Origin of the sequence: Microbulbifer zhoushanensis, assembly GCF_021729055.1 — a bacterium.
GTDB lineage: Bacteria > Pseudomonadota > Gammaproteobacteria > Pseudomonadales > Cellvibrionaceae > Microbulbifer > Microbulbifer zhoushanensis.
The window spans coordinates 57,672-508,196 of record NZ_JAJSAO010000005.1 but is presented as its reverse complement, the minus strand read 5'-3'; the positions used below and the strand labels follow the sequence as shown (position 1 = coordinate 508,196).

General features: G+C 61.8%; 396 protein-coding genes, 3 tRNA genes, 2 pseudogenes and 2 riboswitches (1 of these 403 cut by a window edge). Of the genes and pseudogenes, 224 read left to right on the top strand and 177 right to left on the bottom strand.

What is annotated here, in order from left to right:
• Positions 1 to 474: 474 nt before the first annotated feature.
• The 4 genes from LVD10_RS13080 to LVD10_RS13065 all read right to left on the bottom strand — a co-directional run bounded on the left by LVD10_RS13080 (position 475) and on the right by LVD10_RS13065 (position 8,473).
• Complete coding sequence (locus LVD10_RS13080) at positions 475 to 1,740, bottom strand: ribonucleotide-diphosphate reductase subunit beta (RefSeq protein WP_237063920.1); 1,266 nt, start codon at positions 1,738 to 1,740, stop codon at positions 475 to 477.
• 650 nt (positions 1,741 to 2,390) lie between these two features.
• Entirely contained in the window at positions 2,391 to 5,330 is a 2,940-nt protein-coding gene (locus LVD10_RS13075; protein WP_232941432.1) for a ribonucleoside-diphosphate reductase subunit alpha, read from the bottom strand.
• A gap of 984 nt (positions 5,331 to 6,314) precedes the next feature.
• Positions 6,315 to 7,229 (bottom strand): ornithine carbamoyltransferase, encoded by a 915-nt coding sequence (argF, locus tag LVD10_RS13070; RefSeq protein ID WP_232941433.1) that lies wholly within the window; start codon positions 7,227 to 7,229, stop codon positions 6,315 to 6,317.
• Between the two features lie 59 nt (positions 7,230 to 7,288).
• Positions 7,289 to 8,473, bottom strand: coding sequence for an aspartate aminotransferase family protein (locus tag LVD10_RS13065; RefSeq protein ID WP_237063918.1), 1,185 nt, complete (start codon positions 8,471 to 8,473; stop codon positions 7,289 to 7,291).
• A 271-nt stretch (positions 8,474 to 8,744) separates the two neighbouring features.
• Here LVD10_RS13065 and grxD point away from each other — a divergent pair, with 271 nt between their 5' ends.
• A complete protein-coding gene (gene grxD / locus LVD10_RS13060) occupies positions 8,745 to 9,077 on the top strand; it encodes a Grx4 family monothiol glutaredoxin (RefSeq protein ID WP_232941435.1) in 333 nt (110 codons plus the stop codon).
• Between the two features lie 312 nt (positions 9,078 to 9,389).
• On the opposite strand, the gene bfr is transcribed toward grxD, so the two are convergent.
• The 3 genes from bfr to LVD10_RS13045 all read right to left on the bottom strand — a co-directional run bounded on the left by bfr (position 9,390) and on the right by LVD10_RS13045 (position 11,947).
• Complete coding sequence (gene bfr / locus LVD10_RS13055) at positions 9,390 to 9,872, bottom strand: bacterioferritin (RefSeq protein WP_232941436.1); 483 nt, start codon at positions 9,870 to 9,872, stop codon at positions 9,390 to 9,392.
• A 352-nt stretch (positions 9,873 to 10,224) separates the two neighbouring features.
• Positions 10,225 to 11,538, bottom strand: a complete 1,314-nt coding sequence (locus LVD10_RS13050; protein ID WP_232941437.1) for a DUF2254 domain-containing protein — start codon at positions 11,536 to 11,538, stop codon at positions 10,225 to 10,227.
• A gap of 196 nt (positions 11,539 to 11,734) precedes the next feature.
• On the bottom strand, positions 11,735 to 11,947 hold the full coding sequence (locus tag LVD10_RS13045; RefSeq protein ID WP_232941438.1) for a bacterioferritin-associated ferredoxin: 213 nt from the start codon (positions 11,945 to 11,947) through the stop codon (positions 11,735 to 11,737).
• 387 nt (positions 11,948 to 12,334) lie between these two features.
• Here LVD10_RS13045 and LVD10_RS13040 point away from each other — a divergent pair, with 387 nt between their 5' ends.
• From LVD10_RS13040 to LVD10_RS13010, 7 genes are all read left to right on the top strand, one after another.
• Positions 12,335 to 12,937: a peroxiredoxin gene (locus tag LVD10_RS13040; protein WP_232941439.1), complete on the top strand. Its 603-nt coding sequence runs from the start codon at positions 12,335 to 12,337 to the stop codon at positions 12,935 to 12,937.
• A 234-nt stretch (positions 12,938 to 13,171) separates the two neighbouring features.
• Positions 13,172 to 14,368: a serine hydrolase domain-containing protein gene (locus tag LVD10_RS13035; protein WP_232941440.1), complete on the top strand. Its 1,197-nt coding sequence runs from the start codon at positions 13,172 to 13,174 to the stop codon at positions 14,366 to 14,368.
• Positions 14,369 to 14,482: 114 nt separating this feature from the next.
• On the top strand, positions 14,483 to 16,402 hold the full coding sequence (htpG, locus tag LVD10_RS13030; protein ID WP_237063916.1) for a molecular chaperone HtpG: 1,920 nt from the start codon (positions 14,483 to 14,485) through the stop codon (positions 16,400 to 16,402).
• 272 nt (positions 16,403 to 16,674) lie between these two features.
• Positions 16,675 to 17,709 carry an NAD(P)H-dependent glycerol-3-phosphate dehydrogenase gene (locus LVD10_RS13025; RefSeq protein ID WP_232941442.1) on the top strand — a complete coding sequence of 345 codons (1,035 nt, stop codon included), beginning with the start codon at positions 16,675 to 16,677 and terminating at the stop codon, positions 17,707 to 17,709.
• Positions 17,710 to 17,722: 13 nt separating this feature from the next.
• Complete coding sequence (locus LVD10_RS13020) at positions 17,723 to 18,364, top strand: DUF4389 domain-containing protein (protein ID WP_232941443.1); 642 nt, start codon at positions 17,723 to 17,725, stop codon at positions 18,362 to 18,364.
• A gap of 58 nt (positions 18,365 to 18,422) precedes the next feature.
• Complete coding sequence (gene sixA, locus LVD10_RS13015) at positions 18,423 to 18,878, top strand: phosphohistidine phosphatase SixA (RefSeq protein WP_232941444.1); 456 nt, start codon at positions 18,423 to 18,425, stop codon at positions 18,876 to 18,878.
• Positions 18,879 to 19,004: 126 nt separating this feature from the next.
• On the top strand, positions 19,005 to 19,874 hold the full coding sequence (locus LVD10_RS13010) for an alpha/beta fold hydrolase (RefSeq protein ID WP_237063914.1): 870 nt from the start codon (positions 19,005 to 19,007) through the stop codon (positions 19,872 to 19,874).
• A gap of 532 nt (positions 19,875 to 20,406) precedes the next feature.
• On the opposite strand, the gene LVD10_RS13005 is transcribed toward LVD10_RS13010, so the two are convergent.
• Together LVD10_RS13005 and folE are read right to left on the bottom strand one after the other, a co-directional pair.
• Complete coding sequence (locus tag LVD10_RS13005; protein WP_232941446.1) at positions 20,407 to 20,751, bottom strand: 5-carboxymethyl-2-hydroxymuconate Delta-isomerase; 345 nt, start codon at positions 20,749 to 20,751, stop codon at positions 20,407 to 20,409.
• Positions 20,752 to 20,883: 132 nt separating this feature from the next.
• Entirely contained in the window at positions 20,884 to 21,423 is a 540-nt protein-coding gene (folE, locus tag LVD10_RS13000; RefSeq protein WP_232941447.1) for a GTP cyclohydrolase I FolE, read from the bottom strand.
• A gap of 174 nt (positions 21,424 to 21,597) precedes the next feature.
• Between folE and prmB the strand changes: the two genes are divergently transcribed.
• Entirely contained in the window at positions 21,598 to 22,521 is a 924-nt protein-coding gene (gene prmB / locus LVD10_RS12995; RefSeq protein WP_232941448.1) for a 50S ribosomal protein L3 N(5)-glutamine methyltransferase, read from the top strand.
• 136 nt (positions 22,522 to 22,657) lie between these two features.
• A complete protein-coding gene (gene aroC / locus LVD10_RS12990; RefSeq protein ID WP_232941449.1) occupies positions 22,658 to 23,755 on the top strand; it encodes a chorismate synthase in 1,098 nt (365 codons plus the stop codon).
• A gap of 78 nt (positions 23,756 to 23,833) precedes the next feature.
• Here the strand turns inward: aroC and LVD10_RS12985 are convergent, their stop codons facing one another.
• Together LVD10_RS12985 and LVD10_RS12980 are read right to left on the bottom strand one after the other, a co-directional pair.
• Positions 23,834 to 24,571, bottom strand: a complete 738-nt coding sequence (locus tag LVD10_RS12985; RefSeq protein WP_232941450.1) for a TIGR04219 family outer membrane beta-barrel protein — start codon at positions 24,569 to 24,571, stop codon at positions 23,834 to 23,836.
• Between the two features lie 111 nt (positions 24,572 to 24,682).
• Positions 24,683 to 25,570 (bottom strand): LysR family transcriptional regulator, encoded by an 888-nt coding sequence (locus tag LVD10_RS12980; protein ID WP_232941451.1) that lies wholly within the window; start codon positions 25,568 to 25,570, stop codon positions 24,683 to 24,685.
• 157 nt (positions 25,571 to 25,727) lie between these two features.
• Between LVD10_RS12980 and leuC the strand changes: the two genes are divergently transcribed.
• The 21 genes from leuC (at position 25,728) to LVD10_RS12875 (ending at position 51,882) form a co-directional block, all read left to right on the top strand.
• The gene (gene leuC / locus LVD10_RS12975; RefSeq protein WP_237063912.1) at positions 25,728 to 27,167 is read left to right on the top strand and encodes a 3-isopropylmalate dehydratase large subunit; all 1,440 of its coding nucleotides are present in this window, start codon (positions 25,728 to 25,730) and stop codon (positions 27,165 to 27,167) included.
• Positions 27,167 to 27,814: a 3-isopropylmalate dehydratase small subunit gene (leuD, locus tag LVD10_RS12970; protein ID WP_237063910.1), complete on the top strand. Its 648-nt coding sequence runs from the start codon at positions 27,167 to 27,169 to the stop codon at positions 27,812 to 27,814. Before leuC ends, leuD begins: the two co-directional genes overlap by 1 nt.
• 88 nt (positions 27,815 to 27,902) lie before the next feature.
• Positions 27,903 to 28,976 carry a 3-isopropylmalate dehydrogenase gene (leuB, locus tag LVD10_RS12965; protein WP_237063908.1) on the top strand — a complete coding sequence of 358 codons (1,074 nt, stop codon included), beginning with the start codon at positions 27,903 to 27,905 and terminating at the stop codon, positions 28,974 to 28,976.
• Between the two features lie 81 nt (positions 28,977 to 29,057).
• Positions 29,058 to 30,173 carry an aspartate-semialdehyde dehydrogenase gene (gene asd / locus LVD10_RS12960; protein ID WP_232941455.1) on the top strand — a complete coding sequence of 372 codons (1,116 nt, stop codon included), beginning with the start codon at positions 29,058 to 29,060 and terminating at the stop codon, positions 30,171 to 30,173.
• Between the two features lie 133 nt (positions 30,174 to 30,306).
• A complete protein-coding gene (locus LVD10_RS12955) occupies positions 30,307 to 31,596 on the top strand; it encodes a hypothetical protein (protein WP_232941456.1) in 1,290 nt (429 codons plus the stop codon).
• 122 nt (positions 31,597 to 31,718) lie between these two features.
• Complete coding sequence (locus LVD10_RS12950) at positions 31,719 to 32,726, top strand: Asd/ArgC dimerization domain-containing protein (RefSeq protein WP_232941457.1); 1,008 nt, start codon at positions 31,719 to 31,721, stop codon at positions 32,724 to 32,726.
• A 195-nt stretch (positions 32,727 to 32,921) separates the two neighbouring features.
• Positions 32,922 to 36,041, top strand: a complete 3,120-nt coding sequence (locus LVD10_RS12945) for a FimV/HubP family polar landmark protein (RefSeq protein WP_237063906.1) — start codon at positions 32,922 to 32,924, stop codon at positions 36,039 to 36,041.
• An 81-nt stretch (positions 36,042 to 36,122) separates the two neighbouring features.
• Complete coding sequence (truA, locus tag LVD10_RS12940) at positions 36,123 to 37,004, top strand: tRNA pseudouridine(38-40) synthase TruA (RefSeq protein ID WP_232941459.1); 882 nt, start codon at positions 36,123 to 36,125, stop codon at positions 37,002 to 37,004.
• 91 nt (positions 37,005 to 37,095) lie between these two features.
• Positions 37,096 to 37,716, top strand: a complete 621-nt coding sequence (locus LVD10_RS12935; RefSeq protein ID WP_232941460.1) for a phosphoribosylanthranilate isomerase — start codon at positions 37,096 to 37,098, stop codon at positions 37,714 to 37,716.
• A 54-nt stretch (positions 37,717 to 37,770) separates the two neighbouring features.
• Entirely contained in the window at positions 37,771 to 38,988 is a 1,218-nt protein-coding gene (gene trpB, locus LVD10_RS12930; RefSeq protein ID WP_370636692.1) for a tryptophan synthase subunit beta, read from the top strand.
• Between the two features lie 77 nt (positions 38,989 to 39,065).
• The gene (trpA, locus tag LVD10_RS12925; protein WP_237063904.1) at positions 39,066 to 39,875 is read left to right on the top strand and encodes a tryptophan synthase subunit alpha; all 810 of its coding nucleotides are present in this window, start codon (positions 39,066 to 39,068) and stop codon (positions 39,873 to 39,875) included.
• A 196-nt stretch (positions 39,876 to 40,071) separates the two neighbouring features.
• Positions 40,072 to 40,926, top strand: a complete 855-nt coding sequence (accD, locus tag LVD10_RS12920) for an acetyl-CoA carboxylase, carboxyltransferase subunit beta (RefSeq protein WP_232941463.1) — start codon at positions 40,072 to 40,074, stop codon at positions 40,924 to 40,926.
• Between the two features lie 117 nt (positions 40,927 to 41,043).
• On the top strand, positions 41,044 to 42,309 hold the full coding sequence (gene folC, locus LVD10_RS12915) for a bifunctional tetrahydrofolate synthase/dihydrofolate synthase (protein WP_237063902.1): 1,266 nt from the start codon (positions 41,044 to 41,046) through the stop codon (positions 42,307 to 42,309).
• Positions 42,296 to 42,913 (top strand): SPOR domain-containing protein, encoded by a 618-nt coding sequence (locus tag LVD10_RS12910; RefSeq protein WP_232941465.1) that lies wholly within the window; start codon positions 42,296 to 42,298, stop codon positions 42,911 to 42,913. The genes folC and LVD10_RS12910 overlap by 14 nt, the downstream gene beginning before the upstream one ends.
• A 162-nt stretch (positions 42,914 to 43,075) precedes the next feature.
• A complete protein-coding gene (locus LVD10_RS12905) occupies positions 43,076 to 43,567 on the top strand; it encodes a CvpA family protein (RefSeq protein ID WP_232941466.1) in 492 nt (163 codons plus the stop codon).
• 44 nt (positions 43,568 to 43,611) lie between these two features.
• Entirely contained in the window at positions 43,612 to 45,099 is a 1,488-nt protein-coding gene (gene purF, locus LVD10_RS12900; protein WP_232941467.1) for an amidophosphoribosyltransferase, read from the top strand.
• Positions 45,100 to 45,325: 226 nt separating this feature from the next.
• The gene (locus tag LVD10_RS12895; protein ID WP_237063900.1) at positions 45,326 to 46,510 is read left to right on the top strand and encodes an O-succinylhomoserine sulfhydrylase; all 1,185 of its coding nucleotides are present in this window, start codon (positions 45,326 to 45,328) and stop codon (positions 46,508 to 46,510) included.
• A gap of 183 nt (positions 46,511 to 46,693) precedes the next feature.
• Positions 46,694 to 47,605, top strand: coding sequence for an AAA family ATPase (locus LVD10_RS12890; protein ID WP_232941469.1), 912 nt, complete (start codon positions 46,694 to 46,696; stop codon positions 47,603 to 47,605).
• Positions 47,606 to 47,610: 5 nt separating this feature from the next.
• Complete coding sequence (locus LVD10_RS12885) at positions 47,611 to 48,609, top strand: DUF58 domain-containing protein (protein ID WP_232941470.1); 999 nt, start codon at positions 47,611 to 47,613, stop codon at positions 48,607 to 48,609.
• A complete protein-coding gene (locus LVD10_RS12880; protein WP_237063898.1) occupies positions 48,609 to 50,618 on the top strand; it encodes a transglutaminase TgpA family protein in 2,010 nt (669 codons plus the stop codon). The genes LVD10_RS12885 and LVD10_RS12880 overlap by 1 nt, the downstream gene beginning before the upstream one ends.
• A gap of 25 nt (positions 50,619 to 50,643) precedes the next feature.
• Positions 50,644 to 51,882 (top strand): MFS transporter, encoded by a 1,239-nt coding sequence (locus LVD10_RS12875; protein ID WP_232941472.1) that lies wholly within the window; start codon positions 50,644 to 50,646, stop codon positions 51,880 to 51,882.
• Positions 51,883 to 51,906: 24 nt separating this feature from the next.
• On the opposite strand, the gene LVD10_RS12870 is transcribed toward LVD10_RS12875, so the two are convergent.
• From LVD10_RS12870 to LVD10_RS12860, 3 genes are all read right to left on the bottom strand, one after another.
• Positions 51,907 to 53,661: a sugar phosphorylase gene (locus LVD10_RS12870; protein ID WP_237063896.1), complete on the bottom strand. Its 1,755-nt coding sequence runs from the start codon at positions 53,659 to 53,661 to the stop codon at positions 51,907 to 51,909.
• Positions 53,662 to 53,678: 17 nt separating this feature from the next.
• The gene (locus tag LVD10_RS12865; protein WP_232941474.1) at positions 53,679 to 54,902 is read right to left on the bottom strand and encodes a glycosyltransferase family protein; all 1,224 of its coding nucleotides are present in this window, start codon (positions 54,900 to 54,902) and stop codon (positions 53,679 to 53,681) included.
• 87 nt (positions 54,903 to 54,989) lie between these two features.
• Positions 54,990 to 55,847 carry an HAD-IIB family hydrolase gene (locus LVD10_RS12860; RefSeq protein ID WP_237063894.1) on the bottom strand — a complete coding sequence of 286 codons (858 nt, stop codon included), beginning with the start codon at positions 55,845 to 55,847 and terminating at the stop codon, positions 54,990 to 54,992.
• Positions 55,848 to 56,145: 298 nt separating this feature from the next.
• Between LVD10_RS12860 and LVD10_RS12855 the strand changes: the two genes are divergently transcribed.
• The gene (locus LVD10_RS12855; RefSeq protein ID WP_237063892.1) at positions 56,146 to 56,448 is read left to right on the top strand and encodes a DUF3175 domain-containing protein; all 303 of its coding nucleotides are present in this window, start codon (positions 56,146 to 56,148) and stop codon (positions 56,446 to 56,448) included.
• Positions 56,449 to 56,487: 39 nt separating this feature from the next.
• Here the strand turns inward: LVD10_RS12855 and LVD10_RS12850 are convergent, their stop codons facing one another.
• The 8 genes from LVD10_RS12850 to arsC form a co-directional block, all read right to left on the bottom strand.
• Positions 56,488 to 57,138, bottom strand: coding sequence for a glutathione S-transferase family protein (locus LVD10_RS12850; protein WP_237063889.1), 651 nt, complete (start codon positions 57,136 to 57,138; stop codon positions 56,488 to 56,490).
• A gap of 133 nt (positions 57,139 to 57,271) precedes the next feature.
• The gene (locus LVD10_RS12845; RefSeq protein ID WP_232941478.1) at positions 57,272 to 57,649 is read right to left on the bottom strand and encodes a nuclear transport factor 2 family protein; all 378 of its coding nucleotides are present in this window, start codon (positions 57,647 to 57,649) and stop codon (positions 57,272 to 57,274) included.
• 147 nt (positions 57,650 to 57,796) lie between these two features.
• Positions 57,797 to 58,252, bottom strand: coding sequence for a nuclear transport factor 2 family protein (locus LVD10_RS12840; RefSeq protein WP_232941479.1), 456 nt, complete (start codon positions 58,250 to 58,252; stop codon positions 57,797 to 57,799).
• 341 nt (positions 58,253 to 58,593) lie between these two features.
• The gene (locus LVD10_RS12835) at positions 58,594 to 59,337 is read right to left on the bottom strand and encodes an RT0821/Lpp0805 family surface protein (protein ID WP_232941480.1); all 744 of its coding nucleotides are present in this window, start codon (positions 59,335 to 59,337) and stop codon (positions 58,594 to 58,596) included.
• 245 nt (positions 59,338 to 59,582) lie between these two features.
• A complete protein-coding gene (sppA, locus tag LVD10_RS12830) occupies positions 59,583 to 61,442 on the bottom strand; it encodes a signal peptide peptidase SppA (protein WP_232941481.1) in 1,860 nt (619 codons plus the stop codon).
• 60 nt (positions 61,443 to 61,502) lie between these two features.
• On the bottom strand, positions 61,503 to 61,850 hold the full coding sequence (locus LVD10_RS12825; RefSeq protein ID WP_232941482.1) for a DUF2069 domain-containing protein: 348 nt from the start codon (positions 61,848 to 61,850) through the stop codon (positions 61,503 to 61,505).
• Positions 61,847 to 62,461: an NAD(P)H:quinone oxidoreductase gene (wrbA, locus tag LVD10_RS12820; RefSeq protein ID WP_237063887.1), complete on the bottom strand. Its 615-nt coding sequence runs from the start codon at positions 62,459 to 62,461 to the stop codon at positions 61,847 to 61,849. Before wrbA ends, LVD10_RS12825 begins: the two co-directional genes overlap by 4 nt.
• Positions 62,461 to 62,805 (bottom strand): arsenate reductase (glutaredoxin), encoded by a 345-nt coding sequence (arsC, locus tag LVD10_RS12815; protein WP_232941484.1) that lies wholly within the window; start codon positions 62,803 to 62,805, stop codon positions 62,461 to 62,463. Before arsC ends, wrbA begins: the two co-directional genes overlap by 1 nt.
• 121 nt (positions 62,806 to 62,926) lie before the next feature.
• Between arsC and LVD10_RS12810 the strand changes: the two genes are divergently transcribed.
• From LVD10_RS12810 to LVD10_RS12775, 8 genes are all read left to right on the top strand, one after another.
• The gene (locus LVD10_RS12810; protein WP_237063885.1) at positions 62,927 to 64,369 is read left to right on the top strand and encodes a YihY family inner membrane protein; all 1,443 of its coding nucleotides are present in this window, start codon (positions 62,927 to 62,929) and stop codon (positions 64,367 to 64,369) included.
• Positions 64,344 to 64,781 carry a TlpA family protein disulfide reductase gene (locus LVD10_RS12805; protein ID WP_232941486.1) on the top strand — a complete coding sequence of 146 codons (438 nt, stop codon included), beginning with the start codon at positions 64,344 to 64,346 and terminating at the stop codon, positions 64,779 to 64,781. The genes LVD10_RS12810 and LVD10_RS12805 overlap by 26 nt, the downstream gene beginning before the upstream one ends.
• Before the next feature lie 157 nt (positions 64,782 to 64,938).
• Complete coding sequence (locus tag LVD10_RS12800) at positions 64,939 to 66,306, top strand: L-cystine transporter (RefSeq protein ID WP_237063883.1); 1,368 nt, start codon at positions 64,939 to 64,941, stop codon at positions 66,304 to 66,306.
• A 91-nt stretch (positions 66,307 to 66,397) separates the two neighbouring features.
• Positions 66,398 to 67,099 carry an alpha/beta fold hydrolase gene (locus LVD10_RS12795; RefSeq protein WP_237063882.1) on the top strand — a complete coding sequence of 234 codons (702 nt, stop codon included), beginning with the start codon at positions 66,398 to 66,400 and terminating at the stop codon, positions 67,097 to 67,099.
• Positions 67,100 to 67,192: 93 nt separating this feature from the next.
• The gene (locus tag LVD10_RS12790) at positions 67,193 to 67,729 is read left to right on the top strand and encodes a glycine zipper 2TM domain-containing protein (protein WP_237063881.1); all 537 of its coding nucleotides are present in this window, start codon (positions 67,193 to 67,195) and stop codon (positions 67,727 to 67,729) included.
• A 107-nt stretch (positions 67,730 to 67,836) separates the two neighbouring features.
• Positions 67,837 to 68,175, top strand: coding sequence for a PepSY domain-containing protein (locus LVD10_RS12785; protein ID WP_232941490.1), 339 nt, complete (start codon positions 67,837 to 67,839; stop codon positions 68,173 to 68,175).
• 37 nt (positions 68,176 to 68,212) lie between these two features.
• On the top strand, positions 68,213 to 68,887 hold the full coding sequence (locus tag LVD10_RS12780; RefSeq protein WP_232941491.1) for a response regulator transcription factor: 675 nt from the start codon (positions 68,213 to 68,215) through the stop codon (positions 68,885 to 68,887).
• A 24-nt stretch (positions 68,888 to 68,911) separates the two neighbouring features.
• The gene (locus LVD10_RS12775; protein WP_232941492.1) at positions 68,912 to 70,255 is read left to right on the top strand and encodes an ATP-binding protein; all 1,344 of its coding nucleotides are present in this window, start codon (positions 68,912 to 68,914) and stop codon (positions 70,253 to 70,255) included.
• A gap of 132 nt (positions 70,256 to 70,387) precedes the next feature.
• On the opposite strand, the gene LVD10_RS12770 is transcribed toward LVD10_RS12775, so the two are convergent.
• The 6 genes from LVD10_RS12770 to LVD10_RS12745 form a co-directional block, all read right to left on the bottom strand.
• A complete protein-coding gene (locus LVD10_RS12770; protein WP_237063880.1) occupies positions 70,388 to 72,190 on the bottom strand; it encodes an acyl-CoA dehydrogenase in 1,803 nt (600 codons plus the stop codon).
• A gap of 134 nt (positions 72,191 to 72,324) precedes the next feature.
• Entirely contained in the window at positions 72,325 to 73,389 is a 1,065-nt protein-coding gene (locus tag LVD10_RS12765) for an MJ1255/VC2487 family glycosyltransferase (protein WP_237063879.1), read from the bottom strand.
• Positions 73,386 to 73,916 carry a phosphatase PAP2 family protein gene (locus LVD10_RS12760; RefSeq protein WP_237063878.1) on the bottom strand — a complete coding sequence of 177 codons (531 nt, stop codon included), beginning with the start codon at positions 73,914 to 73,916 and terminating at the stop codon, positions 73,386 to 73,388. The genes LVD10_RS12765 and LVD10_RS12760 overlap by 4 nt, the downstream gene beginning before the upstream one ends.
• A 153-nt stretch (positions 73,917 to 74,069) precedes the next feature.
• Positions 74,070 to 75,137 carry a saccharopine dehydrogenase family protein gene (locus tag LVD10_RS12755; RefSeq protein ID WP_232941496.1) on the bottom strand — a complete coding sequence of 356 codons (1,068 nt, stop codon included), beginning with the start codon at positions 75,135 to 75,137 and terminating at the stop codon, positions 74,070 to 74,072.
• Between the two features lie 184 nt (positions 75,138 to 75,321).
• On the bottom strand, positions 75,322 to 75,534 hold the full coding sequence (locus LVD10_RS12750) for a DUF1653 domain-containing protein (protein ID WP_232941497.1): 213 nt from the start codon (positions 75,532 to 75,534) through the stop codon (positions 75,322 to 75,324).
• Positions 75,535 to 75,554: 20 nt separating this feature from the next.
• Positions 75,555 to 75,875, bottom strand: a complete 321-nt coding sequence (locus tag LVD10_RS12745; protein WP_232941498.1) for a DUF3301 domain-containing protein — start codon at positions 75,873 to 75,875, stop codon at positions 75,555 to 75,557.
• A gap of 51 nt (positions 75,876 to 75,926) precedes the next feature.
• Here LVD10_RS12745 and LVD10_RS12740 point away from each other — a divergent pair, with 51 nt between their 5' ends.
• From LVD10_RS12740 to LVD10_RS12730, 3 genes are all read left to right on the top strand, one after another.
• Positions 75,927 to 76,622, top strand: a complete 696-nt coding sequence (locus LVD10_RS12740; protein ID WP_237063877.1) for an SDR family oxidoreductase — start codon at positions 75,927 to 75,929, stop codon at positions 76,620 to 76,622.
• Between the two features lie 157 nt (positions 76,623 to 76,779).
• Positions 76,780 to 77,424, top strand: coding sequence for an RNA polymerase factor sigma-70 (locus tag LVD10_RS12735; protein WP_232941500.1), 645 nt, complete (start codon positions 76,780 to 76,782; stop codon positions 77,422 to 77,424).
• Positions 77,421 to 77,654, top strand: a complete 234-nt coding sequence (locus LVD10_RS12730) for a zf-HC2 domain-containing protein (protein ID WP_237063875.1) — start codon at positions 77,421 to 77,423, stop codon at positions 77,652 to 77,654. Before LVD10_RS12735 ends, LVD10_RS12730 begins: the two co-directional genes overlap by 4 nt.
• A gap of 59 nt (positions 77,655 to 77,713) precedes the next feature.
• Here the strand turns inward: LVD10_RS12730 and LVD10_RS12725 are convergent, their stop codons facing one another.
• Entirely contained in the window at positions 77,714 to 78,028 is a 315-nt protein-coding gene (locus LVD10_RS12725) for a GIY-YIG nuclease family protein (protein ID WP_232941502.1), read from the bottom strand.
• A 383-nt stretch (positions 78,029 to 78,411) separates the two neighbouring features.
• On the opposite strand from LVD10_RS12725, the gene LVD10_RS12720 reads away from it, so the two are divergent.
• Entirely contained in the window at positions 78,412 to 78,576 is a 165-nt protein-coding gene (locus LVD10_RS12720; protein WP_237063874.1) for a hypothetical protein, read from the top strand.
• Positions 78,577 to 79,238: 662 nt separating this feature from the next.
• Positions 79,239 to 79,976 carry a sulfotransferase family 2 domain-containing protein gene (locus LVD10_RS12715; RefSeq protein ID WP_237063871.1) on the top strand — a complete coding sequence of 246 codons (738 nt, stop codon included), beginning with the start codon at positions 79,239 to 79,241 and terminating at the stop codon, positions 79,974 to 79,976.
• A gap of 142 nt (positions 79,977 to 80,118) precedes the next feature.
• On the opposite strand, the gene LVD10_RS12710 is transcribed toward LVD10_RS12715, so the two are convergent.
• Positions 80,119 to 80,574, bottom strand: a complete 456-nt coding sequence (locus LVD10_RS12710) for an Rrf2 family transcriptional regulator (protein ID WP_237063869.1) — start codon at positions 80,572 to 80,574, stop codon at positions 80,119 to 80,121.
• Complete coding sequence (locus LVD10_RS12705; RefSeq protein WP_237063867.1) at positions 80,571 to 80,996, bottom strand: YbaN family protein; 426 nt, start codon at positions 80,994 to 80,996, stop codon at positions 80,571 to 80,573. The genes LVD10_RS12710 and LVD10_RS12705 overlap by 4 nt, the downstream gene beginning before the upstream one ends.
• 144 nt (positions 80,997 to 81,140) lie before the next feature.
• Here LVD10_RS12705 and ytfE point away from each other — a divergent pair, with 144 nt between their 5' ends.
• Together ytfE and LVD10_RS12695 are read left to right on the top strand one after the other, a co-directional pair.
• Complete coding sequence (gene ytfE, locus LVD10_RS12700; RefSeq protein ID WP_237063865.1) at positions 81,141 to 81,827, top strand: iron-sulfur cluster repair protein YtfE; 687 nt, start codon at positions 81,141 to 81,143, stop codon at positions 81,825 to 81,827.
• An 18-nt stretch (positions 81,828 to 81,845) separates the two neighbouring features.
• Positions 81,846 to 84,215 (top strand): nitric-oxide reductase large subunit, encoded by a 2,370-nt coding sequence (locus tag LVD10_RS12695; RefSeq protein ID WP_237063863.1) that lies wholly within the window; start codon positions 81,846 to 81,848, stop codon positions 84,213 to 84,215.
• Positions 84,216 to 84,367: 152 nt separating this feature from the next.
• Here LVD10_RS12695 and LVD10_RS12690 read toward each other — a convergent pair whose 3' ends face one another.
• Complete coding sequence (locus LVD10_RS12690; RefSeq protein WP_237063861.1) at positions 84,368 to 85,462, bottom strand: PA0069 family radical SAM protein; 1,095 nt, start codon at positions 85,460 to 85,462, stop codon at positions 84,368 to 84,370.
• A gap of 122 nt (positions 85,463 to 85,584) precedes the next feature.
• Here LVD10_RS12690 and LVD10_RS12685 point away from each other — a divergent pair, with 122 nt between their 5' ends.
• A complete protein-coding gene (locus LVD10_RS12685; RefSeq protein WP_232941509.1) occupies positions 85,585 to 87,129 on the top strand; it encodes an FMN-binding glutamate synthase family protein in 1,545 nt (514 codons plus the stop codon).
• Positions 87,129 to 88,397 (top strand): cation:proton antiporter, encoded by a 1,269-nt coding sequence (locus LVD10_RS12680; protein ID WP_232941510.1) that lies wholly within the window; start codon positions 87,129 to 87,131, stop codon positions 88,395 to 88,397. Before LVD10_RS12685 ends, LVD10_RS12680 begins: the two co-directional genes overlap by 1 nt.
• Here LVD10_RS12680 and LVD10_RS12675 read toward each other — a convergent pair.
• Positions 88,381 to 88,935, bottom strand: coding sequence for a DUF1439 domain-containing protein (locus LVD10_RS12675; RefSeq protein WP_232941511.1), 555 nt, complete (start codon positions 88,933 to 88,935; stop codon positions 88,381 to 88,383). The genes LVD10_RS12680 and LVD10_RS12675 overlap by 17 nt on opposite strands.
• Positions 88,936 to 89,141: 206 nt before the next feature.
• On the opposite strand from LVD10_RS12675, the gene LVD10_RS12670 reads away from it, so the two are divergent.
• Entirely contained in the window at positions 89,142 to 89,837 is a 696-nt protein-coding gene (locus LVD10_RS12670; protein WP_232941512.1) for an alpha/beta fold hydrolase, read from the top strand.
• Positions 89,838 to 89,879: 42 nt separating this feature from the next.
• On the opposite strand, the gene sodC is transcribed toward LVD10_RS12670, so the two are convergent.
• From sodC to LVD10_RS12640, 6 genes are all read right to left on the bottom strand, one after another.
• Positions 89,880 to 90,410: a superoxide dismutase family protein gene (gene sodC, locus LVD10_RS12665; RefSeq protein WP_232941513.1), complete on the bottom strand. Its 531-nt coding sequence runs from the start codon at positions 90,408 to 90,410 to the stop codon at positions 89,880 to 89,882.
• A gap of 298 nt (positions 90,411 to 90,708) precedes the next feature.
• The gene (tdh, locus tag LVD10_RS12660; RefSeq protein ID WP_232941514.1) at positions 90,709 to 91,734 is read right to left on the bottom strand and encodes an L-threonine 3-dehydrogenase; all 1,026 of its coding nucleotides are present in this window, start codon (positions 91,732 to 91,734) and stop codon (positions 90,709 to 90,711) included.
• A 108-nt stretch (positions 91,735 to 91,842) separates the two neighbouring features.
• A complete protein-coding gene (gene kbl, locus LVD10_RS12655) occupies positions 91,843 to 93,042 on the bottom strand; it encodes a glycine C-acetyltransferase (protein WP_232941515.1) in 1,200 nt (399 codons plus the stop codon).
• A 51-nt stretch (positions 93,043 to 93,093) separates the two neighbouring features.
• Complete coding sequence (locus LVD10_RS12650; RefSeq protein WP_232941516.1) at positions 93,094 to 93,309, bottom strand: hypothetical protein; 216 nt, start codon at positions 93,307 to 93,309, stop codon at positions 93,094 to 93,096.
• 55 nt (positions 93,310 to 93,364) lie between these two features.
• Positions 93,365 to 93,506: riboswitch (SAM-I-IV-variant riboswitch) on the bottom strand.
• A gap of 66 nt (positions 93,507 to 93,572) precedes the next feature.
• Positions 93,573 to 95,006 carry an aldehyde dehydrogenase family protein gene (locus tag LVD10_RS12645; RefSeq protein WP_237063859.1) on the bottom strand — a complete coding sequence of 478 codons (1,434 nt, stop codon included), beginning with the start codon at positions 95,004 to 95,006 and terminating at the stop codon, positions 93,573 to 93,575.
• A 61-nt stretch (positions 95,007 to 95,067) separates the two neighbouring features.
• Positions 95,068 to 96,672: a 5-guanidino-2-oxopentanoate decarboxylase gene (locus LVD10_RS12640; protein WP_237063858.1), complete on the bottom strand. Its 1,605-nt coding sequence runs from the start codon at positions 96,670 to 96,672 to the stop codon at positions 95,068 to 95,070.
• 365 nt (positions 96,673 to 97,037) lie between these two features.
• On the opposite strand from LVD10_RS12640, the gene pdxH reads away from it, so the two are divergent.
• The 6 genes from pdxH (at position 97,038) to LVD10_RS12610 (ending at position 104,918) form a co-directional block, all read left to right on the top strand.
• Positions 97,038 to 97,673 (top strand): pyridoxamine 5'-phosphate oxidase, encoded by a 636-nt coding sequence (gene pdxH, locus LVD10_RS12635; RefSeq protein WP_232941519.1) that lies wholly within the window; start codon positions 97,038 to 97,040, stop codon positions 97,671 to 97,673.
• 65 nt (positions 97,674 to 97,738) lie between these two features.
• Positions 97,739 to 97,957: a cupin domain-containing protein gene (locus LVD10_RS12630; protein ID WP_232941520.1), complete on the top strand. Its 219-nt coding sequence runs from the start codon at positions 97,739 to 97,741 to the stop codon at positions 97,955 to 97,957.
• Between the two features lie 178 nt (positions 97,958 to 98,135).
• On the top strand, positions 98,136 to 99,827 hold the full coding sequence (locus LVD10_RS12625; RefSeq protein WP_232941521.1) for an Hsp70 family protein: 1,692 nt from the start codon (positions 98,136 to 98,138) through the stop codon (positions 99,825 to 99,827).
• The gene (locus tag LVD10_RS12620) at positions 99,827 to 101,134 is read left to right on the top strand and encodes an RDD family protein (protein ID WP_237063857.1); all 1,308 of its coding nucleotides are present in this window, start codon (positions 99,827 to 99,829) and stop codon (positions 101,132 to 101,134) included. Before LVD10_RS12625 ends, LVD10_RS12620 begins: the two co-directional genes overlap by 1 nt.
• Before the next feature lie 434 nt (positions 101,135 to 101,568).
• The gene (locus LVD10_RS12615; protein WP_232941523.1) at positions 101,569 to 103,821 is read left to right on the top strand and encodes a TonB-dependent receptor; all 2,253 of its coding nucleotides are present in this window, start codon (positions 101,569 to 101,571) and stop codon (positions 103,819 to 103,821) included.
• Between the two features lie 119 nt (positions 103,822 to 103,940).
• A complete protein-coding gene (locus LVD10_RS12610; protein WP_237063856.1) occupies positions 103,941 to 104,918 on the top strand; it encodes an NAD(P)H-quinone oxidoreductase in 978 nt (325 codons plus the stop codon).
• A gap of 232 nt (positions 104,919 to 105,150) precedes the next feature.
• Here LVD10_RS12610 and LVD10_RS12605 read toward each other — a convergent pair.
• Positions 105,151 to 107,178 (bottom strand): annotated as a pseudogene (locus LVD10_RS12605) (MltF family protein); the annotation flags it as partial.
• Positions 107,179 to 107,499: 321 nt separating this feature from the next.
• Positions 107,500 to 108,861 (bottom strand): exodeoxyribonuclease VII large subunit, encoded by a 1,362-nt coding sequence (xseA, locus tag LVD10_RS12600; RefSeq protein ID WP_237063855.1) that lies wholly within the window; start codon positions 108,859 to 108,861, stop codon positions 107,500 to 107,502.
• Positions 108,862 to 109,020: 159 nt separating this feature from the next.
• On the opposite strand from xseA, the gene guaB reads away from it, so the two are divergent.
• A complete protein-coding gene (gene guaB, locus LVD10_RS12595) occupies positions 109,021 to 110,508 on the top strand; it encodes an IMP dehydrogenase (RefSeq protein WP_232941526.1) in 1,488 nt (495 codons plus the stop codon).
• A gap of 108 nt (positions 110,509 to 110,616) precedes the next feature.
• Positions 110,617 to 112,194 (top strand): glutamine-hydrolyzing GMP synthase, encoded by a 1,578-nt coding sequence (gene guaA, locus LVD10_RS12590; protein ID WP_232941527.1) that lies wholly within the window; start codon positions 110,617 to 110,619, stop codon positions 112,192 to 112,194.
• A 161-nt stretch (positions 112,195 to 112,355) separates the two neighbouring features.
• Here the strand turns inward: guaA and LVD10_RS12585 are convergent, their stop codons facing one another.
• Positions 112,356 to 112,739, bottom strand: coding sequence for a hypothetical protein (locus tag LVD10_RS12585; RefSeq protein WP_232941528.1), 384 nt, complete (start codon positions 112,737 to 112,739; stop codon positions 112,356 to 112,358).
• Between the two features lie 430 nt (positions 112,740 to 113,169).
• Here LVD10_RS12585 and LVD10_RS12580 point away from each other — a divergent pair, with 430 nt between their 5' ends.
• From LVD10_RS12580 to LVD10_RS12565, 4 genes are read left to right on the top strand one after another with little or no spacing between them, the layout of a single operon-like run.
• Complete coding sequence (locus LVD10_RS12580) at positions 113,170 to 113,988, top strand: hypothetical protein (RefSeq protein WP_237063854.1); 819 nt, start codon at positions 113,170 to 113,172, stop codon at positions 113,986 to 113,988.
• 17 nt (positions 113,989 to 114,005) lie between these two features.
• A complete protein-coding gene (locus tag LVD10_RS12575; RefSeq protein WP_237063853.1) occupies positions 114,006 to 115,034 on the top strand; it encodes a substrate-binding domain-containing protein in 1,029 nt (342 codons plus the stop codon).
• On the top strand, positions 115,031 to 116,593 hold the full coding sequence (locus tag LVD10_RS12570) for an ABC transporter permease (protein ID WP_237063851.1): 1,563 nt from the start codon (positions 115,031 to 115,033) through the stop codon (positions 116,591 to 116,593). The genes LVD10_RS12575 and LVD10_RS12570 overlap by 4 nt, the downstream gene beginning before the upstream one ends.
• Complete coding sequence (locus LVD10_RS12565; protein ID WP_237063849.1) at positions 116,593 to 117,606, top strand: ABC transporter ATP-binding protein; 1,014 nt, start codon at positions 116,593 to 116,595, stop codon at positions 117,604 to 117,606. Before LVD10_RS12570 ends, LVD10_RS12565 begins: the two co-directional genes overlap by 1 nt.
• Before the next feature lie 493 nt (positions 117,607 to 118,099).
• Here the strand turns inward: LVD10_RS12565 and LVD10_RS12560 are convergent, their stop codons facing one another.
• The 8 genes from LVD10_RS12560 to LVD10_RS12525 all read right to left on the bottom strand — a co-directional run bounded on the left by LVD10_RS12560 (position 118,100) and on the right by LVD10_RS12525 (position 124,319).
• Entirely contained in the window at positions 118,100 to 119,131 is a 1,032-nt protein-coding gene (locus tag LVD10_RS12560) for an OmpA family protein (RefSeq protein WP_232941533.1), read from the bottom strand.
• Positions 119,132 to 119,416: 285 nt separating this feature from the next.
• Complete coding sequence (locus LVD10_RS12555) at positions 119,417 to 120,190, bottom strand: TrmH family RNA methyltransferase (RefSeq protein WP_232941534.1); 774 nt, start codon at positions 120,188 to 120,190, stop codon at positions 119,417 to 119,419.
• On the bottom strand, positions 120,187 to 121,071 hold the full coding sequence (locus LVD10_RS12550; protein ID WP_232941535.1) for a Rossmann-like and DUF2520 domain-containing protein: 885 nt from the start codon (positions 121,069 to 121,071) through the stop codon (positions 120,187 to 120,189). The genes LVD10_RS12555 and LVD10_RS12550 overlap by 4 nt, the downstream gene beginning before the upstream one ends.
• Positions 121,071 to 121,829: a pyridoxine 5'-phosphate synthase gene (locus tag LVD10_RS12545; RefSeq protein ID WP_237063847.1), complete on the bottom strand. Its 759-nt coding sequence runs from the start codon at positions 121,827 to 121,829 to the stop codon at positions 121,071 to 121,073. The genes LVD10_RS12550 and LVD10_RS12545 overlap by 1 nt, the downstream gene beginning before the upstream one ends.
• A gap of 3 nt (positions 121,830 to 121,832) precedes the next feature.
• Positions 121,833 to 122,423 (bottom strand): peptidylprolyl isomerase, encoded by a 591-nt coding sequence (locus tag LVD10_RS12540; RefSeq protein WP_232941537.1) that lies wholly within the window; start codon positions 122,421 to 122,423, stop codon positions 121,833 to 121,835.
• A 57-nt stretch (positions 122,424 to 122,480) separates the two neighbouring features.
• Entirely contained in the window at positions 122,481 to 123,167 is a 687-nt protein-coding gene (locus LVD10_RS12535; protein ID WP_232941538.1) for a TIGR04211 family SH3 domain-containing protein, read from the bottom strand.
• 62 nt (positions 123,168 to 123,229) lie between these two features.
• On the bottom strand, positions 123,230 to 123,529 hold the full coding sequence (locus tag LVD10_RS12530) for a YciI family protein (RefSeq protein ID WP_232941539.1): 300 nt from the start codon (positions 123,527 to 123,529) through the stop codon (positions 123,230 to 123,232).
• A gap of 43 nt (positions 123,530 to 123,572) precedes the next feature.
• Entirely contained in the window at positions 123,573 to 124,319 is a 747-nt protein-coding gene (locus LVD10_RS12525) for a VC0807 family protein (protein ID WP_232941540.1), read from the bottom strand.
• Between the two features lie 271 nt (positions 124,320 to 124,590).
• Here LVD10_RS12525 and LVD10_RS12520 point away from each other — a divergent pair, with 271 nt between their 5' ends.
• From LVD10_RS12520 to rluB, 5 genes are all read left to right on the top strand, one after another.
• Positions 124,591 to 125,484, top strand: coding sequence for a PHP domain-containing protein (locus LVD10_RS12520; protein WP_237063846.1), 894 nt, complete (start codon positions 124,591 to 124,593; stop codon positions 125,482 to 125,484).
• A 32-nt stretch (positions 125,485 to 125,516) separates the two neighbouring features.
• The gene (locus LVD10_RS12515; RefSeq protein ID WP_232941542.1) at positions 125,517 to 126,140 is read left to right on the top strand and encodes an L-threonylcarbamoyladenylate synthase; all 624 of its coding nucleotides are present in this window, start codon (positions 125,517 to 125,519) and stop codon (positions 126,138 to 126,140) included.
• Between the two features lie 135 nt (positions 126,141 to 126,275).
• Positions 126,276 to 127,211, top strand: a complete 936-nt coding sequence (locus tag LVD10_RS12510; protein ID WP_237063930.1) for a segregation and condensation protein A — start codon at positions 126,276 to 126,278, stop codon at positions 127,209 to 127,211.
• 107 nt (positions 127,212 to 127,318) lie between these two features.
• Positions 127,319 to 128,578 carry an SMC-Scp complex subunit ScpB gene (scpB, locus tag LVD10_RS12505; RefSeq protein ID WP_237063844.1) on the top strand — a complete coding sequence of 420 codons (1,260 nt, stop codon included), beginning with the start codon at positions 127,319 to 127,321 and terminating at the stop codon, positions 128,576 to 128,578.
• Positions 128,575 to 129,453: a 23S rRNA pseudouridine(2605) synthase RluB gene (gene rluB / locus LVD10_RS12500; RefSeq protein WP_232941544.1), complete on the top strand. Its 879-nt coding sequence runs from the start codon at positions 128,575 to 128,577 to the stop codon at positions 129,451 to 129,453. Before scpB ends, rluB begins: the two co-directional genes overlap by 4 nt.
• A 77-nt stretch (positions 129,454 to 129,530) precedes the next feature.
• On the opposite strand, the gene LVD10_RS12495 is transcribed toward rluB, so the two are convergent.
• The 3 genes from LVD10_RS12495 to LVD10_RS12485 all read right to left on the bottom strand — a co-directional run bounded on the left by LVD10_RS12495 (position 129,531) and on the right by LVD10_RS12485 (position 132,411).
• Positions 129,531 to 130,241 (bottom strand): SRPBCC family protein, encoded by a 711-nt coding sequence (locus LVD10_RS12495; RefSeq protein ID WP_237063842.1) that lies wholly within the window; start codon positions 130,239 to 130,241, stop codon positions 129,531 to 129,533.
• A 92-nt stretch (positions 130,242 to 130,333) separates the two neighbouring features.
• Positions 130,334 to 131,707: an ATP-binding protein gene (locus LVD10_RS12490; RefSeq protein WP_237063840.1), complete on the bottom strand. Its 1,374-nt coding sequence runs from the start codon at positions 131,705 to 131,707 to the stop codon at positions 130,334 to 130,336.
• On the bottom strand, positions 131,707 to 132,411 hold the full coding sequence (locus tag LVD10_RS12485) for a response regulator transcription factor (protein ID WP_237063838.1): 705 nt from the start codon (positions 132,409 to 132,411) through the stop codon (positions 131,707 to 131,709). The genes LVD10_RS12490 and LVD10_RS12485 overlap by 1 nt, the downstream gene beginning before the upstream one ends.
• Before the next feature lie 183 nt (positions 132,412 to 132,594).
• Here LVD10_RS12485 and LVD10_RS12480 point away from each other — a divergent pair, with 183 nt between their 5' ends.
• From LVD10_RS12480 to LVD10_RS12470, 3 genes are all read left to right on the top strand, one after another.
• Positions 132,595 to 133,071: a Spy/CpxP family protein refolding chaperone gene (locus LVD10_RS12480; RefSeq protein WP_232941548.1), complete on the top strand. Its 477-nt coding sequence runs from the start codon at positions 132,595 to 132,597 to the stop codon at positions 133,069 to 133,071.
• Positions 133,072 to 133,326: 255 nt separating this feature from the next.
• A complete protein-coding gene (locus LVD10_RS12475; protein ID WP_232941549.1) occupies positions 133,327 to 133,878 on the top strand; it encodes a flavodoxin in 552 nt (183 codons plus the stop codon).
• Between the two features lie 7 nt (positions 133,879 to 133,885).
• A complete protein-coding gene (locus LVD10_RS12470) occupies positions 133,886 to 134,257 on the top strand; it encodes a hypothetical protein (protein WP_232941550.1) in 372 nt (123 codons plus the stop codon).
• Positions 134,258 to 134,279: 22 nt separating this feature from the next.
• On the opposite strand, the gene LVD10_RS12465 is transcribed toward LVD10_RS12470, so the two are convergent.
• From LVD10_RS12465 to LVD10_RS12455, 3 genes are all read right to left on the bottom strand, one after another.
• A complete protein-coding gene (locus tag LVD10_RS12465) occupies positions 134,280 to 136,232 on the bottom strand; it encodes an alpha/beta hydrolase family protein (RefSeq protein WP_232941551.1) in 1,953 nt (650 codons plus the stop codon).
• A gap of 94 nt (positions 136,233 to 136,326) precedes the next feature.
• Positions 136,327 to 137,460, bottom strand: coding sequence for a succinyl-diaminopimelate desuccinylase (dapE, locus tag LVD10_RS12460; protein WP_237063836.1), 1,134 nt, complete (start codon positions 137,458 to 137,460; stop codon positions 136,327 to 136,329).
• Positions 137,461 to 137,548: 88 nt separating this feature from the next.
• Positions 137,549 to 138,832 (bottom strand): MFS transporter, encoded by a 1,284-nt coding sequence (locus LVD10_RS12455; protein WP_369413283.1) that lies wholly within the window; start codon positions 138,830 to 138,832, stop codon positions 137,549 to 137,551.
• Between the two features lie 134 nt (positions 138,833 to 138,966).
• On the opposite strand from LVD10_RS12455, the gene LVD10_RS12450 reads away from it, so the two are divergent.
• A complete protein-coding gene (locus tag LVD10_RS12450) occupies positions 138,967 to 139,563 on the top strand; it encodes a winged helix-turn-helix domain-containing protein (RefSeq protein ID WP_232941553.1) in 597 nt (198 codons plus the stop codon).
• A 57-nt stretch (positions 139,564 to 139,620) separates the two neighbouring features.
• Here the strand turns inward: LVD10_RS12450 and dapD are convergent, their stop codons facing one another.
• The 6 genes from dapD to map form a co-directional block, all read right to left on the bottom strand.
• The gene (dapD, locus tag LVD10_RS12445; RefSeq protein ID WP_232941554.1) at positions 139,621 to 140,652 is read right to left on the bottom strand and encodes a 2,3,4,5-tetrahydropyridine-2,6-dicarboxylate N-succinyltransferase; all 1,032 of its coding nucleotides are present in this window, start codon (positions 140,650 to 140,652) and stop codon (positions 139,621 to 139,623) included.
• 14 nt (positions 140,653 to 140,666) lie between these two features.
• Entirely contained in the window at positions 140,667 to 141,011 is a 345-nt protein-coding gene (locus LVD10_RS12440) for an ArsC family reductase (RefSeq protein WP_232941555.1), read from the bottom strand.
• Between the two features lie 10 nt (positions 141,012 to 141,021).
• Positions 141,022 to 141,690 carry an endonuclease III gene (nth, locus tag LVD10_RS12435; RefSeq protein ID WP_232941556.1) on the bottom strand — a complete coding sequence of 223 codons (669 nt, stop codon included), beginning with the start codon at positions 141,688 to 141,690 and terminating at the stop codon, positions 141,022 to 141,024.
• A gap of 99 nt (positions 141,691 to 141,789) precedes the next feature.
• Complete coding sequence (gene dapC, locus LVD10_RS12430) at positions 141,790 to 142,962, bottom strand: succinyldiaminopimelate transaminase (RefSeq protein ID WP_232941557.1); 1,173 nt, start codon at positions 142,960 to 142,962, stop codon at positions 141,790 to 141,792.
• 138 nt (positions 142,963 to 143,100) lie between these two features.
• On the bottom strand, positions 143,101 to 145,824 hold the full coding sequence (locus LVD10_RS12425) for a [protein-PII] uridylyltransferase (protein ID WP_237063834.1): 2,724 nt from the start codon (positions 145,822 to 145,824) through the stop codon (positions 143,101 to 143,103).
• Between the two features lie 127 nt (positions 145,825 to 145,951).
• On the bottom strand, positions 145,952 to 146,722 hold the full coding sequence (gene map, locus LVD10_RS12420; protein ID WP_232941559.1) for a type I methionyl aminopeptidase: 771 nt from the start codon (positions 146,720 to 146,722) through the stop codon (positions 145,952 to 145,954).
• 358 nt (positions 146,723 to 147,080) lie between these two features.
• On the opposite strand from map, the gene rpsB reads away from it, so the two are divergent.
• The 15 genes from rpsB (at position 147,081) to rnhB (ending at position 162,381) form a co-directional block, all read left to right on the top strand.
• Positions 147,081 to 147,827, top strand: a complete 747-nt coding sequence (rpsB, locus tag LVD10_RS12415) for a 30S ribosomal protein S2 (protein WP_232941560.1) — start codon at positions 147,081 to 147,083, stop codon at positions 147,825 to 147,827.
• 119 nt (positions 147,828 to 147,946) lie between these two features.
• A complete protein-coding gene (tsf, locus tag LVD10_RS12410; protein WP_232941561.1) occupies positions 147,947 to 148,810 on the top strand; it encodes a translation elongation factor Ts in 864 nt (287 codons plus the stop codon).
• A 154-nt stretch (positions 148,811 to 148,964) separates the two neighbouring features.
• Positions 148,965 to 149,702 (top strand): UMP kinase, encoded by a 738-nt coding sequence (gene pyrH, locus LVD10_RS12405; protein WP_232941562.1) that lies wholly within the window; start codon positions 148,965 to 148,967, stop codon positions 149,700 to 149,702.
• Positions 149,699 to 150,256 carry a ribosome recycling factor gene (gene frr, locus LVD10_RS12400; RefSeq protein WP_232941563.1) on the top strand — a complete coding sequence of 186 codons (558 nt, stop codon included), beginning with the start codon at positions 149,699 to 149,701 and terminating at the stop codon, positions 150,254 to 150,256. Before pyrH ends, frr begins: the two co-directional genes overlap by 4 nt.
• Positions 150,256 to 151,017, top strand: coding sequence for a polyprenyl diphosphate synthase (gene uppS / locus LVD10_RS12395; RefSeq protein ID WP_237063832.1), 762 nt, complete (start codon positions 150,256 to 150,258; stop codon positions 151,015 to 151,017). Before frr ends, uppS begins: the two co-directional genes overlap by 1 nt.
• A gap of 48 nt (positions 151,018 to 151,065) precedes the next feature.
• Positions 151,066 to 151,911, top strand: a complete 846-nt coding sequence (locus LVD10_RS12390) for a phosphatidate cytidylyltransferase (RefSeq protein WP_232941565.1) — start codon at positions 151,066 to 151,068, stop codon at positions 151,909 to 151,911.
• A 115-nt stretch (positions 151,912 to 152,026) separates the two neighbouring features.
• Positions 152,027 to 153,214 (top strand): 1-deoxy-D-xylulose-5-phosphate reductoisomerase, encoded by a 1,188-nt coding sequence (ispC, locus tag LVD10_RS12385; RefSeq protein WP_237063830.1) that lies wholly within the window; start codon positions 152,027 to 152,029, stop codon positions 153,212 to 153,214.
• A gap of 58 nt (positions 153,215 to 153,272) precedes the next feature.
• Entirely contained in the window at positions 153,273 to 154,628 is a 1,356-nt protein-coding gene (gene rseP / locus LVD10_RS12380; RefSeq protein ID WP_232941567.1) for an RIP metalloprotease RseP, read from the top strand.
• 187 nt (positions 154,629 to 154,815) lie between these two features.
• Positions 154,816 to 157,386: an outer membrane protein assembly factor BamA gene (bamA, locus tag LVD10_RS12375; protein ID WP_232941568.1), complete on the top strand. Its 2,571-nt coding sequence runs from the start codon at positions 154,816 to 154,818 to the stop codon at positions 157,384 to 157,386.
• 78 nt (positions 157,387 to 157,464) lie between these two features.
• Positions 157,465 to 157,980 (top strand): OmpH/Skp family outer membrane protein, encoded by a 516-nt coding sequence (locus tag LVD10_RS12370; protein ID WP_232941569.1) that lies wholly within the window; start codon positions 157,465 to 157,467, stop codon positions 157,978 to 157,980.
• 19 nt (positions 157,981 to 157,999) lie between these two features.
• The gene (gene lpxD, locus LVD10_RS12365; RefSeq protein WP_232941570.1) at positions 158,000 to 159,070 is read left to right on the top strand and encodes a UDP-3-O-(3-hydroxymyristoyl)glucosamine N-acyltransferase; all 1,071 of its coding nucleotides are present in this window, start codon (positions 158,000 to 158,002) and stop codon (positions 159,068 to 159,070) included.
• A gap of 117 nt (positions 159,071 to 159,187) precedes the next feature.
• Complete coding sequence (gene fabZ, locus LVD10_RS12360; RefSeq protein WP_232941571.1) at positions 159,188 to 159,625, top strand: 3-hydroxyacyl-ACP dehydratase FabZ; 438 nt, start codon at positions 159,188 to 159,190, stop codon at positions 159,623 to 159,625.
• Positions 159,626 to 159,725: 100 nt separating this feature from the next.
• The gene (gene lpxA, locus LVD10_RS12355) at positions 159,726 to 160,505 is read left to right on the top strand and encodes an acyl-ACP--UDP-N-acetylglucosamine O-acyltransferase (protein ID WP_232941572.1); all 780 of its coding nucleotides are present in this window, start codon (positions 159,726 to 159,728) and stop codon (positions 160,503 to 160,505) included.
• 51 nt (positions 160,506 to 160,556) lie between these two features.
• Positions 160,557 to 161,747 (top strand): lipid-A-disaccharide synthase, encoded by a 1,191-nt coding sequence (lpxB, locus tag LVD10_RS12350; RefSeq protein WP_232941573.1) that lies wholly within the window; start codon positions 160,557 to 160,559, stop codon positions 161,745 to 161,747.
• Positions 161,748 to 161,784: 37 nt separating this feature from the next.
• The gene (gene rnhB / locus LVD10_RS12345) at positions 161,785 to 162,381 is read left to right on the top strand and encodes a ribonuclease HII (protein ID WP_233006736.1); all 597 of its coding nucleotides are present in this window, start codon (positions 161,785 to 161,787) and stop codon (positions 162,379 to 162,381) included.
• Between the two features lie 32 nt (positions 162,382 to 162,413).
• Here the strand turns inward: rnhB and LVD10_RS12340 are convergent, their stop codons facing one another.
• Positions 162,414 to 163,688, bottom strand: coding sequence for an HlyC/CorC family transporter (locus tag LVD10_RS12340; RefSeq protein ID WP_232941574.1), 1,275 nt, complete (start codon positions 163,686 to 163,688; stop codon positions 162,414 to 162,416).
• Positions 163,689 to 163,777: 89 nt separating this feature from the next.
• On the bottom strand, positions 163,778 to 164,578 hold the full coding sequence (locus tag LVD10_RS12335) for a cytochrome C assembly family protein (protein WP_232941575.1): 801 nt from the start codon (positions 164,576 to 164,578) through the stop codon (positions 163,778 to 163,780).
• 222 nt (positions 164,579 to 164,800) lie between these two features.
• Between LVD10_RS12335 and ffh the strand changes: the two genes are divergently transcribed.
• The 16 genes from ffh (at position 164,801) to lysS (ending at position 180,830) form a co-directional block, all read left to right on the top strand.
• Entirely contained in the window at positions 164,801 to 166,216 is a 1,416-nt protein-coding gene (gene ffh, locus LVD10_RS12330; RefSeq protein ID WP_232941576.1) for a signal recognition particle protein, read from the top strand.
• 178 nt (positions 166,217 to 166,394) lie between these two features.
• On the top strand, positions 166,395 to 166,634 hold the full coding sequence (gene rpsP / locus LVD10_RS12325; RefSeq protein WP_232941577.1) for a 30S ribosomal protein S16: 240 nt from the start codon (positions 166,395 to 166,397) through the stop codon (positions 166,632 to 166,634).
• A 29-nt stretch (positions 166,635 to 166,663) separates the two neighbouring features.
• Positions 166,664 to 167,203, top strand: a complete 540-nt coding sequence (gene rimM / locus LVD10_RS12320) for a ribosome maturation factor RimM (protein ID WP_232941578.1) — start codon at positions 166,664 to 166,666, stop codon at positions 167,201 to 167,203.
• Between the two features lie 4 nt (positions 167,204 to 167,207).
• Positions 167,208 to 167,987, top strand: coding sequence for a tRNA (guanosine(37)-N1)-methyltransferase TrmD (trmD, locus tag LVD10_RS12315; protein ID WP_232941579.1), 780 nt, complete (start codon positions 167,208 to 167,210; stop codon positions 167,985 to 167,987).
• A 115-nt stretch (positions 167,988 to 168,102) separates the two neighbouring features.
• Positions 168,103 to 168,453, top strand: coding sequence for a 50S ribosomal protein L19 (rplS, locus tag LVD10_RS12310; protein WP_232941580.1), 351 nt, complete (start codon positions 168,103 to 168,105; stop codon positions 168,451 to 168,453).
• 112 nt (positions 168,454 to 168,565) lie between these two features.
• On the top strand, positions 168,566 to 169,459 hold the full coding sequence (xerD, locus tag LVD10_RS12305) for a site-specific tyrosine recombinase XerD (RefSeq protein WP_237063828.1): 894 nt from the start codon (positions 168,566 to 168,568) through the stop codon (positions 169,457 to 169,459).
• A gap of 187 nt (positions 169,460 to 169,646) precedes the next feature.
• Positions 169,647 to 170,393, top strand: coding sequence for a DsbC family protein (locus LVD10_RS12300; RefSeq protein WP_232941582.1), 747 nt, complete (start codon positions 169,647 to 169,649; stop codon positions 170,391 to 170,393).
• Between the two features lie 354 nt (positions 170,394 to 170,747).
• Positions 170,748 to 172,073: a homoserine dehydrogenase gene (locus LVD10_RS12295; RefSeq protein WP_237063926.1), complete on the top strand. Its 1,326-nt coding sequence runs from the start codon at positions 170,748 to 170,750 to the stop codon at positions 172,071 to 172,073.
• A 176-nt stretch (positions 172,074 to 172,249) separates the two neighbouring features.
• Positions 172,250 to 173,638 (top strand): threonine synthase, encoded by a 1,389-nt coding sequence (thrC, locus tag LVD10_RS12290; protein WP_237063826.1) that lies wholly within the window; start codon positions 172,250 to 172,252, stop codon positions 173,636 to 173,638.
• Between the two features lie 26 nt (positions 173,639 to 173,664).
• Entirely contained in the window at positions 173,665 to 175,392 is a 1,728-nt protein-coding gene (gene recJ, locus LVD10_RS12285) for a single-stranded-DNA-specific exonuclease RecJ (RefSeq protein WP_237063824.1), read from the top strand.
• A gap of 64 nt (positions 175,393 to 175,456) precedes the next feature.
• Positions 175,457 to 176,368 carry a DMT family transporter gene (locus LVD10_RS12280; RefSeq protein WP_232941585.1) on the top strand — a complete coding sequence of 304 codons (912 nt, stop codon included), beginning with the start codon at positions 175,457 to 175,459 and terminating at the stop codon, positions 176,366 to 176,368.
• Positions 176,369 to 176,370: 2 nt separating this feature from the next.
• On the top strand, positions 176,371 to 177,006 hold the full coding sequence (locus tag LVD10_RS12275) for a LysE family translocator (RefSeq protein ID WP_237063823.1): 636 nt from the start codon (positions 176,371 to 176,373) through the stop codon (positions 177,004 to 177,006).
• A 107-nt stretch (positions 177,007 to 177,113) separates the two neighbouring features.
• Positions 177,114 to 177,572, top strand: coding sequence for a hypothetical protein (locus LVD10_RS12270; RefSeq protein WP_237063821.1), 459 nt, complete (start codon positions 177,114 to 177,116; stop codon positions 177,570 to 177,572).
• Positions 177,573 to 177,631: 59 nt separating this feature from the next.
• Positions 177,632 to 178,027 (top strand): MerR family DNA-binding protein, encoded by a 396-nt coding sequence (locus LVD10_RS12265; RefSeq protein WP_232941588.1) that lies wholly within the window; start codon positions 177,632 to 177,634, stop codon positions 178,025 to 178,027.
• 79 nt (positions 178,028 to 178,106) lie between these two features.
• Positions 178,107 to 179,202 (top strand): peptide chain release factor 2 gene (gene prfB, locus LVD10_RS12260; RefSeq protein ID WP_232941589.1). Its coding sequence is split into 2 segments (ribosomal slippage): positions 178,107 to 178,178 and positions 178,180 to 179,202, totalling 1,095 coding nucleotides; the frame shifts between segments, so codons are not numbered across the junction.
• Between the two features lie 140 nt (positions 179,203 to 179,342).
• Positions 179,343 to 180,830, top strand: coding sequence for a lysine--tRNA ligase (lysS, locus tag LVD10_RS12255; protein WP_232941590.1), 1,488 nt, complete (start codon positions 179,343 to 179,345; stop codon positions 180,828 to 180,830).
• Between the two features lie 74 nt (positions 180,831 to 180,904).
• On the opposite strand, the gene LVD10_RS12250 is transcribed toward lysS, so the two are convergent.
• The 4 genes from LVD10_RS12250 to LVD10_RS12235 are packed head-to-tail and all read right to left on the bottom strand — an operon-like array spanning position 180,905 to position 183,842.
• The gene (locus tag LVD10_RS12250; RefSeq protein ID WP_232941591.1) at positions 180,905 to 181,762 is read right to left on the bottom strand and encodes a PDZ domain-containing protein; all 858 of its coding nucleotides are present in this window, start codon (positions 181,760 to 181,762) and stop codon (positions 180,905 to 180,907) included.
• A 40-nt stretch (positions 181,763 to 181,802) separates the two neighbouring features.
• A complete protein-coding gene (locus LVD10_RS12245; protein ID WP_232941592.1) occupies positions 181,803 to 182,414 on the bottom strand; it encodes a TPM domain-containing protein in 612 nt (203 codons plus the stop codon).
• Positions 182,414 to 183,163, bottom strand: a complete 750-nt coding sequence (locus LVD10_RS12240; RefSeq protein ID WP_232941593.1) for a TPM domain-containing protein — start codon at positions 183,161 to 183,163, stop codon at positions 182,414 to 182,416. Before LVD10_RS12240 ends, LVD10_RS12245 begins: the two co-directional genes overlap by 1 nt.
• 19 nt (positions 183,164 to 183,182) lie before the next feature.
• Positions 183,183 to 183,842: a LemA family protein gene (locus LVD10_RS12235; RefSeq protein WP_237063819.1), complete on the bottom strand. Its 660-nt coding sequence runs from the start codon at positions 183,840 to 183,842 to the stop codon at positions 183,183 to 183,185.
• 87 nt (positions 183,843 to 183,929) lie between these two features.
• On the opposite strand from LVD10_RS12235, the gene LVD10_RS12230 reads away from it, so the two are divergent.
• From LVD10_RS12230 to ung, 5 genes are all read left to right on the top strand, one after another.
• On the top strand, positions 183,930 to 184,466 hold the full coding sequence (locus LVD10_RS12230; RefSeq protein WP_237063818.1) for a YaeQ family protein: 537 nt from the start codon (positions 183,930 to 183,932) through the stop codon (positions 184,464 to 184,466).
• Between the two features lie 13 nt (positions 184,467 to 184,479).
• Positions 184,480 to 184,962: a YajQ family cyclic di-GMP-binding protein gene (locus LVD10_RS12225; RefSeq protein ID WP_232941596.1), complete on the top strand. Its 483-nt coding sequence runs from the start codon at positions 184,480 to 184,482 to the stop codon at positions 184,960 to 184,962.
• A gap of 38 nt (positions 184,963 to 185,000) precedes the next feature.
• Positions 185,001 to 186,026 (top strand): esterase-like activity of phytase family protein, encoded by a 1,026-nt coding sequence (locus LVD10_RS12220; protein WP_237063816.1) that lies wholly within the window; start codon positions 185,001 to 185,003, stop codon positions 186,024 to 186,026.
• On the top strand, positions 186,023 to 186,613 hold the full coding sequence (locus LVD10_RS12215; protein WP_237063814.1) for a uracil-DNA glycosylase family protein: 591 nt from the start codon (positions 186,023 to 186,025) through the stop codon (positions 186,611 to 186,613). Before LVD10_RS12220 ends, LVD10_RS12215 begins: the two co-directional genes overlap by 4 nt.
• Before the next feature lie 67 nt (positions 186,614 to 186,680).
• On the top strand, positions 186,681 to 187,403 hold the full coding sequence (gene ung, locus LVD10_RS12210) for a uracil-DNA glycosylase (protein ID WP_232941599.1): 723 nt from the start codon (positions 186,681 to 186,683) through the stop codon (positions 187,401 to 187,403).
• Between the two features lie 27 nt (positions 187,404 to 187,430).
• Here the strand turns inward: ung and ygfZ are convergent, their stop codons facing one another.
• Positions 187,431 to 188,459 carry a CAF17-like 4Fe-4S cluster assembly/insertion protein YgfZ gene (gene ygfZ, locus LVD10_RS12205; protein ID WP_237063812.1) on the bottom strand — a complete coding sequence of 343 codons (1,029 nt, stop codon included), beginning with the start codon at positions 188,457 to 188,459 and terminating at the stop codon, positions 187,431 to 187,433.
• Positions 188,460 to 188,619: 160 nt separating this feature from the next.
• Between ygfZ and LVD10_RS12200 the strand changes: the two genes are divergently transcribed.
• Positions 188,620 to 188,865, top strand: coding sequence for an FAD assembly factor SdhE (locus LVD10_RS12200; RefSeq protein ID WP_232941601.1), 246 nt, complete (start codon positions 188,620 to 188,622; stop codon positions 188,863 to 188,865).
• Positions 188,840 to 189,292 (top strand): protein YgfX, encoded by a 453-nt coding sequence (locus tag LVD10_RS12195; RefSeq protein WP_369413282.1) that lies wholly within the window; start codon positions 188,840 to 188,842, stop codon positions 189,290 to 189,292. Before LVD10_RS12200 ends, LVD10_RS12195 begins: the two co-directional genes overlap by 26 nt.
• Before the next feature lie 35 nt (positions 189,293 to 189,327).
• On the opposite strand, the gene nadB is transcribed toward LVD10_RS12195, so the two are convergent.
• A complete protein-coding gene (nadB, locus tag LVD10_RS12190) occupies positions 189,328 to 190,944 on the bottom strand; it encodes an L-aspartate oxidase (protein WP_237063808.1) in 1,617 nt (538 codons plus the stop codon).
• Between the two features lie 168 nt (positions 190,945 to 191,112).
• Here nadB and rpoE point away from each other — a divergent pair, with 168 nt between their 5' ends.
• The 5 genes from rpoE to ycjG all read left to right on the top strand — a co-directional run bounded on the left by rpoE (position 191,113) and on the right by ycjG (position 195,109).
• Complete coding sequence (rpoE, locus tag LVD10_RS12185) at positions 191,113 to 191,727, top strand: RNA polymerase sigma factor RpoE (protein WP_232941604.1); 615 nt, start codon at positions 191,113 to 191,115, stop codon at positions 191,725 to 191,727.
• 170 nt (positions 191,728 to 191,897) lie between these two features.
• Entirely contained in the window at positions 191,898 to 192,614 is a 717-nt protein-coding gene (locus tag LVD10_RS12180) for a sigma-E factor negative regulatory protein (protein ID WP_232941605.1), read from the top strand.
• On the top strand, positions 192,611 to 193,639 hold the full coding sequence (locus LVD10_RS12175; RefSeq protein WP_237063807.1) for a MucB/RseB C-terminal domain-containing protein: 1,029 nt from the start codon (positions 192,611 to 192,613) through the stop codon (positions 193,637 to 193,639). Before LVD10_RS12180 ends, LVD10_RS12175 begins: the two co-directional genes overlap by 4 nt.
• A gap of 4 nt (positions 193,640 to 193,643) precedes the next feature.
• A complete protein-coding gene (locus LVD10_RS12170) occupies positions 193,644 to 194,108 on the top strand; it encodes a SoxR reducing system RseC family protein (RefSeq protein WP_232941607.1) in 465 nt (154 codons plus the stop codon).
• A gap of 56 nt (positions 194,109 to 194,164) precedes the next feature.
• Positions 194,165 to 195,109, top strand: coding sequence for an L-Ala-D/L-Glu epimerase (gene ycjG, locus LVD10_RS12165; protein WP_237063805.1), 945 nt, complete (start codon positions 194,165 to 194,167; stop codon positions 195,107 to 195,109).
• Between the two features lie 41 nt (positions 195,110 to 195,150).
• Here the strand turns inward: ycjG and mpaA are convergent, their stop codons facing one another.
• A complete protein-coding gene (mpaA, locus tag LVD10_RS12160; protein ID WP_232941609.1) occupies positions 195,151 to 195,858 on the bottom strand; it encodes a murein tripeptide amidase MpaA in 708 nt (235 codons plus the stop codon).
• Between the two features lie 178 nt (positions 195,859 to 196,036).
• Between mpaA and LVD10_RS12155 the strand changes: the two genes are divergently transcribed.
• The 8 genes from LVD10_RS12155 (at position 196,037) to recO (ending at position 203,831) form a co-directional block, all read left to right on the top strand.
• Positions 196,037 to 197,437 carry a Do family serine endopeptidase gene (locus LVD10_RS12155; protein WP_232941610.1) on the top strand — a complete coding sequence of 467 codons (1,401 nt, stop codon included), beginning with the start codon at positions 196,037 to 196,039 and terminating at the stop codon, positions 197,435 to 197,437.
• A gap of 190 nt (positions 197,438 to 197,627) precedes the next feature.
• Positions 197,628 to 199,433, top strand: a complete 1,806-nt coding sequence (gene lepA / locus LVD10_RS12150) for a translation elongation factor 4 (RefSeq protein ID WP_232941611.1) — start codon at positions 197,628 to 197,630, stop codon at positions 199,431 to 199,433.
• A 77-nt stretch (positions 199,434 to 199,510) separates the two neighbouring features.
• On the top strand, positions 199,511 to 200,329 hold the full coding sequence (lepB, locus tag LVD10_RS12145) for a signal peptidase I (protein ID WP_237063803.1): 819 nt from the start codon (positions 199,511 to 199,513) through the stop codon (positions 200,327 to 200,329).
• Between the two features lie 52 nt (positions 200,330 to 200,381).
• On the top strand, positions 200,382 to 200,822 hold the full coding sequence (locus LVD10_RS12140) for a DUF4845 domain-containing protein (RefSeq protein ID WP_232941613.1): 441 nt from the start codon (positions 200,382 to 200,384) through the stop codon (positions 200,820 to 200,822).
• Complete coding sequence (gene rnc / locus LVD10_RS12135) at positions 200,815 to 201,495, top strand: ribonuclease III (RefSeq protein WP_232941614.1); 681 nt, start codon at positions 200,815 to 200,817, stop codon at positions 201,493 to 201,495. The genes LVD10_RS12140 and rnc overlap by 8 nt, the downstream gene beginning before the upstream one ends.
• Before the next feature lie 153 nt (positions 201,496 to 201,648).
• Positions 201,649 to 202,560 carry a GTPase Era gene (era, locus tag LVD10_RS12130; RefSeq protein WP_232941615.1) on the top strand — a complete coding sequence of 304 codons (912 nt, stop codon included), beginning with the start codon at positions 201,649 to 201,651 and terminating at the stop codon, positions 202,558 to 202,560.
• A gap of 17 nt (positions 202,561 to 202,577) precedes the next feature.
• Positions 202,578 to 202,958 (top strand): GFA family protein, encoded by a 381-nt coding sequence (locus LVD10_RS18060; RefSeq protein WP_369413281.1) that lies wholly within the window; start codon positions 202,578 to 202,580, stop codon positions 202,956 to 202,958.
• A 120-nt stretch (positions 202,959 to 203,078) separates the two neighbouring features.
• Positions 203,079 to 203,831: a DNA repair protein RecO gene (recO, locus tag LVD10_RS12120; protein ID WP_232941617.1), complete on the top strand. Its 753-nt coding sequence runs from the start codon at positions 203,079 to 203,081 to the stop codon at positions 203,829 to 203,831.
• A 29-nt stretch (positions 203,832 to 203,860) separates the two neighbouring features.
• Here the strand turns inward: recO and LVD10_RS12115 are convergent, their stop codons facing one another.
• Entirely contained in the window at positions 203,861 to 206,692 is a 2,832-nt protein-coding gene (locus tag LVD10_RS12115) for a response regulator (protein WP_232941618.1), read from the bottom strand.
• Positions 206,693 to 207,110: 418 nt separating this feature from the next.
• Between LVD10_RS12115 and cysM the strand changes: the two genes are divergently transcribed.
• From cysM to mazG, 3 genes are read left to right on the top strand one after another with little or no spacing between them, the layout of a single operon-like run.
• A complete protein-coding gene (gene cysM / locus LVD10_RS12110; protein WP_232941619.1) occupies positions 207,111 to 208,016 on the top strand; it encodes a cysteine synthase CysM in 906 nt (301 codons plus the stop codon).
• Between the two features lie 21 nt (positions 208,017 to 208,037).
• Positions 208,038 to 210,284, top strand: a complete 2,247-nt coding sequence (gene relA / locus LVD10_RS12105) for a GTP diphosphokinase (protein WP_232941620.1) — start codon at positions 208,038 to 208,040, stop codon at positions 210,282 to 210,284.
• A 37-nt stretch (positions 210,285 to 210,321) separates the two neighbouring features.
• Positions 210,322 to 211,143, top strand: coding sequence for a nucleoside triphosphate pyrophosphohydrolase (gene mazG / locus LVD10_RS12100; RefSeq protein WP_237063800.1), 822 nt, complete (start codon positions 210,322 to 210,324; stop codon positions 211,141 to 211,143).
• A gap of 12 nt (positions 211,144 to 211,155) precedes the next feature.
• On the opposite strand, the gene LVD10_RS12095 is transcribed toward mazG, so the two are convergent.
• Complete coding sequence (locus LVD10_RS12095; RefSeq protein WP_232941622.1) at positions 211,156 to 212,151, bottom strand: 2-hydroxyacid dehydrogenase; 996 nt, start codon at positions 212,149 to 212,151, stop codon at positions 211,156 to 211,158.
• Positions 212,152 to 212,330: 179 nt separating this feature from the next.
• Here LVD10_RS12095 and adk point away from each other — a divergent pair, with 179 nt between their 5' ends.
• From adk to LVD10_RS11995, 20 genes are all read left to right on the top strand, one after another.
• Positions 212,331 to 212,987 (top strand): adenylate kinase, encoded by a 657-nt coding sequence (adk, locus tag LVD10_RS12090; RefSeq protein ID WP_232941623.1) that lies wholly within the window; start codon positions 212,331 to 212,333, stop codon positions 212,985 to 212,987.
• A gap of 276 nt (positions 212,988 to 213,263) precedes the next feature.
• Positions 213,264 to 214,262, top strand: a complete 999-nt coding sequence (gene hemH / locus LVD10_RS12085; protein ID WP_232941624.1) for a ferrochelatase — start codon at positions 213,264 to 213,266, stop codon at positions 214,260 to 214,262.
• Positions 214,263 to 214,551: 289 nt separating this feature from the next.
• Positions 214,552 to 215,397 carry a hypothetical protein gene (locus tag LVD10_RS12080; protein WP_232941625.1) on the top strand — a complete coding sequence of 282 codons (846 nt, stop codon included), beginning with the start codon at positions 214,552 to 214,554 and terminating at the stop codon, positions 215,395 to 215,397.
• 157 nt (positions 215,398 to 215,554) lie between these two features.
• Positions 215,555 to 216,253, top strand: coding sequence for a tRNA (adenosine(37)-N6)-threonylcarbamoyltransferase complex dimerization subunit type 1 TsaB (gene tsaB / locus LVD10_RS12075; protein ID WP_232941626.1), 699 nt, complete (start codon positions 215,555 to 215,557; stop codon positions 216,251 to 216,253).
• 15 nt (positions 216,254 to 216,268) lie between these two features.
• Positions 216,269 to 217,066 (top strand): undecaprenyl-diphosphate phosphatase, encoded by a 798-nt coding sequence (locus LVD10_RS12070; RefSeq protein WP_232941627.1) that lies wholly within the window; start codon positions 216,269 to 216,271, stop codon positions 217,064 to 217,066.
• 6 nt (positions 217,067 to 217,072) lie between these two features.
• The gene (locus tag LVD10_RS12065; protein WP_232941628.1) at positions 217,073 to 217,954 is read left to right on the top strand and encodes an NAD(P)-dependent oxidoreductase; all 882 of its coding nucleotides are present in this window, start codon (positions 217,073 to 217,075) and stop codon (positions 217,952 to 217,954) included.
• 51 nt (positions 217,955 to 218,005) lie between these two features.
• On the top strand, positions 218,006 to 219,094 hold the full coding sequence (locus tag LVD10_RS12060; protein ID WP_237063799.1) for a tRNA-queuosine alpha-mannosyltransferase domain-containing protein: 1,089 nt from the start codon (positions 218,006 to 218,008) through the stop codon (positions 219,092 to 219,094).
• 142 nt (positions 219,095 to 219,236) lie between these two features.
• Entirely contained in the window at positions 219,237 to 220,022 is a 786-nt protein-coding gene (locus tag LVD10_RS12055) for a sulfite exporter TauE/SafE family protein (protein ID WP_232941630.1), read from the top strand.
• Between the two features lie 13 nt (positions 220,023 to 220,035).
• On the top strand, positions 220,036 to 221,403 hold the full coding sequence (safD, locus tag LVD10_RS12050; RefSeq protein ID WP_232941631.1) for a sulfoacetaldehyde dehydrogenase SafD: 1,368 nt from the start codon (positions 220,036 to 220,038) through the stop codon (positions 221,401 to 221,403).
• 73 nt (positions 221,404 to 221,476) lie between these two features.
• Positions 221,477 to 221,575, top strand: a riboswitch (TPP riboswitch).
• Between the two features lie 158 nt (positions 221,576 to 221,733).
• Positions 221,734 to 223,680: a phosphomethylpyrimidine synthase ThiC gene (thiC, locus tag LVD10_RS12045; protein WP_237063798.1), complete on the top strand. Its 1,947-nt coding sequence runs from the start codon at positions 221,734 to 221,736 to the stop codon at positions 223,678 to 223,680.
• A 51-nt stretch (positions 223,681 to 223,731) separates the two neighbouring features.
• Positions 223,732 to 224,814, top strand: coding sequence for a glycine oxidase ThiO (gene thiO / locus LVD10_RS12040; RefSeq protein WP_232941633.1), 1,083 nt, complete (start codon positions 223,732 to 223,734; stop codon positions 224,812 to 224,814).
• Positions 224,815 to 224,909: 95 nt separating this feature from the next.
• A complete protein-coding gene (thiS, locus tag LVD10_RS12035; RefSeq protein ID WP_232941634.1) occupies positions 224,910 to 225,122 on the top strand; it encodes a sulfur carrier protein ThiS in 213 nt (70 codons plus the stop codon).
• A gap of 1 nt (position 225,123) precedes the next feature.
• The gene (locus LVD10_RS12030) at positions 225,124 to 225,930 is read left to right on the top strand and encodes a thiazole synthase (protein WP_232941635.1); all 807 of its coding nucleotides are present in this window, start codon (positions 225,124 to 225,126) and stop codon (positions 225,928 to 225,930) included.
• 223 nt (positions 225,931 to 226,153) lie between these two features.
• Complete coding sequence (gene thiE, locus LVD10_RS12025) at positions 226,154 to 227,683, top strand: thiamine phosphate synthase (protein WP_237063797.1); 1,530 nt, start codon at positions 226,154 to 226,156, stop codon at positions 227,681 to 227,683.
• A gap of 3 nt (positions 227,684 to 227,686) precedes the next feature.
• On the top strand, positions 227,687 to 228,442 hold the full coding sequence (locus LVD10_RS12020; protein ID WP_232941637.1) for a HesA/MoeB/ThiF family protein: 756 nt from the start codon (positions 227,687 to 227,689) through the stop codon (positions 228,440 to 228,442).
• A 125-nt stretch (positions 228,443 to 228,567) separates the two neighbouring features.
• A complete protein-coding gene (locus LVD10_RS12015; protein ID WP_232941638.1) occupies positions 228,568 to 228,993 on the top strand; it encodes a c-type cytochrome in 426 nt (141 codons plus the stop codon).
• Between the two features lie 297 nt (positions 228,994 to 229,290).
• Positions 229,291 to 230,241, top strand: a complete 951-nt coding sequence (locus LVD10_RS12010; RefSeq protein ID WP_237063796.1) for a Vgb family protein — start codon at positions 229,291 to 229,293, stop codon at positions 230,239 to 230,241.
• 218 nt (positions 230,242 to 230,459) lie between these two features.
• Positions 230,460 to 230,933 (top strand): Dps family protein, encoded by a 474-nt coding sequence (locus LVD10_RS12005; RefSeq protein WP_232941640.1) that lies wholly within the window; start codon positions 230,460 to 230,462, stop codon positions 230,931 to 230,933.
• 312 nt (positions 230,934 to 231,245) lie between these two features.
• Positions 231,246 to 231,584 carry a PadR family transcriptional regulator gene (locus tag LVD10_RS12000; protein WP_232941641.1) on the top strand — a complete coding sequence of 113 codons (339 nt, stop codon included), beginning with the start codon at positions 231,246 to 231,248 and terminating at the stop codon, positions 231,582 to 231,584.
• Entirely contained in the window at positions 231,584 to 232,543 is a 960-nt protein-coding gene (locus LVD10_RS11995) for a hypothetical protein (protein WP_237063795.1), read from the top strand. The genes LVD10_RS12000 and LVD10_RS11995 overlap by 1 nt, the downstream gene beginning before the upstream one ends.
• A gap of 20 nt (positions 232,544 to 232,563) precedes the next feature.
• Here the strand turns inward: LVD10_RS11995 and LVD10_RS11990 are convergent, their stop codons facing one another.
• The gene (locus LVD10_RS11990) at positions 232,564 to 233,457 is read right to left on the bottom strand and encodes a LysR family transcriptional regulator (protein ID WP_232941643.1); all 894 of its coding nucleotides are present in this window, start codon (positions 233,455 to 233,457) and stop codon (positions 232,564 to 232,566) included.
• Positions 233,458 to 233,619: 162 nt separating this feature from the next.
• Between LVD10_RS11990 and LVD10_RS11985 the strand changes: the two genes are divergently transcribed.
• The 5 genes from LVD10_RS11985 to LVD10_RS11965 all read left to right on the top strand — a co-directional run bounded on the left by LVD10_RS11985 (position 233,620) and on the right by LVD10_RS11965 (position 242,758).
• Positions 233,620 to 235,593 (top strand): acetoacetate--CoA ligase, encoded by a 1,974-nt coding sequence (locus LVD10_RS11985; RefSeq protein ID WP_255774687.1) that lies wholly within the window; start codon positions 233,620 to 233,622, stop codon positions 235,591 to 235,593.
• A 164-nt stretch (positions 235,594 to 235,757) separates the two neighbouring features.
• Complete coding sequence (locus LVD10_RS11980; RefSeq protein WP_232941644.1) at positions 235,758 to 236,135, top strand: hypothetical protein; 378 nt, start codon at positions 235,758 to 235,760, stop codon at positions 236,133 to 236,135.
• A 126-nt stretch (positions 236,136 to 236,261) separates the two neighbouring features.
• Positions 236,262 to 238,046 carry an autotransporter assembly complex protein TamA gene (locus LVD10_RS11975; RefSeq protein WP_232941645.1) on the top strand — a complete coding sequence of 595 codons (1,785 nt, stop codon included), beginning with the start codon at positions 236,262 to 236,264 and terminating at the stop codon, positions 238,044 to 238,046.
• A gap of 1 nt (position 238,047) precedes the next feature.
• Positions 238,048 to 242,031, top strand: a complete 3,984-nt coding sequence (locus tag LVD10_RS11970; RefSeq protein ID WP_237063793.1) for a translocation/assembly module TamB domain-containing protein — start codon at positions 238,048 to 238,050, stop codon at positions 242,029 to 242,031.
• A 58-nt stretch (positions 242,032 to 242,089) separates the two neighbouring features.
• Complete coding sequence (locus LVD10_RS11965; protein ID WP_237063791.1) at positions 242,090 to 242,758, top strand: nucleotidyltransferase family protein; 669 nt, start codon at positions 242,090 to 242,092, stop codon at positions 242,756 to 242,758.
• On the opposite strand, the gene LVD10_RS11960 is transcribed toward LVD10_RS11965, so the two are convergent.
• From LVD10_RS11960 to LVD10_RS11940, 5 genes are all read right to left on the bottom strand, one after another.
• Positions 242,652 to 243,548, bottom strand: coding sequence for a M90 family metallopeptidase (locus LVD10_RS11960; protein WP_237063789.1), 897 nt, complete (start codon positions 243,546 to 243,548; stop codon positions 242,652 to 242,654). The genes LVD10_RS11965 and LVD10_RS11960 overlap by 107 nt on opposite strands.
• Positions 243,545 to 244,216, bottom strand: a complete 672-nt coding sequence (locus LVD10_RS11955) for an SOS response-associated peptidase family protein (RefSeq protein WP_237063787.1) — start codon at positions 244,214 to 244,216, stop codon at positions 243,545 to 243,547. The genes LVD10_RS11960 and LVD10_RS11955 overlap by 4 nt, the downstream gene beginning before the upstream one ends.
• 88 nt (positions 244,217 to 244,304) lie before the next feature.
• Positions 244,305 to 244,841, bottom strand: coding sequence for an NUDIX domain-containing protein (locus LVD10_RS11950; protein WP_232941650.1), 537 nt, complete (start codon positions 244,839 to 244,841; stop codon positions 244,305 to 244,307).
• A gap of 103 nt (positions 244,842 to 244,944) precedes the next feature.
• Entirely contained in the window at positions 244,945 to 245,418 is a 474-nt protein-coding gene (locus tag LVD10_RS11945) for a CYTH domain-containing protein (protein WP_232941651.1), read from the bottom strand.
• Positions 245,419 to 245,492: 74 nt separating this feature from the next.
• A complete protein-coding gene (locus LVD10_RS11940; protein ID WP_232941652.1) occupies positions 245,493 to 245,921 on the bottom strand; it encodes a hypothetical protein in 429 nt (142 codons plus the stop codon).
• 138 nt (positions 245,922 to 246,059) lie between these two features.
• Between LVD10_RS11940 and LVD10_RS11935 the strand changes: the two genes are divergently transcribed.
• From LVD10_RS11935 to LVD10_RS11915, 5 genes are all read left to right on the top strand, one after another.
• Positions 246,060 to 247,067 (top strand): tryptophan--tRNA ligase, encoded by a 1,008-nt coding sequence (locus tag LVD10_RS11935; RefSeq protein ID WP_232941653.1) that lies wholly within the window; start codon positions 246,060 to 246,062, stop codon positions 247,065 to 247,067.
• Positions 247,068 to 247,187: 120 nt separating this feature from the next.
• Positions 247,188 to 248,765 (top strand): AbgT family transporter, encoded by a 1,578-nt coding sequence (locus tag LVD10_RS11930; RefSeq protein ID WP_237063785.1) that lies wholly within the window; start codon positions 247,188 to 247,190, stop codon positions 248,763 to 248,765.
• Between the two features lie 71 nt (positions 248,766 to 248,836).
• Positions 248,837 to 249,166, top strand: a complete 330-nt coding sequence (locus tag LVD10_RS11925; protein ID WP_232941655.1) for a DMT family transporter — start codon at positions 248,837 to 248,839, stop codon at positions 249,164 to 249,166.
• Between the two features lie 182 nt (positions 249,167 to 249,348).
• Positions 249,349 to 249,921 (top strand): hypothetical protein, encoded by a 573-nt coding sequence (locus LVD10_RS11920; protein WP_237063783.1) that lies wholly within the window; start codon positions 249,349 to 249,351, stop codon positions 249,919 to 249,921.
• 16 nt (positions 249,922 to 249,937) lie between these two features.
• Entirely contained in the window at positions 249,938 to 251,458 is a 1,521-nt protein-coding gene (locus LVD10_RS11915) for a PepSY-associated TM helix domain-containing protein (protein ID WP_237063782.1), read from the top strand.
• A 6-nt stretch (positions 251,459 to 251,464) separates the two neighbouring features.
• Here LVD10_RS11915 and LVD10_RS11910 read toward each other — a convergent pair whose 3' ends face one another.
• From LVD10_RS11910 to LVD10_RS11895, 4 genes are all read right to left on the bottom strand, one after another.
• Positions 251,465 to 251,926 (bottom strand): GNAT family N-acetyltransferase, encoded by a 462-nt coding sequence (locus LVD10_RS11910; RefSeq protein WP_232941658.1) that lies wholly within the window; start codon positions 251,924 to 251,926, stop codon positions 251,465 to 251,467.
• A gap of 83 nt (positions 251,927 to 252,009) precedes the next feature.
• On the bottom strand, positions 252,010 to 253,017 hold the full coding sequence (locus LVD10_RS11905; RefSeq protein WP_237063781.1) for a mechanosensitive ion channel family protein: 1,008 nt from the start codon (positions 253,015 to 253,017) through the stop codon (positions 252,010 to 252,012).
• A 371-nt stretch (positions 253,018 to 253,388) separates the two neighbouring features.
• Positions 253,389 to 254,135 (bottom strand): esterase/lipase family protein, encoded by a 747-nt coding sequence (locus LVD10_RS11900; protein WP_232941660.1) that lies wholly within the window; start codon positions 254,133 to 254,135, stop codon positions 253,389 to 253,391.
• 133 nt (positions 254,136 to 254,268) lie between these two features.
• Positions 254,269 to 255,576 (bottom strand): hypothetical protein, encoded by a 1,308-nt coding sequence (locus tag LVD10_RS11895; protein WP_237063780.1) that lies wholly within the window; start codon positions 255,574 to 255,576, stop codon positions 254,269 to 254,271.
• A 147-nt stretch (positions 255,577 to 255,723) separates the two neighbouring features.
• Here LVD10_RS11895 and LVD10_RS11890 point away from each other — a divergent pair, with 147 nt between their 5' ends.
• Positions 255,724 to 256,203, top strand: coding sequence for a BLUF domain-containing protein (locus LVD10_RS11890; RefSeq protein WP_232941662.1), 480 nt, complete (start codon positions 255,724 to 255,726; stop codon positions 256,201 to 256,203).
• Between the two features lie 42 nt (positions 256,204 to 256,245).
• Here the strand turns inward: LVD10_RS11890 and LVD10_RS11885 are convergent, their stop codons facing one another.
• The 7 genes from LVD10_RS11885 to LVD10_RS11855 form a co-directional block, all read right to left on the bottom strand.
• The gene (locus tag LVD10_RS11885; protein WP_237063779.1) at positions 256,246 to 257,571 is read right to left on the bottom strand and encodes a tetratricopeptide repeat protein; all 1,326 of its coding nucleotides are present in this window, start codon (positions 257,569 to 257,571) and stop codon (positions 256,246 to 256,248) included.
• Between the two features lie 50 nt (positions 257,572 to 257,621).
• The gene (locus LVD10_RS11880) at positions 257,622 to 257,828 is read right to left on the bottom strand and encodes a hypothetical protein (RefSeq protein ID WP_237063778.1); all 207 of its coding nucleotides are present in this window, start codon (positions 257,826 to 257,828) and stop codon (positions 257,622 to 257,624) included.
• A 4-nt stretch (positions 257,829 to 257,832) separates the two neighbouring features.
• On the bottom strand, positions 257,833 to 258,510 hold the full coding sequence (locus LVD10_RS11875) for a hypothetical protein (protein WP_232941665.1): 678 nt from the start codon (positions 258,508 to 258,510) through the stop codon (positions 257,833 to 257,835).
• A 144-nt stretch (positions 258,511 to 258,654) separates the two neighbouring features.
• Positions 258,655 to 259,089 (bottom strand): hypothetical protein, encoded by a 435-nt coding sequence (locus LVD10_RS11870; RefSeq protein ID WP_232941666.1) that lies wholly within the window; start codon positions 259,087 to 259,089, stop codon positions 258,655 to 258,657.
• 105 nt (positions 259,090 to 259,194) lie between these two features.
• Positions 259,195 to 260,112, bottom strand: a complete 918-nt coding sequence (locus LVD10_RS11865; RefSeq protein ID WP_232941667.1) for an alpha/beta fold hydrolase — start codon at positions 260,110 to 260,112, stop codon at positions 259,195 to 259,197.
• Between the two features lie 173 nt (positions 260,113 to 260,285).
• Positions 260,286 to 260,792, bottom strand: coding sequence for a PH domain-containing protein (locus LVD10_RS11860; RefSeq protein WP_232941668.1), 507 nt, complete (start codon positions 260,790 to 260,792; stop codon positions 260,286 to 260,288).
• 1 nt (position 260,793) lies between these two features.
• On the bottom strand, positions 260,794 to 261,234 hold the full coding sequence (locus LVD10_RS11855; RefSeq protein WP_237063777.1) for an MAPEG family protein: 441 nt from the start codon (positions 261,232 to 261,234) through the stop codon (positions 260,794 to 260,796).
• A gap of 218 nt (positions 261,235 to 261,452) precedes the next feature.
• Between LVD10_RS11855 and LVD10_RS11850 the strand changes: the two genes are divergently transcribed.
• Entirely contained in the window at positions 261,453 to 262,343 is an 891-nt protein-coding gene (locus LVD10_RS11850) for a patatin-like phospholipase family protein (RefSeq protein WP_232941670.1), read from the top strand.
• Here LVD10_RS11850 and LVD10_RS11845 read toward each other — a convergent pair.
• The 9 genes from LVD10_RS11845 to LVD10_RS11805 form a co-directional block, all read right to left on the bottom strand.
• Entirely contained in the window at positions 262,316 to 262,888 is a 573-nt protein-coding gene (locus LVD10_RS11845) for a DUF1415 domain-containing protein (protein WP_232941671.1), read from the bottom strand. The two genes, LVD10_RS11850 and LVD10_RS11845, sit on opposite strands and share 28 nt — an antisense overlap.
• 5 nt (positions 262,889 to 262,893) lie before the next feature.
• A complete protein-coding gene (locus LVD10_RS11840; protein WP_237063776.1) occupies positions 262,894 to 263,430 on the bottom strand; it encodes a DUF2058 domain-containing protein in 537 nt (178 codons plus the stop codon).
• 115 nt (positions 263,431 to 263,545) lie between these two features.
• On the bottom strand, positions 263,546 to 265,147 hold the full coding sequence (locus LVD10_RS11835) for an AbgT family transporter (protein WP_232941673.1): 1,602 nt from the start codon (positions 265,145 to 265,147) through the stop codon (positions 263,546 to 263,548).
• Between the two features lie 206 nt (positions 265,148 to 265,353).
• Entirely contained in the window at positions 265,354 to 267,750 is a 2,397-nt protein-coding gene (locus tag LVD10_RS11830) for a mechanosensitive ion channel domain-containing protein (RefSeq protein WP_237063774.1), read from the bottom strand.
• Between the two features lie 271 nt (positions 267,751 to 268,021).
• Positions 268,022 to 269,755, bottom strand: coding sequence for a carbohydrate-binding module family 20 domain-containing protein (locus LVD10_RS11825; RefSeq protein WP_237063772.1), 1,734 nt, complete (start codon positions 269,753 to 269,755; stop codon positions 268,022 to 268,024).
• 461 nt (positions 269,756 to 270,216) lie between these two features.
• Entirely contained in the window at positions 270,217 to 271,377 is a 1,161-nt protein-coding gene (locus LVD10_RS11820) for a PaaI family thioesterase (RefSeq protein ID WP_232941676.1), read from the bottom strand.
• A 43-nt stretch (positions 271,378 to 271,420) separates the two neighbouring features.
• Positions 271,421 to 271,639 (bottom strand): TFIIB-type zinc ribbon-containing protein, encoded by a 219-nt coding sequence (locus LVD10_RS11815; protein ID WP_232941677.1) that lies wholly within the window; start codon positions 271,637 to 271,639, stop codon positions 271,421 to 271,423.
• Positions 271,640 to 271,821: 182 nt separating this feature from the next.
• Positions 271,822 to 272,199, bottom strand: coding sequence for a thiol-disulfide oxidoreductase DCC family protein (locus LVD10_RS11810; protein ID WP_237063770.1), 378 nt, complete (start codon positions 272,197 to 272,199; stop codon positions 271,822 to 271,824).
• A gap of 32 nt (positions 272,200 to 272,231) precedes the next feature.
• Positions 272,232 to 272,792 carry a sugar O-acetyltransferase gene (locus tag LVD10_RS11805; protein ID WP_237063768.1) on the bottom strand — a complete coding sequence of 187 codons (561 nt, stop codon included), beginning with the start codon at positions 272,790 to 272,792 and terminating at the stop codon, positions 272,232 to 272,234.
• 156 nt (positions 272,793 to 272,948) lie between these two features.
• On the opposite strand from LVD10_RS11805, the gene LVD10_RS11800 reads away from it, so the two are divergent.
• Positions 272,949 to 274,244 (top strand): Xaa-Pro dipeptidase, encoded by a 1,296-nt coding sequence (locus tag LVD10_RS11800; RefSeq protein WP_237063766.1) that lies wholly within the window; start codon positions 272,949 to 272,951, stop codon positions 274,242 to 274,244.
• A gap of 32 nt (positions 274,245 to 274,276) precedes the next feature.
• Here the strand turns inward: LVD10_RS11800 and LVD10_RS11795 are convergent, their stop codons facing one another.
• Positions 274,277 to 275,608 carry an erythromycin esterase family protein gene (locus LVD10_RS11795; RefSeq protein ID WP_232941681.1) on the bottom strand — a complete coding sequence of 444 codons (1,332 nt, stop codon included), beginning with the start codon at positions 275,606 to 275,608 and terminating at the stop codon, positions 274,277 to 274,279.
• Positions 275,609 to 275,764: 156 nt separating this feature from the next.
• Here LVD10_RS11795 and LVD10_RS11790 point away from each other — a divergent pair, with 156 nt between their 5' ends.
• Positions 275,765 to 276,565 (top strand): crotonase/enoyl-CoA hydratase family protein, encoded by an 801-nt coding sequence (locus LVD10_RS11790; protein WP_232941682.1) that lies wholly within the window; start codon positions 275,765 to 275,767, stop codon positions 276,563 to 276,565.
• Positions 276,566 to 276,626: 61 nt separating this feature from the next.
• Here LVD10_RS11790 and LVD10_RS11785 read toward each other — a convergent pair whose 3' ends face one another.
• The 4 genes from LVD10_RS11785 to LVD10_RS11770 form a co-directional block, all read right to left on the bottom strand.
• Positions 276,627 to 278,417 carry an amidohydrolase gene (locus LVD10_RS11785; RefSeq protein ID WP_237063764.1) on the bottom strand — a complete coding sequence of 597 codons (1,791 nt, stop codon included), beginning with the start codon at positions 278,415 to 278,417 and terminating at the stop codon, positions 276,627 to 276,629.
• Between the two features lie 166 nt (positions 278,418 to 278,583).
• Positions 278,584 to 280,038: an alpha/beta fold hydrolase gene (locus LVD10_RS11780; protein WP_237063762.1), complete on the bottom strand. Its 1,455-nt coding sequence runs from the start codon at positions 280,036 to 280,038 to the stop codon at positions 278,584 to 278,586.
• 200 nt (positions 280,039 to 280,238) lie between these two features.
• Entirely contained in the window at positions 280,239 to 281,372 is a 1,134-nt protein-coding gene (locus LVD10_RS11775; RefSeq protein WP_237063760.1) for a hypothetical protein, read from the bottom strand.
• A gap of 292 nt (positions 281,373 to 281,664) precedes the next feature.
• Complete coding sequence (locus tag LVD10_RS11770; protein ID WP_232941686.1) at positions 281,665 to 281,970, bottom strand: hypothetical protein; 306 nt, start codon at positions 281,968 to 281,970, stop codon at positions 281,665 to 281,667.
• A 290-nt stretch (positions 281,971 to 282,260) separates the two neighbouring features.
• Between LVD10_RS11770 and gnd the strand changes: the two genes are divergently transcribed.
• The gene (gnd, locus tag LVD10_RS11765; RefSeq protein WP_237063758.1) at positions 282,261 to 283,787 is read left to right on the top strand and encodes an NADP-dependent phosphogluconate dehydrogenase; all 1,527 of its coding nucleotides are present in this window, start codon (positions 282,261 to 282,263) and stop codon (positions 283,785 to 283,787) included.
• Between the two features lie 57 nt (positions 283,788 to 283,844).
• Here gnd and LVD10_RS11760 read toward each other — a convergent pair whose 3' ends face one another.
• The 6 genes from LVD10_RS11760 to LVD10_RS11735 all read right to left on the bottom strand — a co-directional run bounded on the left by LVD10_RS11760 (position 283,845) and on the right by LVD10_RS11735 (position 288,375).
• Complete coding sequence (locus LVD10_RS11760; protein WP_232941688.1) at positions 283,845 to 284,384, bottom strand: DUF4136 domain-containing protein; 540 nt, start codon at positions 284,382 to 284,384, stop codon at positions 283,845 to 283,847.
• 157 nt (positions 284,385 to 284,541) lie between these two features.
• Positions 284,542 to 285,069, bottom strand: coding sequence for a DUF3592 domain-containing protein (locus LVD10_RS11755; protein WP_237063756.1), 528 nt, complete (start codon positions 285,067 to 285,069; stop codon positions 284,542 to 284,544).
• Between the two features lie 32 nt (positions 285,070 to 285,101).
• Positions 285,102 to 285,557 (bottom strand): hypothetical protein, encoded by a 456-nt coding sequence (locus LVD10_RS11750; protein WP_237063754.1) that lies wholly within the window; start codon positions 285,555 to 285,557, stop codon positions 285,102 to 285,104.
• A 455-nt stretch (positions 285,558 to 286,012) separates the two neighbouring features.
• Positions 286,013 to 287,005 (bottom strand): recombination-associated protein RdgC, encoded by a 993-nt coding sequence (rdgC, locus tag LVD10_RS11745; RefSeq protein ID WP_237063752.1) that lies wholly within the window; start codon positions 287,003 to 287,005, stop codon positions 286,013 to 286,015.
• 110 nt (positions 287,006 to 287,115) lie between these two features.
• The gene (locus tag LVD10_RS11740; protein WP_255774686.1) at positions 287,116 to 288,000 is read right to left on the bottom strand and encodes an alpha/beta hydrolase; all 885 of its coding nucleotides are present in this window, start codon (positions 287,998 to 288,000) and stop codon (positions 287,116 to 287,118) included.
• 36 nt (positions 288,001 to 288,036) lie between these two features.
• Positions 288,037 to 288,375, bottom strand: coding sequence for a YceK/YidQ family lipoprotein (locus tag LVD10_RS11735; protein WP_237063748.1), 339 nt, complete (start codon positions 288,373 to 288,375; stop codon positions 288,037 to 288,039).
• Positions 288,376 to 288,663: 288 nt separating this feature from the next.
• Between LVD10_RS11735 and LVD10_RS11730 the strand changes: the two genes are divergently transcribed.
• The 3 genes from LVD10_RS11730 (at position 288,664) to LVD10_RS11720 (ending at position 293,157) form a co-directional block, all read left to right on the top strand.
• Positions 288,664 to 290,760 (top strand): toll/interleukin-1 receptor domain-containing protein, encoded by a 2,097-nt coding sequence (locus LVD10_RS11730; protein WP_237063747.1) that lies wholly within the window; start codon positions 288,664 to 288,666, stop codon positions 290,758 to 290,760.
• Positions 290,753 to 291,187, top strand: coding sequence for a hypothetical protein (locus tag LVD10_RS11725; protein WP_232941694.1), 435 nt, complete (start codon positions 290,753 to 290,755; stop codon positions 291,185 to 291,187). The genes LVD10_RS11730 and LVD10_RS11725 overlap by 8 nt, the downstream gene beginning before the upstream one ends.
• Before the next feature lie 77 nt (positions 291,188 to 291,264).
• A complete protein-coding gene (locus LVD10_RS11720) occupies positions 291,265 to 293,157 on the top strand; it encodes an NAD-binding protein (RefSeq protein WP_237063746.1) in 1,893 nt (630 codons plus the stop codon).
• A 19-nt stretch (positions 293,158 to 293,176) separates the two neighbouring features.
• Here the strand turns inward: LVD10_RS11720 and LVD10_RS11715 are convergent, their stop codons facing one another.
• Positions 293,177 to 294,340 (bottom strand): alkaline phosphatase family protein, encoded by a 1,164-nt coding sequence (locus tag LVD10_RS11715; RefSeq protein WP_237063745.1) that lies wholly within the window; start codon positions 294,338 to 294,340, stop codon positions 293,177 to 293,179.
• 61 nt (positions 294,341 to 294,401) lie between these two features.
• On the bottom strand, positions 294,402 to 296,762 hold the full coding sequence (locus LVD10_RS11710; RefSeq protein ID WP_237063744.1) for a TonB-dependent receptor domain-containing protein: 2,361 nt from the start codon (positions 296,760 to 296,762) through the stop codon (positions 294,402 to 294,404).
• A gap of 372 nt (positions 296,763 to 297,134) precedes the next feature.
• On the opposite strand from LVD10_RS11710, the gene LVD10_RS11705 reads away from it, so the two are divergent.
• A complete protein-coding gene (locus LVD10_RS11705) occupies positions 297,135 to 297,332 on the top strand; it encodes a hypothetical protein (RefSeq protein WP_232941698.1) in 198 nt (65 codons plus the stop codon).
• Between the two features lie 101 nt (positions 297,333 to 297,433).
• Here LVD10_RS11705 and LVD10_RS11700 read toward each other — a convergent pair whose 3' ends face one another.
• The 3 genes from LVD10_RS11700 to LVD10_RS11690 all read right to left on the bottom strand — a co-directional run bounded on the left by LVD10_RS11700 (position 297,434) and on the right by LVD10_RS11690 (position 301,852).
• The gene (locus tag LVD10_RS11700; protein WP_232941699.1) at positions 297,434 to 298,114 is read right to left on the bottom strand and encodes a zinc metallopeptidase; all 681 of its coding nucleotides are present in this window, start codon (positions 298,112 to 298,114) and stop codon (positions 297,434 to 297,436) included.
• Positions 298,115 to 298,221: 107 nt separating this feature from the next.
• Positions 298,222 to 299,697, bottom strand: a complete 1,476-nt coding sequence (locus LVD10_RS11695; protein ID WP_237063743.1) for an aminoacyl-histidine dipeptidase — start codon at positions 299,695 to 299,697, stop codon at positions 298,222 to 298,224.
• 172 nt (positions 299,698 to 299,869) lie between these two features.
• Complete coding sequence (locus tag LVD10_RS11690; protein ID WP_237063741.1) at positions 299,870 to 301,852, bottom strand: VacB/RNase II family 3'-5' exoribonuclease; 1,983 nt, start codon at positions 301,850 to 301,852, stop codon at positions 299,870 to 299,872.
• Between the two features lie 303 nt (positions 301,853 to 302,155).
• Here LVD10_RS11690 and LVD10_RS11685 point away from each other — a divergent pair, with 303 nt between their 5' ends.
• The 5 genes and pseudogenes from LVD10_RS11685 to LVD10_RS11665 all read left to right on the top strand — a co-directional run bounded on the left by LVD10_RS11685 (position 302,156) and on the right by LVD10_RS11665 (position 309,314).
• Positions 302,156 to 303,232 carry a Glu/Leu/Phe/Val dehydrogenase dimerization domain-containing protein gene (locus tag LVD10_RS11685; RefSeq protein ID WP_232941702.1) on the top strand — a complete coding sequence of 359 codons (1,077 nt, stop codon included), beginning with the start codon at positions 302,156 to 302,158 and terminating at the stop codon, positions 303,230 to 303,232.
• Positions 303,233 to 303,566: 334 nt separating this feature from the next.
• The gene (locus LVD10_RS11680; protein ID WP_237063739.1) at positions 303,567 to 306,404 is read left to right on the top strand and encodes a M16 family metallopeptidase; all 2,838 of its coding nucleotides are present in this window, start codon (positions 303,567 to 303,569) and stop codon (positions 306,402 to 306,404) included.
• 252 nt (positions 306,405 to 306,656) lie between these two features.
• Positions 306,657 to 307,580 (top strand): annotated as a pseudogene (rimK, locus tag LVD10_RS11675) (30S ribosomal protein S6--L-glutamate ligase); the annotation flags it as partial.
• Positions 307,563 to 307,874 (top strand): cation:proton antiporter regulatory subunit, encoded by a 312-nt coding sequence (locus LVD10_RS11670; protein ID WP_255701186.1) that lies wholly within the window; start codon positions 307,563 to 307,565, stop codon positions 307,872 to 307,874. The pseudogene rimK and the gene LVD10_RS11670, both read left to right, overlap by 18 nt.
• 111 nt (positions 307,875 to 307,985) lie before the next feature.
• The gene (locus tag LVD10_RS11665; RefSeq protein WP_232941704.1) at positions 307,986 to 309,314 is read left to right on the top strand and encodes a mechanosensitive ion channel family protein; all 1,329 of its coding nucleotides are present in this window, start codon (positions 307,986 to 307,988) and stop codon (positions 309,312 to 309,314) included.
• Between the two features lie 74 nt (positions 309,315 to 309,388).
• Here the strand turns inward: LVD10_RS11665 and LVD10_RS11660 are convergent, their stop codons facing one another.
• Positions 309,389 to 310,003, bottom strand: a complete 615-nt coding sequence (locus tag LVD10_RS11660; protein ID WP_237063736.1) for a glutathione S-transferase family protein — start codon at positions 310,001 to 310,003, stop codon at positions 309,389 to 309,391.
• Positions 310,004 to 310,100: 97 nt separating this feature from the next.
• Between LVD10_RS11660 and LVD10_RS11655 the strand changes: the two genes are divergently transcribed.
• Positions 310,101 to 311,432, top strand: coding sequence for a metal-dependent hydrolase family protein (locus tag LVD10_RS11655; RefSeq protein WP_232941706.1), 1,332 nt, complete (start codon positions 310,101 to 310,103; stop codon positions 311,430 to 311,432).
• A gap of 99 nt (positions 311,433 to 311,531) precedes the next feature.
• Here the strand turns inward: LVD10_RS11655 and LVD10_RS11650 are convergent, their stop codons facing one another.
• Entirely contained in the window at positions 311,532 to 312,257 is a 726-nt protein-coding gene (locus tag LVD10_RS11650) for an SIMPL domain-containing protein (protein WP_232941707.1), read from the bottom strand.
• Between the two features lie 62 nt (positions 312,258 to 312,319).
• Positions 312,320 to 313,495, bottom strand: a complete 1,176-nt coding sequence (locus tag LVD10_RS11645) for an aminotransferase class V-fold PLP-dependent enzyme (RefSeq protein WP_232941708.1) — start codon at positions 313,493 to 313,495, stop codon at positions 312,320 to 312,322.
• 297 nt (positions 313,496 to 313,792) lie between these two features.
• Between LVD10_RS11645 and LVD10_RS11640 the strand changes: the two genes are divergently transcribed.
• The 5 genes from LVD10_RS11640 to LVD10_RS11620 all read left to right on the top strand — a co-directional run bounded on the left by LVD10_RS11640 (position 313,793) and on the right by LVD10_RS11620 (position 318,304).
• The gene (locus tag LVD10_RS11640; RefSeq protein ID WP_232941709.1) at positions 313,793 to 314,233 is read left to right on the top strand and encodes a VOC family protein; all 441 of its coding nucleotides are present in this window, start codon (positions 313,793 to 313,795) and stop codon (positions 314,231 to 314,233) included.
• A gap of 335 nt (positions 314,234 to 314,568) precedes the next feature.
• A complete protein-coding gene (locus LVD10_RS11635; RefSeq protein WP_237063734.1) occupies positions 314,569 to 315,675 on the top strand; it encodes a hypothetical protein in 1,107 nt (368 codons plus the stop codon).
• Entirely contained in the window at positions 315,672 to 316,343 is a 672-nt protein-coding gene (locus LVD10_RS11630; RefSeq protein ID WP_237063733.1) for a GntR family transcriptional regulator, read from the top strand. The genes LVD10_RS11635 and LVD10_RS11630 overlap by 4 nt, the downstream gene beginning before the upstream one ends.
• A gap of 6 nt (positions 316,344 to 316,349) precedes the next feature.
• Positions 316,350 to 316,658 (top strand): DUF6122 family protein, encoded by a 309-nt coding sequence (locus LVD10_RS11625; RefSeq protein WP_232941712.1) that lies wholly within the window; start codon positions 316,350 to 316,352, stop codon positions 316,656 to 316,658.
• Positions 316,659 to 316,909: 251 nt separating this feature from the next.
• Positions 316,910 to 318,304, top strand: a complete 1,395-nt coding sequence (locus LVD10_RS11620; RefSeq protein ID WP_237063732.1) for a Type 1 glutamine amidotransferase-like domain-containing protein — start codon at positions 316,910 to 316,912, stop codon at positions 318,302 to 318,304.
• On the opposite strand, the gene LVD10_RS11615 is transcribed toward LVD10_RS11620, so the two are convergent.
• Entirely contained in the window at positions 318,285 to 318,599 is a 315-nt protein-coding gene (locus LVD10_RS11615) for a hypothetical protein (RefSeq protein WP_237063731.1), read from the bottom strand. The two genes, LVD10_RS11620 and LVD10_RS11615, sit on opposite strands and share 20 nt — an antisense overlap.
• Positions 318,600 to 318,920: 321 nt before the next feature.
• On the opposite strand from LVD10_RS11615, the gene LVD10_RS11610 reads away from it, so the two are divergent.
• The 12 genes from LVD10_RS11610 to LVD10_RS11555 all read left to right on the top strand — a co-directional run bounded on the left by LVD10_RS11610 (position 318,921) and on the right by LVD10_RS11555 (position 335,931).
• Positions 318,921 to 321,722, top strand: a complete 2,802-nt coding sequence (locus tag LVD10_RS11610) for a TonB-dependent receptor plug domain-containing protein (protein WP_237063730.1) — start codon at positions 318,921 to 318,923, stop codon at positions 321,720 to 321,722.
• A gap of 75 nt (positions 321,723 to 321,797) precedes the next feature.
• Positions 321,798 to 323,315 (top strand): putative basic amino acid antiporter YfcC, encoded by a 1,518-nt coding sequence (gene yfcC / locus LVD10_RS11605; RefSeq protein WP_232941716.1) that lies wholly within the window; start codon positions 321,798 to 321,800, stop codon positions 323,313 to 323,315.
• A 16-nt stretch (positions 323,316 to 323,331) separates the two neighbouring features.
• Positions 323,332 to 324,504: a beta-aspartyl-peptidase gene (gene iadA, locus LVD10_RS11600; protein ID WP_232941717.1), complete on the top strand. Its 1,173-nt coding sequence runs from the start codon at positions 323,332 to 323,334 to the stop codon at positions 324,502 to 324,504.
• Between the two features lies 1 nt (position 324,505).
• Complete coding sequence (locus LVD10_RS11595) at positions 324,506 to 325,471, top strand: helix-turn-helix domain-containing protein (protein WP_232941718.1); 966 nt, start codon at positions 324,506 to 324,508, stop codon at positions 325,469 to 325,471.
• Complete coding sequence (locus tag LVD10_RS11590; RefSeq protein ID WP_232941719.1) at positions 325,468 to 326,769, top strand: cyanophycinase; 1,302 nt, start codon at positions 325,468 to 325,470, stop codon at positions 326,767 to 326,769. The genes LVD10_RS11595 and LVD10_RS11590 overlap by 4 nt, the downstream gene beginning before the upstream one ends.
• Positions 326,770 to 326,966: 197 nt before the next feature.
• Entirely contained in the window at positions 326,967 to 328,394 is a 1,428-nt protein-coding gene (locus tag LVD10_RS11585) for an aspartate ammonia-lyase (protein WP_232941720.1), read from the top strand.
• Positions 328,395 to 328,553: 159 nt separating this feature from the next.
• Positions 328,554 to 329,903, top strand: coding sequence for an aspartate aminotransferase family protein (locus LVD10_RS11580; RefSeq protein ID WP_232941721.1), 1,350 nt, complete (start codon positions 328,554 to 328,556; stop codon positions 329,901 to 329,903).
• A 69-nt stretch (positions 329,904 to 329,972) separates the two neighbouring features.
• Positions 329,973 to 331,358: a glutamine synthetase family protein gene (locus LVD10_RS11575; protein WP_232941722.1), complete on the top strand. Its 1,386-nt coding sequence runs from the start codon at positions 329,973 to 329,975 to the stop codon at positions 331,356 to 331,358.
• A 333-nt stretch (positions 331,359 to 331,691) separates the two neighbouring features.
• Entirely contained in the window at positions 331,692 to 332,564 is an 873-nt protein-coding gene (locus tag LVD10_RS11570; protein WP_232941723.1) for an OmpW/AlkL family protein, read from the top strand.
• 165 nt (positions 332,565 to 332,729) lie between these two features.
• Positions 332,730 to 334,073, top strand: coding sequence for a glycosyltransferase family 4 protein (locus tag LVD10_RS11565; RefSeq protein ID WP_232941724.1), 1,344 nt, complete (start codon positions 332,730 to 332,732; stop codon positions 334,071 to 334,073).
• Positions 334,073 to 334,822 (top strand): class I SAM-dependent methyltransferase, encoded by a 750-nt coding sequence (locus LVD10_RS11560; protein WP_232941725.1) that lies wholly within the window; start codon positions 334,073 to 334,075, stop codon positions 334,820 to 334,822. The genes LVD10_RS11565 and LVD10_RS11560 overlap by 1 nt, the downstream gene beginning before the upstream one ends.
• Positions 334,819 to 335,931 (top strand): prenyltransferase/squalene oxidase repeat-containing protein, encoded by a 1,113-nt coding sequence (locus LVD10_RS11555; protein WP_237063729.1) that lies wholly within the window; start codon positions 334,819 to 334,821, stop codon positions 335,929 to 335,931. Before LVD10_RS11560 ends, LVD10_RS11555 begins: the two co-directional genes overlap by 4 nt.
• Here the strand turns inward: LVD10_RS11555 and LVD10_RS11550 are convergent.
• On the bottom strand, positions 335,872 to 336,489 hold the full coding sequence (locus LVD10_RS11550; RefSeq protein WP_232941727.1) for a class I SAM-dependent methyltransferase: 618 nt from the start codon (positions 336,487 to 336,489) through the stop codon (positions 335,872 to 335,874). The genes LVD10_RS11555 and LVD10_RS11550 overlap by 60 nt on opposite strands.
• A 116-nt stretch (positions 336,490 to 336,605) precedes the next feature.
• Between LVD10_RS11550 and LVD10_RS11545 the strand changes: the two genes are divergently transcribed.
• Positions 336,606 to 337,328: an acyltransferase gene (locus tag LVD10_RS11545; protein ID WP_232941728.1), complete on the top strand. Its 723-nt coding sequence runs from the start codon at positions 336,606 to 336,608 to the stop codon at positions 337,326 to 337,328.
• Between the two features lie 96 nt (positions 337,329 to 337,424).
• On the top strand, positions 337,425 to 337,937 hold the full coding sequence (locus LVD10_RS11540; protein WP_232941729.1) for a shikimate kinase: 513 nt from the start codon (positions 337,425 to 337,427) through the stop codon (positions 337,935 to 337,937).
• Between the two features lie 58 nt (positions 337,938 to 337,995).
• Here LVD10_RS11540 and LVD10_RS11535 read toward each other — a convergent pair whose 3' ends face one another.
• Positions 337,996 to 338,466, bottom strand: a complete 471-nt coding sequence (locus tag LVD10_RS11535; protein ID WP_232941730.1) for an Lrp/AsnC family transcriptional regulator — start codon at positions 338,464 to 338,466, stop codon at positions 337,996 to 337,998.
• 300 nt (positions 338,467 to 338,766) lie between these two features.
• On the opposite strand from LVD10_RS11535, the gene LVD10_RS11530 reads away from it, so the two are divergent.
• On the top strand, positions 338,767 to 342,321 hold the full coding sequence (locus LVD10_RS11530; RefSeq protein WP_237063728.1) for an indolepyruvate ferredoxin oxidoreductase family protein: 3,555 nt from the start codon (positions 338,767 to 338,769) through the stop codon (positions 342,319 to 342,321).
• 73 nt (positions 342,322 to 342,394) lie between these two features.
• On the opposite strand, the gene LVD10_RS11525 is transcribed toward LVD10_RS11530, so the two are convergent.
• Positions 342,395 to 343,684 (bottom strand): OprO/OprP family phosphate-selective porin, encoded by a 1,290-nt coding sequence (locus tag LVD10_RS11525; protein WP_237063726.1) that lies wholly within the window; start codon positions 343,682 to 343,684, stop codon positions 342,395 to 342,397.
• 276 nt (positions 343,685 to 343,960) lie between these two features.
• Complete coding sequence (locus tag LVD10_RS11520; protein ID WP_237063724.1) at positions 343,961 to 344,869, bottom strand: TraB/GumN family protein; 909 nt, start codon at positions 344,867 to 344,869, stop codon at positions 343,961 to 343,963.
• Positions 344,870 to 345,066: 197 nt separating this feature from the next.
• Here LVD10_RS11520 and LVD10_RS11515 point away from each other — a divergent pair, with 197 nt between their 5' ends.
• A complete protein-coding gene (locus LVD10_RS11515; RefSeq protein ID WP_232941734.1) occupies positions 345,067 to 346,176 on the top strand; it encodes a glycosyltransferase in 1,110 nt (369 codons plus the stop codon).
• Here LVD10_RS11515 and LVD10_RS11510 read toward each other — a convergent pair.
• The 5 genes from LVD10_RS11510 to LVD10_RS11490 all read right to left on the bottom strand — a co-directional run bounded on the left by LVD10_RS11510 (position 346,158) and on the right by LVD10_RS11490 (position 350,695).
• Positions 346,158 to 347,183 carry a glycosyltransferase family 4 protein gene (locus tag LVD10_RS11510; protein ID WP_232941735.1) on the bottom strand — a complete coding sequence of 342 codons (1,026 nt, stop codon included), beginning with the start codon at positions 347,181 to 347,183 and terminating at the stop codon, positions 346,158 to 346,160. The two genes, LVD10_RS11515 and LVD10_RS11510, sit on opposite strands and share 19 nt — an antisense overlap.
• Positions 347,184 to 347,483: 300 nt before the next feature.
• The gene (locus LVD10_RS11505; RefSeq protein ID WP_232941736.1) at positions 347,484 to 348,032 is read right to left on the bottom strand and encodes an acyloxyacyl hydrolase; all 549 of its coding nucleotides are present in this window, start codon (positions 348,030 to 348,032) and stop codon (positions 347,484 to 347,486) included.
• A gap of 178 nt (positions 348,033 to 348,210) precedes the next feature.
• Positions 348,211 to 349,359 (bottom strand): sigma-70 family RNA polymerase sigma factor, encoded by a 1,149-nt coding sequence (locus LVD10_RS11500; protein WP_232941737.1) that lies wholly within the window; start codon positions 349,357 to 349,359, stop codon positions 348,211 to 348,213.
• Between the two features lie 133 nt (positions 349,360 to 349,492).
• Entirely contained in the window at positions 349,493 to 350,170 is a 678-nt protein-coding gene (locus tag LVD10_RS11495) for a YceI family protein (RefSeq protein WP_237063722.1), read from the bottom strand.
• A 102-nt stretch (positions 350,171 to 350,272) separates the two neighbouring features.
• The gene (locus LVD10_RS11490; RefSeq protein ID WP_232941739.1) at positions 350,273 to 350,695 is read right to left on the bottom strand and encodes a hypothetical protein; all 423 of its coding nucleotides are present in this window, start codon (positions 350,693 to 350,695) and stop codon (positions 350,273 to 350,275) included.
• Positions 350,696 to 350,849: 154 nt separating this feature from the next.
• Between LVD10_RS11490 and LVD10_RS11485 the strand changes: the two genes are divergently transcribed.
• Positions 350,850 to 351,236, top strand: a complete 387-nt coding sequence (locus LVD10_RS11485; RefSeq protein WP_232941740.1) for a hypothetical protein — start codon at positions 350,850 to 350,852, stop codon at positions 351,234 to 351,236.
• A 104-nt stretch (positions 351,237 to 351,340) separates the two neighbouring features.
• On the top strand, positions 351,341 to 351,733 hold the full coding sequence (locus LVD10_RS11480) for a VOC family protein (protein WP_232941741.1): 393 nt from the start codon (positions 351,341 to 351,343) through the stop codon (positions 351,731 to 351,733).
• A gap of 2 nt (positions 351,734 to 351,735) precedes the next feature.
• Here LVD10_RS11480 and LVD10_RS11475 read toward each other — a convergent pair whose 3' ends face one another.
• The 4 genes from LVD10_RS11475 to LVD10_RS11460 form a co-directional block, all read right to left on the bottom strand.
• Positions 351,736 to 352,491, bottom strand: a complete 756-nt coding sequence (locus tag LVD10_RS11475; protein ID WP_237063721.1) for a YciK family oxidoreductase — start codon at positions 352,489 to 352,491, stop codon at positions 351,736 to 351,738.
• A gap of 48 nt (positions 352,492 to 352,539) precedes the next feature.
• Positions 352,540 to 353,205, bottom strand: coding sequence for an HAD-IA family hydrolase (locus LVD10_RS11470; protein ID WP_232941743.1), 666 nt, complete (start codon positions 353,203 to 353,205; stop codon positions 352,540 to 352,542).
• Positions 353,206 to 353,221: 16 nt separating this feature from the next.
• The gene (ubiG, locus tag LVD10_RS11465) at positions 353,222 to 353,923 is read right to left on the bottom strand and encodes a bifunctional 2-polyprenyl-6-hydroxyphenol methylase/3-demethylubiquinol 3-O-methyltransferase UbiG (RefSeq protein ID WP_237063720.1); all 702 of its coding nucleotides are present in this window, start codon (positions 353,921 to 353,923) and stop codon (positions 353,222 to 353,224) included.
• An 85-nt stretch (positions 353,924 to 354,008) separates the two neighbouring features.
• On the bottom strand, positions 354,009 to 355,358 hold the full coding sequence (locus LVD10_RS11460; protein ID WP_237063719.1) for a TRZ/ATZ family hydrolase: 1,350 nt from the start codon (positions 355,356 to 355,358) through the stop codon (positions 354,009 to 354,011).
• 259 nt (positions 355,359 to 355,617) lie between these two features.
• On the opposite strand from LVD10_RS11460, the gene gyrA reads away from it, so the two are divergent.
• The 14 genes from gyrA (at position 355,618) to LVD10_RS11390 (ending at position 372,426) form a co-directional block, all read left to right on the top strand.
• Positions 355,618 to 358,188 carry a DNA gyrase subunit A gene (gyrA, locus tag LVD10_RS11455; RefSeq protein ID WP_232941746.1) on the top strand — a complete coding sequence of 857 codons (2,571 nt, stop codon included), beginning with the start codon at positions 355,618 to 355,620 and terminating at the stop codon, positions 358,186 to 358,188.
• Positions 358,189 to 358,357: 169 nt separating this feature from the next.
• The gene (serC, locus tag LVD10_RS11450; RefSeq protein WP_232941747.1) at positions 358,358 to 359,437 is read left to right on the top strand and encodes a 3-phosphoserine/phosphohydroxythreonine transaminase; all 1,080 of its coding nucleotides are present in this window, start codon (positions 358,358 to 358,360) and stop codon (positions 359,435 to 359,437) included.
• 31 nt (positions 359,438 to 359,468) lie between these two features.
• Complete coding sequence (gene pheA / locus LVD10_RS11445) at positions 359,469 to 360,572, top strand: prephenate dehydratase (RefSeq protein WP_237063718.1); 1,104 nt, start codon at positions 359,469 to 359,471, stop codon at positions 360,570 to 360,572.
• Complete coding sequence (locus LVD10_RS11440) at positions 360,572 to 362,803, top strand: bifunctional prephenate dehydrogenase/3-phosphoshikimate 1-carboxyvinyltransferase (RefSeq protein WP_237063717.1); 2,232 nt, start codon at positions 360,572 to 360,574, stop codon at positions 362,801 to 362,803. The genes pheA and LVD10_RS11440 overlap by 1 nt, the downstream gene beginning before the upstream one ends.
• Positions 362,804 to 362,884: 81 nt before the next feature.
• On the top strand, positions 362,885 to 363,577 hold the full coding sequence (gene cmk / locus LVD10_RS11435; protein WP_237063716.1) for a (d)CMP kinase: 693 nt from the start codon (positions 362,885 to 362,887) through the stop codon (positions 363,575 to 363,577).
• A gap of 182 nt (positions 363,578 to 363,759) precedes the next feature.
• Positions 363,760 to 365,439 (top strand): 30S ribosomal protein S1, encoded by a 1,680-nt coding sequence (gene rpsA, locus LVD10_RS11430; RefSeq protein ID WP_232941751.1) that lies wholly within the window; start codon positions 363,760 to 363,762, stop codon positions 365,437 to 365,439.
• Between the two features lie 141 nt (positions 365,440 to 365,580).
• Positions 365,581 to 365,889, top strand: a complete 309-nt coding sequence (gene ihfB / locus LVD10_RS11425) for an integration host factor subunit beta (protein ID WP_232941752.1) — start codon at positions 365,581 to 365,583, stop codon at positions 365,887 to 365,889.
• A gap of 55 nt (positions 365,890 to 365,944) precedes the next feature.
• The gene (locus tag LVD10_RS11420; RefSeq protein WP_237063714.1) at positions 365,945 to 366,253 is read left to right on the top strand and encodes a LapA family protein; all 309 of its coding nucleotides are present in this window, start codon (positions 365,945 to 365,947) and stop codon (positions 366,251 to 366,253) included.
• A gap of 1 nt (position 366,254) precedes the next feature.
• Positions 366,255 to 367,445 carry a lipopolysaccharide assembly protein LapB gene (gene lapB, locus LVD10_RS11415; RefSeq protein ID WP_232941754.1) on the top strand — a complete coding sequence of 397 codons (1,191 nt, stop codon included), beginning with the start codon at positions 366,255 to 366,257 and terminating at the stop codon, positions 367,443 to 367,445.
• A gap of 63 nt (positions 367,446 to 367,508) precedes the next feature.
• Positions 367,509 to 368,213: an orotidine-5'-phosphate decarboxylase gene (pyrF, locus tag LVD10_RS11410; RefSeq protein ID WP_232941755.1), complete on the top strand. Its 705-nt coding sequence runs from the start codon at positions 367,509 to 367,511 to the stop codon at positions 368,211 to 368,213.
• Between the two features lie 123 nt (positions 368,214 to 368,336).
• On the top strand, positions 368,337 to 368,657 hold the full coding sequence (locus tag LVD10_RS11405; RefSeq protein WP_232941756.1) for a ComEA family DNA-binding protein: 321 nt from the start codon (positions 368,337 to 368,339) through the stop codon (positions 368,655 to 368,657).
• Positions 368,658 to 368,752: 95 nt separating this feature from the next.
• Positions 368,753 to 369,472, top strand: a complete 720-nt coding sequence (locus LVD10_RS11400) for an NAD-dependent epimerase/dehydratase family protein (protein ID WP_237063711.1) — start codon at positions 368,753 to 368,755, stop codon at positions 369,470 to 369,472.
• Positions 369,469 to 370,359: an MraY family glycosyltransferase gene (locus tag LVD10_RS11395; RefSeq protein ID WP_237063709.1), complete on the top strand. Its 891-nt coding sequence runs from the start codon at positions 369,469 to 369,471 to the stop codon at positions 370,357 to 370,359. Before LVD10_RS11400 ends, LVD10_RS11395 begins: the two co-directional genes overlap by 4 nt.
• Before the next feature lie 117 nt (positions 370,360 to 370,476).
• Positions 370,477 to 372,426 (top strand): polysaccharide biosynthesis protein, encoded by a 1,950-nt coding sequence (locus LVD10_RS11390; RefSeq protein ID WP_237063707.1) that lies wholly within the window; start codon positions 370,477 to 370,479, stop codon positions 372,424 to 372,426.
• Positions 372,427 to 373,060: 634 nt separating this feature from the next.
• On the opposite strand, the gene LVD10_RS11385 is transcribed toward LVD10_RS11390, so the two are convergent.
• A tRNA-Asn gene (locus LVD10_RS11385) sits at positions 373,061 to 373,136 on the bottom strand.
• A 258-nt stretch (positions 373,137 to 373,394) separates the two neighbouring features.
• On the opposite strand from LVD10_RS11385, the gene uvrB reads away from it, so the two are divergent.
• Entirely contained in the window at positions 373,395 to 375,401 is a 2,007-nt protein-coding gene (gene uvrB / locus LVD10_RS11380) for an excinuclease ABC subunit UvrB (protein WP_237063705.1), read from the top strand.
• 14 nt (positions 375,402 to 375,415) lie between these two features.
• Here the strand turns inward: uvrB and LVD10_RS11375 are convergent, their stop codons facing one another.
• Entirely contained in the window at positions 375,416 to 376,459 is a 1,044-nt protein-coding gene (locus LVD10_RS11375; protein ID WP_232941763.1) for a DMT family transporter, read from the bottom strand.
• Between the two features lie 232 nt (positions 376,460 to 376,691).
• Between LVD10_RS11375 and LVD10_RS11370 the strand changes: the two genes are divergently transcribed.
• The 10 genes from LVD10_RS11370 to LVD10_RS11325 all read left to right on the top strand — a co-directional run bounded on the left by LVD10_RS11370 (position 376,692) and on the right by LVD10_RS11325 (position 384,908).
• Positions 376,692 to 376,768: transfer RNA gene (locus tag LVD10_RS11370), tRNA-Val, on the top strand.
• Positions 376,769 to 376,902: 134 nt separating this feature from the next.
• Positions 376,903 to 378,843: a threonine--tRNA ligase gene (thrS, locus tag LVD10_RS11365; protein ID WP_237063704.1), complete on the top strand. Its 1,941-nt coding sequence runs from the start codon at positions 376,903 to 376,905 to the stop codon at positions 378,841 to 378,843.
• Positions 378,844 to 378,855: 12 nt separating this feature from the next.
• Entirely contained in the window at positions 378,856 to 379,410 is a 555-nt protein-coding gene (gene infC / locus LVD10_RS11360; protein WP_255701187.1) for a translation initiation factor IF-3, read from the top strand.
• Positions 379,411 to 379,548: 138 nt separating this feature from the next.
• Positions 379,549 to 379,743: a 50S ribosomal protein L35 gene (gene rpmI / locus LVD10_RS11355; RefSeq protein ID WP_091508623.1), complete on the top strand. Its 195-nt coding sequence runs from the start codon at positions 379,549 to 379,551 to the stop codon at positions 379,741 to 379,743.
• Between the two features lie 36 nt (positions 379,744 to 379,779).
• A complete protein-coding gene (gene rplT, locus LVD10_RS11350) occupies positions 379,780 to 380,139 on the top strand; it encodes a 50S ribosomal protein L20 (RefSeq protein WP_073271297.1) in 360 nt (119 codons plus the stop codon).
• 248 nt (positions 380,140 to 380,387) lie between these two features.
• Positions 380,388 to 381,401, top strand: a complete 1,014-nt coding sequence (gene pheS / locus LVD10_RS11345; RefSeq protein ID WP_232941767.1) for a phenylalanine--tRNA ligase subunit alpha — start codon at positions 380,388 to 380,390, stop codon at positions 381,399 to 381,401.
• A gap of 110 nt (positions 381,402 to 381,511) precedes the next feature.
• Positions 381,512 to 383,887: a phenylalanine--tRNA ligase subunit beta gene (gene pheT, locus LVD10_RS11340; protein ID WP_237063702.1), complete on the top strand. Its 2,376-nt coding sequence runs from the start codon at positions 381,512 to 381,514 to the stop codon at positions 383,885 to 383,887.
• A 151-nt stretch (positions 383,888 to 384,038) separates the two neighbouring features.
• The gene (ihfA, locus tag LVD10_RS11335; RefSeq protein WP_232941771.1) at positions 384,039 to 384,347 is read left to right on the top strand and encodes an integration host factor subunit alpha; all 309 of its coding nucleotides are present in this window, start codon (positions 384,039 to 384,041) and stop codon (positions 384,345 to 384,347) included.
• A complete protein-coding gene (locus LVD10_RS11330) occupies positions 384,325 to 384,681 on the top strand; it encodes a MerR family transcriptional regulator (protein WP_232941773.1) in 357 nt (118 codons plus the stop codon). The genes ihfA and LVD10_RS11330 overlap by 23 nt, the downstream gene beginning before the upstream one ends.
• Before the next feature lie 150 nt (positions 384,682 to 384,831).
• Positions 384,832 to 384,908, top strand: a tRNA-Pro gene (locus LVD10_RS11325).
• A gap of 185 nt (positions 384,909 to 385,093) precedes the next feature.
• Here LVD10_RS11325 and LVD10_RS11320 read toward each other — a convergent pair.
• The 9 genes from LVD10_RS11320 to LVD10_RS11280 all read right to left on the bottom strand — a co-directional run bounded on the left by LVD10_RS11320 (position 385,094) and on the right by LVD10_RS11280 (position 394,230).
• Positions 385,094 to 385,807: an AbiU2 domain-containing protein gene (locus LVD10_RS11320; RefSeq protein ID WP_237063700.1), complete on the bottom strand. Its 714-nt coding sequence runs from the start codon at positions 385,805 to 385,807 to the stop codon at positions 385,094 to 385,096.
• A 486-nt stretch (positions 385,808 to 386,293) separates the two neighbouring features.
• The gene (locus tag LVD10_RS11315; protein WP_237063698.1) at positions 386,294 to 386,650 is read right to left on the bottom strand and encodes a hypothetical protein; all 357 of its coding nucleotides are present in this window, start codon (positions 386,648 to 386,650) and stop codon (positions 386,294 to 386,296) included.
• A complete protein-coding gene (locus tag LVD10_RS11310) occupies positions 386,637 to 387,038 on the bottom strand; it encodes a hypothetical protein (RefSeq protein ID WP_237063697.1) in 402 nt (133 codons plus the stop codon). Before LVD10_RS11310 ends, LVD10_RS11315 begins: the two co-directional genes overlap by 14 nt.
• A 710-nt stretch (positions 387,039 to 387,748) precedes the next feature.
• A complete protein-coding gene (locus LVD10_RS11305) occupies positions 387,749 to 388,735 on the bottom strand; it encodes a transposase (RefSeq protein WP_237063696.1) in 987 nt (328 codons plus the stop codon).
• Positions 388,736 to 389,077: 342 nt separating this feature from the next.
• A complete protein-coding gene (locus LVD10_RS11300; protein WP_232941799.1) occupies positions 389,078 to 389,596 on the bottom strand; it encodes a general glycosylation pathway protein in 519 nt (172 codons plus the stop codon).
• Between the two features lie 119 nt (positions 389,597 to 389,715).
• Entirely contained in the window at positions 389,716 to 391,017 is a 1,302-nt protein-coding gene (gene nhaA / locus LVD10_RS11295; RefSeq protein WP_237063695.1) for a Na+/H+ antiporter NhaA, read from the bottom strand.
• A gap of 369 nt (positions 391,018 to 391,386) precedes the next feature.
• Complete coding sequence (locus LVD10_RS11290; protein ID WP_237063694.1) at positions 391,387 to 392,055, bottom strand: DUF6515 family protein; 669 nt, start codon at positions 392,053 to 392,055, stop codon at positions 391,387 to 391,389.
• Positions 392,056 to 392,591: 536 nt separating this feature from the next.
• A complete protein-coding gene (locus LVD10_RS11285) occupies positions 392,592 to 393,629 on the bottom strand; it encodes a fumarylacetoacetate hydrolase family protein (protein ID WP_237063693.1) in 1,038 nt (345 codons plus the stop codon).
• 202 nt (positions 393,630 to 393,831) lie between these two features.
• On the bottom strand, positions 393,832 to 394,230 hold the full coding sequence (locus LVD10_RS11280) for a hypothetical protein (protein WP_237063692.1): 399 nt from the start codon (positions 394,228 to 394,230) through the stop codon (positions 393,832 to 393,834).
• Positions 394,231 to 394,910: 680 nt separating this feature from the next.
• Here LVD10_RS11280 and LVD10_RS11275 point away from each other — a divergent pair.
• On the top strand, positions 394,911 to 395,291 hold the full coding sequence (locus LVD10_RS11275) for a hypothetical protein (protein WP_237063691.1): 381 nt from the start codon (positions 394,911 to 394,913) through the stop codon (positions 395,289 to 395,291).
• A 932-nt stretch (positions 395,292 to 396,223) separates the two neighbouring features.
• Positions 396,224 to 396,634: a hypothetical protein gene (locus LVD10_RS11270; RefSeq protein ID WP_237063690.1), complete on the top strand. Its 411-nt coding sequence runs from the start codon at positions 396,224 to 396,226 to the stop codon at positions 396,632 to 396,634.
• Between the two features lie 419 nt (positions 396,635 to 397,053).
• On the opposite strand, the gene LVD10_RS11265 is transcribed toward LVD10_RS11270, so the two are convergent.
• The 4 genes from LVD10_RS11265 to LVD10_RS11250 all read right to left on the bottom strand — a co-directional run bounded on the left by LVD10_RS11265 (position 397,054) and on the right by LVD10_RS11250 (position 400,608).
• Complete coding sequence (locus tag LVD10_RS11265) at positions 397,054 to 397,428, bottom strand: VOC family protein (RefSeq protein WP_237063689.1); 375 nt, start codon at positions 397,426 to 397,428, stop codon at positions 397,054 to 397,056.
• Between the two features lie 127 nt (positions 397,429 to 397,555).
• Positions 397,556 to 397,756: a hypothetical protein gene (locus LVD10_RS11260; RefSeq protein WP_232941819.1), complete on the bottom strand. Its 201-nt coding sequence runs from the start codon at positions 397,754 to 397,756 to the stop codon at positions 397,556 to 397,558.
• A 235-nt stretch (positions 397,757 to 397,991) separates the two neighbouring features.
• Positions 397,992 to 399,035, bottom strand: coding sequence for a tetratricopeptide repeat protein (locus LVD10_RS11255; RefSeq protein WP_237063688.1), 1,044 nt, complete (start codon positions 399,033 to 399,035; stop codon positions 397,992 to 397,994).
• A gap of 31 nt (positions 399,036 to 399,066) precedes the next feature.
• The gene (locus tag LVD10_RS11250) at positions 399,067 to 400,608 is read right to left on the bottom strand and encodes an adenylate/guanylate cyclase domain-containing protein (RefSeq protein WP_232941823.1); all 1,542 of its coding nucleotides are present in this window, start codon (positions 400,606 to 400,608) and stop codon (positions 399,067 to 399,069) included.
• Between the two features lie 346 nt (positions 400,609 to 400,954).
• Here LVD10_RS11250 and LVD10_RS11245 point away from each other — a divergent pair, with 346 nt between their 5' ends.
• Together LVD10_RS11245 and LVD10_RS11240 are read left to right on the top strand one after the other, a co-directional pair.
• Positions 400,955 to 401,206, top strand: a complete 252-nt coding sequence (locus LVD10_RS11245; RefSeq protein WP_305080583.1) for a DMT family transporter — start codon at positions 400,955 to 400,957, stop codon at positions 401,204 to 401,206.
• Positions 401,207 to 401,962: 756 nt separating this feature from the next.
• A complete protein-coding gene (locus LVD10_RS11240; RefSeq protein ID WP_237063687.1) occupies positions 401,963 to 404,509 on the top strand; it encodes a lipase-like domain-containing protein in 2,547 nt (848 codons plus the stop codon).
• 145 nt (positions 404,510 to 404,654) lie between these two features.
• On the opposite strand, the gene ppnN is transcribed toward LVD10_RS11240, so the two are convergent.
• From ppnN to LVD10_RS11145, 19 genes are all read right to left on the bottom strand, one after another.
• The gene (gene ppnN, locus LVD10_RS11235) at positions 404,655 to 406,028 is read right to left on the bottom strand and encodes a nucleotide 5'-monophosphate nucleosidase PpnN (RefSeq protein ID WP_232941829.1); all 1,374 of its coding nucleotides are present in this window, start codon (positions 406,026 to 406,028) and stop codon (positions 404,655 to 404,657) included.
• 314 nt (positions 406,029 to 406,342) lie between these two features.
• Positions 406,343 to 409,843 (bottom strand): eCIS core domain-containing protein, encoded by a 3,501-nt coding sequence (locus tag LVD10_RS11230; RefSeq protein WP_237063685.1) that lies wholly within the window; start codon positions 409,841 to 409,843, stop codon positions 406,343 to 406,345.
• 1 nt (position 409,844) lies between these two features.
• On the bottom strand, positions 409,845 to 411,455 hold the full coding sequence (locus tag LVD10_RS11225; protein ID WP_237063683.1) for a PASTA domain-containing protein: 1,611 nt from the start codon (positions 411,453 to 411,455) through the stop codon (positions 409,845 to 409,847).
• An 18-nt stretch (positions 411,456 to 411,473) separates the two neighbouring features.
• Positions 411,474 to 415,124: a right-handed parallel beta-helix repeat-containing protein gene (locus LVD10_RS11220; protein ID WP_237063681.1), complete on the bottom strand. Its 3,651-nt coding sequence runs from the start codon at positions 415,122 to 415,124 to the stop codon at positions 411,474 to 411,476.
• A complete protein-coding gene (locus LVD10_RS11215; protein WP_237063679.1) occupies positions 415,121 to 417,475 on the bottom strand; it encodes a hypothetical protein in 2,355 nt (784 codons plus the stop codon). The genes LVD10_RS11220 and LVD10_RS11215 overlap by 4 nt, the downstream gene beginning before the upstream one ends.
• Positions 417,472 to 419,718: a baseplate J/gp47 family protein gene (locus tag LVD10_RS11210; RefSeq protein ID WP_237063678.1), complete on the bottom strand. Its 2,247-nt coding sequence runs from the start codon at positions 419,716 to 419,718 to the stop codon at positions 417,472 to 417,474. Before LVD10_RS11210 ends, LVD10_RS11215 begins: the two co-directional genes overlap by 4 nt.
• Complete coding sequence (locus LVD10_RS11205) at positions 419,715 to 422,204, bottom strand: baseplate J/gp47 family protein (RefSeq protein WP_237063677.1); 2,490 nt, start codon at positions 422,202 to 422,204, stop codon at positions 419,715 to 419,717. Before LVD10_RS11205 ends, LVD10_RS11210 begins: the two co-directional genes overlap by 4 nt.
• Positions 422,201 to 422,593, bottom strand: a complete 393-nt coding sequence (locus LVD10_RS11200) for a GPW/gp25 family protein (protein WP_232941843.1) — start codon at positions 422,591 to 422,593, stop codon at positions 422,201 to 422,203. Before LVD10_RS11200 ends, LVD10_RS11205 begins: the two co-directional genes overlap by 4 nt.
• Positions 422,574 to 422,894: a hypothetical protein gene (locus tag LVD10_RS11195; RefSeq protein WP_232941845.1), complete on the bottom strand. Its 321-nt coding sequence runs from the start codon at positions 422,892 to 422,894 to the stop codon at positions 422,574 to 422,576. Before LVD10_RS11195 ends, LVD10_RS11200 begins: the two co-directional genes overlap by 20 nt.
• Positions 422,895 to 422,904: 10 nt before the next feature.
• Positions 422,905 to 423,456 (bottom strand): phage baseplate assembly protein V, encoded by a 552-nt coding sequence (locus LVD10_RS11190; protein ID WP_232941847.1) that lies wholly within the window; start codon positions 423,454 to 423,456, stop codon positions 422,905 to 422,907.
• Positions 423,453 to 424,691, bottom strand: a complete 1,239-nt coding sequence (locus LVD10_RS11185) for a hypothetical protein (protein ID WP_232941849.1) — start codon at positions 424,689 to 424,691, stop codon at positions 423,453 to 423,455. Before LVD10_RS11185 ends, LVD10_RS11190 begins: the two co-directional genes overlap by 4 nt.
• Position 424,692: 1 nt before the next feature.
• Positions 424,693 to 424,977 (bottom strand): hypothetical protein, encoded by a 285-nt coding sequence (locus LVD10_RS11180; protein ID WP_232941851.1) that lies wholly within the window; start codon positions 424,975 to 424,977, stop codon positions 424,693 to 424,695.
• 11 nt (positions 424,978 to 424,988) lie between these two features.
• Positions 424,989 to 425,690 carry a hypothetical protein gene (locus LVD10_RS11175; RefSeq protein ID WP_232941853.1) on the bottom strand — a complete coding sequence of 234 codons (702 nt, stop codon included), beginning with the start codon at positions 425,688 to 425,690 and terminating at the stop codon, positions 424,989 to 424,991.
• Positions 425,687 to 427,585: an ATP-binding protein gene (locus tag LVD10_RS11170; protein WP_237063676.1), complete on the bottom strand. Its 1,899-nt coding sequence runs from the start codon at positions 427,583 to 427,585 to the stop codon at positions 425,687 to 425,689. Before LVD10_RS11170 ends, LVD10_RS11175 begins: the two co-directional genes overlap by 4 nt.
• Positions 427,586 to 428,938, bottom strand: a complete 1,353-nt coding sequence (locus LVD10_RS11165; protein ID WP_232941856.1) for a Pvc16 family protein — start codon at positions 428,936 to 428,938, stop codon at positions 427,586 to 427,588. It lies immediately after the preceding gene.
• Positions 428,939 to 429,343 carry a hypothetical protein gene (locus LVD10_RS11160; protein WP_237063674.1) on the bottom strand — a complete coding sequence of 135 codons (405 nt, stop codon included), beginning with the start codon at positions 429,341 to 429,343 and terminating at the stop codon, positions 428,939 to 428,941.
• Between the two features lie 466 nt (positions 429,344 to 429,809).
• Entirely contained in the window at positions 429,810 to 430,448 is a 639-nt protein-coding gene (locus tag LVD10_RS11155; RefSeq protein ID WP_237063673.1) for a hypothetical protein, read from the bottom strand.
• 131 nt (positions 430,449 to 430,579) lie between these two features.
• Positions 430,580 to 431,056 (bottom strand): phage tail protein, encoded by a 477-nt coding sequence (locus tag LVD10_RS11150; RefSeq protein WP_232941862.1) that lies wholly within the window; start codon positions 431,054 to 431,056, stop codon positions 430,580 to 430,582.
• Positions 431,057 to 431,067: 11 nt separating this feature from the next.
• Positions 431,068 to 433,410, bottom strand: coding sequence for a phage tail sheath family protein (locus LVD10_RS11145; RefSeq protein WP_237063671.1), 2,343 nt, complete (start codon positions 433,408 to 433,410; stop codon positions 431,068 to 431,070).
• A 1,452-nt stretch (positions 433,411 to 434,862) separates the two neighbouring features.
• Here LVD10_RS11145 and LVD10_RS11140 point away from each other — a divergent pair.
• Positions 434,863 to 435,039 carry a PLD nuclease N-terminal domain-containing protein gene (locus LVD10_RS11140; protein ID WP_232941866.1) on the top strand — a complete coding sequence of 59 codons (177 nt, stop codon included), beginning with the start codon at positions 434,863 to 434,865 and terminating at the stop codon, positions 435,037 to 435,039.
• Positions 435,040 to 435,084: 45 nt separating this feature from the next.
• Here LVD10_RS11140 and LVD10_RS11135 read toward each other — a convergent pair whose 3' ends face one another.
• Positions 435,085 to 435,834: a DUF8692 domain-containing protein gene (locus tag LVD10_RS11135; RefSeq protein ID WP_237063669.1), complete on the bottom strand. Its 750-nt coding sequence runs from the start codon at positions 435,832 to 435,834 to the stop codon at positions 435,085 to 435,087.
• A gap of 466 nt (positions 435,835 to 436,300) precedes the next feature.
• Between LVD10_RS11135 and LVD10_RS11130 the strand changes: the two genes are divergently transcribed.
• Complete coding sequence (locus LVD10_RS11130; protein ID WP_237063668.1) at positions 436,301 to 439,015, top strand: S8 family serine peptidase; 2,715 nt, start codon at positions 436,301 to 436,303, stop codon at positions 439,013 to 439,015.
• A 340-nt stretch (positions 439,016 to 439,355) separates the two neighbouring features.
• Here LVD10_RS11130 and LVD10_RS11125 read toward each other — a convergent pair whose 3' ends face one another.
• The 10 genes from LVD10_RS11125 to LVD10_RS11080 form a co-directional block, all read right to left on the bottom strand.
• Positions 439,356 to 440,540, bottom strand: a complete 1,185-nt coding sequence (locus tag LVD10_RS11125) for a PepSY-associated TM helix domain-containing protein (protein ID WP_237063667.1) — start codon at positions 440,538 to 440,540, stop codon at positions 439,356 to 439,358.
• 62 nt (positions 440,541 to 440,602) lie between these two features.
• A complete protein-coding gene (locus LVD10_RS11120; protein WP_237063666.1) occupies positions 440,603 to 442,702 on the bottom strand; it encodes a TonB-dependent receptor in 2,100 nt (699 codons plus the stop codon).
• Positions 442,703 to 443,100: 398 nt separating this feature from the next.
• On the bottom strand, positions 443,101 to 444,474 hold the full coding sequence (locus LVD10_RS11115) for an FAD-dependent oxidoreductase (RefSeq protein ID WP_237063665.1): 1,374 nt from the start codon (positions 444,472 to 444,474) through the stop codon (positions 443,101 to 443,103).
• A 5-nt stretch (positions 444,475 to 444,479) separates the two neighbouring features.
• On the bottom strand, positions 444,480 to 445,760 hold the full coding sequence (gene kynU, locus LVD10_RS11110) for a kynureninase (RefSeq protein ID WP_237063664.1): 1,281 nt from the start codon (positions 445,758 to 445,760) through the stop codon (positions 444,480 to 444,482).
• A 12-nt stretch (positions 445,761 to 445,772) separates the two neighbouring features.
• On the bottom strand, positions 445,773 to 446,603 hold the full coding sequence (locus LVD10_RS11105; RefSeq protein WP_237063663.1) for a cyclase family protein: 831 nt from the start codon (positions 446,601 to 446,603) through the stop codon (positions 445,773 to 445,775).
• A gap of 2 nt (positions 446,604 to 446,605) precedes the next feature.
• Complete coding sequence (locus LVD10_RS11100) at positions 446,606 to 447,625, bottom strand: amidohydrolase family protein (RefSeq protein ID WP_237063662.1); 1,020 nt, start codon at positions 447,623 to 447,625, stop codon at positions 446,606 to 446,608.
• Positions 447,622 to 448,143, bottom strand: a complete 522-nt coding sequence (locus LVD10_RS11095) for a 3-hydroxyanthranilate 3,4-dioxygenase (RefSeq protein WP_237063661.1) — start codon at positions 448,141 to 448,143, stop codon at positions 447,622 to 447,624. The genes LVD10_RS11100 and LVD10_RS11095 overlap by 4 nt, the downstream gene beginning before the upstream one ends.
• A 44-nt stretch (positions 448,144 to 448,187) precedes the next feature.
• Positions 448,188 to 448,622 carry a RidA family protein gene (locus LVD10_RS11090; protein WP_237063659.1) on the bottom strand — a complete coding sequence of 145 codons (435 nt, stop codon included), beginning with the start codon at positions 448,620 to 448,622 and terminating at the stop codon, positions 448,188 to 448,190.
• A gap of 13 nt (positions 448,623 to 448,635) precedes the next feature.
• Positions 448,636 to 450,078, bottom strand: a complete 1,443-nt coding sequence (locus LVD10_RS11085) for an aldehyde dehydrogenase (protein WP_232941888.1) — start codon at positions 450,076 to 450,078, stop codon at positions 448,636 to 448,638.
• Positions 450,078 to 450,525, bottom strand: the 3' portion of a protein-coding gene (locus LVD10_RS11080) for an SDR family oxidoreductase (RefSeq protein ID WP_232941890.1). Its footprint extends 341 nt past the window's final position; the window shows 448 of its 789 coding nt (coding positions 342-789); its start codon lies beyond the right edge, outside the window; the stop codon is at positions 450,078 to 450,080. The genes LVD10_RS11085 and LVD10_RS11080 overlap by 1 nt, the downstream gene beginning before the upstream one ends.

Sequence of the window (450,525 nt, the reverse complement as noted above, 5' to 3'; positions counted from 1 at the left end):
CTGTATTTCTATACAGGTGTTAGATTCTGGTAAAGTCCAAAAGCCAATCACTCCGAGGCCGACAAAATCTAACAGTTTATTCAAAAGACGCATCTATATATCCATTCGTCGTCTATCTACAAATAGTGATGCGTGAGTGTTATCAGATAACTCATATTTTTCAATACATTAGAGCCTTTTCGAGGATGGCAGCTCAGGCAAAAACGTGATGCGTCTTGCTATCCAGCTGAGCCACTAACCCTTTCTTCTCCGAGAATGCGCTTTAAAATCAATAGATTAGAGGGGCTCCTCGGGCAGATACACGACGCGTCTCGTGATCTGGGTCTTTTTCCTGACGTTCCTGACTAATTTTGGGCTCGGCTCGCTATTGTGGGATACAAAAAAAGCGGGCTTTCGCCCGCTTTCAATACCTCTCTTCCTGTGAGCGACTACTTGTTGTAGTTGTCCCTGTTTATTGCTTCTTGGTTGTTCCTACTACCACTGAAGCGCACCGCCGGTCTGGTATTCGATAACCCGCGTCTCGAAGAAGTTCTTCTCTTTCCGCAGGTCCATGATCTCGGACATCCACGGGAAGGGGTTCTGGGCGCCCGGGAACTGTTCCTTCAGGCCCAGCTGGCTCAGGCGGCGGTTGGCGATGAAGTGGAGGTATTCCTCCATCATGTTGGCATTCATGCCCAGTACGCCGCGGGGCATGGTGTCGCGGGCGTAGGCCACTTCCAGTTCCATGCCTTCCAGGATCATCTGCGCCACTTCCTGCTGGAACTCCGGGGTCCACAGGTGCGGGTTTTCCAGCTTGATCTGGTTGATGACGTCGATGCCGAAGTTCAGGTGCATGGACTCGTCGCGCAGGATGTACTGGAACTGCTCGGCAACGCCGGTCATCTTGTTGCGGCGGCCCATGGACAGGATCTGGGTAAAACCGCAGTAGAAGAAGATGCCCTCGGTCACGGCGTAGAAGGCGATCAGGTTGCGCAGCAGCTCCTGGTCGGTTTCCACGGTGCCGGTCCTGAAGTTGGGGTCGCCGATGGACTGGGTGTGCTTGAGGCTCCAGGCGGCTTTCTTGGCTACTGAAGGAACCTCGCGGTACATGTTGAATACCTCGCCCTCGTCCATGCCCAGGGACTCCACGCAGTACTGGTAGGCGTGGGTGTGGATGGCTTCCTCGAAGGACTGGCGCAGCAGGTACTGGCGGCACTCCGGGTTGGTGATATGGCGGTAGATGGCCAGCACCAGGTTATTCGCCACCAGGCTGTCGGCGGTGGAGAAGTAGCCCAGGGAGTATTCCACGATGCGGCGCTCGTCCTCGGTCAGACCCTCGGGGTCTTTCCACATGGACACGTCCTTGTTCATGTTCACTTCCTGCGGCATCCAGTGGTTGGCGCAGCCGTCCAGGTATTTCTGCCAGGCCCAGTCGTACTTGAAGGGCACCAGCTGGTTGAGGTCGGCGCGGCAGTTGATGATGCGCTTCTCGTCCACCTCGATACGGGCGGCGCCCATTTCCAGCTCTTCCAGGCCCGGTGCCGGGTCCATGTCGGCTACGGCGGCCCGTGCCGCTGCCACGGCGTCGGAGGCCGGCGCGGTGGTAACGGTGGATTGGGCCGCGGGCGACGCCGGTGCGGCGTGGCTCTCATAGGAGACAGCCGGTTCGGACACCTGCTGTTGCAGTGTTTCCGGCGCCGGTCGCGGTTCAGTGCTTTTCTTTTCTTGTGACGGTGTTTCGAGATCGTCCCAGCTAAGCATATTGGCCTTTCCGTCTTTTCTGCTGCGTGAATTGCTGCGTGTGTTCGATTCTTGTTGCCCCGGTGTGGCCACCGTTCTGCGGGTTAAGTCAGTGCGCCGGGGGCGGGGTTTCGGAACCGTCCGCGCCAGGGAAGGCGCGGCCGGAGCTACAGGGATGTATGTCTGCGTTTCCGAAATCCCGTCCCCGGTGCGCTGACGCCACAGGGGTGGTCCAGGCACCAGGGCAGTATTTGTGTCCGGGTTATTTTTAACCCGGGCTGGTGCAGGGCTTCCTGCGCCAGATCAAGTTTGCGGTGGAATCGGGTTCCCACCATTCGGGTTTCGAGTGCTGCCACTCCCCGGTCCGTTACTTCCCGCGCTTCCCCCATAGAAGGGCAGGGGACCGGGGGCGCAGCTTATGGTCTTAGCCGCAGTGCGGTTAGACGCTCTCCCCCGAGAGACTTTACGGCACCTTCATAAATCTACTGCGCGTGCGCCTGGCGGCGTCCGGCGGTGCTGGTGCGCCAGCCCGGTCGGCATGCTCATGTATTACCTATACACTCCGCTGCCTCCGCTCCGGCGGCCACCACCAGCCACCCGCTCGCTACGATTTCTGAAAGTGCCTTTAAAGGTGCCTTTCAGGTTTCCCCTTGCGGGGAAACTACTACTTCTTACTGGCAGGCCTCGCAGTCCGGGTCGTCCAGGGAACAGGCCTGGGGTACCGGGGCTGCCTGCGGTTCGGCGGCCGGGGCGGCGGCTGGTGCTGCCGCTGCCGCGCCGTTGGTGGCGCCGGCGCTTACCGCGTTCAGGTTGCCACCGTTCACGGTGGATTTTTCCGTGCTGGTGGCGGCCAGGGCGCGCAGGTAGTAAGTGGTCTTCAGGCCACGGTACCAGGCCATGCGATAGGTCAGGTCCAGCTTGCGGCCGTCGGCGCCGGCGATGTACAGGTTCAGGGACTGGGCCTGGTCGATCCACTTCTGGCGACGGCTGGCGGCGTCCACGATCCAGCGCGGCTCCACCTCGAAGGCGGTGGCGTACTTGGCTTTCAGGTCCGCCGGCACGCGCTCGATCTTCTGTACCGAGCCCTCGTAGTATTTCAGGTCGTTGACCATTACCTGGTCCCACAGGCCGCGGTCTTTCAGGTCGTGCACCAGGTACGGGTTCACCACGGTGAACTCGCCGGACAGGTTCGATTTCACGTACAGGTTCTGGTACGTGGGCTCGATGGACTGGGAAACCCCGGTGATGTTGGCGATGGTCGCGGTGGGGGCGATCGCCATCACGTTGGAGTTGCGCATGCCCTGGGTTTTCACCTTGCTGCGCAGGCTGTCCCAGTCGAGGGTGCTGTTGGTGTCCTGCTCGATGTATTTCTCACCGCGTTGCTCCGCCAGTACCTTGATGGAGTCCAGCGGCAGGATGCCCTGGCTCCACAGGGAGCCGTCGTAGCTCTGGTACTTGCCGCGCTCGGCCGCCAGGTCGCTGGAGGCGGAGATGGCCTCGTAGCTGATGGCTTCCATGGTGATGTCCGCGAACTGCACCGCCTCGTCGCTGGCGTAGGAGATGCCGGCGCGGTACAGCGCGTCCTGGAAGCCCATCAGGCCCAGGCCCACCGGGCGGTGACGGAAGTTGGACTGGCGCGCGGTGTCCACGGAGTAGTAGTTGATGTCGATGACGTTATCGAGCATGCGCACGGCGGTGTTGACGGTCTTTGACAGCTTGGCGCGGTCCAGCTGGCCGTCTTCACCAATGTGCTGGGCCAGGTTCACGGAGCCCAGGTTGCACACGGCGATCTCGTCGTTCGCCTTGGTGTTCAGGGTGATCTCGGTGCACAGGTTGGAGCTGTGTACCACACCGGCGTGCTGCTGCGGGCTGCGCAGGTTGCAGCTGTCCTTGAAGGTGATCCACGGGTGGCCGGTCTCGAACAGCATGCCCAGCATCTTGCGCCACAGGTCCAGTGCACGCACTTTCTTGTGCAGCTTCAGCTTGCCCTCGGCGGCCAGCTGCTCGTAGTGCTTGTAGCGCTCCTCGAAGGCGGTGCCCACCAGGTCGTGCAGGTCGGGGCAGGTGGCCGGGGAGAACAGGGTCCACTCCTCGTCTTCGAACACGCGCTTCATGAACAGGTCCGGTACCCAGTTGGCGGTGTTCATGTCGTGGGTGCGGCGACGGTCGTCACCGGTGTTCTTGCGCAGCTCCAGGAATTCCTCGATATCCAGGTGCCAGGTTTCCAGGTAGGCACACACGGCGCCCTTGCGCTTGCCGCCCTGGTTCACCGCCACGGCGGTGTCGTTGGCCACTTTCAGGAACGGCACCACGCCCTGGGACTTGCCGTTGGTGCCCTTGATGTAGGACCCCAGGGAACGCACCGGCGTCCAGTCGTTACCCAGGCCACCGGCCCACTTGGACAGCATGGCGTTGTCCTGGATGGCGCCGTAGATGCCGTGCAGGTCGTCCGGCACCGTGGTCAGGTAGCAGGAGGACAGCTGCGGGCGCAGGGTGCCGGCGTTGAACAGGGTGGGCGTGGAGCTCATGTAGTCGAAGGAGCTCAGCAGGTCGTAGAACTCGATCGCGCGCTCGTTCGGGTTTTCTTCATTGATGGCCAGGCCCATGGCGACGCGCATGAAGAAGATCTGCGGCAGCTCGAAACGGATGTCGTCGCTGTGCAGGAAGTAGCGGTCGTACAGGGTCTGCAGGCCCAGGTAGGTGAACTGGTGATCGCGCTCGCCCTTGATGGCGAAGCCCAGTTTCTCCAGGTCGAAGGTGGCCAGGGCCGGGTCCAGCAGCTCCAGCTCGATGCCTTTTTCCACGTAGGCGGCCAGGGTCTGGCTGTACAGGTCTTCCATCTCGTGGGCGGTGGCGTCGTTGGCCACACCCAGGAAACGCAGGGCCTCGGCGCGCAGCTTGTCCAGCAGCAGGCAGGCGGTGGCGTAGGTGTAGTTGGGTTCCTGCTCGACCATGGTGCGGGCGGTGATCACCAGCGCGGTATTGATGTCTTCCTGGGAGACGCCGTCGTACAGGTTGCGCAGCGCCTCGCTCAGGATGGCCTCGCCGTCCACGTCCTTCAGGCCCTCGCAGGCCTCGGCGACGATGGTGCGCAGGCGGTCCAGGTCCAGCGGCAGCATGCTGCCGTCTTCCTGCTTCACGCGGATGCTGGGGTGGGTCTCAGCGGCCTGGGCGGGGGCTTCTGCCTGCTGGCCCTTCTCGGCGCGCAGGCGGGCGTGCTCCTCGCGGTAGAGGACGTAGTCGCGGGCGATCTTGTGCTCGCCGGCGCGCATCAGGGCCAGTTCCACCTGGTCCTGGATTTCCTCGATGTGGATGGTGCCACCGGAGGGCATGCGGCGCTTGAAGGTGGCGCTGATCTGGCCCACCAGCTCCTGCACTTTCTCGTGGATGCGGCTGGAGGCGGCGGCGGTGCCGCCCTCTACGGCGAGAAACGCCTTGGTGACAGCGACGGAGATCTTGCTGTCGTCATAGGGCACCACGGTGCCGTTGCGCTTGATGACGCGAACCTGTCCCGGCGCGGTGGCGGCGAGGGTGGTGTCGCTACCGGCCTGATCCCTGGAAGTGCCGTTTTCGGAAGGAACGGCCTGAGAGCGCCCTGTCTCTGTGTGCATGTAGATCTCCGCAAGTATTTACTGAGTTATTTCCGCTTGTTATCCGCGTCACCTGCGCGGCCTGTCGCGGGGTCCCCGTCGCCCCGGTTGCCCGTCCGTCACCGGTGGGTGCGGGCGGGGAGGGCGAACAGGCCGTGCCCCCGTCTGTGTCGTATTACCTGTGGCTCCCGGTCACCGACCTGTTACCTCTGGGCGCGACACATCCGGGTGCCGGTGGCGGAACAATGCCGCCCGGGTACCTCTGGATTCATCTGGAAAACTTCTGACTGACTGAGTGGCGCCAAACCGGTTGGCGCAGAGTCTTGACCGGCCCCTGTCAGCTTGGGGCTGTGTTGGGAGTAAAACCCTATATGTTGGGGTTGCCCCTCGACTGCGCAACAAGATAATGCGGTAGAGGCCGATTTTCAAGGCGGATAACTCGGGGGTTATCTGTGGATAAATTGTGGGTAGGCGGTGAAGGTCAGTAGCTACTCTGCCGCCAGCGCCCGCCGTTGCTGGTGGTGTCTAAAAGGTGACCAGCTGTGAAGAAAAGCCGGTGTTTTTAAGAATTTTTTTTAATAGTTTTGGGCCCCTAAATTAACCTGGGCAATAACTGTTTTGACCTGTGTAGTCAGTGAGCAAAGTGGTACTACGGCGTCCATTTTTGCGTGGCATTATGCGCCGATGAAGGGCGCGCCAGTGGCGTAAAAATCACCAGCTGTTTCGCACTGTTGATCATCTATGCCGGTTGTTTTTTGAGCGCCGGGGCGCGTTGGCCAAGGCGGTGGAAAAATAACCGGCCAGCTTCGGCCCGCCGTGCACAAAAAACGAACACCCGGGAATGCCTGCCCGCCGCCGGGGCGCGGCAAGTTACACGGGGCGGTTCACGCTTTCAAACCATTTCTGGCGCCAACATAAAAAAAGCGCCCGGCCGGTGCAACCGGCGCGGGCGCCCTGGGTTCACTACTGTGAAGGGTTACCGCAAAGGAATGTGACGCGGGAAAATCAGTTGCTGTTTTCCTGCAGGAATTCCATCAGCGCCTTCTGGGCGTGCAGGCGGTTTTCCGCCTCGTCCCACACCACGGAAATGTTTTCGTCTTCCAGCAGTTCGGCGCTCACTTCCTCGCCGCGGTGGGCGGGCAGGCAGTGCATGAAGATCGCCTCGCTGTTGGCGTGGCTCATCAGCTCGTGGTCCACCAGGTAGCCCTCGAATGCCTTGAGGCGCTGGTGCTGTTCGGTCTCCTGGCCCATGGAGGCCCACACATCGGTTGCCACCCAGTCGGCGCCGCGCACGGCATCTTCCGGCTTGCGCACGATAGTGACCCGGTCGCCGGCGCTGGCGACGATGGACTGATCCGGGTCGTAGCCCTCGGGGCAGGCGATGCGCAGCTCGAAATCGTACTGGCGCGCGGCGTTGATATAGGAGTGGCACATATTATTGCCGTCCCCGACCCAGGCCACCACGCGGCCGCTGGGGCTGCCGCGATGTTCTACATAGGTCTGGATATCCGCCAGCAGCTGGCAGGGGTGGAAGCTGTCCGACAGGGCGTTGATCACCGGCACCCGCGAGTGGGCGGCAAAGCGCTCCAGCACGTTGTGGCCGAAGGTGCGGATCATCACCATGTCCACCATGCGCGAGATCACCCGGGCGCTGTCCTCGATCGGCTCGCCGCGGCCCAGCTGGGTGTCGCGGGGGGACAGGAACAGGGCGCTGCCGCCCATCTGCGCCATGCCCGCCTCGAAGGAGACGCGGGTACGGGTGGAGGACTTCTCGAAGATCATCCCCAGTACCTTGTCGCGGAACGGCTCGGTGGTGATGCCCTGGGCGCGCAGCGCCTTCAGTTCAATGGCGCGCTCGATCACCGTGTCGAGTTCTTCCCTGTTCAGGTCCATCAGGCTGAGAAAATGTCTGGTCGCCATGGGTCTTGTCTCCCTTCTTTAATACAGGCGGTTTGTTATGTCTGTGCCGGTTGCGTCCCTCAGGCCGCCTGGCGGGCGAATTGCAGGACCAGTGTGCTGACAGTATCGGCCACGTGGCGGCACTCGCTGTCCGTGAGTGTCAGCGGCGGCAACAGGCGCAGCACGTTGCCGGCGGTGACATTGATCAACAGGTCGTGGGCGCGGGCCTGCTGTACCAGTTCGCCGCAGGGGCGGTCCAGCTCGATACCCACCATCAGGCCCAGCCCGCGGATATCGTGCACGGCCTCACAGCCACCCAGCTGCACCCGCAGCTGTTGCAGCAGGCTGGCCCCCAGTGAAGCGGCGCGCTCTACCAGCGCCTCGTTCTCCAGGGTTTCCAGCACCGCCAGGGCGGCGCGGCAGGCCAGCGGGTTGCCGCCGAAGGTGGAGCCGTGGCTGCCGGCGCCGAACAGCTGCGCCGCCACACCGCTGGCCAGGCAGGCACCGATGGGTACGCCATTGCCCAGTCCCTTGGCCGTGGTGACCACATCAGGGAGTATGCCGGCGTGCTGGTAGGCGAACAACTCGCCGGTGCGGCCGTTGCCGGTCTGGATCTCGTCCAGCATCAGCAGCCAGTGGCGGTCGTTGCACAGGTGGCGCAGGCGCAGCAGGTAGTCGCTGTCGGGGACGCGGATGCCGCCCTCGCCCTGCACCGGCTCCACCAGCACCGCGACGATATCGTCGTGCTGCGCCGCCAGTGCCTCGATGGCGGCGACATCGTTGAAGGGGACCCGCAGGAAGCCCTCCGGCAGCGGGGCGAAGCCCTGCTGGGCGGCGGGGTTGCCGGTGGCGGTGAGGGTGGCCAGGGTGCGGCCGTGGAAGGCGTGCTCCATTACCACGATGCGCGGGCAGGCCAGCCCGCGCGCGTTGCCCAGCTTGCGCGCCAGCTTGATGGCGGCCTCGTTGGCCTCGGCACCGGAGTTGGAGAAGAACACATTGTCCATGCCCGACAGGGCCACCAGCTTTTCCGCCAGCTGTTCCTGGGCGGGAATATTGTAGAGGTTGGACACGTGCAGCAGGGTGTGGGCCTGGTCCTGCAGCGCCGCGGTGACCGCCGGGTGGCAGTGCCCCAGGCCGCAAACGGCGATACCGGAGATGGCGTCCAGGTAGCGTCGGCCGCTGTCGTCCCACACGTAGTTGCCTTCGCCCCTGACCAGGGTCAGGGTCCTTTCGCCGTAATTCTGCATCAGTGCGGGGGTGGCCACTTTGCTGTCTCCTCCTGTTGATCTGCCTGTAGGCCTGTCGAGCCGGTTGCCGCAGGAAATTCGGCATTGTTGCCTTCAATCCGCAGTTTCCCCGGGTTGGCCGGCAATACTACCACAAGGATAGTGGCGGGATAGTCGCGGAGGCCGGGAATTGGCGTTTTTCGTATGCGGCTACACACTAGGGTACAATGCCGGCCAGCGCGCCACTGCCCCCGGCCGGCGCAGCGCCCAATTTATCGACCGGTACCACTACCCGAGGTTAGTTATCCCTATGGACACAATGGAGAACATCAAGCAGCAGATCGCCGACAACGCCATCCTGCTCTACATGAAAGGCAGCCCCAACGCGCCCCAGTGCGGCTTTTCCATGCGCGCCTCCCAGGCGCTGATGGCCTGTGGCAAGCGTTTTGCCTATGTGGATGTGCTGTCCAACCCGGATATCCGCTCTGAACTGCCCAAGTACGCCAACTGGCCCACCTTCCCGCAGCTGTGGGTGAAGGGCGAGCTGGTCGGCGGCTGTGACATCATCATGGAGATGTACGAGAGCGGCGAGCTGAAGACCCTGGTGGAAGAGGCCTCGGCCGAGAGCGAGGACGGCGAGTAAACCTTGCCGGTCCCCGGGACGAAAAAACCGCGGCCAGTGCCGCGGTTTTTTTATGCCCGCAAACCGGGCCGGTGCCATGTAGGCGGGGCAGGGCGCACACAAGGTGCGCCCCTACGGGGGGAACGAACCGATCCGGGGAATGATATAGGGGCGCACCTTGTGTGCGCCCGAGTGCCAGTGTCCACGAGGCCCGGTACCATGCCGGCCCGGCGGGATGACGGAGAGGGACTGTCTCTGGTGTTGGCAATGGACCCGGGTAACCCGGGAGAGGGATCGTAGGGGCGCACCTTGTGTGCGCCCGGGAAACAGCCCTTATTCGTCGGAGGCTTTTTCCATCTGGGTCTGCAGGTAGTTTTGCAGGCCTACCATGTCGACCAGCTCCAGCTGCTTTTCCAGCCAGTCCACGTGCTCTTCCTCGGACTCGAGGATTTTCTCCAGCAACTCGCGGCTGCCGTAGTCGCGCACGGATTCACAGTAGGCGATACCGTCGCGCAGGTCGGGGATGGCCTTGGATTCCAGCTTCAGGTCGCACTTGAGCATTTCCTGCGGGTCTTCGCCGATCAGCAGCTTGCCCAGGTGTTGCAGGTTGGGGATGCCCTCCAGGAACAGGATCCGCTCGATGAGCCAGTCGGCATGTTTCATTTCATCGATGGATTCTTCGTATTCCTTTTTGCCCAGCTCTTTCAGGCCCCAGTTGTCATACATGCGGGCATGCAGGAAATACTGGTTGATGGCCACCAGCTCGTTGCCCAGTGCTTTGTTGAGGTGTTCGATGACCTTGGGATCGCCTTTCATAGCTTTTGCTCCTGTGCCCGCGATGCCGGGTGTGCACCCGCGGGAATATCCTGTTGTGAGTTGTGTGCTTCCGCGCCGCCAGTCAGTTATCAGTAATTTTATTGTAGGGTCGGTAGCGCATATGCGGTGGAGTTTGCGGTGCTGTCAGCGGCAAGTCAAGGGAAGCGAAAATTCACGCAGACACTGTATATAAAGGGTGAAACACAAATTTGGCCGAAAAGCGGAACGAAAATGATTCCTCTTTAGATGCCCTTCGAAAACCTTGTCGATAGTCATTTTTATTTACTGTGCGCGGAAAAATGCCGGGCGCAGGTTGGCGGGGCAGGCAGCGGGACTTTTATTTGGTCAGCTGCTAGTTGGTGAGCTGCGCGGCGATTTCCTCCACGCGGGATTTGATCGCCTGCAAATCGTTGCTGCTCTCGATAAAGGTTTCGCAGTCCTCTTCCAGCTGCCGCACATAGGCGAGCATGGCGCGGCGGTCCTGCCCGCGGCCGCAGGCACGGCTCAGGCGCAACAGGGAATTCAACAGGTGCCGCATGAATACACCATTGGCGCGGCCGTGCTCACAGATTTCATCGAGTGAGGCATCCAGCAGGTCGGCGAAGGTCAGCTCCCGCGTTACCAGGCGCAGGCGGCCGAGCTCATCGGTAAAGCAGTTTCCCGGTTCCGGTCGTTGCAGCACCGTGCCCAGTCCCTCCACCAGTCGATCGACACAGGTATAGGCGGTGAACGGATCATTGACGCCCGGCGACAGCGCGCGCACGGCAATCTGCGACAGCTGCCGGATGGAAAAGACAATATCCTGTTCGGCGGTTGGCTGGGAGCCGATTTCCACCGCCGAGTGAATGCCGGTGAGCAGCGAATCCATATCGGCGGGTGAGTCGAAGATGCGCCCGATGACACCCCAGTGATTGACGTAGGCTCCCGCGTGGCAGGTGATCTGCAGGCAGCAATCGTATTTCTCCGCCAGGGCCTGCAGGGCCGGGCGGTTGACCAGTTGCACATAGCCGCCGCTGCCGCTGGGGATATTGATCCAGCCCTGGCCCAGTTCCAGGCGGTCCTCGTCGAATTTCTGCCCTTCCATATCTTTCGGGGACTGCGGGTATTCGCGGTCGATCGCGCGATGGAACTCCTGGTTGATCTGGTGGGTGATGTTGTCCACCTGGATGGTGAGCGCCACGTTATGGATGAAGTACACCAGGAACAGGATGCTGGCCAGGGCCAGCAGCATGGCCACATGCACGGCCAGGTCATAGTTGCTGACGTTGTCTTCCAGCGTATCGATGCTGCGGATGGTGACCAGCGCATAGACAAAGGAGGCGAGAAAGATCCCCAGTGCCACCTGGGTGCTGCGGTCGCGGACAAAATTGCGCACCACGCGCGGGCCGAATTGGTTAGAGGCCAGTGTCAGTGCCACCACCGTAATGGAAAAGACGGTACCGGCCACGGTAATGGTGGAAGAGGCAATAGTGGAGAGCAGGGCGCGGGCGCTGTTGGCGTCGCTGATGCTGAGCCAGTCAATCCCGGTAGCGCCGGCGACATCGACGGCGCTGTCCAGTAGCCGCAGGCCGATGGCGAGAAGTATCGCCAGCACAATCATGCTGGCCGGCACCGTCAGGAAACTGGTGCGCAGTTGTTCACCCAGGTGCTGGAGGGAATGCCGCATGCTGTCCCACTGGTGGCCGTGCAGGTTTCCTTAGCTTAGTGCACCGGCAGTGACTGTTGTCGGGGCCATTATCGGCGGCGGCAACCTGGTGTGATGGCTTGTATGCAGTAAAGGATCAGGGCCGGGGGAGCGAGAGGGGAAGGCCTGGGAGCGGGGGAGGGAGCGGGCGACCACGGGGGGTGGCCGCCGGATTACATCAGCTGGCGGAATAGAACAGGCCGCTGTTGGCGTTGGCGATAACACCGCCACTCATGGTTTCTTCGATGATCTCCTGGGTGAGCTCGGCACAGCGGCCGCACTGCGAGGATACGCCCAGCTGGCGACGCAGGGCCTTGACCGAGGTAGAGCCGTCATACACGGCTTCCTTGATCTGGCGGTCGGTAATGCCTTTACAGATACATACGTACATGGCTGCTTCTACCCTGTGGCGCACAATGCCCAAATAAGAACGATGTGTGGATCGTATTGCAATTGAGAATGAGTGTCAATAAGGTTCCATGAATGCATGGTTTTTATTCTAGTTGGCTAAAACATGACCCACAGGGCAATTGTCGCGAAACCCTGACCGATGGGTCGGGCCCCGCCGGGGAGTCCGTCGGCACACCGGCATGAATTCAGGCCCCGGGCATTGAATCCATTGCTATCGACACCATATAAATTTTCTATGGGACTGGCCGGGGTGGCTGTGTATCATTGCGGCCCACTATCAATTCCATGGCAATTTATTACTCCTGTATATAAATTGACCGTTTCGACATTTTAATTACCAATCCAACACTGGAATGAGGAGGCTCTTATGGCAGTTCTGGTAGGCAAACCTGCTCCGGACTTCACCGCTGCCGCGGTACTGGGTAACGGCGAGATCGTTGAAGACTTCAACCTGGCCGAGACCATCAAGGGCAAGAAGGCTGTGATCTTCTTCTACCCGCTGGACTTCACCTTCGTATGCCCGTCCGAGCTGATCGCTTTCGATCACCGTTTCGAGGAGTTCAAGAAGCGTGGCGTCGAGGTGATCGGTGTTTCCATCGACTCCCAGTTCTCCCACAACGCGTGGCGCAACACCTCCGTCAACGATGGCGGCATCGGCCCGGTCAAGTACTCCCTGGTTGCCGACGTGAAGCACGAGATCTGCCAGGCCTACGACGTAGAGTCCGAGGGCGGTGTAGCCTTCCGCGGCTCCTTCCTGATCGACGAGGAAGGTGTGGTACGTCACCAGGTAGTCAACGACCTGCCGCTGGGCCGTAACGTGGACGAAATGCTGCGTATGGTCGACGCCCTGGCGTTCCACCAGGAGCACGGCGAAGTCTGCCCGGCGGGCTGGCAGGAAGGCGACAAGGGCATGAACGCCTCTCCGGAAGGCGTTGCCGCTTACCTGAGCGAGAACGCTGAGAAGCTGTAAGCCTGATGCGTCCTGGCGCCCCGGGGCATCCCGGGGACGCTGCTGAAGGCCAGAAACCGCCCCCGGGCGGTTTTTTTGTGCCTGGGGCACACTTCAGCAGCGATGCGTCGCACGCGATTTGTGATTACAATGTCGCTGTTTTCGTGACAGGCAGCACAGCCGGAGAATTTTTCCGTTCGCTGCTAGTCTTACACTTAAACACTGTGACCTGCCGCGGCGGCCTGAAGTACGGCAATGAAATCCTTGATCCATACCACAATCTGTCTCTGCTGGCGTCGACCGGGTGCGGTCCGCTGGTGCCTGCTCCTGATGCTGGCCGGTCTCTGGCTGCCCGCCACGGCGGCGGATATCGATGCCAGTGCCCGGCAATTCGATCGCTATTTCCATAGCCTGATGAAAAAGAACGGGATCCCCGGTGCCGCCTACGTGATCGTCAGCGGCAACGAGGTGGTGGCCATGGATACCCATGGCGTGCGGGTCAAGGGCAAGCGGGCGAAGGTGGATAACAACACCGTGTTCCGCCTGGCCTCGGTCTCCAAGACCTTCGCCTCCAGCATGGCCGCGGTGCTGGAGCACGAGCAGAAATTCGACTGGGGCGACAAGGTGGTGCGCTATGTGCCGGAGCTGCGCTTCAAGACCCCGTCCCTGTCCAAGCAGTTGCAGGTGGAGCACCTGCTGAGCCACTCCTCGGGCCTGACCCCGAATGCCTATGACAACTACCTGGAAGATGACCAGCCGCTCAGCAAGATCCTGCCCAAGTTCGCCAATATCGACCCGCGCTGCACCCCGGGCAAGTGTTACGGCTACCAGAATGTCCTCTTCAGCCTGATCGAGGATGTGATCCAGAAGGCCACCGGGGTGTCCTACGAGCGCCAGCTGGACAACCGTTTCTTCTCCCCGCTGAAGATGGACAATGCCTCCCTGGGCTGGGAGCGCTTTATGGCGTCGGACAACCGCGCCGCGCCCCATGTGCAGACCGGCCGCGGCTGGCGCCCGGTAAAAGTCGAGAAGGAGTACTACTACGCCGGGCCGGCGGCGGGCGTGAACGCCAGCATCTCCGATATGGCCCAGTGGCTGAAGGCACAGATGGGCTACTACCCCAAGGTGCTGTCGCCGGAGGTGATCGCCGACATCACCACCGAGCGGGTGGAGACCCGCCGCCACATGCGCCACCGCATCTGGCGTGACTACCTGTCCCATGCCGGTTACGGTCTGGGCTGGCGCCTGTATACCATCGGCGACGACCGCATCATCTACCACGGTGGCTGGGTGGCCGGATTCCGCGCCGCCGTGGCCTATTCGGAGAAGCTCAAGATCGGCATTGTTATCCTGATGAACGCCGAGTCGCGCGTCATCTCCGACCTGACCGCCAATTTCGTGGTGGATATCACCGGTAACGGCAACCTGGCCACCGCCCTGGCCGGCGAGTAGCGACTTCCCGGTCTGCTATTCCCCTCTCTTCCCCGGCCCCACGGCCCTTGAAACCGCGGGCCGCGGCCCAATATAGCCCCCTGTTCAGAATGAAGTGACAGGGGAGACCTATCCATGACCGTCGAGGCCCAGAAAGAGAGCCACGGTTTCCAGACGGAAGCCAAGCAGCTACTGCACCTGATGATCCACTCGCTGTACTCCAACAAGGAGATTTTCCTGCGCGAGCTGGTATCCAATGCTTCCGACGCCGCCGACAAGTTGCGCTTTGAGGCGCTGGCGAAGCCGGAGCTGCTGGAAGAAGATCCCGACCTGCATATTCGCATCGAGTTCGACAAGGACGCCGGTACCCTCACCATTTCCGATAACGGCATCGGCATGAGCCGCGACGAGGTGATCGAGAACCTGGGTACCATCGCCCGTTCCGGCACGGCCAGCTTCCTGCAGAACCTCACCGGCGACCAGCAGAAGGACGCCCACCTGATCGGCCAGTTCGGGGTGGGTTTCTACTCCGCCTTTATCGTCGCCGACAAGGTGGAGGTGTTCACCCGTCGCGCCGGCGCCGATACCGCCCAGGGCGTGCACTGGGAGTGCCACGGCGAGGCCGAGTACACCGTCGAGAACGTGGAGTGGCCGCAGCGCGGAACCCGCGTGGTGCTGCACCTGAAAGATGACGCCAGCGAATTTGCCGATGGCTGGCGCCTGCGCTCCATCATCAAGAAATACTCCGACCACATCGCCATCCCGGTGGAGATGCTGAAGGAGGAAGCGCCTGCGGCCGGGGACGAGGAAGAGAAACCGGAAGACAAGGCGCCGGAGTTCGAGGCTGTCAACGCCGCCCAGGCCCTGTGGACCCGTCCGCGCAGCGATATCAAGGCCGAGGAGTACCGCGAGTTTTACAAGCATATCGCGCATGACTTCGACGACCCCCTGACCTGGAGCCACAACCGTGTCGAGGGTACGCTGGATTACACCAGCCTGCTGTATATCCCCGGTCGCGCACCGTTCGACCTGTACCAGCGCGATGCCTCCCGCGGCCTGAAACTCTATGTGCAGCGCACCTTTATCATGGATGACGCCGAGCAGTTCCTGCCGCTGTACCTGCGTTTCGTCAAGGGCGTGCTGGATTCCAACGACCTGCCGCTGAACGTGTCCCGCGAGATCCTGCAGAAGGACCGCAACACCGATGCCATCAAGAGCGCACTGACCAAGCGCGTGCTGGACATGCTGTCCAAGCTGGCGAAGAAGGACGCGGATGAATACCAGAAATTCTGGAACCTGTTCGGCAATGTACTGAAAGAGGGTCCGGCGGAAGACTTCGCCAACAAGGAGAAAATCGCCAAGCTGCTGCGTTTCTCCACCACCCACACCGACGAGCCGAAGCAGGACCAGTCCCTGGAGGATTACACCGGCCGCATGCAGGATGGCCAGAAGTACATCTACTACGTGGCCGCCGACAACTTTGCCACTGCCAAGTCCAGCCCCTACCTGGAAGTATTCCGCAAGAAGGGCATCGAGGTGCTGCTGCTCACCGACCAGGTGGATGAGTGGTTCGTGGGCCATATGACCGAGTTCGATGGCAAGCCGTTCCAGGACGTGGCCAAGGGCGCACTGGACCTGGGCGAGGCGGAGACCGACGAGGACAAGGCCGAGCGTGAGAAGGTGGAGAAAGACGCCGGTGCGCTGGTGGAGCGGGTCAAGGAAGTGCTGGAAAACCGCGTTGAGGACGTGCGCGCAACCACCCGCCTGGTGGATTCACCGGCGTGCCTGGTGGTGAGCGAGCAGGACCTGGGGCCGCAGATGCGCCGCATCCTCGAGCAGGCCGGCCAGTCCCTGCCGGAAGCCAAGCCGATCTTCGAGCTGAACCCCTCACATCCGCTGGTGCAGCGGCTGGACCAGGAACAGGATGAGGACCGCTTCGCCGACCTCACCAATATCCTGCTGGACCAGGCCAACCTGGCAGCGGGCAACCAGCTGACGGACCCGGCCGATTATGTGCGCCGCCTGAACGCGCTGCTGCTGGAGCTGAACACTTAAGGCAGCCGCTTCGCCGCTTGCGACCGCCGGTCCCGACTGAAAGGGCCGGCGGTTTTTATTTTCCCGCACCCGCGCCGGCCTGGCGCCGCGCTCCATGTACCCCCGCCCTGTTTGATTTTTGCTCGATTTGCCCCCCAGGTCACACCGCCTGCGCGGAAACTGACCGATAATCACTTTTTTTTCCCGCCCGCGTTGGGCTGGGCCAGCTCGACCTCTATAATCCGCTCGACGACAACAACTACCATTCCCTTACTCAATTCCATCGGACAGGTATGACACAGACGGAAACTTCTAAGCCCTTTTCCATTGCCGTACTGGGCGGCGGCAGTTTCGGTACCGCGATTGCCAATATTGTCGCCGGCAACGGCCACGATACCCGCCAGTGGATGCGCGACCCAGAGCGTGCGGAGAGCTGCCGCAACCTGCGGGAGAACCGTTATTACCTGCCCGGTGTCACCCTGCACCCGGAGCTGAAAGTCACCAGCGACCTGGAGGAAGCACTGGCCGGTTGCCAGATTGTATTCGTGGCGATTCCCAGCAAGTCTTTCCGTGAGGTGGTGCAGCGCGTTGCCCCCATGCTGGACACCGGCACCATGCTGATTTCCACTACCAAGGGTATCGAGCATGACAGCTTCCACCTGATGAGCGATATCCTGCGCGAGGAAACCACGGATATGCGTGTGGGGGTGCTGAGCGGCCCGAATTTTGCGAAAGAGATTGTCGCGGATCACTACACCGCCACCGTGATCGCGAGTGAGGACGAGGAACTTTGCAGCACTATCCAGAAAGTGCTTCATTCCGAGACGTTCCGGGTCTACTCCAGCAACGACGTGTTCGGCGTGGAGCTGGCGGGGGCACTGAAGAATATTTATGCCATCGTCACCGGCATGGCAGTGGCGCTGGATCGCGGGCAGAACACCATCAGCCTGCTGATCACCCGCGCGCTGGCGGAAATGATGCGCTTTGCCGAGGCGATGGGAGCCGATCCCATGACCTTTATCGGGCTAGCCGGGGTAGGGGACCTGATCCTCACCTGTTCCTCGGACCTGAGCCGCAACTACCGGGTGGGTTACCTGGTGGGACGGGGCCGGGCCCTGGAGGAGGCTGTCGCAGAAATCGGTCAGGTCGCCGAGGGCGTGAACACGGTTCGGCTGATTAAGCACAAAGCGGATGAATTGGGCGTCTACATGCCCTTGGTTTCCGCTATTCACGCCATATTATTTGAAGAGCGCCCGATCCCGGAGGTAATACGCGATTTGATGTCGGGCGCGCAAACGTTCGATGTAGCCTATTCGGCTAAACCCTAGGGGCAAAGACAATATGGATAATGAAGAACTGAAAAAAAACATCACCTCCGGCAACCACTGGATGCGCCTGTTGTACATGGTGCTGTTCGTAGTGCTGCTGGAAATCGCCGGCTTCGTCATGCTGGCGGTGGTGATACTGCAGTTCCTGTTCTCGATTCTTTCCGGCGGCCCCAATGACAACCTGCGCCGCCTGGGGGACCAGATCGCGTCTTTCGTGTACCAGACCCTGCAATTCCTGGTGTACAACACCGAAGAGAAACCTTTCCCGTTTGCCGAGTGGCCCGAGTCCGACATCGAGGACCTGTCCGGCTATGAAAGTGCCGAGGAAGTAAACGGCGAAGTGGTCTCCGAAGACGATGAAGAGCCCCAGGGGCAGAGCGTGTACGATCCCATCTCCCTGGGTGCCGGGAAGGACGAGGGCGAAGACAAACCCGCCGCATCCACCAGCAAGGGGGCGGCCAAAAAGAGCGCCTCCGGCGGCACCGGCAAGGGCAGCTCCAGCAAAAGCAGTTCGTCGAAGTCCAGCTCTTCGAAGTCCAGCTCGACCAAGTCCAGTGGATCCGGCAGTTCCACCAAAAGCAGCGACAAGGCCGGCGCCGACAAGGGCAAGGAGCCGGAGAAGGAGACCGGGAAGGACGACGACAGCGACAAGTAGTCCGTAGCCATCCGGCGGGGCTCACCCCCCCGCCAGTGGCGAAACAGGGAGGTTCAGCGTGCAGCTACTGATATTGCGCCACGGCGAGGCCGAGCCGATGGTGGGCGAGGACAGTGAGCGCCAGCTTACCGATCGCGGCCGGGCACAGGTGGCCTGGATCTGCGACCGACGCGCCGAAGAGCTGGCGCAGGTGCGCGCCATCTGGGCCAGCCCGTTTGTGCGTACCCAGCAGACCGCGCAGATTGTCGCCGGCCGCCTGCGGCAGCCTGTGGACACCCAGCCCCTGCTGGTGGGCGATACCGATCCGCGGGAGGTGCTGGAAGCCCTGGGCCGCGCGGCACTCTTCCCGCTGCTGCTGGTGAGCCACCAGCCGCTGGTGGGCTCCCTGGTCAACGGCCTCTGCGGCAGTCCCGGGGCACATCCCATGGGCACCTCCAGCCTGGCCTGCCTGGAAGCCGAGGTCTGGGCCAACGGCTGCGCCGACCTGTCCTGGCTGCAGCACCCGCAGGTCTAGCCGGGACGCCGCACCATTCGTCCTGTCCCCGCGTCCACTCTCGACACCCATGCTGGCCACGGAGGTCATTGCCGGTCCCGGTCGGGCCCGGCACTATCTGGTGCTGGTTTCTAACGATGTTGCCCCATGACTGAATCCCCGCGCGAAATCACCCTGGAATTCGATCACAAGACCATTGCCGCCCGACGCTGGGGCGATCCCGATGGCGTGCCGGTGCTGGCCCTGCATGGCTGGCTCGACAACTGTGCAAGCTTTGACCGGCTGGCGCCGCTGCTGGGCGGGATCGACCTGGTGGCGATCGATATGGCCGGCCACGGGCAGAGCTACCATCGCTCCCGGGATGCCAATTACAACATCTGGGAGGAAGTGGAAGACGTGATCGGGGTGAGTGAGGCACTCGGCTGGCGCCGGTTCTCCCTGCTCGGCCATTCGCGCGGGGCGGTATCTTCCATGCTCACCGCCGGCACTTTCCCCAACCGCGTGGAGCGGCTGGCCCTTGTGGATGGGCTGGTGCCGCCGCCGGCCAGGGCGGAGGAGGCACCGGAGAATCTTGCCCGTGCCATCGCCCAGCGCGCCCGTTATGGCGCCGTGCGACCGCGGCAGTTCACCAGCCTGGCCGAGGCCACCGAGGCGCGCCGCAACGGTATGTTCAAGTTGAGCCGGGAAGCTGCCCGCGCCATCGTCGAGCGTGGCACGCGCGCCAGTGCTGACGGTTTCACCTGGAGCAGTGACCCGCGCCTCAAGGCCACTTCCACCGGCAAGCTCACCAGTGACCAGGTGCGCGCTTTCCTGGAGAGTATCCAGCAAGCGGAGATTCCCGTGCGGCTGGTGCTGGCAATGGATGGTATCGAGGGGATGCCCGAGAGGATGCGGCCACTGCTACAGCAGTTTCCCAATATTACCGTGCGCGAGATGCACGGCGGCCACCACCTGCATATGGAAGAGGGCGCGGAAGAAATCGCCGAGTGGTTCGGCCCCTTCCTGCGCGGCGAATGATCCCGCGCCTGTTCTGCCCCTGCGGTCCGTCCGGTTTTGCGATTCGGTAGGTTTGCTGAGGCTGCAGCGAGATAGTCCGTAGGGGCGAACCTTGTGTTCGCCCTCTCAAGCAAGGGGATTCCTTCCTGCCGTCCCGGGCGCACACAAGGTGCGCCCCTACGGTCCCGGCCGTTCGTCCGGTGTCACCATTTTTGTCATCCCGGATGCCGGCAAGGGGGATAGGGGATGATGTTTACACCGTGGGTGTCGTGGCGCCCGGGCGCATTCAGGGGCCGCCCTTAAATTTTTTCCTGTCGTCATTGCCACGAACTGTGTAGGGGCGCACCTTGTGTGCGCCCAGGGCTCGTCAGGATGCTTTTGCGTTGTCCGATCCGGTTTCGGGTTCTCGAGGTGGCCGGGGTTGGGCGAGGGGATGGGGGGCCACCCGGGCGCATACAAGGTGCGCCCCTACGGGCCTGGTTCGGGCAGGTACCCGTAGGAGCGGCCCCTGGCCGCGAGACCACAGGGTTGGATGGCTAGCAGGCGTCCCGGCTCAGAACGGCAGGCGCTTGGAATAGCAGCCCTGGTCCATCTCCCGCACCTCCACCGTGACCGCCGGCACACCGTCGGCGAACTGGCACAGGGCGTTGAAGACCGCGGAGCTGAGCTCTTCCCGCTCGCGCTCGCTGCGCCCATCCAGCAGGCGCACTTCCGCGTGGATAAAGCTGCCTCCCTTCTCCCCGGCGATAAAGTGCCGGTAGGGCAGCGCCCGGGTCTTGATGGTGTGGGGGGCGAACAGGCCGGAGCGGTTCATGGCCTCCTGCGCGGTGCTGACCAGTGCCGGGATGGAAATATGGTCTTCCAGCTTCTCAGCGTACTCGATCACCAGGTGGGGCATGGTTTCTCTCCGTGAATACTGGGGCCGCGCGATATCTCTGTGCGGCCCCCGTGGCACTCTTTACAGGTTCACTGCGCAGCGGTGAGCGCGGCAGCTCCATCGCCGCGCTTCCCTGCGCCGCGTTAACGCATTTTAGCGAATCAGGGACAGGAATTCGGTCCGGGTGGCCTGCTGGCTGCGGAAGGAACCCAGCATGGCGGAGGTCTTCATTACCGAATTCTGTTTCTCCACGCCGCGCATCATCATGCACATATGCTTGGCCTCGATGATCACGCCGACGCCGGCCGCGCCGGTGACATCCTGGATGGTCTCGGCGATCTCCACGGTGAGCTGTTCCTGGATCTGCAGGCGCCGGGCGAACATATCGACGATGCGCGCCACCTTGGACAGGCCCAGCACCTTGCCGTTGGGGATATAGGCCACGTGTGCCTTGCCGATAAACGGCAGCAGGTGGTGCTCGCACAGGGAGTAGAGCTCGATATCCTTGACCAGTACCATCTCACTGCAGTCGGAGGGGAAGATGGCCTCGTTGACGATATCGTCCAGCGATTGCTGGTAGCCCTGGGTCAGGTATTGCATCGCCTTGGCGGCGCGCTTGGGGGTGTCCTTCAGGCCCGGGCGTTGCGGATCTTCGCCGATTGCCTCAATAATTCGCGCGTAGTGTTCGTTCATCTGGTCCAGTTCCAATATCTCAGCCCGAGGGGCGGGTGCGCTACCCTAAGCTTTTGTCATGTTTGAGTAAAGAACCGCCGGGCGGCCAGGGATGTTTTACTCTGCGCCAGGGCCAGTGGATCATTGCCGGGGCGTAATTCCGCCCCGGCCCAGTCAGTAAAAAGGATAGAGTGAATGATCGAGAAGCGTGAGGCCTCCCTGCACGAGCTGCAGACCCTGCTGGACTTTGTGCGTTGGGGCGCCAGCCGATTCGGGGAAGCCGGTCTCTGGTTCGGCCACGGCACCGACAATGCCTGGGACGAGGCCCTGCTGCTGGTGATGCATACGCTGCACCTGCCCATGGACAGCAAGCCCGAGGTGCTGCAGGCGCGGTTGGCCATGGAGGAGCGCCGTGAGGTGATGGCGATTCTCGAGCGGCGCGTGCAGGAGCGCCTGCCGGCCCCCTACCTGACCCATGAAGCGCATTTCTGCGGTATGACCTTCTATGTGGACAGCCGCGTACTGGTGCCGCGCTCGCCCATCGGCGAGCTGATCCGCAGTGGCTTCGAGCCCTGGCTGCAGGTCGAGCCGCTGGCGATCCTCGACCTGTGCTGCGGCAGTGGCTGTATTGGTATTGCCTGCGCCGATGCCTTCCCGGAGGCGCGGGTCGACCTCAGCGATATCTCTTCCGGCGCGGTGGAAGTGGCGCAGGTCAATATCAACCGCCACCAGCTGAACGAGCGCGTGCGCGCCGTGCAGTCTGACCTGTTCGACGGGCTGGAGGGCTGCAGTTATGAGCTGATCGTGTGCAACCCGCCGTATGTGGATGCCCGCGACCTGGCGGAGATGCCGGCGGAATACCGCGCTGAACCGGAGATTGCCCTGGGCTCCGGCGACGACGGGCTGGATTTCACCCGTCGCCTGTTGCTGGAGGCGGCCGACCACCTGCAGCCGGACGGGTTGCTGGTGTGCGAGGTGGGCAACAGCTGGGAGGCGCTGGAGCGGGCCTTCCCCGGGGTGCCGTTTATGTGGCCGGAGTTCGCCGATGGCGGCCATGGCGTGTTCGTCATCAGCCGCGAGGACCTGCTGGCCTACCGCCCTCAGTTCGAGGCCAGCTGAGCCGCAGGGGATTGCGCACCGGCACAAGTCGGCGCAATCCTCTATAATGCCCCGCCTTTGCCCGATAAATGCACGTGGAATGCCCGGGCACCGAACAAATCACTGAAGACTGAGCGGAAGTCACGGAAGCGAATCTATGTCCGGCAATACCTTTGGCAAGCTGTTTTGTGTCACCTCCTTTGGCGAGAGCCACGGCCCGGCGCTGGGCTGTATCGTCGACGGCTGCCCGCCGGGGCTGGAGATCAGTGCCGAGGAGATCCAGCTGGAGCTGGACCGCCGCAAGCCGGGCACTTCCCGCTATACCACCCAGCGCCGCGAGGCGGATGCGGTGAAGATCCTGTCCGGCGTGTTCGAGGGCAAGACCACCGGCACGCCCATCGGCCTGCTGATCGAGAATACCGACCAGCGTTCCAAGGACTACTCCAATATCTCCGAACAGGTGCGTCCCGCCCACGCGGATTACACCTACTGGCAGAAATACGGCATCCGCGACTATCGTGGTGGCGGGCGTTCCTCTGCCCGGGAAACCGCCATGCGGGTGGCCGCCGGTGCCATCGCCAAGAAATGGCTGCGCCAGCAGTACGGTATCGAGGTGCGGGGCTACCTGTCCCAGCTGGGCCCGATCCGGGTGGAGAAGCTGGACTGGGAACAGGTGGGACAGAATCCCTTCTTCTGCCCGGACGCCGACAAGGTGCCGGAAATGGAGGAGTACATGCAGGCGCTGATCAAGGAGGGCAATTCCATCGGTGCGCGCATCTCGGTGCACGCCAGCGGCGTGCCCGCCGGGCTGGGGGAGCCGATCTTTGATCGCCTGGACGCGGACCTGGCCCATGCCCTGATGAGCATCAATGCGGTCAAGGGGGTGGAGATCGGGGCCGGCTTCGACAGCGTGGAGCAGAAGGGCACCGAACACCGCGACGAGATCACCCCGGAGGGTTTCCTGTCCAACAACGCCGGCGGCGTGCTGGGTGGCATAACCAGCGGCCAGGACCTGGTGGCCCATATCGCCCTCAAGCCTACCTCCAGCCTGCGGATTCCGGGCAAGAGTATCGATACGCACGGCAACCCGATCGAGGTGGTGACCAAGGGCCGCCACGATCCCTGCGTGGGTATCCGCGCGACACCGATCGCCGAGGCCATGACGGCACTGGTGCTGATCGACCACGTACTGCGCCAGCGGGCCCAGAACGGGGATGTGAACCCCGGCGTGGTAACGGTGGGCAGCCAGGCGTAACCGGGCCCGAGAGCACAGACCATCGGGCACAAAAAAGGCGGCCAGTTGGCCGCCTTTTTTCGTTTGCCCGCTGCCCGGTTACAGGTGCAGGTTCAGGCCGATATAAGGCCCGCTGATATCCAGGTTGCTCTCCAGTTCGTCCAGCTCCTGCAGGTCCAGGGTCATGCTGCGGTAACCGCCTTCGACGGCAAAGTCCAGGGCCGGCGCGAAATCCCAGCGCACCTTGGCAGTGATGTCCGTGTGGGAGTCACCGTTGTAGCCAGTGGCATTGCCCTGGGCAATCACGGACCAGCCGCTGAACGGCAGGTCGAAGCGGGCCATGCCGTAGGCCATCGGCAGTACGCCGGACAGCTCGATGTTCTCGGACTGGAAGGCGCTGTCCAGCTGCAGCTCGCCGCTGTACTGGCGAGCAGTGAAGCCGATGTCCAGGTTCACCCAGTTGTCGAGGATTTCATAGTAAAGGGTGGCATCGGTATGGGTCAGGTCGAGATTGGAGGAAACCTCGGTACCGGCGATGAAGGTTTCATCGCCAAACTCGACGAAGTCGCTCAACCGGGTTACGCCATCGGTCTCGATGCCGCTGTGGGACAGCATGATGTTGGGCACCAGGGGAATCGGGTGCTCCAGCGCCGCCTGCAGGAAGGTGACATTGTCCTCGGCCGGGCTGAATTCCTCGATATCGAAGTTGTCCTGGCCAACGTCGCCGCTGTAGGACGGCATCCACACGCCGGCAGTGGCGTCAAAGCCGAGGATGGTGTCGGCGCTGGCGGCGCCACTGGCTAGGGCCATGCAGATGGCCAGGCTGGTTTTTTTCATTGCTGCCTCCTTATTGGAATTGGCGCGCAGTTTACTATTTTTTTCCCCTTGCAAACGTGTCAAGGGCACATTTCTGGGCCAATCTGTGACCTTGCTCAATTTTTGCGCCGGTTATTCCTGCTTGTTCGTCGCGGCGGCCTGCAGCAACAGTTGCTGTAGCGCGCTGGCGGCATTGCTGAGGGTGCGTGCGCGATGGCTGATAACGCCCAGGTTGCGGAGGATATTCAGTTTGTCGACGGGTAACACCGCCAGGCTGTCGTCCACCAGGGTCTGCGGCAGCACGCTCCAGCCCAGGCCGACACCGGCCATCATCTTGATGGTCTCGAGGAAATTGGTGGCCAGCTTGGCGGTCAGTTTCAGGCCCTGGGCGTCGAACTCGCGCTTGATCAGGCGGCCAGTGTAGGTGTTCAGGTCCGGCAGGATGGCCGGGTAGCGGGCCAGGTCGGCCAGGTCCAGGGAGGGCAGTTGCGCCAGTGGATGCTCGGGCGCCGCCACCACCACGCAGGGGTCGGGCCAGATGACACGGGCTTCCAGGTTCGGGTATTCCTTCAGTGCCAGGGTGACCACCGCCAGCTCGTACTCGCCCGCCATCAGTGCCTCGTAGGCCTGCTCGGAATCGACAAAGTCGATATCCAGCGCCACGTCCGGGTAGCGGGTACTGAATGCCTTCAGAACCGGTGGCAGGTGGTGCAGCCCCACGTGGTGGCTGGTGGCGATACGCAGGCTGCCGGCCACCTCGCCACCCAGGGCCCGGAGTTCGCGTTCGGCATCACTGACCTCGTTGAGGATATGCCGTGCCCGCGGCAGCAGCGCGCGGCCGGCATCGGTCAGCTGCAGTCGCCGCCCGATGCGGTCGAACAGGGGGGTGCCCAGTTGCTGCTCCAGGGCCGCCAGGCGCTTGGAAACGGCGGGTTGGGTCAGGTGCAGCTCTGCGGCGGCCTCGGACACCGAGCCCTGCTCGGCGATGCTCAGGAAGGCTTTCAGCCACTGGATTTCCAAATTGCTTGCTCCACTCGTTGTGAATATCGATATCCCGGGCCGCAATGGCGTTCCCCAGAATCATTCCATATGCGACTTGTTCTTATAATAAATATAAATTGATGTTATGTAACGCCCCGCCTAGACTGCGCCAATCACAAGAAGAGGAGAGACGGCCATGGCCGGGCAGACGCTTTACGACAAACTCTGGCAGGACCACCTGGTCAAGAGCCGCGAAGACGGCACCGCACTGATCTATATCGACCGCCACCTGATCCACGAGGTGACGTCCCCGCAGGCATTTGAAGGCCTGCGGCTCGCCGGTCGCGGTCTCTGGCGCAAGGACTCCCTGGTGGCGACACCGGACCACAATGTGCCCTCCCACGCGGGTGAGCGCGCCGGGGGTGTTGCCGGTATTCGCGATGAAGTGTCGCGCATCCAGGTGCAGACCCTCGACGAGAACTGCAACGACTTCGAGGTGGTCCAGTTCGGCATCAACGAGCCGGGGCAGGGCATCGTCCATGTGATCGGGCCCGAGACCGGTGCCACCCTGCCGGGCATGACCGTGGTCTGCGGTGACTCCCATACCTCCACCCACGGTGCCCTGGGCGCGCTGGCCCATGGTATCGGCACCTCCGAGGTGGAGCATGTGATGGCCACCCAGTGCCTGATCCAGAAGAAAATGAAGAACATGCTGGTGTGCGTGGACGGCGAGCTGGGCCCGGGTGTCACTGCGAAAGACGTGGTGCTGGCCATTATCGGCAAGATCGGCACTGCCGGTGGCACCGGCTATGCCATCGAGTTTGGCGGCTCGGCGATCCGGGGCCTGTCGATGGAAGGTCGTATGACCATCTGCAACATGGCCATCGAGGCCGGTGCCCGCGCCGGCATGGTGGCGGTGGACCAGGTCACCCTGGACTATGTAAAGGACAAGCCCTACGCACCGAAAGGCGAGCAGTGGGATCGGGCGGTGGAAAACTGGAGCCGCCTGCATTCCGATGACGATGCCGTTTTCGATGCCGTGGTGGAGCTGGCGGCGGAAGAGATCGAGCCGCAGGTAAGCTGGGGTACCTCGCCGGAAATGGTGGCTTCGGTGAATGCGCGGGTCCCGGACCCGGCTGTCGAGGCGGACCAGACTCGCCGCGCGGGTATCGAGCGTGCGCTGGAATACATGGGCCTCAGTGCCGGCCAGGCGATTGGCGATATCCAGCTCGACCGCGTGTTTATCGGCTCCTGCACCAACTCCCGTATCGAGGACCTGCGGGCGGCGGCGGCGGTGGCGAAGGGCCGTCGCAAAGCCGACAGCGTCAAGCAGGTGCTGATTGTCCCGGGATCCCAGGCGGTCAAGGCGCAGGCAGAGAAAGAGGGGCTGCACGAAGTGTTTACCGCAGCAGGTTTTGAATGGCGCGAGCCCTCCTGTTCCATGTGCCTGGCGATGAATGCCGACAAGCTGGGCGCGGGTGAGCACTGCGCCTCCACCTCCAACCGCAATTTCGAGGGGCGCCAGGGTTACGGTGGCCGCACCCACCTGGTGAGCCCGGGCATGGCCGCGGCGGCGGCGATTGCCGGCCACTTTGTCGATGTGCGTGAGTTTGTAGCTGCAGGGGAGACTGCCTGATGAAAGCCTTTACCCAACACCAGGGCCTGGTCGCCCCCATGGACCGCGCCAACGTGGACACCGACCTGATCATTCCCAAGCAGTTTCTCAAGTCGATCAAGCGCACCGGCTTCGGCCCCAACCTGTTTGACGAACTGCGTTACCTGGACGAGGGCGCGCCGGGACAGGACTGCTCGAAGCGGCCGCTGAACCCGGAATTCCCGCTCAACTTCGAGCGCTACCAGGGCGCCTCGGTGCTGCTGGCGCGCAAGAATTTCGGCTGTGGTTCCAGCCGCGAACACGCCCCCTGGGCACTGGATGATTACGGTTTCCGCGCGGTGATTGCGCCGAGCTTTGCCGATATCTTTTTCAACAACTGCTTCAAGAACGGCCTGTTGCCGATCGTGCTGGATGAAGCGGTGGTGGAGCAGCTGTTCGAGGAAATGTACGCGCAGGAAGGCTACGCGCTGACCATCGACCTGGAAAAGCAGCAGGTGGTAAAGCCCGACGGCAGCGCCATCCCGTTCGAGGTGGATGAGTTTCGCAAGCACTGCCTGCTGAACGGCCTCGACGATATCGGCCTGACGCTGGAAGATGCGGATGCAATCCGCGCCTACGAGGAGAAGCGCCGCGAGCAGGCGCCGTGGCTGTTTGACGCAGTGAAGTAAAATCTTAAACCGCCGGACCGGCCGCGGTCGGAATGGCGAGGGAAAAGGGATGCCGCCGATGGTATCCCACACAAGAAAAGGCAGATTCGTGAGCAAGAACATCATGATCCTCCCGGGCGACGGTATCGGCCCGGAAATCACCGAACAGGCGGTGGCGGTGCTGGAAGCCGCAGACAAGAAATTCGGCCTGGGCCTGAACTTCAAGCGGGGCAAGATCGGCGGTGCCGCCATCGATGAATCCGGTGAGCCGCTCACCGACGCCACCCTGGACGAGGCCGGCGCGTGCGACGCTGTGCTGCTGGGTGCAGTGGGTGGACCCAAGTGGGATACCCTGGACCGCGAGATCCGCCCGGAAAAAGGCCTGCTGAAGATCCGCAGCCGCCTGGGCCTGTACGCCAACCTGCGCCCGGCCATCCTGTACCCGCAGCTGGCCGAGGCCTCGTCGCTGAAGCCGGAAGTGGTGTCCGGGCTGGATATCCTGATCGTGCGCGAACTGACCGGGGGTATCTATTTCGGTGAGCCGCGGGGTATTCGCCTGCTCGCGAACGGCGAGCAGCAGGGCTATAACACCTACGTCTACAGCGAGTCGGAAATCGAGCGCATCGGCCGCACTGCCTTCGAGGCGGCTCAGAAGCGCGGCGGCAAGCTCTGTTCAGTGGACAAGGCCAATGTGCTGGAAGTGACCGTGCTGTGGCGCGAGGTTATGGACCGGCTGGCGCCGGAGTACCCGGACGTGGAACTGACCCATATGTATGTCGACAATGCGGCCATGCAGCTGGTGCGTGCGCCCAAGCAGTTCGACGTGATGGTGACCGGCAATATGTTCGGTGACATCCTCTCGGATGCGGCGGCCATGCTTACCGGCTCCATCGGCATGCTGCCGTCGGCGTCCCTGAACGAGACCGGCTTCGGTCTCTACGAACCCTGCCACGGCTCGGCACCGGATATTGCCGGCCAGGGCATTGCCAACCCGCTGGCGACTATCCTGTCAGCGGCAATGATGCTGCGTTACTCGCTCGGAATGGGCGAGGCCGCAGACGCGATCGAACAGGCCGTGAGCAAGGTACTCGACGACGGACTGCGCACCGCTGATATCTACACTGAGGGAAGCAGGAAGGTATCCACCGCGGAAATGGGCGCAGCAGTGGTGGCCGCTTTCTAATTTCAATAACAAGGTCAATCCATCTTTACAGGAGCCTGGTCGCAGGCGAACCGGACACACAGGAATTACAGGATTATTGAAATGAAAAAAGTAGGTTTTATTGGCTGGCGCGGTATGGTCGGCTCCGTCCTTATGGGCCGTATGCTGGAAGAGAACGATTTCACCCATATCGCCGAGCCGGTATTTTTCTCCACCTCCAATGCCGGCGGCAAGGCGCCAAACATCGGTCGCGAAGTGGCCCCTCTGGGTGACGCCTTTGATATCGACGCGCTGGCGGAGCTGGATGCAATCGTCAGCTGCCAGGGCGGTGACTACACCAAGAAGGTCTACCCGCAGCTGCGTGACAAGGGCTGGGACGGTTACTGGATCGACGCCGCCTCCAGCCTGCGCATGGACGACGACGCCCTGATCGTACTGGACCCGGTTAACCGCGGCGTTATCGACCGCGGTATCGACGCAGGTGTAAAGAATTATATCGGCGGCAACTGCACTGTCAGCCTGATGCTGATGGGCCTCGGCGGCCTGTTCAGGGAAGGCCTGGTGGAGTGGGTTTCCGCCCAGACCTACCAGGCTGCCAGTGGCTCCGGCGCGAAGCACATGCGCGAGCTGATCTCCCAGATGGGGGCCATCCGCGACGGCGTTGCCAGCGAGCTGGCGGACCCGGCCAGCGCCATCCTGGAAATTGACCGCAAGGTGGCCGAGAGCATGCGTTCCAGCGCATTCCCCACCGCCGAGTTCGGCGCGCCGCTGGCGGGCAGCCTGCTGCCGTGGATCGATACGCAGATGGAGAGCGGCCAGAGCCGCGAGGAGTGGAAAGCCCAGGTCGAGGCCAACAAGATCCTCGGTACCGACAGCCCCGTGCCGGTGGACGGTACCTGCGTGCGTATCGGTTCCATGCGCTGCCACAGCCAGGCCTTCACCGTGAAGCTGAAGAAAGATGTTCCCATGGGCGACATCGAGCAGCTGATCGGCGGCGCCAATGACTGGGTCAATGTGGTACCCAATGAGCGCGAGGCTACCCTGGAGCAGCTGACCCCGACCGCAGTGACCGGCAAGCTGGATATCCCGGTGGGCCGCCTGCGCAAGCTGAGCATGGGCCCCGAGTACCTGAACGCCTTTACCGTGGGTGACCAGCTGCTGTGGGGCGCCGCCGAGCCGCTGCGCCGCGTGCTGCTGATCCTGTTGGGTAAGCTGTAAACAACCACTGCGCCGCCCGCCCGGGTGGCCAGTGATCCCGAAGGGTCGCCGTGGCATTTGACTGCCGCTGCGGCCCTTCGTAGTTTTAGGGGGAGCGCGCTGGCAATGGCGCTTGCTACCAGGAGAATCCCCAATGAAACGCGTTGCCAGGCTTGTCGCTTACTCCCTCGCAGTCATCTGTGCGATTTATGGCGCATTGATCGTCGTCAATTTACGCGATGTGCCGCCGGGGCCAGAGGCTGAGCGACTGCGTGCGCTGTTGGATGAGCGGCCGGAGATCGCCGATGCAGACAATGCGTTTGTGTTTGCCAGTGGTTTCGAGATAGCCCGCGGTTACTCACCGGTAGAATGGGGGCGCAAGCGGCTCAACTGGATTGCCGCCGCGGGCGAAAGAGGTGCCGCGGGTCCGGACCACCCACCCGGGGAGTATTATTCCCGGTCCCGTGATCGCGCTGCGGCCCACGCCGAGATCGCCCAGAGCCATATGGCGGCGATGACATCGCCGGATAGCGAGCTCGCCAGCTGGATAGACTCGGAGCGCTGGCTCCTGGAACGCTACCGGTTGCTGGTGGCATTACCTGCATGGCGGGGGGTGGTGCCCGAGAATGCATCGATCCCGTTCGTGCCGTTCCAGTCGATAATGGACGGACAGAAAATGCTGATGTCGGAGGCCCGCTTGGCTGCCGGCCGGGGCGATGCCGCGCGGGTACGGGCCATGCTGCAGCAGGACCTTCGTTTCTGGCGTTTGCTGTTGGGCGAATCGGACCTGCTGATTACCAAGATGATCGCCGCCGCTGCGATCCGCCGGCATTTTGAGTCCGGGAACGTGGTGCTGGCACGCCTGGCCCGGGCCGGTGGGGCTGGCGGTGAGGGGGTTCCCGAAAGCTGGCGTGACCCGTTCGGCGACAGTGAACTTTCCATGTCGCGGGTGATGGCTGGCGAGTGGCGGTATGGATCAAACTTGATCACATTGATGCTCAGTGAGCGGGACCTGGCGGATCCCCTGAAGTTACTTGCCCGCCCACTGTTCCAGGTGCAGGACTCGATGAATCGCCATGCGCGGAAGGTGGTGGCCTGGATCGATTACCTGGATGTCCCCCTGTCCCAGTTACCGGGGCGGGTGGCGGCAGGGCCGCTGGAATTGGCGGGGGACGATGGCCTCCGGGCCTATAACCTGACGGGCTGGCTGCTCGAGCATGACTGGGGCTACCCCAACTACACCGATTACCGGGTTCGCGTCGCGGATCTGGAGGGTGCGCGGCGTGCGGTACTCCGGGCGACCTACCTGCGTGATGGCAATGCTGTCCGGGTACCGGGGCTGCGTGACCCCTACACCGGTGCCGCATTGACCGAGGCCGGGGGAGCGGTGGAGTTCGTTGGCCTGGCAGGGGGAGACCGGGGCCGGTTCCGCTTTCCTATCTGAGTCATCCTGTATCCGCGGGCCGCCAGGGATTGCATCGCCGGACCTGCTTCACTGGTCACAGAAAAGCCAATCGGTATAATCGCGGCCTCTCTCAGTGCAATCCATTTCTGGAAGTAAATCCAATGTCCGAGCAAGCCGCAGAAACCGACCGCGAACTGGTAATCGTCGGGGTGGATAACGCCGCCTTCTCTCCACTGCTGGAAATCCTCGAGGAACGCAAGACGGTGCTGCCCGAGCAGCTGCGCCTGCTCGACGAGGAGGACAGCGAGGTGGATCCGCAGGTTTTCGCCAACCGCAACATCACCGTACAGTCGCTGGAGCAGTTTGCCTTCGGCCCGCAGCAGGTGGTGCTGCTGCTCAAGGGCGGTGCCGCCGGGCAGGCGGCGCTGGCTGCGGCAGAAGACGCCGGGGCCTGGGTGCTGGATGCCTCCGACAATACCCGCGGCGACGAGAGTGTGGCGGTGGTGCACCCGCTGCTCAATGCCAATGCCATTGCCGGCGCGGAACGCCATGTACTGGCGCTGCCGGCCGCCGGCGCGGCCATGGTGGCCGAGGCACTGCTGCCACTGCGGGATCGTGTACAGGCGGTGGAAGTACAGCTCAACCAGCCGGTGTCCGCGCTGGGCAAGGCGGCGGTCGATTCCATGGCGGCGCAGACCGCTCGCATGTTCAACGCGCAGGATGTGGAGATTGATCCGGAAGTCGGCCAGCGGCTGGCGTTCAACCAGCTGAGTTCCAGCGATGCCCTGCTGGAAAGTGGCCACAGCCTGCGGGAGCTGGCGCTGGTACACGACCTGCGGCGCCTGCTGGGTGAGGATATTGCGGTGGATGCCTGTATCAATACCGCATCGGTTTTCCACGGGCAGCTGGCCAACCTGCGGGTGGTGCTGAAGGAAGAGGCGGACCTGGACCAGCTGCGTGCACTGCTGCGCAACGGCACCGGCCTGAAACTGGAGGAGCGGCCTTCGGCACAGGATTCCGTCGGCGGTGATATCACCCTGGTGGGACGGCTGCGGCAGAGCCTGCTCAGCCGGCGGCAGATTAATTTTTGTGCAGCATCCGACAATTTGCGCAAAGACCTGGCAATCAATTGTGTACAGATTGTCCAGTTGTTGCTAAAAAACCACTGATATTTAATACTTAGCCGTTATAGTGAAGGTGTATTCTCAACATTGCTTTGCTTGGGGGTGGCGATTTAATCGCCAGCGGTGAGAGGCAGTCGAAGCGGCAGCCGCTTCATTGGATATTTACTGTACAGTAAACCGGCGTCGAGCGGAATTTACCCGCTGGCGGGCCGGTGATTCTAACAATAAAGGGAATCGGATATGCGTGTGCGAAAGCTGGCGCTTGCTGTGGGTATGGTCAGCGCACTGAGTGGCAACGCGGCTCTGGCGCTCGGCCTGGGTGAAATCAAACTGAATTCGACGCTCAATGAGCCTCTCGAAGCGCAGATTGCACTACTGCAGACTCGCGGTCTCGCCGATGGCGAGATCAAGGTACGCCTGGCCAACCCCGATGATTTCGAGCGGGCCGGCGTCGACCGCACTTACCTGCTTACCGATCTCAAGTTCGAAGTCGATCACTCCGGTGGCCAACCGGTAATCCGGGTTTCCAGTAACCGCCCGATTCGCGAACCCTTCCTGAACTTCCTGGTGGAAACCCGCTGGCCCAGCGGCAGGCTGCTGCGGGAGTACACACTGCTGATGGACCTGCCGGCTTTCTCCAGCAGCGCCGCACAACAACCCGTGCGCGCCGCCGAGCGCGAGCGCCAGCAGGTGCGTCGCCAGCCCGCAGCCCCGCAACCCGCGCCCGCACCACAGCAGCGTCCCCGGGTTGAGGAGCAGGCCCCGCGGCCGACCCGCGAGGCCCCAGCGGAGCCCCGTCCCGAGCCTGAGCCCCAGTCCCAGCCCCAGCAGCCTGCGGCCGAGGAGCCGATGGAGCTCGAGCGGCAGTCGAGCGGAGCTGAGACCGGCGGCAGCCAGGTCTACGGCCCGGTGGCCGCCAACCAGACCCTGTGGGAAATCGCCCGTGATTCCCGCACCCATGGCGATGTCTCGGTGCAGCAGACCATGCTGGCAATCCAGCGCCTCAATCCAGAAGCGTTTATCGATGGCAATATCAACCTGCTGAAAAAAGGCGCGGTCCTGCGGTTGCCGGAAGTGGCTGAAGTGCGCGCGGTCTCCCGCGGTGACGCAGTGTCGCAGGTGGCATCGCAGAACGATGCCTGGCGCCAGCGTATCGGTGCTGCCGAAGAGGCCACCGGCGCACCGCTGGACGCGCGTGCGGCGAGCGATGATGCCGGTAGCAGCGACACCGTCGAGGGTCGCGTGAGCCTGGCCGCGCCGGGTGACAACGAGTCTGTGCAGTCCGGTTCCGGCAGCGGCGCCGAAGACAGTGCGGCACTGCAGGGTGAACTCGCGGTCAGCGAGGAAGAGCTGGACAAGTCCCAGCTCGAAAATGAAGAACTGAAAGAGCGCATCTCCGAGCTCGACGAGCAGATCGACACCATGGAACGCCTGGTGGAGGTCTCCAACGAGGAGATGGCTGCGGTGCAGGCCGCCGCCGGGGAGTCCGCTGGGGACGCTACTGCGGCGACGGAGTCTGATGGTGTAGAGGCTACCGGTGAGGAGCTGGCAGCCGGGGAAACCACAGGTGACGTTGCCGCCAGCGAGGCCGGGGAAACCGAAGCCGAGCCGGAGGAGGCCGCGCAACCGGAGGATGCCCGCAATCGCGTGGTCAGCGTGCAGACCAAGCCGGAGCCGACCCTGGTTGAGCGCCTGATGGAAAACATCCAGCTGATCGGTATCGGTGCCGGCGTTCTCCTGCTGGGTATCGTCGGTTTCGTCAGCTGGCGTCGCCGCAAGGAAGAAGAGGAGGCCATGCGCCAGGTGGAGGCGGAGATGGCGGCCGAGCGCTCCCTCGCCGACGCACCGGAAATCGACGAGAAAGATGAAAGCCTGGCCGCGGTGGAGTCCTTCGAGACCCAGGATAACTTCGACATGGACCAGTTCGACGATGTCGATACCGGTGATCCCGTGTCCGAGGCCGAGATCCACCTGTCACTGGGCCAGTACGGCGATGCCGAGGGCAAGCTGGTGGCGGGCCTGCAGCAGGACCCGAACAATGTCGATGCCCGCCTGATGCTGCTGGAGGTCTACGCGCACCAGCAGGATATCGGCAAATTTGACGATCACTACCGCCAGCTGTTGAGCGTCAGCGATGGCCCCGCCGCCGACCGTGCCGCGCGCCTGCGTGAGAGCATCGACGGCGCCGGCCCCTTCGAGGGGCCCGAGGATGGCTTTACCAGTGAGTCCCTGGAAGCGATGCAGCTCGACGATATGAGCTCCTCATTCGACGGCGACTTCAACAGTGATTTTGGCAGCGCCGAAAGCTCCGGCGGCCAGGAGTCTGGCGGCAGCGACCTGCTGGACGACCTGACCATGGATCTGGGCGATGACAGTGATTTCGCCAGCGGGCCCGATGCCGGCGGCGACGAGGACTTCTCCCTCGACCTGGACCTGGGCGACGACTTCAGCAGTGACAAGGCTGGCAGTGGTGCAGGTGAGAGCGACGATAGCTTTGATTTCGACGACCTGATGTCGGCGGACCTGGGTTCCGGCGATGCCGGGCAGGATGCAGCGGCTGAACAGGAATCCCTGGATTCCCTGTCGCTCGACCTGGACGATGATTTCAGCAGTGCCGATACCACTGCCGGCAGCGATGAATTTGGCAGCGCCGAAATCGCCGGGCAGGACGCGGGCCAGGAAGACGGTGGCCTGGATTTCGACCTCGACCTGTCCCCGATGGAGGAGAGCGAGGAAGCCGGTTCAGGTGACCTGGAGTTTGGCTCCACCTCCTCTGGCGCACCTGCGGCAGGCGATACTGCGGGTGACGATTTCGGAACCCTGGAGTTCGAGAGCCCCTCCACCGACACTGCAAGTGCGGACACAGGTGCTGACCTGTCCACCGAATCCGCTGCTGCCGACGACCTGTCCCTGGACGACCTGGAGGGGTTCGGTGACGACATGGGTTCCGGCCTGGACCTGGACTCCATCGACCTGGACGAGTTCGATGGCGAGCTCTCCGCCGGCGCCGACAACGCGGCGAGTGCGGGCAGTGAAGCTGCAAGCACTGGGGAAGCCTCTACACTCGCATTGGAGCCGGAAGTCGAGACGGCCGGCAGTGGTGCAGCTGCGTCCGCGGCGGGTGCTGAAAGCGGCAGTGCCGGATTCGGCGACCTGAATTTCGACCTGGAAGGCGACCTGGACTCGGAACTCAACCTGCTGGAAGGCAGTGACGAGCTGAGCACCAAGCTGGAGCTGGCCCAGGCGTATGTCGACATGGGCGACAAGGATGGTGCCAGGGATATCCTCGCAGAGGTGGCCGAGGAGGGCGGTGACGAGTACAAGTCGCGGGCCCGCGAGATGCTGGAGCGCCTCTCTTAAGCCGCTGCCAGCGAGGCAAAACCCCGCACTGGCTGCGGGGTTTTTTTATGGCATTTTTTTACCGATTGCAGGCCAGAGCCAATGCCTTCCGAGTACCAGTACAAGCCCAATGGCGAAGTGCCCCCCGGCGAGCAGCTGCCCGCGGGCCTGCGGCGTATCGCCGTGGGCGTGGAATACTGCGGCGCCCACCTGCACGGATTCCAGAAGCAGAAATCCGCCGCTGCCACCGTGCAGGCCTACCTGGAAAAAGCCCTGTCGGCGATCGCGGCCGAACCGGTGACGCTGGTCTGCGCCGGGCGCACCGATGCCGGCGTTCACGCCACCAACCAGGTGATTCACTTCGATACCGCGGCGATCCGGCCCGCGCGCGCCTGGGTCCAGGGCGTGAACACCAAGTTGCCGGATGCGGTGCGGGTACGCTGGGCGCAGGAAGTGCCGCCGCAGTTCCATGCGCGTTTCTCCGCGCGCGCGCGCAGCTATCGCTACCTGATCCACAGTGCGCCGACACGCTCGGCCCAGGCCGCGGCCGAGGTCACCTGGACCCAGCACCCGCTGGACCTCGAAGCCATGCGCACCGGCGCCCGGTACCTGCTGGGGCGGCACGATTTCAACAGTTTTCGCGCCAGCCAGTGCCAGGCCAAGAGCCCGGTACGGGAAGTCACCCGGCTGGACCTGGCCAGGGTGGGGCAGCTGATCGTCATTGAAATCAGCGCCAACGCCTTCCTGCACCATATGGTGCGCAATATCACCGGCGTGCTGATGGCGGTGGGGCGGGGCGAGCGGCCGCCGGAATGGGTGGGCGAAGTGCTGGCGGCGCGGGACCGCACCGCCGGCGGCGTTACCGCGCCGCCGTTTGGACTCTACCTGGTGGACGTGCAGTACCCGGCGGAGTTCGGCCTGCCGGCCAGCGAACCCGGTCCAATGCTGGTGCCGCTGCCCCTGGGCGGCCTGGTTTCCGGCTAGTGGCCGCCGGGGCCGCGTTTCGCGGCCGGTGCCGATCTGCTAACATCGCTTCCTCCCTATTTTTTGAACCACCGGTCGGTTGCGTAACGCGATGCAAGTGAAAGTGTGCGGGATTACCCGCGCGGACGATGCGGAGATGGTTGCCCGGGCGGGTGCGGATGCCCTGGGGCTGGTCTTTTACGAGCGCAGCCCGCGCCATGTTACCGCGCCGCAGGCGGTCTCCATTGCGGCGGTGGTACCGCCGTTCCTTACCCTGGTGGGCCTGTTCGTCAACGCCAGTGCCGATGAAGTGAACCAGGTGCTGGCCAGGGTGCCCCTCAACCTGCTGCAGTTCCACGGCGATGAGACCGCAGACTACTGTGAGCAATTCGGTCGTCCGTATATCAAGGCCCTGCGTATGAAAGACGACCTGGATGTTGTGGCCGCCATGGCCGGGCATCCCGGTGCGCGGGGATTCCTGCTGGACGCCTACCGTCCCGGGGTGCCCGGTGGCACGGGCGAGTCCTTCGACTGGCAGCGGGTGCCACAGGACAGTGGCCAGCAGATTGTCCTCGCCGGTGGACTGACACCGGATAATGTGGCCACGGCCATCCGCACTGCGCGCCCCCAGGGCGTGGACGTGAGCGGCGGCGTCGAGTCGGCGCCGGGCATCAAGGATGCCGACAGGGTTTACACCTTTATCACCGCGGCGCGGCAGGCGTTAAACGATTGAGCGGTCCTTCCGGCAAAGCCATTTGCGGGACCAGCGGTAACAGGAGCAGTGAGAGTGAGCGATAAGAAGTCGGTGGATTATTCAGCCTTTCCGGATGCGCAGGGGCATTTCGGTCCCTTTGGTGGCCGTTTCGTGTCCGAGACACTGATCGGTGCCCTGGATGAACTGCGGGAGATGTACAACAGCCTGAAGGATGACCCGGAATTCCGGGCGGCCTTCGACTACGACCTGGCGCACTATGTGGGCCGGCCTTCGCCGCTGTACCTGGCCGAGCGCCTGACCGCCGAGGCGGGCGGCGCGCGAATCTGGCTCAAGCGCGAGGACCTGAACCACACCGGCGCCCACAAGGTGAACAACACCGTGGGCCAGGCGCTGCTGGCCAAGCACAGCGGCAAGCGCCGCGTGATCGCCGAGACCGGCGCCGGCCAGCACGGCGTGGCCACCGCCACGGTAGCGGCGCGGCTGGGTCTGGAGTGTGCGGTGTATATGGGTGCGGAGGATGTGAAACGCCAGTCCCCCAATGTCTACCGCATGAAGCTGCTGGGTGCCGAGGTGATCCCGGTGGAATCGGGCTCCAAGACCCTGAAGGATGCGATGAACGAGGCCATGCGGGACTGGGTCACCAACGTCGATGACACCTTCTATATCATCGGCACCGTGGCCGGCCCGCACCCGTACCCGCAGCTGGTGCGTGATTTCAATTCGGTGATCGGCCGCGAGGCGCGCGCCCAGAGCCTGGAGGAGTTCGGCCAGTTGCCGGACGCGCTGGTGGCCTGTGTGGGCGGTGGCTCCAACGCCATCGGCCTGTTCCACCCGTTCCTGAACGACAGTGACGTGAAAATGTATGGTGTCGAGGCCGGTGGCGAAGGCCTGGCCAGTGGTCGCCATGCGGCCCCGCTGAACGATGGTGTGCCGGGGATCCTGCACGGCAACCGCACCTACCTGATGGAGGATGACGACGGCCAGATTATCGAGACGCACTCGGTTTCCGCCGGCCTCGATTACCCGGGGGTAGGGCCCGAGCACGCCTGGCTGAAAGATATCGGCCGCGTGGACTATGTGGTGGCGGATGACCAGGAGGCGCTCAATGCCTTCCGCATGCTGACCCGCAAGGAGGGTATCCTGCCGGCGCTGGAGTCCAGCCACGCGGTGGCCTATGCCCTCAAGCTGGCCGCCGGTATGTCGCCGGAGCAGAACATTGTCGTGAACCTGTCCGGGCGCGGCGACAAGGATATTTTCACCGTGGCCGCTATCGACGGCATCGAGGTCTAGGGACCTGTGCGGCGCGGGCCGCGAAAAGAATTGCAGAAGTGGCGCCGCGATGGCGCGGATCAACAGGAATTGAGCGAGTGACACAAGACAACCGAATCGACCGCCGTTTTGCCCGCCTGCGGGAAGAGGGCCGCAAGGCCCTGGTGACCTACCTGGTGGCGGGTGACGGCGGCCCGGAAAACACCGTGCCGCTGATGCACCAGCTGGTGGCCTCGGGCGCCGACCTGATCGAGCTGGGGGTGCCTTTCTCGGATCCCATGGCCGAGGGCCCGGTAATCCAGCGCGGGCACGAGCGCGCCCTTGAGTACAAGACCTCCCTGCGCAAGTGCCTGGAGATGGTGCGGGAATTCCGCCGGGAAGACAGCGACACACCCGTGATCCTGATGGGTTATGCCAACCCGATCGAGAAAATGGGCGCGGAGCCGTTTGCCGACGCGGCGCTGGATGCCGGTGTCGACGGCGCCCTGACGGTGGACCTGCCGGCGGAAGAGGCGGGCCCCCTGAGCGAAATGCTGAGCGCGCGCAACCTGCGCAATATCTTCCTGCTGACCCCCACCACCAGCGAGGAGCGTATTCGTGCGATCACCGGCCTGGCCAGCGGGTTTATTTACTATGTATCGCTGAAGGGCGTCACCGGGGCGGGCAACCTGGACCCGGAAGCGGTGCGTGAGAACCTCGAGCATATCCGCGGCTTCACCGACCTGCCGCTGTGTGTGGGTTTCGGTATCCGCGACGGCGCCTCTGCCCGTGCGGTCAGCGAGGCCGGCGACGGTGCCGTGGTGGGCAGTGTGCTCGTGTCGGCCATCGGCGAGGCAGCCGACGGTACGGCAGCTCGGGATGCCGTGGCACAGCTGGTGGGAGGGATTCGCCGGGCGCTGGACGCCTGACCCCCGGGTGGGCGAGGCGAACTGTGACAGAGGTTTGCACATCGCCCGGCAGTTGTGACCGGCTGGCCAGAAAGCCCCTGTGGGCGGCTGAACTGGCTGCACCCGGAAATGGTGTTAGTGTTTTAATTCTCGTCCTCAAAGCCACCGGCCAAGGACATGACTTTGGCCCTCAGAAGCATCGGGATTTGGAAACAAAATGAGCTGGTTAGAAAAAATCGTTCCTGCGGTCATTCGCACCGAGCGCCGTCCCGGCGCCAGCAAGGTCCCGGAGGGAGTGTGGAAAAAGTGCGTCAAGTGCGACGCCATGCTCTACCGGCCGGAGCTCGAGCGCAACCTGGATGTATGTCCGAAGTGCGACCACCATATGCGTATCGGCGCAAGGCGCCGGCTGGACATCTTCCTGGATGAGGAGGGGCGCGAGGAGCTGGCTACCGACGTGGTGCCCGTGGATCGCCTCAAGTTCAAGGATGTAAAGAAATACAAGGACCGCCTGACCCAGGCGCAGAAGAATACCGGCGAAAAGGATGCCCTGATCGCCATGCGCGGTACCCTGGAGGGCAAGCCTGTGGTGGCGGTGGCCTTTGAGTTCGCCTTCCACGGTGGCTCCATGGGCTACGTGGTGGGTGAGCGCTTCACCCGTGCTGCCCAGCTGGCGTTGGAAGAGCGCATCCCGCTGGTGTGTTTCTCGGCTACCGGCGGTGCCCGGATGCAGGAGGCCCTGATCTCGCTGATGCAGATGGCCAAGACCTCCGCCGTGCTGGAAAAAATGAAAATGGCCGGCGTGCCCTATATCTCGGTGATGACAGATCCGGTATATGGTGGTGTGTCCGCCTCCCTGGCCCTGCTGGGCGATATCAATGCCGCCGAGCCTGGCGCGCGGGCGGGTTTTGCCGGGCCCAATATCATTGAGCAGACCATCCGCCAGAAGCTGCCCAAGGGCTTCCAGCGTGCCGAGTTCCTGCTCGATCACGGCGCGATCGACATGATCATTCCCCGCAACGACATGCGGACCACCCTCGCGCGCCTGCTGGGCAAGCTGTCCGGCGCCTGATCCTGATCCCGCGGGTGCGTCCGGTCGCACCCGCGTTCTCCCTCCCTGGCCCTTTCCCTGTTACCGTCGCCGCTCTCGCGGCATACTGGGCCCGGCAATATCGTTACGGGGTTTCCCATGAGTGAACTGCAATCCTGGCTCGAGCGGCTGGAACGGCTGCACCCGACCGAAATTGAACTGGGCCTCACCCGGGTCGCCGCTGTGGCCCGGGAACTGGGTGTGGAGAAGCCGGCGCCGCGGGTGATCTCTGTAGCCGGTACCAACGGCAAGGGTTCCTGCGTGGCGACCCTCGAGGCGCTGTTGCTGGCCGGCAACCGGCGCACCGGGGCCTACAGCTCACCGCACCTGCTGCGATTCAATGAGCGGGTGCGCATCGACGGCCGCGAGGCGACCGACGCGGAGCTGGTCGAGGCTTTTGAGCAGGTGGAGGCCGCCCGCGGGGACACCAGCCTGACCTATTTCGAATTCACCACACTGGCGGCCCTGTGGCTGTTCCAGCGCGCCGGGGTCGACGTCGCCCTGCTCGAAGTAGGGCTGGGTGGCCGCCTGGATGCGGTGAACCTGGTGGATGCAGACCTGGCCGTCATCACCAGCGTGGCAGTGGACCACGAGGCCTGGCTGGGCAGCGACCGGGAGGTAATTGGCCGCGAGAAGGCCGGTATCCTGCGCCCCGGCAGCCCCTTTGTCTGTGCCGACCCGGAGCCGCCGCTGTCGGTAGTTTCCGCGGGTGCCAGCATGGGGGCCGAAGGCTACTTCCTGGGCTCCGAATACCACCTCGACGATGACTGCTTCCGCTTCGGTGAGCGGGAGATTCGCATACCTGCGGATATTGCGCTGCCGCGCCCCAGTATTGCTGCCGCGCTGGCGGCGCTACTGGTGCTGGACGCCATGCCGGCGGTGGCGGATGAGGAAGTGACCGGTATCCTGGCCGGCCTGCAGCTGCCCGGCCGCTGCCAGCGCCTGCGGTGGCGGGGCCGGGAACTGTTGCTGGACGTGGGCCACAACCCGGCAGCCGCGGCCTACCTGGCCCGATGGCTGGCGGAGCACCCGGTGGCGGGCCAGACCCGGGCGCTGGTGGCGGCAATGGCCGACAAGGACCTGGTGGGCCTGTTTGCGCCGCTGGCGCAGGTGGTGGACGCCTGGTGCCCGTCCCTGCTGCCGGGCAATGACCGGGCCGCCGGCTGCGAGGCGCTGCTGGCGGGGCTGGAAGCGGCCGGGGTGCCTTCCGCGCGGGTCAGTGCCGACTGCCCCGCCGTGGCGGCGGCAATGGACCGCCTGGTCGCCGATACCGGGAGCGATGACAGGTTGCTTGTTTTCGGTTCTTTCTTTACCGTTGCAGAAGTTTTACAACACGTACGAGATGACATCGATGGCGAGTCGTGATCGCGCCCCGGGTAAGCGGGGGCGCCTGGACGATGGCTTCAAGCAGCGTATCGTGGGCGCGCTGGTATTGGCTGCGCTCGCGGTGATATTCCTGCCGTCCCTCTTCGATCGCGAGGGGGCGCGCTATATCGATGTCACCAGCCAGATCCCGCCGGCCCCGGATATCCAGCCGATCCGGATCGCCGAGCCCGAGCCAGTGGCCGATGCCGCCCCGGCACCGCATCCCGATGACGCATTCCAGCCCGCCCTGGCCAGTGAACCCGCTGAGCCCGAGCCGGCCCCGGCGGAGCCCGCCGCCGAAGCGGACCAGCAGGCACAGCCGGGGAAGGTGGCCGATGCACCGGTGCTGGATGCCCGCGGCCTGCCAGTGGCCTGGGTGGTGCAGGTAGCTTCCTACAGTCGCGGTGACCGGGCCGAATCCCTCCGCAACCGCCTGATGGACGAGGGTTACAAGGCTTTTACCCGCGAAGTGAGCACGGACAGGGGGCGCTATACCCGCGTGTTCGTGGGTCCCAAAACCAGCAAGGCCGATGCCGGTGTGGTCAAGCGGGAGCTGGACCAGCTGCTGGACGTGCAGACGCTGGTGCTGCGCTTCAAGGCATGATGCGGGACCACGCGGTCAGCATTGTGAAATCCCATTGCCAAATGCCATATACATTGGGCTGCAGCTCCTAATGATCCATGCTTTTGCGAACAGCTTCACGCGCCGGGTCCGGTAAGTTAGAATGCGCGCTTCTCGCGGCAGCTGCCGAGGCAGGTAGGTTGAATGAATTGGGCTGACTGGACCATCCTGGCTATCGTGGCCATTTCCACGCTGATTGGTCTCAGCCGGGGATTCGTACGCGAAATCCTCTCCCTGCTCACCTGGGTTGCCGCCTTTGTGATCGCCATGATGTTCCGCGATGAGCTCGCCCCACTACTCTCTATGGTAGATACCCCTTCCCTGCGGGCGATAGCAGCCTTTGCCATCCTGTTCCTGTTCACGCTGCTGGCCGGTGCCGGCCTGAATATGACGCTGTCGGCTTTTGTCGAGGCCACCGGCCTGTCGGGGACCGACCGCACCCTGGGAATGGTTTTCGGCCTGCTGCGGGGCACCATCATCGTGCTGGCACTGCTGATACTGGCACCGGCGCTGATTCCGGTGGAGGGGGACACCTGGTGGCAGGAGTCGACGCTGATTCCCCATTTCCTCGAGTTTGAGGATCACGCACGGCGGGCCGCCGAGGCGATCCAGGACTTTTTTGTAGAATTGTTTTAACCGGGCGGCGCAGCTGCCCCAAGACGACCAGTAGGGCTAAGACTATGTGTGGTATTGTCGGTATCGTCGGTAAGAGTGACGTCAACCTGCAGTTGTACGATGCACTCACCCTGTTGCAGCATCGCGGCCAGGACGCAGCCGGCATCATGACCTGTGACAAGGACCGCCTGAACCAGCAGAAGGCCAATGGGCTGGTGCGGGATGTGTTCCGCGCGCGGCATATGCAGCGCCTCACCGGCAACTTCGGCATCGGCCATGTGCGGTACCCCACCGCCGGCAGCTCCGGGCCGGCCCTGGCCCAGCCGTTCTACGTCAACTCCCCCTACGGCATTGCCATGGCCCACAATGGCAACCTGACCAACGTCCGCGACGTGGTGGAAGAGATCTACCTGCAGGACCTGCGCCACATCAATACCGATTCCGATTCCGAAGTGCTGCTCAACGTGTTCGCCCACGAGCTGCACAAGCAGCACAAGCTGCAGCCCAAGGCCGAGGACATCTTCACGGCCATGCGCGCGGTCAACAAGCGCGTCCGTGGCGGCTACGCCTGTGTGGCGATGATCGTCGGCTACGGCATCGTCGCATTCCGCGACCCGCACGGTATCCGCCCGCTGGTGTACGGCAAGCGCGAGACCGACAAGGGCACCGAGTACATGGTGGCCTCCGAATCCGTGGCGCTGGACGTGGGCGGCTACACCCTGGTGCGGGATGTGGCACCGGGAGAGGCCATTTACATCGAGCTGGACGGCACCGTGCACTCGGAGATCTGTGCCGACAACACCTCGCTCAATCCCTGTATCTTCGAGCACGTGTACTTTGCCCGTCCCGATTCCATCATGGATGGTGTGTCCGTACACAAGGCGCGCCTGCGCCAGGGTGAACACCTGGCTGAGAAGATCCTGCGCGAGCGCCCCGACCACGATATCGACGTGGTGATCCCGATCCCGGACTCCGCCCGTACCGCCGGGCAGACTGTCGCCCATAACCTGGGGGTGAAATTCCGCGAGGGGATGGTGAAGAACCGCTATATCGGTCGCACGTTCATCATGCCGGGCCAGAAGCAGCGTAAAAAATCCGTACGCCAGAAGCTCAATGCCATCGAGCTGGAATTTCGCGGCAAGAATGTGTTGTTGGTGGACGACTCCATCGTGCGCGGCACCACCTGCAAGCAGATTATCCAGATGGCCCGTGAGGCGGGCGCCGCCAAGGTTTACTTCGCCTCCGCCGCGCCGGCAGTGAAGTACCCGAATGTCTACGGCATCGATATGCCCTCCGCCCAGGAGCTGGTGGCCCACGGTCGCACCACTGAGGAAATCTGCGAGGAGATCGGTGCTGACTGGCTGATCTACCAGGACCTGGAGGACCTGGTGGAGTGTTCGGCCGAGGGCAACGACAAGATCGACGAGTTCGATTGCTCGGTGTTCAACGGCGACTACATCACCGGCGATGTCGACGATGATTACCTGGAGCAGCTGCACGCTTCCCGCAACGACGAGGCGAAGAACGAGAAGGGCAACCAGAGCGCACTCTGAACCGGCTGCTTGCAGCCGGAACCTGGTAGGAGCGGCCGCTGGCCGCGAAAACACCGGGGCAATTGCCAGCTTCGTATCTCCTCCTCCCCTGGCCCGGCGCAGTCCGGGCCAGTCTCTTCCGCCTTCCTCGTGCCCAAGCCGCCCTTACCGGGGATTGGCAGTTTATTATTCTGCCGCCATCGTTCATCATTGACTGTTCACGACTCATCGGTACCCGGGACGGTTTATGTTCGAAGACGACGATTACTCCCTGGAGACCCTGGCGGTTCGCGCCGGGCAGGTGCGCTCACCGGAGGGCGAGCACTCCGAGGCCATGTTCCTCACCTCCAGTTATGTTTTTCCCTCTGCGGCCGAGGCCGCCGCGCGTTTTTCCGGTGAATCCCCCGGCAACGTCTATTCGCGCTATACCAATCCCACCGTGCGTATGTTCGAGGAACGAATCGCCGCGCTAGAGGGCGGCGAAGCCGCGGTGGCCACTTCCAGTGGCATGGCGGCGATCCTGAGCCTGTGTATGGCACTGCTGAAAAGCGGTGACAAGGTGATCTGCTCGCGCAGCGTATTCGGCACCACCACGGCACTGTTTACCCGCTACATGCAAAAATTCGGCGTGCGCGTGGCATTTGTCGATCTCACCGATATGCAGGCCTGGCGCGAGGCGCTGGACGGCGATACGAAGCTGTTGTTTATGGAGACGCCGTCCAACCCCCTGTGCGAGGTGGCGGACATCCGCGAGCTGGCGGAGCTGGCCCACAGCGCCGGCGCCCAGCTGGTGGTGGATAACTGTTTCTGTACCCCGGCACTGCAGCGCCCCCTGGAGCTGGGTGCGGACATCGTGGTGCATTCCGCCACCAAGTACCTGGATGGGCAGGGCCGCTGCGTCGGCGGCGTCGCCGTGGGCAGCAAGGAAGTCATGGACGAACTGGTGATCTTCCTGCGCACCGCCGGCCCCAGCATGAGTCCATTCAATGCCTGGGTATTCCTGAAGGGCCTGGAAACGCTGGGTCTGCGCATGCAGGCGCATTCCAACAACGCGCTGGCGCTGGCCTGGTGGCTGGACGAGCAGGATGCGGTGGAAAAGGTAAATTACACCGGCCTGCCCAAGCACCCGGGTCACCTGCTGGCAGCCAGCCAGCAGCGCGCCTTCGGCGGTGTGCTGAGCTTCCGCCTGCGCGGTGGTCGGGAAGAGGCCTGGAAGGTGATCGATGCCTGCCGGATCTTTTCTGTTACCGCCAACCTCGGTGATGCCAAGAGCACCATCGTGCACCCGGCCACCACCACCCATGGCCGTCTCAGTGAAGAGGACAAGGCCCGCGCCGGGATTACCGAGAACCTGATCCGGGTCTCGGTGGGCCTGGAGAATGTCGACGACTTGCAGCGCGACCTGGCCCGCGGCCTGGCGACGCTGGCGTAACTGGCACTGCCGCAAGAGGGCGGCGGCGCCATTTGTGCGTTGTCGCGCAGAGTCGCGCAGGCATCAACCTATCATTACAGGTTGTTGCCATCGAAAGTCCTGTGCCCCGCGCTGTAAAGCGGCTGGCGGGATCGGCGGGGATGCCCGCCACATGTAGAAAAACCGAGCTGTAATGGATTAGCCGTGCAAAAAATCATTTCCGCAGTCGTCGCCGATATCGGCAAGGTGTTACTGGGCAAGGACCACCAGGTAAAACTGGCCCTGGCCTGCCTGCTCTCCCGCGGGCACCTGTTGATCGAGGACCTGCCCGGCATGGGCAAAACCACCCTGGCCCATGCCCTGGCGCAGGCACTGGGCCTGTCCTACAAGCGGGTGCAGTTCACCAGCGACATGCTGCCGGCGGATATTGTCGGGGTTTCGATCTTTGAGCGCGACAGCGGCAGTTTCCGTTTCCACGAGGGGCCGGTATTCAGCCAGCTGTTGCTGGCCGACGAAATCAACCGCGCCTCGCCCAAGACCCAGAGCGCCCTGCTGGAGGCCATGGAGGAGCGCCAGGTGAGTGTCGATGGCGAGACCCGCCCATTGCCACAGCCGTTCTTCGTCATCGCCACCCAGAACCCCATGCACCAGTCCGGTACTTTTAGCCTGCCGGAGTCCCAGCTGGATCGTTTCCTGATGCGTATCAGCCTGGGCTACCCGACCCGCGAGGCGGAACGGGCCCTGTTCCAGGGCGTGGATCCCCGCGAGCAGCTGCGGCAGCTGCGGCCGCGGCTGGACCGGGCCGGGCTGGCGAAGCTGCAGGCACTGGTGGGGCAGGTTAAAGCCTCGGCCAGCCTGCTCGATTATCTCGAGCGGCTGGTACTGCACACGCGCCAGAGCCAGGAGTGCCCGGTGGGACTGTCGCCGCGCGGGGCGCTGGCGCTATTGCATGCGGCGCGGGCCTGGGCGCTGATTCACGCCCGTGGGCATGTGGTGCCTGAGGATATCCAGGCAGTGCTGCCGGCAGTGGCGGGACACCGCCTGCAAAGTGAAAGTGGTGACGGCGCGCAACTGGTGGAGCGCCTGATTCGCCAGGTCGACGTCATCGCGGCCTGACCGGCATGGCAATTCCCCCCAACGCGCAGGGCGATACGACCGGTTCCTGGCGCAGGCGCTGGCGCCTGCTGATGTCCGACTGGCTGGACCGGCGTGCGCCGCCAGCCTCGCAGGTAGTGCTGGACCACCGACGGCTGTTTATCCTGCCCACCCGCGCCGGGCTGGCGTTCCTGCTGGTAATCGTCCTGTTGTGGCTGCTGGCCACCAACTACGAGAACAACCTGGTGTTCGCCCTCGCATTCCTGCTCGCCAGCCTGTTCGCAGTGCTGCCGCTGCATACCTTTGCCAACCTGGCCGGCCTGGAGATTCGCCTGCTGGATACCGGCACCGCGTATGCCGGGGACTTTGCCACCGCACGACTGGCGGCGGCACGGGGCAAACAGCGCCCGGGAGAGCATATTTCCATCGGCTGGCGGGAGTCCGAGCCGGTAACCCTGCAACTGGAAGCGGGACAGGAAACCGAGGTGGAGATCACCCTGCCGGTGGTGCGTCGCGGCCTGGTGCGCGCACCCCGCCTGCTAATCGAGAGCCGTTTCCCGCTGGGACTGTTCCGTTGCTGGAGCTGGGTCGACCTGGATGTTGAGTTCCTGGTCTACCCCCAGCCGAAACCGGCCGGCCCCCTGCCGCTGGGTGAGTCACTGGCAGAAGGGGAGGCGGAGCAGAAGCGCCGCGGTGGCGATGATTTTTCCGGGTTGCGTCCCTACCAGCCCGGCCACTCGTTGCGCCAGGTGGCCTGGAAGCAGTTTGCTGCAGGCCGCGACCTGCACAGCAAGGATCATGAGACCGGTGTGGACAGCCGCCTGTGGCTGGACTGGGACCTGCTCGGGGGCCGGGATGTGGAGACCCGGCTGAGTAACCTGTGTCACTGGGTGCTGGAGGCAGACCGCCAGCAGCTGGCTTATGGCCTGCGACTGCCCGGCCGTGTGATAGAGCCCGGTGGCGGCGATGTCCACCGTCGGCAGCTGCTGGCGGCATTGGCGCGCTTTCCGGTGCAGGGGGTCTGATGGCTTATTCCGGACGACTACCGCGCGAAAGCCTGTTGTGGATATTTGCGGCACAGTTCGCCGTCCTGTTGCCGCACTTCGCGCGCCTGCCACTGTGGATTGTCGCTGGCTGGGTACTGGCGGCCTGGTGGCGGGCCGAGGTTTCCCGCGGGCGCCGAGAGCTGCCGGGCAGAATGATCAAGCTGGTGGCAGTTGCCTTGGTGGTCGGCGGCCTGGTGTTGTCCTACGGGCATTGGTTTGCGCTGGAGCCCATGGTGGCGCTGCTGGCCGTATCGTTTACCCTCAAGAACCTGGAACTGGTAACCCGGCGGGATGCGTTCCTCAGCCTGTTGCTGGCGTATTTTGTCGCCGCGACCCTGTTTATTTTCGACCAGGGAATTCCTCACGCCATATACGGGGTGCTGGCGGTCCTGGTGGTCACCGCCGCGCTGGTGGCGCAGGCGGGGGCGGGCAGTGCGGGGCCGCGGCGTGCGCTCGGGTTGTCTGCGCGCCTGCTGGCGCAGTCAGTACCCCTGATGCTGCTGTTGTTCCTGGTCATACCGCGCCTGGGGCCGCTGTGGGCGGTGCCGCAGGAGGATGCCTCCGCCACCACCGGGGTTTCGGACAGTATGTCGCCGGGGGACTTCGCCAACCTGTCCAAATCCGACAAGCCGGCGCTGCGGATTACCTTTGACGGGCCGGTGCCGCCACCGGAACAGCGCTACTGGCGCGGCCTGGTGTATGCCGATTTCGATGGACGTCGCTGGAGCCAGGGCTTTGGTGTGGACCCCCGCGAGGGCGGCCAGGTGTTCTGGCGCGATAATGAGGTGGCATTACCCGAGGTCGGTCCCCGTTACCGCTACCAGGTGATCCAGGAACCCACCCGCAGCCAGTGGTTGTTCGCCATGGCGCGCCCGCACTCCGCTACCGACGGGGTGGGGGAGACCCGCGACGATCGCCTGGTGCGGTCGGAGCCGGTGTTCAGTCGCCTTGCCTACGAGGTGCGTTCCTGGCCACGTGACAGCATCAATGAAGTGACGCCAATGGGTGATTTTGACCGGCGGCGCAACCTGCAGCTGCCGGACGGCGGAAATCCCCGTGCCCGGGAGTGGGCCGCTCGCCTGCGGGCGCAGGGACTGTCACCCAGCGAAACCTCCGACGCGGTGCTGTCGTTCTTCAATCAGCAATTTACCTATACCCTCGCGCCACCTTCACTGGGTGCGGATACCGTCGATGGATTCCTCTACGATACCCAGCGGGGCTTCTGTGAGCACTTTGCCGGCAGCTATGTGTTCATGATGCGCGCCGCGGGCATTCCGGCGCGTGTAGTGGCCGGCTACCAGGGCGGTGAGTGGGTCGAGGGGGAAGAGTACCTGCTGGTGCGCCAGTACGACGCCCATGCCTGGGCCGAGATCTGGACCGGTGAGCGCGGCTGGCAGCGGGTGGATCCCACTGCCGCAGTGGCGCCGGAGCGGGTACGCAATGGCCTGCAGACAGCCGCGGCGGATGAGTTTATGCGCGATGCGCTGGTGCCCTTACACCGCTTCCCGGTCCTGAAGCGGTTGCAGTTGCAGTGGGATATGATCAATTACCGCTGGTACCGCACGGTGGTGGGCTTTGACAGCCAGCGCCAGCAGGACCTGCTGCGCGAGCTGCTGGGCCAGGTTACCAGTGCGCGCCTGGCACTGCTGGTGGCGCTGCCCGCGGTGGGGGCGCTGCTGGGTATCTGGGCCTGGTTGTGGTTCAGTGGGCGAGGTCGCAGGGCACCGCCCGCGGCCCGGCTCTACCGGCGATTCTGTCGCCGGCTGGCCCGCTACGGTGTGGAGCGCCGCCCGGGGGAGGCACCGGCGGACTTCGCCGCCCGGGTAGGGCGGGAGTTACCGCACCTGGGCCCAATGGCGCGGAGTATCACCACGGCCTACCAGCGGGCCGCCTATGCTGACGACCCGGCCGCGCTGGTACAGTTGCGCCGCCTGTTACGCGGTTTCTGGCCGCGATTGCGTCGTGGACCGGCCCCGGGGCAGGGGTGAGGTAAACCATGTTCGGATTCAAATAATGTCGTTGATCAGCTTGCCGGCCAGGTTACACGCGTTCCTGGCAGGGTACGGATGTACGTCACTGGCCACCGGGCTGCAGGTAATCCTGTTGCCCTGGATCGCGGTGGCGGTGGTGGAGCTTCCGGCACTGCACCTGGGCTGGGTACAGGCCTCGGTGCTGCTGCCCAACCTGCTGTTCCTGCTGCTGGGCGGAGTACTGGCGGATCGCCGCGATGCGGCCTCGGTGGCGGCCATCGCCTGCCTGGGGCTGGCGGCCTGCCACGGCGCCCTGCTGTGGTATTTCAGCCTGCGACTGCCAGACCTGGCGGTGCTGTTGCTCTACGGTGTGGGCCTGGGGGTGTGCACGGCTTTCCTGCAACCGGCGCGGGATAACCTGGTGCAGCGCAGCGCCCACAATGACACCGCGCCGGTTTCCCACGACCGGGTGCAGGCCACGGTAACCTGGATGATGCTGGCCCAGTATGGCGGCCAGGCGGTGGGAATGCTGTTCGCCAGCCGTTTTGACCAGTGGGGCGTCGTCCCCCTGCTGTCCCTGCAGATCGGGGTGCTGCTGGTGGCCGCTGCGCTGCTGTATTCCCTGCGTTTTCGCACCTCGGCACGGCCCTTCGAGCGGGTGCTGCCACTGGCACTGATCCGCGAGGGCGTTGAGGAGGCGTGGCGCAGCCCGGCCCTGCGCGAACTGATCGCACTGGTGGCCTTCAATGGCTTTGTCCATATCGGTGTGTTCCTGGTGGTACTGCCCCTGCTGGCGGCTGACTACGGTCGCGGTGCCAGCTATTACGCCACCCTGCAGCTGGCGTTTGTGGCCGGCACGGTGCTGGCGACCATCGTGATGTTGCGGCGGGGACAGGGTGATGCGCCGGGGCGGGGCATCCTGATGTGCCTGCTCTACAGCGCGGTGTTGCTCGTGGGGATCAGCATCGGCCCCACGGCCATCGGCCTGCTGTTGTTATGTCTCTGCTGGGGCGCGGTGGCGGCCGCCTCGGCCGCCCTGGGGCGGGCCATTGTACAGCTGCTGGCACCGGCCGAGGTGCGCAGCCGGATTATTTCCATCTACCAGCTGGCCCTGTTCGGCAGCGCCGCCCTGGGCGCCCTGGGCGCGGGAACCCTGAGCGAGTATGCGGCGCCACTGACCACGCTGCTGTGGGCGGGCATCCTCAGTTTTGTCGCCTTCGCCCTGGCTGCCCTGAACGGTTCCCTGCGCCGCCTGCGGGTATCTGCCGATACCGTGCGCTAGCGGCAGCTAAGGCCCCGGGGGTTGCTACCAGCGGTTGGTAATCCATAGCGTCTGGTAGGGCGCCAGGGTCACCGTATCCAGCATATTGTCAAACACCTGGTCACTGATCAGGTCTTTCCAGACATCGGTGCCGATCAGGTTGATGCTCGACAGGTTAATGGTCTGCTCGGTGTCGGAAATATTGTTGATACAGAAAATGCTCTGGCGGCGGTCCATGCTCTGGCGCCAGAAGGCGAAGAGCTGCTCCCCCAGGTGCAGGGTGAACTGGGTGGCATTGGGGTGGAACGCCGGCTGGTCGCGTCGGATTTTGATCAGCCGGCGCAGGTGGTTGAAGACCTGGTGGTGCTTGGATTCCGGATCCGCAAGTTCCCGGTTCAGGTCTTCTTCCCGCCACTGCCGCCGGTTGATGGCGCGGTTGTGGCCATGCTCCTCGACGCGCTGGTAGTCGTTGGTGCTGCCCACCAGGCTGTGCAGGTAAAAGGCCGGGATTCCCTCCAGGGCCAGCATGATGGCGTGGGCACAGACGAAACGCTCCAGCTGCAGGCCATCCTCACCGGCGGTGGTGCCGCGCATGGCGTCGAACAGCGAGATGTTGATCTCGTAGGGCTTGCGGTTACCGTCATCCAGTGCACGCCAGGAAATCTTGCCGCCGAAGTTCTCCATGGTCTGGATCAGAACCTCCTGCTCTTCCTCGCTCAGCAGCCCCTCTACCGGTCGCAGGCCAATGCCGTCGTGTGAGGCGATGAAGTTCAGGTAGGTGGTGCCGTTCTGTGCCGGCGGCATACTCATCAGCCAGTTCTTCAGGTGATGGTTGTTGCCTGATACCAGGGTATTGACCAGCAATGGCGGCAGGGAGAAGTTGTAGATGCAGTGCGCCTCGTTGGCATTGCCGAAATAGGACAGGTTCTCGCGGTTGGGAATATTGGTTTCGGTGATGATGACCGCATTCGGGTCCGCGTGTTCGATCAGGGTTCGCAGGAGCCGCACGATCTCATGGGTCTCCTCCAGGTTGATACAGCTGGTGCCGATTTTCTTCCACAGGAAAGCCACGGCATCCAGCCGGAAAATGCGCACACCCATATCCAGGTAGAGCCGGATGACATCAACCATTTCCAGCAATACTTCCGGGTTGCGAAAATTCAGGTCGATCTGGTCGTGCCCGAAAGTACACCAGACACAGCGCATTTCATCCCCGTTACTCACTGCCCGCAACAGCGGTGTGGTGCGTGGGCGCACGACACCGGACAGGTTCTCGTTCGGGTGTACACAGAAAAAGTATTCGCGGCCGGGGGAGATGTCTTCCTGGAAATTCTTGAACCACTGGTGCTCCGCCGAGCAGTGGTTGATGACCAGGTCGGCCATCAGGTGAAAGTCGGTACTGATGCGCAGGATATCGTTCCAGTCCCCCAGGCCCGGTTCCACCTGCTTGTAGTCGATCACCGCGAAGCCGTCGTCACTGGAGTAGGGGAAGAACGGCAGGATATGCACGCTGTTGATCAGCATGGTGAAGTGGGTCTTGAGAAAGTGGTGCAGCGTCTTTAATGGGTGCTGCCCCTTGCGCTGGATCGTATTGCCGTAAGTAATCACGACAATATCCGTCTGGTCCCACAGGTTCTTGTGGGCAATCGGTGTCTGGCATTCCTCGTCCAGGCGCATGACCTTCATCAGTCGCTGCGCCAGTGTGGCCCCGTCCTGGTCGGGATAGATGACCGCCAGGTGTTCGCAGAGTCGTTTCTGCAATACTTCGCGGATGGGCATGTCTTCAGTCAGTGCGTTCATCGGTGCTTCCCGGCCTGTTATGTTCCGTATTCCTCGTAGTCCATCTCCACCGCGGACTTCAGTTCCTGCAGGAACTCCGGTGCGGCGCTGGTGATGCGGCTCCAGCTGGGGATAAAGGGGGTCTCCATCGGGTTTTCCAGGAAGGTCTGCCCGGCCTTCATCAGGTTGCGCGCAAACAGCTCCACAGTCTGCTCCTCGCGGTGGATATCGAAATCGAGCCCGTTGATGATGGCATCGTTGCGATAGGTCTCGACAAAATCCAGCGCAATGCGGAAGTAGGTGGCCTTGATACTGCGAAAAGTCTCGGTGGAGAACACCGTGCCCTGGGTGGCCAGCTTGCGGAACAGTGACTTGGATATATCGATGGACATCTTCGACAGGCCCGCCTCCTGGTCGTCAAAGGAAACCTTCTGGTGCTTGTGGTCGTAGCGGTGGGCGATATCCACCTGGCACAGGCGGTTGGTGGAATAGTTGCGGTGCATCTCTGACAGCACACCGATTTCCAGCCCCCAGTCACTGGGAATCCGCAGGTCGTTGATCACGTCCCGGCGGAATGAGAACTCGCCGGCCAGGGCATAGCGGAAGCTGTCCATATAATCGAGGTACTCGGTGTGGCCATAGATCTTTTTCAGGGTACGGATCAGCGGCGTTACCAGCAGGCGGCAGACCCGGCCGTTGATCTTTCCCGACGCCACGCGCGAGTAATAGCCCTTGCAGAACTCGTAGTTGAAGTTGGGATTGGCGATGGGGTAGAAGAGCCGCGCCAGCAGCAGCCTGTCGTAGGTGACGATATCGCAGTCGTGCAGGGCGATGGCCTCGCCGCGGTTGGAGGCGAGGATATAGCCCAGGCAGTACCAGACATTGCGCCCCTTGCCCGCCTCCCGGGGCGCCAGGCCGCGGGCCTCCAGCTTGGCGTCCAGCTCGCGCAGGCGCGGGCCGTCATTCCACAGTACCCGCACGTGCTGGGGCAGCACACTGAACTGGCGCAGTGCGTCGCGATACTGGGCTTCGTCGGCACGGTCCAGGCCAATCACGATCTCGGACAGGTAGGGTACCTGCTTCAGCTGCTCGAGGATGGCCGGCAGGGCCTCGCCTTCCAGTTCCGAGTAGAGGGAAGGCAGCAGCAGGGACATGGGACGCTGGCGGGAGAACTCCATCAGTTCCCGTTCCATCTCGTCCTGCGTTCGGTTGGAGAGGTTGTGCAGGGTGGTAATGGAGCCGTTCTGGAAAAAGTCGGTCACGGGCGCCTCCTGTAGGGGCTGGTAGATGGCCATGCTGGTGGCCTGGGTATTCTCGTTTTCTCGCGCTGGGTCAAAGCTGTGGTGGTGCTATTTATTCCGTTCATCAGTTGGAGCGAGCAGTGGTGCGATGCACTCGTGCCAGCCCGCCGGGCCCTCCTGCTCACTGGTGAGTACCAGCCGGGATGCTGTCTCCTCCAGCTCCGGTGGCTGGCGGTGGGGGCCGCGCACAATCACGGCAATATTCGCCACCGCGAGCATATCCAGGTCGTTGGGGCTGTCCCCGGCCGCCACCAGCCCATAGTCACCCGGTTGTGCCCGGCGATAACATTCGAGCAGCTGCAGGGTTGCGCGCCCCTTGTCGGTGTCACCCAGCAGGTGCAGGAAGCGGCCACCCTCCAGGGTGGCGAGCCCGGCTTCGCGGGCACGGGCACAGAAAGCCCGTTTTTCCCGATCCGTGCCGCGCCATAGCAGCGGCTCGGAGTAGTGACGTGTCTGTGCCGCCGCAGCCTGCTGCGGCGTCAGGCCGGTGGCGTCCACGATCTCCTGCAGTGTGGCATTGGCAAAGCCCAGGTAGGGTGAGCCGTGCGTTCGTGTATCGCGGTCCAGGTAATCCAGCAGGTCCCGGCGGGGCTTGCCTGGTTCCAGCACCCAGAAGCCGGCCTCTTCGCGGGCCCCGGGCGGGGGTTCCGGGAAGTAACCGACGGGGATAAAGATGGCCGAGCCATTTTCGACAATAAACGGGTGGTGGTTGCCCAGCTCCCGCCGGATCTCGATCATCTCGTCGCGGGTCTTGCTGCTGTTGAGGATGACCGGGACTTCGCGTTGGTCCAGCTCGCGCAGCAGCCCGTCGACCGGTTCATGGGAATAGGTGAAGTGGTCCAGCAGGGTGCCGTCCAGGTCACTGACCACCAGCCAGTGCTTGTCGTGCGTTTTTTCTTGCGCCATTGCCACGTCGATCCGGATCACTCTGTTACAGCCTGTACGTAAATAGAATCCAAAAATAGTGCCAGTCTGGGATTATGAGCCAACAAAATGCCCGGCAGGCGCCATCGCGGTGCGCTGTGGCACCTGATTCCTTTTGTGTCTGGAGAGTCGCTGATCTTTACTGATCAGGTGCTGCAGTTTGGTGAAAGTCGGCCGCACACGATCAAGCGGTATGCCTTATATTGGCGCATTTTGGCCTGGATGCCGCTATTTGCACCGACTCAGTGCATAGCGACAGCCGGACCAGGTGGAGGGTGATATGGCGGGTAAGCGCAGGGGAAAAAACGATGACAAGGAGAAATGGTCGGACAGGGTAACCCGCACCAGCGATGCGCTGGACCTCCAAGAGGGTGTATTCACCCTCGATGACCCGGCCGAGATTGCCCGCTCCCTGAAACGCTCGGCAGAGGCCAGTGAGCGACGCAAGTCCGATCCCTACCGTTCTGCCATGTCGATGCTGACCTTCTATATCAACCGGGCGGGGAGCAAACTGCCGGAAGAGAGGCGGGCGGTGCTGGAACAGGCCAAGGAGGAGTTGCGTCGGGTGTTTGGCCGCGAGTGACCGGCCGTCGCGCCTATGTGCAGGCTGTGGCAAGGAAAATCACAGATTATCCTTATCCGCCGCAGTGAAATGCGCCGTCTGGTCCGAATATGCTTTCATAAACGCGGGCCGGTCGACAGCGCGCGCGACATAGTCACGGCAGGCAGGGAATCCAGCGAGCCCGTCGAACCTGGCCACAAGACGCAGTACATCCGCCATGGCTATATCGGCGACCGAGAAGGTGCCGGCCAGCCATTCGCACCCTGCCAGCACCTGTTCCATATGCCGGAGCCGCGCATCGAGGAACCCATCCAGGTGTTTCCGTCCCGGCGTTTCAGTGTTGTCACCGGAAAAAATGAATATTGACCACGGCAGGCTGGCCGCCTCAACCGAGTTGAGCGCAGCGAATAGCCATTTAATCACCTCGCTGCGGGCGCCTGGCTCAGTTGGCATTAGCGTGTCACTGTGCTCTCCCAGATGGAACAGGATCGCGCCACTCTCGAAAATTGAGGTCTCGCCGATGGTCAGCCAGGGCACCTGCCCGAAAGGCTGGTTCGAGAAATGCCCGGTATCCCTTGCACGAAAGGGCACACTCTCAACACGGTATGGCAAGCCGGCTTCTTCCAGTGCCCAGCGCACGCGAATGTCACGCACGTATCCCCTGGGCATATCGGGGACCCAGTCGAAAGTGGTGAGGATCAGTTCGGTCATTGGGTATCTCCTTTTGCGAACCCCTCTATCCAGAGCGCTCTGGTACCGCAGGAGAAGTTGAAAACGCCGTGTACCGGGGCAGATTATTCAGGTGCCTCGTACAGGTTAAAAGCTATTCAAATGCAATGTCCAGTCAGGGCTGGAGTTCGAACGGGGCCACCTTTGTGCCCTGGTGGTAAACCATCTTCCAGGATCCGTTCTCCAGTCTCCATATGGATGTTCTGTATGAGAAAGTCCCGGTATCACTTCCTGCCTTCTTGATAAAAGCCCTGTGCACTGTTTGTGTGACGCCATCCCCAAGAATACGAAACTCCCTGTCCTGCGTTTGTGCAGACCAATCGGCATCCTGCGGCAGTTGCTCGAGAAGCTCTGCGAGCCCAAAGCAGGCACCGCTGGCGCCGATCTCCCTGAAGTCGCCAGAAATCAATTCCCTTAATTTCGTGCGAGATCGTCGTACGGAAGTATTCAGTAAAGATTTTTCCTTGCTGATGATCTCTTCCTGGAGGGACATGTGCCTGGAACCTGGTTGTTCGGGGTGCCCAACCGGTGTCAGTGAAGTTTGCCCCCAGCTTCCCGCACCGAGAGCGGACCCCCGCAACCCGAAAATAGAGTTATTGGTTCTACGCATATAGCGAACCGCTAGAGCCAGTGTGTCGGGCTAGGACTTCTGCCGGCTGGTATCGTGAAACTGCCACAGTACGTTGATGATTTTCCAGTCGCCGGCTCTGGTCTTGTACAGGTGCATGTAATCGATCCACTCATCTACTGTGAGCTTTACTGAGGCCGTCCTCTGGTCAATATCAAAAATCTCGATTTCGACTTTCGGTTCCTCGGGAAACCGGTCACCGTCCTTGTTGTAGGCCGCCGCCAGCTCCAGCATGTCCTCGTAATCCGTCTCTAGGATGAACTCCTTGCCCTTGTCGTCCAGCCAGTAGGTTCTCTTGGCCAGGTCCCTGTCGAGCCCTCTCTTTGCCAGGCCCGGCTGAACCTTGTGCTGTGACTCGATATAGTCCAGTACGGCTCTCCTGATACTCTCCTCATCGGTGGGCGTGCCTGCGTGGGAAACTGCTGACACCATGAAAGTCAGGGTCAAAAGTACCAATACCTTGAACATAAAAATCCCTTTCAGTGTAAAAAGTTTTTCTTTGATACAGGGAGGGCCCTGTCATTATTCCCGGGCCCTTCACTCGGGCTTACGGCCGTGTTCAGGGGCAGTCCTCGCCACGAATAAATTGTATCTAGCCATAAATGGCCGGCGATGGCTATGACCGGGTGGCGGGTGCAGGAGTGCCGTGGGAGCAGGTTCGCATTATCCGGGTAGGGCCTGCGGGCACGAGGACGCGTTGGTGTCGGGGAGCGGGTGGCTTGGCGGGAGGTCAGGGTGCGGGGAACCGCAGCCGGGCCCTTCCTGAGGAGGGGCCGGCGGTTGTGGCCGGCCCCTCCCAGCGGGGAGGTTTACAGGGACTGCACCCAGGTGCCGTCCGGGCGGCGGCAGGCGGAGCCCTGGGTTACCACCGGCTCGCCGGAGCCCATCACCTCGGCGGTGAAGGGGCGGCAGTAGCTGTCGCCGCGCTGGTGGACCGGGCCCGGGGTGACCGCGTAGCGTTCATTGCCCTGCTGGCTGTCCCAGGTGATGCGTTCGCCCTCGGGAGCGAATTCCAGTGCCTGGGCCACGCAGGCCTGGTTGCGCTGGTCCATGCGCTCGCCGATCTTGCCGCCGATCAGTACGCCGGCAATGGCGCCGCCGATGGTGGCGGCTGTCCTGCCGCGGCCGTCACCGATCTGGTTACCGATCACGCCGCCGACTATGCCGCCCAGTACGCTGCCCACTTTATCGCTGTTGCAGCGGGTCGCGGTGGCCTGCGGTGCGGGGCGCCATTCCGGGCGGTACTCCGGTTCCGGCGCGCGCTGGTCGAACCAAGGCGGCAATACGGCCACGGCGACGCGGTCATGGTGGTGGTCGTCGTAGTAACGGTCGCCGCGGCACTTGCGCTCTTCCTTGTAGTCGCCGTCGCGCTCCCATTTGCGCTCCACCTTGCAGTTGCCGTCCCAGTACTCTTCCTTGCGGACATAGTGCTCGTGTTTGTGCTTGTGCTTGTGGTGCTTCTTCCAACCGCGGCCCTCCGGTGGCTCGGCGAATACGGCAGCGGAAAGGCTGCCGCACAGGATCAGGGAAGTCATTATCGCGAGCTTTTTCATGGGCCCCTCGTTGCTTGAATTTTGATCTAATGGTTTGTCGTCGGTGTGCCTGGTGCTGGGGCACCCGGGGCGCCGGCGTATTGGTGTGTTTTCAGGCGCCGGTCGTAAGTCGCCAATTTTACCAATTGGTTCCATCGTATTGGAGGGTGGGGGGCAGGGGATGCGACCGGGGTCACCCTTTTGGATGACCGGTCAGGGAGAGCAGTGCGTCCGCCGGGGCTGCATACCCCGGCAGAAGATGGGGATCAGGGAGAGCTACAGGCCAGGCAGCGGGCATACAGGGCCCGCGGGTCGCGGAAGTTGCGCAGCTCGGCGAGGGGCTCCAGGGCTGGTTGCAGGCTGCTCAGCCAGGCGCCCAGGGGCAGGTTGGCCTGGAGGCTCGCCGCCACGCTGGCGTCGATATTCTCCGAGAGTGCCTGCATCAGCCGCTGGCCCGGTGTCAGCTGGCGCTTGATCTCCAGTACCTCATAGTCCTCGAGCTCTGCCAACTGCGCGGCTGAGGCGATGGCGTCGTCCAGGTAGCCCAGCTCATCCACCAGGCCCAGCTGCTGGGCAGCGCGACCGGTCCACACCTGGCCCTGGGCGATCTTGTGGACCTCCTCGGGGGTTGAGCCGCGGGCTTCGGCGACGATGCGCAGGAAGCGGGTATAGGTGTTTTCCACCCCCTGCTGGAGGATGTTGGCGGCGGATTCCGACAGGGGGCGGTCGAGTCGCATGGCGCCCGACAGCTCGGTAGTGCCCACGCCGTCGTTGTATATGCCCAGTGACTCGAGGGATTCCTCGAAAGTGGGGAAGGCACCGAATACGCCGATCGAGCCGGTGATAGTGGACGGTGCGGCCCAGATGCGGTCGGCGCCGGTGGCAATCCAGTAGCCGCCGGAAGCGGCCACGCTGCCCATGGAAAGCACCACCGGGATACCGGCTTCGCGGGTGGCGAGGAGCTCCTGGCGGATGGCCTCGGAGGCAAAGGCGGAGCCGCCACCACTGTCGACCCGCAATACCAGTGCCTTCACTTCCTTTTCGCGGGCCTGGCGGATCAGTTTGCCCAGGGAGGCGCTGCCGATCTGCCCGGCGGGGGCCTCGCCATCGACAATGGAGCCGGTGGCAGCGATCAGGCCCACCTTGTTCGCGGTCGGTGTGGGGATATGGGTGAGTTTCTGGTTGCGCAGGTACTTGTTGGCATCGATACCCTTGTAGCCGATCTCATCCTCGCCTTCGCCGATGGCTTTCCGGAGGGCGTCGATGGCCACCCGGCGACCGGCCAGCTCATCCACCAGCTGCTGTTCCAGCGCGGCCTCGGCCCAGCTGCCGTCATTGGCGGACAGGCGCTGGGGCAGTTCATTGATAAAACCGTCAAGGGTCTCTGGCGGCAGGTTGCGCAGGCCGGTTACCTGCTCGGTGTACTCGGTCCACAGCTCGTTCAGCCAGCGCTGGTTGTTGTCCCGCGAGGCCGGCGACATGTCGTCCCGGGTGTAGGGCTCGATAAAGTCCTTGTAGTCGCCCACGCGGAAGACATGGAAGTTTACCTTGAGCTTGTCCAGCGCGCTCTTGAAGTAGTTGCGGTAGCTGCCGAACCCGGTCAGCAGCACCGAGCCCATGGGGTTCAGGTAGATCTTGTCGGCATGGCTGGCGAGGAAGTACTGCGCCTGGGTGTAGTTGTCACCGATGGCGTAGACGGGCTTGTCGGCGGCCTTGAAGCGCTGCAGGGCCGCGCCGATCTCCTCGAGCTTGCTGAGGTTGGCGCCCATCAAGTAGTCCAGCTCCAGTACCACCGAGGAGATGCGCTTGTCCCTGGCGGCGAAATCAATGGCATCCACCACGTCCTTCACCCGGGTCTCCACCGGTCCCGGCGGTCCGCCGAGCAGGCCCGGGAAGCTGCGCGGTGGCGACATCTCATCCACCAGGAAACCGGTGGGGGCCACACGCAGGGCCGCGCCCTGGGGAATGGTGAGCTGCTCTTCCTTGCCGAAAATCACCATGCCGATGAACAGCAGGACCAGCAGGAACAGCAGGTTGGTGAACACCCGGCGCAGCCAGGTGATGGCACCGCCAATGCCACCGAAGAACCGGCGGATGAATCCTTTGTGGTGGGTTGATTCGGTCAAACCTCTTGTCTCCTTGTCTTGAGAGCGGGCCGCACGCGGGCACCGGGCGGTGTGCGCCAATTACACCATACGCTGCCAGCGACTGGTCATCATGGCAGAGAAGAACAGGGTAAGGCTAAGTGCCAGCAGGGCGCCATCCTGCCAGCCGCGCCCGGCCATCATTACGTCGACAATGCTGGCGCAGATGTAGACCAGCAGGATCAAGCACAGCCACAGGTAGCTGCGGTACCGCTGCTTGAGCATACCCGGCAGCACCAGTAGCAGGGGGGCCGTCTGCAGGATCCAGAGCGCGAGTGAGCCCCCTTCCAGGAACAGGTTCCAGACTGCGAACAGGACCAGCAGGCCGATATAGCAGGCCCAGTTCAGGCGCTGCCCCATTTTCAGTTTGCGGGCGACGGATTCGCTCATTGGCCGCGCTCTCCCAGCTTGTTCACCAGTTCCGCGACCCGCGCGCCCTGGGCGCGACAGAGTGCAATTTCGTCTTCAGTCAGTTGCGCGCCTTCGCTGCCACCAGCCCAGTGCGAGGCGCCGTAGGGCGTGCCGCCACTGGTGGTACGCATCAGCCGCGCCTCGGAGTAGGGAATACCGGCTATCAGCATACCGTGGTGCAGCAGTGGCAGCATCATTGACAGCAGGGTGGTCTCCTGGCCGCCGTGGATACTGCCGGTGGAGGTGAACACACCGGCGGGCTTGCCCGCCAGGCTGCCGTCCAGCCACATATCCCCGGTCTGGTCGAGGAAATAGCGCAGCGGTGCAGCCATGTTGCCAAAGCGGGTGGGGCTGCCCATCAGCAGCCCGGCGCAGTCGCGCAGTTCCTCCGGGCGGCAGTAGGGCGCGCCCTCATCGGGTACTGGGGGCGCGCTGGCCTCGGTGTCCGGTGAAACCGGCGGAACTGTGCGCAGCCGTGCCGGGACACCGGCGGATTCCACGCCGCGGGCGATCTCTGCCGCCATGCGCGCGGTAGAGCCACTGCGGCTGTAGTAGAGTACCAGTATGTAGTCGTCGGAACCCCGCGCCATCAGAGCAGCTCCAGTACGTTTTCCGGCGGACGGCCCAGCACAGCGCGGTCGCCTTTCACCACGATCGGGCGCTGGATCAGCTTGGGATGCTCCACCATCGCCTTAACCAGTTTTTCATCGGGCAGCTCTTTGTCCTTCAGGCCAAGTTCCTTATAGGCGTCCTCTCCGGTACGCAGTAACTGGCGCGCGCCAATGCCCAGCTTCTGCAGCAGCGCATTCAGGGTGTCCGCGTCCGGCGGGGTCTCCAGGTAGAGCACTACCTCCGGTTCGACGCCCTTTTCCTGTAATAACTGCAGGGTCTGGCGAGATTTTGAACAACGTGGGTTGTGGTAAATCGTCCACATGGCTTGGGTATCCTGTTATGGTTTGGCGTATTCTATGGCTTGATAAAAGCCCCTGACAAACAATCCCTGTCACTGGCGGCGCGGAGGTATTCGCCGCAGAACGCGAGAAATGGAAATCCCCATGACCGAACAGGTACACCGCTGGCGTCGCTTCCTGGTTTCCCTGTGGACGCTGTTCAACGAGAAGAACTGCCGCCAGAATGCGGCGGCGCTCACTTACATGACCCTGTTCGCCATTGTACCGCTGGTGACCGTGAGCTACGCCATGCTGTCCCTGTTCCCGGATTTTGCCGGGCTGGAAAACCGGTTGCAGCAGCAGATCTTCGAGCACCTGGTGCCGGCCAGCGGCCGTGAAGTCCAGGAATACATCAGCAGCTTCTCGGCCCAGGCGCAGCGGCTTACAGGGCCCGGTGTGGCAATCCTGATGGTTACTGCTGGCCTGATGCTGCGCAATATCGAGGCCACCTTCAACGCCATCTGGGATATCCCGCGCGGCCGTAGCGGCGTATCCAGCTTCCTGCTTTACTGGGCCATCCTCAGCCTGGGTCCCATCCTGCTGGGTGCCGGGCTGGTTATGTCCACCTACCTGATTTCGCAAAAATTGTTCCTGCCGGAAGAGGGCACCCTGGGACTGGTGCCCATGGTACTGCGCCTGCTGCCTTTCCTTTTTACCACGATCGCATTCACCCTGTTGTTCACTGCCGTGCCTAACTGCCGTGTGCCGCTGCGCCACGGCATCGCGGGGGGCGTCATCACTGCCTTCGCCTTTGAATTGGCCAAAGTCCTGTTCGGAATCATGGTAGCCCGCAGCTCGGTACAGGCCATCTACGGGGCCTTCGCTTTCGTGCCATTGTTCCTGATGTGGATTTTCCTGCTGTGGATGATCGTGCTGGCCGGGTGTGTGCTCGTGCGGATGCTCTCGGCATACGATGCGGCGGCACAGGGCAGGAAATATTCTGACGTGATGGCGACCCTGGTGTTGCTGTGGGAAGCCTTCCGCAAGTACCAGCACGGTCTGCCCCTGCGGGACCAGGATATTTCCCGTGCGGGTATCAAGCCGGCGCAGTGGCGACGGATTCGCGAGGTACTGCAACGCCACAAGGTATTTACCCAGAACGATCGCAATGACTTTGTCCTGCAGCGCGACCTGGATTCCATTTCCCTGATGCAGCTGGCCGGCTGGATGAACCCGGCCCCGCTGACTTCGGCCAGCCATGCGGCCTTGCAGGACCAGCCGTGGTTCGGCGAAGTGGAAAAGCGTTTCAGCGCCGTGCGGGAATTTACCGGTGAACAGCTGGCGATGAGTGTCGCCGAGCTGTTTCGTGGTACCAGCGGCGACAGCGACGCCGACAAGTCCGGCGGGGCGGGCGGGTCGCGTGGCAAAAGCGGCGGCACCACTACGAGAAACAGAAAAACCAGGAGCAAGCGCGGGAGTGACAAGAGTGCGACTGAAAGCAGTAAGTCCGCGGCCGGCAAAGCCGGTAAAACGGGTAAAGAGGAAGCCGGCAGCAGTGAAACCATGGGCAGCCTGTCTTTTTTTGGCCGCCGCAATAAGCGGGTGTGACCGCGACGACCGGGAACAGGCTCTGGCCACTATCGATGGTGAATCTGTCGATACCGGCGGCAAGGTGCTGCTGGTGAATTACTGGGCCGAGTGGTGCGCTCCCTGCCGCGAGGAAATCCCCGAACTCAACCGTTTCGACCGCGCCCATGACAATGTCCTGGTGCTGGGGGTCAATTACGATGCACCGCCGGCGGAACAAGCCCGCGAACAGGCCGGCAAGCTCGGCATCGAGTTCCCGGTGCTGGCGACGGACCCGGCAGCTACGTGGGGCCAGCAGCGCCCGTCGGTATTGCCCAGCACCCTGGTGATCGGCAGCGATGGCCGCTGGGTGACTACCCTGGTGGGCCCGCAGACAGAGGCGGACCTGGGCCGGGCCGTTGACAACCTGGCCGCGGACGATAACGCGCATTGATCCCGGTTCCGGTAATACAGCACTCGCACTGAAGCCTCGCCCTGCGCAATCCAAGGTGATCTGCTTCTAAGGCTATAACGAAAGTAACTATATGTTGGTGCGTCCGGGTTGTTAGCATCCCGCGCGATTTCCATTGGCTGATGTTACCGGGGTGGCAATGCACCTGACTTCTTTTCTGTTCCTCGCGCTGTTTTTCGTCCTGTTGTGGCCGCTGCATCTCTGGCACCGCCGCCACGACAGCCTGGCGCCGGCCGTGTTCGCCGGCCTGGTTCTGGGCCTGCTGTTTGGCGGCTTGCTGCAGCTGGCGCGGGACTGGGGCGCGGTGCCGGCCGAGGTCCTGCCCTGGATCGCGGTGCTGGGCGATGGTTATGTGAACCTGCTGTACGTCCTGGTGATGCCCCTGGTGCTGGTTTCGATCCTGGCGGCGGTGGTGCGGGTGAGCAATACCCAGTCGCTGGGCAAGATCAGTGTGTCGGTGCTGGCGGTGTTACTGGGGACCACCGCGGTGGCGGCGCTGGTTGGCGTTGCCATGGCGCAGTTGTTCGGCCTGTCCGCCGACGGGCTGGTGGAGGGCTCCCGTGAGGCGGCCCGGGCCGAGGTGCTGGGCGAGCGCATGGGCCGCGTCAGTGAACTGGGTGTCCCGGAAATCCTGGTATCCTTTATTCCCGAGAATATTTTTGCGGACCTGGCCGGTACCCGCGATACGTCGGTGATCGCGGTGGTGGTTTTCGCGGTGTTGCTGGGGCTGGCGGCCCTGGGAGTGCGCCGGGAAAACCCTGAGCAAGGGGCAAAGATTGAATCTGCCGTGGCGGTGGCCCAGGTCTGGGTAATGAAACTGGTGCGCCTGGTGATGGCATTCACACCCTACGGCATCATGGCCCTGGTGGCGGAACTGATTGCCAGCTCCAGCTGGGCGGATATCGTCAACCTGCTCAGTTTTGTGGTGGCCTCGTTCGTGGCCATCGGCCTGATGTTCCTGGTGCATGGCCTGCTGCTGCTGGCCAATGGCATTAGTCCGCTGCACTATTTTGCCAAAGTGTGGCCGGTGCTGGTGTTCGCCTTCAGCTCCCGCTCCAGTGCGGCGACCATTCCGCTGAATGTGGAAACCCAGATTGATGAACTGGGGAATTCGCCGGCGATTGCCAACTTCTCTGCCTCCTTCGGGGCGACCATCGGCCAGAATGGTTGCGCGGGTATCTACCCCGCCATGCTGGCGGTGATGGTGGCGGTGCCCATGGGCATCGATGTGCTGGATCCTCTGTGGCTGGCCAGCCTGGTGGCGGTGGTGGTAATCAGCTCGTTCGGTATCGCCGGTGTCGGTGGCGGCGCGACCTTTGCCGCGCTGGTGGTGTTGCCCACCATGGGGTTGCCGGTAACCATTGCCGCGCTGCTGATCTCGGTGGAGCCGCTGATCGACATGGCGCGCACGGCGCTGAACGTGAACGGTGCCATGACCGCGGGTACCCTGTCCCAGCGCTGGCTGGGCGCCAGCCTGCCTGCGGCAGAAGAGGCCCTGCCGGACTGAGCCGGCAGGGTAGTGCGGGAAACTGCAACGCGGTAATGGCCGAGAGTGGCCGCAGGAAAGCAGGGCAGGGAGCGGGTTAGGGGAAGATGCCATGACGTCACAGCCTCCACTGGTAATGATTCCGGGCACCATGTGCGACGAACGCCTGTGGGGATCGCTGTGGCCGCAACTTGCCCCCCTGCAGCCCCGGCACCAGGCCATCCCCGGCGGTGACAGTGTCGCGACACTGGTTCGGGCGCTGGCCGCGGCGCTACCGGACAAGCCGGTAAACCTGCTGGGCTTCTCACTGGGGGGCTACCTGGCGGCGGCACTGGCCTGCGCCCACCCGGAGCGGGTGGCGCGGCTGTTTATCTGTTCCAACACCCCCTGCGCCCTGCCGGACACCGAGCTGAAGCAGCGCCGGCAGCTGCTGAACTGGGTGTCGCGCAATGGCTACGGTGGTATCAGCGACCGCAAAATAGCCGCCATGCTGGCGCCGGAGAACCGGGGCCGGGACGACATTGCGGCTATCATGCGCGCCATGGACGCCAGCCTGGGCGAGAAAGCCCTGGTGGCACAGCTGGGTGCCACCAGTGAGCGGGCGGACTTGGCGCGCGAGCTGGCCGATGTACCAATCCCCGTGACTTTCTGTTTCGGTGAGCATGACGCACTGGTCACGCGCGGGTGGCTCGATGACCTGCAGCAGCGGCGGCCCGATGTGGCGCTGCGGGAGGTGCCCGGCGCAGGCCATATGCTGCCGCTGGAGCAACCGCGCCCCCTGGCCCTTGAGATCCGGCGCTGGCTGGACGCCTGACCACTTTCCCCGGGCCGGGTTCCGCCGGATTCAGGTTCGATTCAGTGATCCCCGCTTAAAGTGCTCCCATCGATGATCAATGGGAGACCGATCATGCTTCTGAACAAGAAATTCCTGTTTGCGGTAGTGGTAGGTGCGCTGGTGGGCTTCAGTGCCACTGTCAGTGCCGGCGGCAGTGGCTATTACGGCGACCGCGGTGAATACGACTTTGCCCGCGTAACCGATGCTATTCCCGTTTACAACGATATCCAGGTACTGGAACCCCGCACCCAGTGCTGGGAAGAGCAGGTTGCCTATCCGGGCCGCGGCTCCGCGGCCGGCACCCTGATCGGCGGCCTGATTGGCGCGGCCGTGGGCAACAAGGCCGGGCACCACCGGCGCGGCCGCAATGCGCGGACACTCGCCGGTGCCGCCATTGGTGCCACTATCGGCCACGGCATCAGCAGCCGCAACAATGCTCGCTACGTGACCGAGCAGCGCTGCCAGACTGTAGACGAATATGTCACCCGCCGCGAGCTGGTCGGGTACGATGTCCGCTATCGTTATAATGGGCGGGAATATATGACTCGCACGGATCGCCATCCTGGCGATAGAATCAGGGTTCGCGTCGACGTGGCCCCCGCCTGGTGATGCCTGTGCGCGGGGAGACCGTGACGCCCAGCGAAGAAGTAACCAGTACTGCCAGAGAATTCGGTACTGAATGCAAGTACCGCGAACGTGCTACCAGGAGCTGCACCGTGAAATCCATCTGTGCCCTTTGCCGTCAGGCGCGTGTTGTATTGGCACTCTTTATCGCCCTGTGCGCCGCGCCCCTGCAGGCGTCCGTGCCGCCGGTGGTTGCGCCGCAGGCCGCACAGGCGGACCACCTGCAGGTCAGGATCCTCAAGGTCCAGAAGCGCGAGATATCCCGCGAGCAGGCGGCAGCGCTGGTCAAGCGCCGCTACGGCGGCAAGATACTGGCGGTATCGGAGACCAGCCGCAAGGGTCGCCCGGCCTACCGGGTAAAGGGACTCTCGGATAAAAGCCAGGTTTACGTGGTCTACGTGGATAAGCAGAGCGGCCGCATCATGCGCTGAGCCGCCGGTAAAATGAATTTGAGCAGAGGGGGAAGCCATGCGCGCACTGTTGGTGGAAGATGAGGAGCTGCTGCGCAAGCAGCTGGCGAATTCCCTGCGCGATGCGGGCTATACAGTGGATGAGGCCCCGGACGGCAATGAGGCCCTGTACTACGGCCGCGAATTTCCCTACGACGTGGCGGTGATGGACCTGGGCCTGCCGGGCGTCGACGGTATCCAGGTGATCGAGACCCTGCGCCGCGAGGACAAGCATTTTCCCATCCTGATCCTGACCGCCCGTGGCCACTGGCAGGAGCGGGTCAAGGGGCTGGAAGCCGGTGGCGATGATTACCTGGTCAAGCCTTTCCATACCGAGGAATTGCTGGCGCGGCTGAATGCGCTGGTGCGGCGCTCCGCCGGTTTTTCCTCCCCCAGCATCAAGGCCGGGCCCATTGTGATGGATACCTCGTCGCAGCGGGTGCGGGTGGACGATGCGGAGCTGGACCTCACCTCGTTTGAGTACAAGGTTCTGGAATACCTGATGCTGCACCCGGATGAGGTGGTTTCCAAGACGACCCTGACCGAGCATATTTACGAGCAGGACTGCGACCGCGACAGCAACGTGATCGAGGTGTTTATCGGCCGCCTGCGCAAGAAGCTCGATGCCGCCGGGGCTGCCGGCCCCATCCAGACGCTGCGCGGTCGCGGTTATCGCTTCGTGGCTCCCGAATAAACGCTGTAACCGGTTAGACAATCCGTGCTCTCCTCCTGGCTCAATTCCCTCAAGGGACGGCTCTCGCTGGTCACCACGCTCGTGCTGGTGGCCTTTCTCGTATTGATTTCCACGGTACTCCAGCACGCTTACCGCACCTCCCTGGCCGAGGCCAAGAAGCGCGAGCTGCAGTTGCACGTCTATACCCTGCTGGCGGTGGCGGAGCCGGAGGGCGACAGCCTGCGGCTGCCGCCGGCGCTGCCGGAACAGCGCTTTAACCAGCCGGACTCGGGCCTGGTGGGGGTGGTGGCGGACCAGCGCGGGCGCATCATCTGGCGCTCCGAATCGGCGCTGGCGATGGACCAGCTGCCCTCGCACCCGCTGCCACAGGGGCGCGAGGTCTTTGCGCAGATGAGCCTGGGCAAGAGCGGCCTGTACAGCACTTTCCGCCAGGGCATTGCCTGGGGCCTGGACAACGAGCAGCGCTACACCTTTATCGTGCTCGAGGATGCCGCTCCCATGCAGGCGCAGGTGGAACAGTTCCGCTCCACCATCTGGCGCTGGCTGGGCTTGGGCGCGCTGTTGCTGGTGGTGACCCAGTGGCTGGTCATGCGCTGGGGACTCGCGCCACTGAGGGCGGTGGCGGAATCGTTGCGGGAGATGCAGCGCGGTGGCAGTGACCGGTTGCAGGGCAACTTCCCGCGGGAACTGAAACCGCTGACCGACAACCTGAACCTGCTGATCGAGAACGAGCGGCGCCAGCGTGAGAAGACCCGACATACCCTGGCCGACCTTGCCCACAGCCTGAAGACGCCGCTGGCGGTGCTGAAGGGCCTGAATTTTTCCCGCGACCCGCGCGAGGCCTACTCCAACCTGATCGAGCAGGTGCAGCGCATGGACAGCATCATCAGTTACCAGCTGCAGCGGGCCGTCGCCAGCTCACCCAAGTCGATCCTGCGCGGGGTGGAGATCAGGCCGCTGCTGGGCAAGATCCTCGACGCGCTGGAGAAGGTATACCGGGACAAGCCGGCCGAGGTGGAAGTGGATTGCGCGGACGGTGCACTCTTCTACGGTGACGAGGGCGACCTGATGGAACTGCTGGGCAACCTGCTGGACAACGCCTACAAATACGGCGACGGCAAGATCGCCGTGCGGGTGGCCAACGGCGATGACAACCGCAGCCTGCAGCTGACGGTGGGTGACAACGGCCCCGGGATCAGCGCCGATTACTGGGAACGGGTTACCGAGCGGGGCGTGCGCGCCGACCAGCAGCAACAGGGGCAGGGCATCGGCCTCGCGGTGGTGGTCGATATCGTCGAGAGCTACAAGGGCGAGATCTCGGTGGGGGAATCGGCCCTGGGCGGGGCGGAAATCCGCGTGGATCTCTGAACCACTATGCTGGGTGCCAGGTCCGGTTCATGGCGTAATGCGCTGCGCTTATTGCACCCCGGCTTCCGGCATAAACCGTGAAGCAGGCGCAGGGTGCAATGAGCAACGGGAATTGCACCATTCCCGCCGAATTCAGAACCACTCTTCCCGCATCTCGAACGGCACCCCGTTACCAGCGTCCAGCAGCGCCAGCTGCGGCACGATTTCCGGCAGCTCCCACTCCATGTAGTAGCGCGCCGCCTGCAGCTTACCGCGGTAGAAGTTGCGCTCTTCCTCGCGGTTGGTGGTGTCCAGCGCCCGGTCGGCAGCCAGTGCCTGGCGCAGCCAGGTCCAGGCCGCCACCACACGCCCGAAGGCATCCAGGTAGACAGTGGCGTTGGCCAGGCCGCGATCGACATCGGCCTGCAGCTGGCCCATTAGTGCCAGTGTGGTGGCGTCCAGGCGCTGCAGGTGCTGTTCCAGTGCTTCGGCCATCGGTGCCAGCGCCTCGCGGTCGCGCGCCTGCATCACGGTCTGGCGGATCTCCTCCTGCAGCAGGCGATAGCCCTCCAGCTGGTCCATGGGCAGCTTGCGTCCCAGCAGGTCGAGGCCGTGGATGCCCTCGGTGCCCTCGTGGATCGGGTTGAGGCGGTTGTCCCGGTAGAGTTGTTCCAGCGGGTATTCCCGCGTGTAGCCGGCGCCGCCGAGTACCTGAATGGCCAGCTCGTTGGCTTTCAGGCCATAGCGGGACGGCCAGCTTTTTACCACCGGGGTCAGCAGGTCCAGCAGTTTCGCCGCCCGCTCGCGCTCCCGGCTGGTTTCTGCGGTGCGCTGGTCCTCGAACAGGGAGGAGGCGTACAGGCACAATGCCAGCCCGCCCTCCACATAGGACTTCTGGGCCAGCAGCATGCGCCGCACATCCGCGTGGCGGATGATCGGCACCTGTTTCGATTGCGGGTCGCGAGTGGAGGGCAGTCGGCCCTGGGGGCGCTCGCGGGCGTACTGCAGGGAATGGTTATAGCCCTGGTAACCCAGCACTGCCGCGCCGACACCCACACCGATGCGGGCCTCGTTCATCATCTGGAACATGTAGGCCAGCCCCTTGTGTGGCTCGCCCACCAGGTAGCCCATGGCTCCATCTTCCTCACCGAAACTGAGCACGGTGGAGGTGGTATTGCGGTAGCCCATCTTGTGCAGCAGGCCCGCCAGTTTCACATCGTTGGGCTGTGCGGGGCGGCCGTCTTGACCGGGAAGCACCTTGGGCACAATAAACAATGAGATGCCCTTTACCCCGGCCGGGGCCCCTTTGATCCTGGCCAGCACCATATGCACGATATTGTCTGTCAGGGACTGGTCGCCGCCGGAGATATACATTTTCTGTCCGCGGATACGGTAGGTGCCGTCACCGGCCTCCTCGGCGGTGGTGCGGATATCCGCCAGGGCCGAGCCCTGGTCCGGTTCCGTCAGTGCCATGGTGCCGGCACAGCGGCCGTCCAGCATCGGCGGCAGGAACTGCGCTTTCAGCGCGTCGCTGGCGAAGGCATGCACCAGGTTCGCGGCGCCAATGGTAAGGAAAGGGTAGGCGGCCGAGGCCACATTGGCGGCGCTGATGGTGGCCAGGCAGGTTCGCAGCACCACTTCCGGCAACTGCATGCCGCCATCCCCGAAATCGTGGTGGGCGGCCAGGAAACCCGCCTCGGCAAAGGCATCCCAGGCCTGCTGGGTTTCCTCCACCAGGTGCACCCGCTCGCCGTCGAAAGTGGGTTCGTGGGCATCGCCACGGGCATTGTGGTTGGCGAAAAACTTTTCCGCCACGGTGCGCGCGGTCTGCAGGGTGGCTCGGAAGGTGTCTTCGGAGTGCTCGCTGTAGCGGGGGCGCTGGAGCAGTTTCAGTGTGTCGAGAAACTCGTACAGCAGGAAATCGATATCGCGTTCGTTGAGCAATTGCGCGGTCATGACTACCCCGTTGGTCCGTGACTGTGGATCTTGCCAGTCAGTAGACCGTTGCCGGGGAAACGCTGCAATGACCTTTGCGCTAATCCCGGCGGCCTTTATTTACCAGGGGCGGGGCAGGCAGGGACTGTAAAGACTTATTCTGCCAGGTCACCGACCGGCAGGCGCTCGGTTTCGTTGCCGGGCAGAACCTGTCGCCACAGCTCCCCCACCAGCGCCTCCCGGGATTCGCGCCGGCCCTCCGCCAGCCAGCGTGCAATGCTGGCGGCCACGTCCGGCCACTGGATCTGTGCCCCGGCCGGGTTGCTGTCCAGCCAGGCGCGGATCGTTGCCGCGTCGACCCGCTCAACCACGGTGGCCAGCTGCAGTTGCTCCAGCGCCATGGCGTTGGCCTCCTGCTCGAACTGGCCCGCCAGCGGGCGGGTGAGGATCGGCTTGCCCAGGGTCAGCGTTTCGGCGATCAGCTCAAACCCGCTGTTGCAGATTACGGCGCGGGCGCTGGCCACATCCTGCTGGAATTCCTCGATCGCCGGTGCTTTTAACTGGATATTGTCCGCCACTTTCATATCGGTGGGCAGGCCGTAGGCAATGATCGGGTAGGGCAGGCTGCCCAGCTGCTTCACCAGGGGCTCGTGGTGCTCAAACGGCAGGTAGACAAGGATATGCTCACCGCTTTCTTCCTTGCCGTGGGGGCGGGCGATGGGCGGCAGGATCGGGTGACCGAAATGGTGCCAGTGCATCCCCAGGCTTTGCTGCACCGGTGCAAAGGCACGCATGATGCCGCGGGCCATCCAGCCGAAGCGGGGCGCGGGAATGGGGAAATTGAACGCATACTGGTGCCCCATGCCCAGGCTGGGTACGCCGTGGCGCTTTGCCGCCCAGGCGGTAACCGGCTCGAAGTCGCTGATCACCAGGTCAAAATCCTGCACGGGCAGGCTGGCGATATCCTTCCACAGCCGGCGCGGGTGCAACTGGCGCACCGTAGCCAGCTGGTCGATGCGGCCCTTGCGGTTGACAAAGGTCAGTCCCTCGCGCCACCAGAATTCCCCGAATGCTTCCATGCGGAAGAGTTTCTCCGGGGGGCGGCCGGAAAAGAGCCACTGTGTTTCCAGTTCGGGATGATTTTCGAAGGCCCTGGCCATGGCGCGGGCGCGGGAAATATGGCCGTTACCGGTGCCCTGGACACCGTAGAGGATTTTCACAGAACAGCTCCGCAGACTAACAGGCCGACACTGGTGCCGAGGGCGGCACCGGCGCAGACATCAGTTGGAAAGTGCACGCCCAGACCCACGCGGGAAGTCCCGACCCCGGCAGCCCAGAAATAGCCCAGTAACCATAGCGGGTTCACCGCCTGGGACAGCACCGTGATAAACAGGAAGGCTCCGGAGGTGTGCCCGGAGGGCAGGCTGAAACGGTCGTGGGCGACGATCACCGAGCGCATGCCGGGAATCGCCTGCTGCGGTCGCAACCGGCGCGTGGTGTTCTTGATGGTCCAGTACAGCGACCGCTCGAGTGCGTAGGCCGTGCCGCAGACGTAGAAAAACTGCAACGCGGCGGCGGTAGTGTTGAAAAGGGCGACCACCAGCGGCGAGACCAGGTAAAGCCAGCCGTCTGCCGAGCGGGATAACCACAGGTAGTTCCTGCGTGAGGCCGGCCTTGTCGCCCGGTCTGCCATATGCAGCACCAGGGACACGTCGATTGTTTTCAGGGTGACAGGTAAGCTTCGCATGCAGCCAAGTTACGAAGGCTGTATTGCGCGGAATTGACCGATTGATGTCAGGACTGTGAAATATGTCGTGGCAGGACGTGAGTGGGCCCCTCTGCAGGGAGAGGGGCCCCGCAGCCGGGCGCGACAGCGGGGCAGGTGTTGCCGCCGGTGGAATCAGTCGATACCGATCTTGATGGTGCCGGATCCCGGCAGCTTCTCCACCAGTTCTGATCCGCAGAGTTTTGACGGGGTGTAATAGCCGCCCGGGCCGTCATAGGAAAGCAGGTGCTCCATCACCGCCAGGGAACCGTGCACGGTGACATCGTAGCCGTTGGCAGTAACCACCCGGCCGATCTTCCGTTCGCCGCGGCGGTCGTTGCGTACCTCGCCCCAGACCCACGTCTGCTGTTCCGCGCGCTTCTCTTCATCGGGGCCCTGCACCGACTTGTCCACCTTGCCCTTGAGCCAGTCCTGCACCCACTCCATGCGCAGCAGCCAGCGCAGCTTGTTCAGGCGCTTGAGCTTCTTGGCCCGGCGCGGGCTCATGGGAATATAGACTTCGATATTGGGTATCTGGGTGGTGTAGTAAGCCGTTACCACGTCGCCCCAGGGGATGGCGACGGCGAATTTCTCGCCGCGGCCAAAATCAATTTTGCGTGTCAGCTCGGCGTGATCGATGATCTCTACCTTGCCCTGGCGCCGCACGGCGCTGCCCACACCCAGGCTCTCGATGGAGGTTTTGGCGGTGCCCGGGCTCAGGCCGGAATCCGAGTCGAATCCCAGGGTGAGGTGGGTGGCGGTGGGGATGGCATGGTGCAATGCTGCCGCCAGGCAGTCGGTGGGGATAACATCGAAACCGGTGCCGGGGCAGAGAACCACACCGGCGGACCGGGCCTCGCCGTGCAGGTCATTGGCCTGCTGGTAAACCTGCATTTCGCCGGTAATATCCTGGTAGTGGGTGCCGGTGGCAATACAGGCGCGCATCATGGGTTCGGCCGTAGTGGAAAAGGGCCCGGCGCAGTGGATAACCACATCGATATCCTGCAGCATGCGCTCCAGGGTATCGCTGTCCTCCAGGCTGACAGCAATTGCCGGCAGGCCCAGCTCTTCCGACAGCGGTTGCAGTTTCTTCGCGTTGCGGCCGGCCAGGATCGGCCGATATCCCTTGGCCACGGCGGCGCGGGCGATCAGTTCCCCCGTATAGCCGTTGGCACCATAGATCATTATTTTTTTGTCGTTCACCGAGTGACCTTATTCACTTGCTGGTTGTGTTGTCGTATCAGTTACTGACCCGGAATCCGTGCCGGGGTACTTCGGGGGCGGGAATTGCGCGCATTGGCGCGTGCTGGTCCGTTGCAACCTGACAGCAAGATTGCCGTCACAATACTCCACGAGAGGAACGCAACATTACTGGCGCGGTAACCGACTAGTCAAATGCCCTGACCAGGGCGAAGCGGGGCTGGGACTCGCCGTTCCGGTCGACAGTCTCGGCAAACATGGCCAATGGCCGCACCCAGACCCCGTAATCACCGTACAGGGCCCGGTATACTGCGAGCCGCTCGCCGGTCTCGCTGTGAGTGCCCACTTCCATCAGTTCGTAGAGATTGCCTTTATAGTGGCGATAGATTCCGCGTTGCATGATTCCGTTCCAGTTACTGCTCAGGCGAGGTGGTGGGGTGACAGTTGCAGTTGCTCCACCCGATTGCCGTGCAGCACGGCGATGCCGCTGTAGCGGCGCTCGCCGGTGGAGGTGAACTCGAATTCATACTGCCGTTGCAGCGCCAGGTGGCCGCGCCGGTTGCGCCGCAGCCGTGTGCGTACCAGCATCACGGTGTCGTCCAGCAACTGCACGCCCAGCTGCCGGCAATGGGAGGCCGCAGCCCGGCGCGCCAGCTCCTTGGCCGCCATCCCGGCCCAGAAGTACCAGCCCACCAGCACCAGCAGGAATACCCAGAGTAGATCGCCCAGTGAGTAATACATTTCCGCAAGCTTGTTATGATTGGCGGGCAAGAATAACACGAAGGAGTCGTTATGCCCGGCACCGTACTAATCACTGGCTGCAATCGCGGTATTGGCCTGGAGATGACCCGCCAGTTCTCCGAGGATGGCTGGCGGGTCTTCGCCACCTGCCGCGATAAGGCCTGTGCCTATGAACTGCGCGCCCTGGAGCAGCAGTACCCGCAGCTGGAGGTCCACTGCCTGGATGTCACCGATTACCGGCAGATGGCGCAGCTGGCGGAGACACTGGGAGACCAGCCGATCGATATCCTGGTCAGCAATGCCGGCTACTACGGGCCCAAGGGGAGCCTGTTCGGCCGTGTCGATCGAGACGAGTGGCGCAAGGTACTGGAGGCCAACACCATCGCCCCCTACATGCTGGCAGAGACCTTCTGCGACAATGTCGCCCGGGGCGAGCGCAAGGTGATTGCGGTGCTGTCCAGCAAAGTGGGCAGTATCTCCGACAACAGCTCCGGGGGCGGGTATATCTATCGGACCTCCAAAACCGCAGTCAACCAGGTGGTCAAGAGTCTCTCCGTTGACCTGCGCGAGCGCGGGATCACTGTGCTCGCCCTACACCCGGGCTGGGTGCAGACGGATATGGGTGGCCCCAATGCCCTGATTTCAGCGGAGGAAAGCGTTGCCGGGTTGAGAAAGGTAATGCTGGGCGCCGGCCCGGAGCAAAGCGGTCACTTCATCAATTACGATGGTACAGAGATACCCTGGTGACGCCGGCAACTGTGACCAGTGCCGGTGGCGGCGTTTGCGGCCGCAAGGTTTCACCGGGTTGTAACAAATCCAACGGCACCTGCGACAGAGTGGTAACTCCGGGGTTGCAGGGCGCCAGCGCATCAGCGTACCGGGCCACAGATTCGGGAGAGAGCAATTGAGCGAGCAGACGGCGCGAGGTCCCGCTCCGGGACAAGCGGGGGAAGATACCGGACCCCTGACCGATCCGGGATACCTGGAGGAGCTGCGCCACCAGATGCAGCGGTTTGCCACCCTGCAGCTGGGAGACCCGCACCTGGCGGAGGACGCGGTGCAGGAAGCCCTGGTCGGGGCGCTTAAGAATGCCCGTTCCTTCGGTGGCCGCGCGGCACTGAAAACCTGGGTGTTCGCGATCCTGAAGAACAAGATTGCCGATGTGCTGCGCCAGCGTAGCCGCTATGTAGAGGCGGACAGCCTGCTGCGTGCGGATGCCGAGGAGAGCGACCTGGACGAGCTGTTCAACAAGCGGGGTCACTGGCGCGCCGAGGAGCGACCGGCGAAGTGGGCGGACCCGGAAGCCGCCGTGGATGACCGCGAGTTCTGGCGTATCTTCGAGGCCTGCCTGGATCACCTGCCGGGACGCCAGGCGCGGGTCTTCATGATGCGGGAGTTTATCGAGCTGGAGAGCCATGAAATCTGCGCGGCGGTGGAGATCACCGTGAGTAACCTGAATGTCACCCTGCACCGGGCCCGCCTGCGGCTGCGCGAGTGCCTGGAGAATAACTGGTTTGCCCGTGGGCAGGACCGGGGAGGAGAAGCGTGAAGAGCTGTCGAGAAGTCACCAGGCTACTTTCGGAAGCACAGGAGAGGCAGCTTGACGGGGGCGAGCGCCTGGCCCTGCGGTTGCACCTGATGATCTGCGGCGCCTGCCGCAACTTCTCCCACCAGATGACCAGCCTGCGCCATATCGCCCGTGCCTATGCGCGCGGCGCCAGTGGTGATGGTGCCGGTAACAAGTCCGGGCGGGATTCGGGGCAGGACAAAGACAGCTGACGCGCTATCCCGAAAGTCCATCCCCGAAAAAGTTATCCCCGGTAGTCAAACCCGGGTGCTCAACCACCAGTACCGTCCTCCTCTGTCATCTCCGCGCCGGATTCAATCTCCGGCAGGGAACGGTCGCCGCGGATCAACTCCTCCTTCCAGCGTCGCGGCCACTTCTTGATCCGGGCCTCCAGCCGCAGCGCCGCTGACTTGTCCGCGGCGCCACACTGGAAGGCCAGTGACAGCGGCCCGCGCCCCCGCAGGGCCTTGGCCGCCCTGGCTCCACCGGCGTCGTGCTCGGCAAAGCGTCGCTCCACATCGGTGGTGATCCCTGTGTACAGGGTGCCGGCGGCAGTGCGGATCAGGTAGAGGGACCAGTCACTCAAAATACATTTCCACGGGTTAGCTTGCGGCTATTTTCCATCATCGGCCAGCGGAATGGGAGAGGTGCACTGGCCCGGCGGCAGCACCTTATAACCGCCCGCTATTGGCTAAGAAGCTTTTGCTTGCCACAAACACCATACCCATGGAGTTTCAGGCAATGATCGACCACTTATCTGATATCGACTGCGGGCTGGAATCGGCAGAATAGCCTGCATGGACTGACCCGCTGACAGCGGCGGGGATAACGGACCTCCCCGGCGGCCGCAAGGTTCAGGCAAGGATGGCTGGCCCTTGTGGCCGGGTCAAGAGGGCTGGCTGCCACAGGCGCGCCGGGTCCCAGTGTAAGGCCGGTGTGACCACCGGGACAGATTTCGGGAGTGTTGCCATGAGTAGATTGAAAAAGACCGCCGGTGAATGGATGCGGTTACCGGCAGCCGGGCTGCGGGCCTTCGTGGTGGATGCCAGCCTACACCGGATCTCAGCCACTTACTCGGGCAGCAAGCGTTGCCCGACGGATGACCAGCCCCGGGGTGTAGTGCCGGGGCGCTGATTCAGGTTTCCGAGTGGCCGGACAGTAATACAGCTGGCCGACCCGACGGTGAGGACACGACTATGTGCAAGCGAGTTTTCTTTACGACGTGCAAGCGAGCTTTGTTTACGACCTTCATCGCCTTCCTTACGGCGCTGGCCTTCACCGGGCCGGCAGTATCTGAGCCGGAAGGCTTTCGTATCGAGATGAGCCAGTGGCGGTAAGCCACGGCAGTTTACAACCAGTTTTCGCGCAGTGGTTATTTAGATTTTTACCCTGGATTTCCCTGTAACCCCTTGGGCCCCGGTTAATTCCCTGCAGGTTCCCACCCCATGCCTGCAGTGATCGGGGCCTTTTTTTCACACTTCCAGTTTTCGTTCATTTTTGTTATCGCGGATTGCAAAAATTCTGGGCCAGTCTGCTCCTTAATGATGACCTGTATGTTTTGTGCGCAGCCTGTTAGTTTAAGGAGATGGATTTTGAGCTGTGCAGGCTTGAAAAGTCCGCTATCATTTCGCAAGGTGTCGGCCTAGCCAGCCTGACGGCTGTGCTCGTATAGGTTGCCAACCTTGTGTGTTAGTTTGGGCTTGGGAAACGGCGGAATAGCACTAGTGAGAAGGTTCGTGGACAGGTTGAGGGGCACGCTGTCAAGAGCGATTGCTCCGCCTATATCATACGCCCGGATGAACGGTTCAAGCAGCGTTCCCAGAATCTATTTCGCACATGTGCCGAAGTGCGGTGGCTCTTCCATCGTATCAGCTATCTGGGATCAGGTTTATTCGGGCGCTTATGTTGAAAGCTTCAGTATCGAGCAGGTCCCGAGTAAGCGGGGCTCTGCAGCGCTGGGAACGCCGATGATGCATTGTCGGGAGCATGTGCTCGCTTATAATCTGGCAATCCAGAGGAATTACTTTGGTCGCGGACACTGCAAATGCCGTCCGCAACTTGTCCAAGCATTTTCCGCTGAGTGGGACTTTGTCACGATTTTACGACATCCGGTAGATCGCTGGATTTCTGAGTATGTATACAATACCTATAAACAGAGTGATTGGGTAAAGAACCGCCTCTCCCTTGATGAGTACCTTGGGTCCAGCAAGGGGGGTGCGTCAGGGAATTATCTGGTACGTTATTTTTCCGACGCACCGAGTGGACTGAATGGCAATTCGGCCCAGTATATTGAAGAAGCCCTCGGTAACCTCGCACGATTCTCCGTTGTAGGCACCCTGGATAATCTTGAAACCTGGGTTTCGAGAATGAATGACCATTTTGGAATTGCGCTGGATATACCAAAAGTCAACTCCAGTCCAAAGAATGAGCGTGCAGAAGAAATTCGTTCTGACGCAAGCCTCATGAAGAGAATTGAAGAAGCCTGCAAGTATGACCTCGAGCTATATGATCGGTATCTTGAACGATTTGAGTAACATCGCTGTCGGTACTTGGTACAAAAAGACTTGAGGCCTTCTTTTACTGCCGTGAATCACCCGGACCTGCGTTAATTTGCTCCCCCCCTTTGCTGGAATAGCTTCCCTGCTCCGCGGGCGTCTTCCCACTATGTCGCCTGCGCTATTTATTCCGCGCTGCGTCCTTGATATCCAACAGCTCCGCGAGCACCGGCCCCTGCCCGCCACCCACCAGGTCCTCCAGGGTGTATTCCTCGAGCGTAGCGAAAAAGCTCTCGAGTGCCCGGCCGAGAATTACCTTGAGCTGGCAAGCTGGTGTGATTACGCACTGGTTGTTGCTGCCGAAACATTCCACCATCCGGCTTTCGTCCTCGGTTTCGCGCACCAGCTTGCCGATATTGATCTCCACCGGCTCCTGCTTGAGACGCAGGCCACCATTCTTGCCCCGTACCGCCTGTATGTATCCCCTGGCGTTCAACTCCTGAACAATTTTCATCAGGTGATTCTTGGAGATCCCGTAGCTGTCAGCGATTTCCGAGATGGTACACAGGCCCTCCCTGTGCACTGCCAGGTAAATCAGGATACGCAGCGAATAGTCGGTGTAGCGGGTGATATTCATGCTTCACTCTCCCGGGTTCCAACGCCCGGCCGGGTGGCGGGAATGCGCCAGATCATTACCAGTGCCGCGCAGAAACCGGCGGCGAGCGCTGCCAGCAGGGGCAGGCTGGCGTCCAGGACCCACAGCAGCAGCCAGTTTGCCGTGATCATGGTTGTGGCCAGCCACTTGGTGGAACGCGCCAGGGTCCGCTCGCTCTGCCAGCGACGGATGGGCGGCCCGAAGCGGCGGTGATTCACGAGCCAGTGGGCCAGGCCGGAATCCGCCTTGACGCTGAGCCACACGCAGCACAGCAGAAACGGTGTCGTTGGCAACAGCGGCAGGAAGGTCCCGGCTACTGCAAGTGCCAGGCAGAGCCAGGCACAGAGCAGGTAGAACCTCTTGCGCACCCCCCGTTCCCGGTAACTCATCAACATGGACGTCATGCGATCACTCAATTCATAAGATGCATGCAGTTTACATCTTAATGAGCGGTGGCTACAATCCGCCTTAAAGATGTATTTAAAATGCTTCTTTGCGGGGTAACCCCGCACCTACCAGAAAGAGTTAATGGGTAATGGGAGACTCTGATGAACTTTCTTGACGTGCCCCTCGAGCAGCTGGCCCGGGACATTCCCGGTGCCAGTGCCGTATTCAACCAGCGGGGGCTGAGTTTCTGCTGCGGGGGGGACAGGCCACTGGGCGAGGCAATCAGGGCGGAGGGGCTGGACGGGGACGCGATCCTCGCCGAGTTGTCCGGCCTGGCGAGCCGGCAGGATGAATCCCGGGACTGGGGACAGGCCAGCGATGCGGATTTGATCAACCACCTGCTCGAACGCTTTCACCAGGTGCATCGCGAGCAGCTGGCCGAGCTGCAGCGGCTCGCCGACCGGGTGGAGGCGGTCCATGGCGACAAGCCGCAGTGCCCGCGAGGGCTGGCGGCGCACCTACAGCAGATGTCCCGCGAGCTTGAACAGCACATGGCCAAGGAGGAGCAGATCCTGTTTCCCATGCTGGCCCGGGGGCAGGGCGGTATGGCCGCCGGCCCAATTCAGGTGATGTTGCACGAGCACGACGAGCATGCCGCCTCAATCGGGGAGATCGATCGCCTGACTGATGGCATCACCACGCCGGCGGGCGCATGCAATACCTGGCGCGCCCTCTACCGGGGGTTGGAGGCCTTCAAGGCCGACCTGCAGGAGCATATCCGGCTCGAAAACGACATTCTTTTTGCACGCAATTTACAGAGTACACAGAGCACAAGCCCGCGCGCATAAGGGGCTTAGGGGGAAATCATGAAGCAGTATTACAAGCTGTGGTGGACGCTGATTGCGATCCTCGCAGTGACCTTCGGGATCCTGGGCTATTTCGGCAAGGAGGTCTACCGCGCTGCGCCGCCAATCCCGGACCAGGTGGTGTCCGAAGAGGGCACGGTATTGATGACGCGGGAGAGTATCCTCGACGGCCAGACTGCATGGCAGTCGGTGGGGGGGATGCAGCTGGGCTCGGTGTGGGGCCACGGTGCCTACCAGGCGCCGGACTGGACTGCCGACTGGCTGCACCGGGAGCTGGTGAACTGGCTCGACCTGGCGGCGCGGGACAATTACGGCAAGCCTTACGATGAGCTGGACGGCGCGCAGCAGAATGCCCTGCAGTACGAACTGAAGCGGGCCTACCGCAGCAACAGCTTCGACCCGCAGACCGGTAAGCTGGTGCTCTCCGAAAGGCGGGTTGAGGCCATCCGCGCCACTGCCGGGTACTATCACCGCCTGTTCGGCGATGCGCCGGAGCTGCAGCAGACGCGCAGCAGTTACGCCATGAAGGAAGCCACGCTGCCGAGTGCGGAGCGTCGCGAGCGACTGACAGAGTTCTTCTTCTGGACAGCGTGGGCCGCGGCGACCGAGCGGACCCCGGGTGAGGCAACCTATACCAACAACTGGCCCCACGAGCCGCTGATCGACAATGTGCCGACCGCGGAAAATATCGTCTGGTCCATTGTCAGCGTGGTGCTGCTGATCGCCGGCATCGGCGGCCTGGTGTGGGCCTGGTCTTTTGCCCGCAGCAAGGACGAGGAGAACCCCGTAGCGCCCGCCACCGATCCCCTCACCAGCTTCGCCCTCACGCCTTCGCAACGGGCACTGGGCAAATACCTGTTTATCGTGGTGGCCCTGTTCACTTTCCAGGTTTTCCTGGGCGGCTTTACTGCCCACTACACGGTAGAGGGGCAGGGCTTTTACGGGATAGATACATCGAAGTGGTTCCCCTATAGCCTGGTGCGCACCTGGCACATCCAGTCGGCGCTGTTCTGGATCGCCACGGGCTTTCTCGCCGCGGGCCTGTTCCTGGCGCCAATCATCAATGGCGGGCGCGACCCGAAATACCAGAAGCTTGGTGTGGATATCCTGTTCTGGGCCCTGGTGGCGGTGGTCGCGGGCTCGTTTATCGGCAACTACCTGGCCATCGCCCAGGTGATGCCGCCCGAGTGGAGCTTCTGGCTGGGACACCAGGGCTACGAGTACGTGGACCTTGGCCGCCTGTGGCAGATCGGCAAGTTCACCGGTGTGGCCTTCTGGCTGGTGCTGATGCTCCGCGCCATCGTGCCGGCGCTGCGCCAGCCGGGTGACAAGCACCTGCTTGCCCTGCTGACGGCGTCGGTGATCGCCATCGGCCTCTTCTACGGTGCCGGCTTCTTCTACGGCGAGAAGACCCATATCTCCATCATGGAGTACTGGCGCTGGTGGATCGTGCACCTGTGGGTAGAGGGTTTCTTCGAGGTCTTTGCCACTGCGGCGCTGGCGTTCATCTTCTGCAGCATGGGACTGGTGTCCAAGCGCATGGCCACTGTTGCTGCATTGGGCTCCGCCTCGCTGTTCATGCTGGGTGGCATACCGGGCACCTTCCACCACCTGTACTTTTCCGGCACCACCACCCCGGTGATGGCGGTAGGGGCGACTTTCAGTGCGCTCGAGGTGGTACCGCTGATCGTGCTGGGTTACGAAGCCTGGGAGCATTACAGCCTCAAGAGCCGCGCGCCCTGGATGCAGCAGCTGAAGTGGCCGCTGATGTTCTTCGTCGCCGTGGCCTTCTGGAACATGCTGGGTGCCGGCGTGCTGGGCTTCTCCATCAACCCGCCGATCGCGCTCTACTATGTGCAGGGCCTGAATACCACCGCCACCCATGCCCACGCGGCACTGTTCGGGGTCTATGGTTTCCTCGCGCTCGGCTTCACCCTGCTGGTGCTGCGCTATATCCGTCCATCCCTGCTATTTGACGAGAAGCTGATGAAAACCGCCTTCTGGTGGCTGAACGGGGGCCTGGTGCTGATGCTGTTCACCAGCCTGCTGCCGGTCGGCATCATCCAGTTTGTTGCCAGCGCCTCCGAGGGACTCTGGTATGCGCGTAGCGAGGGCTTTATGCAGGGCGGCCTGCTGCAGACGCTGCGCTGGGTGCGCACTATCGGCGACGTGGTATTTATCGTCGGCGCGTTGGCGGTGGCCTGGCAGGTGGTCAAGGGACTGCTGGTGACTGACACCACGGTGCCCGGCGAGAAGGTAGTTTCCGCTCGCGCCGGATTTCCGGAATATGCGGGGGAGACCTCACCGGGATTCAGTGCCGGTGCCGAGATGACAGCCGGTCAACTGGCTGACAGCGGCGAGACGCGCTAGCGCGGTCCCCCTTTAACCTTAACGGGGGAGTTTGACTCCCCGGCCCGATAGGAAAAAGGCGATGCATTGCATCGCCTTTTTCATTCATGGCGGTCGCGGTGCCCGTCGGGTTGCCTCCCCCCTGTACCCATTCTCTGAGATCCTCTGCCCGCCTAGAGACTGAACAGGTCCCCCTGGTCCCCGGGTGCGGCCGGCGGCTGAAAGCGGTTGCAGTCCAGTTTCAGTCTGCGCCGGTTTAGCCCCAGCCTCTTGATTGCCACGCGAAAGCGCTGTTGCAACAGCTGTGCGAAGACTCCGGTACCGGTCTGGCGCTGGGAAAAGTCACTCTGGTAATCCCGGCCGCCGCGGCTCTGCTGCACGATGCTCATCACGTGTGCAGCACGCTGCGGGTAATGTACCTGCAGCCACTGGCGAAACAGTGGCGCCACTTCGTGGGGCAGCCGCAGCAGGATATAAGCAGCCTGTGAGGCTCCCGCATCGACCGCTGCCTGCAGGATTGCCTCCAGTTCGCTGTCGTTCAGTGCCGGAATCATCGGCGCGGCCATGACCGCGGTGGGGATCCCGGCGGCCGACAGTGCCTCCAGTGTGCGCAGGCGTGCTGTCGGGCCGGCGGTGCGCGGCTCCAGCTTTCGCTTCAGTTCCCTGTCCAGGGTAGTTACGCTGATGGCCACATGGCACAGGTTGTCCTGCGCCATTTCCGCCAGCAGCGGCAGGTCGCGCAGGACCAGCTGGCCCTTGGTGACGATGGTGACCGGCTGCTGGAAGCGCTGCATCACTTCAAGCAGCTGCCGGGTGATGCGCTTCTGTTTTTCCAGCGGCTGGTAGGGATCGGTGTTGGAGCCCAGCGCGATGGGTGAGCACCGGTAACTGGGTTTGCGCAGGGCCTGTTCCAGTAACCCGGCAGCATTGGCCTTGAAGAACAGCCGGCTCTCGAAATCCAGCCCTGGTGACAGGTCCACGTAGGCATGGGCCGGACGCGCATAGCAGTAGACACAGCCATGCTCACAGCCCCGGTAGGGGTTGATCGACTGGCTGAAGGGCAGGTCCGGTGAGTTATTGGTGGCAATGATCGACCTGGCCTTTTCCTCGATGGCCTCTGTCAGCAGTCGCTCCAGCGGTTCCGGTTCTATCTCCCAGCCGTCGCTCTCGCGGGTGCTGGCCTGCGGCACAAAGCGGCTAGCCAGGTTGCTGGCTACACCGCGGCCGGTGCGGACCTGCAAGGGGTTGGAAGGATCTTCGTTTGCCATCTGGGATTCAGGGTTTTGTTTGCTGTATAAATGTACAGTTTATGGCGGGCGGGCAGTTACATGCAAGTGTGACCCGCAAGGCATACAATGAAGCGCAAGACAGTCACAACCGGAAGTGGGCCATGGATCTAGACGTAGTCGATGCTATCCGCGCCTTTGTGGTGCAGGTTTTACAGGTTTTTGCGCTGTTGTTCGCGTTCGCACTGGTGGTTCTGCTGCTCTATGTCATCTACGTCTACCTGTCCGATGTCAGCCAGACCAAGCATGCCATCCGGCGCAATTACCCGGTAATCGGGCACCTGCGGTACAAGTTTGAGCACCTGGGCGAATTCTTTCGCCAGTATTTCTTTGCCCTGGACCGGGAGGAGCTGCCCTTCAATCGCGCCCAGCGCAGCTGGGTCTACCGCGCGGCCAAGAACGTGGACTCCACCCTGGCGTTTGGTTCGACCCGGCCGCTGAACCAGCCCGGTGATGTCCTGTTCCTGAACCATCCCTTTCCCACTCTGGAAAAAGACGCCGTGCCCCCGACGCCGGTGACAGTGGGGGAGGGCTACGCCGCCCAGCCTTACACCACCAGTTCCTTCTTCAATATCTCCGGCATGAGCTTTGGTGCCCTGTCGGTACCTGCGGTGAGGGCGCTGTCCCACGGTGCGGCCAGGGCGGGAATCTGGCTCAACACCGGCGAGGGTGGCCTGGCGCCGGAACACCTGGAAGGCGGTTGTGACGTGGTCTTCCAGATCGGCACGGCAAAATACGGCGTGCGCGATGCGGAGGGCTGCCTGTCAGACGAGAAACTGGCAGCTGTGGCTGCCCACGAGCAGGTGCGCATGTTCGAGCTGAAGCTGTCCCAGGGTGCCAAGCCTGGCAAGGGCGGTATCCTCCCGGGGATCAAGGTCACCGCGGAGATCGCGCACATCCGTGGTATTCCCGAGGGACAGGACTCCATCAGTCCCAATGCGCACCCGGAGTTCGGGGACGTGGACGGCCTGCTGGATATGCTGGTGCATATTCGCGAGGTGAGCGGCAAGCCCACCGGGTTCAAGTGCGTGATCGGTACCAGTGACTGGCTGCACCAGATGTGCGAGGCGATCCAGCGGCGCGGCCCGGAAAGCGCGCCGGATTTTATTACCGTCGACAGCGCCGATGGCGGCAGCGGCGCGGCGCCGCAGAGCCTGATGGATTACATGGGGCTGCCGCTGAACCGCAGCCTGCCACTGGTGGTGGACCTGCTGGACCAGTACGGGTTGCGCGATCGCATCAAGGTGATCTGTGCCGGCAAGTTACTGACTCCGTCCATGGTGGCCTGGGCCCTGGCGATGGGGGCGGATTTCGTCAACTGCGGGCGCGGCTTTATGTTCTCACTGGGCTGTATCCAGGCGATGCAGTGCAACAAGAACACCTGCCCGACAGGGGTAACCACCCACAACCCGGACCTGCAGCAGGGACTGGATCCGGTGGACAAGGCGGAGCGGGTCTATAACTACGCGCGCAATATGGCCTATGAAGTGGGCTATATCGCCCACTCCTGCGGTGTGGCGGAGCCGCGCCAGTTGCGCCGCCACCATGTGGAGGTGATCAACGAACGTGGCGTGGCGGTACCCCTCAGCGAGCTGGTGCCGGCGGTCAAGCCCAAGTCGGTAATTGCCAGCGACCGGGGGGTGGAATAGTGGACGGCGTAACCACCCTGGTGGGGCAGGGACTGTATATGGCGGTGGCCGCGGTGGTGGGCCTGGGGCTGGCGCGGGTGCTGCGCACGGATAACACACTCGGTTGCCTGGTGGCCGGGGTGTTGGCCGGGATGCTGTTGCCGGTGATTGATTTCGATACCGGTATCCGCGCGGACAACCTGCACCAGCTGGTGTTCTTCGTCATACTGCCGGTGCTGATTTTCGAGGCGGCCTGGCGTATCGAGCCATCGCTGCTGAAACGCTGGATTGGCCCAATCCTGCTGCTCGCCACCCTGGGCGCAGTGATCACAGCCCTGCTGGTCGGCCTGCTCCTCTACTACGGGATCGACCACCCCGGTTTTCCCTGGATCGCGGCTTTCCTGACCGGCGCCATCCTGGCCGCGACCGACCCGGTCGCTGTAATCAACCGCCTGCGCCAGTCCGGTGCGGACGAGGAATTGTTGACGCTGGTGGAAGGCGAGAGCCTGTTCAACGACGCCGCCGCCATCGTGCTGTTCTCGCTGGTCCTCGGGGTGGCCTCCCACAGTGTCATGGAGGGCGCGACGGCAACCGGCGAGCCACTTGCCGGTGCGGGTACGGTCGCGTTGTATTTTGCGGTGATTTTTTTTGGTGGCCTGGCGCTGGGATTGCTGTGCGGGCTGGTAACCGCGATTGTGGTGCTGTTCCTGCGCTCTGCCGGCGCGGCACTTGTCACCCTGGTACTTTCCGCCTTCGGTACCTTTTACCTGGCGGAGCATGTGGTCCACGTGTCAGGGATCCTGGCGGTGATGGTCTGCGCCATCGTTGCGCGCACATGCCTGCGTGAACAGGAAGAGACCTACCTGTCCGATGCGGGTCCCACCTGGGAGTGGCTGGCGCTGCTGTTCAGCGCACTCATCTTCGTGATTATGGGGCTGGTAATCACCCCGGGCATGTTTGCCAGCCACTGGCTGTCGATGCTGATCGCAATCGCCGCGGCGGTGGGTGCGCGGGCTCTGGCGATCTTCCTGGTGGCACCTTTGAGCGGCTTTGTGGGGCCCCCGATTCCCAAGCCCTGGCGAGTGCTGCTGAGCTGGGGTGGGCTACGCGGCGTCATTGCCCTGGCGCTGGTGTTGTCCCTGCCCACCAACCTGCCCTACTGGTACACGGTGCAGTCGATGGTTTTCGGGGTGGTGCTGTTTTCACTGCTGCTACAGGGCACCACCAGCAGTTTCCTGATCCGCAAGATGTCGGCGGCAGAGGTGGTGCCACCTAGAGCCCGAGGGTAACCACCAGCTCATTGCCCTCGATATTGATGTCCTTCAGGGCCATGCGCGCCAGCCGCTGGCGAGCACTGTTGTCTTTCAGGCGGTAGATGGGATGGTTGCGGTAGTACTCGGTCAGTGCCACCTGTACGGCGTTGCGGGCCCGTGCCAGTTGCTTGTCGTCCATGCCCTCGATTTCCAGGTTTTCCACGACTATCTGCTGAAGGTAGAACTCCCCGTTTTCCGCTACGAATGACGGCACCCCGGACACATCCGCGGCCCCGCGATAGCCTTTACTTCCCTCCCGGGACTTGATGTCGAGCGTGATATCGAGCCCTGCGTTGACCCTGCCGGTTTCGGCATTCAGGGCGATTCGAGGGTTATCCAGCGTCAGGTCAAAAATCACCAGGTAAGTGCGGGTAAGCGGCAGGTTGCTTTCCAGTGTCTCCAGAATCTGCGCCTCGCTGATCCGCAATTCCACTTCCTTGCCGGAAAAATAGATGTATCCCGCCGCGATGAGTAGCAGCAGGGCGATCCCCAGGGAAACAAGAACGCGAGTCATGCGGGAATTCCTGAAATTGCAGAGGTGTATCGCGACAAAGTACGACCTTGGTCGGGTTCCGTTGCAGCTGCCGACGCCCAGAATTGTAGCAGCGAGGGCCCGGTTCCTCTTGTACACCAGTGGGGAACATTGTCGGGTACTGCTTCAAACCACGGCTGTACCGATAGAGGTCTTATCGGGCTGCCCCAGCGAGAGAGAAAACGATAATGACCAAGGTAAAATTATTGCTGGCCTGCATTCCACTGCTGCTCTTTACGGGCAGGGTTGCAGCAGCCTGCGTGGACAATGTGGTGCTTGTGCACGGCAATACGGGTTCGCCACAGGACTGGGATAATACCTACCAGGAATTGCGACAGCAGGGATACGCCGCCACGCAGATTTTCCGCCCGGACTGGGGTTCCAAGTCCTGTGCGGCCTGTAACAATCACAGTGGTTCCGAGGAGACCCCGGTGCGCAATGCCATCGAGTCCGCGCTGGACAGCTCCTGCACCGGCAGGGTCGACATCATTGGCCATTCCATGGGAGTGACCCTGGCAGCACAGCAGGTAATCGAGCTGGGCGTCCAGGCCGGTGTCGATGCTTTCGTGGGGGTGGCGGGCGCCTACCGGGGCCTGTGGAGTTGCGGTACCTATCCCTTCAATGTGTACAACAGCACCTGCGGCACTTATGGACTGTCGGTATCCAGTCCTTTCCTGGACTGGCTCTATGGCAGGGCCATCGCCAGCCGTGTGTATTCCATCAAGAGCTGGTCCGACCAGATTGTCTGTGCAACCGGTGTATGTACCGTGGGCGGCGTCCACTCCAGCCGGATTGCCGGGGAGCGGGCAAGTTACACCTATCCCTACGGGCATTTCGGCCTGCAGGAGTACACCTATGAACGCCAGGTGGCCCTGATTCGCTAGGGGCCTGTGCGCCGGGCCCCGTGAAGCGGCCCGGCGCTCCGGTTACTGGATCACACCACAGGCGACGCGGGCACCGCCGCCGCCCAGGGCTTTGGGCTCGTCGGAGTAATTGTCACCGCCGGCGTGGATCATCAGTGCGCGGCCCTTGAGGTCTGAAAGCTTCAGGCGTGGCGCCAGTACCGGGCTGGTGGCCTTGCCGTCGGCGCCCACAAACAGTGCCGGCAGGTCACCCAGGTGGCCGGTGCCCCAGGGGAAGCTGTGGCGGTTGGTTTGCTTCGGGTCGAAGTGGCCGCCTGCGGACAGGGCGGGCACCATCTTGCCGTCTTTCTCGGCCGGTTCGCAGCTGGGGTTCTGGTGCACATGGAATCCGTGCAGCGTGCCCCGGGCCGGGAGGTTCTCGAGCATTGGCGTGAAGACCACGCCATATTTGGACTGGGTGGCGACCACCTTGCCCACCGGCTTGCCCACGCCATCCTTGGTTACGGCGTGCATTTCAATAACCACGTCGGCGTGCGCGAAAGCCGCAAGCGACAGCGCAGCGGCGCCCAACAGACAACGACAGCTCAGTTTCATGGTTCTCTCCTGTGTGTGCTCCCGTATACCCGGGATTGCGGTTCCGGTAGTCCCGGCAATGCCGCAAAATGCATTGGCGTGAAATTCAGTGCCAGGGTCCTGTCACCAGAGTCTAGAACCGATTCGACAGAACTGCTCGGTCGGATCATGCCGGGGGCAATGTTGGCGGTGAAGGTTACACCGGGAAAGTGGTGGGCGGATAAGCGGGCGCGGTGCGAGGGGCAGTACGAGACAGTGGGAAGAGGGCGGCCACGGGAGAGAGCCGGGCCGCGGGGTAGCGGCCCGGCTGCGGCAAAGCTTACTGCCAGTCCAGGATAACCTTGCCGGACTCGCCAGAACCCATGGTATCGAAGCCCTGCTGGAACTCGTCCACGGGGAACTGGTGGGTGATGATCGGGCTCAGGTCCAGGCCGGACTGGATCAGGCTGGCCATCTTGTACCAGGTCTCGAACATCTCGCGTCCGTAGATACCCTTCAGGATCAATCCCTTGAAGATCACCTGGCTCCAGTCGATCGCCATTTCACCGGGGGGGATGCCGAGCATGGCGATCTTGCCGCCGTGGTTCATGGCCTCGAGCATATCGCGGAATGCAACTGCCACACCGGACATCTCCAGGCCCACGTCAAAGCCCTCGCTCATGCCCAGCTCGTTCATGACATCGGTGAGTTTTTCCCGGCTGACGTTGACGGTGCGGGTCGCACCCATCTTGCCGGCCAGCTCCAGGCGATAATCGTTGATGTCGGTGATAACCACATGGCGCGCACCCACGTGCCGGGCCACTGCCGCCGCCATAATACCAATGGGGCCGGCGCCGGTGATCAGCACGTCCTCGCCCACCAGGTCGAACGACAGGGCGGTGTGCACGGCGTTGCCAAACGGATCGAAGATGGAGGCCAGTTCGTCGGAAATGTTATCGGGGATCTTGAAGGCGTTCAGGGCCGGGATCACCAGGTATTCGGCGAATGCGCCCTGGCGGTCCACGCCCACGCCATAGGTATTGCGGCACAGGTGGCGACGGCCGGCGCGGCAGTTGCGGCAGTGACCGCAGGTGATATGCCCCTCGCCGGAGACCCGGTCGCCGATCTCGAAGCCGGCGACCTCCTGGCCCATGCCGACTACTTCACCCACGTACTCGTGTCCCACCACCATGGGCACGGGGATGGTCTTCTGGGACCATTCATCCCAGTTGTAAATATGCATGTCGGTGCCGCAGATCGCGGTCTTGCGGATCCGGATCAGTAGGTCATTGTGGCCCGGCTCCGGGACTTCCTCTTCGGTGAGCCAGATGCCCGGTTCAGATTTCAGTTTGGAAAGTGCTTTCATTGTTCAGTGCCAGAATATGCATGGACGGCGGCCATGGGCCGCTCCAGCATCGGGTGCAGCAGGTCAGTGCACCGCAGGAGCGGCCCATGGCCGCGATCGTAAACAGTTTTAAATGATATTGAGTTCGCGGCCCACTTCCACGAAGGCATCGATGCAGCGGTCGAGCTGCTCGCGCGTGTGGGCGGCGGACATCTGGGTGCGGATCCGGGCCTGGCCCTTGGGCACGACCGGGTAGAAGAAGCCGATCACATAGATACCGCGTTCCAGCATCTTGTCCGCCATCTGCTGGGCCAGGGCGGCATCGCCGATCATCACCGGGATGATCGGGTGGTCGGCGCCAGCCAGGGTAAAGCCGGCTGCGGTCATGCGCTCGCGGAAGTAGGCGGAGTTTTCACGCAGTTTTTCCCGCAGCTCGCCGCCCTCCATCAGCATGTCCAGTACTTTCAGGGACGCGGTCACGATGGACGGCGCTACCGAGTTGGAGAACAGGTAGGGGCGCGAGCGCTGGCGCAGGATGTCGATGACTTCCTTGCGCCCGGAGGTAAAGCCGCCGGAGGCGCCGCCGAGGGCCTTGCCCAGGGTGCCGGTGATGATATCCACCCGGTCGATCACGTCGCAGTACTCGTGGGTGCCGCGCCCGTGCTCGCCGAGGAAGCCCACCGCGTGGGAGTCATCCACCATTACCAGCGCGTTGTATTTGTCTGCCAGGTCGCACAAGGCCTTCAGGTCGGCGATTACGCCGTCCATGGAGAAGACACCGTCGGTGGCGATCAGCTTGGTGCGTGCGCCGGCCGCATCGGCCTCTTTCAGCTTTGATTCCAGGTCCGCCATGTCGTTGTTGGCATAGCGGTAGCGCATGGCCTTGCACAGGCGCACGCCGTCGATGATGGAGGCATGGTTCAGGGCGTCCGAGATGATTGCATCCTCGGGCCCCAGTAGTGTCTCGAACAGGCCGCCGTTGGCGTCGAAGCAGGAGGTATAGAGGATGGTGTCCTCGGTGCGCAGGAATTCGGACAGGCGCGATTCGAGCGCCTTGTGGATGTCCTGGGTGCCACAGATAAAGCGCACCGATGCCACGCCGAAGCCATACTGGTCCAGGCCCTCTTTGGCGGCCTCGATCAGGTCCGGGTGGTTGGCCAGGCCCAGGTAGTTGTTGGCGCAGAAGTTGAGTACCTCGGCCTCGTTGTTCACCTGGATCTGCGCCGCCTGCTGCGAGGTGATGATGCGCTCGCGCTTGTACAGGCCGTCCGCCTCGATCTGCTTGAGCTCGTCACGCAGGTGCTGGAAGAATTGCTCTGGCTTGGACATGGTGTTCTTGTTAGCTCCTCAAACTGGCGCTTTTGGCGCTTAGTCTAGCTGTTAACCGGCCAGTTCGCAGGCCTTGTGGGCCGTGACAGGGGCGCTGCTGGCGCGGCAATGGGTGGCGAATTGTAGTGCCTCTTCCGCGGTGTCGAACAGTAGTTGCCACAGCAGCTGGCGGTCGGCCCGTCGCAGGGCGCGTACAGCGGTGCGGTTGCGCTGGTTGGCAATCTCGATCTCGATGACTTCAGTGCTGTTGTGCGGTAACTCGGACATGGTCCCTCCATAAAAATACTGGAGGGCTGACGTGGAAGCGGCGAAATCGGGTTCGCGTCTCCGGTTGGATTGCTCTTCAGAGCCCCATCTCTCTCGCATGCTCACTGTCACGGGTGACAGTTTCAGTGCGGTGAGAAAACCACCTTGCCCCGGTCGGCAGGTTGGCGTTGGCGTCAGCCACTCTCTTGATGTCGGGAGCAAAGATAGCGGGGCGGGAATAACCAGTCAACAGCCCGGCCCCCGGGCAGGGGCCGGGCAGAGCTTTATGCGGGTAACTGCACGGATTTCAGTTCGATAAACTCATCCAGCCCGGCGTCGCCGAATTCGCGCCCGTTACCGGAACGCTTGTAGCCGCCGAAGGGCGCGTCGTAGTTGAACTCGCCCCCGTTGACGAAGCACAGGCCGGCCTCGATGCGGCGCACTACCGGCAGCGCGCTTTCCGCGTCCCTGGCCCAGACACCGCTGGACAGGCCGTACTCGGAATCGTTGGCAATGGCGATGGCTTCGTCTATATCCCGGTAGGGGATCAGGCAGGTTACCGGACCGAAGATTTCCTCCCGGGCGATGGCCATGTCATTGGTTACATCGGCGAATACCGTGGGCTTGACGTAAAAGCCCCGTTCGAATCCTTCCGGCTGCTCGGCACCGCCAGCCACCAGCCGCGCACCCTCGGCCACGCCTTTCTCGATATAGCCACGCACGATCTCCCGCTGGCGGGAGGAGGACAGCGGGCCCATAAAGTTCTCCGGACCGGTGCCCAGGGAGGTTTCCTCAGCTACCTGTTTCGCGATCTCCACCGCCTCCTCGTAGCGGTCGGCGGGCACCAGCATGCGGGTCAGGGCGGTGCAGGTCTGGCCGGTGTTGATAAACACATCCTCACAGCCCCAGCGCACCGCGGTTTCCAGGTCCGCATCCGGGGTGATGATCAGTGGGCTCTTGCCGCCCAGTTCCTGGGTCACGCGTTTGACGGTGGGGGCTGCTGCCTTCGCCACCTCGATGCCGGCACGGGTGGAACCGGTGAACGACACCATGTCGACATCCGGGTGGGCCGATAGCGCAGCGCCAACCACCGGGCCGGCACCCGGCAGCAGGTTGAAGACGCCGGCGGGCAGGCCCACGGAGTCGATGATTTCCGCCATCACGTAGTCCTGCAGCGGGGTCATCTCCGAGGGCTTGGTGATCATGGTGCATCCGGCGGCCAGGGCCGGGGCCACCTTGCCCACAAACTGGTGCAGTGGGTAGTTCCACGGGGTAATAAAACCGCATACGCCGATCGGCTCGCGCAGCACCAGGGAGTGGGCCGCCTTCTCGGTCTTTTCCATTAGCGCGGTGCGCTCGGCGTAATAGCGCATGGAGTAAATCGGGCCCTCGACGTGCAGCCATTCACTGATATGGGGCGGGCACCCGAGCGCCAGCGATACCGCCTGCACCAGGTCGTCCTTGCGTGCTTCCATGGCATCGGCGATCGCGTTGAGGTAATCGCGGCGCTCGGCGGCGCTGGTATTGCGCCAGGTCTTGAATGCCTCGCGCGCTGCGGCCACGGCGATATCGACGTCCTCGGTGGTACCCTGTACCACCTTGCAGATTTCCTCCTCGGTGGCCGGGTTGATCACCGGGTGCAGGTCGCCACCGCGGGAGGCCTGCCACTGGCCGTTGAGATACAGTTTGTCCATATGCATTTTGCTGAAATCGATCATGATTGAATGTCTCTGCAATCGCTTGTCCGCACTCACTGCGGTTTTGCTTGAATAGCCGCACTCAGGGCGCGGTGATTTCGATCAGTGTGGGTGTATTGCGCTTGAGTGCCTGCGTTATTGCCTCTCCCAGCTGCCGGGGCTGCTCGATCCGGCAACCTTCAGCACCGAAGGATTTTGCCAGGGCGACGAAGTCCGGGGTAACCAGGTTGACGCCTTCCTGCGGTACTTTTGCCGCGTCCATGAAGTCGCGGATCTCGCCATAGCCGGAATTGTTCCAGACCAGGATCGGCAGGGGCAACCGCTGCTCGACGGCTACCGCGAGTTCGCCCAGGGTAAACATCAGGCCGCCGTCGCCGATCAGTGCAACCACGTCCCGGTCGCCGCCCAGGCGGGCGCCGATGGCCGCGGGCAGGGCGAAACCCAGGGTGCCGTAACCGGTAGTGCAGGTGATATGGCTGCGGGCGCTGTAGAGCGGCAGGGCATGGTTGGTGTTGTAGGCCAGCTGGGTGGAGTCGGTCACCAGCACGCCGTCTTCCGGCAGCGCTGCACGCAGGGCCTCTACCCAGGTAAAGCGCTCCTCGGAACCGGGCCACCACTCATCGCGACAGGCCGCCAGCAGTTGGGCGACTTCCTGTTCCGCAGCCGCGCGGCGGTCCTGCTGGCCCTCCGGCAGGTGGTCAGAAAGCAGGCCCAGGGTGGCATCGGCATCGGCGCAGATGGCCAGGTCCGGGGTGGCGTTGCATACCAGCTGGGCCGGGTCGATATCCACGCGAATCAGTTTGCCCCGGAAGTCATAGTCTTCCCGGACCAGGTTGCGGTCGGTCTCCGCCAGTTCGGTGCCCACGGCGAGGACGACATCGGCATTCTCCACCCGCTCGCGTACACAGTTGAAGCTCAGGTTGGCGCCGCCACAGAGAGGATGGCGTTCGTCGACGATGCCCTTGGCGGCGAGCGACAGGAAAACCGGCGCCGCCAGCTGTTCCGCCAGCCGCGTGGCGCTGTCGGTGCACGCCTGGGCGCCACCGCCCAGCAGGATTACCGGGCGCTCGGCCCCGGCCAGGAGATCTGCGGCACTCGCCAGGGCATCTGGACCCGGTGCCGGTGCAGTGGCCGACGGGCAGGCGCGGTAATCCTCCAGGCTGCCGGCCATGGGCGCCGGGAACAGGTCGATGGGAATTTCGATATGCACCGGTCCGGGCCGGCTGGAAGTCATCACCTGGAACGCGCGGGCAATGACCTCGGGGAGTTGGCCGGCGTCGGTAAGCGAGTGCTGCCAGATGCAGTAGCCCCGGCTCACATCGCTCTGGCGCGGCAGCTCGTGCAGCCGCCCGCGGCCCATGCCCAGGTCCTCGCGGCGGTTGACCGCGGAAATCACCAGCATGGGGATGGAATCGGAATAGGCTTGCGCCATCGCCGTGGCGGCATTGGTGAGGCCGGGCCCGGTGATCAGGAAGCAGACGCCGGGCCTGCCGGTGGCACGGGCGTAGCCGTCCGCCATAAAGGCGGCGCCCTGCTCGTGGCGCGGGGTCACGTGTTGCAGGTCACTGCCCGGCAGCCCCCGGTACAATTCGATGGTGTGGACACCGGGGATACCGAAGACTTTTTCTACCTGGTATTGACGCAGCAGGCGCATGAGCACCTGGGCACAGGTTGGCGCGGAGGACATATCTGCTCGATTCCTTATTGGTGATTGGTATATGAAGTGGCAAGCAGACTAGCGGCCCCCACCGGGGGGCGCAAGCGCCCGCAGACTCTGCACAAAGCGGGAGAAAATCACCGGATAATTGGGCTTTGCGCCCCGGCGCGAGAAGGAAAATCGCGCAATCGGGAGCAGCCGGGAAAAGGTGGCGCAGACGTTATAGACTAGCAGGGGAACCGCTGGGCAAGTTCACAGCCACTTTGCAGGCCCTGGAGCGTGCAGATCTGCGGCGCAGTGCGCAATGAATGGCGAGGTCCGTTGCAAGTGCTGCAACGCCGGGGCTTGTTCGGGGGTTCCCTACTTGAAGCACACCGGGAAAGGAAGAAAACTGGATGGAAATTGATCAGTGGCGTCGGGAGTATGTCAGTGGCGGCCTGAGCCGTGGGGATCTGCGGGAAACACCGATAGAGCAGTTCGATAAATGGTTGCAGGAGCTGAGCCCGGCGGGTCTCAAGGATCCCAGCTCCATGAGCCTGGCGACGGTCGATGCCAGCGGCCGGCCATCGCAGCGCATCGTATTGCTGAAGGGTTACGGGGAGCACGGCTTTACCTTCTTTACCAACCTGCAGAGCCACAAGGCAAAGGATATCGCCGCCAATCCCCAGGTGTGCCTGCTGTTTCCCTGGCACGCCCTGGATCGCCAGGTAATTGTTTACGGTCGCGCCGAGCAACTGGGCCGGCCCGAGGCCGAGGCCTATTTCAATACCCGCCCGCGGGACAGCCAGCTGGCAGCCTGGGCCTCCCACCAGAGTGAACCGGTAGAGTCCCGCGACAAGCTGGAGAACGCGTTCCTGGAGGCCAGGGAGCGTTACCCGGAAGAGGTGCCGTTGCCGGACTACTGGGGCGGTTACCGGGTGGTGCCGGATACCGTGGAATTCTGGCAGGGCCGGGCCAGTCGCCTGCACGATCGCTTTGTCTATCGCCTGCAGGATGATGGCAGCTGGCAGGTGGAGCGGTTGTCACCGTGAACGGCGAGCCGCCTGATGTAGGCGCGCTGCGCGATGATTGGGCGCGGCGCGGATACTCCTTTGGCTTGTGGACGGATCCTCCCGGGCAGCGCTGGGAGGATTTTGTCCACGATGTCGACGAATTACTGGTGCTGGCGGAAGGTCAACTGGAAGTGGAAACCGGCGGGCGCACCTGGCAGCCCGCGATCGGCGAGGAAATCCATATCCCCGCCGGTGCCAGCCATTCAGTGCGCAATATTGGGGATACCACCGCCAGGTGGTATTACGGCTACAGGAATAGCTGATACGTCCCGCCCGCCTCTCGCGCTGTCTCTCTCCGGCCCCCTCCTCTCCGGTTGTTGCCGTCCCGGTGGCGACCAGTGACGCGATAATATACGCTTTAGCCCCTGTGCCCGCCCGTGAACCAGGTTGGCGCGGACGATGGACTGAACAAGCGAAAGAATAAAAACGGAAGATTTATCTATGGCGGTAATCGGTATTGACCTGGGCACCACCAACAGCGCCTGCGGCATCCTTACGGACGATGGCGTGACACTGATTCCCAACCGCCTGGGTGATCTGTTGACGCCCTCGGTGGTGGGTTTTGATGATTCCGGTGAGCTGGTGGTGGGCAGGACAGCGAGGGAGCGCCTGATCAACCATAGCGACCGAACCGTTGCCGCCTTCAAGCGGTTGATGGGCACGGATCACAAGGTCAAGCTGGACCGGCAACTGTTCAGTGCCACCGAACTTTCCGCCGTGGTGTTGCGGGCCCTGAAAGAGGATGCCGAGGCTTACCTGGGCGAGCCTGTCACCGAGGCGGTCATCAGTGTGCCGGCCTACTTTAATGACAACCAGCGCCACGCCACCAAGCAGGCCGGCGAGCTCGCCGGGCTCAAGGTGGAACGACTGATCAATGAGCCCACGGCGGCGGCCATTGCCTACGGCCTGCACGATCGGCGGGAGGGGAATTTCCTGATCCTCGACATGGGTGGCGGTACCTTCGATGTTTCCATCCTGGAGTTCTTCGACGGCATCATGGAAGTGCATGCCAGTGCCGGTGACAATTTCCTCGGTGGTGAGGATTTTGTCGAGGCGATGATCGAGAACGTGCTCACGGAGCAGGGGATCGACCGACAGGCCCTGACGGCCCGGCAGCTGCAGAGCCTGTATATGCAGATGGAAACGGCCAAGCGCCGTATCAGCCAGAAGCCGGAGCAGGTGCTGGAGCTGGAACTCGGCAAGGGCAAGCTGGAATGGGTTGTTACCGCTGAGTGGTTCGAGAAACTGAGCGCGCCGTTGCTGTTGCGCTCCAAGCGCCCGATCGAGCGCGCCATGCGCGATGCCAACCTGCCGCCCCAGAAAATCGACGAGGTGGTGCTGGTGGGTGGCTCCACCCGCATGGCCCAGTTCCGCTCCCTGGTGGGCAGGATGTTCGGGCGACTGCCCTCCTGCCACCTGGATCCCGACACGGTCGTGGCGATGGGGGCGGCAATCCAGGCCGGGCTCAAGTCCCGCAGCGCGGCCCTCGAGGATATCGTGCTTACCGATGTATGCCCGTATACGCTGGGCACGGGGGTGCTTAACGAGGACAGCCCGGACCAGGGCGATTATTTCATGCCGATTATCGACCGCAACACGGTGGTGCCCACCAGCGTGGTGCGACGCGTGTGGACGGCCCATGACAACCAGGCCCAGGTAAATGTGAAGGTTTACCAGGGGGAAAACCGCCTGGTGAACAAAAATGTCTACCTGGGTGAAATGCAGATTCCGGTACCCAGGGCCAGCAAGGGCGAGGAGTCCGTGGATATCCGCTACAGCTACGATATGAACGGGTTGCTGGAGGTGGATATCACCGTCACCTCCACCGGCAAGACACACAATAAACTGATCGAGTTTGCCCCCGGCGCCCTGTCCGAAGACGAAATCCAGCGTTCCCGGCAAAAGCTGGCCGGGCTGAAGTTCCATCCCCGGGAGGACGAGGAGAACCGCGCCCTGATTGCCCGCGGCGAGCGCCTCTATGAGTCCAGCCTGGGTGAAAAGCGCGAGCACCTGGCGCGGGTACTGGGGGAATTTGACCGGGTGCTGGACTCCCAGAACCCGGCGGAAATCCGTAAGGCCCAGTTGCAGTTGCGGGAGGTGCTTGATCGCCTGGACGGCGAGGACTGGATCTGATGAATCCCTGGCAGCTACTGGAAATTGCGCCTACCGGGGAAACCCGCACGATCAAGCGCGCCTATGCCAAAAAGCTCAAGCAAACCCGCCCGGACGAAAAACCCGACGAGTTCCAGCGGCTGCACGCAGCCTACAAGCAGGCACTGAGACTTGCCACCGAACAAAGCCAGACTGATGCCTCTGACGGCAGCGGCCCTGGCGAAGTGGCTGCGGAAACGCAGCCTGAAGTTTCCGCTCCACTGGAGCTGCTGGCCGAGTCGACTGGTTCCAGAATAAATTCCGCTCCGGTGCCGGCCGCTGCCGAGCCAGGGAATCACGCTGGGATAGAACAGCAGGCATCGCATCAGCAGCCTGAATCGGCATCAGCTCAGGAAGAGCCGGTTCCTGCGGCAGGATTGTCGCCATCCGTTGACGAACAGGAAGCGGAACAGCGGCGCAATGCCCGTATCGATGAATTTCACCGGGTGCTCGCGCAGGTTGACGCGGTACTGGCCGATCCCGCGCGCATCAACGCCAGGGCCAGCTGGCAGTTCCTGGCCGACAGCCCGTTTATCCTGGAAGAGGAATATAACTGGAACCTGGGCCTGGGGGTTTTCCAGCGTGTTGCCCGGTACTCGGTGGCCGTTGCCGGCTCGCAGCAGTGGTATACGGACAAACCCGAAATCGCCAGCGGGGTACTCCGGTATTGCGATTCCCTGTTCGCCTGGTCCGAGGATCCCGCCGGCCTGCAGGAACAGTTTGATGCCGAATTGTTGAACGCGGTACTGCCCCGGCTCGATGGGGAAGAGACCGTGGCCGGTGATCCCCAGCGGGGATTGCGGGGCGGGCGCAAGCTGGTGCTGGAGCGGGCGACCCGGGAGGAGGAACGCTTCCCCGAATATTATTTTGGCAGCCTGCTCGCGCGGGCTTTTGCTGTATTGCTGGATGTTTTCCTGGTCTATGTTGCGCTAGGCATTATTACTTCTGCCGTCCTGATCAAGAATGGTGCCAGCGAAGGGGAGGCCAGCAGCGTGGCGTTGCTGGTTTCGGTCGCGGGTTACCTGGTGCTGGCCTGGCTGGCCGAAAGTTCCCGCTGGCAGGCTACACCCGGCAAGTTTCTGCTGGGCTATCGCGTCACCAACCGGCAGTTCCGGCGTATGGGCTATGGCCACGGGCTCTGGCGGGTCCTGAGCTTCTCCCTGACTGTGCCCCTGTACTGGCTCGCCTGGCTGGTGAACTGCTTCCTGAACGGCAATCTCCTGCACGACCGCCTCAGCCGCAGTTATGTAATCAACTGGCGCAAAAGCCGGGAGGAAGCCGGCGGATAACCGGCCGATTACCACCTACCAGTCAAAGGTGAACTGGCTCGTTAAGAGGGTTGACCGGTTGGTCCGGTCAGGGCCCGTAACGGCTCCACTTGTGCACCAAGAGCGCCCAGAAACCCCGCTCATTATAGCTCTCGCAAATAGGCGTTATTCACCATCCTGATGCCCGATTGGCCCGTTGCAGCCGGGCAAGCTCCCATTCCATGCAGACAGGACTTATTGCGTTAAATCGCCGTGATTTCTGGACAAAATTGCTTTCTCATCCGAATGACTGGTTGTAAGCTTTTGTCATCGTACGTTGTTGTCCTGGCGTGCGGTTAAAACAATATGCGGTCACTGGTCGAGTTCTCCGAACAATAAAAATAAAGGAGGCATGCAGTACGGTCGCAGTGCATCCGTTGTGGCGATAAAAATAAGTATTGCAATGGAGAGAGAAAATGGGACGTCAGTTCAATTCGAGGAATGTATCCGCACTCGTTAGCGCATGCTCGGTAGCCACCCTGTGGTTTGCCAGCGGTATGTCCGCGCACGCTGCGGAGGGTGCAGTAGGCACCATCATGGAAGAGGTCCAGGTCACTGCCCGCAAGCGTGCCGAGGCCGAGCGCCTGCAGGAAGTGCCGGTGGCTGCGACAGCCTATTCCGGCGACCAGCTGGAGGCCTTGCAGACCAAGGACCTGCAGAGCCTGTCTTTTAAAATGCCCAACGTCCAGCTGGATGATGTGGGCACGGTCAAGAATACTGCCAACTTCACGGTGCGCGGGCTGGGTGTCAACAGCTCGATTCCCTCCATCGATCCCACGGTCGGTGTCTTTGTCGACGGGATGTACATGGGGGTGAACGCGGGCGTCGTGACCGATATGTTTGACCTCGAGGGCATCGAGGTGCTGCGCGGTCCCCAGGGCCTGTTGTTTGGCCGCAACGTGACCGGTGGTGCGGTGGTGATCCGCACAGCTCGTCCCACCGAAGAATTTTCCAGCAAGTTCAAGTTGTCCACCACCGACAACCTGGACACCATTGCCGCAGCCACTGTGAATGGTGCAATTTCCGAGACGGTCAACGGCCGCTTTACCGCCTACTACAACAATGACCAGGGCTGGTTCGAAAATGTCTACACCGGCAATGACAGTGCCGGTGCCTCGGACAGCTGGTTTATCCGCCCGAGCTTCAGTGTCGATATTTCGGAAACTGCCGAGTTGCTGGTGCGTATGGAGCACGGCAAGATGGATTCCGACGGCGTAGTGGCGCAAAACCGGGGTGCACTGGCAACCAATTTCCCGCTCTACCCGCTGTTCGGCGTGGATGTATCCGGCTGGGACAACAGTGATGACTCCTTTGAAGTGGCGCAGAACGAGGAGGGCTTCCAGGAGGATGAGTGGAGCCATGTGATCACCGAGTTCAACCAGGATGTGGCGTTCGGTAACGGCACCATCACCAATATCCTTGCCTGGCGCGAATACGATGCCAACGGCACCGGCGATATCGACTCCCTGCCGATTACCGCCTTCCACGCCAACACCCGTGTCGACCAGAGCCAGCTGAGTAACGAACTGCGCTATGCCGGCCGTTTCGGTGCAACCTCCCTGACCACCGGCCTGTACTGGTTCAACCAGGACCTGGAGTACTACGAAAACCGACTGCTGCCCCTTTCCGGACCTCCGGGGTCCGGCGGCTTCGACTGGACCGGCGGCGGTATCCAGGACCACGAAGCCCTGGGTATCTTTGCCCAGGCGGATGTTGACCTGAACGAGTCCTGGGTCCTGACCCTTGGTGGACGCTACTCGACCGAGGACAAGGACGCGAAGATCGCAACCATTCCCGTGGATCTCTGTAGCCTCGACGGTTGTGTCGCCTACGATTTCGAGGATTCGGAAAGCTGGGATGCCTTTACCCCGAAAGTGGGCCTGCAGTGGAACCTGTCGGACGATGCGCAGATTTACAGCTTCTGGACCAAGGGATTCCGCAGCGGTGGTTACAACATGCGTAACACCGGGCCGGGGGAACTTCCGGGGCCCACGGACCAGGAAGAGCAGACCAGCTTCGAAATCGGCGGCAAGGCCGAGTGGTTCGATGGTCGCCTGCGCACCAATATGGCCCTGTTCCACAACACCATCGATGAGATGCAACGGGAAGAAAACCTGAGCAACCCGGTCGTGGGTGTGGTGCAGATTATCCGCAATACTGCTGATGCCACCATTCGCGGTGCCGAACTGGAGGCGATGGCGGCGGCGACTGATACGCTGCTGTTTACCTTCAATGTCGGTTACGTGGATGGTGATTACGACAGTGTCCGCGGCGATATCAGTGGTGACGGCCAGGTGAACAATGTGGACCTGGGGCTGGATATTCCGCGCCTGGCACCCTGGACCTACGGTATTGGCCTGGTCCACGACCTGGACCTGGGGGCTGCCGGCACGCTGACCTCGCGAGTCAACTTCAACCACCGCGATGAAGCGCCCTACACCGACAATAACCTGGGCATGCTGTCGGCTGCGGATATGCTGGACTTCAGCTTCGGCTACACCCCGGATAGCGGTAACTACCGCCTGGCATTCTTCGGCAAGAATATGCTCGACGAGGTCACCGAGGGTAACAATACCCAGCTGCCCATCAACCTGGGCGGACCGGGTGCCAGCTTTACCCCGCTGAACAAGGGCCGTGTGATGGGCGTGGAGTTGACCTACGACCTGTAACTTCACCCATCCGCCCCGGATGGCATAAACTGAAAGCCCGGCACCTTGCCGGGCTTTTTTGTCGGTGCAATGTTGTTACCGTCATTTCCACCAGAAACATACGGAAAACAGAGGTTCTGATGCGCTATATCGATCTGCCCGAAACCGGTGATCCCGAAGTGATGCAGCTGGCGCAAGGGGAGCGGCCGGAAGCCGGCGCGGGCGAGGTGTTGATCCGGGTGGTGGCAGCGGGCGTCAACCGGCCCGATGTGGCGCAACGCCAGGGGCTCTACCCACCCCCGCCCGGCGCCTCGCCGGTCCTGGGCCTGGAGGTGGCGGGTGAAGTGGTGGCTGTGGGCAGTGGTGTGTCGCGCTGGCAGCCGGGTGACCGGGTCTGTGCACTCACCAACGGTGGCGGGTATGCTGAATACGCAGTGGCCCCGGCGGGGCAGTGCCTGCCGGTGCCAGAGTCGTTGTCGATGACCGAGGCGGCAGCGTTGCCCGAGACTTTTTTTACCGTCTGGAGCAATGTGTTTGACCGCGGCGGCCTGCAGGCCGGCGAGGTACTGCTGGTGCATGGGGGTTCATCGGGCATAGGTACCACCGCCATCCAGCTTGCCAGCAACCTGGGCGCGCGCGTCTTTGCCACCGCCGGCTCGGCGGAAAAATGCAACGTCTGTGAAAAACTCGGTGCCGAGCGGTGTATCAATTACCGCGAGGAAGATTTTGTAGAGGTCGTCCGCGAACTCACCGATGGCTACGGCGCTGATGTGATCCTCGATATGGTGGGCGGGGACTATGTAAACCGCAATATTCGCCTGGCAGCGCCCGACGGCCGTATTGTCAATATCGCCTTCCTGCAGGGCGCCGAAGTGAAGCTCAACCTGTGGCCGGTGGCAGCAAAGCGCCTGGTCCTCACCGGCTCCACCCTGCGGCCCCGTTCAGCGGAAACGAAGGCTGCCATTGCCCGTGCCCTGGAAAAAACGGTATGGCCGCTGATCCATGCGGGCAAGGTGCGCCCAGTGGTTGAGGCAACTTTCGCATTGGAGGATGCGGCCCGGGCACACAACCTGATGGAGTCGAGCAAGCATATCGGCAAAATTGTGCTGGAGCTGTAAATGACGGCGCGGTTGCCCCGCCGGAACTGCCCCGGCTGGCGACATCGCCCGTAGCCACGCCCGTGTAGGCCTTGTAAAGCCTGCTGATTTTGCGCACATAGGCAACCGGCTCGGAGCCACGCGCATAACCGTAGCGGGCTTTCTCAAAATAGCGTGGCTCCTCCAGCTTGAGCATTGCCACTTCCACGTTGTCAAACCACTTTTCCGGATCCAGCCCCAGTTCCTCGGCCAGCTTCTGGGCGTCCAGCACATGGCCGAGGCCCGCATTGTAGGAGGCGAGGGAAAACCACAGCTTCTCATCCGTGGGCAGGGGATCCTTGAATCGGTTGCGGATCCATTCCATATATTTGACGCCGGCCTGCAGGTTGCGGTCCGGTTCAAACAGCGGCGGCGGGTAACCCATATCTTCGCCGGTGCGCGGCATCACCTGCAGCAGGCCCTGGGCCCCGACCGGGGAAACGGCCTTGGGGTTGAAGTTGCTCTCCTGCCACATCTGCGCGGTGACCAGGCGCCAGTCGAAGTCGTGATCGAGGGCGGATTTTTTTACCAGCTTGTCATAGGGTGACAGGTCCTCCCCGGGGACTACCCGGGCACTGATCTTCTGCACCAGGTTTTTATTGGGCTTGAAGTAGGCCGCAAACATTCTTTTGTATTCGTCGCTGCCACTAAATTTTTTCATAAAGCGGTTAACCTGTTTCAGCAGGTCCTTGTTGCCCTGCTTGACCATCCAGCCCTGGGGCAGGGGGTCACTGACCTGCAGGCCAATTACCAGGTTCGGGCGCAGGGCTGCCTGGATGTCGGCAATATAGGTGTCCTCGATGGTTGCATCGAACTCGCCTTCCGCGACCTTGTTCAGGATGGTGGCAAACGACATTTCCGGTGGAGCTACCTCGACCTCCACATCGATGCCGTTTTCCTGCAGGGTCCTGGCGGTCCCAATAAAGGCCGAGTAGGCACGCAGTGTCAGGGTCCGCCCGGCGAGGTCGCCGAGTGTCTTGATCGGCGGGCGACTGTTATTGCTGATGACATTCTGTGGGGTCTCCAGGAAAGGCACGCTGAACTCCACGCCCTTGGCGATACGCTCCCGGGTGATGGTTGTGGAGGCGCCGGCGATATCAGCCCGGCCATCGGCCACCCATTCCACCAGGTCCTCTTCATCGGGGACCACAACAATCTTCAGCTGCAGGTCGTGCTTGTCGGCAAAGGCCTTCGCCATTTCATAGTCGAATCCCCGCAGTACCCCTTTCCACAGGTAGTAACTGATGGGGCCGTTGTAGGTGGCGAAACGCAAAACCCGCGACTGCTTGATGGCAAACCAGTGGGAGGTACGCTCCGGGATCTCGGTGACCAGCGTACGAGTCAGGTAATTGTTGACCCGGGTTTTCAGGCGCTTGGCGTCCTTGCGCATGGCCCAGGCGATATCCTCTGGCTCGCCGACGGATGCGCCGATCTTCAGGTCATCGCGGTACTGCAGTGTATCCTCGGCAATGGTCCTGTGCAGGATGGTCACCGCGTTGTCGACCTTGCTGACCATATCAAACAGCGTATCCCGCTCGTCGTTCAGGTAAACCTCCCGCACATGGAGATTGGCATCCGGATGTTCCTCCGCCAGCTGGTAAGCCCGGTCGGCGTAGGTGCTGCCCGCGAGGACTATCAGTTCCGCCCCGCGCAGGTTTTTGATGTCGCTGATATCCGGCCCGTTGACACCGCTTACCAGGACGTCAGAGGCCTGCGCCAGGGGTTGGGTAAAACTGACGATTTCCCTTCTGGCCTCGTTGTCAGTGAAATTATCGACGGCCAGGTCGGCCCGGCCATCACTGACCATCTCCATGGCCTGCTGGGGGGTCTCCGCAATAAGCCAGCGGGCCTGCAGTTTCATTCGCTCGGCCAGCTGGTTGGCGAGCTGGCGGTGGGTCTGGGTGACAATGGCCTTGCGGGGCAGGTAGCTCTGGTTGTCCCCGGTGAGGCTGACAAAACGGATAATGCCGCGCTTCCTCAGCGCCTGCAGGTCGCCGGTTTCAATGTACTCCGGCTGGTTGACTCGCTCGGCTTCCCGGGTTTCCTTTTTTTGTTTCGGTGCGGCCCCGCTGTCGGCCGGTGCCAGCCCGGGTCTCTCGCTGATGGGGGCCGCCCGGTCGCTCCTGGCGGGGGACTCCTGGCGCTCCTCGCAAGCGGTGAGGGCCAGGCATGCGAACAGGGCGGCCAGGAGAATGGCCCAGTAACGCAACGAGCACTGTGATTTAGCCTTCTCAGTCACCATCGCGGACTCCGATAGACTTCACTGGCCCAAGTTTAGGGTCGTAGCCAGCACGAGACATTTTCCACTCGCTCCCTGCGATCGCGGGGCCGTTGCGTTGTCTGCTGCAGCCCGTTGCAGGCGCCCGGAAACGGCACCATCAACAGGCACTGGGCCACGGGGCCCAATGTGCCAATCGAGCCACGGCTGGGGGGTATCCATTGGCATGGTTCTGCTCCGGCAGCTTGCACTGGCGGAAATGGTAGGGTCGGCCTGGTCTCCTTCACCGCGACCGGCGGGCGCCCGGGCTCGGGCGCATGGGGGGAAATTGGGGAAGCCGGAGAGTCAGAGGATTTCGTCGACAGTGGCGGTGAACTCGCCCTCCGCCAGGCGCGTGTGTACACGCTGGCCCGGCGACAGGGTGCGGGTGCTCTTCTGCACCTGGCCCTGCTCGTCGCGCACAATGGCGTAGCCGCGTTGCAGCACGGCCAGCGGGCTGACGTTGTGCAGCAGCTGGCCGCTGTGCGCCAGTCGCTCCCCGCGCTTTTGCAGCAGGGCCTGCATGGCCTTGCGCAGTCGCTCCGCCGCCGTGTCGGTGAGCTGGCGGCGATGCTCCAGCGCACGCTCAGGGTGATAGTGTGCGAACGCCCGTGAGGCCAGCTGCAACTCACGGTGCCGGTTGTGCAGGTGCTGGCGCACTGCGCCCTGCAGGCGCAGTTCCAGGTGATCCAGTCGCTGGGCGCGATTCTGCAGTTGTTCGCGCGGGTGGCGGATGCGATTGCGGGTGGCCTCCACGCGCTGTTGCAGGTGGCGCAGCTGTATCTGCGTGGCTCGCAGCAGGCGCTGGCGGAGCGCGACCAATCCCTGCCACATCTCCACTGCATTGGCACTGGCGATCTCCGCCGCCGCAGAAGGGGTTGGGGCGCGCAGGTCGGCAACCAGGTCGGAGACGGTGGTGTCGGTCTCGTGGCCGACGGCGGAGATGACCGGGATCGGGCAGGCGGCGATGGCGCGGGCAACGATCTCCTCATTGAATGGCCACAGGTCCTCGATGGAGCCGCCGCCGCGTCCCACGATCAGCAGGTCGTGCCTGCCCGAGTGACCGGCCCGGGCAATAGCATCGGCAATCTGGCCGGCGGCCTCGCGGCCCTGCACCTGGACCGGCCACAAGCCGATCTCCGCCGCCGGGTGGCGCCGGCCGAGCACGTGGATCATGTCGCGCACGGCGGCACCGGTAGGGGAAGTGACAATGCCGATACGCCCGGGCAGGAGGGGCAGGGGTTTCTTGCGCTCCGGGGCAAACAGGCCCTCGGCCTGCAGGCGTGCCTTCAGTTCCTCCAGCTGGCGCATCAGGGCACCCAGTCCGGCCTCCTCCATATGCTCAACGACCAGCTGGTACTCGCCGCGGCCCTCGTAGAGGCCGACCCGCACCCGCAGCAGGACCTCGCGCCCGTTTTCCGGCCGGAAGCGCACCGCCCGGTTGCGACCGCGGAACATGGCGCAGCGCACCTGGGCGCGGGCATCCTTGAGGGTGAAGTACCAGTGCCCGGAGCTCGGGGCGGCAAAATTGGAGATCTCACCACTGACCCACAGCAGCGGTATGCTGCTCTCCAGCAGGTGTTTTACCTCCCGGTTGAGGTCGCTGACTGTCAGGACACTGCGGTTGGGGCGGTTGCCGGATGGGGTGGGGGGGTTGCCTGTGAGCATGAAAATCTCGCCAAAGTCCTCGGGGCGGGCCAATATTGCAGTAAGCTGGTGACAGGTAAAGGTATTTGCCAAAAAAAGCAAATTGTCTTTTGACGTGAGCGATCTTGCCGCTATAATCGCGCCGATACCCAATCCCGCTATCTCGAGGTTTGAGTGTCCATGTCTGATTCTGGTCTGCGCATCGCGCGCGAAGCTCTCACTTTTGACGACGTCCTACTTGTGCCCGGCTATTCCGAGGTCACTGCCAAGGACGTTTCTCTTAAGACCAAACTGTCCCGCAATATCTCCCTGAACATCCCGCTGGTCTCCGCGGCGATGGATACGGTCACGGAATCGCGCCTGGCGATTGCCCTGGCCCAGGAAGGGGGCATTGGTATCATCCATAAAAGTATGTCCATCGAGGACCAGGCGCTGGCAGTGCGCGCGGTCAAGAAGTTCGAGGCCGGCGTGGTCAAGGACCCGATCACTATCGAGTCCAGTGCCACCGTGCGCGAGCTGATCGCGCTGACCACCCACCACAACATCTCCGGCGTGCCGGTGATGGAGAAGGGCAACCTGGTGGGCATTGTCACCAGTCGGGACGTGCGTTTCCAGACTGACCTGGATGCCACTGTCGCCAGCATCATGACCCCCAGCGAGCGCCTGGTGACCGTTCCCGAAGGCGCTGCCCCGGGCAAGGTGCAGGAGCTGCTGCACAAGCACCGCATCGAGAAGGTGCTGGTGGTCAACAACGATTTCGAGCTGCGCGGCCTGATTACCGTCAAGGATTTCAACAAGGCCGAGCAGTATCCCAACTCCTGTAAGGATGCCGATGGCCGCCTGCGTGTCGGTGCCTCAGTGGGTACCAGCCCGGATACCGACGACCGTGTCGCCGCGCTGGTGGAGGCCGGGGTGGACGTGCTGGTGGTGGATACCGCCCACGGGCATTCCCGCAACGTGATCGATCGCGTGCGCCGCATCAAGGAGATGCACCCGCAGGTGGATGTCATCGGCGGCAATATCGCCTCGGCCGAGGCCGCCAGGGCACTGGCGGAGGCCGGTGCCGATGCGGTCAAGGTGGGCATCGGCCCCGGTTCCATCTGTACTACCCGCATTGTTACCGGTATCGGCGTGCCGCAGATTACCGCCATCGCCGAGGTTGCCAAGGCGCTCGAGGGCACCGAGGTGCCGCTGATTGCCGACGGCGGTATCCGCTTCTCCGGTGATATCTCCAAGGCCATCGTTGCCGGTGCCCACTCGGTGATGATGGGCTCCATGCTGGCCGGTACCGAGGAGGCGCCCGGTGAGGTGGAACTGTTCCAGGGGCGCACCTACAAGTCCTACCGCGGCATGGGCTCCATGGGTGCCATGTCCCGCACCCAGGGTTCCTCTGACCGCTACTTCCAGGATGCCAGCAAGGGCGCCGAGAAACTGGTGCCGGAGGGTATCGAGGGCCGGGTTCCCTACAAGGGGCCGCTGTCCGTAATCGTGCACCAGATGATGGGCGGACTGCGCTCTGCCATGGGCTATACCGGCAGTGTGGATATAGAGACCATGCGCACCCGTCCCGAATTCGTGCGGGTGACCGCGGCGGGCATGGGCGAGTCCCATGTACACGACGTGCAGATCACCAAAGAAGCGCCCAACTATCCCGTCGGTGGTCGTTAATAGCGCTTTGAATTGACCAACTATCATGTTTGATGGCGAGCGGACCCTTGGGAACAAGTGGTCCGTTCGCAGTTTCTGGGCCACCGCCCCGCAACAATCGAGTAAGCCATGTCCCAAGATATCCACGCCAGCCGAATCCTGATTCTCGACTTCGGTTCCCAGTACACCCAGCTGATCGCCCGCCGTGTGCGCGAGCTGGGCGTCTTCTCGGAAATCCGCGCCTTCGATATGACCGAGGAAGAGATCCGCGACTACAACCCGCAGGGCATCATCCTCGCCGGCGGCCCGGAATCCGTGCCGGAGGCCGGCTCGCCCCGCGCGCCGCAAGTGGTGTTCGAGCTGGGCGTGCCGGTACTGGGTATCTGTTACGGCATGCAGACCATGGCCCACCAGCTGGGCGGTGCCGTGCAGGGCAGCGATATCCGCGAATTCGGTTATGCGCAGGTGAAAGTGGAGGGCAGCTCCGCCCTGCTCGACGGCATCAAGGATCACCTCGACGGCGACGGCCACGCACTGCTGGACGTGTGGATGAGCCATGGCGACAAGGTGGTGGAGATGCCCGAGGGGTTCGAGCTGATGGCTTCCACCGGTTCCTGCCCGATTGCCGGCATGTACCACCCGGAGAAGAACTTCTTTGGTGTCCAGTTCCACCCGGAAGTGACCCATACCCTGCAGGGCATGCGGATCTATGAGCACTTCGTGATGGAGCTGTGTGGCTGCGAAAAGCTCTGGACTCCGGCCAATATCATCGAGGACTCGATTGAGAAGGTGCGTGCCCAGGTAGGCAAGGGCAAGGTGCTGCTGGGCCTCTCCGGTGGTGTCGACAGCTCGGTGGTGGCGGCACTGCTGCACAAGGCGATCGGTGACCAGCTTACCTGTGTGTTCGTGGACAACGGCCTGCTGCGCAAGCAGGAGGGCGACCAGGTAATGGAAATGTTCGCCGACAATATGGGCGTCAAAGTGATCCGCGCCGACGCCGAGGATATGTTCCTGTCGCGCCTGGCGGGCGAGGACGATCCCGAGGTGAAGCGCAAGATAATCGGCAACACCTTTATCGAAGTGTTCGACCAGGAGGCGGCCAGGCTGAAGGACGTGAATTTCCTGGCCCAGGGCACCATCTACCCGGACGTGATTGAATCCGCCGCCGCCAAGACCGGCAAGGCACACGTGATCAAGTCACACCACAATGTGGGCGGCCTGCCGGAAGAAATGAAAATGGAGCTGGTGGAGCCCCTGCGCGAGCTGTTCAAGGATGAAGTGCGCAAGATCGGCCTGGAGCTGGGCCTGCCGTACGATATGGTCTATCGCCACCCCTTCCCGGGACCGGGCCTGGGAGTGCGTATCCTCGGTGAAGTCAAAAAGGAATACGCGGAGATCCTGCGTGAAGCTGACGCCATCTTTATCGAGGAGCTGCGCAACGCGGACTGGTACCACAAGACCAGCCAGGCCTTTGTCGTGTTCCTGCCGGTCAAGTCGGTGGGAGTGGTGGGCGATGGTCGCCGCTACGAATATGTGGTGGCACTGCGCGCCGTCGAGACCATCGATTTCATGACTGCGCGCTGGGCGCACCTGCCTTACGAGCTGATCGAGAAGGTGTCCAACCGCATCATCAACGAGATCGAACATATCTCGCGGGTGGTGTACGACGTGTCCAGCAAGCCGCCCGCGACCATCGAGTGGGAATAACCCGGTCAGCCTGGACGGGGCCGGCGATCTTTCGCCGGCCTCATTATCCTCTGGTCGCGGGTGACCGCTGCCATTCTGGCCCAGCTTGCCGTCAGGTGAGGGCGGGCAGGCCGCTCGGTCTCGTTCCTGCTCCCCTCCCTTCTTCTGTAGAGCCGCGGATCCTACTGGTTGGCTGCTTTAAAGCTTTTCACTGCCTGGTTGAACTGGTTGCCGACATTGTGCATGGCGTCCACGGTGGCATTGTGCTCCTGAACCCGCGCTTCGCTCTCGGCTTGTAGCTGCCGGGCTGCCTCGCTGTCCGGTTCGACCCCGGATTCTTTCGCTGTGGCCAGCGCCGCCTTGTTTTCCTGCTCCAGGCATTTCAGGTACGCATCGCCCTCCTGCAGGTACTGCTTGACCGCCTTCTGGCCCTGCAGCATGGATTCCTGGCTGGCTGTGCTGCCATCGGGGATTTCCGGCAACTGGGGTTTATCGCAATCGGCGAATGCGCTGCCGGCGATGAACAAGGCGGTTGCCGCGATGAGAGATTGCTGGAATAGGCGCATGAAAAAAGCTCCTGTTGCAGTGTGTTGGTTCACGGGGCAGGTTCTGGGCGGCGCCGTGCCCGTCCCGGCGGAAGGCTGTCGCCTCCGGGCTGCGGGCAGGCCCCTCAAGATCTGACCGCCGTTCTTATCGGAGACCCAATGAGAGCATCGCAGGGGGGGCGGGTGCAAACCGGATCGGTCCGGGTGGGCACTGAGTCCCGGGATCCCCCTCCTGGCCAGCCTGCATCTGACGGGAGCGACAGGCGGCGGAATGAAACCTTACCGCAATGTGGGCGGCATACCGGAAGTGGTGCCACCTGAGCCTCTGGAGTCGCTGGGCAAGCTGCCACATGGCCGGCGCGCGTTGTGTAATGGTGCTTTATCTCTTCTTTGATAATGAGTATCATTTCCTGAGAGTCGCAGAGTGGAAAACTGGAAATTGGGAGTTTCTATGCAGCCTTTATCTGGAGTGCGGAAGTATCGTGGACTGGGCCTGGCACTGGCCTTTTTGACCATGCTGGCCACCAGCCAGGCATCCGCCAACGGTGAGATCGGGGCGCACGTCAACAACCTGAAAGAACACCTGGACCAGTACACCGAAGAAGTGAGCTGGCTGGTGGGCAAGTTCGGGGGCGTCGTCGATACCTATGAGAAGCAGGGGAAGGAGGCCGCGCACTCGGACTCGATGATCGAGTACTGGGAGGAAGTGGATTTCCACGCGGCTATTGAAACCCACTATGTGCCTGTTTATGCCAAAATCTGGCAGGGAATTTTCGGCGTCAAACAGGCGATTGATAATGGCGCATCGATAGCCAAAGTGCGCGAGGAGCAGGCGAAGCTGGACCGGGCGCTGTGGCAGGCGCTGGGTGCTGTGAAGCTGGCGGCCCAGTACCAGCAGAAAGGCTTGCTGGCAAAAGTACAGACCACCGCAGCTGAGCCAACCACCGCGCCGGAAACGTTGGAAGACATCAAGCATCGCCTGGACCGTGTGGTGGCCAAGTACGCCGAGCAGCTCCCGGAGGCCGCAACCACAATCGTCCACGATACCTACCTGCAGCGTTTCGAGGGTGTTGAGGGAGCCCTGATCGAACAGGATGCCGACCTGGTCGAGGACCTGGAAAAAGACTTCAACGTGACCCTGCCCAAGGCACTGGAAGCGCAGGCCTCTGTCGATGACGTGCGCAAGGTAGTTGAAGCCATGCAGGCCAAGCTGGACCGGGCCAAGGCCCTGCTGGTAAAAGCCGAAAACAATCGCAAGGATGTCTTCTGAGGCAGTAAGGACACCAAGTGCAGCGCAGAACCTTTTTACAGAGCCTGGCCGCGGCCGGCGCGCTCGGTACCTTGCCCCTGGCGGCCAGTGCCGAGGCGAATGGTGGAGTCTCCGTGGACCAGCTGCCGCCGCTGGAAGGGGATATTACCCTCTACCTGGGCCGCGGTGAGGGGGGGCTCTACGAGAACGTCCTCGATGCCATCCGCAAGCGTAACCCCGGGCTGGACCTGAAGGTGCGACGGGGCTCCACCGCGGCCCTGGCCAACTCGATCGTGGCGGAGGCCAAAGCCGGGGTGCGCCGGGCCGATATTTTCTGGGCGGTGGATTCCGGTGCGATCGGCCTGGTGACGGAGGCTGGCCTGGCGCGGACACTGCCAGCGGACCTGACCGGGCAACTGAAAGCCGGGTTCCAGTATCCGCAGTGGGCGCCGGTCACCGGTCGTATTCGTACCCTCCCGTATAACACCAAGCGACTCAGCCCCGGGCAGATTCCCGACAGTATCATGGCGCTGGCAGACAGCGACCTTTCCATTGGCTGGGCGCCCGCCTATGCCTCTTTCCAGTCGTTCGTGACCGCCATGCGCCTGCTGGAAGGGGAAAGGGCCACCGCCGACTGGTTGCGCGCTGTCAGCAAGCACGCAAAGGGTTACGCCGGAGAGCTGGGCGTGGTCATGGCGGTCGAGCGGGGCGAGGTGGACCTGGGGTTCGCCAACCACTATTACACCCTGCGACTGAAATCCGGCAAGCCCGATGCCAATGTCGACCTGGCGTTTACCCGCAATGATGCCGGCTGCCTGGTCAATGCCTCCGGGATCATGGCGTTGAGCGAAGGGGACCTGCCGATCAATTTCATCCGCTACCTGCTGACCCGGGAAGTACAGTCTTACCTGGCGTCGGAGGCCTACGAGGTTCCCCTGGTCGATGGCGTGGCGCCGCCGCGGGGGCTGCCGTCCCTGGATACGATTTCGCCACCGAAAATTGACCTGACCCAGCTGGCCGATATGCGCCCGACGCTCGACCTGATGCGTAGTGTCGGGGTGCTATGACCCGCTGGCTCCCTGTCCGCTGGCTCCCTGTCCGCTGGCCAACCGTGCGCTGGCCGGTGTCCTACCCACTGGCGCTGGTGATAGCGCTGCTGGCGCTCGCGCCGGTGGGTGTCCTGTTCGGGCTGGCGTCTGACAGTGCGCAGCTGTTTGATGCCCACAACCTGAGGGTCCTGAGCAATACGCTGCTGTTGATGGTGTTTACGGTGCTCGGGTCGATAGTGATCGGTGTGCCACTGGCCCTTGTCACTGCCTATATGCATCTGCGCTGGCGGCGGCTGTGGCTGATCCTGCTGGCAGCGCCACTGGCCATTCCCAGTTATATCGGTGCCTTTACCCTCTACGCCGCCTTTGGTCCCGGGGGGGAAATCGACAGGTTGCTGGGGCTGCCGATGCCGGCCGTGGACGGACTGGCGGGCGCTACCCTGGTGATGACCCTTTATTCCTACCCTTTCGTGATGCTCACCACCCGGGCTTCCCTGTTGAGCCTGGACGCCAGCCTGGTAAACGCTGCCCGCACCCTGGGCATGTCGCTCGGCGCCAGTCTCTGGAGGGTGGTGCTGCCGCGGGCGATTACCGGCATTGCTGCCGGCGCACTGCTGGTGGCCCTGTATACCCTGTCGGACTTTGGTACGCCGGCGATCATGCGCCTGGATACCTTTACCCGGGTTATTTTTGTCGAGTACAACGCTTTCGGCCTGAGCCAGGCGGCAATGCTGTCGCTGCAGCTACTGGTTATTGTTGGCCTGGTGCTGTTCCTGGAATCCCGCATCCGCGGAAGTGCGGAAAAGCCGGGCCGGCACCTGCTGTTATGGCCCGGTCCGGGAATGAAGCTGGGGATTGTGCTGGCGGCTGCACCGGTGACTCTGCTGGCCATTGTCCTGCCGCTCGCGGTTTTCGGGAGCTGGCTGGTGCGCGAGGGGACGGGTGGCTTTGAATTCAGTTACGCCTGGAACTCTGCCCGCGCGTCCTTCCTGGCTGCACTGGTTGCAGTGATACTGGCAGTACCGGTCGCCCATGCAGCCATTGCCGGAAAGGCAGGGCGCTTGATGGAGCGCGTTACCTATTTTGGTTTCGGGGTGCCGGGTATTGTGATGGGGACGGCACTGGTTTACGTGGGCCTGCGATTGCCCTTCCTCTACCAGACCCTGGGCCTGCTGGTGCTTGCCTATGTGCTGCGCTTCCTGCCGCTGGCAGTCGGCTCGGTCCGTTCCACCGCCGAGGGGCTGGACCCGAGCCTGGTGCAGGCGGCGCGGCTGCTTGGTGCCAGTCCGCGGGAAGCCTTCCAGCGCATCACCCTGCCGCTGACGGTACGCGGCATGGTGGCCGGCGCGGCCCTGGTTTTCCTCGAGGCGATGCGCGAGCTCCCGGCAACACTGATGCTGGGTCCCACCGGGTTTGAAACCCTGGCCACCTATTTGTGGCGGGTGTACGAGGCGGGGTACTTTGGCCGGGCAGCCATTCCCGGCCTGCTGCTGGTGCTGATTTCGGCACTGGGGCTGGCCCTGATGTTGTCCGGCGAGCGCCGGACAGAATTCGCAACTGAGACTCATCAAGGATAATGCTGAAGGTTAGCAATCTGTCCGTGAATTACGGCTCCACCCGTGTGGTGGATAACCTGGACCTGGCGCTGGCGGACGACGAAGTCCTGATGCTGGTGGGCCCCACCGGCTGTGGCAAAACCACTATCCTGCAGGCCCTGGCGGGCCTGGTGCCTATTTCCGGGGGGGAAATCCAGTTGGGGCACTGGCGCTCGACCCCTTCGAAAGCGGTGCCGCCGGAGAAGCGCAATGTGGGAATGGTGTTCCAGGACTTCGCGCTGTTTCCCCACCTCACGGTCGAGCAAAATGTGTGTTTCCGTCTCAGGGACACGGCGAAGGCGGACCACTGGCTGCAGCTGCTGGGGCTTGACGATTTTCGCCACGCGCGGCCGAACAGGTTATCCGGTGGCCAGAAGCAGCGTGTTGCCCTGGCCCGCAGCCTCGCTCACGAGCCCGCTTTTATCCTGCTGGATGAGCCGCTGTCCAACCTGGATGCCGCCCTCAAGGACAGCCTGCGCTGGGAGATCCGCGAGGCGTTGAAGGCGGCCGGTGTGCCGGCCATCTGGGTGACCCATGACCAGGAGGAGGCCCTGTCGGTGGGCGATCGTGTGGGGATCCTGAAAGATGGCAGGCTGGAGCAGCTGGATACCCCGGAAAAGTGTTATGCCGAGCCGGCCAGCCGCTTTGTGGCGCGCTTCCTCGGCGAGGCGAGCTTCCTGCCTGGGCGCCTGCAGGGCGAGCAGGTGGCGACCGTGCTTGGTCCCGCGCCAGGTGTCCCGATCAATGGTGCCAGTGGCGATGTGGACCTGCTGTTGCGGCCGGATGACCTGTCGCTTACCCCCATGGAGACGGGTAACGGTGTGATCGACTGGGTGCGCTATGAGGGCTCATCCCGGCTTTACGCGGTGAATATCGACGGCGGCGCGCAGCTCAAGGTGCGTGTCAATCACGAGGTCCGGGCCCAGCCCGGGGAACCTGTGCATATGGCCATTACCACCACGCATCCCCTGGCGGTGTTCCCTCGGCAGCAGTAAGTGTGCACGGAGCCGGCAGGCCCCCGTGGGCCACGACATCCTCCAGGTGGGCTTCCTGCTGTCACGCCGGTTTTGCACATGCCCCGGGGCCTGAATCCCTGGCGCCCAGCTGACAGTTGGGTTTGACGTGCCATTCCCGACTGCCAGAAATGATTTCCACAGCGAAATCAAGTCCTCCCTGGCACTTCAGTTAGATAGTTTTTTTGTCAAGACCGATTTACAGCACCTTGTAACTTATTGATTTATATGGCTTTCTGCCTTTGATTAAATTTTCTTCACAAATGCGTTACAACGGTTTCATGGGGGCTGGCGGGATTTTCCCGGGTGCTATACACAGAGATATCCACAGATTCTGTGGACTGCGTAGACCCCGGGACAGGATTTGTCCAGTAGGCGCTGGTACCTGGTCGTGAAGGGCGACTATTGCCGACAGGAATGTTGATAAAAGCGGTAGCCGCCGCGCCGGACCCGCACGGCGCGGCGTGGACGGGGATCAGCGGAAGCGCATCTCCACGCGGCGATTCTGCGCGCGACCGGCTTCCGTGTCATTCGGCGCCACCGGCTGCTGCTCGCCGTAACCGTTGGCCGAAATACGGCCGGCATCAATGCCGTTACTGATCAGGAACGCTCGTACTGCATTGGCGCGCTTCTGGGACAGTCGCAGGTTGTAGTTGTCATTGCCCAGGCTGTCGGTGTGCCCGGCAATTTCCACCGCAGATCCGGGCTGGCTGCGCAGCGCCCGGACCGCTGACTGCAGGTCATTGCGTGCAGCCGGGGTGAGCCGGTCGGAATTGAATTCGAAACGCACGTCCTCAAGGGTGATGGTCTGGTTGGCGATCACGCAGCCATCACTATCCACCTGCGCGCCGGGCAGGGTATCGGGGCAGCGATCATCGCGGTCGAGCACACCATCGCCATCCGAGTCTGCCATGTTGACCTCAACCGGGCCGCGTTCGGGGGGCGGCGGGGCCATGGCGATGGTGGGCGGTGGCGGGCAGCGCAGCGGTATGCTGATGCCAAATCCCAGTTGCCAGTCGTCCCGGCCGTTCTTGAAAAAGTCGTGGACGTAGCGCACTTCTGCCCGCAAGCGGATACCGCGGCGGGATATTTCCCCGGTGGTGATGCCGGCAGCCAGGTTCGCAAAGCCGTCTGTATCATCGTCGACGTCGGGAATCACATCGTTGCGCGCAACGCCGACACCGGCGAGCAGGTAGGGGGTGTAGGCCTGCCGGTCACCGAAGTGGTACGACACATCAAAACCCACGCCGTAGTTGTAAAAGTCGGTGAACTCGTTGTCGGTCTCAAAAATGGCGCCGAAAACCTGTACCTCGTTGTACCAGGGCCCCTCGTAGCCCCAGCCATAGGCGGCACGGAGTCCCAGTGCGTCGGGATCTGTATTGCGCTCGCTGTCGACTCGGGAGAAATAAGGCAGCAGGTCCAGGTAGCCGTCGTCGGGGCCAGCGGCGCCCGCGGGCAGGCTGGCGGCGATGGCCAGGGACAATAGCAGGGGGCGTGAAATCTGCATCGGTGACTTCCTTGTTGGAATTATTGGCGTCGTTTCGCGGTGTGCATATTTTCGGCAATATTTTCCCTGCCGCACCGCGCCTCTGAGTTATTTAGTCCAGACGCGTCAGTTATCCAAGAAATTGGCGCAGGACTGATCGTTTTGAATGAGAAAAGCGCTGCGGGGGGCCGTGGGGAGGCTTTGGGATAGGAAGTGGGCCTGGGAGAGGATCGTGACAATAAATCGCCGGCCCCCCCCCCATGCCGACGGTTGCGGAATGGCGGGACCGGTCCGGGCCTGGTACGACTAGTGCAGCTGGCGGCGGAAACTGATCAGGGCCGCGGTGACAGCCACGTTGAGGCTCTCGACATCATTGTGCATTGGAATCCGGATGCTGTCGGTGCACTGCTTCGCCACCTGGTCGCTGACGCCATGGGTCTCGTTGCCCAGTACAAAAATATTCGCCTGCCCATCGCCGATGCCGGCGAGGGTCTCGCTGGCGTGGGAGGAGAGCCCATAAATTCGTGCACCCTGATCGCGGAAGCTTGCCAGGGTGGGAGCCAGTTCATCACAGCGTAACAGGCGTGTCTTGAACAGGGTGCCGGTGCTGGCCTTGATAACCAGGGGATCGACCTGCGCGCAGCCCTTGCGTGGCAGGATAATGCCGTCGATCCCCCCCGCGCAGGCAGAGCGGATGATCATGCCCAGGTTCTGCGGGTTGGTAATGCCGTCGAGGGCAAGCAGTTCATAGCGATCTCCCGGTCCCCGCTGCAGGAATTCCGTGGCGCTGCCGTACAGTGGCGGAGCCAGGTCGAGTGCCACGCCCTGGTCCTGGCGGGCGTTCCGGGAAATGCGCGACAGGGCCTTGCGATCGTGGTGAGCCACCTCGATCTTGCGTTCAGTGGCGAGCTGCTCGATGCGGGCCATTACCGGGTCGCGCCGGTTGCTCACGGCCAGGTGCAGCTTATGAACCGGCAGGGAGAAATCTTCCAGTGCTTCCAGCACGGGCTTGCGGCCGTAAATCGTCAGCAGGCTGTCGTAGAAGGCGCGTTTGCGCAGGTATTCCGGCGAGTCGTTCAAGGGCCTTGCTCACTCAGCAGTTGTTCCAGTTGGTTGGCGGTATCGCGATCGAGTTCGCGGCGCCGGGCAAGTTCCACACAGGCGCGCCCGAGCTGCCGATAGCATTGTTGCAGCACCGGATCTGTGGCTGGCAGCGCATCCAGGTGGGATTGCACCGTGTCGATATCGCCGCGGGCGATGGGGCCCGTGAGGGCGGCTTCCGGGCCCAGCCGCAGGTTATTGGCCAGGGTCTGCGTAGCGATCGGCCCCAGCATCTCGAGTGCCCGCTGCCGGTCGATTCCGGCCTGCTCATAGGCCCGCAGGCTCAGGTCGAGCAGGGCGGTGAGATAGTTGCACCCCAGCACCGAGGCGGCGTGGTACAGGGACTTGTCAGCGCCGGCCAGTGACAGTGGCTGGCAGTCCAGCGCGATGAATGCCTCGCGCAGCAGCGCCAGGGCTGACTCGTCGCCCTCCAGGGCGACCGTACTCCCGCCCAGCGTCTGCAGTGACCGGGCCGGGTCGGCAAAACTGTGGACAGGGTGGGCACTGGCAAGTGCTGCCGGGCGGCAGGGGGTAAGGGTTGTGGCATCCAGGGCGCCACTGCAATGAAATACCACAGTGTTGCGAGCCCGCCCGGATGCACCCAGTTCCCGGGCCACAGCGGCGATCTGGCTGTCACCGGTCGCCACCAGCCAACAGTCTGCCGCCGGCATGGCCTCGATGGTACTGAACGCCTCGGGTATTTCTCCCGCAGCGCCGGCACCGATAAAAAACGCCGCAGCTTCGCTGCTGGACGGGCTGCGATTGCAGACGGCGCGCACCCGGAAAAAACCCTGCTGCTGCCACAGGCGGCCCAGGGTGCGGCCCAGGTTGCCGGCGCCGACGATATTCAGCGTTTGCATCAGTTGCCGGCGAGACAGTTCAGGTAAGCGTTCACCGCATTGCCCAGGCCCATGGCGATGGCGTCCACCGTCAGCGCATGGCCGATGGAGACTTCCTGCAGGCCGGGCAGGTTGCGGTAACGCGGCAGGTTGATCAGGTTCAGGTCGTGCCCGGCGTTGACCCCCTGCCCCTGCTGCAGGGCGTGCTCGGCGGCAGCGCAGTGGGCGGCGAAAATGCTGTCGAGTTCCGGGCTCTGGCTGGCCACAGCCTCTGCGTACGGGCCGGTGTAGAGCTCGATACGATCCGCGCCCACTTCACGGGCCAGGCCGATCTGCTCCGGATCCGGGTCCATAAACAGGCTGACGCGGATGTTGGCGGCCTTCAGCTGGGCAATGATCGGTTCCAGCCGCTCGCCATCGCGGCGCAGGTCAAAACCGTGGTCGGAGGTCAGCTGGTCGTTGCTGTCGGGGACCAGGGTGCACTGGTCCGGGCGGGTCTCCAGCACCAGCGGCAGCAGGCCCGGGTAGTCCGCAAGGGGCTCGGCAAAGGGATTGCCCTCGACATTGAATTCAACACCCTCCAGCGGCCGGCAGAGCTCGGCCAGGTCGCGCACATCGCCGGGGCGGATATGGCGCTGGTCCGGGCGCGGGTGCACGGTCAGGCCCTGGGCGCCGGCATCCAGGCACACACGGCCGTGGGCGACCACATCCGGGTAGTTGCCCTCGCGGGAGTTGCGGATCAGGGCGATCTTGTTGAGGTTTACACTGAGGTCGATCACCGGTTACTCCTGGTTCTTGCTGGCGACGGTGCTGTCCTTGACGCGCTGCGCCTCGAGAATGCGCACAGGTGTATTGGGCGCGTCGGGGAAGGCGCGATAGAGGCCGCGGGGTTCCTCGCCGATCCTGTCGACCACTTCCATCCCGCTGACGACCTTGCCGAAAACCGTATAGCCGGGTTTGTCTTCGCTGCCGTCGAGTCGGGTGTTGTCCCCGTAGTTGATAAAAAACTGCGAGGTCGCACTGTCGGGATCGTCAGTGCGTGCCATGGAGAGGGTGCCGCGGATGTTCTGCAGCCCGTTGTCAGACTCGTTCACCACCGGATCACGGGTCTCTTTTTCCTGGAAGTCGAAGGTATGCCCGCCTGTCTGGGCCATGAAACCGGGAATTACACGGTGGAAAATCACGCCGTCATAGAAGCCGCTGTCCACGTACTGGAGAAAGTTCTCCACGGTGGCGGGGGCCTTGTCGGCATAGAGTTCGACCCGGACGGTGCCCAGGTCGGTCTTGATGTCTACCTGTGGCCGGTCATCCTCGGCAAATGCCGTGGTGGCGAGCAGGGCGGCGAGCAGGGCGGAGGCAATTGTCTTTATCATTGGAACCAACTCCTTGGCTATAGGCGGGTGCCCGGGGGCTACCCGCCGGGGGTCAGGTCAGTTCGCCCACTCGGAACGGCGCCGGCGGGGGCGCAGGTGCGGGGCGATCATCGCCAGAATAGCACCCAGGCCGACCGACATGGCGCCATACATATACCATTTATGGCTTTCACTGCCCGACAGGCGCTGGATCTCGGCTTCCGCCATGGCCTGTTCCTGTTTCAGCAGCTCATGCTGGTTGAGCAGCTTCTGGTGGCGCTGGTTCAGGGCGACGGCATCGGCGGAAAGCTTCTTCAGGTCCTTGAGCTCTTTTGCCAGCTGTGCCGACCGGGCTTCCTGTTTCTCCAGGGCGGTCTCCAGCTCCTGGTTCTCACCTTCCAGGCGACGCACCTCGCCACCCAGGTTGCCTTCCATCTTCTCAAACCGCTCCAGGTTGGCCTGGGCACGCTGCAGCTTGATGGAGGCTACCGGATCGGTCACCAGGTACTGGCGACGCACCCAGCCCTCTTCGCCGCCGGGAGTGCGCACCCGGGCCCAGCCGGCATCCGGCGCGTCTTCCAGCAGCGTCAGCTTGGTGCCGCTGGGCAGGCCGCTGTTGAGGATGCGGAATTCATTGCCCTTGCCGGAACGCAGGGGCACGTGCAGCTGGTCAGTGATATAGCGGGTACCGCCACTCTGGGCGGAAGCGGGCAGGGTAGTGGCGAGCAGGGCCACGGCGAGCAGGCTGGTCAAGGATTTCATCATTTTGATACAGCTGTTTTTATCGTTGCGTGAATGGAAACGGTTGAATCGGTCAGTTGGTTTGCTCAGGGCAGCACAAGCTTGTATGGCTTGACCGCTACGGAGGCGTATACCCCGGCGGTGACAAAAGGGTCGGCTTCAGCCCAGGCGCGGGCGTCCTCCAGCGAGGGAAATTCTGCGACCACCAGGCTGCCGGTAAAGCCGGCTTCGCCCGGGTCCTCGCTGTCCACCGCCGGGCAGGGGCCGGCGATCAGCAGGCGGCCCTCGTCTTTAAGGCGATTGAGTCGCGCCAGGTGCTCGGGACGCGCACTCTTGCGCTTTTCCAGGCTGTTCTCCACATCTTCGCTAATGATTGCGTACCACATGAATGTGCTCTTCTGTCCGGTGAAAATTATTGGAATTTATGCTTCATTGCTGGGCAACAATGTCTTCCAGCTTCAGGCCGGTCAGCTTGCCGATCCGGCGAAACAGGAAAAACAGCGCCAGCATCAGGATTACAGTGGCCGGCAGGGCGATCACCGGAAAGCTCAGGGCCGTCATCTTGCCCAGCTCGGCATTGAACGCCTCGGTTCCCGGCGGGCTCTGCAACAGCACCTTGGCCAGGATGTAATTGAGTGTCGATGACACGAAGAATGAGCCGGCGATCATCCAGGACGCCTGCTGCAATGTCTTCTCGAATGCAGCCTCATTGCCGTTATCGGCAAGCGCCGCGGCCACCCGGGAGGTGTCGAGGATGCGCTCGTTGTACAGCAGCGTCCTGACCAGGGGCCAGGGAGTATACAGTGAGGCGACAGTGGCGATGCCCAGCAGCCCGGGGATGGCCGCCTCCTTGATGGCAATGTACTTGGCGTCGAGCTCCAGCAGGCTGATACCGCCAGTCAGTACGATACTGATGACGCCGAGCGCCGAGAAAAAGTTGACCTTGCCCGAGCGCATCAGGTCCCGTGCGCCGTAGGCAAGCGGGAATGCCAGGGCCACCACGATTGCCCATTTGGTGCCCAGCCAGTCATCCCCGGACAGCTTGGTCAGGATCAAGGTGGGGATGACTATATTCAGCAGCAGGTTGGCGAGCAGGCTTTCGCGCTGGGGCTGCTGTTGCGCCCCGGCGCTGCGCTCGCGGGTAGCGGCTGAACTGGTCGGATTGGTTTCGGTCATGCTCGGTTCCGGTGATAATGCCACGACAGTCGGGTGCAGGTCCTGCGCACGAAAAGGCCTGTCGACCGGCCGTACCGCCTCGCGGCGATACAATGAATGATGCACGGGTCCCTCCTGCGGGACCACCAAGTCGCTTTGCCAGCCCCGGCTGGAGGGGGCTGTGACTGGGCGCGACTGAATTAAATATGACAACAGGATCGGCCAGAGGTTCCGCTGCGGGCGACCCTGCGCCGGCGCAATCGAGCCGGGGTGAGTTCCCCGGGAGGTCCCAATGGTAACAACATATGACGATCCTGCCGCCCGGGCGCTGTCGGGTCGCGTGGACCTGCACTGCCACAGCACGGCGTCGGACGGTATTTTAAGTCCTGAGGCGCTGGTGTCGAGGGCGAAATCCCACGGAGTGTCCCTCCTGGCGCTCACCGACCACGACACGCTGGCCGGGCTGGCCGCCGCTCGCGCCGCGGGGGCTGCAGAGGGGGTGTCGATATTGCCCGGCATCGAGCTGACTGCCAGCTGGGGACGCCGCCAGGTACATATTGTCGGCCTCAATGTCGACCCGGCGTCCGCGGCGCTGGCAAGCGCCATCCGGGAGCGGGAGCGGCTGCGCCGTGAGCGCGCCGCCCGTATTGCAGCCTGCCTCGAGAAGCGCGGTTTCAGTGGGGCCCTCGAGGGGGCCCGGGAAGTGGCCGCTGAAGGCGTTCTGGGGCGCCCACATTTCGCCCGCTGGCTGGTGAATGCAGGCCATGTGGATAGTGAGCAGCAGGCGTTCAAGCGTTACCTGGGAGCCGGCAAGGCCGGTGACGTGATGGTCGAGTGGCCTTCACTGGAAGAGACTGTGGGGTCGATCCGTGCCAGCGGAGGTACTGCAGTGCTGGCACACCCGCTCAAGTACGGGCTCACCCGCACGCGCCTGGCGCTGTTGCTGGAGGCCTTCCAGGCCTGTGGTGGCGAGGCCGCGGAGTTGCTGTGCGGGCGACAGAACCCGGTGCAGACCGCTGACCTGCGGCGCCTGATGGAGCGCCATGCCCCGCAGTTGCGCTGCTCCCTCGGCAGTGACTTCCACCGTCCCGACCAGCCCTGGCGGGAGCTGGGCTGTGTTCACTTGCCGGCGGACGTCGAGCCAGTGTGGAATCTATGGCAAACTAGCGCGGGAGAGCGGGCCTGAGGCCCGTTGCAGCATTGTCAAAGGGGGGAGTAGTGGCGCAGTTTTTCCAGATCCATCCGGAGAATCCACAGGGGCGGCTGGTCAGCCAGGCCGCCGATATTGTCGCGGCCGGGGGCGTGATTGTGTTCCCGACCGACTCGGCGTATGCCATTGGTTGCCGGTTGGGGGAGAAGCTGGCAGTGGAACGTATCCGCGCGTTGCGGCAACTGGATAAACGGCATAACTTCACCCTGATGTGCCGGGACCTGTCGGAACTGGCCAGTTACGCCAAGGTGGACAACCAGATGTTCCGGCTGCTGAAAAACCACACGCCCGGCCCGTACACTTTTATCATGCCGGCCACCGCCGAGGTTCCCCGCCGGTTGATGCACCCGAAGCGCAAGACTATCGGTATGCGGGTTCCGGAAAATGCCATCGTGCAGGCCCTGCTGGAGCGCCTGGGCGAGCCGCTGATGAGCTGTAGCCTGATCATGCCCGGTGATACCCAGCCCCTGACGGACCCATACGATATCCGCGACACCCTCGAGCACCAGGTGGAGCTGGTGATCGACGGTGGCTTCTGCGGACTGGAGGCTACCACGGTGGTGGACCTGACCGGGGATGAGCCGGAACTGGTGCGGCAGGGCTGTGGCCCGGTAGACGAGATTTTCGGTTAACGGAGCCGGTGCAGGCCGCCTTAGCAATGTATAATCCCGCGTTTGCGTTTTTGAAGGGTGGGCAGTGTGTCCAGTGAAGAGTTACTAGCCGAGGCCGAGGAGCAGGTGCTGGCCGAGATTGCCGGGGCTGAAACCGTGGTTGAGGACGGCACCGACGATGACGGCAGTGCCGACGGAGAGACCGGTGCCCATGGCGAAACCCACCCGCGCCAGGACGAAATGCCCTTTGCTATGGTGCAGGGCCAGGCTTTTACCGACCTGCCATCCGACCTGTACATTCCCCCGGATGCCCTGGAAGTGATCCTCGAGGCCTTCGAGGGGCCGCTGGACCTGCTGCTGTACCTGATCCGTCGCCAGAACCTGGATATCCTCGAGATCAATGTCGCCGATATCACGCGGCAGTACATGGCGTATGTGGATATGATGACCGCCATACGCTTTGAGCTGGCGGCGGAATACCTGGTGATGGCGGCCATGCTGGCCGAGATCAAGTCGCGCATGCTGCTGCCGCGGCCACCGGCGGCCGAGGAAGAGGAGGGGGAGGATCCCCGCGCAGCCCTGATCCGGCGGCTGCAGGAGTACGAGCGCTTCAAGACCGCTGCAGAGGATATCGACGAAATGCCCCGCATGGGCCGCGATATCCACCAGGCTGCCGCGCAGGCACCGGACCGCAATATCACCCGTCCGGACCCGGATGTGGACCTCAAGGAGGTGATGGTGGCGCTGGCCGAGGTGCTGCGGCGGGCGGACATGTTCGAGAGCCACCAGGTGGAGCGGGAGAAACTGTCCACCCGCGAGCGGATGACCCAGGTGCTGGACCGGATCCGCCACGGCCAGTTTGTGCCTTTTGTCAGCCTGTTTACCGTGGAGGAGGGGCGCCTCGGCGTGGTGGTGACTTTCCTGGCGGTTATGGAGCTGATGAAAGAATCACTGGTCGAGCTGGTGCAGAATGAGTCCTTTGGCCCCATTCATGTCCGCGCGGCCGGCCAGGAGCCGGACCAGGTGACCGAGCCCGCGGACGAGGCACCGGAGATGGCCGGCGAAGAGGCCTTTGCCGGAGCGCTGGACTGAAGAGCCCCGGCCGCTAACCAGCGCGCACAGTAACGCTGACAATACAGACCCAGACATTGGCAGGCCCGCGCCAGGAGCGCGGGCCGGTTGGACCCAGAGAACGAGAGATGACCATCGCCCCCGAATTGCTGCGCCGTATCGTTGAGGGCGCCCTGCTGGCAGCGGGACAACCGCTGAACGAAGACAAGCTGCTGTCCCTGATTGACGAGGGCGAGCGGCCCGAGAAAAGTGAGTTGCGCCAGGTCCTGCAGGACATTGCCGACAGTGGTGCCGAGCGCGGTTTCGAGCTGCGCCAGGTGGCCAGTGGATGGCGTTTCCAGGTGCCGGAAGACCTGGCCCCATGGGTAAACCGCCTGTGGGAGGAAAAACCGCAGAAATACTCGCGCGCCATTCTCGAGACCCTGGCGATCATCGCCTATCGCCAGCCGATCACCCGCGGCGATATCGAGGAGATCCGCGGTGTGGCGGTAAGCTCCCATATCGTCAAGACACTGACAGAGCGCGGCTGGATCAAGGTGGTGGGGCAGCGCGATGTGCCCGGCAAGCCCTCCCTCTACGCCACCACGCGGGAGTTCCTGGACTACTTTAACCTGCGCAGCCTCGACGACCTGCCCACCCTGGCGGAGATCCGCGATATCGAGAGCCTCAACCAGTCGCTCGACCTGGGTGACGGTACACCCGTCAAACAGGCTGGTGGCGAGCCCGGCGTGGAAGCCGAGTCCGCTGAGGGCGAGGTTGCCGACAGCGCGATCGAGGCTGAAACTGCGGCCGGGGAAGGGACCGCGACAGAAGCCACCGAAGCCGGTGTGGATGCTACCGACCTCGATGGCGTGGATCCCGGGAGGGTGAACGTTGAGGGTGAGGAATCCGTTGAAGCAGATGGCGGGGCCGACAGCGGGAATGCGGCTGATCCCGCAGAGAATGATGCTGAACCCGTTGTGGTCGCCGGGGAAAATCCCGCGGGCACGATCGACGACATTGTCGGTGAGGATGGGCCCGATGTGGATGTGAGGCCGGCCAGCATGGAAGATGCTGCCGCCGGGCATGGGCTGGATGAGAACGATGAGACGGTCGGGGAGACGGTCGGCGTCGACGAGGATGCACCCGCAGTGGCCGGGAGTGACGATACTGTCGATGAAGGCATGCCCGAAAGCGCTGGAACCGGTATCGAAACTGTGGCCGATACTGGAACTGCCGCCGCGGGGGAAACCTCCGGCGGGGCGCCCGGGGCAGATGGCCAGTCCATCGCCGCTTCCCTGCCAGCCAGCGCGCTGTTTGGTGGCACTGTGGATGCCGAGCAAGCGGAAGAAGAGCCCGGTGAGGGCGAATCGCAGGAAACTGCGCAACCGGAAAATACGAATACATGAGTGAAGGTACCGCGCCTGCGGGCGAAAAACTGCAGAAAGTCCTGGCACGCGCCGGACAGGGATCGCGGCGCGAGATGGAGCGAGCCATCGAGGCCGGCCGCGTCACAGTCAACGGGCAGGTGGCGAAGCTTGGCGAGCGGGTTAGCGATGAGGACCGGATTGAACTCGATGGTAAGCGTGTGGGACTCCAGGAGGAGGAGCGGTGCCGGGTAATCCTCTACAACAAACCGGTAGGGGAAATCTGCTCACGGCATGACCCGGAGGGGCGACCTACCGTCTACGATCGACTGCCGCGCCTGCGTTCCGGGCGCTGGATTTCCGTTGGTCGCCTGGATTTCAATACCAGCGGCCTGTTGTTGTTTACCAACAGCGGCGAGCTGGCACATCGGTTGATGCACCCCTCGTCGGTGATCGACCGGGAGTACCTGGTGCGCATCCAGGGTCATGTGGACGATGAAATGAAAGAGCGCCTGCGCACCGGCGTATTGCTGGATGATGGTGTGGCCCGCTTTACCGATATCGTGGAGAGCGGCGGTGAGGGGAATAATCGCTGGTTTTACTGCGTGGTGATGGAGGGGCGCAACCGTGAGGTGCGGCGCCTGTGGGAGTCCCAGGGCGTGCGGGTAAGCCGTCTCAAGCGAGTCCGCTATGGCAATGTATTTATTCCGTCCCAGGTGCGTGTTGGCCAGTGGATCGAGATGGAGCCGGCGGATATCGATGATCTCTGTGTTACTGCGGGATTACCCAAGCTGGGCCAGCGCCCGTTGACCCAGGCGGAAAAGCAGAGCCTGCAGCGACAGCGCCGCAAGCTGCGCAAGCCGCCGGCACAACGGCGCCAGCCGGGCAGGGCCGCGAAGCCCGGGAGCAAGGACTGAACTGTTTGCCCGGTTACCCTTGACGTAATAAAAAAGCCCACATGTGTGGGCTTTTTTTCTGCCCTGGCATTCCTGCCTCAGCGACCGTGGCGGTTTTCCTCCACTGCCTCCTCACTCTCTTCCTGGATAATTTCCGTCTCCATATCCCCGTCCATATCGCCCGGGTCGACTTCCATGCCGGAGTCGGGCCCGGACTCGGGCGTGAGGGCCTCGTCCGAACCGCTGTCGACCTCCGCCTCGCTCCCGGCTGCGGCCTCCGGGGTATCGGCAGATGACTCGATATAGTTTTTGAGCTTGTTGAGGCCGCGCTCGTAGGATTCGCCCACCATATTCTTCACGACCAGGCCCATCCAGCGGGCAATGGGGCCGCTGCCCATATCACTGTTGAAGTTCCAGGTCACGTTGGTACCACTGCCCTGTGGTTCCAGCTGCAATTCGGCCATGGCGGTACCCTGGGCGCCGAAGTCCAGGTGGGTGCGCACCATGGAGTTGGTCTGGCTGTCGATAATGGTCTGGCTGCCGCGGCCCACATTGGGGTTTTCGCTGCTCCAGGACATCTTGTTGCCGACGCCCTCAGCGGGGCCGCTGTAGATGTAGTCGGTGGTCGGGTCGATGGAATACCACGGCGACCAGTTATTGAAGTTGCGCAGGTTATTCAGCGTCGGGAATATCGCTGCCGGTGGCTTGTTGATATAGACACTGCGTTCGACGGTGACTTCACGGGGGAACAGGAAGCCGGCCAGGACCAGCAACACGAGCAGTCCAATGATGTAGAGAATCCAGCGCATAGCGGGGCCTTTTTCAATTATCGGTTTTCTTCGCGGAGTTTAGCGCCTCGCCGGCCACAGGCCAACGTGTACACGACCGCCGCGTGAACTGGCTACATATCGAACGCGACCAGCGGCAGCATCACTTCCACGCAAAGCCCGCCGCCAGCGGCATTACTGGCGGAGATTTTTCCGCCGTGTTGCTGGATGGTGCGCTGGGCAATCGCAAGGCCCAGGCCGACGCCACCGCTTTCGCGGGTGCGGGCGGTATCGGTGCGGTAGAAGGGCCGGAAAATGGCCGTGAGTTCTTCTTCCGGGACGCCCCTGCCACTGTCCTGCACGCGGATACGGCAGGTCTCGCCGGTGACCTGCACTGTGGCGATTACGCGACTGTCCCGGGGGCTGTACTTGATTCCATTGCGGAGGATATTCTCCAGCGCTGCGGTCAGGCTGCTGCCCCGGGTGGCCACGAGCAGCTCGCCCCCGGAGGGGGTGAGCTCGATGGCAATGCCTTTCTGTTCTGCCTCGTGGCGCAGGTCCTCTTTGAGTGCACTGAGCAGGCCGTTGATCTCCACCACATCGTCCAGCTTGCGCTCTTCGCCACCTGCCACCGGCAGCGAGAGAATATCGGCGATGATTTCCTCCAGGTAATCCGCTGCCTTGCCGATCTTCTCGAGCTCCGGGTCCAGGCCGCGGGTATCCTTCTGCCGGGCGATACCCAGCGCGACCTGCAGGCGCGCCAGCGGCGAGCGTAGCTCGTGGGAGACATCCTTGATCAGCCTGCGCTGCTCGGCCATTGATTCCTGTACCTGGGCGGTCATGGAATCAAAGTCCCGCGCCAGGTCCGCCAGTTCGTCGCCGCGTTTTTCCAGGGCGGGGGATACCCGGTAGTCCAGTTCACCGGCGGCGACCCGCCTGGTGGCGGTGCGCAACTTGTCCAGGGGACGGCTCAGGTACCGCGCCAGCCAGTAGCAGACGGCACCGGAGGCGAGCATCGACAGCAGCAGGATGGGCCAGAAGTTGCGCCACAGGAACAGTAACAGGAGTTCCTGCTTGCTCTTGCCGGCGATAAACGCCACGCGCAGGCCACCGCGCTCGCGCAGGGGAATAAAGAACCCCACCGTGGGTTTGTTGTCCACCATCATGCGCAGCTCGCGGTTGCGAAAGTGCAGGTTCTGGAACAGTGGCGCCATATCGGACGGGATCGGGCGCCCGAGGATCTCGGTTCCACCAGGGCCCAGGGCGAATACGCGGTCGCGAAACTCGGGGGGCTGGCGTTCCAGCCAGTGACGGAAGTGCATCGGGCCGTGGCGGCGTGCCCGGCGCATGTTGCGCGTCAGTTCACCCACCATGGCGGAGACTTCCCAGCGGTCTTTCTGCCGGGGGTCGCCAAACTCGCCCATGTGGGTGACGTAGATGGTGGTAACCACCATCACCATGGCAGTCAGCCAGGCGCCGAAAAACATTTTCCAGAACAGGCTGCGCATCAGGCTTCCGCGCTTTCGGTAAGCATGTACCCGGCCCCGCGGATATTGATGATCAGGTCGCGACTGGCGCCGTGCTCCGCCAGCTTCTTGCGGATATTGCTCACGTGGACATCGATGGAGCGATCATAGGGCATCAGCTTGCGGCCCAGTGCACTCTCGGTCAGCGTCTCCTTGCTGACCACTTCCCCGGCACGTTGGACCAGGACTTTCAGCACTGAGAACTCGGCTCCGGTGAGGGACAGGGCGCTCCCGTGCCAGAAGGCCTGGTGCTGTGATGGGCGCAGGCTGAGGGGGCCACTACTCAACTGGTCCTCGTCCGCCGGGCGCTCGGCGCGGCCGCGGCGGAGCACGGCGCGCAGCCGTGCCGCCAGCTCGCGCGGGTTGCAGGGCTTGGGCAGGTAGTCGTCCGCGCCCATTTCGAGACCGACGATACGGTCGACGGTATCTCCCTTGGCGGTAAGCATGAGCACTGGCAGGGACCCCGCTGCACCGCCTTCCTCGCGAAGTTTGCGCAGCAGTTCGAAACCGTTGTGCACCGGCAACATGACGTCCAGGACCAGTGCATCGAAGCCTTCGCCGCGGGCCAGCTCCAGCCCGCGACCGCCATCGTTGGCTACGGTTACCGCAAAGCCCTCGCCGGAGAGGTACTCGTCTAGCAGGTCGGTCAGTTCTCGGTCGTCGTCGACCAGCAGGATTCGGTTCATATCGGATTCCATGATCTCAGTGCGGTCATTATATTCATAGCCCGCCCCCGTGGACTGCCGCAGCCGGGGCGTTTTACCGTTCTTAACAGTTGTTTACCCCCCTTTGCCCCCATTTACCCCGTGCGGGCCTACTATGCACCTACCGACACAGAACAACTCACACCAGATTGAGAGGAATCAGTTATGCAGCGGAGCAACTGGAAGAAGTTCGCAGGTAGCCTGGTCCTGGCCTCGGCCGTCGCTGTTCCCGGCATTACGCTGGCGGGTGACCACGGAAATCACCATGGCAAGGGGCATCACCACCAGGAGATGTTTGACCGCATGGCTGACAAGCTGGAGCTTACCGAGGGCCAGAGGGCGCAGCTGGAGGCCAATCGTGAGGCCGGTCGGGAGAAGCGGCGCGAACTCCGCAAGGAGATGCACGAGCTGCGCAGCCAGGTTCGTGAGGCCCTGGATTCGGGGGCAGACCAGGCGACCCTGGACAGCCTGGCGGCAAAACTGGGTGCACTCGAGATCAAGAAGATGCAACAGCGGCACGAGCGCCACGAGCAGTTCCAGGCAATCCTCACTGACGAGCAGAAGGCCAAGCTCGAGCAAATGCATAGTGAGCGCAAGGAGCGCTGGAAGGAGCGTCGCAAGCAGCGCACCGACAGCGAGTAAAGCGCTATCCAATCAGTCAAGTAACCGTCCTGTGCGAAGTGCCGGGCGCGCCCCAACTGCCCGGCCGACGCGCCATCCTTGCCCCCGCCATGCGGGGGTTTTTTATGCCTGGCGGTACGGCCAGGTGACTGTCGGCAGCCGCGCTTGCTGTAGGCAGGTATTGTTGGGAAAATACCGCGCCTCGCCAGGCGGTGCAGCCTGACCATCTGGTCATGGGTGTTCGCATGCGGTGAAAGTCTGTTGATAGGAGTGTTTGTGAGCAAGATCGGCTTGTTTTTTGGCAGTGATGAGGGCAACACCGAGGGTGTGGCCGAGCGTATCCGCGCCCGCCTGGGCGAGGAGCGTGTGGAAGTGCATGATATTGCCGATGTCACGCAGCTTGAAATCGCCGGGTACGAGCAGCTCATTTTCGGTATCCCCACGTGGGACTTCGGCCAGATCCAGTCCGATTGGGAGGAGTTCTGGGAAGATGTCCAGGAGATCGACTTCACCGGTAAGACCGTGGCGCTATTCGGGCTGGGCGACCAGTTTGGCTACGGTGACTATTTCCTCGATGCCATGGGGATGCTGCACGATGTGATCGTTGCCAACGGCGCTGCAATTGTGGGGCACTGGTCGACAGAGGGATACGAATTCGAGGCCTCAAAGGCCGAGATTGAGGGTGAGGGCCGCTTTGTCGGGCTGGGCATCGATGAGGACCAGCAGGAAGAGCTGACCGCGGGCCGCCTGAACCAGTGGTGCCGCCAGATCGCACGGGAATTTGGCCTGCCGGGTGGCGCGGACAGCGTTGCCGCGCTGGATGACTGAGCCCGCCATGCAGACGACACTACCCTTTGACGAGTTCTGGGCATGGCTGGCCGACCACCCCAACTGTATCCTGCGGGCCGGTACCGCCGACTCGGTGGTTTACGATGACGACGATTACCACTGGCGGTTCAGTCGCGAGGATGCGCGCACGTTGCTGGTCCAGGTGGTGCGGGGCAAGCGCCTGGTGGCTGAACTGTTTATCGAGCCGGAGCATGTGAACACCGTGCAGGTGAGTCCTGGCGAAAAGGGCGAATTCAATTTTGACTTGCTGGTAGAGGTGCAGGGGCAGCCACAGGTGGCCTATTACTTTGTCATGACCCACGGCCTGGAAGAGCCGCAGCAACATGTACCCGGTGGTTCGCGCGGACGCCTCCACTGAGGCGCCCGCACCCGGTGCGTAACTAGTCCCTTGCCTTCCGGTTCTTCTCGGTGGCGCCCACACCGATGTGCTGGTCGAGGAATGCCAGCAGCTGGCGATACAGTTTCAGGTTGTTCTCTTCGCTGTAAAAGCCGTGTCCCTCATCCGGTACGATCAGGCTTTCCACCTGCCGTCCTTCCTCCTCCAGCCGCTCCAGCAGGGCTTCGGCGTGCTCGACCGGCGCGCGCTCGTCCTGGCCGCCATGGGCAATAAACAGTGGCAGGTCCAGCTCTGCGGTGTTGTGCAGCGGTGAATGGGCCCGCAGGAATGCCTCGTCCTCGCCGAGCTCCTCGGCAAGGTAGGCGATGCCACGGTCCCGCCGCTGTATATCTCCCCGGTCGAACATCATCGCCAGGTCGTAAACGCCCACATAACCTGCTGCGCACTGGTAGAGATCGGGGTAGCGAATGGGGTTCATCATCGCGGAGTAGCCACCAAAGCTGGCGCCAAAGATGCAGATCCGGTCGCCGTCGGCGTAACCCTGTTTCACCGCCCAGCGGGCGGCGTCGGCAATATCCTGCTGGATGTCTTCGCCCCATTCGCGCCGGCCTGCATCAAAGAACGCATCGCCGTAACCTGTGGAGCCGCGGAAGTTGACCTGCAATACCAGGTAGCCATTCTGTGACAGGATCTGCGCCTCGCGATCGTAGCGCCAGTAGTCGCGGGCGTGGGGGCCGCCGTGGGGCATCACCACCATCGGCAGGTTCTCCCCGCGGTCCCGGGGGAAAGTCAGGTAGACGCCGATACGCAGGCCATCCTCGGTGGTAAAGGAGTCCGCCTGCATCGGGTTCAACTGGTCTGGCTGCAGCCATTCGGCCGAAGGCAGTAGGAAGTCCGCCTTCCTGGATTCCAGGTTTACCAGGAAGTAATCGCCGGGCAGCCGGTCACCGGACACACGGAGCACGCCCCTGGTGCCGTCTTCGCTGAAGCTGGTGAAGTCGATTCGGTATCCGGCAAAGGCTTTCTTGAGGCCACGGAAGAATGCCGCGAAGCCACCGTTCTCATCGAAGAACTCTGCCTTTGGTTTGCCCGGGTCGAGGTAGATACCCACGGGCCGGCCCGAGCTCGGCTCGTGGATCACCTCGGTGATATCGGTGAATTCGTGACTGTACACCGGGGTGACTTCACCGGTTTCCATCTGCAGCCGCACCAGCTGCTCGGTCTTGCCCGCCCGGTTGATAACCAGGTAGGCAGCGTTTGCCTCGTGATCGAACCCTACCGGTGTGCCGGTTTCCAGCAGCGGGTTCCCGACTTGTTCCCAGCCAACCTCTTTCTTGCGGTACAGCTGGTAATCGCCCGAACGGTTGGTGCCATTGGCAAACAATAATTCGCCGCGGCCATCGGTGAAGGCGCGCCCGCCTACCTGCGGGAGGCCTACAACGCGGTCCTTCACCCCGGAATATATATTGATACGCAGGACTTCGCCGTGGGTCTCCCAGTCCCGGGCCCAGGGGTAGGTGGAAACCAGGATTTCCCTGTCGTCATCGGGCAGGGTATCGATCAGGGTTGCGCGTGCCCGGGTGCTTTCTGCCCGCTTTATACGGGAGCCGGCCTGGTTCTCGCCGGCTGCCCAGCCAAAGATATTCTTGCCCCGGGAGCCATCGTAGTTGATTGCATAGAGGGAGCCATAGCTGACAGGCGCCTCCAGGGCGGCCCGCCGGGAAATTACCTCGGCGACCACGCGCTCATCGTTGGCCCAGTAAAAGTCGCCGACCTCTTCCTTGCCGCGAAAGCGCAGGGCGCCGGTCACCTCGAGAGGGGAGAGTGACATAAAAACCAGCACCCGCTCGCCCTCATGCAATTTCTGCACTGCGATATGGCTGCCATCAGGGGAGAGTTTTACCTGCTGGATCTCGGCGTGTTTTACCAGGTCACCAAGGGGCACCCGGGATGCAGCCCAGGTTGGCAGTGACAAAAACAACAGAAAAACCAGCATCAACCGGCGTCCTTGCATAATGGGCTTCCTATTCAGGTATCGGATCCATTATGCAACAGGCCCCGGGCCGGACAAGCCGGCCGGGTGAACTGTGTCACAGCATCAGATTACACAGTATTTCACGGTACATATCCTTAAGGCGATCCAGGTCCTCTGCGCGTACACATTCATCCACCTTGTGAATAGTGGCGTTGACCGGTCCCAGTTCCACCACCTGCGCGCCGGTCGGTGCGATAAAGCGACCGTCCGAGGTGCCGCCGGCGGTGGACAGTTGTGTCTTTTCGCCGGAGACAGACTCGATCGCCGACTGGGCCGCTTCCACCAGCGGGCCGGCAGCAGTCAGGAAAGGTTGGCCGGAGAGCTTGAAGTTGGCCTCGTACCTGAGGCCATGTGAATCGAGAATCGCGCGGGCGCGCTGTTGCAGCTGCTCTGACGTGGTCTCGGTGGAGAAGCGCCAGTTACAGATGACTTTGACTTCGCCGGGGATCACGTTGGTGGCACCGGTACCGCCGTTGATATTGGATACCTGGAAACTGGTGGCCGGAAAAAACTCATTGCCGTTGTCCCACTTTTCCGCAGCCAGCTCCGCCAGTGCCGGGGCCAGCATGTGCACGGGGTTTGCCGCCAGGTGAGGGTAGGCCACATGGCCCTGGGTCCCGAAGACAGTGAGTTCGAGTCCCAGGGAGCCGCGGCGCCCGTTCTTGATCACGTCGCCGACCCGATCGGTGCTGGAGGGCTCCCCCACCAGGCAGCAGTCAATTTTCTCTCCCTGTTCCTGCAGCCACTCGACTACCTTGACGGTACCGTCGGTGGCCGGCCCTTCCTCGTCGCTGGTGATCAGGAAGGCGATGCGTCCATTGTGGTCGGGGTGCGCGGCGATGAACTCTTCGCAGGCGATGACCATTGCCGCCAGCGAGCCTTTCATGTCCGCGGCGCCGCGGCCATAGAGGTAGCCATTTTCAATGACCGGTTCGAACGGAGGGTGTTTCCAATTGTCCTCGGGGCCGGTGGGTACCACGTCGGTGTGGCCGGCGAAAGCAAATAGCGGTCCCGCGCCGCCGCCGTTGCGCACAGCCCAGAAATTGTCGGTGTCGCCACGGCGGAGGTACGTGGTTGTGAAGCCGATTTTTTCCAGGCGTTCAAGCATCAGCGGCATGCAGCCGGCATCGTCGGGGGTGACGGAACGAAGGCGGATCAGGTCGCTGGCAAGTTTCAGGGTCGGTGTCATGATTCTTCCATAGTGTCTGACGGGGGGCCGGGGCACGAGACTGCCCGCTGGCACCCTAGCTATTTCTCATGCTGTCAGCAAGCTGTTGTTAGCCCGGCCCCGGGGACTCGACGGAAATCCCGGCCGGGTCTTCGGGTAGCGTGGCTGTTGTCTCTATTTCCATAATCGCCCGGACCATTGTGGCGGCGCCTGCGGCGACCAGGCAGGTGACGCCACCGGCCAGGTACCAGAAGCGGACACCCATTACCTCTGCCACAGGTGCTGCCAGCGCGAGTCCAAGGGGGGTCATTGCACCTGCCACGCTTGCCACCAGCGTAAAGATGCGGCCCTGGTAATCGGGCGGAACCGTGGCCTGGAGAATCGCGTGAATGGATCCGTTGACTAAAGACGTGCCTGTGCCAACCAGCAGCATGGAGACCAGGGCCACAGAAAATATCTCGGCGGGCGCCAGGCCCAGGCTGATCACCGCTATTCCCATCGCGGCGAGCCCGAAAAGTGCGGTAACGATGCGCCGCTCGAATCCACCCCAGATTCCCAGCAGCACGCCCCCGGCGATAGAACCGGCGCCGAAAATCATTTCAAGCCAGCCGAGTTGCAGTGCTGTGCCCTGCAATTCAGAGATGACAAAAAGCGGCAGCAGCACGAACGCGGGCACAGCGACAAGGTTAACGCCGGCGGCCCCGCACAGCAGGTAAAGCTGGCCGCGATGTTTCCCCAGGTACCGGAAGCCCAGGGCCATGTCCCCCAGGAATGAACTGTCTGTGCTCTGGCTCGTAGCCGGCTGTGGAACCCGGATGAAAACGAGGGGCGTGATGGCGACCAGTGCTGTAATGACATCAACCAGCAGGATACTGCTCATTGGCAGGGCCGCCACCAACAGGGCGCCCAGGGGGGCCGAGAGCAGGGGCGCGCCACCCTGCAGGGCCTGGTTGAGGCCCTGGATTCGGCTGAGAAGGGATGCAGGCACCATCAGGGTCGTCGAGCTTGTCATCGCTGCGGAGTGAAAACTGGCCCCGATAGCCCGGAGGCCCAGTGCCACCATGAGGTGGGAGACCCCGATGGCGTCGGTGAAATACAGGTAAGCCAGCCAAGCGGAGACCAGTGCGACGGCGCCGTCGGCGACCAGCATGATGTACTTTCGGTTCCAGCGGTCCACGAAGGTCCCTATGAGAGGGCCGAGCAGGACCTGGGGGAGAAGACCGACAACTGCTGCGGTAGCCAGTGTGGCTGCTGAGCCCGTTTCTGCTGTAAGCCACCAGATCAGGGCAAACTGCACCGCCTGGCTGCCGAGCAATGACAGGGCCTGGCAGCTCCAGAGGAGCCAGAATGGTTTTGCGGGGGGTGTCCTTTTACTCAGGTTGGCGTCTGTCACGGTAACATCCTCTGTTTTATTCAGTTATGCTTGATTATTAAGCAGGCGGTGATTATTCATGTTTTACTGAATAATAGCAACAGTTTGAATGTGTGTTAGTATCCGCCGGACATGGGTAATGGGGAGAGAAATCTGTGAGTGAGAGTGGCGGCTATATCCTGAACGACCTGGAGCAGGTGCGATTATTGGCGCATCCCCTGCGCAGCCGCATCCTGATGGTCTTCTGTGGTGGCGAGTTCACCACCAAGCAAGTGGCAGAAAACCTGGGAGAGAGACCCACAAAACTCTACCACCATGTGGAGATGCTGGAGAGGGCCGGGCTGATCCGCAAGACCCGCAACCAGCAGAATCGCGGCACCGTCGAGCAGTACTACGAGGCTATCGCCAAATCCTTCCAGGTTGATCCGCAGTTATTCTCCGGGGAGGCCGCCGGTGGGGATGTACCGGGGGTATTGCTGGAAATGTTCGCGGGAACCGGTAGGGAGATGGCTGAGCTGTTTCCGAGCGTGGCGGCGGTCGATGCAGAAGATGAGGCGGTTCTCGGCCATCTGGCTGTTAACGCCGAACAGGAGCATATCGACGAGCTGCGCCGGCGGATTGATGCGGTTTTCGACTACATAAAGTGGCTGGGCGAACATGCCGAGGGGGAGGGGGAAGAGCCGAACCGCTGTTTCCGGCTGGCCCTTGCATTTTATCCCCTGGATAAATCAAGCAGTGAACAGGGGCAGTAGCTGTCCCTGAGGGCAGCCCGGGGAGCGACTGCCTGCAGTGCTCGCCGGGCACCGGTGTCAGTTGCTGTGCAGCGCCTCATTGAGCTCTACTGCGCTCTTGTTGGTCAGGCACTCCACCGCGCCGTTGGTGGAATTGCGGCGGAACAGCAGGTCTGTTTTGCCGGCAAGGTCACGGGCCTTGACGTGCTCAACCAGCTTGCCAGTGTCGTCCAGCAGGGCCACCTTGGTGCCGGCGGTGAGATAGAGTCCTGCCTCCACGGTACAGCGGTCGCCCAGGGGGATACCGATACCGGCATTGGCGCCCAGCAGGCAGTTCTTGCCCACAGAAATCACGATGTTGCCGCCACCAGACAGAGTGCCCATGGTGGAGCAGCCACCGCCGAGGTCAGAACCGGCACCGACGAAGACGCCTGCAGAGATGCGACCCTCGATCATGCCGGGGCCTTCGGTGCCGGCGTTAAAGTTGACGAAGCCCTCATGCATGATGGTGGTTCCCTCCCCCAGGTAGGCGCCCAGGCGCACACGGGCGGTGTGGGCAATGCGCACGCCGCCGGGGACCACGTAGTTGGTCATCTTCGGGAATTTGTCCACACAATCCACGTCCAGCAGCTCGCCCTTGAGGCGCGCTTCCAGCTGGCGCTGGGGCAGCTCTTCCAGGTCGATGGCGCCCTGGTTGGTCCAGGCGACATTGACGAGCTTGCCGAAAATACCATCGAGTTTTGTCTCATGGGGCTTCACCAGGCGGTGGGACAGCAGGTGCAGCTTGAGGTAGGCCTCGGGCACCGACTCCGGCGCGGTGTCGTCCTGCAGGAACACCGCCACCAGTGGCCGCTGGGTGCTGGCAAACTGGCGCAGCACTTCCGCCTGATCTCCGGCGCCGGCCGCTTCCATTCGTTCCGCCAGGGGCTCCAGCTGGGCCGGGTCCAGGGCAGCACTCTGGTTACCGCTGTCTATACCGAGGGTTTCCCTGACAGCCGTTGCCACTGCCGCGTCGGGTTTGAGCATGGGCCGGGGGTAAAAAACCTCGAGCCACTCGCCTTTGCGGTTACAGGTGCCGACGCCGAATCCGATGCTGTATGTATCGCTCATGGGTGAATGCTTCCTTAATTGACCAGTTCTTTGAATGCCGCTTCCCTGAAACCGAAGAGGACGCCCTGGCCGGATACGGTGACCGGCCGCTTGATCAGGGTGGGGGCTTCCCGCGCGGCAGTGAGGGCCGATGGGTTGTCCATGGTCTCCTTCTGCGTATCTTCGAGTGCGCGCCAGCTGGTGGAGCGGCGGTTCAGCACCTGCTCCCAGCCATAGTCTTCCAGCCACTGTTGCAGCGGCACGTTGTCCATACCGTCCTCGCGGAAATCGTGGAAACGGTATTCGACCCCGTTGGTTTCAAGCCATTTGCGGGCTTTTTTCACGGTGTCGCAGTTTTTGATGCCGTAGAGAGTAATCATTCGAATACCACTATGCCTTCTTGGTTTTCTTGGGGTTCTTGCGTGCCGGGTAGCAGGTGGTGCAGATTTCACACACGGTGCCGTCACAGCCCCGCGCGGAGCAATATTCCCGGCCGTAGAAAATGATCTGCAGGTGCAGGCGGTTCCACCGGTCCCGGGGGAACAGGCGCTTAAGGTCCTTCTCGGTCTGCGCCACATTCTTGCCGCTGGTAAGCCCCCAGCGCTGTGCCAGCCGGTGGATATGGGTATCCACCGGGAAAGCCGGGTGGCCGAACGCCTGGGCCATCACCACGCTGGCGGTTTTATGGCCCACGCCGGGCAGGGTTTCCAGTGCGGCCATGTTCTCGGGCACCTTGCCGTGGTACTCGTTAACCAGGATCTGGGACAGCTTGCTGATCGCCCTGGCCTTTTGTGGTGACAGGCCGCAGGGACGGATTACCTGCTGGATTTTTTCCACTGGTACCCGGGCCATATCCGCAGCGTTGTCGGCCAGCTGCCACAGGGATGGTGTGACCTGGTTGACGCGCTCATCGGTACACTGGGCCGAGAGCAGCACCGCCACCAGTAAAGTGTACGGATCCCTGTGGTCGAGCGGGACCGGGGTTTCCGGGTAGAGCTCCTCGAGCTTGTCCAGGATAAAGTCGACCCGTTCCTGCTTGAGTAAGTTTTTTACTGCCATGAAGTTCTGTCTTCTGCCTGTAAACGGCGCCGGGCCGTCTACTGGTTTTTATGCACCGATGAGGGGCCGATGGCCCCGGCTGCCCGGAGCTGTCCGGGATCAGCCGCAGAATGCGCGAATACGCCGGGCGGCCTCTATGCACTCTTCCAGTGTCGCTACCAGGGCCATGCGTACATATTCCCGGCCCGGGTTGCTACCACCGGACTCGCGCGCCAGGAAGCTGCCCGGTAACACGGTGATGTTCTGCTGCCGGAACAGTTCCCGGGCAAATCCTTCGCCGTCGCCGACGCGGGGCCAGAGGTAGAAGCCTGCCTCGGGTGCTGAAACATCGAGGCAGCCGTCCAGGGTTTCAAGTACTGCGGCGAACTTTTCCCGATATAGCGCCCGGTTTTCCTTCACGTGGGTCTCATCGCGCCAGGCGGCGATGGAGGCGTGCTGGTGCGGCAGTGGCATGGCGCAGCCATGGTAGGTGCGGTAGAGCAGGAATTTTTCCAGTACCTGCGCGTCGCCGGCAACAAACCCCGAGCGCAGGCCCGGGAGGTTGGAGCGCTTCGAGAGGCTGTGAAAGACCACGCAGCGACTGAAGTCATTCCGGCCCATGGCGCGGCAGGCCTGCAGCAGCCCGGGAGGCGGGGCGTCCTCATCGAAATACAGTTCCGAGTAGCACTCGTCGGACGCAATGATGAAATCGTGGCGATCGGCGAGGTCAATCAACTGTCGCAGCGCATCCTCGTCCAGTAGCGCCCCGGTCGGGTTTCCCGGCGTACACAGGTAGAGCAGGTCGCAGTCCCGCCAAACCCCTGCCGGCACTGCGCCGAAGTCGGGACGAAAGCCGGTCTGCGCGGTGCAATTCAGGAAGAAGGGCGAAGCCCCTGCCAGCAGGGCCGCGCCCTCGTAGATCTGGTAGAAAGGGTTGGGCATCAGAACCCTGCTGCCCGGTGAAGCGACAGCCTGGGCAAAGGCGAACAGCGCCTCGCGGGTGCCATTGACCGGTAAAACCTGCGTATCGGGGCAGACATGCTCCAGCCCGAACCGCGCGCGGAGCCAGTCGCCGATGGCGCCACGCAGGTCGTCGAGCCCCTTGGTTGCCGGGTAGGCGGAGAGCTGGTCCAGGTGCGCCACCAGTGTCTCGCGGACAAAATCAGGTGCGGGGTGCTTGGGTTCACCGATCGACAGCGCAATGTGCGGCTGGTCGGCCGGGACCAGGCCGGCTTTCAGCTTCGCCAGCTTGGCAAAGGGGTAGGGTTGTAGCTTTTCCAGGTTAGGGTTCATCAGTCTTTCTTTTTTGTGGCGGCGCATTGCGGTGCGTCGCTTTCGTCTCCGGCAATCTATGCCAGCCTGGCGTCGTGGCGGTGCACGGCGTTGTTTTTCAATGTGGTCAAAGTGCCTGCAGGTTGGCAGTGTAACCGCTTACGGTGCCTGCTGGATTGTCTGGTGCGCATCCAGCTCCCGGCAGATGGCTTCCTCCAGTTGCCGGTTGGCCTCCTCGTCCTGCAATAGGTTCCCGGCCGCGTCGGTGATATGGAAGATATCCTCGACACGCTCACCCAGGGTGGAGATCCGGGCGTTATGCAGTTGCAGGTCGTGGTCGACAAAGATCCGTGCAATGCGTGCCAGCAGGCCCGGCCGGTCGGCACTGGTGATTTCCAGGGTGCTGTAGTGATCGCCAGGCTCGGTAGTCAGGTGGGCGCGGGTCTCCAGCTCGAACATCTTCAGGCGCCGTGGCGTACGGCGCTTGATCACTTTCGAGTAGTCCTCCACCAGCGCCAGCTCCTCCTGCAGTGTGGTGCGGATCTGCTCCAGTTTTGCCGGATCCTCCAGCAGTGGCTGGCCGGATTCGTCCAGCACGTAGAAGGTGTCCAGGGTGTAGCCTGCAGCCGAGCTGTACAGGCGGGCATCGTGGATATTCAGGTTTAGCATGTCGAGGCCGGTAACCACGGCCGCGAACACGTTGGCCCGGTCGGGGGTATAGACAAAGATTTCCGTGGCCCCATCGTGCTCGCCGGGGCCGGAGTTCCGTGTCAGAACCAGGGTGTCACTGGTCTCCCCTTTCTCGTTGGCGCAGATCAGCTGGTGGATCGCTGCCGTGTGCCAGGTGATGTTGTCCGCACTTTCCCGGACGAAATAGTCCTCGCCCATCTGGGACCAGATATTCTCCACCGAGGATTGCGGCAGACCCATGGCCTGCAGCTTTTCGCTGGCCTGTGCCCGGGTCTCTTCAATGATCTCCTCGCGGTCGATCGGGTTTTCCAGCCCGCGGCGCAGGGCGCGGCGGGTGGCCTGGTAGAGTTGGCGCATCAGGCTGGCGCGCCAGCTGTTCCAGAGCTCGGGATTGGTGGCGTTGATGTCGGCCACGGTGAGGGCGTAGAGGTAGTCGAGGTGCTCGCGATCGCCAACCTCGCGGGCAAAGCTGTGCACTATCTCCGGATCACTGATGTCCTGCTTTTGCGAGACGGCACTCATCAGCAGGTGTTTCTCTACCAGCCAGCACACCAGCCGGCGATCGCGGGCGGGCAGGTCGTGGCGACGGCAGAAGGCGTCAGCATCGCGGATTCCCAGGATGGAATGGTCGCCGCCGCGGCCCTTGGCGATATCGTGGTAGAGGCCGGCAATATACAGCAGCTCTGGCCGGCGCAACCGCGCCAGGATCTCGGCGGCGATGGGGTACTTCTCCCAGGCCTCGGGACCGCGGAAACTGCGCATATTACGCACCACCTGCAGGGTGTGGGCGTCCACGGTATAGATATGGAACAGGTCGTGCTGCATCTGGCCGGTGACGCGGCCGAACTCGGGCAGGTAGCGGCCGAGGATGCCGTAGCGGGTCATCCGCGTCAGCTGGGTGGACAGGCCGCGCGGTGAACGCAGCAACTGCATAAACAGTTCCGCATTGTGGGGGTCGGCCCGGAAGTGGTCGTCGATCAGGTGGCGGTGCTCGCGGATCAGGCGGATGGTGGAGGCGCGTACTCCCTCGATCCGTGGGTTTTCCGCTGTAAGCACAAAGATCTCCAGCAATGCGGACGGGTCCTCGGTGAATACCCGGGTCTGGGTCACCTCGATGGTGTTGTCGCGCAGCTGGAAGCGCTCGTTGATGGGGGTGACGCTCTCGCTCTGGCCGCGTTGCAGGATGGCCTCGTCGAGGAACTGCAGCAGTACGTCGTTGAGTTCCCGCAGGGCCATTACGATGCGATAGTAGCTGTGCATGAACTGCTCAACCGCGAGGTGGGTGTCGGTGTCGACGTAGCCGAACTGCCTGGCCAGCTCGCGCTGGTAGTCAAACAGCAGTCGCTCCTCGGCCCGCCCGGCCAGCAGGTGCAGGCCGTAGCGCACGCGCCAGAGGAAGTCCTCACCCGACTGCAGGATGCCGAATTCCTCTTCAGTGAAGAATCCCTTGCCCTGCAGCTGCTTGAGTGTACGCACACGGAAATAGCGCTTGGCTACCCAGCCAATGGTCTGGATGTCCCGCAGCCCACCGGGGGCATTCTTGATGTTGGGTTCCAGGTTGTATTCGGAGCCCTGCTGGCGATGGTGGCGCTCGTTCTGCTCTGCGACCTTGGCAGCGAAAAACTCATCGGCTGCCCACAGCCTGTCGGGCGTCATGCGCCCGGCCAGTTGCGCGCGCAGCTGGTCGTCGCCAACCACCGTGCGACATTCCATCAGGTTGGTGGCCACGGTGATATCGCGGCCGGCCATCTCCAGGCATTGCTCGAGGGTGCGTACGGAGTGCCCGATGTCCAGCCCCAGGTCCCAGAGGAAAGCCACCAGGCGTTCGATATTGTCCACCACATGGCCGTCGGGCTGGCCGTCGGTGAGGATCAGCAGGTCGATATCGGAGTGGGGGTGGAGCTCGCCGCGGCCATAGCCGCCCACGGCCAGCAGGCTGATGCCCGCGGGCCACTGGTACTGGTGCCAGGCGTAGTGGAGCAGGCAGTCGACGAACAGTGCCCGCTCGTGCACCAGGGTGCGTACATCCTCGCCCTCGCGGAAGCGCTGTTCCATCTGCGTGTCGGCGGCGCCGGCAGCATCCTTGAAAATTTCCAGGGCCGGCTTGTCACCGGCGGCCAGGGCGCGCCGGAAGCGGGTCTGGTCGAAGAAGAACAGGGGACGGGTGAAGTAGGGGGTGTTCGCCAGCTGCATCGGACAGTTCCTTGGGATCATCGTCGGCGGCAAGTGGCCGGGCAGTGCCCGGCCGGAAATCGTGGCCCCGTGATACTCGCAGGTTTACCGGGAGCGGGGCGGAGGGGGACCGCCGGGCCAAAATTGGTCAGAAATTCTCTTCCCCGCGGGCGGTCAGTACCTCAACCCCGTCGTTGGTCACCGCCATGGTGTGTTCCCACTGGGCGGACAGGCGCCGGTCGACGGTCACCGCGGTCCAGCCGTCGCGCAGTACCTTGGTGCCGGGCTTGCCCGCATTGATCATCGGCTCAATGGTGAAGGTCATGCCTTCCTCGAGCACCAGGCCCGTGCCCGGTTTGCCATAGTGCAGTATCTGCGGGTCCTCGTGGAAAACGTCGCCAATACCGTGCCCGCAGAAGTCGCGCACCACGGAGTAGTAATTTTTCTCCGCGTGTTGCTGGATCACGTGGCCGATATCGCCCAGCGTGGTGCCCGGCCGGACGATATCGATGGCACGGTAGAGGCACTCCTGGGTGATGCGCACCAACCGCTCGGCATGGGGGGCGGGCTTGCCCACAAAGTACATCTTGCTGGTGTCGCCGTACCAGCCATCCTTGATCACAGTGACATCGATATTAATGATGTCGCCTTTCTTCAGCACCTTGTTGTCTGACGGGATGCCATGGCAGACCACTTCATTGATTGAGGTGCAGATGGATTTGGGGAATCCCCGGTAGCCCAGGCAGGCGGGGATGGCGTCCTGGACATTGACTATATGGTCGTGGCAGCGTCGGTCCAGCTCCTCGGTGGTGACGCCAGGAACCACATATTCGCCGATCATTTCCAGCACTTCTGCGGCCAGGCGGCCTGCGGTGCGCATCTTGGCGATCTGTTCCGGGGTCTTGGTGGCTGCGGTCATACTCTCACTTCCGGGCTGGTTGCTGCGGGTTCGTCAATTCCCGGGTGATCCGGGAGGCGCGCTATTGTAGCGGATTCGGCTGCCCCGGGCACAACCGGGGCCGGCCGGGATGCCAGCTGTCGGCTTTTTGGCTTCCCGGGCCCGGTTGAATATGGTATAAAGCGCGCCGCTCTGGGCCGCCGTGCCCGGGCTTTCACCATTTAAGACTAACGTCTCACATACACCGGCACATGCGCCTGGGTGTTCCCGAGTGGCCTCGCAAGGGGTGCAAGGGGATTGGTGCATGGGGTGTGTGGAGGATATAACCCGGGAAGTGTCCGCCGCAGGATGGCCGCTTCCGTAGATATTGAGGTTTACTATGCCGCAAGTCAGCATGCGCGATATGCTGCAGGCTGGTGTCCATTTTGGCCACCAGACCCGCTACTGGAACCCGAAGATGGGTCAATACATCTTTGGCGCCCGCAACAAGATTCACATCGTCAACCTGGAGCACACTGTGCCGGCCTTCAATGAGGCCCTGCAGGTGATCAAGGGTATGGCGGCCCAGAAGAAGCAGGTACTGTTCGTTGGCACCAAGCGCGCCGCGCAGAAGTCCATCCGCGAGCAGGCTGAGCGCTGTGGCATGCCCTACGTCAGCAACCGCTGGCTGGGTGGCATGCTCACCAACTACAAGACCATCCGCGCCTCCATCAAGCGCTACCGCGACCTCGAAGCCCAGTCCAAAGACGGTACTTTCGACAAGCTGACCAAGAAAGAAGCCCTGATGCGCAGCCGCACTATGGATAAGCTCGAGCGTTCCATCGGTGGTATCAAGGACATGGGTGGCCTGCCGGACGCACTGTTCGTGATCGACGTAGAGCACGAGCGCATCGCGATCCAGGAAGCCAACAAGCTGGGTATCCCGGTGATCGCCGTGGTTGATACCAACAGCGACCCGGAGGGTGTTGACTACGTGATCCCCGGTAACGACGACGCCATCCGTGCGATCAAGCTCTACACCACTGCGGTGGCCGACGCTGTAGTGGCGGGCGTTGCCGAAGCTGGTGGCAGCGCTGCTCAGAATGAGTACGTCGAAGCGAGTGACGACGAGGCCGCTGCGGAGTAATCCGCAGGGCACAGCGGTGTAACACTGAACCGTTACGCTGCCAATCGGAAAGGGGCCCCTCGACTGGCCCCTTTTTTTCAAATCCTATTCATTAGCGAACGAACCCCGAGGATTGAATCATGGCGATTACCGCGTCTATGGTAAAAGAACTGCGCGAGCGCACCGGCCTGCCGATGATGGAGTGCAAGAAAGCACTGAACGAAGCCGATGGCGATATCGAGAAGGCGATCGAAGACCTGCGTAAAGCCTCTGGCCTGAAAGCCGCCAAGAAAGCCGGCCGCACTGCTGCTGACGGTGTTGTGGCTGCAAAGGTAGCCGACGATGGAAGCTACGGCGTGCTGGTTGAAGTCAATTCCGAGACCGACTTCGTTGCCCGCGATGACAACTTCAACGGCTTTGTACAGAAGGTTGTGGAGAAGGCTTTCGCCGAGCGCCAGGAAGATGTCGCTGCCCTGATGGAAGGCGAGCTGGAATCTGCACGCGAAGCACTGGTACAGAAGATCGGTGAGAACATCGGTGTGCGTCGTGTCCAGGTTGTGGAAGCGCCGGTCGTGGGCGCCTACGTACACTCCAACAACCGCATCGCTACCATCGTGGCCCTGAGCGGTGGCGAAGTTGAGCTGGCTCGCGAAGTGGCCATGCACGTGGCGGCGGTCAACCCGCAGGTCAACAAGCCGGAAGATATGCCGGCCGAGGTCCTGGAAAAGGAAAAGGACATCATCAAGGCCCAGCCCGATATGGAAGGCAAGCCGGCTGAAATCGTCGAGAAGATGATGGGTGGCCGTATCAAGAAGTTCCTGAAGGAAAACAGCCTGGTAGAGCAGCCGTTCGTCAAGAACCCCGACGTAACCGTCGGCAAGCTGGTCAAGGATGCCGGTGCTGATGTTGTTTCCTTTGTCCGCTTCGAAGTGGGCGAGGGCATCGAGAAAGAAGAGGTGGACTTCGCTGCTGAAGTGGCCGCCCAGGTCAAATCTTCTTCCTGATCGATACAATACGGTCGCCCCATGGGGCGACCGGCTGCGGAGGGGTGCCTGCGGTGGGCTCATGGAGCTGCATCGCGGCACCCCTCTGTGTAAATGACCGAAATTGTTGTAATGTTCGGCGGCAATACCTGCCAGCGCTAGTGAGGACCAGAGGATGCCCGGTGTAAAAGACCGCAAGTACAAGCGAATCCTGTTAAAGCTCAGCGGTGAGGAGCTGATGGGGGACCAGGGGTTCGGGATCAGCCCCAAGGTACTGGACAAGATGGCCCTGGAAATCGGCCAGCTGGTGGGGATCGGGGTCCAGGTGGGCCTGGTGATCGGCGGTGGCAACCTGTTCCGTGGCGCCGCGCTGCACGCCGCCGGGCTCGACCGGGTGACCGGGGATCATATGGGGATGCTGGCCACGGTGATGAATGCCCTGGCCATGCGCGATGCCCTGGAGCGTTCCAATATCTCCTCCCGGGTAATGTCCTCGATCCAGATGAGTGGTATCGTCGACCACTATGACCGCAGGGCCGCTGTTCGTCACCTTGAGCGTGGCGAGGTGTTGATTTTTGCTGCCGGCACCGGCAACCCTTTCTTTACCACCGACTCGGCGGCGTGCCTGCGGGGTATAGAGATTGAGGCCGAGCTGGTGCTCAAGGCCACCAAGGTCGACGGCGTTTACTCAGCCGACCCGGTGCTGGACCCGTCGGCGACCCGCTATGAGCAGCTGACTTTTGACGAGGTCCTCGACAAGAAACTCGGCGTGATGGATTTAACCGCAATCTGCCTGTGCCGCGACAACAACATGCCCGTGCGGGTGTTCCGTATGGACAAGACCGGCGCACTGCTCAATATCGTGGTGGGCGGTGAAGAGGGCACGCTAATCGAAGAGGAAGAGAGACAGTGATTGAAGATATCAAGAAAGATGCCAAGGTGCGCATGAGCAAGGCGCTCGACGCCCTGGGCAGCAATTTCAATAAAATCCGTACCGGCCGTGCGCACCCGAGCATCCTGGACGGTATCCATGTCTCCTATTACGGTGCCGATGCCCCCCTGTCGCAGGTGGCCAACGTCAACGTAGAGGACGCCCGTACCCTGAGCGTCACTCCCTGGGAAAAGAACCTGGTGCCGGAGATCGAGAAAGCGATCATGAAGTCCGACCTGGGCCTGAACCCGAGCACTGCGGGTACCGTAATCCGTATCCCCATGCCGATGCTGACCGAGGAAACACGCAAGAACTTCATCAAGCAGGCCAAGAGCGAGGCGGAGACCGCACGTGTTTCCATCCGCAATATCCGCCGCGATGCGCTGGCGGATGTGAAGGCACTGGTCAAGGACAAGGAAATTTCCGAGGACGATGAGCGCCGCGCCAGTGACGACATCCAGAAGATTACGGACAAATTCGTGAGCGATGTGGATGCGGCCCTCGCGGCCAAAGAAAAGGACCTGATGGAAATCTGATGGCTTCCGGTGGTTCCCCCGAAGTGGTGTCCCGCGAGGGGCCCCGCCATATCGCCATCATCATGGATGGCAATGGCCGCTGGGCCGCCCGGCGCGGCCTGCCGCCCTCCGCCGGCCACAAGGCCGGCGTCGAGCGCATTCGCGACCTGGTCTCGGCCTGCAAGGACCGGGGGGTTGAGGCGCTCACCCTGTTTGCCTTTTCCAGTGAGAACTGGCAGCGCCCGCCCAAAGAGGTGGAGTTGCTGATGAGCCTCTTTTATTCCTACCTGCGCAAAGAAGCCCGGCGGATGGCCGATGAGGGTGTGCGGCTGCGGGTGATCGGCCGTCGCGACCGCCTCTCTCCACGCCTCCAGCGCGCCATCGCCGAAGCCGAGGACATTACCCGCGACGGGACCCAGGGCAACCTGGTGATCGCGGCGGATTACGGCGGCCAGTGGGATATCGCCAACGCTGCACGGCAGCTCGCGGAGCAGGTGGCGGCCGGGGAGCGTACTCCGGATTCCATTAATGAACAGACACTGGCAGAGTATGTCCAGCTGGCTGACCTGCCGCCGGTGGACCTGCTGATTCGCTCCAGTGGCGAGCAGCGTATCAGCAACTTTATCCTGTGGCAGGCCGCGTATAGCGAGTTTTACTTCACAGAGACGCTGTGGCCGGAGTTTGGCGAGGCTGAACTGGACGCGGCGATTGCAGCTTACTCCCGGCGCCACCGGCGCTACGGTGGGCGCGACGATGATGACGGGCTGAAAGCGCAGGCCTGACATCGGCTATAACCAGGCTACAAAAACAAGGCAATAAAGGGTTTTACGGTGCTAAAACAAAGAATAATTACCGCGCTGGTGTTGGTCGCCCTGTTTCTCGGCGCCCTGTTCCTGCTGCCCATCCAGTGGTTCACCCTGGCCACGGTTGCGGTCATCCTGCTGGGTGGCTGGGAGTGGGCCAACCTCTCGAATCTCAATCGCGCCCTGCGCTTCGTATTCCTGGCGGCCCTGGGCCTGGCCCTGATCGGTACGGCCGAGTACGTCTTTGCGATGGATTTCGCCAGTCCCGACACCGCTCGGGCGCGCCATATCCTGGCGGTGGCCTGCGGCTGGTGGGCGCTGGCGTTCCTGTGGGTGCAGAGCTATCCCGCCAGCGCCATGCTCTGGGGTAACCGCTGGGCGCGCGGCCTGATCGGCCTCGTGGTGCTGGTGCCGGCTTGGCTGTCGATGGTAATCCTGCGCGGCCAGGAACACGGTGCCTGGCTGGTCCTGTTTGTGGTCGCAGTGGTGGTGTCTGCCGACGTTGGTGCCTACTTCGTGGGGCGGCGTTTTGGCAAGCACAAGCTGGCCCGGGAAGTGAGCCCGGGTAAGTCCTGGGAGGGCTTTTTCGGCGGCCTGGCGGCGTGCCTGGTACTGGCGGTTGGCGTTTCCATCCTGCTCGACCTGCCCCTCAAGAACAGTGTGCTGTTCTCTTTCGGTATCCTGGTAACGGCGGTTGCCTCAGTGATTGGCGACCTGGTGGAGAGCATGTTCAAGCGCCACCGGGGGATCAAGGACAGCAGCCATATACTGCCGGGGCACGGCGGTATCCTGGATCGTCTCGACAGCCTCTCGGCGGCGTTGCCGGTATTCACCATGGCGGCGCTGGCGAGCGAATTACCCAAGTACCTGTAGCCGCCAGCATGTTGTCCCTGAAGTGTTTTTCTTCGAGGCAGCAGTGTGTGAACAACAGCAGTATCCCGGATAAAGGGCCCTGGACTGCGGGGCCTCAGAGGTAAACTGAAAGTCTATGTATTCCCCGCAGCAGCAAGCCGTCACCGTCCTGGGCTCCACCGGCTCCATCGGTGTCAGCACCCTCGATGTCCTCGAGCGACACCCGCAGCGCTACAGCGTCTTTGCGCTCACCGCCCGCGAGCGGGTGGAGGAGCTGGCCCAGCAGTGCCGCCGCTTTGCGCCCCGGTTTGCGGTGGTGGCCGACGAAGAGAAGGCGGGGCGGTTGCAGTCCATGCTCGCAGCGAGCGATTTGCAGACCGAAGTGCTGTGGGGGGTTGAGGGCCTCTGCCAGGTGGCGGCTGACTCCCGTGTGGATACGGTCATGGCCGCCATTGTCGGTGCGGCGGGGCTGCGTCCCACGCTGGCGGCCGTTGAGGCCGGCAAGCGGGTGCTGCTGGCCAACAAGGAGTCACTGGTCATGGCCGGCCCGGTTTTCACCCGGGCCCTGGCCGCCAGCGGCGCGGAGATGCTGCCCATCGACAGCGAGCACAACGCCATCTTCCAGTGCCTGCCCCAGCCGTGCGGTAGCCTGGAGGGAGCCGGGGTGGAGAAGATCCTGCTGACCGGGTCGGGCGGTCCCTTCCGGCGCCACCAACTGGACGACCTGCACCACGTGACCCCGGATGAGGCCTGCGCTCATCCCAACTGGTCGATGGGGCGTAAGATTTCGGTGGATTCGGCCACCATGATGAACAAGGGCCTGGAGTTTATCGAGGCCTGCCTGCTGTTCAATGCCCGCCCGGAACAGATTGAGGTGGTGGTGCATCCTCAGAGTATCATCCACTCCATGGTGCAGTATCGCGACGGGTCGCTGCTGGCCCAGATGGGTAACCCCGATATGCGTACCCCGATCGCGCACGCGCTGGCATTCCCGGAGCGGATTGACAGCGGCGTGGCGGCGCTGGACCTGATCGCCCAGGGGCGGCTGGATTTCGAGGCGCCGGACCTGCGGCGTTTCCCCTGTCTGCGGCTGGCGCGGGAAGCAATGGCCGCAGGCGGCAGTGCCCCGACGGTGCTCAATGCCGCCAATGAGGTGGCTGTAGATGCCTTCCTTGGTGGAAAACTGCCGTTCACCGGGATTCCGGCGGTGATCGAGCAGGTTATGGATTCTGTGCCAGCGGTTGAACTGACCGGCCTGGATGCAGTCGAAAATGCGGATCGCCAGGCTCGCGCCCTGGCTCTCAAAGTGCTGGAGTCCGCCTGAGGCGGGCCGGTGCGTTGCGGGAGTCACCGGTGGGACTGGCATTAACTGACGGGTAGTTATGGATCTGATTCAGACGGTCCTCTGGGCGCTGGTGGCGCTCGGGGTGCTGGTATCTTTTCACGAGTTCGGGCATTTCCTGGTCGCGCGATTGTGCGGCGTCAGGGTGCTGCGCTTTTCCGTGGGCTTCGGTCGGCGGCTGATCTCGCGCTACGACCGCCATGGCACCGAATTCACTATTTCCGCTATTCCGCTCGGTGGCTACGTGAAGATGCTGGACGAGCGCGAGGGGGCAGTGCCACCCGGGCAGCTGGACCAGGCATTTAACCGCAAGAGCGTCTGGGCCCGCATTGCCATCGCCGCTGCCGGCCCCCTGGCGAACTTCCTGTTGGCGATCGTGCTGTTCTGGGCGGTGTTTATGGGCGGCACCGCCGGGCCGGTCCCGGTAGTGGGGGCAGTGGAGCCCGGCAGTATCGCCGCCCGTGCAGGCCTGGAAGAGGGCCAGGAGATCCTGGCCGTGGACGACCAGCCGACCCCAACCTGGCAGGCGCTCAACTGGCGCCTGGCTAACCGGCTGGGGGATTCCGGTACCATAGAGTTCACCATTCGCTACCCGGATTCTGAACTGGAGTACCACTCAGTGGCGGATATCGACCGCTGGCTGGCCGGACAGGAAGTGCCGGACCCGGTGGCCGAGGCCGGTCTCGAGCTGTGGAGACCCCCGATCACGATGACCCTGGCCCAGGTAACTGCCGACAGCCCGGCCCGTGAGGCGGGGATGCAGGCCGGTGACCGCATCCTGACAACCGACAGTCGTATTTTCGAGACCTGGGAGGCGTGGACAGAGTACGTGCGCGCACGGGCGGGTGAGCCCCTGCAGGTGGAGGTGGAGCGAGACGGTGAGCGTGTCTCGCTGACAGTGACGCCGGCCCCGGTAACACTCGACAGTGGCGAGGAGATCGGCCGGATCGGGGTCCTGCCGGTGGTTGAATCCTGGCCGGAAGACCGGGTTCGCACCTACCACTACGGTATTGCGGGCGCGCTGGCCAAGGGGCTGCAGGAGACCTGGGACAAGACAGTATTTACCCTGAATAGCCTGAAGAAACTGGTGTTTGGGCAGCTATCGACCAAGAACTTGAGCGGCCCTATCACCATTGCTAAAGTGGCCGGCACTTCGGCGGACGCCGGCTGGCAGTCTTTTCTGTCGCTGCTGGCGCTGCTCAGTATCAGTCTCGGGGTCCTAAACCTGCTGCCGATTCCGGTGCTGGACGGTGGCCACCTGCTCTATTACGGCATTGAGGCGGTCAAGGGCTCACCGGTGTCCGAGCGCGTGCAGGTGATTGGCCTGCAGGTGGGTATGGCGCTGGTACTGGGGATTATGGGACTGGCGCTGTACAACGACATCCTGCGCCTGTAGCGCAGCTGGTTTTATTGGTCCCGCCCGGGCTACCGGGAGGGACTGCCCCCCAGGGGGCGCGGAGGGGCCTGCCGGCAAGGCGGCTCCCCGAGAGATCCCCCTGCCATAGGCGGTGCGGGACCAGGCCGGGCAGGGTTGCATTCTCCCGGCCCAGTGGAATTGCGAATAAATACTTTGGAACTGGTTAATGAATGATTTCCTGAAAGCGGCCTCATTGGGGTTGGCACTGCCGATTACCGCTGTTGCCCAGTCGTTTGTGGTCAACGATATTCGCGTGGAGGGCCTGCAGCGGGTATCGGCTGGCACGGTCTTCGCCGCCCTGCCGGTGCGCGTGGGGGATACCATTGAGAGCCTCGAGATCCAGAGCGCGACCCGCGCACTGTTCCGCACCGGTTACTTTCAGGATATCCAGATCGGCCGGGAGAGCGGCGTCCTGGTAATCACGGTTCGCGAGCGGCCCGCCATCTCCAAGATCGAGCTCACCGGTAACAAGGCGATCAAATCCGAGGACCTGCTCAAGGGCATGGAGGAGAACGGTCTCGCCGAGGGCCAGATCTTCAAGCGTGCCACCCTCGAGGGCCTGGCGCAGGAACTGGAGCGACAGTACGTAGCTCAGGGACGTTATGGCGCCAGTGTCACCACCGAGGTCAAGGAGTTGCCCCGCAACCAGGTGGAACTGAAGGTTGTGGTTGATGAGGGCTCGGTCGCTGCGATCAAGCACATCAATATTGTCGGCAATGAAGCTTTCTCTGATGATGAGCTGGCGGATATCTTTGAGTTGCAGACCACCGGCTGGTTGTCCTGGCTCAGCAGTGACGACAAGTATTCCCGTGAGAAGCTGACCGGCGACCTGGAGCGGCTGGAGTCCTTTTACCTGGACCGCGGCTACCTGGAATTCAAGATTGATTCCACCCAGGTATCCCTGAGCCCTGACAAGCAGAGCGTTTTCATCACCGTGAATGTCTCCGAGGGAGACGTGTATAAGGTGAGCGAAGTGGACCTGGCCGGTGACCCGGTGGTGCCCGAGGAGGAGATCCGTCGCCTGCTGCTGGTTCGCGAGGGCCAGACCTTCTCCCAGGTCCTGATGACGACCACTTCCGATTACATTACCAAGCGCCTGGGCAACGAGGGTTATACCTTTGCTGAGGTCAATGGCATGCCCGAGCCCAACGAGGAAGACAAGACGGTAAAAGTCACCTTCTTCATCGACCCGGGCAAGCGCGCTTATGTGCGCCGGATCAATTTCCGCGGCAACACCCGCACCTCCGATGAGGTACTGCGCCGCGAAATGCGCCAGATGGAGTCCGCTTCTGCGTCCTCTGCCCGTATCGAGCAGTCAAAGGTCCGCCTGGAGCGCCTGGGCTACTTCAAGGAAGTGCAGGTGGAAACCACGGAAGTACCCGGTACCTCCGACCAGATCGACGTAGAGTACACGGTAGAGGAGCAGCCTTCCGGCACTATCGGCGGCACAGTGGGTTACGCGCAGGACAGCGGTATCGTGCTGGGTGCCAACGTGCAGGAGAATAACTGGCTGGGTACCGGTAAATCCGTCGGCGTCGCCATCAATACCTCCCGTTACCAGACGGTAGCGAATTTCTCCTACACCGATCCCTATTTCACTCCCGACGGTGTGAGCCGTGGTTTCAATGTGTTCTACCAGGAGCGGGACTACTCGGAAATCAACCTGGCGAGCTATAACACCACCACTTACGGTGCCGGCCTGAATTTTGGTTATCCGATTTCGGAAATCTCCCGGGTGGGCCTGAATTTCGGTTTCAGCCACCTGGAGCTTGGCACCGCCAGTAATTCGGTCAAGGAAATCCGTGAGACCCCCCGCGCGATTGAGGGCGTGGATGGGCAGGTGCTGGATACGGACATCGTGACAATCGATGAAGAGCTGGCTGCCGCTGTGGAGGCGGGCGAGGCTCTTGACCTCAGCCAGCCATTGGATCCGTCGCTGCTGAATACCGACCTGGACGGCTTTGTGGACGTGAACGGTGACGAGTTTGATACATTCTCGGTAACCGGCTCCTATGCCCGCTCCACCCTGAACCGCGGCATCCTGGCGACCCGCGGTACGTCGCAGCGTGCATCCCTGGAAATCGCTGTGCCGGGCGGGGACCTCGAGTACTACAAGTTTATCTACACCGGCCAGTATTTCCGCCCGCTGACCAAGAACCTGACCCTGCGCCTGCGTACCCGCCTCGGTTACGCTGACAGCTTTGGTGATACCTCCGAGCTGCCGTTCTTCGAGAACTTCTACGGTGGTGGCTTCGGCTCGGTACGCGGCTTTGAGCGCAATTCACTCGGCCCGCGCTCTACCCCGCCTACGCCCTATAACACCACCACCTGTGCGGTAACCGCAGAGGGCTTCGCGGCCGAGAGATGTTACGTACTGAACGAGGAGACCGGGGCTCTTGAGGTCGTCTCGAACCCCCGTGAGCCGGATCCGTTCGGTGGCAATATCCTCGTAGAGGGTAGCGCTGAGGTGATTTTCCCGTTGCCGTTCATCAAGGACCAGCGCTCCATGCAGTCCGCGTTCTTTATCGATGCGGGTAATGTCTTTGATACCAGCTGTGGCGAATCTCAGCTGAACTGCTACGATGTCGACGTTGAGCGGCTGAATGTTTCAGCCGGTATCGGCCTCACCTGGATCTCCGGTTTTGGCCCGCTGACATTCAGTGTGGCGAAGGCGCTGGAGAAGAACGACGAGGACGAGGTCGAAGTATTCCAGTTCTCCCTGGGTAACAGTTTCTGATTCCCGGGGCAGGGCTTGAACGAGGCGGTCGAAGAGAGCCGCCGTGTAGTATAAATAAGCAAAAATGGAGAAACCGACGTGCTTAAATCTGTAAAAATTATCGCAGTCCTGTTTGTGGGAATTATTTTTTCCGGGGCTGCCGCGGCACAGAGCAAGGTAGCAGTCTTCAACCTGCAGGCCGCCATCATGAGCACCGAGGCGGCCAAGTCCAAGGTTAACGCGCTCAAGACCAGCTCCGAGTACTCGCAGCTGCAGAGCACTGCGGAATCCATTCGTGCCGAAGTGCAGAAACTGGCCGAAGATGCGCAGAAGAATGCGGTTACCTGGTCCGAAGAGCAGAAGGCCGAGCACCAGCGCAAGATGAACTTCAAGCGTTCCGACTTTGAGACTGCGGTCAAGAAGCTGCGTGCAATGGAAGGGCAGGTCGGCCAGGAGATCCAGAAGACCATGGCACCCAAGGCCAAGAGTGCCCTGGAAGCCATTATCAAAGAGCAGAGCCTGGACCTGGTGCTGGACGCAAATTCCGCCTATTTCGCTGGCCCCAATGTCGACCTGACTGCCGCGGTAGTCAAGCGCATGAACGCGGACAAGTAATCCGGCAAGAATTGCGCGCATGACAGATAAACTGACCCTCGCCCAGCTGGCCTCCCGGCTGGGCGCTGAGTTGCGCCTGGCGCCCGGGGCGAGCCCCGATGAGGTGCCGGGTGGGCTTAGCACGCTGCAGGATGCAGCGCCTTCCGATGTAAGTTTCCTTGCCAGTGCAAACTATCGCCGCTTCCTGCGCGATACACGCGCCTGTGCTGTGATACTCACTGCCGAGCTCGCGGACGAATGCCCGGTGTCTGCCCTGGTGGTGGAGGCGCCCTACCATGCCTTCGCCCGGGCGACAGCACTGTACGATACCGCTCCCGCGCCGGCCGCGGGTATTCACCCAGCGGCGACGGTGCACGAGGGAGCCGACATCGATCCATCCGCGAGTATCGGTCCCGGTGCCGTTATCGGCGCTTCCACCCGTATCGGTCGCGATGTCGTTATCGGTGCCAACACCACGGTGGGAGAGGGCTGCATTATTGGCGACGGCACCTGCCTGCACGCCGGTGTCTTCGTCTACCACGGTTGTGCTATCGGGGATCGATGCATCATTCACAGTGGTGCAGTGGTTGGTGCAGACGGCTTCGGCTTCGCCCCTCATGAGAAGCGCTGGACGAAGATCCACCAGCTGGGTGGTGTCGAGATTGGCGATGATGTCGAAATTGGTGCCTGTACCTGTATTGACCGCGGCGCACTGGGCAATACCGTGGTCGGGCAGGGGGTCAAGATCGACAACCAGGTGCAAATCGCGCACAATGTGCAAATTGGTGACTACTCAGCCATTGCCGCCTGTTCGGCGGTCGCCGGCAGCGCTGTGATCGGCAAACACTGTACGATCGCGGGTGGTGCCGGGGTGGTGGGGCATGTCACGGTGGCAGATGGCACACATGTCACTGCGATGACGCTGGTCACCAAGTCCATCGAATCGGCCGGTTCCTATTCAAGCGGCACGCCTTTTTCTGACAGTCGCAGCTGGCGTCGAAATGCAGTGCGTTATGCACAGCTGGACCAGATGTCACGTCGCCTGCGGGAGCTCGAGAAGCAGGTGGCGGTTCTTTCCGCGCGCCGCCCCGAGGCTGGCGACGGAGAGTAAGGCAGCGGGAGTAACCGGGCTTTGCAGGTCCAGGCGTCCGGTGCGATTCGGGCAATAGAATTGTTTTGTTGTTCGGGGCGTAATCACGCCCCGAAGTAGTTTTTGGGGACATTTACCATGATGGACGTGCGCGAGATTCGTCAATACCTGCCTCACCGTTATCCCTTCCTGTTGGTTGACCGCGTGGTGGAGCTGGAAGAGGGAAAATACATCAAGGGCTATAAGAACATCTCCGTCAATGAAGAGGTGTTCAACGGTCATTTTCCGGAAGCGCCCATCTTCCCGGGTGTTATGATCGTCGAGGCAATGGCGCAGGTATCCGGCATCCTGGGGTTCAAGACCCTGGGGCAAAAGCCCGAGGACGGCTTTCTCTACCTGTTTGCCGGTATCGATAATGTGCGTTTCAAGCGACAGGTGGTTCCCGGTGACCAGCTGCAGCTGGAATCCGAGGTGGTGTCGGAACGCCGCGGCATCTGGAAATTTGCCTGTAAATCCAGTGTGGATGGTGAGCTGGCCGCCTCCGCCAATGTATTGTGTGCGGTAAAACAAATCTGACCGATTTATACTTGGTGGTCGAAACCCCTGTTTGGTTTCTTGCAATGCCACCCCGGACAGCAGGGGTGGCGGTCGAGTTTTTCCGGGAGTAAGGCGCAGCATGCAGACGAATATCCACCCCACTGCAATTGTCGATGATTCCGCGGTCATCGGTGCCGGGGTGTCGATCGGCCCGTACACCGTGGTGGGCCCAGGTGTTGAGATCGGCGATGGCTGCGACATCGCTTCGCATGTGGTCCTGAGTGGCCCCACCAGGATGGGAAAGAACAACCGTATCTACCAGTTTTCCTCCGTAGGCCAGGATACCCCGGACAAGAAGTACCAGGGCGAGGATACGACGCTGGTGATCGGTGATGATAATGTGATCCGCGAGGGTGTCACCATCCATCGTGGCACAGTCCAGGATCGTGGCGAGACCACGATCGGCAACGACAACCTGATCATGGCCTATGCCCATGTGGGTCATGATAGTGTCATTGGTAATCACACCATCCTCGTCAACAATGTGGCGCTGGCAGGGCACGTTGAAATCCGTGACTGGGCCATTCTCAGCGGCTTCAGCCTTGTGCACCAGCATTGCACGATCGGTGAGCATGCCTTTACCGGGATGGGGGCGGCAATCGGCAAGGATGTGCCCGCCTATGTAATGGTGGCTGGCAATCCCGCCGAGGCCAAGACCATCAATGCCGAGGGGCTGCGGCGAAGGGGCTTCTCGCGTGACGAGATCGCCCTGATCAACAAGGCCTACAAAATCGTTTACCGCCGCGGCCTCACCCTGCAGGAAGCCCTGGAGGCGCTGGCTGAATTGCGGGAACAGTCCGCTGTGGTACAACCCTGGATCGATTCCCTGCAGAATTCCTCTCGAGGTATTACCCGCTGATGCGGGTTGCGGACTGTAGCGCGCCAATATTCTCCCTAGAAAGTTAAGCCCGTGACCAAGCCAGAACATCCATTGCGCGTCGGTATACTCGCCGGGGAGGCATCCGGGGATATCCTCGGTGCTGGCCTGGTGGCAGAGCTGCAGTCGCGATTCCCCGATATCCAGGTGGAGGGTATCGCCGGCCCACGTATGCAGGCCCAGGGGGTCAGGTCGCTGTTTCCCATGGAGCGGCTGTCGGTCATGGGGCTGGTTGAACCCCTCAAGCGGCTGCCTGAGCTGTTGCGGATTCGTCGCAGCCTCCGCGACCACTTCCTGGACAACCCGCCCGATGTATTTATCGGCATAGATTCTCCCGATTTTAATCTCTCCCTGGAGCAGTCGCTGCACGAGGGCGGTATCCCCACCGTGCACTACGTCAGCCCTTCGGTCTGGGCCTGGCGGCGCGGGCGTATCAAGAAGATCGCCAGGGCCGTGGACCATATGCTGACCCTGTTGCCGTTCGAGGCGGATTTCTATCGCGAGCACCAGGTGCCGGTAACCTTTGTGGGGCACCCGCTGGCTGACGAAATCCCGCTCCAGCCGGATACTGAGGCCGCGCGCGTCGAACTTGGCTATGGCCCGGGGGACCGGGTAATCGCGTTGCTGCCAGGCAGTCGTGGTGGCGAAGTGAAATTACTGGGGCCGCTGTTCCTGCAGGTGGCGCACTGGTGTCGCCAGCGCCGGCCGGAACTGAAATTTGTGCTTCCGGCTGCCAATGAGGCGCGGCATGGCGAACTCTCCGCGATGCTGGAGAAATACCCTGATCTCGACGTGCAGCTGCTGCAGGGCCAGTCCCACACGGCACTGGCCGCGGCGGATAATGTCCTGATTGCCTCGGGCACCGCCACCCTGGAGACCATGCTGCTGAAAAAGCCGATGGTGGTGGCGTACAAGATGGCCGGGCTTTCGTATGCAATTTTTTCCCGCATGCTAAAAACTCCCTGGGTTGCCCTGCCCAACCTGCTGGCACAGCGGGAGCTGGTTCCGGAAATACTGCAGGACCAGGCTACCCCGGAGAACCTTGGGGCGGCGCTGTTACAGTATTTTGATGATCCACTTCTGTACGACCAGCTGCAGCGGGAGTTCTCCGAATTGCACCAGATGTTGCGCCGCAATGCGTCATCCCGCGCGGCTGACGCCGTCTGTGACCTACTGGCGCAGGCGAAGAATAATCGGGATAACAAACAGAAATTGGAAGGTTGATCGAGTGGCAGCGGTAAAATCAAAAGCCGGGGCTGAACTGGCACCATATCACTGTGCTTATCAGGGGGAGTTGCTGGCGGGCGTTGATGAAGTCGGTCGCGGTCCCCTGGCCGGTGATGTTGTGGCCGCAGCTGTGATTCTGGATCCGGCGGCGCCTATTCCCGGGCTTGCAGATTCCAAGAAGCTGACCGAAAAACGCCGCGAGCAGTTGTTCGATGAGATCCGCGAGCGTGCCCTCAGTTTTGCTGTCGCCAGGGCGTCAGTGGCCGAGATCGATGAACTCAATATCCTGCATGCCAGCCTTCTGGCGATGAAACGGGCGGTAGAGCAGCTGTCGTTGCAGCCGGAGTATGTGCTGGTGGACGGCAATCGCAAACCGGACTGGGATTACCCTTGCGATACCGTGGTCAAGGGGGATGCCAGGGTGCAGGCGATTGCCGCGGCATCGATCCTGGCCAAGGTTACCCGAGATCGGGAGATGGTCGAGTTGGATCAGCGGTACCCGGGTTACGGACTGGCGGGACACAAGGGCTACCCCACCCGCGCTCACCTGATGGCTCTTGAAGAGCATGGGCCGACGCCGATTCATCGCCAGAGTTTCGCGCCGGTCAAACAGCTTTTGATTGAGTTTTAAACCTTCCTTCAGGGGCCAGCCTGGCCTGGCGGCTAGCCGCGGGCAACCTTCCTGACCCGGGCGCGGGTAATCATTTTCTCGGATACCTCCTCGATCTCCACCAGGTAATCGAGGATATAGAAGCTGATATTGCCGTCGGGGATATTCTCCAGGTGCTCCATCGCCAGACCGTTGAATGTCTTCGGTCCGTCGGTGGGTAGCTCCCAGTGCAGGGTGCGGTTGATATCGCGGATCGAGGTGCCTCCCTCGATGGAGTACCAGCCGTCCCCCTGGGCGATGATTTCCTCATCCTCGCTGGGTACCGGGCTGGCAGTGAAGTCCCCCACGATCTCCTCCAGCAGGTCCTCCAGGGTGACGATGCCCATCACCTCGCCGTACTCGTCCACCACCAGGCCCATGCGGCGCTTTCTCTTCTGGAAATTCATCAGCAGGGTAGGAAGTGGTGTTGCCTCGGGAACAAAGTAGGGCTCGTCGGTAAACGACTTCAATTGCTCGGAATTGAAGGCTGCCGGACCTTCCCGCAGTATCTGCGCGGCCCGGCGCAGGTGCAGGATGCCCACCACCCGGTTGATATCGCCGGTGTATACCGGCAGGCGGGTAAAGCTGCTCTCCGCCAGCTGTTGCAGGATCTCGTCACCGGAGTCCTCCAGGTCGATGCCCACCACCTCGTTGCGGGGGATCATGATGTCCTCCACGGTGGCCTGGTCCAGGTCCAGTACATTGAGCAGCATACCCTTGTGCTTGGTGGGCAGCAGGGCGCCGGATTCGAATACCACTGTGCGCAGCTCTTCCGGGGCCAGGTGCTCGGCTTCTGCCTGTTCCCCGGCCTCTACGCCGACCAGTCGCGCCAGGCCGTTCGAGACGCTGCCCACCAGCCAAACCGCCGGCGCCAGTAGCCACAGCAGCGGGCGCAGGACCAGTGAGGCGGGGAAGGCGACCTTCTCGGGATGCAGGGCGGCGATGGTCTTGGGTGTGACCTCGGCAAAGATCAGGATCACGATGGTGAGCACGGCGGTGGCATAGAAGACGCCGGCATCGCCGTATAGCTTGGTAAAGACCACCCCCGCGAGCACAGAGGCGAGGATGTTCACCAGGTTGTTGCCGATCAGGATAACGCCAATCAGCTTGTCGGGCCGGGTCAGGAGCTCCATCGCCCGCTTGGCCCCGCGGTGGCCGCTCTTGGCCTGGTGGCGCAGGCGGTAGCGGTTCAGCGCCATCATGCTGGTTTCGGAGCTGGAGAAAAACGCGGAAATGACAATCAGCACAGCCAGCAGGCTAAACAGCAGGCCGGGGGGTATCTCGTTCAAGGGAGAGCTCTTGTTATTTGCGAACCGGGATATTGAAACAGAATTTCCCGCGCCGCAAGCACAGCCCGCGGCGTGGGGCACAATTTACCTCAGCTGCGCTGGAGAATGACCTCCAGCACCAGCTTGCTGCCGAAGTAAGCCAGCAGCAGGATGGCGAATGCCGTCAGGGTCCAGCGCACGGCGGTGTTGCCGCGCCAGCCCAGCCGCCAGTGCCCCCACAGCAGAATGCTGTAGAGCACCCAGGCCACCAGCGACAGCGTGGTCTTGTGCATCAGCCCGTGCTCGAACAGGTTATCCAGGAACACGAAGCCGGTGACCAGCGAGGCTGTCAACAGCAGCTGGCCAAAGGCTACCAGTCCGAACAGCAGGGATTCCATGGTCTGCAGCGGTGGCAGGAACCGGCTGACACCGCCGGGACGGTGATTGTGCAGCTGCTGGTTGAGAAAGTGCAGGTAAATCGCCTGCAGGGTGGCCAGGGCAAGCAGGGAGTAGGCGGAAACGGACAGTAGTGCGTGCAGGGCGATTCCGGGAGACAGCTGCTGGCGCGGTGCTACATTGCCCCAGGAGTGCACGGCGCTGAGTTCTGCCAGCGCGCCCAGCGGGGCCATGATCAGGATCAGCAGGGTCAGTGGGTGGCGGCAGGCCAGTACCAGGATCAGCAGGTTCACGATCCAGGCGACCAGGGACAACATGGCCAACAGGTCAAAGCGGTAGCCACCGGCGGTGACCAGGTTAAAGGACAGTGACAGGGCGTGCGCTATAAGGGCGCCGGCGAGCAGCACCAGCAGCAGCGGGTTGCGGCTGCGGTGTTGCCGGAAAACCGTCTGTGCGGCCACGACAGTCGTGGCCAGGTAAAGCAGGATTGCCGTCCAGTGGGCGATTGCCGCCATCGATAAATCCGTCTGTCATTATGATAGGGCGGCAGTGTGGCACAGCGCGCCGGTACTGGAAAGCCTGTGTCCCGCTGGCGGTATTTCTGCTGTGGGGGCTCCTGGGCTATACTGCCGCGCCCCAGACATTGTGGAGCTGCCTTCGTTAGGAGGGAGTTCTGGTATATCGCACAGGCCGGTCCAGGTTGACCGGCCGGTCCAGAAAGAGATCGAGACGTACATATGTTCGACAACCTGAGTGATCGCCTCTCGACGGCCCTGAAAAAGGTCACCGGTAAAGCGCGCCTGACGGATGACAATATCCGCGACACACTGCGCGAGGTGCGAAAGGCCCTGCTGGAGGCGGACGTGGCGCTGCCGGTGGTCAAGGCTTTCGTGCAGCAGGTGCGGACCGCTGCCGTGGGCCAGAAGGTCAGCAAGTCGCTGAACCCGGGCCAGCAGTTCGTCAAGATCGTGCAGGACGAGCTGGTCCAGGTCATGGGCGAGGCGGCAACCCCGCTGAACCTGGCCGTGCAGCCCCCGGCCGTTATCCTGATGGCCGGCCTGCAGGGTGCGGGTAAGACCACCAGCGTGGCCAAGCTGGCCAAGTACCTTCAGGAGCGCGAGAAGAAGAAGGTGATGGTGGTCAGTGCGGACGTCTACCGTCCTGCGGCCATCAACCAGCTGGAAACCCTCGCCGGCGAGGTGGGTGCACTGTTTCACCCGTCCGCCCCGGAGGACAAGCCGCTGGATATCGCGCGCAGTGCGATGGACGCGGCGCGGCGCCAGTTTGCCGATGTGCTGATCGTGGATACCGCCGGCCGCCTGCATATTGATGAAGAGCTGATGGGGGAAATCCGTGAGCTGCACGGGGCGCTGGACCCGGCGGAAACCCTGTTCGTGATTGATGCCATGATCGGCCAGGATGCCGTCAATACCGCCAGCGCTTTCAATGACGCACTGCCGCTGACGGGCGTGATCCTGACCAAGGCCGACGGTGATGCCCGTGGCGGTGCGGCACTGTCCGTGCGCCATGTGACCGGCAAGCCGATCAAGTTCATCGGTGTGGGGGAGAAGACCGATGCACTGGAAACCTTCCACCCGGACCGTATTGCCTCCCGTATCCTGGGGATGGGCGATATTCTCTCGCTGATCGAGCAGGCCGAGCAGACCATCGACCGGGGCAAGGCGGAGAAACTGGTCAAGAAAGTGCAGAAGGGCAAGGGCTTCGACCTGGAAGACCTGCGCGACCAGTTGCAGCAGATGCAGAATATGGGTGGTCTGGGCTCCCTGATGGAGAAGATGCCGGGAATGGGCAATATGGCCCAGATGGCCCAGCAGGCTGACATGGGCAAGGAATTCAAGCGTATGGATGCCATCATCAGCTCCATGACCCCTGCCGAGCGTCGCAACCCCGATATCCTCAACGGCTCGCGCAAGCGCCGTATCACCGCCGGTTCCGGCACCCAGGTCCAGGACCTCAACCGCCTGCTCAAGCAGCACAAGCAGATGGGCAAGATGATGAAAAAGCTCAAGGGCGGCGGCATGGGCAAGCTGATGCGTGGCATGGGTGGCATGCCGGGCATGGGCGGTGGTGGCGGCATGGGTGGTATGGGCGGCATGCCCGGCGGCCTGCCTCCGGGCTTCCGCAAGAAGTAGGGTCCGGGCGGTAATCGCGGGACCGCGGAAAAACCTTATCCGACAGCGTGTTAAGCGCTATACAAATATCGGGCGGTACATTAGAATACGCCGCCTTTCAGCCGGGTGAGCTGCCGGCTAGTTGTTGTTGGTGGTCGTGAATCGCGACCGCCCAGTATTGAACTTACAGGAAAGCTACATGGTAACCATTCGTTTGGCTCGTGCCGGTGCTAAGAAGCGCCCGTTTTATCACCTGACTGTGACCGACAGCCGCAAATCCCGCGACGGTCGTTTTATCGAGCGCGTCGGCTTTTTCAACCCGGTCGCCCGTGGTCAGGAAGAGCGCCTGCGCGTTGAGCGCGACCGCGTCGACTACTGGGTTAGCCAGGGCGCCCAGGTTTCCGATCGCGTCAGCAAGCTGCTGAAAGAATCCGCCTGAACCAGGTCGGTAACGTAGAGAGAGCGCCCGTGACGGAGAACAGATCCCATTCCGGTGAACTGGTCACGGTCGGGCGCATTACCTCCGTCTATGGTGTGCGCGGTTGGGTGAAGGTGCATTCCTTTACCGAGCCGATGGACAATATCCTGCAATTCCACGACTGGTGGCTGCAGGATGGCGACGGTTGGGAGCCGCTGCAGATAGATGGCGGTCGCCGCCACGGTAAGGGCCTGGTTGTCCATATCAAGGGTGTGGATGATCGCGACCTCGCCGCCCGTTTCTGCCAGCGCGATATCGCGGTGAGCAGTGCGCAGATGCCATCACTGGCCGAGGGTGAGTACTACTGGCACCAGCTCGAAGGGCTCGCGGTGATCAGCCAGTTTGGCGATGCCGAGCACGATCTGGGTAAGGTGGAGCGCCTGATGGAGACCGGGGCCAACGATGTCCTGGTCGTGCGGGGCGGAAAGGACGGGCGTGAACGCCTGATCCCGTTCCTGCCGGGTGAGTACATTACCGATATCGACCTGGACGCCGGTGTGATTACCGTCGACTGGGATCCGGAATTCTAGCGCCATGAGTGCCCGGCGTATCGCGCTGGTGAGCATCTTCCCGGAGATGTTTGCCGCCCTGACTGAATACGGCATCAGCGGCCGGGCAGTGAGGGATGGCCTGCTGGAGGTGCGCTGCTGGAATCCCCGGGATTTCACCAGCGACCGGCACCGTACCGTGGACGACCGGCCCTATGGCGGTGGCCCGGGCATGGTGATGCTGGCAGAGCCGCTCTACCAGGCGCTGGCTGCCGCGCGAGCGTGGGCAGAAGAGGGCGGCGCAAGTGCCCGCTCCATCTACCTGTCGCCGCAGGGCCGGCCGCTGGACCAGGGCGGTGTCGAGGAGCTCGCCGACGCGGGCAACCTGGTGTTGCTGGCGGGGCGCTATGAGGGTATCGACGAGCGTATCGTCGAGACCCTGATCGACGAAGAGTGGTCGATCGGTGACTATGTTTTAAGTGGTGGCGAGCTGGCCGCCATGGTGATGGTGGATGCTGTCACGCGGCTGATTCCCGGGGCCCTCGGGCACGATCAGTCGGCGGTGGAGGACTCCTTCGCCCAGGGGCTGCTGGACTGTCCGCACTATACCCGTCCCGAGGAATACCGGGGACGGTCGGTGCCGGAGGTGCTGTTGTCCGGCAACCACGAGAAAATTCGGCGCTGGCGCCTCAAGCAGGCCCTGGCGCGCACCAGCCAGAGGCGGCCCGACCTGCTCGAGCGCATCGAGCTGACAGGGGAGCAAGCTGCCCTGCTGGAGCAGATCCGGTGCGAGCAGAATGCCGGCACTGGCACTGAAGAGCATTGAACACGGGTTCGCGACACTGTCGCGGATCGCATTGACAGGTCGAATTCGCCGGGAGGCGAGAGTAATTCGGCAGCCTAGCTGAGAAGCTACATATCTGTATTTGGGAGAAGTCCAAATGACCAATAAAATCATCCAGCAGCTGGAACAGGAACAGCTGAAGAGCGAAGTTCCTCCTTTTGCCCCGGGCGACACCGTCGTTGTCCAGGTAAAAGTAAAGGAAGGTAACCGCGAGCGTCTGCAGGCGTTCGAAGGTGTGGTGATCGGCAAGCGCAATCGCGGCCTGAACTCCTCCTTCACCGTGCGCAAGGTATCCCACGGTGTTGGCGTTGAGCGTACCTTCCAGACCCACAGCCCGCTGGTCGACAGCGTCCAGGTCAAGCGTCGCGGTGACGTGCGCCAGGCCAAGCTGTACTACCTGCGCAACCTGACTGGTAAGGCCGCGCGCATCAAGGAAAAGCTCAACTAAGGGCATTTTCTCGATAAGCGGTTACGCGAAAAACCGGGGCAAAAGCCCCGGTTTTTTTATGCCCGGTATTCGGGTGCGCCTGCGGCGATGGCCGCTGTGGTTTAATACGCCCATGGAAACCTCCCCCGAACAACAGCGGTTGATCGAGTCCTGGCTGGATATGCTCTGGGCCGAGCGCGGTGCCAGTGAGCATACGCGGGCGGCTTACGGCCGCGACCTGAGGGCGTTTGCGGCCGCCTGTCGCACCGGGTTGCTCTCCTGCGGTGGCGCCGAGGTGCTGGCCTACCTCGGGCAGCGCCATCGCGCCGGGCACTCGGCCCGCTCCAGCGCGCGGGCCCTGGCGGCCCTGCGCAGCTTTTACCAGTACTGCCTGCGCCAGGGGCTGGTGCAGGAGGATCCGGTAGCGCTGGTGGAAAACCCGAAATTGCCCAAACCCCTGCCCAAGTCCCTGTCCGAAGCGGACGTGGAGGCCCTGCTGGAAGCGCCAGACCTGGACAGCGATATCGGCCAGCGCGACCGCACCATGCTGGAGCTGCTGTACGCCTGTGGCCTGCGGGTGACCGAACTGGTGGAGCTGCGGGTTAGCCAGGTGAACCTGCGGCAGGGTGTGGTGCGTGTATTCGGCAAGGGGGGCAAGGAGAGGCTGGTCCCGCTGGGGGAGGCCGCGCAGGGCTGGATGCAGCGCTACCTGGCGCAGGTGCGCCCCAACCTCCTGCCCCCGGGAGAGAGTGATATCTGTTTCCCGGGGCGCAAGGGGCGCCCCATGACCCGCCAGACCTTCTGGTACCGGGTAAAGCACTGGGCCGCTGCAGCAGGCATCGAGAAGCCGCTGTCGCCCCACACCCTGCGCCACGCATTCGCCACCCATTTGCTCAATCACGGTGCCGACCTGCGCGTGGTGCAGCTGCTGCTGGGCCACAGCGACCTGTCCACCACCCAGATATACACCCATGTGGCACAGGCGCGGCTCAAGTCCCTGCACCGGGAGCATCATCCCCGCGGGTGATCGGGCCCGGCAGCCCGGTGATTCGGCGTGGAATTTCCGGATTCTGTCGCCGCACGGTGGTATAGATGCGGCGAATATTGTAAAACGCGCCATGGACAACGATTGACGCGGAACCATGCCATACTGGCTGGAACCCGGGAGGGTCCGGTGAGTCGAAGCGAATAAAGAGACTGAGGAAATTGTGAGAATGACGCTGATAAGAAAGCCGCTGATCCTGGTCGGCGCACTGTTGGGCCTGCTGGTGCAGGGTGCCCAGGCCGAGGTGGACGCGAACGTGGCCAAGGCCATCAAGGCGAAGCTGCAGTCAGCCAATCCCAAGGCCAGTTACGGCGAGGTGACCGAAAGCCCCATCGCCGGTCTCTATGAAATCGAGGTCGACGGCAACACCACCCTGTATGTGTCCAAAGATGGCAGTCACTTTGTTTATGGCGATCTTTTCCAGGTCAAGACCGGTGAGCTGGTAAACCTGTCCGAGCAGCGTCGCGGCAAGCAGCGTGCCCAGGTATTGGAGGCATTGGATACCGACGACATGATCGTCTTCTCCCCAAAGGGCGAGACCAAGACCCACGTTTATGTGTTTACCGATGTGGACTGTGGTTACTGCCGCAAGCTGCACCAGGACGTACCGGAACTGAACAAGCGCGGTATCGAGGTGCGCTACCTGGCATTCCCCCGTGGCGGACTGAACTCCCTCGGCTACCGCAAGATTGCGACTGCATGGTGCGCCGACGACCGCAACAAGACCCTGACCGCCCTCAAGAACCGTGAGAACGTCTCCCTCAAGGTCTGCAACGACAACCCGGTCGCCGAGCAGTACAAGCTGGGCAACGAGGTGATCGACGTGCGCGGCACACCGACCATCGTGATGCCGGACGGTACCGTAGTGCCCGGCTATGTGCCGCCGGCCACCATGGCCAAGGCCCTGGGTATCTGATCCGACCGGTCCCTGTCCCGAGAGAAGGGCGCCCCCGGTCGCAGCCGGCGGGCGCCTTTTTTATATCTGCCCGGGCGGTCAGGCTTGCAGTGGGAGGCCTGTGGGAGTACCCGCTGAAGCGTCTGCGAGACGAGGCGGGGGAGTCTGCCCGTCGCGCAATTTTATTGACAATTTAGCCATTTTCTCGGTAATGTTGTCGTCCTTTTATCGATTTGAGAAACACTTATTGCGCTGTTGCCTGGCCCGGCACCGGCAGCCCGCCAGTCAGTGCGCGGCTCCGGGCGTCACCGCGGGCCGATTGCGCGGAGGGAAGTTGTGAGCGCAACCGTTGAAGAAACCACGTCTGTCACCCCCCTGAAACCTGCCGGCGAGCCTCGCCGCGCGGTGCGTATTGGCATCTGTGGCCTGGGCACTGTGGGCAGCGGCACCGTCAATGTCATGGCGCGTAACCGTGAGGCCATTGCCGCGCGCTGTGGGCGCCCGGTGGAAATCGTGCAGATAGGCGCGCGGCGGGATAATCCCGCCTGTGACACCAGTGGTATCAATATCTCCCGGGAGATATTCGATGTCGCCAGCAACCCGGATGTCGATGTGCTGGTGGAGCTGATCGGCGGCACTACCGTGGCCCGCGAGCTGGTGCTGGCGGCGGTTGCCAATGGCAAGCATGTGGTCACGGCCAACAAGGCTCTGATCGCCGAGCACGGCAATGAGCTGTTTGCCGCGGCGGCGGAGCAGGGTGTCACCATCGCCTACGAGGCGGCGGTGGCCGGGGGTATCCCGATCATCAAGTCGCTGCGTGAGGGCCTGGTGGGCAACCGCATCGAGTGGCTGGCGGGAATTATCAACGGCACCGGCAACTACATCCTGACCGAGATGCGGGAGAAGGGCCGCAGCTTCGACGAGGCCCTGCGCCAGGCGCAGGAGCTGGGCTATGCCGAGGCGGATCCAACGTTTGACGTGGAGGGCATCGACGCCGCCCACAAGCTGGTGATCATGGCATCGCTGGCATTCGGCATGCCGCTGGCATTCGACAAGGTATACACCGAGGGCATCAGCGGGGTTTCCAGTGAGGATATCCGTTACGCCGATGAGCTGGGTTACCGGATCAAGCACCTGGGTATCGCACGCGGGACCGACAAGGGGGTGGAGCTGCGTGTGCATCCCACCCTGATCCCCCAGCGGCGCCTGATTGCCAATGTGAACGGGGTGATGAACGCCGTGCTCGTGAGCGGCGACGCCGTGGGTCCGACACTTTACTACGGTGCCGGTGCCGGCGATGAGGCCACCGCCTCGGCGGTGATCGCCGATATCGTGGATGTGGCGCGGACACTGGAATCCCGGCCCGAGGAGAGGGTGCCGCTGGCAGGCGTGACCCGCGACAGCCAGGGGAATACCGACGTACTGCCCATGGACGAGGTGGTGACCAGTTACTACCTGCGCATTTCCGCCCATGACAAGCCCGGCGTGATGTCGCAGGTGGCCAGTATCTGCAGTGACCAGGGCATCAGTATCGAGGCCCTGATCCAGCACGAGCCGGCCGAGGGCGAGGCGCTGGTGCCGGTGGTGATCCTCACCAGTCGCGCCCGCGAGGCGCGCCTGCGGGAGGCGGTGGCACAGATTGAAGCCCTGGACACGGTCGAGGGCGCAGTGGTGCGCATCCGCGTGGAACCCCTGGGCTGAAAGGCCATCCCGCGACCCCGGTACCTAACCCGGTACCTGTGGGAGCGGCCCATGGCCGCGACCCGGAATGGCAGTGGCGCCGCGGCCGCCCGACAAACAGCCTCATCGGCAATTGTTTGTCGGGCGACCCCGGCACCACTGCGTCAGATAATCTCCAGAGTTGAACTGAAACCACCGTGAAATTTATCAGTACCCGTGGCCGCGCGCCCTCCCTGTCCTTTACCGATACAGTCCTCACCGGCCTCGCCAGCGATGGCGGCCTGTATGTGCCGGAAACCCTGCCAAAATTCTCCCGGGACGAAATCCGTGCGATGGCCGGGCTCGAGTACCCCGAGCTCGCATTCCGGATTATCCAGCCCTTCGCTAATGGTGACCTCGCTGATGATGAGCTGCGGGGCATCATCGACCGCGCCTACAGCACTTTCCGCCACGAGGCGGTGGCGCCACTGGTGCAGACCGCCAGCAGCGAGTGGGTACTGGAACTGTTCCAGGGGCCCACGCTGGCGTTCAAGGATTTTGCCTTGCAGTTCCTCGGCCAGCTGTTTGACCACCTGTTGAAAAAACGGGGCGAGCAGGTGGTGGTCATGGGGGCGACTTCCGGTGATACCGGCTCGGCCGCCATCGAGGGTTGCCGCCACTGCGACAATATCGATATTTTTATCCTGCACCCGCACAACCGGGTGTCCGAAGTTCAGCGCCGGCAGATGACCACCGTGCTGTCTGACAACGTGTTCAACATCGCCCTGGAAGGGAACTTCGACGACTGCCAGAACATGGTCAAGGCGAGTTTTGCCGACCAGTCATTCCTGCCCGACGGCCGTCGCCTGGTGGCGGTTAACTCCATTAACTGGGCGCGGATCATGGCCCAGATCGTTTACTACTTCTACGCGGCCCTGAACCTGGGTGCGCCGGATCGCACGGTCAATTTCTCGGTACCCACGGGCAATTTTGGTGATATTTTCGCTGGTTACCTGGCCCGCAAGATGGGGCTGCCCATCGATCAGCTGGTGATTGCCACCAATGCCAACGATATCCTGCACCGTTGCATCAGCGATAACGACCATTCACCCCGGGAGCTGGTACACAGCCTGTCGCCCAGCATGGACATCATGGTGTCCAGCAACTTCGAACGGCTGTTGTTCGACCTCTACCAGCGCGACGGCGAGTCGGTGGCCAACCTGCTGGCCGACCGCGGCGCGCCCATGTCCCTGGACGAGGGTGCGCTGGCGCGGGCGCGGGAAGTGTTTTCCTCCTGCCGGGTCGACGATGCCCGCACCGTCGAGGTGATCCGTGAGGTGTACCAGGCCAGTGGCTACCTGCTCGACCCCCACACCGCCATCGGCCTCGAGGCGGCCCGCAGGACCCGGCGCTCGCATACGCAGCCGATGGTTTGCCTGGCCACCGCGCATCCGGCAAAATTCCCCGATGCCGTTGCCCGGGCGCTGCCGACGCAACAGATTCCGCTGCCGGCCCATATGCAGGACCTGTTCGAGCGCGAGGAGCGCTACAAGGTACTGCCCAACGACCTGGAGCAGGTCCACAGGTTTATGGCAACGGCGTTATGAATACACCGACAACCAGCTGAGACAGAATGAGCAAAACAATTCAGCGACGGCCAGTGGATCTCTCCACTGGCCGTTTTGCATCTGACGTACCCGAAATCCTGCAGCGCGTGCTGCTGGGGCGCGGTGTGACCAGCGAGGATGCCCTGGAGCACCGCCTGGCACGCCTGCACTCGCCGGACGCCATGCGCGGTGTGCAGGCGGCGGTGGAGCTGCTGGTGGAGGCAGTGAGCGCACAGCAGAAGATCCTGATCGTGGGCGACTTCGACGCCGACGGAGCCACCTCGAGCAGCCTTGCCGTGCTGGCCCTGGGGGCAATGGGGGCGCCCTCGGTGGAGTTCCTGGTGCCGAACCGCTTCGATTTCGGCTACGGCCTGACGCCGGAAATCGTCGAGGTGGCGAAGGACTACCAGCCCGACCTGCTGATTACCGTGGACAACGGCATCAGCAGTATCGATGGTGTCGCCGCGGCCCGCGCGGCGGGTATGCGGGTGATCGTAACCGATCACCACCTGCCGGGCAGTGAGCTGCCCGAGGCGGATGCGATCGTCAACCCGAACCAGCCCGGATGCGATTTCCCCAGCAAGGGCCTGGCCGGGGTGGGGGTGATTTTTTACCTGCTGAGCCGGCTGCGCACCGCCCTGGTACACAGTGGCTGGTTTGCCGAGAGCGGCATTCCAGCACCCAATATGGCGGACTACCTGGACCTGGTGGCCCTGGGCACCGTGGCGGACCTGGTGCCGCTGGACCACAACAACCGTATCCTGGTGCACCAGGGGATCGCGCGTATCCGCGCCGGCCACTGCCGGCCCGGTATCGCGGCGCTGCTACAGGTGGCCGGGCGCGACCAGCGGCGCCTGTCCACCACCGATATTGGCTTTATCCTCGGCCCGCGTATCAACGCGGCGGGGCGCCTGGATGACATCGGCACCGGTATCCGCTGCCTGCTGACGCAGGACCCGGAAGAGGCGCGCGAGCTGGCTTCGGAACTCGATGCCCTGAACCGTGACCGCAAGGCGATCGAGCAGGGGATGCAGCGGGAGGCCCTGGCGGCGCTGGACAAGTTGCACCTGGAAGGCGAGATTCCCTGGAGCCTGTGCCTCTATGACCCGGGCTGGCACCAGGGCGTGGTGGGTATCCTGGCCAGTCGCATCAAGGAAAAATTCCATCGTCCGGTGATTGCCTTCGCCGAGGGTGACAACGGGCTGGTCAAGGGGTCGGCACGCTCGATCCCGGGGCTGCATATCCGCGATGCCCTGAGTGACGTGGCGGCGGCCCACCCGGACCTGATCAGCAAATTCGGCGGCCACGCCATGGCGGCCGGGCTCAGCCTGCCGGCGGAAAAGCTGGATGCCTTTCGCGATGCATTCGAGGCGGCAGTGCGCTCGCGCCTGGACGAATCGCGCCTGCATGCGGTGATCGAGTCCGACGGCGAATTGCAGCCCGGCGACTTCACCCTGCAGACTGCCGCCATGCTGCGCAACTGTGCCCCCTGGGGCCAGGCATTCCCCGAGCCATTGTTCGACGGCGAATTCCTGCTGTTGCAACAGCGGATCGTGGGCGAGCGCCACCTGAAAATGACAGTGGCGCCGCAATCCGACCCGCAGCGGGCCGTTGATGCCATCGCCTTCAATGTGGATACGGACCAGTGGCCGCAACCGGTGGATAAAATCAGGCTGGCCTTCAAGCTGGATATCAACGAGTATCGCGGCCGCGAGTCCCTGCAATTGCTGGTGGACCACCTGGAGCCGGCCTGAATCCGGCAAGTCTTTTATCGAGTTACCGGGCCGCGTCGACCGCGCCCCCTGTGGATGTACCTGAATGAATCGCAAGCAAGCCCGGGCTGAAGTCCTGCTCCTGCTGGCCGCCCTGTTCTGGGGACTCGCCTTTGTGCCACAGAAAATCGCCATGGCACATATCGAGCCCCTGGCGTTCAATGCCTGGCGTTTCTTCCTGGGCGGCCTGCTGTTGATCCCGATTGTTTACTGGCTGTCGTCGCGACGCGACCTGCAGCCGGGTGAGGAGGGCGGTCATCGAGTCCATCATACCTGGCGCCGCTGCCTGCCCGGCGGGGCTGTGCTGGGTTTCTGGCTCTTCCTGGGGGCGGCCCTGCAGCAGGCCAGCCTGCTGTACACCACTGCCGGCCGCGCCGGGTTCATCACCGGCTTCTACCTGTTGCTGGTGCCTGTCATTGGCCTGTCCCTGGGGCATCGCACCAATCGCTGGACCTGGGCCGGGATCGGGCTGGCGTTGCTGGGACTCTACTGGCTGGCTGATTTCAGTGAACAGGCCCAGCTGATCGGCGACCTGATGGTGTTTGCCAGCGCGTTTGTGTTTGCGGTGCAGGTGCTCTCCGCCGATCATTTCGTGCGTCGCTACGATGCCCTGCGCCTGGCCTGTATCCAGTTCCTGGTCTGCGGTGTCCTTTCCGGGGTTGCCGCGCTGGTGGTGGAGCAGCCCAGCCTGCAGTCGGCCGTGGACGCCGCCTGGCCGATCGCCTACATGATGGTCTTCTCCACTGCGATCGCTTTCACCTTCCAGTTGCTGGCCCAGCGCCATGCGGCGCCCTCCCACGCCACCGTCATCATGAGCCTGGAGGCGGTATTCGCGCTGGTGGCCGGCTGGCTGTTCCTGAATGAGGTGCTTTCAGTGCGGGAACTGCTTGGCTGTGGCCTGATGCTGGCTGGTATGCTGGTCAGTCACTATGGCAACCATACGGGAACACATCACTGACTATGGGGTTGATCGACCTGTCGCTGCTGGCACTGTTTGTGCCGACATTCTTTATCGTCTCCATCACGCCGGGCATGTGCATGACCCTGGCGCTGACGCTGGGTATGACCGTGGGCGTGCGTCGCGCCGGCTGGATGATGCTGGGGGAGCTGGCCGGGGTGGCGCTGGTATCCGTGTCCGCGGTGCTGGGCATCGCCGCCCTGATGCTGAAATACCCGACCGCATTTACCGTATTCAAGTACCTGGGTGGGGCCTACCTGGCCTGGGTCGGGGTGCAGATGTGGCGCTCCCGTGGCCGGATGGTGATGGTGGCGCCCGCAGACAGCGGGGACAAGCCGATACCCGCGCGCCGCGCGCTGGTGACCCAGGGCTTTGTCACCGCCGTGGCCAATCCCAAGGGGTGGGCCTTCACGATCGCCCTGTTGCCCCCGTTTATCAACGACAGCCTGCCCCTGGCGCCGCAGCTGGCGGTGCTGGTTGCTATCATTCTGCTGTTGGAAACCCTGTGCATGCTCATCTATGCCGGCGGAGGACAGACGCTTGGGCGCCTGCTGCAACGCGGTGAAAATGTCACGGTGATCAATCGCATTGCCGGCAGCCTGATGCTGGGCGTGGGGGGCTGGCTGGCGTTCGGCTGAACCGGCGATCCGGCGATCCGGCGATCCGGCGATCCGGCGGTCCGGCGGTCCGGCGCATCGGTATTCCGCCCACTTGCGGGCAGTAACTTTAAGGAGGAAGAGAGCCCATGAAAAACCTGATACTGGTTGTGAGCCTGCTGCTGTTGGCGTCTGGCTGTGCACCGCGGGAAGAGGAAAAGCCCACCCCGGACGATACCACCGCCGAAAACGGCGGCAATGGCCAGCAGGAAACCGGCGAGGCGGAAGCCGTGCCGGCGGAAGAACTGGTGTGGGTGTTCCGGGCCCGCGGCAACCGCCAGTGCGAGAACGGCGGGACAACCCTGGAACAGAGCAGCAGCAGCCTCACGGCCGCCGGTGTGGACATCCAGGAATCCCGCTGCGGCACCCGCACCGACCGGATGTATGCCAGCGTCTGCGGCGGCCAGACCGGGGATATCCTGCTGCACCTGGTGGAAAAAACCTCCCTGGACACGGTCCTCCAGCAGGGATACGACCCCGCCGACAATATCCAGTACCAGCAGGCCAGCTGCCCCGGCAATGGCACCAGCAACGGTAACGGCAACTGAAGCCGGCCCGGTGTACAATGGCGCCTCCTGGAACTTTGCGGTGATTGACGGGAGGCCAGATGAACATCTCTGCTGCGGCGCAGGTGAGTGGGCTGACCACCAAGGCCCTGCGCTACTACGAATCCAGCGGCCTGGTGGTCCCCGGGCGCTGCGCCAATGGTTACCGTGACTACAGCGACGCCGACCTGGAGGCGCTGCATTTTATCCGTCGCGCCCGCAATGCCGGTTTCTCGGTGGACGAGGTGAGCGACCTGCTGGCACTGCATCGCAATCCCCGGCGCCGCAGCCGCGAGGCCCGGGCCATGGTCGAGGGCAAGCTGGGGCAGCTGGAACGGCAGATAGAGCAGCTGCGTGACATGCGCGCGACCCTGCGGGAGCTGGCGCGGGACTGCCCGGGAGACGATTCCCCCGAGTGTTCAATCCTGGCCGGGCTGGCGGCTCCCGGAGCCCGCTGACAGGGGGCGCACTGGCAAGGGCAGGGCGCGCTGCGGTAGAATGCGCGCCGCTTTCAACTGGCTCGGAATTCTGGAATCCATGGAAATCAATCCCCTGCTGAACAAACTCAATGACCTCGAAGAGCGCACTGGCGTTCTTAGGGGGTATCTTTGACTATGCCAACAAGAAAGAACGCCTGACCGAGGTCGAACTGGAGCTGGCCGAGCCCAGCGTCTGGGACGATCCCAGCCGCGCCCAGGAGCTGGGCCGCGAGCGCTCCTCGCTGGAAACCGTGGTCACCACCATCGAAAACCTCGAGACTGGCATTGCCGACTGCCGCGAGTTGCTGGAGATGGCCGCGGAAGAGGGCGACGAGGATTCCGTGGCCGAGGTGGCGGAAGAAATCGAGAGCCTGCAGGAACAACTGGGTGTGCTCGAATTCCGCCGCATGTTCTCAGGCGAGACCGATGCCAACAATGCCTACCTGGATATCCAGGCCGGCTCCGGGGGCACCGAGGCCCAGGACTGGGCCGAGATGTTATTGCGTATGTACCTGCGCTGGGGCGAGGCCCACGGGTTCAAGACCACCCTGGAAGAGGCTTCCGCCGGCGAAGTGGCCGGCATCAAGAGTGCCACCATCCATTTCCAGGGCGATCATGCCTTCGGCTGGCTGCGCACCGAGACCGGTGTACACCGTCTGGTGCGCAAGTCCCCATTTGACTCCGGCAACCGCCGCCACACGTCTTTCAGCTCGGTATTTGTGTCGCCGGAGATCGACGACAATATCGAGATCGAGGTAGACAAGTCCCAGGTGCGCGAGGACACCTACCGTGCCTCCGGCGCCGGCGGCCAGCACGTCAACAAGACTGATTCAGCGGTTCGCCTGACCCATATCGAGTCCGGCATCGTGGTGGCCTGCCAGAGCGAGCGCTCCCAGCACCAGAACCGCGACAAGGCCTGGAAGATGCTGCGGGCCCGCCTGTACGAGCAGGAGATGCTCAAGCGCAATGCCGAGAAGCAGGCAATGGAAGAGAGCAAGTCCGATATCGGCTGGGGCAGCCAGATCCGCTCCTATGTGCTTGACGACCAGCGCATCAAGGACCTGCGCACCGGTGTGCAGACCAGTAACTGCCAGTCGGTGCTCGACGGCGACCTCGACCAGTTTATCGAGGCGAGCCTCAAGGCCGGCCTGTAAACTTTCCGGATCCCTTGATGTAGGAGCGGCCCATAGCCGCGATTGAACTGGCGGGAACACGCTGAGCCCCGATCGCGGCCATGGGCCGCTCCTACAGTACAGGAAACAAACCCTTAAATAGCCACGATTGACGAATCGCCATGACAGATACCCAGCAAGACGAGAACAAACTGATTGCCGAGCGCCGCGCCAAGCTGTCCGCGCTGCGTGAAAAGGGCAATCCCTTCCCCAATGCCTTCCGCCGCGAAAACCTGGCCGCTGACCTGCAGGCCGAGTTTGGCGATAAATCCAAGGAAGAGCTGGCGGAGCTGGGCAAGACCGCATGCGTGGCCGGGCGGATCCTGGCCAAGCGCGGCCCGTTTATGGTGATCCAGGATGTATCCGGCCGTATCCAGCTGTACGCCGACAAAACGGCGCAGAAGGATATCAAGGAGCGTTACGGTGCCTGGGATATCGGCGATATCGTGGGGGTGCGCGGCACCCTGCAGAAGTCCGGCAAGGGCGACCTCTACGTTACCTGCGAGGACTACCAGCTGCTGACCAAGGCACTGCGGCCGCTGCCGGAGAAATTCCATGGCATTGCCGACCAGGAACTGCGCTATCGCCAGCGTTACGTGGACCTGATCGCCACGCCGGAATCCCGCGACGTATTCCGCATCCGCTCGCAGGTGATCGACTATATCCGCCGCTTCCTGAACGACAACCACTTTATGGAAGTGGAAACGCCGATGCTGCAGGTGATCCCGGGCGGCGCCACCGCGCGGCCGTTTATCACCCACCACAATGCGCTGGATATCGACATGTACCTGCGGGTGGCGCCGGAGCTGTACCTGAAGCGGCTGGTGGTGGGCGGCTTCGAGCGCGTCTACGAGATCAACCGCAACTTCCGCAACGAGGGCCTGTCCACGCGGCACAACCCCGAGTTCACCATGCTGGAGTTCTACCAGGCGTACGCCGATTACAACGACCTGATGGACCTCACCGAGGGCATGCTGCGTGGTATCTGCGAGGACGTGCTCGGTTCCCCCACGGTTGAGTACCAGGGCAACAGCTACGATTTCTCCAAACCGTTCGCGCGCCTGTCGGTGTTCGATTCCATCCTGCGCTATAACCCGGGCCTCAATCCGTCGGATATCGACAACCTGGCTGGGGCACGCAAGGTAGCGGAAAACCTGGGCATCCCGCTGAAGGACACCTGGGGCCTGGGCAAGGTGCAGATCGAGATCTTCGAGAAGACCGTCGAACATCGTCTGGACCAGCCGACCTTTATCACGGAATACCCGACCGAGGTATCGCCGCTGGCGCGCCGCAACGACGAGAACCCGTTCGTTACCGAACGTTTCGAATTCTTTGTCGGCGGCCGCGAGATTGCCAATGGTTTCTCCGAGCTCAATGATGCCGAGGACCAGGCCGAGCGCTTCAAGGCGCAGGTGGCAGAGAAGGATGCCGGCGATGACGAGGCCATGCATTACGACGCGGACTATATTCGTGCGCTGGAATACGGCCTGCCCCCCACCGCCGGTGAGGGTATCGGTATCGACCGCCTGGTGATGCTGCTGACCGATTCCCCGTCGATTCGCGACGTGCTGCTGTTCCCGCATATGCGCCCGGAAACCAGCGCGGAGTAACGTAAGGTCGCGAGCGGCAATTGCCGGTCAAGCCCGCCGCCGGGAGTTCCGCTCCCGGCTGTTCCTGCCTGTCTTTACCCCCGAATGCCCAGCGGTCCACTGGGCAGGTAAATGGTCTCCCGGCTGCCGCTGTCCCGGCGCTGGATTTCCACCGCCACGTTTTCCCCCGGTGCCACTTTGTAGACCTGCGAGCGCAGGTCACCCATATGGAAAATTCGCTCGCCGTTGTAGCTGATGATCCGGTCGCCGGGGCGCAGGCCGGCTGCGGCGGCCGGGGCGCCGCTGATCACGTCGTTGATTTCCATATTCTGGCTGCCGCTGGTGGCCTCCAGGTAGCGCTCGAATTCCTCCGCTGACAGTTCGTGCTCCAGCATCTTGCGGGGGTGGCTGTAGGATTCCAGCTTCTCGCGCAGGGCCATGGCCTCCGGCGACGATTTGTTGGGGGTGTGGCGGTAGGCGTAGGAAATTTTCATGTGCTCGTACTGGAAGCGTTCCTGCCGCTCGAGAATATGGGCGGCCCGTGCGGGATCGATGCCCGCCTCGACCAGCTGTTGCAGCTGCATCTCGTGAAAGTCCTGGCTGTGTGCACGACGCCTGCTGTGCCGCTGCCCATCCCCCTCACTAATTGCTGCCTGGCGGGTGCGGGGCTCGTTGTCGACCTCACCCTCCAGCTGCTGGCGCAGCTCCTCCACCAGGTCCAGCATCTGTGACTGGATTTCATTGGAGCGGGCGAGGGATTCTTCCAGCCTGGCCACGCGGGACTCCAGGTCCCCGTCACCTGTAAAGATTTGTGCCAGGCGGCCGGCCCGGCCGTCAGCCAGGGCGCCGGCCGTACTGTCCGGCGCACCCGCGGCGATCGCCAGGTAGCCGCCGGGTATGGCCACCAGAAGGGCAAGAAGGGCAAGGTTCAGTCTGCGGCTCGCAAATATCATGGTCAGTACCGGGAAGTGACCCGGAGACCAGTGTCAGTGCTCAGTCCAGGATCACCAGGTGATTGGGAAGCTCATTTTTCATCGTTGTGGCCGGCGCTACTTCCCGCAGGAGTTCGCCGCACCGCTCAATACAGTGTACAAACGCTTCGCCGGTTTTGCCTTTCTTGATCTCGTGGATGAACTCCTCGACGATCTCGCGCCAGCTCTCATCGGTAATATGTTCCGCCAGGCCCCGGTCGGCGAGAATCTCCACGTAATGTTCGGCCTCGGCGACAAAGATCAACAGGCCCAGACGTCCGTGAGTGCTGTGCAATTCCTGCTGCAGGAACTGTCGCCGGGCCAGGTTGGCGGCGCGCCAGAATTTCACCTTGCGCGGTACCAGGCGCATGGTCAGGGGGCGCCAGCGGAACAACACCACCAGGGCGATAAACAGGATCCACTGGATAGTGAAGGCCTCGTGGTATTCCAGCCACCAGGGCAGGAACTGCAGCAGTGGCGCCAGCACCAGGGCCAGGAACGCGGCCCACAGGGTGGAGATGTAGACGTAGTTGTCGGCTTCGCGGGTCAGGACGGTCACCACCTCGGCATCGGTCCGTGACTCCACTTCCTTGATTGTCTCGGCCACCTTGCGCCGGTATTCACTGTTGAGCATTACCATCCCCCCGAGGCGCCCCCGCCGCCAAAGCTGCCACCACCGCCACCGAAGCCCCCGCCCAGGCCGCCGCCCCCGAAGCCGCCACCAAAGCCACCGCCGCCGTAATAGCCGCCGTAGCGCCCGCGACGATAGCGGCCACTGTTCAGTGGGGCGCCGAATACCGCACCGCCAAACAGCTGCAGCATCACCAGCAGCAGGAAAAAGCCCACCAGCAGCGCCAGGCGGCGGTCGCCGCTGGTTTCCGTGGGTTCAGCCACATATTCGTTGCGGATTGCGGCGATCATTGATTCGACTCCGGCAATGACACCAGCATCGAAATCACCGGAGCGGAACTTCGGCAGTACTTTGGTATGGATGATGTTTGAAGACAGGGCATCGGTGAGTGCACCTTCCAGGCCGTAGCCCACCTCGATACGCACCTGGCGCTCCTGTGGCGCAACAATCAGCAGTGCCCCATTGTCCTTGTCCTTCTGCCCCAGTTTCCACTCGCGACCCAGCTGGTAACCATATTCCTCGATGGTGAGTCCCTGCAGGTCCGGTATGGTTACCACCACCAGCTGGTTACTGGTTTCTTTCTCATGCTGTTGCATCAGCTCGGTGAGTTGGTACTCGGTGTCCTGGCGCAGCAGGTTGGCGCGGTCCACAACCCGCCCGGATAGCATCGGGAACTCGGGCTGGGCCCATGTAGCAGCGCTATACAGGCAGGCCAGCAGGCTGAACAGCAGGGGCAGGTGGCGAAAGTGCATTATCGGTGGTCAGGTTCCGTCACTGGAAATCCACATCCGGGGCTTTTTCTGCATCTTCCGAAGTGGCCTCGAAAGTCTCGCGGATCGGCATGTCGCTGTAGAGCACGCTGTGCCAGATACGTCCCGGAAAGGTGCGGATTTCCCGGTTGTAGCGCTCCACGGCGGATATATAATCCCGCCGGGCCACACTGATGCGGTTTTCGGTGCCTTCCAGCTGTGATTGCAGGGTAAGGAAGTTCTGGTTGGACTTGAGGTCCGGGTAGCGCTCGACCACCACCATCAGGCGCGACAGGGCACCACTGAGCTGTGCCTGTGCCGCCTCGAACTGCTGGAGTTTGGCGGGGTCGTTGATCAGGTTTTCATCAATCTGCATGGAGTTGACCCGGGCGCGGGCCTCGGTGACTGCCTCCAGAGTCTCCCGCTCCTGGTCAGCATAGGCTTTTACGGTCTTGACCAGGTTGGGGATAAGGTCGGCACGTCGCTGGTACTGATTCTGTACCTGGGCCCAGGCGGCTTTTACCTGCTCGTCGTAAGTAGGGATATTATTGATGCCGCACCCGCTCGCCGTTATGGCGAAGAAGGAAACAAACAGTGCCTGCAAATAGCGTGGCCAGGACCAGGGGCGCACACAGGGGCGGGAATTTAAACAGGAGCGGGTGCCGGGAGTTATCGGTTTCATGCCAATCATCCATGTTTATGCCCAGAGCCCGACAATAATAGCTTCCCGTGACACAGTCACGGCAACAGGTAGGGGCCGGGGAGAGTAATGGCGCTTAAAGCAACAATTTTCAAAGTCCGGCTGCAGGTTGCTGACCTGGACCGGCATCACTATGCGGACTACCCGTTGACCATCGCCCGCCACCCATCGGAAACCGACGAGCGCATGATGGTCCGCTTACTGGCATTCGCACACAATGCCGGCGATTCACTCGAATTCACCCGTGGCCTCTCCAGTGATGAGGAGGCCGACCTGTGGCAGTTGGGCCTCAGCGGGGAAATAGATCGCTGGATCGAGGTGGGGCTGCCAGCGGAAGAGCGGGTACGCAAGGCCTGCAACCGCGCAGGGAAGGTATTGGTGTACAGTTATGGGCGGCGCACGGCCGGGGTATGGTGGCAGAAGCATGGGCAGGCCCTGGCACGATTCTCCAACCTGCGGGTCTATCAGCTGGACCCTGACCAGACCGAAGCACTGGCGTCGCTTGCGCAACGCACTATGGAATTGAACGTCACCATACAGGATGGCCACCTCTGGATTGCCAGCGGGGAGGAGAGCCTGGAGGTGATCCCGGAGCAACTGCAATAATTTTGGAGTATTTATGCCTTCTTTCGATATTGTCTCTGAAGTGGACAAGCACCAGCTGACCAACGCGGTCGACCAGGTAAACCGCACCGTGGGTAACCGCTTTGACTTCAAGGGCGTGGACGCCGAAGTGGAAATGAATGGCTTTGAGCTGACCGTGCGGGCCGAGGCCGATATCCAGGTAACGCAGATGGTGGATATGCTCCGCAGCGCGCTGATCAAGTGTGATATCGATCCCCTCGCCATGGAAGTGGGCGAGCCGGAGCAGTCCGGCAAGGTGGTTAAGGTCAAGATCACACTGAAAAATGGCTTGGACAAAGAGCTGGCCAAGAAAATCACAAAGATTATCAAGGATGAGAAGCTCAAGGTGCAGGCATCCATCCAGGGCGACCAGGTCAGGGTTACCGGCAAGAAGCGCGACGATCTGCAGCAGGTCATCGCAACACTGCGTGGGAAAGAGCTGGAACAACCCTTGCAATTCGAGAACTTCCGCGATTGATAATACCGTGCCCCCGGGCAACGGGATAAAGGTAAAAAATGCAGAAGTTTCTTCGGGGCCTGCTGTTGTCAGGTTTTTTAGGGCAGGTGACTGTTTCTGTGGCGCAGCCGGTTATTCCTGCGGAGCTGCGCGGCAGCTGGTGGCTGGACGGCAGTGCGGGCCTGGATATTTCCGGGCTGAGTTTTTGTGACGGGGAATTGCTGGCGGTATCAGACAAGGATTCCACCGGTATTTACCGGATCCGGCTGGACCAACCGGCAATGGGGCCTGGGCCGCGCACAGATGCAGATAGTGGTGAAGCGGGAGATAACGCTGTTCCAGCGGCGGCGACACAGCTGGAGCCCTACCGACGCATCAACGGGCTGGATTTGCCGTCCGGGCGCTGGGAGGGCTGGAAAGCAGCGCTGCTCAACCTGGTCCAGTCGGGGACAGCGGCGGACTTTGAGGGGATCAGCTGCAGCGGTGGCGATATCTACATGGTCAGCGAGCGTCACCACCGTGTTGCGCAGTTGCCAACTACTGGTGATGCGCGCTGGCTGCCACCGCAGTGGGCCGATGGCGCCCGTGAGCGCGGCTTTATGCTGCAGTTCAATGGTGCCAGCGAGGGACTGGTGCGGGACGGCGAAGATACCTGGATTGCGATGGAGCGGGATGGGCGGGGGCTGGTGCACCTGTCCGGGGATACAGTCGAGTATTTTCGCGTACCGGGAGTGCCTGGCCTGGATTTCCGCGGTCGTTCGGAAGACCTGACCGGGCTCGATATTTATGACGGGGCCCTTTACACCCTGGAGCGGAATGCGTTTGCCGTTTGCCGCCGCGCACTGCCCGGCCTGCGTGCGCAGTGGTGCATCAACTATCGCGCGGTTGAGGAAAGGCCGGAGTACATCTACCGGGAGACCTATTACGGCAAGGCCGAGGGCCTGGCTGTGCGCGACGACGGGATTTTTGTGGTACTGGATAATAACAATCTCGGCCGCGTTGCAGCCCCGGATGATCGCCGCGGCTTGCTGTTACAGCTGGCGCATCCCCCGGCGGGTGTGGTGGCGGAAGCCGGACCCGAATGAGCCGGCGCATCCCCCTGCAGGACCTGCTGCGCGAGGTGCGTGCCTGCCGCCTGTGCGAGGACGTGCTGCCGCTGGGCCCGAACCCCGTGCTGCGCGCGGCTGAGTCGGCGCGCCTGTTGATTGTCGGCCAGGCACCGGGCACTAAGGTGCACGGGACCGGCATCCCCTGGAATGATCCTTCGGGCGATCGCCTGCGGGACTGGCTGGCAATCGACCGCGATACCTTTTACGACGAATCCCGCATCGCCATTATCCCCATGGGGTTCTGCTATCCCGGGCGCGGCAAGGGCGGCGACCTGCCGCCGCGACCCGAGTGCGCTGCCGCCTGGCATGCGCGATTGCTGGAGCTTCTGCCGGACCTGCAACTGACCCTGCTGGTGGGCCAGTATGCACAGCGCTACTACCTGCCGCACTGGTATGGCAGCATTACCGAGAACGTGCGCCACTACGCCGATGCGCTGCCCGCCGGTTATTTCCCATTGCCGCACCCGAGCCCGCGCAATACCCTCTGGCTGCGCCAGCGCCCCTGGTTCGAGAAAGAGGTGGTGCCGGAACTCCGCCGCCAGGTAAAGAAGGTCTTACCTTAGGGGCGAGCCCGGTGTTCGCCCGTGCACCGCGACAAAAGCACGAAGATAGTATTTTTCAGGAAGCAGCATGACATCCCCCGAAAAAATAAAGATAGAACCCAGCTGGCACCGGGTGCTCGAGAGTGAGTTCCGGAAACCCTATATGGGCCAGCTGCGGGAGTTCCTGCGCACAGAGAAGAGTGCCGGCAAGCAGATCTACCCACCTGGTGGCCAGATTTTCAATGCCTTCAACTCAACACCGTTTGATCGGGTAAAGGTCGTGATCCTGGGGCAGGATCCCTACCATGGGGCGGGCCAGGCCCACGGCCTGTGTTTCTCGGTAATGCCGGGCGTGCGCATTCCCCCGTCACTGCAGAATATCTACAAGGAGCTGGAATCCGACCTGGGTATCCCCCGGGCACAGCACGGTTGCCTGCAGCCGTGGGCAGAGCAGGGCGTATTATTGCTGAACGCCACCCTGACGGTGGAGGACAGCAAGGCCGGTGCCCACCAGGGGCGCGGCTGGGAGCAGTTTACCGATGCGGCTATCCACGCCCTGGCAGAGCAGCGCGAGGGGTTGGTATTTATCCTGTGGGGCAGTTACGCGCAGAAAAAGGGGGCCTTTATCGATCGCAATAAACACCTGGTGCTGCGCGCGCCACATCCCTCACCATTGTCGGCACACCGGGGGTTCTTCGGTACCCGGCCATTCTCACAGGCCAATGCCTGGCTAGAGCAGCACGGCCAGGCGCCCATCGACTGGCAGTTACCTGCAGCTGCTGAGCTTCACCGGGTTGCGGTTGAAATCTGATTGCGGGATAGCCGGCCTGGATGCGAATCAGGCCAGCGGGTCTGCTTCCGCGTCGTAGGGTAGTTCCTGCAACTGTAACTGGCGGCCGTCTGCCAGTTTGAGCGAGGCCTCCTCGGCGACCCTGGCAATGGTCAGCACCGCCAGCAGCTCGATGCCTTCTTCACTGCGGCAGGCCTCGACAGTATTGCCAATGGACTTGCCGTCGCCCGTGACGATATCGCTGCCGGGAGCGGGTAGTTCGCCGGACTCGCAGCGCGCCCGGTACATGCGGCGCTTGGCGGCGCCCAGGTACTGCATGCGGGCCACCACTTCCTGGCCGGTGTAACAGCCTTTCTTGAAACTCACCCCGCCCAGCAGGTGCAGGTTCAGCATCTGCGGGATAAACATTTCACTGGTGGCGGCGTGGAGTTGCGGGATTCCTGCCGCCACCTGTTCCGCCACCCAGTGGCAGTAACCTGCCGCTTCGGCGACCGTGGCCAGTTTTTCCCAGAGGGCCCCTGCAGACTCACCGGGAACCTCCAGCGCCAGCTGGTGCTCATTCAGGGCACAGGCGAGGATTGTGGTGTCGTCCAGCTGGCAGTGCGCGGCTTCACCGGGTGCCAGTTGCGGGACCTGCAGCAACTCCGCAGCCTGCCTGATGGCGCCCTTGCCCTGCAGGCCCAGCCAGCGCCGGGATTCCCCGGCCTCGGCCAGTTCGGTCTTGAAAAAGACCGCGTACTTGGCCATGGCGTCCCGGCCGATTGGGGCCAGGTCCCGGGGCAGCAGCAGGGTAAAGTCTTCCTGCGAGTGCTTGATGGCGCGGAAGGCGCTGATCATGCGCCCCTTGGGATTACAGTGGGCACCCAGGGTACTGTGGTTATCGGGCAGGTTGACCAGGTCGCAGGTAAGCTGGCCCTGCAGGAATTTCTGGCTGTCGGGGCCGGTGACGGTGACCGACCCCAGGGGGCTCAGGTCCACCAGGTGCAGGTCCGCCGGGGTATCGGGGAAGTGCGCCTTGTTGCCCTCCCACACGGCGCCCCGTGCGCTGAGGTATTCCTGCCACTGTGCCTGGTCCATGGTGAGTCCCTGTACTGCTCGGTTGGTGTGTGTTGACACCACTATGTGGGGTTGGCGGGGTGGATTTCAACCGGGAGCGCAGGGTCCCGGCGTGGCCGGGGCTACTGTTCGGGCGCCCGCTACGGGTATACTGCCGCAAATTCTCTGGTTGGAATGAAGTATGGATCGCAACCGCCTGTTTTGGGCCAGCCGCCGCGGTATGCTGGAGCTGGACCTGGTACTGCTGCCGTTTCTGGAAAACGTCTACGACACCCTCGACGAGGCTGACAAGCAGCGTTATGTAAAGCTGCTGGACAGCGAGGACCAGGACCTGTTTGCCTGGTTCCTGCGCCGCGAGGATCCGGAGGATCCGGAGTTGCTGCATATTGTGCAGATTATCCGTGACAACACCGGCCTGCAGGAATAGCCCGCACTCCCCCGTCCCCGAGCGCCACGCGCGGTTATCCTGCAGCGTGGCGCCCTCCCGTATTCTTACCTTGATCCTGGCGGCGGCCCTGCTGCAGGGGCTGCTCTTGTTGTGGCTGGCGCCATTGCCCTGGTATATCGCCCTGGCCCTGGTAGTGCCGGTATTGGCCTACGCCATCCTGGAATGGCACCGCATCGTGTCCACCAGCGGAGTCATCAGTACCCGCGAGCGGCGCTGGTTCTGGCGTCCCGATGGTGCTGAGGGTGGTGAAATCTTCCTGCACGGTGAGCTGGTGCTGTGGTCCTGGGTGGTAGTGGTGAACAGCCGCGACCCGCGCGGGCGCCGCCTGCGGCTGGTGCTGGCCCGCGACAGTATGAGCGCGGATGACTGGCGGCGCCTGCGGGCGGCACTGCAGTACTCCCGTTGAAACTGGCGGTTTGCGGGCGGGGGCGCGCCCGCCACTTACACAAACTGCCGCTGGTCGGCGAAATTCTCCGGCACCAGGATGGTATCCATGGCCAGTTCACGCAGGCGCGGGTAGTCCACTGAATAGTGCAGCCCGCGGCTCTCGCGGCGGTCCAGTGCTGAGCGGATGATCAGCTCGGCCACCACTGCCAGGTTACGCAGCTCGATCAGGTCGCTGGTAATACGGTAGTTGGCGTAGAACTCACGGATTTCCTGCTGCAGCAGCCTTACCCGGTGTTCCGCTCGCAACAGGCGTTTGCGGGTGCGCACGATGCCCACGTAGTCCCACATAAAGCGGCGTAATTCATCCCAGTTGTGGGAGATAACCACATCCTCATCCGAGTCGGTGACCCGGGAGGCGTCCCAGGGCGCCGCCTCCCGGGGCGGCGTTACGCGGTCCAGGTGCGCATCGATATGCAGTGCCGCGGCGCGTCCGTATACCAGGCACTCCAGCAGGGAATTGCTGGCCAGGCGGTTGGCGCCGTGCAGGCCGGTAAAGGTGGTTTCGCCGATGGCATAGAGCTGGTCCAGGTCGGTGCGGCCGTGTTCGTCCACGATCACACCGCCGCAGGTATAGTGGGCTGCGGGGACCACCGGGATCGGTTCCCTGGTGATATCAATGCCGTACTGCAGGCAATTGCTGTAAACAGTGGGGAAATGCCCGCGGATAAAGTCGGCGTCCTTGTGGGAGATATCCAGGTAGAGGCAGTCGGCACCCAGGCGCTTCATTTCGTGGTCGATGGCGCGGGCGACGATGTCCCGGGGCGCCAGTTCGCCGCGCTTGTCGAAGCGGTGCATAAAGCGCTGGCCGTCGGGCAGTTTCAGTTGCGCACCCTCGCCGCGCAGGGCTTCCGTCACCAACGAGGCCTTGGCCCTGGGGTGATACAGGCAGGTGGGGTGGAACTGGTTGAATTCCATGTTGGCGACGCGGCAACCGGCGCGCCAGGCCATGGCAATGCCGTCCCCGCTGGCGCCGTCGGGGTTGCTGGTGTAGAGGTAAGCCTTGCTGGCGCCGCCCGTGGCCAGCACCACGGCGCGAGCCTGGAACAGTTCCACTTCCTCGGTTTCGCGGTCCAGTACGTAGGCGCCGGCGCAGCGGAAGCGGCCCTTGGCGGCATCGGGCTGGCGGATCAGGTCCAGCGCGACGTGCTGCTCGAAACAGTCGATGTTGGCGGCTGCACGCACCCGCTCGATCAGGGTGCTGTGCACCGCCCGGCCGGTGGCATCGGCACTGTGGATGATGCGCCGGTGGCTGTGGCCACCCTCCTTGGTGAGGTGGTAATCCTGGTCCTCGCGGGTGAAGTCGACCCCCTGGTCAATCAGCCACTGGATCGCTGCGGCGCCGTTTTCCACTGTGTGGCGCACCGCATCCGGGTGGCAGAGGCCGGCGCCCGCATCTAAGGTATCAGCGATATGGGACTCCACCGAGTCGGCGCTGTCGAGCACCGCGGCGATGCCGCCCTGCGCGAACCAGGTGGAGCCGTCCCGCAGTCGCTGCTTGGATAGCAGCGCCACCCGGTAACGGGCCGACAGGTGCAGCGCCAGGGTCAGCCCGGCAGCACCGCTGCCAATGACCAGGACGTCGTAATTTGCCTTTGCACTCATAATTTTCATTGTCCAGTGGGGTCGCGTAGTATAGCGCCAACTTTCAATTCGTCGATTTGGCCCGGAACTTATGTCCTACCGCCAGTGTCTTCAACATCACAGAATAAATACCTGCGTTGCCAGCTCCAGACCCATCTGGGAGGCCGCACGCGGTGTGGCTGTATTTGGGAGTAGGGGATGACAGCGCAACAGGCGTCACCAAGTGACCGCCAGCTGGTAGAGCGGGTGCAGAAGGGCGACAAGCGCGCCTTCGACCTGCTGGTGTTGAAATACCAGCACAAGATCGTTGCCGTGGTGAGCCGTTTCATCAAGGATCACAGCGAGGTTCAGGACGTGGTGCAGGAGGCTTTTATCAAGGCCTACCGTGCACTGGCCAATTTCCGTGGGGAAAGTGCCTTCTATACCTGGATGTATCGCATCGCGATCAATACGGCCAAGAATCACCTGGTGTCCCGCGGGCGTCGCCCGCCGTCCTCAGACGTGGACCTGGAAGATGCGGAGTTTTATTCCGGGGCCGACATGCTGCGGGACAATGAGACACCGGAAAACCAGTTGTTCCGCGACCAGCTCGAGCAGGCCGTGCACCAGGCGATCCAGGCACTTCCTGAAGACCTGCGCTCGGCCGTGACGCTGCGCGAGATGGAGGGCCTGAGCTACGAGGATATCGCCGAGGTCATGGGTTGCCCCGTGGGTACCGTGCGCTCGCGCATCTTCCGCGCCAGGGAGGCGATTGACCGTACGGTCAAGGCGGTAATGGCCGGTGAGCCCGAGCCCATGGGGGATCGCGGCTAGGTCCCGCAGGACCGGGACGCTGGAGAATTTTTGCTGCGGTGGTGAAACAATTCCCCGCCCGGCATGTCTGAGAGAATGACCGGCAAGTGGTATCTGCTGGAACTGGCAATTTTGCCGTGGCGCGGGTCTCTGCGCCGGTTCATCAATTGTTTTAGAGAGGGGTTGCCCGTATGTCCCACGGGAGTCATCAGGATCGGCTGAATGAATCGCTGTCTGCGCTGATGGATGGCGAGGCCACGGAGCTGGAGCTGCAGCGCCTGCTGAAGCACGGCGGCGCCGAGGGTGAGCTGGCCGAGCGCTGGTCCCGCTACCAGTTGGCGGCCAGTGTGATGCGGCGCGAGCAGGTGTCACCGGCAATACCGGGACTCGCAGCCGGCATTTCCGCGGCGATTGAAGCTGAGGCACCCCTGGATGTGCAGGCCGGGGAGAGTCCTTCGGCTGCCAACGACGGTACCCGTTCCCCCTGGATGCGGACCCTGTCCCGCGGTGCTGTCGCCGCCACTGTGGCTTTCGCAGCCATCCTGGGGGTGCAGCAGCTGTCGCAGCCCCAGCCCGGGGTGTCAGGTAATGAAACTGGTGCCCCACAGCTGGCAGCCGAGCCGGCGCGACCGGTGCAGCAGCCGGTCCAGCAGTCGGCACCGCAGCCCAGTGGTTTCTACGTGCCCGCACCGACAACCCGCTCGGTCAGCACTGCCGGCCCGCGCCTGGTGCCCGAACGGCAATCGGGTGTCCCGGTGCAGGGCGTGATCCAGCAGGCGCCGCCCGCGGAGCTGATTCGTCACCTGAACCGGGTGATGATCCAGCATTCACAGCAGGCGGGCCATGTCAGCACCCAGGGCATGGTGCCGTTTGCGCGCGCCACCTACGGAGAGCAGGACGGACAGTGACCGAATCGCTATTTATCCCGCACTACAAAGCCAACAGCATGCTGTTGGCTTTGCTGTTGATGGCCCCGGCAGTTTTCGCGCAGCAGCCCGTGCCTGCAGAACCGGCGGACAATCCCACCGGTGCGCAGCAGCCGCAGGCGGTGGTGCCACCAACCGGGCAGGAGCCCCCGGCGCAGGCCGACAGCATCGATTACTGGCTGGGCAAGCTCTCCGATGCAGTGAGCAACCTGGAATACAGTGGCCTGGTGACGTTTGAGCACCAGGGCCTGCTGGAAACATTGCAGGTCTTCCACGCCGTTCGCGATGGCGAGCAGGTGGAGCGGGTCCGCTACCTGAGCGGCGAACCCAGGGAACTGATCAGTCACGGCACCACATCTGCCTGTAACCGGGTGGTGAGCCCGTTTGGACGGGCCAGCCAGTGGACCTCTATCGACGGCCAGCGGGCGGGCAGTTACCACTTTGTCCTGCGCGGCGGCGAGCGTATTGCCGATCGCGATACGGTTGTGATCGAGGCGCGTCCGCGCGACCAGCACCGCCTCGGGGTATTGCTCAATCTCGACCGGGAAACCGGCCTGCCGCTCAAGTCCATGCTTGTGGGCGCCCAGGGCAAGGTACTGGAGCGCTACCAGTTTGTGCAGCTGGACCTGTCCCCGATCAGCGACGCCAACCTGCAGCCCGGATCCCCCAATACGCGACGCATAGATAATCGCCATGCGTGTGAATCCGCCCAGACCCGCTGGCAGCTGGGCTGGCTGCCCGACGGCTACCAGCGGGTGGCGGTGCGCACCCTGGCCGATGGCGACATGCTGGTATTCAGCGATGGCCTGAGCGTGTTCACGGTATTTGTGCAGCGCCTGGGCCCGGAACTGGAGTACAAGGGGCGGGCAATCCGCGGGGCCACTGTGGCCTATATGGACCGCGTCGAGGTGGACGGCACCAATTACACCGTTACCGTTGTCGGTGAGATCCCCGATGCCACCGCGCAGCGCCTGGCGCGCTCCGTGGCGATGGAAGCGGGCTCCTGAGAGCATGCACGAAGAGCGTGGCCGCGTGGTGGCAATCGAATCCGGCGCTATCTGGGTGGAGACCATCCAGCGCAGTGCCTGCGGCGGCTGCGCAGCCAGGTCCGGCTGCGGTACCGGTGCGCTGGGTGACTACCTGTCCAAATCCACCCGTATCAGGGTGGCGCTGAACAGCTGGGACCAGGACCGCATCTCCCTCAACGACACCGCGGTCATCGGCATTCCAGAGCGCGCCCTGAGTACCGGTGCGCTGGTTGTGTACCTGGTGCCCCTCGTTGCGCTGATGCTGGCGGCGATGCTGGGCGAGGCGCTCGGCGGGGAAATCGGTGCCATCAGTGGTGCCGTGGCGGGCCTGCTGGCCGGGGCCGGCGTGGTGCGCTGGTACAGCCGCCGCCATGCTTCCAATCCCTTCTATGCCCCGGTGCTGTTGCGGCTCGAGTCCGCGAGTCCGTCCCACCCCTCTCCCGCCTGACCGCGCAGGCTGTCCCCGAACTAAACTCTTAGGGTCTGACGTTTCGGGAAACCCTTATGCATGCCCGTTGTTATGCCGAGCAGTGGCCCCTGCGCACATCCTTTGTGATCTCCCGTGGTGCGCGAACCGAGGCAGCGGTCGTGGTGGTGGAAGTATCGGACGGCTCGGTCACCGGTGTCGGCGAGTGCACGCCTTATCCCCGCTACGGCGAGAGTGTCGAGACGGTGCTGGCCCAGGTGCGGTCGATACTGCCGGCGGTGGAGGACGGGCTGGACCGCGTTGCGTTGCAGGCACAGATGCCCGCCGGCGCCGCCCGCAATGCAGTGGATTGTGCCCTGATGGACTGGGAGCGCCGTCGCGACCAGGCCGGCCGGCACGGTCCCGGGTCGCTGGCCACCGTCCAGACCCTGGTTATAGATACGCCGCGGGCCATGGCAGAGGCTGCGGCGGAGCAGGCGGCCCGAGGGGTGGAAACCCTCAAGCTCAAGCTGGATGACAGCAGCGTGGAGGCCCGGGTGCGCGCAGTGCGGGCCGCGGCACCGGAGACCCAACTGGTGATCGATGCCAATGAATCCTGGCAGCGCGCGACGCTGGTGGAGCGCTGCCAGATGCTTGCCGGTCTCGGGGTGGCCATGCTGGAGCAGCCGCTGCCCGCCGATGATGACAGCTTCCTGTCCTCTTTCCCCCATCCCCTGCCGATCTGCGCCGACGAGAGCTGCCACACCCGCGAAGACTTGCCCCGGCTGCAGGGGCTCTACGAAATGGTCAATATCAAGCTGGACAAGACCGGCGGTATCACTGAGGCACTGGCCCTGGCGGATGAGGCCAGGGCGCAGGGGTTTGCCCTGATGCTGGGCTGCATGCTGTGCACATCCAGGGCCATACGCGCCGCCTGGCCACTGGGCGAGCTGGTGAAGTTGCGCGACCTGGACGGTCCCACCTGGCTGGCGCGGGATGTGCAACCGCCGCTGCGCTTTGAAGCGGGGCGTGTCTACTGGTAATAAGGCAACCTGGTAGCGAGTACTGACACCAGCACCGCGGCTCAGCGCGTGATCAGGTCGATCAGGGCCTGCAGGTAATCCTCACTGGCGGCGTCGGCCGAAACCGGCGGGAATTCCACGGTAATGCAGGGCAGGTCCCGTTCGGCACACCAGGTGCCGAAGGAGCCGGGGGTCAGGTAGCCCACATCGGCCACCAGGGGCAGGCGCAGGGCGCTGGCCAGCCACTGTCCCAGGGTGCTGGAGGCCGGGTCCTCGACACAGGCCAGCGGTTCGTGAATGGTCACTAGCCAGGAGGGTTGCAGCCGGTCGATCAACTCGCACAGGGCGCGGGTTTCGGGCTCCGAACCGGCGCTGTCGCCGGTGCTGAGGAGCACGTCGCGCTCGTCCGCGGCACTGTTCCAGCGGTAGACCGTGTCCTCTGCCTGCCAGTTGCTGGTGGCGAAATTGCGATTCAGGTCCACTCCTGCAGCATTGCAGCGCTGGCCCAGCTGGCAGCCATCGGGGTTGACCGCGAGGATCACGTGGTGCCGCAGCGCCGCAGCGGGGATGGCGCGCAGGGCGCAGGACAGGGCCACCACCGCGGCGACTTCGTCACCGTGGGTGCCCGCCATCACCATGCCTGGCCGGTCAGCGCCCTCCGGGACCTGGGCCGGGAAATACAGCAGGGGGCTGCCCAGGCGGGATTCGCCATAGGCCTGGCGGGGATGGTCGAACTTGCCGCGCTGGGTGCGGGGGCGTAAATTGATCATTCTTTACACTGATTTACAGTCGGCGCCAGAACTTTAGGCGTAGGCTTGCCACTAACACTGTAAGCCGGACCCGTTGAATACCGACTTCCCTGACCCTATCTAGGGCTGGGACGGTACCCGGGACGAACAGACAGTCATTGTTTTCATATTAGAAGGGATAACTAGGGGTAACAAACCGATGGTTAAACGCTGTACGCAGTTCCTTTTCATCCTTAGCCTGATGATCTCGACAGCCGCATGTGCGCGCGGCTTGCCGGATCTGACCGACCTGATCGAGAAAAACTCCCCGGCGGTGGTGAAAATCAACACCATGGAGACCACCCGCCAGGCCAGCCGCGGGGGCCCGCCGCAGTACCGGCAGGATATCCCGGATATCTTCCGTCACCTGCTGGAGCCACGCCGCCGCGAGCAGCGCCCGGTGGCCAGCATGGGCTCCGGCTTCATCATTTCGGAAGATGGCTACGTGGTCACCAACAACCACGTGGTTGACGGCGCCGACCAGGTCCTGGTGACCCTCACCGACCGGCGCGAGTTTGAGGCACAGGTGATCGGCACCGACCCGAGTTCCGACCTGGCACTGCTGAAAGTGGATGCCGATGACCTGCCGGCTATCAGCTGGGGGGAATCCGAGGACCTGAAAGTGGGTGAGTGGGTGGTTGCGATCGGCTCGCCGTTCGGCCTCGACTACTCGGCCAGCGCCGGGATCGTCAGCGCCATGGGGCGCAGCATCCCCAATGAGAGCCGCGAGAACTATGTACCGTTTATCCAGACCGATGTGGCCATTAACCCCGGTAACTCCGGTGGCCCGCTGTTCAACCTGAAGGGCGAGGTAGTGGGCATTAACTCGCAGATTTATACCCGCAGTGGTGGCTCTATCGGCCTGTCCTTTGCAATCCCGGCAGACCTGGCCCGCGATGTGGTCGCCCAGCTGAAAGATAAGGGGCGCGTGGACCGCGGCTGGCTGGGCGTGGGCATCCAGGATGTGGACCGCAACATGGCCCAGGCAATGGGGCTGCGCCGTCCCAGCGGCGCCCTGGTGGCACAGGTTGAGGCTGGTGCCCCGGCTGCTGAAGCCGGCATTATGGCCGGTGACATCATTACCCACTTCGACGGCGAGCGTATCGATGTCTCCGGTGACCTGCCGCACGTGGTTGGCCAGACCCGCCCGGGCGAGGAGGTAACCGTCGAGCTGATGCGCAAAGGCAAGGTCAAGCGCCTGGGCGTGGTGGTCGGCGCTCTCGAGGGTGACGACCAGCAGCGCCAGCAGGCTGCGGTCAGCCCCAGTACCGATGCCGGCGGCCGCCTGGGGTTGATGGTTGACGAGATTCCCGACGCGCTGAAGCAGCGCCTGGGGGTTGAGTCCGGGGTGATGGTGAAAGAGGTTGTTCCGGGCAAGGCCGGGGCCAAGGCGGGACTGCGCAGCGGCGATATCATCGCCCAGCTGGGCTTCGACGAGGTCAATGACCTGGACGATTACCGCCGCGTGGTCAAGGACCTGCCGGGTGACGAGTTGCTGCCGATTCGCTTTTTCCGCGGCGGGCAGCCCACTTTCCGCACCATCCAGATCGAAGAGGACTGACCCGCGCGGGGTCCCGGGGCCGGCGGGTTGCAGGGCCCGGTATTGCTGCCGGGACCCGGTCCCGGCGGGCGCCTGCGGGCCCCGTGTGAATAGCACTGCCCAGTAGCCACTGCCATCTGGTAGACTTGCGCCATCTCTCTGGCGAGGTCGCCAGATAACATTCTGATTTTCAAAGGGTTTCTAATCCGCAGTGGCAACAGATCTCTCCCATATCCGCAACTTCTCCATCATTGCGCACATCGACCACGGTAAATCCACCCTGGCAGACCGTTTTATCCAGGTCTGCGGAGGGCTGAGCGACCGGGAAATGGCCCAGCAGGTGCTCGACAGCATGGATCTGGAGCGGGAGCGCGGTATCACCATCAAGGCCCAGAGCGTGACCCTGGATTACACCGCGCGCGACGGCAAGACCTACCAGCTCAACTTCATCGACACGCCCGGCCACGTGGACTTCTCGTACGAGGTATCGCGCTCCCTGGCGGCCTGTGAGGGTGCGCTGCTGGTAGTGGACGCGGCCCAGGGGGTTGAAGCCCAGTCCGTGGCCAACTGCTATACCGCCATCGAGCAGGGGCTCGAGGTGATCCCGGTACTGAACAAGATGGACCTGCCGCAGGCCGACCCGGACAAGGTGGCGGAGGAAATCGAGGACATTATCGGGATCGATGCCACCGAAGCCACCCGTTGCAGCGCCAAGTCCGGCCTGGGGGTGGAAGAGGTGCTGGAGGACCTGGTGCGGCTGGTGCCGCCGCCGGAGGGCAATGTGGATGCACCCCTGCAGGCACTGATTATCGACTCCTGGTTCGATGCCTACCTGGGTGTGGTCTCCCTGGTGCGGGTGGTGCAGGGCACCCTGAAAACCAAGGAAAAAATTGTTACCAAGTCTATCGGCCGCGCACACGTGGTCGACAGTGTGGGGATTTTTACCCCCAAGCGGAAAGAGACCGGCGTGCTGCGCGCCGGCGAAGTGGGCTTTGTGGTCGCCGGTATCAAGGACATCCACGGCGCGCCGGTGGGGGACACCCTCACCCATGCCAAGGAAGCCGACGATGTGAATATGCTGCCCGGCTTCCAGAAGGTGAAACCGCAGGTATACTCCGGCCTGTTCCCGGTCAGCTCTGACGATTATGAGGCTTTCCGGGATGCACTGGACAAGCTCTCCCTGAACGACGCCTCCCTGTTCTACGAGCCGGAGACCTCCGATGCCCTCGGGTTCGGTTTCCGCTGTGGTTTCCTGGGCATGCTGCACATGGAAATCATCCAGGAGCGCCTGGAGCGTGAGTACGACCTGGACCTGATCACCACCGCACCCACCGTGGTCTATGAGGTGGAGTTGACCGACGGGGAGGTGATCACCGTGGATAACCCGTCCCGCCTCCCCGAGGTGGGCAATATCGAGGAAATGCGTGAGCCTATCGTCGAGGCCAATATCCTGGTGCCACAGGAGCACCTGGGCAACGTTATTACCCTGTGTGTGGAAAAGCGCGGTGTCCAGAGGGATATGCAGTACGTGGGCAGCCAGGTGTCGCTGCGCTACGAGCTGCCGATGAGCGAAGTGGTAATGGACTTCTTTGACCGGCTGAAATCGGTCAGCCGTGGCTTCGCCTCACTCGATTACAGTTTTGTGCGCTTCGACCCGGCAAAGCTGGTGCGGCTGGATATCCTGATCAACGGTGACCGGGTCGATGCGCTGGCGCTGATTGTGCACCGTGATACCGCGCAGCAGAAAGGGCGCGCGATGGCGGAAAAAATGAAGGAACTGATCCCGCGGCAGATGTTTGACGTGGCGATCCAGGCTGCGATCGGGGGGCAGGTGATAGCCCGCACCACGGTCAAGGCCCTGCGCAAGAACGTGACCGCCAAGTGTTACGGCGGCGACGTATCGCGCAAGAAGAAACTGCTGGAGAAACAGAAGGCGGGCAAGCGCCGGATGAAACAGCTCGGGCGTGTCGAGGTGCCGCAGGAGGCCTTCCTGGCGGTTCTGAAAGTGGATCAGTGAGTGGTGGCTGCGGACTGCCATGCCCGGCAGGACCACACGGACTATTGATCGCGTTGGTATAGATCTCTGAGAGCAATATGGACATCAATTTCCCCCTGATCCTGTTGTGGCTGGTAGTGGGCAGTGGCCTGATCTGGCTGGTGGACAGCCTGTTTTTTGCCCGGCGGCGGCGCGAGCTTGCGGCAGCCGGGGTCGATTCAACGCAGGCGCAGCCCGGCAGGCAGGTGGCGCCGGGCGAGGTGCGCGAGCCGGTGCTGGTGGAGTATGCGAAGTCATTCTTCCCGGTGCTGGCGCTGGTGTTTGTATTGCGCTCCTTTATCGTCGAGCCGTTCCAGATCCCCTCCGCATCCATGGTGCCCACCCTGCAGGTGGGCGACTTTATCCTGGTGAACAAATACGCCTACGGACTGCGCCTGCCGGTTTCCCGCACCAAGGTAGTGGACATTGGTGAGCCGGAACGCGGGGATGTGATGGTGTTCTTTCCGCCGCACATGAATGAGACGTATTTTATCAAGCGTGTGATCGGCCTTCCGGGAGACCGGATCCGGGTTGAGGGTAACATGCTGTATATCAATGGTGAGCCGGCACCGCAGGAACTGATCCAGGCGATCCCCCCGGGCGATCCGCAGATGGAGGTCCTGTGGGAGGAGATCTATGGCCGCCGTCACCTGATGGCCAAGAGCGTCTATCCCAGCCGCTTCGCCAATATCCCCGAGGTGGTGGTGCCCGACGGGCATTATTTCATGATGGGCGACAACCGGGACAACAGCCTGGACAGCCGCGAGTGGGGCTTTGTGCCCGAGCAGGATATCGTCGGCAAGGCTTTTGCGATCTGGATGCACTGGGACAGCCTGTTAAGCGTGCCCAGCTTCAAGCGCGTGGGTACCATCGAGTGACAACCTTCGATTTTCATTGAGCATCGACAATAAAAAGACAGAGGATAGCTTTATGGGTGGGCAAATCAGAGCTTCACTGCAGCGCCAGCGCGGCATGAGTTACTGGGGCATCATACTTGTTGTGGCCGGGCTGGGTTTTGTCCTGACCTGTGTCTCCAAGATGGGGCCTGGCTATATCGACGCCTATTATGTTGACCAGGGCCTCAAGAAGCTGGCGGAGCAGGATAACCTGCGCGACATGACACGCTCGGAGATCAAGAAGGAACTCGACAAATTCTTCCTGATCAACAACGTCCGCGGCCAGCCGACCGAATCGGTCAAGATTATCCGCGGTGCGGACAGCATGCTGGTCAGTGTCGACTACGAGGTGCGCCAGCCACTGATGTACAACGTCGATGTGGTTCTGCGTTTCAACAAGCAGCTGAATACCGCCAAGGCGGAGCTGTGCTGCGAGCCACTGGTAGATCTGGAGCAATTCCGCCAACGTGACTGATATTGCACTGGAGCGCCTCTGCCGCAGGCTGGGTCATCACTTCGAACGTCCCGAACTGCTCGAGCTGGCGCTTACCCATCGCTCCCATGGCAGCCGCAACAATGAGCGGCTGGAGTTCCTGGGCGATTCCATTCTTGGCTTCACCATCGGTGCGGCACTCTTCGAGCAGTTCCCGGCCGGCCGCGAGGGCCAGCTTACACGCCTGCGCGCACAACTGGTCAGCGGTGAGATGCTGGCAAAGCTGGCGCGCGAAATGGAACTGGGTGAGTGCCTGCGCCTGGGCGAGGGAGAGATGAAAAGTGGCGGCCACCGGCGCGCCTCGATACTCGCCGATGCGGTCGAGGCCCTGATCGGTGCGATCTACCTGGATGCGGGGCTGGAGGCGGCGCGCGCGCGGGTGCTCGACTGGTATTCCACCCGTTTGCAGGGGCTTTCCCTGGAAACCGCCAAGGATCCCAAGACCCGCCTGCAGGAGTGGCTGCAGGCGCGCCAGCGGCCGCTGCCCGAGTACCGGGTGGTGGATGTGGCCGGCGCCGAGCACGCGCAGCGATTCGTGATAGAGTGCAAGGTGGAAGGGCTGGCGGATGCGGTCAGGGCCGAGGCAAGCAGCCGCCGGGCCGCCGAGAAAGCCGCCGCCGCCGAGGCCTTCCGGCTACTGACCGGTGCGAGCTGAGCCTGCCTGGCGAATTCTGTTACAGTGCCTCCATCCCTCACCCGATCCCCATGCTGGCGATCCCCGGAACGGGCATTGTGCACCCGGCACCAGATACACCCTACAATCAAGTGGAGCGAGCATTGATGCGCGTCCCGCACCCGGAGGTTTTCCTTGAGCGATTCTAACCAGCAGCAGGCCCGCCGTTGCGGCTATGTTGCCATTGTCGGCCGACCCAATGTCGGCAAGTCCACCCTGCTCAACCACATGCTGGGGCAGAAGCTGGCCATTACCTCGCGCAAGCCCCAGACCACCCGCCACAATATGCTCGGTATCAAGACCGAGGGCGATTACCAGATCGTGTTTGTCGATACCCCGGGCCTGCATGGCGAGGCGGACAAGGCCATCAACCGCTATATGAATCGCGCCGCGAGCAGTGCTGCCCGGGATGTGGATGTAGTGGTATTCGTGGTTGAGCGAACCCGCTGGACCGAGGGCGACCAGCTGGTGGCGGACAAGCTGCGGGGGCTCAAGAGCCCGCTGGTAATCGCGGTAAACAAGGTCGACCAGCTGGACAATAAGGGCGACCTGCTGCCACAGCTGCAGGCGCTGGCAGAACAGCACCCGCAGGCCGAGATCGTACCCATCTCCGCGCTGCGCGGGGTCAACCTGGATGCGCTTGAGGAAGTGATCGTCCGGCACCTGCCCGAGGGCGAGCACTACTTCCCCGAGGAGCAGATCACTGACCGAAGCTCCCGCTTCCTCGCCGCAGAGATTGTGCGGGAAAAAGTAATGCGCCAACTGGGGGCGGAGATCCCCTACCAGGTCACCGTCGAGGTGGAAGAGTTTGCCCAGGACGGCAGTGTCCTGCACATCAGCGCGGCGATCCTGGTGGAGCGTAGCGGCCAGAAACGGATCCTGATCGGCAACAAGGGTGAACGCATCAAGCAGATCGGCAGCCAGGCCCGCCAGGATATGGAGCGCCTGTTCGACAGCAAAGTGATGCTGAATCTCTGGGTCAAGGTCAAGTCCGGCTGGTCGGACGATGAGCGCGCCCTGCGCAGCCTCGGCTATCGCGACGACTAAATCCCGGATTGTTGCTCGTGTCAGTTGTCGCTGGAACCGGACGAGAGGATGTGGCGGAGCAATCCGGCGGCCGGCAACCGACTGAGCACCGGGCGTCGTGCAGGTGCGGCCAGCTGCGACTGGCTGCCCATGGCAATCCCGTCAGGGGATCCATCTGCCATTGCCAGGCCTGCCAGCGCCGTGCCGGCAGTGTCTTCGGCGTGCGGGCGCGCTTCCCCGCCGAAGCTGTTGAACTGCACGGTGAATGGCGCGAGTACCGGCGCACCGCCGACAGTGGCAATTGCCTGGCATTTCGTTTTTGTCCCGCCAGAGGGGCAAGCCTGTTCCTGGTCCTGGATATCGAGCCGGGGGCTCATAGGGTTTCCGGTGGGAGCGTTTACGGACCCCGGCTTGCCTGAGCCGACCGCTTCAATCTATGAATCAAGTTGCCATTCATGGGTAAAATTGCCGGATAATATCGAGCATCGTCCCTGAGGCATTAGCCCGGTGCAGCCAGGCTATTCACTACAGAAACTTCCATGTCCCATCGGCAACCACCGCAACCGGCCTATATCCTGCACTCGCGGGCCTATCGCGATACCAGCCTGATCCTGGAATTGCTGACCCCGGATGAGGGGCGGATCAGCTGTGTCGCCCGCGGAGCGCGCCGTGACAAGCAGCGCCGCCAGCAGTCATTGCAGCCGTTCGCCCCGCTGTTGGTGTCGCTGCTGGGTCGCGGTAGCCTGAAAACCCTGGGCCAGGTGGAGAGTGCCGGTGTTGCCACCTGGCTGCGGGGCCGGGCTGTTTATGCCGGCCTGTACGCCAATGAGTTGCTGGTCAGGACGCTGGCGGAGGGAGAAGCCCAATACGCGGTGTTTGCCTGTTACCAGTCGCTGTTGCAGGAGCTGGCGCAGTTGGCGGGTGATACCGCCGGCGCACTGGAGCCGCCGTTGCGCCGGTTTGAATTGCAGCTGCTGCGGGAACTGGGCCAGTGTCCACAACTGGGCTACTGTGCCCACAGTCAGGGGCCGGTCAGTGCGGAAGGGGTTTACCGACTGGAGCCGGAGCACGGCTTCGTGCCGGTGTTCCGTTCGGCCACCGGTGCGAGGTCCGTCGATGAATTCAGCGGCGTTGAGCTGCTGGCGCTGGAGTGCGCTGCGGCGGGCCAGGCGATCGACCCGGCCATGCTGGCCGTAGCCAAGCGCCTGACCCGCCTGTTGTTACAGCCACTTCTGGGCGCCCGGCCGTTGCAGAGCCGCGAGCTGTTTCGCCAGGTCTATGGTGAGCGCTGAACCGTCACCCGGCCTGTGCCCGGCGTAAGTCAGGCGTTGGCCGTCAGGCCGAACAGTGCGTCCAGGTCCTGCTCAGAGGCCCATTCCCGCAACGCGCGGATCTCGCGGGCCACCGCTTCCACTTTCTGGTCGTCGATATCGGCATCATTGCGGTTCTGCAACGGGCGCAGGTGGTCCTGCAGGGCACCGGTGGCCTCCCGCAGGCGCGGGACCCCGCAGTAGCAGCAGCCACCGTGGAGCCGGTGTACCAGCTCAAACAGGTCGCGGTGATTGTCTGCGGCACGGCAGCGGTTGAGTTCCTGCTCGTCGGCGATCAGTCCCTTGACCAGCATCTGCAACATATCCCGGGCCAGGGTGGCGTCGTTGTTACTGAGCGACAGGCTCTCGGATATATCCACCAGGCGTGGCGTGTCCGGCGCCTCCTGGTTGTCCCTGGTTGGGACAAGGATTTTCATCCAGCGCTTGATCATATTGCTTAGCTGGGCTTCGCTTACCGGCTTGCTCAGGTAGTCATCCAGGCCGGCGGAGAGCAGGCGGGCCTTTTCCTCGGCACCGGCATGGGCCGTCAGGGCGATAATCGGCACCCTGCCATCGGTTTCTGCCGCACGGATTTTCTTCGTTGCCTCGATACCGTTCATGCCCGGCATCTGGATATCCATAAAGATCATGTCGAATGTTTCATGCTCCCACAGGGATATCGCTTCCTGGCCGCTGGCCGCAACGGTCACGTCAATACCCTGGGCCCGCAGCAACTCGCCCACCAGGTGGCGATTGGCCTCGTGATCATCCACCGCCAGTACCCGGGGCGGGGATGTCCATGGCAGGGCCGGATGGGTGGTGCCAGTGGGGCGGCTACTGGGCTGGTGGGGGAGCGAGCGCCGCATGGCCCGCAGCAGGTTGTCGCGGGTCACCGGCTTGGCCAGGAATGTGAGTACGCGGGTGCGCAGCTGCTCGTAGCAGCGGCGCAGTTCCACCGGCGAGCCCTGCATGATCACCCGGCACTGGTAAGTGTCCACCAGCTGCTGGATAGTGCCGACGAAACTGCAGAAATCGTCCCCGGCGATGGCGGTATCAATGATCACTGCATCGGGCAGGGCATCGTGGTTCCACATCTGTTGCAGTGCCGGAAGCAGTGTGCCGGTGTCATCCAGCTCGATGGCTTCAACCCGCCAGAGCTGCAGCAGTTGTGATACCTGCATGCGCGTCATGCGGTTGGGGTCGGCAATCAGCACCCGCGCGCCGGGGAACTGGTCCCGTACCGGCTGGCTGCGGTTGCGTTCCAGTTGCAGCGGGATATGCACCCAGAAGGTGGCGCCCCCGCCAGCGGCCTCGTCGATACCAATGCTGCCGCGCATGCGCTCCACCAGGCTGCGGGCGATGGCCAGTCCCAGCCCATTGCTGCTGATCTGCTGCCCGGGACTCTGGGCACTGCTCTCGAGCACCTGGCGCAGCTCCCGGCGACCCTCCTCGTTGATCCGGTTACCGAGATCGGTGACGCTGATGCGCACCGTAATCTCTGCATCCTGGCCACTTTGCACACTGGCGCGCACCGGGATGTTGCCGTCTGCCGAACTGCGCACGGCATTGCCCACCAGGTTGGTGAGTACCTGCTTGATGCGCAGGGGATCGCCAATCATGGTGGGCGGTAGCTGGGCGTCGATCAGCGGTACCAGTTCGACCCGGTTCTCGTGGGCGAAGGGGGCGAGGATCTGCAGGGTTTCCTCGAGCAGCTGCCCTACGTTGAGGGGAATATGGTCCAGCACCAGGTTGCCGGACTCGATCCGGGAAAAGTCCAGGATGTCGTTGATGGTTGTCAGCAGGTTCTCGGAGGAGCGCAGGATTGTCTGCAGGTAATCCTGTTGCAACTCGTCGACCTCGGTTTTCAGCAACAGGTGGGTAAAGCCGATGATACCGTTGAGCGGGGTGCGTATTTCGTGGCTGGTATTGGCGAGGAATGTGGACTTTACGCGGCTGGCTTCCAGTGCCTTCTTGCGGGCCAGGTCCAGCTCGATATTCTGCTCCTCCATGCTGTCCAGGGACTGGCGCAGGTCCTCCATGGATTGCAGCAGGTTTGCGGTGGCGTCCTCCTGGTAGGAGGCAAAGTTGCTCGCCATCTGGTTGATCCGCTCGGCCAGCAGGTTGAGTTCGCGATTTTCCCCGGGGGCAACCCGGCGGTCCAGTTGGCCGTGGCCGATATCCTCGACCGCCTTGCCCATATGCGTCAGGTAGCGCCCCAGCCTCTCGGACAGGAAGATCGACCAGGCCAGCGCGGCCAGGGAGCACAGTATCAGTCCCAGCAGGCCGGCCAGGGCCACCTGGTAGGCACCGATGGTGAAATAGGGGCGATGCAGCTCGATGGCGATCCAGCAGGTCAGCGGTTCGGTCTTGAGGGGATGGAGTACCTGGATACTGCCGGATTTCTCCAGAATAAAGCCATCCGACTGGTCCGCCAGCTGGGTGGCCCTGAGGGGCGAGCGCGGGCGCGGGCCCGCCGACGCCAGTTCCTTCAGCCCCGTGTCCGGGTCGAGGTCGTCCCCGGAAGCGGAGTAGATGTGCACCGACCGCACCATGTCCTTCTCGAGCATCAGGGCCAGCAGGCTCTTGTGCAGCCAGTCGAGGCGCTTCTGCAGCGGCTCCCCATCGCTGAGCTCGATCAGTTCCGCCAGCTGCTCCGCGCTGGCGTGGCCGTGGCTCAGCAGGAGCTGGCGGCGATCGCTCACCTGTTGCTGGGTCAGCAGCCCACCCAGTACCAGGGCCAGGATCAGTGCGGGCCCCAGGGTCAGGCGGAAGATCAGGGCGCGCAGCGAAACCGCGCGGCTGGCGGGGTCCGGGTCTTGTACCGGAGAAGTGGGTACAGTCATAGGAAGGACATGTGTTCGGACGTTATTTTGTCCCGATTCTACTCCCCCCGGGGGCAAATCGCACCACGCCAGTTCGCACTAATTCCACGGCCGCCGGCGGGGCAGGTATATCCCCGGGCCAGGGGCAGTGAGTACCCGGAGCCGTTTCCCGCAGGCAGGCCGTAACGCCGCGTTGCGGAAAAACAGCTTCGTTCCTGCGGTCCGTGCCCGAAAACAGGTGACGCCGTGCCGCTGATTGCGTATTTGCCCTGCGAAACCAGATTTCTCACCGTTGCGCCCCTTGCCTGGTTTTCCGGCAGGGTGGCCGTTGGGTTGACCGTAAACAGGCCACCGGCCGGGCAGATTTCACCAGGGTCGCAGGTGCCGGGCCCGAAGGGTAGAATGGCGCTTCGATTTTTTGCCCGGTTGCGAGCACATTATGCATTACCCGACGATTGCCGACTGCGTGGGGAACACTCCCCTGGTGCGCCTCCAGCGCCTGCAGGGTGATACCAGCAACACGATTCTCCTCAAGCTCGAGGGCAACAATCCTGCCGGCTCGGTCAAGGACCGACCGGCCCTGTCGATGATCAGCCGGGCAGAGGCCCGTGGCCAGATCACGCCCGGCGACACCCTGATCGAGGCGACCAGTGGCAACACGGGAATTGCCCTGGCGATGGCGGCGGCGATCAAGGGCTACCGCATGATCCTGATCATGCCCGAGAGCGCCACCGAGGAGCGCAAGGCGGGAATGACGGCATACGGTGCGGAGCTGGTCCAGGTCAGTGCCGAAGAGGGTATGGAAGGGGCGCGAGACCTGGCACTGCGTATGCAGGCCGAGGGGCGGGGGCTGGTACTGAACCAGTTTGCCAATGATGATAACCCCCGCGCGCACTATGAGGGCACCGGCCCAGAGATCTGGCGCCAGACCGGCGGCGAGATTACCCACTTCGTTTCCTCCATGGGGACCACTGGCACCATCATGGGCTGTGGCCGCTACCTCAAGGAACAGAATCCGGCGGTACAGATTGTGGGCCTGCAGCCCACCGAGGGTTCCAGTATCCCCGGGATCCGCCGCTGGCCGCAGGAATACCTGCCCAGTATTTTTGTGCCCGAAGAGGTGGACCGCGTGGTGGATATGGACCAGCGCGAGGCCGAGGAAATGGCGCGCAAGCTGGCGCGGGTCGAGGGGATTTTCGCCGGGGTGTCTTCCGGCGGTGCTGTGGCGGCAGCCCTGCGGCTCTCCGCGGAAGTGGAGAATGCCACCATCGTCGCCATTGTATGCGACCGGGGTGACCGCTATCTCTCCTCGGGGCTGTTCAGCCAGCCGCAAGCCGGCAATTGATTCGGGAAGTATTCAAGTCCGATGGTACAAGTCAGAAAACATCACTCTTTCGGCGCGAGTGGCGAACTGGACCTGGAGTCCTGGTTGCGCCATATCCAGACCCTCGCCAATCTCGATGGCGGCGCCCTGGTTACCCTGCGTCGCGCGGCGGAGCTGAGCAGCGATGCCGAGCAACAGGCCATTGCGGCGGAGAATATCTGGGCCGAGGGGGCCAGCAGCTACCTGACCGGCCTGGAAATGGCCGAGATCCTCGCAGACCTGCAGGTGGACGGCGAAGCGCTCTGTGCCGCAGTGCTGTACCGCGCGGTGCGGGAAAAGCGCCTGCCGGTCAAGAAGGTCGAGGAGGAGTTCGGCAAGCCCGTGGCCAAGCTGATCCGCGGGGTGCTGCGCATGGCGGCGATCCGCAGTCGCAGTGCGGATACGGATACCGAGAGTGCCCGCGGCGCGGTCGAGGAGCACTCGGAAAATATCCGCCGTATGCTGGTGGCGCTGGTGGACGACGTGCGTGTGGCGCTGGTCAAGCTGGCGGAGCGCACCTGTGCCATTCGCGCGGCGAAAAACGCCGACCCGGTGAAGCGCCGGCGGGTGGCCCGGGAAGTGGCGGATGTCTACGCGCCGCTGGCCCATCGGCTGGGTATCGGCCATATCAAGTGGGAGCTGGAAGACCTGTCGTTCCGCTACCTGGAGCCGGAAGACTACATGCGGATCGCGCGGCTGCTGGACGAGAAGCGGCTCGATCGACAGAAATATATTGACCAGGTGCTGGAGCTGCTGCGCTCCGAGCTGGGGCGCGCGGATATCGAGGGCGACGTTTTCGGCCGTGCCAAGCATATCTACAGCATCTGGCGCAAAATGCGCCGCAAGAATATCGGCTTCTCGCAGGTTTACGACATCCGCGCGGTGCGCATCCTGGTGCCCACCGTGCGCGACTGTTATGCCGTACTGGGCATCGTGCATAACCTCTGGCGCAATATTCCCAACGAATTCGACGATTACATTGCCTCGCCCAAGGAGAATGGCTATCGCTCTCTCCACACCGCGGTCATCGGCCCGGAGCGGAAGGTGCTGGAGGTGCAGATTCGCACCTTCGCCATGCACGAGGAGGCCGAGTACGGCGTCTGTGCGCACTGGCGCTACAAGGGCACGGACAAGGACTCGCAGGGGCAGGACGGTTACGAACAGAAAATTTCCTGGCTGCGCCAGGTACTCGACTGGCACGAGGAAGTGGGCGGCAACCCCTTGCAGGACGACCTGCAGTCCAGTGAGGTGGATACGCGCATTTACGTGTTCACCCCGGACGGGCATGTGGTGGACCTGCCGAGTGGTGCCACGCCGCTGGACTTTGCCTACAAGATCCATACGGAAATCGGCCATCGCTGTCGCGGTGCGAAGGTCGATGGCCGCATCGTGCCCCTCAACCACGAACTGCAGACCGCCAACCAGGTGGAAATCCTTACCGGCAGGCGCGAGGCACCGAGTCGCGACTGGCTGTCGCCAGGGATGGGCTATATCACCACTTCGCGCGCCCGGGCCAAGATTATCCACTGGTTCAAGCAGCAGGCCCGCGACCAGAATATCGCGGATGGCCGGGCGATCCTCGACGGCGAGTTCAAGCAACTGGCGTTGATCGACTTCGACTTTGCCGCATTGGCCGCCAAGCTCAATATGCACTCACTGGACGACCTCTATGCCGCCGTGGGTGCCGGGGATATCGGGGTAGGGCAGGTGCTCAATTCGGCCCAGCGGATGGTCAAGGTTGAGCAGGCCGAGCCGGTTCCGTCGCTGACTGCGTCAGTGGCGCGCAGCGATGGCCAGGCCGATGTGTATATCGATGGTGTCGGTAACCTGATGACGCATATCGCGCGCTGTTGTAACCCGGTCCCCGGCGACGAGATCATGGGTTACATCACGCTCGGTCGGGGTGTTTCGATCCACCGCAAGGACTGCGCCAACATGCTGCGTATGCAGTCAGAGGAGCACGAGCGTGTGCTGCAGGTGGAATGGGCGCAAAAGCCGCGTGAACTGTATGCGGTGGAAATCATGATCGAGGCCTATGACCGCCACGGGTTGCTGCGGGATATCACCGCGATGCTGGACAGCCAGCGCATCAATATCACCGCCATGCAGACGCGCTCGAATAAGCACAAGCATACGGTGGACATGGTGCTGACCGCGGAGATCCACAACTTCGAGGAGCTGAGCCGTGTACTGCACCGGATCAACCAGCTGCCCAATGTGGCCTCCGCCCAGCGTCGTGTCCTGCATTGAGGCGGCGTAATGCCCTGTAAACCGACCGGAGTTGACCTTGCAAGATCGCTACACCGTTGAGGACCTCCTGCACCTGATGGCGCGCCTGCGCGACCCGGACGGGGGTTGCCCCTGGGACCTGAAGCAGGACTTTGCCAGTATCGTCCCCTCTACTATTGAGGAGGCCTATGAGGTGGCAGAGGCCATCGAGGCGGAGGACTTTGAGCACCTGCATGAGGAGCTCGGTGACCTGCTGTTCCAGGTGATCTTTTACGCCCAGCTGGGGCGGGAGCAGGATCGCTTCGATTTCCCCCGGATAGTCGATACGCTGGTGCGCAAGCTGCTGCGCCGGCACCCACATGTTTTTCCCGATGGCAGGCTCTACGGCCAGCGTCCGCAAGCGACTGTGAATGAGTCCGAGGTCAAGCGCAACTGGGAGGCGATCAAGGCCTCGGAGCGCGGTGCCAGGGGGGACGCCGGGGTGCTTGCCGGTGTCGCGCGGGGACTGCCCGCGAGCACACGTGCGCTGAAGCTGCAGAAGCGTGCGGCCGGGGTCGGTTTTGACTGGCCCGCGCTCGATGGCGTGCTGGAAAAAATAGAAGAGGAAGTAGCGGAATTGCGGGCCGCGGTGGCTGCCGGGGACAGTACCCACATAAGGGAGGAGCTGGGAGACCTGCTGTTCAGTTGTGTGAATGCGGCGCGTCACCTGAAGGTGGATCCGGAGGGCGCCCTGCGGGACTGCAACCGCAAGTTCGAGCGCCGTTTCAATATGGTGGAGGGGGCCCTTGCCGCCGATGGGCGCCGCCCCGCCCAGGCCTCGCTTGAGGAGCTGGATGCGCTGTGGGAAAAGGCCAAGCGCGTCGAGCGGGGCGGGGAGTGAACCGATAGCCTGTCAGTCGACGAACAGTGCATTACTGCATTGCCCATGTGACTCGAACTCTGTCACATTCTGCAGCGTGGTCTGCGCGATATTACAGATGGCTTCCCGTGTGAAGTATCCCTGGTGGCCGGTTACCAGTACGTTATTGAACATCAGCAGGCGCGCAAAAACATCGTCATCCAGCACGGTATCCGAGTGGTCCTCGAAAAACAGGCTGTCCTCCTCCTCGTAAACGTCGATGCCCAGGTATCCGAGCTTGCCGCTTTTCAGTGCCTCGATAACTGCGGGAGTATCGATCACCGCACCGCGGGATGTGTTGATCAGGCAGGCACCATCGCGCATCTTCGACAGCATATGCCGGTCAATCATGTGTGTTGTGGCGGGGAGCAGGGGGCAGTGGAGTGAGATGATATCGGAGTTCCTGCACAGGGTGTCGAGGCGCACATAGCGCATTCCCAGGGCGTGGCAGTCAGGGTTCTCCTCCGGGTCATGGCCCAACAGTTCACAACCGAAGCCGTGCATGATGCGGGTGAAAACCGTCCCGATCTTGCCGGTTCCCACCACGCCCACGGTCTTGCCGTGGAGGTCGAAGCCCATCAGGCCATCGAGGGCGAAATTGCCGTCCCGGACCCGCGCCTGGGCGCGGTTGATGTTGCGGATCAGGCACAGCAACAGGGCCGTGGCGTGTTCGGCGACCGCGTAGGGCGAATAGCCTGGTACGTTGGCGACCAGTATCCCGAGCTGGTTGGCCGCCTTGATATCCACATGGTTGAAGCCTGCGGAGCGCAGGGCGAGCATTTTTACCCCGCTCTCCTGCAGTCGCTGGAGCAGGTCACGGTCGACCGTGTTGTTGACAAAAATACAGAAAGCTTCCGCGCCCTTGCCCAGGGCCAGCGTGTCGCGGTCAAGCTGGGTGTCTATATAGTGAAGTTCGTGGCCAAAGCGGCGGTTGTACCGGTCGAGGTAGGTCCGGTCGTAGGAGTGAGTCTGGTAGACGGCAATTTTCATGGACCTGGCTCCTGCGGTACAAATTTTGTACTAGCATAGCGTGTTGGCAGTGACCGACCCGTCATCGGTCGGTCGCGCTCGCCGCTGTACCTTGCCCTGCCTGGGGTCTGCGTGTAAGGTAGCGCTCTTTTGGCGTGGCAGGCATTGACCCGCCGATATAATCTGGAGGCAATCTGACTATGCGAATTATTCTCTTGGGGGCGCCGGGGGCCGGCAAAGGTACCCAGGCTCAGTTCATTACAGAGAAATTCGGCATTCCGCAGATCTCCACCGGCGACATGTTGCGTGCGGCAGTAAAGGAAGGCACCCCGCTGGGGCTGCAGGCCAAGGACATCATGGCGGCCGGTAAGCTGGTTTCGGATGACCTGATCATTGCCCTGGTCAAGGAGCGTATTGCCCAGCCGGACTGTGCCAACGGTTTCCTGTTTGACGGTTTCCCGCGCACCATCCCCCAGGCCCAGGCACTGCTGGATGCCGATGTTGCCATCGATCATGTACTGGAAATCGCTGTGGACGATGAAGAAATCGTCAAGCGCCTGTCTGGCCGCCGTGTCCACGAGGGATCCGGCCGCGTCTATCACGTGATTTACAATCCGCCGAAGGAAGAGGGCAAGGACGATGTCACCGGTGAACCGCTGGTGCAGCGTAGCGACGATACAGAGGAAACTGTCCGCAATCGCCTGGCGGTGTATCACGAGCAGACCGAACCGCTGGTTGGCTTTTACCGCGAGCTGGCGGAGCGTGCACCGGAAACTGCACCCAAGTGCAGCAAGGTTGCAGGCGTGGGCACCATGGATGAGATTCGCGAAAAGGTGAGCGCGGCGCTCACCAGGTGATGCGCCCGGTCCCGGACTGATCCGGGAATGGGTTCGCCACGTAAAACGGCCCCCTGACGGGGGCTTTTTTGTGTCCGGCATATGGGCATCCGGCATACGGTTTGCCGGGTTCGGGGGATTGCCTGTAATTGCTGTTCACATCTGGGGCGCCGATGTATTCCGCTTTATAGTGTTCAGGTATTCCTTGGGGCTTTGCGGCTGCCATGCCAGGGGCGTTGCCGGCGCGACCCTGGGTACAGCCGGGCGGATCTGTTCAATTTCAAATGGGGCCAGCAAATGACTACAGCCGTTATCCTGATGAATCTGGGGACACCGGAAGAACCCACGCCCGCAGCAGTGCGGCAATTCCTTCGCGAATTCCTTGGCGACCCCCGGGTTGTTGAGGTTCCCCGCCCGCTGTGGATGGCCATCCTGCACGGATTCGTGTTGCCCTTCCGGCCGGGCAAGATCGCCCCGGCCTATGCGGAAATCTGGGGCCGTGGACTGGACGGGGAAGCGGTTGAGGGGTCACCGATACACTTCTACACCCGTCGCCAGGTGGAACTGCTACAGGCGCGCCTCGCTGACCTGCGACCCGATATTACCGTGGATTACGCCATGACCTATGGCAGGCCCGGCCTTCAGTCCACTGTCGAGCGCCTGCGCCGGGAAGGCTTTGATTCATTCCTGGTGCTGCCGCTCTATCCCCAGTACTCAGCGACCACCACCGGCGCTATTTATGACCAGGTGGCGAAAATCTATCGGTCCAACCGTGATATCCCCGATATCAGCCTGGTGCGCGATTATTACCGGCACTCACTCTATATCCAGGCCCTTGCCAGTTCGGTGCGGGAGCACTGGGAAAAACACGGTGCCGCAGAAAAGCTCCTGATGTCTTTTCACGGTATCCCCCGGGCCAATGTCCGCAAGGGCGATCCCTACGAACAGCAATGCCATGAAACCGCCCGGCACCTGGCCAGTGCGCTGGGACTGGCGGAGGACCGCTGGCAGATCTGTTTCCAGTCGCGTTTCGGCAAGGCCGAGTGGTTACAGCCTTACACAGATAAAACCCTGGAGGCATGGGGGCGTGAAGGGTTGGCGAGCGTCGATGTAATCTGCCCGGCATTCGCGGCCGATTGCCTCGAAACCCTGGAGGAAATTGCAGTAGAGAATCGCGCTAATTTCCAGGATAGCGGCGGGGGTGAATACCGGTATATTCCGTCCCTGAATGCTCGGCCGGATCATATCGAAGCGCTCGCGGCCATTATCGAAGAAAAGCTTCCTCTCTCCTGTTAAAAATCCGCTTTGTCGCCCTTGAAAGTGAAAAAATGGATCCGAATGGTTGAAAGCGGGATTTTTTTACCCAAAAAGCTGTTTTTTTGTCCCATTTTTCTTGCAAAGCAGGTTTTTTTTATTAACTTAGATAAAGTTGCATGGAAATAAACCATGCAACTCGCTCCCTGAGCGCAGCCGGCTACCTGCTGACTGAACTTAAAGGGAAGTCGAAAGGCGATGACCGCGGCAATCAAGCCGATACACTTTCAGGTAGGTAGGAAGTACTTCTTCTCATACAAGGAGACAAGGGATGGCACGAGTAGCAAAAAAGCGTACAGCAAAAAAGAAGGCCACGGCCAAGCGTACCGCCCGGGCAAAAGCTCCGGCTTCACAATCACCTGCAGTAACCAAGGCCCAGAAGTCGGTTGATTCCGCGACCAAGGCCCTGGATGCCCAGATGGATCGCGTGGCCAAGGCACGTGAGCGGGCCCAGCGGACCGGAACAGCGGCGGCCAAGAAGTCCCTGACCAGCGCCAACCAGAAGCTAAAGGATTTGCGCGCCAAGTCGGCTTCCGCAAAGCTGGACCTGGCCAAAGCCAAGGCAATGGAAACGGTTCGTCACGCGGAAGAGGCAGCCAAGCAAAAAGTTTCCGAGATGGCGGATAGCCTGTCCAGCAAGGCGGAAAAGGATATGAAGGCGGCAGTCGACGCCTTTGAAAAGCGCTGGAAAAAGTCCCGCGAGAAAGCTGATGCCAAGAAGCTGAAGGCGGCGGAGAAAAAAGCCGAGGCCAAGGTGAAGCAGGCGGCCAAGAAGGCCACCGCCAAGGTGAAGGCGCTGGACAAGAAAGCCGCGGCCAAGGCCAAGGCTGATGCCAAGAAGGCGGCCAAGAAGAAGACGGCTAAGAAAGCTCCCGGCAAAAAAGCCGCACGTAAGAAGGCCACCACCAAGCAAGCCGGCCGGCCGAAGAAGTCTGCAGCAAGGGCCGGTAGCGCCCGCAAGGGACAGAAACGCGGACCCGGTCGTCCCCCCAAGGTGAATGTGGCTGACAGGAAGGCGGCCGCGTCTGGCAAGAAGGCCGCGACCAAAAAGGCCACCAGGAAAAAGGCGGCGAAAAAGTCCACGGCTCGCCGTGGCCGTCCGCCCAAGAAGTCCTGACAACCGGATATCCATTCCGGTTACCCGCAGTATCGAGCAAAAGCCCCGGCCTGGCCGGGGCTTTTGCGTTTGCGGCCAATTCCGGGGCTCCAGGCCATGAACTGCCGCGGCGGATGTGACACAATCTGCTCCTCGCAATTGAAGGGACCCCTCTGCAGTGAAAATCCTCGCCCTGGATACCACCTCCGGCTCCTGCTCGGTCGCCCTGAGCGATGGCGACCTGGTCCGGGAGCAGTTTGTCGCCGCTGAACGCGACCACACCCGCCGCCTGCTGCCCATGGTTGACCAGGTACTGGCCGAGGCCGGCCTCAAGCTCAGTGATCTCGACGCCCTGGCCGTCAGCCGCGGCCCGGGCTCGTTTACCGGCCTGCGTATTGCTATCAGCACCACCCAGGGCCTGGCGTACGCCGCGGACCTGCCGGTAATTCCCGTATCCAGCCTCGCTGCACTTGCCGCCGGGGCGAGGCGCCAGCACCGGGACTGGTCGACCGGGAGCATCATCGCGGCACTGGATGCGCGTATGCAGCAGGTCTACTGGGGAGTTTACTCCGCCGCATCACCGGCGCAGAGCCTGCTGCCTGAGGCAGTGCAGGACCCGGAAGCGGTGGCTGCGGTGATCGCCGGTGCGGAACTCGACTCCCCCCTTTATGGAGCTGGCCCGGGCTGGCACTACGAGGGCCTGGCGACGGCACCGGTGACGGCAACGGACCAGAATTGCCCCATCCATGCCCGGGATATCGCTGAGCTGGCCCGTGCGGCCGGCACAGCGGCGGCAGTCACTGCAGAACAGCTGGAGCCCCTTTACCTGCGCAATGAAGTCACCTGGAAGAAGCGGCAGAAAATCCGCTCGGAATAGGAAACCCGGCCTTACATGGAAATTTTTCAGATTGTGATCCTGGCCCTGATCCAGGGGCTGACGGAATTCCTGCCCATCTCCAGCTCTGCCCACCTGATCCTGCCCAAGGAAGTACTGGGGTGGCCGGACCAGGGGCTGGCATTCGATGTTGCGGTCCACTTTGGTTCGCTTTCGGCGGTGATTTTTTATTTTCGGCACGAGGTGTGGGCGCTGCTGCGCGATGGCCTGGGTGGCCTGGTAAAGGGGGAGTTTACCGATGACGGCCGGCTGGCCTGGTTGATCGTCCTGGCGACTGTCCCCGCGGGCATGACCGGTCTGGCGTTCAAGGGGTTTATCGAGCACAACCTGCGCTCTGCGGCGGTGATTGCCGCTGCCACCATTGGCTTTGGTATTCTCCTCTGGTGGGCAGATGTGCGTGCCCGCCGTGAACTGACGCTGGCCCAAATGGACTGGAAAAAGGCCCTGTTGATCGGGGTGGCGCAGGCCGTCGCATTGATCCCGGGCACTTCCCGCTCCGGTATTACCATGACCGCGGGCCTGATGCTGGGAATGAAGCGGGAGGCCGCGGCGAGATTCTCTTTCCTGATGTCGATCCCGGTGATCGCCCTCAGCGCCCTGTTGCTGACGTTCGACCTGCTCGGTGAGCAATCTGTCCCCTGGGGGGATATATTCCTGGGGGCGTTGCTGTCGGGCATCAGTGCCTACCTGTGTATTCACTTTTTCCTGCAATTTATCAGCCGCATCGGTATGGCGCCCTTCGCCATTTACCGTCTCCTGCTGGGCGCGGCTCTTATCTGGATGATCTGGGGGTAACTGCCAATGACAACCGTCGCATTCATTGGGCTCGGGGTAATGGGGTATCCGATGGCGGGGTTCCTCGCCCGGGCCGGCCATACAGTGCGGGTATACAACCGCACTACCAGCCGTGCACAGCAGTGGGCCGGGGACTACCCGGGCACCGTCTGGCCGACACCGGCGGAAGCGGCGCAGGGAGCGGAGTATGTGTTTGCCTGTGTGGGTAACGATGACGACCTGCGCGAGGTAGCCTGCGGGGAGCGGGGCGCATTTGCAGGTATGTCCCGGGGCAGCCTGTTTGTGGATCACACCACGGCTTCTGCCAATGTGGCGCGGGAACTGGCAGCCCTGGCTGCGGAGCGCGACATCGGATTCCTGGATGCACCGGTCTCCGGGGGCCAGGCCGGGGCCGAGAACGGTGCGCTCACGGTGATGGTGGGCGGAGAACCCGATGACTACGAGCGTGCGCTGCCGCTGATCGATCACTACGCCCGCGCGGTCAACCGACTGGGCCCGGTGGGCAGTGGCCAGCTGTGCAAGATGGTTAACCAGGTCTGTATTGCCGGTGTGGTGCAGGGCCTGGCCGAGGGGCTGCACTTTGCCCGGGCGGCCGGGCTCGATGCGGAGCAGGTTGTCGAGGTGATCTCCAAGGGAGCGGCCCAGAGCTGGCAGATGGAAAACCGCTACCAGACGATGCTGGCGGGCGAATATGAGCACGGGTTCGCAGTCGACTGGATGCGCAAGGACCTGGCCATCGTGCTGGACGAGGCACAGCGCAATGGCGCCCTGCTGCCGGTTACCGCCCTGGTGGACCAGTTCTACAGTGAGGTGCAGGCCCTGGGTGGTGGTCGCTGGGATACCTCCAGCCTGTTCGCCCGCCTGACGAATGTACGCTCTTTCGACTGAGCCGCATCGCGCCATGGAAGCAGTGACTTTAGTCCGGGGCGGGGCTGGGATATGAAAGTCCTGCTGTTGTCCGCCTACGACGCCGGCAGCCACCGCCGCTGGCGCAGGGGCCTGGTCGCTGCATTACCCGAGTGGGACTGGACGGTGCTCACCCTGCCTCCGCGGTATTTCAGCTGGCGTGTGCGCGGCAACAGCCTCAGCTGGGGGCGGGGAGAGGCTGCCAAGATTCTGCAGCAGCCCCATGACCTGGTAGTGGCCACTTCCATGACTGACCTGGCCACGCTGCGCGGCCTGGTACCGTCGCTGGCGGGTATTCCCGCAGCAGTTTATTTTCACGAAAACCAGTTCGCCTACCCTCGCAGCGATCGGGCGTTCCAGTCGGTCGAGCCGCAGCTCCTCAACATCTATACCGCCCTTGCCGGCGACCTGCTGTTGTTCAACTCGGAATTCAATCGCAGCACCCTCCTCGACGGCGCCAGGCAGCTGCTGAAACGCTTCCCCGATCACGTACCGCCCGCTATTTGCGATGAGATCGAGCAGAAATCACGGGTACTGCCGGTGCCACTCGACGATTCGCTTTTCACCGGGCCAGCCCCAACGGCAACCGGCCCGGACCGCGATGCCCCGCTGGAAGTCTGCTGGGCGGCGCGCTGGGAATATGACAAGGGCGGCGAGCGGCTGCTGGGGATACTGCAAGGGCTGGAGGAGGGGCAGGTGAACTACCGGCTGCACCTGCTGGGGGAATCCTTTCGCAACAGTCCCGGGGAGTTCGCCACTATCCGGCGGGAGTTTGCCCATCGGCTGGGGCGGGTGGGATTCCTGCCCGACCGGCGGCAGTACCTGGAGATCCTGGCGCGCAGCCATGTATTCCTGTCCACCGCCCACCACGAGTTCCAGGGGCTGGCAGTGATGGAGGCCTGCGCGCTGGGGTGCTCGCCCCTGGTACCGGACGAGCAGGCCTACCCCGAGTTTTACCCCGTTACCAGCCGCTACCGGGACGTCCGCGAGGCAGTCGATAAAATAGGCCGTATGGCCGCCGGTGCCGCACTGTGTCCGTCACCGGATTTTTCCGGCTATGCATGGCAGCGGCTGGCCCCGGCGTACAGGGATTGTCTGGCCGGTGTTGCAAGTATGTCCTGATTTAACCAGTCGTGGTCCGGTGACTACTGGGTTTGGCTGGTAGCTGCGGCTAGACTGCCCATCGACGGGTTCGCCATCGACGGGTTCGCCCACGATAAGACTCAACAATGCCGGGCCCCGGCGCTGCTGTAGAGACCGTGCCGTGCCGGAATTCGCCGAATTCTCCTTTTTGTCCTCGCTATCGTCGCTGTCCTCCCTGTCGGCGGTGACGCTGGGGCTGCTGCTGGCGGTTTGTGTCGCCAGTGCATTTATATCGGCGGTTACCGGTGGTGCCGGTGGTGTGCTGATGTTTGCCGCACTCAATGTGGCGATCCCGCTGCGGATGCTGGTGCCGATTCACGGTGCGGTACAGCTGATGAATAATCTCGCGCGGATCTACTATGTGCGCGAGCACATCCGCTGGGAGTTCTGCCTGCCCTTTTTTGCCGGCTGTACCCTGGGTGCGGCGGTCATGACGATGGGACTGGCAAGCCTGGACTGGCAGCAGTTGCCGATGGCGCTACTTGCCGTCCTGATTTTTTACACCGTATTGAAACCGAAGAAACTGCCGGAAATCCGCCTGGCCCCGCGCAATTATTTCTGGGTCGGGATCGGAACCGGGACGCTGGGCATACTGGCAGGCGCCGTGGATCCATTGCTGGCGGCCTTTTTTGTGCGCAGGGACCTCTCGCCCAAAGAGGTGGTGGCGAATAAATCGGTCATGCAGGCCTGGTGCCATGCGCTCAAGGTGCCCGCGTTCATCTACCTGGGCTTTGCCTTTTCCGATCACCTGGGGCTGATCCTGCTGTTGACCTTGGCAGCGGTGGTGGGAACCCGGATCGGCATCGCCATGCTCAACCGCCTGGACAGCAGGCTGTTCTTCCGGCTGATGCGGTTGGCACTGTTGGTTGCCGGCCTGCGAATCATCTATCAACTGATTGTGAATTAACTGGAGCGCCGCCATGGCCGATTATCGCATCCTCAATCCCTACGACGGTGAGCTGATCGAAGAGTACGATTTTGCTGACCGCGACGATGTCGAGCGAGTTATTGGCCAACTGGTGGCGGGGCGTGCGGTACAGTCAGCCACACCAGCATTCGAGCGTTCCGATATCCTGTTGCGGCTTGCTGGCCTGCTCCGTGAGCACGCCGATCACCTGGCCAGGCTAATTACCGCCGAGACCGGCAAGACCATCAGTGACAGCCGGGTGGAGATCGAGCGCGCGTACAACACAGCCCTGGCGAGTGCCATGGAAGCGCGCGCCATAAACGGCGAGGCACTGGATTCCGATGCCTACCCTCCGCAGCGTGAGCGCATCGGCGTGGTGTTGTGGAAGCCGCTGGGCACGGTACTGTGTATCACTCCGTTTAATTTCCCCATCAATATCGCTGTACACAAGATCGGTCCGGCATTTGCCGCGGGCAACACCATCCTGTTCAAGCCAGGCCCGCAGAACAAGCGTTCGGCGGAATTCCTGGTGGAGCTTTGCTATCGCGCCGGTATGGATCGCAACGTACTGCAGATGCTGGTGCCGGATATTCCCGCCACCAGCTACGCCGTGGCGCACCCGCAGGTGCAGGCAGTCAACTTTACCGGCGGCACGGCGGCGGCCAATGCCATTGCCGCAGCGGCCGGTTACAAGAAACTGCTGCTCGAGCTGGGCGGCAACGATCCTCTGGTGGTGATGGCGGACGGCGACCTGGATGCGGCGGTATCCGCGGCCATCAACCAGCGGTTCGCCACTGCCGGCCAGCGCTGCACTGCGGCCAAGCGCCTGTTTGTGCAGCGCGAGGTTTACGAAGCTTTCACCGGCAAGCTGCTGGATGCTACCGCCCGCCTGGAAGTCGGCGACCCGATGGCGGAAGATACTTTTGTTGGCCCGCTGATCCACACTGCCGCCGCAGACGAGGTGCACGGACGTGTCGAGGATGCGGTGACCCGGGGTGCGCGGGTGCTGTGTGGGCATCGCCGCGAGGGCAACCTGTTGTGGCCCACGGTTATCGACAGGATCCCGGACGACGCGCCCCTGGTGGCAGACGAGACCTTCGGGCCGGTTATCCCGCTGCGCCCGTTCGACAGCATCGACGAGGTGATCAGGCTGGTTAATGACAGTCCCTTTGGGCTGCAGGCCGGGGTTTTCACCCGTGACCTGGGCCTGGCCAAGCAGCTGTTCAACGCTCTCGATGTAGGGCTGCTGGCTGTAAACGACGGCCCGGGCTTCCGCGCGGAGCATTTCCCCTTTGGCGGGGTGAAAGAGAGCGGGGTAGGGCGCGAAGGTGTGCGCTACGCCATTCGCGAGATGAGCTACCAGAAATCCCTGGTAATCTGACCCTCTCTTGGCCCCAGTTCACAATACTGTTGGCCGGCCTTGTCCAGGGCGCGGATCATCCACTATACTCCGGCACAACTTGTCGGAGTGCCTGTGGGCTGAGATCGCTGTTGCGAGATCCGTTGAACCTGATCGGGGTAACCCCCGCGTAGGGAACAAGATCTGAAGTCGCTACATATGTGAGCGCGGGGTTTTCACCATAAATCCCCCGCTACCGAAAAAGTCATTACACGACTTTCCTCTCTGCTGATTCTTCCCCGGGCGCTCGGGCGCCACTCTCCGCGAAAAAGCGCCACGTTGCGCATTTCCGCGCAATACAAAGGGGTCAGCATGTCTCAAGAAACCGATACGCCGGTCGACGCGAACCGAGAGTCCAGCGAACGGGATTCCACGAAAAAAAGTGGACAATCCCGCGCGGAAAGCCGCGAATCTGCCCGGGTTTTCCTCGACAACCTTACCGCCCAGTCCTTTCCCAATTCCCGCAAGATCTACCTGGAGGGTGACAGCACCGATATCCGTGTTGGCGTACGCGAAATCTGCCTGGGCGACAGTGTGGTGGGTGGTGACGAAAGCAACCCGGTGCTGGAGCCCAACGCGCCACTGCGGGTTTATGATACTGCCGGCCTGTATTCCGATCCGGACTACCGGCCCAATGTGCGCGACGGCCTGCCCCGGTTGCGCCAGGCCTGGATCGAGGCCCGCGGCGATACCGAGGTACTGACCACCCGGCAGGCGGCCTACAGCCAGCAGCGCATGGCCGACCAGGGCCTGGACCATATCCGCTTTGACAACCTGCCGTCCCCGCGCCGCGCCCGGGCGGGGCAGAATGTCAGCCAGATGCACTATGCCCGCCAGGGCATTGTTACCCCGGAAATGGAGTTTATTGCCGTGCGCGAGAATATGGGCCGCGCCGCGGCCGGCGAAGTGCTGGCGGAATCCGATTACGGCAAAGCCCGCGACGGCATTTTTATCCCGGAACAGATCACCCCGGAATTTGTGCGCCGTGAAGTGGCGGAGGGGCGCGCGATCATCCCCGCCAATATCAATCACCCGGAGCTGGAACCGATGATCATCGGGCGCAATTTCCTGTGCAAGGTGAATGCAAATATCGGCAATTCCGCAGTCACCTCGTCCATCGAGGAGGAGGTGGAGAAACTGGTGTGGTCCACGCGCTGGGGCGCGGATACGGTGATGGACCTGTCCACGGGCCAGAATATCCACGAGACGCGCGAATGGATCCTGCGCAATTCACCGGTCCCCATCGGCACGGTACCGATTTACCAGGCCCTGGAAAAAGTGAATGGGGTTGCCGAAGACCTGAACTGGGAAGTGTTCCGCGATACCCTGGTGGAACAGGCGGAGCAGGGGGTGGACTACTTCACCATTCACGCCGGGGTACTGCTGCGCTATGTGCCGCTTACCGCAAAACGCGTCACGGGCATCGTGTCCCGCGGTGGCTCCATCATGGCCAAGTGGTGCCTGGCCCACCACCGGGAGAATTTCCTCTACACCCACTTTGAGGAAATCTGCGAGATCATGAAAGCCTATGATGTGAGCTTCAGCCTCGGCGATGGCCTGCGTCCGGGTTGTATTGCCGACGCCAATGACGAGGCCCAGTTCGGTGAGTTGCACACCCTGGGTGAGCTGACTGAAATTGCCTGGCGCCACGACGTGCAGACCATGATCGAGGGGCCGGGCCACGTGGCCATCCACAAAATCCGCGAAAACATGGATGAGCAGCTCAAGCACTGCCACGGCGCGCCGTTCTATACCCTCGGTCCGCTGACCACTGATATCGCGCCGGGCTATGACCATATCACTTCCGGTATCGGGGCTGCACTGATCGGTACCTACGGCTGCGCCATGCTCTGTTACGTGACGCCCAAGGAACACCTGGGCCTGCCCAACAAGGAAGACGTAAAAGAGGGGCTGATGGCCTACAAGATCGCCGCCCACGCCGCGGACCTGGCCAAGGGCCACCCCCGCGCGCAGCAGCGCGACGATGCATTGTCCAAAGCCCGCTTCGAGTTCCGCTGGGAAGACCAGTTCAACCTGGGCCTGGATCCGGAGCGTGCACGCACTTACCACGATGAAACCTTGCCGAAGGAATCCGGTAAGGTGGCGCATTTCTGTTCCATGTGTGGTCCCAAGTTCTGCTCCATGAAAATTTCCCAGGATGTGCGGGACTATTCCCGCAAGCTTGAGGCGGAACAGGGCATGGAGGAAATGGCGCTCAAGTTCAAGGACATGGGCAGCGAGTTGTATCACAAGGGCTGATGCAGCGCGCCGCAACTTCGGCATTCGAGAGCTCCCGGCACAGGAAAACCGATGACCCTGACTGTCTCCAACCAATGTCCCCGCGTCGCCATCGCCGGCGGCGGCCTGATGGGGCGCCTGCTGGCCTGGCGCCTGGCATTGCGCGGGCTGGATATCACCCTGTTCGAGGCGGGCAGCCTGGCGCGCCCGAGTGGTGCCTGCTGGACCGCTGCGGGAATGATTTCACCGCTTTCAGAACTGGTGCACAGCGAACGCTCGGTATACGAGCTGGGCCTACGCAGCCTGGTGCTATGGCGGGAATGGAGCGGGTGCCTGCAGCTCCTCTGCGGTTCCCCGGTGGGGTTTCGCCAGGCCGGTAGTGTGCTGGTGGCACACGGCCGTGACCGCAGCGAGTTGCTGCAATTCCAGCGCGAACTACAGGGCAAGCTCGAGGCCGGGGAGCTGGGGCAGCTGCGGGCCGTTGCCGCCACTGAGCTGTGGGAGCTGGAGCCGGCGCTGGCCGGCTTTGAGCGGGGGTTGTTCCTGGCCCCGGAGGGCGATATCGACAACCGGCGCCTGTTGCCGGCCCTGCTGGAGGTACTCCGTCGGCAGCGGGTTTCCCTGCGCGAGGAATGCCCGGTGGACTGCGAGCCGTTCACAATTTTCGAGGGCGGTCGCCGGCAGGAGTTTGAGTTGGTGGTGGACTGCCGTGGGCTTGGTGCGAGGGATCGGGTGCCGGGCCTGCGCGGCGTGCGCGGTGAGGTACTGGTGGTGGAAACGCCCGAGGTGCAGTTGCGGCGCCCGGTGCGCCTGCTGCATCCCCGCTACCAGTTATACGCGGTACCAAGAGAAAACGGCCAGACGGTGATTGGCGCCACTGAAATCGAGAGCGAGGATATGTCGCCGACCAGCCTGCGTTCCTGCATGGAATTATCCTCGGCCCTGTACTCCCTGAACCCGGCATTTGCCGAGGCGCGGATTATCGAGACCCGCGTCAACTGCCGTCCGGCCACTATGGATAACCTGCCCGTGGTGGAGGGGGAGCCGGGGCTGGTCAGTGTCAATGGATTGTACCGGCATGGCTACCTGCTGGCGCCGGCACTGGCCGAACGGGTGGAGCAGTTGGCGATAGGGCAGGTGCAGCAGTTGGCATGAAGGACGGCCGGGATGCAGCTATCCACCGCCCCGGATATACAGCAATAACTTACTGCTGAACAGGCAGCTATAAAGCGAGGTGAAATGCGAATCCCATGAGCAAGCCGATAAAAATCCAGGTCAACGGGGAAACACAGCCGCTCCCGGAAGAGAGGAACCTCGACCATTTCCTACTGTGGCTGGGCTATGAGGGCGATACCTTTGCCGTGGCCCTCAACGGTAATTTTGTGCCGCGGGGCCGCTATGCGGAAACAATACTCAATGACGGCGATGCACTGGATGTAGTGGCGCCGGTGGTCGGAGGCTGATATGAGCGATGAGCTGGCACTGTACGGCAAATCTTTTTCCTCACGCCTGCTGGTGGGCACGGCCATGTACCCGTCGCCGGCAATCATGCGCCAGTCCGTGGTTGAGGCGGGAGCCGAGATCATCACCCTGTCGCTGCGCCGGCAGAACCCGGCCCAGCAGCAGGGCAAGATGCTGTGGGATTATATCCAGGAGTCCGGTTGCTCGTTATTACCCAACACCGCCGGTTGCAAGTCACCCGCGGAGGCAATCGCCCTGGCGGAAATGTCGCGGGAAATCTTCCGTACCGACTGGCTGAAGCTCGAGGTGGTGGGGGATGATTACAACCTGCAGCCCGATCCGTACGGCCTGGTGGAAGCGGCAAGGGAACTGGTGCAGCGCGGCTTCAGGGTATTGCCTTACTGCACTGACGACCTGCTGGTTTGCCGCAAGCTGCTGGACGTGGGCTGTGAGGTGCTGATGCCCTGGGGCGCGCCGATTGGGACCGGGCTGGGCCTGATGAATAAATACAACCTGCAGACATTGCGCGACCGTCTGCCGGATATCCCGCTGATTATTGATGCGGGCATAGGAGCGCCCTCCCAGGCAGCAGAAGCCATGGAAATGGGTTTCGATGCCATCCTGCTGAACACCGCCATCGCCAGGGCACAGGACCCGGCCGCTATGGCCCGGGCGTTCCGGCTGGCGGTGGAGAGTGGACGCGCGGCACACCGGGCCGGCCTGATGGTCCAGCGCCAGACCGCCAGCCCCAGTACCCCGACGCTGGATATGCCGTTCTGGCAGCAGGCGGAAACCGCGGGCCGGAATTGACCGCGCACAACGCTTTCGGCGACGGAGGATTTCCGTGTGGATAGCCAGCAGTGCTGAGCTCGCTGGTGCCACCGTTGGACGGCCGCCGCAAGCATCGAGTTGCCGGGCAGGTGAATTCCTGAGTCGAAACCCGGTCATACACGACGTGAATAATAAGATGTGAAGCACGGCAAAGCGGGAGCGGCGGTAATCCCCTGTGCCAGGAACAAGTTGTAAATAGTTTATGCAAATGCAAACAAAACCGATTGTCTGGACCATCGCCGGCAGCGATTCCGGCGGTGGCGCCGGTATCCAGGCGGACCTGCTTACCTTTGCCGATCTCGGTTGCCACGGTTGCACTGCCATCACCGCCAATACTGCACAGAACACCGTGGAAGTTGCGGCCGTCAATGCGGTCCCCCTGGATGTACTGAGCGGGCAGCTGGAGGCGCTGCAGCGTGACCTTTTCCCCGACGCGATCAAGATTGGCCTGGTGGCCAATGCCGGGCAGGTGCTCGCCCTGGCGGAGTTCCTGCACCGTCTCAAGGCGGTGACGCCGGTGCCGGTAATCTACGACCCGGTGGCTGTTGCTACCAGTGGCGACAACCTGGCCGAGGAAGGCATCGGTGAACTGGTGATGCGCGAGCTGTTCCCGCTGTGTGACCTGGTGACCCCGAACCTGCACGAACTGGAGTGGCTGGCACGTGCGCCTGTGGGCAGCGCGGAGCAGATTCAGCACGCGGCGCGCCTGTTGCATGCCGGTGGCTGTCGCGCGGTGCTGGTCACCGGTGGCCACGCGGAAATCCAGCCCGGGGAGGTTGCCGACCTGCTCTGGGACGGGGCGCGGAGTGACTGGCTAATTGGCGATAAGCAGCCTTCGGTCAACACCCATGGCACCGGCTGTACCCTGTCTTCCGCAATTGCCGCCTGTACCGCACTTGGTTATCCGCTGCGGGATGCCTGTGTGGTGGCCAAGGCCTATGTCCAGAGGGGCCTGCGCCTGGGGGATAGCGATACCGTGGGCAGTGGCCCGGGCCCGGTGGGGCATTGTGGCTGGCCGGTTGAAATGGTGGATTTCCCCCGGGTGCTGCTGCCGCAGGAAGAATCGGCCAGCCTTTATGGTACATTCGACGCATCCGGCAGCCGCCTTTTTACCAGCGACTTCGCCGCCACGGATAGTGGGACGCTGGGGCTTTACCCGGTTGTCGATTCGGTCGAGTGGCTGGAAAAACTGGCGGCGGAAGGGGTTAAGACCCTGCAACTGCGGATCAAGGAGGCCGGCACAAACCTGCGAGGGCAGGTTGAGCGGGCGGTCGCTATTGGCCGGCAGTATCGCCTGCGCCTCTTTATCAATGATCACTGGCAGCTTGCCATTGAGTGCGGTGCCTACGGGGTACACCTGGGACAGGAGGACCTGCAGGCCGCCGACCTGAAGGCGATCAGGGCTGCGGGGCTGAAGCTGGGCATCAGCACCCATGGTTTTTATGAATTGCTGCGCGCCTATCGCTATCGCCCCAGCTACCTGGCCATCGGGGCCATCTTTGCCACCGATACCAAGGATATGAGTGACCAGTTGCAGGGGGTGGCCAAGCTTGCGCGGATGGCGGCACTGGTGACAGATATCCCGCTGGTGGCAATCGGTGGCATCAATATCGAGCGGGCCCCGGCGGTGGCGGCCACTGGCGTGGGCAGTATTGCCGTGGTCAGCGCCATTACCCGGGCGGCGGATTACCGACAGGCCGTGCGCGAGCTGCGGGCCATTTGCGGGAATTGAATCATGCTCAGTAACAGGCAATACCAGCGCTACAGTCGCCAGATCATGCTGCCCGAAGTGGGCGAGGGCGGCCAGGAAAAACTCGGTCGCGCTCGGGTGATGATCGTCGGTATGGGCGGACTCGGCAGCCCGGCGGCGCTCTACCTGGCGGCGGCCGGGATCGGCGAATTACACCTGGTGGATGGCGACCGACTGGAAATATCCAACCTGCAGCGACAGATTCTCTACAAGACCAATCACCGGGACAAACCCAAGGCGGAGGTGGCGGCGCAGCAGCTGGTGGCGGCGAACCCGGAAATCCGGGTGCAGGGACACGTGCGCATGGCCGATGCCGCCTGGTTGCGTGACCAGGTTCCGCAAATGGACCTGGTGCTCGACTGCACGGATAACCTGGACAGCCGCTATGCCATCAACAGTGCCTGCCGTGAGGCCCGCAGGCCGGTGGTGATGGCATCGGCGCGGGGTTTTTCCGGCCAGCTGGTGAGCTTTGATTTTGCCACCGGGCTGAGCCCCTGCTATGCCTGCCTTTTCCCCCCCGGCGGGGAGCGGGAGGCGGCTAACTGTGCCAGTGCGGGAGTGCTGGGGCCGGCCCTGGGGGTGATGGGGAGCCTGCAGGCGATCGAGGCGATCAAGTTTTTGCTGGGACTGCCGGTGCCGAGCCTGGGCCGGTTACAACTGTTCGAGGCGCAGACACTGGAGTTGCGGTCGCTGCAGCTGCAGGGTAATAATCAATGTCCCGAATGTTTCCCGGGCCAGTGAGCGGACTTTTGCAGCCACCCGTCCGGATTCGTGCGGGAATCTGTACGGGCCCGGGTTACCCTCCGGCGTGCAGCCGGAGTCCTGCCGGGGACTGTGCGCCGACAATGCATACGGAAATAACAACAATGAAACGATTGCTCCCCATCCTGACAGCCACCCTGGTACTGGTCGCCTGTGCCCCCGGGGACGATCCAGCGGTTTCATCGCAGGCTGCAGCCTCGCAGCCGGCGGGAATACAGGCCGCAAGCGGGGCGGCGCCGGAGGACATTCGTGAAACCTACCTGCGCAGTTGCCACAGTTGCCACGGGCCCGGTGTCACCGGCGCGCCCCGTACCGGCGACGTGGCGGCCTGGAAACCCCGTGCCGCAAAGGGGTTGGATGTGCTGGTGACCAACGCCATGGAGGGTTACAGGGCCATGCCTCCCCGGGGGCTGTGCTTCGATTGCACTGAATCCGAATTCGCCGGCCTGATCCGCTATATGGCAGGTGCCGCGCTGGATGATACGGCAGGGGCCGAGGCGGGCCGTGACACCACCAGTGCGGGGCACTGATCGCAAGCGCCCCGGGAGCAGCTGGCCTGGCGATAAAAACCATTCGCAGTGGCGAGTGGTTTACCACACGGACTGATCGACAGGAGTCGGCCTATGCGTGCTGTTGAACCCCGGAACCCCTCTTCCCGGGATTTATCCTTACTTCACAGGCTTTTCCCATCCGCCATTTCCTGGCCGGTTGTTTTACTCTTCACCGCTTTTCTCACTCTCTCCCTGTGGATTACCCCTGTTGCGGCACAAAAGCTGGACGGCCCGGAGGATAAAAGCGGAGCGGACGGCAACGCGGCAGGCAAGGCATTGCAGGATACGGATACCTCGCTGCCGGACCAGCTGGAAATCCGGGTATGGCGAATACCCTGGGGTGGTCGCCCACGGGACCCATTTGTGGATAGCCGCGGTTCGGTCTGGTTCTGCGGCCAGGCCGGCAATTATATTGGCCGCCTCGATCCGTCAACGGGGGACCTCAAACAGTTCGAGGTGCCGGAGAACTCCCACCCGCACAACCTGGTTGTCGATCCTGAAGGCCATATCTGGTACGCCGGTAACCGCAATGCCCATATTGGCCGGCTGGATCCGTCGAACGGTGGTATCCGGCGCTTTTCCATGCCCGAAGGTGTCGACGATCCGCACACGCTGGTATTGAATGGCGAGGGCAATATCTGGTTTACCGCACAGCACAGCAACCGCATCGGGCTACTCGATACAGGCAGCGGCAGGGTGCGGTCGGTGCAGCCCAGCGTTGCCGGTGCGCGCCCTTACGGCATCAAACTGGACAGTGACGATCACCCGTGGGTGGCACTGTTCGGTACCAACCGCCTCGCCAGGGTAGATCCGGATACCATGCAGCTGACCGAGTTTGAGCTGCCGCGTCCCGACGCGCGGCCGCGCCGGCTGGAGATCGATGAGCGTGGCGATATCTGGTATGTGGACTATGTCGGCGGTTTCCTCGGCCGCTACCAGCCTGAGAGCGACCGGTTTGCCGAGTGGCGGCTGCCGGGAGACTCCCCGCGCCCTTATGGCACCGCCCTCGACAACAGGGGGCATCTCTGGGTTGTCGATACCGGCGTGATGCCCAACCGGGTGCTGGGGTTCGACCTTGGCCGGCAGGAATTTTTCAGCAGTTCGCCGGTACCCGGCGGTGGCAATGTGCGGCATATGTACTTTGACCCCGCGGAGAGTGCGTTCTGGTTCGGCGTTGATGCCGGTTATCTCGCCCGCGGGCGGCCAAAGGCGGGGACCGGGCGCTGATAGCAGGGATTGCCGGATTTCTGGCGCTGCGGGGCCGCGAAACCTGTAATCGCGGCTAAGCTTGCAATATTGTCGCGCCGGCACCAGATAGCTTTTCCTTATCGAACCTATTCCCCAAATAAATTTTTAATTTCTGACTGCGGCGTTACTATGGGGTCAATTCGATAAGTCATTCGGCTTTCGGGAAGTTTTTTCAAGACAGCAACAAGAGGTGGATTATGACCAAGATCGACATCGGTATTAACGAGCAGGATCGTGAAAAAGTCGCCCACGGCCTGAAGCGCCTGTTGGCGGACAGTTATACGCTCTACCTGCAGACACACAATTTCCACTGGAATGTCACCGGCCCGCTGTTTCGTGAACTGCACCTGATGTTCGAGGAGCATTACACCGAGCTGGCCGAGGCTGTCGACGACATCGCCGAGCGTATCCGCACCCTGGATGTTGAGGCCCCTGGCACCTACAAGGCGTTTGCCGAGCTCAGCTCCATCAAGGAAGTGGATTCCATTCCCGCGGCGGAGAAAATGGTGGAAATTCTCACGCAGGGCCACGAGCAGGTGGTCAAGACCTGTCGCGAAGTGTTGAAGGCCGCGCAGGACGCGGATGACGAATCCACCATGGCGCTGGTCTCCGACCGCATGAGCGTGCACGAAAAAACCGCCTGGATGCTACGGGCTACTACCAAGAAATAATCCTCCACAAGCAAGGCGCCCGGGTAGGGCGCCCCTGCCGGGAGTCAGTCTCCTGCACCCGTTCCCCCCGCGGGGAACGGGCGCCCCGGCAGGTGATACCCGTCAGGCGGTGGGTACTATTACCGCGGCTTCCCGCTTTTGATTCCTCCCTGGTTTTCCCCTCCCTCACTCCGCAACAGGTCCGTTGAGTCATCCTCTCCCGGGCAATTGGTACAACTTGGGTAATTTCTGCGGCCGGGTTTCGCGCTTGCATTCCTACGCTGTGTGTTACACAGTATATGCTGTGCATCACACAGTATGTGGAGGAGCGACATGACGCTGGATGCGGAGCGGCTCAACAAACTGGCGATGGAAATGCGCCGGGGGATGCTGGTACTGGCGGTGCTGCGGGCCCTGGGTAAGCCGCACTACGGCTATTCCCTACGCAAGCGTCTCGCCGCCATCGGCCTGGAAATCGACGAGGGCACGCTCTACCCGCTGCTCCGGCGGCTCGAGGGACAGGGGCTGCTCAGCAGCACCTGGCAGGTCCACGATGGCCGCAAACGGCGCTTTTATGTCATCGCGGAAGATGGCAGGGCGGCATTGGAACTGATGACAGGGGAGTGGCGCAAACTTAATCACGCTATCGATAAGCTTGGGGAGGAGTGGTAATGGAACTACTGCAGCGATATGTGGATAACGTCAAGACTTACCTGCCGGGCGGCCTGCGGGATGATATCGGCAGCGAACTCTATTCGGGCCTGCAGGACCAGTACGACGATTTAAGCGAGGCGCTGGGCCGTGATCCCACCGAGTCCGAGCTGTCGGAATTGCTCAAGCGCAGGGGGCATCCGATGGAAGTGGCTGCGGCCTACCAGCCGCGCAGGGCGCTGGTGAGTGAGGCGCTGTTACCACTGTATATGCAGGTCCTGAAGTGGGTCTTCCTGGCGATCCTGATCGGTAACGGTGCGGTGCTACTGGTCGAGTTGCTCAACCAGTCGCAGCCGCAGTTCCTGGCCGCCGCTCTGGGGTGGTTGAAGGGCAGTTTCGATGCAGGCCTATACAGTTTTGCACTGGTGACACTGGGCTTTTTCCTGGCCGGTGAAAGCATCAGTTTCAGCGATGCATTCGGCAAGTGGGATCCCCGGAAACTGCCCAGGATTGCCGCAGCGGGCCAGCGTATCAGCGCTTTTGACAGCGCGGTGGAGCTGGTGGCCATGGTCCTGCTCGCGGGCTGGCTCAACGACCTGTTTCCCGCGATTCAGGTGACCGGCCCCGGGGGTATTGAGGTCACGATATCCAGCGAATTGCGCGCACTGCTCCCGTGGTTGAACATGGCTATTGCCCTGAACCTGTTGATGGCACTGGACAAGCTCTTCCTGCCATTCTGGACCCGGGCCAAGCTGGCACTGGACAGTGCCATCAACCTGTTGTGGCTGTTTCTCTTTGCGCAGCTGTTCGGCCTGGAGCAGGTATTCAGCTTGCAGTGGGAAGGCGCCGGGGTTAATTCATGGGAAATGCCGGCAGCCAAGTGGCAGCTGGTGGTTATCGTTGCCGCGCTGGTTACCGGGTGGGACCTGCTGCAGAACCTGCGACGCTACTTCCGCACGATCGCCGACCGGCCGGCCTGAGTGCTTAAGAGGAGGCGGCTTCAGTGGCTGCCGGATGGCTCTGTCACCAGCTGCAAAAGTGCACTGGCCGGTGCCGACAGCGCACCGCGGCTGCGCAGCAGCACACCGACTTCCTGCTCAACCACTGGTGCCTGCAGGGGGAGGCAGGGCAGGCCGTAGTCGCGCATCTGCGGTCGGCAAAGCTCAGGGACCACGCTGGCGCCGATGCCGGCCCGCACCAGCTGGCCGATAGTGCTGAGTTGGTTGGCTTCGCATAATAACCTGCCACTGTAGCCGCTCTCTGCCATCGCCGCATCGGTCCAGCGCCTCACTGCCGAGCCCCGGTTCATGGCGATAAACGGCTCCGCGGCGAGCGCCTGCCAGGTCACAGAGTCCCGGTCCGCCAGCGGGTGTTCCGGTGGCACTACTGCGATAAAGCGATCTCTCGCAAATCCGTGAAATTCGAGTCCGGCCAGGTCATCGGGGCGGAATGCAATGCCAATTTCCGCTCGGCCTTCCTGGACAGCCCGCTGCACCCGCTCCATTACGATATCCTCGATCACGATGTTGATGGATGGATGCCGGCGATTGAATTCTGCCAACAAGCCCGGCAACCGGTTAAGGGCAAAGGCGGGTATCACCGCCAGGTTCAGTTGTCCCTGTTCCAGCCTGAAGCGTTGCTGGATCGCCTCCATGGACTGGTCCCAGTTATTCAGGAGTTGTTCCGCCCGGCCGAGAAACTCGCTCCCTTCCGGCGTGAGTGCCAGCTGGCGACTGTCGCGGTTGAACAATGGGCCGCCCGCTGCCTCCTCCAGGTTGCGGATGGCCACCGACAGGGCCGGTTGCGAGATATGCAGCAGGGCGCTGGCCTCGGCCAGGCTGCGGCTTCTGGCGACCGCGACAAAAGCGCGCAATTGCTTGAGAGTGGCACTCATTAGACTGTTAACCGTAACCTGGTCATAATTTAACTTAAAGTTAACAATTATAAATATATTTTAAATTTTATTAAGGGTAAGACCAAGGCATGATTGTGACATGCCTGTGATGCCCGTATTTTTCCGGGCCCGGAAGACAATAAACACAGAAGGTCAGACGAGATGAGTATAACCGCACAGCCCCTGTGGCAGCCGACGCCGGAGGCCGTAGCCGCCACCCAGATGGACCGGTTCCGCCGGCTGGTCAACGAGCGCTTCTCCACCAAACTGGAGGATTACCACGCGCTGCACCAGTGGTCGGTGGATCATCGGGAGGAGTTCTGGAAGCTGTTGTGGGACGAGACCGGGGTCATAGCCAGCGAGCGGGGCGACACCGTGCTGGAGAATGACGAGATGCCAGGAGCGCGCTGGTTTCCCGGCGCGCGGCTGAATTTCGCCGAGAACCTCCTGCGTTACCGCGACGATCGCACGGCCCTGGTGGAGCGACTGGAAAATGGCAGCCGCCGCCAGCTCACCTACGCTGAACTGTTTGCCCGGGTGGAGCGCCTGGCCGCGGCACTGGCGGAACAGGGCGTCGTCGAGGGCGACCGTGTCGCCGGTTTCATGCCCAATGTCATGGATACTGTGGTCGCGATGCTGGCTACCGCCAGCCTGGGTGCCATCTGGACCTCCTGTTCACCGGATTTCGGGATCAACGGGGTGCTCGACCGCTTTGGCCAGGTGGCGCCGAAAGTGCTGTTTGCCTGTGAGGGCTATTTCTACAACGGCAAGACCATCGATTCCCTGCCGCGGATCCACGAGATAGCCGCGCGAATCGACTCGCTGGAGAAGATAGTGGTGGTGCCGGTGGCGCGCTCCGCCGGAGATACGGCTGCAGCCGTGGCCGACCTGCCGGGCAGTACCACTGTGGAGGCCTTTATCAAAGGCGCCCCGGAACAGCCGCTGACTTTCGTGCAGACGGAGTTCAACCACCCGCTGTATATCATGTATTCCTCCGGAACCACCGGGGTGCCCAAGTGCATCGTGCACGGTGCCGGCGGCACCCTGCTGCAGCACCTCAAGGAGCACCGCCTGCACTGTGATCTGGACCGGGACGATACCCTGTTCTACTTCACCACCTGTGGTTGGATGATGTGGAACTGGCTGGTGAGTGGCCTCGCCTGCGGTGCTACCCTGGTGCTGTTCGACGGTTCCCCGTTCTACCCGGCGGCGGAGAGCCTGTGGGATATGGCGGACGAGGAAGGCATCAGTGTTTTCGGCACCAGCGCCAAGTACATCGCCGCGCTGGAAAAGGCCGGCCGCAAGCCCCGCGAGACCCATAAACTGGAGAACCTGCGCGCAGTGCTGTCGACTGGTTCACCGTTGGCCCACGAGGGTTTCCGCTATGTCTACCGGGATATCAAGGCCGACCTGTGCCTGTCTTCCATCTCCGGTGGCACTGACATCATCTCCTGTTTTGCCCTGGGCAACCCGGCCCTGCCGGTCTATGCCGGTGAGCTGCAGTGCCGTGGGCTGGGCATGGCCGTGGAGGTATGGAACGACGACGGCGAGCCGGTGGTCGGTGAGAAAGGTGAGCTGGTATGCGCGAAATCCTTTCCGTGTATGCCGATCGGGTTCTGGAATGATGAAGATGGTTCCAGGTACCACAGCGCGTACTTCGAGAACTGGCCTGGCGTATGGGCCCATGGTGATTACGCGGAAATCACCGGACATGGCGGGGTGATCATTTACGGCCGCTCTGATGCGGTACTCAACCCCGGCGGGGTGCGTATCGGTACCGCCGAGATCTATCGCCAGGTGGAAAAAGTCGAGGAGGTGCTGGACAGTATCTGTATCGGCCAGGAATGGCAGGATGATGTTCGGGTGGTGTTGTTCGTGGTTCTGCGCGACGGTGTCACCCTGGACGATGAGCTGGTGCAGAAGATCCGTACCACCATCCGCGCCAACACCACGCCGCGCCATGTGCCGGCCAAGGTGATCCAGGTCACCGATATCCCACGTACCATCAGCGGTAAAATCGTTGAACTGGCGGTACGCAATGTGGTGCACGGCAAGCCGGTGAAGAACCAGGAAGCGCTGGCCAACCCCGAGGCCCTGGCACTTTATAAAAACCTGCCGGAACTGGGATCCAACTGATCGATTCCGGCAAAGGGCGGCGGCCGGTATAAACCGGCAGCCGCCCGGTCCCTTCTCCGCGTCGCCCCATCCCCTGGCGCTGTACCATTCCTGCCAAACTGCGCTACCCTGAAGTCGCAAGAAACGCTTTTATAACCTCCAATAATCTTCACGGAAGAGCACTGATGATCACGTATCTCTACTGGGCAGCAGTGATTGCCCTTGTCGTTTTTTCGCTCCTGGCGGGTAGTCGCATGGGTAGCCTGAAAGTGGGGGGCATTTTTGCTGTCATTATCTTTCTGGTGGGTTGGCTCGCTTACTATTTCCATTTCGAACAGGTCTTCGTCAAGCGGTTTGGCGGGGTGATGCGTATTTCCGTGCCTGAGGGGCAGCGCCATATCGGTGCCACCTGGAAAGAAGACAACCTGTGGATCGAGAATTACGATCCGCAAACGAACCAGTGTATTTTCTCCGAATATTCCAAGGGCAACCTGCTGGAAGGCCGGGTGATAATCCGCGACTGCAACCCGCTGCTCGGCACCGGCGCCGGCAGCACCCGCTGACCCGGGACACGCAACTTCCGGCGCAAACCAGGATCGAAGGGTAAATGGACATTCTTCCCGCCCGCCCGGGCGGGATCGGCTGCGCGGCGATTCCCCACAGCCGTAATTCAATAATGGATGAGTTCTTTGCGCGTACTAATCGGTATTCTCCTGGCGGCAGTGCTGTTCGGCCCCATGCAGGCTGCGCGCGCCATTCCCTTCTTCGATCAACTACCCGATTTCCGGGTGCGGGTAGCGGGTGACCGTGACCTGGAAGAGTGGCTGGGCGACCAGCTCAAGGACCTGCGCAAGGGCAGCAGTGTGCTGGAGAACTATGAGGACCCGCGGGATGTGGCGCGCTACGAACGGGGTAACCTGGAGAAACTGCTGCGCTCGCGCGGCTACTACGACAGCCGTGTGCGCGAATCGGTTAGTGACGGCAAGATTGTCTATCGCGTCGAGCCGGGCCCCCGCTACCTGATCAAGGATATCTCGGTGGAGATGCCGCCCCAGTTGCGTCGTGGCCTCGGCGCGCTGCCCCTGCAGATTGGCGATCCACTCAACGCCGAGAAGGTCAAGGAAGGCGTGACAGTGATCGAGAAGTACCTCAATGACAATGCCTGCCTGTTGAATGTGGATGTGAGTTATGAGGCCACGGTCATACACAGCGAGGCTGCTGCGCGACTGGTTTACCGTGTGGCCCCCAGTCCCGAGGTTGTTGTGGGCCAGGTCTATATCGAGGGTGTTACCACAATCGATGGCGATTACCTGCGCGATAAAGTCGGCATCACGTCCGGTGAGTGTTTCAAGCGCAGCCGGCTGGACGCTGCCCAGTTGCGATTGCTGCGTACCAACCTGGTGGCCGGGGTGGGCAGCGAGGTTTCCGAGCCCTACGGCGGTGTTGTGGATATTACTTTCCGGATCCAGGAGCGCAAGCATCGCACCGTCAAGCTGGGTGTCGGCTACACCTCCAGCGAGGGCGCCGGTGTGTCGGCGGGCTGGGAGCACCGCAATGTTTTCCATCGCGGCGAGAAAATTGATATCGAGAGCAAGGCCAATCCCGTGCAGCAGAGCCTGAAGGCGCGACTGCTGGTGCCACGCTTCCTGCGCGATGACCAGGACCTGACCGGCAAGGTGGAACTCTCCAATGAGGAGCGCGATGCCTACCAGGCGGAATCGTTCACCGTGGGTGCAACCATCTCCCGCAAGCTCAGTGAGCATCGGACGGCGAGTGTCGGCAGCGAGCTGAAATTCAGTGATATCGAGGAAGAGGGCGGTATCACCGAGAACTACCAGTTGCTGGCTTTCCCGCTGGGCCTGAAATGGGATACGACCGACAGCCCGCTCGATGCGCGCAAGGGTGCGACTGCGGCGCTGGAGGTGAAGCCCTATGTGGACCTCGGCACCAGCGGCAGCAATTTTGTGAAAAGCCTGGTGGTAGGGACCGGTTACCACACGCTTGCAGATACCCGCTGGGAGCCAACCCTGGCGCTGCGCCTCAAGGCCGGGGTGATATCCGGTGCCGACAATGCCGATGTGCCGGCGGACGAGCGCTTCTACGCCGGCGGCGGTGGCTCCGTGCGCGGCTACGGTTACCAGGCGCTGGGCCCGCGCCGGGTGATCGAGCCGGAAGAGCCGGGCGAGCAACCGCGCCTGAGTGACCCGATTGGCGGTCGCGCCCTCAGTGAGATATCCCTGGAAGGACGTCTGCGTTTTACTGAAAAATGGGGCGGGGTGATATTCGTCGATGGTGGCAATGCCTACCTGGATCCTGAACCGCGCTTCGATTCGCTGTTGTGGGGGGCGGGTATCGGTGTGCGCTATTTCACCTCCTTCGCGCCCGTGCGCTTCGACATTGCAGTGCCACTGGATAAGCGGGAAGGGCTCGATGACGACTTCCAAGTATACGTGAGCCTGGGGCAGGCGTTCTGATATGGCACGGTCGCTCTCTGCCCTGGCATCTGGTTTCGTGCGCGCCATTGGCACGGTGCTCCGCAGTCTCTGGCACTCCCTGGGCGGTCGCGGTGCACTGGTGTCCAGTGTGCTGCTGGTGCTTCTGCTGGCGTTGCTTTATTTCGTTGGCACCGGCCCGGGGCGCGTATCCCTGACGCACGGCGCGCTCGCCCTCTCCGAGCGCCTTGTGCCGGGGCTACGCATCCAGGCGGGCGAGGTGGCCAGTGAACGCCTGGGCGCCTGGTCGTTTTCCTCCCTGAAAGTGGATTACGAGGGCGAGGTGCTGTTACAGGCCCGTGGGCTGGCGCTGGGCATCGACCTGCCGGGGCTTGTCGCCGGCAGGGTGGATATCGAGCGGGTGGGTGCCGCCGACCTGTTGCTGGACCTGGATGTGTTGCAGTCGCTGCTGGAGGCGGGCGCCGAGCAGGCCGAGGCAGAGGTGGAGGAGCAGCCGGCGGCGGCGCTCGATATTCCCTCCATCAGGCTCGGCCGGCTGGACATCGATCGCCTGCGGGTGATCGACCGGCGCTACCCGGATTTGCCCCCGGTGGCCGTGGACGGGGACGGCTACTTTCGCTGGCAGGGCGAGACAACCCGCGGGGGGCTGGAAATACGCGAGCTGGACGGGGCGGGGCTGTTGGTAAGCCTGGCTGCCCGCGAGACCAGTGAAGGGCGTTACCGGGTGGAATTCCTGGCGCGCGAGGACAGCGGCGGATTTGCCGGCCAGCTGTTGCAGCTGCCCTCCGGGCAGGCGCTGGATGCCAGTGGCCGGATTGCAGTGCGCGAGTCCGGTGACCGGCTGGCAGTCACCATCGAGGAATTTTCCCTGCCGCTGGTGTCCCACCGCTTCGGGCTTGCCGGGCCCCTGGAAATCGCACTGTCGCCCTGGCTGGTGGAGACCGGCGGCCTTTCGCTGACTGTCGATGACACAAAACACGCGATTTCAGGCTCTGTCAGCGGCGAACGGGTGGATGCGGAAATTCGGCTCAATCGCCTGCCGCTGGCCATTTCACAGCCCTGGCAGGATTACCTGCAGGGCGGCTGGCTCAGCGCCGACCTGTCACTGCAGGGCCCGCTGTCGCTGCCGGCGGTCTCAGGGATGGTGGAGCTGCGCAGTAGTTACCGCCAGCAGCCGGTACACCTGGAGGGCCGGGTGCAGACCCGGGATGAGGTGATCGAGCTGGCGGGTGCGACGCTGGAATTTGCCGGCGCCCGCCTGGACCTGGCCGGCGAAGTGGACATTCCCGCAGAGTCCATCGATCTTCAGGGCGAGCTGGCGCGCCTGGAACTGGACGATATCCGCGCGCTGCTGGCGGTGCTGCCGGAAGAGAGCCGGGTGGAGTTGCCGCCGGAGCTTTCCGGTGCCATCGACGGCCTGCAGCTCAGCGCCCGTGGCCCCTGGGGCAACCCGGACTTTACCGCCACGCTCCGCGCCAGCCCGGTTTATGGCGAGCTGCAGGGTGATCTCCGCGCCGTGGTTGCGGGGAGCCCGAAAAAGATTCGCGTGCGGGAATTCAGCCTCAGCGGCGAACATTTCCAGCTGGGGGGGAATGGCGACGTCTCGCTGGAAAAGGAAACCCTGCAGCTGCAACTCACGGCGAGGGCAGATGAATTCCCGCCGCGGTTGCTGCTCGATATCCCCGAGCTGGCCGGCATTGCCGTCAACCTGGATGCGGAATTGTCCGTGCGCGGGCCCTGGAGCAAGCCACAGCTCCAGGCCAGTATTAACTCGGACGGCAAGTACCGAGACTATCGCTATAGCCTGGAGGGGGCTGTGGCCGGGGATATGGACCGGATCCAGCTGGACGGAGTGCGGCTGGAACTCTCCAGTCTCGATCCCGGCCGCGGTTTTGGTGTGACCGCCCTGGCGGGACAACAGTCCCCGGTCACCAATGGCGATGAGGGAGGCAAAGGTTCACTTGCGCCGCAGCAGAGCCCCAGTCGCGTGCGCGAGCTGGCCCGGGAATCCGCCCAGCTGGCCTGGCAGGGTGAGGCCTGGCTGCAGCTGGACGGGATCGTCGAGCCGGGCAAGCAGCGTGCCCGGGGAACAGTGGCGGGGCGCAATATCCCGGTATCCCTGGCAGAGTTGGCGGGCGTGTCCCTGCCCGCCACACTGGAGGGTGAGGTGAGCCTCGACGGGGAATTCTCCGGGCCTTTCGCCAGTCCCGAGGCCCAGGTCAATATCCTCGCCCAGGGCAGCTTCCGCGAGGAGCCCTGGCGCCTGCAGGGCGACGTGGGTTACCGCCAGGGCAGTATTTCCCTGTCCGGTGTCGACCTGCAGTGGGCGGGCCGCAACCGACTTCTGGCCGAAGGCAGCCTGAATGAAAAAGAGCTCGACCTGGAGCTGCGGGGCAATGCCATGCTGGCCGACCTGGAGCTGGGCCTGCCGGCGGAACTGAACGAACGTGGTGAGATTACCCTGCAGGCGACCGCCGCCGGCAGTCCGCGCAAACCGCAGTTGCAGGGGGAGCTGGGCCTCACCAGCGTCACTGATGGCAAACCGTTGTCCGGCGCGATCCGCTGGCAGACCCGGGGGCCCACACTGGAACTGGAATTGGAGATGGACCATGGCACGCGCCGGGCGGCGGAGGCCAGTGCACAGCTGGAGGTGGGGCCAATCCTGGAAATACTGCTGGCCGAGCGCCCGGCCGGCAGTGCGCGGCCGCCATTGCCCCTGGCCCTGGACAGCGGGGGCAGCGCGGACCTGTCCGTGCTTGAGGCTTTTCTCGATCCCGGGATTCACACCATGCAGGGGCAGCTGCAATTTACCCTGACCGCGGATGGCACCGTGGAGAAGCCCCGGATGCTGGGGGAGGTGCGCCTTGAAGGGGGCTCCTACGAACATCGCCCGAGCAATACCCGCCTGCGACGTATTGCCCTGCTGGCGCGCCTGACCCCGGATCGCTGGGTGATCGAGGAGGCGCGGGCGGAGGACCGGGAGGATGGCCGCATTGATATCGGTGGTGCAGTGACCTTCCCGGCAGTGGGGCCACCGCAGCTGGCGTTCGAGGTGCGTGCACAGCGGTTGCACCTGCTCAATTCCCCCGCCGTGCGCGGCGCTGTATCCGGCACGCTGGGACTGAGCGGGACCACCGAGGACGCGCGCCTGGAGGGGCGCCTGACCCTGCGGCCGCTGGAAGTACAGGTAGAGCAACTGTTCGGCAGCAGTGTGCCGGAAATCGAGGTGGTTGAAGTCGAGGTGGACGGCCCGGTGCAGCAGCGCGGCCCGCCCATCCTGGAGAACATCGCGCTGGCGATCCAGGTTGTGCTGGACCAGCAATCCTACGTGCGTGGCCTGGGGTTGAACTCGGAGCTGCAGGGGCAGGTAAATGTCGCCGGCACCGCGGCCAACCCGAACGCATCCGGGGAACTCACCATCGTGCGGGGTAATTTCGACCTGCTGGGCAAGCGCTTTGAGTTGCTGGAAGGTCGGGTGCTGTTCGAGAACAGCGAGGCTGCCATTTTCGTCAAGGGGCGTCACGAGTACAGTGACGGTGAAATTATTGCCGAGATTTCCGGCACCGCCGACGACCTGGATATCGAATTCAGCTCCACGCCCGAGGCGGCCCAGGATGAGATCTTCGCCCAGCTGCTGTTTGGCAAGTCACTGCAGGATATATCGCCACTGCAGGCGGTAAGGCTGGTGACGGTAGTGCGCACCCTGCAGGGCGGCGGGGCCGGCTTCGACCCGGTGGCCAAAACCCGGGAGTTACTCGGGGTCGATACGCTGGATATCAAGAGCGAGGAGGGCGAGGAAGGCCAGGATCGCTATGCGCTCAGCCTGGGCAAGTACATTACCAGCCGCATTTTTATCGAACTGCAGCGCAGTACTGATCCCCTCAACCCCTGGGAGGCCCAGATGCAGATTGAATTGCGGCGCAACCTGAACCTGGAGCTGAAATCCGCCGGTAGCAATGAAAGTGGCGCCGGCAGCGTGGAGCTTCAGTGGAAGAGGGACTATTAGTTTGGGGAAACCCGGACAGCCGCGTTGGCATGAAAGACGCCGGGGCAGGGAGCCACTGATGGAATACGCCGCTATCCTTCTCGCCGCCGGCTACTCGCACCGGTTCGGCAGTGACAAGCGCCTGGCGGATATCGACGGGGAGCCCATGCTGCTGGCAACACTGGCCGGTATTCGCGCGGCCCTGGATACCCTGGGGCCGGGCCCCGCCGAGCCGGGCCGGCTGCAGGTGGTGGTTCGTTCCCGGGACGGGCTGGTGGGCCGCCTGCTGGCGGGGCAGGGTGGGGAGTTGGTGCGTGCCCCCGCCTGGCCGGTAGGGATCGGTGCCAGTATCTCCGCTGCCGCCGCGAAACTGGCGTCGCTGGATGAGCCGCCACGGGCCCTGGCGATCTGCCCGGCAGATATGCCGTTTGTAAGGCCCGAGTCATTGTGCGAGCTCTTGCGCCACTGCGCGGCGGACAAGATCTGTGCGCCGGTATTCGCGGGGCAGCGGGGCAAGCCGGTGGTGTTCGGCCGGTGCTTCCTGGGGCAACTGGCCCAGTTGCGGGCCCGGAAGGACTGGGAGCGGGTAATCCGTGCCAATCCCGCCGCACTGTGCGACGTGCCGGTGGATGATATAGGCGTTACGCTGGATGTTGACTGCCCCGCAGATTTTCATCGTGCCAAGCGGCGGGGTCCAGATGGTAGAAGGCCCGCAGCTCTGCATACAGCTTCCCATGGTGGTCCCTGAGCTCCACCGGGATCGAGAAAAAAGACTCTGATGCCACGGCGAAAAACTCCGCCGGTGACTGGGCGCCATAGGGGTCGAGAATGGAAGCCTGTCCCCCGGCAGCCTCGTCGCTCCCGGTATTGCCTGTCCCTGTTTTCTTCTCCTGCCTAATCACCTGGTGTCGCAGTCGCTCATATTCCTCCCGAAAGACCGGCGCCCAGTTACGTCCCGATTCATTATCGGTGAACAGGGGGCGGCCGTCATAGACACCGTCCTCTTCGTCCAGCTTGTGGGCAAATTCGTGCACGATCACATTGCGGCCCTGTTGTGGGTGGAGCAGGTCTTCCTCGATGTCAGCCCAGGACAGCACCACCGGCCCGAGATAGTGGGACTCCCCCTCCCGCGCGCTGGCGGCGGTCATCTCGATGGCGCCCTCGAAATGGGTTTCCCGCGCCACATAGGTATCGGGGTAAAGCAGCACGGTTCGCAGTGCGGGGTAGCAGCGGTTTTGCCGGCCGGTCAGCAGCAGGCAGGCCCAGGCGGCCACGCAGAGCCGCATTTCATCGGTTATCCGCAGGCCGTCACAGCCGACAAACTCCTTGTCATGCAGGAACAGGCTCACATTGGCGCACAATTCCCGCTGGGCTTCCGGCGCCAGGGCCGAGTAAAAGGGCAGGGCGGATTGCAGGTGCCGGTAGCCCGACGGTGTGAGGGGACGCGCTCGCAGGTAGCGCCGCCGCCATTTCTGCCAGTAGACCGGCAGCACCCAGACCAGGATTGCCAGCGCGATAACGGCCAGGAATGTGTTCATGACTGCCCCTCACCGGGCGCGCCCACCGGCAGAGCGGGACCGGTGTAGTCGGTGGATGTGGCGCGTTTCAGTGGCCGGTATTGCAGGACCCGGTCAGCGTAGTCGACCCGCGGTACCAGGTAGGGGCTGAAGGGCGTGGTATCGGTATCGCCTGACAGCCACTGGCGGATAAATCCGCTGCTTGGTGGGGCGATCATGGGCAGGCTCTTGTCGTGGAAGCGTTCCGTTAGCGGGTGCGCGGGCAGCGTAATGATCGAGCAGCTCAGCAGCCTGCCGTCGTCCCAGCTTTTGTACAGGCCGCAGAAGAAAAAAGGTAGTCCAAACGAAAATTCCACCGGGTTGTCGCCGTGCTGGCTCTCAACCCAGGCATTGGCCGGAACCAGGCAGCGGGAGTGCCGGTACTCCGGACGCTTGGGTAACTTGCGCCAGTTACTGTTGATGGACCAGTATTTTTTATGGGGGCTGTAGTGGTCACCCTCTTTCTGCAGGTACAGGTGCCAGATTGCCGTTTCCAGTTCGGGCGTCCCGTGGCGGCCGGTGACAATGCTGACCTGTGAGGTCGGCCGGCGCCGGCGGCCATAAATCATTCTCTGCGGGTAGCCGACGCCCACCTGCTCGAGAAATCGCTCTATGCCGGCATGGTCGTCTGCATCGAACAGGCTGCACATGGGTGTTTGGGCCCTTGCTGTAAAAGCGGTGACAGGCAGGAGTGTACCAGCTGGGTGACAGCTGTCGCGCACCCGTTGCAGGGGCCTGCTACTGGCCCGCAGCAGTCAGCCGCGATAGTGCCATATAGCGCTGGATGTATGGCTTGTGTGTGTAGAGGATATCCTCCGGCAGGTCATCCGGGGCGAAGAAGCGGGTCTCCACCACCTCGCTGTCATTGAATACCATATCCCCTTCCGCGATTTCACACTGGACCGCGATATCAACCACCGGTGTATAGGCGGGTTTGCGCACGTCGAGTACCCGGGTGGACAGCACCTCGGCCCCTATTTCTTCCTGTAGTTCACGCCGCACCGCCTGCTCCACGGTTTCACCGTGCTCGAGCCATCCCCCGGGCAGGCCCCAGGCATCCTGGTAGCGGTGGCGGACCAGCAACAGGGAGTCTTCCCTCTTAATCAGGAACACCATGCCGACCAGGAACTTGTCCGAGGTGATATATGAAATTTTCCAGCGCAGGTCGACCGGAAGCTCGCGGTAGATCGTGTATTTGAGCCCGGGAAAGGCGAGGAGGGCGGCTGCAGCCCCGCAGCAAGCCAGGAGGATAAGGGCTAGGGTCTTCTTGATCATGGGGCGCTTGGCTACCTCGATTCGCTCGCCATGGCGATATTACTGGCAAGCATTCGCCGCATAGCGGCTTTATTACTGCATGGATCTGTCATTGGGCTCCCGGTTACCAGTCACAATACGGGGTGTCGACCAGGTTCGCATTGTAATAGCGGGGATCGCCGGTAACCTCTGCTGTGACCCAGTCCGGGCGCTCGAATTCCTCGGCCTCCGACTCCAGCTCAATTTCGGCCACTACCAGTCCCCGGTTACGCCCCGAGAAAATGTCGATCTCCCACTTGTGCTGTCCCACGGTTACGATGTGGCGGGTTTTCTCGATGACCTGGCCCCCACACAGGGTGTCGATAATTTCCTGTGCATCCGCCACGGGAATTTCGTATTCGAACTCGCTGCGGGAAATACCCCTGGTGGCCCCCTTGAGGGTGAGAAAGCCGCGGTCGCCATAGATTCGCGCCCGGACTGTGGATGTGCCGGACACCGGCAGGTAGCCCTGGGATACGGCGGTGCCCCCCTCCCGGGTGGCCAGGGTAGCGGCAAAGCCGGGCTCCACCAGGAATTTTCTCTCGATTTCTTTGGCCATCGATGTCTCTGCCAAGTCTCCATAACAGGGGCCCGGGCCAGCCGGCCGGGTTACGCGGGTGGTGGTGCCCGGGCTCAGTAGAGCTCGCCCAGTGGGACGGCGCGCGCCGCGCGCCTGAACAGCCGTCGTCCCAGTTCATACTCGGGCCCTGACTGCGGCGACCATACACTGCTGGAATGGTACTCCCCTACCCATTGAACTTCTATCTTCCAGGCCGCGCCGTCCAGGCCATGGCGTTCCGGCGGTGGGCGCGCGCCCAGGTAGCTTCCGGTTACCAGCCGCCGTATCCGGTCGACGAATGAGGCCTCGACCTCCAGTGATACCGGCCCCGTGCGGGCTTTGCCCCAGGGCGTGCTTTCCGCAATACAGAGTCTACCCGGTACCGGGTCCAGCCGGATGGTTAGCGGAAAGTCAAAAGCGCGCTCCAGGGTGAAGCGCACGTAGTCCCCCGGGCGTGGGGTCAGGTGCTGGTGGCTTTGGGCTGGTAGTGGTAACCGGTTCAACCCGGCTCCCTGGAGAGATATGGCCTGGTTGAATTTTGAGCGGCCGGGCCGGTTGGCCCGGCATACAACCGCGCCGCTGAAACGGGTATCATGTCGCTCAGATTTGTACCAGTATGTAGCACGGAAACCCAAGGATCTATGAGCAAGCAGCGTGTCCTGACCGGCATCACCACCACCGGCACTCCCCACCTGGGCAATTACGTGGGCGCCATCCGCCCGGCGATTGCCGCCAGCCAGGAGGAAAACAACCAGTCCTTCTACTTCCTCGCCGACTACCATGCGCTGATCAAGTGCCAGGACCCGGAGCAGGTACACCAGTCCACCCGGGAAATTGCCGCCACCTGGCTGGCCCTGGGACTCAATACCGACAATGTGGTGTTCTACCGCCAGTCCGATATCCATGAGATCCCGGAACTCACCTGGCTGCTGACCTGCATGACCGCCAAGGGCCTGATGAACCGTGCACACGCCTACAAGGCGGCGGTGGATGCCAACCGGGCCGACGGCGAGGACTCCGACTTCGGCATCAACATGGGCCTGTACAGCTACCCGATCCTGATGGCCGCCGATATCCTGATGTTCAACGCCAACAAGGTGCCTGTGGGCAAGGACCAGGTCCAGCACATCGAAATGGCCCGTGATATCGCCCAGCGCTTCAACCACCATTACGGCGAGCACTTTGCGCTGCCGGAGGCGGTCGTGGATGATCATGTAGCGGTGCTGCAGGGCCTGGACGGCCGTAAGATGAGTAAAAGCTACGGCAATACCATCCCGCTGTTCCTGACGGAAAAGCAGCTGAAAAAGCACATCAACAAGATCAAGACCAACCTGCTGGAACCGGGCGAGCCCAAGGACCCGGATACCTCTACCGTGTTCCAGGTCTGGCAGGCGTTTGCCACCCCGGAGCAGACCGCCGAGATGCGCAAGGCTTTCGAGGAGGGCATCGCCTGGGGCGAGGCCAAGAAGCAACTGTTCGAGCTGGTCAATGGCCAGATCGGCGATGCCCGCGAGCGTTACCATGAGCTGCTGGCCAACCCGGCGGATATCGAGGCAGAGCTGGAAAAGGGCGCCGAAAAGGCCCGGGCTTATTCCGCCCCGTTTATCGAGAAGCTGCGCGCGGCGGTGGGTATCCGCAAGATCGGCTGATTGCGTTGCCGGCTCGCCGGCGCATTCGCTCAATGTAGTCATCCGCGGGCCATGGCTCGCGGATGGATGTATAAGAACAACAAACAAGCACAATAACTACTAATTACAGGGAGCCCTGTTATGAGTGATGTCGAGGCGAGTCCTGCCGCCGGTGTAGAAGGTGGCAAGGGCATTGAAAAAAACAGCTGGGTCAACCGGGCGCTGAACCGGGTAGAAGTGATCGGCAACCGCCTGCCGGACCCGGCGGTACTCTTCCTGATCCTGATGGTCACCGTATGGGTCTTCTCCTGGCTGTTGTCCGGGGTCAGCTTTGACGCGCAGCACCCGGCAACCGGTGAGGCGATCCGCATCAACAATCTCCTCTCGGGGGAGTCACTCGCATACTTTCTCTCCAACATGGTCACGACCTTTACCGGCTTTGCCCCCCTGGGGGTGGTGCTGGTGGCCATGCTCGGCGTGGGTGTCGCAGAGCAGAGCGGGTTTATCAATGCGGTGCTGAAAAAGCTGCTGGGAGTAACCCCGCAGATGCTGCTGACCCCAATGGTGATCCTCGTCGCCATCGTCAGCCACACGGCAGTGGATGCGGGCTACGTGCTGGTGATACCGCTGGGTGGGGTGATCTTCTATGCGGCCGGACGCCATCCGCTGGCCGGTATTGCGGCGGCGTTTGCCGGCGTCTCTGGTGGTTTCTCTGCCAACTTCGTGCCCTCGGCGATCGATCCCCTGTTACAGGGCTTTACCCAGTCGGCGGCGCAGATCGTGGATGCACAGGTACAGCTCAACCCACTGAACAACTGGGCCTTTACCTCGGCTTCCTGCCTGGTGATCGTGCTGCTGGGCTGGTGGCTCACCGACCGGGTCATCGAACCGCGCCTCAGGGACGTGGAGATCGACGGGGACGAGAATGAGATGCCGGTGATGCAGGACATGGGCGAGCGCGAGCGCCGGGCGCTGCGCTGGTCCCTGCTGGTGATGGCTGCCGGCATTGCCGGGCTGGTGGCCTGGATGCTGCCGGAGTCCTCGGCCCTGCGCGATGGTGCGGGCCAGCTGGCATCCTTCGGTGCACCGGCGATGAAGTCGATCGTGCCGCTGATCTTCCTGCTGTTTATCATCCCGGGAGTGGTGTTCGGCTACCTGACCGGCACCTTTGGCAAGTCGAAGGATGTTATCGACTCCATGTCGAAGACCACCGGCTCCATGTCCTACTACATCGTGATGGCGTTCTTCTGTGCCCTCTTTATTGCCGAATTCGGCCGCTCCGGGCTCGGTACATTGCTGGCAGTGGAGGGAGGCGGCCTGCTGGCGGCGATGAACCTGCCGGGACCCGTGACCCTGATGGGCATTATCCTGCTGGTGGGCTCGGTAAACCTGTTCGTGGGTTCCGCCTCCGCCAAATGGGCGCTGCTGGCCCCGATCTTTGTACCCATGCTGATGCAGGTGGGTTTCTCCCCGGACCTGACCCAGGCCGCCTACCGGGTGGGGGATTCCTCCACCAACATCATCACCCCGCTGATGCCGTATTTCCCACTGGTGGTGGTGTATTGCCAGCGCTACGTGAAGGGTACCGGTATCGGCACCCTGGTATCGTTGATGCTGCCCTATTCAGTGGCCTTCCTGTTGTGCTGGTCGATCTTCCTGGTGATCTACTGGTCCATCGGCCTGCCCCTGGGGCTGCAGTCCAGCTATACCTATCCCTGACATTGACCGGGAAACTGCCGGCGGGGCCATAGGGGCACCGCCAGGCTCTTCCCGCCTGGTTGAGTGAGAATATGGCTTACCTGTACCTGGCCATTGCCATTGTTGCCGAGGTCGCCGGTACCACTGCACTGAAGGCCTCAGAGCAGTTCACCCGGCCACTGCCGTCGCTGGTTGTGGTGGTGTGCTACGGACTGGCGTTCTATATGCTGGCGCTGGTACTGCGCACTATTCCGGTGGGCATCGCCTACGCCATCTGGGCCGGGGTAGGGATCCTGTTGGTGGCCCTGGCGGGCGCGGTTATCTACCGCGAGGTGCCGGACTGGCCGGCGGTGATCGGCATGACGCTGATTGTCGCCGGTGTGGTGATCATCAACCTCTTCTCTGAAAGCAAGGTGCACTGACCTGCGGCCCGCCCTGTGGCTATACCCGGACGTTTTTCTTTCTTTGTTGCAAATAAGAATCTATCGCATTATTGTTTGCTGCGGTTGTGCTGGTCCCGCGCGGCAATCCCCTGCCATCTGGACCGGTATGCAATTCCAGGGACATAAAAACAGGAGCCGGGCCTCTCTCGCCGGGAATACCAATGATGGAATCGCCGCTTGTTGCCGGCCTGGTGGCTGGACTCTGTATTTTCTCCGGTGTCACTTGCCTGTATTTCGCATGGCAGCGTAGCGGGCCGCAGCGCCTGTTTACGCTCGCGGGATGGGGGTTGCTTGTCGCGTCAGTCTGGAGCTGGTCGGGCGCCTACAGCCTGGAGTTCGGCATCTGCTTCAGTGTAATTCTCACGGCGCTGGTGGCCTGGCTGGTAGTGATCCTGGGTGGGGCATTGCCGCGGCGCCGGGACCTCTTGTCACAACGACCGGCCCGCGCGCGCCGTTCAGAACCGACGGTCGCCGGGCGTGTCAGGTTGCGCAGGAGCATACGCTTCCTGGCCGCTTTGGTGCTGCCGCTTACCTGCGCCGTGGTATTTGCCCTGTCGTTTTTTGGCTGGAGCGACGCGGAGGAGAGTACCCGCCTGGTGAGTGCGGTGTTTGTCGGGCTGCTGGCCTGGAAGGCCGGGGTGGTCTGGGTAAGTGCCGACCGGAATCTGGCGCGGGCGGTGCTGGGCCTGCTGCTGGTCAACGCCGGCAGCGGCCTGCTGCTGGCCGTGCAATGACCGGGGGAGAAGAGCGATGAAACTGTCATTCAGGCCCAGCCCGGCCTTTGTGCGCGATATGACCGGTGGGCATTCAGCGCTGGGGCTCTTTCTGTCCACCCTGCTGTATATCGTCTGTGTGAGCGGTACCCTCGCGGTCTTCTACCCGGAGTTTGAACGCTGGGAGCAGGCATCCGCGGGGGAAATGCTGACAGTCGAAGCGGATGTATACCGGCGCGCTGCCCGCGAGGCCCTTGCCGGGATTCCTGCCGATGGCGAGCAGCCGGGCGTGATCCGCTTTACGGCACCCACCGCCGAGATGCCCCGCATGCTGGTCGAAGTGGGGGAGAGAGAGCATTTCGTCGGCGGTAACGGGACTCTGCGGGAACAGGTAACGCATGAGTGGACGGATTTTCTCGTCTATCTCCATTTTGCCCTTAACCTCCCTGTGGGCCTGGGTGTCCCGGTAGTGGGCCTGATCGGCGTGCTGATGGCGGCGCTGATTATTTCCGGATTGCTGGCCCACCCCAATATCGTGCGTGAGGCATTCTCCCTCCGTGGTCGTGGTTCAGCGCGTCGACGCCAGGTGGACCTGCATAACCGCCTGGGCGTATGGGCGGCGCCATTTCACCTGATGATCGCGCTGACGGGTGCATTTATCGGCCTCGCAACGGTGTTCGCCTTTGCGATTGCACAGGTTTTTTATTCCGGCGATGTGGAGAGGGTGCACCACCTGCTGTTTCGGGATGTGCCGGAGGCGAAGGCGGAAGCCAGCGCTGTACCGGTGCCGGATTTTGCCCCGGCACTCGCGTCGCTGGCCCGCATCGCTCCAGGAAGAGAGCCGTTTAGGATCAGCCTTCACAACCCCGGCAGGGTGGGTCAGTTGTTTGAAATTACCACCCGCGTACCGGGGCGACTGGTCTGGGGAGAACGATTTTACTTCAATGCCGATGGCGCTTCCCTGGGGCGGGATGGCTGGTCCGATGGCAGTGCGGGCAAGCAGGTTTACGCCTCTAGTTTTCGCCTGCATTTTGGTCACTACGGCGGTTTCGCCGTGAAAGTGGCCTACTTCCTGCTGGGCCTTGGAATGTGTGCACTGGTGGTTTCAGGAATCAATATCTGGCTGCTGCGCAAACGACAGTGGGGTTTCCCCCGGGAAAGGCTGGAGCGCATATGGGTGGCGCAGGTGTGGGGGGTGCCCCTGTTGATTGCAGCGGCCGCCCTCGGCCAGCTGGTCCTGGGCTTGCCTCCCCTGCCGGTATTCTGGGGTGGGATTTTGGGGCTCAGCCTGGTGGCTGCGTTCCGGGGGAGTTGTGCCGGATGGTCCTGGTACTTGCGCCTGGCTGTTGTCCTGGTCGCGATGGGCGTGGTCGGGGCACACCTTGGCCGGTTTGGTGCCGGTGCCATCCATGGCGGCGCGCTGGTGGGCAACCTTGTCTGGTTGCTCTGCGCCCTCGGTTTCGGCCTGTCCTGCTGGTTCCGGGATGGTCGCCAGCGCGTTGCCCGCCCGGGGGAAGCGGTTTCCGGAGAGCCGGCAGCTACCCCCGATACGGGCTGAAAGGCTTTATTGGACCGGGCGTAGCATTTCGATATGCGGGATACCATCCTCGTCGTAGGGTTCTGATACCTGCTCAAAGCCGAAATCGCGATAAAAACCGGCAAGGTGGAGCTGGGCGGAAATACGGATGGCGGCGCCGGGATGGACGTCATCAGATAGCAGCACTGCACGGCGCACCAGCTCGCGCCCGAGCCCGGTGCCCCGCGCCGACAGGGCGGTTAGCACACGGCCTATGGCCGGTTCGCGATACTTCTTCCCCGGGTCCACCACGCGCAGGTAGGCGAGCAGGTGTGGTTCCGGGGTGCGCGTATCCCAGCCACACAGGTGCCAGGAATCCCAGTCCCTGCCATCGGCGTCCTGGTAGGCACAGTCCTGTTCCACCGTGAAGACCTCCTGGCGCACCCGCAGGATTTCATACAGTTGCCGGTTGTCCAGCCCCTCGAGGCGCGCCCACTGCCACTCCACCATAAACAATCTCTCTCCTTAGCGGGTTGAGCGCAGAGAATAGCGGTTTCCGCCGGGGGTGAGAACGGCCGGGCGGCCCGCTGCCATCAGTCCCGCTCCAGCTGGGCACGCCAGCGGGGCCGGGTTTCTCCCGCCGAAGGCGCCGGCCAGCCCTCCCGCTGCCGGCTGCGATCGCCGTCATTCTCCTCTGTCTGGTCGTGGAAAAGCTGCACCCGGGTCTCGAACGGCATATCGATCTGCGCCTCATCCAGGGCCAGCTTGATGGCCCTGACCACGGCAGCGCCGATATGGTTGGCATCGGTCTGGCGGCTGTGGGTCCACCAGCGTACACGGATGGTCACCCAGCTGGCGGCGAGCCCCCAGGGCAGGGCCTCTACAGGAACCTTGTCCTGCACGCCCTCGACCTTGCTGACCGCTTCTACCAAAACCTCGCAGGCACGGTCGATACCGTCGCCGTAGCCGATGCCGACATCGTATTCACTGCGACGCAGTGGGTGGGCGGTCTTCACCACCACTGCGGTGGTGTAGATGTCGGCGTTGGGAATGACCACCCGCTGGCCGTCATAGGTGCGGATAAATGTGGCGCGGTTCTCGATTTTCTTGACCGTGCCCTCGAATTCCCCGACACGGATCTGGTCGTTCAGGTGAAAGGGCTCCTTGAGCAGGATCAGCAGGCCTGCCAGCCAGTTCTGCAGGATATCCTTGAAGGCGAAGCCAAAAGCCACTGAGCCCACGCCGAGCCCGGCGACAAGGTCGCCCGGCTTCAGGGTGGGCATGACAATGGTTGCTGCCAGCAGGCAACCAACGCCGAACAGTATCCACTTCACCAGGCCGCCCAGGACTTCCCCGAGGTTTTCCCGCTTGCGTCGCGCCAGGTGTTTGCGGGTGAGGAAACCGAACAGCGTGCCGAGCAGGTACAGCAGTATGACTACCACCAGCGCTGCCACAAAGTTGGGGATATGCTGGATACCATCGGCAATCCAGCCATCGACTTTGCCCAGTGCGGTTTCCAGGCCGCGATCTACCTGCTCCGGCAGTTCCCGGAGCGCTTCCGAACTTTCTTCCTGGCCGGCGAGTAGGCGTTGTGCCGTCATCCAATTCATCCCCGAGACCCCTGGCCGGGTCGAGTTTTCCCTGCTGTATCGCGCAGTTTAGTCGTAGCCGCGGCCGGGCGGCGTATCCTCCGGGACTTTCCGGCGTCGGGTAGAAGTATCGCGTCTCAGAGGATGATCGCTATCGGGATGTTGTGGCCACGCATGGCATCACGCAGCTGCCGGGAGATTGAGGCGCCCATCTCAATCACTGCACGGGACCGTCGGGGGGAGGAACCGGGCTAGAGAAAGAATGTCCTGGTAGCAGCCATGAAAGCAGGCAACACGATTGGCCGGCACGCTGGTGTCAGTCGCCGGGGATCAGCGCCCACCACTGGAAGACCGATCCGCGACAGGGGAGAGCGTGCCGCAAGTCAATCCCGGCCAGTGCGATCCTGTTGCGGCCGCTTGAACTGGCCCTGTTGCAGGTAGTGGATTACCTGGGCGATGACTTCGTCATTTTTCATCATGAATACATGGGTTGCAGGCACGGTGATATGGTCGTTCATGCCCTCCAGCTTTGTCCTCTCTACCGAGACCTTGCCGTCATCGGTGGCCGGGATCATCCGGGAAAGTATCGGGTTGATGCTGCGGCTACCGGCAATGATCCCCAGGTCGAACTCGGCCGCCCCCAGCCGGTTGGGAACGCTCATGTCCCCGGTGCCAAGCTGTAGTCCCGCGTCGCCGAACATGAAATGAAAGCCCGGGAAGCTCCCCAATCGGTCGACCACCTCACTGCCCCGGTTGGGCGGCCCCAGCATAACGACCCGTTTCAGGTTCTTGATCGGCACCCGGCTGAGGTACTGTCGTACCAGTATTCCGCCCATGGAGTGGGTAACAAAATTTACCTCGCTATCTTCCGGGCACCGGTCCAGGGCCGGTGCTATTGCGGGCCCGGCGAGTTGGTCGATGGGCCGTTCGGTGGAGGGGTAATCGACATTCACTGTGTGGTAACCGGCTTCCCCGATGGCACGTTCCAGCTTTGCCATGGAACGGTCGGATTTGGCCAGGCCGTGCAGGAGAATCACGCAGGCTTCAGTGGCGCTGGATAGCGGAGAGTAGGGCAGTGCCAGTACTGCCAGCAGCAATGCGTATGCCCGTTTCCGGGAGCCTATGTACATGGTTTTCGATAAGTCCGGGTCGTTGGCGGCTGGCTGCCCAATCTACCGCGAGCTGTGGCGCTTGCCAAGTGTACGCCCGGTATACAGCCTTCCCCGTTTGGGCCGGCGCACCGGGGAGTTGGTCCCCCGGGTATCAATAGGCCACATCAAACCCCAGCAGGATATAGGATTCCTTATCCAGGTGGCCGGTGAAGTACAGTCCCTGCTGGTCATTTGCTCCGAGAAAATCGGCATTGATCTCGATGATTCCCTTGGCATTGCGCATAAAGTAATAGCTCGCAGTGAAGGTGAGGGTATCAATTTCAATGCCCTCGTAGATCGTATCGGTATGGGCCAGGTCATTGGCGTCGGCGCTGTTGTACAGGAGTGAAAATGCCCAGCGATCGCTGGCGATATAGTCCAGGCCCAGGAAACCCCCGTGCCAGTCATACTGTCGGTTGGGCCAGAGGATCGTATCGCCGATTTCCGGCTGCAGGAAATCATCCCAGCTGGTCCAGAGATACTGGGCATACCAGTGCGCCCTGTTGCCGATACTGCCGGAAAAGTCGACCCCGAGCATGGTTACATCCGAGTCTCGCTCGCCCCTGAACAGGCCCGCTGGACCGGTGGCGCTATCCCGTTTTCCTGAAAGCGCAAACAGTCCCGCGGACAGCGGCTCCTCATCAACACCCAGGCGGGCAAAGGCACTTTTTGAGTTGTTGTCATCAAAGAGGTTGTCCGGGCGGCGATAGCCGGGACTGTTCACATTGAAGTTATCCGTGATGCCATTGCCATTGACCAGCCCCAGGGCCAGGTCAACCGGGCCAAATGACCGATCGAGTATCATGCCCCGCTCATAGGTGATACTGGCCATGCGGTACACCATAAAGTCCTGGAACGTGAGACGTACTTCCCGCGGAAACATCAGGTCTGATATCTGGAACTGGCCCAGCTGCAGGCCGACACCGGAGCTGAACAGGTCACTGTGGCGGATCCATGCGTCCTCGATGATCACTTCGCCGTTTTCTCCCTTTTCGGCGAAGATCCCGTAAAAGTAGTAGGTGAGGTTTTCACTGAGGGGCGCGCTGGAGAGCAGCTTTACCAGATAGGGCGCCTGGAAATCAGTATCCGCCTCTACACGCTTGCCGTTCAGTGGATCGATCGATTCACCCTCGCGCCCCTGGAAATACGCCTGGGCGCGCACGGCAAAAGGAACCTTCTCCGGCAGGGCCAGCAGGTTGTCCCCGGTATCGACTGTTTTGTCGCGCCATGAGGGCAGGCGGTAGTTATTACCGGCGAACTCTTCACCGAAGGCATTCAGGCGGGGAAAAGCCGAGTGGCAGGCGGCGCAACTCATCTCGTACTGGCGGGCAAATACCGGAATTGCCCAGGCTCCGAGGGACTGCAGTAAACAGGCAAGCGCGACCGCGGGAACCAGTAGCCGCGCAGGGAGCAAAGGCATGCGTGTTCTCCGAATAGTATTTAACTTCTGGAATCTAGTGCACCAGCGCCTCTTGTAAAGCGCGAGGGAAGAACTGTTTGCACTCCCGGGTAATCCACAGGGTGATTGCGCGCGTATGACGTCATTTGGGTTAAAGGGGGTGTCACCATGTCTGAGCTGGTTAGGCTGATCTACGCCAGTCGCGCAGAGTTCGCGCCGGCTGATCCTGTACAGGGGGTTGAACCCAATGTCGGTCGCATACTTATGCAGAGTCGTCGCAACAACAAGCGCAGTGGAATTGGCGGTGTGTTGTACTTCGGCGACGGGCATTTCTTCCAGGTTCTTGAAGGAGAGCGCGAGGCGGTCAACAGGACTTATCAGCGCATCAGCGGCGATTCCCGCCACCGGCAGCTGACCATCCTGTCGGTGAACACAGCGGAAACGCGTCTGTTTGCCGACTGGTCGATGAAATATGTCCCCGCCGAGCAGTCGGTGCGGGAATTCCTGGCGGCGCGGGATTACCTGCGTTTTGCGCCGCTGCAATTCAGTGAGTCCGAGGCAAAGGAGCTGGCTCGCCTGTTCCACCGTGAGCACACGGGGCGGGAGCGCGCTGGCAGGTTCAGCTGGCGCAGGTTATTTGATTTCTGAACCGGTGTATCCCGGTGCCCGACATAACCGCGGCGTGCCGCGCTAGGGGGTGTGCTGTGCGGAAGCGCGGGCAATAAACCCCTGGTTTACCAGGCTGTCCGGTTTCAGTGCCAGTCGCTCATTGGCGAAGGCTTCCGCCAGTTCCCGGTTGCCACTGCGGATGGCTGCCTCGGTGAGGGTCCAGTCGATGATATCCCGCTGTGCGTGGCTGCCACCGAAGGTATTGGCTATATAGCGGGCGCTGTGCAGGTGTTCCGTGGCCCGGTGATAGTCACCGTGCCAGAAGGCGATAAACCCTTCCACCAGGGGCAGGCCGGTCTGCCAGCCCCAGTGTGATACCTCCGCTTCGTTGTCCCTGCCGGCACGGAGGCTGTTGGTGATGTCTTCCGCCCTGCTGTCCTCCCCGGCACCGAGGTAAGCCATCACTGCATGCCAGTCGTTGAAGGGGTAGAGCCGGCCATCCGCATGTTGTTCCCAGGCTTTCGCCAGCTCTTGCCAGCGGTCACCGACGTCGCAGCCACTGATGGACAGGCGCCATAGCAGGGCCGAGGCATCCACCATATCCAGCGCCATATTACTTTTTTCACTGCGCACCGGGCCGTCATAGAGCGCCAGAGCCTCGTCCTGCTCGCCCAGGTCCAGGTGGTACAGTGCCCGGTGCCACCAGTTGTGCACCTTGAAGAAGTTTTCCTCCCCGGCCCAGAACGCTTCGCGGCTTTTCATCCATTCGATGCCGACTTCGGGACGGCCGGTCATTTCCAGTACATGGGCCACTGCGTGGTGGGCCCAGCAGTCGAAAGGTTCCAGCTCGATGGCGCTGTGGCCATATTCCTCCGCACGCAGGTAGTCGCCGGTTTCCTCGAGCCCGAAGGCATACATGCCCAGGAGGAGCGAGTAGCCCGGGATTTCCGCCGACCACAGGGGCAGGGCGCGGGCGAGCCGGTCGCGCAGGTCGCGGCTGTTGGCCCGGTAGAAGTCCACCAGGTGCCCACATTGCAGTGCCACCAGGTCGTGGGGGAAGCGCGCGCAGTGGTAATCCAGTGCCTCTGCGGCAGTGGTCCAGTAGCCCATCACCAGTTTTTCCAGGGCACTGAACAGGGATTCTTCACGGTCATTCATTGGCAGGTCGCGGGCGGCCAGCAGGGATTCCTGTGCCGCGAGATTGGCCGCCGGCTCAGTGGCCACAGCACAGAGGCCCGCCTGCAACAGGTGGGCCATGGCAAACTCCGGTGCCGCATGGATCGCCTTCTGCAACGGCTCCAGGGGGTCGCCATGATAGAGATTGAATGCGCGCAGTCCGGCCAGGTAATGTGGCATGGCCTCGTCTGTCGCACCGGAAACCGGGTATCCCTGTTCGTCGCTGGGCATGTTGCGCTTCGTCCTGTTCTGGATAATGTCGCGTATGGGGGCGGCGGGGCTCAGTGGTCATCCTGCCGGTTTTTACTGCGGCCTTTCCGCTGCTGGATCCAGCTGCCCAGGAGCCCGCCAATAAAACCGGCCACGGGGTACATGATGTAGGGCAGTACTCCCTTTCCCGCCCCCAGCAGGTCGACCAGGAGTGCAACGACCAGGCCGCCGGCGGCACCGCCGAGGGCCAGTCGCAATGGTCGCGGCATCACTCTCATGCAATCAGTCTCCCTGTATCACGGCGTCGGGGACCAGGTAGGACTCCTGTTCACCAATATCCACGCGCCAGTTGTCTCCCTGTCGCTGCCACTGGACCTTTGCGGCGCCATTGGTGGAAAACCGGTTCTTGCGAAAGTACAGGATGCGCAGCACTGACGGATCCGCAGGGGAAATGGTCCAGATGGTTGCCTCGGGCCGGTGGCGGCGCACCCGGAATGGGCATGCGAGGCTGAACTCGGCGTCGCCAACGGCACAGGTAAGCTTGCCGGCCGTATCGTATTCAAGCGGCCACTGGACGTCGCCCGTGGTGGGCGTGGCGGGAGTGCCCGCAGTGAGTGAAATGTCCAGGCTGAAGTTGGCAGTTTCGTCCCGCCGTGCGGCACTGGGCATCAGGTAAGCCTGGATGGTGTAGACACCGGATGAGGGCAGTACCTGGGAAAAACGATTGCCATGGGTGGAGCCGATAAACCTGGCGGCGTCCCCGGGACCCTTGCCCGGGGCGAAGATATTGAAGTAGTTGGCGGCATTATCGGTTTGCATTTCCACCGTCATGCGCTGCCCGGCACTCGCCTGTACGGTATAGAGCTCATAGGCCCGGCCCTTGATCGTCCCCTCTATGGTGGCGCCACTGTGGCCGGATTTGAACTGGATTGCATTGTCCGGCTGTTCTTCTGCCTGCACACATGGCAACAGTGTCCCGGCCAGGAAGCCAAACAGCAATGAAACAAATGTATGCCAACGTGCCCCGCTACTGGCAGGGAAACAGGTCGGCCAGCAGGATTTGCAATGCATTCCGTTATGCCCGAGTGAAGCTATTCCCTCAGTCTAATTCATGTGCAGCGGCTGGTGATCTCCCAGCACATAGCGGACGAGATCCGCAGCATCCGTGAGCAGGCTGGCGCCCGCGATTACCAGGTAGATAAAGGCGTAAATGCGGAAAGGGCCGGAATATTCATCCCGCCAGAATTTTCCCAGCAGCCAGAAGTACACGGGTGTCCAGAAAAGCAGGTGCGTCACCCCGAGGAGCCGGACATAACCGACCCAGTCATAGAGCCAGTTCATGGTCACGGCGGAAGCCACAAACGCCGCCAGGATTGCCAGGGCTTCGGGCCTGGCAGTGACGCCGCCTGTCGGCTTTTTCTTCAGGACAAAGAAAACCGCTGCCAGGTTGGTCAATATCATCACCCGGAACCACCAGCGCAGCCATTCGGCTTCTGTTGCCGCGGCAGCGATCAGGTCCGGGGGCATGGTTTCATTCATGGGCCGTTACCGTGGTGTTTACCGCAGTAAAGCACACTGGCTGCTATCGTGACCTGCCAAGGCGGTCAGGCGCCTGATCGGTTCCCGCCTGTCCCGGGCGGATTACTATCCCGGCGCTGTGGCGGTGGCGATTACCCGGCGTATGGCGGCAGCCAGCTCGCCGGGCACTTCCTCCTGGAGGAAGTGCCCGGCCTGTGTCTCGGTCACACGGGCATCGGGGAACAGCTCCAGGTTGCCGTGCAGGGCGCGACCGAGAATGGGATCGCGACAACCCCATACCAGCTCCACCGGGCCGCGGAAGTCCCGCGCCCAGCGGTCCACCAGTGCCAGCTGCGCGATTGTCGGGTGCTCGAGCCGGGTGGGCACCATGCGCGCCAGTGCCAGTGGCGCGGTCCGGTCGCGGAAGTGGCGGAGGGGATACCTGTAGGCGCGCATTTCCGCTGGCCCCAGGCTGGCGGGATTGCCCTGTACCTTCGGCAGCATGGGCATCGGGAAATTGAACAGGCGGAAGGCCAGGTCGGAGATCACCGGGCGGTTGGCAAAGCGGTGAAAGGGCGTCACCCGTGGTTGTTTCGTCGGCAGCCGCAGGGAGGTGTTGGCAAAAACCGCTCCGGCAATACGTTCCGGGTTCAGCGCCGCCGCCAGGCCGCTAACTGGCCCGCCCCAGTCCTGGCCGACGATTGTGATTTCCCGCAGGTCCAGTGCACGGATCAGTGCCGAGAGCTGGTGCCCGTGAAATTCCAGGGTGTGGATGGCTGGATCGCGGGGCTTGTCACTGAAGCCCATGCCGATCAGGTCAGGCGCGATCACCCGCACCGGCTGCTGCAGTAGTTCCTCAATCACCTTGCGCCACAGGAAACACCACATGGGATTGCCGTGCTGCATCAGCACCACAGGGCCGGAACCTTGATCGACAAAGTGCATGCGATAGCCACCGCTGCTGAACATGCGGCGGCGGTAGGGAAGTTGCTCCGCCAGCCAGGCGGGCAGGGGCGGCGCTTCCGAAAACGGGAACTGTTCCATCACCGGACTCCTCGGGGGCTCGTTGTCATTATTGTGCCGTCAGTGAGTCAAGCTAGCACGGTGCAGGCAACGGGGAATTGACCGAATCGACTCCAGCGATAGACAAACAGGAACGCTTCACGGGCGTCGGCCTGCAACCCCGTATTGGGCTCGAGGGTCCGCGAGCGCGCCGGTTATTGTCGGTCAATGCGCTCCTGCAGCAGCGCTACCAGCTTTTCCGGTCGGCCGGGGGTCACCACCAGGGTGCGCTCGGGAAAGCGCAATATCACCGCTTTTGCCTGGTCCGTGGCGAACGCCCGGTAGCGGCCGATGTGCTTGTTCTGGAACAGGCCGATGTAGCCGAACAGTCCGCCGTTGCCAAATATCCGGATAGAACCCTGCATGGCGCCGGGATCGGCAACCACCTGCTGCAGCCCGTCGAGCGGCAGGCGCGTTTTCCACAATGGGCGAATTACGTAGATGGCATCGCCTTTCAGGGTGAAGCCGCGGATGGCGAACAGTGTCGAGAGCGCCAGGATCGCCACCGGCAACCAGATGGAGACCCTGTAGAGGACGGGTGGGTCGGCCGGCGCCCGCGCCATCAGGATCAGTGGGATAGCCAGTAGCAACAGCACGGCGAGAGCGGTGAGCCATTTCAGCTGCCGGCTCCAGGGAGCATTGAATTGGTAGGGAATAGCCATTTCAGTCAATTGTTAGAGTCAGGGTAATCAGCGTCCGGATGGTAAGCGCAAACAGCACCAGCGTCGACAGGGTGAAAATCATAAAGCGCACCTCGATTTTGTTGATCAGGGCCTGGAACAGGCTGTGGGCGACCCGCAACCCGACATATCCCCAGGCAAGCCAGAGGTCGGCGCCGTTACCCTGTCCCAGTAATGCCTGGGTCAGGCAGATGGCGTAGAAGAGCGTCGGTTGCTCCATCAGGTGGTTGTAATTATCGGCCTTCCAGCGCACCCGGGCTGGCAGCCGGCCCATCAGTTCGGGCGGGGGGACAGTCGGGTCCAGGTCGATTCCCGCCCTCGAGATGGCGGGCAGGCGGGTCGCATACATCCACAGCCACATCAGCAGGGACCAGGCAACCAGGGCCGTGACGGGGACAAGGATCGGGCTGGCAATGACTGTCATAAAGATTCCTTATTGTTATGGCCTGCGTGACGCGAATAACCTTGTACCATAGGTGTCCCATTCCAGTGACCCCGACAATTCGTGCAGGTAGAAAAGCATGCCAGCTCGCCGGGGGATGATGGCCGCGGGGTCCGGATCTTCGCTGGTGTTACGCTGTGCGCAGATTGTACTATTGTGACTGCGTTTTATTTTTTGGTTTCAAGGCAGAGGGCGCTGAAGTGAGCAGCAAAGTCGGTAATCGTGCGCTGGTTGTTGAGGGTGGTGCGATGCGCGGGATTTTTGCCGCCGGCGTCCTCGACGCATTTATTGAGTCCGACTTCCTGCCCTACGACTTTGCCATCGGTGTGTCGGCGGGCTCCACCAACCTGATCGGTTACCTGGCGGGGGACCGGGGACGCAGCCGCAGGATCCTGCTCGACCACGCGCGGCGCTCGGACTTCATCAACTGGCGCCGCTACCTGAAAGGCGGCCACTTCTGCGATGTAAGCTGGCTCTGGCATGCGTCATTCGACGAGGTGCCGCTGAACGTCCAGCGCTACTACGACAATGCGATACCGCTCTACGCCGTGACTACCAACGTCAATACGGGCGAGGCCTGCTACCTGGAAGTATCGGCGGAGAATATGCACGAGGTGTTCCCTGCGTCCTGTGCCATCCCGTTTGTATACCGGGAATTCCCGCAGGTAAACGGTGAGCCCATGACCGATGGCGGCCTGGCCGATTCCATTCCCGTGATCCGGGCCTACGAGATGGGCGCAACCGATATCACCGTGGTGCTTTCGCGGCCACTCGGGTATCGCAAGCGCCTGACGCCCGCCCCGCAAATGCTAAAGCAGGTATTTCACGAGCACTCGCGGCTGTTCGAGTCGGTTCTGGAGCGCGCCGGACGCTACAACCGGGCGCTGGAGTTTATCGTCAACCCGCCGCAGGGGTGCCGGGTGTCAGTTATCGCACCACCGGAGGACTTCCCGGTGAAGCGTTTTACCCGCGAACCCGACCTGCTGGAACAGGGCTACCAGATGGGGCGCCTGCAGGCGCTCCAGCACCTGGGGCTGGCCTCGGCGTGTTCGTCCGTGGGAGATCAGCGCGACGTCGGCGGATCGCGGTAGAAGAGGTAGGGGAACAGCCTGCGTTTCTGCTCCGGCGACAGCCCGCTGACCCTGCGGATATTCTGCTCGGGGATCGACTCCGGATCGGGATAGTTGGCCAGTACCCGCTCGATCGATTCTTCCCGGATCAGGTGCAGGATCGGGTAGGGGGCTCGATTGGTCAGGTTTTCTGCATCACCGGGGGCAGTGCCGGCGAACTGGTAATGGGGATGGAAAGTGGCCAGCTGGTAAATCCCGCTGTAGCCGTGCCGCTCGACCAGCCACTCTGCCAGGTCCAGGAACTGGTTGAAATCGGTAAACTCCTGCAAGTGGTGCGGGATGACCAGGAGGGTGGTCTCCAGCTCCGCGGGCGACAGGGAATCCAGCCGTTCCATTTCCGCCAGCAGCTCCTGCATCAGGGCCTCGTCGGTCTCCGCCGCGCTGACTGCAAAGCGGACCTGGCCCGCGCGCATGGGCCTGCGTGCGAAAGGGCAGAGGTTCAGGCCTACCACTACGTCGGCAAGCCATTTCTCCACTGCCGCGATCACCGCCTCGCGATCGTCCAAGCCGCTTACCACATCAGGTCGTCGGGGATCTGGAACTCCGCGTAGGGATCGTCCTCGTCCACGGCACTGCTGTCTTCCGGCGGCTGCACCACCGCATCCGGGTTACGCTCGGCAATCTTCTCGGCTATCACCCGCGGTACCAGCTCGAACTTGTCGTCCAGGCCGACGATCATCAGGCGCCCGGCAGCGAGGTGGTCGCGCACCGCCTCGCTGACATGGATGGTCTTGATCTTGCGCTCAAAGGTGAAGTTGTAAGCCACGTCCTCGCGGCCACGGGGCTGGCGGTTGCCGGCCACCATCTGGCGGATCTGGGCGGCAATGGCCTTTTCGTGGGCGGCTGCTTCGCGCTCGGCATTCAGCGCCCGGTCACGGGCCGCTTTCTCGGCCCGGGCCTGTTCCGCCGCTGCCCGGGCCTCGTTTTCCACCTGCTGGCCGGACTTCTTGGCCACTTTCTGTTGCTTGCGCTTTTCCTTGCTGACCTGTTTCGCTTTCTTGCTGTCGACGAGGCCGGCCTTGAGTAACTGGTCCTGGAGAGAGCTCATGTGAATTCCGTGAGTGGTCCTGGGGATTTTCGGGGACTTTAAACTGATTCGGGCGCTAATGGCACCCTCTTGGGCGGCACCGCGCGGGTGCCACCCAGTGGATTTCTGGCTTGGCCTAGCTTGAATAGTAGGTCGCGGCGCCGGGACCGACCGGCAGGCCCAGTGCGAATACCCAGATAAAGAACAGCAGCGACCACCCCACGAAGAAGAAAATCGAGTAGGGGATCATGGTGGAGATCAGTGTACCGATACCCAGGTCCTTCTTGTAGCGGGTGGCAAACGACACGATCAGGCCGAAATAGCTCATCATCGGGGTGATGATATTGGTGACCGAGTCGCCGATCCGGTAGGCCGCCTGGATCACTTCCGGGGCATAGCCCAGCAACATCAGCATGGGCACGAAGATTGGTGCGGTGACCGCCCACTGGGCGGAGGCACTGCCCAGCATCAGGTTCACGAAGCCGCACATCATGATAAAGAACAGGAACAGCAGCGGGCCAGTCAGGCCAATACTTTGCAGGGTGTCGGCGCCCACCACGGCGAAGATGGTGCCCAGGTTGGTGACCTTGAAGAAGGCCACAAACTGGGCGGCGAAGAACACCAGGACGATGTACATGCCCATGGTCCCCATGCTCTTGGACATGGCGTTGATTACGTCACGGTCGTTGCGCATGGTGCCGGTGACGCGGCCGAAGACAAATCCGGGGATCGCAAAGAACACCACGATCAGCGCCACGATACCCTTCAGGAACGGGGAGCCGGCGACCGCACCGGTCTCAGGATCCCGCAGCACGCCCCACTCCGGCACAATGGACAGCGCGAACAGTGCGCAGACTGCCAGAACCGCCAGGCCCGCGTACTTGAGGCCGCGTTTCTCATCGGCGGTGAGCTCGCCCATCTTGTCCTGGGACAGGTCCACAGAGGCCTCGGAATCATCGTATTTACCCAGCTTGGGCTCGACGATGGCGATGGTCACCCAGCTGCCCACCAGGGTGATCAGCACGGTGCTGACCATCATGAAGAACCAGTTCACTTCCGGGCCCACGGCGTAGGTGGGGTCGATCATATGGGCGGCGGACTCGGTGATACCGGACAGCAGCGGATCCACGGTGCCGATCAGCAGGTTGGCGCTGTAGCCGCCGGATACACCGGCAAAGGCCGCGGCCAGGCCCGCCAGTGGGTGGCGCCCCAGGGAGTGGAAGATCATTGCCGCCAGCGGGATCAGCACCACATAGCCAAGCTCCGAGGCGGTGTTGGAGAGAATGCCGGCGAAGACCACAATCACGGTCACGGTGCGCCTGGAGGCCTGCATCACCAGGCCCCGCACTGCGGCGCTCAGCAGCCCGGAGTGCTCTGCCACACCCACACCCAGCAGGGCCACCAACACGGTGCCCAGCGGCGCAAAGCCGGTGAAGTTGGTCACCAGGCTGGTCACGATCATCCGCAACCCGTCCCCGGACAGCAGGTTGAACACCTCGATAATACCGTCCGGGTCCCGGCCAGCGGCACCCACCGGGCGCGGGTCCGGCACTGCCAGGCCGAACCAGGACGCGATACCGCTGATAAACACCACGCCCACGGCAAACAGGGCGAACAGGGTGATCGGGTGGGGCAGCAGGTTACCCAGCCACTCGACGGTATCGAGGAAGCGGGTGAACGCGGTCTTCTTTCCCGTGGCCTGGGAGCTTTCCGCACTGGGGGAAGTGGTTGAGGTCATGGCTGTTCTCTGGTTCTGTAAGAATTCTGTGTTAGTGCCAGCACCGGTTACCGGTTAAAAATTGGTCAAAATTTGTGCTAAAGCCGTCGATGATACACAAAACGGGGTCGCGGCTGAACGGCCGTGCTGAAATTCGCTGGAGGTGACCGGGATGTCATGCAGCGGAGCTGGCCGGCTGTAATGCCGGGGGCGCTGTGTACGCGGGTTTAGTCGGGCCGTGAGAGCAGTTGCACGGCAATGGGTGACCCAGAGTCCAGGTGAACATCCCGCTGGGGGAAGGCGATCTCGATATCGCGCCCGGCAAAGGCCTCCACGATGGTGTGGCGCAGGTCGGTGAGCACGGTGCGGAAATCCGGCTGCGCAGCCAGGTCGAGCCAGAAATAGATGCAGAAATTCAGCGCACTGTCCCCGAAGTCCTCGAATACCACCACCGGTTCCGGTACCTGCACCACCAGTGGGTGGTCGCGGGCAATGGACTCGAGCAGTTCCTGCACCTCGCGGGTGGGCGAGCCGTAGGCCACACCGACAGTGATGCTGGTCCGCATACGCTGGTCTGAAAGGGTGATATTGGTGACGGTGTTCTCCAGCAGCATACTGTTGGGGATCAGGATTTCCACACCATCGAACCGCCGGACCCGTGTGCAGCGGTCGCCGATCTTGTCCACGATCCCGCGCACTCCCTCGATCTCTATCTGGTCGCCGGCACGGATCGGCTTTTCCCCCAGCAGGATAAAGCCGCTGATCAGGTTATTGATCAGGTTCTGGGCCCCGAAGCCGATGCCGATGGCGATGGCGCCGCCGAGGAAGGCGAATACGGTCAGGGGGATCTTTACAGTGATCAGTGCCAGCGCGACTACCACCAGGACCAGCCCGATGCGCAGCAGCCGCTGCAGCAACAGCCGGTTCTGCCATTTGCCGGCCGAAAAGGGCAGGACGATACGGCTGATCAGCCTGGAGATCTGCGAGGCGAGTAGCAGGCCAATGGCCAGGATCAGTAATGCCTGTATTACCTTGCCCAGGGTAATCGGGCGCTGCTCGACAACGCGCTCACCGTCCACCACCAGCGTGTCTTCCACCGATGCCAGTTCATAGTCCCAGATGCGTAGGGCTTCCTGTAGCATCAGGTCCCACCAGCCGCGAATTTCCTCCGCAGTGGTGGCGTTGCGGATACGGGTTTCCAGTTCCAGTTGCCAGAGTTGCAGGAAGTCCCGCAGCCGCCGGGCAGCAACCAGGGTGGTTTCCAGTTGCTGTGTGCGGTCTTCCAGGCTGGCCAGCAGGTCGTGCCGGGCAGGCTCCAGTGCGGACACGGAGAAACGCGGCTCGAGTGCGAAATCCTCAACTTCGGCCCGCGCCTGTTCTAGGCCGGAGATGCTGTCACCGATCACCTTCCCGAAGGTGGGCAATTCCTGCAACAGGGTTTTGGCCCGGGCCACCTGCCACTCCTGTTGCAGGCGGTATCGCTCCTCCCAGAGGTCCCGTCGCAGTTGCAGGTAAGTGATCTCCAGGTTGATGTCGTCGCCGGTGTTCCTGAGTACATTCATCTGCCGCTGGCGCAGCTCCAGTTCCGCTTCCTGTCCGGTCGGCTGCCCCGGGGTGGCGGAACCCGTCCCGTCTCCGGGCGGACCCGGTTCCGGGTCTTTCACCTGGTCGGTATTACCTGCTTCGCCGGGCTGCGCTGGCGGGTCGGCCCGGTAAGCGGGATCCGGGTGCAGGGATTCGATTCTCGCTGCCAGTTCCGCCTGGCGCGGGTCGAGAGTCTGGCGTTTCTCCCGTGCGTCCTGGAGTTGCGCAGCCAGCGTGGCTTTACGCTCCTCGAATTCACTTTCGCTGACGCGTGTATCGGCCAGGGCGGTCGCCAGTTTCTGCCGGATAAAGTCAGCCCTGGCCTGCTGGTAGGCGATACGTTCCTGCAGGTGTTTTTCCGCGGAGCGCAGGTAGGCCACGGTCTCGCCGTCGAATCGCAGTTCAAGTTGCGCCAGTTCATTATCGCGGCGAGCCTGCGCCCGCTTCGGGCCCGTAGGCGCGGCCTCGAGTGCCTCCATTGCCTGTCGTGCACTCCTCTCCGCGTCGCCATAGGCGTCGAACACGAGGCTTTTCCCGTATTCGATTGATGCCAGGCGGGTCTCCGCGGTTTGCCTGGCAGCGCGCGCAGCCTTTAACTGGTGAAACAGCTTGTCCGCCAGCGCTGCGGGGTAGGGACCCGGTTCGGGAAAGCCGGTCCAGTTGGCGATTTCGCGTCGCAGGTCCTCGCGCTCCTGCTGCAGGCTGGTTTCGTCCTCGATGATGCTCAGGTGCCGCCGCGCTGTCTGGACCCTTCCCGAGAGAAGACCTACCCGGCGCTCCAGTGGCGCGGTGTCCTGTCCTGACCCCTGCAGCGGCTCGAGGGTTTTCCTGGCTTCGCGCAGCTGGTCACTGGCTGACTGGAGGTTGTCCTCTACCCGGGCTCGCTCGGCCTCAATGTCTTCCAGTGGCGCCTGGGCCTCCGGCAATTGTGGTTCGGTCGCGGGCTCTGAACCGGGCAGTGAGAACTGCGCGAATGCGGGGGTGGGAAAGCAGGATATGACGATGCAGGGTACGACGATGGAGAGCCAATGCCTGATCAACCCGCTGGACTCTGCAATGGGATTGGGGGCGGGGAAATGCCGGCGCCAAAAACCGGTTCTCTGTCTGATACCAATCCTCATCCCGGGGGTTCCAATCGTTGCGGGCCGATTTCCCAGTCCAGAGCATAGTCAAAGGCGCCTGGTTGTTTACGGGTGGGGGAGCCGCTGTTGATCCCAGCGTCGATATGCGTTGGCCGGGGAAGTGAGGAAAGAGGGGCACTGTGGGATGGCGGGCCCGGGGGCCCGCCTTTTTACTTCCAGCCTGTGAGAGTCAGAAGCCGGCCGACTGGCTGGAGTCGGATGTACCGGTATTGAAGCCATTGTTGGAGCCCAGTTGCCACTCGATTCCGGCGCCGGAATTATTTTCCTCGCGCTTGAGGCATTTCCACTCCACGTCGGTAGAGGCGGGCAATTCAATAGTGGCACTCCAGGTGGGATAAGCGGAGGCATCCAGGACTCGCGCACCGGCCGGGTCCCAGTTGCCCAGTTCATCCTGGTTTCCTACCACGTAGACACTCTGGCCCCAGTAGGTGTAGCCGTTGGCGCAGCTGAATGACACATTTACCGGGCCACCGGCACCGCCGCCCGTAGAGCCACCACCGCCGGACTTGCCACCGGTGTTGCCACCGCAGTCGGGGCAGGGGACACCCACACGGGCGCCCACGTGAATCGCAGAGGCGTTGCGGTAGTAAACGTTGAAGTTTGCATTGCCATTGCCGTCCACGGAAATAGTGGGGCCACTGCAGGTGCCGGCGTCGTAATCGAATTCGCCCTGGATGATGTCGCAGTAGGTGCCGGCGGGCATACCCGTCTGGAAGCTGCGGTTCAGGTCACTTCCTTCCATATTGATGGCCACGAAACCGAGCCCGCCGCGACCCCAGGCCAGCTGGTGGTTGCCGTTATCCCAGTAGTTGGTCACCCCGAAGTAATCGGCGGTATTGTTGCGGAAGGCCACCATATTGGCGATGGCACGATTGCGGTGTTCACACAGCCAGCCGTTGCTGCAGTCACCCGCGGCCGAGGCGGGAGGGCCCTGGTCATGGTCGCTCCAGTCGTAACTGGACATGACCTTCGGGTAACCATAGGGCCAGCCCAGCAGGAATACATGCGCCATATTATTGGCGTTGTTGCCGTCCTTGTGGGTGATCGTGTTATCGGTATTCTGCCGCTGGTTATCGTGGTTGGCCACGAAGGTGATGGCATCATCAGTAGGCAACCAGCCCTGCCAGTTGCCGATATTGCTGATTTCCTTCAGTGGCCCGCGCAGCTTGAAGTAATAGCCCATGGTATTGGTGAAGTTGAACTCCGTTACATCACCAACCCAGGTATAGTCACCGGCCTGTACCGGCTCGCCGGCCGCGCCGATCACTTCCTGGTAGATGTACGGGTCGCCATTGAGGCGTTGCACAATCGCATTGATATCCGCCGCAGGCATATGCTTTGCTGCGTCGATACGGAAACCTGCCACGCCCATCGAGATCAGGTCATTGAGGTAATCGGCAATTTTACCCTGGACGTAGGCGGATTCGGTCTTCAGGTCGTTCAGGCCCACCAGGTCACAATTCTGTATCGACCACTTGTTCGAATAGTCGATGTCGTCGGTGCAATTATGGAAATCATTGGGACCGTAGGGGACTTCGGGAAAATTCCGGTCCCAGGCCGCCATATGGTTGATTACGGCATCGACATAGATGTCCACGCCAGCCGCGTTGCAACGGCTGACCATGTCGGCGAATTGCTGGCGGCTGCCGGAGCGACCCTCGATCGCGTAGCTTACCGGCTGGTAGCGGGTCCACCACTGGCTGCCGTTGATGGATTTCTGCGGCGGTGAAACCTGGACGGCTGAGAACCCCTTGGGGCCGAGGAAGTTTTCACATTCGGCAGCCACCTGGTCCCATTGCCATTCGAATAGGTGCACAAATGCTGTGCGGGGTACGGCGTGTGCTGTTGTGCTTGCCGTAGTGAGGGCCAGTGAAAGGAACATCATCGCACTGAAGTATCTCATCGGAGTACCTCGATTGGTTGGTTATTATAATGACTGTTTGCTTTTATCCGGGGAGGTCTCCTGCAGCAACCGGCTGAAGCCCCTGGGCTAAATCACACGGATACTGCGCTGCAGGTTTTCTCTTGCTACTGGTCCCCGGTGCTTGCTCCCGGAGCTTACCGGGTGAATACACAATCAAGGTTATGGCGGTGTCCCGAAACAGTGCATCAACCCTGTCGGGGGCGTAGTGCCGGGATGAGAATAAAACCATGCCACAGGGTTCATTTACGGAACCGGGAGCAAGCGTGTACTGCATGGGGGTTGGCCGATAGGTGGAGGGCATCTTCGAAGATTATTGATTTCGACCCGTCTTTCTACTGCTCAATAGGGAACGGGCGCGGGTTGTTGGCAAAAGAAATTTGACGAAGGGCGGGAGTCAATCGACAGTCATCACAGCGCCGGCAAGTTAACGGACCCTGATCTCACCTGGAGAAATTTCCGTGGTGCCCGGCACTGTGGTCGGCCTGGGCGATGATTTCCTCCGGGTCCCCGCCTTCGGCCAGGTCCCGGGCGGCTCCCTTGATGACCAGGGCCGAAGCAGTTGCCATGGCCACGCGCTTGCCATCGGCTGTATCAATATTGCAGGTAACCACCCGCAATTGCCGGCCGTAATGCCGGACCTGGGCAATACAGGTCAGGTCGCCACTGTTGATTTTTGCCGGCCGCGTGAAGCGGATATGCATATCCAGGGTGGCGAACAGGTCGCCGGCCGGCAGCGTGGAATAGATCGCGGCACCCATGGTGAAGTCTGCAGCCCAGGCCAGCATCCCGCCATATATCGCGAGGCTGCCATTGGAGAACCACTCCGAGGTGGGCAGTGTGCCGTGGAAGCAGCCTTCCTCCACTTCCCGGGGGCGGTAGCCGGTGAGTTGCCAGATTGGCTGTGTGCGGCCCTCGGCGATGGTCGCCTGCTGCAGTTCCAGTGGCTTGAGCTCGGCAAATTCCTTGAGGTCACATAGCTCTGCATCCGGTGGATCACGGCGATAGGGGTCGGGCGTATCGTCTGGCCCCAGGTCCGGCTCGGGCAGATCCTCGTCCGGGTCCACACTCAAATCGGTGATCATGCAGCGACTGCTGCCAAACGCCAGCAGGCGCCCGTCCTGGTCCGTGATCTCGACCATCGACAGCCCCACCTGCCGGCCGGAATGCACCGTTTCTGCGCGACCAACCAGATTCCTGGTGGCATTGGTAATCGGGCGCACAAAACTGATGGTCAGTTCCGAGGTGGAGAGTACCTTGCCGGCGGGGAGCGTGGTCCAGATGGCCGAGGCGAGGGGCGCGTCAGCCAGCAGTGCGCAGATGCCTCCCCAGTAGATGCCGCTGCCGTCCGCCAGCCAGGTGGTTACTGGCATGGAGAAAGTCGCCTTTCCCAGGGTGACCTCGGTGGGCTTCATTCCGGTCAGGCGCCAGATGGGCGGGCCCGGCAGTTCTCCCCGGACAAAACGGCGGAAGGTTTGCAGGCCCGATTGCTGCAGTGCGCGCAGGTCCCCAATAGCGCCGCGACGGGGCTCGTCGGGAACCGCCTGCCAGCCTGTCTCCGGCGATTCGCGGCCCTGTTGGTCCTGCGAGCGTGCCTTGCCCATCGTTACCGGGGTGCGGCGTGGGCGCCCAACACCTGTCCGATACTCAGAAGTCAAATAGCTCGGTGATCAGGTTGCGCTTCTGCTTGTGGGGCTCCTGCGGGTGACCCGCATCGCTGAGCCCGGCGGCATGGGACTTCTCGATGATCTTTTCGAGCTCGCCGTGATCGAGCCAGATTCCCCTGCAATTGGGACAGTAATCGATCTGCACGCCATTGCGATCCATGGCCATCAATCCGGACTCTTTACAGGATGGGCAGTTCATCTATTTCCTCCAGTATTTCTGGCGGCGTGACCCGAAACACGGCCACGCCCGTTCGGGGCCGCCGAAAACGGTGGTCTTCTTATATGAGCCTATACCAATCCGCGCGGGCCGGGGGCACTGACCGACAGTCGCCACAATTTGCGGGGAATCCGGGTTGATAATGTGGATTTAGCTGCCGTGATTCAGGCCTGCCAGTGATTCCTGGCGCGATTCCAGTGGTAGAGGAGCCGGGCAAAGCCGTTGTAGCAGAGGCCCAGTAACGGCCGGAGTAGGGGGAGGCTCGCTAGCCGGGCCTTCCACGCCTCCCCGGGGGCGTTGCGCCAGATGGCGATAAACGCACCCAGCCCCACCTGCAGGTCGCCGTTTTCATCAATGACGTGCAACCGTTCGCGGACAAACTCCAGGTCGGCGCCAAGGTCCCTGACCCGGTCGTGGTCCAGGTGGACATCCTCCCAGTCCACCGGGCAGCCGGCCATGCGCCGCTTCTGGTGCCCGATGCCGGCACGGCAAACGGGGCAGGCGGAGTTGTAATAGACCCTGATGGTCGGCTTGTCTCTCATACCCTGTTGCTCCGGCCTTTCACTGTCATTATTCAGGGAGCATGGGGAATAGCCCGCGCGGGCACTCCGCCCACGACCGCATTGGCGGCGATATCCCGGGTGACCACTGCCCCCGAGGCGATTACAGCATTATCACCGATGGTAACGCCCGGATTGATAATGGCCCCGGCCCCAATCCACACATTGTCGCCGATGGTAACCGGCGCGCCGTACTCCAGCCCGGTTGCACGTTCCACAGGATCCCTCGGGTGGGTGGCGGTGAGGATACTGACCCTGGGGCCGCAAAGGCAATTTGCCCCGATGCGGACGCTGCAGACGTCCAGTATTACCAGCTCGAAGTTGGCAAAAAAGCCGTCGCCCAGGTGAATGTTGTAGCCATAGTCACACTGGAAAGACTGTTCGATCGTGCAGGCTTCGCCGCGGCTTCCCAGCAGCCGCGTCAACAGCTGGTTGCGCAGTACGTCGTGATGCGGTTCTGAATGGTTGTACTCCCAGCACAGCTGCCGGGCCAGAAGGCGCTCCTGCGCGAGTTCGGCATCGGAGGCCCGGTACAGCTCACCGCGGAGCATCTTTTCCTTTTCAGTAGTCGTCATCGCATTCCCTGTATCTGCGTGCCAACCCGCCATCCGGGCAGCTCATCGCAGCGGCTGGCATGGCCATGTTAAATAGGGTACAACCGGGTATCAGTTTTTGAGCCCCGGGGCGTAGTTCAGCTTCCCAATTGCTATCGGACCCGCACAGGAGAAGGAATGTACCGTAAAACCAACAACAGGAAATCCCTGATGGCCATCCTGGTGGGCGTCGGCAGTGCAATCCTGGCCCAGGCCTCGGTGGCGGTCACCTATATCAGTGCGGATCGCCTGATCGATGTGGAGACAGGAAAGGTTATTGAATCGCCGTTGGTTACTGTCGATGGCAACCGAATCGTGTCAGTCGAGGCCGATGTCCCGGCCCCGGAGGGAGCACTGGCGTTGGCTGGCATGACCCTGGTGCCGGGCCTGATGGATATGCATGTGCATCTGACAGGATCCTCGGACCAGCACGGTTACCGGCGCCTGGCAGTGACATCCGAGCGTGCGGCGATTACCGGGGTGAAGAGCGCGCGCGCTTCGCTCAAGGCCGGATTTACCACCATGCGCAACCTGGGCGCGTCCGGATACGCGGATATTGCGCTGCGCGATGCCATCAATGACGGCGATGTGCCCGGGCCGCGACTGTTTGTATCCGGCCCGGCCATCGGGATTACCGGGGGGCATTGTGACAACAACCTGTTGACCCACGAGTACGAGGCCCGCGGGCAGGGCGTCGCCGATGGTCCCTGGGCCGTGCGGGCAAAGGTGCGTGAAAACTTCAAGTATGGCGCTGACCTGATCAAGATGTGCGCCACCGGTGGCGTCATGTCCAGGAACACCGAACCCGGCGTCCAGCAGCTGGCGGAAGAGGAGATGCGGGCGGCTGTGGTCGAGGCCCACCGGCGCGGTGCCATTGTCGCGGCCCATGCCCACGGCACCGAGGGTATCAAGGCGGCCATCCGTGCCGGTGTGGATTCCATCGAGCACGCCAGTTTCCTCGACCGCGAGGCAATCCGGCTGGCGAAGAAAAACGACACCGTCCTGTCGATGGACATTTATGTCACTGAGTACATTCTCTCGGAGGGTGAGAAGGCCGGAATCATGCCCGAGAGCCTGGAGAAGGAACGCAAAGTCGGTGGGCGCCAGCGGGAGAGCTTCCGTGCAGCGGTGGATGCCGGGGTGAAGATGGTGTTCGGGTCCGATGCTTCCATCTATCCCCATGGCCAGAATGCACGCCAGTTCTCGCGCATGGTGGAATTCGGCATGACACCGTTACAGGCACTGCAGGCGGCAACCATCAATTCCGCCAGGCTGCTGGGGCAGGATACCCGGCTGGGCAGTATTCGCGCGGGTAAGCTGGCAGATATCGTCGCGGTGCCGGGTAATCCGCTGGAGGACATCAGCGTGATGGAGCGGGTCAGTTTTGTAATGAAGGACGGACAGGTATTCAGGAACGATAATCGCGATTTCTGACCTGTTATGCGAGGGCGAACCCGGGCCCTGGTTCAGGTGCCATAGGGCCAGGTTTCAGGCGGCTCCCGCTCCTGCCAGCCCTCGGTCATATCCAGAGGCTCCAGTGCCGTCGTTTCATCGAGGTGTATCACTGCATCGAACTGGTGCTGCAAGCGGGTGCGGAAATAGTGGCTCTGGCGCTCGGTTTCGGGCCGGTAGATGACGCCGATGGCCCGTTCCAGTAACGGATGGCCGAGGGTATCCGGAGGCAGTGAAGCCATGTCGAGGTAAAACCGTTTCCGGTCGGCCCGGTGGAACAGTTCCTCGACACTCCCATCCAGTGCCGGTCGCACCCAGCGATGCTCCACCGGCTGGTCCCAGTCGGTGGCCGCTGTCACATGGCCGGTGTAGGTAGTGAACCCCAGCAGCAGCGCGTCGTCACCCAGTTTCTCGCGAACCAGCTGGCCGACGTTTACCTCTTCGTGTAGCGCTGCGTCGGTTGCGCGGGCGTCGCCCAGGTGCGAATTGTGGGCCCAGACCGCAATCCGCGCTTGGCGATCGCGCTGCTGGCTGAGGTGCTGGCGCAGGTCCAGCAGGGTGTCCACCATATGCCGGTCACGCAGGTTCCAGGTGTTTACGCCGGAGAAGAACATGCCCCGGTAATAGGCCTCGGCATGGTGTACCACCCGCGCGTTGCGCTCGGCGTAAAAGAGCTCATCCTCCCCATACAGCCCGCTCCGCTGCAGCCACTGGCTATGCGCCTGCAGCATTTCCAGCAACTGCTCGACGGCCGCTTTCTGGCAGGATTCACTCAGCCCCATGGCCGCCTGGTAACCATAACGCTGCGGATCTCCATGCCGGTCCAGGCAGGCATAGCGCTGTCGCGCTCGCTCTGCTGCGGAAGGGTCAACCTTTTCCAGGTAACCGATTACGGCGTCGGCAGAGCGATACATGCTGTACAGGTCCATGCCGTAGACACCCACCCGGTCTGCCGGGGCACGTGTACTGTTCCACTCACGCAGCCAGTGCACGAATGATTCCATCACGGTGTTGCGCCACATCCACAGCGGAAAACGCTCGAAGTCGCCGAGGGCGGCGCGGGCATTCGCGTCGCCATCCAGCCCCCGGACAAAGCGGTTGATGCGGTAAACATCCGGCCAGTCACCCTCCAGCACAATTGCGTCGAGGCCCTGTTCCTCGACCAGGGACCGGGTGATCTCCGCGCGCATCGAGTAGAAGTCATGGGTGCCATGGCTGGCCTCACCCAGCAGTATGACACTGCGATCGGCGGCCCTGCGCAGCAGAGGATCGAGATCGGTATCGTTGCCTGCCAGCGGCTCGGATACCCTGTTTACCTGCTCGAGTATATTCCCAGCATTGTTCATGGCTATGGTCGCGGCGCTACCGGGCCGCACTCTAAAAGGTTTGTTACCGGGGGATTGTAGGCTCCCCCCCGCGGCGTCACAGCGCTGGTCTGGGACGTATATCCCGGCCTCCGGGCGGTATAAGATGGACCGGGAGTCAGTACTCGAGGAGGGAGCATGAAGGGAGAAAAGTCCGCTGGAGCCCCGGTCAGCACCAGTGTCGATGGCGATATATTCATTATCACTATCTGTCGCCCGGAGAAGCGCAATGCGGTGGACAGGAAAACAGCCACCGCATTGCGCGACGCGTTTGTGCGTTTTGCCGCTGATGAGCGGCTGCGTGTCGCAGTACTGACCGGCAGTGGTGACAACTTCTGTTCCGGCGCGGATCTGTCGGCAATGGCCGACCCGGAAAGTCGCAATGAAATCGAGCCCGGGGGCACTGGCCCGGGCCCCATGGGACCCACGCGCATGCAGTTTGACAAGCCGGTGATCGCTGCGGTTCGCGGTTATGCGGTGGCTGGTGGCCTTGAACTGGCGTTGATGTGTGACCTGCGCGTGGTCGGGAGGTCCGCGATTTTCGGGGTATTCTGTCGCCGCTGGGGCGTGCCCCTGATTGACGGTGGTACCGTGCGGCTGCCGCGAGTGGTCGGCCATGGCCGGGCCATGGATATGATTCTCACCGGTCGCCCGGTCGGTGCCGACGAGGCACTGCAGGCGGGGCTGGCCAACCGGGTGGTCGAAGACGACCAGGTGCTGGTGACGGCACTGGAACTGGCCGGGGACATTGCGCGCTTTCCCCAGCGATGCCTGCGAGCGGACCGCGACTCCGCCTACCGGCAATGGGACCTGACACTGGAAGAGGCCCTGGCCAATGAGGGACGTGGGGGGTATCCGGTGGTGTCCGAGGAGGCGATCAGCGGAGCAGGTCGGTTTACTGCGGGCGCGGGCCGGCACGGGGAGTTCGGCCAGGACTGATCCGGATCCCCGCTCAAGCCGGGTGTCGCTCCTCTGCTTGCCCGACAGTCATTCCGGGGGTTCAGTCAAACAGCATCGACCATCCCGCTTGCAGTAACAGGCTTGCCTTGCGCCAGCTCCAGCGGGGTGGATCGACACGCTCTCCGCCAATATAGGTGGCTGTGACCTGCACCCGATCCCACTGTTGCGGCGACACCTCCAGGAGGTTTTCCGACAGCACGGTAAAGTCTGCCAGCTTGCCCACCTCGATACTGCCCCGCGAATGCTCCTGGTGGATCTGCCAGGCCGCATTGATGGTCAGCGCACGAATTGCATCGTCTGCGCTGATACGCTCGCGTTTCCCGAAAATGTTTTTCTCCCCTCGACTCTCGCGCAGTACGGCAGTCCGCATGGCGCGGATGGGCCCCAGCGGCGAGGAGGGGGAATCTGTATGGATGGTAAACCGGTGGCCTGCGCGCGCTGCGGAGCCGGCTGGCATAAACCGGTTCGCGCGCTCGGGGCCGACGATCAATTCTTGCAAGGTGTCGCCGTAGTAGTAAATATGGTCCATATAGAAGCTGGGGGTAACGCCGAGTTGTGCCGCCCGTTGCAGCTGCACGGGAGTAATCAGGGCGCCATGCTCGATCCGGTGGCGGTGGTCTTCCCGCGGAAATTGCCGTTGGGCTGCGTCCACTGCATCGAGGAACTGATCGATTGCCCGCTCGCCCTGGGCGTGTGCGGAGATCTGCCAGCCCTGCCGGTGGTAGCGTAGTACCAGGGCTTGCAGTTGTTCATTGTTAAAGGTCAGGTGCCCGCGACTGCCGGCCTCGATTCCCAGCCGTTGCCGGGTAAATTCATTATCGAGATAGGGGGCGTCCACAGCCATGCCGCCGGCATAGGGTGAGCCGTCAATCCAGAGTTTGGGCCCACGCACCTCGAACGACAGGTTACCCGAACCGGGGGCGATGCCGGATTCATCCAGCTGGTCAAACAATGGGTAGGTGTAGGTCCGCACCGGGGCGCCGGGGTGGCTGGCGACAGACTTCAGGGCGCGGATATGCTCCGGGATTATCGGTTGCAGCCCCGGGGCGACAATGGTGGTGTAGCCGTGGGCCGCATAAGTCTCCAGCTGGTTGGTCAGCAGGTAGAGGTAGGCGGGCAGGGGGTACCCGGGGGTGGAGCCGGTGAACTTTGCCATCGCGCCCACCTCCACTACCAACCCGGTCAGCTCGCCATTCGCGTTGCGCTCGAAGTGGCCGCCGTCCGGGTCGGGACTGTTCCTGTCGATACCGGCTTCCGCGAAGGCGCGGCTGTTGGCAAAACCCGAATGTAATGTCTGGGCGATGATAAACAGCGGGTTATCCGGTGCCAGCAGGTCCAGTTCGGCCAGGGTTGGAGGCTCCAGGTCCCGCAGGAGTGCCGGGTCCCAGCCATAGGCCAGCACCCATTCGCCGGGGTCTTTCCCGGCAATGCGCCGCTTCAGCGTGTCCAGCACATCTTCGCGACTGCGATGGGTGAAGCCGGAGATATCGATGACTTCCCCCATCATGGCCGACAGGATCGGGTGGGTATGGATATCGATAAAACCGGGCATCAGCACCTGGCCATGGAGGTCGACCATTTCTGTCCCCGGGCCGCGCATATCGAGCACCGCATTGTCTGTTCCCACCGCCAGGACCTTCCCATTCAGCACTGCCACGGCCTCGGCAAGGGGCTGGCGCGGGTCCATGGTGACAATGGAGCCACCGTGGAAGATCCGGTCAGCCGTGAGTGGGGTGGCGTTGGCGATGGAAGTAGCCAGGAAGCACAGGAATAACAGAATTAGTCCCTGCGTGGGTCGCGGGGTTGGAAGTTGCTTAAGGGCAGGCCCCATTATTGTTATCCGCAAATCTATAGAAGGCTCAGCCGGTGAGTCTACCAACAAACCTGGTTGGGTCTACGCTTCAGAGAAAACATGGCCGATTTTCACCAGTGCGGTTTGCGCCTGGCTGTATTGAAGCCACTGCATGAGCCTCCGGGAGTAAACGCTCCCCGCAACATCACTCCCGTAGCGTCTTTGGCCCGAGTTCCGGTAAAGGAATGACAATCCGGTCGCCCTGCGCAGGCTCTCCCGCCATAAAGCGGTTGATTGCAAGCTGGATCTGCTCGGAAGACATAAACAGGTTGTGACCGGCATTCTCGACGGTAATGGCGGTCAAGTTTTCCAGGCCAGATACTGCAGCGCGCTGTTCATTGATATCGGTGCGACCATCCAGGGTCCCGCTGAAAAGGAGTACAGGCACTTTGCTCCGGGGCGCCTGGCGAAATTCGTCTCCCAGGTCAAGCTCCGGGGTAAGCCCCTGCAAATGATAGGAAAAGTTCAGGTAGTCGTGCAGAAGGGAGTGTTTTGCTTCGCGGGCAACCACCCGGGAGCGGTCTTTGCCAATACCCGAGGCTATATCCATTGCAGTGGGCATGGCGTTCAGTGAGATTGGCTCGCCGGGATGGAGTATCGCGTCCGGGAAGTAACGGCGTGGCACCGAGTCAAATGCCGGTTGCTCTCCCTGGTCCAGGGCGCGATAGAAATCGAGTAATCGTGCGGCGCTGCGGGGATCCGCGATAAAGCTTGAGGCGATCAGTTGCATATCCCGCCGTTCAAGCAGGTAATCCACGGTGGTGCCATTGTCTTTCGTGAGCTGCATTGGCACCGGGTTGAGGTCGAGCTTCCCATGAACCCGCTCTATCAGTCCCTTGATATCGGGGTAGGCGGCCCTGGCCCGAGGTTGTGAGTCTACAGCTGCCTGCAGTCTGTCGAGGTAACCAGCGGTACTGGACAGGACAATACGTGCAATCCGGTTTTCCATTTCCCCCAGCGCAGCCAGGGCCAGGTGACTGCCGTATGATGTGCCCCACAGCACAACCGCTTCCGCACCCAGATGCGCCCTGAGCGCATCGAGGTCGCGGGCACTTTCCCGGGTATTGTAACCGGCAAGGTCGATACCCCTGTCCTGCCAGAACTTCATGCACTCGCGCACAGCCTCGCGGTACCTCTCGATATATTCACGGTCAGAGACTGCGCCGGAGGCGGGGTATCTTTGTCCGGAGTGGCATTCCGGCAGGATGCTGGACTGGCCTGTGCCACGCTGGTCCAGGGCGATGACGTCGCCAAACTGGCGCAGGGCCATAAACATCCCGAACCGGTAATTGACTGCCATGATGCCGGAGCCGCCGGGGCCACCTGCAAGGTAGATAATGGGTGGTCCCGAGCTTTCACCGGTTGCCGGAAAACGAACATAACGGAGGGGGATCATACGGCTGTCAGGCCGCTGGCGGTTCTCAGGTACCTTGATCTCCCCCCGGTACCCACTGGCGGTCTGCTTGCTCCAGGTCTCGAATACAAAGGTTTCTTCACTGGCAGTTGACACTGCGTGCGTTGAGTAGGTGCCGCAAAGCAGAGCTGCTGGAATTGATAATAACTTAAGCTTGAAGGTGAGGCGTTCTCTCAATCGAATCATTATCATTCCCTTTCTTCAGGCCCTGCCGACCCGTTCCCTTGTGTAACACCCGGGTGTTCGCCCCGGGCTGAAGTATTTCTCTACCGGTGCTAGAAGAGCCGGTCATTTGTAGCCAGATGAACCCGGTAAACAGGTACGCTTGCCCGGCAATATGGAATTGATTACTTTCCACATGGCCGCTGCGTTGTGCCGGCACACTTTTATGGCCGCCTGGAGTCCCCGTAAAGGTAGTCGGCCGCAGCCTTGCCCATCGCCGGGTAATCGTGCCCCACACCGGGAACCACTTCCAGTTGCCACTGCAGTTCCGTTCCCAACTCCCGGGCCCGCTCCTGTGCCTGGGCGAAAAAATATTTTCCGCGCGACAGGCGGTGGTCGCCCTGCCAGTTGACGTCGGGGGTGCGTACCAGGTGGCCTCGGGTTTCGTCGGCGTTGTCCAGTTCGCCGAGGAATACCACCAGCTCACGCTTGAATGCCTTTTTCAACCCGTCCCTGTCCAGCATGTCGCTGCCTGTGCCGAAGGGGAATGGCTTGTCGAAGCGGGGTACCGTGTACCAGCCGGAATTGCCAGCGAGGATGCGCCGTGCTTTGCTATCGCCGGCAAAGAGAGTATAGCGATGCAGGACCTGGCCACCGGCGGAGTGGCCGAACAGGTCGTATGTCGCCGTGGTCATGCCAAGTTCCGCGACAGCGGTTTCAAATATCCGGTCGAAGTCGCTGAACAGCCAGGTTTCGGCCCGGCGATTGATGTCGTAACCGCTTACCCGGGTGCGCTCTTTATTGATGCGCACGTTCTCGATCATGCCGGCAATATTGTAACTCCAGAACTCCGGGTAATATTTTTCGGAATAGTGGGGTGAGAGTACCAGCACGCCGTATTTCTCCGAGGGGTCAACCCAGGTATCCCGGTAGCGCCAGGCATTGCGGCCGGCACCGGGGAGCACAATCACCACCGGCGCATCCTTGCGGAGATTTTCGGGTCGGTGATAGAAAACTGCCAGCGGGTTACTGTCGGGGGTATTACTATCCACCAGGAAGCTGCCGGAGCCCTCCCGGATAGAGCCCTCCGCGGTATCCAGTCGCAGCGGCTTCTCCACCAGTTCCATACCACACACATGGCAGGAGCCTCGGGCCCTGACGGCACTGGCCTGGAACAGGTCCTGTTCATGATTGCACGGCGGGCAGATGTACCGGGGAGGCTGGACCTGACCCGGTAGCGTTGCCGCCACCGAAGTCGCGGGCAGGCCGGCGGAGACGAACAGGTAAAGGGTGCAGGCGATACCGCCAATAACAGCGCGTGAAATGGCCCGGAGGGAAATTCGGGGTGAGAGTTTCATTGTCTGTTCCTGTGGTGCTCTGCTCGAATGAAGAACGCAGTTATTGGCCGGTTGCGTTATGCCAGCAAGTGCCCCCTGATTCCCAGGTTGCTGGGACCAGTCTACCGCCGTGATGTGGTGGTTTATACCGCGCTGGATTACAGCGCCTTACAGGACGGCGAGGGCTGGAAATGTGGGCGGAAGAGAGGGACGCGTAGTTCGGGTGCCGAGCGAGGTTGCCAGGCAAGCGGCCGGGTTGCGCGAACTGGACAGCCCGGCTCTTGGTGCAGGGAAGTCATCCCCGGTGATGGGGTCAGGCAAAGAGCCAGATCAAGAGTAGAAGAACCAGTGCCCCCAGCACCATTGCCAGGCCCCGCAGCATGAGCGTCCGGGCATATTCCGCCCGGCCCGGGTAGAGCAGGGCGTAGGGCAGGCCGGTAAACGGGCCCAGGATGATTGTGGGTATGCCCCACAGCCATTGCCTGTTGCCCAGGGCCACGAGGGCCGCGACCAGCCCGCCAAACCAGAGCAGGGCCACCCCGATGACAAGGACAATAAACACTGGCAGTACCAGCCACTGGTGTGCAAGGTAAAATTCAATCAGTGCCTGTTGATTCATGGTTCCTGTACTGCTCCTGCCTGTCTCCGGCGAGCCCGGCATAATCCTGGCTCGGCCGTCCCGGTTTTGATGTCTGTTGAGTCAGCGTATGGTACCTGAATACGCAACATCATGAGAGCCAATGACTGTACCTTGCTATCTTTTTAGCAGAATGCTCTGTCCGGCGGTCACGTCGGTATGCGCGCCGCTCCGGGCTGGCTCCTGGCCTCCCGGTAGCGTCGGCGTATTGCTATACTTCGCGCCCAATCTGGCGCCCGCCAGGCTTCATTTCACGATTTCCGGAGCGATCCATGGCTGATACCGACTCACTGTGCGACATTGGTTTTATTGGCGCGGGGGTGATGGGTAAGAACCTGATCCTGAACCTGGCCGATAACGGATTCCGGGTCTGCGCCTTTGACCTGGACCACAGTCGCCTGGAGGCTTTGCTGGAGCAGGACCGTCAGGAGCGCGGTGACCAGCCGGCGCGGATTGAGACCTGTAATTCCTATACCGAGCTGCTGGCGCGGGTAAAAGCTCCCCACCTGGTGATCCTGTCGGTGCCTGCGGGCGCTCCCGTCGATGATGTCTGCAACAAGTTGCTGGATGCCGGTCTCAAGGCCGACGATATCGTGGTCGATACCGGCAACAGCCTGTGGACCGACTCCGTCGAGCGCTGCAAGCGCTACGAGGGGCGCCTGATCTTCTTTACCACTGCCGTGTCTGGCGGCGAGGTGGGGGCCCGGTTCGGGCCGTCCCTGATGCCCAGTGGCGATCCCTATGCCTGGGCCCGTATCGAGCCGGTCTGGCATGCCATGGCCGCCAAGGTGGATCCGCAAAGCGGCCAGCCGATCGAACGCTTCGAGCCGGGTAACCCGGTCAAGGAAGGTGAGCCCTGCGCTGCCTATATCGGCCCGATCGGCTCGGGCCACTATGTGAAAATGGTGCACAACGGCATCGAGTACGCCGATATGCAGTTGATCTGCGAGGCGTACGACGTGATGCGCAGTGCGCTGGAGATGAGCCCTACCGAGATTGCGGCGGTATTCCGGGAATGGAACAGGGGGCCGCTGAACAGCTACCTGATCGATATCAGTGCCGAGGTGCTGGCTACCGTGGATGCAGACACCGACCAGCCGCTGGTGGACGTGATCCTGGACCGCGCCGGGCAGAAGGGCACCGGCCTGTGGACTGCGGTAAGCAGCCTGGAAGTGGGTTGTCCTGCTCCCAGTATCGCCGAGGCGGTGTTTGCCCGCTCCCTGTCCACACGCAAGGTATTGCGCTCCCGCGCCGCGAAAAAGTTGCTGGGGCCGGATGTGGAGGCGGTGCCCGCGGAGCAGCGGGACAGCGTGATCGCCCAGCTGCATGACGCCATGTACTGCGCGAAGATCTGTATTTACGCGCAGGGCTTCGACCTGATGAAGCTGGCGGCGCGGGAACAGGGCTGGCAGCTGAACTTTGCCGAGATCGCGCGCATCTGGCGCGCCGGCTGCATTATCCGTGCGGTTTTCCTGCAGTCCATCAGCGCTGCCTACGAGCGCGACCACAAGCTCTCGAACCTGCTGCTGGATGATTACTTTATCGAGCAGATCGCGGCCAACCAGGGCAACTGGCGCCAGGCGGTGGCGGACGCCAGCCTGCGCGGGATTCCGGTGCCGGCGCTCTCGTCAGCGCTCAATTATTATGATGCCTTCCGCCGCGAATCACTGCCCGCCAACCTGCTGCAGGCGCAGCGGGACTTCTTCGGCGCGCATACTTTCTCCCGCAATGACCGGCCGGAAAACGAGAAATATCACGTGCTGTGGAGTCGGGAAGGCCGGCCGATCGTCCGGGTCTGACCTGGCAGGGTGGCCGGTCCGCCGGCCGCCGGTCTATCCAGCATTTATTTCCCTGGGTTATCCCCCAGCTTTCGGGAATTTCTGGAATACCTCGTTTACCGCACTGGCCAGCGCTGCCTGCGGGTCGGCCATCATTGCCGGGGTAATGCGCCCCCGGGTACGACCGCGCCAGACCATCTCCCGTTGCCTGACGTCCAGCACGTCGATGGTCAGCCTGCCCTCCGTCTGCTCATCGATATCGGTTAAGTGCTTCTCCCCGAGGTCACGGTAGTACTCCTGCAAAAAGGGATAGCGTGCCGCGGCAAAGCCTGTGGTGCGTGAAATCCGTGTCTTGGGCAACTTCTCGGTGTAGGCGGCGATATTCACCAGGATATCCGGACTGGTGCTGCGGGTCATGCCACGGGCATTCAGTTGCCGGGTGACCTCTGCCTGCAGGATGGATTCCACGCGGCTGTTGGCGCCACCTGACTGTACAAAACCGAAGGTGCGGTAGTCTCCCCAGCGTGAGTCATCGTCGGCTGACGAGAAAACCGAAGCCCCTGAACATCCAGCCAGGAACAGGGAGAGGAAGAGGGCGGTGAAAGTATTGTGACTCATGCGCAGGTTCCGATCCGTCGGTGGAGCTGTCGCCAGCCCGGAGCTTGCTCTATGTGGCTGGCAGGTATTCAGTGACAGAGCTTAGACCAGGAAATGGCGAACGGGCTCCCTGCGTGGCACTGAGAGCTGTGTCTGCTGGCAGTTTGATCCGGCTGCCCTAGGGCTTGCCGAGCCGGGTAAAAGCGTGCCAGAGATCCGCGGCAATTGCGCGGACGGCTTCCAGTTGGCCGGCATCCCGTAGTGCCAGTGTGGTACCGATAAGCAGGTAAATCACAGGTAGTACCAGCCCGGATGGAAGCAGGTAGGCACGAGCGGGGTTTGCGGGATTGAAAAAGACGTCCACGGTTGAACCGGCAACGACCGGCAGCAGGTCCTGCGGGCGGATGGGTAGCAGGTTGACCGAGAAAAGTTTGCACCCGATATATTCGCGCCCCCGGACCTGGTAGCGGTATCGCAGTACCGGCGTATAACTGATGGAGCGGCTTTTACCGATGGTTACCTGGTATTCACTGGCACTGATACCGGGTCCCTCATGTATTTCCGCATCCAGTTTGCTCTGTTCAACCCTGCCGCGGACCTTTGGCCATGCGCGGCGTGCCCTGGCAATAACCAGGTAGGTGATGGCGGAGACGGCGACAAACAGGCCTGACAAGTTGACCAGGTTAATCTCACTGAGTGTGGTCATCGCCTCTCCTTGCCGGGGCACACTGTCACCAGTTAAAACTGGTAGCCAATCTGGAGGCCCCAGGTAATGCCGTTCTCGAACTCCTGGTAGCTATCGGAATGAGTGTATTCCTTGCCGATATTGATCCCAGCCGATAATCCACTATTTTTTGCGCTGTCGAAATAATAGGTGTAGGAGCCACCCACAAAGGTTTCGTAAAAGGTGCCGGCGCGCTCTATGACGAGAGTGTCCTGGATCGCGTCGTACCTGGTGATGGCTACATGATTCAGGTCGCGGTGGCTGGTACGGACAAAAGCACCGAGTGCATGCTGGTCCGTCATCAGCCGCTCCCATGCGAGGGCAATACCGTAAGCGTCCTCTGTGTCCCAGTCTGAATTTGCTATCCCGGCGCCGGCTGAAAACCTGTCACCTGCGTTGCCGAGGGTAAACTTGAAACCTGCCAGGCCACCGTATTGCGTTCCCAGGCCCAGCCCAAAGTGGGTATCCACCTTTGCAACCGCCAGGCCGGGCATAAGACATAATAAAAATAAAATCTTTTTCACTAGTTGAATCCTGGTAAAACTTTTTAACAAGCGGTCTGGCGTGAATATAATTTCCGGTTGCAGTCGTGTCTACCCGCTGTTTTTGTTCCGGGGCAGGACGGTATGGCTCGTCGATTAGTTGATGGTTGGAATGGCCATGAAGGAGGCAAAGAGGTTTGGGGGCGGGGACTGGAGCAGGATCCAGTGCCCGCGATGGCCTGCCAGGCTCTGCGGTATAGGCTGAACAGGCAGGGTAGGGAACAGTGCTCGGGAACGGGCTTATACCGGGCAGTTACGCGTGTTGTAACGGGCCGTATTTAAATTTTGCCTTGTTGCAGGAAAGTAGGGGCTGTCAGTGAGAGCCCCCTCCTCTTTTCCTGCCGGGGTTGTCCCCGGGGCTAATTTCCTGTTCGCGGTGACGGTCAGAAGACGACCTCGTCTACCTCCGCCGCTGCATGTTCGGATTCGGCACGGGACGCCCGCGCGACGATTTCCTCCACGCTTGCTGTTTCCGTGTTGGCACCGCCGAAAGCTACCAGCAGGTCCGTGAGCAGGGCGGAGATCTCGATGGTCATCACTGAGAAATCGGCGTCGAATCGCTGTGCCGCATTGTCGGCGTCGGCACTGTCCGCTTTTTCGATCAGCTCATCACTGAACTTCACCCGTTTCAGGGACAGCTGGTCGTCAACGAGAAACTCCACGCCGCCACGCCAGGTCAGGCCCAGCTTGTGCACCTGCATTCCCGCCACCAGGTGGTTGTGGATTTCCTCGGCACACAGGTCCTGGTTCTTGCAGCGGATCACGCTGCCGCTGTCTTTCGGGTCGCGCAGCTCACACTCATGGCCGAACTCAAACTGCGCCGGTGCCTCGGGGGCATGCAGCCAGTGTGTCATGGTTTGCTGCGGCAGGTTTTTGGCCGCCAGAGGGACCACCGCCAGGCTGCTGATCGCCTCGCGCAGGTTTTCCAGCAGTTCCTCTGCGGCGGACGCCGAAGAGGCATCCACCACCACCCAGCCGTCGCGGGGCGCGATATAGGCGTAATGCAGGCGGGAACGGGCAAAGGCTTTGGGGCGCATCTCCATCAGGACCTCGTCCTTCAGGTTCTGGCGCTCCTTGCGGCCCACCTGGCGGCCTTCCTTCTGGGAGATGGCCTGGGCCATTTCGTCCACCTTCTCATTGATCACGCCGGCGGGCAGGACTTTCTCCTGTTTCTTGGCGCAGACCATCAGGTAGCCATTGGTGCTGTGGACCAGCTCGGAGCCGTGGCGTCCCAGTGGCGGCACCCAGCCGTAGCGGGCCGCGTCCTGGCTGCCGCAGGGCACGAACTGCCCCGGCTCCAGTAATTCGTTCAATTTTTCGGCAGTGAGATCGAATTCTTTGGTGAGGCGGTATACACGCAGGTTCTTGAACCACATACAACGGGCCATTCATTCTGTTTTCGGAAGCGGCCGGCAATTATGCGTGAAGCGGCCGGTCACAGCCAGTGCCCCGTCCGCAGTTTTGTCTTTGGAGAGGGCGGCCCTGGTTAAATCCTGAACAGCCAGTAAAGCCCCTGGATGGCCGTCGTGGGGAAGGCCGTCTCGTGGTCAGCCCCCTCAATGACCCGGTATTCCAGCTCCAGGCCGGGGTAGTGCCTGGCGGACAGGGTTCGGTGGAAACGGTCCGCGTCAGCCACCAGGTCGTGGGGCCAGCTCTTATAGTGCCCCGGATGCTCCAGGCTACCGATGGACAGGTAGACCCTGGCCCTGAGGTCCTGGCGCTTTCGCGCGTATTCTGCCTCCAGGTCGAAAATAATCCGCTCGTCGAACCAGAGTGATGGGCTCCCCAGAACGTAATTCCGGAACATCCCGGTATGTTTCAGTAACGCATAGGCACCCAGCAGGCCACCCAGGGAATTGCCCACATAGGTACGGCCCGCCGGATCCGCCGGATAGTGTTCCTCGACGGTGGGGAACACCGTATCGCGCAGGAATCGCAGGTGCGCCTCGGCGCCCCCGGTTTCGAGCTTCCATTCGGTGTCGATCGATGGGGTATAGTCGCGGACGCGGCTTGGGGTCGAGTGAATAGCTTTATCCCATGACACACCCACGAGTATGGCTTCTTCCATTTTCTTGATGGCCATGGGGTAGCGGGTGGCGCCGGAAACAACCTGGAAGGTATACATGGCATCGGTCATGTAAATTACCGGGTAGCGCCTGTCGCCCATGCCCTGCTTTTTATAACTGCGGGGCAATTTGATAAACAGCTCGTAGTTTCGCTGTGTTTCCGGGTCGGTTACTGCGATCGTCTCCGTGCGGGGAATGGTAAAGGGGGAGGATGAAGAGGTTGCCGTGCCAGCAATGGCCGGCCCTGCGCCCAAAAGAAAAATAAGCAGGGATTTAAATATTAACTGCACAGTTGTCCTTTGCATCGCGATAGTGGGCCGGCGGGATTCCCGGAAATAAAACTAGCGAGGCACATCGAGCCGCAGGTTGCCGTCCTTATTCTGTGCGTAAATAGTGAAGGGCAGCACAACCGTGTCGGTTACTGACGACAGCACTGTATCGAAGACATAGAAGCCGGCAATTGGCAGGATTACGGTGGAGCTCCGCTTCGAATTCAACTTGCAGACATTGTAAGAGACACCGCTGTATACCCGTGGCAGGGATTCACAATAGGTATTCTGGCGGCGGAGTTCTGCGGCAACTTCCCGGTCGGGCTGTCCCAGGGTGGTGGCAGTCCCGCAGCCGGCAAGCAGGGACGCGAGGGCGGCGAACACTGCCGTTCTGTATAAAGTTGCGGACACTGGAGCCTCTCCTTGAATCAATGGACGGACAGTCGTGACGAATATACCCCGTCACGACCTGAGAAGGAAATGCCCGCCAGGTGACGGTTGTTTGCAATTGGCGTCTCTATCGGGCACCTGGTCAGCCGGCGCGACAGCGAGTGGCGGGAATTAGCTGCCCCAGAGTGAAACTGGCGCAGAAACAATCTCGCTTGCGTCGCTTTCATCTTGACGGAAAAAGCCTGCTGGTTTCACCGATAAAATTCGAATAGTCTCTTTGCCTTCGAATCCGCCGGGTACTGGGCTCAGATGAGCGAAAATAATAACTCCCAGCGTTACCGGGCATTTATCAGCTACAGCCACACCGATGAGCGACACGCCAGGTGGCTGCAGCGTGCGCTGGAGTCTTACCGGTTGCCCCGTCACCTGGTCGGCCGCCGGACCCCGGAGGGGATTCTCCAGGCTCGCCCGGGAAAAATATTCCGTGACCGAACTGATCTTTCCGTGGGGCCGGACCTGACAGAGCACTTGCGGCAACCGCTGCTGGAGAGTCGTTACCTGCTGGTGGTGTGCTCGCCGGCAGCTGCCGCCTCCCGTTGGGTCAATGATGAAATCCTGTTTTTCAAGCGACAGCATGGTGAGGGCCGTATCCTCGCCCTGGTTGTCGATGGCGAGCCCCTTGCCTCTCTGTCGGGACGGCCCGAACAGGAGTGCCTGCCGCCGGCATTGCGATTCCGGATAGACCGCAGCGGAAACCTTAGCGATAAGCCGGCAGAGCCCCTTGCCTCGGATATCCGGTCCCGGGGTGATGGCAAGCGCATGGCGCTCCTCAAACTGCTGGCAACCATGCTGGGGCTGGGACTGGACGAACTGGCCCGGCGCGACCACCAGCGGCGGATGCAGCTGCAGAAACTGATTTCGGCGACGGCCCTGGTCGCGGTGACGATACTGGCGGCGCTATCCTACGCCGCCATCAATGCCCGCGATATCGCCGAAAAGAGGCGCCTGGCAGCCGAGGACCTGGTTAACTTCATGCTGACGGACCTGCGGGACCGGCTGGAGCCTATCGGCAGGCTCGATGCGCTTGACCTGGTGGGGGAGAAAGTCCTCAGCTTCTATCGCGCCCAGCGCCACAGTGCACTGAACGCCGATGCGCTGGGCAGGCAGGCCTCTGCAATGCACCTGCTGGGAGAGATCCGCGACCTGTCCGGGGATACGGACGCAGCCATCGAATTGTTCTCCCGGGCAGCCGTTACCACCGGCGAATTGCTCGCACGGGACCCCGCCAACCCCGATCGCATCTTTGACCACGCGCAGAGCGTCTTCTGGGTAGGCTATCCCGATTACCAGCGCGGTCACTACCGAGAGGCCCAGAGGTGGTTCGACGAGTATCTCCAGCTGGCGCGGCAACTGGTCCGGCTGGAGCCTGCCAGGCCTGCATGGCAGATGGAGCTGTTCTATGCACTCAATACCCAGGCAGTGCTGAAATTCCGGGATGCGCAGTATCGCGAGGGCCTGGAATTGTTCCAGGAGGCGGGGACCATCCTCGCCGGTCTGCCAGATAATAATGATAACCGGGAGGCGCGGATCAATAACCTCGCCTGGATCGGTTCGGCGTATTTCATGCTGGGGGAATTCGACTCCGCCATCGACAGCCGGCAACAAGAGCTGCGCCTGATCGACGACTGGCTGGCCCGGGAACCGGATCGCAACAACCTGCTCGATTACACCATGACCGCGCAGAACGCGCTGGTACGGCTGTATCACCGCACTGGCGATACCGTCGCGCTAACACGCTACCGTGCCCTGGCCGGGGAAACTGCCCGGGAGCTTGTGCAACAGGATCCGGAGAACCGCGACTACCGCCTGCGCGCCTACAAGTTCCACCTGAATGATGCGCTTATCGGGCATATCGGAACCGCAGAAGCAGACCGGTTACTGGCCGATATACGCTCGCTGGCCAGGGAAATGCCGGAGCGCTTTGAGGTCCAGCAGCTGCGGTGGCAGGCCGAATTCAAGCTGGCACTTAAATATTTTGGCAGTGCCCGCCGGGACGTCCTGGTGGGCTCCGTCGGAGATTTTTCCCGATGGGCAGCAGGGCTTGATGCGACAGGCCAGCAGCGCCTGCTGGAGCCGCTCCGGGTACTTTCCGGCCTGTTGCAAGCCATGGATAGCAGTGCCGGGGCAGAAGAATGGCGAGCCGGGCTCCTCGAAGGGCAGCGGCTGCTGGCCGGCACTGACAACCGCATGGATTTTAACCTGTACTGTGGCGAGGATTCGTTCGTGCCATTGCTCGGCCCGGGAAGGCCGACAGACTCACAAGTGATTGCAGTAGCCAGGCAGTGTATCGGCCTGGAAGCCAACCCCGAGGTACTAAACCTGTCTCAAGGAGAGAGTTATGAGTAATGCAAAGTTTCGCATCAACATTATCAAGAATCCCGCTTTTGATCCCGATGATCCCGCTTCCTGTGAGGTCGAGTTTGTAAAGGATCCCGGCCAGGATAGTAACCCTGCCTCCATCGACCAGGCTGGCACTATCACCATCAGCAAAAAGAAGGGCACCGCTGTGGATATTGCCTTCCGTCTCGCCGATGATGTCTACAGTGACTACAGCTTCACAAAAGGCTCCTTCCTGGCGAGCAGTATTACCTCCAACACAAAGGGCGAGTTCTCCATCAAGAACGTAAAAAGTGGAGACCGCACCCTGGTTGTCACTGATGAAAATGATGACGGTGATACCTGGAGCTACACCCTGACCCTGTTTGATACCAGTGATGCCTCGCAGCCGCCTGTTGTACTGGATCCCATGATCAAGAACACCACGATGGCGTAAACCATCAGTTTGCGGGCTGAATCCGTGCCCCGTCTTGCGGGCACGGTCTTTTGACTGGTGACAAGAGGGCATTGGCGATGAGCGTGTTTTCGCAGCGTAAACGGGTCCGCGGTTGGGCCCTGCGAAATGAATGGCTGATAGTCTCCTTTCTGGTCAGTGTGCTGTTTGTATTTGGTTACCTGGGCTACTACCAGGTCCTCAGTGGATCCGGCCCGGGGCTGGAGCGCCACTGGGATGCCCTGTATAGCGCGATCAAGCTATTCATCTTCAATGGCCCGGATACCACCGAGGGCTGGCCGCTCTCACTGCAACTGGTGCGGATTCTGGCACCATTCCTGCTCGTTTACACGGCAATCAAGACCATCTGGTTGAGAACTGGCGAGCACCTGGCGCTGTTTCTGCTGCGATTCCGCCCTCACCGCTATGTGATCATCTGCGGCATCGGCGAGACAGGGCTTCGCCTGGCCAGGCAGTACCTGGCCGAGAGTCCCCATGCCGTGGTGGTAATCGACCATAACCCGGTTAATCCCAGGGTTGCGGCACTGTCCGTGCAAGGGGCTATCCCGGTGATTGGGGATGCAATGGATCCGGCAACCTTTATCCGGGCAAAAGTCACTGCGGCGCGCGAGGTCTTTGTATTTACCGGTGACGACGAGGCCAATATCGCCGTAGCCAAGGTGGTACACCGGCTGGTACGTGTGCAGGGTAAAAAGAGCGGGGGGCGAGCCGTAAGGGGCGTAAAAAAGCCGACCCCGAGGCTTCGCTGCCATATCCAGGTCAACTCCCCCGAGATCTGTGAAATCTTCCAGAACCACAGTTTTTTCAGCCTGGTGGATGAGAAACTGGAGTTGAAAATTTTTAACCGGGATATCTATATTGCCCGGAATATTTTTGATTACTGTGCTCCCGACCTTTATTACCTGCCCCGGGGAGCGGATTCCAGGAGGATGAATATACTTATCCTGGGTTTTGGCTCCCTGGCCCGTTCGCTGCTGGTGCAGTATGCACTCACTGCTCATTACGCTGATTTTCGCAAGCCCCGTGTGGTCGTCATGTGCGAAGAGGAATGCCGAAGGGAAGTGGCGCGCTTCTACCATCGTTGCGCCAATATTGAGCAGGTTGTCGACCTGGAGTTTATTTACCAGGACCCGGTTGCGATCAAGTTGGAGCAGTGGGGTGAGCTCATGCAGGCCGAGCAGTTTGTGGCCTGTTACTGCGCCTTGCCCCATGATGCCGATGGCATCCTCGCTGTAAGGCGCCTGAACCGCATGCGTAATGCCCTGGGAACCGACGCTGTCAATTTTGTGGTTTGCCTGAACCAGCAGTCCTGGATTGCAGACGTCGTGGACGATGATTTCCTGCCCATTTCCCGGGACAAGTCCCGCATTGACCCGGCTGAGCCGATCGAGCACTTTGAGTGCCTGGACGAAATCATCACGATTGATGTGGTGGTCAACGATGCCCTCGATCGGGTCGCAATGGCGATCCATGCGTATTACCTGGAAGGCCAGCGTAGTGCCGGGATGTCACAGAGGGATAATCCCTCGATAGTAAACTGGCAGGGACTGCCCCTTTACAAAAAACTTGCCAATCAGCGGGCAGCTTCGCACCTGGACGTAAAGCTGCGGATTGCCGGCTTCAGGCGCGTCGACGGAGCCGGCAACGGCGTACCCGGGACCGCCTTCCCCGGGGACGGGCCGATGCTGGAAACCCTAGCCCGGGTGGAGCATCAGCGCTGGGTAGCGGACAAGTTACTGGCCGGGTACAGCGTCGGGCCCGAGCGGGACGACAGCCGCTTCCTACACCCGGACCTGAAGCCGTGGGAAGCTCTGGCGGAAACGGACCGGGACAAGGACTGCGCAATCATCCGGCAGATGCCTGCATTGGTGGCGCTGCTGGGCCAGAGGCTGGAGCGAGCGACCGGGGATGCGGCGAGAAGCACTGCCCCGGCGCTGGAAACCGGACCCTAGCGTTCTCCATTGGGGAATGCTACCGGGATACCTGGACGTCACTGGCGATAATGCGGGTGATTGGCTTGCCAATCTCGGTGCTGTAGGTCCTCGCAAATGCTTCCGGGTTTTCACCCAGCAGTAACAGGGAAGTCGCTGCTACCTGGTCCAGGTAAAGCGTTACACCGCCGGCAAGTTCACCAGCGGCCCGAATATCCGGTCCGAGGGCGGCGATCCAGGTCTCACTGGCACCCTCAACCCCTGTTTCCCGGAACTCCCCGAGGTTATCGAAGTAGCTGAGCACGGCGCGCCGACTGGCATGGTGCGGCCAGGCGCCGGGTGTACGGCCACGACCGTGGTCGACGGTGATTACCAGGTTGGTGTTGTCCTTGTAAGCCGGTATCGATTGCAGTGTCCGCCAGAGATCGGCCAGGAAGCTGTCGCTGCGATGGGCGGCATTGAGGTATTGGTAATAGTCGCCATCGTGGGCAAAGTCGTCCGTTTCCCCCAGTGCCAGGTAGAGCACCCTCGGTTTGCGCTGCTGTAGGAACTCCCGGGCAAAGCCGTAGGTAAATGCATCCAGCCGCACATTGGTCCAGGGGCTCGGAGTACTGGCCTGCAGCTCATTCAGGAAGCGGGCGCGCGCGGACATGCCGGCCCAGCTGGCATCCTGGAAACCCGCATTGACATAAATGCCGCTGCGATCGCGGTTCAGAATCGCCGGGAATACTTCCCAGCTACCGAACGCAGCCACGCGGTCCCGGTAGGCCGGCCTGCTATGCAGCCACTCGAGGAAGGTATGGTTTTTGTTGGGCACGGCCCGGTTGGAACTGATCTCTGGGTCGGCACGGCCTGTCAGGATCTCATTGTAGCCCGGGTACGAAAACCACCAGGGATTCGCCACCTCCACGCGGGATTCTTTGGCCCGGTTGCCCGCCAGCAGTCCCTGCCTGGCGATAGTGCCCCACAGGAAGGGCATCAGTTTCTGCCGCCGGCTTTCTGGCGTGTTGGCCCCGAACTGTTCCAGCAAAAGTTCCCGGTGTTCAGTGAACTGTTCATTATCCATCAGTCCCGGGTCGTAGCCGGAGAAAACCTCCTGCCAGCGCAGTCCGTCAATTGTGACGAGCACCAGGTTGTCTGCGGCCTGGACCCTGGCGGCCAATGCCAGTATGACAATGACCAGGGATACTTTTGATTTACACATTGTACTCTCTGCTATGGGGCGGACCGACATGGGCCGGCCCGCCAATTGCTGCAATAAGCGGTCAGAAATCCACGGTGGCGGAGAGTGAGGCGGTGCGGGGTGCCCCGATCCAGGCGCCGCCGGAGACCACGGTGCCGAGGTAGTCCTCGTCCGTCAGGTTATTGACCACCAGGTTGAGGCTGATCCCCTGCAGTGCCGGGCTGACGTCCGCCAGGTTGAGGCCCAGGTAGGCGTCGGCCACGACGTAGGACTCCGCCTCCCAGGTGTTTGCCAGGTCCACGTAGCGGTCGCCGGTGAGTTTGGCTGACAGGCCGCCGTAGAGCAGCGATGAACGCCAGTCCAGCCCGGCTACGAACAGCTGGTCGGCAATGCCCACTACATTATTGCCCGGTACCAGTCCCTGGGCAGCGTCCACAGCGGCATCACCGGTACCGATATAGCTGGCATCAAGGAATGTGTAGGAAGCGTAGAGATTGAGGCCCGGGTTCAGGTCATAGTCCAGCAGCAGTTCCAGGCCATCGGACTCGATACCGCCGGCATTGAAGTAGGAGCCGTTGGTACCGATCAGGTAGTTGGGGCCCGCCGCGGTGTTGTTGTCCAGGAAGATGATGCGGTTATCGAACTCATTGCGGAACAGGGTGGCAGTGGCGGCCAGCGCTTCGCCCGTGTACCGCAGGCCCAGTTCGATGGTCTCGGAAGTTTCCGGGTCGAGGTTGTCCAGGTTGGATTCGGGCCGTTCCAGGACACTGTCACCGATGGCCTTGAAGTTTTCGGCATAGCCGGCAAATACCTCGGTGCCATCCATGGGAGCTTCCCAGACCAGGCCGGCCGACAGCAGTACATCGGAATCGGACTCAAGGTCTGCGTCCAGGCTCTCGGAGAACAGGTCCTCGCGCTCCACGTCGACCAGGAACTGCTTGGCGCCGAGGCTCAGGGTGACGCTGTCGATTGTCAGGGCATCCTGCAGGTACCACTTATTGGTCTGCTGCGGATAGCTGCGGCGATACTGCTCCCAGTAGGGGGTACCGTCGAACTCCGGGCCACTGGTGGCATCGGTGATCCGGTGCCAGTCCCGGTGTTCGTCACGGGTGGCGTCCTCGTACCAGAAGCCACCGCGGAACTCATTTTGCAGGCCGGCAATTTCACCGTTGTGGGCGAAGTCGAGGCTGAAGCCGCTGCGCTCCTTTTCATAGTGCGTATGGCGGTAGGACATCACCGGGATGGCACCGGCCTCATAACATGCCGGGTCGTACTGTGCGCCGGCCTGGCCATAGATGGTGACAATATTGGAAGTACAGCCTTCGATCGGTGCCAGCGCATTGCCGCCGGCGTCCACATAGAAAAACTGGCCGGCACTGCGACCGGTCATGGCGGTGGTGCCACCGAGGAACTCGGACTGGCCGCTGTCGCCGTCATCGGTGACATCCACCAGGTAGGGCGGTACCCAGTCGCCACGCCCCTCATTAGTGTGGTAGTAGACACTGCCTTTCAGGTTGAGGCTCTCTGCCAGGTCCAGGTCGAACTGCGCATAGCCGAGCAGGTTCTCCCGCAGTGTGGACCAGCCGCGACGGTATAGCTGGTCGATATAGGGCACACCGCTCCATTCACTGCTGAGGAAGTCATTTTCCGGGAACTGCTCGAACTGGGCGGCGGAATAGATACGCTGGTAGTTATCCTCGTGGATGTCGTCGTAGGAAACATAACCCGAGAGGGTGCCAGCCGGGACTGTGGTTACCAGCTTGGCCGCGACATGCTCGCGTTCGTTTTCGGCGGTCTCGGTAATCCAGTCGGTCGCCTCCTGGTTTGAGTAGGAGATCCAGGCGCGGGTGCTGCCTTCTGCAAAGCTGCCGGTGTCATAGCGGAGGTAGTAGCGCTGAGCATCGAACTCGCCGCCGGACATCTCGACGCGCATACGGCGATCTTCGGTGGGGTCATCGGTGCGATAGTTGATGGTGCCGCCCAGGGCCTCGTTGGAACGGGAGGCAATGTCCGCAGTACCCTGGGACACGGCGACACCGCCGATATTGGCCGGGTCAATAAAGCGGTTGGCCTTGGAACCCCCGCCATAGTTGGAACCGCCGTTGGGGATGCCGTCGATGGTGGTGCCGATCTGCTGCTCATCCAGGCTGGTGGTGAAGCCGCGCACAGAGATATTGGTTGACCAGTCGTCAAAGCCGTAAGTATCCCCCTCGTTGACGGATACCCCGGGCAGGTTGTCGATCAGGGCGTTGACGCTGGTTATCGTAGACTGCTGTTTGCGCATCGCATCGGTAACAGCACTGCTGTTGAACGTCTCGCCGCTACCGAGTACTACCACTTCCTCGATATTTTCACTGCTGTTGTCCTGTGCAACGGTGCCAGCTGAAGCCATGGCGGTAACCATGGAGATAGCTGTGGAAAGTAATCTTTTTGAACTGTTCATTCCTTTGTTCCCTCTTTAACAGGTGGTTATTCAACCCGGCCACTTCGTTGTTGCCATCCATCGGGCAGTAGCGCTCGTCGGCGCTTCATCTCCGCGGCTCTTGTCTGGCGCGGCTACAATGGCGCCACCTGATGAATCGGGATTTACAGGAATATGAAATTAATCTTGCTGAAATGTTATAGGGTCCGGTTAACCGGTTGTTGCAGGTCGTGTTGTCCTGAAAAAGTGAACAACTTGTAGTGGCATCAGAGCTTCGAAAGAAAAAAGGCCGCTGCGTGAGCGGCCCAACAGGTGGGGGAGGGAGTTACTTCAGAGAGTTCTTTTTACAGTAGCTTTCCGCCCAAGGGTGTGGTGCGGAAAGGAGCGTTGATAATGCTGCAACTGCCTGGGAAAAAAGTTGCACTATTCGGCGGAACGATGATCCCGGCTATTCTGGTTTCACAGAATGTGCGGTTGATCTCAATCCTGGTGATTCTGCAGGTTGCGAATACCTCAGGGGGAGGAGCTGCATCTAAAAAAGACGGCTGGCGCAATCCTCCATTCAGCTCGAAATACTACCCCTGGTTATAGTGATCTCTGGCTTCATGAGGCCACGCTGAAAACAGATTGGTATGGAAGTGCCAGTTGGGGGTGCATATTGTCTGGGGTGTCTCACCGGGGCAATGTCCAGCCTAGCGGATAAACCGCAACCATCGCCACAGGCTGAGCATTTCTGTCAGGGCACCGGCAAAGTAGGTGAGCGCCGCTGCCTTGAGCACCGACCTGACCGCGGGCATGTGCTCCGCAGGTACATATCCCTCTTCCAGGATCGGCAGCGCTTTGTTGAAACTGGCGTCATACTCCTCTGGCAGGATGGCGGCATACATCAGCGCGGATGCCATCATGGTCAGCACACCGATTGCCACGGCAACAGCGAAGATATGGGGAACCCTGGCGACCAGGGCCAGGGAAGAGATTGCCAGCATCAGCCCGGTGCCCAGCCTCCGGATAAAGAAGGCTTTGCCCATATGTTTCTGCCGCAGGTGGCTGACGGGCTCGTTGCGGGTAAACTGGATCGCGTGCCCGACTTCGTGGGCGGCCACGGCGACAGCCGTCAGGGACTTGCCGTCGTGGACCCGGGGGCTCAGTGAGACTATTTTCTTCGCCGGGTCGTAGTGGTCACCATTCGGCCGTCCCCGTTCCACGGTGACGCCGTCGAGGCCGAAACGCTCGACCAGGTGGCGGGCCAGCTCGCCTCCGGTGCCCGGCATGGCCTCCCGCTGTTTCGAGTGGCGCCACATCACCAGCTGGACCCAGAGCGAGGGGCCGTATACCAGCAATATGACGAGCAGAGCTCCAAGTCCGTAAATCATGTCCGGTTCCCTGTTATCTGCTTACCCCGCACCCGGAGGGAAATCTCTCCTGCTGCGGGGGACCAGTCTATCGGAATTGCGCGCTGGCGAGCCACATCGGTCGTGCTTTAGTGGTGCTTTGCCGGGATCGCCTGCACCACCTTCAGGAAGTACTCCCAGAAATTCGCCACGCTCTCGATATGTACCCGCTCTTCCGGCGAATGCGCGCGGCGGATCGTGGGTCCGAAGGAAACCATATCCCAGTGGGGGTAGGGCTTGGCCAGCAGGCCGCACTCCAGGCCGGCATGGATGACCTTTACTTCCGGCTCGGCGCCGGTCATATCCTTGTAGACATCTTTCATCAATGCAAGCAGGGGTGACTTCACATTGGGCGTCCAGCCCGGGTAGGCATTATCCAGCGACACAGTTGCGCCGGCCAGCTCAAATGCGGCGGCGACATTGAGACCGTGCTGGTCGCGGGCGCTGTCGGAGAGGCTGCGTACCAGGCACTGCACACGCACCCGGTATTCGCCGTCATTTTCTTCAGTAACCACGCGGGCCAGGTTGTTGGAGGTTTCGGCGATGCCCTCCAGGGTGGTGCTCATGCGCTCCACGCCACTGGGGCAGGCGCGCAGCATGCGGATAACCCTGCGCTCGCTCTCCCGGTCCATGACAGATGCCGGGGCTTCGGTTTCCTCTACCGCGATATCCAGTTTCGGTTCGTTGTCGAGTTCGGCTTTGCTCACTGCGCTTTCCTGCAGGACAATTTCCATCAGCCGGGCGGCATTGTCCGCAGGTACCGTGAGGGTGCTGAAGGATTCGCGCGGGATGGCATTGCGCAGGGTGCCGCCATCGAGCGCGGCAATGCGCAGCCCTTCGATCTCCCGGATGGCGGTATCGATAATACGGTTGGCGATCTTGTTGGCGTTGCCGCGGCCCTTGTCGATATCCAGCCCGGAGTGGCCGCCGCGCAGGCCGCGCACACTCAGGCGGAAGGCCTTGTGGCCCGCCGGCAGTGGTTCGGCGGAGTAGGGTAGTGCCACATTGATATCCACGCCGCCGGCGCAGCCCACGTACAGCTCGCCCTCGTCCTCGGTATCCAGGTTCAACAGCAGCTCGGCCTCAAAATGGCCCGGCTGCAGGTGCTTGGCGCCGGTCATTCCTGCTTCCTCATCGATCGTCAGCAGGGCTTCCAGCGCCGGGTGCGGTATATCCGTGCTCTCCAGCAGCGCCAGGATGGCCGCTACGCCGATGCCGTTATCCGCGCCCAGGGTCGTGCCAGTGGCGGTGACCCAGTCGCCGTCGATCTGCGGGCGGATTGGATCCCTGAGGAAGTCGTGGTCAGTGTCGGCGTTCTTCTGCGGCACCATATCCACGTGGCTCTGCATGGCGAGGATCTTGCGGTCCTCCATGCCGGGAGTGGCCGGTTTCTTGATGATGATATTGCCGATCTGGTCCAGCCTGGCTTCCAGTCCACGTTCTTTGCAGAAGTCGAGGATGTAGGCCACCACCTTTTCCTCGTGCTTTGAGGGCCGGGGAATCTCGCACAGCCTGGAGAAATGTTTCCACAGCGGGGTCGGGTTCAGTTCGGCAATGGATGACATATTGCGTCCTTCTTCCTTTATTTATTTCTGGCGCGGTCCCGGCCGGATGGGCTGGCCGCGGGTATGAGCCGGCCGGGCTTGTGGCCCGGCCCGGGAAATTGCGGTGGCAATTATAGGATTGGGGGCGGGGGAGTGACAGGTGGGCGCGGCCCGGAAGGGCCGCGCCAGTGCATTACTCGTCCGCAGCGGAGGTGGCAGCCTCTGTGGCCACGGGGATACCGCCGCCGACCACCTCAAAGGCGATGCGGCGCTTGTCCACGTCGACACTGCCTACCTTTACGGTCACCGGTTGCTCCAGCTGGTAGGAGAGATCGTCGTGGGCCAGGGTCAGGTGCTTGCCGTCGAAATCCGGCAGGTTCTTCTTGTCGCTGTTCAGGCGTACGAAGCCATCGATGCCGAAGTCATCCAGGCGAACGCCCAGGCCGGCGCCATTGACCAGTGTCACCCTACCGGTAAATTCCTGTCCCACCTTGTCCTGCATAAACTGGCAGTAGAGCCACTGTTCCAGGGCGCGATTCGCCTGGCGACCGCGGAGCAGGCTGTCCTGCAGTCCCTCGATCTTCCCGTCGTCGAGGTCCACTGTCTGCTGTCCAGCAGCGGCTGCCTGCAGCACCCGGTGATTGTGCAGGTCGTTGTACTTGCGGATCGGTGAGGTAACGGTGGCGTAAGCCTCCAGGCCCAGGCCCAGGTGGGCGCCGGGTTTGTTGGCCAGCTGGCCAGGGCGCAGCATGCGCTTGAGCACTGCCAGCAGGTTCTGCATCCGGGGCTCGTCGTGGGTCTCCAGGTACTTCACCAGCGCCAGGTAGTTGTCCAGCTGGTGCAGGTCCTTTTCCGCGTGCTCGGGCAGCAGTTCCTTGAGCAGGCTCTTGACCTCCCCCATGCGCTCGTCACGGAATCCAAGGTGGACCGAGAAGCAGCCCTGCTGCAGGCTTGCCAGTTTCGCACCCATGGCGATGTTGGTGGCCAGCATGGCTTCCTCAACCATGCGCTGGGCCACGTTGCGCTCGCGTTTCTCGATGCGGGCGATCTTGCGTTTCTCATCCAGCAGGATGTCGTAATCCGGGCGGTCCTCCATGATCAGGGAGTGGCTCGCGCGGTAGGTGGCGCGCGTCTTGCTCAGGGCTTCCAGGTTGCGGAGGCTTTCCTGCTGGTCTTCCGGTACGGCACTGAGGTCGCCATCGATAAACCCGCTGACGTTGTCATAGCTCAGCTTGTGCCGGGAGCGAATCGCCGCGAATTCGTAGCGGCTGTCGCCGATGCGGCCATCACTGTCAATGTCGATGTGCAGTACCAGCGCCGGGCGCAATTCCCCTGGCAGCAGGGAGAAGGCCTCCTCGCAGAGCTCGCGCGGCAGCATGGGCAGCGTCTCGCCGGGCAGGTACTGGCTGTGGGCGCGCTCGAAAGCTTCCCGGTCCAGAGGGGTACCGGGCTCGATCAGGCTGGAGGGATCGGCGACCGCGATGTGCAGGGTCCAGCCGCCGTCGCGCGCAGTGACGGCAATGGCATCGTCCATGTCGCGGGTGGACTCGGCGTCAATGGTGGCGAAGCCGGTGTCCGTGAGATCCTCGCGCCCGGCAGCCACTTCGGCGATTTTTTGCTTGATGTCCGCAGCCTGCTTCAGGGCTGCGTCACTGAACTTCTCCGGCAGCTGGTGCTGGGCGACGACAAAGGCATGCTCGATACCCGGCATTTCCGGTGCGCCGATTACTTCCAGTACCTTGGCCTGGGCCTTGCCATCCTTGAACGGGTGACGGATCACCTTGCAGGCGATGAATTCGCCTGGCTGTGCCTTGCCACGGGCCTTGGGGGGCAGGAAGATCCAGCGGTTCAGGCCGTTCTGGCTGGGCTGGATAAAGTGCCCCTGGCCCCGCTGGACATACTGGCCCACCAGGTGATTGAGGTCGCTCTCGAGCAGGGCATCCAGTTCAGCGGACAGTTTGCCCTTGTTTTCCTCGGTGAGGCTGACCCGCACCCGGTCACCGGGAAATACGCGTTCCATTTCGGGGGGAGGGAGAAAGGCCTCGCGTCCATCGTCGAGCATGACGAAGCCGAATTTGCCGTTGCTGCCGCGGACCCGGCCCTCGGCAAACTCCTTGGTGGAGCGGATATCGGTTTTCAGTTGGTTCAGTTGCTTGAGGGCATCCGGGTTCAGCATGCGTGAGGTCTCTACACGGGTCGATTTGGGCGCGGATTCTACCAGACAGAGATTGCGGAACCAGTTTAAACCCTCCCCCGGGGCAGGTGGTGAATGACCGATAAGCCATTTCCGGGTCACAGTGACCCTTCATCCTAAAAATAATGTGCCTGTGTGATAAATTAACCCGTTGGACGCTTGTTTGTGCAAAGATTGCAAACTTTATATCCTGATCATGGATATAATCTTATTCTCGAATAAAAATGCACAAAGGGCTGTGGTTGTTCCCCAGCTGTAGAACCGGTCTCCGGAGAGGAACACAAAATGAGTATATTTTCCCATCACGCCTACGATAAGCACGAACAAGTGGCTTTTTACCAGGACGCCAAAAGCGGACTGAAGGCGATTATTGCGGTGCACAACACCAATCTGGGACCCTCACTGGGCGGTTGCCGTATGTGGCCCTACGCCGATGATGGCGAGGCGCTGGAGGACGTACTGCGGCTGTCCCGCGGCATGACCTACAAGTCCGCCATGGCGGGTCTCAAGCTGGGTGGCGGCAAATCCGTGATTATCGGTGACCCGCGCAAGGAGAAGACTCCGGAACTGCTGCGTGCCATGGGCGAATTCATCAATACCCTGGGTGGCCGTTACATCACTGCTGAGGATTCCGGCACCAGTGTTGCCGACATGAAGGTGATCGGCGAGACCACCGAGTTTGTTTCCGGCCTGATCGAGGGCTCCGAGACCGGTGGCGATCCGTCCCCTTCTACCGCATATGGCGTCTTTGTGGGCCTGAAGGCCACCGCAAAGCACCGCTGGGGCCGCGATGACCTCAAGGGCCTGAAGGTGTCCATCCAGGGCGTGGGTAATGTAGGCTTCCGCCTGGCCAAACTGCTGAAAGAGGCAGGTGCCGAGATTTTTGTCACCGATATCTTCCAGGACAACATCGACCGCGCCGTCAACGAACTGGGTGCCACTGCAGTGGGCTCCGACGAAATTTTTGACCTGGATGTGGACCTGTTCGCGCCCTGCGCCATGGGGGCCATCCTCAATGACGACACCATCGCGCGACTGAAAGTGGGTGCCATCGCCGGTGCGGCCAACAACCAGCTGGCCGAGGAGCGCCACGCTCAGGTACTGCGCGAGAAGGGCATCCTTTATGCCCCGGATTACGTGATCAATGCCGGTGGCATTATCGATGTGTATTACCAGCAGCAGGGTAACTACGATCCCGCGCAGGTCCAGGAGCACATCGAGCGTATCGCCGACACCATGCAGGAAATCTTCCAGCGTGCCGAAGAGACCGGCGAGACTACCGCGCATGTGGCGGACCGTATTGCCGAAGAGCGTTTCGGGCACGAGGACGCAGTAAAAAAAACTGATTCTGCCGCGGCCTGATGTGAAGACCCGCACCGGGTCACGTTGAACGCGGCGCGCCGGCCCCGCCGATAACCTGATCGGCGGGGAAGGCGCCAGGCAGCTTTCTCCCTCTGGCGATATATTGTCGCGAAGTCCAACTGAAGTAGTTTCCCGGGCGCATCTGCGCCCGTTTTTTTATTCCTCCCATTTCTCCCCGCTGGCCACCTGGCCCGTTGGCGCTGGCAGTCGACCGATTTGCCCGGCGCGCACCGAAGTTTGTTGCCTAAACTATCTTTCCCGGTATGTGCCACCCGCAATGCCACGAGCGCACTGGCGGGACCGCAAAGCCGGCTCGGTAACGGGGAATTCATCCATGCTCACGCGTTTTGTGCTTATCACCATACTTTTCACCGCGGTGCTGCAGGCTGGCTGCGGCGCACCCGAGGAGTCCCGGCGGAAGAACGGGGAGGGTGAGCACCGCGCGCTGACGGTTGACCGGGAAGCTGCCGCCAGTAGCCGCGCCGCAGCGGCCAAGCAGGAAGCCTACGTTGAAGTGCCGGATATCGAGATCCCGTTCCACCGGGAAACCCTCGACAATGGCCTGACCGTGATTGTGCACGAGGACCGCAAGGCGCCGGTTGTGGCGATCAATATCTGGTACAAGGTGGGATCCAAGGATGAAAAGCCCGGCAAAACCGGCTTTGCACACCTCTTCGAGCACCTGATGTTCAATGGCTCGGAAAACTATCCCGGTGAATACTTCGAACCGTTCCAGCGCTCCGGAGCCACCGATATGAACGGTACCACCAATAATGACCGTACCAATTACTTCGAAACCGTCCCCAGGGGCGCACTGGATATGGCGCTGTGGATGGAGTCCGACCGTATGGGCCACTTCCAGGGTGCCATCAGCCAGGAGAAGCTCGATGAACAGCGCGGTGTGGTAAAGAACGAGAAGCGCCAGGGTGAGAATGCCCCCTATGGCAGGGCGTTTGAAGTCATCGCAGAGAGTACCTTTCCCCCGCATCACCCTTACTCCTGGACCACCATTGGCTCCATGGAAGACCTGGACAATGCCAGCCTGGAGGACGTCAAGCAGTGGTTTGCCGAGTACTACCAGCCCGCCAATGCCATCCTGGTGATCGCCGGTGATATCGGCGTCGAGGAGGCCATGGCCAAGGCGCGAAAGTACTTCGGCGACATACCCAGCACCTCGGTACCCCCGCGGCTGGAAAGCTGGGAGCTGCCCGTGCAGCCGGACAAGCGCGAAGTGCTCACCGACCAGGTGCCGCAGACGCGTATTTACAAGGTATGGAATGTCCCCGGCCTGGACAGCGAGGAAGAAAATGCCCTGGACCTGATGACTTCGTTGCTGGCGAACCGCAACAACTCCCTGCTTTACCGGCGACTGGTGCGGGAGGAGCAGGTTGCTACCAGTGTCAGTGCCTATTACTTCGGCCGCCAGCTGGCGGGGCAGCTGTTCATCATGGTGGACGTAAAACCCGGCCAGCCGGTGGAGAAAGTGGAGCGGCTGCTGGACGAGGAGCTGCACCAGTTTGCCAGGGACGGGGTCAGTGTCGAGGAATTGCGGCGTATCAAGCAGAGCGAGTTCGCCGGCCTGGTCAAGGGGCTGGAGAAAATCGGCGGTTTCGGCGGCAAGAGCGATATCCTGGCGCGATCAGAGTTTTACTACGGTGACCCCGGCGCGCTGATCACCGGGCTCGAGGAGTACTCCCGCGTGTCGGCGCTGGAAGTCCAGGACGTTGCGGAGCGCTGGCTGACCCCGGAGAGTTACACACTCATTATCAAGCCCGCGGAAGAGTACCAGGCGGCCGATGAGGGGGCCGATCGCAGCAGCCTGCCGTCGGTGGACAAGACGGTTGAGCTGGAACTGCCATCGCAGAAAGAGTTTACCCTCGATAACGGCCTGCGGGTGGTGCTGGCCGAGCGCCACGATACACCGGCAGTTTTCATGAACCTTCAGTTTCGCAGTGGCGCCGCTGCCGATGGTGACAAGCCGGGCCTGGCATCCCTGGCCGCGCGTATGCTCAGTGAGGGGGCCGGGAAGTACGACAGCCTGGCCTTCAGCAGCAGGCAGGAAGAACTGGGGGCCAGTGTTACCGCCGGCAGTGGGCTTGACTACAACAGCATCAACTTCAGTGCGTTGACCACGCAGCTGGAACCCTCCCTGGAATTACTGGCAGAGGTGGTCGAGAACCCACTGTTCCCGGAGGAGGACCTGGCCCGGGTAAAATCCAATCGCATCGATGCCATCGGCCAGGAGAAGGCACAACCACAGGGGCTTGCCCTGCGTGAGTTGCCGCCATTGCTCTATGGCGATGGCCACCCCTATGGTGCGCCGCTGACCGGCTCGGGTACAGAGGCGGGCATCAGGGCCGTCACTCGCGACGACCTGGTGGACTTCCACAATACCTGGCTGCGCCCGGACAATGCCGTGCTGACCGTAGTGGGGGATGTAAAAGCTGAAGACCTGAAGACCCGGCTGAATAATGCCCTGGGCGGCTGGAAGGCCCCCGATACCCAGCTGCCGGAGATCCCTATTCCAACGGTGGAGCGCCCCCCGGAGCCGCGCGTTTTCCTGCTGGACCGGCCGGGGGCCCAGCAGAGCTATATCCTTGCGGGGCTGGTGATCCCGTCATGGGAACCAGAGGGTGCCGAAGCTTTCGACGCCATGAGCAGTGTCATCGCCGGGAAATTTACCTCACGGGTGAACATGAACCTGCGCGAGGACAAGCACTGGTCCTACGGGGCCCGGGCGGTCTCACTGGATACCGAGGGGCAGCGTCCCTATGTCCTGTTTGCCCCGGTGCAGACCGACAAGACCGCCCAGGCCGTCACCGAGTTGCTGAAGGAATACACCCAGTTCCTGGGCGACAAACCGGTTACGGAGGAAGAACTCGCGGACTACCGCGATGATGAGGTGCTCAAGCAGAGTGCCCGCTTCCAGACCAAGGAGCAGCTGCTTTCCAGTATTGCCTGGCAGGTGGAGAAGGGGTTACCGCCGGAATATATTGCCGAGTACCCGCAGCGGGTATCTGCGCTTACGCGCGAGGATGTGAAGCTGGCCGCAGACAAATTCCTCGACCCGGGCCAGTTTACCTGGGTGATTGTGGGGGACCTGGACAAGATCCGGGAGGATATCGAGGCCCTGGATATCGGGCCGGTGACGGTATTGCCCGGGGAGTCCTGAACCCGGCGCGAAAGAAATCGCAATTGGCGTTTTCTGCATTTTCTACTAGTCTGGGTACTGTTGCCTGCCGCGCGCCAGCTGAGAGGCGCCGAGCGCCCGGCGGGCAACACGGGAATCCAATAACGAGATCCAGAATAGAACTGTTGTTGTCACCGCGCGGGGCCCCCCCGCCGCATCTGAACAGGGCACTCGCCCCATTTCGTCCAGAGCCGCCGGGTGACTCCGCCGGAAATACAATAAAAGGTAATCACCATGAAACTCGCGATCCTGTCCCGCTCTCCCAAGTGCTACAGCTCCATGCGCCTGCAGGAAGCGGCGCAGAAGCGTGGGCATGAGGTGGAGGTGCTGGATACCATCAAGTTTGCCATCGACCTGCAGCGCGGGGCCCCGGACCTCTATTACCGGCAGAAACAGATCGGGGACTTCGACGCGGTACTACCGCGCATCGGCGCCTCGATCACCTACTACGGTACAGCGGTAGTGCGGCAGTTCCAGGAAATGGATGTTTTCTGTGCCAATACCGCCCATGGTATCAACAATTCCCGTGACAAGCTCCGCAGCCTGCAGCTGCTCAGCCGCCACCATGTGGGCATTCCCCGCACGACCTTCGTGCACCACAAGAAAGATGTGCTGCCCGCGATCGAGCGCGTGGGCGGGGCGCCGGTGGTGATCAAGCTGATCGAGGGCACCCAGGGGATCGGCGTGCTGCTGGCCGAGACGGTCAAGCAGGCAGAGGCCATTATCGAACTGTTGCAGGCCCAGAAACAGAATGTGCTGATCCAGAAATTTGTCGCCGAGAGCAAGGGCCGGGATATCCGCGCCTTCGTGGTAGGCGATCGTGTGGTCGCCGCCATGCGCCGGGTCGCGCAGGGACAGGAGTTCCGCAGTAACGTGCATCGCGGTGGCGTTGCCGAACCGGTCGAATTGCCGGACGAATACATGGAAACCGCGGTGCGGGCCACCCAGATCATGGGGTTGCAGGTTGCGGGTGTCGACATGCTCGAGGGCAAGAACGGGCCGCAGATCATGGAGGTGAACTCCTCGCCGGGGCTGGAGGGTATCGAGACCTGTACCGGGCTCGATGTGGCCGGCGCGGTGATTGAATATATTGCCGCGCAGGTGGACTTCCCGGAAATCGATGTGCGACAGCGCCTGACAGTGAGTAAGGGCTACGGTGTCACTGAAATCTATATTCCGGAAGGTTCCAGGTTTGTGGGCAAGACCATTCGCGATACCCAGCTCTATGAGCACGATATCAATGTGCTCACTCTATACCGGGGCGCCAAGGTAATACCGAATCCCAAGCCCGAACGGGAGCTGGAGGCGGGTGACAAGTTACTTTGCTTTGGTAAGCTGGAAGCCATGCGGGGCATGGTGCCGGCCAAGACCCGTCGACGCCGGCGGCCGGACATTTCTGACTTGCCTTCCGACCTGGCCATCGCGGGAGAGGTGTCAGACCTGGAGTTGTGACAGTCACTCGACTGCCGGCACGGGCAATAAAAAACCGAGACAGCGCAGCACTGTATTCCGGGTGGTGGGGCTTTCTGCCCCGGTGTGCCGCCCGACTTGTGGGAAAAATGCGTGGAAACACAAGAGCTGCTTGAAGAGTTAAAACAGAATGCCAGCCAGGCACTGACCTCCACTGACCGGATGGAAATCCTGGGGCAGCTGGGCGTCATACTGGCAATCTACGCGCTCGCCTACGTAATTGCCCACCGCCTGGTCAAGCTGGTCCCGTGGTTCAGGCGTCCTCCCGAGCGGCCGGAGCAGTCACCAATCCAGCTGCTCGTCTATCGTTGTGGCAGGTTGCTGTTCCCCCTGCTGGCCCTTGTGTTCCTGCGTATCGACCTGGCATTTATCCCGCAGGTCCTGGGGGAAAGCTGGGTTGTGCAGGCAGCTTTTGCCATCGCAATTATCCTGCTGTTCAATGATTTTGTGAAACTGGTGATCACCCGGGCGTCGGTTGCCACCGTATTCCGCTGGGTGGGAATGCCGATCCTGTTCCTGTATGTGATTGGCGCACTGGATGACATCGTCCGGGTGCTGGATTCCATGGCGGTAGAACTCGGCAATATCCGTATCTCCGCTTACGGGATCACCCGGGCCGTGATCTTTGGCTCACTGCTTTTCTGGCTGGGCCGCGTGTCCAATTCCACCGGGCAGACCATCATCCGCAACCAGCAGGCCCTGGATTACCGCACCCGGGAAGTCGCGGCCAAGCTGTTCGAGATCGCGCTGTTCACGCTGGTCTTTATCCTGATTCTCAACCTGATGGGGATCAACCTGACCGCACTGGCAGTGTTTGGCGGGGCCGTGGGCGTGGGTATTGGTTTCGGCCTGCAGAGCACTGCCTCCAATTTTATCTCGGGGCTGATCATTATCCTGGATCGCTCGATCACCCTTGGCGACTACGTTGCGCTGGACGAGGAGCGCCGCGGAACCGTGACCAAGCTGAGCATGCGGGCGGTCACCCTGGAAACCTTTGATGGCAAGGATATCGTTGTACCCAATGAGAAGTTCGTTTCTGAATCGTTCGTCAACTGGACACAAAAAAACCGGAAACAGCGCTACCGGGTAGACTTTTCCGTCAGCTACAGCACCAATGTGCGTGAAATGGTGGAAATCGTAAAAGATGCGGTAGCGCGGCATCCACAGGTCCTGAGCGGCGATGACCTGCCCATCGAGGAGCGGCCCGACTGTGAGATCGACAGCTTCGGTGACAACGGCGTTAACATGTTTGTGGAATTCTGGATGGAGGGGGTCGACGATGGCCGCAATCGTGTTGGCGGTGACCTGCTGCTGATTATCTTCGAGACGTTACAACAGCACGGAATCGAGATTCCGTTCCCGCAACGGGATGTACGCGTCCTCAGTACCCCGGAGAAAAAGACCCTGGATCCCTTTACCTAGTTTCCGGGCAATTCGCCAGCGAACGGGAGAGCCGGCTGTTACGGTGCTGCGCCGGTCTCCCGCAAGCGGGGTCGTCAGGCCCGGGCGCTGGGTCGCTCGCTCAATTCATCCCGCCAGCGTTTCAGGTGCGGGTGCTCTTCCGCCGACGGGCGCAGGTTGACCACCTTGCCGAAATCCAGCGCGCACAGCATGCTGATATCTGCCACCGAGAAATAGTCCCCGGCCAGATAGCGGTTATCTGCCAGGTGGCGATCCAGCTGGCCAAAAAAAGCCCGGGCCTTACCGGCGCAATCTTCACCGTAGTCCGGGAAGGTGTTCATGCGGTCGGAAAAGAAGCCGGTGGTGTGCTGGAATGCCATGCCCACATTGAACATCAGGTTGAACTCCGCTCGCCGGACCCACATTTCCACCACAGCCTTTTCCTGTGCGTCCCGGCCGAACAGCGGGTTCTCCGGGTATTGCTCTTCAAAATAGCGCTTGATCGCCACTGATTCGGCGATGCTGGTGCCATCCTCCAGCTCCATCACCGGCACCTTGCCGTTGAAGTCCCTGCGCCGGTAATCGTCGCTGAGATTTTCGCCGCGGGCGATATCCACCGGCACGAAAGCCACATCTTCGATACCTTTCTCGGCCAGGAACATGCGTACCCGGCGACAATTGGGGGCCTGGGAATACTCATAGATCTTCATGGGGCATTTCTCTCCACTTGGCGAATAGGGTAGATTGTGGGGTTACACAGTCACTCGACACAACAACAAGACTAAGCCAGTCATAAAAGGTGTAACAATGACCACTTTGACCAATCGGGGAGTCTTCCGTATTCGCGCGGCCGCCCTGGCCGCGGCGCTGCTGGCGTTGGCGGGCGCTTCCCAGGCCATGGCAGAATCGCTGGCGATCTACGCCGGCCAGATGTTCGACAGCGAATCCGGTGAAATGCTTGAGAACCGCACCATCCATGTTGTCGACGGCCGCATAGAATCCGTCCAGAAGGGCTTTGCCAAGCGCGACCGCGAACAGCTGGTGGACCTGCGGGGCTACACCGTGTTGCCGGGGCTGATGGATATGCACACGCACCTGGTGACGGAGTTTGGCCCTCGCACCTATGTCGAGCGGTTTACCTGGAATCCGGCTGATTATGCCCTGCGGGGTGTGGATACCGCCCGTCGCACGCTAATGGCTGGCTTTACCACCGTCCGCGACCTGGGGGATACCGACAATGTCACCGTGAGCCTGCGCAAGGCCATCGACCAGGGCACCATCGACGGTCCCCGTATCTTCACTGCCGGCAAGTCCATTGCCACCACCGGCGGCCACGCGGATCCCACCAACGGGTACCGTATGGCGCTGATGGGGCAGCCGGGGCCTGTTGATGGCGTGGTCAATGGTGTGGCGAGCGCGCGCGAGGCGGTCCGCCAGCGCTACAAGGACGGCGCCGACCTGATCAAGATTACCGCGACCGGCGGCGTGCTCAGTGTCGCCAAGAGCGGCCAGAACCCCCAGTTTATGAAGGATGAGCTGGAGGCCATCGTCGCCACTGCGAAGGACTATGGCTTTACCGTGGCGGTCCATGCGCACGGCAAGGAGGGTATGCAGCGGGCGATTCGCGCCGGTGTGGACTCGATCGAGCACGGCACTTATATGGATGGCGAGACCATCGAGCTGATGAAGCGAAACAACACCTGGTATGTCCCCACGTTGCTGGCGGGAGCCTGGGTCACAGAGAAGTCGCGGGTGGAGGGTTTCTTCCCCGAGATCGTCCGCACCAAGGCGGCGACTATCGGCCCGCTGATCAAGGAGACCTTTGCCGAGGCCTATCGCCGCGGGGTCAAGATCGCTTTCGGCACCGACAGTGGCGTCAGCCGCCATGGTGACAATGCGCAGGAGTTTGCGTTGATGGTTGCCGCGGGCATGAATCCCGCCGACGCCCTGCGCAGTGCAACCTGGAATGCCGCCGGGCTGCTGCAGGTGCAGGACCAGCTGGGCAGTATCAGTGCCGGCAAGCATGCGGATATCATCGCCGTCGCCGGTAACCCGCTGGAGGACATCACCCAGCTGCAACGGGTCCGGTTTATCATGAAAGGTGGCAAGATCTACCGGCAGCCGCCTCAGGCCCGTTAAGCAGGGGCCGCTTACGCAGGGAAGGGAAAGGAGGAGCCGGGCAGGCGGGGACACCGGACCGGGTGCGCGCCGCCTGCACGCCACCCGGCCGGCCTGTTGTCAGTCCTTCAGTTCAAATACCAGTTCCAGGTTGACGGACATGGTGGTCTCGCCGGGCGCGACCGGGGTGCGGGCATCGGCCGAGGCCATTTCCGCGCGCATCATCGGGCGCGGTGCGCCGCCATTGCCGCCCTCGGAAATGCTCACGATGCGGGCCACTTTCATTCCCAGTGAGTCTGCGTAGGTTTCCGCGCGTTCCCGGGCCAGGTCCAGGGCCTTGCCGCGGGCCTCGGCCAGCAGGGGCTCGGGCTCGCCAATGGAAAAGTTCGGGCCATAGATATTGTTTGCCCCGGCCTCGGCCATCTTGTCCAGTACTTCCCCCAGTTCATCAATCTCACGTACGGTGATCCGCACGGTATTGCGGGCCATATAGCCGGTGATCTGTCGATTCGGTCCCTCGCTGTTGGGGCGGGAGCTGTAACGCGGTGTCAGGCTGATGCCGCTGGTCTGTACGTCTTTCTTGTCGATGCCGGCTTTTTCGATTGCCTTGATCAGTTTCTCCATCTGTTCGGCGTTGGCCTGCATGGCCTGCTGGCTTTCCTCTGCCTCGGTGACCACACCAGCGGAGATATCGGCCACATCCGGGACCTTGCTGGCCTCACCTGTAGACGAGATGGATACCAGGGTGCCGGTGGGCTTGCCCTCAGTGCCGTTGCCGCAGCCGGCGCCGAAGAGGACAAGGCCCGCAACCAGGCTGCCGGAGATCAACTTCATCATTTTCTGCATGGCGTTTTCCTTAATTCTCCATGAACTCTTGTAATAACGATCAGTTTTGATTGTCTTGCCTGTTAGCTGAATACACGCTGAAACGTTTCGTCTTCTGCATGATAGATGGCAAAACCGAGGCGCAGCAGTTGTTGCCGGCGGTCGCACAGGACACCGCGTGAACCCAGCTCTTCCTGCAGTTTCTCCGCATGCTGTGCGGTGGTGCAGTTGAAGGTGAAAAAATGTCCATGCCCGTTTTCCAGGTCGTGGTGCACCAGCCTGTCGCGATTTAGCAATGGGTGGCCGGCGCTGTCCATGGTGTCCAGGAAGCGCCGCTGGCGGTCCAGCACATAATCATGGATTTTTTCCACCGTGACACCGTCGCGCTCGAACAGCTCCAGGATCGCCAGGGCCTTGTAAAGGGTGGAATAGTCCATGGTCGAGCCGGCGAAACGCAGCCAGTTATCCGCATAGCCAACCCGGTCGGCACGGTTTTCCAGTTCCGCCATATCCGCAAACCAGCCGGTATACAGCGGCCGCAGCGTGCATCCCGCGGGGATACTCATAAAGCAGAGGCCCTCGCCGGCGCCCTGGTACTTGTAGGAACCGGCCGTATAGAAAACCTTGTCGGCGATTGCCCCCAGGTCTGTGGGCCGGGCGAAGTAGCCGTGATAGCCGTCGATAACGAACTCGGTACGCTCCGGCTTGCGCCCGGCGATGCCGTCCAGGTCGGGGAAGGCCACGCCGGAGTCGAAAAACACCTGGCTGGCGTAGGCCAGGTCATAGTGGCCGCGGTGCAGTTCCTGCTCGAAGCGTTCGGCCAGGGTGTCATAGGGCTCCTTGTGGATGCGGGTCACCTCGACACTGGACTCCTCCTCCAGGCGCTGCAGCTGGCGGGTAAAGCTGTAAAACTCGCCATCGGTGGTCAGGATGCGCAGGGGGCGGGAGAGGTCGAAAGCGCTGATCAGGCGGAATACCAGTTCGTGGGTATTGGGCGCCATGGCGATCCGGTCCGGGCTGGGCAGGTTGAGCACGCGGGCAACCGCCGCCTGCCAGGCGGGAATCTTCTGTTCAAAAATTGGTCCCCACTTGCTGTCCGCGAGGGTGGCGGAATCCGTCCAGTACTGCTGCGCCGCCTCGCAGGTGACGTCTGGCCAGTAATGATGGGAGTGGCAGGCCATATGCAGCGGAGGCTGTGCCCCGCTGGCGGCGCTTTCTGCAGCGCCCTGCAGGAATTGTCGATAATACTTCTGATACATTTGGCTCTGGCGTCCGTAATAAACAACCTTTATTTTACCGCCCGATTGTAGCCGGTTTGGCCTGGCGCAGATATGTGCCGGGCCGGACAGGGCCAGCGACGTAAGCGGTACAGTGACGCTATTGATACGCACAGTTGGCATCGCGGTCGCTGCGGCACTTGCATGTGGTCGATATTTGAACGGCGTGCTCGCCTGCCAGGGGAGCCCCGGCCCGTGTCATGGTCGCCGGGGAAAGCTCCCACAGTGGCCCTGCATGCGTTTACCGGTTCCCAAATATACCGTCAGAGGAGTTACACGATGGAATACCTGCATACCATGGTCCGGGTCGCGGACCTCGAGGAGTCGCTCAAGTTCTACTGTGAGAAGCTGGGCCTGCAGGAGATCAGTCGCGTCGACAACGACAAGGGGCGCTTTACCCTGGTATTCCTTGCCGCCCCGGGCGACGCGGAAAGCGCGCGGGAGAACAAGGCCCCGCTGGTGGAGCTGACCTATAACTGGGATCCGGAAACCTACTCCGGCGGCCGTAATTTTGGCCACCTGGCTTACCGGGTAGATAATATCTACGCCATCTGCCAGCGGCTGATGGACGAGGGCGTCACCATCAACCGGCCGCCCCGGGATGGCCATATGGCGTTTGTACGCTCTCCGGATGGTATCTCGATTGAGTTGCTGCAGAAGGGGGAGTCCCTGGAGCCGGAGGAGCCCTGGGCGTCAATGGAAAACACCGGCACCTGGTAAGAGTGATCGGGAAGCTATTGCGCTTGGCATCTCGGTCGGTGGCAGTGCTCGGAATCCTCATGTGCTTTATGCACACTCCGGTTCCTGCGCGCTGGCACCGACCAACCTGCCGGCGCTCATGACGCTTCCCGCGTCACTCTCCGCCTCGAAGGAGGCAGGTGGGTGACTGCGTCGCCAGCGGGCAGTGCTCGGAATGCTCATGTGCTCGTGTACATTCCGCTTCCTGCGCGCTGGCACAGCGAGCCTGAAGGCGCAGGGGAGCTGCACTTTTAAAGCGCCGACGCAGCGCGTGATTGGGGCCGGAAGATTGGCCCGACCTGAAATTGGATGAATTTGTGAAGAAAAGATCCTGCGTAATACTGGCGGGGGCGGAAGCTGCCCGGCGGGTCCGGGAAGAGGGCCTGCGCCAGGAACAGATTTCGACCCTGGTGGGCGCTTCCGGAGGGCCCAAGTGGCTGGTGATCAGCCAGCTCGACCGGGTACTGATGGGGGATTTTTTCCGCGACCGGCAGCAGCCGATTGCCACGGTGGGTTCCTCGATCGGCAGCTTTCGCAATATGTGTTACGCCATGGAGCGACCGCTGGAGGCCCTGGAGGCACTGGAACATGGCTACATCAACCAGGCTTACGATTCCGGCAAGCCCACCCCGGCAGAGATCACCACGGCCGCCGAGCGGATCCTGCAGGGGGTTCTCGGGGATGAGGGCGCGGCACAGGTAGCGGCCAACCGGACCTGGCAGAGCCATTTTGTTACCGTGCGTGGCCGCGGGCCCCTGGCCAGCGAGCGGCGCGCGGTACTGGCGCCGGCCCTGCTGGCATCGGCCCTGGCCAATGCCTTCTCCCGACGCAGCCTGAGCGCCTTCTGGGACCGGGTTGTGTTCCATGCGGGCGACACCCCGGCGGTGCAGTTTGACAGCCTGCGCACGGTCAATATCACCCTGTCACCGGACAATGTCCGCTCCTCGGTGCTGGCCAGTGGTTCCATCCCTCTGGTAATGGCCGGGGTGCAGAATCCCCGGGGGGCGCCCCTGGGCAACTATCGGGACGGGGGCATCACCGATTATCATTTCGACCTGCGTTTCCGGCACCCGGACGGGTTGGCACTGTATCCGCACTTCTTTCCTTACATGGTGCCTGGCTGGTTTGACAAGAGCCTGAGCTGGCGTTGGGTGCGGGGTGGGGCACTGCAGAATACCCTGTTGCTGGCGCCTTCCCCCGGCTTCGTTGCCAGCCTGCCTTATGGCAAGATCCCTGATCGCAACGATTTCTACCAGTTCACCACGGCTGAGCGGCTCAAGTACTGGAATGCTGTGGTGGATGCCAGCCGGCGTGTGGCCGAGGATTTCTATGAGATGTGGCAGCGGGGTACAATTGTCGATCACATAATTGAAGTTGGGCACGACGATGTCCTGCACAAGCTGGAAAGGGTAAGTGCCGCATGAGTGAACAGCAGGATTTCAGCGCGCCCCAGGAGGAGTACCGCACTACCCAGGAGCGCGTCTACTTCCAGGTGCGCGATGCCATCCTGCGCGGCCGCTTCCTCCCGGGCCATGCCATTACCATCCGCGGCCTGGCCGCAGAGCTGGACTGCAGCCCGATGCCTGTGCGCGAGGCTCTTCGCCGCCTGACTTCAGAGCGCGCGCTGGAGCTCTCGGATACCCGCCGGGTAACCGTGCCCACCATGACCCCGGAAAAACTGGCAGAAATCTGCGCGGCGCGCGTCGCACTGGAATGCCAGGCGGCCGAGCAGGCACTGCCGTATGTGGGGACCGAGGAGCTGGAGCAGTTGCGCAGGCTGGATGGCCGGGTGACCGACGCACTGGCAGAAAAAGACATTGAAGAGTACGTCACGGCCAACCTGGAATTTCACTTTACCCTTTACCGGCTCGGGCGGCCGCATATCATCCTCTCCCTGATCGAGAGCCTCTGGTTGCAGACTGCCCCTCTACAGCACCTGGTGTTCCAGCGCTTTGGTGTCCAGGAGCTGCCCGATCGCCACCAGGACCTGCTGGAGGCCATAGCGTCCAAAGACCCGGAACGGGTGCGCACCGCCATCCGCCAGGATATCGAGGAAGGCCTCGGCTCTCTCTCCGCAGAAGAATTAATCTAGGATTCCATGTACGGTTTTATCCATATTTCCCTCCACGTCGTGGTGCCCATTGCACTGGCCTGGTTCCTGTTCCGTGACGACTGGCTGAAAGCGGCCCTGATCATGCTGGCGGCAAACCTGGTCGACCTGGATCACCTGTTTGTGGAGGCCACATCTGAACCGGTGCAATGTGCCATCAACACCTATCCACTACACACCATGTTCCCGATCTCCTTCTTCGGGGCGTTGCTGTTCCTGCCCTGGAAGCCTGTGCGTATGCTCGGGGTAGGGCTGGTGGCGCATATGCTGATCGATGCGGCGGGTTGCGGTCTATGATATCCGCAGCCCACAATTGAGCTGTTCACCGGGCGGGAATATTCCGCATGCACGGTTTAGGAAAAAGTCAGCTTGAGTGCACCGAAATATTGCGCATCGTTGCTTGCAAATGTTCGCATTGCGCCCGGACTTGACGTTTTTGGCCGTTGCGAAGCGCCTTCACAAATCGCGGATGACAAAGCCGTTACTCTTTGACGACATAACAATAACTGCCCGGCTTTTCGCGGGCACAACACGTCAAGGAGATCACAATGCCCAGCAAGCTCGCGTTGCTCTTTTCAACCCTGTTCCTGAGTCATGGGGCCCTGGCCTGTATCACACAGGAATCCGAATCCAACGATGCCGAGTCCAATGCAGATGGCCCGGTCTGCTCCAGCCAGCAGGTGGCCGGCGAGATCGAGAGCCGGCGCGACCAGGATTGGTATTACTTCAATATTGACGAGGCCGCCACACTCGATATCACCCTGGGTCACGCCAGTGGCGACGACTTTGACTGGTACCTATACGATCCCCAACAGCAGCTCTATGCCGCCGAAACTGCGAACACCCCGGAGAGCGCGTCTGTTTCTGTGGGTGGGGCAGGCATGTACACACTTAAGGTCACCCGGTATAGCGGCACTGGCTCCTACTCCCTTTCCGTTGCCGGAATTCCCTCTTCCGGGGGCAGTGGCGATGGCGGTGATGGTGGCACCGGTGGCTGTAACCTCGGTGCACGGCCGAGCAAGCCCGGGGGGCTTACTACCTACCTGGCCGGTAATCCGGACGATGCCTGCCTGGAGCTGGCTCCCAATGGGGGCGGGCTGCTGGTCATGGGGGGCGGCACTGACGTGGATATGGCGTTTGAGCGACGCGTCAAGCCCATTTCAGGCGGTGGCGATGTGGTGGTCCTGCGTACTTCCGGCGGAGATGGTTACAACGAGTACTTCCTTAACCTGCTCGGGGCCGATTCGGTTGAAACCCTGATGGTCGACCGGTCTCAGCATGCGGACAGCGACTATGTTCTCTGGGCGCTGCAGTCCGCCGAGTTTATCTGGCTGGCCGGTGGTGACCAGTCCGACTACCTCAACCAGTGGCAGGGAACCCCGGTACAGCAGGCGCTGGATGAGGCCCTTGCCCGGGGTGCCGTGCTGGGTGGTACCTCCGCCGGAGCGGCGGTGCAATCCGAGTATATCTACGATCCCGACGGCACTTACGGCGCCTACTCCCCGGAGGCTGTGACCGACCTCTGCCACGAGTACACTAACATCTCGACGGATTTCCTGACCACCGCAATGATGGAGAATGTGCTGGTGGACACCCATTTTGCAGAGCGGGATCGTATGGGGCGCCTGATTGCCTTTATGGCCGGCCTGCCAGTGGGTATCCGTGGCATGGGCGTGGACGAGCAGACCTCGATCTTCTTTACCAGCGATGGTACAGGGGTGGTCGATGGCAGCGGCAATGTCTACGTGCTGGCCGAGGACGGCTCGACCTCCCGCACCCAGGCAGCCTGTGGACTGCCGGTCATCTATGAGAATGTGCTGCGCTACCAGCTCTCCGAGTCCGACCAGTACAACATACTGACTGGGGCGACATCGGTTGCGCCCACCCGGATTGGCATCGACGGCAGCAAGACCAGCTTCTATATCAACCAGCCGTACCAGTAACCGGGGTATCCCCTGGGTTGCGGGGCCGGGGCGGGGAGAAATTCCCGCCCCGGCTTTTTTGTGGGAAATTTTCCCCTGCCCGCATCGATTGAGGGGTGCCTGTTTTGTAATCGATGGCTGCAGAAAATTCTGTTTGCCACGGGTTCCACGCCGGTCTTCCCTGCATGTCAAGAAACGCTTTACAGCATTTTTTCACCGTGATAAAAAATCGGTGAAGTTCGTTGGATAACAACAAGCAAACACCTCCAAAGAAAAGCACTATGAACTCAAGCAACGTGGTATCCATTGCTGCCATCGAGTGCTGCTCCGCCAACTACCACCTCAGCGAGTGGTTTGACGAGTAGCTTCCACGCATCGGCCTGACCGTGCGCTTGACCCTGTTTTGATAGGACAAAGTTGAGCGTGCCGCCGAGCACAGGGAAGCTATAAGTCGGTTCTCTTTTCCCCGCCTTATATCGCCAACAATATCCAGCAGTATCGGTGTGTCTCCGGCATGCTGACCTGTGTGCGCAACCGGGCCGCCGGCGTTTGCCTGTGGGCATTGCTTGCCCTCAAAAAGCACATTGCAAATCCAAGATAAGAAGGGCCCTGGAGCCTGAACACAGAGGGAATCCAAATGAATAAGAGAACCCATCTTTACAAAGCCATTCGCCTGGCCGTCGGTTGTTCTCTGGTCGCCGGCAGCGCATTTGCGCAGGACTTACCGAACCCCGCTGGTGAGGCGGTGGAGGAGATCACCGTCACCGGTAGCCACATCAAGGGGCTCGATACCGAGGGCGCGGTGCAGGTTGTGCAGATCAACCGCGACGATATCGAGGCATCCGGCGCGACCTCCGCAATTGAAATCCTGCAGGAGCTGACGCAGACCGGTGGTGGCTCCGGCACCTTCTCCACAGCAACCGGTGGGCCACTTTCCAGCAACACCCCGGTGGGGGCTGCAGGTGTCTCCCTGCGCGGCCTGGGCAGCTCGGCAACACTGGTACTGGTTAACGGCCGCCGCGTATCTGTCAGTTCCTTCGCCAAGGGGCAGGAATCCTTTGTCGATGTAAACTCCATTCCCCTGTCAGCCATTGAGCGCGTTGAAGTCCTGCCCAGCGGTGCGGCTGCAACATACGGCGCCGATGCGGTTGCCGGCGTGGTTAACTTCGTGCTCCGTGATGATTTTGAAGGCAGTGAAGTCAGCATCACCCACGGTAACTCCACTGCCAGTTCAGATGAGGGCAAGTACAACCTGAACTGGATCTGGGGGCGCACCGGCGAGCGCAGCCACAGCATGGTGGTGGTGGACCTGTTCAAGCGCAATGCGCTCTACGACCGCGACCGGGATATTTCTGCCAACTCTGTTCGCCCCAGCCAGCAGGGGGTTTACCCCAGCTTCAATGATCTGGCCTTTATGCTCTACGACCAGACGCAGACCCCAACAGCCGGTGGCTGTCCGGAAGACCAGTTCAAGTTTGGGCGGCTGGGTGATTATTGTGAATTCAACACCAATGCGGTAGCTGCCACCCGGGATGACTACCAGAGCGGCAGTGTGGTAGCGACGTTTAATTACGACCTGAGTGATAACCTGGAATGGTTCAACAATGTCATGTTCCAGACCAGCGAATCCCGGGGAACCAGCTCCCCGGCCAATTTCAGCTATGCGCCTTTTGATCCCGAGAGCCCCCTGTGGCCTGCGGCCCTGGTCGAGGACATCGTCGAGGAGGGTTCGTTTGAGGGCACCACGGATATCAGTGATTTTTACGGCTACCCGATCTATGCCTGGGGCAAATTCCCCGATCCCCGGGCTGTCGAAGTCGAGAGCCAGTCGGTTCGCCTTTTGACCGGGCTTCGCGGCGAGCTGAATAACTGGGATTGGGAAGTGGCTGCCAATGTTGGCCGCAACGAAAATGAACAGCGTGGTATTTCTGGGCTGTATAACTCCGAGGCCTTCTACAATGCATCGCTGGGCAATCTCTGTGCCGATGGCACGGTGGTCAATCGATGGGATGTTGATCTTGACCCGGTGGATGCGTTTTACGCGGGAGAGACCTGTGAATCGATCGGTAAGACAACAGCCTGGTACAACCCATTCGACGGGCAGGCCGACCAGGTTGATGCGATTGACCAGTTCGTAAGAACTGATGCCAGGCGCAATGGTGTTTCCAACCTCTATGCCATTGACGGTAATATCTCTGGTGACCTCTTTGACCTGCCGGCGGGCACAGTAAAAGTTGCCATTGGTGCAGAAGTGCGTCGCGAAAGTGTGGAGGACACGCCGGCAGCAGATGCGGTTTCGACCACTTTCAACCCCGAGCCGATCCTCGGCTTCAGCTCCACATCAGCCGACGCAGAGCGTGACCAGTGGGCAGTGTACATGGAGCAGGCGATTCCGGTAACACTCGATACTGAAATGCAGCTGGCGCTGCGCTATGACTATTACGATAGCTTTGGCGGCGATTTCAATCCCAAGGTTTCCCTGCGCCATGCCTTCAATGATGCCGTCATCGCCCGGGGTAACTGGTCCACTTCCTTCCGTGCGCCCTCACTGGCCCAGGTCGGTGCAGGTACCCTGCTCAGCAGCTACCGCGTCGACTGTGAAGTGACGCCCGGCGCCTGCGATGGCCTGAATGATGTCGACGGCGAGTCCCTGCTCTCTGAAGAGGTCAGTAACGATAACCTGCAACCAGAAGAGGCCACTACCTGGGGCGCGGGCTTGCTGCTAAAGCCGACGGCCGATACCGAGATCAGCATCGATTACTGGAATATCGAGCATGAAAACCTGATTGGCGTTGAGGAAGATGACTTTATCCTGCGTGCGCTAGCGGGTGAGTTTGACGTGGTCGGTGAGGGTGAGCTGCCTACCGGAAGGCCGGGCCTGGAAGTGGATGCCGGTGGGTTTGTAGTGGATGCCCATTTCCAGCTGACCAACCTGGGCCTGCAGAAAACCAGCGGCGTGGACCTGGCGTTCACCCAGTACCTGGATACCGACAACCTGGGCAGTTTCCGCTTCACCCTGGATACCACATACCTGGCTGAGTTTGACCGTTACCCGTCAGATGCGCTGGGTGAGGTGAGTGAGGCCGGTGAATACCAGTACCCGCGTTGGCTGGCCAATGCCAAGGTGCGCTGGACCTATGAGCAGTGGTCGGCCTCCCTGGGTGCGCGTTACACCCACAGCTATGCGGACGACCCGACCCTGCGTGTCCTGGACGCTGTTGGCCTGCCGGAGACCGCTGAGGTTGAGGTAGACGCCTGGGAAGTTCTCGATATGAACATCAGCCGAGACTTCGACAATGGCAGCTGGCTGAGCCTGCGGGTCGATAACCTCCTGGACGAGGAGCCGCCCCTGGTTCTGGGCACTGGTGCCAATGTGGATCACGTCAACCACAGTTCCATGGGCCGCTTCGTCACCCTGAGCTACGGCCACGCGTTTTAATCGAGCCGGATACCACCGCCCCCACAGGGGTGCGGTGGCTGTTAACCAGTATAAAAACCAACTTGGTGTACCCCTATGCAAGCTTCTGCCCCTGAAGTCGAACGGCAAGGCGCCGGTGAGGTGGTCGCAGAGCCCAAATGGGCAATGCCGGATACCTACCTGATCTTGTTGTGTGTGGCACTGGTCGCATTTGCCCTCAACTTCCTGATCCCGGCCGGCACTTACGAGACCATTGTGCAGACGGTCAACGGTGTCGAACGCAAGGTGATCGACCCGGCCACTTACCAGCAGGCGACGGATGCGCCACAGGGTATGGCCGTATTTGCGGAAGGCGGAGACATCGGCCTGCTGAATTTCGCCTTCGAGGGGATGGTCTCGGGCAGCAAGTGGGGCGCCTCGATCGGGGTTTTCGCCTTTATCCTGCTGACCGGCGGTGCTTTCGGGCTGATTTTTGCCAGTGGCTCGGTGGAGCGCGGGTTGTTCCAGGTCATCGCCCGCAACCGCGAGGCCGGGCATCTCTACCTGGCCATCCTGTGTGTGCTCTTTTCCCTGGGCGGGGCAGTATTTGGCATGGGGGAAGAGGTGATTCCCTTTACCCTGATCGTGGTGCCACTGCTGGTGACCATGGGGTATGACAGTATCACCGCACTGCTGGTGACATACGTCGCCACCCAGGTGGGCTTCGCTACCTCGTGGATGAATCCCTTCGGTGTCAGTATTGCCCAGGGTATTGCCGATGTGCCGCTGATGTCCGGCAGTGGGCCCCGCATGGCGATCTGGTTTGTCGCCACCTGCCTGCTTGCGGGCTACACGCTCTTCTACGCACGCCGTATCCAGCGCGACCCGGAGTCGTCCCTGGCACATGATTCGGATGCGGTATTCCGCCAGAAGCAGCAGTCGGTGGAATCCCTGCAGACCATGGTCCGCGGTGACGGCTGGATCCTGTTGCTGTTCGCGGCGGGTATCGCCTGGATGATCTGGGGCGTGGTGGAGCGCAGTTATTTCCTGCCGGAAATCGCCAGCCAGTTTTTCACCATGGGGATTGTGATTGCGATTGTCGCCATCGCCTTCGGGCTCAATGGCCTGACGGCGAATAAGGCGGCGGCTGCATTCAAGGAGGGTGCCCAGCAGCTATTGCCGGCAGCCATGGTGGTAGCGCTGGCCAAGGGCATCGTGTTGCTGCTGGGGGGAGACGATCCCAACGGGGCCAGTGTCCTCAATACCCTGCTGCACTGGGCGGGCCAGGGGCTAGCCGATGTCTCCGGCGCGGTTTCCGCCTGGTTCATGCTGGTTTTCCAGACGGTTTTTAACTTCTTTATTACATCTGGTTCAGGGCAGGCAGCCCTGACTATGCCGATCATGGCGCCGCTGGCGGACGTGGTGGGGGTTACCCGCCAGACCGCGGTACTGGCTTTCCAGCTGGGTGACGGTTTCACCAATATTATCGTGCCGACTTCGGCCGCCCTGATGGGTTGCCTGGGGGCGGCCCGGCTGGACTGGGGCATCTGGCTTCGCTTCGTGTTGCCGTTGTGGACGGGCCTGTTCCTGTTCGCCTCCCTGTCAGTACTTGTCGCCGCCCTGGCCGGCTTCTGAGCAGTAAAAAATTGATATGTCACAAATAACACTGATAAAAAACGCCCATGTTTTCGCCCCGCGGGATTTTGGAATCTGCGATGTGCTGGTGGCCGGGGACAGGATTGCGAAGATCGACCACAACCTCACCCTGCCGGAAAATATCGGCCAGGTGGTGGATGCGGACGGGGCCTGGTTGTTGCCGGGGCTGGTCGATTCCCTGGTCCATATCAGCGGCGGTGGCGGGGAGGGCGGCTTTGCTTCCCGCACGCCAGAACTGGACCCGCGTGAGGCCTTTGCCTCCGGGGTGACCACCGTGATCGGCGTGCTGGGTACCGATGCCACCACGCGCACCCTGAATGAACTTTACGGCAAGGCCCGGGCCCTGGATGCCCAGGGACTGTCCTGCTATATGCACAGTGGTTCATACCAGTTCCCGGTAAATACCCTTACCGGCAGTGTCCGTACCGACATCATGCTGGTGGACAATATTATTGGCGTGGGTGAGCTGGCCATTTCCGATCATCGCTCTTCTCACCCGTCGACGGCTGAGCTGTTGAGGGTCGCCTCCGATGCCCGGGTCGCGGGCCTGCTGAGCGGCAAGAGCGGGGTCATCAGCATCCATGTGGGTGGCTGTGACGGCCGCCTGCAGCCGCTCTTCGATGCGGTCAACAATTCGGATATCCCGATCAGCCAGTTTTATCCCACCCATATCAATCGCAACGAGCACCTGCTGCAGCACGGCGTCGAGTTTGCGCAGGCGGGTGGCTTTATCGATTTCACCACATCCACTACGCCGGAAATCCTGGCGTCGGGCGAGCTGCGCGCCAGCCGTGCACTGCGGGTGGCGCTGGAGTCCGGTGCACCGGAGGACCGCCTGACATTCTCTTCCGATGCCCAGGGCTCGATGACCAACTTCTGTGACAACGGCACCCTGCAGGATATTGAAGTGGGATCGGTGGCGAGCCTGTTTGACGAATTCCGCCGGGCGGTGCGCGAAGAGCAGGTGGACTTTGTCAAGGCGCTGCGGGCGGTTACCGCCAATCCGGCAAAAGTGCTCGGATTGCGTCGCAAGGGTGGTATCGGCGAGGGTCTCGATGCGGACCTGAGCCTGGTGGACCCTGACAGTTTCACCATCCGCCATGTGATGGCGAGGGGGCGCTGGCAGTACTTCGACAGCCAACTGCAATTCCGCGGGGCTTTCTCCTGACATGAGTACCCCGGTCGCCGGCAATGTTGCAGTGATACTGCTTCCCGGTTTCCCGATGGGGGCGCTGGGGGTATTGATGGAACGCTTTGCGTTAGCTGACCAGTCCCCACAGGTCTACAGCCTCGGCGGCACTGCAGTAGCGGCCCGGCACGGTGTAAGGATCCAGGCCGAGGTGCTGCCCGCCGTGCCGGGTTCCCGGCAGGCCCTGTTTATCTGCGGTGGACGCCAGTATTCAGGCGAGCCGCTATCGGCAGCCATGCACGAGCGGCTCGCGGCACATGCCGGGCGGGCAGGTAATTGTATTGGTGTCGGCTCGGGCGTTCTTTTACTGGCACAACTTGGCCTCCTGGCGGGGCGGGCCTGCAGTGCCCCGGCAGAGCTGCACTCACAGCTACGGGCCCAGGAGCCGAGGCTGGCCCTGGCCTCACAGGGGGTGTCACAGGACCGGAATATCTGGACGTGCGCCGACGGGGACATGCTGACCTCGATACTCGACTCGTTGCTGGCGGGTTGGCGGGCCCCTGGCAGTGGCCCGGGCGATGCCCCGCGCGGTGAGGTCGGCGACCGGGCACTACTCACCGAGGCCCAGGCGCTGATGCGCAGCAACCTGTCCGAGCCGCTGACCACCGGCGAGATTGCCGATTACCTGCAGGTTACCAGTAAGAAACTCGAGCGGGTGTTCAAGCGCCTGTCTGGCCAGCTGCCGGCACGATTCTATATCGGCCTGCGACTGGCCCTTGCCCGCGACCTGTTGCACCACAGTGACCTCAGCATCGAGGAAATTGGCAAGCGCTGCGGGTTTGGCTCGCCATCACATTTCAGCCGTGCCTTTCGCAATTATTTCGGCTGCACGCCCCGTGAGGAGCGGCAGCATCCTGTTCATCCCGGTTTTAGCCGGGGCCGCAGTGGGGGCAACCCCGGCTGCGGCCCGACAACGGGAACCACTTACCGCGAGTGTTTACGATGATAAAAAGACTGTACCGAACTCTTCTGATTACCGCCGCTGTCGCTGTTTCCGCCTGTGGCGATGCCCGCGGCGGGGCCAGTGAGATGGCGCCTGCACAGGGGCAGGCCCGTGAAGGCCGGTTGTTGATTGTGGGCGGCGCGCTGCGCAGTGATAACGCCGCCGTGTACCGGGCGTTTATCGACTCGATCCCGGCCGGCTACCCGGAAGTAGCCATCGTGCCGGCGGCCTCCGGGCGCCCGGCGCACTATGCCGGGCAGTTCCTGAAGGACCTGCGCGACCACGGGTACAAGGGGCCCGTGCATGTGCTCCCGGTAGCGGTGCGCGACGACCCCGACAGCGAGGAGGATGAAAGCACCTGGGCCCGCGGGGCCTTTGATGAGAAGGTGGTCGCCACCATGAGCAGGGTTGGCGGTATCTGGTTCGTGGGTGGTGACCAGACCCGCATTACCCAGACCCTGGTGGGCCCGGGTGGTGACGATTCCCCGCTCCTGGCCGCGATCCGGGAACAGCTCGCCAGGGGTGCTGTGGTGGGCGGTACCAGCGCTGGTGCCGCAATCATGAGTAACCCGATGATTGCCGCCGGGGACTCCCTGAGCGCGCTGACCCGGCCGGGGACCGACGAATACGCGGGTATGGAGGCACAGGAATCCGGCCTGCTGGTGGTCAAGCCCGGCCTGGGTTTTTTCCCCGGCGGTATTGTCGACCAGCACTTCGATCGCAAGAGCCGGCTGGGTCGGCTGATCCGGGCGCTGGCACCGGCGCACAGTGAGGACCTCCGCCTGGGTTATGGTATCGATGAGGATACCGCGGCGATGGTGCACCTGGATTCCGGGGAGCTGGAGGTGATCGGCAGCGGCAATATGATCCTGGTGGATGCACGCGATGCGCGGTTTGCCGACGAAGGTCGCTTCGCCGTGGACGGGCTGTTGCTGTCGGTGTTCAGTCACGGCGACAGCTATAACTGGCAAACCGGTGAAAAGCACATGGATGGCGCCCAGACCCGTGACCGGGAGGCATTCTCCTACGAGGCGCAGCAGGGCGCTGGCCTGGCGCTGCCCAACAGCCGCCTGGATCACCTGCTGGGATTCTCCCTGCTGGACAACGACAAAAGCCGCGAGCTGCGCCGCTATGCCTTCAGTGAGGCCGGCGACGGGGTACGATTCCGCTTCGAGCAGACCGATGACAGCCGGGGCTACTGGCGTTACGGTTCCGGTACCAAGGACCAGTACTCGATCAGCGATGTCAGGCTGTCGGTGGAGCCGGTGGCGGTGGAGATTCACCGGGGAAGCCCTGAATAAATCCATGGCCCCGCTGGCTTCCAGGCCCGGCCACTGAATTCTCGCCACCGGGCCGGCGAGAATCGCCAGCCCCGATTGCCGGTTAGTCCGCGGGCGTTACTATGCTCCCGCCCGGAACCCGGGCACTGATTCTTTCCCGTTTTATTCCCGGGCCGGGCGCGACCGCGTGCCGGCCGGATCTCTTTGTGGAAAACGACATGAGCGACACCGCCAACTTTCGTGTGGAAAAAGACCTGCTGGGCGAGCGGTCGGTACCGGCAGCGGCCTACTACGGGGTGCAGACCCTGCGGGCACTGGAGAACTTCAGTATCAGCGGTATTCCCCTGAACCACTTTCCCGACCTGGTAACCGCGCTGGCCATGGTCAAGCGTGCCTGTGCCCTGGCCAATAGCGACCTGGGCAAGCTGGACGAGGAACAGCTCGGGGCGATTGTGCACGCCTGTGATGAGCTGATCGGGGGGCAGCACCACGAGCATTTCTGTGTGGATATGATCCAGGGGGGCGCCGGCACCTCGACCAATATGAATGCAAACGAAGTGATCGCCAACCGGGCCCTGGAAATCCTGGGGCGCGAGCGCGGGGATTATGATGCCCTGCATCCCAATATCCACGTCAACATGTCCCAGTCCACCAATGATGTTTATCCCACGGCACTGCGCCTGTCGATGGTCTTTGGGTTGCGCGGGCTCACTGCCGCCGCGGCCCGGTTGCAGCAGGCGCTGGCGGAGAAGGGGAGGGAATTCGCCCCGGTCCTGAAAATGGGGCGCACCCAGCTGCAGGATGCGGTACCCATGTCGCTGGGCCAGGAGTTCAATGCCTTCGCCACCAATATCGGTGAGGAGGTGGCGCGCCTCAATGAAATGGCCGAGTTGCTGACCGAGGTCAACCTGGGCGGCACCGCCATTGGCACCGGGCTGAATACCGAGGCGGATTACCGCGACCTGGCCATCGGCCACCTGCGGAGTATCAGCGGTGTACCGGTGAAGGCCGCCGCCGACCTGGTGGAGGCCACTTCGGACATGGGGGCATTTGTCCTCTTGTCGGGCATGCTCAAGCGCTGCGCGATCAAACTGTCGAAGATATGTAACGACCTGCGGCTGTTGTCCTCCGGTCCCCGCGCCGGACTCAACGAAATCAACCTGCCGCAGAAGCAGCCGGGCTCATCGATCATGCCGGGCAAGGTCAACCCGGTAATCCCGGAAGCGGTCAACCAGGTGGCCTTTACCGTGGTCGGCAACGACACCGCCATCACCATGGCCGCCGAGGCCGGGCAGCTGCAGCTGAACGTGATGGAACCGCTGATCGGCTTCAAGCTGCTGGAGTCCATCCGCTACCTGGACGCCGCGATGGGATCGCTACAGCGCGACTGCATCCAGGGCATTACCGCCAACGAGGCGGTCTGCCGGGGATACCTGGAGCAGGGCATCGGGCTGGTGACGGCGCTCAACCCCTATCTCGGCTACGGCAAGACCTCGGCCATCGCCCAGCGCGCGCTGGCGACCGGGCGCGGCGTGGCGGAGCTGGTGATCGAGGAAAAGCTGATGAGCCCGGAGCAACTGGAGGCCCTGCTGAGCCCCGAGGCCATGCTGGCCCCACTGGCCAGCAGGCGCGACCAGCCGGTCTGAATGCGCACCGGGGCATTCTTACCCTAGAGTGACTGCAGTCAGCTCTTGCGCTATTCCCGCGGCTGGCACTAAAATGTGATCACAAATTGAGGCGGCCGAGCCGCGGGCCCTGCTTTCCGGCGGGGCCTGGTCGCGCTGTAACCAGTCAGGAGTGAGAATATGAACAAGAGCGAGCTGCAACAACACGACCGCGAGCACCTGCTGCACCCGTTTACCGATTTCAATGACCTGGGTAAACAGGGCACCCGCGTGATCACCAATGCCGATGGCGCGTATATCACCGACATTGACGGCAATCGCATGCTCGACGGCATGTCCGGCCTGTGGTGCTGTAACCTGGGCTACAGCCGCAATGAGATCGCCGACGCCATTTACGAGCAGCTGCGCACGCTGCCGTTCTACAACAGCTTCTTCCAGTGCACCACCGTGCCCTCCATCCAGCTGGCGGACGCCCTGGCAGAGGTGACCCCGGCGCACATGAACAACGTCTTCTTTACCGGTTCCGGTTCCGAGGCCAACGATACCAACCTGCGTATCATCCGCCGCTACTGGGACCTGAAAGAGCAGCCGGAAAAGCGCATCGTGATCTCGCGCAAGAACGCCTATCACGGTTCCACCATCGGCGGCGCCAGCCTGGGCGGCATGAACGGCATGCACAAGCAGTTCCAGGCGCTGGATTACATCGAGCATATCCAGCAGCCTTACTGGTTCGGCGAAGGTGCCGATATGTCCCCGGAAGAGTTCGGTGTCCAGGCGGCGCGCAGCCTGGACGAGAAAATCCAGGAACTGGGCCCGGAAAAGGTGGCGGCATTTATTGCCGAGCCGATCCAGGGCGCTGGCGGTGTGATCATCCCGCCGGAGACCTACTGGCCGGAAGTGAAAAAGGTACTCGACCAGTACGATATCCTGCTGGTGATGGACGAGGTGATCTTTGGTTTCGGCCGTACCGGTGAATGGTTTGGCGCCGACTACTACGGTATGAAGCCGGACCTGATGACTTTCGCCAAGGCGGTGACCAATGGCTACTTCCCCCTGGGCGGCACCATGGTCAGCGACCGCGTTGCCGAGGTAATCAAGTCGAAGGGCGGGGAATTCACCCACGGCTACACTTACTCCGCACACCCGGCAGCCTGTATGGCCGGCCTGGCCACCATCAATATCCTGCGCAATGAGAACATCATCGGCAATGTGCGCGATGTGACCGGTCCCTACCTGGCCAAGCGCTGGGCAGAGCTGGCGGATCACCCGATTGTCGGTGAGGCCCGCAGCCTGGGTATGGTGGGTGCGCTGGAACTGGTGAAGGACAAGTCCAGCCGTGCGCGATTCGATGAGGATTGCACTGCCGGCGGTGTCTGCCGCGACATGAGCATCAAAAATGGCCTGGTCATGCGCGCAACCGGTGACACGATGATTATCGCGCCGCCGCTGATTATCACCACCGAGCAGGTTGACGAGCTGGTGGATAAGGCGCACCGCGCGCTGGATGATACTGCCAAGGCTCTGGCGTAAACTCTGTCCCAGCGGGCGCCGCCGGCGCCCGCTTCGCTTTTTGGCCACCTTTTTATTGCCAGGCTATTTATGTCAGAAGAACAACGATTCTCCCCGTCCCCGGAGATTCTCGACGCATCGGAAACCTTCCTGCGCGAGCATCCCGACCTGAAGTGGATCGAGGGCTTTGCCTTTGATATCAACGGTATCCCCCGCGGCAAGTGGCTGCCGGCCGAGGCTGCAGACAAGCTGCTGAAGGGCGGCCTGCAGATGCCGCGCAGTGCCGTCAGCCTGGATGTCTGGGGCCGGGATATCGAGAACAGCCCGCTGGTGTTTGCCAGCGGCGACAGTGATGGGGTCTGTGTGCCCGTGTCGCCAATTTCCATGGCGCCCTGGCACCGGGAGAAAACCGCACAACTGCACATGCAGCTGCACGAGGCAGACGGTTCACCGCTGTACGCGGATCCCCGCACCCAGTTGCAGCGGGTAGTCGAGCGGCTGGGTGAGCTGGGTTACCGCGCTGTCTGCGCCACCGAGCTTGAGTTTTACCTGCTGCGTGAAGATGCAGACCACCTGGCCCGGCCGCGACCGGTCAGCGACAACGACGCCGACCTGGTGCCATCCACCGACGTCTATGACCTGTCAGAGCTGGATGCCCAGCGGCATTTCTTTGCCGACGTGCGCGCGGCCTGCGAGGAGCAGGGGATCCCCGCGGATTCGATCCTGTCGGAATGCGCACCGGGCCAGTTCGAGATCAACCTGCTGCACAGCGCCGACCCGGTGAAAGTGGCGGACCAGACCCTGCTGTTCAAGCGGTTGTTGAAAGGTGTGGCCCGGAGCCACGGCCTGAGGGTCAGCACCATGGCCAAGCCCTTCGGGGACCAGGCCGGTAATGGCATGCATGTCCACATGAGCCTGATCGACCAGGACGGCAAGAATGTCTTCAACGATGGTTCTGACCAGGGTACGGACCTGCTGCGTTACGCCGCCGCGGGGATGCTGGCGACGGCGAACGACGCCATGGCGGTGTTCGCCCCCCATGCAAACTCCTATCGGCGCTTCCAGGAGAGTTCCCACGCCCCGCTGAATCTGTGCTGGGGGTACGACAACCGCACCACCACACTGCGGGTGCCGGCAAGTGACCCGGAAGCGCGCCGCATCGAGCACCGGATCGCAGGTGCCGATGTGAATCCCTACCTGGTGCTGGCGGCTATCCTGGCGGGTGTCTGTCACGGAATCGAGCAGCAGCTGGAGGCCCCTGCGCCTGTTGAGGGGGACGCCTACCAGGTGGAAAGCGAGCAGCTGGTCAATACGTGGGGCGCTGCACTCCAGCGTTTTGAGCAGAGTGCCCTGTGGCAGAAATACCTCGACCCGCGGTTTGTGGAGCTGTTTGTGTTGCTCAAGCGGCAGGAGCTTGCGGAGATCGACGCCCGGGTTACCGATGTGGAATACCAGAGTTACCTGCATCGCGTGTGATGCGTCACAGCTCAAGTGCCGGGGCCGGCCTGTTGTGAGCAGAAAAAGATGGGATTCGCGACTGCCACTGGCTGCGGCAAAAATTCCTCTGCTATACCTAGAGTCAGACAGGCAAACAGCGTGTCTTAAGCTCTCCTCCTGAAAGTGTGTTCGAGAAAACTGGCCCGCCAATTGGCGGGCATTTTTTTTGCGATGACGAGTAAGTGGAAAATTAATTTCTTTGATTTATTCCTGTTTTAGGCGAGCCTTTCTGCAGCCCGCAAAACCCCACCTATACTGTTTGTAACCGCACATGCGGCGAAGGAGCTTTTTAGCGTTACAAGGAGTTACCCCATGAGACTGAAGCCCCTCCTCATTCCCCTGGCAGTGGCGGTTAATGCCGGCCTCGCCGCACAGTCGGCTCTCGCGGGCCCCTCAGGTTACCCGGTACAGGCACCCCCGCCCCCCTCCGGCTACATTGCCGGTACCACCATTGTGCGAGTGGGCGCCGCCTGGGTGGACCCGGATGACGATTATTCGACAACCCAGTCATTTATCGCCGAGAACCTCCTGTTTGACGAGCTGGGCGAGCCCCTCCCGAACCCGGAGCAGGTCCCGATTGATGTGGGCGTAGGGCTTGATATCGATGATGAGACTACCTGGTTTATCAGCGGTACCTACATCTTCATGGATCACTGGGCGATCGAGCTTTACTGGGAGAGCGAGGCCAGCCTCGACGCGACCCTGCGCTCCGATGCGGTAGTGGCCGATACCGGCGAGTTTATCGGTGAGTTTTCCGAGGGGCTGGGTGACTTTGATTACAGCACGGTAAGCCTGTACCTCGACTGGTTCTTCCTCGACCCGTCCTGCCTCTGGCAACCCTATGTGGGGCTCGGTGTGGCCTACACCAATATCGACGAGGACTTTGTGCGCGGGGTTACACGGGTTGATGGCGCTCGTGACCATGGCCTGATCAGCTTCGGCAGCGATTTCAGCTGGACCGCCCAGGTCGGTGTGGATTTCGCGTTCGGTCGTGATAACACCTGGATCATCAATGCTTCTGCCATGTATGTGGACTCGGAGCCGGATCTGGACCTGGGGTTCAATACCTTCACCCGGCCGGCGGATTTTGCAGCGCCTGTAGAGCTGCCGGTACGGATTCGTGACGAGCTGCAGCTGGATCCGTGGATCTTCAACCTGGGTGTAGGTTACAAGTTCAGTTTCTGAACAGTTAGTATCACTCCCGCGGGAGGGCAGGGTGCTGCCCTCCCGTTTTTATATCAGTCCAGCCAACCCCGGAGTGGACGCCATTGCGGTGGCAGTCACATTCATGCCGGTGTATTCTTCTCCTGAATCTGCCAGTACCAATAATACGAATTGAATGGGGAATCCATGACGGCCCTGGAGAATTGTGCCGACGGTCCTGCTGTCTCGAGTTCGCGTCCACTCAAAATCTGTCTCCTCGGCTATCGCAGTCATCCGCATTGCGGTGGACAGGGAGTTTACCTCTACTACCTGAGCAAGGCGCTGGTTGAGGCGGGGCACCAGGTGGACGTTATTTCCGGCCAGCCGTATCCGGAACTGGATCCGCGGGTTCGCCTGATCAAAATGCCGGGACTGAACCTCTACGAGGTCGAGAACCCCACCCGTGCCCTGCGCTGGCGGCACCTGCTCAGCTGGGCGGATTTCTTCGAATGGTGGAGTAAGCTCACCGGGGGATTCGCCGAGCCCTACACCTTTGGCCGCCGGGCGGCAAAATACCTGCGCCGGCACGGTAAGCATTACGATATCGTGCATGACAACCAGTCGCTCTGTGACGGGCTGCTGGAGATCGAGAGCAATGGGCTGCCGGTTGTCGCCACCATCCATCACCCGATCACACGGGATCGGGACCTTGCCGTGCAGGCGGCACCGGACTGGCGTTATCGCCTGCTGGTGCGCCGCTGGCACAGTTTCCTGCGCATGCAGAAGCGGGTGTCGCGCAAGCTGGCCCATATCGTGACGGTCTCTGCCCAGTCGCGGCGGGATATTATCGAGCAGTTCGGTGTGCACGAGCGGCAGATCCAGGTAATCCACAACGGTATCGATACGTCGGTATTCCGCCCGCAGCCGCATATCCAGAAGGTGCCGCACCGCATCATGACAACCGCGTCCGCAGACCAGCCCCTCAAGGGCCTGCGAGTATTGCTGCTGGCCCTGGCGCAGGTGCGTCGCCAATACCCGGAGCTGGAGCTGCTGGTGATTGGCCGGCTGAAAGAGGGCGGTCCCACGGCAGAACTGTTGCAGGAATTGCAGTTGCAGGATGCAGTGCGCTTCGAATCCGGTATTTCCAATGAGCAAATGGCCGGTTATTACGCCTCTGCTTCACTGGTGGTCTGCCCCTCTCTCTACGAGGGTTTCGGCCTGCCTGCCGGCGAGGCAATGGCCTGTGGCACCCCGGTGATTTCCAGTGACGGTGGTGCGCTGCCCGAAGTAGTGGGCGACGCCGGGCTACTGGTACCCGCCGGTGACAATAAGGCCCTCGCTACAGCAATAGCAAGCTTGCTCGGTGATGCATCACTGCGGGCCGAGCTGGCAACCCGGGGCCGGGCGCGCATCGAGCGCGAATTCTCCTGGCGGCATGTGGCCGAACAGCTGGTGGACTACTACCGGGGAATTATTTCCACCGGAAGGCAACCGGGTGCGCTGTTGCCGCTCTCGGTGCGGGTAGCCAATGACAAGGCGGAGGCCGCCTGATGATTACAGTCGAGCCGCAGCGGCTGAAACTGCAGCCGGGCCAGACAGTCCTCGACCTGGGCTGCGGGGAGGGACGCCATGCCATTCACCTCGCGCTGTCGGACAATGTCGATGTCTACGGCTTCGACCTGGATTTTACCGATATCTCCACCGCAAGGGACCGGGCGGTACCCTTCCTGCAGGAGGGGGAGGCGGCCGGCAGGTTGCTGCTGGGTGTGGGTAACGGCCTGAGCCTGCCATTTGCCGACAACAGTTTTGACGTGGTGATCTGTTCCGAGGTGCTCGAGCATATCCATGACTACCGCGGCATGCTTGCTGAAATCGACCGGGTCCTGAAGCCCGCCGGCACCTTCGCGGCCAGCGTGCCAACCTTCCTGCCCGAGTGGGTCTGCTGGAAACTGAGCGACGAATACCACCAGGTGGAAGGTGGCCATATCCGCATTTTCCGCGAGCGCCAGCTGCGTCGCAGTATCGAATCACTTGGCCATCGTTGCTATGCGAGGCATAAAGCCCACGCGCTGCACGCGCCCTACTGGTGGCTGAAATGCCTGCTGTGGGAGCGCCCGGAGTCCCGCCTGTTGCAGCTCTATCACCGCTTCCTGGTCTGGGACCTGATGCAGCGGCCATTGTTGACGCGTGTGCTGGAGAAACTGCTGGCACCAATCCTGGGGAAAAGTATTGTGTTGTACTTTGTAAAGCCGCCCTGCGAGGCGGAACAGGCGGTTCCCGCGCTGGAGGCGCACGCATGACCAATCCGGTGACGGCACAGGTGGTCGCGCCTGAGGATGAGCCACTGTTTCCGCGGGATTTCCTGCGCAAAAGTGCCGATTACATCCTTTCCCAGCAACAGCCCGATGGCTGCATCCCCTGGTTTACCGGCGGTTATGCCGACCCCTGGGATCACATCGAGGCGGCGATGGGATTGAGCATCGCCGGGGAGCATGGCGCCGCCGAGAGGGCCTATACGTGGCTGGCCCGATTGCAGTTGCCGGACGGTAGCTGGTGGGCCGCGTACCGGGACAATGCTGTGCATAACAGCGAACGCCGGGAGACGAATTTTGTTGCCTATATCGCCACCGGTATCTGGCACCACTACCTGGTGAGCGGCGACCGGGACTTCCTGTTGCGTCACTGGGCAATGGTGGACAGGGCGCTGGCATTCGTACTGCGGCTGCAGACGGAATACGGTGAGATCCACTGGGCAGTCGATGCCGACGGAAAGCCGATGGAGGATGCGCTGATTACCGGTTGCGCATCGATTTACAAAAGTCTCGAGTGTGGTATCGCCATTGCGCACACACTCGGCCATGCGCGCCCGCAGTGGATCCATGGGCGCCGCAAGCTCGGCGATGCACTGCGGCTGGCGCCGGAGCGCTTCGACCGCACCTGGGAAAGCAAGGCCCGCTTTTCCATGGACTGGTTCTACCCGGTTCTCACTGGGGTGTTTCGTGGCGATGCAGCCCGCGCGAGACTGGAGCGGAAGTGGGATGAGTTTGTCGTGGAGGGCCTGGGTTGCCGCTGTGTTAACGATGAGCCCTGGGTAACGGTGGCGGAGAGTTGTGAGCTCACCATGTCACTGGTGGCGGCGGGAGAGAGGGGGCGCGCCGCTGAAATCTACCGCTACCTGCATCGCTGGCAGGACCGGGACGGGGGTTACTGGACCGGTTATGTCTACCGTGACGATGCCGTGTGGCCGGAAGAGAAAACCACCTGGACAGTTGGGGCCATGCTGCTTGCTGCGGATGCACTGGCTTCGCTGACCGGAGCCTGTGCGCTTTTCACAGCGGTGACCCACTCATCAGACGCGGCGCAGTATACCGAGGGTGTCGACCAGTTCGACCAGCTCGAACTGGGCTGAGGCCAGCGCCAGCTTGTATATTTCGTAGGGCGCCTGGCCGCCGTCGTTGGGGTCGGGGAAGATATCGTGGATCGCCAGGTAGCCGCCGGGCACAATATGCCGGGACCAGCTGCGGTAATCGGTCATGGCGGCCTCGAGGGAGTGGCCGCCGTCAATAAAGACCAGGCTCAGTGGGGTATTCCAGAAGCGCGCGGCCACGGCTGAACTCGCTACAATCGGCACCACCCAGTTTTCCAGGTTGGCCGCGCGGATATTGCCGCGGAAAGTACGGAAGCTGTCCATCAACTGCGCGCCCTGGTCAAAAAGGGACGGGTCGTGGTATTCCTCGCCCGGCTGGTGCTCTTCGGAGCCGCGGTGGTGATCCACTGCGTAGAGCACACCATTCATCAGCTTGCAGGCGGAAGCCATGTAAATGGTGGATTTGCCGCAGTAACTCCCGACTTCCAGGCACGCGCCGAAACCGCTCGCCTCGGCGGCGAGGTGGTACAGGGCCTCGCCCTCGTGGGCGGCCAGGAAACCCTTGATGGAGTGGATGTCGACGGGCAGGTTGATGGACATGGTCGATCGTTCTTGTTCTGGATTTCGGGCAACAGTAAACCGACCCCCCTGGAAAAGCAATTGGCACATTCGCCTATAGCGGGCTCCAGGATTTGTTCGCAAGGTAACTCTTTTATATGCGCAAGGACCACCGCCCATACTGGCTCAAGCGATTGCAGGTGCGCCTGCGCAACTGGCGTGCGCGTCGCTTCCTGTGGCCGCAGTTTGACGCTATTGGCCGGGAGCCGGAAATCATGGACCCCGGTTCGGTGCAGGTCTTTGGTGACCGCATCCAGCTGGGTGACTTCCCCCACCTGATTTCCACACCGGATAACCCGATTCGCCTGACCACCCTGGGCCACCGGGGCAAGAAGGCGGAAATCCACATTGGCGATTACGTCCTTATTTCACCCGGCGTGCGCATTTCTGCCGAGCAGTCCATACACATCGGCAATGCCTGCATGATAGCGGCGAATACGTATATCAGCGATTCGGACTGGCACGGCCTGTATAACCGTACGCGTCCGTTTCGCTGTACCTCGCCGGTACGGTTGGGGAACAATGTCTGGCTGGGGGACAGTGTCATTGTCTGCAAGGGCGTGACGATCGGGGATAACTCCGTTGTCGGGGCCGGCAGTGTGGTGACCAGGGATGTCCCGGAAAATACCGTGGTAGCCGGCAACCCGGCCCGGGAAATTCGCAAGATCAACCCCGGTCGTCGCATGATCACGCGGGAGGCCCTGTTTGCCGATGCTTTCCGCCAGGCGCACAATATGGATGAACTGGACCGGATGCTGCTGGGGGAAAATACCCTGCGCGGCTGGTTGCGTGCCCTGGTCTCTCCGCGGCGCGGGGATTGAGAACCAGGGTGGGGCAGGGTAATGTCCAGGCCGGTGCGGGTGCGGGACCGCTGCAAGGCAGTGCCGTCAGGATAATTTAGCAGTCACAATAAATTCATGAAGAAACAGAAAAGTATCGTACTGGTCGGGATGCCCGGCGCGGGCAAAAGCACGCTCGGGGTGCTGCTGGCCAAGGAGCTCGCGCTGGATTTCGTCGATACCGATGTGCTTATCCAGCTGCGGGAAAACAAGACCCTCCAGGAAATCCTCGACGAAACGGATTATATGAACCTGCGGCGGATCGAGGGGGAGGTCATCAGGGCGGCTAACCTGCCGAAGCACGTGATCGCCACCGGCGGAAGTGTCGTGTACAGCGACGAGGGCATGAAAAACCTGTCCGGTTTCGGGCCGGTGGTGTTCCTCAATTGCTCTGCCGAAGAGTTGCGCCGCCGTATCCACAACTATGACAGTCGCGGCATTGCCAAGGCGCCGGGCCAGTCCTTTGCCGAACTGTTCGAGGAGCGCCAGGCGCTCTACCGCCAGTACGCGGATATCACTGTGGACTGCGACGGCCGGAACCTGCAGCAGGTGCTGGACCGGGTGCTCGAGCAGCTGCGGGAGCTGGACTGAGACGCACGTCACTTTACCGCTTCCCGGGGCCGCGGCAGGCAGGGGCCTGCCGCGCGGCCTAGAGCGGCAGCTGGGTGGTGTACTTCACCTGTTTGAGGGCGAAGGTTGAATTAACCGACGCGACATTGGGCAGGTGCACCAGAGTCCGCTTGAGTAGCTGTTCGTAGTGCTCTACGCTGTCCACCACCACGCGCAGCACATAGTCTTTATCGCCGCTGGTGGAGTAGCATTCAACCACTTCCTGGACATCGTGAACGGCGGACTCAAAGCTGTTCAGTGACTCCTCGTCGTGGTTTTGGATGGTCACATAGCAGTATACTGTGACTCCCAGGTCGAGTTTACGGGGGTCGAGCAGGGTGACCCGTCCACGGATGATGCCCTCTGCCTCGAGGCGTTTGATCCGGCGCCAGCAGGGCGTGTGGGAAAGACCCACTTTATCTCCGAGTTCCGCCATGGAATAGTCGGCGTTCTCCTGCAGCGCTCGCAGAATCTTGCGGTCAAAATCGTCCAGGTCTGTCGAACGCTTCATATAAACTCCTGTCCTACAATTTTTGCTTTAATCGAGACGGTCATCATAATTTTACGCCCAATGGTGTAAATAAAGCAATGATTCATTGCGCTTTAAGCACTAGTATGACCTGACCAGCTCGTCGTAGCCCTCCCGCCAGTCCCGGGCGGGGCCGCGCAACGGGCTACCGGCCCCGGAATTGGCCGCAACCCCCCGGAAAAGGGGGGCGGCAGGGGGACCTGGATTGCCGGAACAATAATGATCAGCACGAAACGGGCTTTTAGCAGAAGTTCGAGCGAAGAGAGAACCGGAAGTAGGCGTATGAGTGAAGCAGTCAAGAGCCCGCAGAACGCGGCGCAACCCCAGCCCCAGAAGATTTCCCTGGACGATCGCTATACCACCCTCAGGGGCAGGGTACTGCTGTCGGGCATCCAGGCACTGGTGCGCCTGCCCATCGACCAGATGCGCATGGACCGGGCCCGCGGTCTCAATACCGCCACTTTTATCTCCGGTTACCGCGGCTCGCCCCTGGGCGGCTACGACCAGCAGCTGAGCCGCGCCGGCAAGCTGCTGCAGGAGCACAACATCCGCTTTGTCCCCGGTGTGAACGAGGAACTGGCGGCGACTTCCGTCTGGGGATCGCAGCAGGTAGGCCTGTTCGAAGGCGCCCAGGTGGATGGCGTCTGTGGTATCTGGTACGGCAAGACACCGGGTGTCGACCGCTCCGGTGATGCGTTCCGTCACGCCAACGCGGCCGGCTCCTCCCCCAAGGGTGGTGCCCTGATCATTGCCGGCGACGACCACGGCTGCAAGTCGTCGTCCTATCCCGGGCAGTCCGAATTCGCCTTTGTGGATATGCATATCCCGGTGCTCAACCCATCCACCGTGCAGGAAGTGCTGGACTATGGCCACTACGGCCTGGAGCTGTCGCGCTTCAGCGGCTGCTGGGTGGCGATGATTACCCTGGCGGAAAACATGGACAGCTCTTCCACCGTGGAGGTGGATCCCGAGCGGGTGCAATTCAGTTACCCGGAAGTGGAGCGCCCGGAAGGTGGCCTGAACATCCGCAAGCAGGATAACCCGCTGGAACAGGAAGAGCGCCTGTGGCGCTACAAGCGCCCGGCTGCGCTGGCGTTTGCCCGCGCTAACAAACTGAACAAAGTGGTGCTCGACAACCCGCAGGCGACCCTGGGGATTGTCAGCACCGGCAAGGCCCACCTGGACCTGATGCAGGCCCTGGAAGACCTGGGCATTGACGAACAGCAGGCCCGCGACCTGGGTATCCGCATCCTCAAGGTGGGCATGACCTACCCGCTGGATGTCCCCGGTATCCAGGAGTTCGCCCGCGGGCTCGACCACCTGCTGGTACTCGAGGAAAAGCGTAGCCTGATGGAAGTGCAGCTGAAAGAGGAGCTGTACAACGTCCACCTCAAGGACCCGAATTTCCCCCGCATCCTGGGCAAGGTGGACGAGCACGATCAGCCGCTGATGCCAATGTACGGCGAGCTGTCGCCGGCGGTGGTGGCCCAGGTGCTGGGCCGGGTACTTGGTGACAGGGACCTTAGCGAGCGCGCGAAACACCGGCTGATGCGCCTGGACACCCTGGCCGAGCGTATTTCCCGGCAGGCCGGCTCCAGTGTGTCGCGCCTGCCGATGTTCTGTGCCGGTTGTCCCCATAACCGCTCCACCAAGGTACCTGAGGGCAGCCGTGCACTGGCGGGTATCGGCTGTCACTACATGGCCCAGTGGCTTGACCGCGAAACCTACACCTTTACCCAGATGGGCGCCGAGGGCGTCAACTGGGTTGGCCAGGCGCCATTCACCAGCGAGGAGCACGTATTCGTCAACCTCGGTGACGGTACCTATTTCCACTCCGGGATCCTCGCCATCCGCGCCTCCGTGGCGGCGAAGGTCAACATCACTTACAAGATCCTGTTCAATGATGCCGTGGCCATGACCGGCGGGCAGCCGCACGATGGCGAGCTGCACCCGGACATGATCTGCCGCCAGGTGCTGGCGGAGAACGTGGAAAAGGTTGTCCTGGTGATGGACAACCCGGACAAGTACCGGGGCATGCTGACTTTCCCGAAAGAAGTCGAAATCCGCCACCGCGACCACATGCCGGTGGTGATGGAAGAGCTGCGCGAGACCGCTGGCTGTACCGTGATCATTTATGACCAGACCTGCGCCACCGAGCTGCGCCGCAAGCGCAAGCGCGGCCTGCTGCCGCAGGCTGAGGGGCGCCCGTTCATCAACGAACTGGTCTGTGAGGGCTGCGGTGACTGCGTCAAGCAGTCCAGTTGTATCGCGGTGGAGAAAGTGGACACCGCCTTTGGGGACAAGCGCCGCATCAACCAGACCGGCTGTAACCAGGACATGTCCTGTGTGAACGGCTTCTGCCCCTCCTTCGTGACCGTGAAGGGTGGCAAGCTGAACAAACAGGCTGGTGTGGGCGACGTACTGCGCACCGAGGCCGGCAAACTGGAAATGCCGCAACTGCCGTCACTGGAGGAGCCCTATAACCTGCTGGTCACCGGTGTTGGTGGAACCGGCGTGGTGACCATCGGCGCGCTGCTGGCGATGGCGGCGCATATTGAGGGCAAGGCCACCAGCACCCTGGACCAGACCGGCCTGGCGCAGAAGGGCGGGGCGGTCTACTCCCACGTGCGGTTCGCCGCGGCGCCGGAGGCACTGAAAGCGGTGCGTATCTCTGACGGTCGCGCGGACTCCCTGCTGGCCTGCGACCTGATCGCCGCGGGTAACCTGCAGGCCTGCCTGGCCAAGCTGGACGAAACCCATTCCCGGGCTGTCGTGAACACACACCTGAGCCCCACGGCAGCCTCGGTGCTCGGGCGTGAGGATGCGCATTCGCCCCAGGCGGTGCTGGACACCATCAGTGACACTGTGCGCGAGCTGGAAGCGGTGGAGGGCCACAAGCTCACCGAAGCCGCGCTCGGTGACACCCTGACCGCCAACATTTTTATGCTGGGCTTTGCCTGGCAGAAGGGCATGCTGCCGCTGGGCCTGGATGCCCTGCAGCAGGCTATCGAGCTGAACGGCGTGGCGGTGGAGGCCAACCTGCAGGGGTTCGCCGCCGGGCGCCTGGCGGCGGCCGACCGGGCCCGCCTTGACCAGCTGCTGAAAGGCACTCGCCGCACGGCGCAGCTGCCCCGCACGCTGGAAGAGATCGTTGCCCACCGGGTGGGGCACCTGACCGGCTACCAGAACGCCGAGCTGGCGCGTCGTTACCAGGCGCTGGTGGACAGGGTCAGGGATGCCGAGATCCTGCGGGTGCCGGCGAGCGAGGCCCTGGCGGAAGTAGTTGCGCGTTATTACGCCAAGCTGCTGGCCTACAAGGATGAGTACGAGGTGGCCCGGCTCTACACTGACGGTCGCTTCACCAGTGCGCTGGAAGAGAATTTCGCCGGCGATTTCGAACTGGAGTTCAACCTGGCACCGCCGCTGCTGGCACCGTTCGACAAGGCGCTGGGACGCCCGCGGAAGATGAAATTCGGCGGCTGGATGCACAAGGCGTTTGGCGTGCTGGCACGCTTCAAGTTCCTGCGCGGCACGGCGTTTGATATTTTCGGTTACACCGCCGAGCGCCGCATGGAGCGCCAGCTGATCGGTGAGTACGAGCAGCTGGTGGACCGGGTTATCGGTTCCCTCAATGCCGATAACCATGCCGCCGCGATCGAGCTGCTCAGTTATCCAGACCGTATCCGCGGTTATGGCCCGGTGAAAGAGGCCAGCGTCGAGGAGGCTCAAAAGTTCCGTAACGATGCGTTGGAGCGCTTCCAGAACCCCTCCAGTGGTACCGGTGCGAGCCGACCGGTCGAGGTGTTTGACCCCGCGACTGCGCAGCAGGTGGGATAACCAGGCACGGCAACAGGAAAGGGCCCTTCCGGGGCCCTTTTTTTTTGTGCCGGGTTCCGTGCTGTGCTGCCGGCTACCAGCTCATCTGTGCGCGGATGCCCAGCTGGTCAGTACCGTCGCCGGTGAAGTCATCGTCACCGAAACGGAGGTTGAGCATAAAGCGCACTTTGGGGTTGTGGTAATAATTGACGCCCACAATCCAGCTGTCCGCTTCCAGGTCGGGTATCTCATCGTTCTGGATCGACTCATAGCGGGCCGTAAGCTCCCAGGCCCCCCAGGGGCTGCTGGGCTTGGCTGACTTGAAGACGCCTTTCTTGCTGTTATAGGGCTTGTGCTCACCGGTGATCAGCCAGCTGCCCTGGATATACCAGGCGTGGACGTCCTGGTCGCCGATAAAGCAGCCGAAATCCGGATCGCATTCAAACGTTGGCGGTGCGTCAAACAGGTCCTCGAAGAAGATCTCGGAAACCGAGTATTCGCCCTCGTAGTCGCCATAGGCGTATTCCATCTGGGCGTAAAACGGTCCCCAGGTGCCGGCCAGCTCCAGGCCGGTGATGTGTACGGCGCCGCCCTGGGAGCCGAGAAAGAATTCGTCGTCACCGAAATCGCCAAAGAAGAATTCCTCGTCACCGGGAGTCAGGGCAATCAGCTGGCTGGGTCCGCGTCGGCCGGCATAGTCGGCGTCGGCCTCAAACGGCTCCGTCTCCCGGTTGGCGTTTTCATAGCTGTATGAAGCGCCCAGGTGGATGGTGCTCAGCTCGTTGTTGATCGGTGCCCAGGTGAAGCGGCCTGCCGCACCGACGCCCTCATTGCGGGGAGCATCGGCGTTGCGCAGGTTAAACGCCATGATCCCGGCGGTGTAGCAGTCCCAGTAATTGTTCCAGCCAATGCCCTGCTGGAACTGGCGCCCGTCATAAATGCCCGTGGCGGTGGTAAAGGGTCGCTCCAGCATCAGGATTTCATTGGAGCTGGTGAGCTCCTCCATCGCCCGGAACGGTTTGAACTGGCCGACCCTGATCTGCCCACCGTAAAAATCGTGGCCGATCCAGACCTCGCGGAAGCCGGCCAGGGTGTCGCCGGCGGCAAAATCCTGCTCAAGCTTGTATTCCCAGTTGTAAGCCTCGCCGGTCAGGGTGATCCGGGCGCGGCGGAATTCGGTGGTGCTGACAGGGTCGTCGATATCGGTATCGAAAAGGTAGGTATCAAAGTGAATGCGGCCACCCAGCTCGGCGGAAAAGTTTCCATCATCGGAAACGATTTCCAGGCCGCCACTGGTCTTGGCCGTGTCCGCGTGGGCGGGGATGAAAGAAAGCCCCAGCCATGCGGGTGTGAGCAGTGGGAGGATAAGCTTGCGGGTGTCCATACCAGGCTCCGGGATGCCGTTGCGTTTCGCACCGGGCACGGTGCCTCCAGAGTCTAGACAATGGCGTGTAGGGCGCTGCAATAATGGCGCGCGGGATCGCCTGTAAGGCGCAATATTACCGGCCTGTGAGTGTCCGGTTACAATGGGCCCCAACCGCCGGCGAGGGCGTTGCGGTATTGCCGCGCGCCAGTTATCAGTTTGCCGGCGGTTGTTTCTTTCGGGAGGGAGTCCCGGGCCGTCCCTCGCCCGGGTTTGTTTGGCGGGGCTGTGGTCAGCTCAGAGCTGCTTCAGGCGGAATCCCTGCTGTTCCAGTCCCTCGAGCACGCTTCTTTCGCCGGCGAGATGCCCGGCGCCGACAATAACAAACAGGCTGCCATGCCGGTTGCTGAACTCAGCGATCTTTTCCGTCATGGTGTGGTTGCGGTCGAAAAAAATCACATCGTAAAGGGAGGCGTATTCGGGGTGTTCCCGCAGCCCCTCGGCGATTACCAGTTCGTACAGCTCGTCCATGTCACCGGACTTCCAGGCCGAAGTCATGCGCGGGACAAAGGACTGCACTTCCTCGAGTTGTTCCAGGGTCTGCTCCAGCAGCAGGTCCGGGTTTTCCAGGTTATTGAGCATCTCCAGCTGCGCCACGATTCCCTCGAGCTCCAGCACCGGCTTGTCTGACTTGTGCGCCTTGAGCAGGAAGTGGCGGTCGATACCCAGTCCGGGCTCCAGTCCCTGTGCCCGCAGCTCCACCATACTCATGCTGACCATGGCAATAGCCGGGCGCTGGCGCATGAACATGGCCTCGGGGATCTTGCGCCGCTCCAGCCACGCCTGCAATTGTCCGTAAACATCTGCCGACAGGTCATCTTTCAACGTCCGTTGCCCCTGGTAGACAGAGGCCTGCATGATTTGCTGTTGCAGCGCCAGGTCGGATTCAGCGGCCAGGACATCGGCCTCGACCACCAGTGCGTCACTTTCCCCGTAGGCCTGTTCAATTTCCTCGCGCAGTGGGTAGAAACCACTGTTGGCCAGGTGTACCGAGCCCAGCAGGTAGACAGTCTGGTTATCTTTCTGGGCAACCCAGAATACCCCCTTGTCGTTGGCCGCGAAGGCCAGCGCAGAGAAGGCCAGGAACAGCAGTGCGGTCCATGCACGAGCGAGGTTTGCGTATGAGAGGAGCCAGGTGTGTTTCATCAAGATTTTCCTTATGAATTTTCCCTGTGAAAATTCCATTACCTTGGCGGGCCATGCTAGCACGCCAGGAATCTGTGATTCGAGCTGGCTAACCTGCCTGAACGCACGGATTGTAAAAAATGTGTTGTGCACCTCGGCAGAAGTTCCCTGTTTCCGGACAATAGCCGAAAAAAACATAGTACGGGTTTTGACGTTACATGCGAGTAGTTCAAATATTGCCCGATTTTGACGGGGGAGAGCTGGCGCGGTCCACCCTGGACCTGGCCCAGGAACTGATGCGACGAGGCCACGAGTGTATCGTCATTTCCAGTGGTGGCGAGCTGGTGCCACGTCTCACCATGCGGGGCGGCAGGCATTTCCAGTTGCCGGTCAGCAAGCGTTCCCTCTTGAGCCTGCGGGTTGTGGGGCGGTTACGAAGGCTTTTGCGCGACCTGGACGCTGACGTGCTGCATGTCAGTGGCGCTGTACCCGCACGGCTTGCGTGGCAAGCCTGGCGACGTATGCCTGCGGCTGCTCGTCCCCGCCTGGTTACCAGTGCGCACGATGAGAGTGGCAATGGCTTTTTTACCCGGGCACAGGTTTATGGGGAGCGGGTTATCGCCGTGTCAGAGTGGCTGGCCAAATCCCTGCACGAACGCAATCCCAGGCGCCTGGCAGGTTCCCCGAATGTAATCTGGCGCGGCGTGAATACCCGGGAATTCGATCGCTCGGCAGTTGTGTCCGGCCAGTGGCAGTTGCGCTTGCTGAACGAGTATCCCCAGCTGGAGGGCAAGAACTGGTTACTGATTCCGGCCCCCCTCGCACCCGGCAACGGGCAGCAGGTTTTCCTGCAGTTGCTGTCCGCGCTGGGCCGGGAGCGCGGGGACGTTTTCGGGCTGGTGGTGGGTGACCCACCCGTGGGGCAGGAAAAGTTTGCCCGCAAGCTGGAAAAACTCGCCCTGGACCTGGGCCTCGAGGATAAGGTGCTTTTCCTCGGGGCCCGCCGGGATATGCGCGAGCTGTATGCCAGTTCGCAGATTACCTATCACCTGGCAGAGCAACCGGGGCCGCATTCAGCCAGGGTCAGTGAGGCATTGGCAATGAACTGCCCGGTGATGTGTTACAGCGACGATGGTGCGGCGGAAACCGTGCAGCGCTGTTTTTCCCGGGGCCTGGTGGAGCGGGGCGATTTTGATGGGCTCGTACAGAAAAGCCTGTCAATTCTCGATCGGCGGGGTGAGCTGAATTTCGCCGGGCTCAGTGTCGATGAGACTGCTGCGCAGGTCTTGCAGATTTACGAAGAGCTCTGTCAGTCCCCCACAGCCTGATCGCGGGCCAGCAGCTTGCAGTAAACTTCCCAGGTCGCAGAGGCCATGGAGTCCAGGGTGAGCTGCTGTGCCGCCCGGGAAAATACGGGTGCAAAAACACTGTCCAGCTCATCTCTTTCCCCGAGTGCTGCCCGGATTCGCTCTGCCAGGTGTTCGGGGTCATCTGTTCCCAGCAGGAAACGTGGCGGCACGAACTCCTCCGCGACGCCGACCTGGCGGCACAACACGGGCCTCCGCTGCAACAGCGCATCGATTAACAGGTAGGTAGATTCCTCGCTGCGTGATGGGATTACGGTGATTGCCGTTGTCGGTTGGGCTGCCCCATCCCGGGCGGCGGTAAAGTGGACCCGGTCATCGATTCCCAGTATCTCGCAGGTTTTTCTCAGGTTTCCCTGCTCGGGTCCTGAGCCCGCAACTGTCAGGGAAACCCCGGGCAATCCCGCTACTGCCTGGAGTAACTGTTCTGACCGGTTCGTTTTGGTGAGCCGGCATGGCAGCAGCAGGTCAGTTGCGCCCGCCGGTGGCTGCTGGTTGCCGGGATCACCTGGCGGCTGGGGTTCAATGCCGTTGGGAATCACATGCCAGGACAGCCGGGAGTTGGCAACCGCAGACTGGCTCACGGCGATGCGGGCATCGAAGGCGCTGGCAAGCTTGTCCCGTGGGTGGCGGACATTGTGCCGGGTAATGATGTGCTTCAGGTTTGTATAGGGCTGGACTGCAGCCAGCAGTTGCGCTGACTTGCTGCCGTGTCCGTGGACGATCTGGAAGTTGCCGGCGCGCAGCTGGTTGGCCAGTCGCCAGACCAGGTTGGGGTGGTGGCGGCTCCGGTCAGTGTTCAGGGGAATAAAATCAACGGCCCCGTCCAGCACTTCCCGGTAACGGGGGTGGGCGATAACCGTAACCGTCGCGCCGGTATTGTGGGCCTGCCAGCGACTCAGGTCGACCACATGTCTTTCAATACTGCCATGCTCGCGGCTGGCAATCAGGTGGCAAATATTCTGGATCATTATTAATTCAGCTCTGCGCCCGTTCCGGGGCCGTTCACTGTAAGTTCGCACTGTTATGCCCGCCGGAAATTATTCCTGGCTGTTTTCGGGTAATGCAAAACCTGTGCGCAGGGCACAGCGACCCCGCGGCAAATGCTCAAAGGCACAGGGCGGAATTGCTGCTTCATCCTTCAGTTGTTAAATATTCTCGGTGGTCGCGGTGACAATACGGTGATCGGCGGATGACGCTTTTGTTACCGCAGTGTTGGTGCCTGGGGGAGGGCGTGTCGGGCGATTACCGGCAATCGCCGGGATTGCTGGTCAGAAAGAAAAATGCCAGTTGATGGAGGCGAAATCGAAGCCCGGGTTGGGGGTGTTGGTGTAGGCGTTGGAGAAGTGGCTGTAGCGCAAGGACACAGAGCAGCCACCGGGCAGGCGGTAACCGCCGACAAAGTGCAGGGCAAAGTTGGGTTTCGTGGTCAACTCGATGTCACCGAAACTCTTGTGCGTCAGGTAGGCGGCGCCGACGCCGGCCTCGGCAAAGAGACCATGGTGGTTGCCGCCGGGATACCAGCGCAACACCGGTTTCAGCTCGAGGACCTCCTGGTGCTGGTCTTCCCCCAGGTGCTGCTCCCAGAGCCGGGAATAACTGCCCTGTACCCACCATTGCCACAGACCCGAGCGAAACTGGAACCCGGCAAAGTCATGGGCGTAACTGAAACCGGCCATCTCAGCGCTGGAAATCGACTCACTCTGGATGAGTGTATTATCCAGGCCCTTGCCCGCACTGATGATAAATTCCTGGTCGGCCATGACCGGGGCGGCGTTGATCAGGGTGCCGAGAAAAAGGGCGGGCGGGATTCCGCGCATGAAACTCACTTGATTGGTCGATTTACGTGGTGGCCCGATGACGGTTGCTGGCCCGGGTCAGGGAAAAGCCTAGCCAGATATTCAGCGATGGCAAGTGGCGCGTCAAACGCAGAGTGCCGCCACGGTGCAAAAAGGCACGGTGGCGGCAGTCGGGGGGCTGGTGCGTTGCGGTGGCGCGTCAGCGCCACTGCCGTTTGAGCTGTCGCAAGGCGTCGGAATGCAATTGGCGCGCGCGTTCCTGGCTGAGCCCAAGCTGTTCACCGATGACCCGGAAAGAGCAGTCGCGGTCAGAGAGCAGGCCATAGCGCAGGTTGAGAACGGTGCGCTGTCGTGCCGGCAGGCGCGCCACTGCCTCGCGCAACCTCTCCGCCAGTTCCTGGTTGGTGACCAGTTCATCGGTGTTGTAGAGCTCGTCCGCCGGCGCGTAGTCGAGGCGCGTACTGCTCTGGTCCTCGGCCACCGGCTCATCGAGGGAGCCCGTGGGGCCGGGTAGCTTGAGCAGGCTCTGGACGCGCTCCAGGTCGAGCCCGGTGTGTTGCGCCAGGTTCTCGTCCGATGCCGGGAGGCCCTCAGCCCGCACTTCGGCGATGGCCCGGTAGATAGCGCGCAGGTCATCCTGCACATTGGCCGGTTGGCGCACCAGGTCATCGTTGCGGCGCAGGGCGAGCTGGATTTCCTGCTGGATCCACCAGTACGCATAGGTGGAAAAGCGGTAGCCCATCTGCGGCTTGAAGCGCTCGATGGCTTTCATCAGCCCGACGTTGCCCTCCTGGATCAGGTCAATAAAAGGCACTGCCGGGTTGCGGAAGCGTTTGGCGATGGCGATGACCAGCCGTAGGTTGCACTGGATGAGTTTCTTGCGCTGTTCCTGGAATCGCCGCAGCAGGCTTTGCAGGGAACTGCGGTCGCGCCGGGACAGTTTGCCGGTATCGAGCAGCTCGCGGGCGCGGGCGATAATCAGCCCATGGTCGTAGGCCCCGGTGCTGCCGCGCTGTTCGACCCCTTCGCTGCGTAACTCCACCAGTTCCGTGCCGCGTTTTTGCAGCAGGGCAATCAACTTGTCCTCCAGCTCGCGGAGCAGGGACGTGGTGGTGTTTTCCTCCTCGGGGGTCAGGAGCTGCAGCCGATACAGGTGCTTGAGGTAATTCTGCATCGGTGAGCCGCCGCTCTCCGCCGTGCGATCCTCCCGGGCAGGTTCGTCTTTCCCTGCCGGCGCGGCAGATTCGACGGGGCTTTCGGTACCTTCCGCGTCAGCATCGCGGGAGAATGACTCGTCTGTGTCCTTCAGCCATGCTTCATCCCTTGAGTGAAAGTTTTCGCGGGACAAGTGACTACACCTTCTGTTGGCCTTGTGACTGACAGCACGCCGGCCCGTGAAGGGCGATGGCGCCTGTTTCTTCATTGAATATAGAAGAGTGTTGAATGGTGCGCCGGACTATTGGTGACCGAAAGGTTTTGTTTCACTCCCGCCGGGAATGGGCTGGGCGTGGTCCCTGCGCCTGGATATCGAAAGTGAAATCGATGCGCTCCGCGACCCGCAGCGCCCCCATGGCGGCGCTGAATGGCCGCAGTCCCAGCTGGCGGTGAGTGAGGCTGAAGTTCCCCCGGGCTCGCAGGCCCCGGCCTGTGCGCTGCACGGTGGCCGGCACCAGCACGCGGACCCGCCGGCCGGCGATGGTAATGTCCGCCGGTATGGTGAGCTGGTGCGGGCCTCGGCCGGTGGGAATGCTGGCGCTGCCGCTGAGGCGGATCTGTCCGAAGCGCGCGCTGTTGAGTAGTGCGGGGCCGAGCATATTGGCCCGGGTGGCGGCCCTGTCGCGGGCAGAGAGGCCGGAATCGAAGTCGGGCCCATAGCGGCGGCGCAGTACGGGATTATCGACCTCCAGGCGGGATACCGGGAATGCCAGGTTAAAGCGGGCGCTGCCGTCCGGGGCGAGGTCCACCTGGCCGGAGAGGCCGTGGGCGGCGATGACGTGGTTGTGGCCCAGCCGGCCCAGCGGGCCGCTGCGGTAGACGCGCCAGTGCAGGTCGGATTGGCCCGGGTCGATGGTATAGGCTTGCGTGGCCGCCCAGGCGCTGCCGGGGATCAACCACAGCAGGCACAGGCCGATCAGCGGGACAGGGGAGCTCCCCGGCATCTGGACACCATTTTCTTCCTGCTCTGCAGGAAGCGTAGCCTGCTGCCCGCCCCTTGCCGGAGTTGGTGCCGGCGGTCGTTACCGGGTGGCCCAGGCGGGAGTTCAGCGAACGCGCTTTACGCGGATAGAGCGGCCTCCATCGGCATCGCGCATGAAGAAAGAGCCAAACAGGCCGCGATCCACTTCCACCTGCTGGCCCGCTTCCCAGCTGACAAACTTGCTGTCATTCTGTCGCCAGACCTGGCCGTTCTCCAGGTAGAAAATGTGTTTGCCGTACGCCCCTTCCTCGACCTTCTCTATGGTCGCGACAATGGACTCGGGCGCCTCTCTGGTGGCGGCCTCCTGCTCTTTGCCGAAGTTCTTCCTGGCCAGTTCATCCAGGGAGCCGGCCACCCGGTCAAAGCAGGCAAGTCGCTCTGCGTCCGCCTCAATCCCGGCGCAGTCGCGCAACTGTTGTGGCAGGGGATCTGCCTGGGCGAGGGCGGGGCACAGGGCCAGGAGGGCGAGGAGGGTGATCTTGCGCATGGGTACCGTCATTCCATTCATTTGGCGGAAATTCTGCCGATAAAGTGTGTCCCTGACAAATGAAAATGTGCTTTGAGTCACGTCCCGAGCCCGGGTGACATGGAACAATAAGCCACTCAATAACCATAAATTCACGCTATTCAGGGGTCGGAAAATGAAAAAGCTCATTATTCCAGCAATCGTAATTGCCGCGGTCGGTGGCTATCTTTACTACCAGAACCAGCAGGCGGCGCCCGAGGCCGATATCGCGCAGGAAGTTGAATCTGCGGTTGAAGAGGCCGGGGCTGCGGTTGAGGAAACCGCCGAAAAGGCAGAGGAAGGCGTAATGGCCTCCAATGACATGGCGGGCGCCGAAGGCGACGTTTTTGCTGACCCGGCAAATATGGCCGAGGAAGCTGAAGAAATGGCCGAGGAAACCATGGATGCCGCCGAGGAAATGGCGGAAGAGTCCATGGACGCCGCCGAGGAAGCCGCGGACACCGTGGCTGATGAAGCGGAAGAGGCTGCTGAAGAGGTGATGGACGAAATGCCCGAGGAGTGATGGCATATCGCGGGATATCCCTCCCTCACCGAGAATACCCGGGCCAGGCCCGGGTATTTTTTTGTCCGGCGAAAACCCGCCACCGGCAAACTGGAGCCACCTCCATGAATCTCAACCAGGTAACACTCCCGGCTTCCGACATGGCCGTGTCCTGCCTCTTCTATCGCCGCCTGGGATTTACCCAGATCGTCGATACCCCGCACTATGCGCGCTTCGAGTGCCCGCATGGCGGCGCGACATTCTCACTCGCCCTGGCGGAGGGGGAGTTTTGTAATGGCGCGGTCATCTATTTTGAGTTGGAAGACCTGGACGAGCGGGTGGCCGTGCTGCGGGAGCGGGGAATAGAGTTTACCCAGTTGCCACAGGACATGCCCTGGTTGTGGCGGGAGGCTGTGTTGTTTGACCCGGCTGGCAACAAGGTCAAGTTATACCGGGCCGGTGATAACCGGCGCTACCCGCCCTGGCGGGTAGCGCCCGGGTCTCCCGGAAGCGCTTAGCCTTAGCCCTGGGCGTTGAACTGCCGCCCGTTGACGTCGCGGCTGTCGTCCCCCATCAGGTACAGGTAGGTGGGCATAAGGTCTTCCGGCGCGGTCACGCCCTTGGGATCCTCGGCAGGGTAGGCTGCCGCCCGCATATTGGTGCGGGTGGCACCGGGGTTGATGCTGTTGACGCGGATGCTGGAAACCCCGTCCATCTCATCGGCCAGCACCTCCATCAGGCCCTCGGTGGCGAACTTGGACACCGCGTAGGCTCCCCAGAAGGCGCGCCCCTTGCGGCCCACGCTGGAGCTGGTGAATACGATGGAGCCGGCTTCGGATTTTTCCAGCATGGGCAACAGGGTCTTGGTGAGGCCGAACGCCGCATTCACGTTGACCTGCATGACCTGTTCCCAGGTGCCGTAGTGGTAGTTGGCGATGGGCGTGCGTTGTCCCAGCAGGCTGGCATTGTGCAGCAGCCCGTCCAGGCGCCCGAATTCCTGGTCTACCGCTTCGGCGAAATGCTCGAAGTTCTCGATCCGGGCCTGTGCCAGGTCCATGGGGAAGATCGCCGGTTGCGGCCCGCCGGCGGCCTCGATTTCGTCGTACACCTGCTCCAGCTTCTGGGTCGTGCGTCCCAGCAGGATCACCGTGGCGCCGTGGGCGGCAAAGGTCCTGGCGGCGGTGCGGCCGATGCCATCACCGGCGCCGGTGACCAGGATAACCTTGTCCCGGAGCAGGTCCGGGGCGGGGGAGTAGTCGCCGATAGTTTCGGGCATGGGGAGTCCTGTCTCCTGTCCTTTCGTTGTTAGGGGCGCCGGGGCGAATCAGGCCCGGAGGTAGCTTTCCTTCAGCAGGGGCCAGATATCACCGGCCGACTCCACCAGGTGGTCCGCATTCCAGTTGGCGGCACTGTCGCCGGCATCGATATAGCCGTAGCTGCAGGCGATGGTAGGCATGCCGGCGGCGCGTCCAGCCTCGATATCCCGCACGTGGTCCCCCACGTAAATGGCTTCGGTGGGTTCGCAGCCGATCTGCGAGCAGGCCAGCAGGATGGGCTCGGGATGCGGCTTGCGGTTGGTCACATGGTCGGGGCAGACCACTGCGCCGGGTTCCGGCAGGTGGGAGAAGGCTTCCATCAGCGGCACCGTGTAGGTGGCCGGCTTATTGGTCACGACGCCCCAGGCGATATCGTTGGCTGCCAGCTGTCCCAGCAGTTCTTCAATACCCGGGAAAAGCACGGTCTCCACCGCCAGGTGGGTCAGGTAGAGGTCGAGGAAACGCTGGCGCAGGACCTCAAACGCCGGGTCACTGGCATCCCGGCCAAAGCCCAGGGACACCATGGCGCCGGCACCGTTGGAAACCACGGCGCGGATCTGGTCCGCCGGCAGTGGCGGCATCTTTTCCTGCTGGCGCAGCTGGTTCAACACCACGATAAAGTCGGGTGCGGTGTCAAAAAGGGTGCCGTCGAGGTCAAACAATACTGCTTTCATGGTACTTCCGGGGGAGTTACTGCATTTTCGTGGCGTGAACCAGGTAGTTCACGTCCACATCCCGAGGATTCAGCCTGTAGTTGCGGGTGACGGGATTGTAGGTCATGCCGGTGATGTCGCGCAGCTCCAGGTCCGCGTCACGCAGCCAGGCGCCCAGCTCCGAGGGGCGGATGAACTTGCCGTACTCGTGGGTGCCCTTGGGCAGCAGCCGCAATACGTATTCCGCGCCCACCACGGCAAAGAGCCAGCCCTTGGGGGTGCGGTTGATGGTGGAGAAGAACAGCTGGCCGCCGGGTTTTACCAGCCTGGCGCAGGCCCGTACCACCGAGGCGGGATCGGGGACATGCTCCAGCATCTCCAGGCAGGTCACGATATCGAAACTTTCCGGCTGCTTTTCCGCCAGCTCTTCCACCGGGATGCGCTGGTAATCCACCTCTGTGCCGCTTTCCAGGGCGTGGAGCCGGGCCACCTTCAGGGGTGCCTCGCCCATATCGATGCCCGTGACTGCCGCACCGCGTTGGGCCATGGCCTCGGTGAGGATGCCACCGCCGCAGCCCACGTCCAGCAGTGACCGGCCGGCCACCGGGGCCCGGCTGTCAATGTAATTGGCGCGCAGGGGGTTGATCTCGTGCAGGGGCTTGAACTCGCCCTCGCGGTCCCACCAGCGGCTGGCCAGTTGCTCGAATTTGGCGATTTCCGCCGGATCAACGTTGGTCATTCACTCTTCCAGTCATGGCCCGGTGCCCTGGGCCCGGGTTTCAGACAACTTGCAACGCGATTTGCTCCCGGCCGGCGCCGGTGCTTCAGCGTATCTCGCCCGCGATTCTATCACGCCAGTAGCGTGTCCGGAGAATCACATCGGTCTCGTTGAGACTCAGCAGTTCCCGCCGGCGCATCAGCGGCCGGCCGCTGACCCACACGTCACTGACATTGTGGCCGTTGCCGGTGTACACCAGCTGGGATACCGGGTCGTGCAGGGGTTGCTGCTCCAGGCCGCCGAGGTCGACCGCGGCCAGGTCGGCGGACTTGCCCGGCTCCAGGCTGCCGATGACGTGGTCGATGCCCAGCGCGCGGGCGCCGTTGATGGTGGCCATTGCCAGCGCCTGCTGGGCGGGCAGCGCCTCCGCGCGGCCGCTGACCGCCTTGGCCAGCAGCGCCGCGGTGTTGGCCTCGGCCAGCAGGTCGAGGCTGTTGTTACTGGCCGCGCCGTCCGTACCCAGGGCCACATTGATGCCGCTGTCGAGCAGCTGCGCGGCCGGGCAGAAGCCCGAGGCCAGCTTCAGGTTGGACCTGGGGCAGTGCGCCACATGGGCGCCACTCTCCTGTAGCAGCTCGATGTCCCGGTCGCTGGTGGCGGTCATGTGCACGCAGAGTGTCTGGGGAGTCAGCAGCCCCAGGCGGGCCAGGCGCTCGGTGGGGCGCTCACCGGACTCCGCCAGCGCGCGTTCCACCTCGCCGGTGGTCTCGTGCAGGTGCATCTGTACCGGTACCTGCGCCTCGGCGGCGTAGACGGCGATCTTTTCCAGGGTCGCATCGCCCACGGTATACGGGGCGTGGGGGGCGAATACCACATCGATGCGCTCGTGGGAGCGATAATCGTCCCGCAGTGCCAGGCCTTTCTGCACGGCATCCTCGCCATCGCGGCTCCAGGGGGTGGGAAAGTCGATCACGGGGAAGGCAATCTGGGCCCGGATGCCGGCTTCCCGCGCCACCTCGGCGGTGGACTCGGGGAAGAAATACTGGTCGGAGAAGGTGGTGGTGCCCGAGCGCAGCATCTCGGCGATGGCCAGGCGGCTGCCATCGGCGACAAAGCCGGGCTCCACCCACTTCTGCTCGGTGGGCCAGATATGCTGCTGCAGCCATTCCATCAGCGGGCGGTCGTCGGCGAAGCCCCGCAGCAGGCTCATGGCGGCGTGAGTGTGGGTGTTGACCAGCCCCGGGATCAGCGCGTGCTGCCCCAGGTGGACTTCCTCGGCGGCGCTGTAGCGACTGCTCGCCTCGGCGGCGGGCAGCAGGGCGGCGATCCGGCCGCCATCCACAGCCAGTGCGCAGTCCTCGTAGACCCGCCCAGCGGGTATCACCGGGATGATCCAGCGGGCGTATATCAGGGTGTCAATCTGCTGGTGCTGGTGCTGGGGCCTGGAGGGTTGCATTGCGGTGCCTTTTTGCGGGATTGGGGGCGGTTGGTCAGGCCGTAGACTCTAGCCGCGGCCGGGGGCGCGGACAAGCCCGTGACCGGTGGTTACAGGGAACGTCCTACAGGGCGCCAATTGTGATAACATTGCGCGCTTGATCGATTCCCGGGCTCCCGGTGATGGGGCGGCTTGTGCGCCCGCTGGCGGATGCCTGTTGGCAGTCAGGCCCCGGGAGCTGTGGCGGCGGTGATAACTATTTAAGGAATGCCGGAAAAATATGGGCGAGCTAGCCAAAGAAATCTCTCCGATCAATATCGAAGAAGAACTCAAGCAGTCCTATCTCGACTATGCGATGAGCGTTATCGTGGGCCGCGCGCTACCGGACGTGCGCGATGGCCTGAAGCCGGTCCACCGGCGCGTACTCTTCGCCATGAACGAGCTCAAGAACGACTGGAACAAGCCGTACAAGAAGTCGGCGCGTGTAGTCGGTGATGTCATCGGTAAATACCACCCGCACGGTGACTCCGCGGTGTACGACACCATCGTGCGCATGGCGCAGCCCTTTTCCATGCGCTACACGCTGGTGGACGGCCAGGGCAACTTCGGCTCCATCGATGGCGACAGCCCGGCCGCCATGCGTTACACCGAGATCCGCATGGACAAGCTCGCCCACGAGCTGCTGTCCGACCTGGACAAGGAAACCGTCAATTTCATCGACAACTACGACGGTTCCGAGCAGATGCCGGAAGTGTTGCCGTCGCGGGTGCCCAACCTGCTGGTGAACGGTTCCTCCGGTATCGCCGTGGGTATGGCAACCAATATCCCGCCCCACAACATGGGCGAAGTCGTCAAGGCCTGCCTGGCCCTGATCGATAACCCGGATGTCACCATCGACGAGCTGATGGAGCACATCCCCGGTCCTGACCTGCCCACCGGCGCCATCATCAATGGCCGCGCCGGTATCCTGCAGGCCTACCGCACCGGTCGCGGGCGTATCTATGTGCGCGCCAAGGCCGAGGTGGTCCGCGACGACAAGGCCAACAAAGAAACCATCATAATTCACGAGATCCCCTACCAGCTGAACAAGGCGCGCCTGATCGAGCGCATTGCCGAGCTGGTGAAAGACAAGAAGATCGAGGGTATTTCCGAGCTGCGCGACGAGTCCGACAAGGACGGCCTGCGGGTGGTGATCGAGCTCAAGCGCGGCGAGCTGGGCGACGTGGTCCTGAACAACCTCTATTCCCAGACCCAGCTGGAAAGCGTGTTCGGCATCAACATGGTTGCGCTGGTGGACGGCCAGCCGAAGGTGCTGGACCTGAAGCAGCTGCTCGAGCACTTTGTCCGCCACCGCCAGGAAGTGGTTACCCGCCGCACCGTGTACCTGCTGCGCAAGGCGCGCGAGCGCGGGCATATCCTCGAGGGCCTGGCGATCGCCATCGCCAACATCGACCCGGTGATCGAACTGATCAAGTCCTCGGCTACCCCGGCGGACGCCCGTGAGGCGCTGCTGGCCAAGGGCTGGGCTGTGGGCGAGGTACAGCAGTTCCTGGAGCGCGCCGGCGCCGATGCCTGCCGCCCGGATGACCTGCCGACAGAGTTTGGCATGCGCGACGACGGCTCCTATTACCTGTCGCCGGCCCAGGCCCAGGCGATCCTGGAGCTGCGCCTGCACCGCCTGACCGGCATGGAGCACGACAAGCTGCTGGCCGAGTACAAGGAGCGACTGGAGCAGATCGCCGGGTACCTGCATATCCTGGGTAGTTTCGAGCGCCTGATGGAGGTGATCCGCGAGGAGCTGGAAGAGCTGGTGCGCGACTTCGGCGATGAGCGTCGCACCGAGATCGTGGCCTCCCGCCAGGACCTGACCGTCGAGGACCTGATCACCCCGGAAGACAAGGTGGTCACCATTTCCCATGGCGGCTACGCCAAGAGCCAGCCGCTGGCCGACTACCAGGCCCAGCGCCGCGGCGGTATGGGCAAGTCCGCCACCCAGGTGAAAGACGAGGACTTCGTCGAGCACCTGCTGATCGCGAACTCCCACGACACCATCCTGTGCTTCTCCAACAAGGGCAAGGTGTACTGGCTCAAGGTCTACGAAGTGCCCACCGCCGGCCGCGCCTCCCGCGGGCGGCCGATGGTCAACATGCTGCCGCTGGAGGACGACGAGCGTATCAGCAGCATGATGCCGGTGTCCGAATACGACGAGAACCACTACATTTTCTTTGCCACCGCCAACGGTACGGTGAAGAAGACCCCGCTGCCGGCCTTCTCGCGCCCCCGCACCGTCGGCCTGCGCGCGATCGAGCTGGAAGAGGGCGACCGCCTGGTGGCCACCGCCATCACCGATGGCCAGCGCGACGTGATGCTGTTGACCAGTGGCGGCAAGGCGGCGCGTTTCTCCGAGAGCAATGTGCGCTCCATGGGCCGTGTTTCACGCGGTGTGCGCGGTATCCGTATGCCCGAGGGCAAGTACGTGATCGCCATGGTGATCCCGGAAGAGGACGGCGCAGTAATGACCGTGACCGAAAACGGCTACGGTAAGCGTACACGGCTGGAGGACTTCCCCACCAAGGGCCGCGGTAACCAGGGTGTCATTGCCATCGCCGAGAGTGAGCGCAACGGCGAACTGGTGGGCGCCTGCCAGGTGCACCCGGGTGAGGAGATCATGCTGATTACCGACCAGGGAACCCTGGTGCGCACCCGTGTCGACGAGGTTTCCCTGCTCAGCCGCAACACCCAGGGCGTGCGGGTGATCCGGTTGAAGGAAGGGGAGCGGGTCCGGGGCCTGGCGCGAATCCAGGAGAGTGAGGACGAGGATGAGCAAGAGCAAGAGGGCGGTACAGAGTGACCGCTCCAGGCTTCCCCGAAAAAGGCTGCGATTTATCGCGGCCTTTTTCGACTCAGGGGCACTAAAAATCTCGTTCTGCAGTGATAGACCTTTCACGTAACTACCGTTTTTGCGTCCATCTATCTAGTTTTTTCTGTAACCATTTTTTTCAGGTGTTGGAATTCAATCGATGAGGAAATTCAATTTCTGTGCCGGTCCCGCTGCATTGCCGGAGCCGGTTTTGCGACAGGCGCAAGAAGAGTTGCTCGACTGGGGTGGTCGTGGCTGCTCGGTGATGGAGGTGAGCCATCGCTCGCCGGAATTCACCGAGGTTGCAGAAACCGCCGAGCAGGACCTGCGCGACCTGCTCGCCATTCCGGAAAATTACCGGGTCCTGTTCCTGCACGGTGGCGCCACGGCGCAGTTCAGTGCCGTGCCCTGGAACCTGTTCGGCGGCCCGGGCCGTGTTGCCGACTATATTTACACGGGTCAGTGGGCCAAGAAGGCAATCGCCGAGGCCCGCCGCTACGGCCCGGTCAACGTGGTGGCATCCAGCGAGGATCGCAACTTCAGCTACGCCCCCGGCCCGGACAGCTGGCAGGAGAGTGATGACGCCGCCTATTTTCATTACACGCCCAATGAAACCATCGGCGGGGTGGAGTTTGATTATGTGCCGGAGGTATCCAGCCCGCTGGTTGCGGATATGTCCTCCAATATCCTCTCGCGACCGATCCCGGTGGAAAAATTCGGCATGATCTACGCCGGTGCGCAGAAGAATATCGGCCCATCCGGCATTGCGGTGGGCATTGTCCGTGACGACCTGCTGGACCGGGCAATGGACGGTATTCCCCGCAGCCTCAACTGGAAGGTGGCGGCGGATGCCGGCTCCATGGATAACACACCGCCCACTTTTGCCTGGTACCTGTCGGGGCTCGTGTTCAAGTGGCTGAAGGGGCGTGGCGGTGTCGCCGCAATGGAGGCGGAAAGCCGCCACAAGTCCTCCATGCTGTACGACTTTATCGATTCCAGTGATTTTTACTCGAGTCCGGTAGAGCCTGGAAGCCGCTCGCGCATGAATGTGCCGTTTGTGCTTGCGGATGACAGCCTGGACCGGGCTTTCCTCGAGCAGTCGGAGGCGGCCGGCCTGCTGAACCTGAAGGGCCACCGCTCGGTGGGCGGCATGCGCGCGTCGCTGTACAACGCCGTGCCGGTCGAGGCCGTAGAGGCGCTGGTAGCGTTTATGGCGGACTTCGAAAAACGGTTGGGATGAGTGATTAACAGGGAAAATTGTGAGCAAGGGGATGTCTGAAAAAACTTTGAATGCGGATCCGCGGCTGGTTGCGCTGCGTGATCGAATCGACGAAATCGACGGCAAGATCGCGGCACTGATCAGTGCCCGTGCCGAGTGCGCACTGGAAGTGGCCGAGGTGAAGAAGGCCACCGGGGCCAGCGCCCTGTATTACCGTCCCGAGCGCGAGGCCCAGGTCCTGCGGCGGGCCATGGAGCGCAACAAGGGGCCCCTGACCGACGAGGAAATGGCGCGCCTGTTCCGGGAGATCATGTCCGCCTGCCTGGCACTGGAAGAGCCGGTCAAGGTGGCCTACCTGGGCCCTGAGGGTACCTTTACCCAGCAGGCGGCGATCAAGCACTTCGGCCACTCCGCCGAGAGCCGGCCGCTGGCGGCCATCGATGAAGTGTTCCGCGAGGTGGAGGCCGGTGCAGTGGCGTACGGCGTGGTGCCGGTGGAGAATTCCACCGAGGGGGTGATCAACCACACCCTCGACAACTTCATGCACTCCAACCTGCACATCTGCGGCGAGGTGGAGCTGCGCATCCACCACCACCTGATGATCTCCGATATCACGCGGCCCGACGCCATCACGCGCATCTACTCCCATGCCCAGAGCCTGGCCCAGTGCCGCAAGTGGCTGGATGCCCATTATCCGCACGTGGAGCGGGTGGCGGTGGCCAGTAATGCGGAGGCCGCCAAGCGGGTCAAGGGTGAGTGGAATGCTGCAGCGATCGCCGGTGACATGGCGGCGGAGCTCTACGGCCTGAAGGTGCTGGCGGAAAAGATCGAGGACCGCCCCGACAACTCAACCCGCTTCCTGATCATCGGTTCCGAGCAGGTGCCTGCCAGCGGCGATGACAAGACCTCGCTGATGGTCTCCATGCGCAATGAACCCGGTGCACTGCACGACCTGCTGGCGCCATTCCAGCGCCATGAAATCGACCTGACGCGGGTCGAGACGCGCCCGTCGCAATCGGGCAACTGGACCTACGTGTTCTTTATCGACTTTATCGGCCACCGGGATGCCCCGGATGTGGCCGAGGCCCTGAGTGACGTTGGTGCCCGCGCCGCAGACCTGAAAGTCCTGGGATCCTACCCGCGCGGGGTATTGTGATGCCGGAGCCGATTGTCGGCCGCCTGGTGGTGGTGGGTATCGGGCTGATCGGCGGCAGTCTCGCACTGTCGCTGAAAACCGCGGCGGCGTGCCGCGAAGTCATCGGCGTGGCGCGGCGCAGGGAAACCTGCGAGCAGGCGATTGAGCTGGGGATCGTCGACCGGGCGGAGGTATCGCTCGAGAGCGTGTTGCCGGAGCTGGGTGAGGGCGACGTGATTTTTGTCGCTGTGCCCACTCTGGCAGTGCAGGGCGTATTCGAGGTGTTGCGCGACAGGCTGCCGGCCGGGGTCACTGTAACGGATGGTGCCAGCGTCAAGGGCAGCGTGGTGGAAGCCGCGAGCCGGGTGTGGGGGCGCCTGCCGGAGTTCCTGGTGCCGGGGCACCCCATTGCCGGGTCCGAGCAGAGCGGTGTTACCGCCGCCCGCGATGATCTCTATATCGCCCACCGGGTAATCCTCACCCCGCTTGCGGAGACCGCGGCAAGCCACTTTCAGCGCGTGGAGCGCATGTGGCAGGCCGCGGGCGCGGAAGTGCTGACCATGCCGGTGCGCGAGCACGACGAAGTGCTGGCGGCCACCAGCCACCTGCCGCACGTGATCGCCTATGGGCTGGTGGACACCCTGGCCCACGATGCCGAGAACGAGAACATCTTCCGTTATGCCGCTGGCGGCTTTCGCGACTTTACCCGGATCGCCTCCAGTGACCCCACTATGTGGCGGGACATCATGCTGGCGAATCGCGATGCCATCCTGGCGGCGATCGACCTCTACAGTGCCAATCTCTCCGAGCTGCGCGGTGCCATCGCCACCGGCGACAGCGACCGGTTGATGGGCATCTTCACCCGGGCCAAGGCGGCCCGGGATCACTTTACAAAAATGTTGGCCAAGAAAGCGTACACAGAAAATATGCAAGAACAGGAAGTGACCTTTATCGCGCGCCCCGGCGGCGCGGTTTCCGGCAGCCTGCGGGTGCCCGGTGACAAATCCATGTCCCATCGCTCGATTATGCTCGGTTCCCTTGCGGAGGGAGTGACCGAGGTGGAGGGGTTCCTCGAGGGGGAGGACGCGCTCGCCACCCTGCAGGCCTTCCGCGATATGGGGGTGGTCATCGAGGGGCCAGACAATGGCCGGGTGGTCATTCACGGGGTAGGCCTGCACGGCCTGCAGGCACCGCCGGGGCCCCTGTACCTGGGTAACTCCGGCACCTCGATGCGCCTGCTGGCGGGCCTGCTGGCGGGGCAGTCTTTCGATGTCACGCTGACCGGCGATGAGTCCCTGTCGAAGCGCCCGATGAACCGGGTCGCCGACCCGCTGCGGGAAATGGGGGCCGAGATCGGGACCGGGCCGGAGGGGCGCCCGCCCCTGAAAATTACCGGCGGCCGCGAGCTGCACGGTATCGATTACAGGCTGCCCATGGCCAGTGCCCAGGTAAAGTCCTGTGTGCTGCTGGCGGGCCTGTATGCCGAGGGCGAGACCAGCACCACCGAACCGGCGCCGACCCGCGACCATACCGAGCGGATGCTCACGGGCTTTGGTTACGAGGTGCAGCGCGACGGGCCCCGGGCCAGCCTGCGCGGTGGCGGGCGCCTGCGGGGCGGCCGTATCGATGTGCCGGCGGATATCAGCTCCGCCACCTTCTTCATGGTGGCGGCGGCCATCGCGCCGGAGTCCGAGGTCTTGCTGGAGCACGTGGGTATCAATCCCACCCGCGACGGCGTGATCAATATCCTGCGGGCGATGGGGGCGGATATCGAGCTGCTCAACCGCCGCGAGGTGGGTGGAGAGCCGGTGGCGGACATCCGGGTGCGCCATGCGCCGCTGGCCGGGATCCGTATCCCCGAGGCCCAGGTGCCACTGGCGATCGACGAGTTCCCGGCCCTGTTTGTCGCCGCGGCCTGCGCTGCGGGCAAGACGGTCCTCACCGGCGCGGAGGAGCTGCGGGTCAAGGAGAGTGACCGTATCCAGGCAATGGCGGACGGCCTCGAGATCCTGGGTGTGCGGGCAGAGCCGACGCCGGACGGAATCGTGATAGAGGGCGCCGGCGAAGGTGCGGTTTTTGATGGCGGCACAGTCGACAGCCTGGGTGATCACCGAATTGCCATGGCATTTGCGGTGGCATCTTTGCGCGCACGCGATACCATTCGCATCCAGAATTGTGCCAACGTGGCGACATCCTTCCCGGATTTCGTCCGCCTGGCACAGCGTGCCGGGATGAACCTGGCGCAGGAGTAGCGGCGGTTCCACCACTGTGGCCCCGGCCCGTGGCAGGACTGCCGCCCCGCGAAGTAGTACCAGACAGAAGCACCCGACAATATGACAGACACTGAACAGTGGCCGCCGGTGGTGGCCATCGACGGGCCCAGCGGCTCCGGCAAGGGGACAATCGCCCGCCTGCTGGCGGAACAGCTGGGCTACAGCCTGCTGGATTCCGGCGCCCTGTACCGCCTTACCGCCCTGGCGGCACTGGAGCGCGAGGCCGACCTGAGCGATGAGGCTACGCTGACGGAGATCGCCGCCAACCTGGATATCCGCTTTGAACTGCACAATGGCGACACCGCCGCCATACTGGAGGGGCGGGATGTCAGCCGGGATATCCGCATGGAGCGTGTCAGCATGGCGGCATCGAAGGTAGCGGCCATGCCCGGTGTGCGGGCGGCTTTGCTGCAGCGCCAGCGGGACTTCCGTCAGTCCCCGGGGCTGGTGGCGGATGGGCGCGATATGGGCACCACGGTTTTTCCCGACGCGCCGGTCAAGGTCTTCCTGACCGCCAGCGCGGAAGAGCGCGCCCGGCGGCGCTTCGAGCAGTTGCGGGAGAAAGGGGTTTCTGTTAGCCTCCGCGACCTGCTGGAGGACATCCGCGCCCGTGACGCGCGCGATATGAACCGCGAGGCCTCCCCGCTGGCTCCCGCCGAAGACGCGGTTGAGCTGGACAGTACCGGGGTGGATATCGACGGTGTGCTACAGCAGGTAATGGGATTGGTTCGCGAGCGCATCGGTACCGGGTAGGGTACTGCGCCGGGGCCACAGCCCAGAAAGAATTTCCAACGACAACGGCCGGGGTCAGCCAGAATCGCCCGGCCGTTGTTGTAATCTGACCCCGCGTGCTGGCAGCGCGGGTGGGGCCTTTGCTGGCGGTTGACTAGAATTCAATGTTGCCATCGGCTGGGTCCAGTTATATAGGTAATGTAATGAGCGAAAGCTTTGCTGATCTATTTGAAGAGAGCCTGAAAAGCGTAGAAATGGCCCCCGGTTCCATCGTGACCGGTGTGGTAATCGACGTGGACAAAGACTGGGTGACTGTACACGCCGGCCTGAAGTCTGAAGGTGTTATCCCCGCTTCCCAGTTCGCCGACGAGAACGGGGAAGTAAGCCTGCAGCCGGGCGACGAAGTACAGGTAGCCCTGGAAGCAGTTGAAGACGGTTTCGGTGAAACCCGTCTGTCCCGCGAGAAGGCCAAGCGCGCTGAAGCCTGGAAGATCCTCGACGCTGCCCACGCGGCCGACGAAGTGGTCAAGGGTGTTATCAGCGGCAAGGTCAAGGGTGGCTTTACCGTCGACGTATCCAACATCCGCGCGTTCCTGCCGGGTTCCCTGGTAGATGTGCGCCCGGTGCGCGACACTGCCCACCTGGAAGGCAAAGAGCTCGAGTTCAAGGTCATCAAGCTGGACGCCAAGCGCAACAACGTTGTGGTTTCCCGTCGTGCGGTCATGGAAGCGGCCAACAGCGAAGAGCGCGAAGCGCTGCTGGAAAGCCTGCAGGAAGGCATGACCATCAAGGGTATCGTGAAGAACCTGACCGACTACGGTGCCTTCGTGGACCTGGGCGGTATCGACGGCCTGCTGCACATCACCGACATGGCCTGGAAGCGCATCAAGCACCCGAGCGAGATCGTGAACGTTGGCGACGAGATCGAAGTCAAGGTTCTGAAGTTCGACCGCGAGCGCAGCCGTGTATCCCTGGGCCTGAAGCAGCTGGGCGAGGATCCGTGGGTCTCCATCAAGCAGCGTTACCCGGAAAACAGCCGCGTAAAAGCGACTGTGACCAACCTCACCGACTACGGCTGTTTCGCCGAGCTGGAAGAGGGCGTCGAGGGTCTGGTACACGTTTCCGAAATGGACTGGACCAACAAGAACATCCACCCGTCCAAGGTCGTCTCTGTTGGCGACGAGATCGAGGTGATGATCCTGGATATCGACGAAGAGCGTCGTCGTATTTCCCTGGGTATCAAGCAGTGCCAGGAAAACCCGTGGGATGCCTTCGCGCGTAAATACGCCAAGGGCGACAAGATTTCCGGCAAGATCAAGTCCATCACCGATTTCGGTATCTTCATCGGCCTGGACGGCAGCATCGACGGCCTGGTACACCTGTCCGATATCTCCTGGAACGAGTCCGGCGAAGACGCCGTGCGCAAGTTCAAGAAGGGCGACGAGATCGAGACCGTTATCCTGGGTATCGACTCCGATCGCGAGCGTATCTCCCTGGGTATCAAGCAGCTGGAGTCCGATCCGTTCACCGATTACGTGACTGCCAATGATCGCGGCACCATCGTGAAGGGCACCATCAAGGAAGTTGACGCCAAGCAGGCTGTCATCACCCTGGCGGACGAAGTCGAAGGCGTACTGCGCGCTTCCGAAATCAGCCGCGACAAGGTGGAAGATGCCCGCAACGTCCTGAAAGAAGGCGAAGAAGTAGAGACCAAGATCACCAGCGTGGATCGCAAGAACCGCGTGATCAGCCTCTCCATCAAAGCCAAGGACCAGGAAGACGAGAAGCAGGCCATCAAGGATCACAGCAAGAAGCAGGCTGAGCAGGTTCAGCCGGCGACTATCGGTGACCTGATCAAGGCCCAGATGAACAACAAAGACTGATAGTCTCTGGTTGTTGATCCCCCCGGGCTGATTGCCTGGGGTTATAAGAAAGCCGGACTGGGGTTGCCCAGTCCGGCTTTCTGTTACATGATTGCCCTCTAATCTAGAATAATCAATGACTTACACAAGGTTTAGGGGCGCATGACCAAGTCCGAGCTGATCGAAAGGATTGCGTTGAGGTTGGACCAGCTGCCAGTCAAAGATGTCGAGCTGGCGGTCAAAGTAATGTTGGATTCCATGTCGGATGTCCTCGCCAAGGGAGAGAGGATCGAGATCCGCGGGTTTGGCAGTTTTTCCCTGCACTACCGTGCACCGCGCACCGGCCGCAATCCCAAGACGGGAGACGCCGTGGCACTGGCAGGTAAATATGTGCCCCATTTCAAACCCGGTAAGGAATTGCGCGACAGGGTCAACCAGCGCATGCACGAAGAGACCATCTCCGAAGTATGATTGGCGGTATTTGCCGTCGTTGATTTGTTAGCCCTTGCCCGAGGCGGAGGTTCCCTTGTCATTCTTGCGCTGGCTATTGCGTATCCTGTACGGGGCCCTGGCCCTTATCTGTATCGCAATCGGTGTCTATTTCGCAGTCGATAACCCCCAGAGCATCGCGCCCCGGTTTGCCGGCCTGGTGATGCCGGAGGGCAGTGTGGGGTTCTGGTTGATCGGCGCTCTCCTGTTCGGGGTCCTGCTGGGCTTTATCGTCAGCCTGTTGCCACTCTATGCCGAGCGTCGCCGCGTGCGTGGATTACAGAAACAGCTGGACCGCACGGAAGAGGAACTCTACACGGTGCGCCGCAAGGTGTCCGGAGACTGATTTGGCCGATCTCACCTTTTTCTTTTTCCTGCTCGCTGCCATCGCGATTGGCTGGCTGCTGGGGCGCAGGAGCCTGAGAAAAAAGGCGGACTGCAGCGACCAGCAGCAGGCGCTTGCGCGCACCTATGTGCAGGGCCTGAACTACCTGCTGAGCGAGCAGCACGGCGACGCCATCGACAAGTTTATCGATTCGCTCGAGGTGAGCAGCACCACCTTCGATACCCATCTCGCCCTGGGCAACCTGCTGCGCAAGCGCGGCGAGCACGACCAGGCCATCCGCGTGCACCAGAACCTGCTGGCGCGTCCCAGCCTGGCCCGTAGCAGCCAGCACCGGGCACAGCTGGAGCTGGCCCGGGACTATATTGCCGCCGGCTGGCTCGACCGGGCCGAGCGCCTGCTGCAGGAGCTGGTGGAGTCCTCGCCGGATCTGCGCAATACCAGCCTTGAGCACCTGGTGGAGGTCTACCGGGACGAGCGTGAATGGGCCAAGGCGATCCACGCGGTGAACCTGCTGCACGGTCGCCGTTTCAAGCGGATGCCGGAAGACTGGGCCTCCATCCAGGCCCACTTCTGTTGCGAGCTGGCCGAGGATGCCATCAACGGCAAGGATTACCTGAGTGCCCGCAAGCATATCGATGCGGCACTGGGTTACGATCGCAGCTCGGCCCGCGGCAACCTGCTGTGGGCGCGACTTGAGTACCTGCTGGGGCGCCCGGAAGAGGCCATCAAGGCCCTGCAGAGGATCCCGCGGCAGAATCCCGACTATGTGCCCGAGATCCTCGACCTGCTGACCACCTGCTACGAGTCCCTGGGCGACGAGGCCGGGCTCGACCGCTACCTGGAGCAGCTACTGCGGGAGCACCCCACCAACAGCGTACTGATCAAGCTGACAGAGCGCATCGAGCGCCAGAAGAGTGAGGCAGAAGCGGCGGAATTTATGGGGCGCCAGCTGGCCGAGCGTCCCTCCCTGCGGGGGCTGGGGCACTTCCTGGACCTGCATATCGACAGCACCGAGGGGCGCGCGCGGGAGAACCTCTCCCTGCTCAAGACCCTGATTGACCAGCTGATTGCCTCCCGTCCCCACTATCGCTGCAATAACTGTGGTTTTTCCGGCAACCAGCTGCACTGGCTGTGCCCCAGCTGCAAGCACTGGGACACGGTGCGCTCGGTGAAAGGGGTAGAGGGGGAGTAGGGCAGCCGCCAGTGATCGTTTTATAATGCGCCGCAACGCAGCTTTCTTTTCAGAGGTAAGACATTGCAATCCCAGGTTTCTTCTCCCGTTATCGTCGCTCTCGACTACAACAACGCCGACCAGGCCCTGGCCATGGCGGACCAGCTGGATCCGGGCCTGTGCCGGGTCAAGGTGGGTAAAGAGCTGTTCACGGCAGCGGGACCGGAACTGGTGCGGGCGCTGGTGGGGCGCGGCTTTGAAGTCTTCCTCGATCTCAAATTCCACGATATCCCCAACACGGTAGCCGGTGCAGTGCGCGCGGCCGCCGACCTGGGTGTCTGGATGGTCAATGTCCATGCCAGCGGTGGCAGCCGTATGATGCGGGCCGCCATGGAGGCCATCGCCCCGCTGGGAGAGAAGCGGCCACTGCTGATCGGGGTGACAGTCCTTACCAGCACCGCCCCGGAAGAGCTGCCGGAGATCGGTGTCGAGCGACCGCTGCAGGAACAGGTTGAGGCACTGGCGAAGCTGGCGCAGGAGAGCGGCCTGGACGGCGTCGTGTGCTCGGCCCGTGAGGCCGGGGCCTTGAAGAAGCTCTGCGGAAAAGAGTTTGCGCTGGTGACCCCGGGCATTCGCCCCAGTGGTGCCGCTGCCGGCGACCAGCGTCGAATCGTCACCCCCCGCGACGCCCTCGATGGTGGCTCCGACTACCTGGTAATCGGCCGGCCGATTACCGCTGCCGAACAACCACTCGAAGCCCTTAAAGCAATACTCAAGGAAATTCAATAACCGTGTAAGCGCGTGTAATCAGGTTGCCCCCAAAGTTACCGGGAGAGCTGGTAGAGTCTGGCGTGTCCGGAGTCAAAGGCAGTCCCGGCGTCAAGGAGACCAATAAACGCTTGGAGGCACGATATGAAACTGATCCGTATCCCGTTGCTCGCACTTTTTGCAGTATTTGTCCTGGTCTACGGCTCGAGCTATGCCGTCGCAGACGAGGTGGCCGGCGATAAAGAGGCCGATGTGGCCGCGATGGCGGCGAGCACAATCAACATCAACCAGTCCACCGCGGAAGATATCGCCGCGGTGCTGGAGGGCGTTGGCCCGGTACGTGCAGAAATGATCATCAAATACCGGGAGGAAAACGGTCCTTTTACCTCGGTGGAGCAGCTGCTGGAGATAAAGGGGATCGGCACGGCGACTCTTGATAAGAATCGCGACAAAATTACGCTCTGAATTCGCTTTTGCGGTAGCTGTCGGTGTTTAAGTCAGAACTTTTCGACTAAGGTGGCCCGCAGTTCGAGTGAACAACAATTAAACGAAGTAACTAAATGAGTCGTTGGGTCATTATCGGGGGCACCGGTTATATCGGTGCGGCACTCTGCCACCAGCTGGCCGAATCAGGGCTGCCGGTGGTGTCCGTCTCCCGCGCGCCGCAAGGAAACCCCTGCTGTGCGGGCAATGCCCTCTACACCCATCAATCCATTTCCCTGAGCCCGGGCACTGACCCGGGTTTTGTGTTTCAGCCCGGCGACCGGGTCATTTACGCCGCGGGCCTGGCGGATCGCCGCCAGTGCGAGCGCCAGCCAGGCCTGGCGCGCTGGCTCAACAGCGATTGCCCGCTCATCCTGCTGCAGGCCGCCGATGCCCGGGGGGCAGAGTCGTTTACCTACCTCTCCAGCGTCAAGGCCATGCGGCCGCCCCGGGGCGTGCTGGCAGATGAGGGCGCGGGGGAGCCGGCAGGTGACGCCTACGGGCGCAGCAAGTGGGATGGCGAGCGGCAGTTGCTTAACTTTAAGGCGGGCTCCCCGCTGAACAATATTCGCTCAAGAGCTGTCTACGGAGTTAGTGACGGCCGAGGGACAGCATTTAGCTCCCGTCGCCTCACCAGGCTGGTTCCCGGTCCGTTCGGGGCGCCGCGCGCATTGCCGCAGATGCGTGCCCTGCTTGAGCTGGATGCCAGTGAGCTCTATAGTGCGGCGCGCCTGCGCCGGGCACTGGCCTGGAAGGCGGAGCGACGATATAGCCAGTATTCGCGAGGTAACCTGTGACAGAGTGGATGGCGGAGTGGTGGCTGCCGCTGGCCCTGGCTGCAGTGGCCAGTTACGCGGTGACGGCGTTGATGCTGTCAGGAACCACGCGGCTTGCCATGGATGTGCCCAATCACCGCTCGATGCACGAGGCCCCGGTGCTGCGGACCGGCGGCTGGGCATTGCTGGTGGGGTGCGCGCTGGCGATTGGTGTGGCTCCCGTGGCACTGTCACCACTGGTTGCTGCTGCCTTCGGGGGGCTGTTGCTGATTTCGGTGATCGACGACTTCCGCCATGTCTCCGCGGCAATTCGCCTGCCGGTACATGTCATGGCGGTGGCACTGATTTTGCTGGATCTACACGCTGCACTTGCCTGGTGGTGGTACCCGCTTTTGCTGCTGGCGGGCGTGTGGATGGTGAACCTCTACAACTTTATGGATGGGATCGATGGACTGGCCGGCAGTATGGCCGCCATCGGTTTTGGCTGCCTGGGCCTGCTGTGTGCCTGGCGCGCCGACTGGGGGTTGGCGGGCCTTTGTACAATTATCTTGGTTGTGGCACTGGTATTCCTGCGCTTTAACTGGCCACCGGCAACGATTTTCCTGGGGGATGCAGGTTCCACCTGTTTCGGCCTCGCTGTCGTGGCGGTGTCGCTGTTCGGTTGGCAGCGCGGTACTTTCGGCCTGCTGGCGCCGATCGTGGTTTTTGCCCCCTTCTGGGTGGATGCCACGCTTACGCTGGCCCGGCGGATGCTCAATGGCCAGCGCTGGTGGGAAGCGCATCGTGAGCACCTGTACCAACGTAGCGCACTGCGGATTGGGGTCCGCAAAACCCTCCACCGCCAGGTGGCCGCCATGCTGGCCGCGGCGCTATTCGCCCTGGGTCTGGCGATGCTGGGGCTGGCGTAGTCCATCAATGGTGAAAGCCTGCGAGGCTGTTCCCATGGTGGTGGGATTGATTAAGAAGAATGAAAAGGGCCCTGGTTATTACCGGGTATAGGGGGAAAGCTTGGAGCTGACAGACAAGTGAAGCGTTTATTGCGATCGGTACACAAAAACTACAAGCCGGCGTTGATGCTCCTGCACGATCTGGTGATGCTCAGTGTTGCTTTCATGGCGGCCATGTCGATCCGCCTGAGCGGGGTGGAATGGGCATTCGAGAGTGAGATGCTGATCTGCCTCGGGCTGACCCTGGCATCGAGCAGCTTTATTTTCCTGCGCCTCGGCCTCTACCGAACCGTTATCCGCTATATGGGCCAGCAGGCGCTGGTGGCCGTGCTGCAGGGGGTGACGGCCTCCGCGGTAGTACTGGCGGTTGCTTCCTACCTGACTTATGCCGGTGTGCCGCGCTCGGTACCGGTGATTTACTGGTGTTTCGCCCTGATTGCCGTGGGTGGGTCCCGCTGGCTGGTCCGTGTTTACTACCAGATGGCGATGGAGATCCATAAAACCCGCGTGGCCATTTATGGTGCGGGCACTGCCGGTCTGCAGCTGTACAAGGCACTGGTCCACGGCGAAATTTACAAGCCAGTGGCATTCTTTGACGATAATGCCTCCAAGCAGAAGACGCTGATCGACGGCGTACTGGTCTATAACCCGGCGAATATCCTCGATGTGGTAGCGGAGCGCGATATCTCCGAAGTGCTGCTGGCCATGCCCGGCGTGCCCAAGCGCCGCCGTCGCGAGATCACCCGGGCGCTGCGTGAGCGCGGGCTGGTGGTCAAGGTGATCCCGGGCCTCGAGGAGCTGGTTGATGGCGCCGGCCGCAGTTCCGACCTGTCGCAGATTTACGAGAACGTGCTGGGGCGCGCACCGGTGGAGCCGGAGAGTTCGCTGATCGCCTCCTCGATCAGTGGCAAGGTGGTGCTGGTAACCGGAGCCGGTGGCTCGATTGGCTCGGAATTGTGCCGGCAGATCGCCCACTGGCGGCCCGCGCACCTGGTCATGCTGGAGAACTCCGAGTATTCGCTCTACCAGATCGAGCGCGAGCTCTACCAGCAACAGCAGGACGAGGGCGACCCGATCATGGTTACGGCCCTGCTGGGTGATGTGCGCGACCGCGGCCGCATGGCCGAGATCATCGACAGCTTTTCCGTCCAGACCATCTACCACGCGGCGGCCTACAAGCATGTCCCGCTGGTTGAGCAGAACGTGGTTCTGGGCACGGACAACAACGTGCTGGGCACCCTGTCGGTGCTTGAGGCGGCGGAGGCATGCGGTGTGGAGCAGTTCGTACTGGTATCCACCGACAAGGCCGTGCGGCCCACGAATGTGATGGGGGCCACCAAGCGGCTGGCGGAACTGATCTGCCAGGATTTTGGCCGTCGCTTCAGCAGGACACGTATCTGTATGGTCCGGTTCGGTAACGTGCTGGGCTCTTCCGGCTCGGTTATCCCGCTGTTTACCGACCAGATCAATGCCGGCGGGCCGGTGACGGTCACCCATCCCAAGGTAACGCGCTATTTCATGACCATTCCCGAGGCCGCGCAGCTGGTCCTGCAGGCCGGGAGTATGGGGCGCAATGGCGATGTATTCGTGCTCGATATGGGTGAGCCGGTGCGCATCTACGACCTGGCCCGCCGCCTGATCCAGATCATGGGACATACCGTGCGGGATGAGGAAAACACGGAAGGTGATATCGAGATCCAGATCACCGGCCTGCGCCCGGGCGAGAAACTCTATGAGGAATTGCTGCTGGGTGACAGCGTGTCCGGCACCGACCACCCCATGATCATGCGGGCTGAAGAGGAGCGCCTCGACAGCGAGCAGTTGCAGGCACTGATCGCCGATATGCGCGATGCCTGCAACCGCTATGACTGCACCGAGGTTCATCAGCTGCTGCAGCGCGCGGTCCGGGATTACAACCCGAGGCACAGCATGGTGGATGTGGTGTGGTCCAGGCAGCAGGGCGAGGCGCCGGTAACGAAGGGTGCCGAGGTGAAGTTGCTGCCGGTCAGTGGTGAGGCGGTGAAATAGGGCGGGTTGCCCACAGTCAGCTTCCAGGATTTACGAAAGCCTCCCGGTGGGAACCGGGAGGCTTTTTTATGGGTCCCCTGGCCCCTGGCGGGAGCACACGAGGTGCGCCCCTACGGTGAATCTGGGGCTGCGCTGCAGGCGGGTAGGGTGCAGTGAACGCAGCGCATCGCGCGGATTCCGGGTGCGGTGCATTTCGCAGTGCTCAATGCACCCTACAAGTCGGGCCCTGCCGTAATCTTGTAAACCCTTTCTTCCCTGGTGCCGCTTGTAGGGGCGCACCTTGTGTGCGCCCGGGGGCGTATCGGGCTCCTCCGGCCACCAATCACAGATTGGCGGCGTTCGGCTGCGTGCGACGTGTCCGTCGCCAACGCTTGCCTCACCCAACTGGGCTCTTCTCGCCCAGCAGATAGTTGAAGGCCAAATAGTAAAAAGGCCCCTCAACTCTCGCTGAGGGGCCGCTGTCTATTTTTGGCTCCTCCGGCCGCCAATCATAGATTGGCGTCGTTCGGCTGCGTGCGACGTGTCCGTCGCAAACACTTGCCTCACCCAACTGGGCTCTTCTCGCCCAGCGCATACTTGAAGGCCAAATACGAGAAAGGCCCCTCAACTCTCGCTGAGGGGCCTTTCTCGTATTTGGCTCCGCCTGCTGGGCTCGAACCAGCGACCCATTGATTAACAGTCAATTGCTCTACCAACTGAGCTAAGGCGGAATATCTTGTCGGCCGTGCCGTTCAGATGGCGCGTATAGTATAGACGCCCCCCGGGTAGGTCAACCCCTTTTTTGCACTTTAACTTATTGATTTACCAGTATTTTAATTTTGACACCGGATTGTACAAAAACACGGCAGGATGGTGGTCAGGCGCTCAGTTCGACCATCATCGTAGATCCTGGCGCGGGGATTTGTGGCCGGCGAGTGGCTCGGCCTACAATCCGGGATTGCTTTAACAAGGTTCAGGCGAAGTAGTTTATGGAATCGCGTCCGTTTCAGGTTGTTTCTAAATACGAGCCCGCGGGGGACCAGCCGGTCGCTATCGACAGCCTGGTGGAGGGCATCGGCGACGGTCTCAGCCACCAGACCCTGCTGGGTGTGACCGGGTCCGGTAAGACATTCACCATGGCCAACATCGTCGAGCGCCTGCAGCGTCCCGCCATCGTGATGGCCCACAACAAGACCCTGGCGGCGCAGCTGTATGGCGAGTTCAAGGAGTTCTTCCCCAAGAACGCGGTGGAGTACTTCGTCTCCTACTACGACTACTACCAGCCGGAAGCCTATGTGCCGTCCTCCGACACCTTTATCGAGAAGGATGCCTCGGTCAACGAGCATATCGAGCAGATGCGGCTGTCCGCCACCAAGGCACTGATCGAGCGCCGGGATGTGATCGTGGTGGCAACGGTATCGGCCATCTACGGCCTGGGTGACCCGGACAAGTACCTGAAGATGGTGCTGCACCTGGACCGGGGCGACCTCGTGGACCAGCGCACCATCCTGCGCCGGCTGGCGGAGCTGCAGTACACCCGCAATGACACCGACTTCCGTCGCGCCACCTACCGGGTGCGGGGTGACGTGATCGATATCTACCCCGCGGACTCGGACCTGGAGGCGGTGCGCCTGTCCCTGTTCGACGAGGAGATCGAGGAGATCACGCTGTTCGATCCGCTGACCGGGGAAGTGTTCAAGAAGGTCCCGCGTATCACCATCTTCCCCAAGTCCCACTATGTGACGCCCAGGGAAACCATTGTCAGCGCCATCGACCAGATCAAGGAAGAGCTGCGGGTGCGCCTCAAGCAGCTGCGGGACAACGACAAGCTGCTCGAGGCCCAGCGCCTGGAGCAACGCACCAAGTACGACCTGGAGATGATGCAGGAACTGGGCTACTGCAACGGCGTCGAGAACTATTCCCGCTACCTGTCCGGGCGCGATTCCGGCCAGCCGCCGCCCACGCTGTTCGACTACCTGCCGCACGATGCCCTGCTGTTTATCGACGAAAGCCATGTCACCGTGCCGCAGATCGGCGGCATGTACCGGGGCGACCGCTCGCGCAAGGAAACACTGGTGGAGTACGGCTTCCGCCTGCCGTCGGCGCTCGATAACCGGCCGCTGAAATTTGAGGAGTGGGAGCACCTGGCGCCGCAGACCGTATTCGTCTCGGCCACGCCCGGGCCCTACGAGGCGGAGCATGCGCAGGCGGTGGTGGAGCAGGTGGTGCGCCCCACCGGCCTGGTGGACCCGGTGGTGGAGGTGCGGCCGGCATCGACCCAGGTGGACGACTGCCTTTCCGAGATCCGCCGTTGCGCCGAGGCGGAGCAGCGGGTGCTGATTACCGTGCTGACCAAGCGCATGGCCGAGGACCTGACCGAATACCTGAGCGAGAACGGCGTGCGGGTGCGCTACCTGCACTCGGATATCGACACCGTGGAGCGGGTGGAGATTATTCGCGACCTGCGTATTGGTGAGTTCGATGTGCTGGTGGGCATTAACCTGCTGCGGGAAGGCCTGGATATGCCCGAGGTGTCGCTGGTGGCGATTTTCGATGCGGACAAGGAGGGCTTCCTGCGTTCCGACCGCTCCCTGATCCAGACCATTGGTCGCGCCGCCCGGAACCTGCAGGGCAGGGCGATCCTCTATGCCGACAAGGTCACCGACTCGATGCAGCGCGCGCTGGACGAGACCGAGCGCCGCCGCGAGAAGCAGCTCGCCCACAACGCGGAGCACGGCATCACGCCGCAGGGTATCCGCAAGAGTGTCGCCGATATCATGGAAGGCGCCATCGCCCCCGGGGTGCCCAGGGGGCGGCGCAAGGTGGCCGAAGGCAAGGGCAAGTACAAGGCCGGGCCCGAGCCGCTGTCGGACAAGGAGAAGTGGGCCAGGATCGAGGAGCTGGAAGAGCAGATGTACCAGCACGCCAAGAACCTGGAGTTCGAGTCCGCCGCGCGGCTGCGCGACGAGATCACTGCCCTGAAAGAGGCCGGTTGATCCGGGCGGGAGCGCTAGCCGGCGCTCCCGCGTCCCGGGTTCCCGCCTTCCGGTTTATTTTCCCCGGCCGCACTACCTGCAGTGGCCTTTTGCCTCGCCCCGGCGCTTGCCGGGCTGCTGCCGCTGCGGGATTTCAACAACAGCAGGCTGCCGATAATGATCGCCATGCCCAGCAGGTGCATGAGTGAGAAAGGTTCCCCCAGCACCCAGGCGGCCGCGACCAGGGTGACCACCGGCCCGGAACTGCCGATGGCGCCGGTACTGGCCGAGCCGATGCGCTCGATGGCGGCGCTCATCATCAGCGACGGTATCACCGTGCACAGGAAAGCCACCGCCAGGGCGTAGCCGTATACCTGCCACGGTTGTGCCAGCCTGTCCCAGCTCCCCTGTACCAGGAAATGAATGGCGATGGCGCCACTGGCCGCCAGCATGGCCAGGGCGGTGAACTGCCGGCTGCCGAGCCTGCGGATCGGTGCCTCGCTGAAAGTCACATAGAGCGCAAAGCAGAAAGCCGCGCCCAGGGTCAGCAGCGCGCCCCAGCTGGTGGCGCCCAGGCCGGTCCAGCCCGGCACGGCCTCGCCGGTGGAAAACTGCTGATCCTGCCAGTAAATCAACAGGATGCCGGCGTAGGCGCCGAGAATGCACAGCAGCTGGCGCGGTTCGACCGGCTTGCCCAGCACCCACCAGCCCAGTACCAGCACCATGGTGGGGTACAGGTAGATGATCAGGCGCTCGAAGTTGGCGCTGATGTAGCGCAACCCCTGCAGGTCCAGGAAGCTCGCCATGTAATAGGCGCAGATGCCCAGGGCGATGGTCAGCGCCAGGGTGTGCCCGGGCACTGGCTGCCACTGCCCGCGGGTGCGCAGGCTGGCCAGGATCGCCAGGTAAAAGGGCAGGGCCAGCAGCATGCGCAGCAGGATAAAAGTTTCCACGTCCACGCCGTGGCGGTAGGCCAGCTTGATAAAGATGGCCTTGATCGAAAACAGTGCCGCGGCCAGGAGGGCGAGGGCATAGCCGTTGTCGAGCAGGTTGGGTCCTGTGGCTGGTCTGGCCGGCACGGCGGTTTCCTTGCGGGGTTGGATCGGGCCGGACATGCTACAGGTGATGTGCATGCAGCTACAGTAAGTGGCCATGCGGTGGGTATTTCCCGCAGCCCGGTAGCGGGAACCGTTTGCTGAATCGCGCGCCAGCTGGCGTAATAAATTTCTGGCATAAGTGTGTTGAAAAGCCCAAACCGTGGTGCTAAAGTTCGCGTCCTCTGCAGCGGGCACCCCCCGTTAGCAAGCCTCCAGACCCGTAGCTCAGTTGGTTAGAGCGCTGCCTTGACATGGCAGAGGTCAGCAGTTCAAATCTGCTCGGGTCTACCAGATTCTCTTCCCGGCGCCGAGGCGCCGGGTTTCCCTGGCCCACAGACAGGGCCAACTGCCCGCAAGGCAGACAGCCGACGGGCAGGTAATCACGCGGTCTTTCGTAGGGATCGCCACTGATAGAAGGACGTACAATGCCTGTTGTCACTCTTCCCGATGGTTCCCATCGCGTATTCTCTGACCCGGTTTCCGTACACGATGTTGCCGCCGATATCGGTCCCGGCCTGGCCAAGGCCGCGCTCGCCGGTGTTGTCGATGGCAAAGAGGTGGATACCAGTTATGTGATCCACCACGATACCCAGCTGGCCATTGTGACCGATCGCCAGCCGGAAGGGCTGGAGATCATCCGCCACTCCACCGCGCACCTGCTGGCCCAGGCGGTCAAGCAGCTGTACCCGGGCGCCCAGGTCACTATCGGCCCGGTGATCGAGGACGGCTTCTACTACGATTTCGCCTACGAGCGCCAGTTTACGCCGGAAGACCTGGAGAAGATCGAGAAGCGCATGGAGGAGCTGGCCAAGGAAGATATCCCGGTCAGCCGTCGCCTGATGCCCCGCGACGAGGCGGTGAAGCACTTCCGCGAAATCGGCGAGGAGTACAAGGCGCAGATTATTGCCGATATCCCCACCGACGAGGATATCTCCCTTTACCGCCAGGGCGACTTCGAAGACCTGTGCCGCGGGCCGCACGTGCCGTCCACCGGCAAGCTCAAGGCCTTCAAGCTGACCAAGGTGGCCGGTGCCTACTGGCGTGGTGACGCCAGCAACGAGATGCTGACCCGTGTCTACGGTACCGCCTGGGGCAACAAGAAAGACCTCAAGGCCTACCTGCACCGCATCGAGGAAGCCGAGAAGCGCGACCACCGCAAGCTGGCGAAGAAGTTCGATCTCTTCCATATTCAGGAAGAGGCACCGGGCATGGTGTTCTGGCACCCGAACGGCTGGACCATCTACAGCACCGTCGAGCAGTACATGCGCCAGCGCCAGCGCAAGGTGGGCTACAAAGAGATCAAGACCCCGCAGCTGGTGGACTTCAGCCTGTGGGAGAAGTCCGGCCACGCGGACAAGTTCGGTGACGACATGTTCTCGCTCACCAGCGAGGAGCGCCAGTTCGCGATCAAGCCGATGAACTGCCCCTGCCACGTGCAGGTGTTCAACCAGGGCCTGCGCAGCTACCGCGACCTGCCACTGCGCCTGGCGGAGTTCGGCTCCTGCCACCGCAGCGAGCCGTCCGGCTCCCTGCACGGCCTGATGCGGGTGCGCGGCTTCGTCCAGGACGATGGCCATATCTTCTGTACCGAGGACCAGATCCAGTCAGAAGTGTCCGATTTCATGGACCTGCTGCACTCCGTGTACCGGGATTTCGGCTTCGAGGAGGTGATTTACCGCCTCTCGACCCGCCCGGAGCAGCGCGTGGGTTCCGACGAGAGCTGGGACAAGGCCGAGAAGGCCCTGGCGCAGGCGCTGGACGAGGCCGGCCTGCCCTGGGAAGAGCTGCCGGGCGAGGGCGCCTTCTACGGGCCCAAGATCGAGTTCTCCCTGAAGGATTGCCTGGGCCGGGTGTGGCAGTGCGGCACCATCCAGGTGGACTTCTCCATGCCGGGCCGCTTGGACGCCCAGTATGTGGCGGAAGACGGTTCCCGCCAGACCCCGGTGATGCTGCACCGCGCCACCCTGGGGTCCTTCGAGCGCTTTATCGGTATCCTGATCGAGCACTACGAGGGGGCCTTCCCCACCTGGCTGGCACCCCAGCAGGTGGCGGTGATGAATATCACCGATCGCCAGGCCGATTACTGCCGTGACCTGGAGCAGCACCTGGGTGCCCTGAACTACCGTGCGGTCGCCGACTTGAGAAACGAGAAGATCGGTTTTAAAATCCGCGAGCACACATTACAGCGCGTTCCTTATCTGCTGGTGATCGGCGATAAGGAAGTAGAGAACCAGACGGTCGCCGTGCGGACGCGCAGCGGCGAGGACCTGGGAACCATGACTTTCGAGTCATTCCTGGAGATCCTCGAGCAGGACGTGAACCGCCGCGGCCGTACCTCTATTGAGGGCGAAGGTTCTGAGCACTGATTTCTTTGGTAACTGGAGACGATAGCTATTAAACGAGACAACAAGGGACGGTCCAAGAAGGCCCGCATTAATGATCAGATTGAGGCATCACAGGTACGCCTGATCGGCGCCGACGGCGAGCAGGTTGGCATTGTCACCCTCGAGGAAGCGCTGGAGAAAGCTCAGCAGGCCAATCTGGATCTCGTTGAAATTGCGCCGGACTCCGATCCGATAGTCTGTAAGATCATGGACTACGGTAAGCACATTTTTGAAGCCAAGAAGGCCAAAAATGCTGCCAAGAAGAAACAGAAGCAGCAGCAGATCAAAGAGATGAAGTTCCGCCCCGGTACCGATATCGGGGACTACCAGATCAAGCTGCGCAACCTGACCCGCTTCCTGGAAGCGGGTGACAAGGCGAAGATTTCCCTGCGCTTCCGCGGCCGCGAGATGGCCCACCAGGAGCTGGGGATGGAAATGATGCAGCGCATCGAGAAAGACCTCGAGGAGCTGGGCACGGTGGAGCAGCGGCCGAAGATGGAAGGCCGCCAGATGATCATGGTCATCGCACCGAGCAAAAAGAAGAAGTGAGTCGCGGCGGGTAACCGCCGGGCCTCCTCTCGGGAAGTGATTGGGCGACGGCTGCCTCCTCACTCCCGCAACGCCGCCGGCTCGCCGGCGGTTCTACGTTAAGCCTGTTCGCAGGTACAATTACTTTTGGAGTACAAAATGCCGAAAGCAAAGACCCATAGTGGCGCCGCCAAGCGCTTCAAGAAGACGGCTGCGGGCTACAAGCACAAGCACGCCAACAAGAGCCACATCCTCACCAAGATGACCACCAAGCGTAAGCGTCAGCTGCGCGGCACCACGACTATGAACAAGTCTGATGCCACCCTGGTCGATCGTATGCTGCGCGCCAAGTAATTGGCCCATCGCTAACAGGTTTAAGAGGATAGAGTTATGGCCCGTGTTAAACGTGGTGTAGAGGCGCGTCGTCGTCACAAGAAAATTCTGAAGCAGGCCAAGGGTTACTACGGTGCGCGTTCGCGCGTATTCCGCGTAGCCAAGCAGGCGGTGATCAAGGCCGGCCAGTACGCTTACCGTGACCGTCGTGTCAAGAAGCGTAACTTCCGCGCCCTGTGGATCACTCGTATCAACGCCCAGTCCCGTTCCGAGGGCCTGAGCTACAGCCGCCTGATTGCCGGCCTGAAAAAGGCTGACATCGCCCTGGACCGTCGTGTCCTGGCCGACCTGGCTGTATACGACAAAGCCGCTTTTGCTGCCGTAGTGGAAAAAGCCAAGGCAGCCCTGGCAGCTTAAGTAGCGTCTTTGAAAATAAGACGAGGGTACTGAAAGGATCGCATTGCGATCTTCCAGGTACCCGACAAAGTAGGGGAGGGCTGTTATGGCCCTCCCCTATTTTTTTGCCGGCTGATCTCCACTGGTGAGTACCAGGCCGGCGAGATTGTCCACATACATGGATATAATCACCCGCGCGTCGCCTATCCTTCACGGGGCGCAGGGCAGTTGCTTACGAAGAAAAATTGAAGTCAAACGGGAACGATTCAATGCAAGATTTGCAGTCCCTCACCGAACAGGCGCTGGACGCCGTGGCCAAGGCTGAAGACCTGGCCGGGCTGGACCAGGTGCGCGTCGATTACCTGGGCAAGAAGGGCCAGCTGACCGCGCTGCTGAAGGGCCTGGGCAAGCTTTCCGCCGAGGAACGCCCCGCCGCCGGTGCCAAGATCAACGAGGCCAAGCAGCAGGTGCAGGAGCAGATCAACGCCCGCCGCGCTGCGCTGGAAGAGGCCGCCATCAATGCCAAGCTGGCCGCCGAGACCATCGACGTGACCCTGCCGGGCCGCGGTGAAGAGCCCGGCAACGCCCACCCGGTAACCCGTACCCTGCGCCGCATCGAGAAACTGTTCGTGCGCCTGGGCTTTGCCGTGGAAGAGGGCCCGGAGATCGAGGACGACTACCACAACTTCGAGGCGCTCAATATTCCCGCGCACCACCCGGCGCGGGCGATGCACGACACCTTTTACATCGACCCGTCCACCGTGCTGCGCACCCACACCTCTCCGGTGCAGATCCGCACCATGGAGAAGGCGGCGCCGCCGATCCGTATTATCTGCCCGGGCCGCGTCTATCGCTGCGACTCGGACGTGACCCACTCCCCCATGTTCCACCAGGTGGAAGGCCTGGTGGTGGACAAGGGCGTCAGCTTCGCGCACCTGAAAGGCTGCGTGGACCAGTTCCTGAAGGCCTTTTTCGAGGCCGACGTCCCGGTGCGTTTCCGCCCGTCCTACTTCCCGTTCACCGAGCCCTCCGCCGAGGTGGACATCCAGTGCACCGCCTGTGGCGGCGAGGGCTGCCGCGTCTGCTCCGGCACCGGCTGGCTGGAAGTCATGGGCTGCGGCATGGTGCACCCGAACGTATTCGCCTCCTGCAACATCGACAGCGACGAGTACACCGGCTTTGCCTTCGGCATGGGCGTGGAGCGCCTGGCCATGCTGCGCTACGGCGTCAACGACCTGCGCCTGTTCTTCGACAACGACCTGCGCTTCCTCAAGCAGTTCTGACCGGGGCTTTACTCCCGGCCCACCCGTAGGAGCGGCCGCTGGCCGCGACCAGAGATCGGGAACCAGAACGAAGAACAGACAGCAAAACAGAATTCGGACAGAGAACGACTATGAAATTCAGCAATGCATGGCTGCGGGAATGGGTAAACCCGCAACTCTCCGCGCAGGAACTGGCCGACCAGGTCACCATGGCCGGCCTGGAAGTGGACGGCATCGAGCCGGTGGCCGGGGACTTCACCGGCGTGGTGGTGGGCGAGATCCTCGCCTGCGAACAGCACCCGGACGCCGACAAACTGCGGGTCTGCACCGTGGCCGGCCACCCCGAGGGCGAAATGCAGGTGGTGTGCGGCGCCCCCAATGCCCGCGCCGGCATCAAGATCCCGTTCGCGCTGGTGGGCGCCAAGCTGCCCGGCGACTTCAAGATCAAGAAAGCCAAGCTCCGCGGTGTGGAGAGCTTCGGCATGCTGTGTGCCCAGACCGAGCTGGAACTGGGTGAAGACAGCGACGGCATCTGGGAGCTGGCCGCCGATGCCCCCACCGGCACCGACCTGCGGGAATACCTGCAACTGGACGACGTGGCCATCGAGGTGGACCTGACCCCCAACCGTTCCGACTGCCTGGGGATCGCCGGTATCGCCCGCGAAGTGGGCGTACTCAACCGCTGCCCGGTCGAGGGCCCGGCCATCGAGCCGGTGGCCGCCACCATCGACGAAAGCCTGCCTGTGTCCCTGATGGCCGGCGATGCCTGCCCGCGCTACGTGGGCCGGGTGATCCGCAATATCGACGTGAGCGCCACCACCCCGCTGTGGATGCAGGAACGCCTGCGCCGCGCCGGCCTGCGCAGCATCGACCCGGTGGTGGATGTCACCAACTACGTCCTGCTGGAGCTGGGCCAGCCCATGCACGCCTTCGACCTGGCCAAGCTGGACGGCGGCATCAAGGTACGCATGGCAGAGCAGGGCGAAAAACTGACCCTGCTGGACGGCCAGGAAGTGACCCTGAACGACGGCACCCTGCTGATCACCGACGACAGCAAGCCGCTGGCCATGGCCGGCATCATGGGGGGCGAGGAGTCTTCCGTTACCGGCCAGACCCGCGACATCTTCCTGGAGAGCGCCTTCTTCAGCCCGCTGGCCATCGCCGGCAAGGCCCGTTCCTACGGCCTGCACACCGACTCCTCGCACCGCTTCGAGCGCGGCGTGGACTACCGCCTGCAGGAGAAAGCCGTTGAGCGCGCCACGCAGCTGCTGCTGGACATCGTCGGCGGCGAGCCGGGCCCGGTACACCTGCGTGAACTGAACGACGCCATGCCCGCCGAGCGCCACATTACCCTGCGCCGCGCGCGGGTCGAGAGCGGCCTGGGCGTACAGATCGCCGATGACGAGATCATCGATATCCTCACCCGCCTGGGCCTGGAGAAGATCGACCAGGACGACGCCGGCTGGACCTTCCTGGCCCCCAGCTTCCGCTTCGACCTGGCCATCGAGGCCGACCTGCTGGAAGAGCTGGCGCGGGTGTACGGCTACAACCGCATCCCCAGCATCAGCTTCAGTGCCGCGCTGGATATCCTGCCCGAGCACGAGGTGGAGCTGGACGGCACCGCCCTGGAGCAGACTCTGCTGGCCCGTGGCTACCACGAGGCCATCACCTTCAGCTTTATCGATCGCGAGTCCGCGGCCCTGTTCGACCCGAAGGCCGAGCCGGTGGCACTGCAGAATCCGATCAGCGCCGACCTGGCGGTAATGCGCACCTCGCTGATCCCGGGCCTGTGCAAGGCACTGCAATACAACCTGAACCGCCAGCAGGAGCGCGTGCGCCTGTTCGAGACCGGCCTGCGGTTCGTGCCCGGCACCGACCTGCAGCAGCAGCCGATGCTCGCCGGCCTGGTCTACGGCACCCGCCAGGCGGAGAGCTGGACCGGCGGCAAGGACTGGGTGGACTTCTACGATATCAAGGCCGATGTCGAGGCCCTGCTGGCCGAGACCAACGCCGCCGACGAGTTCCGCTTCGTGGCCGGTGAGCACCCGGCGCTGCACCCGGGGCAGTGTGCCCGCATCCTGCGCGGCGACCGCGAAGTGGGCGTGCTGGGGGCCCTGCACCCGCAGCTGCAGAAGCAGCTGGACCTGCCCAAGGCAGCCTTCGTGTTCGAGCTGGACCTGGACGCCATCGGCGAGGCCCGTCTGCCGGCATTCAACCCGCTGTCACGCTTCCCGGCCGTGCGCCGCGACCTGGCCCTGCTGATCGACGCCGATGTTCAGGCCGCCAATCTGGTGGAAACCGCTGCCGAGACCGCCGGCGAAATGTTGACGGACCTCAAGATTTTTGACGTCTATCAAGGCGAAGGCATTGATTTCAATAGAAAAAGTGTCGCTATGGGCTTGACCTTTCAGCATCCGTCGCGCACCCTTAATGACGAAGAAATCACTGCCGCGGTTGACGCAGTGGTTAAGCAGCTAGAACAAAAATATAACGCCAGCTTGCGCTGACCCCCGGCTCCGCTCGGGGTGCAAGCGGTTTAGCCCGGTGGTACTACGGGTTAAGGCACCCCGAGAGCGTCAGCTCCCGGGTTGAAAGCCGCCGCGGTTTGGGCCGCTTCCGATCCGGGACTGACGCCTCTGAATCTGTTGGTAGGAACCAATGACAGAGGCACTGACCAAGGCCGGGCTCGCCGAAAAACTGTACGAAGAGCTGGGCTTCAACAAGCGTGAGGCAAAGGAGATCGTCGAATACTTTTTCGAGGAGATCCGCAATGCGCTCGAGAGTAACGAGCAGGTAAAGCTGTCCGGCTTCGGCAATTTCGACCTTCGCGACAAAAGCCCACGCCCGGGACGGAACCCCAAGACCGGCGAGGAGATCCCCATTTCTGCACGCAGGGTGGTGACCTTCAAGCCGGGACAAAAACTTAAGGCACGAGTAGAAGAAGATGCTGGAAGCGAGCAACAATAGCGAACTGCCTGTTATCCCGGGCAAGCGCTATTTCACCATTGGAGAGGTCAGCGAGCTCTGCGCGGTCAAGCCACATGTACTGCGCTACTGGGAACAGGAATTCCCCCAGCTCAGCCCGGTCAAGCGCCGTGGCAACCGCCGCTACTACCAACACCAGGATGTCCTCCTGATCCGCCAGATCCGCGCACTCCTGTACGAGGAGGGCTACACCATCGGCGGTGCCCGCCACCAGATGGAAGCCGGCAGCCAGCAGGCGGAGAAGGTGCAGCTGCAGCAGGTACTGCCGCAGGTGATCGCCGAGCTGGAGGGGGTGTTAACGCTCCTGGAAACCTGATCCCGCCCAGCGGGGCAGGGCGGCCAGAAAGGCGCAAATCCGGGCTTGCATTCCGCGGCCAACAATGTATGATTTGCGCCTCATCGCAATGCGATGCCCCTTTGAAATCAAGCACTTAGAGTCATCTGGGCGCCTGGTTTCACACTCAGTCGGAGTGTAGCGCAGCCTGGTAGCGCACCACACTGGGGGTGTGGTGGTCGTCGGTTCAAATCCGGCCACTCCGACCATTATTTGATCGAAAAAGCCCGCTTTTTAGCGGGCTTTTTTGTGTTATGAGATTTCATGCCTCAATTCTTCCAGATTTGAGGGCGTCAGCGTAGGGTGTGAATCTGCAATACGTCAAACCAGATTCGACCGTTCACTGCTGTCTGGTCAATCACTTAATTGGCAAATTACACTTGCTACGCGAGACTTAGTTGCTGGGGTCCCAGAAGTTTTCGCTTGCTTTCGAAAGCTCGTGGTCCAATTGGTCCCAGGCAAAGCCGGAGTTTCTAATTAATAGGTTGAGAGACTCCACCAGCTCCTGCATTTCTTCTATTGCTCGTTTTAAATCGCCCCACTTAATTCCTAGTGTGCCTATGTCTATTGGTTGATATTTATCGACAACATGTTGAACTTCAGTATGCGCGGTAATTTTATCGCGAATGGTCAGAAAACCTTTCATATATGCGGCGTTTGAGAGTGTCGCCCAGGCGTTCTGTGCTGAGCAAAGAATCTCTTCAAATTGCCGTCGCCTCCCTTCCTGCTCTCGCACTTCAATTCTTTTCAGTGCTTCAGCTATTTCCGGATCCTTCTCGCTTTCTAGTGAAGGTGATTTCCAAATCGAAAAACTATCCTTTAATGATGAGCTGATGGAGTGTTCTTTTAGCTCTTCGAACAGCTTTCGAATGCTCGGAGCTCTTTTATCTTTATCGAACGTCAGCTTTGCTATGTCTTGCGCGCAAGTCAAAAATAGAGAATGTCGAAGTGTCAAAAAACCCCTAGCTTGAAGGTTGGAACCTCTTAGTTTGACGACATTTTCGTCAAATAACATTGGGTGGAGAAGTGCGTATTTCTCTCTGAGATGAATGAACCCATCAAGTAATTGACTCGCATGCCCCTCTAGCTTTTGAATCTTGCTTTTCATATGGGCTTGTCCGCTATCTTTGATTTATTAAGTTTCTGGCGTGCTCTGCTAAGTCCAGGGTTTTGGCGGGCAGATAGCGCTGGGAGAGCAGGGAGCCCTTGCAGAGCCGGTGCCAGCGCTCCACCACTTCACGGAGATTCCATCTGGCCGCTTCCGCGGAATTTATGTGCAAGACTATATAATATTAATTGCTCGTTACCGCATAGGCGCAGATATCCGGGCAAATACCCGGTCGAGTTCCAGCATACAGTCTTCAATCCATTGCCGGCGGTGCTCAGAGCTCTGGTCATCGCTGAACACATGTGCTGGATATATGAGCAGTATATTTCCTGCGTTCTCAGGAAGCTGATGTCCATTGCGGAGGATGCTTTATGTTTGGTGAGTGTCTTTCATAGTTTCGATGGAGTGGTCAATAGGTAAAAGTCCGGCCTAATTTCGGCAGAGAAGGACTGTTTTTTAACTCGCAGCCCATAAAGCTATCTATAGCTATGCACCAGAGGGAACATTTAAAGGGCTCGAGCTCTTCCTGTTTGCGTATGCGGTCATTGCGCTTTTTGCAATTGCGGGTGAGGTCAGTCCTACCTGAAAGGCCAGTAAAGCGCTCATTTTATCCCCATTTAATATGTATATTATGGACATGGCAGCCCCAAGGATGGGTAGCCCTATAAAAAGCCCGAAAAATATTATACCTGTTCTGAGGTTTGACATCTTATCTTCGGGCGGGCGGTGAAGGTGGTCAGAGAGTTTCAGTACGAAAAGAACCACGCCCCCAAAAAAAGAAATAGCTACTAGGTGAAGGTTTGCGGCTAAAAGCTCTATGAGTTCGGGCTTAAAGATTGTCAAAATCAACCCCTTTGGAGGAAAAAATATCAATGAATTTGTCAGTAAACGACGCGCTCTCAGTGAAGCGGCTTTTTGTCGTTAAAAGTAATTTTCCGTCTTGGGACTTCCGGCGAAAAACTTTTATCTTTTCGCGTAGAGCTTGATCTGACTTTATTTTCTTTAATATTTCGGACCTTTTAACACCGACATCACGAGCAATACCGTCAAACGTTCGGGCAAAGTATTTCTTGTTTTCCAGAGCGGCTAAAATATGTTTAGATAGAGCTTCGCCTGATAAAGGTCGAGAGAACTTTGGATGGTGTTTTCTACCTGTAACTCTTCTGACAAATACGCCTCTGGATCCTTCCCGGCTTTGCCCTAAGTTTCTTTTACTTCTTTTATTGGCCATATTGAAATCTCTATTTACCCAACTTTTAAGTTAAATATCTACGTTATTGAATTAGTGGGCTTCTGAAGCGTAATTGTGTTAAAAATTTTCTAAGAACTCAATCACGAAAATTCTTAAGTTACGAGAAAATAGTAAAAAGGACACCCACCAACTGAAGATACCAAGCTATGCATCGTTCCTTCAGAAACGTCGGCCCTCCCATTCACGGGCAAAGTGTACTGTAGACGTTCGACGTGTGGAGTTTTACGCCAATGAGGCGTTTTCAGGTACAGGAGGGCCGCCTCGGTTCTGCGATAGGGCGGAGTAAAAAGGACACCCACCAACTGAAGATACCAAGCTAAGCATCGTTCCTTCAGAAACGTCGGCCCTCCCATTCACGGGCAAAGTGTACTGCAGACGTTCGACGTGTGGAGTTTTACGCCAATGAGGCGTTTTCAGGTACAGGAGGGCCGCCTCGGTGCTGCGATAGGGTGGCGAGAGAGGGGAGGGCTAGGTCGCTGGCGGAGAAAGGAATCGCCCATTAATAAAAAGGACACCCACCAACTGAGGATATCCGGCTGAATAGCCTTTCTCTATGCGAGGGTGAACTCCGGCAGACGCTCTAACTGGGTAGAAATGCCTCAAGTGTGGCTTTATGCGCCAAAGTGGCCTTTTCAGGTACAGGAGGGCTGCATAGGCGTTACGGGTGGCGTTTCCTTGGACGGAAAAGGCTAGGTAGCTGGCGGTGAAAGGAAGCGCTCGCAATCGCGAATCCCATGGGACCAGCGTTTGCCGAGTTGCTCACAGGCGCTGCGGACAGCGTGGGCACTGCCCACCAGGCTTTTGAAACGGCTCTCGAAGTGCCGGTTGAGGTAGAGCCAGTGCCTGGGATCTATCTGCAGGCGCTCAAGGATTGGTGGTAGTTCGCTGTCAATGGCTCCGCGCTTGTCTTCACGCAGGCAGCGGCCGCTCCAGTCCACCAGCTCTATATAGTCCCGCAGCCGGCAGGGCATTCCTTCCGGCATCGGAACGCGGGGGTTACCGGCGAAGGGCATCAGCTCCCTGGGTTGGATTCCGGTCCTGGCCGCCGAGACACGTCGCTTGATGGAGGTGTGTGCTGACGATTCCGGTGTGTTCGCCATCCTGGCCCGGATCGGGTTCAGGTCCACGTAGGCCATACAGGCTGCCAGGGCCCGCTCATCCAGGAGTGCCTGGGACTTGAAGCGTCCCTCCCAGAAGCGACCGCTACACCGGTCCTCCCGGTTGGCCTCTCGGGCGATGGACTCGTTGAGGGAACGCATAAACCAACTGATATCGGTAAGTCGTGCACGCCAGCCCTCCGCGACCTCCGAGAGGCGGGCATGCTCAGCTGATCCCAGTGTTTCACCGCGCAGAAATCGCTGGGAGAGCAGGGAGCCCTTGTACAGCCGATGCCAGCGCTCCACCACTTCGTGAAGGTCCCAGCGGTCCGCCTCCGCCGAGTTGATGTGCAGCACCACATGGTAGTGATTGCTCATTACCGCATAGGCGCAGATATCCAGGGCAAAAACCCGCCCTAGCTCCAACATCCGGTCCTCAATCCATTGCCGGCGATGCTCAAAGCACTGTCCAGTGCGATCGTCCTGCCCGCACAGGAATGCTCGCCGTACACAGCGTGAGACGCAGTGGTAGTACGGCGTGGTGCTCGGGCAGATTAGCGTTTTACGCGCTCTGGTCATTGCTGGGTATGAGATCTGTATACATATACAGTATTTTGCCTGTGTCCCCAGAAAGCTCAATAGCTCTGGCGGCGAATGCTTTATGTTTGGTGGGTGTCCCACATCGTCCGTTTGGTGGGTGTCCCACATCGTCCGCTGCGCTACACAGCGTGACACGCAGTGGTAGTAAGGCGTGGTGCTGGGGCAGATAAGAGTTGTACGCGCTCTTGTCATCGCTGGCTATGAAGTCTGTATACATATACAGCATTTTGCCTGTGTCCCCAGAAAGCTCAATAGCTCTGGCGGCGAATGCTTTTTGTTTGTTGGGTGTCCCTTGTTGCTCTTGTTGCTGTCGGATACTGGTTAATCATATTCATGACGTGTCAATTTTTGATAGACCCCAAGCCCGACCACTACCAAAACCACGGAGATCAGTAAAAAAGTAGGGTAAATCAAGTTACTGATATCTTGTTTCCCTGCATCAAAGACGAATACCAGTCCTTCCAGGCTCAGGGCGATGGCTATAATAACGAGGAACTTCAACAAGGTTTCCCGCTGCTCTGTCAGAGACTTTCCACGGCTACTATTGAGAACCTCTTCCTCTAGCAGAAACTTGGCAACATCAAAGACTGCCATGGCAATGACGATCAGGCCGATGGCATTGAGCAGAGCCTTGATCAAGAGAGCCTTTTCATGAATTGCATCCAAGATGCCCCATAATGAAACAATCATCATGGCGACGCTGATTGCACACAAGCAGACACTGATGAAGCAATATACCGAGCGTCCGATCCAGTCCGATATCTGATTGACTCCTGAGCCCTTGGGGTGGTTTTGATTTCCATCTAAGGCGTTCGTTTTTTCGGTGCTATCTTCGTTCACGGGTGAATTTTCTCTTGCCGGTGGCGGTATGCTTCGCGATGGATCGATACTAGCGTAACTGTTTCTGGCTGTGGAATTTTTTCATTGGCGAGATCTAGTGATCCGTTGTTATTCGTTCCTTACATCGTTTGGGCGGCCTTCCTAGCGGATGACCACATCAAAATTGTCACTCCTAGAACAGCAGAAATCAGGGAGGCGGTGAAAATGCCAAGTTTGGCGCTATCGATCAGGTCGTCACCAAAGGCGATTTTTGCGATGAACAGGGCCATCGTGAATCCAATCCCGGCGAGCACGCTGCCACCGGTAATCAGCCGCCAGGTGAGCTCCGACGGGCGAGAGGCCAATTTCAACCGCAGGGCGAGCCAGCTAAACAATACGATGCCTGAGGGCTTTCCGAGTACAAAACCGAGGACGATCGCCAGGGTCAGTGGGCCATCAATGTCCTGTAAATCGAGTACAAGGCCGGCATTGGCAAAGGCGAACAGGGGCATGATCACAAAGCCCACCCAGGGGTGGAGCACGATTTCCAGCCGCTCAACCGGGGATAGTGTTTCGCGTGCAGCCACCTCTGCCATCTGTAATGTGTGGCGATCCCTGGTCTGGCTGCTGCTCTCGCTGCTTTGCGGGTGAGCGATAACCTGGTTGAGTATGGCATACAGCCGCTCGTCGCTGACCCAGCGCCGGGCTGGCGTCATCAGGCCCAGCACAACGCCGGTGATGGTGGCGTGGACACCGGAGGCGTCCACCGCCAGCCATACCGCAATGCCCAGCAGTATGTAGGGGGTGAAGCCACGCAAACCCAGCTTGGCCATCACGCGCACGACCACCAGCAAAAGCCCGGCCAATGCCAGTGCCCACCAGTCGAGGTCACTGGTGTAGCCAATGGTGACGACAAGAATGGCACCGATATCGTCAACGATGGCGATGGATAGCATAAACACCCGCAGGCTCTGGGGGATGCGCGTGCTGAGCAGGGCCAGGCAGCCAATCACGAAGGCGGTGTCCGTCGCCATGACGGTGCCCCATCCATTCTGGCCTGCCTGTCCCGCCTGCAGTGCCAGGAATATCACTGCGGGGACGATCATCCCGCCCAGTGCGGCGGCAATGGGCAGTGCGGCCATACGGGGGTTGCGCAGCTCGCCGAGAATCAGCTCGCGCTTGAGTTCCAGTGCCACAAGAAAGAAAAAAAGCGTCATCAGGCCGTCGTTGATCCACTCCCGCACGGACCGGGTCAGCTCGAACGCGTTGAGGTGGAACCCGAGGGTTGACTCCCAGATATGCTCGAACGCTTCGGCCCAGGGGGAGTTGGAGAGGATGACGGCGGCAATGGTGAATAGGAGGAGTATGGCGCCTCCGGCCGACTGGATGTGCAGGAAGTGCACGATCGGGCGTGCCAGTCGATCAAATGCTTGTCTGGGCAAGCGCGTGGATCCGGCGCCGCCACGCTCATCCCGGTTCATACGATGACCAACCTGAAGCCTGGTGTGGGCAGGGTAGCGTTAATGTGCAACGGTCCAGGGTTATATCGTGCCATAATCCTGGCTGGTTCCCCGCCATGTATGTTCAACTCTAGCTTACCTGGTTTGGCCGCATGGAATCGGTGGATCCGGTGAGAGGATGAGAACAAGGAGTTTGGCATCAGGGTGCCCATCAACTGAATCTTCCGGTGGAATCAGAGAGCCGGGCACATAACAGTGCCCGGCTCTTCCCGCAAAACTCCCTCTCCCTCTCCCTCTCCATCACCGCAGTAACAAGCCTGCTCGTTAAGCTGCACTGCCTATGACAGGTTGCTAGTAATAGCGCATGCAACGCGCGTACTCGTCCCGATAGCTGCCCGGCTCGCGGCGGTAGGGGCCGACCCTGGCACGACGCGATTGATCCGAGGCGATACGACGGCAGGTCGACTGGAGCTCGCGGTAACTTTCGCCACCGATGTTGTCGCGGAAACGGTAGCGCCCGTAATAACCCTCGTACTCACCGCGGTAGCTTCCGTAGTCACCGCCGCCGCGATATCCCGGCGCGGGGAGCGGGTAGACCCGGCGTATTTCCGGAGGCGGCGGCGCTACCGGGGCAGGAGCCGGAGTCGGCGGCGCAAGTGAGGCAATTCTCTGCGGCGCGCTGTAATAGTCGCGCCAGCCATAAGGCGGGGTTACGACCGTGAAGTCGTCGCCGTCAGGCTCGTATACGAAGAAGGTGCCCCTGGAAGTGACATAGTAGCGTTCACCACCCATGGTGAAGGTACCGCTGCTGCCGGGAACATTCGGCACCCGCGCGCCCAGTGGGGAATCCACGCGGACAAAACCACCTTTGGTCGGCCGGTAGAAAGAACCCACCCAGTAGTAATAGGTCTGGCCGCCTACAAGGATTTGTGAGGCGCCGCTGGGCAGGGTCCTCACCCGATCATCTGCCCACGCCAGCCCGATGGCAAAGCTGAACAGAACTGCGATGGCATAGCGCATAGCGGCACACCCTCTGTTGCAAACTGCTGGAAGTTTACTCAGCGGCTGCGCCTTTCCCCAATCCCCGGCACAACTCCAGGCGCCCCAATATCAATAAGGCATAAAAAGGACACCCACCAATTGCAGATATCGGGCTGCAGAGCCTTCCTCTACGTAGGGGAGGGCTCTGGCTCACCGATATAAGGGATGATGTCTTTTATGCCTAAGTGGTCTTTTAGGGCGCAGGAGGGCCGTCTCGTTGCTTCGGCAGGGTGGCGTGGGAAGGGAGGGCTAGCTAACCAGCGGGGAAAGGAATCGCTCGCAATCGCGAAGGCCGTGTGACCAGTGCTTGCCGAGCTGATCACCGGCGCTGCGAACAGCGCGGGCGCTAGCCGCCAGGCTCCTGAACCGGCTCTCAAAGTGCGGGTTAAGCTAGAGCCTGTGCCTGGGCTCTATCTGCAGGCGCCCCAGCATTGGTGGTAGTTTGCTAGCGCGGGCTCGTCGAAAGGTAGGGCTCGCTCCCAACCACGTGGCCTGCAGCGAAAAACCGGTTAGCGTTATTCGATCCTGTTTTCCAGGTGTCCCAGAAAGGTAGCCCTGGTGATCACGCGGTCGGCGCGCTGCAGGTAAAAGCCCTGGTTCCATACGTTCGCGGGCTTGAAGGCTACACCGGCTCCTGTGCCAGTCAGAATCAGCGTGCCCCGTGGGATGCCACCTGCCGGTAGCAGGTCTACAGGTTGGTCACCATCTAGAAAGGTGTGTCCGGCCTGGTCGAATGCCTGGCGGACGATGTCGTCGATATCCAGGATCATTTGATCTGCCGGGAACCGCTGCCGTGCCTCGCCATTCACGGCGAGCTCCAGGGCGATCGTTTGGTAGAAGGAGGCCGACCTCGGGATCACGAAGAGGTAGCCGGTGGGCAGGAAGGACGGGCGCCCCTTGGCTGCGGCGAAGCCTGTGGTGCCCATGGGGGCATCGAGGTCGATCTGGCGGAGCAGGGTCCAGCGATCGGTGAAGTCGTTGCAGAGTACGAGAGCGTAGTCCACGCGGTCGTCAGGTGACTGGATGTCGGCAAGTGGAACCATGGCGATCTCGGCCTCGAAGTCGAGGCGTGGGTGGAAGCTTACCGGGTCGTTCCACCCACTTGCCCGCGCCAGCTTCGGGAACAGGAATGGCGGATCGTCCAGGTACACCTCTTCGGCGTGCTCCCGGTAATTCGTGCCGGCCGCCACATAGGGGTATTGGAAGTCCACGGGCACCGTCAGCCCGCTGAGCGGCACGGTCACCGTGGGGCCAGTCACTGCTGCGAGGCCGTCGTAGCCCAGCCGGGCGTAGGCCTCGATGAGGTCGCCGGCGTCACCGAGCCCGGCAGTAACGTCGATCCCGTCGATAGTGTCGCCGTTATGGCGAGTGACCCGTATCAGTGACGAGGCTGTACGTGCAAACGTCAGTGCTGCTGCCGGGTCTGCGATAACCTGGGGCCGCCCAGCGTCCCAGGCGATATCCACCGTGGGGCGTGAGATATAGAAGCTGTAGGCGACGAAGGCCGTCGATGCAACGATGAGCACCAGCAGGGTGCGGACAAGAAATTTCATGCATTTTCCCTATTGCCGGGGGACTGCCGCTTGATCCTGGTACCGCTAGCGAACTTGAGGGTAAAAGGGTATCTCAATGGGGGGAGGAAGTCTGCTTTTGCCTGGATGCCGTCCTCAGCCCCCGAAATGCGTCACTTGATGGCCGTGTGGGCTGGCGATTCCGGTGTGCTCGCCATCCTGGCCCGGATAGCGTCCAGGTTCACTAAGCCATACAGGCTGCCAGGGCCCTCTTGCCAAGTAATGCCAGGAAGTTGAAGCGTCCCTCCCAGAAGCGACCGCTACACCGGTCCTCCCGGTTGGCCTCGCGGGCGATGGACTCGTTGAAGGAACGCATAAACCAACTGATATCGGCAAGTCTTGTACGCCAGCCCTCCGCGACCTCCGAGAGGCGGGCATACTCTGCAGATCCCAGAGTTTCGCTGCGCAGAAAGCGCTGGGAGAGCACGGAGCCCTTGTACAGCCGATGCCAGCGCTCCACCACTTCGTGGAGGTTCCAGCTGTCCGCCTCCGCCGAGTTGATGTACAGGACCGCATGGTAGTGATTGCTCATTACCGTGTAGGCGCAGGTATCCAGAGCAAAAACCCGCCCTAGCTCCAACATGCGGTCCTCAATCCATTGCCGTCGATGCTCAAAGCACTGTCCGGTACGACCATCCCGCCCGCACAGGAATGCCCGCCGTACACAGCGTGAGACGCAGTGTCAGTATGGAGTGGTGCTGGGGCAGGTGAGGGTTTTACGCGCTCTTGCCATCTCTCGGAACGCGGTATGGGTGTGTGCAGCATTTTGCCCGTGCCCGTAAGCAGCTCTATTCCCCTGGCGCGCACCCGTTATGTTTAGTGTGTGTCCACTATCTTCAGTTTCACCCAGTTGTTTGGATTAGCGGCTATTACTTCGCTCGTGAGTCGCGGTGGTGTAAATGGTATTGATGATATTTGGGCGAATAAGTGGACTCTTTTTGCTTTTGCAAAGACATTGGCGTCCTCTGAGAGCTTCCAGGCGATAAAGCATGCAAGTGCGGGCTTCTTTATACTGGAACCGCTATATCACTTTGGGAAGGCGGCCAGGCAATAAGTAAAGGGAACGGCTTTGGTATATTTAATGCTGGTGTCGATCTGACATTTGGTGTGGTAGGGTTTGTTGGGGGACTGTGGGAAGAGTTGCTGCTGTGAGCTATGGCGGAACATCGGCAGCTATGAAATATGTTCCCGATGTGTATGATTATACTGTGAAGCCCGGGGTGGACTTTTTATGCTGGGCACTGAAAACTGTTAGTAAGAAATATGCTTAATTTCTTCTATTTCAAATTTTATGCTCTCTCTCAAAAGGTCAATGGTATGGGCAGGCATAATCACTACTATGCCTGCTTAACTCTTTCTTTTTTTGAGATTTTTGCTTTTGTTAATGGGATTTTGCTTGTCCATATGCTTGGGCGCTGGGAGTTGGTATTTTCTGGTATTAGTAAGTTTTTGGCGGTAATCGTATTTCTTGTAGTATTGTTGATAAACTATGCTCTCTTCTCTATTCGGAGTCGTAGCGAGGAGTTTTTGGTTGAGAGAAAGTCAATTTTAAGTAATTCCTCCGAGTATCTTGGAGGAATACTAAGTCTTTTGCTTGTAATTCTCACTTTGTTTTTTCTTGCCTACTTTACATTTAATGGGTGAAGTTTCTGAGAACAAGGCTGTGTGAAAAATGATAAAAAGAGAAAATAAAAAGGACACCTACCAACTGAAGATATCAAGCTAGATATCCTTCTTGCAGGCACAGAAGAGCCGTATCGGTGTCATGGCAAGGCAGCGTAAGAAGGGAAGTCCAGGTGGCTGGCGCTGAAAGGACTCGCTCGCAATCGCGAATGTCGTGTGACCAGCGCTTGCTGGGCTGCTCACAGGCGCCGCGTACAGTGTGGGCACTACTCACCAGGCTTTTGGAACAGTTCTCGAAGCACTGTTCGGGGTAGTGCCTGTGCCGGGTTTAGCTGCTTCTCGAGTAGTCAAGTAGAATATGACAGCTGTGGGCGTGATTATCAACGCTGCCTCAACAACTAATAAATCCGTAAATACCGTAACTGCTGAGAGTAAGAGATATTAACTTTGGATGATGGTTTAGCCTGGATTGGGTCATTAACATTTATACAAATTTTGTATTATTGGGCTTTTCTGCTGATAGTGGACCTTTTGGTTTGTTCTATTTTTAGGCAAGTGCGGCCTTCTTCGATGAGATTTTCGTATAATTTTTGGCTGCCCTTCGGCGTCTTTATTCCTGTATTCTGGATTCTTAGGTTGGACGAGCCGTTGGTCATCGATGTGCTAGTTGTTTGCTCTATGGCGCTCTTTTATTGTCTGGTTAGACCATGCTTAAAAGCGAAATTTATGCAGGCACTGATTTGAAAATAAGTGAGGCTGGACCGACTTTCGGCGCTTATTTGCTTAGGAGTGTAATTCGCAAAAAGAGTGGTCTGAACCGACTTGCTGGATTTAATTTATCCGGTCGGCTGGGCAGCTGCAATGGTTGGGCGCGGCCCAGCTACAACTGCTAATCGGGTAGTCTTTGGGGGGTTACTGTAACCCATATAGAATGAGCGTTGGTTTAAGGTGGTATGAATATTTCTTCAATATATTTTTATTACTATTGTTATCTCAGACGTTTTTTTAAGAATGGTCCCTCAGGCTGGCTTTATGAAAGCAAAGCTATAATTACGCTATGTTTTTTGGAGGCGATTATCCTTATCGGGTTGACAGCTTATCTTTTTGCAGTTCTTGATATTGGCGTTAACTTTTCATTTCATCCGGCTTTAGTGATTGTTCCTTCATCTTTTGCTCTCTATGGTATTAACCATTGGATATTGCTCAGTGGTAATCGATGGAAGCGCTACGATGAAGCGTTAAATATGGCGACAAGAAAGTTCCAGGAAAGAGGTAGAGCTCTGGCTATTTTGGCAACTATCTCTTTTCCGGCCGCATTCATTTTTGTTTTATGGCAAGTAGGGAGAATGAAGGGTACGTGGTAAGAGTAAAATGAAATGACAAAAAATAGAGCATAAATAAAACGGACGCCCACCGACTAGGGATGTCGAGCTCACGAGCTTTCCTCAAGGCAAGAGTGACGCCGGTTAGAGGGCTAACTGGGGAGGGAGGCTTGAATTGTGGCTTTACGCACCAAGGCGGCCTCTTCTGGTGCAGGAAGGCTGCATAGGCATTACGGGTAGCGCTGTCTCAGGTGGGAAGGGCCTATGTCGCGGGCAGTGAAAGGAAACGATCGCATTCTCGAATGCCATGAACCCAGCGCTTTCCGAGTCGATCACAGGCGCTGCGAACAGCGTCTGCTTAGCTCAACGGGCTTTTAAAACAGCTCTCGAAGTGCCGGCTGTAGATTCCCATGGTTTCCCGAACTCCTCCGAAGTGGGTGGTTGTGATTATTGCAGTACTTTTATGCTGGGCGGTGAAACACTGCAAGTTTGTTGCCGTCCAGGTCCCTGAAGTACGCACCGAAATAAAGGCCGTCAAGTCTTGGTCCTGGTGCGCCCTCATCAGTGGCGCCCAACGATATCGCTTTTGCGTAGACCGCGCTGACCGTTTCATCACTTTCCGCTGAAAAGGCAACCATTGTGCCATTCCCGTTTGTTGCGGGTTCGCCGTCAAAAGGCTTTGATATCGCTAGCTTGGCTTCGTGATTTTTGAAAGAGAAAAAAATCACCCTGTCAGTTTTCATTACTTTCGTTCCGCCCAGCAGGGGAAGCAACTGATCGTAAAACGCTTCTGCTTTTTCGAGGTTGTTTGTCCCGAGGGTGGTATGGGAGATCATGGATCTGCTCCGGTAGTTTTGATGTCACATTGACAGGGAGGGGCAAGTGCATAACGGCCCTGGAAGAAGCGAGTCAAAACAGCGTTAATGCCCGGATCGCGAAAGGGGCTTGGCCCAAGTGGGCAACTCAAGCTGCCGGCTTTTGCCCCAGGATTCGCGCCGGCAGCATCAGTACTGCTCGCAGGAAGGCAAATATTGCCTCGAAGGTGATGCCGACGAGGCGGAACGGCAATGACAGTAGCCAGATGAATGGCCATGCGACGAGTGCAAGCAGCGCCAGTGGCCAGCAGAGAATAAGAAGTAAGAGCCAGAGCAGGAAATTAAGCATTGTTCGTCCTTGGCGGCCGCATGATGCAGCAAAATCGGCTGTTCTGAATTTTGGAAAAAACAGGACACCCAAAGATTACAGGCATCGCAAGAGTAACCCGGGTCACAGGGACGTTATGACACGAAACCCGGTTTGCTCAATAGTTTGCCGGTAACCAATCGGTTCACCTGGAAACAATCAATGGGTCATTTTTTCTTAATGGTAAACCAATAACCCGGAATCCGGAACACCGCTCCTAAGGCTTGGCCCGGGGCGGTGACGACAGGGCTTTCAGGTTTTCCAGTACTTTTTCGGCCCTGGCGATATTGGTCAGCAATTCCGCATTGTCCGGGTCCAGGGCCCTGGCTTCGCGCCAGGTTTCCACGGCACGCTCGATCTTGCCCTCACTGTACAGGTCATTGCCCCGTTTGATCGCGGTTTTGACCCGGGCGTTCAGCTGCGCCTGGAGCTGTGATTGCAGGGATGGCAGTTGCGGTTCCTGCGGCGACTGTTGCTGCAGTTTGTTAAGGCGCTGCTGTGCACCCGCCAGGTCACCGGCTTCCAGGGCCTGCTGTAATTCCGCGACCAGGGCTTTGTTGTCCCTTTCCGGGGGGCGCCTGGTCGGTTGGCGTCTCGCCTGGCGCAGCTGGCGGTTGGCCCGGGCCAGGTCCTGGTCGATGTTTTCCCGCTGCGCCTTATCCTGCAGGAGGTCATGGCCGTACAGGCGCCGTGCCACCTTCAAGCCACGCTGGGCCTGGGTATAGTCCTCTCGCTGCAGGGCCAGTTGCGCATGCTCCTGTAGAGCCTGGGCCGACCCGCGGCACTGGCGGAGAAAGTTCTTCTGTTCCAGCCAGGTCATCACACCGGGGCCATTGAGCTGCCGCAGGCGCTCATAGGCCTCGGCGTCTTTCAGCAACTGTTCGCCACGGTGGATGGCCAGCTCCATCCGCAGGCGTTGCTCGTGCAGCTGGCGTCGCTCTGCAAATTCTTGCCGTGCGCTGACCAGTGCCTGGCTGCCTGGCAGTACCTCTGTAGCTGCCTGCAATACCTTCCCGGCGCCATGCCAGTTGTCCTGTTTCTCCAGGTGGCTCGCGGCGCGGATTGCGTTGCGCTCGAACTGCTGCAGGCTGCTTTGCAAACGCCTGATTTTTTGCTGCTGGGCTGGCGTCGCCGTAACCAGCTCCTGCAGTTGGCCGAGTTCGGCGGACTGCTGTTGGGCCTGCTGCAGTGTGTCGGTTGGCAAACCTTCCTGCGCCTGCTGCTGTGGCGGCAGCAGGCTACAGGCCGGCAGCAGCGGCATTAGCAAGAACCAAACAAGCGCTAGGCGGCGATCAAGCATGGCTGGCTGCCTTCCGGTCCTGTTTACGGGGCCGGCTCTTCAGTATTTTCTGCAGGTTAGCCTGCAGAAGATGCTGGTCGTTGTGATGGATATCCTGCACGGAATAGATTCCCACCGGGGCCGACTTGCCGCGGATCGGGATTGTCCGCTCGGACCGGGCGATAATGCGTGGCTCAAGCATGGTGAACAGTTGTTCCCGGATAATGATTTGGTCCGCCCGGGCCTCGCTGCACAGGCGGGAGGCCAGGTTGACGGCGTCGCCGACCACGGTGTATTCCATCCGCTCGTCGGAGCCCAGGTTGCCGGCCAGCATGGCACCGGAGTTGATGCCGATGCGGAAATGCACTTCGGGCCGGCCATCGGCGCGGCGCTGCTCGTTTAATTGTACCGCCAGTTGCTGGATCAACACCGCACAGCTGATCGCGTTGAAGGTGTGGTCGGTATCTTCCTCCAGCACCCCGAACGCCAGCATCGCACAGTCGCCAATAAACTTGTCGACCACGCCACCATACATCGAGCAGGCCCGGGAGATATACGAGAAGTATTCGTTCAGCAGCTCGGAAACCTGGCAAGGCTCCAGCTTTTCGGACATGGCGGTAAAGCCGGTAATATCGGCAAACAGCACCGTTGCCTCGATCGGCCGGTCCACCAGCCGGATTTCGTCCAGGTTGGCCAGTACCTTGTCGGCAACGTTCTTCGACACATAGCGGGAGAAGACCTGCTCGACCTGCGATTTTCTCAGCAGTCCGGCCGCCATATTGTTGAAGCCCTCGAACAGGTAGCCGATTTCGTCATTGCGCTGCTGCTCGATCCGGGTTCCAAAGTCGCCGCGGTCGATGGCCCGGGTGGCCTCCATCAGGTGGTGGATCGGCAGCGACAGGCGCCGGCTCAGCCAGTAGGCCAGCAGGGACGCCAGCAGGGTCATGGCCAGGGTGGCATAGATGATGGCATCGCGGGCCCGGGCTGCGGCCTGGTCCATCTGCGATGCCGACAGGGTCACCACCACCGAGCCGACCCGGACGTCCAGGTAGTTGGCCGGGGCGATAAAGCTGATCAACCGCTCCGGGGAGCCGTCGGCCGTGTCCCGGAACCAGGGCCGGGCTATGACCCCGGCGGCTGCGAAAGGCCCGGCGGCCTCGAGAGGGGAGCCGGTCAGGTCCGGCTGGATGCCGCTGGCCGACAGCAGCTCGCCGTCGCGTGCGTAAATACCCGCCCCCAGGATCTTCTCGTCCAGGCCAAGATTGGCGGTCAGCATGCGCAGGTTCAGGTCGTTCTCCGACAGAATCGGTTCTCCGGCCAGTTTGGCCAGCTGCAGCGCCATGGTGTTGCCGAACTCATGCAGTTGTGTGCGGATCAGGCGGTTCTGGTTATCGCTGATAAACAGGCCCAGGCCAGTCATCCCCAGTACCAGCAGCAGGGTCATGACCAGTGCCAGTTTGAGCGCAATCGGGATACGGCGGGGTAACAACCGGGCAAAATGTGCCTGTAGACCGTTGGCGGTGTGCCGCAATATGCCTTTGGCCTTGGTAATCAACGGGAGGGCTCTCCTTCTATTTATAGTTAGCCGTCACCTGCACCCGGGTGGTGAGAATATGTGAACTATACCAGTTCTTGGGCGGCAGTATGTCTCACTCAGCAAATTGACCGATCGGTCACATCGGCGGAGCGACAGAAACATATGCGGGTAATGGGGCACAGAATACAGGCAATAACAGGGGGAAAAATGGTTGTGGGGGAGATGGGGCTCTTTTGCAGAGGCCATTAACGGTTTTTAACCTGTCTAACATGACTTTGCCGCGCTAGTGTCCGATGCAGTCCCAGGGAGGACCCTGGGATGATCGTTAATCAGTGGGGAAGGCCCCGTAATCAAATGGTGCCGTATGAACTGGTTGATCCTTATCCTCGCTGGTTTACTGGAAGTGGCCTGGGCAACAGGGCTCAAATACACCGAGGGCTTCACCAGGCCAATACCTTCCCTGGCAACGGTGGCCGCCATGGCTGCCAGCTTCTGCCTCCTCAGTATCGCGATGCGCTCGCTACCCCTGGGATCCGCCTATGCAGTCTGGGTTGGAATCGGCATGGTGGGGGCGGTTGTCGTGGGTGTTGTGGTATTTCATGAGTCACATCGGTGATCAAGGTAGTCAGCCTGTGCTTTCTCGTCGCTGGTGTTATCGGCCTTAAGTGGTCAAGCGGAGCTTAGTCACCCAGGGTTCGGGGCGCTCCCAGCTCGACCCGGCTTGATAGCTGGTATCGAGGATAGATGCCAGGGTTGGCAAATCGACGGGAGATAATGCTTTTCCCGTCGTATTAGCTTCCACCAGAAGGAAGAAGAAATGCGCTTTTTCCAACCCGTGACGTCGGCATAATGAGACGTCTTCGGGGTAAGGTTTGCCTCGGGTTACCGTTCTCGATGCTTACGGGCTGGCCCGAATTTTTATTTCCACCCGCTTTCCCGTGCTGCTTTGCCGTTAACGTCCCCTGAATTGTTGGTCCAGGTATGAAAGTGGCATGCGCTGGATACAGGACTGGTACGCCAGTATGCGCCTCTTTTGTGCGCTGCTTCTCAGGGGACGTACGGTCACTTTTTTGCTGTTTACTCTGTTTCACTTTCGTGACTAGAATCTTTCACTCAGCCATTTGGGTGATCCTCCATGGCTGTGATGTCAAAAATAATAAGTTTTAAAAATAATAAATTTATCCCAATAAAAATCAGCGACAACACGCCAAATCATCATCAAACGCCGGCATACCGCTGTATGTCCAGGGTATCGTATTGCCTTAGTCAATTTCTCGATTCGCCGGCCAGCCTCAAAGGTATGTAGTTCTCCTTTCAATTGATCGTTGACGTGTTGCCAAATCAAGTTCACAGAGAGAATGAGGTTCGGCGCATGATGAAGAGACTTACCCCCGTTTACCTCGGGATCATTTCCCTGTTTTTCCTCCAGCTGCCCCTGGTTGCCAACGCATCCAATTTACCCGCGGACAGGTACACGCTGACGCTTTCCCATAGTGGCAAATGTGTCAATGTGCCCGGCGGCAGCACTTCCAGTAACATCCAGCTGGAGCAGGCCGGCTGCTCGGGCTCGGCGGTGCAGAATTTCGATATCAGTTCGGTGGGCGACGGTTATTACCGGCTCGTCAACGTAAACAGCGGTAAGGCCATGCGGGTGCAGTCCGGCTCGAAATCGAACGGCGCGGCTGTGGTGCAGTATAGCTGGTACGACTATGGCTCCCAGCACTTCCTGCCGCAAAGAAACGGCAGCGGCTATATCCTGCGCAACCGCAACTCGGGCAAGTGCGTCGAGCTCTCGGGTGCATCGCAGGGTGACGGGGCGCGGCTGGTGCAGATGTCCTGTACCGGCTCAACGCAGCAGACCTTTGCCATCGACCCCACCATCGACGGCGAGCGCACCCTGGCACCCGGCAGGTATACGGCCAGGGCAGTGCACTCGGGCCTGTGCCTGGATGTTCCCTCGTCCAGTACCGCCAATGGCAGGCAGCTTCAGCAGTGGAGCTGCAATGGCACCGCCGCACAGCAGTTCGACTTTGTTTACGCCGGTGGCGGGCAGTACGAGATCATCAACGTCAACAGCGGCAAGTGTGTCGACATCTACTGGGGCCAGAGCGGCAATGGCACTCCAGTGCAGCAATACAGCTGCAACCAGGGCAATAACCAGCGCTTCCTGGTCGAGGGCACCGGTGACGGCGAGTTTTTTATCAAAAGCATTCTGTCGGGCAACAAGCCGATCGATGTCTCCGATGTCTCAATGAATGCTGGCGCCGACATCCATCTCTGGGACGAGCATGGTGGTGATAACCAGAAGTGGACGCTGGAGCCAGTGGTCTACGCGGCCGCGGTGCAGGACGGCATCTACAATATTGTCGCCCGTCACAGTGGCAAATGCCTGGATGTACCCGGGTCCAGCACATCCACGGGCACCCAGTTGCAGCAGTACTCCTGTAACGGTACCAGTGCGCAGACCTTCGAGTTGGTTCACCAGGCCGACGGCTACTACAAGATCCAGAACACCAACAGTGGCCTTTCACTGTCGGTGCGGGATTTTGCCGGCGCCGCCGGCGCGGCCATCGAGCAGGGCGAGGGCTTTGGCAGTGACAACCAGCTTTTCCGCTTTGTGCCCTACGATTCCGGCTACGTAATACGGCCCAAGTCCAGCTACCAGTGCCTGGATGTGAACAACAGCCCGTTCAGTTCCGGTTACCAGAAACTGGAGCAATACACCTGCAACTACGACAACAACCAGGTCTTTGAGCTACAGCCTCTATCAACCCCAGCCAGTTATGCGGCAGCGCAGGTTGCCAACAATGAAACCGTTGTCCTGTTGCACGGCTTTGCCGGCTGGGGCCGCAATGAATTGTTCGGTTTCAAGTACTGGGGCGGTGGCTGGAAGGGCAAGCGGGACCTGCAGGAAGTCCTGAAGTCCCAGGGGCACGACACCGTGACCCTGGCAGTGGGGCCGCTCAGTTCCAACTGGGACCGGGCGGTAGAGGCCTACTACCAGCTGAAGGGCGGCTGTGTGAACTATGGGGCAACCCATGCCGCGACCCACGGGCACAGCCAGTTTGGCCGCTGTTTCAGCGGGCTGCTGCCGGACTGGGATGCCTCCAGCAAGATCCACATCATTGCCCACAGCCAGGGCGGCCAGACGGCCCGTGTACTGCTCAAGCTTCTGCGGGACGGCTCGCCGGAGGAGAACTACGAATCCGGCAGTGTGTTCGAGGGCGGCAGGAACTGGGTGCACAGCATCACCACGGTTTCCACGCCCCACAACGGCACCACACTCACCGAGTTCTTCAACCCGCTGGATATTACCGAGCAGCTGGTGACCTCCATTTACCGCGCGGCGGGGCTGGTCAGTGGCGAGAACGTGATCTACGACCTGAAGCTGGACCAGTGGGCGCTGACACGGCAGTCCGGGGAGAGCTGGGATGACTACTTCCTGCGCGTGAAGGACCACCGCCTGTGGGAGGACTCGCTGGATACGTCCCTCTATGACCTGAGTGCGGAGGGTGCGCCCTATATCTATGGTGGCGCCATCACTTACCCGGATGTGTACTACTTCTCTTTCTCGAACCAGTCCACCTTCAAGGGACTGTTCACGAAAAAGCAGTACCCTGTTGCTTCCACCTTCCTGCCGTTTATGCCGCAGTCCCTGTTTATGGGGCAGTACAAGAACAGCAACCTGGGCGTGGATGCCAGCTGGTTCGCCAATGACAGCGTGGTGAACACCAACAGCATGGTGGCGCCGATGGGTGCCCCTTACCAGGACTACAACGGCTTGCCCGTACCCGGCGTATGGCAGCATATGGGCAAAAAGTCCGGCTGGGACCACCTGGATGTAACCGGGATGTTCACCCTGAAGGATATCAATCCGATGTACCTGGACCATGTGGAGATCCTGAAGTCCCTGGATTGAGGCGTAAACTTTTCGTAAGGAAGTGAGAGAGAAGGGGACCCCGGTAGCTGCGGGTCCCGAGTCAGGGCCAGCCCGGATAGCGGGCTGGCTTTTTATTGCCGGTTTGTGCAGTAGAGGCCCCGGAATGGCCGTCGGCCAGCCTGGCTTACCCGGTACTGATTTCGTAGCAGGGAATATATTCCTTGCCGGGCAGCTTCATCCGTTGCTGCTTCGCGAAGGATGCCAGCAAGGTATCCATACTGCGCATAAGCTCGGGGTCGCCGCGTAACTGGAAGGGCCCATTTTCCTGCACATTGCAGATACCCTCGTTTTTGACATTGCCGGAGACGATGCCGGAGAAGGCCCGGCGCAGGTTGGCGGCCAGCAGGTAGGGGGCCTGGTTGGAATGCAGTTCCAGGTTATGCATGTTCTCGTGCGTGGGGATAAATGGCCGTTGGAACTCGGTGGATACCTTCAGTTGCCAGTTGAAGTAGTAGGCATCCCCGGATGCCTTGCGGTACTCCTTGACCTGCTGGATACCGGCCGCCATTTGCCGTGCAACTTCCGCCGGGTCGTCGATGATGATCTGGTAGCGTGACCTGGCTTCCTCGCCCAGGGTAGAGGCAATAAACTGGTCGATGCGGATAAAGTAGTCCGCGGCACTGGCCGGGCCGGTGAAAATGACCGGGAAGGGTTGCTCCCGGTTCTCCTCGTGCAGGAGGATCCCCATCAGGTAGAGGATTTCCTCCGCGGTACCGGCCCCACCGGGGAAAACGACAATGCCATGGCCGGTGCGTACGAAAGCCTCCAGCCGCTTCTCGATATCCGGCATTATCACCAGCTGGTTGACGATCGGGTTGGGTGCCTCTGCCGCAATAATCCCCGGCTCGGTAATGCCGAGGTACTGTCCGTGCCGGTCGCGCTGCTTGGCATGCCCGATGGTGGCCCCTTTCATCGGGCCCTTCATTGCGCCGGGTCCGCAGCCGGTGCAGATATCGAGGTAGCGCAGGGCCATCTCGTAACCCACCTGCTTGGTGTAGTCGTATTCCTCCGATGAAATGGAGTGCCCACCCCAGCAGACCACCAGCCTCGGGGAGCGAGACCGGTCAAAGGTGCCGGCATTGCGCAGGATATGGAACACCGCGTCGGTGATACCCTGGGCAGAAACCAGGTCATAGCGGGGATCGCCGGTAATTTCACTGTTGACATAGATAATGTCGCGGAGCACGGAAAACAGGTGTTCGCTGATCCCGCGAATCATCTTGCCATCGACAAAGGCGATCCCCGGGGCGTTGCGGACATTGAGCTTGACACTGCGCTCGGTCGGGATAACCGAGATGTCGAAATCGGAGTACCTCTCGAGCAGTTCCTTGCCGTCGTCCATAAAGCCGCCGCTATTGAGAACGGCCAGGGAGCAGTTGCGGAAAATCTGGTACTGGGGGCCGCGGCTGTCGTCCGTAAGCTTGTTGATTTCATACTTGGACAGAATGTCGAACTGTCCTACGGGTGATACCTGTGCATCGACGAGATCGCTGGTCATGCATCCCTCAAGTGGCGCGGAAAACTTCAGAGTACAGGAATTGCTGTACGTGGGATATAGCATTGTAAGACAGGGTTTTGCTCCTGCCCCGTTCAACAACCTCGAATGCCCTGATCAGGAATGCTTCCAGGTGTAATCAGGTTCTGGCGTTGAATTTATTCTCCTTGGAGCGGATTTTCCCTGACTGCCATTGAGTATATTCACTGACGGCCCTTTTCGCCTTAAAGGGCATGGCCACTCTGCCCCAGAATTGGCTTTCCACCAGTCCTGGCTTGATTACAGCTTTGGCACCCAGGGGCATACAGCGACCGACGCTAGACAATCCGTTCCATGATATCCCCGGCGAGTTCGCGGACGTCAATGTCGGGGTAGGTGAATTCGGCGTCAGAGAAGTCGAGCTGCAGGCCGTTTTCCTCGTCCCAGCTGGCGGGCTGGAAGATGGAGACTTCGAGGCCCGAGCCGAACGAGGCCAGCGTTTCATCCCAGCGCTCGCTCCACACTTCGCCGTAGAGTGCCACACTGGCGGCGACCTGGCCGTAGACGCCGACCCGGAAAGACGGCGTGAAGGATCCTTCCAGGTCGAGTTCCAGTGACAGTCCTGCCAGTGGTGTCCAGTCCAGAGCCAGGTCGGCACCGGCATCCACCTCGAAATCCAGCGCAGCAGTGATGCCTACTTCGCCAGTCAGGTCGGCAACCGCGGCCCCAACCCCCAGACCGCCGCCAATATCCAGTTCGATACCAGCATCCATGCCGAAGTTCAGGTGGCTCTCACCGTGAATCACGGCCGAATCCGGATCGCCGAGCGTGTATTCGATGTCAGCGTGGCTGTCGTCCAGGGTGGCGGGCCCGATCGTCGCATATCCGCGCAGGCCACCACCGATAAAGCCGAAAACACCGATCGAACCAACGACGGGAATGGTTACCCCGAAGATCGGGAACTCGACCCTGGGGAAAGTCACCAGGTCCCGGTCGCGCTCGATGGCCTCAAAGAGGGTGATCGAGGGGGGCAGGGCGATGCCGCCGGACAGGACAATCTCGTCGTCGGGGGTGTAGCGGACGCCGACGGTGCCGGTGAGGTAGGGGCCGAACTCGATCGAGATAGAACCACCACCCCAGGCTTCGAAGGTATCGATCGGGTCACCTGACTGGTCGAACTCGCCCTCCTCGGTGACGGGATAGTTGCCGATGGCGAAGTCGAAGGTGCCGGTCGCATTGCCGATCGCCAGGTCGCCCTCGCCGCGCAGGATCAAACCGCCGTTATCGAAGGTCGCGTCCAGTGTGCCGGTCACCCCCGGGATGGCGAAATCGGCCGAGCCGGTGCCGCCCAGCGCCCAGGCGCTGGTTTCGGGGTCGTAGGTCACGTTCACCGTCACCGTTGCGTTCTCGACCGCTGGCCAGGCTGAGGTGTCCAGTGTGACCGTGCCACCGATCGAGATGCCTTCCTCTTCGCTGTAGCCGATCTCGATGGTGGCAGGCTCGGACTGGCCGGGCAGCTGCACGGTTGCCTCACCGTCGAAGAGGAAGTTCTGTTCCTCGTCGATGCCCACGTGGATCGTGCCGGACTGCAGGCCGGGGACAACGCCTTCGGTGATACCCAGCTCGCCATCGAAGCTCCATGCCTCGTCCTCGTAGCGGACGGTGATGAAGGCCGGGTCGACGAAATCAAAGTCGAAATCGAAGTTGCCCTCGATCGCGGTGCCTGTGGCAATCACGGTGCCACTGCCGATCTGGTCCAGTTCGAAGGCGGCGGCGCCGCGGAAGAGTAATCCCTCGTCGCCCATGGCGACCGCTATATTCGCCTCGGTGACCTGGAAGAAGCCAAAGTCCAGCTGGTCAGTGGGGATGTCGACATCCAGGCCGATCCCATATTCCGTGAGTCCGACGGTAGCCTGGAAGCCATCGAACATGGGGTGGGTCGAGGTCAGCGTCGCCGACAGCTCCATCGCCCAGGCGTCGCTCAACCCGGCTTCGCTCAGCTCGAGGGGGCTTGCACCTTTAAGTTCCGCATGCCTCGCCCGTGCGCCCATCAATGCCTCGCGAACCTCGCTGCGGTCGATGTAGGCTCCATAGCCGTAGCGGCGATCGAAACGCAGCGGGAGCCTGATATCGGCGCCTACGACAATCCTGTCGCCTTTAACTTTCTGTTTGGTATCGCGGTCGTAATAGGTACCGACGCCGCCCCGGACCCGGCCCGTGATTGCGCCGACCTCCTGATCCGGCTCGAGGGCCTGAGGATCAAGCCCCTGTTGGATCGTTGCCGATTCTATGCGGAAGTTCTTGAAGAAATCGTCGTCCTTGGCGCCCAGGGGCTGGCCGCGATAGGTTGGGTTTGCGAGATCCGAGACATCGACCCGCCGGTAGAACCCGCTCTCCTTGCCGAGAAACCAGAGCACCGTACTCGGTGCGCTTCCATCGCCCTTTGCGGCGAGTCCCAGTTCTTGCAACTCGTCGAGGGGCACCGCCTGAAGCAGCCGCCGCTGTCCGAACTTGATGTGCTTGGCGGCGATGATTTCGTCCACCGTCCAGGTGTCAACATCAGCGGCCACCTCGTCACCACCCGCGACGCGGTTGAAATGCAGGGCCTGTCCCCGCGGTGTGCGGGAGAAGCGCAGCACGTCGCGGTTTTCGTTACGGCCCTGGAAGAAATTGTCCTCTCGCGCACGGCGGAACAGGTCATTGATCTCTGCCAGGACCGTATTCCTGATCTGGGACCCGGAGGATGTATTTGCGGACCCTTCCAGGAGCCAGACGTTCTCGATCGAATCGGGGCCATCCAGCTGGTGCTCGCGGTAGTGGTCGACGTGATAGAAGGTTGCCTTGCCCTTTTTATTCCAGTTTGGGATCAGCAATTCGTCCCGGGCCAGAAGCTGGGCCTTGGTTCCGGACAGTATCTGGTTCGTTGCGCGGACTTTCAGGTAGTAGACCGGATCACGGTCGCTCTCTGAAGCGGGGTTGGGGATAAAGGACTCGATGGCCGCTTCGATTTCATCCTTGTTTTCGCTGACATGTTGCGTCCACAGCCGGCGTTGCGCGGTATCGCGTTCTTCAGAGTGGGTTACGTATTCAAAGTCACGGCCCGAAATTAACTTGTCCGTCGTAATACCCCGCAGTGGGGATTTGCCCTTGATCTTGCCGTTGATCTTCGGCAACTCCAGCCTCGGCATGGTGAAAAGGCTTGGACTTTGGGCAAAGTCGAGGATAAAGCCGCGATCGCTGCCTTCACCCTCCCAGGTTTCACTGACCTCGACATCACCGGGATCGTCGCGCTGGATAACATAACCCTCGCTCGCGGCCTGGGACTGCTGCAGGACGTGCATTAGTTCGTGGGCGAGTACACGCAGGTCCCGGGGGTCGCTCGCTGCGAAGCCGTCGCGAAAGAAAATATGGCGGCGCAGCGCGAAGGCCCGGGCATCGATGGCGTTACCGACTTCGGCCGCTACCGGATCGTCGTGAATGCGGACACTGTCGAGCTTCCTGTGGAAGTGACGCTCCATCTGGTCGCGGGTTCCACTGGGGAGCGGGCGGCCGCCCTGGTCCACCCGGTCTACCAGTTTGCGGGAAAGGTCGGGTCCCAGTTCCGCCCGGCGGCCCGATGCCGAGAAGGGGCTGGGGGCAAGGTCTACCGGTTGGCTCCCGAAGCGCTTCGCCGCATGGCGCGCCTCGGATTCGAAGCTGGTGTTCCGGGGCTCGATATACACCGGCTGATGGGATTGCCGTTGGGCCGTCGCGGCGGCGTCGGCAGGCACCTCGGTGCGCCGGGACCGGGTGGCCTCGGGAGCATCGGCTGTCTGCTTCTTTGCCTGCGTCTGTTCCATCTCACCTGGGCTTCGCGAACATGAGCTTGACGCGCTGACCCTTTTTCAGGGGCTTGCCGGCGGCCGGGGTCTGCTTGCGCACCCGTGCCCCCCTGCGCCTGGCTGCGTCCTCATCAAATTCAGGTTCCCCGATACCCTCTGCCTTGAGCAGCTTGAGCGCCTGTGCCCGGGTTTTCCCGGTGATGTCGGGCATGATGGGAGGTTTCTCCGCATCCTCTTTCGGTGGTTCGGGTGCTGCAGAGACCACGATGGTCGCGCTGTTCCCGGTTTTCTCGCCAGCCGCGGGGCTCTGGTCAATAACCACCTTCTCAGGCCCGTCGTGGGGCCTGGTAACGGTTTCGATTTTTTCGATCCCGGCGCGGCGCAGGATAGTATGGGCATCCTTGTGCCTCTTGCCGATCACGTCCGGCATCGAGAGGCCGTTACCTTCTTCCGCCTGCTTGACCGAGATGACCAGTGTTACCCCCGCATCGCCGACGGCTTCGCCCGCTTTGGGGTCATGTTCGAGGACGACCGCGGTGGGCCCGTCACTGGGTTTCTCATGGATTGTCGGGGCATCGATGTAGTCCGGCACGAGAATTTCGAGGGCTTCCTTGCGGGTCCGGCCCACGAGATCGGGCATCAGCCGGGCGGCAACGCCCATGCAAAGCTTGATTTCAGTGTTCTCGCCGACGGCGGCACCCGCTTCCGGGCTCTGCTCGACCACGCGGCCCGCATTTTTACGGTCCACTACCTGGGCGAACTGCACTACGGAATATTGCAGGTCGGTGAGAGCCTTGCGGGCTTCCTCTTCGGTCCGCCCGATCAGGTCGGGCATGGCCTGTTCCGGTTCGGGACCCAGGGAGATGCCGAGAAGCACAAGGCCGCCCGGTGCCAGGGTACGACCGGGATCGGGCGCCTGGGTGATGACCGTCTCCGCAGGCGCATTGTCCGAGTGGCTCTCGTCGTAGCTGATGCGGAAGTCGCCAAGCTCGCCCAGCGTCGCCTTTGCATCTTTGGTGGTCTTGCCGATAAGGTCGGGCATTACCACCTCCTCAGACGGCTGGTCCGGCCTGGGTTCCACTTTGCCGCAGCGACCGGTGGTGAAATCGCGCTTTACCATCAGCCCCGGGGTCAGTTCCAGTGGGCGACCGTCGAGAACGGCGAGCTGCCCCTGGGCGTCCCGGATCTCGATCCGCGCCGACTCCCCCGTCGCTTCGGCCACGATGGCAAAGTAGCCGAGCCTGTCGATCGGCGAGGTAGCGATGATGCAGCCGCTGGAATCGATCAGGTCTGCCTCGCCGCCGCCGGTCGGTGACTCGACATGGCCGAAGACACGCGCTTCCTCAGTGTCGGATCGGGTGGAGAGCCGCTTCATGGTCGCGTGGGCATCATCCAATTCCTCTGTTGCGCTTTCTGCAGTGCCCTGGGCCTGCGCCAGTGAAATTGATCGCCAGACCAGTGTGTCGGTGTATCCCGGGTCTCTCGCGAATCCGCCCCAGCGGGCAGCCCGGGCCGTCGCCTCCTGCGCGGCCTCTCTGCGTGCCTTGTGCCGGATACGCGCCCGTTCGAAGGCTTCTTCCAGGTCGGCCCCTGTTCGGTCCAGAATGTTGTCGCTGAACGCTTTCGCCATGGCGGCGCCTCGCTTTTATCAGGATTGGATGTTGCCTGGCCCGGACGGCACAGCGGGGGTTATCCGCATCTGTGTCATCTGGTGACTGGCATGGTTCAGGAAAGTGGTGTTGTCACGCCCGGCGGTCAGCGCCGCCCCAAGGACGCCTTCTTGCGGCCGGGATTCGATCCGGTTTGAGACGCACTGGATCGAGAGCAGGCCTGTCGCCAGCAGGTGCAGGAATGCATTGGTGTCGCTGTGCATCGACTTCAGGGTGTTGTCGCTGATCTGCACGTCATAGGGCGAGACGACGGTTACCATTGCGGCGGCGGTATCGTTGCGCGTGAAGCTCTCCGTGCGGATATGATTGTTCTGGAACTGGATCATATCCCGGTCCCGGTAAGCCGAAACCTTCATCATTGCGGAGACGAAGACCTGCAGGAGGTAGTTCGACCCGAATTCCCCGAACTCGATCTGGAAGATGCGGAACAGGGCCATCACCCAGACCAGTGACTCTATCTGTGGGAACCCGGAATTAACCACGGATACCGCGCTCGCCAGCCGGGGCCGGTCCGGGTTGGTCCGCGGGGCGAGGGTGGTCAGGTGATTGTCAGCGATATGGAAGGAGCCGGCCCCGCGCACGTCCAGGCTCATGCCGAAATTGACCGTGACCTGGTTGTTCTGGATACGCAGGGCCTCTGTCCGCGGCAGGGAAAGCAGCTTCGCGATGTCCACGGCCTTTGCGGAGAATTTCCGGTTCTTCACCATCTCCGCCTTTTTTTTTCTGGAGACATGGTGCTCCTTGCCGGCATCGGCGCCGCCGGCATCGGCGACTTTATCGGTCAGGTCGCCAAGTTCGCCGTCCGTGAAATCGCGGATGATGCCGCCGGTGACGGGTGGTCCCCAGACCGGCGCGGCGCCGTCGATAAGGATACCGCCCGACACACCCAGGATATTACGGTTTCCCGAGCGCTCGATGCGGCCGACTGCACTGATCTGGTTGTCGTGAATGTGGCCGGTCTGCACTTCGGAGATGTAGATGCCGGCGGACGGGCTGCGGTGATCGGTGCCGATCCCCTGGATGATGTTTGAGCCGATTTTCGCACCGCGTACGACCTGCAGCGCTATGCCGCCAAAACCGATTTCCTGCAGGTCATCGTCGTCGAGGGTCGTGGCGACAGCCACCCGGGCGCAGTTGCTGATATGGTTTCGCTCGACGGCCAACTGCTCGACGATACACTCGCCGGCGGTGGAGCGGAGTGAGAGATTCCATGACGGGATCGAGATGCCCGAGCCGCCCATGCCGGTAATCTCGTTGTCGATGATATGGACATGGCTTACCGCACCCGCCGGTACGTAGAGTGTCCAGTCGTCATCCTCGTCCTCAGGCTCGGGTATTGTCAGTGTCGGGTCGATGCCAAGGCAGCCCTGCAGGGCGACCTGGGCGATATTGATGGGGTTTTCCACGAAGCTGAAGGTCGCATTCGAGATCACGTCCTGCGCCGCCCCAATGGTCGCGGAAACCGCATCGCTTTGCTCGAGCAGGTAGCTGCCTTCCACATCTGCCTTGCGACTGTTTCGCGTCCAGACAGCCTGCTGATCGACGGCTTTCATCATGCCGTCCCCCAACTCGGCGACCAGGTTCGCCTCGCCGTAATTGACGCCCACCACCTGGATGAGATTCAGGTGGCAGAGTGTAATTCCGTGGCCGAGTCCACCCTGGATGACGTTGCCCGCAATCCGGACGCCCCGGCTCCCCGAGGCGACCTGCAGGCCGCCGAGCGACATCAGTGTCAGGCGGGAGGAGTCGCAGCGGAAACTGTTATCGGAAATATCGAGATCCTCGCCGCCGACGAACGCGAGCGGGCGCAGTTCGGCGTATTGTTCTGCCGGGATGATCTCCGTTTCCTCAGTCGCGAGGAAATTGCAGTTTTGCACCCGGGTTGCGGTGCCGTCGACCAGCGAGATGGCGGAGCCGCGGCCATTCGTATCGATTCGCTCCAGCGTCAGCTGGTGGGTACGTGCGGCCGCCACTGCAAGGCTGTTGCCATCATCAATGGTCAGATCCCTGATCCTGACGCCCGCACAATCCTCGATGGTCAGCACGGGCCCGCCGCCCTGACCCTGGGCCAGGCGGGTCTGGCCCCGGCAGCCCTCGATGGTGATGTTGGCGCGATTCCGGAGTGTGACACCGCCCGTGTGGGTGCCGGGGAGGAGGCAGATACGCCCGCCCTCATGGGGCAGTGCGGCAATGGCGTCCTCGAGCCGGTCGACGTCGCCGAAGCTTGTCACGCCGTTGCCAACCGTCACGGTGCAGCAGCCCTGGAGTTTCCACAGCGGCCGGATTTTGCGACGGCAGTCGTGGAGATGTCCCACCACTTCCCCGCCGTCCAGCTGCCAGTGGATCAGCGCGATCAGGTCGGCGGCGCGACGGGTGTCACCCGGTGGCTGGCCGCCCGGTTCGAGCATCCGCTGCGGGAATACCGTGTCGTTGGCGTTGACGCGTACGCTGAAGGTCCACTGGTCGCCCGGACAGCCCGGCTCGATGAAGTCGAGTCTTACTCCGGTCGTGGCGAGAGGCACATCCACATCGGTGGCCGTGGAGGTCTGCATGGCAACGGCCGGCGGCTCCCAGAAGCGCACGAACAGGAATGTGCCGTCGCCCTGCGCGTCGTACCAGTCGCGCAGGTCGCCGTCCACCGGCGTGGCGAGTTCCAGGGTCTCGTCGCCAGGGGAATAGCCCTCCTGGATGGCGTGGAACCGGCCGAGGGGCGCGGCGGTGACTTCCCCGTTCGGCAGTCGGCTGTCCCAGGCCAGAAGCTCGGCAATCTGGCCCGAGACCGGGAAGCGCGAGCTGTCGTCAAAGGGAGTCACGATCCGCAGGGTGGCGTCGTCGTCGAGCGTCGCCCGGTAGAGCTCGCCGCCGTTACGGTAGGCCCAGACGAAGCGGTCCGGCGCGGTCAGCATCACCTTGATCGTGTGGTTCAGTCGTCCGAAATAGCCCAGGGCCTGCTCGGGCGCGCAGGGGTTGTCGGACTGTTCCACTGTGCCCAGGTGGACCCGCAACCGCCCACGGGGGCGGAAAGCTGGCGAGGGCATCTCGACCTCGGCACAGGCGCCAGCCAGCAGGTCCATGACTTCCGGGCGCGCCTCGGCGCACGCGGACGGGACGCCGGGCAGGATGCGGACCTTGGGCGAGTTGCGGACGCGTGTGGCCGGGTCGCTGCGCATCGCCACCTCGTCCAGCTCGCTGTCCTCTACGACCGTGACTGCCAGTGTCCGGTTGTCGATTACCACCGCATCGAAACGTTCGCCACCTGCCGCTGTTATTTCGTCTGCTTCCGGCCAGCCGAGCGTCATGTTGGGCTCGAGCGGGGCGGACAGGCCATGTGGTTGGGCGATAAATGGATAGCTCTCGGGATTTCTCAGGAGGTCGCCGTCCAGCATGTAGTGACCGGCGGCGAGGTCGAAATCGACCATGCCGCCCGTGTTCCTGAGCCCGTCGGCACGCCAGCCGTTGTCGGCGCTGCCCGCGGGCGCGATCCAGGCCCGGTCCCGGGCCTCGTCTCGCTCGCGATGCGCGTCGAAGGCGGCGTTGAGGTCTGCGTCGGTAATTGCACCGCCGCCCTCCCAATAGACGCCGCCGTAACCCTGGCGGGCGTCGTGTTCCCTGGTGATACGACGTTTCATGTACGCCCCCCCGTTTCCTCGTAAATCTGTGCATTTTGCCCAACGGGCAGAAAGGTACTGACAACCCGTGCCAGGTCGTTCCGGCGCTGGTGCCAGAACCTCGAATTGCCCACGCCGATCTCGGTCCGGTTCTCGCCACCGTGAAGCAGGCCAGAATCGGCAAGGTCCGAAAGCGCCGCGAAATCCGGGTCGCCGAACCGGGTCGAACGCAGCGATGCCGGAGGTATCGTGCGCCTGTACTCGACGCATTCGAAACGGCGGGGCAGGGTGGACGGGTCGATGCCGGCGACCCCCTCGTAGCCGGCTACCGCACTGAAACGCAGGCAGGACTGCTGGCGGTTTGTGATGTAAAGCGGCCCGTTGAACAGGGTGTTGGTGGCGAAGGCCAGGTTCGCGTGGCAGGCGCCAAGGACGGTGGAATTCACCAGGTGCAGCCGGGCGAGCTCGGTTGAGATCGCCGGGCGATCCGGGTCGTTCGACTGCACAATGGAATCCGATATGCGGATTTCACCGGCGTTCAGCAGTGATGGGTCGGTCCGGGTTTCGACGATGGGGCCGGTGATTGACCGCTCGATCCGCAACAGCCGCACCGAGCCCTCGATCTCGAGTGCCACGGCGGGGATGGCCCGGGCGGTGCCGGGGTCGAGTCGTGCCTGTTCGCCGCCCGGGTCGAGCGAGACATGGCGAAGAGTGACCGTTTCGAAGTGCCCGTCGAGGACCAGCCGGGCATGGGCGGGCGGGGCCGGCTCATGCGCCCCGCCCACAGCGGTTTCGACAGGGGCATCGCCGAGCAGGCCCAGCCAGAGCCCGTCGATGACCAGGTGATTGTCCTGTCCGCCGGTCCCGACGATGGTGAAGTCGCGCTCCGGGTCATCGGTGCGTGAGATGACATAGGGGCGTGTGCGATCGGCAGCCTCGAGGCGTAACTCGCCGGTAACGTTGAAGCGTCGGTTGGCCGGCCACTCCCACAGGTAGCGCCGGTTATCGCGGAAGGGCTGCAGCCCGGCGCCGGGCGGTGTGAACGGCACTTCGTCGTTGGCATCGTTGAAGGTGGGCCCGAGGTCGATGTCGCTTTCGCGCGGAAAGGTCCCGGCCCCGACACGGTGGACGAGGCCGAGATGGTGGAACAGCGGGTGGAACACTTCCGGCGGCGCGGCGCCATCGTCCGGTGCCTCGGCAAGCTGGACACAGCCACTGGCTACGTCGATGAGCAGGGCGGCGTCTTCTGGCCATTGTGTCCCGGGCATCCAGCGCGAGAGATTGGCGGCCACAATTTCGTAAGGATCGAGCTGCCGGGTGTCGGCGAACGGGCCAATGTCGAGTCGCACATCAGCCTCGAGCTGGCGCGCCTTGGCGCAACCGGGAACCTGGCACTCGCGCAATAGTGACTCGCGGAAGTTTGCGTACAGCGAGGCCGACAACTGGTCGGCGAGGATCCGCTGGAAGGCCTGTCGGGTCCGGAATGCGACACCGATCCACGGTGTCAGGGCAGGTGTCAGGCCCGGGGAGGCGATGGTATCGAGGGCATCGCTGCTGATTTCGAATTGCGCGTCGTTGAACCGCGCGCAGCGCATTGGAACCGGGAACTCCTCGGGGCCGACGGGCCAACTTCCGGCGCGGTGGTCGAAGGTCGCACTGTGGAAGAGCTGCGTGGCCCGGCCCGAGGGGTCCAGGGTAAGGCGTGTTTCGTCCAGCCAGAATGGTGTCGCCATGTCGACCCGCCAGCTCTCGTTCGCGAACAGGTTGAAGTGGATCGTGGCGTAGTCGTAGGAGGCCGCGCGTCCCTCGCGCGGGCCAAAGTCCGGTAGCCGCGCGAATTCGTCAAACGCGGGAAGCGCGGCGTCGTCCACCCGCGGCCCGGTCAGTTCGGGCAGGCCGCCGACCGGGCCCCCCGAGAGTGGTGCCGAGCGGAGGTAGGCCATGTCCAGCTCGTGGGGCGGTCGCGCCAGCCAGCGCTCGATCTCGCGGACATAACCCTCGGTTCCGACGATATCGGTGATGAGCATGTCCAGCAGGTAGCGGGTGGTTTTCCGTCGCTGGTAGTTCATGAAATTGGCTGCGACGGTCCGGTTCGCCCGGCTGTTCTGCGCCGATAGCGTCTCGGCACCGACCAGGTCGCCCAGGTACTTCACTGCCCAGTCGTCGGCCAGCTCGATCGAGGAGGCGGTCCAGACCCGGTCGATCTCACGCCGCATCTCCGCGAGCCGCTCGGACATGGCCCGGACCAGGGTTTCCAGGGTGCCGTTGTCCAGGTCGTTGGTCCAGTAGAGTTCGGGAATCCAGGAGTGAAGCTTGCGGTAGTAGTATTCCTCGAAACCGTCGAGCGCGCGGCCATTGATCGGGTTGCTCATCGCACCACCTCCAGGTCCAGCGTCGCATCGAGGTATTCGTCCGGAGCCTGCGCGATCGTGGAGGTACTTTCGCTGCCATCAAGGCTCAGCCGTTCGACGCGAATGATGCCGTCAATTCCGTTGAGCGGGGCCAGCAAATCGGTGCGGCTCCAGGTGTGGCCGATCCTGGCGCGGCGTGGGGCCAGAAGGCCGGTAAACTCGTGGAAGTAGATGTCTCGTACACGGCGTTCAACATCGGCCGCGCGGGCCCCGGGCGCCAGGCGCAGCGTGAGGGCAATGCTGTGCGGCGCGGGCCGCGCGCTGGCCACGTTCACCAGGCTGCCCTCCGGCGCATGGCCGACGAGGAAATCGCGAAGCTCGCCCGCCAGTGCCGGGTCGAAGCCGCCATCGAAGACCGCGGTCACCTCGACCCCGGCCCGTTTGCGGACAGCATTCCAGTAGGGCCGCGCGCTGGCGGCCAGGGCGCCGAAGTTGCGCGAGAGCACCGCGTAATCCTTGGCCGAGACGCAGCGATCGTTGGCCGAGATCCGTGCGGGCAGGATAAAGCGCAGGTCCTCGGTATCGTCACCCTTCAGGCCGCCGAGAGCCGGGAACGGGTTGAAGACTTTCTGTACCCCCTCGACCTTTCCGGCCAGCGCATTGATGGTGAAGGCATCCGGGTTGTCGCCGGTTGTCCCGTATCGATAGCGTGCAGCCACGTTCTTGTCGCCGGGATTGGCAACGCCGCCGAGGATGACATGGGCCTGTCCATCGGCCTCGATCCGCAGGGTGTAGACCCTGTCGTCGGCAGCGATCCCGAACAGGTGTGGTACGTAGCGCCATGGCACGCTGTCAACGTAAACCTCGATGGCGGGCTCGGGGTCCGAGAGGTCGCTGCGCAGGAATGTCAGTGGCTTCTTTCCGAGCCGGAATGTCTGGTAACGCCGGCCACTGGCGCTGCCGAGGGTTTCAACCACGGTCTTGCCCTGGTCCACCATGGCGAAATTACCGTGGATCCTGAGCGGTGCCTTCAATACGATCGCGGGGTTGGAGATCGAGGCCAGTTCCAGTGCCGCGCGGCGATTGTGCGGGTTGACGTTGAGGCTGGCGGTGATTTTGACGCTGCGGTGCTCCGCATCGACCACGACAAAATCGCCCTGGTGGTCGAGATCGTCGCCCAGGTATTTCTCTTCAACGTCGATATGTCCTGCGAAATCGGCCAGTGCCAGATGTGTCTTTGGCGCGCCGATCAGGTGCCCGCCGCGCCGGGCACCGTGGAATATTACGTGCGCGTGGCCGTTGGTAACGTAGGTGTCCAGCGAAATCCGCGTGACGGGCGATAGCACCGGTGCGGTCTCGCTCTCTATCAACACCCGGTTGATCACATTCACCCCGGTGATGCGGCCGTACCTGAGCGCGCCGCTTTCGCCATCGATGGCAGCGATTTCCTGGTTCACCTGGAAGCCCGGCTGCACACCCTGGAGCTCCAGCTGGTAACTGGAAATACCCCGGCCTTCGTTCTGGTTGACGAAACTCTTTAATTCGATATCGCTGAGGTCCCTGCCCGTGAGGACTGACAGCGAGCGGTCGAGCTGAAGCTCGGCATAGCTTTCGCCGGAGGGGAACTTGTCATTGCCGATCTCCTCGAGGATCGCAGCCTTGCGGATGGTACCGCTCCTGAACAGCACCGGCTCGTCCACGCGAAGGTTGCGGAAGGCACCACCGATGGCGACAAAGTCAGCGTCGAAGGTGGTCTCGCGCGGTGGTATCGCCGTCATCGCGTTCAGCGCGGGGTCGATGGGCGCATCGCCTGTCGTCTCGAAGGCGAGGGCGGGATGCCTGTCGTTGCCCTCGGACGTTACACCCCGTCCGCCGGTCAGGACGAGGGGCGCGCGGGCATCCGAGATCACAGCGATGCGCGCCATCGCCGCAAGGTTCGGCCTTGGCTGGTAACCGGTCAGGGCCGCCAGCTGGCGAAGTGAATCCTCCTGTGTCGCGGTTGCGAGGTGCTGTTCCAGCGTCCAGAGATGGTTGTAGAACGACAGGTTGTCGAGCAGTGTCGCCAGCCATTCGAGGACCATCCGGCCAATGTCATCCTCGAGGCTGGTTTGCCAGTGCGCGAAGTTGGCGCGGGTCGAGAGTGCCTGGAATACCTCGATACGGTGGTCGGCGAAAAGTTTCGGCAGCGGTCGTCCGTCGGCATCGAGAAGCGCCGGGAAGCGGGGTGGGCAGAGGCAGTGGAGGCCGTCGGTCGCAACGCTCATGGGGCGGTCTCCTGTGGCAGTTGGCTGTCAAAGATCTCGAGGCGGCCCAGGTCAGGGCGCATCGGGTCGTGCTTGAGGACGGGAATCTGGTCCGGTGCACTTTCGAGGAAACTCTCCGTGAAGTCCCTGAAGTCTCCCTCGCCGCGCCAGCGGTAGCGGATGCGGAGGATACGGGTCACGCCCTTCTGCCCCGCGATCCGGGTTTCGAGGGCGGCGCGGTGGAGGCGACTGCCAAAAGTGAGGTTGGCCGGGTGGAACAGTGCTTCAGGATCGTCGGCGGCAAGGGTTGCAACGATGGCTTCGACAACGTGGCCCCAGGGCACACGCGGATCGTGGCAGAGAACTATTTGCAGATCGAGCGGACGGAGTGCGGTGTTGGCGAGGTATGCCGGCCGCCCGACAAGGCGGATCTCTTCCAGGAAGCGGGTGACCTCGGTCCTGATGTCGTCGTCGAGGGCAATGCTGTCTTTCGGGTCCGTGGCCAGGAAGGTGCCGGTCCAGGTGCCGAGCCAGTACGATCGGGCGGCAACCGCGTCGATGTCATCCCGGGCCGAGACCAGCGCCTCGTAATCGCTGTCGCGGACGGCCCGCAGTTGCATCGCCTTCGTCGCATGCGGCACGGTCAGCCTGGCGAGGGCCAGTGGCTCGGGCGGCTGGGCGTTGTCGAAAGCCAGCGGGTTCGAGGCCGACAGGATCGCAGTTGGCATCGGCAGGCTGTCCGGTGCCTCGTTGGCAGGATCGGCGAGTAGCCGCATGCGGTCCGGCGGCAGGTTGGCATGTGCTGCCCATGCTGTCCGGTAACGCAGCCGGAAGAAGGCGCCGTCTGCCGGTGCCAGGCCGAAGCCGTTTGCGCCGAAGCGCAGGCACCAGCCCGGGTCGCCAATATAATCCCGATGCTCACGGCGCTGCCCGTTGTCGAGCCAGGTGAAGACAGGTCCCCAATGGCCGGCTTCCACGGTCGCTGCCTCGTCAGCCGGGCCCTCCGCCAGCAGGTCGGCGACCACCCGCCAGTGCTCCTGCAACGCGCCCTCGGCATTGGTCCGCGCCAGTGCGACATCGGGACTGTAGCGGCGGTCCCATGGCATGTCGCCCGCGGCAGGGCGCCATGACAGCCCATCGGTCACGGTCCGCACCATCGGGAAACGGTAGACCACCGGACGTCTTGCCCCGCTCCCGGACAGCGGACCTTCGCGTTCAATTGCGGTGGGGAGCGCCTGATCGTTGTCACCGATACTAAAGCGCTCTTCGTGCGTCAGGCCGGACACGACCGGCACGATATTGGCGCTGACGAATGCCCGTTCCAGTTTCAGGTCAAAGGGCAGTGCATCCTCGGCGCGCCAGTGCAGTCGTGTGACATCCATACCGACCAGTGCATCCTCGACCAGCCCGGGGTCCTCGTCGAGCGTCACAATGATCCGGTGGAGCGGCTCGGACTGGTCGACCGGCCGGGTTTCTATCATGATCCTGGTACCGGGGCCGACCTGTGGGTGGACCAGGTCGGTGCCCGTTACGGTCAGCTCGCGCGCGCCCCTGGCGATCCAGGGGCAGGTCTCGTCCGGGATGTGGACCGGGATATCGGTCCAGCGGGCACTGGTCGGATAGCCGGTGCCGGCAAGGATGTCGTCGAAGCTGGCCCCGACCTCGAAGGGAATCACCATATCGCTGTCGCCAAATCCGGCGAGGGCGGTTCCCGCGATAACGGTTTCGTCGAAAGGGGGAAGACCGGTTGGCCTGGAGGTTCCCTCGTAATGGCGCAGCACCACATAACCCTGTGCCGGAAGCTCGGGGCGCAGGCTGTAACCGAGGATACGCGTGATCTGCTGGAAGGAGCGTCGCTCTGTAAGGTGCTCGAACTGGGTTTGCAATCGGTAGCCGTCCTGCAGGAAAGCCATTTCGTCGCCGATCGCGGCGATCAGGTCGCCCAGCATTCGCGCCTGGTCGGGCACGATGTTCATCTGCCACTGGGGATATCGTTCCCGTGAGAATGCCGCGAAGGTGTCGAGGTAGCTCTGGAAGTCGCGGGCGAGGTAATCCACCGGATAGTCGGAGCCGGGACGGTCGCCGGGTACGCCGTGGCAGGCGCAATCGAACACGGTGGGACAGGCCTGCTTGAACGAAAAGTCCGCGGCCGAGCTGAAAGGATCCAGGCGCGCCCCGGTAAGGTCAGCCAGGCGCAGGCGCTGCATCTCGAAACTGGCGCCCGAGTCGAAGATTACCGCCAGCACGTTGCGCGTCCTGCCCTGGGCATCCGTATGCGCCTCGAAATTCTGGGCCTCGACGATTCGTGGTTCCCTGGAGCTGGTGCCCAGGCATTCGATATCCAGTTCGTTCGCCGCGAAACCGAGATCGGGCTCTAGCGGGTCGATCACGAAGTAGATATAGATTTTCGCGTGATTGACTCCGTCGACGGCAATGAAGTCGATGCCCGTCTGGTCGAACGAGGGCTCCTGCTCAGCGAGGAGTATATGGCGTCCGAGCCCACTCATTGCGCCATGGTCCGCTTCAGGACATCCGTCGTTCCCGTGGCGAGGATGACGTAGCTGACCTCGATCTCGAAACGGGTGGGTTCAGGCTGGCGGATCTCGATCCCCTCGACACGGACAACCTTGTCCAGCCAGCGCGCCATCGCGCGACGGATCTGCGCCTTGACGAGATCGGCAACCTCCTCGTTGATCGATGCGAACAGCAGTTGTGGGATGGGGGTGCCCATTTCGGGCCGGTTGATACGCTCACCCGGCGCCGTCATCAGCGTCTGCAGCACCAGGTCCTGAACGTAGCGCTCGTAGTCGAGAGTCTTGGTAAACCGACCGCGGTCCTCGTCCAGGGCCAGCGGGTAGGCCAGCGCGTGGATCGGGTCAGAAGGTGATGAGAACATGCTGGTTTCCTGGCAGGATCTGAAGTGGACCGGAGGAAGCGGGCACGGGGGTGTAACCGACCCCCACCGACTGCGTATTGACAAGAGGTATGCCACTGGCCGTGACGCGGCTTCCGGCGACGGTCCAGGTACCGGTAACAGTCAGTGCGGGCGAGGTGCCGGGAAAAGCCGGCACGTCGGCCTGTACCGAAAGCGGCATATTCGTCGAGGTTGCGCGCAGGTTTACCGGTACGAAGGCTGCTGCACGTCCCTGCGCGGAATCGACAACGTGTGCGGCTACGGTGAGGGTGGGGTTGCTCATGGTGGCCTCCTTACACGACTTTCAGCGCGGCGTTCTTGACGTCGAAGGCAGCGGCGTCGAGGACAACCTTGTTGCCCTGGGCCTCCTGGGTGACGACGTTTGCTTTCAGCGTGATCTCGCCACCTTTTATCGTGATCGAGCCGCCGTTCTTCTTGATTTCGATCTTGATCTCATCCGCGGAGTCGTCGACCTCGATACGGAGTGACCCGGTCTCGAAATGCACCCGGGCAGGGTCATAATCCTGCGCATCGAGTTCACCTTCCTGCCACAGGAACCCGCAATACACGAGGCGGTCAATCCTGCCACCGAGGAACTCCACCCATACCCTGGTTCCCTCCGGTGGCAGCGCAAAAAACCCGATGCCGTCCCCTGCGTAGGGCACGCAAGGGTCAGCCCAGACACCTTTTGAGTCTGTGATGTTGTCTACCCTGATACGCAGGCGGCCGCGACATTTCGGATCATCCCTGTCGATGATTTCGCCGAGGTACTTGCCGTAGAGACGGCCGGTGCTTGGCCGGTAGAGTTCGTCGATTGTGGGACCGCGGTTCGGAATGTCGCTCATACCATTTCTCCAGTTGCACCGGGCACCCCGGTCTCGTCGGCTGCACCGTATTCCCTGCCGTCGCTCTCCAGGACGGCATCCATCCAGTGTCCATCGATGCGGATCACGTGCGTCGCGTCGCTGATACGAAAGAGCCTGTTCGCCACGGCCTCCGGTACTCCCTCCAGCGTCGCCAGTTCGTTGGGGATGCAGAGCTTCTTGAGCATCGCCAGGGTTGTTGAGAGCTTTACCTTGCGGTCAAAGGCGCGCTCTTGCTCGAGTGCCTCATTGACCTGCTCGCCGTCCCCCCCCGGCTGGACAGCCCGGGGCACGAAATGAATGCCGGGGGTGTCGTCGTCGGGAGGCGGTTCCAGTGGGTTTGTCGGTGGTGAGGGAACACCGGGTGTGGTCTGGCTGCCTGATTGTTCGGGCATGGTCTGGACGTTGCTGCCTTCAGACATTACTTCGAAGCTGGTCACATTGGGGCAGGAGGCGCGATTGACATTCACCTTGAAACTGATTGGCCCGGTATCCTCCCCTCCGAGAACCGGCAGCGCCTGGGCGGCAGCGGCAACACCGCCGGTTGATGGCGCACCGCCCTCCTCGAAATAGGGGGAGCGGGCCCAGTGGATCTTTGGTGTCACAGTCACGCTGGGCTCGCTGTCGTCAAGCGGGTTGAGGTCACCCAGCCCGGGTGTCGCCTCGGGCACGCGGGCGTAGCTGACCCAGAAGTTGTGACCGAAGGCAATGGCCTGCGTCCGCAGGAAATCGAGGTTGTTACTGTTCTGCCCAAGTGGGTTTTCTTCCTCGTCGAGCTCGTTGTTCTCCGGCGCGTCGACGTGGTGCTCGGCGAAGTCCTGCTCGATCAGGTGTTTCATGACCGCGTCAACCTGGCCGGACCAGGCGCCGGTATAGCTCCGTGCCGCCATGATTGTGCGGATGTCCTGGCCGCGATAGAGAATGGTCGAGCCGACGCCACCCTGGGTCTGATGCTCCTCCACTTCGCTGACCTTGCCCTGGAACAGCACGTGCCACTCGCCCCGGTCCCGCGGCCGGACAAGAACCGCGACCTTGCGACCCGGGGCGAGCAGCCGGTGGCGCACGCCCTGCCGGTCGGGCAGGTCGTGCATGAGGATACTGAAGCTCGTCGGGTCATTGAGTTTGTGCTCGGAGCGGATCTCCAGCACACACTGGCGCTGTTCCCGGGTCCACGGGGTTCCCCCGCTGCCGCTGACGATCTGGATAGTCGAAAGCATCTCAATCCTCGTCCGTCGGGATGCGGATCCGCGCCTGGGCGAGAACAGCATCAGGCAGCAGGCGCCCGTTATGCGCTGTGATCTCCCAGAACGCTTCGGCGCGCTTGAGATAGAACCAGGCGAGATGATCCAGCCGTTGGGGGTCCTTCGTGATATGCGTGCCGCGGTTCCGTCTCGCCGGGATAACGGCAGGCTTGACCGCCAGCACCTCGCGCCCGCGCGGGTCAGTGGTCTTGAAGGGCTGTGAGTGCTTTGTATAACGGCTATCGGGGGAGAACTTGGCCATCGTTTCCTCATTCAGATTGGCGCGATGAGTCGCCAGAGTGGCGACAGGTCGGCGAGGTTGGCGACCGCCAGCAAATCACTTTGCGCGCGGGTGTATTCATAGGCGGCGATTGCGATTTCGGCGGCATCGCTGTTGCTGCAGCGGAAGTAGTCGGGCGTCAGCACTTTCAGCTCCATTGCCACCGTCGCCCGGATCGGGTAGTAGAGCGCATCGTGTTGATGCTCGGTAACTGTGAAACTCTCGATCTGGACCGGCAGGATTATCCGTGCACCCAGCCAGAGAATGACCGGAGCCACCTCGGGCGGGGTGTAATCCGATGAGCCGGTGTTTGTGAGGTCGGCCACCGACTGCAAAAGATCCCCGACCAGGCCCTTGGTAGGCTCTATCATCTTGCGCAGCGCCGCCAGGCGCGCTTCAACGCTGAACGAGTTCGGTGGGACCAGTGAGCCCTTCGCGGCATAGGGATCGATCTTGATCTCGAAGCCGGTGAACTTCTGCGGTACCTCAATCGGCTGCACCGGTGCGCCGGGGCTGGGGGCGCCTTCCTCCGCCTCGGCCTTCCAGGGAGTGAAGTTACGGGTCAAGGTCTCGGGGTTGATGTCGAACTGCACAACGTTGGGAATGTTGCCGGCAATCCCGGCGATGCCGGATTTCGGGTTGAGCTGGATCAGTGCGCCCTTGACGGACTTTACCGGGGGGGCAGTCAGGGTCATGACGGGACCTCCGAGATCTCCGGGTTGCCGTAGGAGAGCACACGGCCCAGTTCACGCTTTCCGGGCAGGCGGCCGTTCTGCCGCGCTTCGGCCAGCGTCGCGCGCCGCAGCGCATTAATGGTCAGCACGTCTTTTCCACTGGCGGCTCCCTGTGCGTAAGCGTTTAGCACGACGGCCTTGATGCGCGCGCCGGAGAAACTGAATGCGGGACCCAGGACCTCTGAAAATGCCAGAACGTCCTCTGCCGGTTCGAAAGGTGACAGGGCGAGGCGCCACAGTTTTGTGCGCTCGGACTCGCCCGGCGGCTGGAAGTCGAGCGTATGGCGGATACGGCGCAGCATGGCCTCATCGATTTCCTGGGGCCGGTTGGTGGCGAAGATCACCGTACCCTCGTAGGCGTTCTCGATCAGCTGCAGGAAGTAGGCGGTGTTCTGGTTGTCGGCCCGCGCGATCTCGTTGCGAGTGTCCGTCCGCTTCGAGACGACAGCATCAAACTCGTCGATAAACAGAATCGCGCCGGACTGGCTCGCGGCCCGGAACATTTTGCGCAGGTTCTTGTTTGTCTCGCCGCGCCATTTACTGACAAGGCTCGCCACGTCCACGCGGAAGAGCGGCCTGCCCGCTGCGCCCGCCAGAACCCGGGCGCTCAGCGTCTTGCCAGTGCCGGGGGGGCCCTGCAGCAGGATCGAGAGCGCCCGTTCCTGAACATAGACCCGGGCGACCTCGGGCCTGTTCATCAATTCGTGCTGGGTCTGTATCTGGGCCACCAGGTCCTCGAGCTGTTCCCGCATGGGCGGATCCAGGACAAGATCGTCGAAGCCCACGTCGGTCGACAGTTCGATTGCCCAGGCGTGGAGGGCGCGCGTACTTCGTCTTACGGCGCGACGTGCGAAGAGGTCGATATCGGACGACGGCGCAGTCTCAATCAACCGGGCATCCACGCCGCGAATGGCGGCCACACGACGAAGCTTGTTCTCAGGTGCATCGGGAAAGCGCTCGCGCAGCCGCGCGCGCAGGGCATCACGGCGGGGGGCGGGAATCTCGAAGCTGAGGTACCGGTGCGTCCTGGAAGTTCGGGCTGGCTGGCTTTCTACATTCGGAATGAACTGGAGCCGCGCGGAGGGCGAGATGCCCGGCTCGAGGAGCTGGGGTTCGGGGGCCTGCCAGCAGAGCGCCGCGTTCTGGACAGTGATGAAACGGTGGATACGCAGAACCTGGTCGGGAGTGAACGGTTCCTCCTGTGCCTGCACGACCCACAGGCTGGTGTTCAACATGGATGCCACTCCTGCGGCAACCCGGGTGAAGTCAGTCTCGGGGCTGCCTGTCAGTTCGCAAACGATACAGTGCGCCTTGCTGCCCTCGACCCGGATGGCCTGTGCCATGTTTTGCAGGACCTTTTCATCAGCAGCCTGTCCCTCCTCGACGCGCGTCAGTAATTGCTGGAGTGCCGGTTCCAGGCCCGGCCTGCCGGCCAGCCATTCGATCACTGCGAGGTCGATGTCAAAAGCCATCGGGGCCCCGGGTCCCATATCGCGGGCACGGACGAGCTGCCAGAGATTCAGGGCGCTGTCCGAGGTGTAGATTGGTATCCGGCCCAGCCCGAAGGCCTCCCTGACGAGCGCTTCATGGATATAGGGGAATGAGGACCTTTCGCGAATGGCTGCCTCGAGAGTGGGGTCGATATGTTGTGCAATAAGGCAGGTCAGCAGGTCACACTCGGGTTGTGTCAGGCCCAGCATCTGGACAAGCTTTGCAAAGCGCGAATTTTCCGGGTCGCTGAGCCGGGCGCGCAGCATCGCCACCTGCTCGCCGTCGTGGCGACCGGTCAGCTTTTTTTCAGTGAGTTCGACGATGGCATCAATGTCGATGGCATAGAGTTCGGCGAAGCTGCGCATCTAGGTACCCCCCACCCAGAACGGCTGGCTGACGGCGTTGCGGATCCAGAGCTGGACATAGGCCAGGGCATTCTCGTCAGCGTCGTCGGACAGCACATAGTCGATTCGCCTTGGTCCGGCAATGGCGGCGTCTCCCGCCTGGAGGCCGGCCGCAGAATCGCGCACGTGATAGACCGCACCACCGATGGCCAGCCGCAGGAGACTGGCATGGTTATCCGCGGGCGCCATCGTCTCCAGGTCGAAGTTACCATCGAGGTCGAGCCGGAAGCGCCGACCGGAGACGAGGTCGGCCTGCGCGATGTGGGGATTCAGTGTGAAAGGCAGGCGGTTGGACGGGATCTCGAAGGGCACCGGTTCGCCGCCCTGCATCATGGTCTCGCTGGTCAGGACACGAATCTGCGCATCGCCTGGCTCAAGTGAGAGTGGTTGCATCACGCCGGCGACCGGACGGGCGACCACTGCACCGGTGGTTACCAGAACTTCACCGCGCTCGTCATCGATTGCCCAGCCGTTCGCGGCGTTAGCCTCGAAGTCGACGCGGAAGGTTTCCATGGTATCGCCCACGGGCACTGTGAGTTCGATATCCACGAACTGGTCAATGGAAGTGCCGCGGAGCACGAGAACGCGGTCTTCCGGTCCTGCGCCCGGGAACAGCTCGGCCGGTGTGCGGTTGAATTGTCGCTGTGAAGTTCCGCCCGCTCCGGGAATGGTTGCGGTGATTGTGCTCGAGATACGCTGCAGGCGCGGCCCCATGTTGGGCAGCGTCGCGTCACCGACAGTCAGGATCGGCCCGGAAAGTTCCTGCGGCATCTCCGGCTGTAGCCGTACGTTCTTGACCCTGAAATATAGGCTCGGTCGAACCGCACCGCCGTCATAGGCGGGCCAGACATTGAGCGCCTCGCTGCCGGTTTTGACGACGACTTCGATCTCGAAGTGGTTGCCCGCCCCGACGAGGGCGTCGTCGAAGACCGGGACCGTCCCGATCGAGACGTCCTCGTCCAGTTCAGAATGGTCCAGCAGTGTCGCCAGGGCATGACCCAGGAGATCCTGCTCGGACAGGTGCGGAAGCACTCCGGTCGCCTGGTAGACAGTGAGGTGGTAATGAAGTGTCACTGGCTTGGAGAAGAACACCGGGCGGGACGGACTGGCAGCAGGTTCCTCCGCGGCGTCGGGCTTTCCCTCGGGATGCAAGTGATACAGGAAGATGTTGACCAGGTTGGTTGTGGGCGACACGTCCAGCGGTGAAACCGAACTTGTATTGACGGTAAGTACGCCCCCCATACGCCGCTCGATATTGGCCGCGAGCAGGGTCTCCAGGGTTGATGTGACCTGGGAAAGCTGGGTGACTGCCATCTAGCGCTCTTCCTTCTTCCAGGCCGCGGCGAATCGAATCGGGCCGATTCTCGAGGCCTCGGCTGCAGTTCGGGGTGCAGGCCTGGCTGGCTGTTCGGCGCGGCTCTCGTTCGTGTGGTGATGGTGGATCTCGGTAACGACTTCCCGTGTCACCTCGCGCACGGGTTCGATGTCGGTGGGAATCGGGTTGTCACGCACCTCGGGCTCGAAATCGCTGGGAGATACAAGGGGCTGCTGGGGTTCGAACTCGCCGTGCAGCCGGGCAAGGGCCCGGGCCAGCTCTGTCTCGATCGCAGCCAGTGCAGGACCGGGATCCTGCTCCACAGGCTCGGTGGGTTCGGGTGCCGGATGCCCTTCCGCTGGTGCACGAGATTCAGTCTCTTCCGGCTCCGGCTCGAAAACCATGTTGTTGTCGACATTTTCGAAGTGTTCGTGGATATGCGTGGTTGAGTGGTCGACATGCTCTCGAACATAAATATCGGGGTCCGTAGCCTGTATCGGCTCCTCGATGCCGGAGTCGGGTGCCGGGGGAATATCGGCAGGTCGCTCTATGACCCGAGTTTCGTGTGCGACAATTTGCTCGTTCGGTTCGAGCGGTTGGGCCTGTGTTGGCTGTGCGGGGGGCTCCCGCTCGGGCGGGGATCGGTGAACGGTCTCCCGAAAATCATCGGGTTCGGGAAGCTCGGGATGAGCGAGCGGCAGGTTCACGTCGTCGGGTCCGGTAGCAGCCCCGACATCCGAAAATGGCAGGTCTGGAGTGGCAGCTTCGGTGATCGGGTCCGTCCATGGGGCATCCGTGCCTGTTATAGGCTCAGCAGGGCGATAACTTTCCAGTATGTCTTCGAAGTAACCTGACATTGCTCTATCGCCCTCAGCGGCTACTACGTGCGCGACCGCGCTGCACTTGGATAGTGTCGACCAGCGCAACTCGTGTCTGGCGTGGCAGGTCGAGGATGTCCGCGGCGGACCAGTGATAGCAGGAAGCCAGCACATGAATGTCGGCCAGGAGCCTGTGCAACCAGGTGCGAAGTCGTGAGGCAAGGTGGTTTCGCAGGACGAAGCGCTTACGCACGATTTCCCCGCAGCGCGGGCAGGGGGACTCGATGTCGTCCGCCAGGATCGGGCAGGCCCTGGCAACTTCCGCCTCGAACTCAGTTATTTTCTCCGGGTGAAGGTCTGTGCCACCTTGCCAGAGCCGGCGAGCCAGGACGCGCTGGTCCCGTTTTACTGATTTCAGGATCGACTGCGTGGGGAGCACATACGGTGCGCCATCAAAGGTTCTCTCCCTGTCCGGTTTCACCGCGTCGCGGATACTGGACAGCCAGGTGCCGAGATAGAACGCCACGGAGAATTTCTTGCTGCAATCCGGACAGTCCACGTTCTGGTCGATGGTGGTGCCAAATGTACCTGCATAGACATGTGCCAGCATCAACTCGTAGTCGATCAGCGGAAGCTCTGGCAGGTCATCCGGTAACAAACGGTCATCGCCCTGGACAAGCGCTGTCGGCATCAGCTGGTCAGGATTCGCGCCCAGCCGAAACAGCGCCTGCTCGTCCAGAGGGCGGCAAAGGTAGCTTCGTCGTTTCCCGACACCATAAATGACCTTCCCCCCTATCATCTGCGCCACATAGCCTCCCGTGATCAGGGTTCCAGGTATTTCGTCAGGCTGTATTCATATTGCAGCGAGAAGGTCAGGAATGTGTTTGCCTCGGCGTTGGAGTCCAGCGCGTCCCAGGCGATCGAAGTCGGCAGGCAGGAAAACAGCTCATGCTGGATGCGTGGGCGCATCTGGCTGTCCTTGACGTGGATCATCAGGTTTTTCTTCATCCCATCAACCGAGATTGCACCGGCGCTAACGGGGCTGTGTACCTGTTCGAACCAGTTGAGCAACGCGACGTCGAGCACCTGTGCCTGCTTGATCTCACAGGCCTCATAGGTCACCGCACCAGGGCTGTAGACCGAGTAAAGCTGGGTGCCGTCCTTGGAGGGGTTCGCCGCTACACTCGACTTGATGGCACCGATGGCGGTGACAGCGGCAACTGACTGCCCTTCGAGAAACAGCTCGAAATAGGCGTTGGTCAGCGGGGTCGGACGAACCGTGACAGGCGTAATGGGCATGGTCGCCCTCCTTAAAATGAGGGTTGCTCAAACTTGTGCTGAACATGAAGGTGAATAAACTCAGCTGGGAACAAGGGTGCGAAGAAAACCCAGACGTTCATGATGCCGAGCGCGATATCTGTAGGGGACGTGGTGGTCTCATCACAACGCACGTTATAGGCTTCATCGACAGTCGCGCCGCGAAACGCTTTTTTCTCATAGAGTCCGTGCATGAAGGCGCGGCACATCATCTCGATATTCGCCCAGGTAACCCGGTTATTGGGTTTGAAAACAAATTCCTGCAGCGCTGCCTGAAGAGAGTTCTTGATAAAGTCCGTGGTCATCCGGACGGGAATGTAGGCGAAGTCCCGGTTCGAGAAAGCATCATCACCCGCCAGCGTGCGAACGCCCCAGCTGACGTTGCCGGTCGACTTCGCACGCAGTGCATTGATTCCACGCGGATTGATAACGCCGTTGTCGGCGTCCGACATCGGGTACTCGAGGCCTGTAACCCCGACGAGCGGTGCAGAGAGGCCTGCGGCGGCGTTCCACACACCGAGCCGCCCGATGGTCGAGGCGATCACGCCCGCCATGGTGCCGGAAGGATCAATGTGCACCTGGGTGCGCCCGTAGGGCGTCCTGACCCGCGGCCAGAAGACACAGGTTACCTCGGGGATCACGCCGCTCTTGAAGTCGATAAGCTGGGCTTTTGCGGTGACCTCGTCGACCGTCGACCAGGCGTTCTCGTCACTTCTCGGGTCCATGATGAGAAGGGCGTTCTGTTCACGGCAAAATGCGCTGGCTGCGCCCCAGATTCCGCCGCGCTGGTCATCGCTCTGTTCATGACCGCGAGGCAGAATCAACATATTGAAGATATCGACTTCACGTGAAACCCGCTGGAACACGGCCTGGTAATCCGCGAGGACCGGCGCCTGGCCGTCGCTACCCATAGTCGCGCCACCGGCCTGTCCGAGGCTGAACGCCGCGCGAATTGCCGCGGCTGAATCCAGGTAGGCAATTGCGCCTCCGGTATCAAAGCTTCCCGCTTCTGAGGGCGCTAACATGCCGTCGTTGCGGACGGCCCGGACCCGGTAACCGATACGGCTGAACGTCCAGGTATTGCCTAGCGGGTCGGCAGCATTCAATGTTGCCACCAGGCTATCGAGATTGTTGGCAAAATTCGCCAGCGAGAGTGGTGTGTCGCTGTCCCCGTCCCCGTCGTCCATCGGGCTGGTCGCGCTGGGGATACCCCAGGTCAGCCCCGTGAGGCTGCCGTCTGTGGTGCCATCCCCGAAATCAACCGGCCACGGCTCCGCCCCGACACTGAGCGGTGCCTCGAGCGGTGAAATGTCGTCCGCCGAAGCGAAAGGGCGCGTCGTAACACCGGTCATCACGGGTCGGTATTGGGAGTAAAGGCCAACCTCCAATCCGCCCTGCAGGCTGCCGAGCGCGAGGGTTCCTGTACCGTCGTTATGCCCCGCAGGAAGGATGCGGATCGAACGGGTCCCATCTGTGCTGTCCACTGCGATGCGCAGCGCGGAGGAACCGTGCCCGCTGTCGTGAGCAGTCACGTGTACATGGGCCGAGAGACCACGGGCTCCCAGCGAGGTGTTGATTGCCTCCTGGATAGAGGCCAGGGTGATTGGCTGGGTCAGCGTTACCGGTACCTGCTCACGCCCGTCAATCTCGACGATGATCCCCAGGTCGTTGCCGATGCCGGACAGGAAAGTACTGAGATCGGCAAAGTAAAAGCCGGACTGGCTGTAGACCAGGTCCTCATTATTAATCGTGAGGTCCGGCGGGGCGTGCTCGGTGGTCACACGGACCAGCCGGGAATTTCCATTCACTACGCGCTGGACGAAGTTGGGCGCCTGCGGGTCCATGGAAAGGTTGGTGAAGGCTTCGCTTTCAGCCCGCCCCAGGCGGCCCTGGTCGTCCACCGTCTCCCGCCAGAGCGTCAGGTTGAAGGTCAGTTCCGGGTCGGGTGTGTCGTAGTCGACTTCGACCCGGATCGCATCGCCGAGAACCCCGGCATCAACCGCGTCAACGCGGAGCACCTCGCTGCCGGGGCCGGCGAATTCGCTCTCGATCACATGATGTGCAGCAACGGCATTATTGGCAGTGCGGACGACTACCGCATCGCCCAAGCCAGCAGTAAAGGCCTGGCGTATCTGAATGCCGAGCTCGCCGTAAGCCAGGTCATCGCCGAACTGCGCGACGTACTGCTCGAAACTGCGAATCGCAACAGGTGTATTAATGGGACCCTTCCGTGCCATGCCGATAGCAAGCAGTCGGCTCGAAATTGCGCCGCGGGCTACAGACTGGCCAGAGGGATGCTCGAAGGTGCGAACACCGGGGGACAACATTATCGACATTATATCCACCTTGGGTTGGCGGGAATCAAAAATGAACCTATCAGTGGGAAATTGTTCCTGTCTATGGTTGAAATTGATGTTGGCGCTTAATCCTCTTACGTCTTATTACATGGAGCACTGGGTATCATTCTGGTGGTGGAGGGTTTCACTTTCGTGAGTGGCCGGTGCCATGCCTGCTTGCAGGTGATGTGTACCAGTTGTGTGGATTAAAATTGCAGGGAATGTTCTTCAGGGGATTTTCTACGGCTGTGAATTGCAAAATATTTTCGGTTAACAAGGTTTCTTTTTCCTGCATTTCTGAAAGTCCGTGTAATTAACCTTGCCGGGCCAATCATCAAAACTGGTTTTTATGGGGCCTGTATATACGTATTGCGACCCGTGAGAATTTGGATAGTGGTGGTTGCAGCAATATGCCCCGTGGCTACAGGCATTAAACCGTATGCCCTGCATGGTGTGTCGGTAACGCCTGTGGGTGGTTGCCGCGGGTTCAATAGGAAAGCAGGATGTGGTTGTAGGAAAGGATTAAAGCCGGGAATGCCAGCAGTACCTTGTTACCGTTTTCAAGGCGAAGCCTTGCTTGCAGGGGTAGTCAATAATATTTAGCCAAGTGCGGTTTGGGGGAGAGGCATTTGCTGTTCTTTTCTATCCTGGACATTTTATATTTATGGGTCGCCTGCTTCCCGGGGTGGTGAATTCTCAGGCTCAACAGGGCTTTCCGGAAAGGCGGCACCGAGTCGGCTCTCTTGTTTTTTTCTGTTTGAGTATCTTTCTGCTGCCAGAGACTATCTGGATCTGTGAGGTTGTCTGAAGGTGATTTACTGTCGTTAATGGTTGTCTCCCTATTATGTTGATTTGTCAGAAGTCCATTAATTGATAATAGGGAGGTAAGAGTGCTTTGGATAATAATGCCGTGATAGTGTGGTCGATAAAGACCGGAGGGGACAGGAATCACTGCCTGCCGTGACACTGCAGGGGCAGTAGTGCTGCAATAGCCGAGCGGGGAGAGCTGCAAGGCGCTTCTGGCAAGGTGATGGGTGATCGGTGGGGCTCACTACCGTTGATGCCTTAAAGCAGGTGCCTAGTGCCATCCCGGCTGCCTTACTGTCTGCCCTCGCTCAGTTCCCCTCGATACTAACAGGGGAGTTTTGTACAAACGTTTTATTCTGGCAGCAAAACCATCCTTACAAAGCGGCGGGCCCTGTCTTGTCCGAAGAGCTTTCTCGTGGAGGACGAAACCCGCTGGTGACCACTGGCTGGTGCAAGCGTGTATGCTGCGTGACTGTTGTACTTGCGCGGGGCGAGCTGCCGGTCCCTGGCGCAGAACGCGTGGTATGCCCCGGGTGCCCTGTAGTTTTTCTCCTGGTAGCAAGCGTTCCTGCACTCTACCCGCCCTTGGCTATACTTTTCGCTTTCCTCCATTCGAGTACATGTGAAAATAAAGGGAAGGCAATTATGGAAGCGATACTCGGGATCCTGATCCTTATTGCTGATATTTACGCAATCATCAAAATCCTCCAGAGCCCGGCAGGCGCGCTCAAGAAGATTATATGGGTATTGTTGGTGCTGATTTTGCCGGTGATCGGCCTGATCATCTGGTATTTCGCCGGCCCGGGCGGGAAGGGCGGGTAGATAGCGCCTGGCCAGGTATGGCTTCGGAGCAGTCGTGGTAAGCGTTCAGGCTTCCGGCGCCTGCCCCGGCAGTGACGCATCTTTCCACTGTTCCGGAGATTCGTTTTCAGCCAGTATGCCACAGGTGACCGCCAGGCCCTGGTACGCTGTCCGGGAGAAATAGAATAGCCAAAAAACGATGCCGGCAAACTTGGCGCCGTCCTCCAGCAGGTACGGGTCCGGTAGCCAGTCAAAGGAGTTCTTGTCGATAAATACCGACAGGAAAAAGAATCCCAGGGCGATCGCGAATGGGACGAAATCAGTCTCCAGAATGGTTGTACGGAACTTTGCCAGGTAAGCCAGTATCATCAGTGCGTAGGCGATTAGTACATATCGCTCGCGCATATGGAGGAAGTGTGGGGCTATGTCCTCATGAAACAGGAACAGGTCATCCAGCATCACCAGCGAGGTAATCAGACCGGAGGTGAGCAGGAACAGGCAAATCGCTCTTCTGCCGATTTTCATACCCAGTAAAAGGGCGGAAAACAGGCAGATGGTTGCCGAGGCACTCCATAGCACAATACCGATATTGGAGAGTATGCCCACATAGAAGTGCCCCTGCAGGACTGCGGCGGGGTCCCGGGTGAATGTGCCGACGGGGATGCCGGTTGACTCTGAAGCCGCGGATAACGCTATAAGCAGCGCCAGGGTAATGGCCCCCAGTGACAGCAACCAGAATCTCAGTATTTGTAACTGCTGTAAGGCCCGGGTAATCAGCTGTGCGTGGGTATGGCGGGACTTTAACTGCGCTGGCATGGTACTGCCCGTTGATCCTTTCCGTGGCAATGAGGCCGGCTGCCGGTGACACTGCCGGATAAAGCATTATCCTGCCACGGCGCCTGAATACCTCGACTTCTCCTTCCTGCACCCGATCCCTGGGTGGCAGATTAATAAAAGTGTAGACCCGTTATTACCAATGGTTTCCTTTCTGCCCGATGCCGCTGCCAGCGGATATCCGGCGAAGTACACTGGCGCGGGCTGCAGCTCTACTGGTGCTTGCCGCTCGCCCGCCCGGATTCCGGCCCTGCCCGTCGCTGTTTAACCCGTGCCCGGCCTGTGGCTGTATTTGTGCGGCATTTCTGGTTTACACGCAGATCAGGGATTCCCCTATAGAGCTTCGCAGAAGCCCCAACTTACCATCCTGAAGGGCAGCGCCAGCCTGAAATTTGGGCCAGGCCGTTGCGTCCTGACAACAAGTAAAAGATAAGGATGGAGAACCAGTATGTTCCCAACTAACCCCCGCCGTCGTCGATGGCAGGCGTGGCTGTCGGCATCCCTGGCGTTCGCCATGCTGTCGGGCCAGCCCGCTATGGCGGACGATGGCATGATTGACGCGGATCCAGCACCGGAGGCAGTACAACCGGTCACCAGTGGAGACCGCCTGGTGCGCTTTGTGGAGTTGAACAGCAAGCCGCTGTCCGAAGCGCAGGTGAACCCCAGCCGCGAGGCAGCCTACCTGCGTAAGCTGGCGGTCGAGCAGGACGAGTTCCGCGCACAGGCCCGCGCCGCAGGCATCGAGTTCACCGAACGCCGGAACTTCGATGTGCTGTTCAACGGCCTGTCGATCGAGATTGATCCCGAAGACCTGGCCGCGCTGGAGGCACTGGACACTGTCTCTGCCAGTCACCCGATCTATTCGGTGATGGGGGGCCAGTCACCGGTGCCCGCAGAAGCGCCGGAGGGCACCACCCGAGACAACGTGACCGTTACCAACCTGACCGGTGTGCCCGAGGCCCACTCTGCCGGGATTACCGGTGAGGGTGTAGTGGTGGGCGTGATCGACAGCGGTATCGACTACAACCACCCGGCATTCGGCGGCCCGGGCTTCCCGAATGACAAGGTGATCGGCGGCTATGACTTTGCCGACGACGACGCGGATCCCTTTGACGACCGTTACGCCTCCGTTGAGATGCACGGTACCCATGTGGCCGGTATCGTGGCGGGCAAGGACGACATCATGGTCGGGGTTGCACCGGATGCGAAGCTGCGGGTCTACCGCATTTTCGGTACCGAGAATCCCGGCGCGACAGAGGATGTGTTGCTTGCTGCGATGGAGCAGGCGGTGGAAGACGGTTGCGACGTGGTGAATATGAGCTGGGGCAGTAACCGCTATGAAGTGCTGCAGAACGGCGTGATCTCCCGGGCCACAGACCGCATGCTGAGGCGCGGTACCGTACCGGTGGTGGCGATCGGCAATAACCTGGCCGGACCCTTCCTGCCCGGTAGCCCGGCAATTGCCAAGAGCGCGATTGCGGTGGCAGCGGCCTATAACAGCAAAGCCACCGAAATGGCATTCAAGGCCTCCAATGGCGAAATCATGCCTTTCCGTGCCATGTACCTGGGCCAGCCGGTTCCCGGCAAGGGCTCGTTCGAGGTCGTGGATGCAGGCACCGCCAACTGCGCGGCCCTCCCGGAGGATGTCTCCTACGAGGGCAAGATCGTCCTGCTCAAGCGCGGCCACTGGAGCTGCCGCCCATATATGGCGGTCAACCTCTACGCCGAGGCGGGTGCGGAAGCGGCCATCTGGTGGCAGGATTCCTGGGACCCGGATCGCTTCGCTTCGCAATTCAGCAGCACCATTGAGCGACTGGATATCCCCACCGTGGCAGTGCGTACCGGTGATGGTAGCGAGCTGGCCTCCATGAGCCCGGGGGCCAGTGTCAGCTGGGGTCACTTCTTCGAGGACCCGGCCACATTCCCGGGCAAGACCACCTTCTTCAGTGCCTGGGGCCCGAGCCATGAGCTCGACATGAAGCCGGATGTGATGGCCCCGGGTGGGTACATCTTCTCCGCTATCCCCGGCTATGCCGGTTATTACGGGTTGATGGACGGTACCTCCATGGCAGCGCCGCATGTGGCCGGTATCGCAGCACTGTTGCGCTCTGCTAATCCCAGCCTGAAAGCCCATGAGGCCCGCGATATCCTGCTCAGCACTTCAGAGCCGGCCGACTTCACGGTTGATCCGGACCTGGGCCTGCACCCGGTGGCACAGCAGGGCGCGGGCATGGTGAATGCCATTGCTGCCCTGGGAGCCCGCACCAAGGCGGAGCCGGCAAAGCTTTCCCTGGGCGAGTTCGAGGGCAGGCGCCTGTCCCGTGACATAACGGTGGAAAACAAGAGTGATACTGATATCAGCTATCGTGTGTCACATCGCTCTGCACTGACCGTTAACCCGCCGATGACATTCCGCTGGGTTCCCAGCACATCGGCGGCTACGGTCGAGTTTTCCAGTGACAGTGTCGTGGTACCCGCCTCTGGTGAGGCAAAACTTTCGGTGAGCTTCAGCCAGCCGGTTGATGTTGCCGAGGGTAGTATCCTCTCCGGCTGGATCGAGCTCACTCCCGAAAATGGTGGTGGGATCCTGCGGGTACCCTACCTGGGCATCACGGGCGATTTCCAGGCCCTGCCGGCGATCAACCCGACCTTCACTGATATTAACCAGGGGCTCGACAACCCGTCGCTTCGCCCGGGTAACGTACCCAATTGCGACCTGCCGCCTTACGCACGCCCGCGCTGCTGCAGCGATTCCACACCGGGAGCCTGCGGCTGGTCGATTGGCAAGAGCACGTCAGTAACCCTGGATTTCAGCAACGACAGTATTTATGACGATGTTGCCTTTACCATGCTGTCGCAGGGCTTCCCGATGCTGCGCAAATACCGTGCACGGGTGATCGACACAAGCGGTCGCACGGTGGCCTGGGCCAAGGACCGCTATACCGGCCTCCGGCCGGCAGAGCTGTTCGAGCACTGGGTGCGCAACAGTGGTACCGGCACCGGCATTGATTTCGCACAGTGGGATGGTGTGCTGGAGGACGGTTCGCCCGCACCTGAGGGTACTTACTACATCCGCCTGGAATTCGACAAGCTGGGTGGGGATGGTGTCAGCTATCCGGGCTTCGAGACCTGGACCTCACCGCCGATTACCGTAGTGCGCTAGGTACCTGGCCCACAGGCCCCGGGGCCAAATAAAGTGGGGCCGTGCCCGCCTGTTATCGAGTGCGGTTCGGGCTGGCGTAAACCCCCGGTTTTCCCAACGGCCAATGCGGTTATTGGGCGAGCCCGGTCAATGGGCGATTGGCATCACCGGCCATCGCCCATTTTTTTGTAATCCACTGGAGTGTCCTGCAGCTGTTATCCAGACCGGAAGCGGAGGCGCCCATACGCCCTTGCTGAAGGCGGGGAGCAAACCTGCAAGACATGGGAATGCCTGGCCCTGACGGGCTTCCCGGCACGGAATGGCGTTGCGCAGCTGTTACTCGCATCACCCTGGGATACCTTTACGGTGTCGATCGCAGCCCGGTCTGTGCTGCCTGCTTCCCTTCCCGGGCAGGCTTTTCCGGGGATCGTGATTTTGCCCGCCTCAGGACTCGCTTCTTCCACCAGAGGTAGACCCCTGTTCCGAACAGCAGGCCCGGGACCAGTCCGGCCAGCAACACCAGCCAGCGGCCGGCCAGGCCGAGGGCATCGCCATTATGCAGCGGGAACTGCCAGCGCAGGATTTTGTTGCCGAGCGGTATCGCGGTGACATTCTCGACCATCAACACCTCCCCACTGTACTGGTCCACGCGTGCGAAGCTGGCTCCATAGTTTTGCCATACCTCGCCGGCAGCGCGGAAGGAAACCCCGTAGCTGTCCGCCGCATCCTGTGGCAGGTAAATACGTTTCAGGACACCGCCGGGAAATTCCTCCTGTGCGATTGCTGCGGCGCGGTCCGGGGAAATCGGCTGGCCGCGGTCTGTGTGTGAGCCGGGCAGGGCAGCCAGGGGCTCGGTGGGGAACACGGCACTTACCACGGCCCGCACCTGCTGTGGGAACACCAGGGTGACGCCGGAGAAGCTGGTGACCAGCAACAGCGGCAGGAAATAGATGCCGAATACCCGGTGCACGTCGAAGTAGAAGCGGAAGCGGTTGCCGCTGCGGGAGATGCTGAACGCCTTGCCCCAGCGCCGGCCGCCGGTGCGGCTCTTTTTCGGCCACCAGAGCACGGCACCAGTGATACAGAACACCATCAGTAACAGCCCCATCAACCCGACCACGGTCTTGCCTTGCTTGCCGGACAGCAGGGTGTAGTGCAGCCGATAGAGCCAGGTCATGGTGTAACCGGGGGTGCCCCAGCCCCGCACGGCCAGAACTTCGGCATCGGTGGGGGATACGCTGACCTCGATGGGCCCCGGCGCGCCCTCTGCACCCGGGAAGCGCACGACATAGGGACTGCCGGATTGTCGCGGGGTCATCAGGCGCTTGGGGGCGGGATTACCGGGCACAGCGGCGCGGGCCGCGGCGAGAATATCCGCGTAGCTGGCCGGCGCCTCACTGGGCCTGAATGTGACGGTGTGTGGCGCCAGTTGTTCATCGAGCGCATGGTCGAACACCAGCAGGCTGCCGGTGAGGCTGATCAGTGACAGCAGCAGGCCCAGGAACAGGCCGGCGTACTTGTGCAGGGTGAACAGGGCTTTGCGCATGGTGAACTCGGTTATCCCGCCCGGCCGGTTATGGCCGGCGCGGCGGGTTTACGGGAGTTGGATCAGAATACCCGGGAGTAAGACAGGTTTACGCTGCGCCCCATGCCCTTGAAGTTGCGGATATCGTTGCCCGCGGTCTGGGAGTAGTAGGTAAAGTAGTCTTCGTTGGTCAGGTTCTGGATCCCCAGTGCGAACTCGCCGGACAGCGCCTGCAGCTGCGCACTGGCATCGATGGTTGCGTAGCCGTCAAACTCGGTGGTGACGTCGCCGTCGGCGTTCTCAAAATCCCGGTCCATCAGCCAGTTGGCCTGCAGGCGGGTAGAGAGGTTGTCGGTCCAGTTGCGGGCCCAGCTCAGGTTGATGCGGTTGGGCGCGATGTTGCGGCCGTCCAGGTCGGTATCCACACTGCCGTCCTGGTCCGAATCGTAGCGGCCCTCGGTGTAGGCATAGCGCAGCTCCAGGGTATCGCTGCCGCTCACGAACCACTGGCCGCGGGCTTCCACGCCGTCGATCTCGGTCTGCTCGCGCTTGACGCTGTATACGCCGTCCGCGCCCAGGGCCAGGCGCTGGCCGATATCGGAGTCCGACGTATAGTAGGCCAGCTGGGCGGCGAAGCGCTCGCTGCTGAAGTCCAGGCCCAGCTCGCGGTTCTGGGTCAGGATCGGCTGCAGGTCGAGGAAGCTCTCGACGCTCTGGCCCGGCTGGTTGATGCCGCGCAGCACCCGGCCCACGTCGGGCATGGAGAAGCCCTCGGAATAATTGGCATAGGCGCGCAGGGCGTCATTGATGTCGTAGGTAGCGCCGATATTGCCCAGGGTTTCACTGAATTCCGGCGAGCCGCCCTCTACCTGCTGGCTGCCGTAGGAAAAGAGGGTGGTGAAGTCTTCGACCTCCAATTTGGAGCGCTCGTGGCGGATGCCCGCGGTAACGGTCAGCCGCTCGATGCCAGTGAATTCGCCCTGAACGTAGGGGGCGATATTGCGGTACTGGGTCGGCGGTACCCAGGCACGGCCGGTCTGCACCAGCTGCTGCCAGGTCTCGTCTTCAAACATGTCCACGCCGTAGGCGAGGCTCACCGGTGCGCCGGCCACCCGGTCTTTCAGCAGGGTCAGCTTGAGGCCCCGCTTCTCGGAGTTGTTCTGCGACTGGTCGAAAACCTCATCACCGTAAGCCGGATCCTGGAAGGTACCGAAGGTGCCGCCGCCGTACGTGCCGGCAAAGTCCTGGGAGAATACCTGGGCACGCAGCCTGTGGCCGAAGATCTCCTCGTTGCTGTACTGCAGGTTGACGGTGGTGACGTCGTTGGAGGGGGCGTCGCCCGGGACCTGGCCCTCGACTGCGGTAGTGGGAATGCCGGCACTGATGTCGCCATCGACGCTGACCCAGTTGTTGTCACCCTCGATCTTGTAGTGGTTGGCGGTCAGCTGCAGGCGCTGGTCGTCCCAGCTGTAACCGGTCTTGATAAAGGCATTGATGGACTGGCTGTCCATGGTGTCGCCCTGGGTGTTGTCAAAGCCGACAATATCGCCATTGGCGTCGTAGCTGATGCCTGTGTCGCGATAGCTGAGGCTGGCCAGCAGGTCCACGTCATCCACCTTGCCCGACAGGCTGTAGTTGCCGCCGTAGCCTGCGGTCTCGCCCAGGTCTTCCGGCTGCAGGGTGGATTCCACGCGCAGGCTCTGCTGGAACTCGTCGCTGGGAGTGCGGGTGACCAGGTTGATGATGCCACCGGATGCGCCCATACCGTGGATGGCATTGGCGCCGTGGATGACTTCCACACGTTCCAGCATCAGCGGGTCGATGGTGTGTCCATCGCGCCCGCCGTTGCGCAGCGGGTTGGACTGGGGCACGCCATCGATCAGGTACAGCGGCTTGCGCCCGCGCAGGCTCTCACCGGAGCTGGTCATTTTCTGCCGGCTGGGGGAAAAGCTCGGGATCAGGTTGCCCAGCACGGTGGACAGGTCACTGGTGGCAGCCAGCTCGCGGGTCAGTTCGGCCTCGTCGATCAGGGTGACGGTATTGGGGATACTGCTCAGCGGTTTCTCGGTACGGCTGGCGGTAACCACTACTTCCTCATCGATTCGGGCGCCGTCTCCAGCGGCATAGGTGGCAGAGCTGGCAGCGGCAATGGCCAGGGCGAGCGTGGTATTCAGGTGGCGCATTTTCGGTTCCTTGATGCGTCGAAAGGTCGGGGATTTACGCGTTGTGGAATGGCCGGTGCAATAAAAGTGGCCGTTCTGTTGTACTGTGGCGGCAATGGTAAAGAAAGTGAGAATCAATATCAATAAGGTCTGGTGTGGGCAGGGCCCGGAGGAGCCAGCCGGTGTGAGATCGGGGAGTGGGGGTGAGGACCATTCGCTGGATGGGGCGCACCCGGCCCTTTGCTGGTCATCTTGCGGTGGAGAGATCAGGCAGAGGCGGGTTTCGGTCTCCGGGTTGGGAGGAGGCCGTGGGACTGGAAACGGCACCGCAGGCAGGCCGGTGCTTCCAGCCGGTCAGCTGGTGTCTTTAGCTGTCGATGCTCAGGCAATTGCGGCAGGGCTATAGCCAGCCGTGCGATTCAGGCCGTTGCAGTGGTTGAACCGAAGTGCTTTTTTACCAGTGCTGCCGCCTCCGACCAGTCCACCTCCTCAAGGGATTCTATGCCAGAGGCCAGGGTGTCCAGGATCTGCTGGTTGATTACCCCGCGGCGCTGGGCCTCGGCGTAGGGAATGCGCTGGAACATGACCATGCCATAGCGCGGGGTAAACTGTTCCGGCCAGCGCTTCTGCAGTTCGAAGCCAATCGCCTTCTTGAGCAGGAACTGCGGGTCGTTTACTGAATCCCGCATCTCCACGTAATTTTCCAGCGCCATGTCTGCAATGGCCGCGCCATTGGGTGCGCGCAGGCGGTCATATTCACTGAACACCTGCTTCCAGTCGGCGTAATGTTGCTCTATACACTGGTCCAGTACCACGCAATCCTCAAAGCCACAGTTCATGCCCTGGCCATGGAAGGGGACGATCGCATGGGCGGCATCGCCGATAAGGATCGCCTTGTCGCCAATATGCCAGGGTTTGCAGCGCACGGTCCCCAGCTTCCCGGTGGGATTGGCAAAGAAGTCATCCACCAGCCCAGGCATCAGCGCATCCACATCCGGGAAGTACTCTTCAAAGAACTGGAACACGTCCTCCTGCGTCTGCAGGGCCGCAAAGCTGGCTTCGCCTTTATTGGGCAGGAACAGGGTCACCGTGAAGCTGCCATCCATATTCGGCAGTGCGATCAGCATAAAGCCGCCGCGGGGCCAGATATGCAACGCGTGCTTTTCAATCAGGAAGCCACCATCGGCTCCGGCGGGGATCTCCAGTTCCTTGTAGCTGTGGTCCAGGGGCTCCAGGCTGTCGCTGCCATCCTGGGCAGCCACCAGCGCCTGCCGGACTTTTGAGCCAGCACCATCCGCCCCGATCAGCCTCGAGAAGGTTACTTCGACAGGAGAGCCGCTTTCATCGTCAATAAACACAGCGCAGTTGTTGTCGAAGTCAACGGAATCCAGCCTGTGTGAGAAGTGGATCCTGACATGCCCGGTGTCCTCCGCTGCGTCCAGTAGCAGGTGGTTCAGGTCCCCCCGGGAAATCGAGTAGATGACTTCTTCCTCGGTCTGCCCGTAAGGCTGGAAGTTCTGCTCGCCCCTGGGGTCATGGATCATACGGCCGCGCATCGGGATCATCATTTGCCGGACCCTGTCCATCAGCCCGAGTTGCTCCAGCGGGTAGATACCGCGATTGGCAAGTGCCAGGTTGATGGAACGGCCGGCAGAGATGTCGTGCCGGCGCAGGTCCACACGGCTTTCATAGACTTCCACATCAAAGCCCCGGCGGCCCAGGAAGCAGGCGGCCATGGCACCCACCAGGCCGGCGCCAGCGATGACGATTTTTTCTTTGCTGGTTTCGCGCATTGCCATCACTCGTTACAGGCGGATTTCAGGATTTGTACAAAGCGGTAAATGTCCGTAAAGCTGTTGTACAGCGGGACCGGGGCGATACGGATTACATTCGGCTCCCGCCAGTCTGCGGTAATGCCCGCCGCTTCCAGCCGCCCGAACAGTTCGCGGCCAGTCAGGTGTTTCGCGTCGCAACACAGCGACAGCTGGCAACCGCGTTCGTCCGGGCTTTCCGGCGTGATAACGCGGATAAACTCTGACACTTCAGCATCCAGGAGGTAGCGCAGGTAGCCGGTCAATTTCTCTGATTTCTTGCGCAGGGGCTGGATGCCACCGGCCTGCCGGAAAACATCGAAAGAGGCGCGGATCGCCGCAAGGGAGAGGATAGGGGGATTGGAAAGCTGCCAGCCCTCGGCGGTTGGCATCGGGACAAAACGGTTTTCCATCCTGAAGCGCGTATCCTTGTCATGGCCCCACCAGCCGGCAAAACGGTCCAGGCTGATGTCGCGCGCGTGGTGGCGGTGTACGAAGCAGCCGGCCACCGATCCGGGCCCCGAGTTCAGGTACTTGTAGGTACACCAGCAGGCGAAGTCCACATTCCATTCATGCAACTGGAGCGGGATATTGCCTACCGCGTGGGCCAGGTCAAAACCCACTTTGATACCCCGCGCCTGTGCCGCACGGGTAATGCCCGCTAAGTCCAGTACCTGCCCGGTGTAGTACTGCACCCCCGGCAGCAGCATCAGTGCGATGGTGTCTCCCTGCTCCGCGATCAGTGCCTCGATATCCTCCTGGCGGAGCAGGTCCTCGTTCTCCCGGGGCCTGAGCAGCACCAGGCCGTCCCTGGGATCTATACCGTGATGGCGCAGCTGGCTCTCTACCGCGTAGTGATCCGAGGGAAACGCGTGATCCTCGATCACGATCTTGTAACGCGTCTCACTCGGTCGGTAAAAAGTCACCATCATCAGGTGCAGGTTTACCGTGAGGGAGTTCATCATTACCACTTCGTCGGTGTTTGCACCGACGAGGTCCGCGGCGGTTTCTGCCAGGAACTCGTGGTAGGGCATCCAGGGGTGTTCGCAGTCAAAGTGTCCCTTGACGCCGAGGCTAGCCCACTTGTCCAGTTCCCGAACGACATAGTCGCGAGCCAGCTTTGGCTGCAGGCCAAGGGAGTTGCCACACAGGTAGATTTCCTCGGTGCCATCGCCGGTACGCGGAATCGAAAACTGTTCGCGGAACTTTGCCAGTGGATCGTCGCTGTCCAGTTGGTGGGCGAACTCCAGACCCGATTCATAATGCATGGGTATTCCTCGTTATTCTTCTTCCAGCGGAACCAGTATCGGCCGGCTGGGTGCGGCATCGGTGCGAAAAGCAGGTACCTGCAGGTTCAGGCCGTAATAACCGTCCGGCAGTGCGTCTGGCACAAATATCATTTCAGTGATGGTACGCATGGCATGGGCAGTGTCATCCATCTTTGTGATGCCGCGGGGGACATGCCAGAACTGCCGGTGGTTCGCCAGCTGCCCCTCGTCATACATCTTGTCAACGCTGGGGAAGTCCACCAGCAGGTGATCAAAATTTTGACTGATCCATTCCATGGCCTCCAGGCTCAGGAACACCGGTGGGCAATCCTCCCCATATTCCAGCGCGCACTTTTCGGGGCTGTTTGGCTGCGTCCGGATCACCAGTGCCGGGCAATCGCCGAGCCGCTCCGGAAAGCCGGTGTTATCCAGGGCCTCCAGTAGGGCGTGTCGCGTCACGACACTGTCGGTCGCTTCCGGGTTGGGCCAGTAGCCTTCGTTGCTTTTGGCAAGCTGGACGGGCTGCACTGACAGCAATACAGCGTTTTGCAGGATCGGAAGTGGCAGTTCACCCACAGCCACCTCATCGTCGACAATATGGGAGATGGATTCCGTATGCGTGCCGTTGCAGTGTGGTGTCAGCTGCAGGGTGCGCACGTTGCAGCTGCCCCCGCGGGAGGTATCCCCGACAAAACCGCCGCCCTCCACGGTCGTTACTGTTGCGGTAGGTACCCCGAAGTGGTTGGGCTGTGGGCCGGAAAAATCAAGCGGGATAGCAATGCTGCTGGCCCGCTCATGACACAGGCGGTACCGGACGCGGCCCAGTTCGAGAAAGGTAGCCATAATCAGCTCTCCATAAAGCGGGACTTTTCCAGCCCCAGCCATTCAAGTGCCGTGCCGTGCAGCAATTTGGCCTGCACGTCCTCGCTGTATCCCATCGATCGAATCAGGGCGCCCGGCTCCAGTTCGCCGAGCGGGAAGGGGTAGTCGCTCCCCATGGCGATACGGTCCGGCCCCGCAAGTTCCAGCAGGTAGTTCATCATCTGCGGGTCGTGCACGAGGGAATCGAAATAGATCCGGTCCAGGTAATTGCGTGGGTTAACCGGGTTGTCGACGGCACACAGGTCCGGGCGGACATTGAACCCGTGCTCGATACGGCCAATAGTGGCGGGGAAGGAGCCACCGCCATGGGCAAAGGCCACCTTCAGGCGGGGATATTTCTCGAAAACACCACCGAAAATCATTGAGCAGACTGCCCGCGATGTCTCCGCTGGCATACCCACCAGCCATGGCAGCCAATAGCGGGGCATTGTCTCGCGTCCCATCATCTCCCATGGGTGCACGAAAATTGATGCGTTCAGTTCCTGCGCTGCCTCCCATACCGGATAGAGTTCCGGTGCGTCCAGGTTCCAGCCGTCCACGTTGGAGCCAATCTGGATGCCGACCATCCCGAGCTCCCTGACGCAGCGTTCAAGCTCCCCAACGGCCAGCTCCGGCGCCTGCATGGGTACGGTGCCGAGCCCCACAAAGCGCCGGGGATGCGCGTCGACTACGCCGGCAATGTGGTCATTCAGCATGCGTGACAGGTCGAGGGTATGCTCGGGCTTTGCCCAGTAACTGAACATCACTGGCACCGTCGACAGTACCTGGACATGGACTCCGTGGTTATCGCATTCCTGCATGCGAACAGTGGCGTCCCAGCAGTTGCTCTCCACCTCGCGGAAGAATGTGTCTTCCTTCATCATGCGCGCGCAGCCGCACTTGTGGTGGTCCAGGTGAATAAAGCCCCCGTAACCATAGCGCTCTTTCAGGTTGGGCCAGTTCTTGGGCAGGATATGGGTATGGATATCAATTGTCAGCATCATGCCCCCGGGACTTCCATCACATGTCCGCAAGCGTTGCATGTGCGGTTCTGCTCTGAGGAGAAGAAGCGATCGAATACCGGCGGGAAGTCCTCCTCGATATTCTTCAGGTGGAAATATTCTTCATACAGCAGGTTGTCGCAGTGGTCACAGTACCACTGCAGGCCGTCCTTCTCGTGCGGCAGGCGGGTGCGCTCGATAACGAGCCCCACGGTATTCTCGAAACGCTGTGGTGAGTGGGGAATAAGCGGAGGGAGGAGGAATATTTCGCCTTCCCTGATCGGCACATCGACAACCCTGCCATCCTGCACGGTCTTGAGCAGCATGTCGCCCTCGACCTGGTAGAAGAATTCCGGCCCTTCATCCACGTGGTAGTCCTTGCGTGAATTGGGCCCGCCGACCACCATGATGAAGAATCCGTTTTCCTCGAAGACCAGTTTGTTACACACCGGCGGTTTCAGGAACTGGCGGTGGTCCTCGATCCACTGCTTGAAGTTGACGGGCGGCATCATGTTTTTCATTATTCTGTGGCCTCACAAAGCGGTGTTCACGGGTGGCTGTGGTTTTAGTCGATCTCCATCCCCTGGTCGACTGTAGCGATACACTTCAATTCGATTGCAATCGGGGTTGGCAGAGACAGGACCTCGACCGTGGTCCGACACGGCTGGTTATCCCTGAAGTATTCCGCATAGATTTCATTGTAGGTGTTGAAATCGTCCTTCATGTTGGTAAGGAATACGGTGACGTCGACAAGCCGGTCCCAGCTGGAACCTGCATCCTCCAGGATTGCGCGGACATTGGAAAACACGGAGTGGCACTGCTCGGCAATGTCATAGGCGGCTATGTTGCCCGCCCCGTCGAGTGTCACCCCGGGGATTTCCGGGCTGTCCTTCTTGCGCGGGCCGACGCCGGACAGGAATAACAGGTTGCCCACCTGGCGTGCATGTGGGTAAAGGCCGACGGGTGCCGGGGCCCGGGAGGAGTGTTTCGCTGCGCTCATGGTTATCTCAGCTTCATTCATAATTAATACAGACGTTCTTTGGCTCGGTGAAGAAGCGCAGGGCTTCCAGTCCGCCCTCACGGCCGACGCCGGAATTTTTCATGCCGCCGAACGGTGTGCGCAGATCGCGCTGTAACCAGCAGTTGATCCAGACGATGCCGAACTCCAGTTCCCTGGCAATGCGGTGGCTGCGGCGCAGGTTTTCGGACCAGACCGTTGCGGCGAGGCCATAGTCGGTGCCATTAGCCAGCCGGACGGCATCTTCTTCCGTGTCGAAGGGCTGGAGTGTCGCGACCGGGCCGAATATTTCCTGCTGGTTGGTCTCACAGTCCAGCGGCAAGCCCTCGATAAGCGTGGGTGCCACGAAGTAGCCCTGTGCGCAGCGCCCCTCCGGCATGACGCGTTCACCACCGCACAGGATCCTGCCGCCTTCCGCGCGGGCTTTGTCGATCGCGCCGATAACCTTATTCATGTGTGCCTGGGATACCAGTGCCCCCTGGTCGACATCGCCCCGGGGATCGCCGACGCGCATAGCTGACACCTGCTCGAGCAGGCGCTGGCGGAATTCGCCGTAGATACTGCGTTCCACGTAGATGCGCGAACCACACAGGCAGATCTGGCCCTGGTTGGCAAAGGCCGCGCGGGCAACGCCGGCCACGGTCTTGTCGAGGTCGCAATCTGCAAATACCAGGCTCGGGTTCTTGCCGCCCAGTTCCAGCGACAGTTTCTTGAACTTCGGCGCCGCCTGGGCCGCGATATGCGCGCCGGTCGCGGACCCTCCGGTGAAGGAAATGGCTTTCACCCGGGGGTGTACCACCAGCGCATTGCCGATCTCGTTCCCCAACCCATGTACGATATTCAACACACCGGCTGGCAGGCTCGCCTCGATGCACAATTGCGATAGCAGGAATGCTGTTTTCGGGGTGACCTCCGACGGCTTGGCAATCACACAGTTGCCGGCCGCCAGTGCTGGTGCAATCTTCCAGGTAAAGAGGTATAGCGGCAGGTTCCAGGGTGAGATACAACCGACAATCCCGACCGGGTCGCGCAGGGTGTAATTGATTGCAGTCTCCCCCATGGCGTGGGATTCGGACGCAAACTGGGTAATCGCATGGGCGAAAAAACGGAAGTTACTGGCCGCACGGGGAATATCCACGGAGCGCGCCAGGCTGACTGGTTTGCCGTTGTCCTCCGACTCTGCAGTGGCGAGCAGTTCCAGGTTTTGTTCAATCAGGTCGGCGATGCGCTCCATCAGCGCCGCGCGCTGCTCGGGTGGGGTCGCCTGCCAGCCCGCCTGTGCCTTGTCCGCGGCGGCTACTGCGGCGTCCAGGTCAAGCTCGCCGGAGCGTGGAATCCGGCCAACTACCTGTCCGGTAGCGGGCTCGATATTGTCAAGGTAATCCCCTTCCCGGGGAGGCACCAGCTGGCCATCGATATAGTTTTCGAGGGTTTCCATTACAGGCACCCGGTTCGGCCGCCGTCCACCGGCAGGTTGACGCCATTGATATAACCAGCAGCCGGGGAGGCCAGGAAGGCGACAGCCGCGCCGAACTCGTGCGCTTCCCCGAAGCGGCCCATGGGGATGGTGGTCTTCTCCCGCTCCGCCATTTCCGCTTCGCTGACACCGGCTTTTTTCGCCTTGTTGGTGATAATCGCTTCAAGGCGTACGGTATTGGTTGCGCCCGGCAACACGTTATTGACCGTGATATTGAACTGGCCCAGCTCATTGGCCAGGGTCTTGGCCCAGTTGGCAACCGCGCCGCGCACGGTGTTGGACACACCAAGGCCATTCAGCGGGGCTTTCACCGAAGTGGAAATCACATTGATCACACGACCATAGCCAGCCGCTTTCATGCCGGGCAGGAGTGTCTGTACCAGGTTGTGGTTATTGACCAGGTGGAGG

Coding starts and splice junctions, on each gene's coding strand:
- LVD10_RS12535 (WP_232941538.1), bottom strand. CDS start 123,167: ATGATGAAATCCTTGACCAGCCTGCTCGCCGTGGCCCTGCTCGCCACT.
- LVD10_RS11970 (WP_237063793.1), top strand. CDS start 238,048: ATGGCACGGTCGCTCTCTGCCCTGGCATCTGGTTTCGTGCGCGCCATT.
- LVD10_RS11900 (WP_232941660.1), bottom strand. CDS start 254,135: ATGTACATAGGCTCCCGGAAACGGGCATACGCATTGCTGCTGGCAGTA.
- LVD10_RS11640 (WP_232941709.1), top strand. CDS start 313,793: ATGGAATACCTGCATACCATGGTCCGGGTCGCGGACCTCGAGGAGTCG.
- LVD10_RS12695 (WP_237063863.1), top strand. CDS start 81,846: ATGAAGCAGTATTACAAGCTGTGGTGGACGCTGATTGCGATCCTCGCA.
- cmk (WP_237063716.1), top strand. CDS start 362,885: ATGACAGACACTGAACAGTGGCCGCCGGTGGTGGCCATCGACGGGCCC.
- LVD10_RS12250 (WP_232941591.1), bottom strand. CDS start 181,762: ATGATATTTGCGAGCCGCAGACTGAACCTTGCCCTTCTTGCCCTTCTG.
- LVD10_RS11860 (WP_232941668.1), bottom strand. CDS start 260,792: ATGGCTATTCCCTACCAATTCAATGCTCCCTGGAGCCGGCAGCTGAAA.
- LVD10_RS11560 (WP_232941725.1), top strand. CDS start 334,073: ATGATTACAGTCGAGCCGCAGCGGCTGAAACTGCAGCCGGGCCAGACA.
- LVD10_RS12840 (WP_232941479.1), bottom strand. CDS start 58,252: ATGTTCAAGGTATTGGTACTTTTGACCCTGACTTTCATGGTGTCAGCA.
- LVD10_RS12850 (WP_237063889.1), bottom strand. CDS start 57,138: ATGACCGAACTGATCCTCACCACTTTCGACTGGGTCCCCGATATGCCC.
- LVD10_RS13010 (WP_237063914.1), top strand. CDS start 19,005: ATGACTGAATCCCCGCGCGAAATCACCCTGGAATTCGATCACAAGACC.
- LVD10_RS12335 (WP_232941575.1), bottom strand. CDS start 164,578: ATGGCGGCAATCGCCCACTGGACGGCAATCCTGCTTTACCTGGCCACG.
- LVD10_RS12610 (WP_237063856.1), top strand. CDS start 103,941: ATGCGCTATATCGATCTGCCCGAAACCGGTGATCCCGAAGTGATGCAG.
- LVD10_RS11660 (WP_237063736.1), bottom strand. CDS start 310,003: ATGAAGATCTATGAGTATTCCCAGGCCCCCAATTGTCGCCGGGTACGC.
- LVD10_RS11895 (WP_237063780.1), bottom strand. CDS start 255,576: ATGCCTTTGCTCCCTGCGCGGCTACTGGTTCCCGCGGTCGCGCTTGCC.
- LVD10_RS13035 (WP_232941440.1), top strand. CDS start 13,172: ATGAAATCCTTGATCCATACCACAATCTGTCTCTGCTGGCGTCGACCG.
- accD (WP_232941463.1), top strand. CDS start 40,072: ATGAGCTGGTTAGAAAAAATCGTTCCTGCGGTCATTCGCACCGAGCGC.
- LVD10_RS13020 (WP_232941443.1), top strand. CDS start 17,723: ATGGATAATGAAGAACTGAAAAAAAACATCACCTCCGGCAACCACTGG.
- safD (WP_232941631.1), top strand. CDS start 220,036: ATGGCCGATTATCGCATCCTCAATCCCTACGACGGTGAGCTGATCGAA.
- LVD10_RS11920 (WP_237063783.1), top strand. CDS start 249,349: ATGATGGAATCGCCGCTTGTTGCCGGCCTGGTGGCTGGACTCTGTATT.
- LVD10_RS11980 (WP_232941644.1), top strand. CDS start 235,758: ATGATCACGTATCTCTACTGGGCAGCAGTGATTGCCCTTGTCGTTTTT.
- LVD10_RS12745 (WP_232941498.1), bottom strand. CDS start 75,875: ATGTATTACTCACTGGGCGATCTACTCTGGGTATTCCTGCTGGTGCTG.
- LVD10_RS12810 (WP_237063885.1), top strand. CDS start 62,927: ATGACCGAACAGGTACACCGCTGGCGTCGCTTCCTGGTTTCCCTGTGG.
- LVD10_RS11840 (WP_237063776.1), bottom strand. CDS start 263,430: ATGAGCTCTCTCCAGGACCAGTTACTCAAGGCCGGCCTCGTCGACAGC.
- LVD10_RS11595 (WP_232941718.1), top strand. CDS start 324,506: ATGAGTACCCCGGTCGCCGGCAATGTTGCAGTGATACTGCTTCCCGGT.
- LVD10_RS12115 (WP_232941618.1), bottom strand. CDS start 206,692: ATGACTGTACCCACTTCTCCGGTACAAGACCCGGACCCCGCCAGCCGC.
- LVD10_RS13050 (WP_232941437.1), bottom strand. CDS start 11,538: ATGCGGCATTCCCTCCAGCACCTGGGTGAACAACTGCGCACCAGTTTC.
- LVD10_RS11755 (WP_237063756.1), bottom strand. CDS start 285,069: ATGACCACACTCAGTGAGATTAACCTGGTCAACTTGTCAGGCCTGTTT.
- LVD10_RS11470 (WP_232941743.1), bottom strand. CDS start 353,205: ATGAAAGCAGTATTGTTTGACCTCGACGGCACCCTTTTTGACACCGCA.
- LVD10_RS11270 (WP_237063690.1), top strand. CDS start 396,224: ATGAATATTTCTTCAATATATTTTTATTACTATTGTTATCTCAGACGT.
- cysM (WP_232941619.1), top strand. CDS start 207,111: ATGCATTACCCGACGATTGCCGACTGCGTGGGGAACACTCCCCTGGTG.
- yfcC (WP_232941716.1), top strand. CDS start 321,798: ATGCAAGCTTCTGCCCCTGAAGTCGAACGGCAAGGCGCCGGTGAGGTG.
- LVD10_RS12200 (WP_232941601.1), top strand. CDS start 188,620: ATGGATCGCAACCGCCTGTTTTGGGCCAGCCGCCGCGGTATGCTGGAG.
- aroC (WP_232941449.1), top strand. CDS start 22,658: ATGTCCGGCAATACCTTTGGCAAGCTGTTTTGTGTCACCTCCTTTGGC.
- LVD10_RS12480 (WP_232941548.1), top strand. CDS start 132,595: ATGCAGCGGAGCAACTGGAAGAAGTTCGCAGGTAGCCTGGTCCTGGCC.
- LVD10_RS11805 (WP_237063768.1), bottom strand. CDS start 272,792: ATGACGACTACTGAAAAGGAAAAGATGCTCCGCGGTGAGCTGTACCGG.
- LVD10_RS12225 (WP_232941596.1), top strand. CDS start 184,480: ATGCCTTCTTTCGATATTGTCTCTGAAGTGGACAAGCACCAGCTGACC.
- LVD10_RS11865 (WP_232941667.1), bottom strand. CDS start 260,112: ATGGAACAGTTCCCGTTTTCGGAAGCGCCGCCCCTGCCCGCCTGGCTG.
- LVD10_RS11485 (WP_232941740.1), top strand. CDS start 350,850: ATGAAAAAGCTCATTATTCCAGCAATCGTAATTGCCGCGGTCGGTGGC.
- LVD10_RS12710 (WP_237063869.1), bottom strand. CDS start 80,574: ATGAATATCACCCGCTACACCGACTATTCGCTGCGTATCCTGATTTAC.
- LVD10_RS12465 (WP_232941551.1), bottom strand. CDS start 136,232: ATGCTGGTTTTTCTGTTGTTTTTGTCACTGCCAACCTGGGCTGCATCC.
- LVD10_RS12885 (WP_232941470.1), top strand. CDS start 47,611: ATGGCAATTCCCCCCAACGCGCAGGGCGATACGACCGGTTCCTGGCGC.
- map (WP_232941559.1), bottom strand. CDS start 146,722: ATGACCGCAGCCACCAAGACCCCGGAACAGATCGCCAAGATGCGCACC.
- LVD10_RS11225 (WP_237063683.1), bottom strand. CDS start 411,455: ATGGCGAAAGCGTTCAGCGACAACATTCTGGACCGAACAGGGGCCGAC.
- LVD10_RS12060 (WP_237063799.1), top strand. CDS start 218,006: ATGAAAGTCCTGCTGTTGTCCGCCTACGACGCCGGCAGCCACCGCCGC.
- relA (WP_232941620.1), top strand. CDS start 208,038: ATGGTACAAGTCAGAAAACATCACTCTTTCGGCGCGAGTGGCGAACTG.
- htpG (WP_237063916.1), top strand. CDS start 14,483: ATGACCGTCGAGGCCCAGAAAGAGAGCCACGGTTTCCAGACGGAAGCC.
- LVD10_RS11095 (WP_237063661.1), bottom strand. CDS start 448,143: ATGAAAAACATGATGCCGCCCGTCAACTTCAAGCAGTGGATCGAGGAC.
- leuC (WP_237063912.1), top strand. CDS start 25,728: ATGGCCGGGCAGACGCTTTACGACAAACTCTGGCAGGACCACCTGGTC.
- dapC (WP_232941557.1), bottom strand. CDS start 142,962: ATGAACCCTAACCTGGAAAAGCTACAACCCTACCCCTTTGCCAAGCTG.
- LVD10_RS11495 (WP_237063722.1), bottom strand. CDS start 350,170: ATGCCGGGGAGCTCCCCTGTCCCGCTGATCGGCCTGTGCCTGCTGTGG.
- LVD10_RS12860 (WP_237063894.1), bottom strand. CDS start 55,847: ATGGCGCAAGAAAAAACGCACGACAAGCACTGGCTGGTGGTCAGTGAC.
- LVD10_RS11155 (WP_237063673.1), bottom strand. CDS start 430,448: ATGCCGACAGCGCTTGTCCAGGGCGATGACCGTTTGTTACCGGATGAC.
- LVD10_RS11650 (WP_232941707.1), bottom strand. CDS start 312,257: ATGCAGAAAATGATGAAGTTGATCTCCGGCAGCCTGGTTGCGGGCCTT.
- LVD10_RS13005 (WP_232941446.1), bottom strand. CDS start 20,751: ATGCCCCACCTGGTGATCGAGTACGCTGAGAAGCTGGAAGACCATATT.
- LVD10_RS11890 (WP_232941662.1), top strand. CDS start 255,724: ATGTCTGAGCTGGTTAGGCTGATCTACGCCAGTCGCGCAGAGTTCGCG.
- LVD10_RS12650 (WP_232941516.1), bottom strand. CDS start 93,309: ATGTCCGAGTTACCGCACAACAGCACTGAAGTCATCGAGATCGAGATT.
- adk (WP_232941623.1), top strand. CDS start 212,331: ATGCGAATTATTCTCTTGGGGGCGCCGGGGGCCGGCAAAGGTACCCAG.
- LVD10_RS11925 (WP_232941655.1), top strand. CDS start 248,837: ATGGCTTACCTGTACCTGGCCATTGCCATTGTTGCCGAGGTCGCCGGT.
- LVD10_RS11205 (WP_237063677.1), bottom strand. CDS start 422,204: ATGAGTGGGCTCGGACGCCATATACTCCTCGCTGAGCAGGAGCCCTCG.
- LVD10_RS11620 (WP_237063732.1), top strand. CDS start 316,910: ATGCCCAGCAAGCTCGCGTTGCTCTTTTCAACCCTGTTCCTGAGTCAT.
- LVD10_RS11150 (WP_232941862.1), bottom strand. CDS start 431,056: ATGCCCATTACGCCTGTCACGGTTCGTCCGACCCCGCTGACCAACGCC.
- rpoE (WP_232941604.1), top strand. CDS start 191,113: ATGACAGCGCAACAGGCGTCACCAAGTGACCGCCAGCTGGTAGAGCGG.
- LVD10_RS12240 (WP_232941593.1), bottom strand. CDS start 183,163: ATGCACTTTCGCCACCTGCCCCTGCTGTTCAGCCTGCTGGCCTGCCTG.
- LVD10_RS11825 (WP_237063772.1), bottom strand. CDS start 269,755: ATGAGATACTTCAGTGCGATGATGTTCCTTTCACTGGCCCTCACTACG.
- uvrB (WP_237063705.1), top strand. CDS start 373,395: ATGGAATCGCGTCCGTTTCAGGTTGTTTCTAAATACGAGCCCGCGGGG.
- LVD10_RS11715 (WP_237063745.1), bottom strand. CDS start 294,340: ATGTGTAAATCAAAAGTATCCCTGGTCATTGTCATACTGGCATTGGCC.
- LVD10_RS12740 (WP_237063877.1), top strand. CDS start 75,927: ATGCCCGGCACCGTACTAATCACTGGCTGCAATCGCGGTATTGGCCTG.
- pheA (WP_237063718.1), top strand. CDS start 359,469: ATGTCTGAAAAAACTTTGAATGCGGATCCGCGGCTGGTTGCGCTGCGT.
- LVD10_RS12215 (WP_237063814.1), top strand. CDS start 186,023: ATGAGCCGGCGCATCCCCCTGCAGGACCTGCTGCGCGAGGTGCGTGCC.
- LVD10_RS11330 (WP_232941773.1), top strand. CDS start 384,325: ATGCTGGAAGCGAGCAACAATAGCGAACTGCCTGTTATCCCGGGCAAG.
- fabZ (WP_232941571.1), top strand. CDS start 159,188: ATGATGGACGTGCGCGAGATTCGTCAATACCTGCCTCACCGTTATCCC.
- LVD10_RS12095 (WP_232941622.1), bottom strand. CDS start 212,151: ATGAAAATTGCCGTCTACCAGACTCACTCCTACGACCGGACCTACCTC.
- ygfZ (WP_237063812.1), bottom strand. CDS start 188,459: ATGGACCAGGCACAGTGGCAGGAATACCTCAGCGCACGGGGCGCCGTG.
- xerD (WP_237063828.1), top strand. CDS start 168,566: ATGGAAACCTCCCCCGAACAACAGCGGTTGATCGAGTCCTGGCTGGAT.
- LVD10_RS11475 (WP_237063721.1), bottom strand. CDS start 352,491: ATGCCCGAAACTATCGGCGACTACTCCCCCGCCCCGGACCTGCTCCGG.
- wrbA (WP_237063887.1), bottom strand. CDS start 62,461: ATGGCGCGGGGTTCCGACGACTACATACTGGTACTCTACTACAGCCGC.
- LVD10_RS11540 (WP_232941729.1), top strand. CDS start 337,425: ATGAAGAAACAGAAAAGTATCGTACTGGTCGGGATGCCCGGCGCGGGC.
- LVD10_RS11645 (WP_232941708.1), bottom strand. CDS start 313,495: ATGTATCAGAAGTATTATCGACAATTCCTGCAGGGCGCTGCAGAAAGC.
- LVD10_RS12495 (WP_237063842.1), bottom strand. CDS start 130,241: ATGCGCTGGATTCTCTACATCATTGGACTGCTCGTGTTGCTGGTCCTG.
- LVD10_RS11575 (WP_232941722.1), top strand. CDS start 329,973: ATGTCAGAAGAACAACGATTCTCCCCGTCCCCGGAGATTCTCGACGCA.
- LVD10_RS12275 (WP_237063823.1), top strand. CDS start 176,371: ATGGGGTTGATCGACCTGTCGCTGCTGGCACTGTTTGTGCCGACATTC.
- LVD10_RS12070 (WP_232941627.1), top strand. CDS start 216,269: ATGGAAATTTTTCAGATTGTGATCCTGGCCCTGATCCAGGGGCTGACG.
- bfr (WP_232941436.1), bottom strand. CDS start 9,872: ATGAAAGGCGATCCCAAGGTCATCGAACACCTCAACAAAGCACTGGGC.
- LVD10_RS11785 (WP_237063764.1), bottom strand. CDS start 278,417: ATGGGGCCTGCCCTTAAGCAACTTCCAACCCCGCGACCCACGCAGGGA.
- LVD10_RS11200 (WP_232941843.1), bottom strand. CDS start 422,593: ATGTTCTCATCACCTTCTGACCCGATCCACGCGCTGGCCTACCCGCTG.
- ubiG (WP_237063720.1), bottom strand. CDS start 353,923: ATGACCAACGTTGATCCGGCGGAAATCGCCAAATTCGAGCAACTGGCC.
- LVD10_RS11880 (WP_237063778.1), bottom strand. CDS start 257,828: ATGAGAGTGATGCCGCGACCATTGCGACTGGCCCTCGGCGGTGCCGCC.
- LVD10_RS11170 (WP_237063676.1), bottom strand. CDS start 427,585: ATGCGCAGCTTCGCCGAACTCTATGCCATCGACATTGATGCCATCGTC.
- LVD10_RS12685 (WP_232941509.1), top strand. CDS start 85,585: ATGGATCTAGACGTAGTCGATGCTATCCGCGCCTTTGTGGTGCAGGTT.
- LVD10_RS12750 (WP_232941497.1), bottom strand. CDS start 75,534: ATGCAACGCGGAATCTATCGCCACTATAAAGGCAATCTCTACGAACTG.
- LVD10_RS13040 (WP_232941439.1), top strand. CDS start 12,335: ATGGCAGTTCTGGTAGGCAAACCTGCTCCGGACTTCACCGCTGCCGCG.
- LVD10_RS11260 (WP_232941819.1), bottom strand. CDS start 397,756: ATGCTTAATTTCCTGCTCTGGCTCTTACTTCTTATTCTCTGCTGGCCA.
- LVD10_RS12845 (WP_232941478.1), bottom strand. CDS start 57,649: ATGTCCCTCCAGGAAGAGATCATCAGCAAGGAAAAATCTTTACTGAAT.
- LVD10_RS11405 (WP_232941756.1), top strand. CDS start 368,337: ATGAAACTGATCCGTATCCCGTTGCTCGCACTTTTTGCAGTATTTGTC.
- LVD10_RS11175 (WP_232941853.1), bottom strand. CDS start 425,690: ATGACCCTGACTGCCCCCCCGGTAAAGTCCGTCAAGGGCGCACTGATC.
- LVD10_RS11655 (WP_232941706.1), top strand. CDS start 310,101: ATGACCACTTTGACCAATCGGGGAGTCTTCCGTATTCGCGCGGCCGCC.
- tsf (WP_232941561.1), top strand. CDS start 147,947: ATGGCGATTACCGCGTCTATGGTAAAAGAACTGCGCGAGCGCACCGGC.
- LVD10_RS12835 (WP_232941480.1), bottom strand. CDS start 59,337: ATGAAAAAGCTCGCGATAATGACTTCCCTGATCCTGTGCGGCAGCCTT.
- asd (WP_232941455.1), top strand. CDS start 29,058: ATGAAAAAAGTAGGTTTTATTGGCTGGCGCGGTATGGTCGGCTCCGTC.
- LVD10_RS11960 (WP_237063789.1), bottom strand. CDS start 243,548: ATGAACACATTCCTGGCCGTTATCGCGCTGGCAATCCTGGTCTGGGTG.
- LVD10_RS11115 (WP_237063665.1), bottom strand. CDS start 444,474: ATGCGCGAAACCAGCAAAGAAAAAATCGTCATCGCTGGCGCCGGCCTG.
- LVD10_RS12620 (WP_237063857.1), top strand. CDS start 99,827: ATGAATCCCTGGCAGCTACTGGAAATTGCGCCTACCGGGGAAACCCGC.
- LVD10_RS11440 (WP_237063717.1), top strand. CDS start 360,572: ATGCCGGAGCCGATTGTCGGCCGCCTGGTGGTGGTGGGTATCGGGCTG.
- LVD10_RS11280 (WP_237063692.1), bottom strand. CDS start 394,230: ATGTTGGAGCTAGGGCGGGTTTTTGCTCTGGATACCTGCGCCTACACG.
- LVD10_RS11535 (WP_232941730.1), bottom strand. CDS start 338,466: ATGAAGCGTTCGACAGACCTGGACGATTTTGACCGCAAGATTCTGCGA.
- LVD10_RS11085 (WP_232941888.1), bottom strand. CDS start 450,078: ATGGAAACCCTCGAAAACTATATCGATGGCCAGCTGGTGCCTCCCCGG.
- LVD10_RS11275 (WP_237063691.1), top strand. CDS start 394,911: ATGCTTAATTTCTTCTATTTCAAATTTTATGCTCTCTCTCAAAAGGTC.
- rseP (WP_232941567.1), top strand. CDS start 153,273: ATGGATCTGATTCAGACGGTCCTCTGGGCGCTGGTGGCGCTCGGGGTG.
- LVD10_RS12625 (WP_232941521.1), top strand. CDS start 98,136: ATGGCGGTAATCGGTATTGACCTGGGCACCACCAACAGCGCCTGCGGC.
- trmD (WP_232941579.1), top strand. CDS start 167,208: ATGAGTGCCCGGCGTATCGCGCTGGTGAGCATCTTCCCGGAGATGTTT.
- LVD10_RS12540 (WP_232941537.1), bottom strand. CDS start 122,423: ATGATAAAGACAATTGCCTCCGCCCTGCTCGCCGCCCTGCTCGCCACC.
- LVD10_RS12485 (WP_237063838.1), bottom strand. CDS start 132,411: ATGAACCGAATCCTGCTGGTCGACGACGACCGAGAACTGACCGACCTG.
- thiO (WP_232941633.1), top strand. CDS start 223,732: ATGACCCTGACTGTCTCCAACCAATGTCCCCGCGTCGCCATCGCCGGC.
- LVD10_RS11990 (WP_232941643.1), bottom strand. CDS start 233,457: ATGAGTGCCACTCTCAAGCAATTGCGCGCTTTTGTCGCGGTCGCCAGA.
- lpxD (WP_232941570.1), top strand. CDS start 158,000: ATGACAGATAAACTGACCCTCGCCCAGCTGGCCTCCCGGCTGGGCGCT.
- ispC (WP_237063830.1), top strand. CDS start 152,027: ATGTATTCCCCGCAGCAGCAAGCCGTCACCGTCCTGGGCTCCACCGGC.
- LVD10_RS12580 (WP_237063854.1), top strand. CDS start 113,170: ATGCAGCCTTTATCTGGAGTGCGGAAGTATCGTGGACTGGGCCTGGCA.
- purF (WP_232941467.1), top strand. CDS start 43,612: ATGTGTGGTATTGTCGGTATCGTCGGTAAGAGTGACGTCAACCTGCAG.
- LVD10_RS11285 (WP_237063693.1), bottom strand. CDS start 393,629: ATGAAATTTCTTGTCCGCACCCTGCTGGTGCTCATCGTTGCATCGACG.
- LVD10_RS11490 (WP_232941739.1), bottom strand. CDS start 350,695: ATGCGCAAGATCACCCTCCTCGCCCTCCTGGCCCTGTGCCCCGCCCTC.
- LVD10_RS11815 (WP_232941677.1), bottom strand. CDS start 271,639: ATGAACTGCCCATCCTGTAAAGAGTCCGGATTGATGGCCATGGATCGC.
- LVD10_RS12140 (WP_232941613.1), top strand. CDS start 200,382: ATGGGTGGGCAAATCAGAGCTTCACTGCAGCGCCAGCGCGGCATGAGT.
- LVD10_RS11585 (WP_232941720.1), top strand. CDS start 326,967: ATGAGCGACACCGCCAACTTTCGTGTGGAAAAAGACCTGCTGGGCGAG.
- LVD10_RS11505 (WP_232941736.1), bottom strand. CDS start 348,032: ATGCGCGGAATCCCGCCCGCCCTTTTTCTCGGCACCCTGATCAACGCC.
- LVD10_RS11835 (WP_232941673.1), bottom strand. CDS start 265,147: ATGACCTCAACCACTTCCCCCAGTGCGGAAAGCTCCCAGGCCACGGGA.
- LVD10_RS11210 (WP_237063678.1), bottom strand. CDS start 419,718: ATGAGCGTTGCGACCGACGGCCTCCACTGCCTCTGCCCACCCCGCTTC.
- LVD10_RS12870 (WP_237063896.1), bottom strand. CDS start 53,661: ATGAACGCACTGACTGAAGACATGCCCATCCGCGAAGTATTGCAGAAA.
- rpsA (WP_232941751.1), top strand. CDS start 363,760: ATGAGCGAAAGCTTTGCTGATCTATTTGAAGAGAGCCTGAAAAGCGTA.
- LVD10_RS11180 (WP_232941851.1), bottom strand. CDS start 424,977: ATGGCCAAGTTCTCCCCCGATAGCCGTTATACAAAGCACTCACAGCCC.
- guaA (WP_232941527.1), top strand. CDS start 110,617: ATGTCCCAAGATATCCACGCCAGCCGAATCCTGATTCTCGACTTCGGT.
- LVD10_RS11615 (WP_237063731.1), bottom strand. CDS start 318,599: ATGGCAGCAATGGATACCACGTTGCTTGAGTTCATAGTGCTTTTCTTT.
- ycjG (WP_237063805.1), top strand. CDS start 194,165: ATGCATGCCCGTTGTTATGCCGAGCAGTGGCCCCTGCGCACATCCTTT.
- hemH (WP_232941624.1), top strand. CDS start 213,264: ATGACTACAGCCGTTATCCTGATGAATCTGGGGACACCGGAAGAACCC.
- LVD10_RS12170 (WP_232941607.1), top strand. CDS start 193,644: ATGCACGAAGAGCGTGGCCGCGTGGTGGCAATCGAATCCGGCGCTATC.
- LVD10_RS11995 (WP_237063795.1), top strand. CDS start 231,584: ATGGAACTACTGCAGCGATATGTGGATAACGTCAAGACTTACCTGCCG.
- LVD10_RS11245 (WP_305080583.1), top strand. CDS start 400,955: ATGAACTGGTTGATCCTTATCCTCGCTGGTTTACTGGAAGTGGCCTGG.
- LVD10_RS12950 (WP_232941457.1), top strand. CDS start 31,719: ATGTCCGAGCAAGCCGCAGAAACCGACCGCGAACTGGTAATCGTCGGG.
- lysS (WP_232941590.1), top strand. CDS start 179,343: ATGACAGATACCCAGCAAGACGAGAACAAACTGATTGCCGAGCGCCGC.
- LVD10_RS11480 (WP_232941741.1), top strand. CDS start 351,341: ATGAATCTCAACCAGGTAACACTCCCGGCTTCCGACATGGCCGTGTCC.
- LVD10_RS12525 (WP_232941540.1), bottom strand. CDS start 124,319: ATGACCGAAACCAATCCGACCAGTTCAGCCGCTACCCGCGAGCGCAGC.
- LVD10_RS12270 (WP_237063821.1), top strand. CDS start 177,114: ATGAAAAACCTGATACTGGTTGTGAGCCTGCTGCTGTTGGCGTCTGGC.
- recJ (WP_237063824.1), top strand. CDS start 173,665: ATGAGCAAAACAATTCAGCGACGGCCAGTGGATCTCTCCACTGGCCGT.
- LVD10_RS11690 (WP_237063741.1), bottom strand. CDS start 301,852: ATGCTGAACCCGGATGCCCTCAAGCAACTGAACCAACTGAAAACCGAT.
- LVD10_RS12220 (WP_237063816.1), top strand. CDS start 185,001: ATGCAGAAGTTTCTTCGGGGCCTGCTGTTGTCAGGTTTTTTAGGGCAG.
- rdgC (WP_237063752.1), bottom strand. CDS start 287,005: ATGTGGTTCAAGAACCTGCGTGTATACCGCCTCACCAAAGAATTCGAT.
- LVD10_RS11695 (WP_237063743.1), bottom strand. CDS start 299,697: ATGTCATCCATTGCCGAACTGAACCCGACCCCGCTGTGGAAACATTTC.
- LVD10_RS12565 (WP_237063849.1), top strand. CDS start 116,593: ATGCTGAAGGTTAGCAATCTGTCCGTGAATTACGGCTCCACCCGTGTG.
- nadB (WP_237063808.1), bottom strand. CDS start 190,944: ATGAAAATTATGAGTGCAAAGGCAAATTACGACGTCCTGGTCATTGGC.
- iadA (WP_232941717.1), top strand. CDS start 323,332: ATGTCACAAATAACACTGATAAAAAACGCCCATGTTTTCGCCCCGCGG.
- LVD10_RS11855 (WP_237063777.1), bottom strand. CDS start 261,234: ATGACAGTCATTGCCAGCCCGATCCTTGTCCCCGTCACGGCCCTGGTT.
- kynU (WP_237063664.1), bottom strand. CDS start 445,760: ATGCATTATGAATCGGGTCTGGAGTTCGCCCACCAACTGGACAGCGAC.
- LVD10_RS11190 (WP_232941847.1), bottom strand. CDS start 423,456: ATGAGCGACATTCCGAACCGCGGTCCCACAATCGACGAACTCTACCGG.
- LVD10_RS11610 (WP_237063730.1), top strand. CDS start 318,921: ATGAATAAGAGAACCCATCTTTACAAAGCCATTCGCCTGGCCGTCGGT.
- LVD10_RS11700 (WP_232941699.1), bottom strand. CDS start 298,114: ATGATTTACGGACTTGGAGCTCTGCTCGTCATATTGCTGGTATACGGC.
- LVD10_RS12675 (WP_232941511.1), bottom strand. CDS start 88,935: ATGACTCGCGTTCTTGTTTCCCTGGGGATCGCCCTGCTGCTACTCATC.
- serC (WP_232941747.1), top strand. CDS start 358,358: ATGAGGAAATTCAATTTCTGTGCCGGTCCCGCTGCATTGCCGGAGCCG.
- LVD10_RS12795 (WP_237063882.1), top strand. CDS start 66,398: ATGACGTCACAGCCTCCACTGGTAATGATTCCGGGCACCATGTGCGAC.
- lpxA (WP_232941572.1), top strand. CDS start 159,726: ATGCAGACGAATATCCACCCCACTGCAATTGTCGATGATTCCGCGGTC.
- LVD10_RS12985 (WP_232941450.1), bottom strand. CDS start 24,571: ATGAAAAAAACCAGCCTGGCCATCTGCATGGCCCTAGCCAGTGGCGCC.
- LVD10_RS11740 (WP_255774686.1), bottom strand. CDS start 288,000: ATGCAAAGGACAACTGTGCAGTTAATATTTAAATCCCTGCTTATTTTT.
- LVD10_RS11265 (WP_237063689.1), bottom strand. CDS start 397,428: ATGATCTCCCATACCACCCTCGGGACAAACAACCTCGAAAAAGCAGAA.
- LVD10_RS11195 (WP_232941845.1), bottom strand. CDS start 422,894: ATGAGCAACCCCACCCTCACCGTAGCCGCACACGTTGTCGATTCCGCG.
- LVD10_RS12180 (WP_232941605.1), top strand. CDS start 191,898: ATGTCCCACGGGAGTCATCAGGATCGGCTGAATGAATCGCTGTCTGCG.
- LVD10_RS12560 (WP_232941533.1), bottom strand. CDS start 119,131: ATGCAGATTTCACGCCCCCTGCTATTGTCCCTGGCCATCGCCGCCAGC.
- LVD10_RS11140 (WP_232941866.1), top strand. CDS start 434,863: ATGGAAGCGATACTCGGGATCCTGATCCTTATTGCTGATATTTACGCA.
- LVD10_RS12645 (WP_237063859.1), bottom strand. CDS start 95,006: ATGATCGATTTCAGCAAAATGCATATGGACAAACTGTATCTCAACGGC.
- LVD10_RS11910 (WP_232941658.1), bottom strand. CDS start 251,926: ATGGTGGAGTGGCAGTGGGCGCGCCTCGAGGGGCTGGACAACCGGCAA.
- LVD10_RS12015 (WP_232941638.1), top strand. CDS start 228,568: ATGAAACGATTGCTCCCCATCCTGACAGCCACCCTGGTACTGGTCGCC.
- LVD10_RS12780 (WP_232941491.1), top strand. CDS start 68,213: ATGCGCGCACTGTTGGTGGAAGATGAGGAGCTGCTGCGCAAGCAGCTG.
- LVD10_RS12690 (WP_237063861.1), bottom strand. CDS start 85,462: ATGGCAAACGAAGATCCTTCCAACCCCTTGCAGGTCCGCACCGGCCGC.
- LVD10_RS12770 (WP_237063880.1), bottom strand. CDS start 72,190: ATGACCGCGCAATTGCTCAACGAACGCGATATCGATTTCCTGCTGTAC.
- pyrH (WP_232941562.1), top strand. CDS start 148,965: ATGCCCGGTGTAAAAGACCGCAAGTACAAGCGAATCCTGTTAAAGCTC.
- thrS (WP_237063704.1), top strand. CDS start 376,903: ATGCCTGTTGTCACTCTTCCCGATGGTTCCCATCGCGTATTCTCTGAC.
- scpB (WP_237063844.1), top strand. CDS start 127,319: ATGACCATCGCCCCCGAATTGCTGCGCCGTATCGTTGAGGGCGCCCTG.
- LVD10_RS11565 (WP_232941724.1), top strand. CDS start 332,730: ATGACGGCCCTGGAGAATTGTGCCGACGGTCCTGCTGTCTCGAGTTCG.
- LVD10_RS11945 (WP_232941651.1), bottom strand. CDS start 245,418: ATGGCCAAAGAAATCGAGAGAAAATTCCTGGTGGAGCCCGGCTTTGCC.
- thiE (WP_237063797.1), top strand. CDS start 226,154: ATGCAAATGCAAACAAAACCGATTGTCTGGACCATCGCCGGCAGCGAT.
- LVD10_RS11790 (WP_232941682.1), top strand. CDS start 275,765: ATGAAGGGAGAAAAGTCCGCTGGAGCCCCGGTCAGCACCAGTGTCGAT.
- LVD10_RS11305 (WP_237063696.1), bottom strand. CDS start 388,735: ATGACCAGAGCGCGTAAAACGCTAATCTGCCCGAGCACCACGCCGTAC.
- LVD10_RS11720 (WP_237063746.1), top strand. CDS start 291,265: ATGAGCGTGTTTTCGCAGCGTAAACGGGTCCGCGGTTGGGCCCTGCGA.
- LVD10_RS13025 (WP_232941442.1), top strand. CDS start 16,675: ATGACACAGACGGAAACTTCTAAGCCCTTTTCCATTGCCGTACTGGGC.
- LVD10_RS11935 (WP_232941653.1), top strand. CDS start 246,060: ATGAGCAAGCAGCGTGTCCTGACCGGCATCACCACCACCGGCACTCCC.
- LVD10_RS11730 (WP_237063747.1), top strand. CDS start 288,664: ATGAGCGAAAATAATAACTCCCAGCGTTACCGGGCATTTATCAGCTAC.
- LVD10_RS11510 (WP_232941735.1), bottom strand. CDS start 347,183: ATGATCCAGAATATTTGCCACCTGATTGCCAGCCGCGAGCATGGCAGT.
- guaB (WP_232941526.1), top strand. CDS start 109,021: ATGTCTGATTCTGGTCTGCGCATCGCGCGCGAAGCTCTCACTTTTGAC.
- LVD10_RS11185 (WP_232941849.1), bottom strand. CDS start 424,691: ATGCTTTCGACTATCCAGATCGTCAGCGGCAGCGGGGGAACCCCGTGG.
- bamA (WP_232941568.1), top strand. CDS start 154,816: ATGAATGATTTCCTGAAAGCGGCCTCATTGGGGTTGGCACTGCCGATT.
- rpsP (WP_232941577.1), top strand. CDS start 166,395: ATGGTAACCATTCGTTTGGCTCGTGCCGGTGCTAAGAAGCGCCCGTTT.
- ihfA (WP_232941771.1), top strand. CDS start 384,039: ATGACAGAGGCACTGACCAAGGCCGGGCTCGCCGAAAAACTGTACGAA.
- LVD10_RS12790 (WP_237063881.1), top strand. CDS start 67,193: ATGCTTCTGAACAAGAAATTCCTGTTTGCGGTAGTGGTAGGTGCGCTG.
- rpsB (WP_232941560.1), top strand. CDS start 147,081: ATGCCGCAAGTCAGCATGCGCGATATGCTGCAGGCTGGTGTCCATTTT.
- LVD10_RS11915 (WP_237063782.1), top strand. CDS start 249,938: ATGAAACTGTCATTCAGGCCCAGCCCGGCCTTTGTGCGCGATATGACC.
- prmB (WP_232941448.1), top strand. CDS start 21,598: ATGATCGAGAAGCGTGAGGCCTCCCTGCACGAGCTGCAGACCCTGCTG.
- LVD10_RS12470 (WP_232941550.1), top strand. CDS start 133,886: ATGCAGACGACACTACCCTTTGACGAGTTCTGGGCATGGCTGGCCGAC.
- LVD10_RS11100 (WP_237063662.1), bottom strand. CDS start 447,625: ATGATGCTGACAATTGATATCCATACCCATATCCTGCCCAAGAACTGG.
- LVD10_RS13080 (WP_237063920.1), bottom strand. CDS start 1,740: ATGCTTAGCTGGGACGATCTCGAAACACCGTCACAAGAAAAGAAAAGC.
- LVD10_RS12955 (WP_232941456.1), top strand. CDS start 30,307: ATGAAACGCGTTGCCAGGCTTGTCGCTTACTCCCTCGCAGTCATCTGT.
- LVD10_RS11145 (WP_237063671.1), bottom strand. CDS start 433,410: ATGTCGATAATGTTGTCCCCCGGTGTTCGCACCTTCGAGCATCCCTCT.
- ffh (WP_232941576.1), top strand. CDS start 164,801: ATGTTCGACAACCTGAGTGATCGCCTCTCGACGGCCCTGAAAAAGGTC.
- LVD10_RS11950 (WP_232941650.1), bottom strand. CDS start 244,841: ATGATCAAGAAGACCCTAGCCCTTATCCTCCTGGCTTGCTGCGGGGCT.
- LVD10_RS11965 (WP_237063791.1), top strand. CDS start 242,090: ATGGAATACGCCGCTATCCTTCTCGCCGCCGGCTACTCGCACCGGTTC.
- LVD10_RS12895 (WP_237063900.1), top strand. CDS start 45,326: ATGTTCGAAGACGACGATTACTCCCTGGAGACCCTGGCGGTTCGCGCC.
- LVD10_RS11685 (WP_232941702.1), top strand. CDS start 302,156: ATGAGTATATTTTCCCATCACGCCTACGATAAGCACGAACAAGTGGCT.
- LVD10_RS11800 (WP_237063766.1), top strand. CDS start 272,949: ATGTACCGTAAAACCAACAACAGGAAATCCCTGATGGCCATCCTGGTG.
- LVD10_RS11820 (WP_232941676.1), bottom strand. CDS start 271,377: ATGGGCAAGGCACGCTCGCAGGACCAACAGGGCCGCGAATCGCCGGAG.
- LVD10_RS11580 (WP_232941721.1), top strand. CDS start 328,554: ATGAACAAGAGCGAGCTGCAACAACACGACCGCGAGCACCTGCTGCAC.
- thiC (WP_237063798.1), top strand. CDS start 221,734: ATGTCTCAAGAAACCGATACGCCGGTCGACGCGAACCGAGAGTCCAGC.
- ppnN (WP_232941829.1), bottom strand. CDS start 406,028: ATGACCAGCGATCTCGTCGATGCACAGGTATCACCCGTAGGACAGTTC.
- folC (WP_237063902.1), top strand. CDS start 41,044: ATGAGTGAACTGCAATCCTGGCTCGAGCGGCTGGAACGGCTGCACCCG.
- LVD10_RS12245 (WP_232941592.1), bottom strand. CDS start 182,414: ATGCTCAACAGTGAATACCGGCGCAAGGTGGCCGAGACAATCAAGGAA.
- rluB (WP_232941544.1), top strand. CDS start 128,575: ATGAGTGAAGGTACCGCGCCTGCGGGCGAAAAACTGCAGAAAGTCCTG.
- LVD10_RS12800 (WP_237063883.1), top strand. CDS start 64,939: ATGCACCTGACTTCTTTTCTGTTCCTCGCGCTGTTTTTCGTCCTGTTG.
- uppS (WP_237063832.1), top strand. CDS start 150,256: ATGGCTTCCGGTGGTTCCCCCGAAGTGGTGTCCCGCGAGGGGCCCCGC.
- LVD10_RS12875 (WP_232941472.1), top strand. CDS start 50,644: ATGTCGTTGATCAGCTTGCCGGCCAGGTTACACGCGTTCCTGGCAGGG.
- LVD10_RS12300 (WP_232941582.1), top strand. CDS start 169,647: ATGACGCTGATAAGAAAGCCGCTGATCCTGGTCGGCGCACTGTTGGGC.
- LVD10_RS13045 (WP_232941438.1), bottom strand. CDS start 11,947: ATGTACGTATGTATCTGTAAAGGCATTACCGACCGCCAGATCAAGGAA.
- LVD10_RS12550 (WP_232941535.1), bottom strand. CDS start 121,071: ATGCAAACGCTGAATATCGTCGGCGCCGGCAACCTGGGCCGCACCCTG.
- LVD10_RS12720 (WP_237063874.1), top strand. CDS start 78,412: ATGAGTAGATTGAAAAAGACCGCCGGTGAATGGATGCGGTTACCGGCA.
- LVD10_RS12825 (WP_232941482.1), bottom strand. CDS start 61,850: ATGAGCGAATCCGTCGCCCGCAAACTGAAAATGGGGCAGCGCCTGAAC.
- LVD10_RS11870 (WP_232941666.1), bottom strand. CDS start 259,089: ATGAATGAAACCATGCCCCCGGACCTGATCGCTGCCGCGGCAACAGAA.
- LVD10_RS12945 (WP_237063906.1), top strand. CDS start 32,922: ATGCGTGTGCGAAAGCTGGCGCTTGCTGTGGGTATGGTCAGCGCACTG.
- LVD10_RS12705 (WP_237063867.1), bottom strand. CDS start 80,996: ATGACGTCCATGTTGATGAGTTACCGGGAACGGGGGGTGCGCAAGAGG.
- LVD10_RS12440 (WP_232941555.1), bottom strand. CDS start 141,011: ATGATTACTCTCTACGGCATCAAAAACTGCGACACCGTGAAAAAAGCC.
- LVD10_RS12155 (WP_232941610.1), top strand. CDS start 196,037: ATGGTTAAACGCTGTACGCAGTTCCTTTTCATCCTTAGCCTGATGATC.
- ytfE (WP_237063865.1), top strand. CDS start 81,141: ATGAACTTTCTTGACGTGCCCCTCGAGCAGCTGGCCCGGGACATTCCC.
- LVD10_RS11525 (WP_237063726.1), bottom strand. CDS start 343,684: ATGGACACCCGCAAGCTTATCCTCCCACTGCTCACACCCGCATGGCTG.
- lepB (WP_237063803.1), top strand. CDS start 199,511: ATGGACATCAATTTCCCCCTGATCCTGTTGTGGCTGGTAGTGGGCAGT.
- LVD10_RS11770 (WP_232941686.1), bottom strand. CDS start 281,970: ATGAATCAACAGGCACTGATTGAATTTTACCTTGCACACCAGTGGCTG.
- LVD10_RS11725 (WP_232941694.1), top strand. CDS start 290,753: ATGAGTAATGCAAAGTTTCGCATCAACATTATCAAGAATCCCGCTTTT.
- LVD10_RS11810 (WP_237063770.1), bottom strand. CDS start 272,199: ATGAGAGACAAGCCGACCATCAGGGTCTATTACAACTCCGCCTGCCCC.
- LVD10_RS12265 (WP_232941588.1), top strand. CDS start 177,632: ATGAACATCTCTGCTGCGGCGCAGGTGAGTGGGCTGACCACCAAGGCC.
- dapD (WP_232941554.1), bottom strand. CDS start 140,652: ATGAGCGATACATACAGCATCGGATTCGGCGTCGGCACCTGTAACCGC.
- thiS (WP_232941634.1), top strand. CDS start 224,910: ATGAGCAAGCCGATAAAAATCCAGGTCAACGGGGAAACACAGCCGCTC.
- LVD10_RS12280 (WP_232941585.1), top strand. CDS start 175,457: ATGAATCGCAAGCAAGCCCGGGCTGAAGTCCTGCTCCTGCTGGCCGCC.
- LVD10_RS11160 (WP_237063674.1), bottom strand. CDS start 429,343: ATGGTTTTCGAGCCGGAGCCGGAAGAGACTGAATCTCGTGCACCAGCG.
- recO (WP_232941617.1), top strand. CDS start 203,079: ATGTCCCATCGGCAACCACCGCAACCGGCCTATATCCTGCACTCGCGG.
- LVD10_RS12065 (WP_232941628.1), top strand. CDS start 217,073: ATGACAACCGTCGCATTCATTGGGCTCGGGGTAATGGGGTATCCGATG.
- LVD10_RS11125 (WP_237063667.1), bottom strand. CDS start 440,540: ATGCGCAAAGCCCTGTTCACCCTGCACAAGTACGCCGGCCTGTTCCTG.
- LVD10_RS12760 (WP_237063878.1), bottom strand. CDS start 73,916: ATGCGAAGCTTACCTGTCACCCTGAAAACAATCGACGTGTCCCTGGTG.
- LVD10_RS11630 (WP_237063733.1), top strand. CDS start 315,672: ATGAGTGAACAGCAGGATTTCAGCGCGCCCCAGGAGGAGTACCGCACT.
- LVD10_RS11705 (WP_232941698.1), top strand. CDS start 297,135: ATGCTGCAACTGCCTGGGAAAAAAGTTGCACTATTCGGCGGAACGATG.
- tdh (WP_232941514.1), bottom strand. CDS start 91,734: ATGAAAGCACTTTCCAAACTGAAATCTGAACCGGGCATCTGGCTCACC.
- LVD10_RS11885 (WP_237063779.1), bottom strand. CDS start 257,571: ATGCCCAGCGACGAACAGGGATACCCGGTTTCCGGTGCGACAGACGAG.
- LVD10_RS11680 (WP_237063739.1), top strand. CDS start 303,567: ATGCTCACGCGTTTTGTGCTTATCACCATACTTTTCACCGCGGTGCTG.
- rplT (WP_073271297.1), top strand. CDS start 379,780: ATGGCCCGTGTTAAACGTGGTGTAGAGGCGCGTCGTCGTCACAAGAAA.
- LVD10_RS12935 (WP_232941460.1), top strand. CDS start 37,096: ATGCAAGTGAAAGTGTGCGGGATTACCCGCGCGGACGATGCGGAGATG.
- LVD10_RS12005 (WP_232941640.1), top strand. CDS start 230,460: ATGACCAAGATCGACATCGGTATTAACGAGCAGGATCGTGAAAAAGTC.
- LVD10_RS12425 (WP_237063834.1), bottom strand. CDS start 145,824: ATGCAGCTGGCGAACACCCCCTACTTCACCCGTCCCCTGTTCTTCTTC.
- LVD10_RS11090 (WP_237063659.1), bottom strand. CDS start 448,622: ATGAGCGCAGCGAAACACTCCTCCCGGGCCCCGGCACCCGTCGGCCTT.
- LVD10_RS11105 (WP_237063663.1), bottom strand. CDS start 446,603: ATGGCTACCTTTCTCGAACTGGGCCGCGTCCGGTACCGCCTGTGTCAT.
- LVD10_RS11310 (WP_237063697.1), bottom strand. CDS start 387,038: ATGGCCAATAAAAGAAGTAAAAGAAACTTAGGGCAAAGCCGGGAAGGA.
- LVD10_RS12640 (WP_237063858.1), bottom strand. CDS start 96,672: ATGTCCTCCGCGCCAACCTGTGCCCAGGTGCTCATGCGCCTGCTGCGT.
- LVD10_RS12000 (WP_232941641.1), top strand. CDS start 231,246: ATGACGCTGGATGCGGAGCGGCTCAACAAACTGGCGATGGAAATGCGC.
- LVD10_RS11520 (WP_237063724.1), bottom strand. CDS start 344,869: ATGAAACACACCTGGCTCCTCTCATACGCAAACCTCGCTCGTGCATGG.
- LVD10_RS11775 (WP_237063760.1), bottom strand. CDS start 281,372: ATGAAACTCTCACCCCGAATTTCCCTCCGGGCCATTTCACGCGCTGTT.
- LVD10_RS12910 (WP_232941465.1), top strand. CDS start 42,296: ATGGCGAGTCGTGATCGCGCCCCGGGTAAGCGGGGGCGCCTGGACGAT.
- LVD10_RS11780 (WP_237063762.1), bottom strand. CDS start 280,038: ATGATTCGATTGAGAGAACGCCTCACCTTCAAGCTTAAGTTATTATCA.
- LVD10_RS12855 (WP_237063892.1), top strand. CDS start 56,146: ATGGCGGGTAAGCGCAGGGGAAAAAACGATGACAAGGAGAAATGGTCG.
- LVD10_RS12530 (WP_232941539.1), bottom strand. CDS start 123,529: ATGTGGTACGCAATCATTAGCGAAGATGTGGAGAACAGCCTGGAAAAG.
- LVD10_RS11230 (WP_237063685.1), bottom strand. CDS start 409,843: ATGGAACAGACGCAGGCAAAGAAGCAGACAGCCGATGCTCCCGAGGCC.
- ung (WP_232941599.1), top strand. CDS start 186,681: ATGACATCCCCCGAAAAAATAAAGATAGAACCCAGCTGGCACCGGGTG.
- rpmI (WP_091508623.1), top strand. CDS start 379,549: ATGCCGAAAGCAAAGACCCATAGTGGCGCCGCCAAGCGCTTCAAGAAG.
- LVD10_RS11550 (WP_232941727.1), bottom strand. CDS start 336,489: ATGTCCATCAACCTGCCCGTCGACATCCACTCCATCAAGGGTTTCCTG.
- LVD10_RS11240 (WP_237063687.1), top strand. CDS start 401,963: ATGATGAAGAGACTTACCCCCGTTTACCTCGGGATCATTTCCCTGTTT.
- LVD10_RS12615 (WP_232941523.1), top strand. CDS start 101,569: ATGGGACGTCAGTTCAATTCGAGGAATGTATCCGCACTCGTTAGCGCA.
- LVD10_RS11460 (WP_237063719.1), bottom strand. CDS start 355,358: ATGCAACCCTCCAGGCCCCAGCACCAGCACCAGCAGATTGACACCCTG.
- nth (WP_232941556.1), bottom strand. CDS start 141,690: ATGGCAGTAAAAAACTTACTCAAGCAGGAACGGGTCGACTTTATCCTG.
- LVD10_RS11625 (WP_232941712.1), top strand. CDS start 316,350: ATGTACGGTTTTATCCATATTTCCCTCCACGTCGTGGTGCCCATTGCA.
- LVD10_RS11905 (WP_237063781.1), bottom strand. CDS start 253,017: ATGACGGCACAACGCCTACTCGCCGGCCAGGAAGAAAGTTCGGAAGCG.
- LVD10_RS12570 (WP_237063851.1), top strand. CDS start 115,031: ATGACCCGCTGGCTCCCTGTCCGCTGGCTCCCTGTCCGCTGGCCAACC.
- LVD10_RS12880 (WP_237063898.1), top strand. CDS start 48,609: ATGGCTTATTCCGGACGACTACCGCGCGAAAGCCTGTTGTGGATATTT.
- LVD10_RS12520 (WP_237063846.1), top strand. CDS start 124,591: ATGGTAACAACATATGACGATCCTGCCGCCCGGGCGCTGTCGGGTCGC.
- LVD10_RS11555 (WP_237063729.1), top strand. CDS start 334,819: ATGACCAATCCGGTGACGGCACAGGTGGTCGCGCCTGAGGATGAGCCA.
- LVD10_RS11130 (WP_237063668.1), top strand. CDS start 436,301: ATGTTCCCAACTAACCCCCGCCGTCGTCGATGGCAGGCGTGGCTGTCG.
- LVD10_RS11760 (WP_232941688.1), bottom strand. CDS start 284,384: ATGAGTCACAATACTTTCACCGCCCTCTTCCTCTCCCTGTTCCTGGCT.
- LVD10_RS11220 (WP_237063681.1), bottom strand. CDS start 415,124: ATGAAACGTCGTATCACCAGGGAACACGACGCCCGCCAGGGTTACGGC.
- LVD10_RS11290 (WP_237063694.1), bottom strand. CDS start 392,055: ATGCGCTATGCCATCGCAGTTCTGTTCAGCTTTGCCATCGGGCTGGCG.
- LVD10_RS12670 (WP_232941512.1), top strand. CDS start 89,142: ATGACCAAGGTAAAATTATTGCTGGCCTGCATTCCACTGCTGCTCTTT.
- LVD10_RS12490 (WP_237063840.1), bottom strand. CDS start 131,707: ATGCGCAGCCTGTTCTGGAAAATGTTTTTCGGCGCCTGGCTGACTGCC.
- sodC (WP_232941513.1), bottom strand. CDS start 90,410: ATGAAACTGAGCTGTCGTTGTCTGTTGGGCGCCGCTGCGCTGTCGCTT.
- LVD10_RS13075 (WP_232941432.1), bottom strand. CDS start 5,330: ATGCACACAGAGACAGGGCGCTCTCAGGCCGTTCCTTCCGAAAACGGC.
- LVD10_RS11985 (WP_255774687.1), top strand. CDS start 233,620: ATGAGTATAACCGCACAGCCCCTGTGGCAGCCGACGCCGGAGGCCGTA.
- LVD10_RS11255 (WP_237063688.1), bottom strand. CDS start 399,035: ATGCCGCTGCTGCCGGCCTGTAGCCTGCTGCCGCCACAGCAGCAGGCG.
- argF (WP_232941433.1), bottom strand. CDS start 7,229: ATGGCGACCAGACATTTTCTCAGCCTGATGGACCTGAACAGGGAAGAA.
- LVD10_RS11215 (WP_237063679.1), bottom strand. CDS start 417,475: ATGAGCAACCCGATCAATGGCCGCGCGCTCGACGGTTTCGAGGAATAC.
- LVD10_RS11135 (WP_237063669.1), bottom strand. CDS start 435,834: ATGCCAGCGCAGTTAAAGTCCCGCCATACCCACGCACAGCTGATTACC.
- LVD10_RS11590 (WP_232941719.1), top strand. CDS start 325,468: ATGATAAAAAGACTGTACCGAACTCTTCTGATTACCGCCGCTGTCGCT.
- LVD10_RS12905 (WP_232941466.1), top strand. CDS start 43,076: ATGAATTGGGCTGACTGGACCATCCTGGCTATCGTGGCCATTTCCACG.
- LVD10_RS11545 (WP_232941728.1), top strand. CDS start 336,606: ATGCGCAAGGACCACCGCCCATACTGGCTCAAGCGATTGCAGGTGCGC.
- rplS (WP_232941580.1), top strand. CDS start 168,103: ATGACCAATAAAATCATCCAGCAGCTGGAACAGGAACAGCTGAAGAGC.
- ihfB (WP_232941752.1), top strand. CDS start 365,581: ATGACCAAGTCCGAGCTGATCGAAAGGATTGCGTTGAGGTTGGACCAG.
- mpaA (WP_232941609.1), bottom strand. CDS start 195,858: ATGATCAATTTACGCCCCCGCACCCAGCGCGGCAAGTTCGACCATCCC.
- LVD10_RS11120 (WP_237063666.1), bottom strand. CDS start 442,702: ATGCGCCACCTGAATACCACGCTCGCCCTGGCCATTGCCGCTGCCAGC.
- LVD10_RS11795 (WP_232941681.1), bottom strand. CDS start 275,608: ATGAACAATGCTGGGAATATACTCGAGCAGGTAAACAGGGTATCCGAG.
- xseA (WP_237063855.1), bottom strand. CDS start 108,861: ATGCTCACAGGCAACCCCCCCACCCCATCCGGCAACCGCCCCAACCGC.
- kbl (WP_232941515.1), bottom strand. CDS start 93,042: ATGTCCAAGCCAGAGCAATTCTTCCAGCACCTGCGTGACGAGCTCAAG.
- LVD10_RS11320 (WP_237063700.1), bottom strand. CDS start 385,807: ATGAAAAGCAAGATTCAAAAGCTAGAGGGGCATGCGAGTCAATTACTT.
- pheS (WP_232941767.1), top strand. CDS start 380,388: ATGCAAGATTTGCAGTCCCTCACCGAACAGGCGCTGGACGCCGTGGCC.
- LVD10_RS11710 (WP_237063744.1), bottom strand. CDS start 296,762: ATGAACAGTTCAAAAAGATTACTTTCCACAGCTATCTCCATGGTTACC.
- pdxH (WP_232941519.1), top strand. CDS start 97,038: ATGGAAATTGATCAGTGGCGTCGGGAGTATGTCAGTGGCGGCCTGAGC.
- gyrA (WP_232941746.1), top strand. CDS start 355,618: ATGGGCGAGCTAGCCAAAGAAATCTCTCCGATCAATATCGAAGAAGAA.
- folE (WP_232941447.1), bottom strand. CDS start 21,423: ATGAACGAACACTACGCGCGAATTATTGAGGCAATCGGCGAAGATCCG.
- leuD (WP_237063910.1), top strand. CDS start 27,167: ATGAAAGCCTTTACCCAACACCAGGGCCTGGTCGCCCCCATGGACCGC.
- dapE (WP_237063836.1), bottom strand. CDS start 137,460: ATGACACCGACCCTGAAACTTGCCAGCGACCTGATCCGCCTTCGTTCC.
- LVD10_RS12235 (WP_237063819.1), bottom strand. CDS start 183,842: ATGAAACCGATAACTCCCGGCACCCGCTCCTGTTTAAATTCCCGCCCC.
- LVD10_RS11400 (WP_237063711.1), top strand. CDS start 368,753: ATGAGTCGTTGGGTCATTATCGGGGGCACCGGTTATATCGGTGCGGCA.
- arsC (WP_232941484.1), bottom strand. CDS start 62,805: ATGTGGACGATTTACCACAACCCACGTTGTTCAAAATCTCGCCAGACC.
- pheT (WP_237063702.1), top strand. CDS start 381,512: ATGAAATTCAGCAATGCATGGCTGCGGGAATGGGTAAACCCGCAACTC.
- LVD10_RS12080 (WP_232941625.1), top strand. CDS start 214,552: ATGGCACGAGTAGCAAAAAAGCGTACAGCAAAAAAGAAGGCCACGGCC.
- LVD10_RS11570 (WP_232941723.1), top strand. CDS start 331,692: ATGAGACTGAAGCCCCTCCTCATTCCCCTGGCAGTGGCGGTTAATGCC.
- LVD10_RS12715 (WP_237063871.1), top strand. CDS start 79,239: ATGAACGGTTCAAGCAGCGTTCCCAGAATCTATTTCGCACATGTGCCG.
- LVD10_RS12030 (WP_232941635.1), top strand. CDS start 225,124: ATGAGCGATGAGCTGGCACTGTACGGCAAATCTTTTTCCTCACGCCTG.
- LVD10_RS12020 (WP_232941637.1), top strand. CDS start 227,687: ATGCTCAGTAACAGGCAATACCAGCGCTACAGTCGCCAGATCATGCTG.
- LVD10_RS11515 (WP_232941734.1), top strand. CDS start 345,067: ATGCGAGTAGTTCAAATATTGCCCGATTTTGACGGGGGAGAGCTGGCG.
- grxD (WP_232941435.1), top strand. CDS start 8,745: ATGGACACAATGGAGAACATCAAGCAGCAGATCGCCGACAACGCCATC.
- gnd (WP_237063758.1), top strand. CDS start 282,261: ATGGCTGATACCGACTCACTGTGCGACATTGGTTTTATTGGCGCGGGG.
- LVD10_RS11955 (WP_237063787.1), bottom strand. CDS start 244,216: ATGTGCAGCCTGTTCGATGCAGACGACCATGCCGGCATAGAGCGATTT.
- LVD10_RS11165 (WP_232941856.1), bottom strand. CDS start 428,938: ATGGCAGTCACCCAGCTTTCCCAGGTCACATCAACCCTGGAGACCCTG.
- LVD10_RS12230 (WP_237063818.1), top strand. CDS start 183,930: ATGGCGCTTAAAGCAACAATTTTCAAAGTCCGGCTGCAGGTTGCTGAC.
- truA (WP_232941459.1), top strand. CDS start 36,123: ATGCCTTCCGAGTACCAGTACAAGCCCAATGGCGAAGTGCCCCCCGGC.
- LVD10_RS11530 (WP_237063728.1), top strand. CDS start 338,767: ATGAGTGAAGCAGTCAAGAGCCCGCAGAACGCGGCGCAACCCCAGCCC.
- LVD10_RS11930 (WP_237063785.1), top strand. CDS start 247,188: ATGAGTGATGTCGAGGCGAGTCCTGCCGCCGGTGTAGAAGGTGGCAAG.
- LVD10_RS12585 (WP_232941528.1), bottom strand. CDS start 112,739: ATGCGCCTATTCCAGCAATCTCTCATCGCGGCAACCGCCTTGTTCATC.